Consider the following 455,201-nt stretch of genomic DNA (forward strand, 5'->3'; position numbering starts at 1 on the left):
CTTCTTCTTGCCGTGCAGCGCGCCGGGATCGTGGATGAAGGCGAAGCAGAGCTTGGTGTCCTTCATCTCGGTCGGCGCGTATTTGTGATACCATTCGTTGAGCGCGAGCGTGCCCTTCTTGCCGTCGGAGAACACGAAGGGAAGCTGGCCGGCGGCCGCGATCGGGAAGCGGCCGGGCTGGTAGCCGGGATTGACGTAGGTGACATCGGCGATGCCGTCGCGCGCCATGTCGTAATGGTCGAACGCCTTGCCGAGCTGCTCGGAGGGGAACACCGAAACCTTGATGGTGCCGCCGGAAGCCTTCTCGATGTCGGCCGCCCAGGCCTGCGTCGCCGGCACCAGCGGATGCGCGGGCGGCACCCACAGCGACACTTTCAGGTTGACGGTCTTGTCCTGCGCGAACGCGGGCGTCACGCTGGCTGCCAGCAGCAACGCCATAAACGTCTTCCTCATCGGCATCGTCTCCCTCGTGGCTCGGGCTGCAACGCCCTTTGCAGCCATCGTTATATGATATAATTATCGTGGCTCGGGCTGCTGCGAAACGCAGCCGCACCGTTCAAGCCTATAACATCGGGAGGATCAAGTATTGCGGACGAAAGTAGCAATCATTGGCGCAGGGCCGGCGGGATTGCTGCTCGGGCAATTGCTGCACCGCTACGGCATCGACAACATCATTCTCGAGCGCCACACCGGCGACTACGTGCTGGGGCGTATCCGCGCCGGCCTGCTCGAAGAAGGCACGGTCGCGCTGCTCGACGAGGCCGGCGCGGGACAGCGCGCGCATCATGAGGGCCTGGTCCATGACGGTATCGAGCTCGCCTTCGGGGGAGAGCGCCACCGCATCGACATCAAGGCGCAGACCGGCAAGACCATGATGATCTACGGCCAGACCGAGGTGACGCTCGACCTGATGAACGCGCGTCAGGCGGCCGGCCTGACCACGGTCTACGAGGCGGCCGACGTCACGCCGCTCGATTTCGACGCCGGTAACCCCAGGGTGACCTACGTCAAGGACGGCAAGACGCACGAGATCGCCTGCGACTTCATCGCCGGCTGTGACGGCTTCCACGGCGTCAGCCGCGCCAGCGTGAAGCCGTCGGCAATCGAGACCTTCGAGCGCGTCTATCCGTTCGGCTGGCTCGGCATTCTCTCCGAAACCCCGCCGGTCAGCCACGAGCTGATCTACAACAACCACGCGCGCGGCTTTGCCCTGTGCACGATGCGCTCGACGCATCGCAGCCGCTATTACCTGCAATGTCCGCTCGACGACCGCGTCGAGCAGTGGCCGGACGACCGCTTCTGGGACGAATTGAAGCGCCGGCTCGACCAGAAGGCGGTCGACAGCCTGATCACCGGCCCTTCGATCGAGAAGAGCATCGCACCCTTGCGCAGCTTCGTCGCTGAGCCGATGCGGTTCGGCCGGATGTTCCTCGCCGGCGACGCCGCGCACATCGTGCCGCCGACCGGCGCCAAGGGATTGAACCTCGCCGCCAGCGACGCGCATTATCTGGCTGTCGCGTTGCGCGAGTATTATGACGAAAAATCCTCCGCCGGCATCGACGCCTATTCGAGAACCGCGCTGGCGCGGGTCTGGAAGGCGGTGCGCTTCTCCTGGTGGATGACCACGATGCTGCACAAATTCCCCGATACCGACGGCATCGGCGCGCGCATCCAGATCGCGGAGCTCGATTATGTCGTGAGCTCCAAGGCGGCCTCGACCTCGCTTGCGGAGAACTACGTCGGCCTGCCGTTCTAGCCCGGAGGAAAGGCGCCCGGCCTGTCCATGGACTTTCGTTGCAACTCTGACGAGGAGATCACGCAATGACGTCAAGGCGGGACTTTCTGAAGACGCTGGCGACGACCGGGGCCGCGACCGTGCTCGGCCCCATGACGACGCAACCGCTGCTCGCCGCGGCCGACGCCGTCGCTGCGCGCGAACAATGGGATGCGGGCGCCGTGGCGCACCTGCTTCCGACGGTCAATCACGAAAGGATGCTGATCAAGGTTTCGTTCGCCCGTCCGCTGACCGAAACGCCGTTGCTCCGGCTCGACAACGGCTCGACCGTCGCGGGCGAGCGCACCGATTCCGTCGGCGAGGTGTGGCAGTTCGATGCCAGCGGCCTGAAGCCGGCGACGGACTATCGCCTCGCGCTCGCCGCCGGCGACGGCCGCCCGCTATGTGAACCGTGGACGCTGCGGACCTTTCCTGCGCCGAGCGAACGGCCGGAAAGACTGCGGCTCCTGATCTACACCTGCGCCGGCGGCCATGACGTATTCACGCCGGTCAACGGCAAGACCATGTTCCTGCCGGTCGCGGTGCGCAAACGGCTGTTGCGGCGTGGCCTTTCGTTTCAGCCCGATGCGCTGATCGCCAATGGCGACCAGGTCTATTGGGACCTCGCAGCCCCCCGCGCCTCGCCCATGCTCGGCGCCTCGCAGCGCGCGAAAGACTACGCGGGCCCGTTCGAGCGCGCCCAGCCGGTGTTCGGCACACCCAACGAGCGCTTCCTGAAGCGCGCCGCCGGCGAGCAGATCGCGCCGCTCTACGGCACCGATTGCCGTTCGACGCCGGTGTTCTTCATGCGCGACGACCATGACTATTTCGACAATGACGAGGCGACCGACGACATCGTCACCTTCCCGCCCAACCACTGGATGCGTGACCTCGCGCGCAATACGCAGCGGATGTACTATCCGGAATTCCTGCCTGATGCGGCGCGGCCCGCGGGATTGCCGGGGGCCTCCGCGCTCGACCGGCCACCCGGCGCCGCCGAATCCTTCGGAACGCTGCGCTATGGGACGCTCGCGGAAGTTCTGCTGTACGAGGTTCGTACCTCGGTGACGCTGACGGGGCCGAGCGCCGTGTTCCTCGATCCCGACGTCGAACGATGGCTGATCGATCGCATGGCGGCAAAGGACACGGCCCATCTGATCAACATCCCCTCGAACCCGCCGGGCTGGAGCGCGGGCAAGTGGGGCGAGTGGTACCCAGACCTGCTCGACGCCAACGGCAAGCTCAGCGTCGAGAAGCCGAAGCCGTACTGGCAGAGCGGATGGCTGAAGCAGCATGACCGGTTGATGACGGCGGTCTCCGGCATGCGCGATCGCATTCCGCTGGTCGTGAGCGGCGATCTCCACGCCATCGCGGAAGGCCGCATGCTGCACACCGGCTCCATCGATCTCGGCACGAACCCGGTGAACGTGGTGTTGTCCGGCCCGCTCGGGACTGGAGATCTGCTCTGGCCGTCGGCGTTCCGCGGCATCGGCGCCATGCCTCCCGTCCATCTCAACATGCAGGAGAACCTGAAGCCGATCGAGGAAAACGGCTTCCTCATCGCGGACCTCACGCCGGACAAGATCGTGCTGCGCTTCTTCCGCTGGAACGCGCACAAGGACCCGCTGGAGGCGATCGACACGCTGGAGCCGTTCCGTACCACCGAACTGAAACGGCCGGGCTGAGCGGACGCGCCGCCATTCCGTTTAAAACTTTGTAGGCGGTGAATTCCGTCGCGCCCTGGCGTTCAATGACCGCCGTCACCTGCCAGGAGGCGCGCATGTCCGCCGAAACCGTTCCGGACGGCTTTGAGCCGCATTTCCGCAAGAGCCCGCTGACCGACCCCTGGGAGCCGCTCTACGCAAAGCGGACCGACAGGGCCGTGATCATGGGGCTGCGGCTGGCGAGGCCGCACACCAATTCCCGCGGGCTGATCCATGGCGGGCTGATCGCTTCGCTTGCCGACGGCGCGATGGGCTATAGCTGCGCTCATGTGATGGGCGGAACCGCATCGCTGGTGACGGTGTCGCTGGCGGTCGATTACGTCGGCTCGGCGCGGCCCGGTCAGTGGCTTGCGGTCGAGAGCGAGGTGATCAAGACCGGCACCACGCTCTGCTTTGCGCAAAGCCTGATCAAGGCCGATGATGCCGTGATCGCGCGGGCCAACGCCACGTTCCGCGTGGTGCCGAAGAAGGAATGATCACGCGGGTGGGATGTTTTCTCGATTGGGTCAGTGCAGCCCCAGCTTCGCTTCACCTCGCCCCGCTTGCGGGGAGAGGTCGGATTGCGCGTTAGCGCAATCCGGGTGAGGGGGAATTGCCGCGCACTCCCCTCACTCTCGCAGTTGCCGACAAGAGCCCCTCACCCCAACCCTCTCCCCGCAAGAGCGGGGAGAGGGAGCAGACCGCATTCGTGGCTCAAGCGCAGTCCATCACGTGCCCTAGCCGAAATGCCAGTCGGTCGTCTCGATCACGAGATCGACGAAGGTGCGCACCTTGGCCGACAACAGCCGCGAGGTCGGATAGACCAGGTGGATCGGCAGCGGCGGCTGCTCGAACTTCTCGAGCACTGTCCTGAGCTTGCCGCGCTTGATCGCATCCGCCGCCTGATAGGCGAGCACCCGCGTCAGCCCGCCATCCTGCTCGGCATGGCGGATCGCGGCATCGGCGCTGTTGGTCGTGAAGCGCGGGGTGTGGTTGACGCGCAGTTCATCGCCATCCCGGATGAAGCGCCAGTCTGCCGTGACCGGCGTGGCGCCGAACTGAATCGTGTCGTGCGAGGGGATCGCCTCCGGCGTCTTCGGTTCGCCGCGCGCCTTCAGGTAACCGCGCGAGGCCACCACGATCCGCCGCATCTCGCCGACGTGGCGCGCCACCAGCGAGGAATCGGGCAGATGGCCGATGCGAACCGCGAGATCGACGCCCTCTTCGACGAGGTTGATCATGCGGTCGGAGAGGCGCAATTCGCCCGCGACCTCCGGATAGCGCTTCAGATAGGCCGACATCACCGGGCCGACATGCAGCCGTCCGAAACCGACCGGTGCCGACAGCACGAGCCGACCGCTCGGCCGCGTCCGCTCGCCCTCGACGGCGCCTTCGGCGTCCTCGACATCGGCGAGGATGCGCCGCGCATGCTCGAGATAGCGCGTGCCGGCATCCGTCAGCGTGACCTGCCGGGTGGTCCGCTGCAACAGCCGGGCGCCGAGGCGCTCCTCCAGCGCGGCGATCAGGCGCGTCACCGCCGATGGCGACAGCCCGAGCTTGCGCGCTGCCGGCGCGAACCCCCTGAGGTCGGCGACCGCGACAAAGGCCTGCATGGCGTCGAGCCGGTCCATGGCATTATTTCACAATACGCAACGATGAAGTGTCAATTGCATTGATTGTTTAATTTTCGAGAATGCGCATGTTTAGAGCTGAACGTCGGTGGGTCGAAGCAAAAGCCCGCCGGCTTGTGGAGGCGCAGCCATGTCAGAGGCTCATCCCTATTCCAGCGACGTGGCGTTCACGCCGGCCGTGAAGGCGATCCAGGCCCGCAAAGGCTCGCGCGAAACCTATGCGCAAGTCGAGGAGACACGCGGCTGGCGCAGCGAGATCGACGAGAACCTTGCGGCGTTCCTGGCCGAGACCAACAGCTTCTATCTTGCGACCGCAAGCGCGGACGGCCAGCCCTATATCCAGCACCGCGGCGGGCCGAAGGGTTTCATCAAGATCCTCGACAGGCAGACGCTGGCCTTCGCCGATTACGCCGGCAACCGGCAATACATCACGCAGGGAAACCTATCGGAGAATCCGAAGGCCTACATCTTCGTGATGGATTATGCCCACCGGCGGCGCGTGAAGCTCTGGGGCGAAGCCCAGGTGATCGAGGACGATCCGGCGCTGACGCGATCGCTGATGCCGCAGGGCTACCGCGCGCGAGGAGAGCAGGTGATCCTGTTCAAGGTGGCGGCGTGGGATACCAACTGCCCGCAGCACATCCCGCAGAAACTCGACGCGGCCGATGTGGCCGCGGCACTGGCCGCGCGCGATACGCGGATCGCCGAATTGGAGGCGGAGCTGGCGACACTCAAGGGCCAGTCGGCTCCCGCAACATGACGTAGCCGCTAGGCTGCCTGGCGCAGCGGCACCCAGGCGAACTCCGGATAATATTGCTGCATCATCCGGTCGACATAGTCGGTCAGGTTCTGGAACTGCTCGGCGCGTTCGCGCAGCTTGGATTCGAAGAACGGCGTCAGGATGCCGGCAAGCGCGCCGAACGCCGTGGCGTCGACGCCGGAGGGCTTGTCGCCGAACAGATAGGGTTTGCCGGCAAGCTGCACCGAGAGCGCGAGCAGCGAACGGCAGGCCAGATCGATGTCGTCGTCGGGCGCATGGCGGCCAAGCCCGCTCAACAGATAGTTCTCGGCAACGCGGAACTGGGCGTCCTCGCGCAGCTTGTCGCGCAGATGCGGTGGCGCCCCGTCGAAGAAATGGCTCGGCCCCTTGGCGAAATTCTCGATATCCACCCAGCGCGCGCCGACCAGCGCCCAATAGACATGGTGCTCGATCATGCGCTCGAACGCCCAGGCCTGGGCGCGCGCGCCGAGGTCGAGCCCGGCGTCGAAATCGAAGCCATACCTGGCCTCGAGATGGGCGCGGATGAAGGTGGAATCGGCAATGCTTTTGCCGTCATCGACGATGTAGGGTAGCTGTCCCTTTGGGGACGCCGGCGGCATCGCCCGCTCCTTGCGGTATTCGAGGCCGGCCATCTTGAGCTGAACCTCGGTCTTGGTGACGAAGGGGCTGATTTCCGGCAGGCCGAACCCGGCGCCAAAGCCGTAAAGGGTGATCATGCGAAGCTCCCGACCGCGTGAAACAGCGCCAGACCCTGACCGGACCCTGCTGCCACCGTACTGTCAGCAGCAGCACGGCGGGCGGCGAAACGCGCCCCCGCGAGGGCGCGCTCGATGACATTTTCGGCTACAGAGGAGAGCCGCCGCTCGACGAAAGCCTCGAGGGCTGTGAGGGCGTGCAGGCCAAAAGCCGCGGCCGCGCAGCGCAAATCTCCGTAATTGTGCAGCGACATCAGGCCTTGCGCGGCGAGGGCCTGGAGCCGCCAGAGCGGTCCCGCGCCGCTCTTCAAGCTGCCCTTGGCAGCATCATGGCGAGGAAGCATCATGGACAAATCCCCTTCAGTTGAAGTGTTGTCCCGTTATAGAAGGCCCCTGCTGCCAACATGCTGTCAGCATCAGTGGCACTGATCCTGACAAAAGAGGCTGCCTGAAAGAGACTTGCCTGAAAGAGACTTGCCCAAAAGAGATTTGCCATGCGACGCGCCGACCGGCTGTTTCAGATCATCCAGGTGCTCAGGCGCACCCGCAAACCGCTGACGGCGGATGCGATCGCGGCCGAGCTGGAAACCTCGAAGCGGACGATCTATCGCGACATCGCGACCCTGATCGGACAGCGCGTGCCGATCCGCGGCGAGGCCGGGATGGGCTATATCCTGGAAAAGGGGTTCGACCTGCCGCCCTTGATGCTGACACCCGACGAAATCGAGGCGGCGGTGCTCGGCGCGCAATGGGTCGCCGGCCACGCCGATCCGGCGCTGGCGCGCGCCGCCGACGATCTGATCGCCAAGATCGCCGACACCGTGCCGGAGCGGCTGCGCCCATTCGTGCTGGAGCCGGCGAGCCGCGCCCGGCCAGGTTGGAGCCGCGAGCCCGACCGCATCGACATGGTGCGCACGCGCTCGCACATCCACGAAGGCAAGAAGATCCAGCTGCACTACCGCGACGAGCAGGGCCGCGACAGCGAGCGCACGATCTGGCCGATCGCGGTCGGCTATCTCGAAGCGGTGCGGCTGCTTGCGGCCTGGTGCGAGCTGCGCAAGGACTTTCGCAGCTTCCGCACCGACCGCGTGGTCAACGCCGTCTATCTCGACGAGAGATACCCCGAAAGGCGTGACATCCTGCGGGCACGGTGGCGGCAGAGCCTGGTCTGGGAACGGCCGAAAGATACGTGAGTCGAGGCGACCAGAGGAATTTCCGATGTCTGTGAAAATCGGCGATCCTGCCGTGCCGGATCAAAGCCCCTGCCAGTCCTGCGGCGCCTGCTGCGCCTATTCGGCGAACTGGCCGCGCTTCACGATCGAGGACGACGATCAGCTCGACCTGATCCCGGCCGAGCTCGTCAATGAAAGGCTGTCGGGCATGCGCTGCGAGGGCGACCGCTGCGCGGCGCTGCACGGCGTGATCGGCCAGGCGACCGCATGCCGGATCTACTCGGTCAGGCCGGACGTGTGCCGGACCTGCATGCCGGGTGACGCCGAATGCGACATGGCGCGGCGCCGGCATGGGCTGCCGGTGCTTCACCCTCCCCTGCAAGGCGGTGAAAAGATCAGGCCGTGACGGTCTCGGTCGCCTCGTCGTCGATCTCATCATCGATCGGCACGAAGGTGGCGAGCGGCTTGGTGGACAGCGTGATCGGCTTGCGGCCGGCATAGCCGGACGACGAGCTTTGCCGCGCAGCCGGCTCGCGCGAGAGCGAATAGAGCGTGGCGCCGGCGCGGCCGCCGAACTGGATCATGTCGCGCTCGGTGCAGGAGCCGGCAATCGCAAGCGCCAGCGAATAAAGATGCGCGCGGCGATAGCAGAACATGGCCAGCATCGCGCGGACGCTGGGCGAGACACTCTCGACCAGTCGTGGCAGGCCTTGCTCGCTGGCGCGATACATCTCGCCGAGCAGTTCATCCCTGATCGGGCAGACGTCGCTGTCATAGGCGTCGCGGCTTGAAAACATTGCAGTTCTCCCCACGCGGAAAGGATGCAATGCAATTCTCTAACGAAGGGTTAACCACGCACCCCGGTAGTCACACGGGGGGCGGTTGATCGATCGTCGCGAATCGGAACGGCGCAGGCGGGTGCGCGGTCGAGAGGCTCTCTCCAATGCTGCAAAAGAGCACTAACGCACGTTGTCTTCGATCCACGCGGCGATCGCCTGTCCGATCGCAGGGCCCGAATCCTCCTGGATGAAGTGCGAGCCTTTGACCGTCACCTCGCGCTGGTTCTTCCATTGCCGGCAGAACTCCCTGACCGGCCCGATCAGGATCGCGCCGGGCTCGGCATTGACGAACAATTTCGGGATATCGTTCTCCGCCATCCAGCGCGCATAGTCGGCGACGATCGCGACGACGTCGGCGGGCTCGCCCGCGATCGGAATCTGCCGCGGCCAGGTCAGCGTCGGCCAGCGGTCCTCCGATTCGAGGAACGGGCGGCGGTACTCGGCCATCTCGACATCCGACAGCTTGCGCAGCACCGAGCCGGGCAGCACCCGCTCGACGAACATGTTGCGCTCCAGGATCAGGCTCTCGCCCTTGTCGGAGCGGAAACCCTGGAAAATCGGCGTGGCCGCCGCACTCCATTCCTCCCAGCCGGCGACCGGGCGCACGATGCCCTCCATATAGGCGATGCCGCGGATGCGATTGCGATGATTGTTGGCCCAGTCGAAACCGAGCGCGGAGCCCCAGTCATGGACGACGAGCACGATCTTCTCCTGCGGAGCGATCACCGCATCGATGAAGGCGGCAAGGTATTTCCGGTGGGTGACGAAGCGATAGGTGTCCGGCCCTGGATTGGGCAGCTTGGCGGAATCGCCCATGCCGATCAGGTCGGGCGCGATCAGCCGGCCGCTGCCTTCGAGCTCGGGCATGACGTCGCGCCAGAGATAGGACGAGGTGGGATTGCCGTGCAGGAACAGGATCGGCGCGCCGCTGCCGCGCTCATGATAGGCCATGCGGCCGTCCAGCACGTCGACGGTCTTCTTGGCGAGCCTCTGTTCGGTCATTGGGCGCTCCCTGCGATCCAGGCTCTCAGCATGCCGCGCCCACGCGCCCGGCGCAAACCGCTCGCGCCCCTCCCGTCCCGCGTCAGCTGCGGCTAAGGTGGAAAGATATCCCTCGCTGCCGGCGGCACCTTCATGACTATCCCGTTTGCGATCACCGACCTGCGGCAGTGCCCGCAATTTTTCGACATCGTCGCACGACGGATCTGGCAGGCCTGGTGGGAGCCGAACGGCTACCCGCTCGATCACATTTCAGTGCGCCTGCGCGACAACATGGCGGACACGCCGATCCCGTTCGCGCTGGTCGCCCACGACGGCGCGGCCTTTCTCGGAACCGCGTCGGTGGTCGCTTCCGACCTGGAACAACGTCCGCAACTTTCGCCGTGGGTTGCGGCGCTCTGGGTCGAGGCCGCGGCGCGCCGACGCGGCGTCGGCGCCGCGCTCGTCCACCGTGCAGCACGCGACTGTCTCGCGCTCGGCGTCGAGCGCGTCTATCTCTGCGCGCGGCCGCGCTTGCGGGATTTCTACAACGGGCTGGGCTGGACGCTGATCGAGCAGGACGTCGGACCGCGCGGCCTCGATGTCTTCAGTTCGCAGCCATGAAGATCGACAGACCAAAGCCGGTCAGATGATGCAGCGCCTGGTCGACGCCGATCAGGGTCCAGAACCACGGATGCTCGTGGTTGATGCCGAGATTCGCCGAGCAAAATCCCTTGGCGCGGTCCACCGTGATGTGGATCAGGAAATCGATCACCGCGACGAACCAGAAGCGCGGCGCGACGATCAGGATCAGCGCCATTGCAACCGCAAGGTGAACCAGGCAGTGCGCCAGGAGCGGCAGCGCCCAGCCCTTCTTCTGATCCTTGCCGAGCGCCATCCAGGAGGTCTGCAGCACGAAATCCGCGATGACGTGCTTGAAGGTCAGCAGCAGCATCCAGCCGATCAGAAGGCCAACCGGGACCGATGACGACATGGGGGGAAAAGACAAAGCTGGCGCCCTCGCTGGCTCGGACCTGAAACGCACGGAAAGACGAGGCGTTCAGCGCTACTCCCGCAGTCCCGGGCCCCATCGGCCGGGTCGGAACCCGTTATGGCATCTCCGGCCGCCGATTGCACCAGTGTGGAACCGGAAAATGGCCGGGTGTGGCCAAACGGCGATAGGCTGCCCGCGGGGACGCTGCTCCGCCACGCCTTAACGTTACCGGCGTCGCCGGTTTGCAATCCGCAACCACGACGATATCATTGGCCTCGCAAATTATCTTTCTTTTTTAGGCATTTAGATTTCCCGTCGGGCGTGCCGTGCAGGCCTTCTGCGGCAAAATGTCCCCTACCCTGGGCGAAGGGCCATGAGCGCTGAAGACCGGATGTCCTCGGCAGAACAGCCTCCCCCGCGTTCGCTGGCCGTCAAAAGCAACCGCCGGCAGGTGCTGCTGTTCGTGCTGGCAACGCTGGTGCTCACGCTCGCCACCGTCGGCGGCGGCCGCGTCCTGCTGCGCAATTCCGAGACGCTGACCTTTGCGGTCGGCAATCCCGGGAGCGAGGAGGCGCGGTTCGCCGCAAAGCTTGCCGCCGTGCTCAAGAGCGCCTCCTCGCGGCTGCGGCTGAAGATCGCCTTCAACGCCGACAACGCCAAGGCGCTGGCGCAGTTCGACCGCAGGCAGGCCGATCTCGCAGTGCTGCGCACCGACGCCTGGATTCCGCCGCGGGCGCGGGCGCTCGCGATCCTCGAGCACGATCTGGTGCTTTTGCTCGGCCCCGGAACCAAGAAGATCAAGTCGCTTTCCGACCTGAAGAAGATCCGGAAGATCGCCGTGCTCGGCGACGGCGACAGCAACCTCGCCCTCATCCGCAACATCCTCGACCTGAGGGACGCGCCCGAGATCGCCGCGCGGGTGCAGATGGCGCCGGCCGGCGCGACACTGGACAAGCTGCTCGCCCCGGCCAGCGGCTTCGGCGCGGTGATCGTGATCGCGCATGCCTCAAAGGTGATGAACGACAAGAGCTACGAGCAGTTTGCCAGGCGCGGCGGCTTCACGCTGAACGCGATCGACGAGACCAAGGCGCTGACGCGCAAGATCCCGGGCCTTTCCGAGGAGACGGTATCGACCGGCATGCTGTCGTCGTCGCCGGAAATTCCCGACGACGAACTCGACACCATCGGCGTGCAGTGGCTGTTGGTGGCGCAATCCCGGATGTCGACGTCAACCGCTGGCGAGCTTGCGCGCCTGATCTACGAGAACAAGGCGGAGCTTGCGCTCGACGACGGCTTTGCCTCACGGATCGAGCCGGCCGCGACCGACAAGGACGCCTTCATCGTCGCGCATCAGGGCGCTGCCGAATACATCAACGACGACACCAAGTCGTTCATGGACCGCTACAGCGACATGCTGTATCTCGGCGCCGCCGCGCTGAGCATCATCGGCTCGATCTTCGCGACGATCTACACCAAGGTGACGCGCATCGCGCCCGAGAAGGCCGGCGAGCTGGCGACGCGGATCCTGACCATCGGCGAGAAGATCGAGCACGCCAGGACGCTCGATGCGGTGGAGGAGCTGCAGGACGAGCTCGAAGACATCCTGCGCGGCGCGGTGATCGGCTTGCGGGACGGCACGATCTCGAGCGACGGGCTCGAGACGTTCAAGCTCGGCTATGAGCTCGTGCGCGACGAGATCGGCATGCGGCGCGATCACATCAAGCGCCATGCCGGCGAGGCGGCAGGCTGCGACGATGCGGCCCAAGGCGGCGAATACCAAGACGGCCCACACCAAGGCCGCGAACAGCAGGGCCCCGAAGACCAGCACGACGCCAGCCATGACGGCAATATCGTGGTCGTGAAGAAAGCGCAGAGCGCCTGACCCTTACTCCGCGGCGGCCTTCGGCGCGTCGCCTTGCGCGCGCGCCCTGATCTGGGCGATGGCGCGTTTCAGCGCGGCCTGCCGCGGATCGGGCATGATCGCGGCGCGCGCCTCTGCGATCGCCGACCCGAGATCGACCAGCGGCAGGGCGCCGTCGAAGGTCGGCTTGACGAGCCCGTCGATGATCGCATGCCAGTCGGCAAGCCCCTGGCGGTAACGGTCGCCAAAACCCTGCACCATGGTCGCGGTCTCGACGATCGCGCCCGCGGCGCCCGGCTGCTTGATCAGCGCGCGCGAGATCATGTGCAGCCAGCGCTCGACCCAGACGCGCTCCTCGCCATAGCGGATCGAGAACATGCGCCAGCGCCGCAGCCACGCCTCGATCCTGAGCCGGCGGATGCCCCAACGACTTTGGGTACTGAAGGGAATCGAGACCTGCTTGTGCAGCCAGCCGAGCATGCCGAGCACCGTGAGCACGGGCGCGGCGGCCACCGCCGGCAGCGCATCGACCAGCTCGTCGAAACGGAAACGGTGGACATCGCGCGAGCGCATCTGGCCGCCGCTTGCCTCGAACCCGGCGAGCTTGAGCTGCGCGATCCGGATCGCGTCCTGGTAGCTCATGCGTTCCGCCATCAGCCGCGCGATCTCGCAGAACATCGGGCCGTCGACGCCCTGCCGGCCGATGAAGCGCCGCAGGCGCTCGACGTAGAGATGGGCATAGCGCGCGCCCTGATAATCCATCAGGCAGCGGATGCCGTCTGCGACGATTGCGGCCGCACCGATGGGCAGGCCGTCCGGCAGGGCCGGCGGCGTATGGTCCTGCTCCTCGAGGAAATCGGCGAACAGGTAGCGAAGCGAAGCCAGCAATCCGTCGTCCGACACGGGCGCTTCCTAACGTTGCCAGTGCGGTGGTTCAGAAATCCCCTTCATCGTTCGCGAGTCCTCAAAGGGAATTTCGAAAACCAGACCACACCCGAATCAAGCTTTCTAGTGTCCTTTCGAACCCGAGGTTCGCAAGGGGGCCCGCGGCAGGGAGATGCGAACTCCGGATTCGGGACACTAGGCGGGATTGGCGGCCGGAACCGAGGTCGCCGTCTGCTGCGCCAGCCGCTGCTCTAGCCTGTCGATGTTCTCGAACAGGCGGGTTGTCATAAGCTTGAGGAAATAAAAACCGAACGCCGGATTCTGCACGTACAGCTGCTCGACCTGATCGTAGCTGACGCTCAGGATGACGCCTGTCTGAATGCATTCCAGCGTCTGGGTTCGCAGATTCGACGGCGACAGCATGCCGAACTCGCCGACGATGGCGCCGACCGGCAATTCGATGCCGGATTCCACCAGCCGATAACGGCCGCTGACGATGTAGTACATGCTGTCGGCCTTCTCGTCCTTGTAGAACAGGACCTCGCCGGCCGTGCATTTGCGCTCGGTCATGAACGGCTTCAGCCATTCCATCGACAGGTCGCTGCTGACCGATTTCTTGACGTTGCGGACGAGCTGCAGCATCTGGTGCAGCCGGTAGGTGTTGAGCGGCAACAGCACCGAATGCAGGATCAGCGTCGCATAATTGTGGGTCGGGATCGCGGTCGTGATCAGGATGATGTTGGTCAGGATGCCGAACACCCGGAGCGGGATCATGGTCCGCATCGACAGCGTCGCCACCACGAAGATCGAGGCGAAGAAGCTGCCGGCAGCGCCGGCGTGTTCTGCGAGATGTGAGGTGTCCATGGGGCCAACCAAAGCGTCTGGAAAAGCCGGCACGCCGGCCTGTTCCGGCGCGCCCCTTATCATAATGTCCGCAGGTCGTTTTGATATACGCGGAAAAAGCAACGTTTTGTGCGGGATTTGCTCTATTCCGTCAAATTCGCGTTTCCGGGCCGGCCTGTCCCGCCCCGGCGAACCGGACCACGCTGCAGAGCGAAAGAAGCGACCCGCCGCGCCGATAACGTTGTTTTGCGGCCGTCGTTGACGGCCTGCCGTCGCCCGGGGCACCTTGTCGAAAAGGCCGCCACGGCCGCTTTCACCCCCAAGGCCACGCCGCCCGGATGCCCAAACCCATCGCCTTCCCCGCGCTTTCCCAGTTCGTGGCAGCGACCGCCGGCCGCAACATGACCAAGGCGGCCTACGCGGCGATCGCGATCGGCGTGCTGACGATGGCGCTGCTCACCGTCAACCCGGCCTATGAGGCCGCCCACCACTGGGTCGATGCGGTGCTGTGGGCCTGCCTCGCCTTCTTCGTCTTCGAGTGGCTGGTGCGGATCCGTCATGCCCTGCGCGCCGGAGTGATGCCTGGCTATCTGCTCTCGCTGCGCGGGCTGGTCGATGCCGTCTGCGCGCTGGCCATTCCGCTGGCGCTCGCGCTCGGCGCCGACCCCAGGACGGCGTGGCTGCTCGCGGTGCTCTGGATGGTCAAGGTGATCCCGGGCATTCCGGGCCTGCGGCAGCTGCGGCGGGTGATCGTGGTTGAATCGGGCCCGCTGCTCAGCGTGCTCGTGATCTTCCTGATGGTGCTGTTCCTGGCTTCCGTCGCGGTCTATTTCCTCGAGCGCGACGTGCAGCCGGCGACCTTCGGCAACGTGCCGGCCGCGCTGTGGTGGGCGGTCGTGACGCTGACCACGACCGGCTATGGCGACGTGGTGCCGATCACCCCGCTCGGGCGGATAGTGGCGGCGCTGGTCATGATCTCCGGCCTCGGCGTGTTCGGGCTGTGGACCGGCATTCTCGCCACCGGCTTTGCCGCCGAAACGCGGCGCGACAATTTCCTCAAGACCTGGGAATCGGTGAGCAAGGTGCCGTTCTTCGCCTCGCTCGGCCCCTCGGCGATCGCCGACGTCACCCACATGCTGCGCACCATGGACCTGCCGGCGCGCACCATGATCATCCGCAAGGGCCAGCAGGGCGACTGCATGTATTTCATTGCCTCCGGCGAGGTCGAGGTCGACCTGCCCGGCAAGAAGGTCCAGCTCGGCGACGGCGCCTTCTTCGGCGAGATGGCGCTGCTCGGCAACAATCTGCGCTCGGCCAATATCACGACCACGCGGGTGTCGCGCCTGCTCGTGCTCGACCTCGTCGACTTCCGCCTGTTGATGGCGCGCCACCCCGACCTCGCCGAGACCATCGATGCCGAGGCCAAGCGCCGCGCACTGGAGAACAAGTGATGGCGGCGCCGTCGGACGCAGATGCGGCGACCCCGCCGCTGCTGGAAGTAAGCGGCGCGGTGGCTACCATCCGCCTCAACCGGCCGCGTCATCTCAACCGGCTCGAAGCCGAAGACCTCGACGTGCTGACGCGTCACTTCGCGCGGATCGAGTCCGATCCCGCGATCCGGGTCCTCGTCCTCACCGGCACGGGCCGTGCCTTCAGCGCCGGCTACGACCTGAACTCGGTCGCCGCGCGGGCGACGAGCTCCGTCGAGCAGCAGAGCGCGGGCTCGGCCTTCGAGGTCGTGGTCAACCACCTGGAGGATCTCGGCGTGCCGACCATCTGCCGGCTCAATGGCGGGGTCTATGGCGGCTCGACCGACCTCGCGCTGGCCTGCGATTTCCGCATCGGCGTCGACACCGCCGAGATGTTCATGCCGGCGGCGCGGCTCGGCCTGCACTATTACAGGAGCGGCATTTCGCGCTACGTGTCGCGGCTCGGTGCCGACAACGCCAGGCGGCTGTTCCTCACCGCCGAGAAGATCGGCGCGCCCGAGATGCTGCGGATCGGCTACCTCACGTCGATGGTGCCGCTCGAGGCGCTCGACGAGGAGGTCGAGCGGCTCGCGACGCAGCTGGCTGGCAACGCGCCGAATGCGATGCGCGGCATGAAGCGGACCATCAACGAGATCGCGCGCGGCAAGCTCGACGAGGCCGCGGCCGACCGCCGGGCGATCGAGAGCATGCGCGGCGAGGAGATCAAGGAAGGCATTCGCGCATTTGCCGAGAAGCGCCCGCCGAAGTTCTAGCGCTGTCCACCCTCCCCTCTGGAGGGGAATTATATATTTGAAAAGTACAGCAAGAATGGATTTTCTATCGACTGCCGATTTTTTCGCACGGGAAGGTATCCTGCAGGCCCCATAGGAGCAGGAGAGCGACCAACATATCGCCTTTCGCTGCCCGCTTGTCGGCTGACCTGAGCATTATGTGTTCGGTTTGGTCAGTGGTCATTGCGAGGTTTTCGGGCATGCAGAACGCCGGTTGGCCGCCATGGCTTTTCATCCACGCATTATAAGCCATCAGGCCGCCCTTTACGCCATCAAGGTACAGCTGATTAAAGTTGCGAAACGCCTCATTCTTTGGATTTGCGATAGGAATCCAGGCGCACATCGGCGGCAGCAACAGGAGCTGCCGCAAGCGCCAAAAAGCACGCCGACAATATCCACTTGTTCATCCGTTTCCTCGCTTTGCGGCGGCGTCTTTGCCAGGCAGCGCAAGGCACTACCCGTCCACAAACGTCACGGCTTCGTCCAGGCTCGCGCGCGAGGTGCGGTAGCTGTTGACGAGACGCGCGTGGTCGGCATAGCCGAACGAGATGCCGCAGACCACGCAGCGATCATCGCCAAGGCCGAAGTGCTTGCGGATCAGCGCCGAGTGATGCGCCAGTGCGGCCTGCGGGATGGTGCCGAGCCCGAGCGCCTGCGCGGCCAGCATGAAATTGCCGACATAGCCGCCGCAATCAATCGCGCCGTAGACGCCGAGCGCCTCGTCGGTATGGATGATCGCAACATGCGGGGCGCCGAAGAAATTGTAGTTCTCCAGCGCCTGCCGCGCATAGGCCGCCTTGTCACCACGGGGAATCCCGAGCGTGTTGTAGAGCTGGAAGCCGCTTTCGCGCCGGCGCGCCAGATAGACGCCGCGATATTCGCGCGGCGGCGGGAAATCGAACTCGGCGTGCGCGCCGGAGGCTGCTTCAGCATGGATCAGCTTGCGGAAGCGCTCCTTCGCCTCGCCGCTCGCGATGATCACCTGCCAGGGCTGGCTGTTGCACCACGACGCCGTGCGCTGCGCCACCTTGAGCACGCGCTCGATGGTGGCGCGCGGCACTTCCTGCGGCTTGAACGCGCGCACCGAATAGCGCTCGTTCAGGAGCTCTTCGAGCACGCCGACACGGTCCTCGTTGGTGTAGCGCGGCTTCGGCGCCATAGCGGCGGCATCGGTCATGGTAAGCGCCCTTCTTTCTACTTGCCTCCCCCTGCAAGGGGGAGGTCGGCGCGACCCCGGCGATGCGAAGCATCATCCGACGCGCCGGGTGGTCAATTTTGTCTCTGGTGCAAGACCCCCTCCCCAACCCTCCCCCTTTCAGGGGGAGGGGAACGGAGAGAGGCTGCACTGCGTCTAGCGTCCCTTGGTCGGAATCTTGTTGAAGGGCACGTCCTTGTCGACCCTGACGTCGCCGGGCAGCCCCAGCACCCGTTCGGCGATGATGTTGCGCAGGATCTCGTCGGTGCCGCCGGCGATCCGCATCGAGGGCGAGGAGAGCAGCATCTGCTGGAACTGGCCGCGCGCCTGCTCTTCCGCCTCGCCGGTGAGCACGCCGGCCGCGCCTTCCAGGTCCATCGCGTAGGTCGCGATATCCTGCAGCATGGTGCCCGCGACCAGCTTGCCGATCGAATTCTCCGGCCCCGGACGTTCTCCCTTGGACAGCGCGGAGATGGCGCGATAGCTGGTATATTTCAGCCCGCTCGCCTTCACCGCCCAGTTCGCGAGCCTCGCACGCACGGCGGGATCGTCGATCGCGAGCCCGTCCTCGGTCATCAGGCTGGAGCAGAACGCGAACATCTCGGGGAAGCCGGTGGCAAGCCGCGCGCCGATCGACATGCGCTCGTTCATCAGCGTGGTCAGGGACACATTCCAGCCGTCGCCGACGGCCCCTAACCGCTGGCTGTCCGGAATGACGACGTCGGTGAAATAGACCTCGTTGAACTCCTGCATGCCGTTGGCCTGCCTGATCGGCCGCACTTCCACGCCCTTGCTCTTCATGTCGAGGAAGAACATGGTCAGCCCCTTGTGCTTGGGCACATTGGGATCGGTGCGCGCGATCAGGAGGCCATAGTCCGAATAATGCGCGCCCGAGGTCCAGATCTTCTGGCCGTTGACGATCCAGCTATCGCCCTTTTTCTCGGCGCGGGTGCGAAGGCCCGCAACGTCGGAGCCGGCGGCCGGCTCGGAGAACAGCTGACACCAGATGTGTTCGCCGGAGGCGAGCTTCGGCAGATAGTGGCGCTTGTGCTCCTCGTTGCCATAGGCCATCACGGTGGGCCCGCACATGCCTTCGCCGATCTGGAACGGCTGGGTCAGCTTGCCGTAGACGCCCTCCTCCTGCTGCCAGATCACGCGCTCGATCGGCGATGCCCCGCGCCCGCCATAGTCCTTCGGCCAGTGCAGGCAGGCCCAGCCGCCCTCAAACTTCTTCTTCTGCCAGTCCTTGCCGACCTCGACGATGTCTTGGTTCTGCAGGCGGATGCGCCCGAGCGACGATTTTGAAAGCTCCGCCTCCAGCGCCTTCGGCGCGTTGGCGGCGATCCATTTGCGCGCGGTTGCACGGAACTCGGCTTCCTGCGGAGTGTCGTCGAAGTTCATGGCGTTTCCCTCACGTATCTCCTGTAGGGTGGGTTAGCCCAACGGGTCCGCGCAAAGCGCGGCCCGATGACAGGCTCCGGCGTAACCCACCACGTCTATCGAGCAATCCGGGCTCGGTGGGTTACGCTTCGCTAACCCACCCTACGATTCCGATCCTTCGGACCATCCCGGAATGACGTCACGCTCTTCCCTTCGTCGGCACCTGGTTGAACGGCACGTCCTTGTCGACCCTGACATCGCCGGGCAGCCCCAGCACGCGCTCGGCGATGATGTTGCGCATGATCTCGTCGGTGCCGCCCTCGACCCGGGTGCCGGGCGCGCGCAGCAGCATTGCCTGGAACTTGCCGGCGAGTTCGGCCTCCGGCCCGCTCAGCACGCCCGCCGCGCCCTCAAGGTCGAGCGCATACATCGCGATCTCCTGGATCATCGATCCCGCCACCAGCTTGCCGATGGAATTTTCCGGTCCCGGCCGCTCACCGCGCGACAGCGCCGAGATGGCGCGGAAACTGGTGTGTTTCAGGCCGCTCGCCTTCACCGCCCAGTTCGCCAGCCTCGCACGCACATTGCGGTCGTCGAGTGCAGGTCCGTCATCGAGCATCAGGCCGGAGCAGAACTCGAACAATTCGGGAAAGCCGGTCGCCACGCCCGCACCGATCGACATGCGCTCGTTCATCAGCGTGGTCAGCGCGACGTTCCAGCCGTCGTTGACCGCACCCAGCCGCTGGCTGTCCGGGATTTTCACGTCGGTGAAATAGACCTCGTTGAATTCGGACTGCCCGTTGGCCTGCTTGATCGGCTTGATCTCGACGCCTTTGCTCTTCATGTCCAGGAAGAACATGGTGAGGCCCTTGTGCTTGGGCACGGTCGGATCGGTGCGCGTCAAGAGGATGCCATAGTCGGAATAATGCGCGCCGGAGGTCCAGATCTTCTGGCCGTTGACGATCCAGTCGTCGCCTTGTCTCTCGGCCCGGGTGCGAAGCCCGGCAACGTCGGAGCCGCCGGCCGGCTCCGAGAACAGCTGGCACCAGATCTTCTCGCCAGAGGCGAGCGGCGGCAGATATTTTCGCTTCTGGTCTTCGGCGGCGAATGCCATCATAGTCGGCCCGCACATGCCGTGGCCGATGATGAACATCGCGCTTAGCTTGCCGAAAGCGCCCTCCTCCTGCTGCCAGATCACGCGCTCGATCGGCGAAGCGCCGCGGCCGCCATATTCCTTTGGCCAGTGCAGGCAGGCCCAGCCGCTATCGGCTTTCTTCTTCTGCCAGGCCTTTGCGACGTCGAGGACGTTGGCGCCCTTGAGCTGCGTGCGGCCGAGCGAGGCCTTGCGCAGCTCCTCCTCATATTGTTTCGGCGCATTTGCCGCGATCCAGGCGCGCGCTTGCTCGCGAAACGCGGCTTCCTGCGGGGTGTCGTCGAAATTCATGACGCTTCCTCGTTTGTAGGGTGGGTTAGCCGAAGGCGTAACCCACCACCTCTGTCGCGCTTCGTTGCAAGCAAGGTGGGTTACGCTGCGCTAACCCACCCTACGACATTACCGAGTAGGGTGGGCTAAGCGAAGCGAGCCCACCATCTGAGTATGACGCGGTGGGCAACGCTGCGCGATGTCCACCCTACGGACTTTTCGACTTACGCCGCGTTCTTCTTGCGCATGCAGTCGATCAGCGCGTCCTCCCAATAGGACTGGCTGCCGAGCGACAGCGCCAGCGCGCCTGCGCGGCGATAATACAGGTGGCAGTCGAACTCCCAGGTGAAGCCCATGCCGCCATGGACCTGGATGTTGTTCTTGGCGCAGTGATGGAACGCCTGGGTCGCGCTGATGCGCGCCGCGGCTGCGGCTTCCGGCAATTCCGACGCGTTGGTCGAGAGCGCCCACGCGCCGTAATAGCAGTTGGAGCGCGCCAGCGTCGCCGCGACATACATGTCGGCGAGCATGTGCTTCACGGCCTGGAACGAGCCGATCGGCCGGCCGAAGGCGATGCGATCGAGCGCGTAGTCGCGGCCCATTTCCAGCGCACGGTCGGCGCCGCCGACCTGCTCGAAAGCTGTGAGCACCGCGGCGCGGTCGAGCACGCGGGTCAGAATGCTCCAGCCTTCGCTGGCGGGACCGAGCGGCTCGGCCTTGCAGTTCCTGAAGGTGAGCTCAGCCTGCTCGCGGGAGGGATCGAGGTTGGTCAGCACCTTGGCCTCGACGCCACCGCCCTTCATGTCGACCAGAAAGAGCGAGACATCGGTCTCCCGCCCGCTTGAACCCGTGCGCGCGGCAACGATGGCGAAATCGGCGATCGCACCGTCCGGGACGGGCTTCTTCACGCCGTTGAGCATGCCGCCGGACGCGGCGAGCTTGACGCCTTGCGGCGACGGATTGCCCTTGCCCTCGAACAGCGCCAGCGTGCCGATCGCCTCGCCGGCAGCGATCTTCGGCAGCCACTGCTTCTTCTGCCCGTCGGAGCCTGCAAGCAGGAGCGCTTCAGCGGCAAGATAGACGGTGGAGGAGAACGGCACCGGGGCAAGCGCGCGGCCCATTTCCTCGGCGATCACGCAGAGCTCGAGATGGCCGGCGCCAGCGCCGCCATATCCTTCCGGGATCGCAACGCCGAGAAAGCCCATCTCGGCGAGCCCCTTCCACAGCTCACGGTCATAAGCCGCCTTGCCCTCGAGCACGGCGCGCACCGCCTTGGGCGGACATTTTTCGGCAAGGAATTTCCGTGCCTGGTCACGCAGCTGCTTCTGATCATCGGAGAAATCGAAATTCATGGCTGCTTACCTTTACTGGCTGTCATTGCGGGGCGGTCCCCGCTTTCGCGGGACGACAGTAACTACCTTGGCGCCATGCGGATCGCGCCGTCGAGGCGGATGGTCTCGCCGTTGAGCATCGGGTTCTCGACGATGTGGACTGCGAGCGCGCCGTATTCGGCGGCGTCGCCAAGCCGCGACGGATGCGGCACCTGCGCGCCCAGGCTCTTGCGCGCCTCCTCGCTCAGGCCCATCAGGAGCGGCGTGAAGAACAGGCCGGGCGCGATGGTGTTGACGCGGATCTTCTGGCTCGCGAGATCGCGCGCCGCCGGCAGCGTCAGCCCGACCACGCCGCCTTTCGAGGCCGCATAGGCGATCTGGCCGATCTGACCCTCATAGGCCGCGACGCTCGCGGTGTTGACGATGACGCCACGCTCTTCCCCGATCGGCTCGGCGGTGACGAGGCGCTCGGCGAACAGGCGCAGGCAGTTGAACGTGCCGATCAGATTGACGTTGATGATGCGCGCGAATTTGGCGAGCGGATAGACGCCGTCCTTGCCGACGATGCGTTGCGAACCGCCGATGCCGGCGCAGTTCATCAGGACGCGCGCGACGCCGTGGGCGCCCTCGGCCTTCGCAATCGCGGCCTTGACCTGCTCCTCGTCGGTGACGTCGGCATGAAGGGCAACACCCTTCACCTCAGTCGCGACCTTCTCGGCGTTTTCCTTGCTCTGGTCGAGCACGCCGATCTTCGCGCCCTTGGCGGCCATGGCGCGGGCGGTCGCGGCGCCAAGCCCCGAACCGCCACCGGTGATGAGAACGGCTACGTCTTTCAGCTGCATCGTAGGAACCTCTCCTTGGGCGTTTCTATTGTCGGGCGTTTTCTATTGGCGAATGGCGAACAGGGAGCAGCGAACAGGAGCGATGCCCCTTCGCTATTCGCTGCTCACTGTTCGCTTTTCCAATTCGCTACTCGCTCTCTCCTGCAGCAGGCCGCCGCAGATCAAGGCTTCCATGTGGCCGATGTACTGCCGGCAGACCTCGTCGGTCACCGGGCCGACGCCGGTGGCGCGCGACATCGCGTGCCGGCCGAAGAACAGGTGATCGCAGGCGCCGATCAGGCTGGTGTAGAACAGCACCGGATCGATGGCGCGGAATTCGCCGGCGGCAATGCCTTCGGCGAGCAGCCGGCGGTGGAAATCGAGCAGGGGCGCGACGAAGAATTTTGAAACTTCGTTCGCGGCGTCGGCGCTGGTCTCGTGCAGCAGATAATGGATCAGCCGGTTCATGTAGGGAAACCGGTGGTAGGCCCGGATGATGCCGGCAATGTGCAGGCGCAGCTTCGCCGTCGGCGCGATCGGCTGCGCCAGCAGGTATTCGAGACCGGCGATCTCGTTGGCTGCATCGCGCGCCAGCAGCGCCAGCAACAGTCCGTCCTTGTTGCCAAAGTGATATTTCACCAGCGCGGCGTTGACACCGGACTTCTGCGCGATGTCGGAAAGCGAGATCTCGATCGAGGAGCGCTCGATCATCAGACCGCTCGCCGCGACCAGGAGTTTTTCGGCCGTCGGGTTCTTGGCCGACGGAAGCCTGGCCGGCGCGATGGTATTGGGGTGAGGTGTCATCACACTCTGCCGCAGGAAATCGGGCCGCACATAAGCCCATGCCGGGGTCGCACTCAAGAGTTAATTGAATGATTGACTAAATTATCGACCATCCGCTAAACCCGTGTCCGACAATCCATCCAGAACAGGCAAGGGAGATCGGGAAATGGCCGAGGCTTACATCGTTGCCGCCGCGCGCACGGCAGGCGGCCGCAAGGGAGGACGTCTGGCAGGCTGGCATCCGGCCGACCTCGCCGCGACCGTGCTGGATGCGCTGGTCGAGCGCTCCGGCGCCGCACCCGATCAGATCGAGGACGTGATCATGGGCTGCGTGATGCAGGCCGGCGAGCAGTCCAACAACATCGCCCGCAACGCGATCATGGCCTCGAAACTGCCGGAGAGCGTGCCCGGCACCTCGATCGACCGGCAGTGCGGCTCCTCGCAGCAGGCGCTGCATTTCGCGGCGCAGGCGGTGATGAGCGGCACCATGGACGTCGTGATCGCCGCCGGCGTGGAATCGATGACGCGGGTGCCGATGGGATTGGCCTCGCAACTTCCGGCCAAGAACGGCTTCGGCCACTACAAGAGCCCCGGTATCGAGCAGCGCTATCCGAACATCGTGTTCAGCCAGTTCACCGGCGCGGAGATGATGGCGGAGAAGTACGGCCTCTCAAGGAACGAGCTCGACGAATATTCCTACAACAGCCATCAGCGCGCGATCGCGGCGACCCAAGCCGGCCATTTCAAGAACGAGATCGTGCCGGTGCCGATCAAGCTGGCGGATGGCTCAACCGATACCCATACCGTCGACGAGGGCATCCGCTTCGACGTCAGCCTCGACGGCATCAAGGGCGTCAAGCTGATCGCCGAGAACGGCAAGCTGACGGCGGCAAGCGCCAGCCAGATCTGCGACGGCGCCTCCGGCGTCGTGGTCGTCAACGAGCGCGGCCTCAAAGCCCTCGGCGCCAAGCCGCTCGCGCGCATCCATCACCTCACCATGATGGGCGGCGATCCCGTGATCATGCTGGACGCGCCGCTGCACGCCACCGAGCGCGCACTGAGAAAGGCCGGCATGAAGATCGGCGACATCGACCTGTTCGAGGTCAACGAGGCCTTTGCCTCGGTGCCGACCGCCTGGCTCAAGACAACAGGCGCCGATCCGGCGCGGCTCAACGTCAATGGCGGCGCGATCGCGCTCGGCCACCCGCTCGGCGGCTCCGGCACCAAGCTGATGACGACGCTGGTCAACGCGCTGAAGCAGCGCAACAAGCGCTACGGCCTGCAGACCATGTGCGAAGGCGGCGGCATGGCAAATGTGACGATCGTCGAGAGGCTGTAGCACGTTCTTACCCTCTCCCCGCCTGCGGGGAGAGGGTGGTTGGAATGAGCGAAGCGAAATTCGAACCGGGTGAGGGGCACTCGCCACGGATTGAAGTTGCAGGAAATCCCCCTCACCCGGAGCCGTCGCTGCGCTCCGCCTCCGACCTCTCCCCGCAAGCGGGGAGAGGTGAAAGAAGCAGTACGCTTGAGGACCGATGACCCACCCTTCCATCCACGCCCGCAAGAGCCCCGACAAGGTCGCCTACCGGATGGCCGGAACCGGCAAGGCGATCACCTATCGCGAGCTCGACGAGCTCTCGAACCAGGGCGCGCATCTGTTCCGTTCGCTCGGCCTGAAGGCGGGCGACCACGTCGCGCTTCTGATGGAGAACCGCCTCGCCTTCATGGAGATCTGCTGGGCGGCGCAGCGCGCAGGCCTCTACTACACCGCGATCAGCCGCTACCTGACGCAGGAGGAGATCGCCTATATCGTCAAGGATTGCGGCGCGAGGATCGTGATCACGACGCCGAAATGCGCCGAACAGGTGAAGGGCCTGATCAAGGGGGAGCCGGGCGAGCCGCTGTTCTTCATGATGGACCAGCCTCTCGCCGGTTTCCGCTCCTATGATGCGGAAGCCATCGTGCAGCCGACCACGCCGATCGCAGACGAGGTCGCGGGCTACGACATGCTGTATTCGTCCGGCACGACTGGCCGGCCCAAGGGCATCAAGCGGGAATTCCAGGGCAACCGCATCGATGAGCCGAACCCGTTCCTGAAGATTCTCTGCGCCGACATGTGCGGCATGGGCGAAGACAGCATCTATCTGTCGCCGGCGCCGCTCTATCACGCGGCTCCCTTGCGCTTCAACATGATGGCGACCATCCTCGGCGGCACCTCCGTCATCATGGAGTCCTTCGACGCCGAGGAATTCCTGAAACTCGTCGAAAGACACAAGGTGACGCAGTCGCAGCTCGTGCCGACTATGTTCGTGCGCATGCTGAAGCTGCCCGACGAGGTGCGCAACCGCTACGACGTCTCCTCGCTGAAGGGCGCGATCCATGCCGCAGCGCCCTGCCCGGTCGAGGTCAAGGCGAAGATGATCGACTGGTGGGGGCCGATCCTGATCGAGTATTACGCCGGCTCCGAAGGCAACGGCGTCACCGTCTGCACCGCGCAGCAATGGCTTGACCATCGCGGCTCGGTCGGTCGCGCCGTGGTCGGCAAGATCAAGATCCTCGACGAGAACGACGAGGAGCGGCCGACGGGCGAGATCGGCACGGTCTATTTCGCGGACGCGCCGGCCTTCACCTATCACAACGATCCCGAGAAGACGAAGCGCGCCTATAACGCGAAAGGCTGGTCGACGCTCGGCGACGTCGGCTATCTCGATAAGGACGGCTTCCTCTATCTCACCGACCGCAAGTCCTACATGATCATCTCCGGCGGGGTGAACATCTATCCGCAGGAGACCGAGGACGTGCTGATCACCCACCCTGATGTCGCCGACGTCGCGGTGTTCGGCGTGCCGAACGAGGAGATGGGTGAAGAGGTCAAGGCGGTGGTGCAGCCGCACGACATGGCAAAGGCCGGCAAGGAACTCGAGGCCGAGCTGATCGCGTTCTGCCGCAGCCACCTGTCGCCGATCAAATGCCCACGCTCGATCGATTTCGAGGCGGAGCTGCCGCGCACGCCGACGGGCAAGCTGGTGAAGCGCCATCTGCGCGACCGCTATTGGCCGAAGACGGCGAAGGTGCAAACATCGTAGGGTGGGCAAAGGCGCATAGCGCCGTGCCCACCGATCCAAAGCGAACGGAATGGGGGGCACGCTTCGCTTTGCCTACCCGACAGGCTGGCCGAAAAAGGCTGCGAGGGTGTAGCGTGCGGCCCTCATCCTGAGGAGCGCGCCCTTGCGCGCGTCTCGAAGGATGAGGAATACCTTGGCCTCATGATTCGAGACGGCGCTGACGCGCCTCCTCACCATGAGGATCGGAGCGCAACGATGACCCCGACTCTCCCTCCGATCCCGCTTCCCCCTTCGATCCGCTCCCGCTATGTCGAAGACATCAACGGGTTGCGCATGCATGTGCTGGAGGCGGGTTTTGAAAGCAAAGGCCGGCCGTGCCTGTTGCTGCTGCACGGTTTTCCGGAACTGGCCTATAGCTGGCGCAAGGTGATGCCGGCGCTCGCGGAAGCCGGCTATCACGTGATCGCGCCGGACCAGCGCGGCTATGGCCGCACCACCGGTTGGCAGGCGGACTATGATGGCGACCTCCACCCGTTCCGGCTCACCAACCTTGTGCGCGACGCGCTCGGGCTCGTCTCCGCATTCGGCTATCGCCAGGTCGATGCGGTGATCGGCCATGATTTCGGCAGCCCGGTCGCCGCCTGGTGCGCGCTGATCCGGCCCGACGTGTTTCGCGCGGTCGTGATGATGAGCGCGCCGTTCGGCGGACCGCCATCATTGCCGTTCAACACCGCTGACGCGCCGACAAGGCCGCAAGCCGAAGACCCGGTGCATCGCGCGCTCGCCACGCTGCCGCGGCCGCGCAAGCACTACCATTGGTACTATTCGACGCGCGAGGCGAACGCGGACATGCATCGCGCGCCGCAGGGCGTGCATGATTTCCTGCGCGCCTACTACCACCACAAGAGCGCGGACTGGAAAGCCAACAAGCCCCATCCGCTGAAAGCATGGTCGGCGGAAGAACTCGCAACACTGCCGACCTACTACGTGATGGACCTTGCGAAGACGATGCCCGAAACCGTGGCGGAGGAAATGCCCGATCCTGCCGTGATCGCCGCCAACCGCTGGCTGCCCGACGACGAGCTTGCCTTCTACAGCAGCGAATATACGCGCACCGGCTTCCAGGGCGGCCTGCAATGGTATCGCTGCGGCACCTCGGGCGCCTTCAATGCCGAGCTGCAGACCTGGTCCGGCAGGACCATCGATGTGCCGTCGTGCTTCATCTCGGGCAAGCAGGACTGGGGCACCTATCAGCGGCCGGGCGTATTCGAGGCAATGCAGACGCGCGCATGCACGGCCATGATCGGCTACCATCTGGTCGATGGCGCGGGCCACTGGGTGCAGCAGGAGCAGCCGGCCAAGGTCAGCCTGCTGCTGCTTGACTTCCTGCGAAAGGCGACAGCGGCACGCTAGCCGCAAGCCGCGACCTGACCTCGTTCACGGACAGCTGCCGCCTGAGTTTCGAGGGGACGGGGGCCGCCGCCCGGCTCCCCGTTCACAACTATTCGAAGCCGCTGGGATTGCCGCGCGAACGGTTTGACCGGTTCAGCCAGAGCCCCTATATAGTTTAGAACTATTCTAATTCTAAATTAGCTTGGAAAGCCCTGGCCGTGAAGAATTTCTCCGACCTGACCGAACGCGAAGTGCTGGCGGTTGCGATCTCCTCGGAAGAGGAAGACAGCCGCATCTATATGAGCTTCGCTGAGGACCTTGCGGAACGCTACCCCGATACCGCGAAAGTGTTCGAGGAGATGGCCGAGGAGGAGCGCGGGCACCGGCATCGGCTGCTCGAACTCTATCAGGAGCGCTTCGGGCCGCATCTGCCGCCGATCCGGCGTGAAGACGTCAAAGGCTTCCTGCGCCGGCGCCCGATCTGGCTGACGAAGAACCTGTCGCTCGACACCATCCGGAAAGAAGTCGAGACGATGGAGCTGCAGGCCGAGCGCTTCTACGCCAAAGCGGCCGAGAAGGCGGAGGACGTCGGCGTCCGCCGGCTGCTCGGCGACCTCGCCGAGGAGGAGAAGGGCCACGAGCGGCTCGCGGTGAAACTCACCGGCGAGATCCTCAAGCCCGACGTCCGCGCCGAGGAGGACCGCACGCGGCGGCGGATGTTCGTGCTGCAATATGTCCAGCCGGGCCTCGCCGGCCTGATGGACGGCTCGGTGTCGACACTCGCGCCGCTGTTTGCGGCGGCATTCGCGACCCATCACAACTGGCAGACCTTCGTCGTCGGCCTTGCCGCCTCGATCGGCGCCGGCATCAGCATGGGCTTTGCCGAAGCCTTATCCGACGACGGTTCGCTCACCGGCCGCGGCTCGCCCTGGCTGCGCGGGCTGACCTGCGGCCTGATGACCACGCTTGGCGGCCTTGGCCACACCCTGCCCTATCTGGTGCCGGATTCCTGGGCCAACGCGTTCTGGATCGCGACCGCAATTGCAGGCGTCGTCGTGTTCTTCGAGCTGTGGGCGATCGCCTACATCCGCGCGCGCTACATGGATACGCCGTTCCTGCAGGCGGTATTCCAGATCGTGCTCGGCGGCGTCATCGTGCTCGGGGTCGGCATCCTGATCGGCGCGGCATAAACCCACGGCGCGGCCATGGCGAACCGCCGTTCGAGTTACCGTCTCGCCGGACTTGCTGCCTGCGCCGGGCTTGCGCTCGCGCAGCCCGCAAAGGCGACCGACGAGATCCAGGTCTATAATGCCGGCATCGCCGCGGTCGGCCAGTTCACCTATCAGCAGCATCTGAACTACATTCCGCTCGGCGTGAGGGAGCCGCCGTTTCCAGGCGGCCTCGTCTCCAACCACAGCCTCAACGGCACGCCCGAATTCGCCTATGGCGTCACCGACTGGTGGGAGCTCGGGCTCTATCTGCCCTTCTCGGTGCAGAACGAACGGTTCTATTCCGACGCATTCAAGCTCCGCACGCTGTTCGTGGTGCCGCACGCCGACCAGCGCAACTTCTTCTATGGCGTCAATCTCGAGCTCAGCAACGAGACACCGCCCTTTGCCCAGACGCGCTGGGCCATGGAGATCAGGCCGATCATCGGCGTTCGCAACATGCGGTATGAATTCATCGTCAACCCGATCGTCGACATCGGCTTCGGCCGGTTCGGCGAGGCCGACTTCGCGCCGGCGGCGCGGCTTGCCCGCAAGTTCGGCGAGGACCTCTATGCCGGTTTCGAATATTACGGCGACTTCGGCAAGATCGGCGACTTCAAGGCGGTCTCCGAGCAGCAGCACACCCTGTTCGCGGTGACCGACTTCAAGCTCGGCGTCGTCGACGTGAATTTCGGCGTCGGTTATGGCCTGACCCCGTCTTCCGACCGCTGGGTCGTCAAGACCATCCTCGGATATGCCTTTCCGGTGCCCGGCAGCAGCACCAGCGAACGCACCGCGAGCGGACCGGTCAACCCGATGTCACGGTCGACACAGCGGACCTGGTGACTGCACGGTCAGGCGATAATTTTTTCGTGTAGCAACCGCGATCAAGCCGCATCTTGCCCGCTCGCGCCAAACTGATCATCATTCACTGGCATCGGGAAACGGAAAGCGGGGGTCGTCTTGGCCAAGTCACAATGGAGTTTTGCAACCGCGGTCGAATTGTCGGCGGCCCTGAAGGCGAGAAAAGCCTCCGCCGTCGAGCTGGCGCAGGACGCGATCGCCCGCATCGAGCGCCATGACGGCAAGATCAATGCGATCTGCGTGCGTGATTTCGACCGTGCGCTGGAGGCGGCGCGCGCTGCGGACGCCGCGCTGGCACGCGGCGAGAACAAGCCGCTGCTCGGCATCCCCCTGACCGTGAAGGAATCCTACAACGTCGCGGGGCTGCACACGACCTGGGGCTTCGTGCCGCAAAAGGATTTCATCGCGAAGGAGGACGCGCTCGCGATCGTCAGGGTCAAGGAGGCCGGCGGCGTGATCCTCGGCAAGACCAACGTGCCGGTCGGGCTTGGCGACTGGCAGAGCTACAACGACATCTACGGCACCACCAACAACCCGTTCGATCTCGGCCGCACGCCGGGCGGCTCGTCCGGCGGATCGTCGGCCGCGCTTGCCGCAGGTTATGGCCCGCTGTCGCTCGGCTCCGATATCGGCGGCTCGTTGCGCGTGCCGGCGTTTCATTGCGGCGTCTATGCGCACAAGCCGACGTTCGCCCTGGTGCCGAGCCGCGGCCACACGCCGCCGCCGCTGCCGCCGTTGCCGTTCGATCGCGATCTCGCAGTGACCGGGCCGATGGCGCGCTGCGCCGCCGACCTTTCGCCTCTGCTTGACGTGATGGCGGCGCCGGACCCGCTCGAGGCCGGCAAGGCCTATTCGCTGGCCCTGCCGCCGCCGCGGCATGCCGCGCTGAAGGACTTCCGCATCCTGCTCATCGACAGCGATCCTCTCCTGCCGACCGACAAGGACATCCGTGCCGGCATCGAGAACCTGGCAACCACCCTCGTCCAGGCCGGCGCGTATGTGGCGCGGCAGAGCCCGCTGTTGCCGGATTTCGCGGCCTCATCGCGGCTCTATATGCGGCTTCTGATGTCGCTGCTGAGCGCGAGCTTCCCGCCGGAAATCTACGCCGGCGCACAGGCTTCCGCCGCGCAGCTTGCAGCCGACGACATGAGCCTGCGCGCGGAACGTCTCCGCGGCATCGCGCTCAGCCATCGTGACTGGGTGGCTGCGAGCGGCGGCCGCACACGGCTGCGCGCGCAATGGCGCGAGCTTTTCAAGAGCTTCGACGCCGTGATCTGTCCCATCATGCCGACGCCAGCCTATCCGCACGATCATTCGCAGGACCAGGAGCAGCGCCGCATCATGATCGACGGCGAGGCCCATTCCTATCCTGACCAGCTAGCGTGGCCCGGCATCGCGACGCTGCCCGGCCTGCCAGCGACCGCAATCCCGCTCGGGCTATCGCGCGGGGGACTGCCGATCGGCGTGCAGATCGTCGGCCCATGGCTCGAGGACCGCACGCCGCTCAAGCTTGCCGAACTGATCGAGCGCGAAGTCGGCGGCTTCATTGCGCCGCCGATGTTCGATGACTAACTTGCTCGCCAAGGCGCGGCGCGGCATCCCGGCAGTTCTGCTGCCAGCTGCTGACATGATTTCGGCTGCGCCGCATCGAAGGTCAACGGGAGCAACCCATGGACAAGGACATCAGCGAGCTGACGCAGCTCAACACCGACTACGTCAACTCGGTGCAGAATTCGGACGTCAGGCGCTTCGACGAAATCCTTGCGCAGGACTTTTATTGCACCAATCCCGACAAGACGCTGGTCGACCGCGCCGCCTTCCTGAAGCAGACCGCGATCCCGGTGAAGATCCGGAATCTGAAGGCCGAAGACGTCAAGATCCGCGTGCTCGGCGACTTCGCGATCATTCACGCCTCCACCAGCTACACGATGCCTGACGGCGAGCGGGCCTCCGGCCGCTACACCGACTGCTGGGCGAGGCAGAACGGAAAGTGGCTCGCGGTGTCAGCGCACGTGGCGCGGTGAGGACAGGTTGTCATTGCCGGGCTTGACCCGGCAATCCATCATTGAAGGCAAGACGTCCTGGAAGCTGGATGGATGCCCGGGTCAAGCCCGGGCATGACAACTTGAGCACAATCTACGCGTCAAACATGATGACGCTGCGCAGCGTCTTGCCCGCCTTCATGCTGGCAAAGCCCTCGTTGATCTCGGGCAGCTTCAGCTTGGCCGAGATCCAGTCCTCGAGATGCAGCCTGCCGCGCAGGTAGAAATCGACCAGGCGGGGCATGTCGACGCGGAAATGGTTGGAGCCCATCGACGAGCCCTGGATCTTGCGCTCGCGCAGGAAGTCGAAGCCGTGCAGCTCGATCTTCTGGCCGAACGGGATCATGCCGACGATGGTGGCGGTGCCGCCGGGCGCCAGCATCGCAAAGGCCTGCTCCGCGGTCTCCTTGCGCCCCAGCACCTCGAAGGAATGGTGCACGCCGCCGCCCGTGAGTTCGCGCACCTGCTGCACCACGTCGCCGTTTTTGGGGTCGACGATATCGGTGGCCCCTAACTTGGTCGCAAGCTGAAGCTTTGCGGGATTGGTGTCGATCGCGATGACGCGGCCAGCGCCCGCGATCTGCGCGCCGTTAATCGCCGCCATGCCGACGCCGCCGCAGCCGATCACGGCGACGGTCTCGCCCGCCGTCACCTTGGCCGTGTTGACCACCGCGCCATAGCCGGTGATGACGCCGCAGCCGATCAGCGCGGCGAGGTCGAGCGGCATGTCCTTCCGGATTTTCACGATCGCGTTCTCGTGCACCAGCATCTGCTCGGCGAAGGACGACAGATTGAGGAACTGGTGCAGCTTTTCCGGCCGGCCCCACGACAGGCGGTTGGACTGGCCCGGCAGCATCTTCACCGTCGTGTCCGTGCACAGCACCGTGCGCCCGGTGGTGCAGTTGTCGCAGGTGCCGCAGAACACCGAGAGACAGGTGACGACATGGTCGCCCGGCTTCACGTAGTTGACGTCGGAGCCGACCTTCTCGACCACGCCGGCGGACTCATGGCCGAGCACCGCCGGCAGAGGATGCGGATAAAGTCCTTCCATGAAGTGCAGATCCGAATGACAGAGACCAGCGACCGCGGTGCGGATCAAGACTTCGCGTGGACCGGGATTGGGCAGGCTGACATCCTCGATCACCAGGGGCTTGTTGACTTCATGCAGGACGGCGGCCTTCATTGCGCTTCCCTCTGACTTCTTGCTTTTGAACTTCCTGCTCTTGACCAGCGCTGTGCGCCGGCAGCGAGCTTACGCCGCACAGACCAGTTCGCCAACCTCGGCCATGCCGGCCGCGCGCGCGCCAAGCAGGAGATCCTCGATCGCTCCTTGCGTGCTATTTTCCGCAAGCCGGAACGGATCGCCGGACCCGAGCCGATGATCGACGGCGAGCCGCGACAACAACAGCCGGCGCGCGTCGCCACGCCTGGCATGGATGCGGTTGGCTTCCCACGAAAACGCCACCGCGCTTGCGACATGATAGAGCAGGCTGGTGGCGCGGCGCGCCTCGGCCTCATTGTCGGCGCGGCCCGCGACCGCGCGGGCAAACTCCACCGCGCGGTCGGTGAGCCCGCGCAGCCGGTCGCGCCAGGCGACGGGCACATCCGCACTGTCGTCGAGCCGCGCATGCAGATCGGCGGCGAGCGCGCTTTCCGCGCCATGGCGGCCGACCGCGCGCTTCAACGCATCGAGCGCGACGATGTTGCCGGTGCCTTCCCAGATCGAGCCGAGATGGGCGTCGCGCAACAGCCGCGCGGTGGCGAATTCCTCGATATAGCCGATGCCGCCGCGCATCTCGAGCGCATCGCCGCAAACCTTGCGTGCATCGCGCGTGGCGCGGAATTTCAGCGTCGGCGTCAGGATGCGCAGCAGCGCGGCGGCGTCCTGACTGCCGGCTTCGGCGCGGTCGAGCGCGTCGGCCGTGAGAAAACTCAGCGACAGGCCCTGCTCGGTCGGCAACATGATCTTCAGGAGCTGGCGGCGGCCGAGCGGCAGGTCGATGATGCGGCGACCGAACACGACGCGGTTTGTCGCGACCGTCATCGCGTCGTGACAGGCGCGCCGCATCAGCGCGGTCGACTTCACGCCGTTGGAGAGGCGCGAGGAATTCACCATCTCGGCCATCTGCACGAAGCCGCGGTCGAGCCGGCCGACCGCATAGGCAATCGCACCTTCGAGCTTGATCTCGCCTGATGCCATCGAGCGCGTGCCGAGCTTGTCCTTGAGGCGCACGATCCGGTAGTGGTTCTGCGCGCCCTCGTCGAGGAAACGCGGCATCAGGAACAAGCCGACGCCGCGCGTGCCGCCTTCGGCGCCCTCCGGCCGCGCCAGCAGCATCACGACCTTGGCATCGGCGTTGGAGCAGAACCACTTCTCGCCGTAAAGCCGCCAGTGGTCGCCTTCCTTCACCGCTTTCGTGGTGAGCGTGCCGACGTCGGAACCGCCCTCCTTCTCGGTCATGAACTGGCCGCCCTGGGTCAGCTTCGCCATGTCGGTCTGGGTCAGGCCGTCGAGATATTTCGCCTTCAGCGCCTCGCTGCCGAAATTCGAAAGCAGCTTGGCGCAGCCATCGGTGACGTTGATCGGGCAGCCGAGGCCGAATTCGGTCTGGTTGAACAGGAAGGTGAAGGCGTGTTTTGCCACCACAGGATATTTGTCCGGCCAGCCCAGTATGCCCTTGCGGATCGACATCGCATGGATGCCGAACTCGCCGAAGGCGGCCTTCTCCAGCTCGCGGTAGGCGGGATGATATTCGATTCCTTGCACGTCGCGGCCGAAGCGGTCGCGCTGATGCAGAACCGGCGGATGGTGGTCGGCGAGCCGCGCGCATTCGTCGAGAAAACCGCCGGCGAGTCCGCCGAGGCGATCGAGATGCGGCTCGATATGGTTGAATATTGCCTCGGAGAGGTGAATGCGCAGCAGATCCGTCAGCGCCGGATCGGCGCGGTAGAAATTCATTCCCGACGTGTCCGGCGCGAGCAGTCCGGATGGCGTGGCCATAGCGGCGCTGCGATCAGCTTTGAGCGGCTGCATTGAAAACCCTCGGGTGCTTCCTCATCTCTAGTGTCCCGGTTCTGACATTCGCATCATTTTGCGGAAGCCACGTTTTGCGAATGTCAGAACCAAAGGGACACTAGCAAAATATCAGATTCTAGTGTGGCTTTGGCTCTGACGTTCCTTTGAAGAGGTTGCGGCGAAACTGAAAGGAACGTCAGAGCCGCCACACTTGTCACGACTATCGCACATCCGCCCGCCGCGTGTCGCGCTGTCCGTTTGCGGCTACGCGCAATTTCGTCCCGTGGAATGGGCCGTAACGCCAGGCCCGCATCGCAAAGGAAAGCATCGATGGAAAAGCCCAAATATAAGAACGCCCTGATCGTCGGCGCCGGCGAGGGCCTCAGCGCCTCGCTGACGCGGCTGCTCGCCCGCGAGGGCATCCGCGTCGCGCTCGCCGCGCGCAAGATCGAGAAACTCGGCGCGCTCTGCGGCGAGACCAGCGCCCGCGCCTTTGCCTGCAACGCCGCCGATGCCGACGAGGTCGAGCGGCTGTTCGGCCTGGTCGAGCGCGAGATCGGAACCCCCGACCTCGTGGTCTACAATGCGAGCGGCCGCGCGCGCGGCCCGTTTGTCGAGCTGGTTCCGGCCGACGTCGCGAACACGATCGCGGTCAGCGCCTATGGCGGCTTTTTGGTGGCGCAGCAGGCGGCAAAGCGGATGCTGCCCAACAGGCACGGCGCGATCCTGTTCACGGGCGCCTCGGCCAGCGTGAAGGGCTATGCGCAGTCGGCTCCCTTCGCGATGGGCAAGTTCGCGCTGCGCGGCCTGGCGCAGAGCATGGCGCGGGAGCTATCACCGCAGGGCATCCATGTCGCGCATTTCGTCATTGACGGCGGCATTCGCAGCGCCAACCGGCCCGACCCGGCGGATCGGCCGGATTCGATGCTCGATCCGGACGCAATCGCGCTCAGTTACTGGAACGTGCTGCAGCAGCCGCGGAGCGCCTGGAGCTGGGAGCTCGAGCTTCGGCCCTGGGTCGAGAAGTTCTAGGCAGGAAAAGGATGACGCGCGTCATTTCACAGTCCTATAATTTTCCGCAAACAGGCCTGAAGGAGGATCGCACATGGCAAACGAGCAGCCGGCCGCGGGCGGCGAAATCACCCTCGACACCGGCACCGACGAATTGCTGTGCGCGATCCGCGACCGCGTCGCGATCATCACGCTGAACCGGCCGCAGGCGCGCAATTCCCTGTCGGACCGGCTTTCGCCGGCGCTGCGGACCATGATCCGGACCTGCGGCGAGAATGCGCAAGTCGGCGCGCTGCTCATCACCGGCGCCGGCACCGCGTTCTGCTCCGGCGGCGACGTCAAGGGCATGGGCGCCTATCGCGACAGGAAGAAGGCCGAGATGTCATTCGACGAGAAGGTCGCCGACCTGCAGGAACGCCAGCGCCTCCTCACCGGCGCGCTGGTCGCCGTGCGCAAGCCGACGATCGCGGCGCTGCCGGGCGCTGCCGCCGGCGCCGGGCTTGCCATCGCCATGGCCTGCGATATCCGCATCGCGGCGGCTTCCGCCTTCGTCTCCACCGGCTATGCGCGGGTGGCCCTGAGCGGCGACTACGGCATCGCCTGGCTGCTGACGCGGCTGGTCGGCACCGCGCGCGCCCGCGAGCTGATGTTCACCGCCGAGAAGGTCGACGCGGCGCGCTGCGAGCGGATCGGCCTGTTCAACCGTGTGGTGCCGGACGACAAATTGCAGGACGAGGCTTTTGCGCTGGCGAAATCATTCGCCGAAGGCCCGGCGCTGGCGCTGCGCTACATGAAGGACAATCTCGACGAGGCGCTGTCGTTCGACTTCGCCACCGCGCGCGACCAGGAGGCCGAGCGGCTGGTGCGGCTGACCGCGACATCAGACCACCGCGAGGCGGTGCAGGCCTTTGTCGAGAAGCGCAAGCCGGTGTTTACGGGGAAATGATCTCGCTTCAGTGCGCGGCCAGTTCCAACGCACGCGAAGCGGCGGCAAGCCGCCAGCTCGCGCAGGGAATGTCCGCCGGCGCAACCGCGATGGATTTCTCGAAGCGGACGAGCTTCCAGTCGTCCGGGTTGTGCACGAAGGTGTAGCCCGTCTTCTTCGCAAGTCCGATCATCGCGCTGTTGGAGCGCAGCGTATCGCCGAACAGGCTGCAGGCGCCAAAAGCGGCGGCACGGCATTCCAGATTCTTCAGCAATGCAGCGCCAATGCCGTGGCCCTGCCAGCGGTCGTCGAGCGAGAGACCGAACTCGAAGCTGCCGTTCTCGGGGTGGAAGGCGTAGCGGGCTTCGCCGACGATCACCTCGAATCCGTCGATGGCGACGGTGGCGACCACGCTGAAGCGGTCCTCCTCGCCGACATGGATGAAATGGTCGAGCAGCGACTTCGGCAGCTCGCTGATGGCGCCAAGGAACCGGTTGTAGCGCGAGCCCGCCGACAACGAGCGGAAATAGTTCTGCAGCTCCTCGGCGTCGCGCGGCTCGACGAAGCGCACGGTGACAGGCTGGCCGTCGCGCGCCCGCACAACGTCGGAATGCTGCTTGAGATCATCGAACCGCAGGGTGGTCATGGCCCGCTCCAGTTCCGAAAGGAAGGCAGCCGGCGTCCCCCTGACGAGGCGACGCCGGCGTGGCTGCGCTTACGCCCGCCAGAAAGGTTTCTCGGCCTCACGCGCGACGTCGCTCCAGGACAAGCCGACGTCGTGGAGGTCGCGATCGGTCCAGTGCGAAAGCTCGCGGCGCTGACGGAAGCGGTCCCGCCAGACATGCAGGGTTTCATTCACCTGGCTGAGAAAGCCCGAATCATGATGATTTGTCATCGTCTGATGGCTGCAAGTAGACATTTTCAGCTCCTGCGGCTAAATCCTTTGGCGTAATATCTGCGCGCCCGGACGCTTCTACAAACGACACTTTGTACCGTTTCGGATGAAATAAAGTCATATATCTAGGGCATGCCGACGAATACCAGATTACCGTCCTTGAACGGATTGCGGGCTTTCGAGGCCGCCGCGCGGCATTTGAGCTTCACGCTCGCCGCATCCGAGCTGAACGTGACGCAGACCGCGATCAGCCATCAGATCCGGCGGCTCGAGGAGGAGCTCGGCCTGCGGCTGTTCATCCGGAAGAACCGCGCGCTGGAGCTGACGCAGGAGGCGCGGGACTACCTGCCGGGCGTCCGCGCCGCCTTCAACGACCTGCGGCTCGCGACCGAGCGGCTGTTGCGCAAGGACGACGGCCACGTGCTGACCGTCTCGACGCTGGCCTCGCTCGCCGCGAAATGGCTGCTGCCGCGGCTGTCCGCATTCCAGGAAAGCCATCCCGGCATCGACGTCCGCATCACAACCTCCCCCAGCCTGGTCGATTTCCGCCGCGACGACGTCGACGCCGCGATCCGCTACGGCCGCGGGCAATGGCCCGGCGTGCGCGCGGAGTGGCTGATGGCGGACGAGCTGTTTCCGGTTTGCAGCCCGGCGCTGGTCGATGGAGCCAAGCCGCTGCGCTCGCCGGAAGACCTGCGCGACCATGTGCTGCTGCACACCAGCAACACCAACAGCGACGACTGGCGGCTGTGGCTGACCGCGGCCGGCCTGCCGGCCGACATCTCCAAGCAGCCTGGCGTCACCTTCGATTTGATGTTCATGACCGTCCAGGCCGCGATCGACGGCATCGGCGTCGCGGTGGGCCGCACCTCCTATGTCCAGGACGATATCGCCAAGGGCCGGCTCGTGGCTCCGTTCAGGATCGCGCTGCCGGCCGATGCCGGATTCTATCTGGTTTCCCCCGAGGCGCGGGCCGACCCGCCGAAGCTTGCAGCGTTTCGGCAATGGCTCGCGGGCCTCGCCCGCACCAAACCGTAAGCCGCGAGTCTCTTTAGCCAAAGGTTTCGTGTTTTCCCGGTTGGTCAGCCCGCGCGGGCGTGGCACATTGCCGTCATAAACGGTCGGCCGGGACTTTCGCTCGCACCGGCTGCATCGAAACACGGGGGAAAGCGTCCATGGCTCAGCCGAACAGTTCCGAAACACCGCAGATCAAGTCGCGCATCGGCGCCATCCTGCGCGCGACCAGCGGCAATTTCCTCGAACAGTTCGACTTCTTCCTGTTCGGCTTCTACGCTCCCCTGATCGCCAAGGCGTTCTTTCCGTCCGACAATGAGACCGCGGCGCTGCTCAATACCTTCGGCGTGTTCTGGCTCGGCGCCTTGATGCGTCCGGTCGGCGCCATCGTGCTCGGCGCCTATATCGACCGCATCGGCCGCCGCCAGGGCCTGATCGTGACGCTCGGCATCATGGCAGTCGGCACGGTAGTGATCGCCTTCTGCCCGACTTACGCGGCGATCGGCGTCGCCGCGCCCGTCATCGTGCTGATCGGCCGGCTCTTGCAGGGCTTCTCCGCCGGTGTCGAGCTCGGCGGCGTATCGGTCTATCTCGCCGAGATTTCCACGCCCGGCAATCGCGGATTCTACACCTCGTTCCAGTCCTCCAGCCAGCAGGTGGCGATCTTCGTCGCCGCCATCATTGGCTTTCTCCTGAGCGAAGCCGTGAGCGGCGATACCGTGCTGACCGCACTTGGCGGCGGCATCGCCAAGTGGCGCATTCCCTTCTTCATCGGCTGCCTGATCATTCCCTTCATCTTCCTGCTGCGGCGGACGCTGGAAGAAACGCCGGAATTCCTCAAGATGAAGAAGCATCCGACCGCAAGCGAGGTGTTCGCCTCCGCGCTCGCGAACTGGCGCATCGTCATCCTCGGCATGATGATCGCGATCCTGACCACCACCACCTTCTATTTCGTCACCGTCTATACGCCGACCTTCGGCAAGAACGTGCTGAAGCTCTCCACCGCCGATGCGCTGCTGGTTACGCTGCTGGTGGCAGTCACGAACTTCATCTGGAATCCGGTCGGCGGCGCGCTCTCCGACCGCATCGGCCGCAAGCCCGTGCTACTGACGATCGCCGGACTGTCCTTTGTGACCGCCTACCCGGCGCTGCACTGGCTGGTGGCTGATCCGAGCTTCGGCAAGCTGCTCGCGGTCGAGATGATGTTCTCGTTCTATTTCGGCGTCTACAGCGGCACCATGCTCGGCGCGCTCGTCGAGATCGTGCCGGCGCATGTCCGCACCACCTGCTTCTCGCTCGCCTTTGCGCTGGCCGCAGCCCTGTTCGGCACCTTCACGCCGTTCGCCTCGACCTTGCTGATCGACAAGACCGGCGACAAGGCCTCGCCCGGCTACTGGCTGATGTGCGGCGCCGCGCTCGCCATCATCGCGGCGCTGACCGTCTATCGCGGCGGCCGGACCATCGAGACACGCGAAGCGGTCACTGCCTGAGCATCGACGATGGCTGGCCGGGCCTGGGTCCGGCCAGCGTCCCCTTGCCATGCCAACACGATAACAACCAGCATGGTCGATTTGAGCCGCAAGTTCGACGTGCTGGTGATCGGCGGCGGCAATGCCGCGCTGTGCGCCGCGATCAGCGCACGACGCGACGGCGCCTCCGTGCTGGTGCTGGAAGGCGCGCCGAAATTCTATCGTGGCGGCAACACCCGCCACACCCGCAACATGCGCTGCGCCCACGACGCGGCGACCGCCATCCTCACCGGGCCCTATACGGAAGAGGAATTCTTCGAAGACCTGTTGCGCGTGACCGGCGGCCAGACCGACGAAGAACTCGCCCGCCACATGATCGCCGAGTCCAAGGACATCCTGAACTGGATCGTCGAGCAGGGCGTGCGCTGGCAGCCATCGCTCGGCGGCACGCTGAGCCTCGGACGCACCAACTCCTTCTTCCTCGGCGGCGGGCGGGCGATGCTGAACGCGCTGTATCTGACCGCCGAGCAGCTCGGCGTCGAGATTCTCTACGATGCCGAGGTTGTCGAACTCGAGATCGAGCGCGGCATGTTCCTGTCGGCCACGCTGAAGCAGGGCGACGGCCACGCAAGGGTGCGCGCCGCGACGCTGGTCGCCGCCGCCGGCGGCTTCGAGGCCAACATCGAATGGCTGAAGCAATATTGGGGCGAGGCCGCCGATAATTTCCTGATCCGCGGCACGCCCTATAACCGCGGCGCGATCCTGAAGCTGCTGCTGGCGAAGGGGGTGCAGGCGATCGGCGATCCCACCCAGTGCCACGCGGTCGCGATCGACGCCCGCGCGCCGAAATTCGACGGCGGCATCATCACGCGCCACGACTCGGTTGTGTTCGGCATCGTCGTCAACAGGAACGCCGAGCGCTTCTATGACGAGGGCGAGGACATCTGGCCGAAGCGTTACGCGATCTGGGGACGGCTGGTCGCCGCCCAGCCAGATCAGATCGCCCACATCATCTTCGATGCCTCCTCGCGCAACAGTTTCATGCCCACGCTGTTTCCGCCGCTCGAAGGCGACAGCATTGCCGCGCTCGCCGAAGAGCTCGAACTCGATCCGGCCGCGCTGGAAAAGACAATCGCGACCTTCAACGCCGCGGTGCGTCCCGGCACCTTCGACCACACCGTCCTCGACGACTGCCGCACCGAGGGCCTGACGCCGCCGAAATCGCACTGGGCGCGCAGGATCGAGACGCCGCCTTACTACGCCTATCCGGTGCGGCCCGGCATCACCTTCACCTATCTCGGCACCCGCGTGAACAAACAGGCGCGCATGCTGATGCAGGACGGCAAGCCCTCCGCAAACATGTTCGCCGCCGGCGAGATCATGGCCGGCAACGTGCTGGGCCAAGGTTACGCCGCCGGCATCGGCATGACCATCGGCAGCGTGTTCGGCCGCATTGCCGGCCGGGAAGCGGCGAAGAATGCGAAGAACTGACGCCGATCGATTGAAGGAGGAGCCATGTCACGCCTCGCCATCGTCTCGCTCGCGACCGTGCTGATCGCGTCGATGCCCGCCAACGCCGACGAGCCGATCAGCTTGCGCGGCATGGGCTCGTTCCATGTCGGCGGGCGGCTGGTCGAGATCTCCGGCAAGCCGGTGAAGGAGGTCACCTTCACGCCCGGCGGCGTGCCGGCCAAGGTCGATCCCAACGGCACCTACCAGGTCGAGCAGATGTATGTGCAATACTTCCTGCCCGCGAACGAGAAGGGCGCCTACCCGCTGCTGCTCTGGCATGGCGGCGGCCTGACCGGCGTCACTTACGAGACCACGCCTGACGGCCGCGAAGGCTGGCTGAACTATTTCCTGCGCAAGGGCTTTGCCGTCTACAATTCCGACGCGGTCGAGCGCGGGCGCGCAGGCTGGGCGCAATACCCTGACATCTTCAAGGGCGAGCCGGTGTTCCTCACCACCGCCAACCCGTTCGAGCGCTTCCGCATCGGCGACGGCCCTGGCTCCTACGACCCCGATCCGGCAAAACGCAAATTGATGCCGGGCAGCCAGTTTCCAAACGAGGCTTACGAGAACTTCGTCAAGCAGAATGTGCCGCGCTGGACCACGACCGACGATGCGACGATCGCGGCTTACATTGCCGAGGTCGACCGCATCGGCCCCTGCATCATCCTGTTCCACAGCCAGGCCGGCACCTTCGGCTTCAAGGTGGCGCAGGCGCGCCCCGACAAGGTGAAGGCGCTGATCGCGGTCGAGCCGGCGGGCGTCGGCGACCCCGCCAAGGTCGATCTGCTCAAGAACATCCCGACCCTGTTCGTCTATGGCGACTATATCGAGCGCGATTCGCGCTGGCCGAAGATCCGCGCGACCGGCATTGCCTTTGCCGAGGCGATCAGCGCGGCCGGCGGCAGCGCCGATGTGATCGACCTGCCGAAGGCCGGCATCCACGGCAATTCGCACGTGATGATGATGGACAGGAACAACCGCGAAGTCGCCGGCCTGATCCAGAACTGGCTGGAAAGCAAGGGACTGACCAAAAAGCCGTGACAGCGATGCATGCCACCCGAACCCTCGCCGAGGCCGACCGCCTGATGACGGTCTGCAATTCCTGCCGCTACTGCGAAGGCCTGTGCGCGGTGTTCCCGGCGATGGAGATGCGCCGCGCCTTTTCCGACGGCGACCTCAATTATCTCGCCAACCTCTGCCATGCCTGCGGCGCCTGCTATGTCGACTGCCAGTTCGCGCCGCCGCATGAGTTCAACGTCAATGTTCCCAAGACGCTCGCGGCCGTGCGCGCCGATTCCTGGGCCACCTACGCTTGGCCGCGCGCGCTCGCCCACCTGTTCGCGAATAACGGCGTCGTCATCCGGCTCGTCACCATGCTGAGCCTGGCGGCGTTCATCGTCGGATTTGCCGTTTTCAACGACCAGAAGGATCTGTTCGGCACCCACACCGGCCCCGGCGCATTCTATGCCCTGATGCCGCACAAGGCGATGGCGGCCCTGTTCGGCATCATCTTCCTTTATGCAATCCTCGCACTCGCGATGGGCGTGCGCGCGTTCTGGCGCGACATCGGCGATCCCGCCGATACCAGGGTCAGCACAAGCGCGATCCTGCAGGCGATCCGCGACGCTGCGACGTTGCGCTATCTCGACGGCGGCGGGGTCGGCTGCTTCAACGCGGACGAGCGCCCGACCGATCGCCGCAAGCTCTCGCATCACCTGACCTTCTATGGCTTCCTGCTGTGCTTTGCCGCGACCTGCGTGGCGACGCTTTATCACTATCTGCTCGGGCGCGAGGCGCCCTATGCCTGGTGGGACCTGCCGGTCGTGCTCGGCACGCTTGGGGGCCTTGGGCTGGTGATCGGCCCCATCGGCCTGCTCGCGGCGCGATGGCGCCGCGATAGCGCGCTGGTCGAGCAGAAGAACAGCGGCATGGATATCGCGTTCGTTCTGATGCTGCTCCTGACCTCGCTGACGGGACTCGCGCTGCTCGTCTGGCGCGACACCGCCGCGATGGGACTGCTGCTCATCGTCCATCTCGGCTTCGTGTCCGCGCTGTTCATCACGATGCCTTACGGCAAGTTCGTGCACGGCATCTATCGTTTCGTCGCGCTGGTGCGCTACGCACAGGAGCGACGTGCGGTGTCGGGCGAAGCGGCGGAGGAATGACCGCTTCATCCCTCCCCGTCGGGCGCTTCACGATTGAATTGTCAAAAAGCCAGGAGGATAGGCGTCCCCGTTCCCGCGGCACTGATCGTTCCCGAGTTGCTGCCGCCGCTAAACCGTCGCCTTGCCTGGCAAGGTGAACTGAAAGATCGTACCCCGATCCGCCTTGGCCGTGGCCCACAAACGGCCCTCATGCGACTCGACGATGCGCCGACTGATGGACAATCCCATGCCCGTGCCTTGTGCCTTTGTCGTGAAGAAAGGCGTGAAAATGCGTTCGGGCTGGTCGGCCGGAAGTCCGCTGCCCATGTCGCTGACCGAGATCAGCAATTGACCATCCTCGTTCGTCCTGGATGAAACTTTCAGTTCTCCACCCGTTTCCCGCATAGCCTCAATGCCGTTGAGCATGAGATTCATCAACACCTGCTGCAGTTGCACGCGATCCGCCAGCGTCGCCGGAATGTCCACCTCAAGCTCGGTACGCATCGAAATGGAGTTGCGCGCCGCCGCATCGCGAAGCATCACGGTCATCTCGCGGACGAGTTCGTTGACGTCCACCAATTCTCGTTCGCGCGTGCCGGGTCCGTAGAGCGCGCGCACGCGATCGATGATGTCGGTGGCTCGGGTCAAGCTGCGCATTGTCCCTTCTGCAGCCGCGGAGGCTTCACCGATGTCGAGTCGATCAGGGCTGAGCCAGTTCCTGCAAGCGTTCGCACTCATGACCCCGGCCGCGACCGGCTGCTTTATCTCATGCGCGAGCGAGGCAACCATCTCTCCCATCATACTGACCCGGTTCATGTGCGCGAGGTCGGCCTCCAGCTGGCGCGATCGCTCGCGTTCCTGCTCGGCGCGCTTGCGATCTTCGATGTCCGCCAGGATGCCGTACCATTTGAGAATCTTGCCCTGTTCATCACGCAGCGGCACCGCCCGCACCAGGAACCAGCGGTACTCTCCCTTCGCACTGCGATGCCGCGCCTCGTTCTCGAACGGCTCACCACTTGTCATTGACTGCTGCCACTTGGCCGCATGTTCAGCGACGTCGTCCGGGTGAATCGCGGATTGCCAGCCCAATCCCGACGTCTCTTCCACCGACAGCCCTGAAAATTCCACCCATCGCCGGTTTATCCAAACGCTTTTGCCGTCGGGCCGGGCTGTAAACGCAATCGCAGGTATCGCCTCAATGACATCCCGAAGCTCTTTTTCGCTCCGGCGAAGCGCATTCTCGGCCTCTCGGCGCGCGACTCGATCACCCGCCTCGCGCAACGCGCGCCGTACGGCGGGCACGAGCCTCGAGAGCCGGGTCTTCAGAACATAGTCCGTGGCGCCAACCTTGAGCGCTTCGACGGCTGCCTCCTCGCCAAGAGTTCCGGAAACAAAGATGAAGGGCAGATCGGGGCGAACACTCAGCGCCAGATCTAACGCAGAAAGTCCGTCGAACGAGGGAAGCTTATAATCCGAGAGGATGAGGTCGAAGTCGCCGCCCTTGAGAGCGGCCAGAAACTCGGCCCGACCTTGCACGCAGACGATACGACACGTGAAATGATCGGCTTCGAGGAGCGCTTCGATGAGCTCCGCGTCGTTGCGGTCGTCCTCGAGCAACAGAATTCCAATAGCCGAACTCATAACACCTTCTTCGAGCTTCCGGGGGGCGGTTGGTTTATGATCGCCCAGAACATGCCCAGTTCTTTGACAGCGTTGACAAACTCGTGAAAATCGACGGGCTTCACGACGTAGGCGTTTACCCCGAGCTGGTAGCTCGCCAGCATATCCTTTTCTTCGTGCGATGACGTCAGCACGACCACCGGAATCATCTTGAGCCGTTCGTCGGATCGGATTTGCTGCAAGACCTCCAATCCATTCACCTTCGGCAGCTTCAGATCCAGCAGAATAACCGCCGGGTTCTCTTCGGGGCGCGCCGCGAATTGCTCTCGACAATAAAGGAAATCGAGAGCCTCCGTGCCGTCGCGGGCAACGACAACCTCGTTGGCAAGCTTGTATTCGTCAAGAGCCGTGAGAGTGAGCTCGACATCTCTTGGATCGTCTTCGACGACCAGAATTCGTCCCAGTTCGCTCATGGTGCTTTCCCCGTCCTCTCCAGTGGACTTTTGGCCTTCGGCAGGGAGAAATAGAAAGTGGCGCCTCGATCAACCGCTCCCTCGGCGCGCACGACGCCGCCATGGCGGTGAACAATGCGCTGCACGGTCGCCAATCCTATCCCCGTGCCCTCGAACTCGTCGGCCCGATGCAGGCGCTGAAATACCCCGAACAGCTTGTCGACGTATTGCATGTCAAATCCGACGCCGTTGTCCCTGACAAAGATTTCCGTCGTATTTGCATTGCCATCCGCGGAGCCAATCTCGATCCGGGCGGGGTGTCGCGTGCTTGAGAACTTGATCGCATTGGAAAGCAGGTTAACGACGACCAGCTTCAGAAGGGACCGGTCTCCGCAGCAGACCGGAAGCGCCCCGATCTTCCAGGAAATGTCCTGCCCCTTTGTCTGCTGCCCGACCTCCGAAACCACCTCGTTGACCAGCTTCTGGAGGTCCACCGCCGTGGTCCTGCTTTCGGCGCGCCCGATCCTGGAAAACGCCAGCAGATCATCAATCAGAATTCCCATTCGTTTCCCTGATTCGAGAATCGTCCGTATGTATCTTTGACTCTTGTCGTCCAGCGAATCCGATGCGTGTTTTTGCAGCAATTCCGAGTAGCCGACGAGATGGCGCAGCGGTGCCCGCAAGTCATGTGATACGGAATAGGCAAACGACTCGAGCTCCTTGTTGGCTGCCACGAGCTCCGCGGCGCGCAGCGTCAGATCCTGGTTGAGCTTGCGTATCTCGGCCTCTCGGTGCCGACGCTGCTCGAGCTCGACCTGAAGTCGATCACGTGCGTGGCGAAGGTTGTCCTCGATGCGGCGGCGAACAGCACTGAAGAAGCCCGCGATGCCCGCCGCGAGCACAAAAACCAAGAAGTAAGGAAGATCGCGCGCGGTAACGTAGAAGCTGTACAGAGGTTCTGCAAACAGATAGCTGAAGGCCGCCGAGGAAACCAGAACAGCCAGCGCAACAGGCCCGGTCCCCGCGTACCAGCCGACAAGACCGATTGCGAGCACCAGGACCGGCAGCTCTACATCACGGAACTCGTATGCTTGCAACGCGAGCGCGATAGCAACCGCGATGGCCACGGCAAGAATGGCAAATCCGTAACGCAGAAGCGGCGACTGGGGCAGTTGAAATTCGTCGTTCCAATACGCCACGCTCGGTTACTCCGACACATGCGCACGTGCGGCTTTGGCCAACTTGGCTGATTATAGCAGGTTTTGGGGTGGCTGAAGACCTCGTCCCGTCATGGGCAGGCTTGTGGCGGCTACAACTCCACCACCACGTAGTCGCTTTCGACCGCGACCTTGATGGTCTCCGCGACATACGGCCCCTTCACCACGGTTGCGCCCGGCTCGACATGCGCGGGATAGGCCTTGGCGCGGAAGCGGCGCGGGTCGCAATAGGACTGCCCGGTGCGGATGTCGAACTCCCAGCCGTGCCATGGGCAGCGGATGATCTCGCCCAGCCTGGTGTATTCGACCTCGCCGGGAGTTCTGGATTGCGCCAGCCCGATCAGCGGGCCTTCGCACAGCGCCGCACCCTGGTGCGGACACCGGTTGAGCAAGCCGAAGAACTCGCCCTTGATATTGAAGACCGCGATCGGACGGCCGTCGATCTCGAGGAATTTTCGGGTGCCCGGCGGCAGCTCGTCGACTGTCGCCACGACGTGACGCGCCATCAGGGGATTCCGTAAACCTTGCGCGCGTTGCCGAGATAGAACGCGGCGCGGTTCTCCTCGCTGACGCCGGGAGGCAGCACGCGCGAAGGCTCGTCATAATCCCAGTGAGGGTAGTCGGTCGCGAACAGAAGCTTGTCCCATCCGATCCAGTCGATCATGTCAAACAGGTGATCGCGCCGCTCCGGATCCTCCATCGGCTGCGTGGTCCAGAAGATGTGGTCGCGGATGTATTCGGACGGCCTGCGCTTCAGATGCGGCACCTCGCTGTGCAGCCGCTCGAAAGTCTTGTCGAGGCGCCAGGCGAGCGAGGGCGCCCAGCCGAAGCCGGCCTCGATCATGATCATCTTGAGCGTCGGATGGCGCTCGAACACGCCTTCCAGCACCAGGCTCGCCAGCGCGGTCTGCTGGCACTGCGAGTGGCCGACCATCTCCTCGATGTAGAAGCTCGGCCAGCCCGACGCCGTGATCGGGTTGCCGCCGAACCCGAAGGCGTGGACGCCAACGGGAAGGCCCGCTTCCTCTGCTGCTTCGTAGATCGGCCAGTAGCGGCGCTGGCCGAGCGGCTCGACGTTGCGGCTGAGCAGCAGCACCTGGACGAAATTCGGATCGCCCGCACGCCTCCTGATCTCGGCGGCCGCCGCCGGCCCGTCCTCATTGGCGACGACTACAGAGGCCTTCAGGCGGGAATCCTTGGACGTCCATTTCTCGATCTGCCAGTCGTTGACCGCCGAGCAGATCGCCGCCGCCAGATCCTGGTTGCGGATGCCCTGCCCGGTCGCCAGCGGATTGAGCACGCCCAGCACGACGTTATTCGGATCGAGATGCTGCTTCTGCATGAAGGAGAGCGAGGAGCCCTGCGGGCCGCCTTCCGGCGGATAGGCGTCGCGGCGCGAGGCGTTGGGCTGCGCCTTTGGAAATGGCGGGCCTTCCATCATGCCCTGATAGGGATGCTTGTCGTAGGTTTCGAGATGCGCGTGCCAGCGCCTGGCCATGAACGGATAGAGCTCGTCCCTGGTGGCGCGCGCCGGATGGATGTCGCAATCGGCGATCGCGGTCCTGGCCTGAACGACGGCGCTCTGCTCGGGACGTTCGCGGAACTGCACGTTCATGGCGCAACCTCCTCAATCTTTCAGCATGATCTTTTTCCGAAAACCGGTTCCCGCTTTGCGCCAACGCGGCCCTTCGCGTCGGGATCATGCCGCGGCTGCTTGCGTCAGCCGACCGTAGGTCGCAAGCGGATTGTCGATCATGATCTTGCGCACGAGATCACCCGACAAGCCTTCCGGCAGCACGCGGTTCCCCTCGAACTGCCAGTGCGGATAGTCGGTCGAGAATAGGAGCAATTCATCGGACTGCATATGGTCGAACAGGCGATTTAGCACCGCTGGATCATCGGGAGCGTCGACCGGTTGCAGCGAGAAACGGATATTGCTGCGCACAATCTCGAGCGGCGCGCGGTCGACCCAAGGCGTCTCCATGCGGATGCCGCGCCAGAACTTGTGCAGCCGCCACAGAAACGGTGGCAACCAGGTGAAGCCGCTCTCCAGCATGACCATTTTCAGCTTCGGGTGGCGGGCGAACACGCCCTCGACAATCAGGCTGGTGAGCTGGGTCTGGAACGCGGCGGCGTGCGCCACGTAATCCTCGATGTGATAGGAGCCCCAGCCGACCGAGGTCGGCGGGTTGTGATAGGCGGAGCCCGCATGGACGCCTATGGCCAAGCCATGGCGTTCGGCCGCGGCATAGATCGGCCACAGCGCGCGCTTTCCGAGCGGCATGTCGCCCATCACGAGCATCAGCACCTGGACGAAGCGCGGATCGGCGGCGCAGCGTTCGATCTCGGCGACCGATTTCTCCACGCTCTGCACGGGGATCACGATCGAGCCGCGCAGGCGGGCGTCCCGGTCGAGCCACTCCTTGGCCAGCCAGTCATTGAGCGCACGGCAGAACGCGTCCGCCATATCCTCGGAAAACACCATCTGCACGCCGTAGAGCGGGTTGCAGATCGCGTGGCGAAGCTGAAAGGCATCGAGCGCCTGGCGCTGCACGTCGGCAAGGCTCGTGCCCGGCTTGCCCTGGCTCGGCCACCAATCCGGTCGTGCCGAGATCGGCGAGTTCGGCGGATAGGACTGCGAGACCAGATCGGTCATGCCGCGGGTCGTCACCTGGTCGCGCCAGTAATCGTTCAGATAAGGCAGCAGGCTCGTCAGATGCGGAACGGCCGGATGCAGGTCGCAATCCACGCCGCCCGGGACCGGTGACGTCATGACATGGCCTCCCGGCGTCTCCTCTCCCCATTGAAGCAGGCGCATCGGTCGGCCGCAACTCGGCAAACCCGATGCCGCTATGCTAGGAATCGGGGAAAGACCGGGCTGGGGAGGTATTGATGATCCGTATTGCCATCGCCGCGACGACGACCGCGCTGTTCCTCACCGCAAGCGCCCTCGCCCAGCAGCCGCAGCAACAGCCCGCACCGCCGCCGGTCGATTTCTCCAAGGTCGAGATCAAGACCACCGACCTCGGCGACCACGTCTACATGCTGGAGGGCCAGGGCGGCAACATCACGGCCGCGGTCGCCAGGGACGGCATCATCATGGTCGACAGCGAGTTCGCGCCGCTGCACGACAAGATCAAGGCCGCAATCGCCAACATTTCCAGCCTGCCGATCAAGTACCTCGTCAACACCCACTTCCATGGCGACCATACCGGCGGCAACGAGCCGTTCGCCAGGGACGGCGCCACCGTCATCGCCGAGGCCAATGTGAAGAAGCGGCTTGCCGCCGGGACGACGAACGGTCTGACGGGGGTCAAGACGCCGCCGGCGCCGGAAGCCGCGCTGCCGGCGAAAACCTATACCGGCGCGTTCAAGCTGCGGCTGAACGGCCGCGTCGCCGACCTCAAGCACATCCCCAGCGCCCACACCGACGGCGACACCTATGTGTGGTTCAAGACCGCGAACGTGCTTTCGACCGGCGACACCTTCACCAACGGCCGCTATCCGAATATCGACTTCGCCAATGGCGGCAACATCAAGGGCATGATCGCGGCGGCGGACGTCTATCTCAAGCTCGTCAATGACAGGAGCCGGATCGTGCCGGGCCACGGCCCCGTCGCTGACAAGGCCGCGCTGCAAGCGTACCGGGCCATGCTGGTCACAGCGCGCGACCGCATGGAAAAGCTGGTAAAGGAGGGAAAAAGCGAGGCCGACGTGCTCGCAGCAAAGCCGTTTGCCGATCTCGACGCCAAATGGGCGCCAAGCGAGCTTGCGAGCACAAACTTCATCCGCGTCGTCTATCACTCGCTGGCCGACAAGACCGAGAAGAAGCCGCTGCTGAAGCGGATCCTGCGCCGGAGCTGAAACCATGAAAGAGCTTGTCGCCATAGCCGAGCAGGTCGCCGCGCGGCTGATCGAACGCAAGCAGACCATTGCGGTCGCGGAATCCTCGACCGGCGGCCTGATCTCCGCCGCGCTGCTCGCGGTGCCCGGCGCCTCCGCCTATTTCCTGGGCTCAGCCGTCGTCTATACGCGCGATGCGCGGCGCATCCTGATGGACATCCCCGATGATGCGATGAAGGGCATCCGCTCGGCCTCGGAGCCCTATGCAAAACTGCTTGCCAACCAGATCCGCACGCGCTTTGCGAGCGACTGGGGATTGTCCGAGACCGGAGCTGCGGGGCCAACCGGCAACCGCTACGGCGATGCCGCCGGCCACAGCTGCATGGCGGTCGCAGGGTCAGCTACGGCCGTGATCACGCTGGAGACCGCCAGGAATGACCGGCAGGCCAACATGCATGCGTTTGCAGCGGCGGCATTGAGTCTGCTGCTGAAGGAATTGGGGCGGTAGCGGCCAACCACACAACCGGTGTCATTCCGGCAAGCGAGCGCCTTGCGCCGCAGCGCCGTCAAGCAGCGAGCGCAAGCCATGACGACAGCCGCGTTTTGCTGCGCAAGATTCCGGGTTCGATGCTCTGCATCGCCCCGGAATGACGGCTAACGCCGTCACTTCTCCCTGAACGCGCGCATCAGCTGATCGCTGAGCGGCTTCATCAAATAGGAGACCAGCGTGCGTTCACCGGTCTGCACGAAAGCCTCCACCGGCATGCCTGGGATCAGCCTGACGTCACCGAGGCGGGCGATCTCCTGCGACGGCATCGAGACGCGGATCGTGTAGTAGCTCTGGCCGGTGCGCTGGTCGGTGGTGACGTCGGGCGAGACGCGGCTGACGACGCCGTTCAATTCCGGCGTGGTGCGCTGGTTGAAGGCCGACAGCCGCAGCAGCGTCTTCTGGCCGATCTGCAGCTTGTCGATATCGGCCGGGTTGACCTTGGCCTCGACCTGCAAATCGTCGGATTGCGGCACGATGGTCATGATGGCATCGCCCGCGGTGATTACCCCGCCCACGGTGTGGACGGTCGACTGCAGCACCATGCCATCCTGCGGCGAACGGATGTCGATGCGCCGCAACTGGTCCTCGGCGGTGACCTTGCGCTCCACCAATTCGCCGATCTTGTCGTTGGTCTCGCGCAGGTCCTTGGAGACTTCGCTGACCATATCCTTGTCGACCTGGATGATCTGCAGCTCGGTCTCGGTCACCTTGCCCTTGGCCTGGGCGCGCGCGGCGATGTATTGCGCTCGCTCGCCGTTGAGCCGCGCGGCGTCGCGCTCCAGCGTGGTGAGGCGCGAGAGCTGGACCAGATGCTTGTCGTAGAGGTCGCGGACGCCGGTGAGCTCCTTCTCGACCAGCACGATCTCCTGGTCCTTGGCCTTCTCCTGCGCGACGAGGCCTGAAATCTCCTCGCCGAGCTGGGCGATGCGCTCGCGAAGCTGAGCCTTCTGGCCGGCGCGGCCGTTGACGCGGACATCGAACAGCTTGCTCTCGCTCGCCATCAACCCCTTGACGTCAGGGTCTTCGGCGCGGCTCACAAGCTGCGGCGGAAAGGTGATGCGGTCGAGCCCGCGCTGCTCGGCCACGAGCCGTGCGGCGCGCGCCCATTGCGCGTCGAGATTCTTGGTGACGATGGCGAGGCTCGCCTTGGTGACGGTGTCGTCGAGCCGCACCAGGACGTCACCGGCCTTGACCACGTCGCCGTCGCGCGCGAGCACCTCGCCGACCACGCCGCCGGTCGGATGCTGCACCTTCTTGATGTTGGATTCGACCACGATCTGTCCCGGCGCGATCAGCGCGCCGGAAATCTGCTGGGTCGCGGCCCAGCCGCCGAGGCCGGCGGCCAGCACGAAGACCACCGCGAGCCCCGCGATCAGATGCAGCCGGATCGACCGGCGCGCGCCCTTTTCGCCTCCGCCAAGATCGATCATGGCTTCTTGACCCCGCCTTCGGACACGATCTTGATCGGCGGCGGCGGCGCGACGCGCGGCGCCAGCACCTGGGCCAGCACCTGCTCCTTCGGCCCGAACGCCTGCATGCGGCCATCGCGCAATACCAGGATATTGTCGACGCCTTCGATCGCGATCGGCCGGTGCGCGACCACGACCACGATGGCGCCGCGCTCTCGCGCGCCGCGCACCGCGCGAGTCAGGGCCTCGTCGCCCTCGGTATCGAGGTTGGAATTCGGCTCGTCGAGCACGATCAGGAACGGATCGCCATAGAGCGCGCGCGCCAGCGCGATGCGCTGCGCCTGCCCGGCCGACAGCGCAGCGCCATTCTCGCCGATCTCGGTGTTGTAGCCGTCGCGCATCTTGATGATCATCTCATGCACGCCGGCCTCCTTGGCGGCGGCGATGATGCCGTCCGAGGTGGCCTCGCCATCGAAGCGGCAGATGTTCTGCGCCACGGTGCCGGCGAACAGCTCGACGTCCTGCGGCAGATAGCCGATGTGGCGACCGAGCACGTCCGACGACCACTGGTCGAGCGCGGCGCCGTCGAGCCGCACCTTGCCGCGCACCGGCTGCCAGACGCCGACCAGCGCACGCACCAGCGACGACTTGCCCGAGCCGCTCGGCCCGATCACGCCAAGGCCGTTGCCGGCGGCAAGCTGGAAATTGACGTCGGTCACGATCACCCGCTGGTCGCCCGGCGCCGCGATGGTGACGCCCTCGACCGACACCTGGCTCGACGGATCCTGCAGCAGGGTCGGCGCGGCGACCGGCGGCATCTTGTCGAGCAGGCGGCTCAGCCGGTGCCAGCTCTGCCGCGCGGCGACAAAGCCCTTCCAGTGCGCGATCGCGAGATCGACCGGCGCCAGCGCCCGCGCGCTCAGGATCGAGCCCGCGATGATGATGCCGGCAGTCGCTTCCTGGTGGATCACGAGATAGGCGCCGACCGCGAGCACCGCCGATTGCAGGATCATGCGCATGACCTTCGCGGCGGCGCCAAGCCCGCCCACCACGTCGCTGGCGCGCTGGTTGCCGGAAAGATATTTCTCGTTTGTCTCGCTCCAGCGCCGGGCCAGCCGGGAGGCCATCCCCATCGCCACCAGCACCTCGGCATTGCGCCGGCTCGCCGCGGCGAGGTCGTTGCGGCGTGCCGCAAGGCCCATCGCCTCGCGCGCCGGCTGGCGCGACATGAATTCGGTGACGAGCGTCAGCGCCACCAGGATGATGGCGCCGGCGAGCGCCGTGACACCGATCAGCCAATGGAAGGCGAAGCAGATCGCGAGATAGAACGGCAGCCATGGCAGGTCGAAGAACGCGCTCGGACCCAAGCCCCCGAGGAAGGAGCGGACATTGTCGAGATCGCGCAGCGGCTGCAGGCCTTCGTTGCGGCCGCCCACCAGCAGCGGCAGCCGCACGATGGTCTCGAACACGCGCGCATTGAGGGCCTCGTCGAGCGAGGTGCCGATGCGCCCGAGGATGCGTCCGCGGATCAGGTCGAGCACGCCCTGGGCGGCATAAAGGCCGACCGCCAGGATGATCAGCCCGACCAGCGTGGGCACGCTGCGGCTCGGCAGCACCCGATCATACACCTCCAGCATGAAGATCGAGCCGGTGAGATAGAGCAGGTTGATCATGCTGCTTATGATGCCGACGCCGATGAACGCGGTGCGACATGCGCGCAGCGCTTCGCCGAGTTCGGAACGCCGGACGCCGGGAATGGCTGCCATCAGTATGAATCTCTTCCAATCAGCTGACGCACGGCCGCCCGCTCGCGCCGTGGTGCTAAAGGTCTCGTTTTACCGATTTTTCCGGGGCGGGTCTATTTTATGTCCCGTTAACCCAAACGGCCGTGGCGATCGCCGCCGATTGCCCCAAAGCGAGGCTTCAGGAGCCGGCCGGCGCCGGTTTCGGGAACGGAACCAGCACGACAGACATCGAAACGCGGCCGATCTCGCCTTCCGTGTCCAGGAGCGTGCCGCTGCCGATCCCGAGCCCCGTACCGGGCAGCCAGCGGGTCTGCGGACGCACGCCGATCCAGGCGCCGACCGGGGGCCGGAGCAACTGGACCGTCACGTTCGGATTGGGGTCGGCCACCACATTTTCCAGCGGCCGCGCGATGCCATGCGTCCAGTCGGCCGGACCGAGCACGCGCGACAGCGGCCCGGCGCCCTCGATGACCGGGTGATTGAGATGAAACCAGGCGGCGTCCTCGCCCTGCCGGGCCTCCATGGCATCCATGAACCACGGCTTGCCATGGGCGGCCTTCCGCGTCCGCACCGAAAAACGCGCGGGATCGTGGGTCTCGCTTCCCCGATCGGGCAACTCCGGGAGTTCGACCGCGCGCTGTCGCGACAGCGTGACCCGGACGGTGGCGCAGGGCTTGTCGTCACCATCCACGTAGAGCGTGTTGTCGACCACGCTGACCCGGCCGCCCTCGACCATGACGGAGAGCTCTGTGCGCAAGTCGCCCATCGGGGTCGGCCGCAGAAACCAGGCCGAGGCTGCGACCGCGGCGCCCCAGTTGCGCGACCCGGCCTGCGCTTCGACCTCGGCCGTCAACAGGCCCGCGACCGCCCCGCCCTGCAGGCCTGCGAACGGCCCGGCGGCAAGCGCGGTCGGTCTCCAATGCTGGTTGCCAAGCGGCTCGAAGATGGGCACGAGGTCTTGATGGTGAGAGAACTTGAACGCTGGGCCAGTCTGCTCAACAATTCACCCTTCGACAAAAGGGAAATCGTCACCACAGATGAATATTGCTCACCCATACGAAGCGGCGGAATCGGGCAGCCGCACGCTCCCGCCGCTCAACGCGCTGCTCGCCTTCGAGCGCGCCGCCGCGCATTTGAGCTTCCGCCGCGCCGCGCGCGAATTGTCGCTGACCCCATCGGCGATCAGCCACCAGATCCGCGGGCTGGAGGCGCAGTTCGGCGCCAAGCTGTTCGTCCGCGGCACGCGGTCGGTGCGGCTGACCCTCGACGGCGAACGCTACCTGGAGAAGGTTTCGGTGGCGCTCACGGCCCTGCGCCAGGCGAGCCGCGAGCTGCAACGCCACGACGGCGGCGAGCTCTGGATCAGTTCGCTGCCGTTCTTCACCAGCACGGTGCTGCTGCCGGCGCTCTCGGATTTCCGGCGCCGCCATCCCGGACTGACGCTGCGCATCGAGGCGACGCACAGCTATGCCGACTTCAACAATTCGCGGGTCGATGTCGCGATCCGCTACGGACGCGAGCAGGCGGCGGGCCTGAAGCTCGAACCGCTGGTCGCGGTCACGGGGCTGCCGGTCTGCGCGCCGGCGCTGGTGAAGGGCGGGCTGCGGCGGCCTGCCGATCTCTCGGACCAGATCCTGATCCACCTCACCACGCAGCCGGCATCCTGGCCGAACTGGCTCAAGGGAGCGGGCGTGACGGTGACGCCGCGCGGACACCTGTGGCTCGACAGCGTGCCCGCGATGCTGGAAGCCGCAGAGCATGGGCTCGGCGTCACGCTGGCGATGGCGCCCCTGATCAAGGCGCGGCCGGGTTTTGGAACCCGGCTGGTTGCGCCGTTCGATGCGACGGGCGGAAGGGGCGAGACGATCTATCTGGTGTCGCGCACCGAGCAGGTGCGCAACCGCCGCATCGCGGCAGTGCGGCGCTGGATTGCGGACGCTGTGGCGCGCGCGCGTTGAGGGACGATGGCTTGCGGCGTGGCTGGACTAGAGTCTGCCGCCGGTTCTGACCAGCCGCACGACCAGAAGCAGGATGATGGCGCCGATCGCCGAATAGATGATCTCGGAGACCAGGCCGCTGCCGATGTGAATGCCGAGCTTCGGGAACAGCAGGCTTGCGACCAGCGCGCCGGCGATGCCGACCAGGATGTCGCCGATGATGCCGAAGCCGGTGCCGCGCACGACCTTGCCGGCAAGCCAGCCCGCGACCAGGCCGACAAACAGGATGACGAGAATGCCTTCGTTGGAGAGTTGCATGAGGACGCCCCCGGTTGGCGCGCATGGCCGCGCGGCAGGAAGCCTAGCGGCGAAGGGCGGACGTGACGACTCCAATCTGGCGACGGAGCGAACGTGTTGCCGCGCCTGTTACGGCGCGGCAACAGAATGAGACGGTTCGACCAGGACGCAGCGCGCGTAGCGGCCCGGACCGACAGCGACGGCGGGCGGAACAGCCTCGCTGCAGCGCGCCTGCGCGAATGCGCAACGCGGTGCAAAGGAACAATTGTGCGGTGCGCTGCCGAGCGAGGGCGGCGTGCCGGGGATGGTCTGAAGCGGCTCTCCGCGTTTCGCGCCGTGAATCGTGGAGGCGAGCAGTCCCCGGGCGTAGGGATGGACCGGCGAGCGGACGATCTCGCGCAAGGACCCCTGCTCCACGATCTGCCCGGCATACATCACCGCGACGCGATCGCAGATTTCGATCGCAACCCCGATGTCGTGGGTGACGAAAATAACGGACATGCCGAACTCGCGCTGCAGTTCGCGCAACAGGAGCAGGATCTGGATCTGCACGGTGGCATCGAGCGCTGTGGTCGGCTCGTCCGCGAGCAGGATCTTCGGTCGGCAGGCCAGCGCCAGCGCGATCATCGCGCGCTGGCGCATGCCGCCGGACATCTCGTGCGGATAGGCGTCGAGCCGCCGGCGGGCGGATGGTATCCGCACCACCTCCAGCATCTCCAGCGCCCGGGCGCGCGCCTCCCTCTCCGTCCTGCCCTCGTGACGCATCACGGTTTCCGCGATCTGCGCCCCGACGGTGTAGACCGGATCGAGCGCCAGCGCCGGCTCCTGGAAGATCATCGAGACGGTCTGGCCGCGAAACGCCGAGAGCTCCTCCTCGTCGAGCGCAAGCACGTCGCGTCTCAATACGGTGACGCTGCCCGAAATCTGCGCGCGCCGCTTCGGCAACAGCCGCATCAGCGCGCGCAGGGTGACACTTTTGCCGGATCCGGACTCGCCGAGCAGGCCGAAAACCTCGCCCTCGCCGAGCGTCAGCGAAAGATCGTTCACGGCGTAGACGGTGCGTTCGCCGGTGAAGTGGACGTTGAGGTTCCGGATCTCGACGAGCGGGCTCATGGAAGCTTCGGTACCCTCGCGTGGAAGTCGGTCGCGCGCTGGAACGCGGCGCCGACCGTGAGCAGGGTCGCCTCGTCGAAGGAGCGGCCGATCAGTTGCATGCCGACCGGAAGACCCTTGGCGGTGAAGCCGGTCGGGATCGCCAGCGACGGCAGGCCAAGATAGTTGACCGGGCGGGTGAAGCGCGTCAGCCGCTGGATCACGGCTTCCGCATCCGGTCCGTTGCCGACGTCGCTCTCGACAATGGTCGGCGCGGCGACCGGCGAAACCGGCGCGATCAGCGCATCGACCTTCGCCGTCGCTTCCGCATGCGCCGAGAGTGCGGGCCCGCGCCAGCGCATCGCCTCGAGATAGGAAATCGCCGGAATCGCAAGCCCGTTCTGCAGCCGCATCAGCACCTGCGGCCCATAATCCTGCGGCCGCTCGATCAGCCAGCGCTTGTGGAAGGCTGCCGCTTCGACCGCGAGCACGAGCTGGCTCGCCGCGGTGAGCTGGCGCTGGTCCGGCAGCGTGACCTTGACGATGTCGGCACCCTCGCGCTTCAGCGCGGCAATCGTCTCGTCCAGGCAGCGCGCCACCTCGGCATCGAGATCCTCGACATAGAAGGCGCTGGGCACGCCGATCTTCAGCCCCTTGATCGAGGCCCTGGTCGCCGCGAGATAGTCCGGCACCGGCAGCGTGCTGGCGGTCGGATCCTCCGGGTCGGCGCCGGCCATCAGGCCGAGCAGCAGCGCGCAATCCTCGGCGGTGCGCGCCAGCGGACCGACGGTGTCGAGCGATTGCGACAGCGGCATCGCGCCGGCGCGGCTGACGCGGCCCACGGTCGTCTTCAACCCGGTGACGCCGCAGAAATGCGCGGGCATCCGGATCGAGCCGCCGGTATCGGAGCCGAGCGCAGCAAAGGTGAGGCGCGCCGCGACCGCAGCACCCGAGCCCGACGACGAGCCGCCGGTGATGTGTCCGGACAGCCACGGGTTATGCACCGCACCAAAATGGAAGTTATGGCCGGTCGGCCCATAGGCGAATTCCGCCATCTGCAGCGAACCGAGCCGAACCTGGCCGGCATCCTTCAAGCGCTGCAGCGCGGTCGAGGTGGTCGTGGCCACGAAGTCGCGGCGGATCAGCGAGCCGCAGGTCACGACGCGGCCCTCGTCGTAATACATGTCCTTGTGCGCGAGCGGCACGCCATGCAGCGGACCACGGTTCTGGCCCCTGGCCAGCGCGGCATCGGCTTCGCCCGCCGCCTTCAGCGCCGCTTCGGCCTCGATCGCCATGAAGGCATTGAGGCGGGGCTGCCATTGCGCGATGCGGTGCAGGCAGGCGCGCGTCACCTCATGCGAGGACAGGCGCTTGTCGGCGATCGCACTCGCGACCTCGGCCAGCGACATCAAGGCAGGTTCGGTGCTCATTTCGCAACCTTTGCGGTCTGCGCGAGCAGATAGCTCGCTGGTTCCAGATCGAACGGCAGCGTGCCCGCGATCGGCGCGAAGCCGTCAAAGGCCGGTCCGATCGAATTGGCGATGCGGGTTGCGACGTCGGCGTCGACCGGCACCCCTGCGGCGTCGGCGATCGACTTTATCTCTTTTGCACCCGGTCTGGTCATGCGATGTCTTTCTCCCTGGTCGGCGCGCGGCTGTGCCCTGATCCGGCAACCGCCATGTAGCACGCCGCTTCGTGGCCCATTGTATCCAGCGGCGTCAATTTTGGCGTTGCTTTTGCGCAGAGCGGCTCCGCACAAGGACAACGGGTGTGAAACCGGCAGCCCGGCGGCGGATCGATCGGGTTGGGCGGATCGCCCGAGATCGGCGGCGTCTCGGTGCGCCGGTCGGGATCGGACGACGGCATGGCCGCGAGCAACGCCCTGGTATAGGGATGCGCCGGGAAATCCCAGACCTTGTCGACCGGACCGACTTCGACCACCTCGCCGAGATACATCACCAGCACGCGGTCGGAGACGTAGCGCACGACATTGAGGTCGTGGCTGATGAAGAGATAGGTCAACCCGAACTCGCGCTTGAGGTCGGCGAGAAGGTTGAGCACCTGCGCCTCGACCGACTTGTCGAGCGCCGAGACCGCTTCATCCAGGATGACGAGGCGCGGCGACAGCGCGAGCGCCCGTGCGATATTGACGCGCTGGCGCTGACCGCCGGAAATCTCGTGCGGATAGCGGCTGGCGAAGGTTTCCGGCCGCAAGCCGACCTTGCCGAGCAGCTCGCGCGCCAGCTCGCGGGCAGCGCTGTCACCCATGCCGTGCACTTTCGGGCCGAAGGCGACGGATTCCTCGACCGTGAGGCGGGGGTTGAGCGACGCGTAGCTGTCCTGGAACACCATCTGCATGCCGCGGCGCAACTCGCGCAATGAAAGCGCCGGCCCCACCTGCATGCCGTCATAGACGATCTCGCCGGCATCGCGCGGCATCAGGTGCATCAGGAGCCGCGCGGTGGTCGACTTGCCGCAGCCCGACTCGCCGACGATGCCGACGGTTTCGCCCTTCAGGATCGCAAACGAGACATTATCGACGGCGCGTACCGTGCGGCGGGCGCTGAACAGCTCGCCGCGCACGGCAAAATGCTTGGTCAGCCCGCTGACCTGCAACAACGGCTGGGCCGCGCCGCCGCGATCCTGGATAGGTTCAAGCCTGCCGATGGCGGTCGTCGCCTCGCTCATCGCCTCAACTCCGGATATCCATCGCGCTGCGCAGCCCGTCGCTGAGCAGGTTGAAGCAGATCGAAACGGCAAAGATCATGACGCCCGGCAGCGCCGCCACGAACGGATTGACATAGATCGCGGTGCGCAGCGTGTTGAGCATCAGTCCCCATTCCGGCTCCGGCGGTTTTGTGCCGAGCCCCAGGAAGGACAGACCGGCGGCCAGAATCATCGAGACCGAGATCAGACCCGTGGCATAGACGAAGATCGGCCCGAGCACGTTGCCCAGCATGTGCACGCGCATGATGGTGAAGGCGCCGGCCCCGGAGGCGCGCGCCGCCTCGACGAAATCCATGTTGCGCACGCCCGTCGTCACGCTTTCGGCGACGCGGGTGATCTGCGGCACGAACACGACGGTGAGCGACACGATCGAGTTGACGATGCCGGCGCCGAGCGCACCCGATATCGCGATCGCCAGCAACACCGAGGGGAAGGCATAGAACACGTCGACGGTGCGCATGATCGCGGTGTTGACCTTGCCGCCGACATAGCCGGCGACGAGGCCGAGCAAGCTGCCGATGCAGAAGGCGAGGATCACAGGCAATATGCCGACAATCAACGACAGCCGTCCGCCATAGATCAGCCGCGCCAGCATGTCGCGGCCGAGCTCGTCGGTACCGAGTGGAAAATTCGGCGTACCGATATGGCGGAGCCTTCGTATCATCGAGCCCTGATAGGGATCGGCAAGACCCAGCCATGGCGCGGCGAGCGCAGAAGCGAAGATCAGGATCAGGATGACGGCGCAGGCCATGCTGACCTTGTCGCGCGAGAGACGGCGGCCGACGGTCGCCCAATAGCCGCGTGCCGCGGCAGAAGGCGCCGCCTGCAACGCCGCATCCGACATCGCGTCAAGGGGCGTGACTGCCATCGTCAGCCCCGCTTGATGCGCGGGTCGATCGCGGCCTGTGCGATGTCGACCAGGAGGTTGAGGATGACGAAGAACAGCGCCAGCACCAGGATGGTGCCCTGCAGGAGCGGCAGGTCGCGCTGGAAGATCGCCGAGTTGAGCAGCAGTCCCGAGCCGGGCCAGGAGAACACCGTCTCGATCAGGATCGAGCCGCCGAGCATGTAGCCCAGCTGAAGTCCCATGACCGCGAGTGCGGTCGGTGCCGCGTTCTTGACGACGTGGCGGAACACGCCGGTTTCACGCAGGCCCTTGGCGCGCAGGGCCTCGACGAAATCCTGACTCAGGATATCGCCGGTGAGCGCGCGCACCGTGCGGGCGACGATGCCCATGGGGATCACGGACGTCGTGATTGCCGGCAGGATCAGATAGCGCAGATGCTCCCAGTCCCAGCCCCATGCCGCGGAGCCGCCGGGACCGGCGCCGACCGCGGGCAGCCAGTTGAGCTCGACCGAGAAGATGATGACCAGCACCATGCCGAGCCAGTAATGCGGCAGGGACACGCCGGCGATCGCCACCGAAGTCGTGGCCTTGTCGATCCAGCGGTCGCGGAAATAGCCTGCGATCAGGCCGAACAGCACGCCGAAGGTGAAGCCGATCATCGCGGCGAACACCGCGAGCGTCACGGTGTTGCCAACCGCACGCATCACCTCCGAAAGCACCGGACGTCCGGTCGCGATCGAATTGCCGAGGTCGCCGTGCACCGCGCGCCACAGCCACAGGCCGAACTGAACCGGCAGTGGCCGATCGAAGCCGTAGGCCGCGCGCAGTTGCGCCGCCAGCTCCTGCGAAGCATCCGCCGGCAACACCGCGACCAGCGGATCGCCCGGCGTGATATGCACGAGCAGGAAGCAGACCAGCGCCACGCTGACCACGATCGGGATCACGTAGACGATGCGTCGGGCGATGTAGACCAGCACGGATCAACCCTGGTGTTCTTGAGCGCGAAAGCCGCGAGGGCTCCCCTCCCATGCGGAGAGGAGGTTGGGGGTCCTTCAAGCCGCGAGCCTGTCGCCTGTTCCCTCCCCAGCCCTCCCCCGCAAGGGGGAGGCAATGCAGGCAACGGGACACGCGCGGCCATGACGAGGCCTTGAAAAGGTACCGCTCACGGCCCGATCGTGATCGGCGAGAAGTCGACGAACCAGCTCTTCGGCTGCACAAAACCCTTGATCTTCGGGCTTAGCGCCCGCGGGGCGACATCGTGGGCAACGTAGAGGAACGCCGCGTCGTCGACGGACGCCGCATGCAGCTCCGCGAGCGCGGCGTCGCGCGCCGCCGGATCGAAGGTCTGGCGTGCCTTGGTGACGAGCTCGTCAAATTTCGGGTTGTTCACATAGCCCCAATTGTTGGAGAGCGGCGGGGCCATCGACGATTGCAGGAAGCGCACCAGCGCGAAGAACGGGTCCATCGCCGCATAGGTGACGTTGATGGCGTTGGTGCCGTTGGCGGTCGGATCCTTGGCACCGCGGCGCCAGTTGGTGAACAGCGTGTTCCACTCGATGACGTCGAGCTGGACGTCGAAATAGCATTCCGCCAGCGCCTGCTGCAGATATTCGTTCATCGGCAGCGGCAGCATCTGGCCCGATCCGGAGGCCGAGGTCTGGATCTTCACCGTCAGCTTCTTGTTCGGGCCGAAGCCGGCTTCCTGCATCAGCTTCTGCGCGGCCGGCTTGTCGTACTTGATCTGAAATGAAGGGTTGCCGCGCCAGGGATGGCCGGGCTCGAAGGTGCCGGTCGCCGCCACCATCAGGCCGGCAAGCAGGCCGTCCTTCAGTCCCTCGCGGTCGATGCAGAGATTGGCGGCCTTGCGCACCCGGATGTCGTTCCAGGGCGAGCCTTCGACACGCGAGAACTGCCACGGCCAGACGTGAGGCTCCTCGTTGAAATAAAGCTTGAAGCCGCGCTGCTTGATCTCGGGCAGTGCGTCCGGCGCCGGCGCCTCGACCCAGTCGACCTGTCCGGATAGAAGCGCCGCGGTGCGCGCATTCGCCTCCGGCATCGGCAACAGCACCAGCCGATCGACCTTCGGCACCCGTGCCTTGTCCCAGTAATTCTCGTTCCTGACGAGCTCGAGCCGCTCGCGCGGGGTGAAGCTCGCCATCTTCCACGGACCGGTGCCCGAAGCCTGGCGCGCGAACGCGTCCCAGGCGGCCTGCGACTTCGCCTTGGCGTCGGCGCCGCCGGCGGCATCGTAGAGCTTCTGCCATTTGGCGGGGCTCGCCATGAAGAGATTGGTGAGATTGATCGGCAGGAAGGAGTCCGGCTCCTTGGTGGTCAATTCCACCGTCAGATCGTCGATCTTGCGCGCCGAGGCCAGCGTCGGCATGCGCGAGGCGGTGACGCCGACCTGGCTCGGATCGAATTGCGGCGCATCCTGCTTCAGGACTTTCTCGACGTTCCACACCACCGCATCGGCATTGAACGGCGAGCCGTCATGAAAGCTCACGCCGGGGCGGAGCTTGAAGACCCACTTCTTCTTGTCGGTGTCGTCCACCTTCCATTCGGTCGCGAGCCCGGGAATCATGACGCTCGCCTTGTCGGCCGACGAGAGATCCCACATCGTCAGCGCGTCATACAAGGTCAGCCCGGTGAAGCGATTGCCTTCAAAACCCTGGTCCGGCTGGCCCAGCGTGCGCGGGATGTCGGCGGCCGTCATCCCGATGCGGACAACGGTTTCCGCACGGGCTACCTGCGGCCACGCCAACGCCGCCGCCAGCATCGCCGTGCTCAGCCCCTTGGCGAACCTCCCGGGGAGCGCCGTTTTCCTGGTTGTCCCTGTATGCATCGCAACAAACCCCCTTCAACTTCACGTGACTATTTCTTATGCAAATTTATGCAACGGCCGTGCCAAGGAAGAAAGATGTTCGCCTGATAACCCGTGGGGGCGCAATTTCTTCCCACGATGCACGAATGAAAGACAACCTGCCCAATCTAGCATCAATGTTGCTCGCGTCGTAGCGTAACCGCGTCAGGCAGCGAGCGGCTTGACCTAGAGCGCGCTCTAGTTCGTACAAGGCGGGCTCCTCAACGCTAAGGAGCAGCCATGACAACAGCCCAAAACAAGGCCCTGGTCGAAAGCATCATGGAGGCGCGGGCGCGCCGCGACCCCGCCCCCTTCATCGCCGCCATGGCCGACGATTTCACCTGGCGGATCATCGGGTCGACCGCATGGTCGGGCGACTATGTCGGCAAGGCCGAGGTGCGCGAGCGGCTGTTGCGGCCGCTCCACCAGCAATTCACCGCGCCTTCAGCGATCACGGCAAGCCGTATCCTCGCCGACGGCGACCATGTCGTCGTCGAGTGCCGGGGCGACGCGACCACGACGTCAGGCGAGAAATACGCCAACACCTATTGTTTCGTCATTCGCGTTGCCGACGGCAAATTGAAGGAGTTGACCGAATACATGGATACGGCGCTGGTCGAGCGCGTGCTCAAGCCGCCGCCGCAGGCCTGAACGCGGGAGCTAAGCGCGAAGATCCGTCTTCAGCGCCCGCATCGCCTGCGGGACGCGCTGGTGGGGCGCCACAGTGGGCCGCTCGCCGTTCGCCATCCACTCGTCGTAGAACTCGACCTTGGCGTTGATCAGCGCGAGCGCTTCGGTCCAGCGCGCGATGCTGTCGCGCACGCGGCGCTGGTTCCGGCCGAGCAGCGCGCGGCGCTGCGTGAGCGCCGCCGTCCCCTGCCTGGCCAGCGTCGTGTATTCGCGCATCTCGCGGATCGACATGCCGGTGAGGCGCAGCCGCTCCATCAGGTCGAGCCAGCCGACATGATGTGCGCCATAGACGCGCCGGCCCGCCGCGTCCCTGACGACGCCGGGCAGCAGGCCCTGCGCTTCGTACCAGCGGATGGTGTGGACACTGCGCCCGCTGCGGGCGGCGATCTCTCCGATTCGAAGCTCCCGCTGCATGTTCGCTCTCCGCTCGCATCGTGGTGCCGATCCAATGGAGATAGGCCTGCGCCGAGCGAGGGTCCAGAGCGCAGCTACTTCGTGAGCAGCGCGAAGGCCCCGTTCCAGTCCGCCGGCGGCGGCTCGTGCCTGAAGGCCTGGATGCGCGTTTCGTACAGCTTGAAGAGATACTCCAGCGTATTGCCTTCGTCGGACTTGCGGCCGCGCGCGATTGCCTCGAGCGCGCCGTCCCAGTCGCGGTTACGATAGCAGGAAAGCATCTCGATCGTGAGGTTGCGCAGGCGCTGGAACCGTGCCGATTGCGCCACGTCCTGGCGGCCGGCAATGGCGTAGATGACCTCCGGCTCCTTCTTGCCCTTCACCATGATGAAGTCGAGCTCGAGAATCGCGAAGCGGTCCTTGACCGCGAGGGCTGTCTTCGAACCGACGATGATCGGAAAGCCGTATTCCTTGGATTGGCCTTCCAGGCGCGAGGCCAGATTGACGCTGTCGCCGAGCACCGAATAATCGAAGCGAAGGTCCGACCCCATGTTGCCGACGACGCAGGTACCGGTGTTGAGGCCGACACCGACATTGAGCGGAATGTAGACGTGGCCGCCTTCCTTGGCTTCCTCCTCGCGCAGCTTGTTGAGCTCGTCGATCCGCTCGAGCATGTCGACGGCGGCCTCGCAGGCGTTGATCTGGTGCTCCTTGTCGTCGAGCGGCGCGTTCCAGAACGCCATGATGGCGTCGCCCATATATTTGTCGATGGTGCCCTTGCGCGCCAGGATCGCGTTGGTGAGCGGCGTCAGGAAGCGATTCATCAGCCTGGTCAACCCTTGCGGATCGTGCTTGTAGGTCTCCGAAATGGTGGTGAAGCCGCGCACGTCGGAGAACATGATGGTCATCTCGCGCTCCTCGCCGCCCAGCACCAGCTTTTCCGGCGACTGCGCAAGCTGCTCGACCAGCGCCGGCGACAGATACTGGCCGAACGCCGAGCGGATCTGCCGCCGCTGCGCCTGCTCGCGGACGAAGCTGGAGAAGATCAGGGTCAGATAGACGGCTGTCGTCGACATCAACGGATAGGTGAAGTCGATCAGCAGGCGGTCATGGACGTAGAAATACCAGGAGGTCCCGACCAGCACGGAGGCGAATATCCCGCCGACGAGCACGAGGCGCACCGGCCCAAGATTGGGTGTGAAGATGATCACCAGAAGCCCGATGACGAGCGCGGCGAAGAATTCGACCGTGCTTGCATAGTATGGCTGCACCAGCCCTTCGCGGGTCAGGACGCTCTCCAGCACCTGGGCATGAACTTCGACGCCGGGCATGGCCGGCGATACCGGCGTTGTCTTGATATCGTTGAGCCCGACGGCTGAGGTGCCGATCAGCACCAGCTTTCCCTTGATCTTGTCGAGCGGCACCTTGCTGTCGAGCACATCGACGGCGGAGACATAGAGCGAAGGATCCTGGTGGGCGAAATGAACCCAGAGCTGGCCGTTCTTGTCGGTCGGAATATCCAGGCCGCGCACCGTGATGCTCTTGATTCCGGCTTTCTCGGACTTGAGCAGGACGGTGGGCGTGGCGGTGATCACGCGCAGGATTTCCAGGCTGAGCGACGGCATGGTGGTCCCTTGCGCACGCAGCACCATCGGCACCCGCCGGATGATGCCATCGCGCTCGGTCTTGATCGTGAACAAGCCGCGGCCGGCGGCCGTCTTCTCCAGAACCGGCACATTCCGCAACAGGCCGGGAAATTCGAACAGGAACCGTTCCGCCTCCGCCGCGTCGCTGCCCAGCGTCGCGAAACTGGTGAAGGGAAGATCCTTGTCAAGCTCGGTCAGCACGGCGGCAAGGCCGGTCTCCCCGAGCACCACGCGCGACCGGCGCATGGCGTCGGACAAAATCTGGTCGTTGCTCGGCAGCGCGCGCAGCCTCTCGCGGGTCGTCTCGTCCAGATCCCGCATGCTGTCCGCCGCCTTGTCCGGGTTGAGCCGGTCGGACTCGGAGAAGACCACGTCGAAGGCGATGGCCACGGCGCCGAGATTGGTGAGATTGACGACGATGTCGGCGATGCTGGTCCGCGGCCAGGGCCACTGACCGAGCTTCGCCAGGCTCTTTTCGTCGATGTCGACGATGGTGACGGGCCGGGCCGTCTTCACGCGGGGGTCGAGGAGCTGGAACGTGTCGAAGGTGCGGACGCGAAGCTCCTCCATCGGCCCAGGATCGATGATGCGAAGCGCGGCAAAGGCGACCAAAAGCGCCAGGCAGATCAGCCGCGCATAGCCGAACCGTCGCGCGAACCATCGCCGCCATGCTTTGAGCCGCTTCATGCCGCCTTCCGATGCCCCGCTCGCGTTGCCTTACGAATAGCCCGCCCACGGCGCGACTGGCAATGCAGAATCCGCCCGCGCTCCCGCCAAGCCGGGCTGCCGGAGAAGCGGCCTGCTCAGGTGTGGAAGATGAAGTCGCTGGCGTGCAGGTTGGTGGCCGTCACGTGCTTCAGAAGGATCGAGTCGTTGGCGTCCAGCGTCACCAGCGTATCGGTGCCCTGCTGGGTGGTCGTGATGTTGCTCAGCGACGCGATCGAGGCGAACTGCCTGACGTCGATCGTGTCGAGCGCGGTGTTGAAATCGGTGATCGTGTGCTGCACCGAGCCGCCTGAGGCCGGCTTGAAGACGAACTGATCCTGGCCGCCATTGCCGGTGAGGGTGTCGCCGTTGTTGCTGCCGATGATCACGTCGTTGCCGGACGTCCCCGTCAGCGTGACCGGGCCGTTGCCGCCGCCCTGGTTGAAGATGAAATTGACGGTGTCGCTGGCGCCGTGGCTGTCGGTGACCGTGAACGAAACCGCGTCCTGCTGCGGCGGCGTCGCGCCCGGATTGTAGGTGATGCTGGCGAGCTCGGCGTTGATGTCGGACAGGTGACCGGAGCCCGCGCCTGGCGAGATGGTGCTGCCGGAGGCGGCCTGCTGCGTCGTCGCCGTCACCGTGAAGATGTCGTTCGCGCCCGCGTCGGGGTCGATCACCTTCAGCCCGGTGATGGTCGCCGGTCCATTCTGCCCGCCGGAGACCTGGAACTGGTCGGTCTCGATCACCGGACCGTCGACGGTCAGCGCGACCTGCTCGGTGGTTGTCTGCGCGACGCCGGACGAATTGTGTCCCTGGTCGTTGGTCGTGATCGTCAGCGCGTCGGAGCCGATCGAGGTGAGGTTCGTCGCGTAGGTCACCCCGCCGGCGAGCGCGTTGTCGATCGCCGACTGCGATCCCGTCAGCGACACCGATCCGGTGCCGAGACCGCCGACGGTGAGCCCCGCCGTGTTCGCCAGGTTGAGCGAGCCATGGTGGACCGACAGCGTGACCTCGATCGGATCGTTGCCCGCCTCGGCATCGGAGACGCTGAGATTGGTCAGCGTCAGTGGCTGATTGAGATGCGCGGTGAAGCCGTTGAGCGAGGCCTCGAAGCCGTGGCTCGCATTGTTGCCGTCGAGATAGTAGCCGACGACCTCGCCGAGATTGTTGATGCCGTTGACCACCGTGCCGTTGACCCCGAGCGGATCATCCAGCGTGATGAAGGTTCCGCCGGAGTCGAGGAAGCCGTGCTGCACGCCATTGGCGTCGGTATAGAAGCCGACGATCTGGCCGAAATCATTGATGCCCTGCGCATGGGTGCCGTTCACGCCGAGCGGGTCGGAGATCGTGGTGAAGGTGCCGTGGTCGTCAAGGTAGCCCTGGTAGCCGTTGGCGTTGCCGGCGTTCGGATTGAAGCTGCCGACGATCTGGCCTTCGTTGTTGATGCCGTTGGCGAAGGTGTCGCCCAACGGGTTGGCCGCGCCGGGCGCGCTGAAATAGGTGAAGCTGCCGTCCGAGTAGATATAGCCGCTGTATCGCGTGCCGCTGTGCAGGTAGTCGCTGCCGACGATCACGCCGGCATCGTTGATGCCGTTCGCGTTGGTGCTGGCGCCGGGCGAGTCGGAGGTGAGCTGGGTGAAGCTGCCGGCATTGTCGGTGAAGCCGTAGCGCGGCGTCGAGCGGACCGGCGAGTAGTCGCCGACGATCGTTCCGGCATTGTTGACGTCGTGGCCGCTGGTGTCCTGCGCGTCGTTGCTGTTGGTGGCGACGATCGAGGTGAAGATGCCGTTGTTGTAGGACCAGCCGACCTGGTGGGTCGGAGAGGCATCGGCCTGGCCGACCACGACGCCGGCGTCGTTGATGCCGATCGCCTGCGTGTTGGCGTCGCCGGCGAAATCCAGCGTCGTGAAGGTCGGCGTGCCCACGCTGTTGGCGGGCGGCGCATGCCAGGCGTCGGCGTTCGAGAGGGTGAGATTGCCGGCGCCGTTGACCAGATCGAGCACCGTCGAGCCGCTGCCATCGTTGAGCTTGTAGTAGGCGGCGAGCCCCGCCTCGCTGCCCGTAAGCGCGCTGAAATCGGTCGACTGGATCTGCGATGCCGACAGCGCCGTGTTCCAGACGCTGACGTTGGAAATGGAGCCCTTGAAGCCTTCGGTGCTGAAGCTGGTACCGTCCTCGTCGGAGACGACGCCGCCGATCATCATGTGGTCGGGGTAGTGCGAAGGACCAGGAACATTGTTCACGGACCCGCTGCCGCTATAGGCGAGCGCGCCATCGACATAGAGATCGAAGACGCCATTGACGTGGGTCAACGCGACATCGTGCCACTGATTGGCGGCGATCTTCACATGGGTGTCGATCCCGCCAATGCCGCCGTTCTGGATCTGCAGGTCGAGCAGCCCGTCCGACGTGACCTGGCCGTTGACGCCGAGGCCGGCATCCGACGTGCTGCCATTGTAGAACAGAAGCTGCGGCTCGCCGGCGACGCCGTGGCCGTTCCAGTTGACCCATCCGTCGAGCGTGACGCCGTCTGATCCGTTGCCGACATTGGTCGTCGCGATCGAACCGCTGGCCACCGTATGACCATCGAAACCGACCGCGGCCGGAGCCACCTTAAACGACGCGGTCGCAGTCGAGGTCAGCCCGTCGTCGATCAGCGTATAGGTGAAGCTGTCGCTGCCGGTGAAGTTCGCTGCCGGCGTATAGGTGATGATGCCACCGTTGAGACTGACGTTGCCGCCATGCGCGCTGGTGCCGCCGACCGCGGTGACGAGCAGATCGGTGTCGTTTTCGGCGTCGTTCTCGGACAGCACGGACGTTGCGATGGTCGTGGCGCTGTTCTCATGGAAGGCGACCTGGTTCGCGGCCAGGGTGACGTCGTGCGCTTCCGTGCCGATCACAAGCTTGGTGCCGGTGCCGCCGTCCTGTTGCAGCGCGAAGCTGTCCTGGGTGTAGCCGGAGCCCGCGATAAAAAGCGTGGTCGTGTGGGTGCCGTCGCTGATCGTCAGCGTGTTGTTGGCGGCGTTCCAGATGTCGGTGACATTGGACGAATAGTGGATGTCCTTGAGGTCGATCGCGCTGCCCGCGGCGAAGCCGGAAATCATGCCGTGATAGCTTTGCGACTGGTCGAGCTGCAGCGTGCCGGCGCCGTTGAAGGTCGCCTGCTCGAACGAATTCGCGGCCGCGATCTCCAGCGTGCCGGTGGCATCGATCGTGACGGGATAGCTGTTGCCGCCCTGGAAATTGCCGAGCATCACCAGCGTCTCGTGCGCGGTGACCTCAAGACCGCCGGTCGCGCTCGGCGCCGGATCGGACGTGGCGCCGAACAGCAGCGCCTGCACATTGCTGGTGTTCAGCGTGCCGCCATGGGCGCTGTCGTTGCTGACGATCGAGGCCGTGGTGCCGTTCACGGTGAGGGTGAAGTTCGAGAGGCCGTCGGTGAAAACAGCCTCGTTGAAGCTGTTGGTCGCGCCGCCGGTGAACGTATCCGTCGGCGTGCCGGTGGCCGAGCCGACGAAGTCGTAGAAATTATTGACGCCGCTGGCGCCGGTGACGGTATCGGCAAAATGAGTGCCGGCGACATAGTTCGCGCTGGTCGTGGACAGCGTGGGATTGCTCAGCCCGGCCTGGCGCAGATCGAAGATGTCGGTCGTATATTGTGCGGGGTCGGGATAGGTCAGCGCGACGCGGCCATCGCCGAGGACCTCGAAGTCGCCATAGGTCACGCCGTGATGGGCGGTATCCGTGACGGACGCGATCTGGTGGCCGTTCTGGTCGAACTCCACGATCGTGGTCGAATTGTTGTCGCCGTAGACGAGATACTCGGCGCTGTTGCCGTTGTTGTTGAACGAGCCGACCCTGATGTTCTGCGCGTCGGGCACCTGGAACGTGGTGTGCGAGATCAGCTGGCCTGATCCCCTGAACATCACGAATTCGACCTGGCTGTGATTGCCGGTCGCGTCGGTGACGGTCTCGCTCCAGGCCGCGGAGAAGCCGCTATTGAGCGTGCCATTGGGCGTGTACAGCAGCGACGCGCCGGTGCTCGGCGCCGTGATCGTGCTGGCGGTGGCCGTCGGGAACGCCGTCAGGTCCGGCTTGAGCAGGAAATTGATGTGCGAGTTGGCGGTGCCGTCGGCGTTATAGCCCTGGAACCTGACATCCGTCAGGTGAGGGTTGGTGGGGTCGGCGACCGCGATGACCGCAGCGTAAGGCACGGCGACGCCACTGACGTTGAGGGACCCGGCATTCCTGAACTGCCACGCCGGTATGGTCGAGGCAGTCGCCGAGCCGCTCTGGATCGTGACCACCGGGCTCAGGCTCGTACCCGTCGGAGAGAATATCTGGAAGTTTTCCTGATAGGCGCCGGTCGACGGGTTGAAATTGGCCCACGCGATTTCGTAGGACGTCATGGTCGGCGACGTCGTGAGGTCCGGATTGATCGTGGTGTAGCCGTCGTACAGGCTGATCAGCTGCCCGCCGACATTGGATTCCAGCGCCGTGGCCGAGCCCAGGATCAGGCTTCCATTCGGCCCATTCGGCTCCGAGATGATCTGCTGATAGATGGTCGAGACGCCGTTCGTCTCGGTCGAATAGAAGACCAGCGCTTCCGGACCCGAGGCGGTGGCCGGCGCGATCGTCTGATATTTGAACGGGAGCTGAGTCGTCGAGCTCTGCACCGTCTGGATGCCGCTGCGGTAGGGCAGCACAAAGGAGTCGAACAGCACGGCGCTCTCGGTGACGACATCCGGGCCGCTCGGATTGAACCCGCTCGACGGCGACGTGCCGAACAGCAGGGCTCCCGTGCCGACGGCGATGTTGAAGTTGCCGATCGGGTTGAACGTATGGTTGCCCGGCTCCGGAATGACCGCGGTACCCCAGAGATAATTCTGACTGGGATTGACGGTGACAGTCTCACTGCCGATGGCAGCCTGGCTGACGTTGCCGTCCGTGTCGACCTCGGTCGCGGAAACGGCGAGCGCAATGGCGCCGGCGGTGGCCGTCGTGATCGACAGCCCGGCCAGCTGCGCCGGCGTCAGCGTCAGGGTCTGGTTGGCGCCGGCGGTGAAGGTCTGGTTCAGCCCGCTGCCGTTGGTGAAGGTGAAGCTAGCGTTCGCCGGCACCGTGAAGGTGAGCGTCACCGCGTTCAGCGTGTTGCTGTCGCCCGCCTGATTCGTGGGCGCAATCCCGAGGTTGAGCGCGATCGGAGCGCCTTCGACGCCGGACACCGCAACCGGCGCAACCGTCGGCGCGGTCGGATTGACGGTGACGATTTCGGTGCCGGCAGCCGTGTGGCTGACATCGCCCTCGGCATCGATCTGCGTCGCTGAAACCGTGAGCGAGACATTGCTGGCATTGGTCGTCGTGATCGACAGCCCGGCGAGCTGCGCCGGCGTCAGCGTCAAGGTCTGGTTGGCGCCGGCGGCGAAGGTCTGGTTCAGTCCGCTGCCGTTGGTGAAGGTGTAAGTATCGTTTGCCGGCACCGTGAAGGTGAGGGTCACCGCGTTCAGCGTGTTGCCGTCGCCCTCCAGGTTCGTGGCCGCAATCCCGAGATTGAGCGCGACGGCCGCGCCTTCGACGGTCGATACCGTGACCGGCGCAACGGTCGGTGCGGCGGGATCGATCGTGACCTGCTCGCTGGCGCTGGTGGAGGCGCTGACATTGCCTTCGGCGTCCTTTTCGGTCGCGGTCGCTGTCAGCGTGAAATTGCCGGCCGGCACCGAGGCGCCGCTGGTATCGATGGTCAGGCTCGAGAGCGTCCAGGCACTGACGTCGATCGCGGCGCCATTGCCGATCGCGGAGTGGCCATGGCCGTCGCTCAGCACCGCGCCCTGCGGCACGCCGTTGATCGTCAGCGTATCGCTCACATTGCCGTCGCCGGTGTGGCTGGTGATGGTCTCCGAGAGCGTGCCAAGCGAAATCACCGTCTCGGTGCCGGACGCGCTCGCGGCCCAGGTCAGGGTCGGCGCGGTCGGATTGACGATCACCTGCTCGCTGACGCTGGTGGCGGCGCTGACATTGCCTTCGGCGTCCTTTTCGGTCGCGGTCGCGGTCAGCGTGAAATTGCCGGTCGGGACGGAAGCCCCGGTGGTGTCGATGGTCAGGCTCGACAGCGTCCAGGCGCTGACGTCGATCGCAGTACCGTTGCCGATCGCGGAGTGGCCATGGCCGTCGCTCAGCACCGCGCCCTGCGGCACGCCGCTTATCGTCAGCGTGTTGCCGACATTGCTGTCGCCGGTTTGGCCGGTGATGGTTTCCGATAGCGCAGCGAGCGAGATTACCGCCTCGGTGCTGGACACGCTCGCCGCCCACGTCAGGCTCGGCGACGTCGGATTGACGGTCACGGTCTCGGTCGCCGGCACCGTGTAGTGGAAGCCGTTGGGGTCGGTCGAGGTGACCATCGCCGACAGCACGAAGTTGCTGTCGTTGGTCGGCGTGATCGTCAGATTGGCAAGGTTCCAGCCGGCGACATCAAGCGTGCCGCCCGTCACCGTCTGGGTATGGGTGCCGTCGCTCAACACGGCGTTGGCCGGAATGCCACTGATGACGAAGGCGGTCAGCGTCGCCCCGCCGGTCAGCGCATCGCTGAAATGCAGCGGAACCGCTGTCGTCTCGACGCCAGTGGCGGGCGATGATCCGACCGTCAAGGTCTCGGGCAGCACTTCAAGCAGCGTGCCGCCCTGGCCATCGCTCTTGAAGGCGAAGGTGTCGCCCGAAGGCAGCGAGGAGATCTGGTACGTGGTGCCGGTACCGTTGATGACGAGCGTCGAGCCGTTCCACACCGCGGTCGAGACCGTCACACCCATCAGATCGATGAAGTCGCCGGTCACGAGACCGCTGATCGTGCCGTGGAAGTTCGCGGCCGACGTCGCGTCCAGCTTCAGCGTATCGCCGGTTCCGGCGAAGGTGATGGTGGTGCCGTTGATCGTGTCGCCGGTGAGCGTCAGGGTCTGGCCGCTCTCGATCGTCACGCCGCCCTTGTTCAGGGTGGCGTTGCCGATCGCGCTCGAGCCGATGATGTCGATGCTTCCCGTCCCCGCGACCGAACCATTATTGATGGTGCCGCCGTTGATGGAGACGCCGGAGAGCTTCAGGGTCTTGCCGTCGTCGATCGCAAGCGTGGCGCTGATGCTGGTGCCGGTGACGAAGCCGCCGGTCACCGTGGTGCCGTTCAGCTTCAGCGTCTTGCCGCTGTCCACCGTGAGCTGGTGGTTGGCGAACGCATCATTGGTGATGCTGCTGTCGCCCGCAATCTCGACGGTGCCGAGACTGGTGATCTTGCCGCCGTCGATTCCGGAACCGGAAAGCACAAGCGTCGATCCGGCTGCAACGGAAACCAGACCGTCGGTCGTGACGTCGCCGACCGTCACCGCGTTGGTGACCGTGGTCGAATTGAGCTGCAACGTGCCGGTGCCGGTCGCCTCGATCGTGCCGGTGTTGGTGATCCCAGCACCGGTGATCGCGCTGGTGCCCGACAGCGCGTCGATGGTGCCGCTGTTGTCGATCGTGAGCCCGCTGACCGAGGAAATCGAGGCCGCCGACAGGTTGATCGTGCCGTCGTTGTCGATCGAGGTGGGGGTCGCCCCGGTATAGGCGGATGCCCCGAACTGGCTGGCGCCGCCGGCATTCCAGGTGGCGCCGACCTCGTTCGAGAAGGTCGCGTTGGCGACGGTGATCGAACCGTTGATCACGCCGTCGGGATTGTTGTTGATGGTGACGCCGCCGCCGGTTTCAACAATCGCAACGCTGGCGGACGACGCACCGATCGTCCCGGTGTTGTCGATCTTGGCCGTGCCGGTGGCGTTCTCCGCTATCGAGATCGCGGCGAACTGCACGGAGTTGAAGATACCACCGGCGATGTGGCCGCTGTTGGTGATCGTGCTCGAGCCGTTGACGCCTGCGCCATCCTGCGCCACTCGGAGGCCGACATTCGTGGTGCCGGTGATCTGGCCGGTGTTGGTGACAGATATGCCGCCGACGCCGTTGGTGCTCGCCAGCACGCCGGTCTGGCCGCTGGTGGTGCCGTCGTTGGTGATGCTGATGTCACCGGCCGCCCCGCTCAGCTCGACGGCGCGGATGCCGACATTGACGCCCGTGACGCTAGCACCGGTCTCGTTGTGGACCGTGATGTTGCCCTGGCCGCCATTGAAGGCGTTGATGCCGAAGCCCGCGGCCGCCGTGATGGTGGCGAAGTTGTCGACGAGCACGGCTCCGTGGACGCTGGGGTCGGCAACGGCGTTGCCACCATTGTTGCCGGTGTAGCCGGCAAGAATGCCGGCCGGCGTGCTGCCGCTGGTGTTGAGGTTCGCACCGGAGTTGATGATGCCGCGAGCGGTCACCGTGATCGTGCTGCCGGCGGACGCGTCAAGGGTGGTCGCGCCGTCGGTCGCGACGATGCCGCTGCTCCCGGAATTGATGGTGTCGCCGTTCGACGTGGTGACCGTGATCTTGCCCGGGCCCTGGCTGAAGGCCTGGACGCCGTAGCTCGAGTTGCTCGTCGGCGTCGGACTGACGGTCGAAACCGTCACGCCCTGGTCGACAGTGATGGTGACGTCGCCTTTGCCGCCGCTGAGCGAGAACGCGGCGATGCCGGTCTGCGCGGCGGTGATGCTCGTGTTGGCCTCTTCATGGACCGTGACATTGCCGACGCCCCAATTAAAGGCGTTGATGCCATAGCCTGCGGCGGCCGTGATGTTGGCGAAATTGTCGACCGAGACCGTACCGTTGATGCCGGTATTGGCGACACCGGCGCTGCCGAAGTAGCCGGCGTTGATGCCTGCCGGGACCGAGCCGCTGGGATTGTTGGTGGTTCCGGAATTGATGGTGCCGCGCGCCGTCACCGTGACGGTGCTGTTGAACGACGCTGCAACCCTATCGTCGAGATTGACGGCACTGATGCCTGTTCCGCCGGAATTGATCGTGGTGCCGTCATCCGTCTGCACCGAAACATGGCCGGTGCCGTGATCCTCGGCGCGAATGCCGAACTGCACGCCCGCGGTGATGACGCCTCCGGCCTCGATCGTGATGTTGCCGGAGCCCAGCGTGATAGCCTTGATGCCGTCGTGGCCGCCGCTTGCGCCGCCGGTCTGCGTGATCGTGATGTTGCCGGCGTCGTTCGGGTTGAAGTTCTCGGCGAACAGGCCGACCGACCCGGCGCCCTGGCCGATCACCATGCCGCCGCTGCCGGCGATGATGTTGCCGGAGCCCGACGCGCCGATCTCCGCGATGATGCCGTCGCCATTCTGACCGGTGACGGTGCCGGACGGTGTGACCGTGATATCGCCGACACCGTTCTGGACCACGAGGACGCCGTTGACGGCGCCCGTGATCGTGCCGGCGGGATCGACCGTGACGGTTGCGGGTTTCGCGGCGCTGCCGCCGCTCGACGTGAAATCGATGCCGTCGCCGCTGCCGGTGACGACGCCGCCCTTGCCGTCGATGATGAAATTGCCGCTGGCCGCGGCCGTCGCGGAAATCGTGCCGGTAAAGCCCAGCGAATTGTCGAGCTGCAGCGTGCCGGTGCCGGAGCCGCCGGCAAAGAGGACGGCGAGCGCGCTGGTGGCGCCGGCGAGCTCGAGCAGCGTGCCATCGTCGATCTGGAGCAATCCGGCGCCGCTCAGTCCGCCCGAGAGATTGAGCGAGCCGGCCACCACCTCGATGGTCGCGTTGGTGTTGTTGGTGACGGCTGCCGAGACCGTGCTGGCGCCGGACACGTTCTTCACGCTGCCGGAATTGGTCAGGCTGCCGCCGAGGATCGACGCACCGACCAGGTTCAGCAGCGAGCCGCTCGCGACCGTGACCTTGCCATTGCCGGTGTTGGTCACCGTCGTGGACGTCAGCTTCAGCGTGCTGTTCTTCGTGGCCGCCAGCGTGCCGGTGTTGGCCACCGGCTCGCCGGTGATGTCCAGTTCGCCGCCATTGGCTTCCAGCGTGCCCGAATTGGTGATGGTCTTGCCGGATGCGGTCTGATTGATGGTCAGCTTGCCGCCGGTGGCCTCGATGATGCCGCTGTTGTTGACGATGGCGTCGGTGATGGTGTTCGTTCCGGCGGTCGAGTCGAGGATACCCGTGCCGCCGACGGTGACGTTCCCGCCGGTAACGGTGGTGCCCCCGTCCACGGTCAAGGTCGTCGGCGGGGGCGGCGGAGAACCGCCGCCTACATCGACCTGGATTGTCCCGGTGTTGATGACGTTGACGCCGTGCAGCGCGGCGCCCGTTGTTTCGATAAAGACCGTGCCGGCGTTCGAGAGTGTACCACCCGTGATGCTGGAGCCGTCCTGCAGTGTCAGGCTGGCACTGCCTTCTACCGTCTCGGTGTTGGTGGCCGCACCGTTGCTGATCGAGGCGCCATTCTTCAGCGTCAGCGCGCCGGTGATGTCGATCGCGCCGTTGACGCCGTTATTGGTGACGGTCTCCTGATCGAGGGCATCGACCCCGGCGACCTTCACCGCGCCGGTGTTGGTCAGCGTGCCGTTCTTCAGGCCGCTCGTCCCCTGAAGGTTCAGCGTGCCCTTGTTGATGATCGTGCCGCCGCTGATCGAGGTGGCGTCCTGCAGCGTCAGGCTGGCGCTGCCTTCCACCGTCTCGGTGTTGGTGGCCGCACCGTTGCTGATCGAGGCACCGTTCTTCAGCGTCAGCGCACCGGTGATGTCGATCGCGCCGTTGACGCCGTTGTTGGTGACGGTCTCCTGGTCGAAGGCATCGACCCCGGCGATCTTCACCGCGCCGGTGTTGGTCAGCGTGCCGTTCTTCAGGCCGCTCGTCCCCTGAAGGTTCAGCGCGCCCTTGTTGATGATCGTGCCGCCGCTGATAAAGGAGGTGTCCTGCAGCGTCAGGCTGGCGCTGCCTTCCACCGTCTCGGTGTTGCCGGCCGCACCGTTAATGATCGAGGCGCCGTTCTTCAGCGTCAGCGCGCCGGTGATGTCGATCGCGCCGTTGACGCCGTTGTTGGTGACGGTCTCCTGGTCGAAGGCATCGACCCCGGCGACGTTCACCGCGCCGGTGTTGGTCAGCTTGCCGTTCTTCAGGCCGCTCGTCCCCTGCAGGTTCAGCGTGCCCTTGTTGATGATCGTGCCGCCGCTGATAAAGCTGGTGTCCTGCAGCGTCAGGCTGGCGCTGCCTTCCACCGTCTCGGTGTTGCCGGCTGCGCCGTTGCTGATCGAGGCGCCGTTCTTCAGCGTCAGCGCGCCGGTGATGTCGATCGCACCGTTCGTGCCATTATTGGTGACGGTCTCATGGTCGAATGTTTCGGTGCCGCTGACATTGACCTGACCGTAATTGATCAACGTGCCGCCACTGAGGAAGCTCGTACCCTGAAGGTCCAGCGTGCCGTCGATGGTGACGGTCCCGCCCGTGATGCCTCCGGTAATGCCGTTCGGATTGGCGTCGAGCACGAGCGTCGCTCCGGCATCGACGTTGATCTGGCCGGAGGTGTCGCCCTGTGCGTTGGCGATGTTGGTCAGGACGTTGAGCGTCCCGCCCTGGAGCTCGATCAGCCCGGTATTGGTGACGCTGACGTTAAGGCCGAGCGCGGCGAGCACATTGCCGGCGCCGGAAATGATCAGGTTGGGGGCGGCACCGGTGGAAAGTACAAGCTGGCCTGCGGCGCTGACCGACGATGGCACGGTGGCACCGGTAATGGCATCAATGATGGCGAGCAGATCACTGACCTTCAACAGGCTGCCGATACCGATACCGACAGTGTAGTTGCCATGGGCATCGCTGGTGATATTGGTCTGCGACGTCGAGAAGGTGATGGTCTTGCCATCGACGGTAAGAACAGAGCCGCCCTTGATGGCGACACCAAGATCGTTGGAGCCGGCGCCAGCGGTACCGACCAGCAGGGTATCGCCCGTGATCGGTTGCGCGCCAGAGGCGTTGTCGTTGGTGACGACAGCACCGCCCCGGATATCTCCGCCCTGCCCGAGCTTGAGCGCGCCGGAATTCGCGAGCGCACTCGAATCCTTCAACTCGATCTTGCCGCCGACAGTAACCGTCCCCGCATTGTGCAGGATCGAGTCGGCGCTGAGGTTGAGGTTCGCGCCAATGGCCAGCGACGCGCCACTCTGAATATCGAGCTCCGGCGCCAGCCCGGCGAAATCGTTCATCGTCACCGAGTTCGCGACCGCCTGGGTCCCGTCCGTGACCGTGGCTGGATAGGACGGGGTGTGCGGCTGCAACTGGTTGGTGATGATGATGACGTCGTCGGAGCCCGTCGGGATATTTCCGGTGCCCCAGTTCGACTTGGTGGTCCAGCTGCCGTCGGGCGACTGATCGTCGGTGGTGTGAATCCAGACCACCGCCGGGTTGTTGTTGCCGGTGATCGTGACCTCGACGGTCTTGGTGTCGGTGGCGCCCTGCGAATCCGTCAGCGTGACGGTGTAGATCAGCGTCAGCGTCTGGCCCGGCTCGATGAAGTCGGCAAGGTAGACCGGCAGGTCGTTCAGCTTCCAGGTGATGGTGCCGGTGCCCGAACCGGTGCTGTCGTCTCCCTGGTTGATCGCAACGTAAAGAGCCTGGGCGAAAGTATCCATCGGCGACTGGTACAGCTGGTCGAGCTGCGCCAGGTTCAGTGTCCGGCCGTCGGCGAGCGTCAGCGTTGCGCCCGTCAGGAGCCTCGCAACCGTGTGGGTGTCGGTCAGGTCGGGGTCGGTGAACGCGAACGTTCCCGCTGTCACCAGGTTGTTGCTCGATTGCAGCGTCCCGCCCACGGTCGCCGTGCCCGCGGTGAATTCGATCAGCTGGATCTGCTTGTCGGTCGTGATGACCGGCGTGTCGTTGGTGCCGGTGACGACGATCGTGAACTTGATCTTGGTGAACTCGGTCGTCGGATCCTGGGTGAAGCCGTTGTCGACCGTTGCCTCATAGGTCAGCGTCAGCGTCTCGCCCGCGGCGAGGAAGTCGAAGGCGTGGTCGGCAATCTTGTAGGACCAGGTCGCCGTGCCGTGGTTCTTGGCCGCCGGATCCTGCGTCACCACCAGCTTGACTTCGGTGGCCTTGATGTCCGCCTTCTGCAAATCATTGAGATTCGCGATCGGCTGGCCCGTCCCGTCAGTATAGGTGAAGGAGTCAAAGGCGATTGATACGGTCGGCTGGTCGCCGGCATTGGGATCGGCATAGCTGACCGAGCCGCTCGCGGTATCGGGCGTGGAGCTGGCGGTCGTGAGCGTGAGCTCCGTGGTCGTACCGCCGATAGCCGTGGCGTCCGGCGCCACCGGATCGCGCGCATTCGGATCCGTCGGAGCACCCTGCGGCGTGGTCGTTGATTTGACGGTCGTGGTCGTCGTCGTCGTGGTCGTCGTCGACCCGTCCTTGGACTGCGGATTGCCCGTGTGCGTCGTATCCGGAGGGGTGCTCGAACCGCTCGTCGTGCTCGCCGTCTTGGTGACGGGATTGGTCAGGTCGGCGAATTTCTGCTGGAAGACGTCCGTGATCAGCTTCTGCGCATCGGGCGTCAGCGATGCGAGGCCGGTCGAGACGATGCCATTGATGATCTTGACCTCGGTGCCGGCGGCATTGACGGTCGCGATCGGCTGCAGCGTGAGCTTGTCGAGCAGCACGTAATTGCCCGTCGTGCCGTCCGGCTCGACCAGGACCTGAAAGCTCGCGGTCGGCGTCGCCGGCGCGCCATTGACCGAGGTCGACACGTCGAAGTCGATCTGCACCAGCACCGCGGTGCCGCGGATGCCCATGGTCGCGACCGGCGTATCGATCTTCATGTCGCCGTGCTTGGCGGTCTCGCCGGCGACGAAGGAGATGGTGCCGGACACCAGGCTGAACAGCGTCGAATTGCCCGACCCGTTGGGGTCGTAGACCATTTCGTTGAGCACCATCCTCGCATTCGAGGACAGGCCGAACACGGTGCCGTCGATGAAGGTGATGCCGACAGACGAATCGGCGTTGGTCTGGACGATGTCGCCTTTTTCGACGTTGTCGCCGAGGTGCAGGATGATCGAGACGCCGTTGCGGACCACCGTCGCGCCGCCGGCAAGCTTGGTGACGTGGCCGATGACCTTGCCGGCCGTGGCCGAAGGATCGGCCTGGGCATACTGCGTCTGCCCGGTCAGGGCGTTGACGAGATCGCCGGCCAGATGCGCGCCGTCGGACGACGCCAGCGGCGCGCGTTTTTCACCCTTGAAATAGTCGTGAAGAACGAGCTCGCGGCCGTCCTTGGACAGAACAAGGTCGACACCGGAACGCGTGAAATCGGCGTGGAAGAGCAGATCCGCGTCTGACACGAAAATCGCGTCCGCGGGAGCCTTCGCGTGGGGCGAATCCAGATGAACATACGCGGGAGAATGATGCGTAGCCCGGCCGTCGACGGACAGCATGGCGTCAAATTTGCCCGCGTAATTCAAAGCCCCACCGTGCAATGGTTAATAAGTATATAAAAATCAGTCGTCTAAGCTTGCATATCATCGGTCCGGCCATCGCGAAACCATCTAATGCTTGTGTGACTTCATCCCACAGAGGCGGCTGCGCGCGATCGGGATCAATGGCCGTGCCGAGCTAACCAGTATTGTTTCAGGGGTTCCGTGGTATTATCCGACCGTTTTGAAGCATATACCGATCGGTATAAGTATTTGGATGTATATCCATAGCCCGTAATACTTAGTACACCTCTTGCCTGCCATCCCGCGGTCGATATTGCGCCAGGTTTTCAGCAAAAACTGTGAGCTGGATAACAGAATCGCGATTTCCACCCGCAATTAGCCATAGCCAAGGGAATTTGCGGCAAGCACGACACAGCAGGTGTTTTTTTACTTTTTCGCTACCCTTTCCGGGTGCCGCGCCCCGCATTCGTAAAATTGTCGGGAAAAAAACCGACAGAGCTTCAGCGTGTTTTACGCTTTTCGGCCGCCTGAGGCCGTCTTTAAGCCGAATAAAAGCGTCCCCTCCGATCATGGCCCCAACGATCCGGTCACGAAGAGGCGTGAAGCGCCCGTCGATGCCGGACATGGGGGCGTCAGATGGGAACCTTCGGTCACACGCGCGGGTTGCGCGCAGCGCTATCTGCACGGGCGCTGTTCGCATTGGCTCTGGCCTGCCTGGGTCCGGCGACGGATGGGCGCGCCGGCGTGCTCGACGGCACGAAAGCGGCGCAGGCATCGCTGCCGCCGGGCGAACCGTTCGGGCTCGGCGCGATGCGCATCAATTTCGGCGGCCTGCGCGACAAGTGGCTTGCCGTGCAACGCCGGCTCGACGACGAGCGGGTGCAGCTTGCGCTTTGTGACGGCGACCGTGAACGCTGCGCCTCGCCCGCCGCGCTGCAGTTTCTCGCCATCGTCGATGCCGCAAGGGAACGCGACGGGCGCGCGCGGCTCGGCGAGGTCAACCGCGCGGTCAACCTGGCCATCCGGCCGATGAGCGACCTTGCGCAATACGGCGAGATCGATGTCTGGAATTCACCGCTGGTCACCTTCTTTCGTGGCGCAGGCGATTGCGAGGACTATGCGATCGCCAAATACATGGCGCTCCGCGCGGCCGGACTGGCGGAAGCCGACCTGCGCATCGTGGTGCTGCACGACACCATGCTTGACGAGGATCACGCGGTAGCCGCGGTGCGGCTGGACGGCCGCTGGCTCCTGCTCGACAACCGCCGCATGGCAATGATCGAGGATGTCCAGATCAAGCATTACCGCCCGCTGTTCGTCATCGACCAGTCCGGCGTGATGCAGTATCAGGATGCGCCGCTTGCGGTGGCAACGCCGGAGCGCGGGTTCACCGTCTCCGCGGTGCCGGCCCTGGCGGCACAGCCCGAGCCGGCTGAGCCTTCCGCGAACTGAGCCGCATTCCGAAAGCCACCACCGTCTCGCCTCGAGGCGGTCGGAGGCGCATGCTCTTGACCCGAAACGGTTCTTCGAAAAACCGTATCCACCTCTCCACATCCTGCGGTAGCATGGCGGCACAGTTGTGGATTTGACGGGGAAGGCGAGCATGCGGGCGATTGTGCTGGCGATCATGGTCACCCAGTTCGGACTTGCCGCCGTGGCGCGCGCGGAGACCGAACCCGATCGCTCGATCCAGGACGTCCTTCCGCTGTTCGCGAAGAATCACTGCGAGACCGTGAGGGACGCCGCAGACCAGTTGTTTTGCGGCGATCCCGAGCTTGGCGCCGCCGCGAGCCGGCTGGGCGACGCGATCGAGGCGCGGCTGAGCCGCATTCCCGACCGCAGGGTCGCGGTGGAGGAAAACGTCCAGTGGATCCGCGATCGCAATCTGAGCTGCGGAATCTTCGAGAATGAGACGCCGCGCTTCGAGGACATCGAGCCGGTCAAGGCCTGCCTTGCCAAGGAAACCGAGGAGCGGATCGAAATCCTGCGCAATCCGAACTTCGACTGTCTAGCCGTAAATACCGCCGCCGGCGCCCTGATCTGCAGCGATCCATCGCTTGCGCTCGCGGAGGCTGAACTCGACGGCCACGTCATGGCCGCGATCGCCAAGCTGAGCGAGGAAGAGGCGCGCGACGCCTTCGCCGAATATGCGCGATGGAACAGGGAACGCGACCGCAAATGCGAGCTCGACGGCAAGGATAATGTGCCGCTGCGCGAGCTGGCATCGTCGGAAGGCTGCCTGGCCGACGACATCAACCAGAAGACCGCCGAGCTTGTCGCGGCCAGGGACGATCCGAAGAAGGCCTTCGGGCGACGCCTGCGGCCGGCCGCACCCAACGCCGACGCCGTCGATCTCTGCGTCAGCCAGATCCATGCGGCCAGCGCCTGCGAGAACTTCCTGCGGATCAGCCGCGTGTTCGAGATCGACAAGGAGGTCGCCGAGCAGAGCGCGCTGGTGACCGCCGAAGTCGAGATGATCGTGCTGCAGCCTTTTGCCGCCTGCAGCACGATCGCATCGAGCTGCACCGGCAGTTGCTGGGACAAGACCGGCAAGGCTGTCGCCGCCTCGACCGGCCGCGAGAATTTTGCGGTCGCCCATCGGATCAAGGTCGAGAAGGTTTTTGCGTTTCAAAGGAACGAGGCAGGCAGCTGGCGCTGCGGCGTCAACATGCTGAAGCCCATCGATTTCGGGATCGCGCTCGGCCGGTAGCGGCGAGACCGCCGCCGCTGGCTTGACGTTTCGTTTGGCGAAAAAATGACGGCGGGAATTTTCTCTTGCGTCCATGCGCAGCGCCGGTTCATTGACGCCGTCGTCGCGCGAGGCATACGATCGACTTCCAGATCCGTCAGTGGAGCGGATTTGACGTTCGCTAGTCGCTTTGCCGCGATTCATCGATGCGACCGTCAAATCCAAAGCTCCACTAGAAATAATAATTGCGAGTGGTCCTTTGATTCTAACGTTCGCAAACGTGCTTCCCGGATGGGATGCGAACGTTAGAATCGGACCACTAGAGATCGCAGGGAGGATGAGATGCCGCACGTCGATGCCGTCAGCCGCGATTTTCCCGATGCCGCGCCCGGCGGAGCGAGATCCACCCGCCTTGCCGGCTTCGTCTCCATGCTCGGAATTGGCCTCGCTGTCTGCTGCGGCCCGGCGCTGGCGCAAGAGGCCTCGAAAGGCTCGGCCAACCACATCAAGGCGGTGACCTCGGCCGTCGACGGCGCGATGATCCGCGCCAATACCGCGACCTCCGACGACTGGCCGACCGTCGGCCTCGACTATGCGGAGACGCGCTTCTCCAAGCTGCACCTGATCAATTCCGACAATGTGCGCGGTCTCGGCCTCGTCTGGAGCTACAGCCTCGATTCCGCGCGCGGGGTCGAGGCGACGCCGCTCGTCGTCGACGGCATCATGTACCAGACCGCGTCATGGAGCGTGGTGCACGCGATCGACGCGCGCACCGGCAGGAAGATCTGGACCTTCGATCCCGGCGTCAATCGCGAGCAGGGCTACAAGGGTTGCTGCGACGTCGTCAACCGTGGCGTCGCGCTCTACAAGGGCAAGGTGTTCGTCGCCGCCTATGACGGACGGCTGATCGCGCTCGATGCCGCGACTGGCCAAAAGATCTGGGAAAAGGACACGCTGATCGATCACGATCACTCCTACACCATCACCGGCGCGCCGCGCGTCTTCAACGGCAAGGTGCTGATCGGCCAAGGCGGCGCCGAATACGGCGCGCGCGGCTACGTCACCGCCTATGACGCCGAGACCGGCAACCAGGTCTGGCGCTGGTTCACGGTGCCGGGCGATCCGTCGAAGCCGTTCGAGGACGCGTCGATGGAGGCGGCCGCCAAGACCTGGGATCCCGCCGGCAAATGGTGGCTCAACGGCGGCGGCGGCACGCCGTGGGACACCATCACCTTCGATCCCGAATTGAACATGGTCTATATCGGCACCGGCAACGGCGCGCCGTGGAATCGCAATATCCGCAGCCCGTCGGGCGGCGACAACCTCTACCTCGCCTCGATCGTCGCGCTGAACGCCGACACCGGCAAATATGTCTGGCACTACCAGGAAACGCCGGGCGACAACTGGGACTACACGTCGACCCAGCCGATGATCCTCGCCGACATCAATATCGACGGCGCGCCGCGCAAGGTCATCCTGCACGCGCCGAAGAACGGATTCTTCTTCGTCATCGACCGCACCAACGGCAAGTTCATCTCGGCAAAGAACTTCGTCGATGTGAACTGGGCCACCGGCTATGACGCGAGCGGCCGGCCGACCGAGGTGCCGGCGGCGCGCGGCGACGAGCCCTACGACGCCGTCCCCGGCCCGTACGGCGCGCACAACTGGCATCCGATGTCGTTCAATCCGCAGACCGGTCTGGTCTATCTGCCGGCGCAGAACGTGCCGTTGAACCTGACGCCGGAAAAGAGCTTCACCCAGAACGCCGCCACGCCCGGCAAATTCGGCGGCACGACGGGGTGGAACGTCGGCTTCGTGCTGAACGGCGAACCGCCGAAGGCGCCGGCCTTCGGCCGCCTGCTGGCGTGGGACCCGGTGAAACAGAAGGAAGCCTGGCGCGCCGAATATGTCTCGCCCTGGAACGGCGGCACGCTCACGACCGCCGGCAACCTGGTGTTCCAGGGCACCGCCGACGGGCGCTTCATCGCCTACAACGCCACGACAGGCGAAAAGCTGTGGGAAGCGCCGACCGGGACCGGCGTGGTCGCCGCCCCCGCGACCTACACGGTCGACGGCGTGCAATATGTCTCGGTCGCGGTCGGCTGGGGCGGCGTGTTCGGCCTCGCCGCGCGCGCAACCGAAACGCAGAGCCCGGGCACGGTCTACACCTTCGCGCTCGGCGGCAAGGCCGAGCCGCCGGCCTTTGTCAAATACCAGACCGAGGGCCTGCTCGAAGGCGTGCCGTATGACGCCAAGGACGTGCCGGAGGGCACCGCGCTCTACGTCGCGGCCTGCGCCACCTGCCATGGCGTGCCCGGCGTCGACAAGGGCGGCAATATCCGCAACCTCGGCTATGTGCCGAAGGAGGAGATCGCGAACCTGAAGGGCATCGTCTTCAACGGGCCGTTCCGCGACAGGGGCATGCCCGACTTCACCGGCAAGCTGAAGGACGAGGACGTGGTGAAGATCCAGGCCTTCATCCAGGGCACCGCGGACGCGATCCGGCCGAAGAAGTGACGCGAAGCGTCATTCCGGGATGGTGCGCAAGCACCAGACCCGGAATCTCGAGGTTCCGCGTTCGATGCTTTCGCATCGCCCCGGAACGACGACGACACAAAACGAAAGGGCTGCGCGAGGCGATCGCGCAGCCCTTGTCTTGAATGGCTCCTGCTTTCCGCGACTGCGGTCAGAACATCAGATTGTCCTTCACCAGCACCCAGCGGCCCTTCTGCACCTGCTGCACCTGGGTAATGGTGTTGGCGAGGTGATCGGTCTTGGAGAACTTGGTCGGCGGCGAGCTGAAGATGTCGAGGAACTTGTCGCCGGATTCCAGCGCATCCAGCATCTTCTGGCCGGTCAGGTCCTTGCCGGCCTTCTGGGTATAGAACGCAAAGGTCTCGATCGCGTTGTAGCCGATGATCGCCTGCGTGTTGGCGTCGGTGCCGAACATCTTCTTGTAGTTGACGAGCCAGTCCTTGACCTTGCCCTTCGCGGTGTCCTCGTAGGGAATCTCGAAGCCGGACGCGGCGTAGAGACCTTCGACCGCGTCCTTGCCGAGCGCCGGGACCTCCAGCACGTTGGTCGGCGTAGCACCGAGGAAGGTGACGTCCCAGCCGAGCTTCTTCGCCTCGCCCATCGCGCCGATAGTCTCGCGGATGATGGTGCCGAGCACGACGAGGTCGCAGCCGTCGGACTTCATCTTGGCGACCTGCGCCGAGAAATCGGAGGCGCCGCGCTTGTAGCTCGTGATCGAGGCCGGCTGCACCTTCATCGCCTCGAGCTGCTGGGTGAAGCCGTCGAGCACGTTTTTGCCGTACTCGTCGTCCTGGTGCATGATGCAGGGCTTCTTGAAGCCCTTCCAGTCCATCATGTATTTCAGCGCTGCGCGCGTGCTTTCGACGTAAGGCAGCAGGTTGTTGAACTTCAGCCGCTCCTGCGGCTTGGCCGGATCGAACTTGAAGGTGAATTCGGCTGCGGTCAGCGGGAACAGCTGCAGCACGCCGGCGTCGAACAGGATGTCCTGTGCGGCGAGCGTCGGCGCCGAGCCCATCGAACCGATCATGGCGAAGATCTTGTCGCGCTCGATCAGCTTCTGCGAGGCCAGCACGCCCTTCTTCGGGTCGTAGCCATTGTCTTCCACGATCAGTTTCAGCTTGCGGCCGTTGACGCCGCCGGCGGCATTGATCTCCTCGACCGCCATCTTCATGCCGTTGGCGACCGGCACGCCCCAGTTCTTGATCGGGCCCGAGAGGTCCTGATGCGTGCCGATCACGATCTCGTTGGCCGCGATGCCCTCGTTGGTCACCTTGGTCTGGGCCGCAGCCGGCAACTGCGTCAGCGCAACTGCGCCGATCGCAAGGCCGATGGCCTTCAGCGATATGGACATTTCCTTAAGCCTCCTCTTCCCTGCCGGCCCATGTTTTGCTCGCGAAGGATGGGGCCGCCTGCTCCTCCGCCTCAATCAGCACTCACGCCACGGCCCGGTCGGCATACATGGCGTCGATCTCGCTGGCATAGCGCCTGTTCACAAAGCTGCGCTTCAGCTTCATGGTCGGCGTCAGCTCCTCGTCCTCGGGCGTGAGCTGGCGCTCGATCAGGGTGAATCTCTTGATCGTCTCCACACGCGCGAAATTGGCATTCACCGCCTCGATCTCGCGCCAGATCAGGTCCTGCACCGCGGGCGCGCGGCACAGGCTCGCATAGTTGGTGAACGGAATGTCGTGATCCTGGGCGAACTTCTCGACATTCTCCTGGTCGATCATGATGAGGCAGGTCAAGTACGGTCGCTTGTCGCCGATCACGACGCTGTCGGAGATATAGGGCGAGAATTTGAGCTGGTTCTCGATCTCCGACGGCGTGATGTTCTTGCCGCCCGAGGTGATGATGATGTCCTTCATCCGGTCGGTGATCTTGACGAAACCCTCGTTGTCGATGGCGCCGACATCGCCGGTATGCAGCCATCCTTTGGTGTCGATGGTCTCGGCGGTCTTCTCCGGCTGGTTGAGATAGCCCAGGAACAGGAATTCGCCGCGGATCAGGATCTCGCCTTTCGGGCAGATCATGACCTCGCCCCAGGGCACCGCGGTGCCGACCGAACCGAGCTTGATGCGCTGCTTCGGCATCAAGGTCGCGACCCCGCAATTCTCGGTCTGGCCGTAGACCTCGCGCATGTCGAGGCCGAGCGCGAGATACCAGCGGATCAGGTCCGGCGCGATCGGCGCCGCGCCCGTCAGCGCGATCCGGCAGCGGTCGAGCCCGAGCATGCGGCGGATGTTGCGGAACACCAGCCAGTAGGCCAGCCGGTCGGCGAGCCGCAATGAGGCCGCCGGCGTACTGCCCTCAAGCCGGCAATCGGCCATGCGGTAGCCGATGCGGAGCGCGCGCCTGTACATCCAGTTCTGGAACGGCGTTGCGTCCTTCAGCGCGATGGTGACGCCGGAATAGAATTTCTCCCAGACGCGCGGCACCGCCAGGAAGACGGTCGGCTGCACCTCGCGAAGATTGTCGGGCACGGTTTCCGGGCTTTCGGCAAAATTCATCACCGAGCCGACCGCGACGGAGACGTAGTAGCCGCCGACGCGCTCGGCGACGTGGCAGAGCGGCAGGAACACCAGCCGCTCCTCGGCATCGGTCGACGGAATGAGGTCGTTGGCGTGGCGCATCTGATGCGTGACGCTGCGGTTGGCGTGCATCGCGCCCTTGGGCGGCCCCGTGGTGCCCGAGGTGTAGACCAGGATGGCGAGATCGTCGGGCCTGCGGCTCTCGATCATTTCGCTCCACAGCGCCGCGTTGCCGACCATGTGGTTGCGGCCGAGCGCGCTGAATTCGTCGAGCGACATCACCATGGGATCGGAAAAGCCGCTCAACCCTTCCATGTCGAACACGATGATCTTTTCCAGCGTCGGACAGCGGCCGCGGCAGGCGAGAACCTTGTCGAGCTGCTCCTCGTCCTCGACGAAGATCACGCGGGTGGAGGAATCGTTGACCAGATATTCGACCTGCGCGATCGAATCGGTCGGGTAGATGCCGGAGGAGACGCCGCCGGCGCACAGGATGCCCATGTCGGCGAACACCCATTCCGGCACCGGATTGGCGATGATGGAGGCGACGTCGCCGGGCCGAAATCCGATCGCGTGCAGCGCGTAGGCGATCTCCTTCGAGACCTGCAGCCATTGCCGCCAGCTGGTCGGCTGCCAGATGCCGAACTTCTTCTCGCGGATGGCGGGCCGCTCGCCGCGCTCATCCACCGCACGCAGGAAACTCTTCGCGATCGTGTCGGCGACCGTCAGCACCGCCGGCCTCGCCATGACGCTTCCTCCCTCTCGCTGGCCGCTTCCGCCGCGCCGGCTTTTGCCGGTCTGTGTTGGCGGTGGCGGAAGCCCATTTAACGCCACGTCTTCTTCTTTTTCCAGCGCCGTTCGCCGCGTGCGCCTGCTTCCTTGGCGCCAAGATAGAATTCCTGGATGTCCTTGGAATGCATCAAACGGTCGCAAGTGTCGTTCATGACCACCCGCCCGATCTCCAGCACATAGCCGTAATGGGCGGTTTCCAGCGCGACCTTGGCGTTCTGCTCGACCAACAGGATCGACATGCCCTGCTCCTCATTGACGCGCCGGATGATGGCAAAGATCTCCCTGACCAGGATCGGCGACAGCCCGAGCGAGGGCTCGTCCAGAAGCAGCAGCGTCGGCCGGTTCATCAGCGCACGCCCGATCGCAAGCATCTGCTGCTCGCCGCCGGACAGCTGGCCGGCCGGCTGGTCGAGCCGCTCCCTCAGGCGCGGGAAATAGCCGTAGACCCGGTCGATATCCTCTGCGACCGCAGCCCGATCTTGCCTCGGATAGGCGCCCATCATCAGGTTTTCCCGCACGGTGAGGAACGGAAACACCTCGCGTCCTTCCGGCACATGGCTCAAGCCCAGCCGCACGATCCGGTCGGCTTCCATGCGCTGGATCGGTTTGCCCAGGAACTCGATCGTGCCCTTTTGCGGATCGAGGATGCCGGAAATGGTTTTCAGCACCGTGGTCTTGCCGGCGCCGTTGGCCCCCAGCAGGGTGACGATCTGGCCGCGCCTGACCTCGAGGCTGATGCCGCGGATTGCCATGATCGGCCCGTAATAGCTTTCGATGTTGCTGAGCTTCAGGATGACGTCCGAGCTGCCCATCGCATCATCCCTCAGGTGCCGAGATAGGCGGCGACAACGTCGGGATGCTGCTGCACCTCGGCCGGCGAGCCCATCGCCAGCACCCGCCCGTAGTTCAGCGCTATCACCCGGTCGGAGACGCGGTTGACCAGCGTCATGTCGTGCTCGACCATCAGCACCGTGATGCCGAGCTCGCTCTTCATGTCGCGGATCCAGAACGACATGTCGTCGGTCTCCTCGACATTCAGCCCCGACGAGGGCTCGTCGAGCAGGATCAGCTTCGGCTCGGAGCAGAGCGCACGGGCCAGCTCGATCACCTTGCGCACGCCGTAGGGCAGTCCCGAGATCAGCTTCTCGCGGTACGGCTCGAGGTCGAGGAATTCGATCACCTGCTCGACGCGCCGGCGATGCTCCTTTTCCCGGGCGCGCACGGCGGGCAGGAACAGCAGCTCCTGCCACAGCCGCGTGGTCGAATGGCGATGCCGGCCGACCAGGAGGTTGTTGAGCACGGTCGCGTTCTCGAACAGCTCGATGTTCTGGAAGGTGCGGGCGATGCCGAGCCTGGCGATCTCGTAAGATGGCCGCTGGGTGATGTCCTGATCCTCGAAGAAGATGCGGCCCGAGGTCGGGCTGTAGATGCGCGAGATCAGGTTGAAGATCGAGCTTTTCCCTGCGCCGTTCGGCCCGATGATCGACAGGATCTCGCCCTTCTCGATCGCGAAGGAAACCGAATCGACCGCCTTCAGCCCTCCGAAATGCAGCGAAAGGTTTTCGGCGCGGAAATAGCTCATCGGTTTCGCTCCGACTTCACATAGATCTTCTGCCGCTTGAAGGTGGCGCGCTTGTAGAGCGGGAAGAGCTGGAAGAAGAGCTTTATCTTGAGCCAGCGGCCATAGAGACCAAGGGGCTCAAAGAGCACGAACAGCACGATGATGACGCCGTAGATCGCGCCCTTCAGCCCGTTGGCGGAGGCGAAGGCCGCGACGCTGTCCTGGATATGGCCGGCGCGCTCGCTGCCGGCGCCGAGCGTCGCGGCAAGGCCCCCGATCATGCCGGGCACGTCGTCCTTCAGATAGGTCAGCAGCGGATCGATCATGACGACGAATATCGCGCCCAGCACCGCGCCATGCAGGCTGATGATGCCGCCGATCAGGATCACGATGATGAACTCGATCGAGAGCTGCAACGTGAACATCTCGGGCGAGATAAAGGACAGCTTGTGGGCGAACAGGCAGCCGGCAAAGCCGGTGATGGCGGCACTGATCGCGAACGACTTCACCTTGTAGAGCGAAACGTTGATGCCCATGCTGCGCGCGGCGGTCTCGCTGTCGCGGATCGCGACGAAGGCGCGGCCCGTCGGCGAACGCAGCAGGTTGAGCGTTCCGACGATGACGAGCGTAAGAACGCCAAGGCAGAGGAAATAGAAGGCCGGGCTGTCGCGCGACACGGCCGTGCCCAGAAGCTGGATCGCCTTCACACGCATGCCCTCGTTGCCATGGGTGACGCTTTCCCACCGCGCCAGGATTTCCTCGACGATGAAGGCAAAGGAAATCGTCGCAATCACGAGATAGATGCCTTGCAGCCGCAGCGCCGGAAATCCGACCAGCGCGCCGATCGCCCCGGTGAGGAGCCCTGCCGCCAGGAAATAGACCGGGAACGGCACGTTGAACTGCTGCAGATAGGCCGTCGTATAGGCGCCGATGGCGAGAAAGGCGGCATGGCCCAGCGAGGCCTGCCCGGTGAAGCCGGTCAGGATCAGAAGCGCGACGCCGACCGTCGCATAGATCATGACGAAGACGAGCTGGCTGACGAAATAGCTCGACAGCACGAACGGCGCGATCACGAGCAGAACCAGCAGCGTGCCGTAGGAAAGCACGTAGCCGGAATGCGGAAACAGCCGGATGTCGTCCTCATAGTCGGTCTTGAACAGGAACCGCATCTAGGCTCAGACCTTCTTCCGCATCACATGGCCAAACAGGCCTTCCGGCTTGAGCAGCAGCACGAGCAGCAGCACCACATAGGGCGCGACGTCCTTCCATCCTTCGGGCAGATAGAAGCCGGCCATGCTCTCGATCACGCCGATCAGGACGCCGCCGACCACGGCGCCGGGAATCGAGCCGAAGCCGCCGAGGACCGCGGCAGGAAAAGCCTTCAGGCCCAGCACCAGGCCCACATTGGAGTGAATGAAGGTGATCGGCGCGAGCAGCACGCCGGCGCAGGTCGCGACCGCCGCCGAGATCGCCCAGACGATCGACACCACGCGCTTGACCGGAATGCCCATGTAGTACGCGGCGAGCATGTTCTCGGATGTCGCGCGCATCGCCGTGCCCAGCGCGGTCTTGTTGAAGAACAGATACAGCAGCGCGCACAGGATGATGGTCGCCGCGATCACCGAAAGCTTGTCATAGGCGAGCACCAGCGAGCCGACACGCAGCACCCCCTGGCTGAACGGCGTCTCGATCTTGAAATCGTCGGTGCCCCAGATCATGCCGGCGACCGAGCGCAGGAAAGTGCCGAGCCCGATGGTCGCCATGATGATCGAGAACTGCGGATAGCCGAGGATCGGCCGCACCACGAGGCGCTCGGCCAGCATGCCGAACAGCGCCATGGCAGCGACCGCGCCGGCAAATCCGATCCAGTAGTTCAGCCCCAAAATGCCGATGAAGGTGAAGGCGAAGAATCCGCCCAGCATCATCAGGTCGCCCTGGGCGAAATTGACGACCTCGGTCGCCTTGTAGACAAGGACGAAGCCGAGCGCGATCAGGCCATACACGCAGCCAAGCGCAATGCCGCTCACGAGCTGCTGAACGAAGTCCAGCATGGCCGTTTGTCCCTCCCCGACGCGGGCCTGGCGATTCTTTTCGACCGCCTTGCCGCATCTTGTGTCCAGACGCTGTCCGCAAAAAGCGAAGGCCGCGCCGCCTTGTCCCTGCCGTCATTGAGCCCAAAGCGCCGATCCCTGTCAACAAAGCGCTCCCTCGCGCAGAATTGAGCTGATCGCTGGCCGGTCGGATTCACCGCGCCGAAAGTTCTTCGGTCCATGGTGCCGGGCGGAAACGATCCCGGATTGCCGCCACCATGACATCACGCCCAGCCGCGCTGCAGCTAAAAGGGTTAACGAAGCGTTTTGACCGCCCCGCGGTCGATGCGCTCGATCTCACGGTCCGCGCCGGGGAATTCTATGCCCTGGTCGGGCCGAACGGCGCCGGCAAGACCACGACGCTGCGCATGGTGGCAGGGCTGCTGAAGCCGGACGCCGGCTCCGTCTCGATCTGCGGCATCGACGCGCTGGCCGACCCGGTCGCCGCCAAGCAGGTGATGGCATGGGTCTCCGACGAGCCGATGATTTATGACAAGCTCACGCCGCTCGAATATCTCGAATTCGTCGCCGGCCTCTGGGGCATCGATCCCCGGCTTGCCGAGGCTTCCGCGCGCGAGCTCCTGACGTCGCTCGGCCTTGGCGCCCACCTCGGCGAGCGCTGCGAGGGCTTCTCCAAGGGAATGCGCCAGAAGGTCGCACTGGCCGGCGCCCTGGTCCACGACCCCCGCCTGATCATCCTCGACGAGCCGCTGACCGGGCTCGACGCGGTCTCCGCCCGCCATGTCAAGGGACTGCTGAGCGCGCGCGTGCGCGCCGGCGGCACCATCATCATGACGACGCATATCCTGGAAGTGGCCGAGCGCATGGCTGACCGGATCGGCGTGATCGCCGCGGGACGGCTGGTTGCCGAGGGAACGCTGACGGAGCTGCGCCAGCAGAACGGGCTGACCGATACCAGCCTCGAGGATCTCTTCATCGCGCTGGTCGACGTCGAGGCCGACGCGGCATGAATTCGACCGCCATGCTTGCCTGGTTTGCGCGCCACGAGCTGCGGCTCGCCTGGCGCGAATGGTTCGCCATGATGACCGGTGGACGGCGCGGCCGCAAACGCCTGGCCATGATCGGCCTCGTGCTGTTTGCCGCCTTCATGCACATTCCGGCCTGGGCCGTGGTCGGCCGGTTTGCCGACCGGCAACTGCCGCTCGACAAATCCTCGCTCATCGTCATCACGGCGACGATCCTTTTGTCCTGGGCGCTGATGCTGTCGCAGGCTATCGAATCGGTGACGCGGGTGTTCTACGCCCGCGCCGACCTCGACCTGATCATGTCCTCCCCGGTGCGGCTCGCGGACATCTTTTCGATCCGCATCGCCGCGATCGCGCTGTCGGTGTGCGGGATGGCGCTCGTGCTGTCGACGCCGTTCGTCGATGTGCTCGTGTTCAGCGGCGGCGCCCGGTGGCTGTCCGCGTTTGGCGTCGTCATCGCCATCGGCCTTTCAGCGGCGGCGGTCGCGATCGCCATCACGATCCTGCTGTTCCGGCTGATCGGTCCGGCGCGGACGCGCTTCGTCGCGCAGATCGTTTCCGCCATCATCGGCGCCGGCTTCGTGATCGCGCTGCAGGTCGCGGCGATCCTGTCCTATGGCACGCTGTCACGCTTTGCGATCCTCACCTCCGATGCAGCCGAGCGGTTCGTGCCCGACGGCGACAGCGTGCTGTGGTGGCCGGCACGCGCCGCGCTCGGCGACGGCGAGGCGCTGATGCTGCTGCTGGCCTCCAGCCTCGTGCTGCTCGGCAGCGTCATGGCGCTGTTTTCGCCACGCTTCGCCGAGACCGCGATCCGCACCGCTTCGCATGCGAATGCGTCCCGGCAAGCGGCACGCGCCCGGCCGTTCCGCGGCGGCTCGCGACAGCGGGCGCTGCGGCGCAAGGAATTCCTGCTGCTGCGGCGCGACCCCTGGCTGATGTCGCAGAGCCTGATGCAGCTGCTCTATCTCGTGCCACCGGCGCTGCTGTTGTGGCGGAGCTTTGCCGACAGCTCGGCGGCGATCGTGCTGGTCACGCCCGTCATCGTGATGGCCGCAGGCCAGCTCGCCGGCGGGCTCGCCTGGCTTGCCATTTCCGGCGAGGATGCGGCCGATCTGGTGACGACCGCGCCGCTCGCGCCATCGCGCGTGATGCGCGCCAAGCTCGAAGTGGTTCTGATGTCGGTTGCCGGCATCTTCGCGCCGCTCGTCGCAGCGCTCGCCCTTGCTTCGCTGCGGCAGGCGGCGATAACGGCGGCCGGCGTCATCATCGCCGCGACGTCGGCCACCGCGATCCAGCTCTGGTTCCGCGTGCAGGCGAGGCGCAGCCAGTTCCGCCGCCGCCAGACCTCGTCAAGGCTTGCAACCTTCGCGGAAGCCTTCGCATCGATCGGCTGGGCCGCGACCGCGGCACTGGCGCTGACGGTGCCCCTCGGCGCCGCGATTACCGGCCTGATGACGGCCCTCATCCTCGCCGCAACATGGAAGCTCAGCCCGCGCCGGGCGTAGGCCTCACCCGTTGATCAGCTCCATCACGGCCGATGCGAAAGCCTCCGGCTCCTCCTGCGGCAGGTTGTGGCCGGCACGCGGGACGACGCGATGGACGCGGCGGCCGGTGAATTTTGCGGCGTTCGCGGAGCCATCGGTCGAAGGCACAACCCGGTCATCCTCACCGTCCAGCGTGATCGCGGGCACGGTGATCGCCGGCAGAACGGCAAGTCGCCGCTGGATCTCGGCATAGCGCGGATCGCCTGCGGCAAGGCCGTAGCGATGACGATAGCTGTGGATCACGACCTCGACAAAGTCGGGGTTGTCGTGCGCCGCCGCGGTGCGCTCGAAGCAGGCGTCGTCGAAGCGCCAGTTCGGTGACCACTGCTGCCACAGCAGCCTGGTGATGTCGCGGCGATGAGCTGCAAGGCCGGCGCGCCCGCGCTCGGTCTGGAAATACCACTGGTACCAATAGGCGACCTCGCGCTCCACCGGCGCCGGGACAAGTGCGTGGGCGATATCCTGGATCAAGTAGCCGTTGACGCAGACAAGCCCGCTGCACCGCTCCGGCCACAGCGCCGCGCCGACGCAGGCGGCGCGGCCGCCCCAGTCGTAGCCCGCAAAGACCGCTCGCGGGATCGCCAGCGCATCCATCAGCGCCAGCAGGTCGGCGCCGATCGCAGCCTGCTCGCCCGAGCGCTGCGTGGCCGGGTCGAAAAAGCGCGTTGGTCCATAGCCGCGCAAATAGGGCACGATGGCGCGAATACCCTTGGCGGCAAGCAGCGGCACCACGTCGACATAGCTGTGAATGTCGTAGGGATAGCCGTGCAGCAGTATCGCGACCGGGCCGTCCGCCGGACCCGCTTCGTGATAAGCGATCTCGAGAACATCCGTCTTGGCATGGCGAAGCGGCTCGAGGCGTTGGGATGGCGATGCGCGCGACGTCATGACGGCAACTCCTGCTTCAATCTTGACGTTCTATTGATCGTGCCAAGCATAGTTCCATCCGGAATTACGCGATACGGTCCACGGTCCGCAAATGGGTCTGGCTGTGTTGCGCGTTTTTCCGATCGTTCTGGCTTTCCTCGGCTTCGTGATCACGCCTGCGTTCGCCCAGCAACCGCAGCGCAGCGAATGCCTGGCGATGGCCAACGCGGTCCCCCGCGCGACGCCTGCGGCCTTCCGCCGCCTTGCCGCGAAGGCAGATGAGGTGGCGATCACCTATGGCGGCCACTCCACCTATTTCATCGATACGCCCGCGGGCATTCGCATCGCGACCGACTACAGCGGCGCCTACCAGATCGGCCACCTGCCCGACGTCGTCACCATGAACCGGGCGCATTCGACGCACTACACGCTGTTTCCCGATCCGAAGATCCCGCATGTGCTGCATGGCTGGGGCGAGAACGGACAGCCCGCGAAAATTTCGGAGCGGATTGGCGATGTCTTCATCCGCAACGTCACCACCGACATCCGCCGCTTCTACGGCGAAGATCCGGGCGGCGAGATGATCAGGGACGGCAACTCGATCTTCATCTTCGAGGTAGCTGGGCTCTGCATCGGCCATCTCGGCCATCTGCATCATCCACTCGATGACGCCCGCTATGCCGCGATCGGACGGCTCGACATCGTGATGGTGCCGATCGATGGCACCTATACCATGTCGCTCGACGGCATCTCGGAAATCACGCGCCGGTTGCGCGCCGCCGTCGTGCTGCCGATGCACCGCTTTGCGACGCCGCTCGACGACTTCATGCGGCGGATCGGCCAGCAGTTCGAGATCGACCTCAGGACCAGCGGCACGCTGACGATCTCGCGCGATACCCTGCCCGGCACGCCGACGGTCATCATCCTCGACGGGGTCTGACTACGGGGTCAATTGCCGCCGATGATCCGGATCAGCTCCCGGTCCGGCCGATCGACCAGGTAGAACGCGACGATTTCGGCCGGCTCGCCGGCGGACGCGTTGTCGAACCTGGCAATACGGGTATCGGCCGGCTCGAAGAACGCATCGCCTGCCTTGATGGTTCGGGCCGGCTGCCCCTCGATCTGAAAGATGAAAGCGCCCTTGGTGACGACGCCGACGACGGGAATCGGATGGAGATGGTACGGCGTCGGCTGCCCCGGCGCGAACGCAATGCGTGCGCCCTTGACCTGCTGCGGGGCGGGCGCCGCATTTCCGAACTTCTCGTCGAGGATCGGCTCGCGCTTCAACGGCGGAAACGAGGTCGCCGCCGTCGCAAGCGACAAGGACGCGCCAGCAACAAGCAGTGCTGCCACCGCCCATCCCCTCCAGCAAGCGAATACATGTCGCGTGGTCATTGGCTGATCTCCCGGCTTCGTCGAGCTTAGCAGACGCATTCCGCCCGACATCGGGCCGCCCGCTTATTTCAATGATCAGGCCAACGAATGGCAGGGTCAGCCAGCCAGGCGCAATTTCCTCCAAGTTCGCACCCTGCGATCCGTGCTGGTCTCGGGCATCACGCGAGGAGAGCGACATGAACGTCGAACGCAGCGATTTCGCCGCCGTGCTGCATGCACAACGACCGGACCCCGAGCGCGCCGCCGCCCTGCAGCTCTATGGCCGGTTTGTCGGCGACTGGGACGCCGAGATCATCGCCCATGGCGGCGATGGAACGAGCCATCGATCATCGGGCGAAATCCATTTCGGATGGGTGCTGGAGGGCCGCGCGATCCAGGATGTCTGGATGATCCCCCGCCGTGCCGACCGCAAGGACGCGAAGCCCTTTCCGATCGCCGGCAACTGGTACGGCACCACGCTTCGGATCTACGATCCGACGATCCAGGCCTGGCGGATCTACTGGATCGATCCCGCGACCAACTCGTTCCGCCAGCAGATCGGGCGCGCTGAAGGCAGCGACATCGTTCAGGAGAGCACGACGGAATCGGGCGCGCTGTCGCGCTGGCGATTTACCAGGATCACCGCCAATTCATTCCACTGGCTCGGCGAAGGCAAGATGCCCGCGGATGCCGATTGGCAAACCCGCGTCGAGGTGCTGGCGCGGCGCCGGCCGCCGGATTGAGGCGACGCCGGCAAAAGAACGGGCGCTAGCCCGTGCCGACCAGGCTCGCCGGCTGACGCTCGTTCGGCGGCAGCAGAATTCGCTTCAGCTTCGAGAACGCGCGAATCGCAAAGCCGAGCCATGCCGGCTGAGCCTTGCGGCAGAAGGCGATCTTCTTGACGCGGCCCTCGACATGCCAGCGCGCATGCGCGCCGTCACGGAACAGGATGACGTCGCCGGCCGCGTAGCGCTTCGCCGGCATGGTGTCGCTCTCGAGCACGATCGATCCTTCGAGGATCATGATCGTCTCGTCGAAATCATAGTACCAGTTGAAGCGGCCTTCGCTGCATTCCCAGATGATCGTGGATGCCGTTCCATCGCTGCTGCACGAGAGCATGCATGACCGCGCCTGCGGATTGCCCTCGATGATCCAGGACGGCTCGATCGGGCTGGGCATCAGCTCGACCGTGGTCTTTGCGGTTTCGATGAGGGATTGAGACATCACGGGCCTCGGACAGGAAATGCAATGACGTAATGAAGACGGCCCGGCAGGGCGCGCACACGCTAGTGCGCGATTTTTAAGCATTCCTTACCAACCTCCACTCAATTGCAGGCAGCAGGCCGCTCGCGGTCTGCTAAATTGTCGCAGGCTGCCGTCGTCCTTGCGCATGGTAACGGCGTGCGGCTCGCCGCGCGATCCTGCACGGAAATCTCAACGGCGAGCGGACGCGACGCGGAACGCGCAGCCGTTCAGGCCCACTCGCCGCTGCGGAACACCGGCACGCGCGAGCCATCGGCGCGGATGCCGTCGATGTCGGTCTTGTCCGTGCCGATCATCCAGTCGATGTGGATCAAGCTCTTGTTGCCGCCTTGCGCCGCGATCTGCTCCGGCGTCAGCTTGTCGCCGTCGATGAAGCATTTCGAGTAGCACTGGCCGAGCGCGATATGGCAGGCCGCGTTCTCGTCGAACAGGGTGTTGTAGAACAACAGGCCGCTCTTCGAGATCGGCGAGGAATGCGGCACCAGCGCCACTTCGCCGAGCCGGCGCGCGCCCTCGTCGGTGTCGAGAACCTTCTTCAGCACCTCCTCGCCGCGCGCGGCGCTCGCCTCGACGATGCGTCCCTCCTCGAACCGTACCGCGATCTTGTCGATCAGCGTGCCCTGGTAGGAGAGCGGCTTGGAGCTGACGACGTGGCCCGAAACCTGCCGGCAATGCGGCGTGGTGAACACTTCCTCGGTCGGAATATTGGCGTTGCAGATGATGCCGTTCTTGGCGCGCGAGGCGCCGCCTTCCCATTCGTGGCCGTCAGCAAGGCCGACCTTGAGGTCGGTGCCCGGCCCGGTGAAATGCAGCGCCTTGAAGCGTTGCCCGTTCAGCCACAGCGTCCGCTCGCGCAGCGCCGCGTTATGTTTCTGCCAGGCGGCGATCGCCCCTTCCTTGTCGACACGCGAAGCGGCAAAGATCGCATCGGCCAGCTTGCCGACCGCGACATCCTCGGCCACGCCCGGAAAGACCTGCTTCGCCCATGACGGGCTCGGATAGGCGATGATGTTCCAGTTGGTGTCGAAGTTGACGATCTTTTCCAGTGCCGGCTGATAGGCCATCGAATTCGCCTTGCTGGCGCGCGCCACCTTGGCCGGGTCCTCGCCCGACAGCAGCATCGGATTGTCGCCCACGATGGCGAGCCGCGCGGTATCGTCGGAAAATGCCTTGGCCATGCCCTCATAGAGCCAGTTGGCGGCATGGTCGAAGCCGCCCTCATGGCCGAAGCGGTAGCGCGCGAGCGTGATCTCCTCATCCGACAGGATCGGCGTCACCAGGCTCGCGCCCGCCTTGTAGGCGTGCTCCGCAATCCGGCGGACCAGGGGCAGCGCCACTGACGGCGCCGTCACCAGCACGTCCTGTCCCTCGCGCAGCCGCAAGCCCACCCGGATGGCCACTTCAGCAAGTCGGTCGAGCTTGGCGGGGTCGATCGGGGTTGCGTAGTCGCGAGGCACTGCAGGCATGGCGTACTTCTCTCTGAAGAGGACTCGATGCTCGAAAGATAAGCAGTTTCGTCCGAACCTCAACACCCGGCGGCCTCATCAGATCGTTGATGCGGATACGCTCGCAGACGGACGCGGCCCGAAACCATGCCGCTTAGTGAGGGAGGCGGTCACAATGAGGACACGAATTCGTATTCTCGCGACGCCCAATGCGCCCGAGCTTGGCTGATAACCACCCTCGCAAGGACAGAGGGCGCAGGGAAAGCCGGGTGCCGATTGCACCCGCGGCCTCGTGTGCGAAAGTGGAAAGCACACGAGTTAGTCACCACAGGTTCAACCGAAGCAATCCGGCTTTCCCTGCACGATGGTGTTACGGTTTCCTTCGTGCTCTCCCCGGTGACCGGGCTTTCTTGCCACCGTCGCCTCGCCGGTCATCTCCCGCGAGACTTGATGCCAGCGTCGGGGCATCAGGACCACACGACTTCGCCGTCCGCCATGACTATCGCTCGTCAGCCGATATCATCGCGTCCATCGCATCCCGCGCCCAACGCTCGTGACGATCGCGAAGCGCCCCTCTTGATCAGGCGCGGGATGTGCTGATTGGAGCCACTGATTTGCCCGACGGCTCAAGCGGAATTTTTTTCACGCAGGGGCTGGACACGATCTTTGCGTGACTGCCCGACGGGCAAATCAGTTGCCGCTGAATGCGCGATGGTTTTGACGGTTTGCCCGAAGGGAAGGCTAGTGTTCTGGTTCCGAAGTTCGCATCGTTCCGCGGCCCGCAAAACCTCATCGACCTCTTCAAGGGTAAGCTCGGCGAACAGCTGGACATCCGCCACCACCGAACGATCAATTGCCGGCATGTTCCCTCTCGGCAACGGTTTTGAATTTTGCGATGGAACCATGCGGATTCGCTTAAGGCATTGCGCTAGCTCAACCTTGGCGAGGTGGCTGCGCGTTATCTATGGCCGACCTTGGAAGGCGATCGCGGGATCGACCGCGATCGTGCAGCCGTCCGCACCCGACCCGGCGTCATTGCGCGGCGCACCGAATGTTCGGAGATTGAGATGTCGATACCAAGGCTGCGCGATTATCAGGGACCGGCCCTCCTTTCCTACGGCTTCCGGCCGTTCTTCCTGTTCGGCTCGATCTATGCCGCCGCTACGATCCTGATCTGGTTGCCGCTGTTCGAAGGCGAATTCCAGCTCCCCACCGCCTTCATCCCGCGCGACTGGCACGTTCACGAGATGCTGTTCGGCTATGTCGCGGCGGTCATCGGCGGCTTCCTGCTGACGGCTGTGCCAAACTGGACCGGACGCCTGCCATTGCAGGGCATGCCGCTGGCGACGCTGGTTTCGATCTGGATCGCCGGCCGCATCGCCGTCTGTCTTTCTGATCGGATCGGATGGGCGGCTGCCTGCGCCATCGACGCGCTCTTCCTCCTCCTGCTCGCCGCCGCCGCTGCACGCGAGATCGTCGCGGGCCGCAAGTGGGGCAATCTGCCGGTGGTTGGCATTGTGACGTTGCTTGCCATCAGCAATGTGGCGTTCCACCTCGAATCCCATTTCCACGGTTTCGCCGACTATTCGACGCGCTTTGCCATCGCAATCGTGATCGTCCTCATTTCCTTGATTGGAGGCCGCATCGTTCCCAGCTTCACGCGCAACTGGCTGGCGCGGCAGCGGCCGGGCCGCCTGCCCGTACCGTTCGGCCGTTTCGACAGTATCGCGGTCGCAGCCGGCCTTGTGGCGCTGCTCGCCTGGGTCGCGGCGCCGCAATCGCCGATCACCGGCATCGCGCTGGTCACTGCTGGCTGCCTGCACGCGATCAGGCTCGCGCGCTGGGTCGGCTACCGGACGACGGCCGACCGACTCGTTCTGATCCTGCATCTCGCCTACGCGTTCGTGCCGTTCGGGTACCTCCTCGCCGGCCTCGCCGCCTTCGGCGTGCTGCCGTCAGGCGCCGGCATCCATGCCTGGACCGGCGGGGCGATCGGCTCGATGACACTTGCCGTAATGACGCGCGCGACGCTTGGTCATACCGGACGCGGGCTGAAGGCATCGATCGGCACGCAAGCCATCTATGCGGCGATCATCGCCGCCGCACTGCTGCGCGTCTGCGCATCGGTCGCGACCGAGCACATGCACGGTCTCCTCGCCGCCGCCGCGATCGGCTGGGTCGCTGCCTTCCTTGGTTTCGCGCTGCTCTATGGCCGTGCCCTATGCACGCCGCGCCTGGCGTGAAGAGCCCTCGCCCCGCATTCGCACGCTGCGTCCATGCCAGCGCGAACACGATTTGTCGCCAAGCGACCATGATTTGACAGGGAGCGAACTCTCACGCCGAAGTGAACGCGAGAGCGCGCAACGCCCCCCGAAATCACCGAAACGACGGCGCCTTCCGCAAAACCTTCTCACGATACCGCTGACTTAACCGATATGACAGTCAGTGCCATTCCCGCCGCGCCCTTCCGCTTTTCCACCGACGACACGCCCGCCCGCGACCGCATGGCAATCGCGCGCGAGGTCGCGGGCCGCATCTATCTGCGGCTCGACGTCGAACCGCTCGGAACCGCGCCGCTCAGCGTCTCGGTCGAGCAGTATTCGTGGGCCTCCTTGTCGCTGATCTTCTGCGACACCAATCCGCTGCACCTCACCCGCACGCCGGAGCTGGTGCAGGATGCCGACGGCGACTTCCGTTTCATCGTCGGTGTCGACGGCGCGCGCTATCGCTATCATTCGAGCGGGGTCGACGAAGCCATGGAAGGCAGCGAAGGCGCGCTGCTGTTCAACGGCGTCGCCGGCCGCGTCAGCCTGCTCGAGCGATGCCGCTGCACCGCAGTCCGCATCCGGCGCGAGCGGCTCGCCGGCGTCGTCCGCAGGCTCGATGACCGACCGATCCATCGCACTGCGGCCACGCTGCCGCTGCAACTCCTGCGCGGCTATATCGAGCTGTTGCGCAAGGAGCGGCCGCCGTCCGATCCCCTGCTCGCGCACCGCGTCACGACCCATCTGATCGACCTGGTCGCGCTGGCGCTCGGCGCCAACGAGGAGACGCACGCACGGGCCTCGACGGGCGCGACCCGCGCTGCCCGGCTTGCGACCATCCGCGCCTATGTGCTCGCCAACCTTTCCGACCCCAACCTCTCGGCCAGGACGGTGGCGAGGCGCCACGGCGTGACCGACCGTTATATCCACGTGCTGTTCGAGCAGACCGGGCAAACGTTCAGCCGCTTCGTCGAGCAAGAGCGGCTCAACCTCGCCTACGCGCTGCTGAACGATCCCGAGCGGGGAACGCAGCGGATTTCCGACATCGCCGCGAGCGCCGGCTTTCACGAACTGTCGACCTTCGACCGGGCCTTCCGCCGCCGCTTCGGCGATACGCCCTCGGGCGTGCGGCGCAGGCGGTGGTGACGGAGCATCAGACGTTCGGTCCGCAGCCGATCGAGGCCTGATCCACTTCGCGGCGGATCTGCGCCGGGCTACGAGCCTTCGCGTGTGCGAACGGCGATTTGCTCGCCCCAGCGCGAGGCCAGATCATTGCCGATGCCGAACAGATCGAGCGCGCGGCCGACGGAATGGCGGACGATATCCTCGACGGTTGCAGGCCGGGCGTAGAATGCCGGCACCGGCGGCATCACGATCGCTCCCATCTCGGTCACTTGCGTCATCGAACGCAAGTGGCCCAGATGGAACGGCGTCTCCCGGACCATCAGCACGAGCTTGCGCCGCTCCTTCAGCACGACGTCGGCGGCGCGGGTCAGAAGGCTCGACGTGACGCCACTCGAAATTTCCGACAGGGTGCGGACCGAGCAGGGCGCGATCAGCATGCCCATGGTCGGGAACGACCCGCTCGAGATTGCGGCCGCGATGTCACCCGCCTTGTAGACGACGTCGGCGAGCGCCATCACCTCGGAAAGACTCATCTCGAGCTCGTGAGCGGCGGTGATCTGCCCTGATTTGGAGATCACGAGATGGGTCTCGATGCCGGCCGCACGCAACGCCTTCAGCGCGGTGACGCCGTAGATCGCGCCCGAGGCGCCCGTGATGCCGACGATCAGCCGCGATGCCGCCATGGCCTATCCACCAATCGATTGCTGCAGGGCGTCGCCGCCGCGCACTGACCAGGCGGTCATGCGGCGCTCGAAGAAGTCGAAGATGACGTACATTCCCACCCCCATGACCCCGACCACCACCAGCGCGGCGAACACCAGCGGCACGTTGAAATTGGAGCTTGCGACCAGCATCACATTGCCGATGCCGCTGTTGCCGGCGACGATCTCCGCGATCACCGATCCCACGAAGGCCAGCGTCACCGCGATCTTGAGCGAGGCGAAGAAGAAGGGCAGCGAACGCGGAATTCCGATCTTGAGCGTCATGTCGGTCCGCGTCGCGCCGAGCGAACGCATGACTTCGAGCAGCTCCGGCTCGATGGTCGCAAAGGCGGTGGCGACATTGGCGACCACAGGGAAGAAGGACAGCATGAAGGCGGTGAGCACGGCCGGAATGGCGCCGGCGCCGAACCAGATGACGAAGACCGGCACCAGCGCCGCCTTCGGCACGCTGTTGAAGGCGACGAGCAGCGGATAGATGCCGCTATAGAGCAGGCGCGACGAGCCGACCATGATGCCGAGCGCCATGCCGAACACGACAGCCGCGACGAACCCGATCAGGGTGGTGGCAAGCGTCGCCGTGCCGTGCACGAACAGGGGATAGCGGAACTTGTAGATCGCCTGCAGCGTCTCCCACGGAGTCGGCAGGATGAAGCTCTTGATGTCGAACAGCCAGACGCCCAGCCACCATGCCGCGATCAGCAACAGCGTCGCGACCCAGGGGGCAAGCCTTTGTTGCAGCCTTGTCGTCAATTCTGTTTCCCCAGGCTGATATGGTGGCGCAGGTCATGCACCAGGTCGACGAAGCCGGGCTCGAACGTGCATTCGAGCGTGCGCGGGCGCGGAATGTCGATCCTGCTGGTTTTCAGGATCCGCCCGGGCCGTGCGCTCATGACGTGAACGGTCTCGGCGAGATAGACGGCTTCGCGCAGCTCGTGCGTCACCAGGATGATGGTGCACTTGCGGAACGACCAGAGTTCCTGCAGCACGGCCCAGAGATCCTCGCGCGTGAAGGCGTCGAGCGCCGCGAACGGCTCGTCGAGAAGCAGGATGGAAGGCTCGTGGATCAGCGCGCGGCAAAGCTGCGCGCGCTGCTGCATGCCGCCGGAAAGCTGCCAGGGCATGCGATCGCCGAAGCCGCTCAGGCCCACCTTCTGCAGCAGAACCTCGGCGGCCTCGCGGTTCTTGTCCCGGTCGATCCTCTGCCTGCTGCGGTGCGGCTCGACGATCTCGAGCGGCAGCATCACGTTGTCGCGGATATTGCGCCATGGCAGCAGCGTGGCGTTCTGGAACGCCATGCCGACGGTCTTCAGGGGATGCGTGACCTGCTTGCCGTCGACGACGACCTTGCCGCGGCTCGGACGCACCAGGCCGGAGATCAGCTTCAGCAAGGTCGACTTGCCGCAGCCGCTGGGACCGACAATCGCGAGAAATTCCCCATGCGCGATCGACAGCGTTGCCGCTGACACGGCAAGCGTCTGGCTGGACTTGTCCTGCGCCGCACCGCCATAGACGAGATCGACGTCGGTGAGCTCGATGAAGGACATCAGTCAGGACTCTCGCAAAGCGCTGCGCTGCCAGGACCGGGTCAATTGATCAGCCTGTCCTTGGCGTCAGGCAGATAGGCCGGATCGAAGATCTCCTCGAGCTTCGGCCGCCGCGGCAGCTTGTAGGCCTCGGTGATCTCGGTGATGTTGGTGTCGAGCCGGGCCCGATCGATGTCGCCAAACCCGGTCTTGCGGACGGTATCGGTCAGGATGCAGCATTCCAGCGCAACGCGAAGCCGCTCGCGCTCGATGTCGGGATTGAGCAGCGGCTCGAAATCCACGGCCGCCTTCACGGCAAGCTCGGGATCGCGGGCCATGTCCTTCAGGCCTTTGAGCGTCGCGCGCAGGAAGCCGCGCACCGCATCGGGATGCTCCTTCAGGAAGCGGCGCGAGGCCGCAATCGAGTTGGCATAGAGCGGCAGGCCGTAATCCTTGTACATGAAGTATTTGATGTCGGAGGCCGGCACGCCCTTCGCCTTCAGCTCGAGCAGCGCGTTGAAGATCTGGCCGGGAATGGCGTCGACCTTCTTCTGGGCGAGAAGAACCTCGCGCAGGCTGGGATCGATGCTCTGGATCTCCATCGAGGCGACATCGATGCCGGCCTTGCGCGCAAAGATCGGAAACAGCTTGAAGGTGGAATCGTTGGGCGCCGATCCCAGCTTCTTGCCGTTGAGCTGCTTCGGCTCGGTGATGCCGCTCGATTTCAGCACCACGATCGCGGCAGGCGCTTCCTCATAGCCGCTCATCAGCACCGGAAAGCTCTGCTCCGGATTCTTGGAGTCGAAATCCATCACGACGTTGATGTCGGGAAAGCCCATGTCGTAGACATCGGCGGCAAGCTGGCGGACCACCTCGGCAGAGCCCTTGCCGCGGTCGATCGTGACGTCGAGGCCTTCCTGCTTGTAGTAGCCTTTCTGCAGCGCGATCAGGAACGCGCCATGGGTCGCGCCGGGAATCCAGTCCAGCGTGAAGCGGACCTTGGTCTGGGCGCAGGCCGCGCCCGGGACGGCGACGGCGGCGAGGAACAGCAATGCGGCAACGGCAGAATTCGCTCGGTTCATGGTGCCTCTGGGATCAGGGTGTTGGCGGCCTCAGATTGCGTTCGCCCCGCACGCGGAGCGCTCCTTCGTTGCTCGCGCGGCCATGGCCCGGCGCGGTCAGATGGCGTTGGCGGCGGCGAGGATTTCGCGGGCGCGCGAGCGCTGCTCCGGCGAAATGACGAGCCGTTCGGCGAAATCCTCGTTGATCGGCGCGGTGGCGTCGATGCCCATCTTCGTCACCGTGAATGTGGTGGGATCGGAGGTGGGGTCGATGACCGCCGACTTCACGCCCGGGACCATCATGATGTCCTTCTCGGCCTTGACGCGGGTGGCCACCGCCCACATCACGTCCTCCATGTCGTAGATGTCGACGTCCTCGTCCACCACGATCACCTGCTTGGTGTAGAGCTCGGTGCCGAGCGCGGTCAGCATCGCCATCCTCGGCTCGCCTTCCGCGACCTTCTTCATCGAGACGATGGCAAGGAACGCGCCGCAGGTCTTGTGCGGCACGTGCACGGCCCGCACGTTCGGCAGGTTGCGCTTGAGCGCGTTGAGGATTTCGCCTTCGCGCGTGATGCAGGAGATCAGGATGTGGTCGCGCGACATGCCCGTAACCACGCTGTGGAACCAGGCGTCGCGGCGCATCCGGATGCGATGGGCAACGAAGACGTTCTGCGTGCTGCGGTAGGAGGCATAACCGGTGAACTCGCCGAACGGTCCTTCCGGCTCATGCACGCCGGCGAGGATCTCGCCCTCGATGATGATCTCGGCGCCGGCCGGCACTTCGAGGTCCTGGACGCCGCAGCGGGCGAGCCGATAGGGCTCGCCGAACAGGGCGCCGATGATGTCGAACTTCCGCACGTTGGGCGGATAGGCATAGACCATCGAGCCCATGTAATGCAGCGGATGGGTGCCGATCACGATCGCGGCCGGCAGCGACTGTCCCTTCGCCTCGGCACGGCGATGGTACTCGTACATGCGCCGGCGCGAATGCAGCGAAACCCCCAACCGGTTCTTGCCCCGCAGCATCAGCCGGTGGAAGCCCGTGGTGTCGACGCCGGTTTCGGGATCGCGCGCCGTGATCTGGCCGGCGGTGATGTAGGGCGCGGCATCGACGGAGAACTGGAACGGAATCGGCAGCTTGGTGAGGTCGACCTGGTCGCCCTCGAGCACCACCTCGTTCCACGCCGCCTTGGCGACAACTTCCGACGCGATGTAGTTCTGGCACCGCTCGCGGAACGCGGTAGGCAGGTTCGCGACCGTGCTGTTCAGGCATTGGGCCAGCAGCTCGCGGCTGCCCGCGACGTTGGTGACCACGGGCATGTCGAAGCCCTTGACCTTCTCGAAGATGACAACCGGACTTTTGTTGAGCCGGTCGAGCTCGAACACAGTCGAGGTCATTTCGAGCTCGTGGCTGACCGGCTCCCTGATCCTCAGGACGTTCGCGGGGTCCGACCGCTCGGTCTGCGCGATGAACCCGCGCAGGCTCTGATTGTCCGATTCCAACATGGCCTCCCGTATCTTTCGACTTATCATCTTATATGATAAGTTCGTTCGGGCAAGAGGCTTGTGCGGAAAGGACGCGGGCTGGCTCCGCGGCCGAGCTCATGCGGCGGGGCAGCATGATGGGATCAGGAAGACAACCAGTGTGGCGGTTCAGAAGTCCGCATCATTGTCGCCGCGAGTTCGTCATGCGGAGTTCTGAACCAAAGCCACACTAGATCAACAAGTTGCTAGTGTCCTTCGATTCCGAAGTTCGCAAACGAGGGGCCCGCAGAATGATGCGAGCTTCGGAATCGGGACACTAGACGTCGCCGGTCAGGTGAGACACAAGGTCAGCGACATGCTGCTGCGGAAACTGGACGGCAAGGACCTCCGCATAGGCCGCGCAGCTCGATTGCGCCGCGGCGGCGACATCGTCGGGCGTGCCGAGTCCGGCGAAGGTCCGCTCCATCGTCTCCTGCTGCAGGCGCTCGGCCTGCAGTTCGTCCGCCTTTACCCGCTCGCGAAGCGCATGCAGCTGCTCGGCCGGCCAATCGACGGCCGGCGCCTTGAGGAACCGGCGCACGCTGTGCAGCGGCAGCACGACATGCTGGCGCCAATCCGCGACCAGCGCGGTCACGCGGCGGATCTCGCCTTCCGCCAGACGTCGGCCGCGCGCCGCCTGCCACAGCAGGAACAGCAGCACGTTGACGTCGACGGAGTGGCGGTCCTGGAGATCGAGGCAGACATCGGCAACGCCAGGACGCGCGTAGAACGCCAGCGAGAAAGTCCAGAACGATGTGCGATTCGACATGACCCAAGTGTTCGACTAAGCGCCAGCACGCTGCAAGTCATCCACAAGCGCGGCGTCAGAATCGTGAGTATGGGTACATCCCTATGGTAGTCAATATTTGAGCCGTTTTTCCGCCGGGACCCGACAATGACCTACCGCCAAGTGCGCCGCACGACCGCCAGCAACAATCTGACCGATCGCATCACGGCGATGCTTCGCGACGACATCGTCAGCGGCAAATATGCGCCGGGACGGCAACTGCCGGCAGGCAAGGACCTCAGCGAGACGTTCGGCGTCAGCATCACCGTCATTCGCGAGGCGCTGTCGCGGCTGAAATCCGACGGCCTGGTCGCCTCCCATCAGGGCAAGGGCGTGTTCGTCGAGGATGACGCCAAGGCGCGGCCGTTCCGGCTGGCGACGGCGGAAGGATCGAAGCACGCGCTGCGCCACATCTTCGAGCTGCGCATGGGGGTCGAGCTGCAGGCTGCAACGCTGGCCGCCGAGCGGCGCAGGCCGAGCGACCTGAAGGCGATGCAGGATTGTCTCAAGCAGATGGAGCCCAACAAGAACAGTTTCGAAAAGGCGCTCGCGGCCGACATCGCCTTTCACCTGACGATCGCGCAGGCGACACAGAATCCGCTGATCGTCAGCTTCATGCAGTTCCTGCAGCCGCATCTCTACGAGTCGATCTCGAAGGCGCGCGCCAGCTCGGCGCGGAAAGCGAGCACCACCATTATTGCCTATGAGGATCACTACGCGATCTACGAAGCGATCGCCGCCTCGGATGTGCACCGCGCACGGCTCGCCGCCCGCCGCGTGCTGGAGCGAAGCCTGCGCCGGCTCGAGAACGAATAGCGCGCTTCGCGAGCTGCGGACCGCACAGCGAGAACGCGCTCTAGTGTCCCGAATCCGAAGTTCGCATCATTTCGCGGCAACCTCTTAAGCGAACTTCGGATTCGAAGGACACTAGAAATCTTAAGATTCTAGTGTGGTTTTGGTTCAGAAATTCGCTTGACGCGCTGGCCGATAAAATGAAGCGAATTTCTGAACCACCACACTAGGGCGCGTACTCATAAAGGCGGAGGTGTCGGCTTTTGGGGGCTAAGCTGAAATTTTCTACTCAATTAGAGCATTGCGGGTTTTGACCCCAAGCGGACGTTACCGCTTGAAAATTGTAATGAGGTTGTGGCACGCGCTGCGGACCTTGGCGTCGTAAAATTAAACTATCAATCCGGGATCTGAGGGCCGACCCAGGTACCGGGGGGCAATACTGGCAATTCCGCCGCTAAGCCGTTGAGGAGTCCCTGAACCAGGCTGTCAGCCAGCGCACCAGATTTTTCATTCGGGCCGACCAGCCCATCCGCGAGCAGCAGCGTGAGTCCATGCACGAGGGACCAGCACGCCAGAACCGCACCGGCGATCTTTCGTTCGTTGCGCGAGGTGTGCGGGATAGCGCGTCCGACGCCCCCCGCAATAATAACGCCGGCGAGCAGAGCCTTGGTCTCCTCGGCGGCGGCCAATTCGATGGCGGGCCGCCCATGATTCGGACCGGTCAGGTAGCCCCCGAACATCAGGCTGTAGAGTGCCGGGTTTTCAACGCCATGATCAATGTAGGCGCGCAACAGCGCGAACAGCTGCTCGCGAGGACTGCGGAAGCTCGCGATTTCATTGGCCATGCGCTTCGTTAGCATTTCGAACCCTGCCGCCGAGACGGCCTCCAAAAGTTCACGCTTGTCGGCAAAGTGCTTGTAAGGGGCGTTGTGACTGACGCCGGCGCGGCGGGCGAGCTCACGCAGCGAAAACTCAAGACTCTGGGTTTCACGCAGGATTTCCAGCGCGGCCTTGATGATTACGCGGCGCAGGTCGCCGTGGTGGTAGGGGCGCTCGTGGGACTGGGGCCTCGGCATCGCTCGACAAACCTCTGAGTTTCCTCCCATTTAGGCCTCCAAGTTGGCGATGTCAACATTTTGTGACCAGCCATCTTCACAGCCAATGTAGACACCGCCAACTTTTATTGCTATGAAAGTTGGCAACGTCAACATTCAGTTATTCTTGGAGTCCGAAACATGCGGCCCTGCATCCTTCTTCTCGCCCTTCTGGTGCTTGCCGGCTGCAAGCCAGGGGACACCCCGGCGGCACTCCGGCTGGTCCGCACGCTCGTCGTCGATACCAAACGTATCAACGAAGACCGCCAGGCGATCGGCGAAGTCAAGCCGCGATACGAGAGCGATCTGTCGTTCCGCGTCGCCGGCAAGGTGCTCTCCCGGCTCGTGGACGTCGGAGCTTGGGTCAAGCAAGGCGACACGCTGGCCATGCTCGACACCCAGGACTATCAGAACCGCCTGCGCTCAGCGGAAGCTGACGTCAGTTCCGCCGAGGCGGCGCTCATCAATGCGCAGGGAACGGAGGCGCGCCAAGCCAAGCTTTTGAAGGATGGCTGGACCCCGAAGGCCACCTACGACGCCGCGCTGCAGAATCTGCAGGCCGCCGAGGCGCGGCTCAAAGCTGCCAAGGCCAATCTCGACCTCACCCACGATCAGCTCAACTACACCACGCTCAAAGCCGATTTCGACGGCGTGATTACTGCCGTCGGTGCGGAAGCAGGCCAGAATGTGAATGCCGGGCAGATGGTAGTGAAGCTGGCACGACCGGATGACAAGGACGGCGTCTTCAACATCGCCGAGACAGCTTTCACTGATATCAGCAAGACGCAGCTCGAGGTCGTCGTTTGGCCGCTGTCCAACCCAGACCTGACGCTTGAGGGAGTGGTGCGGGAGATTTCTCCTGTGGCCGACCCGGTGACGCGCACCTACGCGGTCAAAGTCACGCTGAACAACCCGCCGCCGCAACTCCGCTTCGGCATGAGTATCGGCGGCCGTTTGAAAGGAAAGGCCGCTCTCGCGGTCGCGCTGCCCCTCTCCGCTATTTTTGAAAAGAACGGTTCGCCGGCTGTCTGGGTGCTCGATCAGCAATCGAGCAGTCTCACGCTGAGGCCCATCACGGTCGCGCGCTATGAGGCAAATACCGTCGTCGTCGCCAGCGGCCTGGCCAAAGGGGACATCATCGTTACCGCAGGGGTGAATACTCTGACAGTCGGCCAAAAGGTCCGGCTTGCCGAAGCAAACTTGGTCAGGAGTGACAGCCAATGAAGACCTTCAACCTCTCCCGCTGGGCGATCGAGCATAAGAGTCTCGTCGTCTACTTTATGTTGGCCATCGCGCTGGCTGGCCTGATCGCGTATTTCAAGCTCGGCCGCGAGGAGGATCCGCCTTTCACCATCAAGACCATGGTGGTGAAGACGCTGTGGCCCGGCGCCACCACGCTCGAGACCGCCAAGCAGGTCACCGACCGTATCGAGAAGAAACTCGAGGAGCTGCCAAACCTTGATTATCTGAAGAGCTACACCAAGCCCGGCGAGTCCGTGGTGTTCGTGAATCTGAAGGATTCCACCCGTGCGTCCGACGTGCCGGATCTCTGGTATCAGGTGCGCAAGAAGGTCGGCGACATCAAGCAGACCTTGCCCGAAGGGGTCCAGGGGCCGTTCTTCAATGACGAGTTCGGCGACACCTATTCGCTGATCTTCGCCCTGACGGCCGATGGCTTCGGCAAGCGCGAGCTGCGCGACTATGCCGAGCGCGTGCGCGCCGAGCTGCTCGGCGTGCCCGACGTCGCCAAGATCGACCTGCTCGGCACCCAAGACGAAAAGATCTACCTGGAGTTCTCCACCCAGCAGCTCGCCGCCAAGGGCCTCGACGTCTCCCAGCTGGTGCAGACCCTGCAGGCGCAGAACGCCATCCAGCCGAGCGGCACGGTGGATGCCGACGTCGAGAAGATCGCGATCCGCGTCTCCGGCCAGTTCACCTCGGAAGAGAGCCTGAAGGCGGTCAACTTCCGCGCCAACGGGCGTTTCTTCCGGCTGAGCGACATCGCCACCGTGCGCCGCGACTACGTTGACCCGCAGCAGCCGACGTTCCGCTACAACGGCGCCCCCGCCATCGGGCTCGCCATCTCCATGACCAAGAATGCCGACGTTCTGGCCTTCGGCGAGCGTATGAAAGAGCGCCTTGCCAAGGCAACAGCCGACCTGCCGGCCGGCATCGAGGCCCATCTTGTGGCCGATCAGCCCGAGGTGGTCCAAGAGGCGGTCGGCGAATTCATCAAGACGCTGATCGAGGCCGTCGCCATCGTGCTCGGGGTCAGCTTCCTGGCGCTCGGCTGGCGCCCCGGCATCGTCGTCGCGATCGCCATTCCGCTGGTTCTTGCCATCACCTTCGTGGTCATGCAACTGACGGGCATCAGCCTCCAGCGCATCTCGCTCGGTGCGCTCATCATCGGGCTCGGCCTTCTCGTCGATGACGCGATGATCGCGGTGGAGACCATGGTCTCCAAGCTTGAGCAGGGTGCCGACAAAGTCACCGCTGCAACATCCGCCTATACCTCCACCGCCTTCCCGATGCTGACCGGCACGCTCGTCACGATTGCCGGGTTCGTTCCGGTTGGCTTCGCGGCCAGCAGCGCCGGCGAGTATTGCTTCACGCTGTTCGCGGTCGTGGGGACGGCGCTGACGGCCTCCTGGTTCGTCGCCGTGCTGTTCACCCCGCTCACCGGGGTCTTCATCCTTCCCGACAAGCTGAAGGGCCATGGCCACGAGCCGTCGCGATTCGCGCGCGCCTTTCACCGCATGCTCGATCGCGTGCTGCGCATGAAATACTGGGTCATTGGCACGACCGTCGCGCTGTTCGCGGCCGGCCTCGTCGGCATGCAGTTCGTGCCGCAGCAGTTCTTTCCCAATTCGGACCGCCCCGAACTGCTCGTGGACCTGACGCTGCCGCAAGGTTCCTCGATTAGCGCAACACGCAAGACGGTCGACGACCTTGAGCGCATTCTGAAGACCGACCCGGACATTGAGCACTGGTCGTTTTATGTCGGCAGCGGCGCCATCCGGTTCTATCTGCCTCTCGACCAGCAGCTTGCGAACGATTTCTTTGCGCAAGGCGTGATCGTCACCAAGGGGTTCAAGGTTCGCCCCGCTGTAGAGAAGCGCATCGCCGCCGCATTGCAACGGACCGAGTTCGAGCAAGTGATGTCGCGGATTAGCCCTCTCGAGCTCGGGCCCCCGGTCGGGTGGCCGCTCAAGTTCCGTCTCAGCGGTCCCGACCCAGACAAGGTCCGCGAGTTCGCGCAGAGCTTGGCGTCGCTGCTCGGCAGCACGCCGAGCGCGCGTAATATCAACTTCGACTGGAACGAGCCTTCCAAGGTGGTTCGTGTCGAGGTCGATCAGGACCGTGCCCGCGCGCTCGGCGTCAGCTCGCAGGCGTTGAGTCAGACCATCAATGCCGTGCTGTCGGGCACGCCCGTCACCCAGGTGCGCGACGAGATCTACCTGATCGACATCGTCGCGCGCGCCGTCCCCGAGGAGCGCGCCAAGCTCGAGACCTTGCGCAACCTCATGATCGAGACGCCCGGCGGCCGCGCCGTGCCGCTCGAGCAGATGGCTAAGCTCTCGTACGGCCTCGAGCCGCCGCTGATCTGGCGACGCCAGCGTCTGCCGACCATCACCGTGCAGGCCGACACCGCGCCGGGCGTCGAGGCGGCGACGGTGGTGAAGTCGCTCGGCTCCGAGATTGCCGCATTCAGGGCGAAGCTCCCGCCGGGCTACGACGTCGTGCCAGGCGGCACGGTGGAGGAGAGCGCCAAGGCGCAGACCAGCGTGTTCGCGGTGTTCCCGCTCATGCTGTTGCTTATGATCACGCTCCTAATGATGCAGCTGCAGAGCTTTCAGCGGCTCTTCCTCGTGGTCGCCACGGGGCCCCTCGCCGTCATCGGCGTCGCCGCGGCGCTGCTGCTGTCAGACGCCCCAATGGGTTTCGTCGCCATCCTCGGGGTCATCTCGCTCATCGGCATGGTGATCCGCAATTCGGTCATCCTGATCGACCAAATCGAGACGGAAATCGCCCAGGGGCGGCAGCGATGGGATGCGGTGATCGTCGCGACGGAGCATCGCTTGCGCCCAATCCTGCTGACCGCTGCCGCCGCCATCCTTGGCATGATCCCGATCGCGCCGACCGTGTTCTGGGGCCCGATGGCCTACGCCGTGATCGGCGGCCTAGTGGTTGCGACGCTGCTGACCCTCGTATTCCTTCCAGCGCTGTACGTTGCATGGTTCCGGATCAAGCCGATTTCGGAACGGCAATTAACAATTTCAACCGGAGTTCATGCGCTTGCCCACGCCTGACCAATGAGAAGCGATGGGTGCGCACGCTGCGGCCCACATAGTCACCAAAAGGAGAAGATTCATCATGGACCAGCTTTCCTCAGCCGCCATCGCAGCTATGGCTGCAAAGCGGCGCCGCGTACCGGCTCGGCGGCCCCCTTTCGAATGCATCGCGCTGCTGCTGCAGGGCGGCGGCGCACTCGGCTCTTACCAGGCCGGCGTATATTCCGCGCTGGCCGAGGCCGAGCTGCAACCGGATTGGGTCGCCGGCATCTCGATCGGTGCCATCAACGGCGCGCTGATCGCCGGCAATGCCCCCGAACGGCGCGTCGAGCAGCTCAGAACATTTTGGGAGCAAATCACGGTCGCGACGCATGGCCTCGACGCTTGGCTCGCGCCGCTGTCAGGAACCAGCGATACCCTGCGCGGCTGGATGAACCAGACGAATGCTGCCCTGTCGCTGGTTGGGGGCGTGCCTGAGTTTTTCACGCCGCGTCTTATGGCACCGTGGTTCGTTCGGGCTGGTGGCGCCGGCGCCACCAGCTACTATGAAACGGCGAAGCTGCGCTCGACCCTTGAGCGCCTAGTCGATTTCGATCGGATCAATTCGGGCTCGGCGCGTTTCACGGTTGGCGCTGTCAATGTGCGTTCGGGCAATCTGGTCTGCTTTGATACCGAGACACACCGGATCGGCCCCGAGCACGTCATGGCGAGTGGCGCGCTGCCGCCTGGCTTTCCCGCCGTTGAGATCGAGGGCGAGCATTATTGAGATGGCGGCCTCGTCTCTAACACGCCGCTGGAATGGGTCGTCGAAAACGTGCCGCGGCAGGACACTCTGGCTTTCCAGGTCGATCTCTGGAGCGCACGCGGAGATTTCCCTCGCCACATGACCGAAGTCGAGACGCGGCAGAAGGAGATCGTTTATTCGAGCCGAACCCGCGCCAGCACCAGCAGCTTCAAGCGCATGCAGAGGATGCGCCATGCGGCGGCCAAGCTGAGCGCCGACATGCCTGAGCACGTACGGAATAGCCCAGAAATGGAAGTGCTGCAGCCGATGATCGAGCACAAGGCCTACAACATCATCCAGCTCATCTATCGCGCCAAAACCTATGAGGGTCCGTCGAAAGATTACGAGTTTTCACGCCGTAGCATGGAGGAGCATTGGCGCGCCGGCTACCACGATGCACTACGCACTTTGCGTCACCCTGAGGTGCTGAACCGGTCCAAGACGCCCGACGGCGTTTTCACCTTCGATCTGCACGCCGACGGCCGAGAATAAATGGAGCACACCATGACCGAAGAAGAGATCCTTAAGCGCGCCTTTGCGATGCCGCTTACAAACCCAGCCTTTCCGCCGGGACCGTACCGATTTGTCAACCGCGAATACCTCATCATCACCTATCGAACCGATCCGGAGCGACTACGTGCGATCGTGCCCGAGCCGCTGGCGCTAGACGCACCGCTGGTGAAGTACGAGTTCATCCGCATGCCCGATTCCACCGGCTTTGGCGATTACACTGAGAGCGGTCAGGTTATCCCGGTGTCGCTCAACGGCCGCCGCGGGAGCTACACGCACTGCATGTTCCTTGACGACGAGTCGCCGATCGCCGCCGGGCGCGAGCTCTGGGGCTTCCCCAAGAAGCTCGCGAGCCCGAGCCTCAAGATCGAGAAGGACACCTTGGTCGGCACGCTCGACTACGGCTCGGTGCGCGTAGCCACGGGCACGATGGGTTACAAGCATCGCACGTTGGATGCCTCGCAGATCAAGCTGGCAATGCGTGAGCCGAATTTTCTGGTCAAGGTCATTCCGCACGTTGACGGCACCGCGCGCATCTGCGAGCTCGTCGAATACCGGCTGGAAAACATCGAGGTACGTGGCGCCTGGGCGGGGCCTGGCTCGTTGCAGCTTAACCCGCACGCGCTGGCGCCTGTCGCCGACCTGCCTGTGCTCGAGGTCGTCTCGGCCGTCCACTGCGTCGCCGATTTGACCCTCGGCCTCGGCAAGGCCGTGCACGACTACCTACGCCCCGCTGCGACGCGCGCGACTGAAAAAAGACTGGCATGCGTCTCCTAGGCAAAGTCGCGGTCGTCACCGGCGCCGCGAGTGGCATCGGCAAGGAGATGGCGCGCGCCTTTCAGCGCGAAGGCGCCAATTGTTTTCTAACTTTCAGGTTGCAAGATTGGGGATCTGGTGAGCATGCCGTGCTGAACGCTGATCTCGTATTCTGGCCCAGCGTCGCCTTTATGGCCGCGTGTAACCTGTATTTTGGCCCGCGCATCGGCAGTGATCGAATAGCGATGCAGTGGGGCTTCGATGGCAGGCCAACGTGGTACGCATCGAAAGCCATTGGGCTGTGGGGAATGATAGGCGTCGCTCTCGTGGTTCGTTTGTTTATTTGGATCGCGTCAACTTACATCCCCACAAAGGTCCACGGCGTTGAAGCCGGGCTGCTAATTGCTTCCATCGTCATCGCCGCATCTCACGTGTTCACGTTCAGAAAAGCTGTTCAAAGAAGCTGAACTATTCTTCGCTCGCATGTCGCCTTTTGGCCCGACTCGGACCTCCGGCGATGTCCGCCTTCGCGCCGCCGGTGAGGGCATAGCGGACATCGAACGCGCCTGATCCGTCTCTTTTGTGAGTGCACGCCTAGGTGGCCGCCATCGCGATGTTTTCGCCGGGATGATCGCTCGCGATCCGGTAGCGGCCTTGCGCGAACAGCAGCGTATTTCGGTCGAACTGCACCGCCCGTTGCACGCGCCCGACCAGGATCAGATGGTCGCCGCCGCGAAGCTCGGACTCGCGGCTGCATTCGAAGAAGGCGGCGACGCCGTTCAGAACCGGCGTCCCGTTGCGCCCCATCGTCCAGGACAGGGAAGCAAATTTGTTCGGGCCTGACCTGCCGAAGTGCTTGGAAAGCCAGATCTGATCGTCAGCCAGCACGTTGATCGTGAACCTGTCTGCGACGCAGAACTTCGCATAGCTGTTTGAGGTTTCTGCAATCGACCACAGGATCAGCGGCGGTGTCAGCGATACCGAACTGAACGAATTCACGGTCAGGCCGACCAGTTCCTCGCCGACCTTCGCCGTCACCACGGTCACACCGGTCGCGAACTGGCCAAGGCACTTGCGGAACAGGAGCGGCTCGGCAGCCGGATCCGCATCATGCAGCGGAACGCTCTCCATGACGTCAAACCCTCACGCCTGCGCGCCGCGATGTTGCAGGTTCAGCGGCGTACATGCTGGGAGGCCGCTTGAGGCCAAGGTTCTCCCGCAAGGTTCGTCCGGCATACTCGGTGCGGAACAAGCCGCGGTTCTGCAGTTCGGGGATGATGCGCGCGTTGAACTCCTCCAGGTCCGCCGGCAGGATCGGCGGCTGGATCAGATATCCGTCGACGGCGAAGCTCTCGAACCACTTCTGCATCTGGTCGACGATCGAGCTCGGCGTGCCCTTGATGGTTCGCTGTCCGCGCCCGGTGCCGAAGGTCTCGTACATCTGGCGCAGCGTCGGCCTTCCATCAAACATGTAGGCGACGCGGGAGTTGTTCTTCCGCCTCTCCGCCTCGACGATATGCTCGGGCAACGGCTCGTCGACGTCGTACGGGCTGAGGTCAAGGCCACCCAGCGCGGTCGAAAGCAGTTCCTTGCCCACGTCGGGGTGGATCAGGCTTTGCAGATATTTGATCTTTTCGTCCGCATCCTTTTCGCTTTCCGCCACCACCACGTTCAGGCCGGGCATGATGACGACGTCCTCGTCCGACCTGCCGTACTGCCCGGCGTGATCCTTCAACTGCCTGTAGAACTTCTTTGCCTGTTCCAGATCATGCAGCGGCGTGAAGACCACTTCGGCGATCTGCGCGGCCAGTTCCTTTCCGGTGTCGGACGCGCTGGCCTGGAAAAGCACGGGATAGCCCTGCGGCGGCCGCGCCACGTTCAAGGGGCCGCGGACGGCGAAATGCTTGCCCTTGTGATTGAGGAAGTGGATTCGTTCCGGATCGAAGTAGAGCGACGAAGCGCGGTCGCGCAGGAAGGCGTCGTCGTCCCAGCTGTCCCACAGGCCCTTGGCCACCTTCACGAACTCGTCGGCACGTTCATATCGTTCGGTATGCCCGAAATGGGCGTCTCTGCCGAAATTGAAAGCCTCGGATGGGTTCGAGGACGTCACGACATTCCAGCCGGCCCTTCCGCCGCTGATGTGATCGAGCGAGGCAAACCGCCGCGCCACATGGTAGGGCTCGTTGAAACTGGTTGTTGCGGTCGCGACAAGGCCGATGTGCTTCGTTACCGCCGCGAGGCCGGCCAGCAGCGTGATCGGGTCGAAATACGCCATATATTGCGGCCAGCGCCGCAACGCCTGCAGATTGCCGTCTCGGGTGGCGATGGCGTCGGCGAGAAACACCAGATCGAACTTGGCTGCCTCGGCGGCCTGCGTCATCTGCGCATAATGTGCGAAATTGGTTCCGGCATCGATCTGCGACCCCGGATCGAGCCAGGCTGCCACGTGGTGTCCGGTGGGATGAAAGAAGGCGCCCAGCCTCATCTGGTCTTTTCGTGTTGGCATCGCTTCCTCCGAATACTTCGTTTGGCTCGACCGGGCCGTCTCGACTCCTACCAGCCGGACGCCTTCGCGGATTCTTCGATCTTCTTCTGATCGAAATCATTGATCTGCGGGATGAACTCGTTGGTGTAGGTCGCCTCGATATCGAACGACTTCGGTATCAATCCTTCCGCGATCGAGATGTCGGCCATGCGCTTCCATTGCGCCGGCACGTTCTCTCCCCATTTGACGCCCGGCTCCAGCGTGGTGAGGTCGAAGCGCGAGTCGAAGATGTGACGCGCCTCCTGGAACGTCTTGTCATTGACCACCGACGGCTTGGTTTCGGGATACATCTTCCAGTGATTGCGCAAGGCGCCATCCGGATTTGCCAGACCGAACACCGACGATTTGGCTATCCCTCTCGCCACCTTGATGACGAGGTCGGGACGCTTCGCGATCGTTTCCTCGCGGGCGACAATCACGTTGCCCAGGATCTCGCCGATCCACGGCGGGTCGATGTAGCGGAAACTGAATCCATTGTTCTCCAGGGACGCGATGATGGTGTCCCAGGCTGCCCATCCGTCGACGACCTTCTGGCGGATCGCGTTGGCGGCCTGACCGCCGATGCCCACCGAAATCCATTTGACGCCGTTCTGCGGATCCACGCCGGCCGATGCCAGGGCAGCGCGCCCATAGGGCACGGAGCCGGCCGACATGTCGGGGGCTCCGAGCGACTTGCCCTTGAAATCGGCCAGCGTCTTGATCTCTCCATCGGCGGGAGCGACGATGCGGTAGATGGAGCGGCGGGCGTAGACATAGACCGCCTTGACCTTGATACCCTTGGCTCGCGCGATCAGGAGCGCATCGCCTCCCACGGTCGCGAAATCCACCTGGCCGCTCGCCACCTGCTGGATACCCGCGGTCGCGCCCGAAAGCCCGACGACATCGACATCGAGGCCTTCCTGCTTCCAGAAGCCCATCGCCAGCGGGATCGACGACTGCGCCGAATGGCCAACCGAAATATTCGACGTGGCGACCGCATACGTCACCTTCTCCTGAGCCTGCGCAGGCCACGCAGCGGCGAACGAAAGCGCCAATAGCAATCCCGAGAGACCGACCCGATGCATCTTTGATTCTCCGCCAGTTGAATTCACCCACCGCCTACTGTGACAGCGCCTTGTTCCAGAACAGGAAGCGGTCCTGAACGATCCGCATGAGCTGACTGAGCAGCACGCCGAACACGGACAGGACCACCAGCACCGCAAAGATCCTGGCAACATCGAACTGGAAGTTGGCCTCCAGGATCAAATTGCCGAGGCCGGATTTCGAGCCCACGAACTCGCCAACGATTGCGCCGAGGATGGCGAGCACGATCGCCACGTTCAGTCCGGCAAAGATGAACGGCAGGGCGTTGGGGAAGCGCACGACGCGGAAGGTCTCCCAACGCCCGGCGCCGAGGGAGATCATGAGATCGAGCTTGCCCTGGTCACAGGACTTCAGGCCCATGATGGTGTTGACCAGCACAGGGAATATCGCGACCAGGGCGACAATGATGACCTTTGATCCGATCCCGTATCCCGCCCAGATGATGATCAGCGGCGCAATCGCGATCTTGGGCAGCGTCTGCAGGGCCACGAGCCAGGGATAGACGACGCGTTCGACGAGCGAGAACTGGGCGACCAGCGCGCCGACGCCGATCCCGACCGCGGCCGCAAGCATGAAGCCCGCGATCGTCTCGAGTGCCGTGACGTAGAAATTGTAGAGAAAAAGCCCTGAAGAGAGGCCGGCCGCGAGCGAGACCGCGATCGCGGAAGGCGCAGGCAGGATGTAGTTGGGCACGTCGAAAGCCCATATGAGAGCTTCCCATATGCAAACCAGGACAGCGAACCCAGACAGCGAAATCACGTAGTCGGATCGTGAAATGCTCGCCCAGCGCAGGCGCTGGCGCTTTCTTTGCTCGACAATCCTGGTCGCGGATGCAGCGTCGATGCTCATGAGGACACCTTCGAATCGGTGGACGTGCCGCTGGAGTCGAGGAGATGCCGTATCTCCCGCGTGTAACTGCCGAACTTTTCGTCACTGAGCAGGTCGAGGCTTCGCGGTCGCGGCAGGCTGATCCGCCGCTCGGCGATGACGCGCCCGGGTCGCGGCGACATGACGATCACACGGTCGCTCATGAAGACCGCCTCGGCGATCGAATGCGTGATCATGAAGACGGTCTTCCCGGTCGCCTCCCAGATTTTCAGGACCTCGGCGTTCATGGTCTCGCGGGTGAGCGCATCCAGCGCACCAAACGGCTCGTCCATCAGGAGCACGGCCGGATCATGAACGAGCGCGCGCGCAATCGAAACGCGCTGCCGCATGCCGCCGGACAGCTCGAAGGGGTATTTGTCCTCGAATCCCTTCAGCCCGACGAGTTCGATCAATTCGCGCGCACGGGCGATCGAGGCACGCTTGTCCAGCCGCAACACCTGCGTCGGCAACAGGACGTTCTGAAGGATGTTGCGCCAGGGCAGCAGATTGGCGTCCTGAAAGACGATGCCGACATTCTGGCGCGAACTCGCTGCGGCGCGGCCATGCAGGGAGAGCTTGCCCTGATATTCGCCCTCCAGCCCGCCGATGATGCGCAGGAGGGTTGTCTTGCCACATCCCGATGCGCCGACGACGGACACGAATTCGCCCGCGCCGAGGGCAAGGTTGATGTTCTTCAAGGCATGGACGTGATCGCCGGAGGCGGTTTCGTAGATCTTGGTGACACCGGCCAGATCGACAACAACGGGCGCTTGAACCTGCGCGGAAGGATCCAGGCCCAGCACGGTCACGTTGGCGGCGGTAGCGTTCATTCGATGTTTCTCCCGATGCTTGCCGCGCAATTTTCGATCAGCCAGGCGTCACGCGCCGCCGGAACCTGTCGTCTTGGCTCTGACGCCGCCCGACGCCGTTTCCTCGAGAAGCTGGTAGAAGGCGGCGGCGTGCTCGACGTGGTCATGCATAGCCTGTGCCGCGCCACGCGCATCACGGCGCTCCAGCGCCGCCAGGATCTGCTCGAGCTCGGCGAAGCCGTCCTGCACGCGCTCAAGCGAGACCGCGCACACGCGCCGGATCCATTGCACCTTGTCGCGGAGATCGAGCAGGATCTGGCGGATCAGGCGATTGTCCGCGGCGTCGTAGATTTCCGCATGCAAGCGATTGTCGATCGCAATGAAGGCCTCGGCGTCGCCGGCGGCGATCAGCGCGCCGTAGACCGCAAATTCCGCGCGCAATGCGGCCAGCGTTTCGTCGGACATGCGCGTGGCCGCATCGCGCGCCAGGCGCATTTCAAGCATCGTCCGCAGATCGGTGATCTCGCGGATTTCCTTCAAGGTCATCGGTCGGATGAAAGTGCCGCTTTGCGGTGAGACCTCGATCCAGCCCTCCGACTTCAGCCGGGCGAGCGCCGAACGGATCGGGGAGCGCGCGACGCCAAGGTCCTCGGCCAGTCGGGTCTCCGACAGCCGCTCACCCACCCGATACTGCAGGTTCAGTATTCGCCGCTTGAGCTCGCGGTACGTCGCCGACGCGACGCTGACCTGGTCGATATCGACCAACATGACGTTTCCAACCCTTAACTAGTCAACTAGTTTTTAGTTACTAGTTGTCAGGATAGATATTGGCGCAGACCTGTCAAGCCGCTCTTGGAAAATTTACGGATCGCGTCCTGGAACCCGGGAAAAGGGTTTGCCGGCTCCGACGGCGGGAGGCGCGGGCAAGGCGTCACGCCGCCCCCGCATCCTTTGCCGGAGGGACGACGGACCTGCAGGTTTTCGATCGCTAAAGCGCGATCAGGTTGATCGTCATCGCGCTTTAGGTTCTTGATCGAGCATGATCTCCGCGCAAACGCGGTCCGCGTTTGTCGCGAGGGAAAACCGCTATGCGCTTTTCCGGATCATGCGCTAGCGGCGGAATTCGATCGTGTTGGCGATGTGCCGACGCATCGCGGCACTTGCGGCCGCCTGGTCGCGGGCACACAGCGCCTGGTACACCGCGCGTATCTCGCCAAGCGCGTCCTGGATGCGCATCGGCGAGCCGCTGCTCGCGCGGCGGATCCAGCGCACCTTGTCGATCAGGTTGACGAGGATGTTGGCGATCAGCCGGTTTCCGGCCGCCTTGTAGACCGCGAGATGGAATTGCAGGTCGAGGTCGAGATATTCGTCGAGCCGGTCGTGCGAGACCGATTCGCCGAACTCGTCAAACGCGCGCCCGAGCTTTGCGAGCTCCGCCTCCTCGATCCGGGTCGCCGCAAGCCCCGCGAGATAGGCTTCGAGCACGAGCCGCGTTTCCAGAATCTCCCCGACCTCCTGCTCCGAGAGGCCGCGCACGAAAGTCCCGCTCTGCGGCGAGATCTCGATCCAGCCTTCGGACTGCAGGCGCGACAGCGCCGTGCGCACCGGCGAGCGTCCGAGCCCAAGCTCCGCCGCAAGCTTCGCTTCCGACAATTTGTCGCCGGGCTTGTACTGCAGGTCGGTGATACGCCGCTTGATCTCGCGATAGACGGCGGTAGCCCGGCTCGCGGTCACCAGCGGCGTCTCGCCCATCATCTCCATCGCCTCACCGAACAAGGTCACCTCATTGCCTCGGAATCAGGACGCAGTCGAGCGCGACGCAACCCTGGTTGCCGGCCATCACCGCGAGCGGATTGATCTCGACTTCCGAGATATGATCGGAATGATCCGCGATGAAGCGCGAGACCGCGCTCACGGTGCGCGCCACCGCATCGACATCGGCAGGCGCCGCGCCGCGGAATCCCGCAAGCAGCTTCGCAACCCGCGTCGCGGCGATCGCCTGGCGCGCACCCTCAGGATCGAGCGGGGCGAGGCGAACCGCGACGTCCTTGTAGAGCTCGACCTGGACGCCGCCGGCGCCGACCGCGACCAGCGGACCAAAATCGGGATCGACCCGGCAGCCGACGAATATCTCGCACACCGCTGACATTTTCCGCTGCACCAGGAATCCAAGCAGGCGGCCGTCCAGCCTGTCGGCGGCCCGCGTCATCTGCGTCGCTTCTCTTCGCACGTCGTCAGCCGAATTCAAGCCGACCTTGACGAGCCCGGCATCGGACTTGTGGATGAGGTTTTCCACGATGCCCTTCAGCACCACCGGAAAGCCCAGCGCCTCCGCGGCTGCCGCCGCCTCTTCCACCGTCGCCACGAACTGCTCGGGCGGGCCGCTGATGCCGTAGTCCTTGAGCGCCTGCCTCGCCTCGTGCTCGGCGGCGAGCCGTCCGTCCGGCAGGTTCAGCCTCGCGCGTGGCCGCACCGAATTCGGCTGCGCGCCGAGCGATGGCGCGGGCGCCGCCCATTTCAGATAGTTCGCGATGGCCGCAAGGCCGACGCGGGTGCCGCGCAGATAAGGCACGTTCAGCCGGTCGGCGGTCTCCTGCAGCAGCAGGTGCGGCTGGTCGGAGACGTTCGACAGCGCGACCAGCGGCGTGCCCGCAGCCGCCGCCCCCTGCCCGACCGCCTCGAGCAGCCGCGAATAACGCCCGGCCTGCTGCGCGCCCAATCCGCTTGGCGCATCCTGCAGCAGCACCAGCATGCCGACATCGCCTTGCGACGCGATCGCCTCGGCGCAACCTTGCGCGACCGAAGGGTCGTAAAGGCCCGCCCAGGTGAGGTCGAGCGGATTGGAGAGATGCGCAAACGGCGGCAGCAGCCTCTTCACCGAGTCCTTCGCTGTATCGAGCGGCGCGAACGCGACGCCGATGTCCTCGGCCGCATCGAGCACCAGCGCGATCTCGCCGCCGGACAGCGAAAGACCGCCAAGCCGCGCGCCGCGCGGCCGCAGGCCGATCTTCGACGCCAGCAGCGCGGTTTCGATCAGATCGTCGAGCGAATGAACCTGGATTGCCCCGGATGCAAGCAGCGCCGCGTCGCAGGCCTCATCGCTGCCGGCGACCGCTCCGGTATGGGCCATGACGGCGGCCTTGCCCGACTGCGAGCGGCCACTCTTCAAGACGACGACCGGCTTGCCCGCGGCACGCGCCCGGCGCAGTGCCTGCATGAAGGCGGCCGGCTTCTTGATCTGCTCGGCGAAGACGAGGATGGTGGTGACGGCGGGATCGTCGATGATCGCCTCGATATAGTCGGAGGCCGACGTCACCGCCTCATTGCCAGTCGTGATGAGATGGCTCAGGCCCAAACCCCGCGCCGAGTTGAGCAGCGCGATGCCGACCGAGCCGCTTTGCACGATCGCTGCGATACCGCCGCGCGCCACCTTGTCCGGCAGCGAAGTGCCGAACAGCGCCGACTTGCCCTGGAAGTTCAACAGGCCGAGGCAGTTCGGACCGCACACCGCCATGCCGGCGGTCTCGCAGATCGCCGCCAGTTCGCGCTGGACTGCAACGCCATCCTCGGTCTCGCCGAAGCCGCTGGACAGGATCGCGAGCGCGCCCGCGCCCTTCTTCGCGGCGACCCTGGCGACACCGAGCACGGCATCGGCCTGCACCGCGACAAAGACCGCATCGACCGGACCGGCAATGTCATCGAGCGAGGCGAATGTCCGCCGCCCGAACAATTCGGGCGATTTCGGATTGACCAGATGGATGGGGCCATCGAAGCCCACGAATTCCAGCGCCTTGAAGGCGTTGTAGCCGGGCCCGACCTTCTCGGACGCGCCGACGATCGCGATCGAGCGGGGGCTGAGCAGGCTCTGGATGCCCATCACAGCCCCTTGAAGTTCGGCTTGCGCTTCTCCGAAAACGCCTTCGGGCCCTCATGCGCGTCGGGATGGGCGAACACCTGCTCGCAGATGTCGGCCTCGAACGCGACCATGTCCGCCCACGTTTCGCGGGAGTTGAAGCGGATGGCGTCGCGCGTGGCACGGATCGCTGTCGGCGAGGCCGAGGCAATGCGCTCGGCCACCGCCAGCGCTTCCTTCTCCAGGTCGGCGCGCTTGACCACGCGCGTCACGAGACCGAATTCGCGCGCGGTCTCGGCATCGAAATTCTCGCCGAGCAGGAGGATGTCGAGCGCGCGGCAACGTCCGACATAGCGCGGCAGGCGGGTCAGGCCCATGCCCCAGCTCGGAACCATGCCGATATAGGCGTCGCCGGCGCGGAAGGTGGTGTTGTCGGCCGCGATGCGGATATCGCAGGCCCAGCCGATCGCCGTGCCGCCACCGATGCAATAGCCGTGGATCGCGGCGACGATCGGCACCGGGAAAGCCTCGATGCGGTCGAGCGTCCTGCGGCCGAGGGCGCGAAACGCCTTGGAGGCTTCGGGGCTGCCAAAGTCCTTCTCCTCGCGCAGGTCGCCGCCGGCGCAGAACGCCTTTTCGCCGGCGCCGGCAAGGATGACGCAGCGGATGTTGCTGTCCTTCTCGATCTCGTCGAAGCGGGCATGGAGCGTGTTCATCAGCGTCGTGGACGCCGCGTTGACCGGCGGGTTGTCGAGCGTGAGGATGGCAATGGCGCCGTTTTTCTCGAGGCGGACGAGCGTTTCCTTCATGGTTCCATTTCCTTGTTCTTGAAGGGTCAGTTGTTGTCGGAACGAAAACTGTCAGGCTTGGCCCAGAACACGATGCGGCTGTGGAGGAAGCGCACCAGCGCATAGAGCAGGATGCCGAGCAGCGCGAGGATGGTCAGCACCGCGAACATGCCGGAGATATCCATGTTGTAGTTGAGCTGCAGCAGGAGGTTGCCGAGCCCGCGATCCGCGCCAATGAATTCGCCGACCAGCGCGCCGGTGATGCTGAGCACCACCGCGACGTTGAGCCCGGCGAAGATGAACGGCAGCGAGTTCGGAAAGACCACGATGCGGAACGCCTGCCAGGGCGAGGCGACCAGCGAGCGCATCAGGTCGATCTTCTCCGGCTCGACGGTCGAAAAGCCGACGATCGCGTTGATCAGCACCGGAAAGAACGAGATGACGGCGGCGATCACGATCTTGGACTCGATGCCGATGCCGATCCACACCACGATCAGCGGCGCCAGCGCCACCTTCGGCAGCGCCTGCAGGCCGATCAGATAGGGCAGCAGCATGCGCTCGATCAGAAGCGAGCGCGTCACCAGGAAGGCGAAGAAGATGCCGCAGACCGAGCCGAGCGCGAAGCCGGCGAGCGCCTCCGCCAGCGTGATGAGGAAATTGCCGACCAGGAGGCCGCGGTCGTACACCAGCCAGATCGAGCGGAGCACGGAGGACGGGGGCGGCAGCAGCAGTTTCGAGACGTTGAACAGCGCCGGCAGGAATTCCCAGGCGAGCAGGATCAGGACGCCGCCGGCGATGGGAGCGCCGTAGCGCGAGACCAGCGAATAAACGCGAAGGCTCATGACGCCACCTTCTCGGGCTCGGTGCCTGCCGGCGGCTTCGCCTCGAAATAGCCGCGCAGCTTTTCGGCGAGCTGGACGAACAGCGGCATCGATCGCGTCGCCGCCGAGCGCGGTCGGGGGATCGGCACGTCGACAAGGTCGCGGATGAAGCCCGGCCTCGGGCTGAACACGGCAACGCGGTCGGACAGCAGCAGCGCTTCCTCGATCGAGTGGGTGACGAGCACCACGGTCTTTCGGCTTGCCTGCCAGATCCGCAGCAGCTCGAGATTCATCGCCTCCCGCGTCAGCGCATCCAGCGCGCCGAACGGCTCGTCCATCAGCAGGATCTCCGGATCATGCATCAGCGCGCGGGCGATCGCCGCGCGCTGCCGCATGCCGCCCGACAGCTCGTCCGGATAGCGGTCGGCAAAGCCTTCGAGGCCGACCAGTGCCAGGAGCTGCTCGGCGCGGCTGCGGGACGACGCGCGGTCCATGCCGAGCACCTCGGCGGGCACCAGCACGTTCTTGAGGATCGAGCGCCACGGCAGCATCACCGGGCTCTGGAACACGAGCCCGATATCGCGTCGCGCGCCCCGCACCGGAACGCCGCCGATCCGGATGGTGCCGGAGGAAGCGGTTTGCAGCCCGGCGATCATGCGCAAAAGCGTGCTCTTGCCGCACCCCGAGGGCCCGACGATGCAGACGAACTGCTTGCGCTCGACGGCCAGCGAAGTGGGCGCCAGCGCATCGAGCACAGTGCCGGAGCGCGAGCGGAACTGCTTGGTGACCTCGGAAATCTCGATCAGAGGCCCGGCAGATCCCGTCATCGATAGGTTTCCGCCTGCTTGATGACCGCGGCCTTGTCGAACTTGTTGATCTCGTCGACCAGGTCGTTGGTGAAATACTCGGAAACGTCCGGCTTCTTGTTGATCATGCCGACGTCATAGAAGAAGCCTTGCGTGGATTCCCATTCCTTGCGGGTGAAGGCGCCGAGCCGCGGGTCGGCGCGGCCCTCGACCTTGTATTTGGAAAGCCGCGCCTGCAGCACATGCACGGCTTCCTTCAGCGCCTGCTCCTCCGAGATGTTGGTCGGCTTGGAGGCCGGATATTTTTCCCAGTGGATGCGCACCGCGGCTTCAGGATTGGCGAGCGCAAACACCGCGCCCTTGGCGATGCCTTGCGCGAACTTGATCTCGTCCTCGCGATGCGTCTTCAGGAAATCATCGTTGGTGATCAGCATCAGGCTGAGCAGCGAGGCGGTCTGCGGCGTCTCGAAATGGCGGAAGCGGAAGCCGGAATTTTCCAGGATGGCGTAGGCCCAGTCCCACATCGCGATCGCATCGACCTGGTTGGCCTTGAGCGCATTTGCCGCCTGCGGACCGAGACCGATCGGCAGCCAGCGGGCGTCCTTTTCCGGATCGAGGCCGATCGAGCGCAGCATCGCCTTGGCGACCGCGGTGGCGCCGCTGGAAAGGCTGAGGACGCCGATGGTCTTGCCCTTGAGATCGTCGAGCTTCTTGACCGGGCTGTCGTCGACAACGGCGATCGTATAGATCGGCTCGCGAACATGGTTGTAGACGCCCTTGATCGGCGCCCCTTCCTGGCGCGCGACCAGCAGCGCTTCGGGACTTGCCATGGTGAACTGGGCGCTGCCGGCGATGACGAGCTGGGTCGCGCCGGTCGAGCCGCTGAACGGCGTGACCTCGACGTCGAGGCCGCCCTGCTTCCAGTAGCCCATCCGCTCCGGCACCGAGGAATGCGCGGCTTCCGCGACATTCGGCGAGGGCGAGGTGAGCAGGTATTTGATCCGGGTCTGCGCAGAGGCCTCGCTGCTGGCCAACACCAAAAGCGCAAAGAAAAGAGCCTTCGCCTTTGCCGACATTGTCCACCCCTCATCTAGTTAACTAGTTATCTAGAGAAGACTACGGGCAAAATTCGCAGGCTTACAACCGATTTTTTCTAAATTTGATTGTGCAGTGCGTCCCAAGGGATATTTTTCCCACGCACAAGCGCTCGACGCCGCGAGACCTCCGCTTCGGCGGCAGCTTGATTTTCCGCTTTGTTGCTAATCGCTTGACCGGCAGAAGCAGGCGCTCCTCGCGCCCGCATCCGCTCGTCGAAATCATTCGACCGGTGCGGCGCAGGGCCGCACCGCCCCGGAGCTGCCGGACCTCAGAGCGAAGCAATCCCGGCTGACGAGCGCACCGGATTTCGCAACACGCCGATCTTCTCGACCTCGCACTCGATCAAGTCGCCGGGCAGGCAATAGCGCGAGGCCGCCACCACGCCGGGCGCCGGCGTCCAGGTGCCGCCGAGTTCCTTGTCGGTCGACCAGGCCGTTCCCGCCGGCGAGCCGGTGATGATGACCATGCCCGGCTTCAACGTGAAGTTTGTCGAGAAGAAATGGATGAGATCCGCGCACGACCAGATCATGTCCGATGTCGAACTGTTCTGGCGCAGCTCGCCGTTGATGCGCGTGGAAATTCGTAGCGCCTGAGGATCGCCGATCTCGTCGGCCGTCACGACCACGGGCCCGAGCGGCGCGCTGGTATCGAAGGCCTTGCCGCGACCAAGTTCATACCAGACCATGCCGTTCGCGGCCGAGCGAACCTGGCGATCGCGCGCCGTGACGTCGTTGACGATGGTGTAGCCGAACACGTGGTCGAGCGCGGCTTCGACCGGAATGTGCCGGCCGGGCTTCCCAATCACGACGGCAAGCTCGGTCTCGCAATCGAGCTTCTTTGTCAGCTTCTGGTCGAGAATAATTCCCTCGTCCGGGCCAATCACGCAGTCTGCCGTCTTGACGAAGAACTCGGGCTCCTTTCCGGACAGGGGCGTATTGGCCTTCTCCGAATTATGCGCTGCGTAGTTGCTGCCTGCGCACAGGATCGTCGAAGGGCGAAGCGGCGCGCGGAGCACCACCCCCGATGCGTCGTGAATCGCCGCGGACGGCGGATCGGCGAACAACGATGCGGGGTCAAGATGCCCGGCCGCCTCGGCCTCGATCAAACTGACGAGGCTCGCGACCATCCGCGGATCGATGTTCCGACGGCGGGCGCATTCCACGGCATCGATGACCCTGTTGTCGCGGAGCAGCCCGAGGCGCTCCGTCCCATTCAGCAAATAACTGACGAAATGCATGATGGCTGTGACGCCTCCTCAAGGATCTGCTGTTACGGACGTTCTTCTTTGAACATCATGGCGCGGACATTCTGCAGATGCGCCTTCATCGCGGCGTGCGCGGCGGGCGCATTTCGCCGCCGGATTGCCTCGACGATCCGCACATGCTCGGCGGTATGCACCTCGCGCATCTTGTCGGTCAGCGTCCGCTTCTTGAGCGCGCCCCAGTCTCCCTGATTGCGGATCCTGGTCACCACGGCGGCGAAGGCGGCAAACAACGGATTGCGGGTGGAGATTGCGATCGTATGGTGAAGCAGATCGTCGCAGTCCTCGAACTGCTGCAGGCTTTTCGCAACGCGCGACTGATCGAGCGCCTTCTGCATCTGCGCGATATCGGCGCTGTTGGCCCGCTCGACGGACAGTTCCGCAATGAACGGCTCCATCGACAGGCGGAACTCCATCAGATCACGCGGGCTCGCGCTCCGCGCCAGATCGAGACTGGCGATCCCGGGCACTGCCGCCTTGATCGCAGCGTCGGGCGTCAGCACGTCCTTGACGAAGGTGCCCCGCCCGATCTCGCGAATGATGGTCCCTTCCTGCTCGAGCACCTCGAGAGTGCGACGCACCGTGTTGCGGCCAGTCTTGAATTGCGTCGCGATCATGCGCTCGGTCGGCAGCTTGTCGCCGGGCCTGAAGGTCTGCTTGCTGATGCCGCCTTCGATGTAGCGGCGGATCTCACGCATGGCGAGCTGCGCGCGATCGCGCAGATTTCCATCAGACAGATCTCCCATCCCTGCTCTCCCTCGGACGGCATCGGCGCACCGATTGCGACGTTTCTCAAACCAAATGAGAACCAATTCGCGCGGGCTTTTTCGCTACGAGGTCCTTCCATACACCAATTCGCTTGACTAAGCCAACCTTATAGATACCAATAAAGAGCAATATAAGCCGATTGGTTCTCAATTGGTCTCAAAGAGGAAAGGCAGGCGCCCCATGGAAAAGAAGACCTACGTCGTTGGAAAACTCTCGGGCGCGATCGCCGGCGAGCGAAAGATCCCCTTGTCAGCCGTGACCAGCGGCAACGGCTTCGTTTTCGTTTCAGGCCTGCCGCCGGTCAATCACGTGACCGGCGAGCTCGTACGCGGCGATATTCTGGTGCAGACCCGGCAGTGCCTCGAAAACGTCAAGGCCGCGCTCGAAGTCGCCGGCTCCTCACTCGACAAGGTCCTGAAGGTGACGATCTACGCGGTCAACTGCGCCTATTTCAAAGACATCAATGCCATCTACGCCGAATATTTTCGGGACAATCCGCCGGCGCGCACCTTCTGCACCGTCGGTGCGTGGCCCTGGGAATTCGACATCGAGATCGAGGCCGTCGCCCTGCAGTCGTAACTCAAGAGCCCAACAACGCATCAAAAACGATCGAGGAAACCAGATGATCGGACCGCTCGCCAGACCTTCGTCACCCGTTCGATCCGTCATCGTTTCCGATCAATCCGAGCGCCGGATGGTCCTGCAGTTCAGGAACGTCGTGAAGAAATACAAGAGCGAGCGCGGCCCGGTGACCGCGCTCGACGGCGTATCGATCGACGTGCGGGAGGGTGAATTCCTCACCCTTGTCGGGCCCAGCGGATGCGGCAAATCAACGCTGCTGAACGTGCTGGTCGGTCTCGAGCTGCCGACCAGCGGCGAAATCGTTCTCGATGGCCGCAACGCCGTCGACCGCAAGGCCGTCGGTTACGTGATGCAGAACGACAATCTCTATCCGTGGCGGACGCTGCGCGAGAACGTCGAGTTTCCGCTCGAGCTCAGGGGCATCGCCCCTTGCGAGCGCGGCGACATCAGCCGCCGCTACCTCGAGAAGGTACGGCTTGCAGACTTCGCCGATCGATACCCTTACGAACTGTCGGGCGGCATGCGCCAGCGCGGCAACATCGTTCGCGCGCTGAGCTTCTCGCCGCGGATCCTTGTGATGGACGAGCCGTTCGGTCCGCTGGATGCCCAGACGCGGCTTCTCCTGCAGAACCTGCTGCTCGATCTGTGGGCCGAGGAACGCAAGACCATCATCTTCATCACCCACGATCTGCACGAGGCGATCGCGCTCGGCGACCGGGTAGCGGTGCTGACGGCGCGGCCCGGCCGGGTGAAGTCGATCCACACGATCGATATTCCGAGGCCCCGCGACCTCCGCCATCTGCACGAGAACGCGACCTACCGCAGCCTTCTGTCGCGGATCGGCGACGAACTCGCCGAGGAAATTCAGGTTCAGGCCGGAGGATCGCGATGACATCAGAAACGATCGATACTGGCGCCGGGACCGGCGCGCGCCCGCTGCTCTCCTATCGCTCCCACGTGACGCTGATACGGCTGGTGCTGGTAGCCGCCATCTTCGGCATCTGGGAATTCACCTCGGGCCGCCTGTTCTCCGCATTCTGGATATCGAAGCCGTCGGCGATCGCCGCCTATATCTGGACCTGGGTGACGGCGGGCGATTTCTTCTACCAGATGTCGTTCACCTTCGGCGCGATGCTGGCGGGATTCGCGATGGGCACCGTGCTCGGCCTTGCCGCCGGCGTCGCGCTCAGCCGGACGCAGTTCATGGCCGATGTGCTCGACCCCTTCCTGATCGCGATCAACGGAATCCCGCGCGTCGCGCTGGCTCCGCTGTTCGTCGTGTGGTTCGGCATCGACATGCTGCCGAAAATCATCCTCGTCTTCACGCTGGTATTCTTCGTGATCTTCTACAACACCTATGCCGGCATCAAGAGCGTGGAGCGGCGCTTCACGGACCTCGCCTGGGTGATGGGCGCGAGCGAGAAGGACCTTTTTGCAAAGGTCATCCTGCCCGCGGCGCTGCCGCACATCTTCCTCGGCATCAAGCTGTCGATTCCCTACGCCTTGATCGGCGCCATCATCGGTGAATTCGTCGCCTCGTCAGCCGGGCTTGGCTGGAAGATCCAGATGGAGACCAGCCTGTACAACACGACCGGCACGATGGCGGGCCTGATCGTGATGATGCTGATCGTGGTCGCGATGAACTCGCTGCTGGCGATCGCCGAACGGCGGCTGCTGCGCTGGCAACCGGCCTCTCGCTACGGCACCGGCCAGAACCAGTAGTCAAAACAAAACACATCCAGCCCCGGGAGGATTGCCATGGATCGTCGCCGCGTCGTCGCAGGAATCGGAGCCGCGCTGCTTTCGGCCGGAGCAAGGCCGGCGATCGCGCTGGCGCAGGGCGGCGGCAAGCCGCTGCGGATCACCCATGCGGTGACGTCGCTCGCCTACATGCAAAGCTATGTCGCCCAGCAGAACGGCTATTTCGAGCAGACCGGCTTCGCGGCGCAGATCATCGATACCGGCGGCGGAGGACCAGACGTGCAGCTCGTGCTCGGCGGACGCGCCGATCTGACGGTCAATGACGGCGCCCAGATCTTCCCGGCCCTGCAGCAGGGGCAGAAGCTCGTTTGCGTGCTCGCTCTGCTCGACCGATCGATCATCAACGCGACAATCAGCAAGGCCGCGGCCCAGCGCGTCGGCTTCACCGAAACGACACCCTTCGATCAGCGGCTGAAGCTGCTGAAGGGCATGAAGATCGGCGTGACGCGCGCCGGCGCGCTGACCTGGCAACAGGCGCGCTTCAACCTTGCCGCCGCTGGCCTCGACCCGGATCGGGACGCGCAGGTCGTCGCCATCGGCGGCCCGCCGGCGCTTGCGGCAGCGCTCGAGAACGGCGCGATCGACGTCATGTACATCTCGATGCCGATCGGCGAAAAGCTGGTCAAGGAAGGCAAGGCGCTGTCTTTCGTGGACAATGCCAGGGGCGAAGATCCCAAGCTGCCGACCTTTCTCATGGAAGGGCTCTGGACCACGACGGACTTCCTCGCGGCCAACCGGCCAACCGTCGAGGCGGCCGTCGGCGCCTACAAGAAAGCCTCGAAGTTCATCCGGGAATCATCCCCCGACAAGGTCGTCGCCGCCCTCAAGCCGACGCTCGGCAGCCTCGGTGACGCGGTCCTGCTCGATTCCGTACAGCGCATCCAGAGCGCGGTGTCGGAAACCGGCAAGGTGACGGCGCAGCAACTGGAAACCACCCAGGCGGTGCTGAAGCTGAACGGCTTTTTGCAACGAACGTTTACGCTTGCCGAGGTCTTCGACGGCAGCCTGATCGGCGCCTAGAGCATTTTCGGTTCTGATTAAATCAGAACCGATGCTCTAGTTTCTTGTTTTGACGCGTTTTCTTTACGCGAACCGGTGCCCACTTCGCTCGAAAACGCTTTAGTCCGTCGCGCGCCAGATAAACGCACGCAACAGGCGCGATGATTCAACTGCATCATCGCGCCGATCCGGCTTCACGTCAGCCACCGAGATAGGCGGAGCGGACGTGCTCGTCGTCGATCATCTTCTCGCCACTGCCCGACAGCACGATCGAGCCGGTCTCGAGCAGATAGGCATAGTCGCACATCTCGAGCGCAGAATAGGCGTTCTGCTCGACCATCAGCACGGTGGTGCCGGACTTGCGGATGCCGTCGATGATCGAGAACACCTGCTCGACGATGTTGGGCGCAAGACCCAGCGACGGCTCGTCGAACATGACGAGCTTCGGCTTCGACATGATGGCGCGACCGATCGCGAGCATCTGCTGCTCGCCGCCGGACAAGGTGCCGGCGACCTGGTTGCGACGCTCCGCAAGGCGCGGGAATTGCGTGAAGATGCGATCGCGATCCGCCTCGACGCCGTCGCTGTCGGACCTGAGATAGGCGCCCATGTCCAGGTTCTCGTTGACCGTCATGTCGGGAAACACCCGCCGGCCCTCCGGACAATGCGCGATGCCCTTGGCGAGGATCTGCCGCGCCGAGCATCCGGTGATATCCTCGCCGTCGAGCGTCAGCCTGCCCGAGGCGAGCGGAAGAATGCCGGAGATCGCGCGCAAGGTGGTGCTCTTGCCGGCGCCGTTGGCCCCGATCAGGGCGACGAGCTGGCCCTGCTTGATCGAGAGCGAGATGCCCTTGAGGGCTTCGACCTTGCCGTAGCGGCAGACGAGGTTGCTAATTTCGAGCATGCCGGTTGGCCCCCTGGCCGAGATAGGCGCGAATGACTTCAGGATTGCCCCGGATTTCGGCGGGCGGGCCTTCCGCGATGATGCGGCCGTAGTTCAGCACGACGATGCGATCGGACACGCCCATGACCATCGGCATGTCGTGCTCGACCAGGAGGATCGACATGCCGCGCTGGTGCAGCCGGTTCAGGAGCTCCATGAAGCGCGCGGTCTCGGTGGCGTTCATGCCGGAGACCGGCTCGTCGAGCAGCAGCATGGTGGGATCGGAGGCGAGTGCCAGCGCGACGCCGAGCAGACGCTGGTCGCCGTAGGACAGCGAACCTGCGAGCTCGCGAGCGCGGCGCGAGATTCCGACGATCTCCAGAAGCTCGTTCGCAAGCTGGCGCAATTCCGCTTCCGACTTGCGCTCGCGCGGCAGCGCAAACAGCGTGTCCATCAGGGTCGACTGGCCACGCCGGTGCAACCCGATCATGACGTTCTCGAACACGCTGATGCTCTGGAACACGCTGGTGCGCTGGAACGTCCGCGCCAACCCGAGCGAGGTGACCTCGTGCGGCTTGAGATTGTTGAGCGAGGTGCCGCGGTAGCGGACTTCGCCCTTGGTCGGCCGCAGGAAGCCGGTGATGACGTTGAAGGCCGTCGTCTTGCCGGCGCCGTTCGGCCCGATCAGGCTGACGACTTCGCCCGGGTTGACGACAAAGCTCATGTCGGTGATTGCGACAAGGCCGCCGAAATGGACCGCGATGTGCTCGACCGACAGGATCGGCTGCGGCGTGGAGGAAACCGTTGATGTCATGGCGTGTCGTGCATCGTCACTTGGGATTTGACCTCAGCTTGCGGCTTGGCGCCGAAGACGCTCAACCACTTCTCGACCGCGGGGACGATGCCCTGCGGCAGCACGAAGACGATCAGGATCATGAACAGGCCGTACAGGATCCATTGTATTTCGGGCGCCGCGAAGGAGCGCGCCACCACCGGCACGAAGCCGAAGATCAGGCCGCCGACGATCGGACCCGCAAGCGTGCCCTTGCCGCCGGTGATCACCATGATCACCATCGTCACCGTGTAGAGGAACGCGAAGACATCGGGATCGATGATCTTGAGGTAATGCGCGTAAAGGCTGCCGGCGGCGCCGGCGATGCCCGCCGAGAACACCGCCGCCAGCACGAGGTAGCGCGTGACGTCGATGCCGACGGAGACGGCGAGCGACTCGTTCTCCTTGAGCGCGATCATCGCCCGGCCGATGCGGGAATGGACCAGACGGCGGATGACCACGTAGCAAACGACCAGCACCGCAAGCACGAGGTAGTAGTTCGACATCTTGCTGTAGAAGTCGAGGTAGCCGAGGCCGGGCAGACCAAGCGTCATCGGCGGAATCGAGGTCAGCGCCAGCGGGCCCTGCGTGAGCTCGACCCAGTTCAGCGCCACCAGGCGCACGACTTCCGCAAACGAAATCGTCACGATCACGAAATAGGCGCCGCGCACCTTGAAGGAGAGCTTGCCGACGACATAGCCGCACAGCGCCGCCACCAGCGTGCCGATGACGAAACCGCTCCAGACCGGCCAGGGCTGGTGCACCACGCGCACCCCGCCGATCAGCTCGACGTCGAAGCCGAGCGATACCAGTGCGCTGGTATAGGCGCCGATGCCGAAGAAGGCGACATGGCCGAGACTGAGCTGGCCGGTATAGCCGAGCAGCAGATTGAGGCTCATCGCCGCGACGATGAAGATCCCGGTGGTGATGAACGCATTGAGCAGATACGGATCGTGCAGCCAGAGCGGAATCGTGGCGAAGACGATCAGCGCGAGCCAGGTAAACAGCCGGTTCATCCGATTCGCTCCGCGCGCGCGAACAGACCGGTCGGCTTGAACAGAAGCACGGCAATGATGATCAAAAAGCCCATGGCGTCCCGATATCCGGAGGAGATGTAGCCGGCGCCGAATTCCTCGGCGAGCGCCAGCAGGAAGCCGCCGATCGTGGCGCCGCCGATGCTGCCGAGCCCGCCCAGGATGACGATGGCAAAGGCCTTCAGCGACGCCAGATTCCCCATTTGCGGCGAGATCACGTAGACCGGCCCGAGCAGTGCGCCGGCGGCCGCTGCGAGGCTGGAGCCGATCGCAAAGGTCGCCATGTAGATGAACTGGATGTTGACGCCCATCAGCGAGGCGGCATCGCGATCCTGGAAGGTCGCGCGCATCGCCTTGCCGAGCTTGGTGCGGTTGATCAGCAGATAGGACAGAGCGATCAGCACCAGCGCCGCGCACAGCACGAACAGGCGCAGCCAGGAAACCGAGAACGGCCCGATCACGAGCGGCAGCTCCGGGAACGGCGTGGTGACCGACTTGGCGACGCCGCCCCAGACGAACTGCTCGCCGTTCTGCATCACGATCATGGCGCCGATCATCACCAGCATCGTGGTGTCGATGTCGGCGCCGCGCATCGGCCTGAGCAGCACGAGCTCAAGCAGCGCACCGAGGATGCAGCCGGCGACGATCGCGGCAAGCAGCGCGACGAAGAAGTTCAGCCCGAGCAGCACGGCTACCAGGTAGACGAAGTAAGCTCCGAACGAGTAGAGCTCGCCATGCGCAAAGTTGACGACGCGCATGATGCCGAAAATCAGCGTCAGCCCGATGCCCAGCAGCGCATAGGTGCTGCCGAGAATGAACGTGTTGATGATGTGCTGCAGAAGCTCGGTCATGATCCATCGTCCCGGTCTCAGCGACCGCGGATTCGAGTTCGGTGATCGCGAATATGGCGCAGGCGCCGCGCGGGGCGGCGCCTGCGCGATTTGCGAGGGTTAGGAGCTCGGAAGGACGACCTTGTCCTTCTCGATCTTGATCAAATACAGGTTCGGCATGCTCTGGCCGCTCTCCTTGCCGGAGGGGCCCTGCTTTTCGAACTTGATGCGGCCGTTGAGACCCATGAAGTCGGTCTTCCACAGCGCCTCGGTGATCGCTTCGGGCTCGGCCTTGCCGGCGCGCTGGATCGCATTGATGACCGTGCGCATGCCGTCATAGCCGCGGAAGCTCTCGGTCGCGCCGGCAAAGGCGAAGCCGCGGCCCTTCCACTCGCCGAGGAAGTACTTCGTCGCCGCCGGATCGGGCGTCTTCTCCGGATACCAGGGCGCGAAGGTCGTCAGGTGCATCGAGCCGTTGGCCGCAGCGCCGGCCTGGTCGATCAGCTGATCCGGGTTCTGCGAGCCGCCGGTGGTCACGATCTTCTTGGTGATGCCGAGCGCGGCCGCCTGCTTCAGCACCAGCGTGAGCTGCTCCACGGCCGTCGTCACCATGATGGTGTCGGAATCGGTCGCCTTGATCTTGGAGAGCTGCGCGCTCATGTCCTGCGACGCCTGGTCCATGATCTCGACCAGGCCGACCTGCACGCCCATGTCCTTCAGCACCTTGCCGAAGTCCTCGGCCGAACCGCGTCCCCAGTCGTTGTTGATGACGAGGAAGTCGGCCTTCTTGATGCCGAGCGTCGGCGCAATGGTCTTGAATTCGTGGGCCTCGACCGAAGACGGCGGCGAGATGCGGAAGATGTAGGGATTGCCCGAGGTGGTGATCTTGCTGGAGGAGGAAGTCTCCACCACCATCGGCACCTTGTATTCGAGCAGCTTCGGCATCACGGCGAGCGTCAGGCTGGAGCCCCACGCGCCCATGATCACCGGCACCTTGTCGCGCGTGATCAGCTTCTCGGCGACGGCCGCCGCTTCCGTGGGATTGCTCTTGTTGTCCTCGATGACGAGCTCGATCTTCTGCCCGAACACACCGCCCTTGGCGTTGGCCTCGTCGGCGGCGATCTTGGCGCCGTTGACGACATAGGTGCCCGACGCCGCGAACGGCCCGGTCAGCGGCTCGTTGACGCCGATCTTGATGGTCTGAGCGCCCGCATGTCCGGTGAGGGACAGGGCAGCGGCCATTACTCCGCCAACAAACAGCGCGCGTTTTCCGCTCATTGCGTTCCTCCGTTTCTTACTGAGACGAATGGTGATGACGACGACTTAGAAAATTAAGCAATCGGTGTGCCAGCTTCTGATGGCCAGACGTCGCGTTCCGATTGCCGCAGGAAGATTACGTCCTATCATCCTATAGTTAGGATAAATTAGGTTCAACGCTTTCGTCAAGCCTACGAAAGGCTCGTTTTCCAGTGTTTCGGCGTGACCGCCGGCCGCATGCCGGCCCCCGCGGCCGCCCTGCGAGCCGCGGAAAACCCGCCGAAAATCGCGCCTCCGATGCACGAAAGCGCCGGCGCGCGTTATTGCCGCACCTCCCGGTTGAATTCCTCGATCAGGCGGTCCCATTCGGGCAGGCTGGCCTGCACGTTGCGCCAGAACGACTGGCTGCGGCGCGCCTCGAAATCGGCGACCGACACGCCCTGCTGCTCGACCCAGGTGTAATAGCCGAGGTTGAACACCCGCCGACGCTCCATCTCGGTCAACTCGAGCACATGATCGGTCGCGGCCGCCGTCAGACAGCTGCCGAAGACCTCGCCCGCGTTCACCTCGTCGAAACCCCTGTCGTAATGCTTGGCCTGATAGTGGTCGCTCTCGCTCCGGTACATCGCGGCACTGTCGGTCGCCACCGTGACCACGACGTCGTCGGGCCCGTAATTCATGTACTTGGCAAGCTTGATCGCGGCGACGATGTTGCCGAGGCTGGAGATGCCGAAATCGTCGAAGGCCGCAACCAGCGCGGCATCGATCTTGCGGCGCGTGGCGAGGTATTTCCGCCCTACCGCCGAGCCGAACAGGAGATTGAGCTGGTCGGTCACGCGGTCGGAGACGCCGACCACGAAATCCATGTTCATGACGTTCTGGATCAGCGGAACATGCTTGTCGCCGATGCCCTGGATGTTGTGCTCGCCGAAGCCGTTGTTGAGCATGGTCGGGCATTCGACCGCCTCGACGGCCGCGATCTTGGTGCCCCATTTCGATTTCAGGTAGTCGCCGGCGGCCAGCGTGCCGGAAGAGCCGGTCGCGGACACGAAGGCGGCGAGCTGCCGGTTGCTCTTGCCGGCATAGGCGTTGAAGGCCGCCTCGGCCGCGCGCCCGGTGCATTCGTGGTGGATCAGGTAGTTCGAGAACGACGAGAACTGGTTGAGAATGACATTGTTCGCGTCGCGCTGGAGCTCGGCGCACTTGTCGTAGATTTCCTTGACGTTGCTCTCGGTGCCGGGCGTGCGGACGATGTCGTCCGGCTGCAGCACCCATTTCTCCAGCCAGTCGAACCGCTCGCGGCTCATGCCCTCGGGCAGCACCGCTACGCCCCGGCAGCCAAGAATGCGGGACACGGCGACGCCACCGCGGCAGTAATTGCCAGTCGACGGCCACACCGCCTTCTGCTCGGCAGGATCGAACAGGCCCGTGACCAGCTGCTCGATCAGCCCGGCATAGGCGGGCAGCACCTTGTGGGCGCCGATCATCGGAAAGCGCCGTCCCAGGAGGACGAGGATCGGCGCATCGACGCCGGTGATCGCCTTGGGCAGCACGACATGGCCGGGGACCGTATCACGATCCCGGCGGTTGGCCGCATTGAACCAGTGAATGCGCCACAGATTTCGCGGATCGGCCTCGTCGGGCGAGGCATCCGACAGCTTCTTCCAGAGGTCGGAGGACGGCGCCGGCGGGTTCGCCAATTGAGAGAAGGTCGGCAGCTCCAGCTTGAGCTTCTTCGCCTGCGCGACCGCCCGGCCGCGTCTCCTGCTGTCAACGACCTGCGGTTCGATTACCAACGCCATATCGAAAAACTCACTCCATGATTGAGGCCGGCGGATAGTACCGGCAAATGCCGGGACCGAACAGGGGCCCGGCATAGCATGCCCATGGATCGAGCGCGCGGATCAAGGACGCGCAGCCAGCTCGAGCGCGTTGAGCGACCTTTCGCGTGCGGCGTCAAAGGAGCGCTGCCGGAGCGCCGGTTCCGCATCGCCATACAGCGTGTTGCGCTGGCGCGGCGAGCGGCCGGCGGAACGGATGATGCTCTCCATTTCCTGCGGTGTCATCTCCTGGCCGTGCGAGGCGCCCGCCGACCGCGAGATGCTCTCGTCCATCAGCGTTCCCCCGAGATCGTTGACGCCCGCCGCGAGGCAGTGCCGCACGCCTTCGGCGCCGAGCTTGACCCAGGAAGCCTGGATGTTGGTGATCACAGGATTGAGCGCGAGACGGCCGACCGCATGCATCAGGATGGCTTCGCGGAAGCTCGGCCCCGGCCGCGCCCGGCCCTTCAGGTAGATCGGCGCCTCCATGTGGACGAAGGGAAGCGGTACCAGCTCGGTGAAGCCGCCGGTTTCCGTCTGCAGACGGCGGATGCGCAGCAAATGCCGCGCCCAATGCTCGTAGCGCTCGATATGGCCGAACATGATGGTGGCGGTGGACCTGAAGCCGACCGAATGCGCCGCGCGCATCACGTCGAGCCATTCCTGGGTCTTGATCTTGTCCGGGCACAGCACGGCGCGGACTTCGTCGTCGAGGATTTCCGCGGCCGTCCCCGGCAGCGTGCCGAGGCCGGCCTGCTTCAATTCGCCCAGGAAGTCGGCAAGCGGCAGGCCCAGCGTATGCGCGCCCTGGTGGATCTCGAGCGGCGAGAAGGCGTGGATGTGCATCCCGGGCACCGCCGCCTTCACCGCGCGGCAGACCTCGATGTATTTCTGCCCGGTGTAGGACGGATGAATGCCGCCCTGCATGCAGACTTCAGAAGCGCCACGCTCGCGCGCTTCCGAGACGCGCCGGGCAACCTCGTCCATTTCGAGGTCGTAGGGCTTGCCGCGCAGGTTCTCGCTCATCTTGCCCTTGGAGAAGGCGCAGAACTGGCACCTGAACGAGCAGATGTTGGTGTAGTTGATGTTGCGCGTGACCACGTAGCTGACGACGTCGCCATTGACGTCGCGGCGCAGCTCGTCGGCGGCGCGGCAGACGAAGGTGAACTCGTCCTCTTCCGCACGGAACAGCCTGACGATCTCGCCTTCGCCAAGCTCGCGGCCGTTCTGCGCCTTGGCGACGATATAGGCAAGGTCGCCACTGATGCGCGTGGGCCGTGCCTCGCGCAGCCACGCGGTCTCGCGCGCCGGCAGCGCGCCGACATGACCGGGATGCCAGTCGTCGGTACGCGGGCGGCCGTCGCCGTCGATGCGGTCGAGCAGCGGCTTCTGCAGCTTGGCATCGACCCAGCGCGAGGCGTGTCGCGCATGGGCCGGATAGATCGCAAGCCGCTCCACCAGCCGTTTTCCGGCTGAATTGGTGGCGGCTTCCAGGAGCCGCAGATGCGGCCACGGCGCCTCCGGATTGACGAAGTCGGGCGTGACCGGCGAGACGCCGCCCCAGTCGTTGATCCCCGCCTCGACCATCTGCTTGAGCGCGCCGGGGCTCAGATTCGGCGGCGCCTGGATGTTCATCTCGGGCTCGAACAGCAGCCGCGCGATCGCGATCGTCCACAGATGATCCTCGACCGACGGCGGCGCGACGTCGGCCATCCGCGTGTCGGGCTTGGGACGGAAATTCTGAACGATAATTTCCTGAATGTGGCCGTGCGCATCGTTGAGATCGCGCAGCGCGAGCAGCGCGTCGATGCGCTCCTGCCGCGTCTCGCCGATGCCGATCAGGATTCCGGAGGTGAAGGGAACCGCCTGCTCTCCGGCAGCCTTGATGGTTTCCAGCCGCACCGCCGGCAGCTTGTCCGGCGAGCCGAAATGCGGGCCGCCCTTGGCGCTGAGGCGCTCGGACGCGGTCTCCAGCATGATGCCTTGCGAGACCGACACTTTCCGCAATGCGCTGACATCGGCGGCAGTGAGGATACCGGGATTGACGTGCGGCAGGAGGCCGGTCCGCTCGAATACGGCGCGGGCGGCTTCGGCAAGGTAGGACAGCGTCGATTCATGACCCATCTTGTCGAGCGCTTCGCGCGCGACGCGGTAGCGCAGCTCGGGCTTGTCGCCGAGCGTGAACAGCGCCTCCTTGCAGCCGGCCGCCTTGCCGGCCTCGGCGACCGCGACCACCTCGTCGATCGACAGATAGGGCTTTGCGCCGTCGCGCGGCGCATGCGCAAAGGTGCAGTAGTGGCAGACGTCGCGGCAGAGCTGGGTCAGCGGGATGAAGACCTTGCGCGAATAGGAGACGAGATCGCGATGCGCGGCATCGCGACGCCGCGCCGCCGCCTGCAGCAGGCCCGCGAGATCGGGTGCGTCGATCAGTGAAACGGCTTCTTCCCGCGACAGGCGGCGATCAAGCGGCAGGTTCAAGGCGGACATCATCACGAAAGCCTCATGGCGACGCGGGGATCACTGAATTGCGGACGTGCGGTGCGATCGAAGCTACGCACGAACGACGCCGTCTGGGTCGAAGCGCCGGCCGGCGGCATCTGCAACTCGAGGTCCTGGGCGACGTCGATGTCGCGGCCGATGCGCTCCGAGCGCAGCACGCCGCAGCAGAGCCGCTTTTGACGGACGACGGCACGGTGGCGTTCGAAGCTGTGCTCGCCGAAATGCGGCGCGATCAGGTTCGGCGACCGCATTGCCAGCGCATTGGTCCCGCCGTCGGACAGCGCCGGCGCCAGCACCACCGGATTGAGTTCGAGCAAAGCCGTGACCTGTTCGAAATCCTCAGGCGTTGCGAACGGAATGTCGGAAGGCGCGACGAGGACGCCCGCATCGGCCGGCAGCGCGTCGAACCCGCGCCGGACCGCGTCATTGATACCGGATTCGCTTGCGTCAAGGATCGGCTTGGCATCGAAGGCGCGTGCAATCGCGTGAACCGTGCGGTCGGCACTCACCACCACGATGCCTGCGACCGAGGGCGCCGCGCGCAAGCTGCCCAGCACGTCGCGCAGCATCGCCTGCGCAAGCGTCAGGCGCTCGCCGGGCGACAGGATGTCGCTGAGCCGCTGCTTCGCCTCGCTCAGGCGCTTGACGGGCACGAGTGCCCAGACTTGCGGGGTCATGGCTTGATTTCTCATTTTTTGAGCCGGGCAATGAAGTCGAGACATTCGGCGGCGAGGTTGACCCGGTCGTCCTTGCTGCGCATCAGCGTGTTGGTCACGTGCGCCGGGATCTTCAGCCGAGCGGCCTGGGCTTCATCGAGGCGATCGATCACGAGACCGCTCAGAAAAGGATAATGCAAAGCGATCGACGCCGCACTGGTCGGCACGCCGAGTTCCTGCATGATCTTCGCAGTCGGGCCCTTGACCGCCTGCCCGCCGATCAGCGGCGAAACCGCGATGACAGGCGCGCTCACCGATTCGAGCGCCGCCAGGATGCCGGGCACGCGCAGGATCGGATCGACGCTGAGATACGGGTTTGACGGGCATACAATGATCGCATCGAGATCGGGTGCCTGCAAGGCGCGCAGCGCCTCTGCCGACGCCTTGACGTCATCAGCATGCTCGAACTCGATCCGCCTCACCACCGGCCGTGACTGCTGTTCCACGAAGTAGCGCTGGAACGGCAACCGCCCTTCCGGGGTGACGACCATCGTCGAAAAGCGGGCATCGGTCATCGGCAACAGGGTTGCGGCAATGCCGACCTGCTTCGCCATCTGCCGGGTGAATTCGGTCAAGGTCCGCCCGGCGCGTAGCGCCAGCGTTCGCTGCACATGGGTGGCGAGGTCGCGATCACCGAGGCGGAACCAGGTCTCGCCGCCGAGGCCGCCGAGCGCTTCGATGAAATTCCAGCTTTCGCCGGCTCGGCCCCAGCCGCGCTCGTCGTCGCTGAGCCCGCCAAGCGTGTAGACCACGGTGTCGATGTCGGGCGAGATCCAGAAGCCGAGATGCTCGAAGTCGTCGCCGGTGTTGATGACCAGCGTCAGCTTCTCGCCGAGCAGGCGATTGAGGCCATAGGCGAGCTTGGCGCCACCGACACCGCCGCACAGCGCAACGATCTTGCGCAGACGTCCGGCCGCTGTGGCTTGCGCGGTCATCGGAACATGTCCTGGTTCTTCGGCCGCAGCAGCGCCGCGGCGGGTGTGGCCGGGCCCGACAGCTTCAGGCCGCGCACCAGAACGACCGGCAGGCCTTCGCCCGCCTGGCCCATCAGCAGCGAGCCTGCGGCCGCGATCTCGTCGGCGACCGCGATCTCGGTGACGCGCAGCGAGCGGCCGAACAGGTCGGGCACGCCGATCTGGCTCTTCAGGGAAGGCACACCGGCCGCCCCGAGCGCGACGCCAACCACGCCGTTGCGCCAGGCACGGCCAAAGCTGTCGTTGATGACGACGCCGATATTGACCCCGAAGGCGGCATCGAGCGCCGTCTTCAGGTCGCGCGCCGCACCGTCAGGATCGCGCGGCAGCAGCAGGACGCGCTCCTCGCCGTCGGTATGCTCGATGTTCGACTGATCGATGCCGGCATTGGCCATGACGAAGCCGAGGCGATGCGCCGTGATGACGACATTGGGACGGTGCTTGACGACCTCTTCGGATTCGCGGAGCACGACCTCGATGAAACGCGGATCCTTGCCGACCTCGGCGGCAAGTTGCAGCGCGGCCCGCGAAGGCTGCACCTCCGCGAGCTTGACATAGCGATCTTCCGCCTTGGAGACGATCTTCTGCGCGATCACGAGAATATCGCCGTTCGCAAGCGCCAATCCGGCCGCCAGCATGGCCTGCCGGATCAGAGCGGCGACATCATCACCCGGCTCGACGCGGGGAATGCCCGGTATCGCGAGATATTCGACCCGGCCGGCGGTCGCCATGGCGCTGTTACTGGCCCGCAGCGGGCAGGCCGGTGATGCGGATGCCCGCTCCCGGAACCTTGTAGCGCCGGTTGATGCCGATCAGCACCGAGGTCAGCGCCTCGGCGGCCGCGGAATTCGCCAGTACGCCGCCGTCGATGCCGGCGCTCGCCACCTTGCTGGCGAGCTCGATGACGATATCGCGCGACGCCTTGTCGTCGCCGAACACCAGCACGTCGCAATCGGCGCGGCCGCCCTGGTGCAGCTTGGTGGCGCCGACATTGTGGAAGGCGGAGACGACGCGCACGCCCTCGCCGAGCAGGCGCTGCGCGATCTGCGCGGCGGAGCCTTCCGGCGGAAGCTGCACCACCGACACCTTCGGCGGCACCAGCGGCACTGCCGCATCGACGACGATCTTGCCCTGAACCACGTCGCGCACCTCGCGCAGGCTCGCCTCGTGATTGGCGAAGGGAACCGCGAGCACGACGATGTCGGCGGCCTTGGCTGCGCCGGCATTGTCGTCGCCGGAGGCCTCGCCGCCGAGTTCCTTGGCAAAGCTCTTGGCCTTGTCGGCGGAACGCGAGCCGATGACGACCTTGTAGCCGGCCGCCAGCCAGCATTTGGCGAGCCCGGACCCCAGATCACCGGTGCCCCCCAGAATGGCGATGGTCGGCTTCGCGTTCATAAACTTGCTCCGTAGCGTTGATTGAATCAGTCGAGCGTCATCTCGGTCAAAGGCACCAGCTTCACGCCGGCCTTTTCGAGCCCTTCGCGCACCGCGCGCGCGGTCGCAACGCCGGTCGGCTCATCGCCGTGGACGCAGAGCGTGTGGACCTTGCATTTGATCTTCTTGCCATTGCGCGAGGTGATGGTGTTGTTCAGCACCATGTCCAGCACCTGCCGGGTCGCCACCGCCGCATCCTTGATCACCGAGCCCGGAATCTTGCGCGAGGTCAGGTTGCCGTCATCGTCGTACTGGCGGTCGCAGAAGCCCTCGATCGCCACCGGCAGGTCGAGCGCACGGCCGGCCTTCTCCATCTCGGAACCGGCCAAGGCGACGTAGATAATGGTGGGATCGACCGCCTTGATGGCGCGGCCGATCGCGAGCGCATAATCCGGATTTTCGGCCGCCATGTTGTTGAGCGCGCCGTGCGGCTTGAGATGGGTAACCTTGACGCCGGAATAGGCGGCCATCGCCTGCAGCGCGCCGATCTGGTAGGCGACCATGTATTCGAGATCGTCGGGACGCATGTCGATGCGCCGCCGACCGAAGCCCCAGAGATCGTTGAAGCCCGGATGCACGCCGATCGTGACACCCTGCCGCTTTGCTTCCTGCACGACATTGTGCATGATCGTGGGATCGCCGGCGTGGAAACCGCAGGCAATGTTGGCCGAACCAATCACCTTCAGGATGCCGACGTCGTCGCCGACGTCATAGGCGCCGAAGCCTTCCGCCATGTCGGCGTTGAGATTGATCTTCACGGTCATCTGCCGGTCCCTGCGTTGAAGACGCTGTCATCCCCGCGGCCCGGACCATAACGTACTATTGTTAGAAAGACAATATGTATTTGGTCGGCGTCGCGCCGGGACAATGCTACTGCAGCGACGCCCGGACAAGCCTCGTCTCCAACTCGCTGGCATGCACGAAGCTCTTGGTAAATGGCGCATCGGAGGCGCGGCCACCAGCGCGACAATCTTGCAATAATGCCTCTATTGAATGGTCATCATAAAGATAGTATGACCATATCAATCGCGGAGGATAAGGGCGCCTTCATCGGGCCCCCGCAAGACGAGGAAGGCCGGCGCAATGTTTCTTCTCAACAAAGACCCCTCGCACGATCAGGCTCTCGACCCGACCGACGCGGCGACGCTTTCGGTCGAGGCGGCCAGGGAAGCCGAGCGGTTCCTGAAGTTCCGCAAGAATCATCAACCGACGCCGCTGAAGGCGATGCCAGCCCTCGCGCGCGACCTCGGCGTTGCCGCCGTGCACATCAAGGACGAAGGGCACCGGCTCGGGCTCGGCAGTTTCAAGGCGCTGGGCGGCTCCTACGCCGTGATCAAGCTGACGCTGGAAGAAGCGAGCCGCGCGCTCGGCCGGACCGTCGACATCAGCGAGATCGAAACGCCCGAGGTGCGCAAGATCGCGCGCGGGCTGACCTTCGGCTGCGCGACCGACGGCAACCATGGCCGCTCGGTCGCTGCTGGCGCGCAGATCGTGGGCGCCAAGGCGGTCATCTTCGTGCATGCCGGCGTCTCCGAGGAACGGGTCGCGGCGATCGAGCATTTCGGCGCCGAGACGGTGCGGGTCGACGGCACCTATGACGATTCCGTCGCGGTCGCCGAGCGGGTCTGCAAGGACAACAACTGGGTCGTGGTTTCCGACACCTCCTGGCCCGGCTATGAGCGCATCCCTGGCCTCGTGATGCAGGGCTATACCGCGATGCTGAACGAAATCCTGCGCGATCTGCGCGAGCCGCCCACCCATGTCCTCATCCAGGCGGGCGTCGGCGGGCTCGCCGCGGCTGCCGCCGGCTTTTTCGACATCGTCTACGGCAAGAAGCGGCCGAAATTCGTGGTCGTTGAGCCGGACCGCGCCGACTGTCTCTACCAGAGCGCGGTGGCCGGCAAGCCGATCAAGATCGCGCACCAGGAGCCGACCATCATGGCGATGCTGGAATGCTACGAGCCGTCGCTGGTGGCATGGCGGATTCTGTCGCGCAAGGCCGATGGGTTCCTGACCGTGGGCGAGAACGATGCGGCGGACGCGATGCGCCGCCTCGCCCATCCGGCCGCCGGCGACCCGGCGATCGTGGCCGGCGAAAGCGGCTGTGCGGGGCTGGCGGGGCTTTGCGCGGTCGCCGCCGATCACAGCCTGCGCCAGGCCATCGGGCTCGATGCGAATGCGCGCGTGCTGCTGATCAACACCGAAGGCGCGACCGACCGCAAGCGCTACGAGGCCATCGTCGGCGCCAAGCCGGAAAGCATTTTGGCGGACGCCTGAGCTTGCGTTGAGCTGCGAAGCAGGGGTCACTGCACCTCTCCCCAGTGGGGAGAGGGAGCGCACTTCCGATCCGGGATCAGTCTCGACCTAAACGTCGCAGCGCTCAGCGCTTGCGCTTGTAGCTTTCCATCAGGTCGGCGTGCAGCGCAAAGCAGCTGCGATGATAGTGGATGTTGGCGACATAGACCGCCACACCGTCGCTATCGACCAAAATCAGCCGGCAGTCGGCGGTGGGCTCGCCCAGCCCGATCTTCAGATGCTCGGCGGTTTCGGGATCGGCGACGCCGATCGTCAGGGTCTGGAAGGCGTGGGCGACCGTGAGATCGTCCATTTCCATGATCTTGGCCAGCGCCGCGCTGTGGGTGAAGCGCCTGCGATCCTTGTTGAAGATATTGCGCGCGAGATGCAGGTTGACCACCGAGAACGGCTCGTCCTCGTTGTATTGCACGCTGCGCAGGAACGCGTAGCCGCTGGGGGAGAGCTGCGCTTCGCCCTTTCTCAGCTCGGGCGGGTCGGCATTGTCCTCGACATAGATGCGCTTGAGGACGTTGTTCTTCAGCGAATTGATCACCGAATCGAAATCGTTGGCGAGATTGAGCCAGTGCTTGTTCTTGGGCTTGCCCGAGACGAAGGTGCCGCGCCCCTGCTGGGCGTCGAGCAGCCCCTCCTCGCGCAGCATCTCGATCGCCTGACGGACCGTGACGCGCGCAACCCCGAACTCGGTCTCGAGTTCCTCGATGGTCGAGATCTTCTCGCCTTCACCCCAATGACCGTTCTCGATGCGTTGGCGCATCACCGAGGCCAGCTGCACATACAGCGGGACGCGGCTTCGATCATAATTGGGGACAGCTTTGTTCATGCTGGCAAGATAGGTTATTCCATCCGATATTGCGAGTTTTGTGACTCCCGCCTGCGTTGTTTTTCACAAGCGTCGCCCGCTCAGCTCCGCCCGAAAAGCCTCCCGATCATCCGCTTGACATAGTCCTTCACCATCGAGCCGATCAGCGATCCGGCGTTGAGCTCGGTGACCAGCGCCGGCGAACCAGCGTCGCCCGGCCGATGCGACAGCCTGGCCTCGAGGTTCTGCACGAACACCGCGATGATGCGCCCCGCCACGTCCTGAACCAGGCCGGCGCGGCTGAACTGGGCCAGCGCCCCGGTCAGCGTGAAGCCGATATCGAGATCGACCCGGGTCTCGCCCGGCTTGTCGCCAGGCCGCACCGCATAGCCGATGCGGCCGCGCGTCGCGGAATTGCTGCGGCTATCCTTGCCGGCGCCGTCGATCGTGCCGGTGCGGCCCGCCTCGTCGCGCGTGACGTCGGCGACACCCTGGAACTCGGCCACGATCGGGCCGATCTTGACCTTGATCTGTCCGTCGACGTGGCCATCGACCGGCTCGCCCGCAAGCGAGGCACCGGGCAGGCAGGACGCGACCGCCGGGATGTCGCGGAAGAAATTCCAGACCTCGTCAACCGGATGCGCGACGGTGAAGCTTTGCGCCATCGTGGTCTGCGGCTTCCAGTCGGCATCCCTACGCGGCGCGGCAGCAGCGGCCGCCGGCCTTGCGGCAGCCGCCGCAGGGCGCGCGGCAGCAACAGGGGATGAGCCGTTGATCGCGGATGCGTGGCCCGACCCGGACGGGCCAAGCTGCGCGCGACCGCCGTCAGGGATCGCCTTGACGCCGCGGCCGCGGCGCGCCGCCACGACGCGCTGGATGGCCCTGATGATGCCGACATAGCCGGTGCAGCGGCACAGGTTGCCGCTCATGGCGATGCGGATGTCCTGCTCGCTCGGCGCATCCAGCCGCAGCACCACGTCGCGCGCCGACACCACCATGCCGGGCGTGCAATAGCCGCATTGCAGGCCGTGCTCCTGCGAAAAGGCGGCGCGCAGCTCGCGCGCGATCTCGTCCTCGTCGAGGCCCTCGATCGTGGTCACCGCGGCTTTTTCGCAGGACACCGCGAGCGTAATGCAGGAGCGCGTCGGCACGCCGTCGACCAGCAGCGTGCAGGCACCGCAGACCCCATGCTCGCAGCCGAGATGGGTGCCGGTCAGGTTCTGCGTCTCGCGCAGGAAATCCGCAAGGTGCGTGCGCGGCTGCACGTCCGCGCTGACCTGTTTGCCGTTGACGGTGAGACTGACGCTCGTCATTGCGGTTGTGCCTGCTCGATCGCGCGTCGCAGCGCGACAACATAGGTCTGCCTGGACAGCGGATCGGCGATCCCCGCCGCTTCGACGATCTTGGCAACGGCCTGGCCGTCGAAATTGTCGGCCAGCCGCCTGGCGCGTCCGTCGCCGAGGATGTTTGCGGCATTCGCCACCACGATCGGCCGGCTCTCGGTCGCGCCGATCACCGCGCGGCTTACGCCGCGGTCAGGATCGGCCAGGAACGCGCCGATGGCGTGGGCGAACTCGCCGGTCTTGCGGCAGCTCTTGTAATAGCCCCAGCGCGCATTGCGGCCGAGCTTTGGCACCTTGACGCCGACAAGCATTTCGCCGCTGCGGATATCGGCCTCGAGCGCGCCAAGCATATAGTCTTCCACCGCGATGGTCCGTTCGCCGGCGGGGCCGCGCAGCACGACCTTCGCGCCCAGGGCAGCAAGCAGCGAGTGCCAGTCCGCGGAGGGATCGGCATGGGTGAGGCTGCCGCCGATGGTGCCGCGGTTGCGCACCGCGCGATAGGCGATACCGCGCGCGACCGCCGGCAGCGCACCGCGCGTGACGTCCGGCACGCGGCCGTCCTCGATATCGGCATGGGTGACGCAGGCGCCGATCAGGATTTCGTCGGAGCGATCCTCGAATCGACGCACCTCCTCGATGGCCGTGATGTCGACGACGAGGTCGGGTTGCACCAGCCGCAGATTGAGCATCGGTCCGAGCGACTGGTTGCCGGCCATGATCTTGGCCGATGCAGCCTCGCTTGCGATCAGTTTCAAGGCGCCGACAACGTCGCTCGGGCGCATATATTCGAAATTGACGGGCTTCACGCGCGCGCTCCCTCGGCAAGCCCCGCGCCCTGCTTGCGCTTCTCGGAAGCCGCATGCAGCGCCTCCAGCACGCGGCGCGGCGTCATCGGCGAACGCAGAAGCTCGGCACCGTAGGCCTTGAGCGCATCGTTGACCGCGTTGCCGATCGCGGCCGGCGGCGCGATCGCCCCGCCCTCTCCCAGACCCTTCACGCCGAACTCAGTGTAGGGCGCAAGCGTCTCCATGTGGCCGACCTTCGGCGCCGGCACTTCGGTCGGTCCCGGCAGCAGGTAGTCGGCAAAGGTCGAAGCCAGCGGCTGGCCGGAAGCGTCGTAATTCATTTCCTCATACAGCGCGGTGCCGATGCCTTGCGCAAGGCCGCCATAGATCTGGCCGTCGACCACCATCGGGTTGATCAGCTTGCCGCCGTCCTCGACGATCACGTAGTCGAGCAGCTCGATATCGCCCATTTCGGGATCGACCGCGACGACCGCGATATGCGTGGCGTAGCTGAAGGTGCCGGAATCGCGCACCGGCTTGTAGCCGATCGTCACTTCGAGGCCGCGCGGATCGACCGAGGGCGGCAGGTCCTGCGGCCGGCGGTACCAGGTGTAGGCGATCTCCTGCAACGTCACGCTGCCGGACGGACCGACCACCGCGCCGTTCTCCAGCCGCACCTGATCGACATCGGTCTGCAGCAGATGCGCGCCGATGCCTTTCGCAAGCTTGGCGATCTCGCGCGAGGCGGTCGCCACCGCCCCGCCCGCCATGACGGCGCAGCGCGAGCCCCAGCTTCCGGTGGAATAGGGCGTGTATTCGGTGTCGCCATGCACCAGCTTGATCTTGGCGACGTCGATGCCGAGGATCTCGTGGGCGACCTGCGGCAGCGTGGTCTCCATGCTCTGGCCGTGCGAATGCACGCCGACGCGCAGCTCGAGCCCGCCGTCCGGCGTCATGCGCGCGGTCGCCTGCTCGTGGCCGGGCACCATCGGAATGCCCCAGCCGGCATAGACGGAGGTGCCGTGCGCGCCCTGCTCGCAATAGACGGAAAGACCGACGCCGATCAGGCGGCCGTCCGGCTCGCCCTGCTTCTGCCGCGCGCGCAAGCCGGCCAGGTCGATCTTGGCGAGCGCCTGGCGCAGCGATTCCGGATAGTCGCCGCTGTCGAAGTGCTTCTTGGTGATGTTGTCGAACGGCATCTGCTCGGGCTGCACGAGGTTCTTCAAGCGAACCTCGTAGGGCTCGATGCCCGCCTCGCGCGCCACCGCGTCCAGCATCAGCTCCAGCGCGTAGCACACGCCGGTGCGCGCCACGCCGCGATACGGCAGGATCGGACACTTGTTGGTCGCCACCGACCAGGTGCGGCAGCGATAGGACGGGAAATCATACGGCCCCGGCAGGATGCTCGCGATCTGCGCCGCCTCGAGGCAGGCCGAGAACGGGTAGGACGAATAGGCGCCGGAATCGACCGTCGCCTCGCAGTCGACGCCGCGCAGTCTGCCGTCGCGGTCGGCGTAGACCGTGATGATGTAGTGATGCTCGCGGCAATTCGCGGCTGCCGTCAGGTGCTCGCGGCGATCCTCGATCCAGCGCACCGGATGGCCGCAGCGCATCGCAAGCCAGCCCAGGCAAACGTCCTCCGGCAGCACGATGCCCTTGTAGCCGAAGCCGCCGCCGACATCCGGCGAGACGATGCGGATCTGGATCTGCTCGAGCCCCAGGCACTCGGCGAGCCCGTTGCGCACGATGTGCGGCTGCTGGTTGCCGGTGTACAGCACGAGCTGGTCCATGCGCTTGTGCCAGACCGCGACCGTGCCGCGGCCTTCCATCGGCGCCATGGCCTGGCGCGCGGTGGAGATTTCCCGCGTGATCTTGATGGGGGCGTCGAAGGCCGCCTCCATGTTCACATTGACGAAGGTTTCCAGGAAGATGTTGTCGCCCCAGTGCTCGTGCACCAGCGCGGCGCCCTTCTGCTTCGCCTGGAGCATGTCATGGATGGCGGGCAGTTCCTCGAACTCCACCTCGACGGCGGCGGCAATGTCTTCCGCCTCGGCCCGCGTATCGGCGACGCACATCGCGATCAGCTCGCCGACCTGCCGCACCTTTTCATGCGCCAGGATCGGCTGATCGGAGCGCTTGAAGCCCGGCAGCCCCGAATAGGCGCGGATCGGCTGGGTGCTGTCGGCGATATCGGCCGCGGTGAAGACGCTGCCGCGGTAGCGCTCGGGAACCCGGATCGCCTTGATGCGGGCGTGCGCCAAGGGGCTGCGGACGAAGGCGACGTCGCGCGTCCCCGGCAGTCGGATGTCGCCGACATACTCGCCACGGCCGCGCAGGAAGCGATCGTCTTCCTTGCGGAGAACCGAGGCACCGATTCCTTGAGCGGCCATGACGCTTTATTCCTTGCAGAACCGGCGCCGTTCACCTCAAAGCGCGGGAGCGTTTCGTCCCGCAATGGCAGCGAACGGCGCGCGGAGACTTTCTTTTTAGGCCCGCGGCGTGTTGCACCAGTCGTAGATGCTCAGCGCCATCACCTTGATCGCCGTCAGATAGTCGTCGATCGAGACGTATTCGTCGTTGGCATGCATGACGGCGGTCGAGCCAGGCCCGAAGATCACGGTCGGGGTCGCAGCATACTTGTTCAGGAAGCGCGTATCGGCGGCGCCCTGGCGGCCCGAGATGGTCGGCTTCTTGCCGGTGATCTCGGTATAGACGTTGCACACGGTTTCCACGATCGGATGCTTGACCGGGATTTCCGAGGCTTCCGCGTCGTAGCCGACGAACTTCACCACCGGCGGATGATCCTTCATCCACGGGTCCTTGGCCGCGACCTCGGCGATCTTCTTCACAAGGCTCTGCTTGACGCCCTCGTGATCCTCGCTCGGCACGGTGCCGATCGAACCCTTCAGCACCGCGCTGGCAGGGAAGGCGCTCGGATAGTTGCCAGCCTGGAAGCTGCCGATGATGCAGGGCAGCGAGTCGATCGCGCTCGGATAGAGGTGATGCTTCACGGTCGCGACGCGCTCGTCCTCCAGCTCCTGCACCGCCTTGACGATCTTGTTGCCGAGATCGATCGCGCTGATGCCGAGGTAGCGCTGCTGGATGCCGGCCGGCTTGCCCTCGACGTCGATCTGGAACCAGATGCGGCCGATGCAGGCCGGCTGGACAAAGAGGTCGGAGGTCTCGCCCGAGATGCCGGCGTCGGCCTTGTAGCCGCGAGCCACGGTATCGAGCGTGCCGTGTCCGCTGACTTCCTCGTCGATGACGATGTTGATCATCACATCGCCCTTCGGGGTCAGGCCGAGCTCCTTCAGATACTGCACCGCCAGCACGTGGCTGGCGACGCCGCTCTTCATGTCGCAGGAGCCGCGGCCATAGATGCGGCCGTTCTCGATCTTGGCGGACCAGGGATTGTCGCTCCAGCCCTCGCCGTTGCCGACCGGGATGACGTCGGTATGGCCGTTGAGCAGCAGCGAGCGGCCGCCGCCGGTGCCCTTCAGCGTCGCGACGATGTTCGGACGGTTCTCGTAGCCGCGGTCAACCGGCCGGTAGCCGGGATGCTTCTTCAGCTCTTCCCAGTTGGTCTCCCACATGTCGACCTCAAGCCCGATCTTCTTCAGGTAGGCGTGCATGTGCTTCTGGATCGCGGCTTCGTCGCCGGTCACGCTCGGGATCGCCACCATGTCCTGCAGGAACTTGATGGCGTGGTCGCGCGAGGCGTCGACCTTGTCGAGGATCTTCTTGCGTACGGGATCGGTCATTTTTTACCTCTGATCTTGCGTCTGTTCGCCAGGCGTCCCTTGCTTATCAGGAAGCCTTCAGCCGCGGAATGATCTCGCGCGCAATGATCTCGACCTGCTCCTTCTGGTACTTGTAGGGCACGAAGATGATCTTCTGCACGCCCAGCGCGAGATGCTCCTTGAGCTGGGCGACGCACTCGTCGACCGAACCCATGATCGCGCTCTCGCGGCTGCAATCGCTGTGCGCCGGGAAGTCCCATTCCTTGTTCAGCCAGTCCAGCATGTCGGCCTCGACCGCCTGGCGCGACTTGCCGACCATGATCGGCAGCTGCGAGGCGTTGAGCACCTTGGACGGATCCTTGCCGGCCTCCTTGGCGAAGGAGAGGATCTTGTCCCAGGACTTCTTGAAGTCGGCAGGGCGGTAGAAGTAGGTCAGCCAGCCGTCGCCGCTCACCGCGGCGCGCTTCAGCACGGCGTCGACATAGCCGCCGATCAAAAGCGGAATCTGCTTCTGCGCCGGCTTCGGATACATCACCGCCTTGGAGAGGTTGTAGTGCGGATACTCGCCGCTGACGGAGGCCTCGCTCCAGAGCCGGCGCATGACCTCAAGACTCTCGTCCATGATCTTGCCGCGCTTCTCGAAGGGAATGCCGAGCGCGTCGAACTCGCGCTTGTACCAGCCCGAAGCCATGCCCATCACGAGACGGCCTTCGGAAAGCTGGTCCATGCTGGAAAGCTGCTTGGCGAGCGCGACGGCGTTGCGCAGCGGCAGCACCAGGATGCCGGTGCCCATCTTGATGCGCTTGGTGCGCGCCGCGATCGCGGTCAGCGTGGTGAGCGAATCGATGATCGGGAAGTTCGGCTCGACGCCGAGCAGCATGTGGTCCCAGACCCAGACCGAGTCATAGCCGAGCTCCTCGACGCGGACGCCGTAGTCCACGAGCGCGCGAGCATTCGGCATTTCCGGATAGGCGGTGAAGTTGCGCGCCGCAACGCCAAACGTCTTGGTGAGTTCCGTCATCAGTGATCTCCAACCGGATAGTACTTAAGCTGTGAACAGTCGCTCGGGATCGAGCTTTCGCAGGGCCGCCAGTTCATGGTCGGTCGGCGGGGCCGTCATCTCGATCTTCTCGTCGAAGTCGAGCCTGAAGCCGGTATTGTCCTGCACTTCCTCGCGGGTAGTGCCGGGATTGAGCGCCAGCACCTTCATCCGCCTCGTCCTGTCGTCGAATCCGAACACCGCAAGCTCCGTGATCACACGGAACATGCCGCCGCTCGGCAGGCCGGAATCGCGGCGGCTGGTGCCGCCGCGGATGAAGCCGGGGCTGGTGATGAAGTCGACGTTTTCGACGAAGCGGCGCTTCTCGTGCTTCATCGCCACGATCATGTTGGTGAGGCTCGAGATGTCGTTGCCGCCACCGGTGCCCGGCAGCCGCGTCTTCGGCTTGGCCGGATCGCCGATGAAGGAGGAGTTCAGATTGCCGAACTGGTCGATCTGGGCGCCGCCCATGAAGCCGACATCGACATAGCCGCGCTGCAGCAGCAGCAGCACGTCGGCGCTGCCGAGCACCATGTTCGCGCGCTTGGTGCAGCGCTGGTCGTTGGTCGAGGGCGGCAGCTTGCCGGGCTCGACGAAGGCGCCGATCACGCCGCCCTCGAACAGGATGGTCAGCGCCGGGCAGCGCGTCGCCTGCGCGAGCGTCGCAGCCAGCAGCGGCACGCCGATGCCGGCGAACACCACCTGCCCGTCCTGCAACTGGCGCGCGGAGAGAATCGCAAGAATCTCGTTCGCCGAATAGCGCCGCGCCTCAGTCATTGTAGATGCTCCTGCCCTTGCGGCTTGCTTCAAGGATTTCGTCCATGCCGATCAGCGCGAGATAGTCGTTCCAGGATTTCGGCGCGTAGAAATAGCGGTCGAGATAGTCCTTCATGCCCTTGACCGGGTCGGAATTGACCTGCGCGACATAGGCCTCCATGTGCTGCATCATCGGCTCGTAGAGGCCGTAGCACTCGTGCGGCGCCGAGCCGTAGGGCACCTCGACGACCGCGTCGACGCAGAAGAAGGGGATCTTGGTCTGGTCCGGTTCGCGCCGGATCTGGTCGTTGGAGACGATGCGCTCGGTGGTCAGGATGACGCGGTTGGCGGCGAGCGCGAGATCAATGTCCATGAACTGCAGGCCGTCCATCTGCGCGTTGCCGTAAGGATCGCAGCGTTGCACATGGATCAGCGCGACGTCGGGATTGAGCGCCGGCACGAGCAGAAGCTTCTCGCCCGTGAACGGGCAGTCGATCTGCTTGGCCTCTGGGCGCTGGTGCATCACGTCGGAACCCAGCATGGCGCGGGTCGGCAGGAACGGCACGCCCATGCCGCCGGCACGGAAGCGCATGCCCATCGCCATGTGGCTCCATTCCTCGAAGCGCTTGTTGCCGCTCTCGACGTGGTGGCGCATTACCTTCGACAGGCCCCACAGGATGCCCTGCGCGAACCAGCTTGTCATGACGCTGTCGGCGATATCGGAGCCGAACACCAGATCGCCGTCGGTGGAGACGATGCAGCGCGAGATCGAGAGATGCTTGCGGCGCTCCCGGATCAGTTCCCAGATCATCGCCATGGGCGTGCGCGACATGGTGGAGCCGCCGACGCCGACCTTCATCCCGTCCTGGACGAAGCTTGCCGCCTCCTCGAGCGAGACGACCTTTTCCCGCAAGGAGCGGTCGCGCTGCGCCATGCTATCCCTGAGCCGGGCATACGGCTCGACCAGAACGTCCGCCAAAATTTCCTCCGTAACGCGAGTTCGACCAATACGAACGTGCATGACGCCGCATTCGCGGGACCCGGAACGGCCCAGCCGCCCCGATCCGCAGAATTGAGGCTATCATACTAATGTTAGGATTATTAGTCTAGGGCTAATTTCCGGTCGGGTTTTAGTGCCGGCGGCGGACATTATTATAATTATATCTCGCCCGCGGGAGATCATATCCCGCACGCCGGCCCTGGGAACAAGATGCAATGTCGAAGGTCACGCGCGCAACCCGCATGCTGGAGCAGGCGGGCGTCGCCTTCTCGGTCCACGCCTACGACTACGATCCGGACGCCGAGCGGATCGGCCTGCAGGCCGCGGAAGCCCTCGGCGAGCCGGCGGCGCGTGTGCTCAAGACGCTGATGGCGCTGGTCGATGGCAAGCCGGCCTGCGTCATCGTGCCGTCCGACCGCGAGGTTTCCATGAAGAAGCTCGCGGCTGCATTCGGTGGCAAATCGGCGCAGATGATGAAGGTGCCCGACGCAGAGCGACTGTCAGGCTACAAGGTGGGCGGCATCAGCCCGTTCGGCCAGGCGCGCCCGATCCGGACTGCGATCGAGGAACAGGCGATGGCGCAGGATTTCGTCTTTATCAACGGCGGCCAGCGCGGGCTGCAGGTGAGGCTGCGCCCGCGCGATGCCGCACAAGTGCTGAAGGCGATCGTGGCAGCGCTTGCGGCGTAAGCCGCAGACGGCCCTCGCTTCAGCTAAAAAACGGCGCGTTGACCATCAGGCTGGTCTGCTGCGAAATGATGTAGGCGGCCTCGTTCGCCTTCTCGAGGTAGAGCTGCCAGGCCGGATCGGCGTTGAGTGCCGCGCGGCGGCGGACGCGGTCGTCCGCGTCCTTGTACTGCCAGATATGGACATAGGAATTGACGTTGCCGGTCTCGGTGACCAGGAACGCCAGGGGATCGCCGAGGTGCTTGCGCTGCACCTCCCAGCCATATTGCTCATAGAGCGCGAGCTGCTTCCTGATCGTGCCGAAGCGACAGCAATAATAGCGATGGTCGTAGAGCATACCCACTCTCCCCACTAGTCCGGCAACGTCTTGGCCCAGATCCGATCGGCGCGCTCCTGGCACTCGCGCATGATCTCCTCGGCATTGACGGTCTTGACCAGCTTGCCCGCGACGACCTGCTCGCCGTCGACAAAGACGTCGGTCACGTCGCTGCCGTTGGAATTGTAGACGATGTTGGAGAACAGATCCTTCTCGCGGATCGGGCGATACCAGGGCGGCGAGAGGTCGAGCAGGATGACGTCGGCCTTCTTGCCGACCTCGAGCGTGCCGATGTCCTTGTCCATGCCAAGCGCCCTGGCGCCGCCGACGGTCGCCAGGCGCAGTGCGTCGTAGCCGTCCATCATGCCGACGTCGCCGGTCTTGACGCGCGGAAACAGGATGGCCGAGCGCATGAACTTCCAGAGGTCGTTCGAGCACCAGTCGGTCCCCAGGGAGACGCTGACGTCCTTCTTGTAGACCTTTTCCATCGGCGGGAAGTAGCCGCGCTTCGGCGTGTGGAACGCCGTGTGCGACAGGTTCGCGCGGGTTTCCGCCATGATGTCGATGTCGGAGTCATTCAGGTAAACGCAATGGAAGCAGACGGTCTGCGGCGTCAGGATGCCGAGATCGCGGCCGAGCTCCATCGGCCGCTTGCCGTAGCGCTTGGTGACGAATTCGGTCTCGCCGGGAACCTCGGCGATGTGGATGTTGATGCCGACACCGTGCTTCTGCGCGAGATCACGCGCCTGCACGATGCCCTTGTCGGACAGATAGCCCGGGCCGCCGGGCGAAATGCGCGTCGTGATCCTGCCGTTGGCCTTGCCGTGCCAGGACTCGAACAGGTCCTGCGCGTTGTCCAATCCCTTCTCGACCATGGCCTGATCCCACGGCCGCTCCATGTTCTTCGCCGAGAGCTTGAGCAGGTCGGTCCCGACGATCCACTCGCTCAGCACCGCGCGCGCGCCGAGATCGCGCACCACGGGCGCGGCGAACCGCTCGTTCATCCAGGTGCTGTTGAAGGTCGTCGTGCCGCTCATGACCATTTCGAGCGCATGGGTCATGCAGCCGCAATAATAATCGCCATCCGCGAGCGAGCAGACCACCGGAAAGCCGCGCTTGTAGAGGCCCGCGGTGTCGCCCGATCCCGCGACGTCCTCGGTGAGGCCCTTCATGTAGGCGCCGACCAGATGGATATGGGTGTTGACGAGGCCCGGCAGGATCGCCTTGCCCTTCGCATTGATCACCTTGCCGGGCCGGTGCTTCGCGCGGTCGAAGCCGGAGGCGGGGCCGGCATAGATGATGCGGGAATTCTCGAACGCGATGGCGCCGTCGGCGATGATCTGCCGCGAATGCATCGGCAAGAGATAACCGTTTTCAATCAAGGTAACGCTCAAGGCCTTTCCTCCATCATGCAGCGCTTCGCGCCTGGTTCTTGCAACGGGTCTTGCTCTATCGGAGAGTTCAGTACTGCCTGCCGACGTCGACGCGATTGGTCAGCGGCTGGCCCGCCATGTATGCCTTCACGTTCGCCACGAAATGCGGCGCCACGTCTTCCGGTATCAGGGGGCCGCAGATGTGTGGCGTCATCACCACGCGCGGATGGGTCCAGAACGGATGCGCGGCGGGCAAGGGCTCCTCGCCAAACACGTCGAGGCTCGCGCGCGCCAGCCGGCCCTGGTCGAAGGCGGCGAGCAGATCGTCCTCGTCGATGACGCCGCCGCGGCCGACGTTGATGAGATGCGCGTTCGGCTTGAACGAGGCAAAGACATCGCGATTGAATTTCCGCCGCGTGCCCGCGGTCATCGGCAGCACCAGGACCACGACATCGCATCCGGCAACGAAGTCGCGGAGCTGCCCGTCCCCGACAAAGACCTTGTCGACGAAATCAGCCTTCGCCTCCGAGCGGCGCCAGCCGATGAGCCGGCATTTGTGCGGGCGGAGCAGCTTCGCGACTTCGGAGCCGATCTCGCCCAGCCCCGCAATGCCGACCGTAAGCTGGGCCAGCTTGCCGGGCTCGAAATATGCCCACGACCGCTTCTGCTGCAGGTCGCGTGCGTAGTCGAGCCGAAGGTTGTGGTCGAGGATCATGGCCAGCACATATTCGGCCATGCGGGTCGCGATCAGGCGGCCGTCGGTGCGCGTGAGCACGATGTCGCGGTCGGCGGGCCAGCTGCCGACGATGTCGTCGACGCCTGCACCCATCTTCTGGACCCAGCGGAGCTGCGGCATCTGGCGCAGCCACGCGGCGGTGAAGCCCCAGCCATAGAGGATGGTGGTGTGGGGAAAATGTCGCTCCGCGCGCTCCGGCGTATCGGCATAGTTGATCTCGACGTCGGGCAAGGCCTTCGACAGAACCTTCTCGAACTTCGGCAGATCGTGCTGATACTTCGAATAGACGAGGATCGACTGCGATACCGTCACCACACGTCCTCCACTATGTTGTCACGCGAGGGCCCGGGCGGCCCCCTTCAAGACCACAGCACATAGGACTTGACGCCCTTCTCGACGCCGGCCCACTCGTCGTCGGTGAGCCGCACCGAGCCGAGATATTTGTTGGTGTAGACTTTCTCCGGATTGATGTCGTTTTTCAGCTCGAGATAGGTCTTGGCGACCTCGACGCTCGACTTCACCTCCTCGGGGACGAACCAGCCGAGACCATTCTTCTTCGGCCCGGGATGCAAGCCGAGCGCGGTGTTGATGGCGATCTGATGCTTGAGCGTCTCGCGGCTGCGTTCGGAGCCCTGGAATTCCTTCACCGCCTTGATGTGGAGGTCGAGCGTCTCCTCGGGCTTGAGATAGGTGAACTTGAGCCCTTCCATCGCCCCTTCGACGATCGCCTTGGTGACCTCGGGGAACGTTTCGATCTGCGGACGCAGCGCGAGCAGGCCGGTGTCGTAAATCCGCACGCCGTAGCTGTGGTACAGCATGATGTCGATCTCGCCCCCGCCGGTCCACAAGGGTGCGGCGTCCGTGCTGTAATAGCCGGTGAGCGCATCGACCCGGCCGTCGAGCAGCGATTGCGCCCTGACATTGCCGTCGAGGAAGCGGAACGTGACCTTGGAGCGGTCGACGCCCGCGGCCTTCGCAAACGCCGGAAACAGATGATAGTCGCCGGTCGTCGGCGTTGCGCCGATCGTCTTGCCCTCGAGATCCTTCGGGCTCTTGATGCCGCTCTTCTTCAGCGTGAACACCGCGAGCGGCGAGATCTGCATATGCAGGCCGAGACCGACCAGGTCCATGCCCTGCGCCACGGTCTGCAGCATCACCGAGAAGCTGGCGTCGCCGTAGTTGAACTGGCCGAGACCGACCTTCTTGCTGGCGTCCGCCGATCCGTAGCCGCGCGCCACCTCGACATCGAGGCCGCGCGACTTCCAGTAGCCGAGATCGCGCGCCACGATGAACGCGGCATAGGACCCGATCGGCAGCCAGGGCAGCGTGAGCTGCACCTTGGTCGGCTGGTTCTGGCCGTAGGAAACGACGCTGAAGGACGGCAGCGCCGCTGCCGCCGCGACACCCGCCAGCGCCTTGTTAAATGCCCGTCGATTAAGAAGATCAGCCATGGTTCCGTACTCCCCCTCCAGATGATCGAAACAGCCTATCTCTCCCAGTAGACGATCGCCTTGCCGAGCAATTCGATCGCAAAGTAAAGCGCGAGCCCGATCACGCTGAGCGTGACGATCGCGGACAACATCATGACGGTGTTCAAAAGGCCGGTGGCGAAGACGATCAGATAGCCCAGGCCCTGGTCGGAGGTGACGAACTCGGCGACGATGATGCCGATCACGGCAAGCGACATCGCGACCTTCATGCCATCGACCACATAGGGCAGCGCGGTGGGGACGCGCAGCGACCAGAAAATCTGCCGCGGCGTCGCCCCGAAGGCGCGCGCCATCCTCAGCAGCGCCGGATCGACGCTGGTCAGGCCGGAGGCCGGGCTCACGACCATCGGGAAGAACGCGACGAAGAACACCAGCGAGACGCGGGAGACCGCGCCGGCGCCGAACCACAGCGTGAACAGCGGCGCGACCGAAATTTTCGGAATCAGGGCGATGCCGACCACCAGCGGATAGAAGCCGCGCTTGATCGTCACCGACTGCGTGAGCAGCACCGCGATCAGGATGCCGCCGACGACCGCGAACGCGAAGCCGAGCAGGCACTGGTAAAGCGTGGGCCAGGCGTTCTCCAGGAGCTGCACCCGCTGCTGCCACATGTACACGGCGACATCGGACGGCGCCGGCAGGATGATCGGCAGGACGCCGGAGACGCGGACATAGACCTCCCAGGCCACCAGCAGCGCGGCAAACACCGTTGCCGGCCACAGCGGCGAGGCGACAAAGCCGCGCCACAGTGCGGAACCAGCGGGCGCATCGAGCGCGGGATTCTTCAAGCCATCCATCGGTTCATCCGGCCGCAAAGGCTTGTGCTGGCACCCTGCCCCGCGAAATCGATTCGCGGATCTGGTGGATCAGCTCGTTGAAATGCGGGTGGGTTTCGATCGCGAAGGTCCGGGGACGCTCCAGATCGATCGCGAACTCCTCGACGATCCGCCCCGGCGCCAGCCCCATCACGACCACCCGATCGGAGAGGAACACCGCCTCGCGGATGCTGTGGGTCACGAACAGCACGGTCTTGCCGTGCTTGCTCCAGATGCTCTGCAGCTCGACGCTGATCTCCTCGCGCGTGAGCGCATCGAGCGCGCTGAACGGCTCGTCCATCAGCAGGATGTCGGGGTCGCTGATCAGGGCGCGGCAGATCGCGACCCGTTGCCGCATGCCGCCGGAAAGCTGCGCCGGATAGTGGTCGGCGAATTTGCGCAAGCCCGTCAGATCGAGCAATTCCATCGCCCGCTCGCGGAACGGCTTTTCCCGCAGCTTCCGCAATTCGATCGGGTAGAGGATGTTGGAGACGACGGTGCGCCACGGCATCAGGCTCGCATCCTGGAATACCGTGCCGATTTTCATGCTGGGGGCAGCGACCGCCTGGCCCTCGACACGGACCTCGCCCGCGGTCGGCGCCTGCAGGCCCAGCACCATGCTGAGCAGCGTGCTTTTGCCGCAGCCGCTCGGACCGCACAGCGAGACGAAGCTGCCGCGTTCGATCGCTAGATTGACGCCCGACAGCGCCAGCATCGAGCCGCCGCCCGAGGCGAAGCGCTTTTCGACATTGACGAGTTCGATCTGAGGCACGCCGCACAAATCCCGTGGCTAAGACAACCGCCGCTTATTCATAGAACAAAATGGGCGATTGTCGACAATAATAATTGGGCTGAATTGCCCGACTTTTGGTCTACGGGCCGCGCCTGCACGACCGAATGTCGACATTATCGGCGCAACCAAACCGGCACTTCCCGACGACCCATCGGCCAGCGGTTGTCCGCGCCGATCGCGAAGCACCGACGCGTCTCACGTTTTCGCAAGCACTGCCTTCGTCTCCTCCAACAGCCGCGCCGCGTGGCTTTCGGAAAACACCAGCGGCGGTCTGATCTTGAGGACGTTGGCGTGGAAGCCGGTGGCGGAAATGAGCACACGCCGCTCGCGCAGGCCGTTGACAATGGCGGATGCGAGCACCGCGTCCGGGGTCTTCGACTTGCGGTCGCTGACCATCTCGACGCCGATATAAAGGCCGGCGCCACGCACGTCACCGATGCGCTCATGGCGCTTGGCGAGCTCGGAGAAGCCGTCGCGGATCACCTTGCCGACGCGCTTCGCGTTTTCCTGCAGTCCCTCGTCGCGGATGACGTCGAGTGTCGCCTGCGCCGCGGCCATCGCGACGGTGTTGCCGCCGAACGTGTTGAAGTAGCGCGTGTCGTGGCCGAACTTCGCAATGACGGCGGGCGCCACCGCGATGCCGGCGACCGGAAAGCCGTTCCCCATCGGCTTTCCCATGGTGACGATATCGGGAACGACGCCATGGCGCTGATAGCCCCAGAAGCGATCGCCGGAACGCCCAAAGCCGGACTGCACCTCGTCGGCGACGAAAATGCCGCCCGCTTTGCGCACCGCTTCGGCGACCGGCGCCAGGAAATCGGTCGGATCGGCAAAGATTCCATCAGACGAGAACAGCGAGTCCGCGATGAAGGCGGCGACGCCTTCGCCGTGCCGCTCGAGGTCGTCGATCTCGGCCTGGACGTTCTCGACGAAGGCGCGCGCCAGCGCCGCCTTGTCGACGCGGTAGGAATCCGGCGCCGGAACCTGCCGCACCCATTGGCCGAGCGGCGAATTGCGCCCCAGCGAGGGCGAGAAGCCGGCGGTCAGCTCGGAGTTGCCGTGATAGGCTTCCGACGTGATGATGATGCCCTTGTTGCCGGTGTGATGTTTGGCAATGCGCATCGCGAGGTCGTTGGCTTCCGACCCCGTGCAGGTGAACATCGCATGCCCGACATCGCCCTTGAACGTGCCCAGCAGGTCTTCCGCATAGTTGAGGATGCCTTCCTGCAGGTAGCGCGTATGGGTACAGAGCGTCGCAAGCTGCCTGGAAACGGCCTCGACGACGCGCGGGTGACAGTGTCCGACCGACACCACGTTGTTGTAGGCATCGAGATATTCGTTGCCCGCGCGATCGTAGAGATGCACGCCCTTGGCGTTCGATACCTCGACCGGGTTCTTGTAGAACAGCCGGTAAGCGGGTCCGAGCAGGCGGTTGCGCCGGTCGATCAGGCCGCGCTCGGTCTCGCCCAGGCTCGCGAGCGTCGAGGGGTCGAATGCATTGACCATCTTGCCGCGGGATTTGGTGCCTTGGTCAGTCATCTTCTGTCCTTATCGGCGTGCGGTGAGCAGAAAGTCGTCCGAGATATCGGCCATCGGGCGCGCCATGAACCACGCCAGCTGGTGCCAGCCCTGGTCGGTATTGCGCAGGATGTAGCGCGCATTGTCCGGGAAAAGGCGGCCGCGCCAGGTCGTGAGCAGCGCACGCGCCACGGCTCGCCCCATGACGAGGTGCGGAAGCAGGCGAAGCTCCTCATCCGTGAGATCGGCGACCCGCAGATAGCCACGCAGCAGATCGTAAGCCTGCGCGAACAGCGCTTCAGTCGGCTGCGACGGCAGCTGGTTGAGCAGCGCGGTCGAAACGTCGATCACGACAGCAGTGCGCACCGCGTCGCCAAAATCGATGATCCCGGTCACGAAATGCGCCGCCGTCTTGTCGACGACGATATTCGACTTGCTGAAGTCGTTGTGCAGCACCTGCGTGCGGCACTGCGCGAGCCGGTCGGCGATCGAGGCGAAGCGCTCCAGCCCGGACTCGAGCAGACGCCGCCTCGATGGATCCGCGATCTCGCCGAGCAAGGGCGAAAGCTTCAAGAGGTGCTTGACGTCCCAGGCGATCTCGCGGCTATCGGCCGGGTGCGCGTAGCCGGCCATGGCCAGCCGCAGCCGGGCCAGCACGTCGCCGATTTTTTCGCGCTCTTGCGGGTTCGAACCGACCTCGCTCAGCGGCACGCCTTCGAGATAGGTGAGAAGATGCACCTCGCGCTTCTGCCCGGCGGCGTCGGTATAGGCGAATTGCGGCCGGCCGGCGCGGTTCGGAACGACTCGCGGCACCGGCAAGGCCGGGTTCGCCGCCGTGATATGGCGAAGCAGGTCGATCTGGAATGCGATCTCGCCCGGATCTTCCGCCGGATTGGCGATCTTCAGGATGTAGTTGCGGCCGTCCCGCGAGGTCAGCCGGAACGTATCATCCTTCTCCGTTTCAAGCCGCTGCACCCTGCCTTCGATGTCGAAATGGGTTTTCGCAAGCGTCAGCGCCTCCTGGCTCGCCATGCGCGCCGACGAGGCCGACAAGGATCCATGGGTGACGAAGGAATTGGCGGTCTCGTTCATCAAAACTGTCCGTCCACTGGCGTCACGCTGTATGGACGATTGTCGACAATTCTGCAAGATGCTATCAGTGGCAAACGAACCCGAGCCGCCCGCGCACCCCAGGCGTGAAAACCCGTGGATATTGTCGCGGCGGGGCTGTTTGGCGATGGACTGGCCGGCGCCGCGCCCGAAGCCTCGTGGTAGTCGACCATCTACGGACGGCTTTTGCGGCCCGGCTTGGGCGACGGGCTTGGGCGACAGACTTGGGCGAAAACGGCAGGCGTTGCGGAGAGCAGGAGACGGAGATGGCCCGACTGACAATCCCGCCGGTCGTCAAAATGCCGGTGGAAGCGCAAGCGACCGACACGCTGCGCGACTCCATCGTCAACGGGACAATTCCCGCGGGCGCCCGCATCACCGAGATCCAGCTCTCCCAGCAGCTCAACCTCTCGCGTGCCACGATCCGCACCGCCCTGCACCAGCTCGCCAAGGAAGGGCTGCTGAACCTCGTTCCCTATACCGGCTGGACGGTGCTGTCGCTGTCCGCCCGCGATGTATGGGAGCTCTATACGCTGCGCTCGGCGGTCGAACGGCTTGCCGCGCAGCTCGTCGCCACCTCGATCAACTCGGCAAAATCCTCGCGGCTGAACTGGGCGTTCGAGGGACTCGTCAAGGAATGCAAGCGTGGAATCCCCGCGCGGGTCGCGGAAGCCGACTTCGCCCTGCACAAGACCATCATCCAGATGGCGGACCACACGCGGCTTGCGTCGCAATATGCGCTGATCGAGCAGCAGATCAGGATGTACATCCGCTCCAGCGACGCGCTGATCACGGAAATCTCCGCCATCATCGACCAGCACCGGCCGATCGTGGACTCCATCCTGTCCGGCGATGTCGAAGCGAGCGGCCACCTCTCCGAGCAGCACAATCTGACCGAAGGCAGGAAGCTGTCGGAGCACATCGAGCGGCTGGAAGCACGCGCGGAAGCGGCAAAGGCCCCGGCGGCACCGGCAAAAAAGACGGCGACCGCGAAAAAGGACAAGAACGCGCGCCGTCCGAAATGACGTGGGCGAAAGGCGCCTGCGCGACCGGTCCCGATTTAGGGGCGGCGCGGAAATCACCCGTGCAGAAAGACGGTGGAAGTCGGCGGGCGATGGCCGCTGACCTCCACTGGGCGTGGCTCGCGGCCTAGTTCGTAGCCGGCTTCGCGGCTGCCTTCGCGGCGAGACGGCTGCGCTTCTTCTCGGTCCAGTCGTTGAGGTGCGCATGCGCGGACTTCGCGGCCTCGGCCATGTAGGCCTCGTCTACGGTCCGGCAGGTCAGCTCGACGCGCAGGCCATTGGGATCGAAGAAGTAGATCGAGTTCATGATGTGGTGGTCGGTGATCCCAAGCACCTGGATGCCGGCGGCCTCGAGGCGCTTCTTGTAGGAAACAAGCTCTTCCTTGCTGGCGACCTCGAGCGCCAGATGGTTGACCCAGGCCGGCGTATTGGCCGACGGCGCGGGCGCCACGTCGTCGCCGAGGTCGAAGAAGGCGACGTACGAGCCATCGTTCATCTTGAAGAACAGATGGCAGAACGGATTGTACTCGCCGGTCGACGGCACATGGTCCTCGCGAACGATATGGGCGAGCGGAAGACCGAGGATGTCTTCGTAGAAGTGCCGGGTCTCCTCGGCATCGCGGCATCGATAGGCGAAGTGGTTGAGCTTCTGGATCGCGATGGTCATGCGTCTCTCCTCGGTTGCGGGTCGGTGTTCAAGCGGTCCTCACAGGCGCTCGGCAAAGCTGGCCAGCCGGTCCGCCGTCTCGGCGACCAGATCGGGCCGGCCGGCGAGGTAGTGATCGGCGCCGACCAGCCGATGGCGCTGGACGCGATCCTTGGCGGCCGCGGCCCAGGTGTCGTTGTCGCTCGGGAAGGTCGAGGCATCCGCCGTATGTTCGAACAGGAGCACCGGTACGCTGGTTCGCGCCAGATTGTTCGGCCCGTCGCCGCGGCTGCGCGGTGACCACTGGCTGAAGAAGCCGGTCAGGGACGTGTAGCGTCCCATGCTGTTGGCGGCATAGTTCAGTTGCCGCGGCGCACCCCAGATCGTCGTCCGCGGCACGCGGTCGTTCGGATCGAGCGACGGATCGAGGCTGCGCGGATCGGCCAGCGTGCGATTGATGATGAAAGCCATGTCGCGCGGCCCCTCGGGAAGCGCGCGGAGCTGGCGCAGCCTGGCATCGGCCCACGCCGTGATGCGCGCGAGCCGTTGCTTCTGCGCCGCGCGGTATCTTGTCATGAAGGCCGCCGAATAGGGCGGGCCGTTGTCGGGATTGAACATGTCGAGCGAGGGGTCGCTCGACAGCAGGTCAGCCTCGTCGATCACGGCAGGGTCGATCCAGGTCTCCATGATGCGGGACCGGCCGAGATGCGCCGCGCTCAGCGCGATGCCGTTCGCCGGCGGCATGTCCTCGGGCAGTTGCTCGATCGGGTCGCCGGCGGGCGTCGCGGTGATGTCGGGCTTCTCGGCCTGCGCCTGGTAGAAGCTGACCAGCGCGCCGCCGCCGGAATTGCCGATCAGGAGCACGCGCTCGATACCCTGGCCGTGCAGCCATTTGACGCCGGCGCCGAGATCCTGGATCGCGCGTTCGAGGATCAGGACCGTGTCATTGCCGGCATAGCGCGTGTTGAGGCCGAGCGTTGCGATGCCGCGCTGGGCCAGCGGCTCCAGCAGATAGTGAGCATGAAAATTCGACGTCGGATGGATGACGATCGCGGCGCAGCGCGCGCCGGGCGGTCGCCTGAACACGCCCCAGATCCGCGGGTTCATCATCTGCAGGCCGGATTGACTCTCCTGCATCGCCCCCTGACGGACGCTAATGCTGACCAGTTCAGACGTCATGCCAAAACTCCGGGGTTGTTGCGGCGGCCGCCGCTGGCCGATAGCCCTCGGCCGCCTTCTCGATCAAAGCCGTTGCGCTGGCGACATCGCCCGCCTGCTGCAACAGCAGCATGGCGAGGCGCGCCAGCACGATGTTGGTGTTCTCCTCACCCGCCTCGGTCAGGCGAGCGCACAGCGTCCCATAGAGCTGCTCCAGATCGTCGCGCGTCATGCCGAAAGCGCCTCCTTGTCACGCCGAACGGGCAAACGTCCGAGCGCAGCGTCGAGGTGACGCGGCTCGGCCTGCTTCCAGCGCGCCATCACATGGCCGTCGGGCCTGACCAGATAGAGCGTGCCGGCTTGCGCGCCGTACAGCGGGAACAGGCGCCCGGCGTCGTCTTCCGCGCTGACGCTTCCCCGCGCGGCGCCGCCGCGCGACAGCACCCGCAGCGCAAATGGCAAGGCTCGCGCGAAGCGTTCGCAGGCCTCGCCGAGCGCCTCGGGCATTTCGCCGGCCTCGCTGAAATAAAGCGCGGTGAAGTACGGGCCGAGCAGATCGGTCAGATGACCGCTCGACACCTCGTTACCGCGGTGAATGCGCAAGGGACATTCCGGCAGGACCGCGCCCGGCGCGGGCCCCGCGGCAAACGCTCCCGGCTCGTCGGGCACCGAGAGCGGGGATTCGCTCAAGGGGATGGCGGCGTGCTGGCGCGGAATCACGAGCTCGCGCAGCGCCGGCGTATCCTTGGCCAGCGACAGCACGGCGTCGCGAACGACCTTGTGCGGCGCCGTCGGCGGCGACATGAACTCGGCGCCCTGCGAGGCATAGCGCATGTTCTCGAGCGCGGCGAAGCGCCGCTCGGCCGAGAAGCCGTCGAGCAGGTCGTCGGAGACCAGGCCCTTGATGGTGAAGGCAAGCTTCCACGCCAGATTGTGCGCATCCTCGACCGCGGAATTCATGCCGCGCACGCCGAAGATCGGCACCAGATGCGCCGCATCGCCGAGGAACAGCACGCGCCCGTGGCGATACTTGTCGAGCGTCATCGCGCTAGCCCGGTACAGGCTGATCCAGACCGGCTCCCAGGGCCGATCGATCCCGATCATGTCGAGGTGCTTCTGCACGCGTTTGAGCACCTCATCGGGCTTCGAGGCCCATTCCTCCTCTTCCTCGCGGATCTGGTAATCGAAGCGGATCATGCCGCGCGGCTGCTTGTACATCAGCAGCGTGCCGCCCGGCAGCGACGGCGGATTGAACCAGCAGTGGCGTCCGGCCCGGATGGCGTCATTGTCGACGCGAATGTCGATGATGACATAGCGGCCGACATGGCGGCGCCCCTGCATCCGCAGGCCGAGCTCCCTGCGCACCGTGCTCTGGCCGCCGTCGCAGGCGATCAGCCAGTCGGTATCGAGCTCGTAGGAGCCCGTGGGCGTCTCCACCGCCAGATGCGCGCCGCGCTCGGAGTGGGTGACCTGCTTCACGCGCGTTTGCCAGCGGATATCGATCAGATCGGCCCTGCGCTCGGCCTGCTTGACCATGCAGTGCTCGATGTAGTTCTGCAGCTGGCTGATCGAGGCCGGAAATTTCTGCGTCTCGTCGGTCGGCAGCGACAGCCGCGCGATCTCGGTCAGGCCGAGAAATGTCCAGCCCTCGTTCCAGCGCAGGCTGGTATCCAGCACGGCCTCGGCGACGCCGAGCCGGTCGAATATTTCCATGGTGCGTCGGGTGAAGGCGCCGGCACGGCTGCCGGTGCAGATCGTTTCGTCGGCCTCCAGCACGACGCTGGGAATGCCGTAATTCGCCAGGCCCAACGCCACGGCCAGCCCGGTCGGGCCGCCGCCGGCGATCACCACCTTGTGCCGCGCGCGTTCCTGTCCGCCGTTCAGCTCGGGCAGGCGCGCGGTGTGATGTTCATATGGAAAGTACTCTGAAAAGGTCGCTTCCACGGCAATCCCTACTGCTCTTCCAGTCTGCGCAACGTCCTCTGCCAGCCAGGCTCGCGGAGGACGTCAACAGGTGATGGCCCGTGCCCGCCTCAATGCGGCGAGCCGGTCATGATATCTCCGGTCGGCACCAGAAGCCCGTCATGGACCACGACGATCTGCATCTGGGTGATCGGGAAGCCGTTCGTCGAGGCGTTGTTGAAGGTGACGCCGGGCAGCAGGAAGGCGTTTTCCTGCTTGTCGACCTTGCGCACGATCTCCATCAGCTCCGACCGCTGCCCGGTCTTGAGCTCGCGCAAATTCTTCACGAAGGCCTCCGCGAGCGCGACGCCCATCGGCTGCGCGGTCGGGTCGAAACCTGCGCCGAAGAACTTGTCCATCGCGGCCTTGTAGGTCTTGACGCCCTCATCATCCTTGAAGCGGTCCGACGCCGGGTCCTTCAGATAGGCGGCGCTGACCACGCCCTCGATCATGGCGGACGGAAGCCGCTTCAGCAGGCCCGAGGACGCCGTCGACGTTTCGACGAAGCGCAGCGGCGACCAGCCGACTTCGGACGCCTTCTGCAGCGCCTGCGCCGCCGGCCGGCCGACCGCAAAATTCAGGAACACGTCGGCGCCGCTGCCGGCGAGCTTCACGATCTGGGAGTCGACCGTGGTGTCGGTATATTCATAGCTTTCGGATGCGACGACCTTGGCATTGCTGCCAGCGAGCGCGTGCTTGATGCCTTCGAGGCCGTCCTTGCCGTATTCGTCGTTGGCATGGAGAACCGCGACCTTGGCGTCGGGCTTCACCTGCTTCAGGTACGCGCCGAAGATCGCGGTCTGGGTGGCCGGCACCGGGGGAAAGCCGATCGTCCACGGCCGCCCCTTGGGATCGGCGCCCCAGGCGGTGGCCGCGCTGAGCAGATAGAGGTGTGGTACCTTCTTGGCGTTCAGATAGTCGACGATCGCCTGGTTCTCGTTGGTGCCGAACACGCCGAGAATGGCGAACACCTGATCCTGCTCGACGAGCTCGCGCGCCGCCGAGACCGCGCGCGACGGCTGGCCGGCCGCATCGATCAGGCGAAGCGCGATCTTGCGCGTCTTGCCGTCGGCCATCTTCACGCCGCCCTGCTCGTTGACGTATTTGAAGTAGGCGTCGATCTGGCGGTTGTAGATCGAAAGCGGCGCGGTCGGGCCTGACAGCGGCGCGATGGTGCCGACGGAAACCGTGTCGTCGGTGATGCCGGGCGAGCGCTGCGCCCATGCCGATGAACCGAGCAGCGAGAGGGACAGGCCGATGGCGGCCGCAAGGCACGATCTATGACGCATTTTCCAGTTTCCTGCGTGAACGAAGGGAAGAAAGGGATCGCGGCAGCCAACGAACGCCCCGCGCAAGCTGTCCTGGCAGGCTGACCAGCCCGCCCGGGAGCAAGAGAATGGTGAGAACGACGGCGACCGCGAAGCAAAGCCCCGACAGCGCCGGATCGATGCGGCCGGCGTAGATCGGCAGCACGACGATGAACAGGCTGCCGATCACCGCGCCCCACTCCGAGGTCTTGCCGCCGATCACGAGCCCGATGATCAGCAGCGCCGCGAGACCGATCGTGAAATTCTCCGGCGCGACGTAACCGACTGTCACGGTGAAGCAGCTTCCGCCGAGCCCGGCGAGCAGCGTGCTGTAGCCGAAGGCGGCGACCTTGAGGCGGGCGACGTTGATGCCGAGCGAGGTCGCAACCAGCTCGTTTTCCTGGATCGCGCGCAGCGCCCGTCCGATCCGGCTGTTGCGCAGCGCAAAGGTGGTTGCGAACGTGACCGTCGTGACGAACAAGGCGACATAATAGGCGCGCTGGGTGGCGTCGATGCCGAGCCATTCCGGCGGGTCGGGCAGGATCACGTTGATGCCGCGGACGCCGTTGGTGAGCCACGCGAAATGCTTGATGACCTGCGGCGCGGCCACCGCGATCGTCAGCGTCAGCGCGGCAAGGAAATGTCCGCGCAACCGCAGGCTCGGAATGCCGATCAGAAGGCCGGTCAGGAGCGAGAGCACGGCGGCGATCGGAAAGGTCGCCCAGTAGGGAAAGCCGTAGGTCTTGACCAGGACCGCCGTCGTATAGGCGCCGAGCGCGAAGAATGCGCCGTTGCCGAGCGCGACCTGGCCGGCGAGGCCCGTGATGATCACGAGCCCGAGCACCGCGGGCGCATAGGAGAATGTCGTCGCGAGCTGGAAGGTCGCAAACGAGCTCAGCACGAAGGGCGCGGCGATCGCAGCGGCAAGTGCCGCCGCGCTGCCGATCCACTCGCCGGATATGGGCCGCCCGCTCATACGCGCACCCTCCATTTCCGTCCGAACAGGCCCTCGGGCCGCAACGTCAGGATGGCGATGATCAGCACCAGCGGCACGCAGACCCGCAGGTCCGAGCCGACGAGATAGCTGCCGGCAAGGTTTTCCAGAACGCCGATGCCGAGCCCTGCGACGACGGCGCCGAGCGCACTGTCGAGCCCGCCGACGGTCGCCGCGGCGATCGCGAAGATGATGATGCCCTGCATCACATTGGGATCGAGGAAGAGGCGCGGCGTCACCAGCACGCCCGCCAGGCACCCGAGTGCGGCCGCCAGGCCCCAGCCGAGACCGAGCATGGTGCCGGGATTGATGCCGAGGATGCGGCAGGACTCACCGTTGGAGACCGCCGCCCGCATCATCAGGCCGATCTTGGTGTGCGCGAACAGGAGATGAAGGGCGAGGCAGATCAGGAGCAGCACGGCAAGCGTGCCGATCATCTGGTAGCTGAATACGCTGCCCGCGACCCGGAACAGGCCTTCCGGAAACAGCGCCGGCATACGCTGCACCTGATAGGACCAGATCAGTCCGGCGGCGGTGTTGATGCCGATGAAGAGGCCGAGCATGATCACGACTGCTGTCAGCGGCTGCCGGCTCGCCGGCGCGCGGAACAGCGCGCGCTCGATCAGCATTCCGCCGGCGAGCGAAAAGGCCATCCCGAGCACGATCGCGACCACAAGCGGAAGCCCGGCGGAAAGCGCGGTGAACGTGACATAGGTCGAGAACATCGCGATCTCGCCCTGCGCGAAGTTGATCAAGCCGGTCGATCGGTGGACCAGCACCAGCGCGAGCGCCAGCGCGGCATAGACCGCGCCGCTTTCCAGGCCGTCGATGACTTGCTGCAAGAATGAGATCACGTCTCCTGCCCAACCCCTCAGATGCCGAGATAGACGTGGCGGACCTGCTCGTCGTTGACGACGGCGGACGCGTCGCCCTCGAACGCGATCGATCCGGTTTCGAGAACGTAGGCCTTCTGCGCGATCCGCAGCGACAGCGCGGCATTCTGCTCGACGACGAGCATCGTCAGGGCGCGCTCGACGCGAAGACGGTTGAGCGCGACGAAGATCTCCTCGGTGAGGCGCGGCGAGAGCCCGAGCGACGGCTCGTCCAGCAGCAACAACCGCGGCGCCGCCATCAGCGCGCGACCTATCGCGAGCATCTGCTGTTCGCCGCCGGACAGGCTGCCGGCAAATTGCGTTCCGCGCTCCTTCAGTCGCGGGAACAGGTCGAACACCATGTCCAGATCGGACTGCACCGCGCGCTTGTCGCCGCGGCGCGCGGCGCCCACGGCGAGGTTGTCCATGACGGTGAGATCGTTGAAGGTGCCGCGCCCCTGCGGAACGTGACCAATGCCGGCCCGCGCGATCCGCTCGGCCGACCAGTTCGAAATGTCGACGCCGTCGAACCGGATGACGCCGCGCCGCCAGATCAGCCCCGAGATCGCCCGCAGCGTCGTGGTCTTGCCGGCGCCGTTGACGCCGAGAATGACACAAGCCTCGCCTGCGGTGACGTCGAGGTGAACCTCCCGGAGCACGGTGATGGGGCCGTAGCCCGCAACCAGATGCTCGACGTGCAACAGGCTCATGCCGCGCTCCCGAAATACACCGCGGCAACCTCTTCGTTCTTCTGGACCTCCTGCGGCGTTCCGTCCGCCAGCACCGCGCCCTGGCTCATGACCACGACATGGGTGCACAGATCCATCACCATGCGCATGTGATGCTCGACCAGCAGGATCGTCAGGCCGCGCTCGGCGCGCAAACGACGCAGCATTTCGCCGAGCTCGTCGACTTCGCCATGGCTGAGGCCGCCGGCCGGCTCGTCGAGCATCAGAAGCTTCGGCGAGGACATCAGCGCACGCGCGATCTCGACCCGCTTGAGCGAGCCGTAGGGCAGGCTGGAGGCCTGCACGTCGGCAAGATGCGCGAGACCGACTTCGGCAAGGCGGGCGAGCGCCTCGGCGCGGAGCCGCGCTTCCTCCTTGCGGGCCGAGGCGAGCCGGAGCGAGGTGGCGAGGAAGCCGGCCGAGGACATCGAGTGTCCGCCGAGCTGGACGTTCTGCAGCACCGACAGATCGCCATACAGGCCGACATTCTGGAACGTGCGGCTGACGCCGAGATAGACCACCTCGCGCGGCGGAATCTCGCCGAGCGAACGGCCGTCAACGCGGATGTCGCCGCCATCGACCGGGATGAGCCCGTTGACACAATTAAATAGTGTGGTCTTGCCGGCGCCGTTCGGGCCAATCAGACCGCAGATTTCCTGGGCGCGCACCACGAAGGAGACGCCGCGCAGCGCGGCGATGCCGCCAAAGCTGACGCTGACTTCGCTGACCTCGAGCAACGCCTTCGCCGCGCCGGCCGCATTGTTGGAAGAATGGATCAGGCGCGGGGCGGACTTCATGCCGCAGTCCCGCTCGGCCGAGGCGGCACCGAGGGCAGCCGGAATGAGCCGTCCGACGCCGGAGAAAGACCGGCGGCACATCGCTCCCGAACCGTTTCGCTTGAAGAAATTCCCCGCCCCGCCATGACGTCTTTCGTTATTTCATAGACATCATAACGATAATATATCTTCATTTTGTCATTATCAAGCGCCGCGTCGCGGATGCGGCAGCAGGGCGCGCCTCTCCCGCGCGCCGGAAAATCAGCCCGGAATACGTTCCGGGCCAAGTCGGATGGCGTTACGCGTGCAAAACGTCGTGGATTCGTTGCTGGCCTTCTGCAGCCTGAAGGGCTGCCTGACTCGGCCGCGTGCTATAGTACGCTCACCACTTTATCGGCATGAGCTTGATAAATTATCAATAAAATGACAGTCTAACAGGGAGGGCCCATGACAAAGCCAAAAGACCAAAACGTCGCTCTGCACGACACGCTGCACCCGATCGTCTCCTCCGCACATCTCGCCGAGGGCGGATCACCGGCCCTGTCGGAGGTCGAGTTCGGCCTGATCCTTGCTGTCCACGCCTTCGACCGCTGGATCGTCCGCTGCATGGCCGCCTCCGGCGTGCCGAACCTGTCGCGCCTCGAGGTCCTGATCCTCCACATTGTCAGGCATCGCGACCGCTCGAAGAAATTCGCCGACATCTCCCTCATCCTCGACATCGAAGAAGTCCACCTCGTCACCTATGCGCTGCGCAAGCTGGAGGCCCAGGGCCTCGTGAGCACGCAGCGCCAGGGCAAGGAGAAGCTGGTCTCGGTGACCCCACGCGGCGCCGAGGTCTGTGCACGCTATGCGGCGGTGCGCGAACAGTTGCTGGTCAAGCCGCTGCGCACGTCGGGCCCGTCGGAGGAAGCGCTGTCGGGTCTTGGCGAAATGCTGCGCGCGGTATCCGGCTATTACAATCAGGCGGCGCGATCCGCCGCTACGGTGTGATCGAGGAGGCGCGGTGAAAGTCGCGTCGCGGGGCTGAGGGCGTTGATGAAGGCTGCGGAGGAGACTGCTCGCTATATTGGTCGCGCGGTCTCGCGACTTGAAGACGCGGCGCTGTTGCGCGGCCAGGGTCGTTTCACCGACGACATCCATTTGCCCGGAATGCTGCATGGCGCGTTCCTGCGCAGCCCGGTCGCGCACGGCAGAATCCGATCGATCGACACGTCCGCGGCGCGGAGTCTCGCCGGTGTGCACCGCGTTCTCACCTATGCCGATCTTCGTCCGCTCCTGACGTCGGACCGCATTCCGCTCGCAACCCCGTCGGCGGCGATCCGCTTCGATGTCGACCCGTTTGTGCTGGCGCATCAGGAGGTGTGCCATGTCGGCGAGCCGATCGCGCTCGTGGTCGCCGAGACGCGCCACATCGCCGAGGACGCGGTCGCCCTGATCGAGCTCGACGTGGAATCCCTTCCCGCCGTGGTCGATCCCCGCAGCGGGTTGGAGCCGGACGCACCGCACGCGCGGCTCGACTGCACCGATAATCTGGTGGCGCAGACCAAGGCGCATTACGGCGACGTGGAGGGCGCCTTTGCGCGGGCCGCCCATCTCATTCGCGAACAATTCCATCTGCAGAAAGGCGGCGGTCACTCGATCGAACCGCGCGGGCTCGTCGCGCGCTTCGAGGACGGGCTGCTCACGGTCTGGGACAGCACTCAGATGCCACATCAGGCCAAGCGGGTGCTGGTCGCTTCCCTCGGCCTCGACGAGACGCAAGTGCGCGTCATCGCCCCCGACGTCGGCGGCGGCTTTGGTCCGAAATTCGTGTTTCACGCCGAGGAGCTTGCCGTCGCGGCAGCCGCCCTCGTGCTGCGCGCGCCGGTCAAGTGGATCGAGGATCGCCTCGAAAACTTCACCGCGACGGTCCAGGAGCGCGATCAATATTGGGACGTCGAGCTCGCCGCCGACGCGGATGGCAAGCTGCTCGGCATCCGCGGCCGGCTGATCCACGACCATGGCGCCTATACGCCCTACGGGATCGCCCTGCCCTTCAATTCCGCGACCAATTTGCTCGGACCCTACGTCCTGCCGGCCTATCGCCTCGACATCTCGCTCTGCCTGACCAACCTCGTTCCGGCGACGCCGACGCGCGGCGCGGGCCGCCCGCAGGGCACATTCGTCATGGAGCGTCTGCTCGACCGGCTTGCCGCGCAGCTTGGCGTCGACCGCGCCGAGATCCGCCGGCGCAACCTGATCCAGCCGGAACAGATGCCGTATCGGACGCCGCTCACCACGCGCGACGGCAGCGCCATGGTCTATGACAGCGGCGACTACGTCGAATGCCAGCGGCGGGCGCTCGAAATTGCCGGATGGTCCGACTTCGAGGCGCGGCGGCAGGCCGCGCGGCGCAGGGGACGATGCCTCGGCATCGGACTTGCCAACTATGTCGAGGGATCGGGCCGCGGCCCGTTCGAGAGCGCGGCCGTGCGCATCGGCCCGTCGGGCAAGATCGTCGTCAGCACCGGTGCTGCGGCGCAGGGCCAGGGCACCGTCACCATGCTGGCGCAGATCGTGGCCGACGTGCTCGGCGTGCGGCCGGATGCGATCACCGTGATTGCCGGCGACACCGCCGCCAGTGCGCTCGGCCTCGGCGCCTTCGCCAGCCGCCAGGCGGTGACGGCAGGCAATGCGGCGCACGGTGCGGCGATCGAGGTGCGCAAGAAGATCCTCACCGTCGCCTCGCACGCGCTGGAAGCCTCGCCGGACGATCTCGAACTCGAGGACGGACGCGTCTACCTGAAGGGCGTGCGCGAGGTCGGGCGCAGCTTCGCGCAGGTCGCGAGTGCGCTCGAGGGCATGCCGGGCTTTGCATTGCCGCCAGGACTGACGCCGGGCCTCGCCGCGGCCTTCGATTTCCAGCCGGCCGGGCTGACCTATTGCAACGGCACCCATGTCGCCGAAGTCGAGGTCGACGCCGCAACCGCGACGGTGCAGATCACGCGCTACGTCGTGGTTCACGACTGCGGCCGGCTCGTCAATCCCATGATGGTGGACGGCCAGGTGATCGGCGGCGTGATCCACGGCGTCGGAAGCGCGCTCTATGAGCGGATGATCTATGGCGAGGACGGACAGCCTCACACCGGCACCTGGGCCGACTACCTGATGTGCACGGCCGATGTCGCGCCGCGGATCGAGGTGCATCACATGGAATCCCCGAGCCCGCTCAATCCGCTCGGCCTGAAAGGCGCCGGCGAGAGCGGCACCATCGCGGCACTCGCGGTCGTCGCGTCCGCCGTCGAGGACGCGCTGCGCGATACCAACGTGCGAATCTGCCAGCTCCCGATCACGCCGGCGCGCCTGCACCGGCTGCTGCGGCCTGAGGCCGCGACGGAGCCGGCATGAAACCCGCTCCTTTCACCTATCACCGGCCGACGTCCCGCACCGAGCTGTTTGACCTGCTCGGCAGTCTCGACAACGCGCGCGTACTGGCTGGCGGCCAGTCGCTGATGCCGATGCTCAACCTGCGCATCGCGGCGCCCGATCACCTGATCGACCTGAATGCGGTGGCGGGCCTCGACGGCATCGAGCTTTCGAACGGTATCTTGCGCATCGGCGCCATGACCCGGCAGCGTGCCGTGGAACGCTCGCCTGTCGTCGCCCGCCATCTTCCACTGCTGGGTGAAGCGATGCGCCATGTCGGCTTTCAGCAGACCCGCAACCGCGGCACCATCGGCGGCACCATCGCGCATATGGATCCGACCGCCGAGATTCCGGTGGTGGCGCTCGCAGCCGATGCCACACTGGTGATCGAGAGCGCGCGCGGCGAGCGCAGCATCGCCTTCGCCGATCTATCGACCGGCTACCTAACGACGCAAGTCGAACCCGACGAAGCGCTGGTGCGGATCGATTTTCCGGTCTGGCCGGAGCGGCATGGCAGCGCGTTCGAGGAAGTCACCCGACGCGGCGAAAGTTTTGCGATCGTCTCGGTCGCAGTGCTCGTCGCGCTGGATTCCGCAGGCCGCGTCGCCCGCGCGGCGATCGCCGTCGGCGGACTGGTCGAAGCGCCCTTGAGGGCCGAAGCCGCGGAGACTGCGCTCATCGGGCACTCCCCCGACGCCGGCGCAATTGCCGCAGCGGCCGCGGCGGCGGCAACGCTGCCGGCCGAAGGCGATATCTACGCCCCCGAGGACTACAAGCAGCATCTGGCTGGTGTCCTGACCGAGCGAGCCTTGCAGCGCGCATTGGCCCGCGCGGGAGACGACCGGCATGTCTGAACAGCGCGCAATCCGCATCGTCGTCAACGGCACCGCGCATGACGTCTCGGTCGAGCCGCGCGTCCACCTGGCCGACGTCCTGCGCCACCAGCTTAAGCTCACCGGAACCCATATCGGCTGCGAGCACGGGGTCTGCGGCGCCTGCACCGTGCTGCTTGACGGCGCGACCGTGCGCTCCTGCCTGCTGCTTGCCGCTCAGGCCGATGGATGCACGATCGAGACCATTGAAGGCGTCGCCGCGCCCGACGGCGCGCTTCACCCGATCCAGTCTGCGCTCGCCAAGCACCATGGGCTGCAGTGCGGTTATTGCACGCCGGGCGTCGTGATGACGCTGATCGAATTGCAGCGGGAGCTCGCCGGTCGCTCCATCGACGAAACCGGCGTCCGCCATGCGCTCGCCGGCAATCTCTGCCGCTGCACGGGATATCAGGGCATGGTCGATGCCGCCCTCGCCGTCCTCAATCCATCCGCCGAAGCACAGATCGAACCGACCGTGGCGAAGCGCCGCTAGAGGCACGCGAATGAAACTTGCGATTCCGGACCTGATCTCCAACTCCTATTTCCCTGCGCTCGCTGCAATCGAGCTCGGCTTCTTCGCCAAGGAAGGCCTCGAAATCAGCCTCGAGGTCGTCTTCCCGGTCGACAAGGCTTACGCGCAACTGCGCGACGGCAGCATCGATTTCGTCGCAGGCGCGGCCCATCCGGCACTCGCCGCCTTCCCCGAATGGCAGGGCGTGAAGCTGCTCTGCGCGCAGGCGCAGGGCATGTACTGGTTCCTGGTCATGCATGCCGATTTCGGCGCCAGGCGCGGTGATCTCGACGTCATCAGGGGGCGCCGCATCGGCGCCGCACCGTGGGTCGACATGGGGCTGCGCGCGCTGCTGCGTGACGCCGGATACGACCTCGAGCGCGACAAGATCGCGATCGCACCCGTTCCGCTCACACCCGGCATCGGCGTCAATTTCGGCCTGTCGGCGGCAAGGGCGCTGGAAGATCGCAGGATCGACGGCTTCTGGGCCAATGGCATGGGGGCCGAAGTCGCGATCCGGCGCGGGGTTGGCACGCTCGTGCTCGACGTCCGGCGCGGCGATGGTCCCAAATCCTGCTTCGACTACACCTTCGCTTCGCTTGCCGCGACCGATCGGCTGGTCCAGGAGACGCCGGAACGCGCGGCCGCCGCGGTGCGCGCCATCGCGCAGACCCATGCCGCGCTGAAGCAGGATGTTGCGCTCGCGGCCAAGGTAGGCCGAAAGCTGTTTCCACCCGAGGAAGCCGAGCTGATCGTCGAGCTGATCAAACGCGACCTCCCCTATTACGATACGACGATTTCGGAAGCGGCTATCGCCGGCTTGAACCGGTTCGCGAAAGGGCTCGGCATCCTGAAGGCCGACGCTTCGCGCCGGCAGATCGTGGCCTGACGCCGCGTCAGCCGACCGCTTCCGGCACCTTGGCGCAGTGCGCGAGCATCTCGCGCACGCTTGCAAACTTGCGGCGCGGTGATCCCGCACGGGCGGCGGCGATCTCGGCGCCCTCAATGCGCTTCCAGTCGGCGAAATCGGTCCAGCGCAAACCTCGCTCGCGCAGGATCTTTTCCAAACCCACGAATCCCGGCTTGCCGCCCGCCACCACTTCGGACCGGATCCGCTCGGCAATCTCATCGCCGTCAGCGCGGTTGGTGCCGATCTTGCCCGAGGGGCCGCGCTTGAGCCAGCCGACGACATAAAGCCCCGGGCCGATCCGGCCGTCGACATTCTGCAGGCGGTCGCCGCTTTCGGCCAAGGCGAGGCCGCCGATCATCCGCGCGCGATAGCCGATCGCAGAGACCACAAGCCCGCACGGGACATCGAACGTCTCGCCGCTTCCCACGACCCGACCGTCCCTGACCTCGGTGCGCTCGAAGCGAACCGCCTCGGCGCGGTCGCGACCCAGCACTTGTATCGGCCTGGCATGGAAGCGGAAACGGATGCGGCGCGCGGCCGATGACGCATCCGATCTTGCAAACGCCTGGAAGCATTCGAGGTTCTTTGCCTTTACCCGCCGTTCGCGCGGCGGCAGGCCGTCACCAAGGGATTGCGGAATCTGCTGCGGCTCGGCGAGCGCCACGACATCGCGCAATTCGCCAAGCTCGCCCAGCTCGATCGTGGTGAACTTGGCGTCGAGCGGCCCCCTTCGTCCCGCGATGGTGACATCCGAAATCCGCGAACCGCGCAGCCGATCCAGCGCGTGATCGGCGATATCGCTGCCCGCAAGCTCCGAAGGCGCCTTCGACAGGATGCGGGCGACATCGATCGCCACGTTGCCGTTGCCGATGATGACGGCGGCTTCGCCGTCAAGCCGCGGGTCGAGCGCGGCATGGTCCGGATGCGCGTTGTACCAGCCGACGAATTCCGAAGCGCCATAGACGCCGGGAAGATTGCCGCCTGGAATATCGAGCGGCGCGTCATGCGGTGCGCCGCAGGCCAGCACCACCGCGTCGTAAAGCTCTGTCAGCTCGTCGATGGAAATGTCCGTGTCAACGGCAACATTGCCGACCAGCCGCAGGTTCGGCAGCCGGGCAATCGCCTCGAACGTGTCCTGGATCGTCTTCGTTGTCTGATGGTCGGGCGCAACGCCCGAGCGGATCAGGCCGAACGGTGTCGGCAGCCGCTCGATCAGATCGACCGCGCTGGTCGGATGCGCAGCGACCAGCGCTTCGGCCGCATAGAACCCTGCTGGGCCAGCACCCACGACCGCGAATTTGGGCTGGGAATCGTTGGCCGGGCGATCCATGCAAGCGTCTTTCCTGCGATCCGTTCAGCGATCCCGCGTCAGATCGGAATCGGGCAGCGCTCGCACTGCACCTCGAGCTTCTTCACCTGCGCGATGAACTGCGCCGCGCGCTTGATGGTGACGTCGAGCACGGCCCGGCCGATCTCGGCGGAAGCGCCGCCCGGATTGGAATAGGTGCCATGGCCCCCGGTGCGCTTGTAGAACTCTGCCGCGGTCGCCTGGCTGAACGCGATGTTCTGGTCGAGCGGCGGGTCCATCGGAAAGGTGCTTGCGAAATCGGCAAGCGGATGGTCCGGCAGGCTCATGATCTTGTCGGTCTTTACCAGTTCCGGATGCGCATGCAGCATGAAGGAGGTCTCGACATTTCCAGCGTGGTGCGAGGCGTCGCGACCGTTGCCGGCGGCCTCGCACACTTCCTTGCGCGCGATCAGATGGGTATCGATGATCGCCACATAGGCGCCGGTGTTGAAGCGCAGCTTTGCCATCGCGATCTGCAGCGGCGGGAGGTTGGCGACGCGATTGCCGTTGACGAAGATGATCTTCTTGAAGCCGTGCGAGATCAGGCTTTCGCCGATATCGACGGCAACCTGGGTCAGTGTTTCCGGCCGCAGCGTGATGCCGCCGGGATAGGCCAGATGGTGCGGCGACCAGCCGAAATGCATCGGCGGCGCGACCAGCACCTTCTCCTGGCGCGCCACGGCCTCGGAGACGTCGCTGGCCCAGGCGGTATCGACCAGAAGCGGCGTGTGGTGGCCGTGCTGTTCGGTGGCGCCGATCGGCACCATCACGAGGTCCTGTGACTTCAGATATTCCGCAATATCAGGCCAGGTCAGTTCGTGGAGCCATACGCTGTTCGCCATTTTTCTCTCCCAGAGGATGCCGCTGTCCTTGATCAGCGCGAAGCCGGTGCGGGGTTGAATTCGGTTTCCAGTTTGCCTTCGACGCCGATCCAGTCCTCGGCATCTTCGGGGACCTCGCCGGGCTTGCGGATCTTCGGCCACACCGCCGCATATTGACGGTTGAACGCGACCCACTTTTCGGCGCCGGCCACGGTGTCGCGAATGATCGCTTCCGCCGGGCACTCCGGCTCGCAGGCGCCGCAATCGATGCACTCTTCCGGATTGATGACGAGCATGTTCTCGCCTTCGTAGAAGCAGGTCGCCGGGCAGGATTGCAGGCAGTCCTGAAACTTGCACCGGATGCAGGATTCGGTAACGACGAAGGTCATGAGGAATTCCTTGGCTGGCGCAGCGGTTCTTCAGCGCCGCGGCTTGAGCGCGGCTGCGAGATGTTCCTTCGCGGGCAGGATGTCCGTCACCAGATCGCGGATCAGCGTCTTGCCCTCCAGGGGCTCGACCTTGGCGCCCGCCGGCGTCAGGCGCGCGGTGCAGGCATAGGTCACCTCGCCATCGACCATCAGCGAGCATTCCTTGCAGGCATTGGCGTTGATGCAGCTGTAACGCACGGCAAGCGTCGGATCCTCATGGGCGCGAATCCAGATCAGCGCGTCGAGGACCGACATTCCCTCCGCGAATGGGACCTGGAATTGCTGAACGCGAGTACCGGCTTCTTCCGTTCCTCGCGTGACCGAGAGAGAGACCAGAGCTGTCATCGAACTACCTGGGCTGAAGTGATGCGGAAGCGGCGGCGTCCCCGACCGGAATCCACCGCGAACCGATGGAATCACCGTCGAGGTGCAGGATCTGATTGCGCTCGAAGTCGGTCTTGGTCTCGGGATGGTCGAGGCGCTGGTGGGCGCCGCGGCTCTCCTTGCGATTGAGCGCAGCCAGCGCGATCATTTCCGCGACGTGCAGGGAATTGCGCAACTCGAACCATTCTTCGACGGTCGTGTTGAACAGCTTGCCCGGGCTGAGCTTCAAGCTGGCGAGATCGGATGAGCGCATGGCGCGCAGCCTGTCGAGCGCCTCGCGCAGGGACTTTTCCGTGCGCGACAGGCCGACCTTGCTCCACATCAATGCCTGAAGCTCCGCCCAGAGCTGCGTGGTGCCCGCCCCTTCTCCACTGGTGCCGGCCTCGCCGCGCGCGCTGATCTCGTCGATCAGGGCGAAGATCGGTGCTGCCGCGGCGTCGTCCCATTCATGCGCGCGATTGGCGGCATCGGCGGCCGCGAACCGTCCGGCGCGCTCGCCGAACACCAGCGCCTCCGGCAACGCGTTGCCCGAAAGCCGGTTGGCGCCATTGGCGCCGCCGACGGCCTCGCCCGCGGCATAAAGGCCGCTCACGCCGCTCTGCATCTCGGCGTTCACCCGGATTCCGCCCATGTGATAGTGCGCGATCGGCGCAACCTCGACGCATTGTTTGGTGAGATCGATGCCGTTGCGGGCCAAAAGATCGATAATCGGACCGAAGGCGGCGCGCAGGTCGGCTTCCGGCACATGCATGAAGCTGAGATAGGCGCCGCCGGCGGGCGAACCGCGGCCCGCCTCGTTTTCCTTGACGATGGCGTAAGCCGTCACGTCGCGCGGCGCCCTGTACACGCCGCCGTCCTGCAGGCCGTAATTTTCGAGGAATTCCTCCATGCGGCCGTTCAGCAGGCGTCCGCCGAGCTTGTAACGGAACGGATCCCACATGATCGGATCCATCCCGACCAGCCGCGGTGCGAGATGTCCGATCGGGAAGAACTGCGGAAACTCCATGTCGATCAGTTCAGCGCCCGCCCGCAGCGCCAGCGCGTAGGCATCGCCATTCATGTTGGCCGAGGCGCTGTTGCGCTGGAACAGCTTGGTCAGGCCGCCGGCGGCGAGGATGGTCGCCTTGGCGGCGATCGTGACGCGCTGGCCGTCGTCGAGATTGACGCCGACGGCGCCGACCACGCGTCCATTGTGTCGCACCAGTTCGCGGATCGACAGGCCGCTGACGCGCGTGACGGCCTTCACCCGCGACACCTGGGTGCGCAGCGTCTGCGCGATCGCAGTGCCGGTCTCGAGGAAATCGACATAGACGCAGCGGCGAACGCTGTGTCCTGGCGCCTGCACGCCGTTGATGCGGCCATCCGCATCGCGCGCCCAGCCCACCTTCCAGCCATCGAGCTCCCGGATGCGATCCGGCGCTTCGCGGCACAGAATTCCTGCCAGCCCCTCGTTGCAGAGTCCGCGGCCAGCCTTGAGCGTATCGGCGAGATGGCGGGTCCAGTCGTCGGCATCCTGCTCGCCCAGAGCGGCCGCGACAGTCATCTGCGCCATGATGGTCGCGCCACCGCGGCCGACGAGGCTCTTGTCGACCAGCAGCACCGATGCGCCGGCCCTGGCTGCGGCCATCGCCGCCGACATGCCTGCGGCGCCCGCCCCAACCACCAGAACATCTGTCACAATATCCGGCATTTTCGCCTCCCGTCGCTAGGGCGTGTTAGATAACATCTCTTGACATGTCAATTCTATCTATCTGAAATGTTGTAGCACGACGATCTCGGGAAACGCGCGGCCGGCAGGACAGCCGCGCCGCGGCGTCAGGAATCAGGTTGGATAGGGAAAACGGGGGAACGAACCAGAGCGCGACGGCTTCAGGCTGCATCGCTATCGCGCTTTGGCTCCTCGATTTGGCATGATGTCTTCGGAAAGCCGGTGCCCGCTTTTCCGCATCATGCCTGATCGCGCCGGAAGCGGAGATGCCGCGCAGGAGGGAACGATGCGTGCAAATGCGGGAGGCCGCCCCAAGCAGGCGCTGAACGAACGGGCGTTCGACCAGATCAAGCATGACATCGTGTGGTGCCGCCTCTCGCCCGGCGAGGAAGTCAGCGAGGGCAGGCTGACCGAACTGTACGGCTTCGGCAAAGCGCCCATCCGCCAGGCGCTCTCGCGGCTCGCGCAGGAAGGTTACGTGATTCCGATTCCGCGCTCGGGGCATCTCATCGCGCCGGTGACGCTGCAATCGGTCAAGGAGGTGTTCGAGCTGCGGATGCTGCTCGAGCCGGTGGCTATGGAAAAGGCCTGCGGCAATGTCGACGAGGCCAGGCTGCGGCGGCTGAACGCCAGATGCGCCGCCGGCTACGTGCCCGGCGACACCGCGAGCGAAGCGCGCTTTGTCGAGGCCAACCGGGATTTCCACATGGAGATCGCGCGCTGCTCCGGCAACTCGCGGCTTGCGGCGGCACTATCGCAGATCATCGACGAAATGACCCGCCTGCTGCATCTCGGCTTCGTGCTGCGCGAACGCCCCGAGGAGCTCAACCGCGAGCACGACGGGCTGATCGAGGCATTGCTCAAGAACGACAAGGCGCGCGCCCGCGACATCACCGTCGCCCATATCAATACGGTCCGCACCCTGGTGATCGATGGCATCATCCGGCACACCAATCTGAGCAACACCAACATCGCGCCGATCTAGTAGTACGCTCCCGTTTGCCGCGGCCTGGCTTGATGCGCGACCCGCATTGCCTTTGGCGGCGGCACAACACATCCAGCATCACGCCGCTCACGCGCGCTTGCACGCGGCGCGCGTGCGACCGCGCCCGGTCTGTTGTATAGTCGAGCGAGTGGGGGCTGCGGCGTTGTAACGGAGGTCCTCCATGAAAGTCAGGGACGTGATGCACAAGGGAGTCGATTGGGTAAGCCCCGACACCCCAATCACCGAGATCGCCAAACTGATGCAGGGACACGACGTCGGCTGCATTCCGATCGGGGAGAACGATCGGCTGATCGGGATGGTGACGGATCGCGACATCGTCTGCAAAGGTCTCGCGAGCAAAGACTTCAGCGCGGCGCGCACGACGGCGCGGGATGTCATGACGGAAGGTATCCACTGCTGCCGCGACGACGATGATCTGGCCAAGGCAGTTCATCACATGGAGACGCTGAAGATCCGCAGGCTGCCCGTGATCAACAAGAGCAAGCGGATGGTCGGCATGATCAGCCTGGGCGACGTCGGTCAATATGCCGCCGCCGATCTCGTGTCCGGATGCGTGAAAGGCGTGTCGGCGCACCACTGAGGCGAGGCCGGCTCTGTTGCGGAAACGTCAGGCAGACCGGCCCGCACCGCGGCCTGAAACAAACGCTGCCGAAGACGAATGGCGCGCCCGGAACGATTCGAACGTCCGACCCTCAGATTCGTAGTCTGATGCTCTATCCAGCTGAGCTACGGGCGCGTTTTCCGCAGACCATATGGGGCCGCAAGGCCCGATTGCATCCGACAAGGCTCGGATGGCCGCGAAAGAGCGCTCTAGCTACCGGCTTCCGCCTCGCTTTGCAAGGTCCGCCGTCGCATCTCGGCTCGTGCCGCCCCAGCGCAGGCACGCGCCCACGTCCTTCGCAAAATCCTCTGTCATTACAAGGATATCCGTGCTCGCCGCTCATCCGCCGCGCCGGAACGGCGAAGCGGCGCCTACGCCCGTGCCCGCTCGTTGCGAACGCTCAGGAGTTCCACCGGCCGGTCCGGAATCACGATCCGGAAGGTGGCGCCGATGGTGCCCTCGACCAGATGGATATCGCCGCCATGGGCGCGGACGAGCTCGGCTGCGATCGCAAGCCCGAGTCCGCTGCCCCCGGGTCGGCTGGAGGTCTGGAACGCCTCGAACAGGTGCTCGCGCGCTTTCGCCGGCACGCCGGGCCCGGTGTCCGAGACTTCCAGGATCGCGACCGCGCCCTCGCGCCGCCCGGTGATGCGGATCTGCATGGTGCCGGTGTCGCTGCGCGGATTGCCTTCCAGCGCCTGGGCCGCGTTGCGCACCAGGTTGAGGAGCACGCGGAACAGCTGATCCGGATCGGCATCGACCGCAAAGCCCCGCTCGATGGCGCTGATCCAGGTGATGGAGGCGTCGTTGGCAAGCCCCGCGGTCTCGCGGACTTCGGTCACGACGGGTTCCAGCAGGATCATGCGACGATCGGGCGCGGCCTCCTGCGCCCTGCCATAGGACAGCGTCGACTGGCAGAAGGCGATCGCCCGCTCCAGCGAACGCATCAGCTTGGGCGCAAAGCGCTGCACCCGCGGGTCGGGCACGCTGGCGAGCTGGTCCGACAGCAATTGCGAGGAGGCGAGCAGGTTGCGCAGGTCGTGGTTGATCTTCGAGACCGCGAGCCCCAGAGCCGCCAGCCGGCTCTTCTGATGCAGCATCGAGACGAGGTCGCGCTGCATGTCGGCAAGCTCGCGCTCGGCGACCCCGATCTCGTCGCCGCGCTGGCTCGGCACGATGATCCGCGCGGCATTCTCGGGATCGTCGTGGAACGCGGCAACGCTGGCGGTCAGCCGCCGCATCGGCCGCACGAACAGGAAATGCAGCGCGAGATAGACCAGCGCCGCGGTCAGCATCGCGATCCCCAATGAGACCAACAGCAGATTGCGGGAAAAGCGGTACATCGACTGGCGCAGCGGCAATTCGTCGATCACGGTCTCGATGAATTGCGCCCCGCCGGGCGCCGGCCCGATCACCCGGATCGACTGGTTGCCGGTTTCCAGCATCATCTCGAAGGAACCGATGATGGCCCGCCACACCGTCATGGTGCGCATGTCGATGTCGTGGTCGATCGAGGCCGGCAGGTCGGCGCTGGCGAGCAGGCGGCGCTGCTGGCCCATCTTGATGGCCACCGCGCGCGCCCCGATGCTGGTGAGGATCTGCCGGGCCAGCGAATCCGGAACCATCCCCGAGGGAGCGGCGTCGAGCACCAGCGCCGCGGTGTTGGCGGCCGCAAGGCGGTCGTTGAGCCGGTTGATCCGGAAGTTCGCGATCGCGGGCACGTAAATCAGCATTCCCGCGATCATGACCAGCGGGATCGTGAGCAGCAGGAGCTTGCCGGAAAGGCCAAGACGGCGCGACGGCTTCGCGCGCGGCCCGTTCTCGGTCGGCTGTGCGTCGGTCAATGACACGATGACGGCCCTTCGTCGCTACCAGTGAGGATGCGTTTCACCCCCGAGCCGGTCAAATTACGGATCGCTAATGTCGGCTCATTCCCTGATCTAGGATGGAAGAGCCGGAGCTGCTATCCGCGCCTCTAAAAAACCCCGGAAACTTCAATATATTCACTCTAATTGCGACGTTTCAAAGAAGGTCGCCCCGGACAGTCCGCGACATTGACGAAAACGGGGCGCTCCCTTATAAGCCGCGCCAACTGTCCGGAGGCGGCCCATCGGGGCCGGAACGGCCTTTTGGGTCGGCCAGCATCACCGGACTGATCTCAATTCAGCGGCAAATTGCCCCCTCAGCGGAGAAGGACCCGTGAAGCGGACTTATCAACCCAGCAAACTGGTGCGCAAGCGCCGCCACGGTTTCCGCGCCCGTCTCGCCACCGCCGGTGGCCGCAAGGTTCTCGCCGCACGCCGTGCGCGGGGTCGCAAGCGACTGAGCGCCTGAGCCGGGCGACTTCCGGAGATTCAAGCCATGGATCGGCTGAGGCGGCGGGCAGACTTTCTCGCCGTTGCCAGTGGCGCGCGGGTCAGCACGGCGGCCTTCGCGCTGCAGGGCCGCCGCCGCGACGACAATGGGCCGGTTCGGATCGGCTTCACCGTCACCAGGAAGAACGGCACCGCGACCGAGCGCAACCGCATCCGGCGCCGGCTTCGCGAATTGGTGAAGCGGCTCGATGTCATAGCCATGCGACCTCACCATGATTATGTGCTAGTCGGCCGCCGTGCCGCGCTCAGTCGCGACTTCGAGGCCATGCTCGACGAACTGCGCAGCGCGTTCCATCGCATCGACCGGCAGCCCGAAACCAGGCGCAGCGACGCCAGGACCTAGAGAAATACCTGGACAAATCAGCCCCGGCCGATCAGGCCGGATGAAGGACGAGAGTTTTCGATGAGCGATAATCGCAACACCATCCTCGCGATCATTCTGTCCGGCCTCGTGCTGATCGCCTGGCAATATTTCTACAACATCCCGCAGATGGAAAAGCAGCGCGCGCAAAGCCAGCTGCAGTCCGAACTGACCAAGCAGGCGCCCGCGCCAACCCCCGCCAATCCACCGCAGACCGGTGCGGCGCCAGCGCCCGCCGCCAATGCGCCGGCGGCGCCGGCTGCATCCGCAGCGCCGGTGGTCGACCGTGCCGCCGCCATCGCCGCCACGCCGCGGGTCAAGATCGACACCCCGCGCCTGTCGGGCAGCATCTCGCTGAAGGGCGCGCGGGTCGACGACCTCTCGCTGGTCCAGTTCCGCGACACCGTCGACCCGAACTCGCCGGCGATCGTCCTGTATTCGCCCTCGGGCACGGCGGCGCCCTATTACGCCGAGTTCGGCTGGGTGCCGGCAACGGGCTCCACGGCGCGGCTGCCCGACCAGAACACGATGTGGCAGCAGGAGGGTTCCGGCAACCTGACGCCGTCGAGCCCGGTGACGCTGAAATATGACAATGGCGAGGGCCTGACCTTCCGCCGCACCATCGCGATCGACGACCGCTACCTCTTCACCATCAAGGACGAGGTGACCAATGTCGGCAGCGCGCCGGTCACGCTCTACCCGTTCGCGCTGATCTCGCGGCACGGCACGCCGCAGGTTTCCGGCTACTACATCCTGCACGAAGGCCTGATCGGCTATCTCGGCGACCAGGGCCTGCAGGAATACGCCTACAAGAAGATCGACGACGCCAAGCAGGTCGCCTTCAGCGTCACCAACGGCTGGCTCGGCATCACCGACAAATACTGGGCGTCCGCGCTGCTGCCGGACATCAATGCGCACCTGCAGGCACGCTTCTCCTCGAACCTTGTCGGCACGGTCAGGACCTACCAGACCGACTATCTGCAGGACGCGCAGACGATCGCGATCGGCGGCACCGGCAGCGCCAATGCGCGGCTGTTCGCCGGCGCCAAGGAAGCGAGCGTGGTCGGCATCAACTTCCCGCTGGCCGGCTTCGGCGGCTACAACAAGCAGCTTTCGCTGAACCATTTCGATCTTCTGATCGACTGGGGCTGGTTCTACTTCATCACCAAGCCGATGTTCCTGGCGCTCGACTTCTTCTATCGCCTGTTCGGCAATTTCGGCATCGCCATCCTGCTCGTCACCGTGCTGGTGAAGCTGCTGTTCTTCCCGCTCGCCAACAAGTCCTACGCCTCGATGGCGAAGATGAAGTCGGTGCAGCCGCAGCTTCAGGCGCTCAAGGAGCGCTATCCCGACGACCGGGTGAAGCAGCAGCAGGAGATGATGGAGATCTACAAGAAGGAGAAGATCAACCCGATCGCGGGCTGTCTTCCGGTCGCCTTGCAGATCCCGGTGTTCTTCTCGCTCTACAAGGTGCTGTTCGTCACCATCGAGATGCGCCACGCGCCGTTCTACGGCTGGATCAAGGATCTCTCGGCGCCCGACCCGACCAACCTGTTCACACTGTTCGGGCTGCTCCACTTCGACCCGACCCAGCTTCCGCTGTTCGGGCACTACCTCGCGCTCGGCATCTGGCCGATCATCATGGGCATCACGATGTGGTTCCAGATGAAGCTGAACCCGACGCCGCCGGATCCGACGCAGAAGATGATCTTCGACTGGATGCCGCTGATCTTCACCTTCATGCTCGCGGGCTTCCCGGCCGGCCTCGTGATCTACTGGGCTTGGAATAACCTGCTCTCGGTGCTGCAGCAGAGCTTCATCATGCGCCGCAACGGCGTGAAGGTGGAATTGTTCGACAACCTCAAGTCCACCTTCATGCCGAAGAAGGCGGAATCGAAGACGTAAGGCGACCGCTCGGGTTCTCTCATTCGTCATGCCCGGCCTTGTGCCGGGCATCCACGTCTTAGAGGATAACCCAAGGCGAAGACGTGGATGGCCGGGGGAATTGCGAAGACGCGCTTCGCGCTTTAGCCCGACCATGGAGCAGCGGAAAACCTTCGCATGACCGCCGACATCGATGCTGACCTGATCGAAGAAGGGCGGAAATTATTCGCCGGCGACTGGCAGTTCGTCTACGCCTCCCCTTCGATCGAGACGCTGCCGCCGATGGGCGCGACCGAGATCGCCTTCGCCGGCCGCTCCAATGTCGGCAAGTCCTCCCTCATCAATGCGCTGACCGGCCGCAACAATCTGGCGCGCACCTCGCACACGCCGGGCCGCACCCAGGAGCTGATCTTCTTCGAGGCGCCCGCGCGAGGCGGCCTGCGGCTCGTCGACATGCCCGGCTACGGCTATGCTTCAGCCCCCAAGACCAAGGTCGCATCCTGGACCGCGCTGATCCACAAATTCCTGCTTGGCCGCGCCAGCCTCGCCCGGGTCTATGTGCTGATCGACGCCCGCCACGGCCTTAAAGAGGTCGACCTCGACGTCTTCAAGACGCTCGATCGCGCGGCCGTGAGCTACCAGGTCGTGCTGACCAAGGCCGACCAGGTCAAGGCCGCCGGGCTCGAGGCGTGTCGCGCGGACACCGCCACAGCACTTGCGAAACATCCGGCCGCCTTTCCTGACGTGCTTGCGACCTCCTCGCGCACCGGATCGGGGATCGCCGAGCTGCGCGCAGCGATCGTGCGGCTCCTGGAGGAACGCCGGGCATGAGCGCGGCGCTGCGGATCCTGATCGTGCTCGCCGCCATCATGGGCGGCGACGGCGTCATCCTCGCGGCCGCAGGCGCGCACCTTGCCGACGCCTCCCGGCTTGCCGCGGCCTCCTCGATGCTGCTGTTTCACGCCAGCGCGGTGCTCGCGACCGCGGCGCTTCTTGCCCGCGGCACCGTCCATGCCAGGATCGGCCTTGCGGCCGGCTCCGGCTTCGTGGTCGCAGCAAGCCTGTTCGCCGGCGACCTCACCTTGCGCCAATTCGCCAGCCACGGCCTGTTTCCGATGGCCGCCCCCACCGGCGGCACGCTGCTGATCGCGAGCTGGCTGGCGCTTGCGGTCGCGGCCGCCTGGCCGAACCGCGCCCAATAATTTTGCGCTGCTGACGCCAATCAGATAGAAACGCGGCGAGTTTTTCGACCGAGAGACCGCTTCATGACCGACGCGTCCCACATCACTCCGCTCGATCAGGCCCGCATCCTCTCCGAGGCGCTGCCTCACATGCAGGAGTATGACGAAGAGACCATCGTCATCAAATATGGCGGGCACGCCATGGGCGCGGAGGACACAGCGAAAGCATTCGCGCGCGACATCGTGCTGTTGGAGCAGACCGCGATCAATCCGGTCGTGGTGCACGGCGGCGGACCGCAGATCGCCACCATGCTGAAGCGGCTCGGCATCGAGTCCGAATTCGCCGCCGGCCTTCGCATCACCGACGCCGCCACCATCGAGATCGTCGAGATGGTGCTCGCCGGCTCCGTCAACAAGCAGCTCGTCGGCTACATCAACGAGGCCGGCGGCAAGGCCGTGGGCCTCTCCGGCAAGGACGGCAACATGGTGAAGGCGTCGAAGACGACGCGCACCATGATCGATCCCGGCTCCAACATCGAGAAGACGATCGATCTCGGCTTCGTCGGCGAGCCGGAAAAGGTCGACCTCACCCTGCTCAACCAGCTGATCGGCTATGAGCTGATCCCGGTGCTGGCGCCGCTTGCGACCTCGCAGCACGGCCAGACGCTGAACATCAACGCCGACACCTTCGCCGGTGCGGTGGCCGGCGCGCTCAAGGCCAAGCGGCTTTTGCTTTTGACCGACGTGCCCGGCGTGCTCGACAAGTCGAAGAAGCTCATTCCCGACCTGTCGATCAAGGACGCGCGCAAGCTGATCGCCGACGGCACGATCTCCGGCGGCATGATCCCCAAGGTCGAGACCTGCATCTATGCGCTGGAGCAGGGCGTGCAGGGCGTCGTCATCATCGACGGCAAGATGCAGCACGCGGTGCTGCTGGAACTCTTCACCAACCAAGGTACCGGCACGCTGATCCACAAGTGACGAGCGCGACACGATCGCCGGGCATGTCCGGGCGCCGCTCCGCCTCCCGGTGGCGGCGGTATGCGGCGCGCACGGCGCTCGCGCTGCCGGCGGCCGTGGCTTCGTTCATTGCCTCCTCCGCGCCGGCCTTCGCCGATTTGAAATTCTGCAACCGCATGAGCTACGTGGTCGAAGCCGCGATCGGCATCGACGACAAGTCGGCGACCGCGACGCGCGGCTGGTTCCGCATCGACCCCGCCGCCTGCCGCGTGGTGCTGCAGGGCCGGCTCGCGGCCGACCGTATCCTCCTGCATGCGCGGGCGCTCGGCCTCTACGGCACCTCGCCGATCCCGCAGAACGGCAGCGACACGCTGTGCGTCGCCTCGGACAATTTCGTCATCGCGGCGGCGCGGCAGTGCCGCCCCGGCCAGACGCCGGCACCCTTCACCCAGATCACGCCGACCCAGACCGACGACGGCAACCTCGTCGCCTATCTCGCGGAAGACTCCGAATATGACGACGAGCAGGCGCGGCTCGCCGGCATCCAGCGGCTGCTCGTGATCGCGGGCTATGACGCAGCCCCGATCGACGGCGTCGACGGTCCGAAGACGCAAGGTGCGCTGGCGGCTTTCCTGAAGAGCCGCGGGCTCGCGGCCGACATCGTGCAGTCGCCGAACTTCTTCTCCACCATGATCGACGCGGTGCAGTCGCCCTCGCCGACCGGGCTGACCTGGTGCAACGACACCCCGCACAAGGTGATGGCGGCGGTTGCGACCGATGACGGCAAGAGCGTGGTGAGCCGCGGCTGGTACCGGATCGATCCCGGCAAATGCCTGCATCCTGACGTGGCCGGCCAGCCCAGACAGATCTTCAGCTTCGCCGAAGCCGTCGATGCCGAGAACCGCACCGTCCGCTACAAGGACAAGCCGCTGAACTGGGGCGGCCCGACACCGCTCTGCACCCGCGAGAGCAAGTTCGAGACCAACGAACAGGGCGATTGCGCGAGCCGCGGTTTTGCCGCCACCGGTTTTTCGGCCGTCGACATGTCGGGCGGCGGCAAGACGCTGCGATTTGCGATGCCGTGATGATGTTCAAGTCTCGCCTCACCCCAACTCGTCATCACCCGCGAAAGCGGGTGATCCAGTACTCCGAGACATCAGTGCTTCGCTCCAAGGCCGCGGCGTACTGCATGCCCGCCTGCGCGGGCATGACAGCCGGAGGGACGCCATGAAACCCCGCTCCTTCACCCACATCGACACCTGGGTGTTCGACCTCGACAACACGCTCTATCCGCATCACGTCAATCTGTGGCAGCAGGTCGATGCGCGGATCGGCGAGTTCGTCAGCGCCTGGCTGAAGATCTCACCGGAAGAGGCGCGGCTGATCCAGAAGGACTATTATCGCCGCTACGGCACCACCATGCGCGGCATGATGACCGAGCACGGCGTGCGCGCCGACGACTACCTCGCCTATGTCCACAAGATCGACCACTCGCCGCTCGAGCCCAACCCCGCGATGGGCGCGGCGATCGCCGAGCTGCCCGGCCGCAAGCTGATCCTCACCAACGGCTCGACCGATCATGTCGGCAAGGTGCTGGAGCGGCTCGGCCTGACGGGTCATTTCGAGGCGGTGTTCGACATCATCGCCGCCGAGCTCGAGCCGAAGCCGGCACCGCAGACCTACCGGCGGTTTCTCGACCTGCACCAGGTTGATCCCACGCGCGCGGCGATGTTCGAGGACCTCGCGCGCAACCTCGTGGTGCCGCATGAGCTCGGCATGACGACCGTGCTGGTGGTGCCTGACGGCTCCAGGGAAGTCGTGCGCGAGGATTGGGAGCTGGAGGGCCGCGGCGCCTCCCATGTCGATCATGTCACCGACGATCTGACCGGATTCTTGCAGCGGCTGACGAAGCAGCAGGCGAGCTGACGTTCCGCTTACTCCCGTCATACCCCGCGAAAGCGGGGTATCCAGTACGCCGCACTGCCGCAGCTCAATCACTACCGCTTCTGGAATACTGGATCACCCGCTTTCGCGGGTGATGACCGCGACCCAGCCTTGACTCCGCTCCCCCAAATTCCGAAAAAGCGTCCCGTTCGTCCGCCAAGCGCCTTCCGCCAGAGGAAACCCCGATGTCTCTCGCCAGCCTCGAATCCACCGTCAATGCCGCCTTCGAGGCGCGCGACGGCATCTCCGCCGCGACCAAGGGCGAGGTCCGCGAGGCCGTCGACAGTGCGCTCGAGCTGCTTGACAAGGGTGAGGCCCGCGTCGCGGAGCGCGAAGCCAGCGGCAAATGGAAGGTCAATCAGTGGCTGAAGAAGGCCGTGCTGCTGTCGTTCCGCCTCAACGACATGACCGCGATCGCGGGCGGTCCCGGCAAGGCCTCGTGGTGGGACAAGGTGCCCTCGAAGTTCGACGGCTGGGGCGAGAACCGCTTTCGTGACGCCGGCTTCCGCGCCGTGCCCGGCGCGATCGTGCGCCGCTCCGCCTTCATCGCGCGAAACGTCGTGCTGATGCCCTCCTTCGTCAATCTCGGCGCCTATGTCGATGAGGCGACCATGGTCGACACCTGGTCCACCGTCGGCTCCTGCGCCCAGATCGGCAAGCGCGTCCACATCTCCGGCGGCGTCGGCATCGGCGGCGTACTCGAGCCGCTGCAGGCGGAACCCGTGATCGTCGAGGACGACTGCTTCATCGGCGCGCGCTCGGAAGTCGCCGAAGGCGTGATCGTGCGCAAGGGCGCGGTGCTCGCGATGGGCGTGTTCCTGGGCGCGTCCACCAAGATCGTCGACCGCGAGACCGGCGAGACCTTCATCGGCGAGGTGCCGGAATATTCGGTCGTGGTGCCCGGCGCGCTGCCCGGAAAGCCGCTGAAAAACGGCCAGATGGGCCCCTCCACGGCCTGCGCCGTGATCGTCAAGCGGGTCGATGAGCGCACCCGCGCCAAGACCAGCATCAACGAGCTGTTACGCGACTGATCGAACCGGCCAACGCCGGGACGCGACCAATATCCGGAACCCCGCAAGGGAGAGCTGAGCGGCTCCGGAGGTCGCGATGGACTGGCTTTGGTACCTGTTCAGCTTCAAGGGCCGCATCAACCGCGCCAAATGCTGGCTCGCCGGCCTCGTGATCGTCTGCTGGATGATGCTCCTGGGCCTTCTGGTCGCCTGTATCGGCAAGCTGTTCGGCGGCCCGACGTCGATCCATTTCGGCATCGATGATATCTTTGAGATCATCGATCCGCGCGCGATGCGCGCCTGGCATTCCGCCAGCCCCGTTTCGCTTGTCGTCCATGGGTTCGGCACCCCCGTTTTCCTGTGGATCTATGCCGCCACCGCGATCAAGCGGCTGCATGACCGCGACAAGAATGGCTGGTGGATGGTGCCATTCTTCGTCATCCCCGGCCTCTACAGCCAGTTCGCCGACCGGCTCGGCGATTCCTATGCGGTGACCGCAGCCGCCGTCATCGTCGCCATCCTGATGGCCTGGGGCTTCATCGAGATGTACTGCCTGAAGGGTACCCGATGGACCAACCGCTTCGGCCCCAATCCGCTGCCGAAAACCCGGACCCAGCCCCGCGGCACGCCGACGCGCTGGAATCAGGACCATGAAACCGAGCCGGTGCCGCACCGCGCCGCGGCGCCGATTCCGGACGTTCGTCTTGTCGTGCCGCCGCTCGGACCAGCCGCCAAAACGCGGTAGAAGGCGCGCTAGAAGACGCGCTGGCGATTTGCCGTTCCGCGGGTCGTCTCCGCATGGTAAGCGGACGGCATGACCGACGCCCTTTCCATTACCCGCGACCTCGTCCGCTGCCCTTCCGTCACACCCGCCGACGCCGGCGCGCTCGGCGTGCTCGAAACCCTTCTGAAGGCTGCCGGCTTCGCGACGCACCGCGTCGCCTTCTCCGAACCCGGCATCGCCGACATCGACAACCTCTATGCCCGTATCGGCAACGAAGGCCCGCACATCACCTTTGCCGGCCACACCGACGTGGTGCCGCCGGGCGATGAGACCGCCTGGAGCGTCGGCGCATTTTCAGGCGAGGTGAAGGACGGCTTCCTCTATGGCCGCGGCGCGGTCGACATGAAGGGCGGCATCGCCTGCAGCGTCGCCGCGGTGCTGCAGCATCTCGCCGACCACGGCGGCAAGGTCCGCGACGACGGCAAGGGCTCGATCTCGTTCCTGATCACCGGCGACGAGGAAGACGTCTCGGTCAATGGCACCGTGAAGCTTCTGCAATGGGTCGCCGCGCGCGGCGAGAAATTCGACCATTGCGTGCTGGGCGAACCCTCCAACGTGGAAGTGCTCGGCGACTGCATCAAGATCGGCCGCCGCGGCTCGCAGTCCGGCACGCTGCATGTCGAAGGCCGGCAGGGCCATGTCGCCTATCCGCATCGCGCGGCGAACCCGGTGCCGGACATTTCGCGGCTGATCGTGGCGCTGAGCGAGGAGCCGCTCGACAATGGCAGCGCGCAGTTCCAGGCCTCCAACCTTGAATTCACCTCCGTTGACGTCGGCAACACCGCCTTCAACGTGATCCCGGGTCAGGCACGCGCCCGCTTCAACATCCGCTTCAACGATCACCACACGCAGGAGACATTGCGCAAGCTGGTCGAGGAGCGGCTGGCGAGAGCCGCCGGCAACCGCGTCCGCGCCCGCATCGTCTGGGAGTCCTCGAACTCGAACGTGTTCGTGACAAAGCCCGGCCCCTTCACCGACCTCGCGGTCTCGGCGATCGAGGAGGTTACGGGGCGCAAGCCCGAGCTGTCGACATCGGGCGGCACGTCGGATGCGCGCTTCATCGCGAGCTACTGCCCGGTGATCGAGTTCGGGCTGGTCGGCCAGACCATGCACCAGATCGACGAACGGGCCTCGGTCGCCGATATCGAGAAGCTGACGAAGATCTATCGCGGGATTTTGGCGCGGTATTTTGCGTGAGAGAGCAGTCGTAGGATGGGTTGAACGCAGCGAAACCCATCGCATTCGCGGGGCATGACTGCTTCTAATACTGCACCCGCACCAGATAGAGCCCCTCGGGCGGCGCAACCACGCCGCAGGCTGCGCGGTCGCGCGCGGCAAGCGCGGCGGCGAGATCATCGGCGCTCCAGCGCCCCTCGCCGACCCACACCAGCGAGCCGACCATCGAGCGCACCTGGCTGTGCAGGAAGGAACGCGCCGAGGTCATGATCCGGACCGCGTCGCCCTGCCGCACGACATCGAGCTGGTCGAGCGTCTTGTCCGGCGATTTCGCCTGGCACTCGGTGTCACGGAAGGTCGTGAAATCATGCTTGCCGACGAGCCGTTGCGCGGCCGCGTGCATCGCGTCCGCATCGAGCCGCCGCGGCACGCGCCAGACGCGGCCGACATCGAGCGCGAGGTTCGCCCGCGTGTTGGCGATGCGATAGAGATAGTGTCGCTTCACTGCCGAGAACCGCGCCTCGAAGGTTTCGGGCACGATCTCGGCGGCGAGCACGGCGACCGGATCGGGGCGCAGATGCGCGTTCAGCGCGTCACGCAGACGATCAGGCCTGAAGGGTTTTGCGATATCGCAATGGGCGACCTGCCCGAGCGCGTGGACGCCGGCATCGGTGCGGCCCGAACCGTGCACGCGGACATCGTCGCCGCAGGTCGCCTTGACGGCGGCTTCCAGCGCGCCCTGCACCGTCGGCAGGTTGTCCTGAAGCTGCCAACCGGAGAACGGCGTGCCGTCATATTCGATGGTGAGCTTGTAGCGCGGCATCAGGTTCAATCTATTTCGATCGTCATGGCCGGGCTTGACCCGGCCATCCATCATCCTTCAGGAGGTTGTTTTCCAAGATGGATACGCGGGTCAAGCCCGCGTATGACGATCTTATTCAATTCGGGCTTCCTTCTTCAGCGGCGTGCCGCGCAAAAACTCCCCCGCCTTCATCGGCGCCTTGCCGGCCCGCTGCAGCTCGGTGATGCGGATCGCGCCATCGCCGCAGGCGATCGTGAGGCGCTCGTCGAGCACCGCTCCGGGATGGCCCGCGCCGCTTGCAAGCTGGCAGCGCAGGACCTTGATGCGGACCGGTTCGCCCATGCCCGCGATCTCGCTCCAGGCGCCGGGAAACGGCGACAGCCCGTGGACGTGGCGCAGCACGGCATGCGCCGGCCTGCTCCAGTCGATCCTGGCTTCCGCCTTGTCGATCTTGGCGGCGTAGGTCACGCCCTGCTCGCTCTGCTTTTTCAGTTGCAGCGCGCCGCGCTCCAGCGCCGCCATGGCCCGCACCATCAGGCCGGCGCCGAGCGGCGCAAGACGATCATGCAGGTCGGCCGCCGTCGTGGCGTCGGTGATCGGTACGCGCTCGGCCATCGCGACGTCGCCGGTGTCGAGGCCGGCATCCATCCTCATCACCATGACGCCTGATTCGAGATCGCCTTCCATGATGGCGCGGTTGATGGGCGCCGCCCCGCGCCAGCGCGGCAACAGCGATGCATGCAGGTTGAAGCATCCGAGCCGCGGCGCATCCAGGATCGGCTGCGGCAGGATCATGCCATAGGCGACGACGACGGCGGCATCCGCATTGAACGCGCGCAGCTCGGCAAGCGCCTCCTCGCTCCGCAGCGTCTTCGGCGTCAGCACCGGAATGGCAAGCCGCCGCGCTTCCTGCTCCACGGGCGTCGCCTGTGGTTTCATGCCGCGGCCGCCAGGTTTTGGCGCGCGGGTGTAGACGGCTGCGATCTCATGGCCATGGCCTGCGAGCTCGAGCAGCGTCGGCACCGCGAAATCTGGCGTGCCCATGAAGATCAGGCGGAGGGGCATGGAACTATCCTGCGACGCATCAGCTCAATTTATCCGTCATGGCCGGGCTTGTCCCGGCCATCCACGTCCTTGATGTCGCGAGAAAAAGGAAGAGGTCGATGCCCGGCACGAGGCCGGACCATGACGAGCAGGGGGCCTACTCTCCCGTACGCTTGGCGGCCTTGGTGAACTTCTTCAGCACGCGGTCACGCTTGAGCTTCGAGAGATAGTCCACGAACAGGACGCCGTTGAGATGGTCGATTTCGTGCTGGATGCAGGTCGCATACAGCCCCTCGGCATCTTCCTCATGCACCTTGCCGTCGAGATCCGTGTAACGCACCCGCACCTTGGCCGGGCGTTCGACCTCCTCGTAATATTCGGGGATCGAGAGGCAGCCCTCCTCGTAGACCGACATTTCCTCCGAACGCGCGAGGATCTCGGGATTGATGAATACCCGCGGCTGCGGGGTCGTCTCGCCGTTCTCGTCGCGCTTGGCGAGGTCCATCGTGATCAGCCGCAACGGCTCCGCGATCTGGATCGCCGCGAGCCCGATCCCGGGCGCGGCATACATGGTCTCGAACATGTCGTCGGCAAGCCTGCGGATCTCCGGGGTCACCTTTTCGACGGGCTTGGAGACGAGCCGCAACTGTTTGTCGGGCAGGATGATGATTTCGCGGATGGCCATGGCGGGCGATTTAAGCTGCTGATCTCTGGGGGTCAATCCGCGCGGGGAACCATCGCGCCACGGCGGCCCAGGAATTTTAAGCCAGCCTTAACCATCGGATTTAGCCCCTGATTGACCAAATACGTTCTCTCTTCGTTCGCGGAACCCTGCGAATCGGCTACTAGTGGCGCATGAACCAGATTCTGTTCGTCGTCGGCGACTGGCCGATCCGCATCAACGAGGCGCTGATCGGCTTTGGCGCGCTCACCCTATTGCTGCTGCTCGTCATCGCGATCGTGATTGCGCGATCGGGACGGCGCAGCGCCGCGCTTGCGATGGCGCAGGCGATCCGCGCCGACGAGCTGGAGGAACGCCTCTCCGAGATGATGCGCGTGCAAAGCGAGGCGAGCGGACGGGTCGACGCCATGACGCAGACCCTCGCCGGCCGCCAGGCCGAGCTCGCCCGCTCCGTCAATGAGCGTCTTGATTCGGTCACCCATCGCGTCGGCCAGTCCATGGAGCAGACCACGCGCAACACGATGGACTCGCTGCGCAAGCTGCACGAGCGGCTCGGCATCATCGACCATGCGCACAAGAATCTCACCGACCTGACGACGCAGGTGACGACCTTGCGCGACGTGCTCGCCAACAAGCAGGCGCGCGGCGCGTTCGGCCAGGCGCGGATGGAAGCGATCGTCCAGGACGGAATGCCCAAGGGCTCCTACGAATTCCAGCACACACTCTCGACCGGCAAGCGGCCCGATTGCGTGGTGTTCCTGCCCGACCAGCGCCCGCTCTGCATCGACGCCAAATTCCCGCTGGAATCGGTGACCGCGCTGCATGTTGCGCGCACCGACGAGGAGAAAAAGCTGGCAGGCCAGCGGCTGCGCAACGACGTGCTCAAGCACGTCGCCGACATCGCCGAGAAATATCTGATCGCCGGCGAAACCCAGGACACGGCCTTGATGTTCGTGCCCTCGGAATCCGTCTATGCGGAAATCCATGACGGATTCGACGACGTGATCCAGAAGGCCTATCGCGCCCGCGTGGTGCTGGTGTCGCCCTCGCTATTGATGCTGGCGATCCAGGTGATGCAGCAGATTCTGAAGGACGCGCGCATCCGCGACGCCGCCGACCAGATCCGCACCGAGGTGATGAATCTCGGCGACGACCTGACTCGCCTGCGCGACCGCGTGCTCAAGCTGCAGAAGCACTTTGGCGACGTCAACGAGGACGTCAGGCAGATCCTGATCTCCGCCGACAAGATCGAGAAGCGCGCCGGCCGCATCGAGGAGCTGGACTTTTCCAAGGAGCCGCCGGCGGAAGCCCCGCGCCTGGTCAAGACCACACCCGATCTGTTCCCACTGCCGCGCAAGCTGCAGGCCGGGGAGTGATCCTCCGCAAGAACGATCTGCTATTGTCGCCGTCATCGCCCGGCTTGACCGGGCGATCCAGTATTGCAGAGACGATGGATGCAGGAACGCCAGCTTCTACGTCTACATTCTGGCCAGCCGGATCGGCGGAACACTGTATATCGGCGTGACCAACGACCTGGTTCGCCGCGGGGCTGAACACAAACTAAAGGTCGCCGAGGGCTTCACTGAAAGATACAATGTCATCGGGCTCGTGTACTTTGAGCTGTTCGACGATCCTGAGAACGCAATCCGACGTGAAAAGCGCTTGAAGAAGTGGAATCGAGCCTGGAAGATTCGTCTGATCGAAGAGCACAATCCAAATTGGGACGATCTTTATCCCAGCATCGCCGCCGCATGATCCTATCGTCATGCCCCGCGAAAGCGGGGCATCCAGTACGCCGCGGCCCGGGTAGCTGGAACGAACCTTCACGGAATACTGGATCGTCCGCCTTCGCGGACGATGACCGCAGAATGGACAAATGACTGCTCCCGAAGCGACATCGGAAAGCGCCGCTGTGACGCACAAAGCGCCGCCCACCTCCTGGCGCGACAGCCTTGCCGTCTATCTGCAACGGCGCGTGCTGATCGTGCTGCTGCTCGGCTTTTCGTCCGGCCTGCCGCTCGCGCTGTCCGGATCGACGCTGCTGGTCTGGATGCGCGAATCCGGCGTCGACCTCGGCACCATCGGCCTGTTCGCGCTGGTCGGCACGCCCTACACGCTGAAGTTCCTGTGGGCGCCGCTGGTCGATGCGCTGCATGTGCCGCTGTTCACACGCGCCTTCGGACGCCGGCGGGGCTGGCTTTTATTCTCGCAGCTGCTCCTGATCGCGGCGATCCTGCTGCTGGCGCTCGCCGACCCCGCGCGCTCGCCGCTGTTCGTCGCGGTCGCCGCGCTGCTGGTCGCGACGGCCTCCTCGACCCAGGACATCGTGGTCGATGCCTTCCGCGTCGAAAGCCTGCCCGAAAGCGAGCAGGCCGCCGGCATGGCGTCCTACGTCGCGGCCTATCGCATCGGCATGCTGGTGTCGACCGCCGGCGCATTGTTCATCGTCTCCGGCTTCGAGAGCACGGGCCTGACCCGCGGGGCGGCCTGGATGTGGGGCTATGTCGTGATGGCGGCGCTGGTCCTGATCGGCACCGTCACCGCGCTCGCGGCGACCGAACCCGATCAATCGGCACGGGTCGAGACCGCGACCGAAGCGGAAAGCGCGTTCGCGCGCGTCCTGCATGCCGCGGTGGGCGCATTCTCCGAATTCCTCACCCGTCGTGACGCGTTCGCCGCGCTCGCCTTTGTCGTGCTGTTCAAGTTCACCGACGCCTTCTCGGGAACCATGACGGCGCCGTTCGTGATCGACCTCGGTTTTTCCCGCAACGATTACGCCGCCATCGTCAAGGGCGTGGGGCTTGCGGCAACGCTGATCGGCGGCTTTGCCGGCGGCTTCGTGGCGCGGCGCTATTCACTGGCCGCGAGCCTGTGGATCGGCGGCGTGCTGCAGGCGCTCGCCAATCTGTCGTTCTCGTGGCTGGCACTGGTCGGCATCAACCAGTGGGCGCTGGCGCTTGCGATCACCGCCGAGAATTTCACCAGCGCCATCGGCACCGTGATCTTCGTCGCCTACCTGTCGGCACTGTGCCGCAACCCGCTGCACACCGCGACCCAATATGCGCTCCTGACCGCGCTCGCCGCCGTCGGCCGCACCTATCTGTCGTCGGGCGCGGGCTATGTCGCGAAAGCGACCGGCTGGCCGCTGTTCTTCGCGATCTGCGTGCTGGTCGCGATCCCGAGCTTCGTCCTGCTGGCGTGGCTGCAGCGGCGCGGACATTTCGAAAGTCTGGGACCGGTGAAGGTGTAGTTTTTCTCCGCGTCATCACCCGCGAAAGCGGGTGATCCAGTATTCCAAAGACAGCGGTAACAGGACGGCAAGGTCACCGCGTACTGGATCGCCCGGTCAAGCCGGGCGATGACATTGTCTACTGCTTCGTCACCACGCTCCATTTGGTGACGACCGCCTCGCTCATCTGGCCGGCGGCCTCCGCGCAGGCGATCTCGTCGACCTTCACCGAGATTTCCTTGCCGACGAACGCCCGCAGCTGCGCCGCCTGGGCATCGCTGGTCGTGACGAGCTGGAACGTTTCCGGCCCGGTCTCGAGGTTGCACAGCCCGTTCGGCGGCGGCAGCCGGCGCGGCTCGCTGGTGATCTGGTAGGTGGCGACACGCTTGCCGCTCTTGCCGCCGCGCACCTTCATCGCGTTTAGCTCGCCGGAGAGGATGTCGCCGGCCTTGATCGGCTTGCCGGCCTTCGGTGCGGCGCCGCCTTGCTGCGCGAGCGCGGGCGCGCTGACCGCTGCCGCCAGAACCGCCGCCAAAGCCCATCGTTTGCCGAATCGTCGTTTCGTCATTCCGTCATGTCCCGTCTGTTGTTGCTAGAACAGCGTGCGCTGGCGCATCGCCGCTGAAAGCGTGCCCTCGTCGAGATAGTCGAGTTCGCCGCCGACCGGCACGCCGTGCGCGAGCCGGGTCACCCTGACATTCGCCTCCTGCAGGAGGTCGGTGATGTAATGCGCCGTGGTCTGGCCATCCACGGTGGCATTGAGCGCGAGGATGATCTCGGAGACCTCGGGCTCGTGCGCGCGCTTGACCAGTTGATCGATGGTGAGGTCCTGCGGGCCGACGCCGTCGAGCGGCGACAGCGTCGCGCCCAGCACGTGATAGCGGCCCTGCGTCGCATTCGCCCGCTCCAGCGCCCAGAGATCGGCGACGTCGGCCACCACCACGATGATCGAGCCGTCACGCCGGGGATCGGTGCATACCGTGCAGGGATTTTGCGTGTCGATATTGCCGCAGGTCTTGCAGACCTGGACCTTGTCGATCGCGACCTGGAGCGCCGAGGAAAGCGGCGTCATCAGCGCTTCGCGCTTCTTGATCAGATGCAGCGCAGCGCGCCGCGCCGAACGCGGCCCGAGCCCCGGCAGCCTTGCCAGGAGCTGGATCAGGCGCTCGATTTCAGGACCGGCAACCGCAGGCATGATGTTATGTCGAGCCCAATAGTCCGGGCGGCAGCCCGAGCCCACCGGTCAGCGCCGCCATCTTTTCCTGCACGGCGGCTTCCGCCTTGCGCCGCGCATCGTTATGCGCGGTCACCAGCAGGTCTTCCAGGACCTCGCGCTCTTCCGCCTTCATCAGCGAAGGGTCGATCTTGACGCCCTTCACCTCCATCTTCGCGGTCATGCGCACGGCGACGAGACCGCCGCCGGAGACGCCCTCGACTTCGACATTGCCGAGTTCTTCCTGCATCTCCTGCATCTTCGATTGCAGCTGCGCCGCCTGCTTCATCATGCCGAGGAAATCGGGCATCGTGTTTCCTTCTCAAAAATCGTCGTTGTCCGGCGTCTCGGCGGGATCCTCACCGATAGAGTCGGATTCCGGCAGCTCGGGGGCAAGCCTGCGCACCTCGAGGATCTTGGTGCCGGGAAAGCGCGCCAGCACCTCCTGCACCCGCGGATCGGCCTCGGCGGCACGCTCGCGCTGGTTTCTCGCCGCTTCATGTTGCGAGCGCAGGGTCGGCTGGCCGGCCGCGTTGGAGACCACCACGGTCCAGCGCTTGCCGGTCCATTGATCGAGCTTGCGGGAGAGATCGTTGATGAGCGTCTTCGCGGCGTTCGGTTCGAGTGCGACCTCGAGCCGCCCGTCCTCGATGCGGACGAGCCGCATGTCGCTTTCCAGCGCGCCCTTGATCAGAAGATCGCGCTTTTCGGCCGCGAGCGCGACGAGCTGGGGGAAGCTGGTGATGCGCAAGGTCGGCGCGCCCTGGGCTTCCGCGGCAGGCGCCATTTGCGGACGGAGCGAGGCTTCAGCGCCGGAGCGCGGCGCGGGAGCCGCCGGGCGCGCCGGCGCGGACGCCATGGCGGATGCAACCGGGGCCGGCGTGCCGCGTGGAACCGCAGCGGTCGCAGCAGTGGAAGACGCGCCGCCGTTCTGCTCGATCATGCGGATCGCTTCATCCGGCGTCGGCAGATCGGCGACATAGGCGATGCGCACCAGCACCATCTCGGCCGCAGCCGCTGGCCGCGTCGCGCCCTGCACCTCGGCGATGCCCTTGAGCAGCATCTGCCACATCCGCGACAGCACGCGCATCGAGAGTTTTGTGGCGAAATCGCGGGCCCGCACGCGCTCGGTCTCGCCATAGGCGACATTGTCGGCGGTCGCCGGCACGATCTTCACGCGGGTGACGAAATTGACGAATTCGGCGAGGTCCGAGAGCACGACGACCGGATCGGCGCCGGTGTCGTATTGATCGCGGAACTCACGGAAGGCGCTCGCGATATCGCCGCGCGCCAGGCTCTCGAACAGGTCGATCACCCGGGTGCGGTCGGCGAGCCCAAGCATCTGCCGCACTTCGTCGGCGCGCACCTTGCCCGCGGCATGCGCGATCGCCTGGTCGAACAGCGACAGCGAATCGCGCACCGAGCCTTCGGCTGCCCGCGCGATGATGCCGAGCGCCTCCGGCTCGACCTCGACGCCTTCCTTTTTCGCGATGTTGGAAAGGTGCGTCATCAGCACGTCGGCCTCGACGCGGCGCAGGTCGAAACGCTGGCAGCGCGACAACACCGTGACCGGAACTTTTCGGATCTCGGTGGTCGCGAACACGAACTTGGCGTGCTCCGGCGGCTCTTCCAGCGTCTTCAGGAACGCGTTGAACGCGGCCGTCGACAGCATGTGGACTTCGTCGATGATGTAGACCTTGTAGCGGGCGCTGGCCGGGGCGTAGCGCACGCTGTCATTGATCTGGCGGACGTCGTCGACGCCGGTATGGGAGGCCGCGTCCATCTCCAGCACATCCATGTGCCGGCTTTCCATGATCGCCCGGCAATGCACGCCGAGCGTCGGCATGTGGATGGTCGGCCCCTTCACCGAACCGTCCGGCAGCTCGTAATTGAGCGCGCGGGCGAGGATCCGCGCCGTGGTGGTCTTGCCCACGCCGCGCACGCCGGTCAGGATCCAGGCCTGCGGAATCCGCCCGGTCTCGAACGCGTTGGAAACCGTGCGGACCACGGCGTCCTGTCCGATCAAATCTTCGAATCCGGAAGGGCGGTATTTGCGCGCCAGCACGCGGTAGGGTGCGGGGGCGCCAAGGCCGAGGCCACCCTGGTCGGTGCTGTCGGATTTCTCGGGCGGAGCGCCAGCGTCGGTCATCGATCGATCCGCAGTTCTGTCTTTCTCGGCCGGCGTTTGCGGAAAGGAGCGAGCGCCGGGCGCAGACTTCGGCGCCGCCGGCGCGATTCGCTCGAAAAAACGGTAGGAGACTGACGAGCGACCCGATCCGGACCTCGTTAGGGCTGCTTCCTTCCGGACCTGACCCGGTTGGCGAGTGGCTCGTCCACCGCCAATCTCCCGACCCCTATTTGGGGCCAAAAGGCCGAGAAAGCAAGCGGGGCTGCACCCCCGTTTGCGGGACTTGTGCAGGAATACGGAAAAGCATTAGTTGCCGTCGTGCCCGGCCTTGTGCCGGGCATCCACGTCTTTCTTAATCTGGCAGCAGATCAAGACGTGGATGGCCGGGGTCAAGCCCGGCCATGACGAGCGTCATTTTTATGCCCGGGAACCCCCATGTCCGATCCCGCCTGGTCGCTGCATTCCCAGCTCAAGAAGGACACCATCGACATCGGCGACCTGCCGCTGTGCCGGGTGCTCGTCATCAAGGATGCGCATTATCCCTGGCTGCTGCTGGTGCCCCGCCGCCCGGACATCGTCGAGATCATCGACCTTGCGGAGGTCGAGCAGGCGCAGCTGATGACGGAGATTTCCCGCGTTTCGCGCGCGCTGAAGGAGGTTTCCCGCTGCGACAAGCTGAACGTCGCCGCGCTCGGCAACCTGGTGCCGCAGCTCCACGTCCATATCATCGCCCGCCGCTCCAGCGACGCCGCCTGGCCGCGCCCGGTCTGGGGCGTGATGCCGCCGCTCGCCCATGACGCCGAAGAGGTGCAGAATTTCATCAGCGCGCTCAGGCGCAAGATCTGGCTAGGTTGAGAAGACGAAAATGTCAGCCTTCGACGCATTTCCACTGGGCCAGCCGGCCTTTGTTTCCAACGTCCTCGATCGCGCCGCGCATCTGCGCATGAATGACGAGAAGCTGATGGCGCTGGAGAGCGACCCCCGCTCGCGCGCCTATGTGGTCTATCGCGACTCCCTCGTCGTGAAAAAGGAGGCGGAGCGCACGCGCGCGCTGCTCACGCTCGACGAGGCGGTGAAATTCGGCGCCAATCCCGGCACGATCTTCCTGGGGCTGCGCGACGGCGCCGCGGTGTTCGGCATGGGCGTCTCCGCCGCCGCCGCCGAAAAGCTCGTGAGCCGCGACGATGTCGCCGTCAACGAATTGCGCGGCATGGCGATGCAGGGGGCGGTGCCGCCGGGCGAGCTCGCGGCGATCGCCGCGGCGAAGTCGATGGTGAACTGGCATCAGCGCCACGGCTTCTGCGCCAATTGCGGCACGCGCACCGCGATGCGCGAAGGCGGCTGGAAGCGCGAGTGCCCTTCTTGCAAGGCCGAGCATTTTCCGCGCACCGATCCGGTCGTGATCTCGCTCGTCACCCTGGGCGACAAATGCCTGCTCGGCCGGCAAAAGCACTTTCCGCCTGGCATGTATTCCTGTCTCGCCGGTTTCGTCGAAGCGGCCGAGACCATCGAGGACGCGGTGCGCCGGGAGATCTTCGAGGAGTCCGGAATCCGCTGCACCGAGGTGCAATATTACATGACGCAGCCCTGGCCCTACCCCTCGTCGCTGATGATCGGCTGCACCGCGCGCGCCCTCAACGAGGAGGTCGTCGTCGACCGTTCGGAACTCGAGGACGCGCGCTGGTTCGACCGCGAGGAGGCGCGCCTGATGCTCGCCCGCAAGCATCCCGATGGGCTCGCGGGCCCGCACCCGTTCGCGATTGCCCATCATTTGGTCGGACGCTGGGTGCATGATGGCAAGCCCGCAAGCGCATAACGTGGAACGGCCGATGACCTTATTCATTGATGCAGCAGCCTGGTTCCCAGCGAATGGGGAACCGTCATGACGGACCCCGGCATGAATTTTCAGTCGGCCGCACCAAGGATTCCGCCGCGCGTTCTTTGCATCGGCATGCCGGTGCGCGACCTGACGTTCCGCGTGACGGGTGTGCCGGCGCGCGGCTCCAAGGAGAACGCCAGCCACTTCGAGGAGATCTGCGGCGGCAACGCGCTGAACGCCGCGATCGCCATCGTGCGGCTCGGCGGCCGCGCCACGATCTGCGGGCCGATGGGCGACCAGAAGGAGACCTCGAGCCGCTACATTTTCGAGATGCTCGCGCATGAAGGAATTGAAACCAACCACATCATCCACATGCCGGGGCTGGTGACGCCGATCTCGACCATCATGATCGACCCTTCCGGCGAACGCACCATCGTCACCTTCCGCGACCCGGAACTGTGGAAGGTCCGCCTCCCCGCCCCCGACACGCTGCTGGACGATTGTCACGCCATCCTGACCGAGAGCCGTTGCGCCGAATTCTGCACCGACCTCTGCGCCGAGGCGCGGCGCCGCGGCATTCCCGTCGTCGTGGACGCCGACCGGGCGATGTCGATGCGGGAGGGCCTTTTGACCGTCTCCTCGCACCTGGTTTTCTCGAGCGAGCCGCTACAGGAAACCGCCGGTGTGGCCGACGATGGCGAGGCGCTGAGGCGGGTGGCCAAGGTGACTTCCTCGTTCCTCGCAGGCACCAGGGGCGCCCAGGGCACCATCTGGCTCGACGAGAACGGCAACCTGCAACAGACACCGGCTTTCCCGGTGCATACCGTGGACACGCTCGGCGCCGGCGACGTCTTCCATGGCGCCTTTACCCTCGCCATCACCGAAAAACAGGAACTCCAGGACGCCCTGCGGTTCGCCTCCGCCGCTGCAGCCCTGAAATGCACCCGCTTCGGAGGAGCCCTGGCCGCCCCGCGACGTGCTGAAGTTGTGGAGCTTTTAAAACAGGGCCGGACCTCCAGCCCGGTCGGAACTGCCCATTAGGCTCTTGCCATAGAAGATTTTTCTATATATCAGGGTGTGAGCCCTCGCATATGGAACTTTCTTCTCATGACCGAGCTTGCTGTTCAGCTTCATGAACCCAATCGCCGCCTCGACGCCATCGATCGCAAGATCCTGATGGTGCTGCAGGAGGATGCCTCGCTGTCGGTTGCCGAGATCGGCGACCGCGTCGGCCTGTCCTCGACCCCCTGCTGGAAGCGCATCCAGCGCCTGGAAGCCGACGGCGTGATCCTGCGCCGCGTCGCGCTCGTCGACCAGAACAAGGTCGGGCTCGGCATTTCCGTGTTCGTCTCGGTGGAGAGCTCCGACCATTCCGAGGCCTGGCTGAAGAAATTCGCCGACGCCGTCAGCGCCATGCCCGAGGTGATGGAATTCTATCGGATGGCGGGCGACGTCGACTACATGCTGCGCGTCGTGGTCGCGGACATGCAGAGCTACGACGTCTTCTACAAGAAGCTGATCGCAACCGTGCCGCTGAAGAACGTCACGTCGCGCTTTGCGATGGAGAAGATCAAGTCGGTCACCGCGCTGCCGGTGCCGGCGGTCGCTTAAAGCCGCCACCACTCGTCGTCGTCACCCGCGAAAGCGGGAGACCCAGTATTCCAGAGACGGCAGCTATAGACCGAGACGCCGCTGCGTACTGGATGCCCCGCTTTCGCGGGGCATGACCGACAAATATGCGTCGAACGGCCGGCGCGAAAATCAGATCTTCTGATTGTACTCGCCGACTTCGGGGTGGGTGCGCAGCACGCTGTCCACCGCCTCGAACATGTCGCGCATCCGCCGCTCGGAAACCGGGCTTTCCACCACGACCACAAGCTCGGGCTTGTTCGAGGACGCGCGCACGAGACCCCAGCTGCCGTCCTCGACGGTCACGCGCACGCCGTTGACGGTGACGAGATCGCGGATGTTCTGGCCCGCGACTTTTTCGCCCTTCTTCTGCAGCGTCTCGAAATGCTTCACCACGGAGTCGACGATGCCGTATTTGACCTCGTCGGCGCAGTGCGGCGACATGGTCGGCGACGACCAGGTTTTTGGCAGCGCGTTCTTCAGGTCCGCCATCGACTTGCCCTGCGCGCGATCGAGCATCTCGCAGATCGCGATCGCCGACACCAGGCCGTCGTCATAGCCGCGGCCGAACGGCTTGTTGAAGAAGAAATGGCCGGACTTCTCGAAGCCCGCGAGCGCGCCGAGTTCGTTGGTGCGGCGCTTCATGTAGGAATGGCCGGTCTTCCAGTAGGTCGTCTTCGCACCCTGCTTTTGCAGGACGGGATCGGTGATGAAAAGCCCGGTCGATTTCACGTCGACGACGAATAGCGCGTCCTTGTGGATCGCCGACATGTCGCGCGCCAGCATGACGCCGACCTTGTCGGCGAAGATCTCCTCGCCCGTATTGTCGACGACGCCGCAGCGGTCGCCGTCACCGTCAAACCCCAGGCCCACATCGGCCTTGTTCGCGAGCACGGCATCGCGGATCGCGTGCAGCATCTCGAGGTCTTCGGGGTTCGGATTGTATTTCGGGAAGGTGTAGTCGAGCTCGGTGTCGAGCGGGACCACCTCGCAGCCGATCTTTTCCATCACCTGCGGAGCGAACGCGCCCGCGGTGCCGTTGCCGCAGGCGACCACGGCCTTCAGCTTGCGCTTCAGCTTCGGCCGGTTGGTGAGATCGGCGATGTAGCGCGCCGGAAAATTCTCGTGGAATTGATAGGAGCCGCCGGTCGTGGACTTGAACGCGGCATTGAGCACGATCTCCTTCAGCCGCGTCATCTCGTCGGGGCCGAAGGTGAGCGGGCGGTTGGCGCCCATCTTCACGCCGGTCCAGCCGTTGTCGTTGTGCGAAGCCGTCACCATGGCGACGCAGGGCACGTCGAGATCGAATTGCGCGAAATAGGCCATCGGCGTCACCGCAAGGCCGATGTCGTGCACCTTGCAGCCCGAGGCCATCAGGCCGGAGATCAGCGCATATTTGATCGAGGCGGAATAACTACGGAAATCGTGCCCGGTGACGATTTCCTGCTTGACGCCCAGTTCCTTGATCAGCGTGCCCAGCCCCATGCCGAGCGCCTGCACGCCCATCAGGTTGATTTCCTTGTTGAACAGCCAGCGCGCGTCGTATTCGCGAAAGCCGGTCGCCTTCACCATCGGCTCGGATTCAAAGGCATAGGTATTGGGAACCAGTACGGATTTCGGCTTTGGAAACATGAGGATTGGCCTCGTCGGGGGTACAGCAATGATCCGCAGCCATAGCGAATGCGAAGGCCGAGCGGAAGGCGGGACAGCGGTTTTGTGGCGATTAAATTAGGGTGGATGGGCGAAGCGTCATCCACCCATCTTTGCACAGCGGCGCAATACGCCACGCTATTGCGCCCTACGAGTTGCCTAACCGCCATCACTCCGACCCAGCATGGTTTCCGCAGGGGTGGCGCTAGGCATGGACAGGCATTGCCGCGCGGTTGTTATTTCAGCCGCTCCCGGCGCTCTGCAATCTCCGCGTCAAATAATTTGACACGTCGGGCAAATCACCGGCATATCATCATCGTCGCAAGAATTAAGCCCGCGCTGGAAAGTCCGCCGCGGGCTTTTTGAATCAGACAAAACGCTGTCAGGCAATACGCTGCCGAGCGCGCCGAACCTGGCCGCCACAGCGAACCGAATGGGCTGACAGCCAAGGCCGACCCCGCAGACAGACGTGCGCCCGGCGAAAACGATGGGCAAGCCGAACCGGACTCGACGCTCCCGCGCCTTTGCGCAAGCCATCCTTCAAGCACTTGCCTTCAAACACTTAAAACCAACCCAGCCCTCTCCGCGAGGGCGCGGTCACATCACGGGCCCATCCGAAAGTGTCCGCAAATAACTGTAGGTGATTCATCATGCCTGATTACTCTCTGGTGCCGGTGGACCATCAGCCGGATTTCGATGACTACTCGCTCGTTCCCGTTGACCACAATCCGTTCGCCGCGGGTGTCCCTGCTCAGCAGGCGCAGATTCAACAGACCCAGGCCCAGGTCCCGCCGCAAGGCTCGCCGCAGCAACCGCCAGCAACGGGAGCCGGTCAACCCGATGCCGGTGCACCGGCTACAGGCGGTGGCCTAACTTTCTTGCGTGAAAATGGTATGGTTGACAGCTACGTTTATGCAAAAAACTCGACTGGCACCCCACCAGCAGGCCCTCAGGTTACTACTGCCAACCGTAATCTCACAATCACTGCCACTGACAACGCCAAACCCACGAATTTCGGTGGGGTTTACGGACATACACTGACGTTCTCAGAACCCGGTAGCAATAATTTGAGAACAATCGCCGCTGCCGACCCGACTGGTTTGTTGGTAGCTATCCCGGTTGAAGGAGATCCAAACTTCCTGAGTGTCAGAGAGTACAAGGGCTACTAGGCCGTGTACTCATAAGCTTGGAGGTCTGCCCTATTGCCGACCAAGGCAATGCGGCAACGGGATATGTCGCCAAGGGCCACAATCTGAAATTCGCCTCCATTTCTGCCGGCCTGAGGATATGGTCCGCATCACAGGGGGAAGACATCGAGAGTTCTATGAAACTTCTGAAGACCGGAATACTCGCGCTTCCGCTAACCGTGACGGCGACCGCTGGGCTGGCTGCGGATTACGAAATTGTCGCTGACATTGCGACTGTGGAGACCGGGGTAAACCATTATGCTGCCGAGCGCCTCGACCACAAGAACAAGAAGCTCTATCACTGCACCGCAGTCCTCGACGCCAGGACTGAGCAACTGACCGGTCAATGCACCGAGAGACCCGGCTTTCCCGAGAATCCGATCAGCAAAGGACCGAACGTGCAGGGAGGGATGTCAAACAGGTTTGGCGGATTGCCGGTGTTCGGCTCTTGGAAAATCGACCAGAGTTCGGGAAAAACTGAGTTCTGTATTTCAGGCACTGCTCAGTGCGTGGAGGTAACTCCGCAACCCTAATCCAAACTTTGATCGAGAATCCCGAACGCGAATTTTCCACGAAAAACGTTTAAGGCCTTCAGAGCATGTAGGTGGATTGGCAACCAAGGGCCTTACTGCTCCAGCACCATCTGCCCGTTGGCATATTCGAAGCGCTTCAGCTTCGACAGGAAGGACAGCCCGAGCAGGTTTTCCGACAGCGCCTCGTCAGGCAGCACCATGGCGTCGACATCGCGCACGACGATGCCGCCGAGATCGACCATGGCAAGATGGGCAGGCGCCGCCTTGATGGTGCCGTTGGCGGTCGAGACGCTCGCCTTGTACTCGCTGGGCGCAGGCCGCAGGCCGAAGCGCGCCGCCGAGGTCTCGTTCAGCGCCACCACGGAAGCGCCGGTATCGACCATGAAGGCGATACGCTGACCGTCGATCCGACCGTCGACCCTGAAATGGCCACGCGCATCACGCGGAATGTTGAGGCTGCGGACGTCGGCCGGCGCCGCAGTGGCGGCCATGGCAATCTTTTTCGGTGCAACGGTGGCGGCAGCCGGCGCGGGCGACAGCTTGTCCGCGACCTGCGCCATGAAGACGCCAAGCCCCGTCATGACGGCCGCAGTGATCATGATGGTACGCATACGCTACTCGCTACGCTGACACTCAATTCCACCATAGTCGCGGCCAAACCGCGACAAAGGGCTACCGGTCGAGGCCGCCATTTTCGCGAAAAGGATGAGCGAAGCGTTAACGGGCGGGCTGAAAGCGAAAAAGCGGACGCCAATTGCCGATTTGGCCGAAGCCGCGACGCCTTACGTGCCGCGCGGCTTGACCCGCCGGGTTGGCGGTGCGGTCGCCGGATCCTCCGGCCAGGGGTGGCGCGGATAACGGCCGCGCAGGTCGGAACGCACCGCTGCATAGCTGCCGCGCCAGAATCCCGGCAGGTCGCGCGTCACCTGCACCGGGCGGTGCGCCGGCGACAGCAGTTCCAGCACCAGCGGCACCTTGCCCGTTGCGATCGACGGATGCGTGGTGAGGCCAAACAGCTCCTGCAGCCGGACCGCGATCGTCGGGCCCTGCTCGGCTTCATAGTCGATCGCAAGCTGGGTGCCGGTCGGCGCCTCGAAATGCGTGGGCGCCTCGCGTTCGAGCCGGCCGCGCAGCTCCCAGGGCAGGAGCGCCAGCAGCGCATCCGACAGATCGCCGGCGGAAATCTCCTTCAGCGAGGTCTTGTCGTAGAGCGCCGGCACCAGCCAGTCTTCACGTCGCGCGGCGAGCGCATCGTCGGACAGATCGGGCCAGCTCTCGCCTTGAACTTGCCCCTGCGCCTTGCGCAGGAACATGACGCGGTCGCGCCACTGCTTGGCGGCCTTCGACCACGGCAATTTGTCGAGACCCGCGGCAAGCAGCCCATCGGCCAGGACGCGCGCGGTTTCCGCTGACGGCGTCAGCGCCAGCGGCGCTTCGGAAAGCGTGATCGCGTGCAGGGTGCGTTTGCGGCGGGCCCGCAGCGCCATCGCGCCACGATCGAACGAAATCTCGTCCGTGGTTTCGATCTGCTCGGCAAAACGCCGCTCGATCTCGTCCGCCGAGATCGGCGCCGCCAGCAGGATCCGGCCGTTCGCCGCCGTACCGGTCAATTCCGCAACCGCGATGGTAGGCGTGCGCGCCAGGGCCGAGGTCTGCTCCACCGCGGCACCGCGCCCGTTGGCCAGCACGAAGCTGCCATTGCCGCGGTTCTTCGCGATGCGGTCGGGGAAGGCAAAGGCCAGCATGACGCCGGTGCTAATCTCCTCTCCCGCTTGCGGGGAGGGAGGAGATGCCACCTGCTGCGCCCAGCGGCGGGCGAGGTCGCGCGCGGCTGTCGCGCGCGGCGAGCGATCGCGCCGGAACTGGTCGAGCCTGACGTCGAGGTCGACGCTGTCGCCGCCGAGCCCGCGTTCGGTGAGAACAGCGGCGATCTCGGCGGCCGCCTCGGCCGCGCCGAGCCGCTGCGAGTCGACGATCATGCGCGCGAGCCGCGGCGGCAGCGCCAGCGCGCGCAACGCCTGGCCTTCAGCGGTGATGCGGCCGTCGGCGTCGAGCGCGCCGAGTTCGCGCAGCAGGCTTTTCGCCTCCTTCAGCGCGGGCGCCGGCGGCGGATCGAGAAAGGCAAGCCCGGCCGGATCGGTGACGCCCCATTGCGCGAGATCGAGCACCAGCGACGACAGGTCGGCGCTGAGGATCTCGGGCTGCGTGAACGGCGCCAGCGAAGCGGTCTGCGGCTCGTCCCATAACCGGTAGCAGATGCCGGGTGAGGTGCGGCCGGCACGGCCGCGGCGCTGGTCGACGGCGGCGCGCGAGGCTCGCACGGTCTCGAGCCGCGTCAGCGCGATGTCCGGCTCGTAGCGCGGCACGCGCGCCAGCCCCGAATCGACCACGATGCGCACGCCCTCGATGGTCAGCGAGGTCTCGGCGATCGAGGTGGCGAGCACGACCTTGCGATGCCCGTTCGGCGCTGGCGCGATCGCACGATCCTGCACGGCGGCATCCAGCGCGCCGAACAGCGGCACGATCTCGATCCGGTCATCATGGATACGCTCGGCGAGGAAATTCTGGGTGCGGCGGATTTCGGCGGCGCCAGGCAGAAACGCGAGCACCGAGCCGGGATCGGCGCGCAGACCGCCGGCGATCGCCTCCGCCATCTGCCGTTCGACAGGCGCGTCGGTCTTGCGGCCGAGATAGCGCGTTTCGACCGGAAAGGCGCGGCCCTCGCTCTCGATCACCGGCGCCTCGCCAAGCAGCCTGGCGATCCGCGCGCCGTCCAGCGTTGCCGACATCACGAGGATGCGCAGGTCCTCGCGCAAGCCGGTCTGCGCGTCGCGCGCCAGCGCGAGCCCCAGATCGGCATCGAGCGAGCGCTCGTGGAATTCGTCGAACAGCACGGCCGCGACGCCGGTCAGTTCGGGATCATCGAGGATCTGGCGCGAAAAGATCCCCTCGGTCACCACCTCGATCCGGGTCGCGCGCGAGACCTTCGAGCCGAAGCGGACGCGATAGCCGACCGTCTCGCCGGCGCGCTCGCCCAGGGTTTTGGCCATGCGCTCGGCGCTGGCGCGGGCCGCGATGCGGCGCGGCTCCAGCACGATGATCTTCTTGTCCCTGGCCCAGGGCGCATCGAGCAGCGCCAGCGGCACGCGCGTGGTCTTGCCGGCGCCGGGCGGCGCGACCAGCACGGCGGTGTTGCTTTTTTCCAGCGTGCGCGCCAGCTCGTCGAGGACGGCATCGATCGGAAGCGGCGTGTCGAAGCTGCGGGGCACTATTTCACCACTCGTCGTGCCCGGGCTTGACCCGGGCATCCACGTCTTTCCCTAGCTGAAGAAAACAAGACGTGGATGGCCGTGACAAGCACGGCCATGACGGAACGAGCACAGATTCACCGCCGCCGCGGCGGCCGGCCGACGCTCTCATAGACAAAGCCGTGCGCCACCATCTCTTCGGGGCGATAGATGTTGCGCAGATCGATCACCACCGGTTGCGCCATCGCGCTCTTGAGGCGTTCGAGGTCGAGCGCGCGGAATTGCGCCCATTCGGTCACGATCACCATGGCGTCGGCGCCGTTCACGCAAGTGTAGGGATCGTCGCAATAGTCGATCTCGGGCAATTCCTTCCGCGCCTGCTCGATACCGACAGGATCATGCGCGCGCACTTTCGCGCCCATGTCGAGCAGCCCCGTCACCAACGGGATCGACGGCGCCTCGCGCATGTCGTCGGTATCAGGCTTGAAGGTCAGCCCGAGCACGGCCACCGTCTTGCCGCGCAGGCTGCCGCCGGCCGCAACGGCCACCTTGCGCGCCATTGCACGCTTGCGATTGTCGTTGACCCCGAGCACGGCCTCGACGATGCGCAGTTGCACGTCATGGTCCTGCGCGATCTTGACCAGCGCACGCGTATCCTTCGGAAAGCAGGAGCCGCCGAAGCCCGGACCCGCATGCAGGAATTTCGAACCTATCCGGTTGTCCAGCCCGATGCCGCGCGCGACTTCCTGCACGTCGGCGCCAACTTTTTCGGCGAGATCGGCGATCTCGTTGATGAAGGTGATCTTGGTCGCGAGGAACGCGTTCGCGGCGTATTTGATCAGCTCCGCGGTGCGCCGCGCGGTGTACATCAGCGGCGCCTGGTTGAGCGACAGCGGCCGGTAGACTTCGCCGAGCACCTTGCGGCCGCGCTCGTCCGCGGTGCCGACCACGATCCGGTCGGGGAACTTGAAATCGCGGATCGCCGCGCCCTCGCGCAGGAATTCCGGATTGGAAGCCACCACCACGTCGGCGGATGGATTGACCTCGCGGATGATGCGCTCGACCTCGTCGCCGGTGCCGACGGGAACGGTCGACTTGGTGACGACGACCGTGAAGCCCTTGAGCGCGGCGGCGATCTCGCGCGCGGCGGCATAGACGTAAGTAAGGTCGGCATGGCCATCGCCGCGCCGCGACGGCGTGCCGACCGCGATGAACACCGCATCGGCTTCCGCGACCGGATCCTTGAGGTCGGTCGCGAAATCGAGCCGCCCCGCCTTCACATTGCCGGCGACCAGCGCGTCAAGCCCCGGCTCGAAGATCGGAATCTCGCCGCGCCGCAGGCTTTCGATCTTCTCACGGTCCTTGTCGACACAGGTCACTTGATGACCGAAATCCGCAAAACAGGCACCGGAAACCAGTCCCACATAGCCCGTGCCAATCATGGCAATCCGCATGAAACAACCCGCATCTCTATGGTTAACGATCCTATTTCCGGGGCGGTCTTAGATGATTTTCGGCGCCGGGGAAACGGTCCGCCGGCGATAAAGCGGCATGCTGTTTGAATGAATAAAGGAGAAAGAAACCACCGGGGCCGAAGATGCCGCGTCCGCACAGCAAAACAACACACCAATGATAGCAAACGGCACATCCAGGCTGATTACCCCTTCCGCGCCATCGCCCGCCGAGGCCCGGGTCGACTGGGTCGACTACGCCAAGGGCATCTGCATCGTCATGGTGGTGATGATGCATTCGGTGCTGGGGGTCGAACTGGCCGCCGGCCAGACCGGCTTCATGCACCCCTTCGTGGCGTTCGCAAAACCGTTCCGGATGCCGGATTTCTTCCTGATTTCAGGGCTTTTCCTGCCGCTCGTGATCGATCGCGGCTGGCGCACCTACCTCGATCGCAAGGTGGTGCATTTCGCCTATTTCTATGTGCTCTGGGTGACGATCCAGTTCGGCTTCAAGGCGCCCGCTTTCGCCGCCGAATCGGGCTGGCCCCATGTCGGCTATCTGTATCTGGAATCCTTCATCGAGCCGTTCGGCACGCTGTGGTTCATTTATCTGCTGCCCATATTCTTCGTTGTCACAAAACTGACACGCGGGCTCCCGCCGCTCGCGATCTGGGCGGTCGCAGCCAGCCTCGAGATGGCGCATGTCGCGACCGGCTGGACCGTGATCGACGAGTTCTGCGCACGCTTCGTCTATTTCTATTCCGGCTACCTGTTCGCCGATTGGGTGTTCGCACTGTCCAACCGGGCGCGAGCGCACCCCGTGCTTTCGCTCGCGGCGCTGATGCTGTGGGCGATCATCGACGGCGGCCTCGTTGTGCTGGGCGCGAGCGAGTGGCCCCTGGTCTCGCTGATGCTCGGCGTTGCCGGCGCCTGCGCGATCGTCACGATCGCCGCGCTGCTTGCCAAAATGCGCTGGCTCAATTTCCTCCGCTTCTGCGGCGAGCATTCGATCGTGATCTACCTCGCCTTCTTCCTGCCGATGGCGACGACGCGGACGGTGCTTTTGAAGACCGGGCTGATCCCTGACATCGGCGCGGTCTCGCTGGTGGTGACGCTGGTAGGCGTTGCCGGTGCGCTTCTGATCTGGCGGCTTGCACTCGGCCTGCGCGCCAATTTCCTGTTCGAGCGGCCCGAGGCGTTCTGGATCGCGCCGAAAAAGGCTCGCCCCGTCCTGCAGGCAGCGGAATAGCCTTCGCCTTGCTTGCCGTCCGCGTACGGGCCACGAAGGCGGATTTAGCTGTCCAAAATCCCGCCTTCTAGGCTGTCAATCGCCGCAAAAGTTCTTAAATTGCGGCCATGCCGAAATCCCCCCAGAAGGCCGCCGCGAAGCCGGCCGCGACCAAGCCCGCCCCCGCCAAAGCCCCTGCCAAACAGCCTGGCAAGGGCGACCATGTTTTCCTGGTCGACGGTTCCTCCTACATTTTTCGCGCCTATCACGCGCTGCCGCCGCTGAACCGCAAGTCCGACGGGCTGCAGGTCAATGCCGTGCTCGGCTTCTGCAACATGCTGTGGAAGCTCTTGCGCGACATGCCGGAAACCGACCGGCCGACGCATCTTGCGATCGTCTTCGACAAGTCCGAAATCACCTTCCGCAACAAGCTCTATCCCGACTACAAGGCGCACCGGCCGCCGGCGCCCGACGACCTGATCCCGCAATTCGGGTTGATCCGCGACGCCGTGCGCGCCTTCGACCTGCCCTGCCTGGAACAGAACGGCTTCGAGGCCGACGATCTGATCGCGACCTATGCGCGGCTTGCGACCGCGCGCGGCGCAACCACGACCATCGTCTCCTCGGACAAGGACCTGATGCAGCTCGTGACCGACAAGGTCACGATGTACGACACCATGAAGGATCGCCGCATCGGCATCCCCGAGGTGATCGAGAAGTTTGGCGTGCCGCCGGAAAAGGTGGTCGAGGTTCAGGCGCTCGCCGGCGATTCCACCGACAACGTACCCGGCGTACCTGGCATCGGCGTCAAGACCGCTGCGCAACTGATCGTGGAATATGGCGATCTGGAACAGCTCCTGTTCCGTGCCACCGAGATCAAGCAGCCGAAGCGGCGCGAGGCCCTGATCGAGAACGCCGAGAAGGCACGCATCTCGCGGCAGCTCGTGCTGCTCGACGACAAGGTCGATCTCGAAGTGCCGCTCGACGACCTCGCGGTGCACGAACCCGACGCGCGCAAGCTGATCGCGTTCCTGAAAGCGATGGAATTTTCCACGCTGACCAAGCGCGTCGCCGAATATTCCGAGATCGATCCCGCAGACGTGACGGCGGATGCCGGTGGCAAGAGCGCCGCGTCGGCCCCTGCTCCTTCGAAGGCCGAATCAAGCAGTGGCACAGCCGATCTCTTTGCCGGCAGCGCGCCCGCACCCGCCAAGACCGGCACGGGAGGCAAGGAAGACAAGACCTCCAGCCTCAAGGGTACGCCAATCTCGCTCGCCGAGGCGCGCAAGGAAGCCGCGCGGAAATTGCCGTTCGACCGCTCCAAATATCAGATCATCGGCGCGGCAGACGAACTGAAAGCCTGGGTGGCGCGCGCGCGCGACACCGGCCGGTTTGCGATCGAAGCCAAGGCCAGCTCGATCGACCCGATGCAGGCCGATATCTGCGGCATCGCGCTGGCGCTGGCGCCAGGCGATGCCTGCTACATCCCGCTGGCGCACAAGCGCTCAGGTGACGGCGTCGGGCTGTTCGACGCCGGGCTGGCGCCCGGCCAGATCAAGGAAGGCGAAGCGCTGGAGGCGTTGAAGCCGCTCCTGGAATCGGCCGGTATTCTCAAGATCGGCTTCAACGTCAAATTCAACGCGGTGATGTTCGCGCAGGCCGGAATCACCCTGCGCAACATCGACGATGCCCAGCTCATGAGCTATGCGCTCGATGCCGGCCGCAACGGCCATGGCCTGGAGACGCTTTCCGAGCTCTGGCTCGGCCACACCACGATCGCCCATGGCGATCTCATCGGCAGCGGCAAGGGCAGGCTGACCTTCGATCAGGTCGCGATCGACAGGGCGACCGAATATTCCGCCGAGAGCGCCGACGTGATCCTGCGGCTATGGCGGCTGTTGAAGCCCCGGCTGGTCGCCGAGCGCATGACCGCCGTCTACGAGACGCTGGAGCGGCCGCTGGTTTCGGTGCTGGCGCGAATGGAGCGGCGCGGCATCTCGATCGACCGGCAGGTGCTGTCGCGGCTGTCGGGCGAGTTCGCGCAGACCGCCGCGCGCGTCGAGGCCGAGCTGCAGGAGCTCGCTGGCGAGCCGATCAATGTCGGCAGCCCGAAGCAGATCGGCGACATCATCTTCGGCAAGATGGGGATTCCCGGCGGCACCAAGACCAAGACCGGCGCCTGGTCCACCTCGGCGCAGATCCTCGACGAGCTTGCCGAGCAGGGCCACGAGTTCCCGAAGAAGATCCTGGAATGGCGCCAGGTGTCGAAGCTGAAGTCGACCTATACCGACGCGCTGCCGACCTACGTCAATCCGCAGACCCATCGCGTGCATACCACCTACGCGCTGGCGGCGACGACGACGGGGCGGCTGTCGTCGAACGAGCCCAATTTGCAGAACATCCCGGTGCGTACCGAGGACGGCCGCAAGATTCGCCGTGCCTTCATCGCCACGCCGGGCCACAAGCTGGTGTCGGCGGACTATTCTCAAATCGAGTTGCGGCTGCTCGCGGAGATCGCCGACGTGCCGGTGCTGCGCCAGGCGTTCCGCGACAAGCTCGACATCCACGCCATGACCGCGTCCGAGATGTTCGGCGTCCCGATCAAGGACATGCCGAGCGAGATCCGCCGCCGGGCTAAGGCGGTCAATTTCGGCATTATCTACGGCATCTCGGCCTTTGGTCTGGCCAACCAGCTCGGCATCGCGCGCGAGGAGGCGTCCGCCTATATCAAGAAGTATTTCGAGCGCTTCCCGGGCATCCGCGCCTATATGGACGAGACAAGGGAGTTTTGCCGCAAGAACGGCTACGTCGCCACGCTGTTCGGCCGCAAATGCTACTATCCCGACATCAAGGCCTCCAACGCCTCGGTCCGCTCCTTCAACGAGCGCGCCGCGATCAACGCGCGATTGCAGGGCTCGGCCGCGGACATCATTCGCCGCGCCATGACCCGCATGGAGGACGCCCTCGCCGAGAAGAAGCTGTCGGCACAGATGCTGTTGCAGGTGCATGACGAATTGATCTTCGAGGTGCCGGACGAGGAGGTTGCGGCGACGCTTCCCGTCGTGCAGCGCGTGATGCAGGACGCGCCGTTCCCGGCCGTGCTGCTGTCGCTGCCGCTGCAGGTCGATGCCCGCGCGGCCAACAACTGGGACGAGGCGCATTAGAGCGCGGGACGTCAGGGAGCACCGCCGCTGAAGTGGTCGACATCAATCCGGTTCTCGCATTCGCGCTGACCGCGCTGATCATTGAGATCACGCCCGGCCCCAACATGACCTATCTCGCGGCGCTGTCGCTCTCGAGCGGCGCGCGCACCGGCTTTGCCGCCGTGGCCGGCATTGCGCTCGGGCTTCTGGTCTACGGCGTCGCGGCCGCGGTCGGCCTGGCAGCGCTGGTCGACCGCCTGCCCTGGCTGTATGAGCTTCTGCGCTGGGGCGGCGTGGCGTATCTCGTGTACCTGGCGTGGGAAAGCTGGACCAGCGAGCGAGAGGCTGCGCCTGAAGCGACGGATGGGCCCGACGTGCGGCCATGGCTTGCGTTCCGGCGCGGGCTCATCACCAATCTGCTCAATCCCAAGGCGGCCGTTTTCTATCTCGCCGTGCTGCCGGATTTCGTTCAGCCGAACGGCGTGCCCGTGATGACGCAGACGATGCTGCTGATCGCGGTCTACGTGGCAATCGCGACCCTCATCCATAGCGGGATCGTCGCGCTCGCCAGCGCGCTGCAACCGACACTGGCCGCGTCGGGACGTCGTCGCGTGATCCGGCGTGTGCTGGCGCTCGTCTTGCTCGGCATCGCTGTCTGGTTTGCGGCATCGACCGGCCGATCGGCCGCCTGAATTTGCCCGCCTTGTCCGACCGCCGAATGCTCCGAGTTTTCGGGCGATGTCGGAGCAATCGCGAAATGGCGGCGCCGAAGCGGGCAGGCTAGAAGGTGCACGATCACCCCTGCTTGCGAGTTGGAAATGCCTCAGGCGACTTCCCTCATCGGTTTTGCGCTGGTTTCGCTCGGCATCGTGCTGACGCCGGGGCCGAACATGATCTATCTGATCTCGCGCTCGATCACGCAGGGGCCTGCGGCCGGAATCGTATCGCTTGGCGGTGTGGCGCTCGGCTTCGTCTTCTACATGCTTGCCGCGGCGTTCGGCATCACCGCGCTGCTGCTCGCGGTGCCCTATGCCTACGATGCGCTGCGCCTTGCCGGCGCGGCGTATCTCATGTGGCTCGCCTGGCAGGCGGTGAGGCCCGGCGGCCGCTCGCCGTTTCAGGTGAAGAAGCTCGCCGTCGACGGCCCGCGCAAGCTGTTCGCGATGGGTTTCGTCACCAATCTGCTCAACCCGAAGATCGCGATGCTGTATCTGGCGTTGCTGCCGCAGTTCATCGACCCCACCGCCGGCCCCGTGCTCGCGCAATCGCTGGTGCTGGGCTCGATCCAGATCGCCATCAGCGTCAGCGTCAATGCGATGATCGCGCTCGCGGCCGGCTCGATCGCGCTGTTCCTGGGGACGCGGCCGAGCTGGCTGCTCGTGCAGCGCTACCTGATGGGAACGGTGCTTGCCGGCCTCGCGCTGCGGATGGCGTTCGAGGCGCGGCGAGCTTGATCCCGGAAAAACTCAATCCAGCTTCGCCTCCATGCCGCGCTTGACCGCAGGCCGCGCCATCAGCGCGTTGTACCAGCGCTCGACGTTCGGAAAATCCTTCAGCTCGACCTTGTGGCGCGGATGCCGCCAGGCCCATCCGAGGATTGCGAAATCGGCGACCGACAGCGCGCCTGCCACGAATTCATGGTCCGCGAGGCGGCGGTCGAGCACGCCGTAAAGCCGGCGCGTCTCGGCCATGAAGCGCTTCAGCCCGTAGGCGCGCTCCTGCTCGTTTTCCAGCGCGATGAAATGATGGACCTGGCCGGGCATCGGGCCGAAGCCGCCCATCTGCCACATCAGCCACTCATAGACCGGGATGCGTCCGGCAAGCGGTTTTGGCAGGAATTTTCCGGTCTTCTCGCCGAGATAGAGCAGGATCGCGCCGGACTCGAAGATGCTGACGCGCTTGCCCTCGGGCCCCTCGGGATCGACGATTGCCGGGATCTTGTTGTTGGGGCTGATCGCCAGGAACGACGGCGCCATCTGCTCGCCCTTGGTGATGTTCACCGGGATCACCTTGTAAGGCAGACCCATTTCCTCCAGCGCGACCGAGATCTTGCGGCCATTCGGCGTGTTCCAGGTGTGCAGCTCGATGGTCATCGGTCCTCCCGAAAGGTTTTTTATCCCGTAGCGGGAAGCCGCCGGCCTTACAACCCTCGCTGTCGCAACCCCCCGGCGGCCGAATCCGCAGGCGCTGCGCTGTTGATAACGACAAGGCGCTGGCATGTGCGGAAAACCGCCGATACATTGCGCGCCACCCCAAAACCAGCCGAGAAGCCGCCTTGTCCAAATCAGCCTCCCGTGCCCGCCTTCACGAGATCATCCGCAAGCGCTCGTTCGGCCGCGGCGAGGTGACGCTCGCCTCGGGACGCAAAAGCGATTTCTACTTCAACCTCAAGCCGACCATGCTCGATCCCGAAGGCGCAGCCCTGCTCGCCGAGCTCACCTATGAGGCGCTGAAGGACGACAACCTCGACTATGTCGGCGGGCTCGAGATGGGCGCGGTGCCGCTTGCCGGGGCGATCGCGCAACTGTCCTGGATCAAGGGCCACCCGATCGCCGCCTTCTTCGTGCGCAAGAAGCCGAAGGAGCACGGCGCGCGCCTTGCCGTGGAGGGGCTCGCCAAGGGCGAGAGCCTGAAAGGCAAGCGCGTCGTGATCGTCGAGGACGTCACTACGACCGGCGGCTCGGCGCTGAAGGCGGTCGAGGCGGTGCGCGAGGAAGGCGCCGACGTCGCGCTGGTGCTCACCATGGTTGACCGCGAGGAAGGCGCCGACGAGACCTTCGCGAGCGCCGGACTGCCGTTCCGCTCGATCTACAAGGCGGCCGAGTTCCTGAAGAGCTGACGGCTTTCGCCTCCCGCCTTTCTTGGCCCCCGGACGCGCTCCGCTCACCGCTCGTTTACCATCCGCGTTTAAGGTGAATCCGAGGCTAAGGCGCCAGCCGCCCTGGCCGTGGCTTCGCGTCAGGTGGAGTAAGCGTTGCGTAAAGAGTTGCCTTGCCTGCGGATACGGCGCCGCGCGCTCCTTGCCGCCGTCCTCGCCCTCACCGGATCGCTCGCGATCCTGCCGGGCAGCGCCTGCGCCGAAAACCTGTTCGACTTTTTCTTCGGCGGCTTCAAGCAACAGCAGCAGACGCCGCAGGCGGGCTTTTTCGCCGACCCGATGAATCCCGACCCGCAAGGCGCGCCGCCGCAGCAACGCATGGCGGTCGCGGGCTCCGGCCCGGCCTTCTGCGTGCGGAGCTGCGACGGCCGCTATTTCCCGCTGATGCGCGGCGCTGCCTCCCCGGTGCAGATGTGCCAGGCGTTCTGCCCGGCGAGCCCGACCAAGGTGTTTTACGGCTCCAGCATCGACGGCGCCTATGCCACGAACGGCGAGCGCTATGCGGACAGCGAGAATGCCTTCGCCTATCGCAAGGCGCTGCGCGCCGACTGCACCTGCAACGGCCGCGATCCGGCAGGCCTCGCCCCTGTCGACCTCGCGCTCGACAGTTCGCTGCGTCCGGGCGACGTGATTGCGACCACCGACGGGCTCGTCGCCTATTCCGGCACACGCGCCGACGGCCAGGCCGCCGAATTCACGCCGGTGGCATCCTATCCGGGCCTCACCGCCGCGGTGCGCGCACGGCTCGGCGAGATGAAGGTCGCCCCCGCCAGCGCCGAGCTGGGCGATGCGTCGATCACCTCCTCGATAACGCCGCTGCCGCCAAAGCCCGGCCCCAGGGCCAAGCGCGCGGATTTGAACTGATCGCGGCCGGCGAAAAGCGCGGTGGCTCAAATTGAACGCCCTCGCGCTTCAGCTCTTTGTTCGAGCATGATCTCCGTCGGAAAACCGGTCCCCACTTTTCCGGATCATGCTCAGCGCCCGACAATCACACCGATCACGTTGGGCGCCGCGCGATAGCGTTCCTCGATCTCGGCGCGCGCGGCGGTGCGGTTTTCCGGCGTCAGGAGCCCGCGCTTCTCGGCCAGGATCATCCAGCAGAAACCCCACCAGTCCGTCAGCATGCCCTGGTCGTCGACGAGGTCGTAGCCCTGCTCGGCGGCGAAGATGCGCGCATGCGCCTCGTCGAGCGAATCGAGGAAGGCGTGATCCTCATTCGAGAACAGCGCGTCGCTGATGTCGTCGACGGTGTAGCCCCAGATCGAGGAGCAGACCACGTTGAACTCGCGGTCGATCTGGTCGTCGTCGACGGCGCGGCGGCGCGAGGCCTGGTGCAGGCGCGACAGCGTGCGCGCGAAGTCGGCGATGCGGGTGAGCGCGAATTGATCGAAGGCGATGGTGGACATGTAGTCCTCGCAGAGGCTGACAGACCATAGATATTGTGTCGGCACGACGCCGAATCATAATGATATATCAAAGACTTGCTAAAGTGTTCTTAATCTGTTCCGATGACAATGAACTTTGATGCCGCGCCTTCAGACCAATTATTTCGAGGCTTTTTGCGATCGTCCCATGTCGATCAAAAAGATTGCGGACGGACTGGAAGTTGCGGCTGAGACCGCAATCGCCTTGATATGCCTTTGCGTTTGGATCGCGAGGGACCCTTCAGGCTTTCTTGTGGCCATTGTCTGCGTCTGCGCAGGCTTCGCCGCCGTCCGCATTTATCGCTGGTACCTGGTGTCCTCCCGACCGTGAAGTCTTTTCGCGGGTTAGTAGGGTGGGCAAAGCGTCAGCGTGCCCACCAAGACAGTATTGCGCTTGAAGTTGGTGGGCACGGCGCAAACGCGCCTTTGCCCACCCTACATTCCAAAGCCTGTGGCTATGGGCCCCCGCCTTCGCCGGGGCGACTCGTCATGGGATGCGTTTGGACCCGCCGCCTCACCCCGCCGACGGCAGCCACTGGCCGCAGTAATTGGCAAAGAACTTTCCGCCGCACTGGCGCTTGATCGCGGCGCAGCGCGCGGCCGGCGACGCATCCTGGGCGACATGGAAGGAGCAGGAAAGCCCGTCGGCGGTTCGGCCCGCCTTCTCCGCGGCAAAGGCCGCGCTACTGACGCTGATGCAGACCAGCAGCAGCACGGCGGCGATGATCTCGATGGTCAGCTTTTCGATCGTCAGTTTCATGGCGCGATCTCCCGGATGCTTCGTTCGTTTCTGCGTGCTTTTGCGTGTTTCTCCCGGCCGTTCCACCCCCACAATATCACCCAATTGCGGCCTGCTCGCGGTGGCAAATCGGCCCGGTCCTTGCATAATTTCATGGCCAGTGGTCCGATTCTAACATTCGCCCCCACTTTGGGAGCCACATTTGCGAATGTTAGAATCAAAGGACCACTGGCGGGTTGTTGATGCTAATGGAGCTTTGGATTTGACGTTCGCATCAAGGAATCGCGGCAATCGGGTAGCGAACGTCAAATCCGCTCCACTAGCGCAGTGCACAACCGGCGGCTCGGGCCATTCCGGCGACGCCGCCAGGCGCGTATCGTTGCAAGTGAGTCTCACGATTTGAGGAATTTGCGGGAAGTGCCAGACCAAGCGTTTACAGGAACTCACCCTTCTCCGGGGCAGCCGGTCGACGAACTGGCGCTGGCCGAGATCAAGGGCGCGATCCTCGGCAAGCTTCGCCTTGCGATCGGCAAGGATGCCGGCATGGCGACCAGGCATGACTGGTACATGGCGACAGCGCTGGCGCTGCGCGACCGCATCGTGCATCGCTGGCTGAGCGTGGAAAAGCAGAGCTATGACGCCGGCCGCAAGCGCGTCTATTACCTCAGTCTCGAATTCCTGATTGGTCGCCTCTTCACCGACGCGCTGAACAATATGGGGCTTATGCCGGTGTTCGAGGCCGCGCTCGGCGACCTCGGCGTCGGCCTCTCGGACTTGCGCAAATGCGAGCCGGATGCAGCGCTGGGCAATGGCGGGCTTGGACGATTGGCGGCCTGCTTCATGGAGAGCATGGCCACGTTGTCGATCCCCGCGATCGGCTACGGCATCCGCTACCATTTCGGCCTGTTCCGCCAGATCATCAGCCATGGCTGGCAGCAGGAATATCCGGACGAATGGCTGCGGCTCGGCAATCCCTGGGAATTGCAGCGGCCGGAAGTGGTCTATCTCGTGCATTTTGGCGGCAGCGTCGAGCATGTCGACGACAAGGGCCGCGACCGCGCGATCTGGCATCCCGGCGAGACCGTGCAGGCGATGGCCTATGACACCCCGATCGTCGGTTGGCGCGGCCAGTACGTCAATGCGCTGCGGCTGTGGTCGGCGCAGTCGCCCGACCCCCTCAACCTCGATGTCTTCAATTCCGGCGACTATCTCGGCGCCAGCGCCGAGCAGGCCCGCGCCGAGGCGATCTGCAAGTTCCTCTATCCCAATGACGAAAGCCCGGCGGGGCGCGAACTGCGGCTGCGCCAGGAATATTTCTTCGTCTCGGCCTCGCTGCAGGACCTGGTGAAGCGGCACCTCTCCTCCGACGGCCAGTTGCGCAGCCTCGCCATGAAGGCCGCGGTGCAGCTCAACGACACCCATCCCAGTCTCGCGGTCGCCGAGCTGATGCGCATCCTTGTCGATCTGCACAATTTCCGCTGGGAAGAGGCCTGGAAGATCACGGTCGCCACCCTGTCCTACACCAACCACACGCTGCTGCCGGAGGCGCTCGAGACCTGGCCGGTCGAACTGTTCGAGCGGCTGTTGCCGCGACACCTGGAGATCATCTACCGCATCAACAGCATCCATCTGGCGCTTGCGGAAGCACGCTACCCCGGCGACATCGATTTCCGCGCCTCGGTCTCGCTGATCGACGAGCGCAGCGGCCGAAGGGTGCGGATGGGACAGCTCGCTTTCGTCGGCTGCCATCGCATCAACGGCGTCTCGGCGATGCATTCCGAACTGATGCAGGACACCGTGTTCCACGATCTGCATCACCTCTATCCCGGCCGCATCACCAACAAGACCAACGGCATCACCTTCCGCCGCTGGCTGATGGTCGCCAACCCGAAGCTGACGGAGCTGTTGCGGGAGATCTGCGGCGAGGCCGTGCTCGACGATCCCTCGCGGCTCGAACTCCTGGAGGCGCGCGCCAGCGACCATGCCTTCCAGCAGCAGTTCCGCAAGGTCAAGCATCACAACAAGACCATGCTGGCGCGGCTGATCAGCGAGCGGCTCGACGTGCTGGTGGATCCGGCGGCGCTGTTCGACGTGCAGATCAAGCGCATCCACGAATACAAGCGCCAGCTCCTCAACATCCTCGAAGCGATCGCGCTCTACCAGGCGATCCGGGACGAGCCGCAGAAGGACTGGGTGCCGCGGGTGAAGATCTTCGCCGGCAAGGCGGCGGCGAGCTATCGCTTCGCCAAGCTGATCATCAAGCTGATCAACGACGTCGCCGCGATCGTCAACAACGACCCCGTGGTCGCTGGGCGGCTGAAGATCGTGTTCCTGCCCGACTACAATGTCAGCCTCGCGGAGGTGATCATCCCGGCGGCCGATCTCTCCGAGCAGATTTCGACCGCGGGCATGGAGGCCTCCGGCACCGGCAACATGAAGCTCGCGCTCAACGGCGCGATCACCATCGGTACGCTCGACGGCGCCAACATCGAGATTCGCGACCATGTCGGGGCGGACAACATCGCGATCTTCGGCATGGAGGCGATGGACGTGACGGTCCGCCGCAAGCAGGGACTGGATGCGACCGACGCAATCCGGCGCTCGCCGCGGCTCTCCCGCGCCATCAACGCGATCGGCGCCGGCGCGTTTTCCCCGGACGATCCCGACCGCTTCGCGTCGATCGCGCACGCGCTGCGCAACCTCGACTACTACATGGTGAGTGCCGATTTCGACAGCTATCACGCGGCGCAGCGTGGCATCGACGCACGCTGGCAGGTGCAGCCGGCCTGGACCCGCGCCTCGATCCTCAATGTCGCGCGCATGGCCTTCTTCTCCTCCGACCGCACCATCCGCGAATATGCCGAGGAGATCTGGAACGTGCCGGTGCGCCCCGCGCCGACACCGACGCTGTCCGCGCAGCGGGGTCTCGCCGGCGGCTGAGTTTCCGCGTTCTCGCCGCGCAGATCGCGCCCGAGTTGTTCGCATCGTACCCTCGACAACAAGAGGGCGCAGGGAATGCCGGGTGCTTTGGCGCACCCGCAGCCTCGCGTGCAGCAAAGAAAAGCACACGAGTTAGTCACCACAGGTAGGCCGCAACATCACGGCATTCCCCGCGCGATTGGTTTTAACGGTTTCCTTCGTGCTCTCCCCGGTGATCGGGCTTTCTTGTCACCGTCGTCAGCGGGTCACTACCCGCGAACTTGATGCCAGCGTCGAGACGCCAGGACCACACGACTTCGCCGTCCGCGTTGGCATCGTTCGTCTTGCGATACCGATCGCGTCCATCGCATCCCGCACCCAACGTTCGTGACGATCGCGAAGCGCCCCTCTGGATCGAGCGCAGGACGGGCGGATTGGAGCCACTGATTTGCCCGACGGCTCAAGCGGAATATTTTTCGCTTGAGGACTGGACGGCCCAAATCAGTTTGAATCGGCTCGCGAATTTCGATCTTACGCGCAGCCGATTTTCGATCCCTTCTGTAATCCGATCCCGGAGCTCAAGCCCCCTTAGCGGCTAACCGGCGTCCGGTCCGGGGGGAGAAGCGGACGTGTTTCGGCGAAGCGGCCATGTCGCAGTTTGACCCAACTGAGACATGGGCGGCTCAAGACTTTGCGGCGCAAGCCCATCGTCTGCCTTGCGCCTAAGCGTGGTATAAGTGCCTCTATTGTATGGATCCGACCTCCAGCCGCCCAACTAATTCAGCGCGGCGTAGGAAAGGAGACCAATCATGTGGCGCAAGAGAGTGTGGCTCGTCGCTGCCCTGACCCTCAGCATCTTCGTCGCGCCGATCGCCGCCAAAGAGGGCTGGGCACAGAATCCTGGAAAGGTATATCGAGTAGGCGTGGTGCTTGTCCTCCCGCCAAATCTTCTCCCGCCTAATGCTCCGCAGCCGTCGTTTCCAGGCGGTCCGCTTGCCCGCGCGCTTCTGGATCGGCTGGCCGACCACGGCTACATCGAGGGAAAGAACCTCGTCATCGAAGCGCGGTTCGGAGGATACGAGCGATTGGCGGAACTTGCAGCGGAGTTAGTGCGCCTCCACGTTGACGTCATCTTCACTGGCGGCACGAAGGCGAGCCGGATCGTCAGCGACGCGGTGAAGGAGACGCCGCTGGTGATCCATTCTTGCGACCCGTTCGAGCACGTCACTCGGCTCGCGCGACCAGAGGGCAACCTTACCGGAGTGACCTGCATGACTACGGAGCTGAGCCCAAAGAGGCTCGAGTTGCTCAAAGAGGCGGTCCCGAACGCGGTCCGGGTGTCCTTCCTGTCCGACCCTGACGACGCCCCGCCCGGGCTCAAACTGACGCAGGACGCTGCTCCGCGCCTGGGAATCGATCTCCACATCACCGACGTGCAGGCCGCGGACCGCCTGCAGACCTGGGGCGACTCCGATCTTGGGACCGCCTTGATCGCGGTCGCGAAGGAGCACCCCGACGCGTTGTTCGTCTACCCCGACCCGATCCTCATAGCGGAGCGGAAGCGGATCGCGGAGTTCGCGGTGACGAACCGCTTGCCCACGATGTTCGCGTTCCGTGAGTTCGTCGACGCTGGCGGCCTCATGTCATACGGTTCCAGCCTCGGCGAGATGGGAGCCTCGGCCGGAGAGCTGATCGCGAAGATTCTGGCCGGCACCAGACCGAGTGAGCTGCCGGTGGAGCAAGCGACGCGGTTCGAGCTGGTGATTAACCTCAAGACCGCAAGAGCGCTCGGCCTCACTATTCCACCCTCGCTGCTCGCCCGCGCCGACAAGGTGATTGAATGAGTCCGCCTTTGGGTCCTTATGCAAAGTCCGGCAACGTCCGCTTTGGCGGCCACGCCCTAAAGCTGGTGCGCAATCGCAGACAATATGATGGGAGGGAGCGATGTTGAGCACACCCTACACCACTCTAGTGTTGGCTGCTGGAATAGGTTCTCTAGCAGCAGCGGCCAATGCCGCGGAGTCCTACGATATTACAAATTGTGGAGCAAGTACGGTGACCACCGTCTCGGCTACCGAGGAAGTGACCGTTATGAGCGCTAACACCAAGGGGATCACGCGCAGCAACTCGGCGAACAAAGCGTTCGATAACGCGACGTACGAGTGCGCCAGCGTCGTGAGCGTCGCTGGCGCCCAGCGGAACGGACTCGGCTACTGCAAGTTCATGGTCCCAGACGGCGACTTCGTCGTCGGCGAGCAGGTGCTTGACTCGACTGGTGGCGGAAAATGGAAGTTCTTACAGGGTACGGGAAAGTGGAAGGGTATCGCGGGCGGCGGCGAATTTGTCCCGCTGACGAGTGGAAAGCCGATTGTTGCCGGGACGGGGCAGGGTTGTGGCAGGGCGACCGGTACGTACGAACTCTCAAGTAAGTGAGACGCGCGGCCATCGCTCACCGGCCACTGATATCGCCCGAGTGAAACTCCCCGGGAATGTCCGAGTCTGGCCCGTTTGAGACATGCCGACAACATCGAGCAATGTCCGAGTTCGAGGGCGAAGCGGAAAACATCTGCTCGGGTTGAGCTTTACCGCTGTTGACCCATTTCAGACGTGGGGCATAGCCGGACGTCGGCCCACAATTGTGCTATATGAACATTCAATTTCCCCGAGCCCGGGGGTACATCTTGAGCAGCGAGCACGTGGAGCGGCGACTGGCGGCTATTCTGGCGGCGGATGTCGCGGGCTCTTGCCGCTTGATAGGGATCGACGAAGAAGGCACGCTAGCGCGACTGAAAGCTCTTAGAAAGACGCTTTTTGATCCCAAAATCATTGATCATCACGGACGCATCGTCAAGAATACCGGGGACGGCGCTCTCGTTGAGTTCGGCAGCGTCGTAGATGCCGTACGCTGCGCCATCGAAATTCAGCGCGACATGGCCGAACAAAATATCGATGTACCGCAGGTCAAGCGGATCGAATTTCGCATCGGCATTCACGTCGGTGATATTATCATCGAAGACGATGATATCTTTGGTGATGGCGTCAATATTGCAGTGCGTCTCGAAGGGATCGCAGAACCGGGTGGTGTTAGCATTTCCGACGATGCTCATCGGCAGGTTCGGGGCAAGGTTGAGAGCACCTTAGAGGATATGGGTTCGCAATCCTTGAAGAATATCGCCGAACCAATGCGGGCTTGGCGCGTGCGCATCGGCCCAAGCTCTTCGCCAGCAACAAAACCGCCGACCGAGACTGCGCAGCCGCTCGCTCTCCCCGACAAACCCTCCATCGCTGTTCTGCCATTCACCAACATGAGCGGTGATCCGGAACAGGACTACTTCGCCGATGGAATGGTGGAGGAGATCATTACCGCGCTGTCGCATTTCCGCCAGCTCTTCGTGATCGCCCGCAATTCGAGCTTCACATACAAAGGGCGCGCCGTCGACGTGAAGCAGATCGGGCGCGAGCTTGGGGTGCGCTACGTGTTGGAAGGTAGCGTTCGCAAATCGGCCAACCGGGTGCGCATCACGGGACAGCTTGTCGACACCGCCACTGGAGCCCATCTTTGGGCAGACCGGTTTGATGGTGGTCTCAGCGACATCTTCGATCTGCAGGACCAGGTGACTGAGAGCGTTGTCGGGGCGATCGCGCCAGCGGTGGAAAAAGCCGAGATCGAGCGTGCCAGGCGCAAGCCGACCGAGAGTCTCGACGCCTATGCCCTCTATTTACGCGGCTTGGCCGCGTTCTATCGGTTTGGCAACCGGCAAGCGAACGAGGAGGCATTGCGCCTGTTCAACAGCGCGATCGAGCTCGACCCGGATTTTGCCTCCGCCTACGGTCGTGCCGCCTCTTGCTACGTCATTGCCAGGAACAATGGCTGGTTTTCAGGCACTCCGAACGAGATTGCCGAAGTGACGAGGCTCGCCCAACGGGCGGTTGAGTTGGGCAAGGATGACGCGATGGCGCTGGCCGCCAGCGGGTTTGCATTGGTGATTGTTGCTCGCGATCTCGAAGTAGGCGCCGCCTTGATCGATCGCGCGCTTGTGCTCAATTCCAATTTGGCCGAGGCATGGAATTTCGGCGGCTGGGTAAAAATCTGGCTCGGCGAGCCGGAAACGGCGCTCGAGCGCTTCGCACGTGCCATGCGCCTGAGCCCACTTGGTCCGTGGGTGGCAGGGATGCGAGGCGGGACCGCGGTTGCACATTTCTTCCTGGGTCGCAATGACGAGGCGGCATCCTGGGCGGCAATGGCATTGCAGGACAATCCGGACGTTCCATTTGGATTACGCATCGCTGCCGCAAGCAATGCAATGGCCGGACGGCCGGAGCAAGCACATAAGGCAATGGCTCGACTGCGACAACTGAATCCCGCGCTGCGGATTTCCACTCTCAAAGACGTGGCGGGCCCTTATCGGCGTGCTGAAGACCTCTCGCGATTGGAAGAAGCATTGCGGCGAGCCGGGCTGCCCGAATGACCATCGCAGCCAAGTGCCCGCCTGTGGCGACGAGGTGATCGAGCAGAGCGGCGACTTCCGCTTATGGCCCTTCGCGACAGTCGGACCCTCGATGGGGAATGTCCGTTCCTGGTGTAGAAGGAGAAGTGTTTGTGGGCGGCTCCTCCCTCCGGTCGGCCATTGCGCGTCTCCTTTGCTGGGCCGAATCAATCCCAGAGTAGCGAGGGGCTGGGATCGGATTACCCCAGCTCGCGGACTGCGCATGGCACGACGAAAGGCAGAATCGCGCTGATGCGCTGCCGGCAAATCAGGCCGGATCGCGCAATGCTCTCATACCCCGCGAAATGCGGGGTATCCAGTACGCTGCGGCTCCTCAGTTCCAATGTCGGCGCCCCGGAATACCGGATCGCCCGCTTTCGCGGGCGATGACGCAAGCCCGCCTCAAATCCATTACCTCAGACATCATTGATTCTTCCGCGCCAGCGGCGATACTGGCGAAGCATGACGATTGACATATCAAACGAGTCCCAATGCTGACGAGAACCGAGCATCTGTTCGACGAGGCGACGCGGGTGAGGGCCGGCGACAGCCGCTGGCATGGCCGCACCAGCCCGGACTACTGGGCGTTCGTCGGCCCGTTCGGCGGCATCACGGCGGCGACCATCCTGCGCGCGCTGATGGAGCACGCCGATCGCGCCGGCGATCCGGTGTCGCTGACCGTCAACTACTGCGCGGCGGTCGTGGAAGGCGAATTCGACCTCGACCTGCGTCTGGTCAGGGCCAACCGGTCGAGCCAGCACTGGGCGGTTGAGCTGACGCAGCGCGACGCGGTGATGGTGCTGGCGACCGCCGTCTTTGCCGAGCGCCGGCCGTCCTGGTCGCAAACCGTAGCGGCGTTTCCGCAAGCACCGCCGTTCGAGACGATCCCGCCTTACACGAAGGTCACGGTGCCCTGGGTCAAGCAATATGACTTCCGCTTCGTCGAGGGCGAGCCGAAGCTCGGCGGCGCCGACAAGACGCCCGGCAGCACCACGTCCAAATTCTGGATCGCCGACCGCGTGCCGCGGCCGATCGACATGCCGGCGCTCACCGCGATGTCGGACGCGTTCTTCGCGCGCATCTTCCATGCGAGGCGCGAGCTGGTGCCGTTCGGCACGGTGTCGCTGACGACCTATTTCCACAGCAGCGTCGAGGAGCTCAAGGCCGAGAACATCACGCGCGCGCTGGGCGCGGCCGATGCAAAGATCTTTCACAGGAGTTATGGCGACCAGTCGGGCGAATTGTGGTCGCCGAACGGGCGCCTGCTCGCAAGCACGACGCAGATCACCTATTTCAAGGCCTGATCGGCGACGGCCGCAGCACAATGCTGCGCTGGCATCCGCCGGCCATGCCGGCGCCGGCCCCGCGCACAGCATCGATAGGGGAACTCACACCGGATTCGCCGTGCTATCTACCCGCGACCGATAACGAGGCGTGTGAGAGAGCGCACGAATGCTGGTCCTGACCTGTGCGATCGTGGCGATGACCATCGCCCTGTGGGCGACGCGCGCGCTGCCGGAATATCTCACCGGGCTGATCTTCTTTGCGCTGGCGACGGTGACCGGCGTGGCGAGCCCCGCCACCGTGTTCTCCGGCTTCGCCTCCGCCGCCTTCTGGCTGGTGCTGAGCGGCTTCGTGCTGGGCGGCGCGATCCGCAAGACCGGGCTTGCCGATCGCATGGCGCGCGCCCTGGCCCACCGGCTGCGCGGCTCCTACCTGCGGTTGTTGTGCGGCGTGGTGCTGCTGACCTACGCCCTCGCCTTCATCATGCCCTCCAACATGGGCCGCATCGCGCTGCTGATGCCGGGCGTGATGGCGCTGGCCGACCGGGCAGGCCTGCGCGCGGGCAACCCCGGGCGCTATGGTCTCGGCCTTGCCGTCGGATTCGGCACCTTCATGCTGTCCTGCTCGATCCTGCCGTCGAACGTGCCCAACCAGGTGATGGCCGGTGCGATCGAGGCGAGCTACCAGATCCATCTGGCCTACCTGCCCTATCTGGTGCTGCACGCGCCCGTGCTCGGGCTTGCCAAGGCGGTGGCGCTGACCGGCTGCATCTACCTGCTCTGTCCGGCGACCGTGAAATTCGCCAGCCTCGAGGGCAGCGCCGCGCCGTTCTCGCCGGCCGAGCGGCGGCTGATCGTGCTCCTCGGCGCCACGCTGGCGCTCTGGATGACCGACAGCCTGCACGGCATAGCGCCGGCCTGGGTCGGGCTCATCGCCGCCGTGATCTGCCTCATGCCGCGCATCGGCGTGCTGTCCGCCGACGATTTCGCTGACAACGCCAACCTGCGCACGCTGATCTATATCGCCGCGATCCTCGGGCTTGCGGCGGTGGTGGCGAGGTCCGGCCTTGGCGAGCTCGTCGGCCGCGCCATCGTGGCGCTGGCGCCGTTCGACAAGGCATCGCCCTTTGCGAACTTCCTCATGCTGACGGGGATCACGACGCTGTTCAATTTCATCGTCACCGCCAATGGCGTGCCGGCGCTCTACACGCCGCTGGCGCAGAGCTTTGCCGATGCCACCGGCCTGCCGCTCTTGACCGTGCTGATGATCCAGGTGATCGGCTTCTCAACCACCGTGCTGCCCTATCAGGCCGCCCCGATCGTGGTGGCGCTGGAGATGGGCGCGGTGCCGCCTGGCCTGGCGCTGCGCCTTTGTCTCGCGCTGGCGGCGATCACATTCGTGATCCTGCTGCCGCTCGATTTCGGCTGGTTCGCCTGGCTTGGCCGGCTGTGAGGATTTCGGCCGCCCGGCTCAGGTGGCCTGCGTGGCGTTGCCCTTGACCAGGCTGGTCTGGCCGCTCACGGGGTCGGTGACGGCGTTGGCGACGGTCGCGGTGCCCGATCCCGTCAGCACGAATTTGGTGTCGCCGATCCGGAACGAGGAATTGCCGATCAGCACCTGCTGGTACTGAACGGTGCCGCCGCTCTGATACTTGACCTGGGCGCGGAAGCCGTTGACCTCGGAGATCGTCAGCTCGAACTTCTGATTGTTCGAGTAGGTGCCGCTCCAGCTCCCCTGATAGCTCTTGGCATCGACCGGGGTGTATTTGACCGGAGGGCTCGCCGTCGGCGCCGACGAATAGGCACTCTGGAGAACGCTGAGAATATCACCCATGCCGTGCCCTTCCCCGACCAACCGCGATCGCCACCAGCGTGGCGGGTTCAGGCGTCCGCGAATTGCGAACTGCGGTATCAGGACACTAGAGGCGATCTAGGTTGATGCGGAGTTAAGCGGGCGGCGCCGGCGGACAAAATGCACCGGCAGACAAAATGCACCGGCAGGCAAAACGCAAAAGGGCGGCCGAACGACCGCCCTTTTCGATTTCCATCGCATCGAGATTCCCCGATGCGCAATGGCGCATCTGAGGTTCGTGCTGTCGCACGCCCCGGAATGACGCTAACGCGTCACTCCGCCGCGAGCTTCACCTCGGGCGCGGCGGCGCGCACGTCGGCATCGACCGAGCTCTCGAACTTGGCAAAATTCTTCTGGAACATGCCGACCAGCGCACGCGCGGTCTTGTCGAACTCGGCCTTGTCGGCCCAGGTCTTGACGGGATCGAGCATGTGCGGCTCGACGCCGGGCAGCGAGGTCGGCACCGCAAAGCCGAAATACTTGTCGGTGCGGAAATCGGCATTGCGCAAGCTGCCGTCCAGCGCCGCGGTCAAAAGCGCTCGCGTCACCTTGATCGGCATGCGCCGGCCAACGCCGTATTTTCCGCCGGTCCAGCCGGTGTTGACCAGCCAGCAATCGACATTGTGCTTCGCGATCAGGTCGCGCAGCAGGTTGCCGTAGACCGACGGATCGCGCGGCAGGAACGGCGAGCCGAAGCAGGTCGAGAATTCCGGCTGCGGCTCGTTGCCGAGGCCGCGCTCGGTGCCCGCGACCTTCGCGGTGTAGCCGGACAGGAAGTGATACATCGCCTGCGCCGGAGAGAGCTTGGCGATCGGCGGCATCACGCCGAAGGCGTCGGCCGCGAGCATCACCAGGTTCTTTGGATGCGGCGCCCGGCCGGTGCGCGAGGCGTTCGGGATGAAATCGAGCGGATAAGCCGAGCGGGTGTTCTCGGTCTTCGAGCCGTCGTCGAAATCAGGCAGATGCGTCCGCCCGTCGAGCACGACGTTCTCCAGCACGGCGCCGAAGCGCTTCGACGCCGCATAGATCTCGGGCTCGGCCTCCTTCGACAGCTTGATGCACTTGGCGTAGCAGCCGCCCTCGAAATTGAAGATGCCGTCGGGACCCCAGCCATGCTCGTCGTCGCCGATCAGGGTGCGCTTCGGGTCGGCCGAGAGCGTGGTCTTGCCGGTGCCGGACAGGCCGAAGAAGATCGCGGTGTCGCCGTCGGGTCCGACATTGGCCGAGCAGTGCATCGGCATCACGCCGCGCTCGGGCAGATAATAGTTCAGCGTGGTGAACACGCTCTTCTTCATCTCGCCGGCATAATAAGACCCGCCGATCAGGACGATCTTGCGGGCGAAATCGATGGCCACGACGTTCTCCGAGCGCACGCCATGACGTTTGGGATCGGCACGGAAGCTCGGCAGGTCGACGATGGTGAGCTCCGGCGCGAAGCCGGAAAGCTCGCTCACGTCGGGGCGGATCAAGAGCGTGCGGATGAACAGCGAGTGCCACGCGAGCTCGGTGAAGACGCGCGTCCTGATGCGATAGGTCGGATCGGCGCCGCCATAGAGGTCCTGCGCGAACAGCGTCATGCCTTCGGCATGCTTGAGGAAGTCCTGATACAGCGCCTCGAACTGCGCTGCAGATATCGACTGGTTGCCGGCCCACCACATGTTCTTGTCGGTGGTCGCGTCGCGCACCGTGAACTTGTCCTTCGGGCTGCGGCCGGTGAACTCGCCGGTGTCGGCGCAGAGCGCGCCATCGCAGGAGAGCACGGCCTCGCCCGTGCGCAGCGCATGTTCATAGAGCTGCGGCGCGCCGAAATTCCAGTGCACCGCCTTGAGCTTTTTGAAGCCGAATTTGTCGGCGCCGAAAGCACCGTTATGCACGCCCGTCTCTTGCACGAAGGATCCTCCTCGAAGCCGCGTTTTCCTGGGTGCGAATGCCGCCAAACGCGCCCGCCGCCGCGGTGACCGTCAAACATAGCATAGCCCTGCGGGCCCGATCCGGCGACCTATTACTTGGCAACGTTGCGGTTGCCAAGCCGATCCCGCATGTTTTGGTTTATTCTGCAGCAGTCCTTGATTTCGCTCAATGACTTGCCGCGGCGCATGCTGCCATGCACGGCCGGAGCGGCGCGACAACGGGCCGCGACGCCTTTGCCGGCCGTCTGCTGCGGCGCAAAAATTAAGCATGACGGCGTGATGTTTTTCACATCATGACAAGACACGACCCTGCCCTGCGCAACCAGCGCGGATGCACGCGCGACACGCCGCGTCGAGCCCTTGTCATGCCACCCTCACTGCTCGCGCGCTTTCGCCGCCAGGTCGACCAGCATCTTGCGCAGCTCGCCCGGCGTCGTCACCGGATGCGGAAAATCGAGCCGCAGCGTGGCGCGGCCCGCCTGCATGTCCAGGCCTTCCGGATCGCAGCCGGTGCAGCGCCACTCCGCACGCTCGGCGCCGAGCAATCGGGTCGCGTAGAGATCGAGCGCCTCGCGATGGTCCTCGTTCATGTGCTCGACCGCGCCCTGCTCGGCCTCGACCAGCGCAGCGGCGTTGTTGATATCGGTGAGGAACTGCGCGGGCTCGAGGTCGATGATCCGCCCGAATCCCGCCACCAGATGGGCGCCGGACGGCCTGATCCGGAAGAAGGAGAAATCCGCGAAATCCGCAAATTCCGCGGCCGCGGGATGCGCGTTCAGATAGCGCCGGCGCAGGGTGTCCGCCTCCTCCGCAGCCGCCACCTCGGCGTGACCCGCCAGCATGATCCGGGCGCCTTCCAGGGGGTCGCCGGCGGCCCGCTCGTCCAGCATCAGCGAGACCCTGTTGTCGGCCAGGATGTTTCGCGTATGCACGGCAAGGCGCGAAATCAGCAGGATCGGCGAGCCGTCGGCATGGCTTGCGACATTGACCAGCGAGCAGTAGGGATCGCCCGTTCCGGTCATCAGGGTCCCAAGCGCGCCCTCGCGTCGGCGCCGCAGCAGCGATTTTGCAAGCCTTTTCGGGTCGAAATCAGCGGTCGGCTGCATGTTTTTTTACCTGTCATCCTGTTGCAATAAGGCCCTTTTCTCGGGTAAACGAGCGTCACGATGGGTCGGGACGTCCAGCCGGGTGCTAGGCGTTTTTATGGAACTCGGTCACACTTCAGCCCAGCTTGCATTGCTCGTTGGACCGCGTTCGAAGCCCTAATGTGCGGCGCATCGCTGGATAGTCCGCCGTTTCAGCAACTCTCTATCTGAAAGCAGGCTCATGCCCACAATCGCTTTGGTCGACGACGACCGCAACATTCTGACATCCGTTTCGATCGCGCTGGAAGCCGAAGGCTACCGCATCATGACCTACACCGACGGCGCCTCGGCGCTCGACGGTTTTCGGACCAGCCAGCCCGATCTTGCGATCCTCGACATCAAGATGCCGCGCATGGACGGCATGGAGACGCTGCGCAGACTCCGGCAGAAGTCCGACCTGCCGGTGATCTTCCTGACCTCCAAGGATGAAGAGATCGACGAATTGTTCGGCCTCAAAATGGGCGCCGACGATTTCATCCGCAAGCCGTTCTCGCAGCGTCTCCTGGTCGAGCGCGTGAAGGCGGTGCTGCGCCGCTCGCAGCCGAAGGACCCGACCGCGGTGCCGAAGGAGAATGACGCCAAGGCGCTCGATCGCGGCCTCCTGCGCATGGATCCGGAGCGGCACACCTGCACCTGGAAGAACGAGCCGGTGACGCTGACCGTCACCGAATTTTTGATCCTGCAGGCGCTGGCGACGCGGCCCGGCGTGGTGAAGAGCCGCAACGCGCTGATGGACGCCGCCTATGACGACCAGGTCTATGTCGACGACCGCACCATCGACAGCCACATCAAGCGGCTGCGCAAGAAGTTCAAGATGGTCGACGACGAGTTCGAGATGATCGAGACCCTGTACGGCGTCGGCTACCGGTTCAAGGAAACCTGATTGCATTCCGCCGATGCGGGTTTGCAGACTGACGGCACCGTCAGTCTGAGGTAGGGTGTGACGGCAGCGCACATCGCGGGACCTTTATCTTGCTTGATCGAACGCAGCCTGATCCGGGCGTAAGCAGCGAGGACGCCTCGACGTCGCTCGTGCTCGAAAGTCCGGTCGCCGACAGCCCGAAGGTTACGGGCTGGCGGCCGCTGCGCTGGCTGAGCCGCGCCGGGCAGTTCCTCTTCACGCTCTCGTTTTCGAGCCTGACGCGCCGCATCGTCTCGCTGAACATCGCGGGTCTCCTCGCGCTGGTGGCGAGCGTGCTCTATCTGTCGCAGTTTCGCGCCGGCCTGATCGACGCGCGGGCGCAGAGCCTGCTGGTACAGGCCGAGATCATCGCGGGCGCGATCGCGGCTTCCGCCACCGTGCAGACCAACGCCATCACCATCGATCCCGACCGGCTGCTCGACCTGAAGCCCGGCGAAACCTACACCGCGCCGGACGAATCCTCCGGCCTCGACTTCCCGATCAACCCCGAACGCGTCGCGCCGGTGCTGCGCACGCTGATCTCGCCGACCAAGACCCGGGCGCGCATCTATGATCCGGGCGGCGGGATGCTGCTCGACAGCCGCAATCTCGAAAACGTGCTGCGCTTCGACTTGCCGACCCCGGCCTCGCAGCAGCCGAACGTCGCCGAGCGCGCGATGATCGCAATCCGCACCTGGCTGAACCGCGGCGACCTGCCGCTGTACCGCGAGCTCGGGCCGGAGAACGGCAACGGCTATCAGGAGGTCGCCGACGCGCTCAAGGGGCAGAAGCGCTCCATGGTACGCGTGAATTCGCGCGGCGAGGTGATCGTCTCGGTCGCCGTGCCCGTGCTGCGTTCACGCGCGATCCACGGCGCGCTGATGCTCTCCACGCAGGGCGACGACATCGACCAGATGGTGACCGCCGAGCGGCTCGCGATCCTGAAGGTCGGCGGCGTCGCCTCCGCCGTGATGATCGTGCTGTCGCTGCTGCTCGCCTCGACCATCGCCGGTCCCGTGCGCCGGCTCGCCGATTCCGCCGAGCGCGTCCGCCGCCGCATCAAGACCCGCGTCGAGATCCCCGACTTCACCCGCCGCCGCGACGAGATCGGCCATCTCTCCGGCGCGCTGCGCGACATGACGGATGCGCTCTACAACCGCATCGAGGCGATCGAGATGTTCGCCGCCGACGTGGCGCACGAATTGAAGAACCCGCTGACCTCGCTGCGCTCGGCGGTGGAGACGCTGCCGCTGGCGCGTACCGACAACAGCCGAGCGCGCCTGCTCGCCGTGATCGAGCACGACGTCAAGCGGCTCGATCGGCTGATCTCGGACATTTCCGACGCCAGCCGGCTCGACGCCGAGCTGCAGCGCCAGGACATGGCGCCGGTCGATCTGCGCCGCCTCCTGACCACGCTGACCTCGGTCGCCAACGAGACCCGGCTCGGCCACGACGTCGCCGTCGAGGCGCGCTTCGAGGGCCGCAGCCCGCTCGACGCCTTCTCGGTGCCAGGCCATGATTCGCGGCTCGGCCAGGTGATCTCGAACCTGCTCTCCAACGCGCAGTCGTTCTCCGATCCCGGCGGCAAGGTGCGCATCCATTGCCGCCGCCTGCGCGCCGAGATCGAGATCGTGGTCGACGACGACGGCCCGGGCATCCGTCCCGATGCGCTGGAGCGCATCTTCGAGCGCTTCTACACCGATCGGCCGCATCAGGGCTTTGGCCAGAATTCGGGCCTCGGCCTATCGATCTCCAAGCAGATCATCGAGGCCCATGGCGGGCGCATCTGGGCCGAGAACCGGGTCGGGCCGCTGAACGCCGACGGCGAGACCACCGTGGCGGGCGCCCGCTTCGTGGTCAGGCTGCCGGCGCTATGAGCGGGACCGCCGGTGGGGGCACTGGCCCCACCATCCACGCTTCCGCTGTCCTGGTCGGCGCACGCGCCGTGCTGATCCGCGGCCCCTCGGGAGCCGGCAAATCGCGCCTCGCCTTCGACCTGATCCTGGCCGGCCGGTCCGGCCAGATCCCGCCGACCGTCCTGGTCGGCGACGACCGGCTCCATGTCGATGCGCGGGGCGATGTGCTGGTCGCCCGGCCCGCGCGCGAACTCGAAAGCCTGATCGAGATCCGCGGGCTCGGCATCCGCCGCTGCGACTTTGTGGCCGAGGCGACAATCGGCCTCGTGGTTGATCTCGCCGCACCCGATGCCGAACGGCTGCCGCCGCGGCACGCCCTTGTCACCACCATGTTCGGTGTCAAAATACCGCGAATCCCGGTGCCATCAGGCTTCGCACCCCTTCCGCTGGTTGTCGCGGCGCTGACGACAACCGAAAGTTCATCTTCCGTTAACCTTTCAGGCGATTGCTTGAAGGGAATTGGTAACCATATGAGCCCCACTATCGCCACCGAATAGACCGGCGCCACTCCCTCTTCTCAGGTCAGATTCCGGGAGAAACGCGAAGATCCCCTCTTGCGCGGGGGCTCTGGATGGTCAAAGTGGCGCGTTCGTGCGGTGCACCAAAGCACCCGCGAGGAGTTTCCGATGATTGGCCTAGTACTGGTGACCCATGGGCGCCTTGCCGACGAGTTCAAGGCCGCGCTCGAACACGTCATGGGTCCACAGAAACAAATTGAAGCAATTACGATCGGAGCTGAAGACGACGCCGATCTCTGCCGCAGCGATATCATCGAGGCGGTCAACCGCGTCGATTCCGGCGACGGCGTTGCCATCCTGACCGACATGTTCGGCGGCACGCCGTCCAACCTCGCGATCTCCTGCATGAGCCGCCCCAAGGTCGAGGTGCTCGCAGGCATCAACCTTCCCATGCTGGTCAAGCTCGCCAAGGTGCGCGAGGAGCGCTCGCTGCCCGACGCCATCGCGATGGCGCAGGAGGCGGGCCGCAAATACGTCACGATCGCAAGCCGAGTCCTTGCCGGCAAATGAACGACGACGACGCCTCGCCCGAGCATATTCCCGGGCCGAGCGTGCCCGCCGGCGCCGTCTCCCGTGAGCTTCTCATCGTCAACAAGCGCGGCCTGCATGCGCGGGCCTCCGCCAAGTTCGTGCAGACCGTCGAGCGCTTCAACGCCGAGGTCTGGGTGACGCGCGGCAGCGAAACCGTCGGCGGCACCTCGATCATGGGGCTGATGATGCTGGCGGCGGCGCCCGGCACCACCATCGTGGTGTCGGCGATCGGCCCGGACGCCGAAGCCGCGATCAGCGCCATCACCGAGCTCGTCGCCAGCAAGTTCAACGAGGAAGGCACGTAGGCCTTCCGCCGCGCAGGGTGGGCAAAGGCGCGCTTGCGCCGTGCCTAGCGTCAATACCCGACGGCTCAAATGGTGGGCGCGCTTTCGCTTTGCCCACCCTCTCGTCTCTCGCTTGTCCGGGTCGGTGCGAGCTACTTCGCCGGCGGCACGATGTAGATCTTCCAGTTGATCGCGGGCCCCGGATGGCCGCGGAAGAAGCGCTGCGTTGTCATCACGAGCTGTTCGGCATCCTTGCCGTTCTTCGCCATCCAGTCCTCGCAAATGTGCAGGCGCCCGTCGGTGGTGTCGCAGACGCCGATGAAGCCGAGCCGCTTGGCCTCCTCAAGCGAGGTCAGGCCGGACGACCAGATCTCGCCCGGCGTGAGCGGCGCCGGATGGTCGGGGCTGTAGAAGGTCATGGGCTCGCCGACCTCGGTGGTGCCGGCGACGACCGCCCAGCGCGAGCCGAAGCGGTCGCGCCAGACCTGCGTCAGCTCGCGCGCGAGTTGCGAGCGCGCGCCGTAACTGTTGGCGCCGTTCGGGTTGGTCGCGATCTCGTGCTCGGCGATCCATGGCGCGGCCGCCAGTGTCACGAGCGTCGCCACCAGCCAGATCGCGGTCAGGCGAAACAGCGCCCAGCGATGCACGCGCAGCCGCGGCAGCGCGACCAGCGCCAGCGGCACCAGGAAGAACAGCGATATCCCCCAGTCGGTCTTCATGTAGATCGCAAACGCGAGCCCGCCGAGCGGCGGACCGACGGCGACGATGGCCTGGATCAGCCAGACATTGAGCGCCTGCGACGCGTTGACGCCCGGGTTGGCACCGGCGTACCAGGCCTGCGAGAGCCGCGGCTTGAACCAGAACAGCGCGAGCCCGGCGAGCGCGACCGGCAGCGCCAGCAGCGCGAGGTTGTGACCGACATAGCCGAGCACGAGCCGCGCGCTCAGGCTCCGATCGGACAGGCCATAGACGTCGCCGGCATAGGTGAAGGGCAGGAAGTCGACGCTGTAGACCCAGAGGAAATGCGGGATCATCGCCACCAGCATGGTTGCGATCGCAATCCATGGCGCCGGCGAGGCCAGGAATTTGGCCCGATCCGGGTGGATCAGCGCGGCAAGGCCGATGGCGCCGATCATGGTCAGCACCCAGTATTTGGTCATCAGCGCAGCCGCGCCCGCAAGCCCAAGCCAGACGCCGCTCAGCGCGCTGCGTCTCCTGAACGCATGCAGATAGGCCAGCACCACCAGCGGCAGCGTGACGAGCTGCAACAGGTCAGGGTTGTACTTGAAGCCCTTGAAATTGAAGATCGGGTAGAGCGCGAGCATCACCACGACGAAGAATGCGCGGCGGCGGTCGACGACCTGGCGCGCGATGAACCAGCAGAGCACCAGGCCGATGCCGAGCGTGGTCATCGCCAGCGCATAGGTCGCCCAGTCCGTGACCGGAAAGAAGTCGAACCAGAGCCCGGCGATCCAGCCTGAGAGCGGCGGATGCTTGCCGTAGCCGAGCTGGAATTTCTGGCCCCAGGCGAAGGCTTCCGCGACATCCATGTGGACGTCCTGCGCGGCCTTCAGCTCGGTCAGGATCCGCGTCCACAACACGCCGTGCAGAAGCGCAAAGCTGACCACCAGCCAGAAATCGGTGGCCGGGTCGGTGGCGCGCTGGACCAGCCACGCCGCCAGCCGCCGGAAGCTCAGACGCCTGCGGCGGCGCGCGATGGCCGGAACAAGTGACGCTGTCGACATGGTGCTTTCCGAGCCTCGCAGAACCTCATCCCGCGCCCCCGTGCGTAGCGCGTTTTCGGCGCAAGTGGAATCAGCTTGGCGTGAGGAAACCCGGCCAAACGTGGGCAATAAGGTTGCCGCGCCACAGCGCGAATGCTATCCCGCGCCCCATGACGACCACCCCCATTTCCAACATCCGAAACTTCGCCATTGTCGCCCATATCGACCATGGCAAATCGACGCTGGCCGACCGCCTGATCCAGATGACGGGCGGGCTTTCGGACCGCGAAATGGCGGGCAAGGAGCAGGTGCTCGATTCCATGGATATCGAGCGCGAGCGCGGCATCACCATCAAGGCGCAGACGGTGCGGCTGAACTACCGCGCCAAGGACGGCAAGGACTACATCTTCAACCTGATGGACACGCCGGGCCATGTCGACTTCGCCTACGAGGTCTCGCGCTCGCTGGCGGCCTGCGAAGGTTCCCTGCTGGTGGTCGATGCGAGCCAGGGCGTCGAGGCGCAGACGCTCGCCAACGTCTATCAGGCGCTCGACAACAACCACGAGATCGTGCCGGTCCTCAACAAGATCGACCTGCCCGCGGCCGAGCCGGACAAGATCAAGCAGCAGATCGAGGACGTGATCGGGATCGACGCTTCCGACGCGGTCATGATCTCGGCCAAGACCGGCCAGGGCATTCCCGACGTGCTGGAGGCGATCGTCACCCGCCTGCCGCCGCCGAAGGGCGACCGCGACGGCAAGCTGAAGGCGCTGCTCGTCGACAGCTGGTACGACGTCTATCTCGGGGTCGTGGTCCTGATCCGCGTCGTCGACGGGGTGATGAAGAAGGGCAGCCGCATCCGCATGATGGGCACGAAGGCGGCCTACGACGTCGAGCGCGTCGGCTTCTTCACGCCGAAGATGCAGCAGGTCGACGAGCTCGGCCCCGGCGAGATCGGCTTCATCACCGCCGCGATCAAGGAGGTTGCCGACACCCGCGTCGGCGACACCATCACCGACGACAAGAACCCGGTTTCGGAAATGCTGTCGGGCTTCAAGCCGGCGATTCCGGTGGTGTTCTGCGGCCTGTTCCCGGTCGACGCCGACGACTTCGAATCGCTGCGCGCCGCGATGGGCAAGCTCAGGCTGAACGACGCCAGCTTCTCCTTCGAGATGGAGACCTCGGCTGCACTCGGCTTCGGCTTCCGCTGCGGCTTCCTCGGGCTTCTGCACCTGGAAATCATCCAGGAGCGGCTGTCGCGCGAGTTCGACCTCAATCTGATCGCGACCGCGCCGAGCGTGATCTACAAGATGCACCTCACCGACGGCTCGATGATCGAGATCCACAATCCGGTCGACATGCCCGACGTGGTCAAGATCGCCGAGATCGAGGAGCCCTGGATCGAGGCGACCATCCTCACGCCCGACGAATATCTCGGCAGCGTGCTGAAACTGTGCCAGGACCGCCGCGGCGCGCAGAAGGAGCTCACCTATGTCGGCTCGCGCGCGATGGTGAAATACGACCTGCCGCTCAACGAAGTCGTGTTCGACTTCTACGACCGCCTGAAGTCGGTCTCCAAGGGCTACGCCTCGTTCGACTATCACCTCACCGACTACAAGCCGGCCGATCTCGTGAAGATGCAGATCCTGGTCAATGGCGAGCCGGTCGATGCGCTGTCGATGCTGGTGCATCGCACCCGCGCCGAAGGCCGCGGCCGCGCCATGGTCGAGAAGATGAAGGAATTGATTCCGCCGCACATGTTCCAGATCCCGATCCAGGCGGCGATCGGCGGCAAGGTGATCGCGCGCGAAACCGTGCGCGCGCTGCGCAAGGACGTCACGGCCAAGTGCTATGGCGGCGACATCACGCGCAAGCGCAAGCTTCTGGAGAAGCAGAAGGAAGGCAAGAAGAAGATGCGGCAGTTCGGCAAGGTCGACATCCCGCAGGAAGCCTTCATTGCCGCGCTCAAGGTGGATAGCTGAGGCATCGACCTGCGTCCGGCGCGCGTGATGCCGTCATCGCCTCGGCGATCCCGAAACGCCTTTTCGATATTAAGTCGTGTTTGAACGGCAGGCCGGCTATATTGTGACGATGTCGCGCATATTGTCTGCATCGATCGTCATCATCCTGCTGTGGCCTGCCATGACGTCGGGCCGGCCCGCTCACAAGCGGCCCGTCTCCGCCTGGCATGGCTATGGCTTCCTGCCCGGCTATCACCAACCGCCCAATAATGCCGTTCCGGTTTTTGGCCCGAAGGGTGCCGCGCGGGGCATGCCGGATTATTCCCCCTCCTATTGGTACAATGGCGACCGATACTATTTCGGCGAACCCGGGTTTTTCCGCGGCCGCTATAACGGCGGCAGCTTCGGTCCGTGCTGGACCTGGACGCCGATCGGGCCCGTCTGGAATTGCGGGTAGACGCCCTTCGGACGCCGCAAAATTGACCAACGGGTTGCACCCGCCCCCCACCTTGCCCTCTTTCGCCAGATAGACGACCATCGCGCTTCCAACAGACCCAGAAAGGGCAGGAAACGCATGAACAGGCAGGCCGGTCTTGACGTCGTCGAGCGCGCGCGGGCGCTGGCGCCGCTGATTGCAAGCGAAGCCGACGAGATCGAGCGGACACGGCGACTAACGCCTTCAGTCACCTCAGGCCTGATCGAGAACGGCCTCTACCGGGCGCTGCTGCCGCAGAGCTTTGGCGGCATCGAGGCCCCGCTCGAGACCTTCATGCAGATGCAGGAGGAAATCGCCAAGGCCGACGCCTCCACGGCCTGGTGCCTCGGCCAGTGCTCGGTCTGCGCCATGACAGCCGCCTATCTCGATCACGATGCCGCCAACGAGATCTTCAACACGCCGCCCGGCATTTTGGCCTGGGGCGCGATCGCCCATGAGGTGAAGGCGGTGCCCGGCGGCTACCTCGCCAATGCGCGCTGGGATTTCGCCTCGGGCTCGCGGCAGGCGAGCTGGCTCGGCGCGCATGTCCGCGTCGTGGAGGCCGACGGCAGCCCGCGCAAGAAGAAGGACGGCTCGCCGGAAATCCGCACCATCCTGTTCCCGATGGCCAGCGCCACCATGCACGACGTCTGGAACGTGATCGGGCTGAAGGGAACGGCGACCGATTCCTATTCGGTGGAGAACCTCTTCATCCCGGAGAAGTTCGCCGCACTCCGCGACGACCCCGCGGCGCTGCGCGAGCACGGACCGCTGTACAAGCTCTCGACCAACATGGTGTTCAGCATGGGCTTTGCCGCGACCGCGCTCGGGGTGGCACGCGCCACCCTCGATGCGGCGATCGAGCTTGCGCGCAGCAAGCAGCCGCAGGGCCTGTCGGCGATGCGCGAGAACTCCGCGGTGCAGGGCCTGATCGGGCGCACCGAGGCGAGCCTGCGCGCCGCGCGCGCCTATCTCTACGGCACGGCCGCGGAGGTGTGGCGCGATCTCGCGAGCGGCCAGCCGATCAGCGAAGCGCACCGTGTCGCGTTGCGCATCGCCGCGACATGGACCATCCATCAGGCGAGCGCAGTGGTCGACACCGCATATCACATGTCAGGGGCGACCGCGATCTTCGCCGCCAATCCGTTCGAGCGGCGCTTTCGCGACATCCACGCCATCAACCAGCAGATCCAGGCCCGCGACACCCATTACGAGGATGCCGGCAAGGCGATCCTGTCGGCAAAGCTCGCGACACCGCCAACGTCGCGGTGAAAGGCCTATTCCGTGAGGAAACGCCAGCGCGCGATCGGCGATCCCGCGGTCGCAGCCGTCTTCGCTGCCTGTCCGGAGCCGGTGCGCAGCCGGCTCTTGGCGCTGCGCCGGCTGATCCTCGATACCGCGCAGCGGACCGACGGCGTCGGCGCGATCGAGGAAACGCTGAAATGGGGACAACCGAGCTATCTGACCAGCGCGAGCAAGAGCGGCAGCACGGTCCGCATCGACGGGGTCAAATCCGTCCCCAACCAATACGCGATCTATTTTCACTGCCAGACCAGTCTGGTCGAAACGTTCCGCGAGCTCTATCCGGAGCTAAGTTATGGCGGCAATCGCAGCATTCTGCTCGATGCCGGCGACGAGCTGCCCGAAGCGGCGCTGCGCCACTGCGTGGCGCTGGCGCTGACCTATCATTTGAACAAGGCACGCGGCGGCGTCTCCACGAAGCCTGAGCGCCGGCACTCGCGCCTCACGCCACCATCGCGGCCTCAAGATCGGCCGCGGCGTCGGCGCCGCACTGCGCCTCCAGGAGCTTGACGATGTCGGCGTTCGGCCGCGCGGCGCTGAACAGGAAACCCTGACCCTCCTGGCAGCCCTCGGCGCGCAGGCACTTCAGCTCGGCCTCGGTCTCGACGCCTTCGGCGGTGATGATGACGCCGAGCCCCTTGCCGAGGCTGACGATCGAGCGGATGATCGCCTGCGCCTCGCGGTTGGCGGCGAGGCCGCGCACGAAGGACTGGTCGATCTTGATCTTGTCGAACGGGAAGCTGCGCAGATAGCTCAGGCTGGAATAGCCGGTGCCGAAATCGTCCATCGAGATGTGGACGCCGAGCGTGCGCAGGGCATGCAGGGCCGCGAGCACCTGGCTGCTCTTTTCCAGCAGCAAGGTTTCGGTGATCTCGAGCTCGAGCCGTCCCGGCGACAGGCCCGATCGCTTCAGCGCGTCCATCACGGTCGGCAGCAAATTGCCGTTGCGGAACTGCAGCGGCGACAGGTTGACCGCGACGCGAACCTCGTCGGGCCAGTTGGCCGCGTCCATGCAGGCCTGCCGCAGCATCAGCCCGCCGAGCGCGTTGATCAGGCCGGTGTCCTCAGCGACCGGGATGAACTCCGCCGGCGAAACCATGCCCCGCTCCGGATGCGGCCAGCGCACCAGCGCCTCGAGCCCGGTGATGCGGCCGCTCGAAAGATCGATCAGCGGCTGGTAGTGCGGCCGGAGCACGTCGCGCTGGATCGCCTCGCGCAGCTCGACCTCGATCTTGCGCCGGCTCTGGGCGCGCGCGTCCATGCCCGCCTCGAAGAAGGAGAAGCCGCCGCGCGAATCGTTCTTGGCGCGCGACAGCGCCATATGAGCGTTCTTCAGGAGCCGTTCGGAATCCTCGCCGTCGACCGGCGCCAGCACGACGCCGATCGAAGCGCCGATGACCACCGAATGGCCGTCGAGCAGGAACGGCTCACCGATCGCATCCAGCAGCCGCCGTGACAGCTGCGCGGCGTCATCGGGGCGCGCGATGCCGCTCTGCACGACCGCGAACTCGTCGGAATTGAGCCGCGCCACCACGTCCTCGTCGCGCAACGTCGACCGCAGCCGCCTGCCGACGCTGCGCAAGAGCTTGTCGCCGACGCCGTGGCCGAGCGAATCGTTGACCGACTTGAAGTTGTCGAGCCCCAGCACCAGGACCGCGACATTGTCGGTCGAGCGCTTGGAATGCAAAAGCAGCTCATCGAGCTGCTGGCGCAGCAGCGTGCGGTTCGGCAGGCTGGTGAGCCCGTCATGCTGGGCCATGAAGGCGAGCCGCGCCTCGGCGCGCTTGCGCTCGGTAATGTCCATCAGCGACAACAGCATCGCGGGCTTGCCGGCATAGACGAGCTCGCGCGAATAGATCGCAAGGTCGATCAGGCTGCCGTCGGCCTTCACATGCTTCCAGGTCCGCGCCGCCTGCTCGTCGCAGGACGCCGCCTCGGCCCAGGGCGGATCGCTGTCATAGGCCTGCAGGCCACGGATGGTCAGCGTCTCGAAGCCGGCGCGACTGTAGCCATAATGCTCCACCGCGGCGTCGTTGACCGCAAGGATGCGCTGATCGTCGAGCGCGCAGACAATCATCGGAATCGGATTGCTGTCGAACAGCAGCCGGAACGAGGCCTCGCGCTGCTTCAGCTCGGTGATGTCGACGCGCAGGCCCACAATGCCGCCATCGGCGGTCAGCCGCTCCTCGATCAGGATCACGCGTCCGTCGGCGAGCGTCTGCTCGTGGCGCTCGCCGGGCTGATAGAGCTTCGCCAGCCGCTCGGCGATCCATTCCTCTTCGCGGCCAACTGCTTCCGGATAGTCTCCGCGCGCGACGCCGATGCGGATGGTGTCCTCCAGCCGCGCGCCGGGCTCGAACAGGTCGGCGCTGCGGCTGTAGATCTCGGCATATTCCTTGTTCCAGAGGATGTAGCGCCCCTCGGAATCCAGGAACACGATGCCCTGCGGCAGGATGTCGATCGCCTGGCGCAGCCGCTCGTGCGACTTGCGCGCCTCGGCAACAGCGGCCTCTGTTTCCGCGCGACGGCGCTCGATCTCGCCCGCCTCGACCTCGGCGCGCCGCGGGACCGCGCGGAGCTTCGGGTTCGGCCGCGCCGGCCGGCCAGTCCTGCGGAGGATCGGCGCGTGTTTCTTGTTCTTCTGCTTTTGCGGCCTCATCGCCGGCATTCCCATCGCACTCGCGTTCTGCGTGCTCTGTTCTCCCCAATGTGTCTGAACAATTGGTAATCTCGATTTTCCGGGTGCGCGCGCCCGCGCGAGCGTCCGCGCGGCCGGTTCCCGCGCGCCGGGCACCGATATCGCGCCGGCACGGCATACAACTCCTGAATGCATGGACAAACCCCAGCCAGCGCGCCCAATGGAGAGGCAACGGACCGCAATCCCGTGGCCGCAGCGCCTGAAATCTGCCCAATCGGCGTCAAGGTTATTCCACCGTTAACATCGCGGCTTAACGCAATGTTTGCCTTGCCGACGATTGCCATGACCTGAACGCGCAGCCGGCGCGACGCGCGGGCGCATCGCAGTGGACGACGGACGCAACCCGATCGCTGCCAGGTTGTGGGCGGTCAACGGCGGCCGGTTCGTCTTGCGTCCGATTTCGTGCTAGTGTGGCGGTTCGGAAGTTCGCGCCATTGTCGCCGCGAGTTCGTCATGCGGACTTCTGAACCAAAGCCACACTAGTTCAATAGGTGTCCCTTCGATTCCGAAGTTCGCAAACGAGGGGCCGCAGAATGATGCGAACTTCGGAATCGGGACACTAGTCTTTTGCTCCCAGAGTGATCCGATGACGCCTCGTCTCAGCCTGATCTCCCTGCTGCTCGCTGTCGTGCTTGCCCACACCGTGCCGGCGCTGGCGCAGGACAAGGGCAGCCTCGAGCCGAAGCCGTTGCCGCCGCTCGCCAATCCGAACGACCCCAAGCTCCCCGCCAAGCAGTTGTTCGCCCGCAGGCTGTTGCCGGCGGCGATGCCGGCGCGCGCGATCGGCTCATACTCGAAGGGCTGTCTCGCCGGCGCCGACCAGATGCCGTTCGACGGCGACACCTGGCAGGTGATGCGGCTGTCGCGCAACCGCTACTGGGGCCATCCCGCGATGATCGCGCTGCTGAAGCGGCTCGCGGCCAAAGCGCACAAGGATGCCGGCTGGCCCGGCATCCTGGTCGGCGACATCGGCCAGCCGCGCGGGGGACCCGCGCTGTCGGGCCATGCCAGCCACCAGATCGGGCTCGATGCCGACATCTGGCTGACGCCGATGCCCGACCATCGGCTGTCGCGCGAGCAGCGCGAGGAGATGTCGGCGACCATGATGGTGCGCGAGGACCGGCTCGACATCGATCCGAAAGTGTTCACGCCGGGACATCTCGCGGTGCTGCGCGCGGCGGCGCAGGAGGCGGGCGTGCAGCGCATCTTCGTCAATGCCGCGATCAAGAAGGCACTGTGCCGCGAGGCCAGGGGCGACCGCAGCTGGCTCTACAAGATCCGGCCGTGGTGGGGCCACGACTACCACTTCCACATCCGCATGGCCTGTCCGTCCGGCAGTGCCGAATGCGAGGGCCAGCCGTCGCAATCCGGCGACGAAGGCTGCGCGGAGTCCGAGCTCGGCTACTGGTTCAAGGATTCCGTCCTGCATCCGCCGCCGCCGAAGGAGCCGCCCAAGCCGAAACCCGCCATCACGCTGGCGCAACTGCCCGCGGCCTGCAAGCAGGTCTTGAACGCGCCGGACGCGAAGAACGGCGCCAGGAGCGAGGCCAGGAAATAGGCAAGGAAACAGGCCGGCAAATAGGCGCATCGCGCGCATTTTATTTCGGTCACAAACGGCGCTACAATAATCCGGCGCGGCGCCGTAAGCGCCCCTCTCGACCGGGACGATGGTCCCGAAATGCTTTCACCGCCATCCCAGCCGGCCCGCGCGGCGCGTGTCACGCGGCCCAACCTCGCGAGGAAGACTCATGCGCATCAGTGCACGCAACCAGATCAAGGGCACCGTCATCGACGTGAAGAAGGGCGCGACCACGGCGCATGTCCGCGTCGACATCGGCGGCGGCCAGACCGTGACCTCGGCGATCACCAACGAGGCGGTCGACGAGCTCGGCATCAAGGCCAAGGATCACGTCGTCGTGGTCATCAAGGCCTCCGACGTGATGATCGCGGTGGACTGAAAGATGCGCCGCGTTCTCCCGATCGCGCTGCTGCTCGCAGGCTCCGCATCCGCGCTCGCCGCGGAGGAGCCGAGCGGCTGCGACAAGTTCAAGTGGAATATCGAGCCGGCGCGCGCGGCGCTGACGGCGCCAAACCGCCCCGCGCTCGCCTCGGGCAGCGAACAGGCGGTGCTGCCTTCTTCGGCGATCACGCTGTCGCTGGTCGCCCCGCTCGATGCGAAGCTGCCGACCCCGCCGGAGCGCGCGCCAAAGGACGGCACCTTCGCCGGCTTTCTCGCGTTCAAGAATCCGCCCAAGGCCGGGCTTTACACCGTGAGCCTTTCGGCCGGCGCGTGGATCGACGTGGCGCAGGACGGGCATTTCCTCAAGCCCAAGGCTTTCAGCGGCGCCACCGACTGCGCGGGCATCCGCAAGACCATCAAGGTCGAGCTGGCGGCAAGCCCGTTCGTGCTGCAAGTCTCAAGCGTGCGGGAAGGCGCGATCTCGGTCGCCATCCTGCCCGCGGCAGAATGAGGGCTTTTGCCGGCTGAAGCGGCCTGTTATGGTTTTTCGCGCGACATTCCAACGGCCGTAAGCCTTAAAGGAATACCGGAACGGCGCTTCCGCCCGTCGCTTTCCGTTCAGCCAACGCCTGATTGGCGCGCAGCTCCTGCGCGCGCCGATCCGCATCGGAGCGCTTTTGATGACCAGACTTGCCGGAATTGTTGCCGCCCTCGTGATCCTTTGCGGGTCCGCCGCGCCGCCTGCCCTCGCGCAGGACAAGACGCTGACCGTATTTGCCGCCGCCTCGATGAAAAACGCGCTGGACGAGATCGACAATGCTTTCACCGCCAGGACCGGCGTCAAGGTCAATGCGAGCTATGCCGCCAGCTCGACGCTTGCCAAGCAGATCGAGCAGGGCGCGCCGGCCGACATCTTCGTCTCCGCCGACACCGACTGGATGGACTATGCGGTTTCCAAGAAGACCATCAACGAGCCAACGCGGGCGAACCTGCTCGGCAACAGCATCGTGCTGATCGCGCCGAAGGATTCGAAGATCGACAACGTCGCGATCGCTCCCGGCTTCGACCTCGCCAAGCTCGCCGGCGACGGCAGGATCGCGACCGGCGATGTCAAGTCGGTTCCGGTCGGCAAATACGCCAAGGCGGCGCTGGAAAAGCTCGGCGCGTGGCAAGCGGCCGAACCGAAATTCGCGATGGCCGAAAGCGTGCGCGCGGCGCTGACGCTGGTGGCGCGCGGCGAAGCCGGCCTCGGCATCGTCTATGCGACCGACGCCAAGGTCGAGCCCGGCGTCAAGATCGTCGGCACCTTCCCGGCCGATTCCCATCCTCCGATCATCTATCCGGTAGCGGCCACCACGACCGCAAAGCCCGAGGCAAAGGAATATCTCGACTATTTGCACTCGTCGGCGGCCAAGGCGGTGCTGGAGAAGTACGGCTTCAACTATCTCGTCAAGCCGTCGACCTGACCTCTCCGACGTGTTCGATATCTCGCCCACGGAATGGACGGCGATCCTGCTCTCGCTCAAGGTCGCCGTCGTCGCAACGCTGGTGGCGACCCCCTTCGGCATCGCGCTCGCCTGGCTCCTGGCGCGGCGCAGCTTCTGGGGCAAGTCCGCGCTCGATGCGCTGGTGCATCTGCCGCTGGTGCTGCCGCCGGTCGTGACCGGCTACCTGCTGCTGCTCAACTTCGGCAGGCGCGGCGCGCTCGGCGCCTGGCTTGCGGAGCATCTCGGCATCGTGTTCGCGTTCCGCTGGACCGGCGCGGCGCTGGCCTGCGGCGTGATGGCGTTTCCGCTTCTGGTGCGCCCGATCCGGCTTTCGATCGAGGCGGTGGACCGACGGCTCGAGCAGGCCGCCGAGACGCTTGGCGCCGCGCCCTGGCAGGTGTTTGCCACCGTGACGCTGCCGCTGGCGCTGCCCGGCGTGCTCGCTGGCATGGTGCTCGGCTTTGCCAAGGCGATCGGCGAATTCGGCGCGACCATCACCTTCGTCTCCAACATCCCCGGCGAGACGCAGACGATCTCGTCGGCGATCTATGCCCTGATCCAGACGCCGGATGGCGACGCGGCCGCGCTGCGGCTGGTGGTCGTCTCGATCGTGATCGCGATGGCCGCGCTGATCGCGTCCGAATGGTTCGCGCGGCGCGCGCTGTCGCGCATGCACGGAAACTAGGCGATGCTGCGCGTCGACGTCGAGAAAGCGCTTGGTGAATTCTCGCTCGCGGCCTCCTTCGCGAGCGAAGGCCGCGTCACCGGGCTGTTCGGCGCCTCAGGCGCCGGCAAGACCTCGCTGGTCAACATGATCGCCGGGCTGCTGCGGCCCGATCGCGGGACCATCGTCGTCGACGGCGAGACGCTGGACGACACCGCGGCCGGCATCCACGTGCCGCCCTATCGCCGCCGCATCGGCTATGTGTTCCAGGATGCGCGGCTGTTTCCGCATCTCGATGTCAGGCAGAACCTCGACTACGGGCGGCGCATGAACCGCCTTGCCGATGATCCCGCGCAGCGCAAGCGCGTCACCGAGCTGCTCGACATCGATCACCTGATGGATCGCCGGCCGGGCAAACTGTCCGGCGGCGAGCGCCAGCGCGTCGCGCTCGGCCGGGCGCTATTATCGAAACCGCGGCTGTTGCTGCTCGACGAGCCCCTGGGCTCGCTCGACGAGGGACGCAAGGTGGAAATCCTGCCCTACCTCGTGCGGCTGCGCGACGAGGGCGGCATTCCCATGGTCTATGTCAGCCATGACGCGGCCGAGCTACGCCAGCTCGCGACGCAGATCGTGCTGCTTCAGCGCGGACGCGTCACGTCCTTTGGCAGCGTCAAGGTGCTGCCGGGCACAGCGCCGCAGTAATCGCGGGCGCGGCCCAAAGCGCGACGGGGATCGGGTTGAATCACGATTCGCGCTTTAGCTTTTGATTGAGCATGATCTCCGCGCAAACGCGTTTTCGCGTTTGTCGCGACGGAAAACCGCTGCACACTTTTCCGGATCATGCGCTAGCGGTTGACCCACAGCACGTCGCCGGTCGCAGCATCGACCGCCACTTCCATCCAGCGGCCGGAACGGTCGCGCCCTTCGATCTCCCATTTGTCGCCTTCGAACTCGGTATGGGACACGCTCATCAGGCCGATATCGTTGGCGACATCGAGCGCGTCCTCCAGCGACAGCCGGCCGGCCGAATCATAGGCGCTGGCGGGCGCGGCGACGGCGAGCGCCACGGCGGCGAAGATCGGCAGGATATATTTTCGCATGGGAACCTCCTGGTCGAAGCCATTGTCGCGCGTCTGCACCGCGCAACGCTTCCTAAAACCCGTTGCGGCGCCGCGCGTTCCAGCCTGCGCGCACGGCAGGGTTGCCAAAAAACCTCGGCAATCGCGGCGGCTTCCTGGCCGCAATCGGGCATGCGCGCCGCAAATATGGCGAAACGGTCAGCGGCTCAGATGCCGGCCACCGACGCCCAGAGATCGGCGAGCTTGCGCCTGTACATCTGCATGCGCGTCTCGGGCTTGCGCGCCTCCTCGTCCTCCGGCAGGCGCAGGCCGACGACATTGACCCGGCCACCGCCAAGGCTGCGCGCCACCAGCACGATGGTGTCGAGGTCGACGGTGGCACCCTCCTTCGGCGCGTGATCGAGATGGATGTCGAAGTAATCCGACAGCGTCAGCTTGGCCTGTTCCGGATCGAGCTTCACGCCATAGATCTCGGCGAGCTCGCTCAGCGTATGCTCGCCGGACACCACGAAGTCGCCGAGCAGATGCGGGTCGGGCGCGGTGCTCGGCGGCATGTCGACGAAGAAGCGGTCCAGCGACTCGGCCTTTTCCGGCGGCGCCAGCAGATAGAGATAGTCGCCGGGCGCGATCGGATCGGCCTCCGCGGGCGAGAGAATGTTCTCGTTGCGGATCACCAGCGTCGGCTTCGACCAGGACGGGATCAGCCCGCGGCGGAAATACAGGCTCTTCGGCCGCACCGGATAGCCGACCAGCTGCTGCTCGAGCTGGCCCGGCAGATCCAGCTCGACGCGGCGCGGACCGCGGTCGGTGCGCGGCAGCGCCACATGCAGCCGCCGCGCCGCCGGCCCCAGCGTCCAGCCCTGCAGCAGCAGCGAGATGATCACGACGACGAAGGCGACGTCGAAATAGAGATAGGCCTTGGACAGCCCGACCAGCATCGGGATCGAGGCAAGGAAGATCGCCACCGCGCCGCGCAGGCCGGTCCAGGCGATGAACAGCTTTTCCCGCCAGGAAAAGCGGAACGGCGCGAGGCAGACGAACACCGCGAGCGGCCGCGCCAGCAGCATCAGGACCAGCGCGACGAGGACCGCCGGTCCGACGCTCGAGCCGAGCCGCTGCGGCGACACCAACAGGCCGAGCAGCACGAACATCACGATCTGCGCCAGCCAGGTCGCGGCGTCGAGGAAGGTCACCACCGAGTTGTGCGCGCGGGTCGGCCGGTTGCCGATGATGATGCCGGCGAGATAGACGGCGAGAAAGCCCGACGCGTGCACGATCTGCGCCGCGCCGAAGATCACGAGCGCCGCCGTCGCCACGAACGGTGCGTGCAGGCCCTGCGGCAGCGCCACCTTGTTCAGCGCGAGCACCACCATGCGGCCGCCGATCACGCCGATGATCGCGCCCAGCACGGCTTCCTGCAGGAACTCCATCACCACATGGCCGGGCGTGCTGTTGCCGATCGAGATGAACTCGACCAGCATCAAGGTGAGGAAGATCGCGAACGGGTCGTTGGTGCCGGATTCCGCCTCCAGCGTCGCGCCGACGCGCGGCCGCAGCCGCAGGCCCTGGGTATGCACCAGAAGAAAGACCGCGGCGGCATCGGTCGAGGCCACCACCGCGCCGACCAGAAGCGCCTCGGACCAGTTCAGGTCGAGCGCCAGCTTCGCGAACGGCGCCGTGACCAGGGCGGTCAAGAGCACGCCGACGGTCGCCAGCACCATCGAAGGCGCCAGGACCGCGCGGATGCTCTGGAAGCGGGTGCGCAGCCCGCCATCGAACAGGATCAGCGCCAGCGCCACCGACCCCACCAGATAGGTGGTCCGCACGTCGTCGAACTGCAGGTGACCGGGCCCGGAATCGCCGGCCAGCATGCCGATCAGGAGGAAGACCAGCAGCAGGGGGGCGCCGAAGCGCAGCGCGAGCAGGCTCGACAGGATACCGGCCATGACCAGTGCCGCCCCCAGGAGGATGGCTATGCTGACCGAATCAAGAGACGCCATGCACGTCGAAAATCCCTGCAAATCGCTGCAATTGCATCCTTATCGTCGCCACACTTCGACGCCAACCGATTTCTCGCCGGTTGTGGCAATGTGCCCGCATCGCCGGCCTCCACACCCGCCCCGGCGCATCGTATCGATGGCGCCAGCCCCATGATTGTGGGATTTTCCGCCCCGTTCCGCCCGTGCGAATCGCAACGAGACAGTGAGATGGACATCGACCTCAAGGACGTCCTCGAATTCCTGCAGATGGCCGCGCGCTCGGTCGGCGCCGAGGTAACCTCGCCATGGTTCTACCTGCAGGTCGGCATGGTGCTGGCCGGCGCCGGCCTCGCTTTTGCGATCAGCGCCGCCATCCGTGCCCGGATCGACCTCACGACCCTGGGGATGGGCTGGCCCACTGCGCTGCGGCGCTTCATGCGGGTGCTGGTCGACAGCGCCCCGACCGCGGTATTCGCGCTGCTGATGGCGCTGACGCGCATCATCATGGTGATGTCGACTTGGCCGAGCCGCAGCTATCTGCTGTCGGTCGCCGCGAACCTGGCGCTGGCCTGGCTCGCCATCGGGCTCGTGACCTCGGGCATCCGCAACGCCTTCATGGTCCGTGTCATCTCGCTGTCGGCCTGGCTGGTGGCGGCGCTCTCGATCCTCGGCCAGCTCGACCCGACCATCGAAGCACTCGATTCGGTTTCGGTGGTGCTTGGCGGCTTGCGGCTGACGCCGCTGCTCCTGATCAAGCTCGGCCTGCTGCTGATGGTGGCGCTGTGGCTGACCAACATCGTCTCCAATTTCCTGGAGAACCGGATCACGCGGTCCAGCGACCTGACGCCCTCGGTGCAGGTGCTGCTGATCAAGATGATCCGCGTCGGCCTGATGATCTTCGCGGTCACGGTGGCCATGAGCGCGGTCGGCATCAACCTGTCGGCGCTGGCGATCTTCTCCGGCGCGGCCGGCGTCGGCATCGGTTTCGGCCTGCAGAAGATCGTCGCCAATTTCATCAGCGGCATCATCCTGCTCGCCGACAAGTCGGTGAAGCCGGGCGACCTCGTCACCATCGGCGACAGCCAGGGGCGGATCAGCGCGATGAAGACGCGCTACATCTCGGTCGCCGCCGGCGACGGCCGCGAGTTCCTGATCCCCAACGAGGACCTGGTGACCCAGAAGGTCACCAACTGGACCTATACCGACAAGAACACGCTGGTGAAGATCGCCTTCGGCACCAACTACGACGCTGATCCCCGGCTGGTGTGCAAGCTGGCGGCAGGGGTTGCCGCCGCCGCGCCGCGCGCGATCAAGGGCAAGCCGCCGAACTGCATCCTCACCGAGTTCGCCGAGGCCGGCATGAAATTCTCGCTCACGTTCTGGATCGCCGACCCCGACGGTATGGACAACGTGAAGAGCGACGTGATGCTGGCGCTGTGGGACGCGTTCAAGCACGAGGGCATCCGCGTGCCCTATCCGGTGCGCGAGCTCAGGGTGCGGGGCGCGCTGCCGGTTGAGACCGTGGTGGAGGCTTCGAGCTGAAATACGGCAATTTACGGTGTTCCACTGCCGCAAGCCCGGCTTGCACTGGACGCCCCGATCATTAAATTAGGCGAGTGTGGCGGTTCGGAGCCCCACTGCATTAATAAGTTGCTAGTGTCCTTCGATTCCGAAGTTCGCAAACGAGGTATCCGCAGAACGATGCGAACTTCGGAATCGGGACACTGGCAATGAAATCGTTCCCGCCGCGAACAAGAAACCCTTCATGAGCTACGTGGAAGCCAGCGACATCTCACTGCGCAAGACCGGACAGATCAAGCTGCACGGCGAAAGCGCCTTTGCCGGCATGCGCAACGCCGGCCGCCTGGTGGCGAAATGCCTGGACGAACTGACCGACATCGTGAAGGCCGGTGTTCCGACCGCCAGAATCGATGAATTCGTCCGCGAATTCGCCTTCAGTCATGGCGCCTATCCGGCAACGCTGATGTATCGCGGCTACCGCTATTCGACCTGCACCTCGCTCAACCACGTGGTCTGCCACGGCATGCCCGGCGATCGCGCGCTGAAGGAAGGCGACATCGTCAATATCGACGTCACCTTCATCGTCGACGGCTGGTATGGCGATTCCAGCCGGATGTACGCGATCCATCCGATCGCGCGGAAGGCCGAGCGGCTGATCGAGGTGACCTACGAGGCGATGATGCGGGGAATCGCCGCGGTGAAGCCCGGCGCCACCACCGGCGACATCGGCCACGCGATCCAGAGCTTCGTCGAGCCGCAGGGCATGAGCGTGGTGCGCGATTTCTGCGGCCACGGCCTGGGCCGCCTGTTCCACGACGAGCCCAACATCATCCATGTCGGCCGGCCCGGCGAGGGCGTGCCGCTGAAGCCCGGCATGTTCTTCACCATCGAGCCGATGATCAATCTCGGCAAGCCGCATGTGAAGATCCTCTCGGACGGCTGGACCGCCGTCACCCGCGACCGCTCGCTGTCGGCGCAGTTCGAGCATTCGGTCGGCGTCACCGCTAATGGCGTCGAAATCTTCACGCTGTCGGAGCGTCACGGCGAGAAGCCGCTGGCCGCGCGCTGATCCCGTCACCACCGCTCCAGGCGGAGGCTTCCCCGCGCAATGGCCCGCAAAGCGTCCAGGAAGCCGGCAAAGGCCGAAAGCAAGGTCGCTGCCAAGCGCGGCGCGGCGAAGCCGTCTCTCCTCGCTGGCGGTAACCCGCAGATCGCAAAGGCCGAGGGCAACGCCCCTGTGCAGGCCTACATCGCGGCGATGCCGGGCTGGAAAAGCGAGGTCGGACAGCGCCTCGACGCGCTCATCGAGCGCACCGTCCCCAGCGTGCGCAAGGCGGTCAAATGGAATTCGCCGTTATACGGCGTGGAGGACCGAGGCTGGTTTCTCGGCGTCCACTGCTTCGCGAAATACGTCAAGGTCGCGTTCTTCCGCGGCACGTCACTGCGTCCCGTCCCTCCGGGTAAATCCAGGAGCAAGGACACGCGCTATGTCGACATCCACGAAGACGACGGTCTCGACGAAGCGCAATTCGTCGCCTGGGTGAAGCAAGCCAGCCAATTGCCCGGCGAGCGGATGTGACCCGCCAGGCGCAGGGACCGATGATGAAAATGCTCCACTTCGTCGGACCAAACGGGCCCTACTCGGTTTCACTAGACGACGATCGGCCTTCTGTGGAGGACAAGTCGCTCGTCGTGGTTGCGAATGATGAAACGAGCCATTGGACAATTGAAGTGGACGATGACACATCCGGTATTCGCGAACTCTCTGGAATGACAGGCGACGGGTCGGGTTTGTGGTTTGTGCTGCGGCTAGGAAGCTTCCCTGAGATGCAGTATTGGGGGGACCGGGTCCTCATTCGCGCCGATAAGACCGCATGATGGTATCGGCCAGCACAACGGCCTGATTACTCGTCTCCGCCCATGCGGCGCATCAGCTCGTCGGCGCTGTAGTTGTTGCCGGCCGACAGGGCGCAGATCCGCGACAGCTGGACGTAAGGCAATCCCGTCTCCTTGGCCCAGGCGTTGAACTGCGCCTGCACCTTGGCGAGATCCTTCTTTGACTTGACCTCTTCGCCGATGTCGAGCCCGGCCTCGCGCAGGCAGGCGACGACGTCCTTCGAGGTGACAAAACCGTCCCAGCCGAGGAAGCGCAGCAGCATCTGGCCGGTATTGCCGCCGAGCCGGCTGCCGCGCTTGGCCAAGAGGTCCAACAACCCGACCTCATCGGACGACGGCCAGCTCGCGAGGAAGCGGCCGAAGCTGCCATGCTCCTTGGCAATCTCCTGCACGAAGCGGGTATTGTCGCGCACCGACATGATCTTGGCGCCGTTGCGCACGATGCGCGTGTCGGCGGTCAGCTTCTCCCAGAATTCGTCGGGCTTGAAGGCGAGCGCGGCCGGCGCAAAACCTGCAAAGGCCTCCTCGAACCCGTCCCATTTCGCCTCGATCACGCTCCAGGCAAAGCCCGCGCAGAACACCCGCTTCGTCATCTCGGCGAGCGCGCGGTCATCGGTGAGTTTCGCAAGTGCGGCCGCGCGCGGCTTCGGCGGCAACAGTTTTTCCAGCGCCTTGGCGCCGCCCTTGCGCTTCTCGGCACGGGCGCGAATGGCCTTGAACGGCGTCATGACGGTCACCCCTGTTGCGCGATCCGCAGCAGGCGGTCCGCGCACGGCGCGGCCCCGGCTTGCGGGCCCCTGTTCGCGCTTACCCGCCCGGTCGTGAAGGTGTCAAGAAGCCGTAACCGGCACGGCGCTATCGATTGTCGATCGCCCGGCCGGTGTAGTCGGTCATCATCGCGGTCGCGATCAGGGTCAACACGGCGCAGAGCGCTATATAGGCCGCGATCGCGGTCGATGTCTGGTAGGTGCCGAACAGCCAGGTCGCGATCAGCGGCGCAGGCCCGCCGGCGATCACCGAGGCGAGCTGGTAGCCGAGCGACGAACCGCTGTAGCGCAGGCGTCCCGAGAAGCTTTCCGCGATCAGCGCGGCTTGCGGCCCGTACATCATGTCGTGCGGAATCAGCGACAGCACGATCGCGAGGAAGATGACCGGCTCGCTCGCAGTGTTGAGCATGCCGAAATAGACGAAACCGAACAGGCCCGTCACCGCCGCGCCGATCATGTACATGTTCTTGCGGCCGATGCGATCGGACAGATGGCCGAAGAACGGGATCGAGAAGAAGGACAGCACCGAGGCGGACAGCACGGCGGTCAACAGGAAGTCGCGCGAGACGTGCAGGGCGCCGATGCCGTAGGAGAAGATGAAGGCGGTGAAGATATAGAACGGCGCCTGCTCCGCCATGCGCGCAAAGGCCGAGAGCAGGATTTCCTTTGGATGCTCCCTGATCACTGCGAGGATCGGGGTGCGCTCGATCCTGTTCTCGGCGACAAGCTTCGAGAACACCGGCGTCTCCAGAATGCCGAGCCGGATGTAGAGCCCGACCGCGACGAGCACGATGCTGAGCAGGAACGGCACCCGCCAGCCCCAAGGCCAGAAATTGCTCGCCCGACATCTGGCTGAAGGCGAGCACGGCCAGATTGGCGAGGAAAAGCCCGCAGGGCACCCCGAACTGGGGCCATGACGCGACCAGGCCACGCGAGTGATCGGAACGCGCCCACTCCATGGACATCAGGACCGAGCCGCCCCACTCGCCGCCGACGCCGACGCCCTGGACGAAGCGCAGCACCGTCAACAGCACGGCGCCCCAGATGCCGATGCTTGCATAGGTCGGGACCAGCGCCACGGCGAAGGTCGCAAGTCCCATCAGGAGCAGCGTGGCGATCAGGGTCGATTTGCGTCCGATGCGATCGCCGTAGTGCCCGAAGATGGCCGCGCCGATCGGACGGGCAACGAAGCCGACCGCATAGATCGCGAAGGCTTCGAGCGTGCCGACCCAGGGATCGGAATGCGGGAAGTACAGCTTGGCGAAGACGAGGCCTGTGACCGTGCTGTACAGAAAGAAGTCGTACCATTCGATAGCGGTGCCGATGGTCGAGGCAATCACCGCGCGGCGGAGCTGGACGCTGTGATCGAAGGCGCCGCCGCCTTCGGCCGTGACATAGGACGTGGCCATGCGCGTTCCTCTCAAAAAAATGTTTTTCGATGATAAAACTTCGCTAACCGCGCAGCCTTCAAGACTGAACGAAGGGCGCTCGATGTTGCGACGCAACACATCGCCGCACTCACAGCAGCGGCCGCAGCAGCAGATCGAGGCCGAGCAGCACCAGGCAGATCAGGAACCAGCGACGGAAGGCCGGTGGGCTGATCCGGCCGCGGATCGCGGTGCCGAACCACATGCCCGCCAGCGCCGGCACGATCGCGAGCATGGAGGAAAGGATGCTGGTGGCATGGAAAGCACCGCTTCCCGAGAGCCCAAGGCCGAGCGCAATCGTGGAGATCGTGAACGACAGGCCGAGCGCCTGGATCAGGTCGTCCCTGCCGAGCCCCAGCGACTGCAGATAGGGAACGGCGGGAATCACGAACACGCCGGTTCCGCCGGTGACAAGACCGGTCACGAGGCCAACGAGCGGCGAGGCCCAGCGCTCGATTCGCGCCGGCACCGAGAAGGGCGGCGCCAGCAGGGCAAGCAGCGCATAGGCCGCCAGCGCCGCGCCCAGGGCGGCCGTGGTCCAGGCTGTGTTGACGCTGGTCAAAAGCCCGGCGCCGGCGACGGTGCCGACCACGATGCCTGACATCATTGGCCAGAGCCGCACCATCAGCGCCGCGAAGTTCGGCCCGGTGACGAGCTGCCAGATGTTGGTGACGAAGGACGGCATCAGCAACAGCGAGGCGGCTGATAGCGGCGACATGAACGCGCCCAATACCCCCATCGCGACCGTGGGAAGACCCATGCCGGTGACGCCCTTGACGATACCGGCGACGAAAAATGTCGCGGTGACCAGCGCAATGATGGTGGTCGACTGATCCATGGGCATTTCCTTCGCGCCGATCGCGACCGGGCACAATGCGGAAGATTCGGCAATAGCCTTCGCTAAAACCGAAGGCTGATTCGATTGTGAAGCCGCGGCCGGGACGACGGCCGCCGCTCCTCCGGCCCTTGCAAAAGCCGCAACGCCGGGCATGCTGTGGCGCCCCATGCCCACGCCGACAAAACCGCCGGACGAGGATCCCGAAAAGCCGCATTATCTCGGCCATCGGGAGCGGCTGCGCGAGCGCTTCCGCAGCGCAGGTCCGGATGCGCTGAGCGACTATGAGCTGTTGGAAATGGCGCTGTTCGCCGCGCTGCCCCGGCGCGACACCAAGCCGCTCGCCAAATCGCTGCTGAAGAAATTCGGCTCCTTTGCCGAGGTCATGCATGCGCCCGAGACGCTGTTGCGCGAGGTCGACGGCATCGGGGAAGCCTCGATCAACCAGATCAAGCTGATCGCGGCGGCGGCCACGCGCATCGCCAAGGGCGCGCTGCCCGAGCGGGTCTCGCTGTCATCGTGGAACGACGTGATCGGCTATTGCCGCACCTCGCAGGCGTTCGCGGACAAGGAGCAGTTCCGCATCCTGTTCCTCGACAAGCGCAACCGGCTGATCGCCGACGAGGTGCAGCAGACCGGCACGATCGACCATACCCCGGTCTATCCGCGGGAGGTGATCAAGCGCGCGCTGGAGGTGTCGGCGACCGCGATCATCCTGGTGCACAACCACCCCTCGGGCGATCCTTCGCCGTCGCAGGCCGACATCCAGATGACACGCGCGATCGTCGAGATCGCAAAGCCGCTCGGCATTGCCGTGCACGACCACATCATTGTGGGCCGAGGCGGGCATGCCAGCCTGAAGGGGATGAAGCTGATCTAGCGAAACAGCCCGGACAGCACAACGGCGGCCACCAGGGCCGCCGTTGGTCGAAAAGAGATTTGCGCGCGTCAGTAGCAGTAGCGCGGCGAGACGCGGGTCCAGTAGCCGTCGCCGCGCTGGATGTAGCAACCGTCACGATAATAGTAATAGCCGGCGCGACGCCGTTCGCCGTCGGCGGCGATGGCAGCTCCGGTCCCGGCTCCGACGACCGCGCCGATCGCGGCACCACGGCCTCCGCCGAGGGCCCCGCCGACGATCGCGCCACCGACGCCGCCGAGAAGCGCGCCGCCCAGCGCATCCTGTGCCGCCGCCTGCTGCGCCGACATCGCCAGCGCCAAAGCGAGCAATGACGCCATTCCAAAGGTTCGAACCATTCCCTGCCTCTCCATTTGATTCGCCGCGCGAGCTTCCTTGGCGTTCCGCCGTTGGTCAAGCCACCAAGGCCCGGACGATGACCGCAAACGATGGGATCATATGGACAAAATTCGGGCAAAACGGGGCGGCCAGGGCCAAAAGCGGATCGGCAATGACCGGCAAAACACATCGTTTCCCGGTGAAAATGAACGAATTGGCACGATGCTGGGGCGCGGCAGCGCCCGGGCGGCCGGGACCGGCCGTTATTCGCTGTCACGACGGTTGGTTGTCAGGGCGCGACCCAGCGCTGCACCGCTTCCACGGTGTCGCCCGGATTGGTGTTGAAGCAGATCCTGGCGTCGCGTGCGTGGATGTGAACGAGGTTGATGACCTTCTCGAACAACAGCAGAAGCGCCGGCGGCAGCCGCAGGCCAGCGCCGATCACGACGCAGTCATAGCGCCTCGATCGCAGCGCCGCCGTCACCACGTCCTCGGCGGTTTCGCCGAGATCGATCAGGCAGCTCTCGACCTCATAACCGAGCGCGCGCAACTGGTCGAACTGGCGGTTGATGTAGTCGCGGATCAGTTGAGGGGTGAGACCCGGCATGCCTGAGACGTCGGCAAGCGCGGGTTCGATACCGATCGCGAGAACGGCTTTCGCCATGAAGCGTGCTCCGATTGCTGTGCTTCGATCGCAGGATCGCCCGGCAACGCCGTTCACGGCGTATCCGTTCCTTCGGGGATGATGCGGAAAGGTGGCTACCGGCTTTTTCCGGAAGCTGTGTGCCCTCAGGAGCCGGGATAAGCGATGCTTATCTCTGATATCCGCCAGACGGTGGTTTTTCGGGAACGATGCCGTGCTTACCTCTGCCGCAACAGGAGGACCATGCCATGCCCTTCGTTCGCATCGATCTCATCGCGGGAAAACCCGCCGAGTTCCGCAAGACCCTCGGCGAGATCGTCTATCAGGCCATGCGGGAGACCATCAACGTTCCCGAGAACGACAAATTCCAGGTCATCACCGAACATCCGGCCGGCGATCTCAACATCGCCGGGAGCTATCTCGGCAATCAGTACAGCAAGGACATCGTGCTGATCCAGATCACGCTGAACACGGGCCGCACCGTCGCGATGAAGAAGGCGTTCTTCAAGCGCGTCGCCGACGACATTCATGCCCGATTGGGGTTGCGGCGCGATGACGTGTTCATCAACCTCGTCGAGGTCGCCAAGGAGAACTGGTCGTTCGGCGGCGGCATCGCGCAATACGCCGAGTAGCGCATCACCGCTCCGAGGCCGTTGCGGCGGCAGCCGCACGGCGCATCAAGAGATCGCGCTCGCGCCGGTTGCCGGCGAGCGCCGCGGCCCCGGCGAAGGCGTCGCGCGCCTCGGCGTGACGGCCAAGCTTCTCGAGCAGGTCGCCGCGCACGCTTCCCAGCAGATGGTAGGTCTTGAGCGCCGGCTCGCTCATGAGACCGTCGACGATGGCAAGCGCCGCTTCCGGACCTTCCGCCATGCCGACCGCAACCGCGCGATTGAGCTCGATCACGGGCGAGCGCACCAGCTCCGCCAGCTGCCCGTACAGCATGCAGATGCGCGACCAGTCGGTCTGGCCCGCCGTTGCAGATCGCGCATGGCAGGCGACGATCTCGGCCTGCAGCGCGTAGAATCCGATGCCGCCGCCAAGCTGATGGGCGCGCATCAGCGCCTGCAGGCCGCGCCGGATCTGGATCTTGTCCCAGCGCGCGCGGTCCTGCTCCATCAGCAGGATCGGCTCGCCCTGATCGTCCGTGCGCGCCGCCATGCGCGAGGCGTTCAATTCCATCAGGGCGAGCAGGCCGTGCGTCTCCGGCTCGAAAGGCGCAACCGAGGTCAGCATGCGGCCGAGCCGCAATGCCTCGTGGCAGAGCTGCGGGCGCAGCCATTCGTCGCCGCTGGCCGCGGCATAGCCCTCGTTGAAGATCAGGTAGACGACCTCGAGCACCGAGGCGAGCCGCTGCGACAGCTCCTCGCCGCGCGGCGTCTCATAGGCAAGGCCGGATTCGGACAGCGTGCGCTTGGCACGGACGATGCGCTGGGACACTGTCGGCTCCGCGATCAGGAACGACCGGGCGATCTCCTCGGTGGTCAGGCCGCAGATCATGCGCAGCGCCAGCGCGGCGCGCGCCTCGCGCGACAACAGCGGGTGGCAGGCCGTGAAGATCAGCCGCAGCATCTCGTCGCCGATGTCGTCGTCAAGCGCGGCGTCGAAATCGGGCATCGTCTCCTGCTCCTGCTCGAGCTCGCGCGCAAGCACGTCATGCTTGCGCGCGAGCATCTGGCGGCGGCGCAGATGATCGAGCGCGCGGCGCTTGGCGGTGGCAAGCAGCCAGGCACCGGGCCGCTCCGGCACGCCACTGACAGGCCAGTGCTCGAGCGCCGCGAGCAGCGCCTCCTGGGTGAGATCCTCAGCCAGCGGCACGTCGCGCAGCATCCGGGACAGACTCGTGATGAGGCGCGGCTGCTCGACGCGCCACACCGCAAGGATGGTGCGTTCGGCGTCGGCGGCCGTCATGGCCGCCGGCCCCGTTGACGCCGGCGGCGCATCAGGCCTTCGCGCGCACGTCGACCTCGCAGGCGCCGTCGACCCCCGGCGTCGCGAAGGCACGAACCTCGCAGATGCCGTCCCAGCCCGGCATGTGGTCGACGTGGAGCTGCATGAACTCCCTGGCCATGGCGAGCGCTTCCGCCTTGTCGCGCAGCTCGAAAATCGCGTAGCCGCCAACCATTTCCTTGCTCTCCACGAAGGGGCCGTCGATGACGCTGAGCTTGCCGTCGGCAATGCGTACCTGGGCGCCCATCTGCACCGGCATCAGCCCGCCGGTGTCGATCATGCGGCCCGCCCTGATCTCGCGGTCGGCAAGCTTGCCCATGGCCTCCATCAGGGCTGGCGTCGGCGAGACGGAAGGCTGGGACGACTTGACGAGATACATGAAGCGCATCGTGAAACTCCTGTTGGGCGAGCCTGCGGCCTTATTGCCACAAATCCGTCTCGCTATGGAGTCGACGATCGGCGGGCGGCCGGATCGACAAGGATCTCAATTCTTTTTTTGAGCCCGCGACCGAGCGCAAACCGGACTATTGCCGCAGCATGATCAGGGGATCGGCGCTGTCGGGGACCTTGCGCCATTGCGCGTTGTCGTCGGCCTCGAACTGCCAGGTCTCGCCGGCCTTCGACATCAGCAGGATCTGGCCATGCTCGAGCCGCCACTGGGTCGGCGCGAAGGCGGCGACCGCCGGGTCGCATTTCGGCTTGAGGAAGACCTGGAAATTATCCTGCCCGGCCTCGGTGTTGGTGAGGGTCAGCCCGCAGATCGCCTGGCCGTTGCCGCGCACCATGGACCAGTCGCCGATCATCTGGTCCATCGACTTGGCGAGCGAGCGCGCCGCGGCGAGGTTTTGCAGGATATAGACGCCCTCGCCCTGCCGCAGACCCTCGAAAATGCCGGTCTCGACCTCGGTGAAGTCGATCACGGCTTCGCCCGCGGCATCCTGCAGCCGCACGATATCCAATCCCCTGACGTTCCAGGCGACGATGTCCTTGGTGAAGGGCAACGCCTTGGAACAGGCCGGCTCAAGCTCGAGCTTCAAGCCCTGCGGCCCGGTATCCGGCTTCAATGTGATGACGCAGGTCTTGCTGCGTTCGGTGGTGGCAAGCTCCCACTGCCCGATCATGTCCTTCTTCAGGCTGCTCGCGTCCTGCGACCACGCGAGCGAGACGGCGCCGAGCACCGCCAATCCCGCCAGCGCGATCGCGGAACGAAAGCTCATCAGCGCCCCTTCACCGGCGTCTCGGCAACCGGGGTCAGCGGCGGCTTGCCGGCGAACCAGGCTTTCAGGTTGTCGACGACCAGCTGATCCATGGCGTTGCGCGTTACCACGGAAGCCGAGCCGATATGTGGCAGCAGCACGACGTTCTGCATCGACTTCAACTCGTCCGGCACGTTCGGCTCGGCGGCGAACACGTCGAGCCCTGCGGCGAGGATGGTGCCCGATTTCAGCGCGGCGATCAGCGCCGGCTCGTCGACCACGGAGCCGCGCGCGACGTTGACCAGGACGCCGCGCGGCCCGAGCGCCTTCAGCACCTCGGCATTGATCATCTTCGCGGTCGAGGCGCCGCCCGGCACGATCACCATCAGCGTGTCGACCGCCTTCGCCATCTCGATCAGGTCGCCATAGTGCTTGTAGGAGACCTCGGCGGACGGCTTGCGCGAGTGATAGACGACCGGCACCCTGGAGGCCTCGAGCCGGCGCGCGATCGCCTGCCCGATCCGGCCCATGCCGACGATGCCGACCTTGCGGTCGCGCAGCGAGCCGACGCTTAAGGGATAGTTCTGCGTCTGCCACAGCCCGGAACGCACATAGCGGTCGGCCTTGACGAATTCGCGCAACGTCGCGATCAAGAGCCCCATGGCGACATCGGCGACCTCCTCGGTCAGCACGTCGGGGGTGTTGGTGACGACAATGTTGTGCTCGCGCGCGTAAGCCGAATCGACGTGGTCGTAGCCGACGCCGAAGCTCGACACGATCTCGAGCCTGGGGAATTGTGACAGCGCCTTTCTGTCCGCCGGCACCGAATGATAGGTCACGGCCATGCCGCGGATCTTCGCGACCGTCTCCGCCGTCAGGCGCTCGAGGTCGGCGCGGGTCTCGGCCGTGTGCCGGACGAACTGGTCGGGAAAGCCGTTTTCGAGGATCGGCCTGATCGGCCCGTAGATCAGGAGATCGATCTTTTCAGAAGAAATATTCCCGGACGCCATCAGTTTTCCTTTCCGAGCGCACTTTCGTGCCAACGCCGCAAAACGAGGTGGGAAGTTAGCGCCAGCAAGGCGTAGATGACAATCCCGGCAGCCGAAAGCAGCAGCAATGCGGCGAACATTCGGGGAATGTTGAGGCGGTAGCCGGATTCCGCAATTCTGTAGGCAAGCCCCGAACCGGCGCCGGCGGTGCCGGCGGCGATCTCCGCGACCACGGCGCCGATCAGCGACAGCCCGCCCGCAATCCTCAAGCCCCCCAGGATATAGGGCAGCGCCGACGGCAGCTTGAGCAGGCGCAGTGTCTGCGAGGGCGAAGCGCCATAAAGCTGAAACAGGCCGGCGAGGTTGCGGTCGACCGAATTCAGCCCCAGCGCGGTGTTGGACAGCACCGGGAAGAACGCGACGATCCAGGCGCAGACGATCACGGCGGTCTCCTGCGGCAGGTAGATCAGCAGCAATGGCGCAATCGCGATGACGGGCGTCACCTGCAGGATCACCGCATAGGGAAAAAGCGCGTATTCAAGCCATTTTGATTGATTGAACAGCAGCGCGAGCCCGATGCCGCCGACGGCTGCCGCCACAAAACCTTCGAGCGTGGTCAGCAGCGTGACGCCCAGGGATTGCGACAGCACGCCCCAGTCGGCAATCAGGGTCGTGAACACCGCGACCGGACCGGGCAGCACGTAAGGCGGAATGTGGTTGAGCCGGACCACGAGCTCCCAGAGAACCGTGCCGGCCGCCAGCACGGCAAGCGGCAGCAGGATGCGAACGAAGCGCATCGGATCGGAGCCTGCCTGGGGTTGCGGGGCGCTCATAGTGCTGACTGCCCGGCATAGGATGGCGCCAGCGCGGCCGAGACCTCGCGGCAGAATGCGGCATAGCCGGCGGAGGTGCGGAATTCCTCGCTGCGCGGCTCCTCGGCTGTGATGCGGATTTCCGCGCCGATCCGGCCGGGTCTCGCCGTCATCACGATCACGTGCTGCGACAGGTAGACGGATTCGAACACCGAATGGGTGACGAAGATGACGGTCTTGCCGAGCTTGCGCCAGAGCGCGAGCAGATCGTTGTTGAGGCGGAAGCGCGTGATCTCGTCGAGCGCGGCAAACGGTTCGTCCATCAGCAGGATGTCGGGATCGGTGACCAGCGCGCGCGCCAGCGACACCCGCATCTTCATGCCACCCGACAATTCGCGCGGATAGGCACGGGCGAAGTCCGCGAGCCCAACCCTGGCCAGCGCCTCCTCGACGCGCGCGTCGGCGTCGGCAGATGCGACATGCGCAAGCTTGAGCGGCAGGCGGACGTTTTCCCGCACGCTGGTCCATGGCATCAGCGTCGGCTCCTGGAATACGAAGCCGATCGATTGCCCCGGCCGCGTCGCGCCCGGATGATGGATGACCTCGACCGTGCCCGAACTCGGGGGGCTCAGGCCAGCGATCAGGCGCAGCGCCGTCGACTTGCCGCAGCCGGAGGGCCCGAGCAGCGAGACGAACTCGCCCCTCTGCACCGAAAGATCCAGCGGGCCGAGCGCCATCACGCCGTTGTCATAGGTCTTGGTCACGCCGCGCAAGCTGACGGCGAGGTCCGTGCTGCCGCTGTCCACGCAAGCATTCATCTAGTTTTTGGGCCGAAGCTCGAGCCCGACCGCCTTGTTGACGAAGCGCAGCGTGTAGGACTTGCGGTAATCGATGTCGGAGCGGACCACGCCCGCCTTCACCATCTTGTTGAAGAAGCTCGCGACGCGCTCGTCGCTCATGGCGCCGATGCCGTCGCGCAGGGAGTCGCCGGAATCGACGATGCCGTACTGCTTCATCTTGGCGACCGAATAGGCGAGCAGCTCGTCCGTCATCTCCGGATTGAGCTTCTTGATCATCGCATTCCCGGCGGAATTGTCGCCATAGATGTAGTTGTACCAGCCGACGATGGAGGCATCGACGAAGCGCTGCACGAGGTCCGGCTTCTTGTCGATCACGTCCGCCCGCGTCTCGATCAGCGTCGAATAGGTGTTGAAGCCGTTGTCGGCGAGCAGGATCACGTTCGGCTTGAAGCCGGCCGCCTTTTCAACCGCAAAGGGCTCTGAGGTGACATAGCCCTGCATCGCGCTCTGGCCGTTGGCGATGAAGGGCTGGGCGTTGAAGGTATAGGGCCGCACATTCTTGTCGCTGAAGCCATATTCCGATTTCAGCCACTGGAAGTAGCTCGACATCCCCTCCTTGGAGATGAACAGCGTCAGCGGCTTCAGCTCCTCGAGCCTGGTGATCTTCAGCTCGGGGTGGGTCAGGAACACCTGCGGGTCCTTCTGGAAGATCGCCGCGATCGTCACGACCGGCACGTTGTTGGCGACCGCGTCGAACGACATCAGCGTGTTGGCCGCCATGAAGAAGTCGATCTTGCCGGCGACCAGCAGCATGCGGTTGTTCTCGTTCGGACCGCCCGGCACAATGGTGACGTCGAGCCCGTATTTCCTGTAGGTGCCGTCGGCCACCGCCTGGAAAAACCCGCCATGCTCGGCCTCGGCCACCCAGTTGGTGCCGAACGACACCTTGTCCAGGGTCTCGGCGCCGGCCGGCCATGCCGCAAGCAGCGCTGCAACGAGGCTCGCCGTTAACGCTCGCAGCAGGAGGGCCGCCTTCATGATTGGACTCCGTCGCTTATTCTGGTGGGGTGGATTTGACATTCGCTACCCATCTAGCCGCGCATCCCGAATGCGAAGGTCAAATCCGAAACTCCGCCAGAATCTTATATTTGCTAGTGGTCCTTGACGCCAACATTCGCAAACGCGCCTGCTACGATGGGGTGCGAATGTTGGCATCGGACCACTGGTCCATGATAGGGATTGATGCCGGCGTTCCGGGCTCGTGTCCCGATTCCGAAGTTCGCATCATTCTGCGGGCCTCTCGTTTGCGAACATCGGAATCGAAGGACACTAGCAAATTATTGACGTAGTGTGGCTTTGGTTCAGAAGTCCGCATGACGAACGAGCGGCTGGCATGATGCGGACTTCCGAACCGCCACACTGGAGACCTCGGCAAACTAGCCTGCAAATCGGCACAATGAAACATCTCCTGCGATGAGTTCGACACCGCCCCGCGACTGGACCGAGATCAGATGGAGCGCGTTTTCCGCCGCCGATGCGGCGCGCTGGATCGCCGTGCTGCCGCTCGCTGCCACCGAACAGCACGGGCCGCACCTGCCGCTTGCGACCGACGTGCTGATCGGCGAGGCCTATCTGGCACGCGTGCGCGAGCTGTTGCCCGCCTCCCTCCCGGTGACGTTCCTGCCGATCCAGAGGATCGGCATCTCGACCGAGCATATCGATTTCCCCGGTACGCTGACGCTGTCGAACGAAGACGCGCTGCGCCAATGGACCGCGCTCGGCGCCAGCGTCGCGCGCGCCGGCATCAGGAAGCTCGTCATCGTCACGAGCCATGGCGGCAACAGCGCCGCGATGATGCTGGTGGCGCAGGATTTGCGCGCCCATCACGGGATGCTGGCGGTCACCACCTCATGGTCGCGCTTCGGCGCGCCGGCGGGGCTGTTTCCGCCGGAGGAATTGCGTCACGGCGTCCATGGCGGCGCGGTGGAAACCTCGATCATGCTGGCACGGCATCGCGACGAGGTGCGCCTCGATGCGATCGCGGATTTTGCTTCGCGCGCAATCGCGATGGAGAAGGAATATCGCTGGCTGTCGACGCAGCGTCCGGCGCCGTTCGCCTGGCAGGCGCAGGATCTTCATCCGAGCGGCGCGGTCGGCAACGCCACGCTCGCTTCCGCCGAGAAGGGCGAACTGCTGCTCGACCACGGCGCGCGCGCCTTCATCGAATTGCTTGACGATGTCGGCAGGTTCGATCCCGAAACGCTCGCGCGCGGTCCTGGAAAATGAGTCTGTTTCTCTATAAGACACTGTAATTGCTAATCTATTTTCATTACCGATTTTTCACTGACGTCGCCTCGAACCGCCTTTTGCGCGCCTCCGTCCAATCACCAAGCGGACCACATCGGCCACGCTCAACAGGATGGAGTTTTGAAAATGTCATTTAAATCAAAGATTGCCGCTGTCGCCCTTGCCGCGCTCGCCGTCACCGGCAGCATCGCCTCCACCACCAAGCCTGCCGAAGCCCACGGCATGCACCTCGGCTGGGGCGTCGGAGCGGGCATCGTCGGCGCCGCCATCGTCGGCAGCGCGATCGCCGCCAGCAGCGATCCCTATTACTACGGTTACCGCCGCTGCGGCTGGGTCCGCCAGTTCGACGGCTACGGCAACTACATCGGCCGCATCCGCACCTGCTACTGAAGACACACATCGGACTTTCGGGCGCTGCCGATTTGACGTCCGGCACGGGCATCCCGTCCAGCCCGTGTCGCAATCTTCGACCCGCCGGCCGTCCCCCGGCGGGTCGTGCGCTTTCGGCGCGCACGACTGCACCATCAGCGTGCGTCATGGTGGCGCAGACGATGCGGACGGACGCCGTGGTCTCAGGGATATTTCGCGATCCGACGAAAACCTGCGCCCGGACGCGCGCCGTGTACGGCTGGCCACGCGCTCACCGCCTCGCAGCTCGGCATCGCCCTATCCTCCCGCCAGGATAACGCCGATCCTCCCCGGAGGATGGGAAAACGCGCTTGACTCGCACATGGCGCGGGCGTATGGCGCCAATGCTGTCGCGAACGACCGGTTCGCCGCAGTGATGCAACCCGATTGAAAGAACCATGGGCAGTACCCCCTTTGGCAGTGCCGGATTCGTCGTTCTGACGGCGTCCGCTCTGCCGCAAGACAGAGAGATGTACCGCGCCGGCGACGGCCGCGTGAGGATTGGCGGGAGCGCTTAGGCCACCGCGTTTTGCTCACCGACCTGCCGCGTGACGCGGAAGTGGAGGTGAGCGATGTTCGAGACATTCGCAGAATTCAGGCTGGCAAGATTCGTGCTGGCAAAATCCAGGCCGGCTCGGCCGCACCCGGTGTGCAGGCCGCGGTCCGGCATTCCCGCCAACGACAACCTTCCGGCTGCGGTACCGGCACGGCGCCGCCGGCAGCCGCTCGTGTGCCGCTGGGTCGTTGCCGGTGACGGCAAGAGGCTGACCTGCCTGTGGCAGGTCGCCTCCCCGCCGCTTCCCGCACCCCGGCAGCAGGATGAACAGCGCGACCGCCCACGCGCCGGCCGGAAGATCGCATCCGGGTTCGCGAACCGCACGAAGCCCGGTTTCACATAACTGTCTTTGAACCGTCTTATTCAACAATCCGCTCGCGCGGAGAGTTGCTGAGGCCGCGAGCAGTTGCCCGCAGCAAAGACCAGACCATGGACGGGAATTTCACGAAGGACGGATCGATCGATCAGGCCCCGAACCGGCGGCCCCTGGCCGATCGAGCCGGAGCAATCCGGGGCAACGATCAGAGTAATGGGCTGAGGGGCAGTGATGACGTGGGTCGTGTGGGGAGAGACGGGCGTGACGGCGGCACGCAAGGCGAAGCGGCTCGGCGGCGTCGGCACGCCGGATCGGAGGCTGGCGGGCGGACTGTCACGGCCGAAAGCCTGCGAGCCGTGCGGCACGCGCTGTTGCACGCCCGATACACAGCAAAGGCAAACCGTTTCCAGGCGTCCCTGCTCGCTTCCAACTGCGAATCGGTCGCAATACGGTGCAACGGGGATTCAGTGGCCCCAGTGCGCCGGGAGACGGATATCAGGACGGGCCGCAAAATCGTTGGCGTTTGCCTTGGCGCATTCGGGCTCGGCGCATTCAGCCTTGCCACGCCGGCGCAGGCGGCGGACCTGCCGCTCAAGGCGCCGGCCTTGCGCGCCGTCTATGACTGGACCGGATTTTATATCGGCGGTCATTTCGGCTATGGCGGCGGCAGCCTCGGCGCCGGCACCAATCCGCTGCCGCTGGAGGGCGCGCTGCTGCCGCACAGCGTCATCGGCCTGAGTGGCGGCTACCAGATGGGCTACAACCGCCAATTCGCCAACAATGTCGTGCTCGGGATCGAAGCCGATGCGTCCTTCACAAGCCCCGAGGATGCGCCGCGCGTGACACCTGCGCCGTTCAACAGCTCGATCGACTATACCGGCACGCTGCGCGGCCGCATCGGCTATGCGTTCGGGCGCTGGATGCCCTATGTCACGGGCGGCTTCGCCCTGGGCCATACCCGCGTCAACATCAACGAAGATCCGGCGCCAGTAACCATCATCTCGCGTGTGGGCAACTATCAGACCGGCTGGACCGCCGGCGCCGGCGTCGAGTTTGCCGTTAGCGGCAACTGGAGCGCCAAGCTCGAATATGACTACATCGACCTGGCGCGACGGACCTACGACCTCAGCGGCTTTGGCTTGCCCAATGTCACCGTCGATCCGCGCATCCATCTCGCCAAGCTCGGCCTGAATTACCGCTTTGTCGACATTCCCTGGATGGCGCCGGCCAAGCCCGAAGGCACCACCGCGCTGCCCGAGTCGGACGTCTGGAACCTGCATGCGCAGACCACGATCCTGCCGCAGAGCTATCCGTCGTTCCGCTCCCCTTACGAGGGCGCGAACAGCCTGCCCGGCCGCGGCCAGACCCAGACCACCTGGACGACGACGGCGTTCCTCGGCGTCCGTCTCTGGGAGGGCGGCGAATTCTATTTCAATCCCGAACTGGCGCAGGGTTTCGGCATCAACGGCACGCTCGGGATCGCCGGCTTTCCGAACGGCGAGGCGCAGAAGGCTGGTGCCGAATACTCGAAGATCCGACCGCAGCGCTACTATCTGAAGCAGACCTGGGGTCTTGGCGGCGCGCAGGAGGACGTTCCCGACGGGCCCAACCAATTGCCCGGCAAGCGTGACATCGACCGCATCACGCTGATCGTCGGGCGCTTTGCGATCGGCGACTTCTTCGACAACAATGCCTATGCCCACGACCCGCGCGCCGACTTCATGAACTGGTCGATCTGGGAATCCGGCGCCTATGACTTCCCGGCCGACCTGCCGGGTTATACGCGTGGCGCGATCGTCGAATTCAACCGCAAGGACTGGGCGATCCGCGCCGGCGCGTTCGAGGTGCCAGGCGCACCAAACAGCGACGTGCTGACCACCAGGGGCGGCGGCTCGGTCGTGGAGTTCGAGGAGCGCCACAGCATCTTCGATCAACCCGGCAAGCTCAGGCTCGGCGCCTTCGCCAACAGCGGCAACACCGGCAACTATCGGCAGGCGCTGTCAATCGTGGCAACCGACCCGACGCTCGACATCAACGACGTGATGGCGAGCATCCGTCACGCCAACCTCAAATACGGCTTCTACGCCAACCTCGAGCAGCAGATCACGACCGATGTCGGCCTGTTCGCGCGCGCAAGCTGGAATGACGGACAGAACGAAATTCTCTCGTTCACGGACGTCGATCGCAGCCTGTCCGGCGGCCTCTCCATCAAGGGCAGCTATTGGGGCCGGCCGAACGACACCATCGGCATCGGCGGCGCAATCAACGGCCTGTCGGCTGCGCATCGCGACTTCCTCGCCGCCGGTGGCCTTGGCCTGCTGATCGGCGACGGCCAGCTCAACTACCGCAACGAGCGCATCCTGGAGGCCTACTACTCCTGGAGACTCAATGCGTGGAGTGCGCTGACATTCGACTATCAGTTTGTTGCAAACCCCGCCTATAACGCCGACCGTGGACCCGTCTCGATCTTTTCGAGCCGCCTGCACGCCGAATTCTAGCCCAATATTCCAGCTCAAGATTCCAGCCCGAGGCCGCCCTCTCATGACGCTCCATGATATCCGCGCTGCCGTGCTGGGGCGGGTGGTGCGACCCAATATCTGGGACCTCGTCGCGCTGATCCTCGTGATCGGCGCGATGGTGCTGATCGTCTATGGCGGCGAGCAGACGACGCTGCCGCTGTCGACACTGGAAGCGACCCCGGTCTCGCTCGATCCGGGCAACCTGCCGCTCTACGCCCTGCGCACGACGATGCGGATGCTGCTCGCGATCGTCTGCTCGACCATCTTCACCTTCATCTACGCCGCGATCGCCGCCAAGAGCCGCCGCGCGGAAATGGTGATGATCCCGCTGCTCGACATCCTGCAATCGGTGCCGATCCTCGGCTTTCTGACCTTCACCGTGGTGTTCTTCCTCAACCTGTTTCCGGGCCAGGTGCTGGGCGCCGAGCTCGCGTCCGTGTTCGCGATCTTCACCAGCCAGGCCTGGAACATGACCTTCAGCATGTACCAGTCGATCCGCAACGTGCCGAAGGATCTGGAGGAGGCGTCGCAGAGCTTTCACCTCTCCGGCTGGCAGCGCTTCTGGCGGCTCGACGTGCCCTTCGCGATGCCCGGCCTGATCTGGAACGCGATGATGTCGATGTCCGGCGGCTGGTTCTTCGTGGTGGCCTCGGAGGCGATCACGGTCGGCAACACCACGGTGACGCTACCCGGCGTCGGCTCCTATGTGGCGCTCGCCATCCAGCAGCAGAACAAGCCGGCGATCGGCTACGCCATCCTGACCATGCTGCTCGTGATCATCGCCTATGACCAGATGCTGTTCCGCCCGATCGTGGCCTGGGCCGACAAGTTCCGGTTCGAGCAGACCGCGGCCTCGGCTGCGCCGACCTCCTGGATGCTCGACCTGTTTCGCCGCACCCGGGCGCTGCGGGCGCTGACCTACCCGTTTGCGTCGGCCAACAGCATGTTCTCGAACCTGCGCATCACGCTGCCCAAAAAGTTCGACGCGCCGGTCAAGGGCGGTGGCCCGCCCTCGCGCGTGATCGACGCGCTCTGGCTGCTCCTGATCCTCGCCGTGACCGGCTATGCCGGCTGGACCGCCTGGCGCTATCTGTCGGCCCATCTCGGCTGGTCGGACGTGGTTGCCGCCATCGGCGACGGCTTCATCACGCTCGCCCGCGTCGTCGTGCTGATCACGCTTGCAACCCTGATCTGGGTGCCGATCGGCGTCTGGATCGGCCTGCGCCCGAAGATCGCCGAGCGGGTGCAGCCGCTCGCCCAGTTCCTGGCGGCCTTCCCGGCCAACCTCGCCTTTCCCGTCTTCGTCATCGGCATCGTGCGCTTCGGCCTCGATCCGAACATCTGGCTGAGCCCGCTGATGATCCTGGGCACGCAGTGGTACATCCTGTTCAACGTCATCGCCGGCGCCAGCGCCTTTCCGACAGATCTGCGCGAGGCGGCCTCGAGCCTCCACCTGAGCGGCTGGCGCTGGTGGGTCAAGGTCGTGCTGCCGGGCATCTTCCCCTATTACGTCACCGGTGCGATCACCGCCTCCGGCGGCTCCTGGAACGCCTCGATTGTCGCCGAAGTCGCTAGCTGGGGTCCGACCCACCTGTCCGCCGAAGGCCTCGGCGCCTATATCGCCAAGGCAACCGAGGCCGGCGATTTCGCGCGCGTGGTGCTCGGCATCACCGTCATGTGCATCCTGGTAACGCTGTTCAACCGCCTGTTGTGGCGGCCGCTCTACGCCTTTGGCGAGCGCCGCCTGCGACTCGGCTGATCTCGGAGGATTTTCATGCTCGACCAGACCAAGCAATCCACCCTGATCGACATCCGCGGCGTCTGCCGCTCCTTTCCGAAGGGCAGCGGCGAGGACCTGCTGGTGCTCGAGAATGTCGACTTGCGGATCCAATCCGGCGAGATCGTCGGCCTGCTCGGGCGCTCCGGATCGGGCAAGTCGACCCTGCTGCGCATCATTGCCGGCCTGATCGCGCCGTCGTCGGGGGCCGCGACCTGCCGCGGCGAGATCATCGCCGGCCCGCCGAACGGCGTCGCCATGGTGTTCCAGTCGTTCGCGCTGTTCCCGTGGCTGACGGTCCTGCAGAACGTCGAGCTCGGGCTGGAGGCGCTCGGCATCGACGCCGCCGAACGCCGCACGCGCGCGCTCGCCGCGATCGACCTGATCGGCCTCGACGGCTTCGAATCCGCCTATCCGAAGGAGCTGTCGGGCGGCATGCGCCAGCGGGTCGGCTTTGCCCGCGCGCTGGTGGTGCATCCGGACCTGCTGCTGATGGACGAGCCGTTCTCCGCGCTCGACGTGCTGACCGCCGAGACACTGCGCACCGACCTGATCGACCTGTGGATCGAAGGCCGGCTGCCGATCAAGTCGGTGCTGATGGTGACGCACAATATCGAGGAGGCGGTCCTGATGTGCGACCGCATCCTGGTGTTCTCGTCGAACCCGGGTCGCGTCGCGGCCGATATCAAGGTCGACCTGCCGCATCCGCGCAACCGGCTCGACCCGGTGTTCCGCCAGCTGGTCGACAGCATCTATGCCCGGATGACGCAGCGGCCGGAGCCCAAGACGCCGGCGGTCGAGGCGGCCGCGCATGGCAACGGCGTCGGCCTGGTGCTCAACCACGTCTCCTCGAACGTTTTGTCTGGCCTGATCGAGACGCTGGCCGCGCCGCCCTATAACGGGCACGCCGACCTGCCGGTGCTCGCCGGCAATTTGCAGCTCGAGGCCGACGAGATCCTGCATCTCGGCGAGGCGCTGCAGCTCATGCGCTTCGCCCAGCTCAGCGAAGGCGACCTGATGCTGACCGACGCCGGCAAGCGCTTCGCCACGCTCGACACCGACGCGCGCAAAAAAATGTTTGCCGAACATCTCGTCAACTACGTGCCGGTCATGGGCCTGATCCGCCGGGTGCTCGACGAGCGGCCGTCGCACACCGCGCCCGCGGCACGCTTCCGCAACGAGCTCGAGGACTACATGTCCGAGGACTATGCCGACGAGACGCTGAAGACCATCGTGTCATGGGGCCGCTATGCCGAGCTGTTCGCCTATGACGAGCAGTCGGAAACCTTCAGCCTGGAAAACCCGCACTAAATCCGTCGTCCCGGGAAGCTCGGTTTACCCTCTCCCTTGTGGGAGAGGGTGAAAAGCTCACGGCACCGGCTGGAACGACTCCGCGCGCGCCATCGCCCAGGCATCGCGGAAGCGCAAGTCGTCGGTGCCCTCCAAAAGTTCACCGGGACGCAGCGCCGGATAGAGCTGGGCGAAGGTCAGGACCTCGGTGCTCGAGGTGCGCTTGGAGAAGTGGATCGTACGCAGCTCATTGGGATGCTCGAGGCCGGCGGCGGCGAGCAGCTCGGCCAGCGCGATCAGGGTGGCGTCGTGATAATTATAGACCCGGTCGATCTTGAGCGGCACATACAGCGCACGTGCGCGGGTCGGGTCCTGGGTGGTGACGCCGGTCGGACAACGATCGGTATGGCAGCTCAAGGACTGGATGCAGCCAAGCGCAAACATGAACCCGCGCGCCGAATTGCACCAGTCGGCGCCGATCGCCATGGCGCGCGCCATGTCGAAGGCGGTCGCGACCTTGCCGGAGGCGCCTAGCTTGATGCGGTCGCGCACATTGATGCCGACCAGCGCGTTGTGGACGAAATTCACGCCCTCGCGCATCGGCATGCCCAGATGGTCCATGAACTCCAGCGGAGCGGCACCGGTGCCGCCCTCGTTGCCGTCGACCACGATGAAATCGGGGTAGATGCCGGTCGCAAGCATCGCCTTGCAGATCGCGAGAAACTCCCAGGGATGGCCGATGCACATCTTGAAGCCGGTGGGCTTGCCGCCCGAGAGCCTGCGCATGGTGGCGATGAATTGCATCATCTCGATCGGCGTCGAGAATGCCTTGTGGGTCGCCGGCGAGATGCAGTCCTCGCCCATCGGCACGCCCCGGATCTTGGAAATCTCCTCCGATACTTTCGCCGCCGGCAACACGCCGCCATGCCCGGGCTTGGCGCCCTGGCTCATCTTGAGCTCGACCATCTTGATCTGGTCGTCGCTGGCGACGCGGGCGAATTCGTCCGGGTCGAAGGTGCCGTCGCGATGCCGGCAGCCGAAATAGCCTGAGCCGACCTCCCAGATCAGGTCGCCGCCCATCTCGCGATGATAGGGGGACACGCCACCCTCGCCGGTGTCATGGGCAAACCCGCCCTTCTTGGCGCCTGCGTTGAGCGCGCGCACCGCATTGGGGCTGAGCGCGCCAAAGCTCATCGCCGAGATGTTGAACACCGAGGCCGAATAGGGTTTGGCGCAGTCGGGCCCACCGATGGTGATGCGGAATTGTCCCTTGGAGTGAGCCTTCGGGGCGACCGAATGGTGCATCCACTCATAACCTTCGCGATAGACGTCCTCCTGCGTGCCGAACGGGCGCTTGTCGAGCTGCATCTTGGCGCGCTGATAGACGACCGCGCGGATGTCGCGGGAGAACGGCATGCCGTCCTTTTCGCTCTCGAAGAAATACTGCCGCATTTCCGGGCGGATCTCTTCGAGCAGGAAGCGCATATGCGCCGCGATCGGATAGTTGCGCAAAACCGCGTGGTTCTTCTGCGTCAGGTCGCGGATGCCGAGCACCGTGAGCCCGCCGAAAATGAGCAGCGGTATGAGCACGATGTCGAGCGCCTTGGGATTGTGATCGAAGATGCCGACACCGAGCAGGAGGGCTGTCGCCACGGCGCAGATGGTGAGAACGATGAAGCGCGGCGAGAACGGAAGCAGCAAGGTTTCCATGGCACCCCTCGGGCAATTCTGCCGTACCGTTCTTGTTATTCGTGCTGGCGACCTGGTCCGGCGTCAGGCCGCCCGGCGCACGATATCCGGCATACCGCTCGTCGATATGACAGACGCCAAGCACGGAGGCTACCGAATTCTCCGCCGCAGAATCAATCCGTTAGGTGGCTAGCCGGTGTGGTTGGCCGGGGCGCGCTTTTGCGGTGCAGCGTGGGCCGCGGGATCAATGGCTGTGCGGCCGCAGCTCGTGCGGAATGAGCCGCTTTTCGAGGCCGCTTGCCGCGATCCAGGCGTCGGTCGCCGCCTTGGCGCGCTCGATGTGATCGGCCGTGCGCGAGAAATCATAAGGTGATCCGACCAGCGGGCAAAGCGGCGGCACGACATAATATTCGATCGCCGGATCGAGGTTTTCGAGCTCGCTGACGAGCTGGCGGGCGATCAGAAGGGTCAGTGCATGCAACGCATTGGCGACCGCGCCGACCGGCGGCGCATCGGTCGCGCAGGCGTAACCGGTCGGCAGCACGATCAGCCGGGTCGCGCCCTCCCTGACCGCGATCCGGACCGGGGTGTTGCTGGACACTGCGCCGTCGGCGAGAAAGTGATCGCGGTAGTGGATCGGCGAAAACGCGCCGGGGATCGAGGTGGAGGCGACGATGGCGTCGGCCACCGAGCCGTCCGAGAACACCACGCTGTCGCCGGTGATGATGTCGGTCGTGACGATATGCACCGGGAGCTTCGCGTCCTCCAGGTTGCGATAGGGGATGTGATCGTCGATCAGCTTGCGAATGCCGTCATGCGTGATCAGGAAGTCGCGACGCCAGAGGAAGCCGAGCAGCGTGCGCCAGGTCACCGGGAAGACGTCGCGCCGGTGCAACGCCTTCCATATCTGCTCCAGCCGCAGCACGCCCTTCAGCGTCGGGGTGCCGGCGTAGAAGGCGCCGTTGATTGCGCCGACGCTCGAGCCGACCACCATGTCGGCGCCGATGCCGTGCTTGGCGAGCGAATGCAGCATCCCGACCTGGATGGCCCCGAAGCTGCCGCCGCCCGCCAATACAAAGGCGGTTTTCCCTGTGTTCGTTCGACCCGACACGATGTCCCCCCAATCCCCTCGTCGCCGCGCCGCCGTCAGCCGTTGGCAAACAGGCCGGCGTGGGTCTCCCGCAACTGCCGCTTCAGAAGCTTGCCGCTCGGATTCTTCGGCAGCGCCTCCGCAAACACGACGCGTTTGGGCGCCTTGAACGAGGCGAGCTTTGCAGTGGCATGCTTGAGAACCTCCTGCTCGGTCAGGCTGGCGCCCGACTTCACGACGATGACCGCCACCACCGCCTCGACCCAGCGCGGATGCGGCAGGCCGATCACGGCGACTTCCGACACCTGCGGCATGTGGTAGAGCGCCTCCTCGACCTCGCGGCTGGCGACGTTCTCGCCGCCGGTCTTGATCATGTCCTTCTTGCGATCGACGATGGTGATGTAGCCCTCCTCGTCGATCGTGGCGAGATCGCCGGAGTGGAACCAGTCGCCCTCGAAGGCAGCGCGCGTGCGCTCGTCGTCGTGGAAATAGCCCAGCATCAGATGCGGCGAGCGGTGCACCACCTCGCCGACCTCGCCCGGCGCGACGTCGTGCATCGCTTCATCGACGACGCGCGTCTCGACGTTGAGCACCGCACGGCCGCAGGAGCCGGGCTTGCGCAACTGGTCCTCCGGCGCGAGCATGGTCGCAAGCGGCGCGATCTCGGTCTGGCCGTACAGGTTCCACAACCGCACCTTGGGCAGGCGCTGCGCAAGCTCGCGCAGCACCTCGACCGGCATGATCGAAGCGCCGTAATAGCCCTTGCGCAGGCTGGACAAGTCGGTCGTCTCGAACAACGGCGATCGCAGCATCGCGATCCACACGGTCGGCGGGGCGAAGAACGAGGTGATCCCATACTTCGCGATCAGCGGCAGCAGGTTTTCCGGCGTCGGAAAGGCGGTGATCACGTTGGTGGCGCCGACATAGACCGACGGGCCGAAGAACACGTCGAGCTGCGCGCAGTGGTAGAGCGGCAGCGCGTGAAGAGCGAGATCCTCGCCGGCAATGTCCGCATCGACCACGCAACTGACATACTGCCAGATCACGGCGTCATGCGTCAGCATCGCGCCCTTCGGCAGCGATTCGGTGCCGCTGGTATAGACGATCTGCGCGAGATCGGAGCCTGCGAGATCGACTGACGGCACCGCGGCGCCCGACAAAGTCAGCGCCTCGAAGCCGAGCATGTCGGCCTGCGGCTCGCTCGGCGCTTCCGAGGGCAGCCAGATCAGTTCCTTGACGGTGTCGGCCTGCGCCCTGGCGGCGCGGGCGATCGGGGCGAAGGCGGTGTCGGTCGCGAGCAGCCGGGCGCCGGCATGGCGGAGGATGTAGGCGACTTCCTCGGCCTTCAGCATGAAATTGACCGGCACCAGCACGGCCCCCAGCCGCGCCAGCGCGAAGCGGAGCGCGACGAAGGCGTGCGAGTTGCGGGCCAGGATCGCGACGCGATCCCCTTTGACGACACCGCGCTCTGCAAGCCCCGCGGCGAGGCGGTCGACGAGCGCGTTGAACTCGGCGTAGGTCCAGCGCGTCTCGCCGCAGATGACCGCGAGCTTCCCGGGCGAGCGCGCCGCGCTGCGCCGCAAGAGATCGGCAAGCGTCTGCCGGCGAACGATGGAATCCATGGCGCACTTCCCCCGAATGATCCTTGGGGGAAGCTTAGCACAGGCGTCTGCTGTTACGAGCAGGACGTTCGACGACGGACCGAGACAGCCGTGCCTCAGCGCTCGACGAAGGCCTTCTCGATCACGAAATGGCCGGGCTCGCTGTGGTTGCCTTCGAGGAAGCCGCGCGCCTCGAAGATGCCGCGCAGGTCGTCCAGCATCGCCGGGCTGCCGCACATCATGATGCGGTCGGTCGCGATGTCTAGCGGCGGCTGGCCGACATCCTCGAACATCTGCTTCGAGGTGATCAGGTCGGTGATGCGGCCGCGATTCCGGAACGGCTCGCGCGTCACGGTCGGATAATAGACGAGCTTCTCGCCAAGCAGCGGGCCGAACAGCTCATCCTCGCGCAGGCGCGCCACCAGCTGCTCGCCATAGGCGAGCTCGGAGACCTGGCGGCAGCCATGGACCAGCACAATGGTCTCGAAGCGGTCGTAGACGTCGGGGTCCTTGATCAGGCTCGCGAAGGGCGCCAGGCCCGTGCCGGTCGACAGCAGGAGCAGCCGCTTGCCGGGAATGAGGTTGTCGGTGATCAGCGTGCCGGTCGCCTTGCGGCCGACCAGGATGGTGTCGCCCTCCTTGATCTTCTGCAGCTTGGAGGTCAGCGGGCCGTCGGCCACCTTGATCGAGAAGAATTCAAGCTCCTCCTCGTGATTGGCGCTCGCCATGCTGTAGGCGCGCAGCAGCGGCCGGCCCTCGACCTCGAGCCCGATCATCGCGAACTGGCCGTTCTGGAAGCGGAAGCCGGAATCGCGCGTGGCGCGGAAGCTGAACAGCGTGTCGGTCCAGTGCCGCACGGAAAGAACTTTCTCTCGATAGAACGCGCTCATCGGTTTCGTTTTTCCAATTGCCGTGATGATGGAAGGATCAACCTGTTTGCCGCGAAAGTGCAGAAAACACTGACAGGACCGGGCTTTTCGCGCTCTGATCTACTCGAATTGGCGCAGGATTCAACCCATCGTCACGCGCATTTGCGCACGCGAATGGCTGTCACGCGCGACGCGCAAATCGTGCTGAATTTTTTCTTTCTGACCTGCCTGCCACAGCAATTTACTTGCCGAAATCGGCGCCCCTCTGGCAAATAATTGCGTTAACCCTGAAGGGTCGATCATGCGAGGCGAGCAGCGGATCTTCGTCGAAGCCGTCAGGCGCTATTGCGCACGCCATGCCATCACGGTCGAGCTCAGGTCCGGCGGATGGCTGATCGTGATGCACAAGGGCGGCAGGCGGCATTTCGCGCTCGGCTACGACATCGGGTTGAACAGCGCGATCGCGCACCGGATCGCGAGCGACAAGGCGGCGACCGCCGACATCCTCGCGCTGGCCGGCATCCCCGCGGTTGCGCACACGCTGTTCTCGAACCCCGCGCGCGCCGGGCTCGCGCCGCAAGCTGCCGCGCAAGCGGCGATGCGCGATCTGCTGCGGCAACACGAGCAGGGCCTCGTCATCAAGCCCAACACCGGCAGCTCGGGGCAGCTGGTCTTCCGGGCGCGCGACGCCACCGGTCTTGCACGCGCCACCGAAGCGATCTTCACCGCCAGCCTCGATGTCGCGATCGCGCCGTTTGTCACGATCGAGGAAGAGGTGCGCGTGGTGCTGCTCGACGGGCAACCGCTCGTCGTCTACAGCAAGCAGCGCGGCGCGGATTGGCATCACAATCTCGGTGCCGGCGCAACGGCCCTGCTGCTCGATAGAGGAGAGATGCGCGAAGCCTGCGCCGCGATCGCGGCGCGCGCGACATCCGCGATCGGTATCCGCTTCGCGTCGGTCGACGTCATCAGGGTCGAGGGACGCTGGCTGGTGCTCGAAATCAATTCCGGCGTGATGATGGAGGCGTTGGGGCGGCAGCATCGCAAGGTCGTCGAGGAAGCTTACGCGGCCGCGCTCGATGCGGTGTTCGCTTAAGCACCGCGACGCTTGCCTATTCAAGGAGCGATCCTTTGTCCGTTCGGGACGTTGTCGGGAGACGCACGCCCACCTTCCCGCGACGCGCTTTGCGCCCGAGTGATGCAAATTTCTTGTCCCCCGGAAGATCAGAGGGCGCAGGGAAAGCCGGATGCGCGGTGCGCACCCGCAGCCTCGCGTGCAAAAAATGGAAAGCACACGAGTTAGTCACCACAGGTACGCCAAAACGATCCGGCCTTCCCTGCGCGAATGGTTTTAACGGTTTCCTTCGCGCTCTCCCCGGTGACCGGGCTCTCTTGCCACCGTCGCCTGCCGATCATCATCGGCAAGCTTAGCGCCAGCGTCGGGGCGCCAAAGCTGTTGAGGAAATCGGCCGTGTGGCGAAGCCGCCTAGCCGGTTGCGACACTTCTCACGCCCGTTGCATGTCGCGGCCTGCCGCCAAAATGCAACGCGGTACAGCCTCGAATTGAGGAAACAGATCGAGGGAACGACATGCGAGAAAGTCGCCCTCACGTTTTTGTTCCGCTCCGCCACGGGGGCGATGTTCTTGGGCCATTGACAGCCCAGGTGGCAGGCGGTTAATTCCGCAACATGGGGGTCCAGCGATCCCCCCACGAGGCGACATGCCCAAGTATCGCGTCCCGCTTTCCGCGGAGGCGCTGCGTGTCCCGAAGAACCTTCTTCATTCTCGCCTTCGCAATTGTAGTCCTTGTCTGGCCGCCCGGGCACAGCACGAAGGCTGCCGCTCCCGACCGCAGCACAATCGTATTCGTCTGCCTCCACGGCTCGGTGAAGAGCCAGATGGCCGCGGCCCACTTCAACAGGATCGCGCGTGAGCGTGGGCTACCCTTCGTCGCCGTCTCACGCGGCATAGAGGTTGACGCATCGATCCCCACAACGATCAGGGACGGCTTGAGCCTGGACGGACTGGCTCCGGTCGACGATGTTCCGCGCCCGTTGACGGCGACCGAGGCGGTCGCCGCGACCAAGGTCGTCGCGTTCGATGCTGTTCCCGATGACAGGAGAGGAACGGCCGAGATCAACTACTGGTCCGACGTGCCGCCGGCCACGAAAGACTACACCGCTGCCCGTGACGTCATCCTGCACAGCATCGACGATCTCATCCCAACGTTGGCGACGCTGCGGCCAGAGACGCTGCGAGGCACGGAAGGTCAACAATCCAATACTCATCGCGGCAACCGCGATCACTGGTCTGATCGCGTATCCGATCCTGCAACCGGGATGGGCGATGGTGCACTAATCGAGCAAAGGGGAACGGGGCGTGACCAACCGTTCTGACACCATGCTGCGCGTCGAGGATCTGACCAAGCGCTACGACGCCGAAGGGGCCGGCATTGACCACGTGACCTTCTCCGCCGTCCGGGGCGACGTGCTGGGCATCATCGGCCCGAACGGCGCAGGCAAGACGACCTTGCTGGAGGCCATTGCCGGGCTCCTTGCTGCGGATGCTGGACGCGTGCTTTGGCGCAGCGAGCCGTTGCCGACGTCGGCGCGCCGGCATGCACTGTTCTATCTTCCCGATGGCGTGCGGCCATATCCGGACCAATGGACGGCCCAGGTTATCTGGTCGTTTGCGAGCGTGTATCGCCGCTCGCAAGCGGATGTCCGGGCGATCATTGCTGCGCTGGGATTAGAGCCGGTCCTTGCGAAACGCGTGCGTGAGCTATCGAAAGGCTACGGCCGCCGTCTCATGCTGGCGCTGGGCCTGCTTGCGCCGCACGACATGCTTCTGATGGACGAGCCGTTCGACGGCTTCGATCTTCGACAAACGCGCGACGTCATCGGCTTGCTCCGCGACCAGGCGGCCCACGGGCGAACGCTCATGCTCGCCATCCATCAGCTGGCCGATGCAGAGCGCGCCTGTGACCGCTTTGTCTTGCTCGCCGGAGGTCGGGTACGCGGCTTTGGCACGCTTGACGAGCTGCGCGCGCGCACCGCTTCGCCTGGCGGATCGCTGGAGGACATTTTTCTTGCGCTCACGTAAGACAGATCGCGTGCATTTGGCGCCGCTGCGGCCCCTCCTGGCGAAAGAGCTGGCAGAGATCGTCAGCGGCCGGGCACTGTGGACCATGTTGCTGCTGGTCTGTCCGCTGGTCGGATACAGCTTTGTCCAGGCAGTCTCGCTCTACAGCGAGTCGAGCAGCGCCGCGCTGCAATCGCCGGCGATGGCGTCAGGACTGTCGCCGCTCGACGGCATCCTGGTTCCGACGTTCGGTGCGTTCTACGTCGCGGTCACGCTGCTATTCCCCTTCGTGGCGATCCGGGTGCTCGGCCAGGAGAAGGAATCCGGCTCGTTGCGCCTTCTGGTCCAACTCCCTTATCGGCCATCCACGCTCATTGTCGTGAAGCTGGTCGCCGTGCTTGCAGCATGGGGGGTGGTGAGCATTCCAGCGCTTTCCACCCTGGTGCTGTGGATGATGCTTGGCGGGCATCTGGCGCTTGCGGAAACGATCAATCTTCTGTTCGGTCACTTGCTTTACGGGCTCGTTGTCGGCGCCACCGCTCTGTTTGCGGCAACCATATCCGAAAGCGCGGCCACTGCGGCCATCCTCGCGCTCGCCGCAACCATCGGATCGTGGGTGATTGATTTCACATTCGCCGGCCGCTCCGGCTTGTCGGCGTGGATAGCGCAGATATCGCTGACCCAGACCCTGCGCGGTTTCGAGCAGGGGCTGTTTTCCGCCGGGCTCGTGCTGGGAATCACGGCTGTGATTTGCTCCCTCGTAGCGCTTTGCAGCGTGTGGCTGCCGCCCGGGACCCCGACACGGACCAAGCTTGTGCGATCAGTGCAGTGTGTGGTCGTTACCATCGTCGTACTCGGCGTTGCAATGCAGATAAAGACAACAGCCGACACCGCGGAAGACCGGCGGAATTCCTTTGCACCGGCGGACCAGCGCCTGCTCGCCACGCTTCGTCTGCCGCTTGCGATCATAGTCCATCTCGCTCCCGAGGATCCGCGTTACATCGATTTGCGGCGCAATGTGCTCGCCAAGCTTGAGCGTGCGATGCCCAACGTGTCGATCGTGCTTTCGAGCAGCCATCAGGATTATGCCGGGAAAACGGATGCCTATGGCGAGATCGAATACGCGTATGGCGGTCGAAACGATGTGAGCCGGTCGACCAGCCCGCGAGAAATCCTGCCGCTCGTCTATGCGCTCGCGGGGACCGAGCCGCCCAAGCCTGCGGCGGCCATGGACTATCCCGGTTATCCGCTGGTTACGAGTGCGGAGGCGACCCTGCTCTGGTTCTTCGGCGCCCTGCCGCTCTTGATCGCGCTCGTCTGGTGGCGAAGCCGTCGTCCGCCTCCGATCAGCCGCTACCCGTTCATGAAGGAGACCAACCATGCGGATCAGCAGCAGCATTAAAGCGGTTGTCGTATCGACGATCGGCTTCGCGGCATTATCCCTCCCGGGTCTTGCCGCCCCACCCACCACCTTCGATCTGGCCGACGAAACTGCCGGCGCGGAACCCAAGTCGTTCGTCCCGGTGGTCGGCTTCTGGCGCGTCGCGGATGACAATGGGAAAAAGGTGCTCGTCGTCGACGGCCGGCAGTGGAAGGAGGGGCAGTCCTCGGCCGGCATTGCCGACAAGGCGCGCACGCTCTATGGCGAGCGCTACGCGGAATTCCTCGATCGCGTGCAGGCCTATGCCTACTTCCCCTATGTGGTCGCCCCCAACGTACAGAGCTTCACAGATGGCGAGATCACGGTTCGCTTCCAGGGATTATCGGGCCGCATCGATCAGGGCGCCGGCATCCTGTTCAATCTCAAGCAGAACGGCGACTATTTGACGATCCGCGCCAACTGCCTAGAGAACAATCTGGTGCTTTGGAAATTCGAGAACGGCAAGCGTTCGTCCGTCCACTGGGTGCGCAACACGCCGACCGCCACGCATCAGTGGCACGATCTCAAGGTTCGCATTACCGGCACCAAGGTCGAGGGCTATCTCGATGGCAAGCTCTATCTTGAACACACGCTCGCTCAGCCTGTTTCTGGCCGCATCGGGCTATGGTCGAAAGCCGACAGCCACATGTACTTTTCCGATTATACGGTGACGGCCGCCAACTGACGCGGGGAGGCGGCGGCGCGTGCCGCAGATCCCCGCGATAGCCGCAGCCTTCTCACGATCTGCACGATGGCGAGATAGATACCGGGAGCTGCGCGACCCGGCTGGTCCTTGATGGCATTTACGACGTCTCCTCCGGCGGCTTGATGTGGCGGAACGAGAACAGCAGCGCGAGGTCATAGGCGATCTTGAGCGCGCCGCAGATCACGAGCGGCAATCCTGAAAAGGTCGTCGTCAGAAGCGCGCCCGCAATCGCCGGGCTGATGGCGGAGGCCAGGCTGCGGGGGACCGCGGTCACGCTCGCGGCGGCTGGCCGCTCGGCGGGTGTTACCACGGCCATGACGTAGGAGGTTCGCGTCGGAACATCCATTTGCGAGAGCGCCGCGCGGAGCAAGAGAAGGCCTAGCGCGACATAGAGATTGGGCGCGAAGGCCGCAAGGATCAGAAAGACGCTGGATGGAATATGCGTGAATACCATCGTGTTGACGAGCCCGACGCGCTTCGCCAGCCACGCCGCCACGGGATAGGAAAAAGCACTGAGCGTGCTCGACCAGAAAAAGAAGAGCCCGGCCTGCGCGAGCGACAGATCGAAGCGCTGAAACAGCCACAGCGCCAGCAGCGATTGCACGACGAAGCCTCCCGCGAAGGCATCGACGCTGAACAGTATTGCCAGCTTGTAGACCGTTCTGCGTGAAGGCCCGAGCGGCGCATGGCTTTGCTGCTGCGCCTGCGTGGTCGGGAGCCGGCGGTAGAGGATTGCGCTCGCCACACCCAGCGCGGCGTAGAGATAGAACATCAGGCGCAGCGCAGCCAGATTGGCGACGCCTGCCGCGGTCAGGAATTCAGGCAAGGACGAGGCAAGCGATCCTGCCGCGGCCGACAGCGCGCCGATCAGGCTGTAGCGCGCGAAGACGCGGGTGCGGTCCTGATCCGCAGCGCCGCGCGCGAGCATGGCATGTTCGAGCGGCACCAGGACGCCGAGATCGCCGGCAGAAGGATTGATCGTGCCGATGAATGCGACCACTGCAATCAGGACCAGGTGCCCGACATTGGGGAAGACCAATCCCGTCGCCGACATCAGCCCGGCACCCAGCAACATCAGCAAACGGAGGTCGCGGCGGGGCGCAATCATGCCAACACCGAGCGTCAGTACGGCGGTTCCCAACAGCGAGGCGGTGGCAATGAGCCCGACCGCGACGGCATCGTAGCCGAGCTCCGTCATGTAGGCGGGAAGGATGATGATCGCAAAGCCGTCGGCGAACCCGCGCAGCCCGCGGGCAACATAAAGCCTGATAATGCTGACCCGCATCGTCTCCGTCCGGTCTTGCAATGCGACGTCTATCACGGCAGCACCGTGATCCTGATCCGGTCAAAACGGGTAACGCTGTCCGCCTTGGTCCAGAGCGCGATCCCCCCGGCCTCGTCAAATGTTCCATCGGTCACGCTGAACAGCGCCTCGCCGTCATAGGAAACAGTGAAGCGGTCGCCTTCGGCCCGCAGCGAGAGGACGTGCCATTCGCGCAGCGTGACTTTCAGGTCCGAGCCGCCGAGCAGCTCGCGACGTCCGTTGACGACCCGATAGAAGCGCACATTGTCTTCCAGGGCGTTGGCCCGCGCCACGTAATAATTGTCCGGATCGGCCAACCGCACGGCGATGCCGCCGGCCTGGTCTACCTTGCCGGCGATGGCCTTGAAGCGAAGCGTAACCTCGATGTTGGCGGCCGACAGGCTGTCGTGGATCGCAAGCGGAAAGCGGTAGCCGCTTTGGTCCGTGCTGATCTGCTCGATCGCCCGTCCATCGTCTGCGCTTGGGTCCTCGGTCACGATCCATTCGCCTTCCTGTCCCTTGCCGGTCCTCGCAAAGTTAAATCCGCTCGGCGGCGATCCGAGCGCCATTCGACCGATCACGATCATGGGCAACACTCCGGTTTCAGCGAACGATGACACGCCGGCGCACGCGGCACGCTGGCCGCGGCAAGGCTCACAACAGGTCTGACGGGGTGAGGAAACTCCGGCCTTGTTCCATCCACGCGCAAGCCCTCGAGAGATCGAGCATTGCGCAGAGCTTGGACAGCAAGCCGTCTGGCGGGGAGTCTGCGGTTTCCCCGATGCTTACGAGGATAAATCCACGGCGATGACGGCGCAAGCCCCGCGAGCCTGGTGCCACCTCAGCCGAGGGAGCGCTCCGCAAGGAGCGCGTCTCGAAGGGCGAATAACGCGGAGCGCCCTAGTTGTTCGCGCCCGGCGAATCGTCGAGCGCCTTGAACGCCTCTTCGAGCTGCGGCGAGATCGCCACGTTGAGCCGCTCCCCGGTCGGCAACCGCCTGACGAACCACTTGTCGTAGAGCGGCACCAGGTCGTGGTTGGAGCCGAGCTTGCGGAACGCGCGCTCGACCACGGCGGAAAGCTGCGGCTCGCCCTTGCGGAACATGATGCCGTAGGGATCGTAGGACAGGTAGTCGCCGGTGACACGGAACCTGTCCTGCGACTTGTGCCGGGCGATCAATCCGTAGAGCAGGATGTCGTCGGTGGCGAAGGCATCGGCCTTGCCGTCGACCAGCGTCTGGTAGGACTGCTCATGGTCGGCCGCCGCGATGATATTGAGGCCGAGCGAGAACTTCTTGTCGGCGCCATGGATCGCCTGCTCGTTGGTGGTGCCCTTGGTGACCACCACGGTCTTGCCCTTGAGGTCGGTGATCCCGGAAACGTTCGCGGCCTTCGGCACCATCAGCTTGGTGCCGGCGACGAACATCAAGGGCGAGAACGCCACCTGCTTGGCGCGCTCGGAATTCGCCGTGGTCGATCCGCATTCGAGATCGATCTTCTTCTCGAGCACCGCCTGGATGCGGTCGTCGGAGGTGACCTTGACGTAGTCGATTTTGAGATTGGGATCGTCGACCTCGACGCCGATCTCGTCGACCACGGCCTCGCACAGTTCGAGGCTGTAACCGATCGGCCGGTTGGCCTGGTCGAGGAACGAGAACGGCGGCGAGCTCTCGCGATAGCCGAGCCGCACGACATGGCTGTTCTTGATCGCCGACAGCGTGGGGCTGAGCCCCTCGCCGCCTGTTGTCTGGGCCATGGCGGGCGATGCCAGCAGGCACGCCGCCAGCCACAATCCGACCGCCGATACCGGCCCTGAACGCCGAGGCATGGTTCGCCTCCTCTAGTGGCCGGCCAGCACGGCGCCCGGCACGGCATCGGAGGGCACGGCGTCGTCAGGCCCGAGCTCATGCTCGCCCTTGAGCTCGCCCTCCCACTTCGCCACCACGGCGGTCGCAAGCGAGTTGCCGATCACGTTGGTGGCGCTGCGTCCCATGTCGAGGAAGGTGTCGATGCCCATGATCATGAGCAGGCCCGCCTCCGGGATGCCGAACTGGCTGAGGGTGGAGGCGATCACGACCAGAGAGGCGCGCGGCACGCCGGCAACCCCCTTCGAGGTGATCATCAGGGTCGCGAGCATCGCGAGCTGCGTGCCGAGCGACATGTCGATATGGTAGGTCTGCGCGATGAAGATGCTGGCGAAGGTGCAATACATCATCGTGCCGTCGAGATTGAACGAATAGCCAAGCGGCAGCACGAAGGCCGAGATCCGCGACGAAGCCCCGAAACGGTTGAGGCCCTCCAGCGTCTTCGGATAGGCGGCTTCCGACGAGGCGGTCGAGAAGGCGATCATCAGGGGCTCGCGGATCAGCTTCAGCAGATGGTTGTAGCGCGGCCCGATGACGATAAAGCCGACGATGACCAGGATGCCCCACAGGATCATCAGCGACAGATAGAAGCCGCCCATGAAGACGACGAGCTTCCACAGCACGCCGAGGCCGTTCTTGGCGACCGTGGCGGTGATCGCGGCCCACACCGCGACCGGCGCGAACAGCATCACATAGGAGGTGACCTTCAGCATGATGTGCGCGAGGTCGTCGATCAGCGCGAGGATCGGCTTGGCCCGTTCCGGCAGCGCGCCGAGCGCGACCGCGAAGAACACCGCGAACACCACGATCTGCAGGATTTCATTCTGCGCCATCGCGTCCGCGATCGAGGTCGGGATCAAATGCGTGAGGAACTTCTCGATCGAGAAGGCGGAGACCGGCAGGCCGGTCGATTGCGTCTTTTCCGGCAGCGTGCCCGGGAAATTGGCGCCGGGCTGCAGCAGGTTGACCATCACGAGGCCGAGCAGCAGCGACACGAAGGAGGCGCTGACGAACCAGCCCATGGTTTTGGCAAACACCCGGCCGAGCTTGGAGCCGGACCCCATATGAGCGATGCCGCCGACCAGCGTTGCGAAAACCAGCGGCGCGATGATCATCTTGATCAGGCGCAGGAACAGCATGGCGATCAGATTGATGTCGGCCGCAAGCTCGGCCCGGCTGTCGGGCATGAGGTTGAAGATCAGCGCCCCCATCACGATGCCGAGAACCATCGCGCCGAGGATGAATTGCGTAAACCTGTTCGACATGTGCTTACCCCCGTAAGTCCGGGCCGGGCCGTGTTTCCGAAGTTCGTAAGCTGATGGGGAGCCTTTGAAACGAACCTCGGAAACAAAGGTGCACGGCCAACCAAAACTCTTCGTGCCGCTCTTCGATTTCGCATTCCCGATCGAACCCGCGGCAATCCGAGCAGGAACGTCAAATCGACGGCACTTTCGAGTGTGGCAGATTTTAAGACCGGCGCAACACGCTTCGCGCTTGCGCGTGGTGTACCAGCGTGTTCCGATTGTGGAAGACGGCGCGAGCCGCTACCCTGCTTGCAACGCACAATGATGCAGTTGCTCATTTGCCGGGCGCACAATTGCACCGATAATCACCAAACGAGTGGAGGGAAGGCCATGAACGCGAGCATCAATCGCCAGGTCCTGCTGGTGGAGAAGCCGGCCGGCAAACTCGGTTCCGAACATTTCAGGATGACCAACGGCGTCGTGCCCGAGCCAAAGGACGGCGAGGCGCTGCTGCGGGTGAGATACATCTCGCTCGATGCCGCTAACCGCGCCTGGATGCATGGCGCGACCTATCGTTCCGCGGTCGAGGCCAATACGGTGATGGCCGGCGGCGGCATCGCGGAAGTGATTGCGTCGAAGGATCCCAGCCTGAAGCCGGGCGACATCGTGTTCGGCGACACCGGCTGGCAGGATTATGCGGCCGTGCCGGCGCGGCAGCTCTCGAAGATGCCGAAGCTGGAGCCGATGACGCATCTGCTCAGCGTGTTCGGCGTCGCCGGGCTGACCGCCTATTTCGGCCTGCTCGATATCGGCAAGCCGAAGGCCGGCGAAACTGTCGTGGTCTCGGCCGCCGCCGGCTCGGTCGGCTCGATCGTCGGCCAGATCGCGAAGATCAAGGGCTGCCGCGTCGTCGGCATCGCCGGCGGCAAGGACAAGTGCGGCTGGCTGACGTCCGAACTCGGCTTCGACGCCGCCGTCGACTACAAGGACGGCGCGGTGTTCAAGGCGCTGCGCGCCGCCGCGCCCGACGGCATCGACGTCTATTTCGACAATGTCGGCGGCGACATTCTGGAAGCCTGCCTGCCGCAGATGAACAATTACGGCCGCATCGCCTGCTGCGGCGCGGTCTCGCAGTATGACGGCGCGCCCTCGGCAACGGGTCCGCGCGGCGTACCCGGCCTTATCGTGGTGAAGCGGCTCATCATGCAGGGCTTCATCGTGATGGATTTCTATCGCCGGCGCGACCAGGCGCTCGCCGACCTGCAGGCCTGGGTCAAATCCGGCAAGCTCAAGGTTGAGGAGGACGTGATCGAGGGGCTCGAGAACACGCCAAGGGCACTGATCGGACTGCTCGCGGGCGAGAACCGCGGCAAGCGCATGATCAAGGTGTGAACGGCGGCGGGCAGCGCCCCCGCAACATTCCACTTGCGGTAGCAGCCAAAGCGGCAAATGATGCCGCCCGAGCGGGCTTTTTCTGATCAGGTTTTTTTACTGTTTCACTTCGGTTGGAGCGGCGGTTTCCCGTCGGCAACAAAAAGGATTGCTCCCATGACTAACCTGTGCAGGCGCGCCGTCCTGGCTATTCCCTTGCTTGCGGCGGGTGTGAGCGCGGCTCTGGCGCAAGCACCGACCGAAGCGCAGCGCGAGGCCATCAAGTCGGCGTGCCGCTCCGACTACATGGCGCATTGCTCCAGCATTCCGCCGGGCGGCGCGGCCTCGCTCGAATGCCTGCAGAAGAACATGTCGAGCCTCTCCTCGGGTTGTGCCGGCGCCGTCCGCGCGGTGGAAGCGCCCGCGGCGACGGAGACCAAGAGCGAGGCCAAGCCCGAAGCCAAGCCGGAGGCGACTCCCGCCGCCAAGGAAACGGCCAAGGAAACAACGAAGGAGACGAAGCCGGCCGCCGAGCCTGCGGCGACGCCGAAAGCCGCCAGCGCCGCTGGCAAGAAGCCGAGCAGCGCGCAGATCGCGGCGATCCGCAGCGCCTGCCGCTCCGACTATCCCAAGGTCTGCGCCGGCGTGCCCACGGGCGGCGCGGCCGCGCTGGAATGCCTGGAGAAGAACAAGGCGAAGGTCTCGCCCGCCTGCGAAAAGGCGGTGGCCGCGGCCGGCGGCGGCGCCGCGACGGCGGCGGGCAGCGCACCGGCCGCCACCGCTGCAGCAGCGCCCGCGGCTGCCGCGGCCGCTGCGCCGACCGTGCTGGTGCTGCGGCCGATGCGGCCGCGCGAAGTGCTGTTCGTGATGCGATCGGCCTGTGGCGCCGACGTGCGCGCGCTGTGCTCAGGTATTCCGGTCGGTGGCGGGCGCATCATCGAATGCCTGAGGACGCAGGCGGCGTCGCTTTCGCCTGATTGCAAGGGCGTGCTCGGCCAGTTCGCGGCGCAGTAGCGCGCGCCGCGGTCCGACATCGCGGGGGCCGCTGCCTGCGCGATGTCGATTTGCCAGAAAACCAACGCACACAAACTGGGAGAAAGACATGCGTGCACTGCTGCTCGTCGCCGCTTCCATCCTGGCTTTCGGCGCAACCATGACCTTCGAGTCCACCGACGCCAATGCCGTGGTGTGTGCCCGCGGCGTCTATCGGGCCGGCTGCGCCGGACCGAGGGGCGCGGCCGTCGTGCGCCATCCGGCGCGTGTCTGCCGCTCGGTGCTGGTGAACGGCGTCTACGTGCGACGCTGCTACTGATCCCCGCCCCGATCGCGGCTATATTTCCAGTGGCGCCGCCGGCCGGCGCAGGCTAGTGTGGCCGATCAATTGTAAGTATACTGTCAATCAAGGAAGGGATCAGGGAGGAGACGCGTGCGCATCGCCGTGATCGGCGGAGGGCCCGGCGGGCTCTATTTCAGCTATCTCTGGAAGAAGCGGAATCCGGAGGATTGCGTCGACCTGTTCGAGCAGAACACGGCCGGCGCGACCTTCGGCTTCGGCGTCGTGTTCTCCGACGAGGCGCTGGAATTCCTGCGCGCCGACGACCCCGACACCGTGGATGCGATCGCGCCCCGGATGGAAAGCTGGGAGAACATCACGCTCAACCTGCGCGGCGAGAGCATCGCGATCGACGGCGTCGGCTTCTCCTCGATCGGGCGGCTGGAGCTGCTCACCCTGCTGCAGCAACAGGCGCACGGGGTCGGCGTCGCGCCGCAATTCGACAGCCCCCTGCACTCGGTCGACCAGCTCGCGGACTACGACCTGATCGTCGCCGCCGACGGGCTGAACTCGATGGTGCGCCGCGCCTTCGAAGGCGATTTCGGCACCTCGCTGTGCTACTCCTCCAACAAGTTCGCCTGGTACGGCACGACCAAGCGCTTCGACACGCTGTCGCAGACCTTCATCGCCACTGAGCGCGGCACCTTCAACGCCCACCACTACCGCTATGCGCCTGAGATGAGCACCTTCCTGGTGGAATGCGACCGCGCCACCTGGCAGGCCTATGGCTTCGCCTACAAGAACGGCGATGAATCCAAGGCGATCTGCGAGGACTTGTTCGCCGACACGCTCGGCGGCCGCTTCCTGGTGTCGAACAAGTCGGCGTGGCGCAGCTTTCCCTGGGTCTGGAACGAGCACTGGTCGTTCAAGAACATGGTGCTGATCGGCGACGCGCTGCATTCGGCGCATTTCTCGATCGGCTCGGGCACGCGGCTCGCGATCGAGGACGCCATCGCGCTGGTCAAGGCGCTGGAGGCGGAAGCCCATGTCGCGACCGCGCTTGCGCGCTACGAGGCCGAACGCAAGCCGATCGTGCAGAAGCTCGTCACCGCGGCGCGCACCAGCGCCGACTGGTACGAGCGCTTTCCCGAGCACATGAAGCTCGAGCTGATGGACTTCGCCTATAGCTACATCACCCGCTCCGGGCGGATCGACGACGCGCGGCTGCGCGCGATGTCGCCCGGCTTCATGGCGCAGTACGAGGCATCGAGGAACAAGGCATGAGCCGTGCCGTCGCCGACCGGGTGCCGCCGGACGGCGCGGGCGCGCGCGAGATCGGCTTTGCGATCCCGCAGAGCTATAATGCGAGCCGCATCCTGTTCGACAACCTCGCGGCCGGCCGCGGCGATCGCCCGGCCCTGACGGGTCCGGCCGGCGCGCGAACCTATCGCGAGCTCTGCGCAGAAGCCTGCCGCTGGGGCAACGGCCTTGCGTCGCTGGGCTTGAGGCGCGGCGACCGCGTGCTTCTGTTCCTCGACGATACGCCGGCCTATCCTGCGGCATTCTTCGGCGCGGTGCGCGCCGGGTTCGTGCCGCTCTTGATCAACACGCTGACGCCGCCGGAGCTCCTGCAATTCTACCTCGCCGACAGCAGCGCCTCGGTCGCGGTGGCCGATGCCGAATTCGTTGCGCGCTTCGATGCCGCCGCCTGCCGGGATACGAAGCTTTCGACGCTGATCGTGGTCAATGGCGAGGTCGGCGCGACCGCTGCTCCGCGAACGATCGAGGCCGGGCCGTGGCTGGCGCGGTTTCCGGCCGAGCTCGCCGAGGCCGACACCGATCGCAACGAGATGGCGTTCTGGATGTACTCCTCCGGCTCGACCGGGAGACCAAAAGGCATCGTCCATCTGCAGCACGACATGGCCTATAGCGAGCAGGCTTTTGCGCGAAATGTGCTGAATCTCAAGCCCGGCGACATCTGCTTCTCGGTGCCGAAGATCTTCTTTGCCTATGGGTTCGGCAATTCCATCACCTTTCCATTTTCGGTCGGCGCGGCGACGCTGCTGCTGCCTGGACAGCCGAAGCCGGCGGCGATCTTCGAGGCGATCGGAAAATTCAAGCCGACCGTGTTCTTCGGGCTGCCGACGCTCTACACGTCGCTGACCAAGGCGGAGAATGCCGCGGCCGCCGACTTCTCCTCGCTGCGCATGGCGATCTCCGCCGCCGAGGTGCTGTCGGCGGACGTCTTCAACGGCTGGAAGGCGCTCACCGGCCTCGAGATCGTCGAAGGGCTGGGCTCGACCGAGGTGCTGCACATCTATCTCTGCAATCGCGCGGAGAAGAAGAAGCTTGGGGCCGCGGGCCTGCGGGTGCCCGGCTACGAGATCGCGCTCAAGGACAAGGACGGCCGCGCGGTCGGCGACAACGAGGAAGGCATCCTCTGGGTGCGCGGCGATTCAGCGACGCCGCTGTACTGGAATCGGCCCGACAAATCGGCCGAGACCATCCGTGAAGCCGGCTGGATCTATACCGGCGACCGCTTCGTGCGCGATGCGGAGGGTTTTTATTTCTTCCGCGGCCGCGCCGACGATCTCGTGAAAATCTCCGGCCAATGGGTCTATCCGCTGGAGGTCGAGCTGTGCCTCGCCGAGCATCCAGACATCAGGGAATGCGCGGTCTATGCCGCCGAGCTGCCGGACCGCCGCATGACGCTGAAGGCGGTCGTGGTGATGAACAGCCGGCGTTTTGACGCCGAGGATGCGACGAAGCGGCTGCAGGATTACGTCAAGGCAAAGCTTCTGCCGTACAAATATCCGCGCGAGGTGATCTTCATCGACGAGTTGCCGAAGACCGGCACCGGCAAGATCGACCGCCAGGCCTTGATGCGGATGTAAAGTGCCGGCACTTCCACAGTGTCGTCCCTGCCTTGTGCGCAATTGCGCACTGGAGCGGGGACCCATAACCACAAGCGCCCGCTGCTTTGCCAGGCTGTGGCCCCAGCCTTACCCACAACGTCTTCTTGTGGTTATGGGTCCCGGCTCACGCGCTTGGCCGGGACGACGACAGAGTATTCTGCGCCCTACCCCTTCAGCCCCGTGCCGCCATAGAGCCAGGCGAGATCGCCGTACCATTCTTCCTGGCTCTTCGCGCTCATGATGGCGTTGCGGAGGCGGGCGTGCTCTCCGTCCGGATGATAGATGTGCTCGCCGATCGCGCGTGACAAAAGCTGCACCCGCGCGGTGCGCGGGAAACGCTGCGCGCGGTAGGCTTCCAGCGCCGATGCGTGATCATCATGCTGCGCGAGCATGTGCGACAGGCACACCGCATCCTCCATCGCCTGGCAGGCGCCTTGGGCGAAATATTGCAGCATCGGATGCGCGGCGTCGCCGAGCAGCGCAACGCGGCCATCGACCCAGTGCTCGCTGGGATCGCGGTCGCACAACACCCAGAGCTTCCAGTCCTTGCCATGTCGGATGATGTTCTGGGCCCGCTCATGGACGTGGCGAAAGCCCTTCATCACCTCTTCCTCCGAGACCGGCTTCCCCGCAACCGGCTCGGGCGCGTCGTTGTGATAGGTGACGACGAGATTGAATACCTTCCAGCCCGAAAGCGGGTAATGCACGATGTGGCATTTCGGCCCGGCCCACAGCGTCGCCGCGTTCCAGCGCAGATCTTCCGGCATTTGCTCGGTCGGGATCACCGAGCGATACGTGGTGTGGCCGGAGACGCGCGGCGGCCCGTCCGATGTGACCTGCTTGCGGACGTTCGACCACAGCCCGTCGGCGCCGATCAGGAGCGATCCGGTGACGCGCTCGCCGCTGCCAAGCTGTGCGGTGACCGACGCGCCGTCCTGCTCGTAGCCGAGAACCTCGCTCGAGACGCGCAGCTCGATCAGCGGATGCGCACGGCAGGCCTTCAGGAAAACCCCGTGCAGGTCGCCGCGATGCACCACCGCGTATGGATTGCCGAACCGGGCGCGAAACGGCTCGCGCAGGTCGACATGGGTGATCTCTTCCGCACTCAAGGCATCCATCAGGCGGAGCTGGTCGATATAGACGGCCATGCCGCGCGCGGCTTCGCCGACGCCGAGATAGTCGAAGGCATGGAAGGCGTTGGGGCCGAGCTGGATGCCGGCGCCGATCTCACCAAGGCTTGAGGCCTTCTCCAAGAGGATCGAGCGGATGCCCTTTTGCGCCAGCCCCAATGCAGCGGCGAGGCCGCCGATGCCGCCACCCGCGATCAGGACTGGCCGGTCGAGCGCCATCAATTCGATTTCCCGAGATGCTGGAGCGCGTCCTCGGCGCGCAGCGGCACGCGAGACGCCTCATTGTTGAGATCGACGAGCTGCGACAATAGCCCCATCAGCATCTTGCGGTCGGCCGCCTTCAGCGGCTGCAGCATCCGCGCCTGCGCGCGGTCGACCGCGGGCATAATCTCGCGCAGCGTCCCTCCGCCCTGCCGCGTGAGGTAGAGCAGCTTGACCCGCTTGTCATCGCGCGCCGGCCTGCGCTCGATCAGTCCCTTGCTCTCCAGCCGCTCGATCACGTTGCCGAGCGTCGAGCGGTCGAACGCGATCACCGCGGACAGCCGCGTCGCATCGATCCCGGGATGGGTCGAGATCGCGATCAGGGACGCATATTGCACCGGCGTCAGGTCGAAGGCGCGGCACTCCTCGACAAAGATCGAGACCGCGATCTGCTGCATGCGGCGAAACAGATAACCGGGCGCGGTGTAGACCGCGTCCATGGTGACGGAATCAGGCTTCGGCATCGGGCTGCCTGTCAGGAGCTGCATCGGCAAACGCCTTCATCGCCTTGGCGGCGGCTTCAGCCTTGAGGAGCCGCGGGAAAGCGGAAACGTCGACCCCGAAGCGCCGGGCGTTGCCGAGCTGCGGCACGAGACAAAGATCGGCGATGGTCGGCGCCTCGCCGAAGCAGAACGGACCGGGCTCGTTCGCGACCAGCTTCTCGCACGCGGCAAGTCCCTCGCGGTTGGCCCACGCCGCCCAGCCCGTCACCTGCTCCTCGGGCAGGCCGAGCTCGCGCAGCCGCGCCAGCACCTTCAAATTCTGCACCGGATGCGTATCGCTGGCGAGCACCATGGCAAATGCGCGGACCTTGGCGCGCCGCAGCGGATCGTTCGGCAACAGCGGCGGCGAGGGATGGATTTCGTCCAGCCATTCGATGATGGCGAGAGATTGCGTGAGCACGCCGCCCGCGCCGTCCTCCAGCGTCGGCACCAGCCCCTGCGGGTTGAGCACGAGATAGCCGGGCGCGCGCTGCTCTCCCTTGCGCAAATGGTGCGAAAGATGATCGACGCTCAAGCCCTTGAGATTGAGCGCGATCCTGACGCGGTACGCCGCGCTGCTGCGGAAATAGCCGTGCAGCTTCATCGGAACCTCCCCCGAGACTATCGTCTCGATACCTTGCTTGTCATTCCGGGGCGATGCGTCAGCATCGAACCCGGAATCTCGAGATTCCGGGTCTGGTGCTGCGCACCATCCGGGAATGACGGAGCTAGACATGAACTGACGAGTTGACGCTAGCCAAATTGGCAGTATGCTGTCAATCTACAGAAGAATGACGGGAGGCCAGCCATGGAAGCCGTGTCGAAGACGCCGGAACGCGAGGCGTTCTACAAGAAGATCGATGGCGAGAACCTGTCGGCGCTGTGGAACGTGATGGGCGACCTGATCACGCCGGAGCCGAAGAGCGCCTGCCGGCCGCATCTGTGGCAGTTCGACAAGATCCGCGACTACATGACCGAAGCCGGCAAGCTGATCACCGCGAAGGAAGCGGAGCGGCGCGTGCTGGTGCTGGAAAATCCGGGGCTGCGCGGCCAATCGAAGATCACGACCTCGCTGTTTGCCGGCGTGCAGATGGTGGTGCCCGGCGACGTCGCGCCGGCGCACCGGCACAGCCAGTCGGCGCTGCGCTTCATCCTCGAGGGCCATGGCGCCTACACCTCGGTCGACGGCGAGCGCACCGCGATGGAACCCGGCGACTTCGTCATCACGCCGTCGATGACCTGGCACGATCACTCCAACGACACCGCCGAGCCGATGTTCTGGCTCGACGGGCTCGACATTCCCATGGTGCAGTTCTTCGACGCCTCCTTTGCCGAAGGCATGAAGGAAGACCAGCAGAAGATCACCAAGCCCGCGGGCGACAGCTTCGCGCGCTACGGCCACAATCTGCTGCCGGTCGACCAGAAGCGTGCATCGAAGACCTCGCCGATCTTCAACTATCCCTATCATTATACGCGCGAGGCGCTGGAGCAGGCCAAGCGCACCGACGAGTGGGATGCCTGCCACGGGCTGAAGCTGAAATTCTCCAACCCCGAGACCGGCGACTATGCGATGCCGACCATCGGCACCTTCATCCAGCTATTGCCCAAGGGCTTCAAGACCGCGCGCTATCGCGCGACCGATGCCACCGTGTTTGCGGCGATCGAGGGCAAGGGCCGCACGCAGGTCGGCGACCAGACCTTCGAATGGGGCCCGCGCGACCTGTTCGTGGTGCCGAGCTGGCGCTGGGTCACGCATGAGGCGGACGCGGATTCGGTGCTGTTCTCCTTCTCCGACCGCCCGGTGCAGCAGAAGCTCGATTTGTTCCGCGAGGACCGCGGCAACGCGTGAGGCGATCGTCGCCCTGGCGAAAGCCGGGACGACGGCCGTATTGCCGCTACCGCCAGTGCAACAGCCGCGCTTCGAGCAAGCCGATCAGCTTGCCGATGGCGAGCCCGAACAGGCTGAGGATCACGACGCCGGCGAGCAACTGATCGGTCTGCATCAGATTGCCGGCCTGCAGCACGAAGGCGCCGATGCCGAACTCGGCGCCGATCATCTCGGCGCTGACCACGAGCAACAGCGCGACCGACGTGGTGATGCGGAAGCCGGCAAGGATCGATGGCAGCGCCCCCGGCCAGATCACGCGGCGGACGATGGTCGCAAACGGCACGTTGAAGCTCTGCGCCATGCGGATCAGGTTGCGCGGCACCGCGTCGACGCCGCTATAGGTCGCGATCGCGGTGGAGAAGAACACACCAAGCGCAATGGTCGCGATCTTCGGCTCCTCCCCGATTCCGAGCCACAGGATCAGGAGCGGCAGGAGCGCGATCTTCGGGATCGGGAACAGCGCCGAGATGAAGGTGATGCCGACGCTGCGCGCGAGCCGCGACAGCCCGATCGCGAAGCCGACGATGACGCCGGTCGCCGTGCCCAAAATCCAGCCGACGCCGATCCGCAGCAGCGAAACCGAGACGTGATGCCAGAGCGCCCCGCTGACCGCGAGCTGGTAGATCGCGCGCGCAATGGCGGAAGGTGTGGGCAGGAACAGCGGATTGACCCAGCCGACGCTGCCGGCCGCCTGCCAGAGTGCGATAACGAGCGCCAGCGCGACCCAGCCGCCGTAGCGGCTCGCGCTCGGCACGAAGCCGGCGCCGCGAAACGCCACGGGGCGCGTTGCCGCGGCGATATCGGCGTCCGGCTGCCTGGTGCCGCGGTCAAGCATGCTGCACCTCGCGCTCGGCATCGATCGCCTGCTCGCGGATCAGCGCCCAGAGATCGTTCTGCAGCGCAAGCAATTGGCCGCGCGCCTCGACCGCGCCGCGCTCGGCGCGCGTCATGGCGATCGGCACCACCTCGCGGACGCGGCCCGGCCGCCGCGACAGCACGACGATGCGGTCGGCGAGCCGCACCGCTTCCTCGAGATTGTGCGTGACATAGGCCGCGCCGATCGCGCCATCGGCGAGCAGGCCGATGAAATCCTCCATCAGGAGTTCGCGGGTCTGCGAATCCAGCGCCGACAGCGGCTCGTCCATCAGGAGGATCGCGGGCCGCACCGCGAGCGCGCGGGCAATGCCGACGCGCTGGCGCATGCCGCCGGAAAGCTGCTTCGGAAAAGCGGCGCGGAAATCAGAGAGCCCAGTGCGGCGCAATGCGTCGTCGACGATTCGGCCCCGCTCCGCCGCGCTCAAGCCGGCGTGCAGCAGCGGAAATTCGACATTGGCCGCAACCGTGCACCAGGGCAGCAGCGCGAAATCCTGGAACACGAAGGTCAGCGGATTGAGGCTGCCACCCGGCGGCGCACCGCGCAGCAGGGCCGCGCCGGCATCCGGCTGCAACAGCCCGCCGAGGACCGAGAGCAGCGTGCTCTTGCCGCAGCCGGAGGGACCGACGATCGCCACCACCTCGCCCGCGCCGACGGTGAACGAGACGTCGTCGAGCACGGCGAGGTCACCGAAGCGGTGGCTGATATGGTCGGCGATCAGGTCCATTTCATCGCTGCCTGTTCTAGCCGTCATGCCCGGGCTTGTCCCGGGCATCCACGTCTTACTTTCGTTTCTGCCGCCAAGGCGTGGATGGCCGGGTCAAGCCCGGCCATGACCAAGAGAGCGCTAATCCGGCTTCACGAAATCGGATGCGATGATCGCCTGCGCGTCAAAGCCCTTGTCGACAAAGCCCTGCTCCTGCAGCCATTTGATCTGGTTGTCGACATTCTTCACATCGAGCTTGCCGTCCGGATCGATATAGGCGCAATTGCCGACCACCTGCTCCACCGGGAGGTTGGTGTATTTGGCTGTTATCTCGAGCAGCGGCCTGGTCTTGTCGTTGATGACGGCCTTGCCGTCCTTCACCTGCGCCAGGATCACGTCGTGATATTCGCGGTCGGCGCGCTCCAGCGCTGCGAGCAGTTTTGCGACCCGCGCCTTGTCGGCGAGCGTCTTGGGCGAGGCGAACACCGCGCCGAGTTGCCAGGGCGTCTCGTCGCCGACCCAGCCCAACAGCTTTGCGCCGTTCGATTCCATCAGCGGCCGCGCGGTCGAAACCGGCAGCAGCGCGGCATCGACGGTTTCGCCCTTCAGGGCGGCCGCCGCGTTCGATAGCGATTGCAGCGGCACGACCTTCACCTCCGAGAGCTTGAAGCCGTATTTGTCGGCCAATAGCCCCAGCGAGTAATGGAAGCTCGATCCGACCTGCGTTACCGCCACGCGCTTGCCCGCGAGATCCCTAGGGCTCTTCAGGCCCGCGGCATAGGCATTGTTGCTGGCGAAATAGCCGATCAGGGGATAGCCCGCCTTCTCGCGGCTCATGCCACCGATCACCTTCAGCGTGCCCTTGCCGGCAAGGTTGTAGAGACCCGCCGTGAAGGCGGTAATGCCGAAATCGACGTCGCCGGACGTGGTCGCGACCGCGATCGGCTGCGCCGCGTCGAAGAACTTCAGCTCGACGTCGAGACCGGCCTCGCGGAAATAGCCCTTGTCTTGCGCGATGAACACCGGCGCCGACGACGACAGCCGCAGCACGCCGATTTTCGCCTTGAGCTCATCAGCCCTTGCGCCCGCGATCGCCGACAGCGCCAGCAGGGCCGCCAGCGCGGCCCGCGCCACCCTTCTCATTCCAGTTTCCTCCGTCACACGCCGTCAGGCACGCGCTGATCGCGGCCGATGAAGGCGCCCTGTTCTTTCAATTGTCCTTGCAGCTTCTCGATGGCGATGTCGCGCGGCCTGGTGTTGCCCGACAGCGCAAGCGCGGCCGCCGAGCCCGCGGCCTCGCCCATCGCGAAGCAGGCGCCGGAGACGCGGGCCGCCGACTGGCCTTCATGGGTCATCGACGCGCAGCGGCCGGCGACCATGAGATTGTCGATCTTCTCCGGCACCAGCATCCGGTAAGGCAATTCGTTGAAGCCACGCGACTGCGGGATCGGCGGGAACTTGAAGATCACGTCGCCGGCGACATGAGCCTCGATCGGCCAGCCGTTGACGCCGATGGAATCCTCGAACGACGCGCAGCCGAGCACGTCGTCGCCGCTGAGCCGGTAGCCGCCGATGACGCGACGGGTCTCGCGGATGCCGAGCTGCGGCGGCAGGTCGACGATGTAGGACTGCTCGAAGCCGGGCACGGTGCGCAGGAAGGCGAAGGCCTCGACCGCCTGACGGCGGCCGTCGATCTCGCCACGCGTCAGGTCATCCGGCTCGATGCCGTTGATGGCGCTGCCGTCGGCCCGCGAAAGCTGCGTGAAATTCACCCGCCATTCGACCGGCGAGCGCTGCGGCCGCACGATGGCCGCCTTGCGCGGAAATTTGTGCGTGCCCGCAGCCTCCGCCTGCTCCATCAGGGTCGGGATGGTCCGCCACGCCTCGCCGGCGCGAGCGGGATCGACGCCGTTGAGGCGGAACATCATCGAGGGATAGAGCATGTGGCCGGCGCCATCGCCGAGCTCGAACGGCGCGCCGGCCCAGGCCGCCAGATCACCGTCGCCGGAGCAATCGATGAAGATATTGGCGCGCACCGCCTGCCGGCCGCCCCTGGTCTCGACCATCAGCGTATCGATCCGCCGCTCATCCCCCATCACGACGCCGGCGCCAAGCGCATGAAAGAGGATGTCGACCTTGTGGGAGGCGAGCAGATCGTCCGCGGCGATCTTGTAGGCCGCGGTGTCATAGGCCTGGGCCAGAATTTTCCCAAGCACCAGATGCGGCGCGTTCAGACCGCCGAGCCGGTCGATGCGCGCGAGGAGATCGGAGGCGATGCCCTGCACCACGCGATGCATCTCGCCATGCACATTGGCGTGCAGCCCGCAGAAATTGGTGACGCCGGCCGCCGTGCCCATGCCGCCGAGAAAGCCGTAGCGCTCGACGAGCAGCGTGCGCCGGCCGGCGCGCGCCGATGCGACGGCCGCGGCGATGCCGGCGGGCCCGCCGCCGAGGACTACGACGTCATATTCGCCGTAGAGGGGCACCTGCCGGGCAGGCTCGAGGATGGATTTGGTCGGCACAATCAGTTCCGGATCGTCATCAGTCCCGGAGGGTTTTCAGCGCTGATCCCGGGACTGTCAACCCGCCGACTCCCTGCACTTTGGTCATTCCGCGGCGTCGAGGATGGTCTTGCCGGTGGTGTTGTCGACGATCACAGGTGTTTCGAAATAGCTGATCTCGGGCGGGCTGCCGTAGCGCTCGGTGATCATCTTGCGCCACTCGGCGTTATACACCCGCTCGGCGGCCTCGCGGCTTTCCCAGAGATAGCAGCCGCCGCCGGTGTGGCTTGCGGCGTCGAACAGATAATATTTGCGTACGAGACCTTTGAGCCCCTGATATTTCGGCGCCGAACCCTTGAACAGCTCGGCCGCTTTCGCGGCATCGATGGTCGCGGGCAGCTTGAATCGGACGACAGCGGTGATCATCGGGCATTCTCCCTGCTTGGGCGGCGCGGTTGCGCGGCGCGCCGGCGCTCATTAGGCTTCAGCCTACCATTTTCAGCGAGACATTCACCCCATGCGAATCTGCATTTTCGGCGCGGGCGCCGTCGGCAGCCATTTTGCGGTCAGGCTGGCGCTGGCGGGTCATGACGTGTCCTGCGTGATGCGCGGGGCGCATCTCGACGCCGTGCGGGCGAACGGATTGCGCCTGCGCGTCGGCGACACCGAGTTCCACGCGAGGGTGAAGGCATCCGACGATCCGGCTGCGCTGGGCCCGCAGGATCTCGTGATCAGCACCTTGAAGGCGACCGGCGTCCACGGCCTCGCGCGCGGCCTTGCTCCCCTGCTCGGCGACGACACGCCCGTGATCTTCGCCCAAAACGGGATTCCCTGGTGGTACGACATCGGGCTGCCGCCCGATCATCCTTCAACGCCCGACCTCGGCTTTCTCGATCCGGGCGGCGCGCTTCGTGCCGCGATCGCGAGGTCACGCATCATCGGCGGGGTGATCTTCTCCTCCAACGAGGTGATCGCGCCCGGCGCCGTCGCAAACCTCTCGCCCGAACGCAACCTGCTTCAAATCGGCGAATGCGACGACCGCGACAGCGAGCGCATCGCGCAGCTGCGTGCGACGCTCGAGACCGCCGGCATCGGCTCGGCTGGTGTCACGCAGATCAGGGAGATGATCTGGTCGAAGCTGCTCACCAATATGTCGATGTCGGTGCTGTGCCTGCTGACCGGGCAAACCGCGCGCGCGGTGCGCGACGAGCCGGCGCTGCAGCACGTGATCCCGCGCCTGCTCGATGAGGCCAACGCGGTGGGGCAGAGCTGCTATCCCACTGTCAAGCGCATCACACGCTCGGGCCCCGCGCCCGAGCACAAGCCCTCGATCCTGCAGGACTACGAGCTCGGCCGCGCCATGGAGATCGACGCGCTGGTCCGCGCGCCGCAGGCCTTTGCCCGCGCCGCTGATCTCTCGACGCCGATGCTGGACATGCTCGCGGGGCTGGCGATCCAGAAGGCGCGCGACAAGGGCCTTTACCGGGCGTGATTCCCGATCAGGTTGCCTGGAGCCCGAGGCGATCGAACAGCCTGCGATCGGTGCTGTCTTCCGGATTTGCGGTCGTCAGCAGGGTGTCGCCGATGAAGATCGAGTTGGCGCCGGCAAGGAAGCACAGCGCCTGCATCTCGTCGCTCATCGCGGTCCGGCCCGCCGACAGCCGCACATAGGATTTCGGCATCATGATGCGCGCCAGCGCAACGATGCGGACGAACTCGATCGGATCGGTGCGCTTCGAATCGGCAAGCGGCGTGCCGGGAATCGGAATCAGCTGGTTGATCGGCACGCTCTCCGGCGGCTCGGTGAGATTGGCGAGCGTCACCAGCATCTCGACGCGGTCGCGCTCGGTTTCGCCGAGACCGAGAATGCCGCCGCAGCACACTTTCATGCCGGACTGCCGGACATGCTCCAGCGTTTCCAGGCGGTCGGAAAAGCCGCGCGTGGAGGTCACCTTCGGATAATAGCGCTCCGACGTGTCGATGTTGTGATTGTAATAATCGAGCCCGGCTTCGCTCAGCCGATCCGCCTGCTCGCGCTCCAGCATGCCGAGCGTCATGCAGGTTTCGAGCCCGAGCGCCTTGACCGCGCCGACGATCTCGACGATCGCGTCCATGTCGCGCGGCTTCGGGTTGCGCCAGGCGGCGCCCATGCAGTAGCGCGTCGCGCCGGCGTCCTTTGCCTTGCGCGCTTCGGCGACGATGGTCTCGACATCCATCAGCTTGGAGGCGACAAGCCCGGTCTTGTGATGCGAGGACTGGCTGCAATAGCCGCAGTCCTCCGGACAGCCGCCGGCCTTGATGTTGAGCAGCTTGGAGAGCTGCACGCGGTTCGGATCGAAATGCTCGCGATGGACCGATTGAGCCTTGAACAAGAGGTCATTGAACGGCAATCGATAGACCGCCGAGGCCGTCTCATAGGTCCAAGCCGATCCCGCCGCCGGCGCTGTCGTCACGCCGGCCTGTTCACCCATCTCAAGCATTGCAATCTCCGAAGACCATCCCCTGTAGCCATCATGGCACGCCGCCGCGCGCGATGCCAGCAATGCTGGCGCGCATCGGCATGCCAAATTTGCGAAAGAAAACCGCGATTGACCGAGTGCCCGCACTGGTATCACTCTGCCATCATGCGCGGGTCATGAAGCGGTGAGCGTGGAACGATGCAGGTCAAGGACAGGGTATGCGTGGTCACGGGCGCGGCGGGCGGCATCGGCGAGGCGGTCGCGCGCGCCTATGCGGAAGGAGGGGCGCGCGGCGTCGTCGTCGCCGACCTGAAGACCGCGCGCGACCGGCTGGCGCGGGTTGCCGGCGACATCGACGGGCTCGCGGTGACCGCCGATGTCGGGCTTGAAGACGACGTCAAGGCGCTGATCGCAGCGGCCGAGGACAAATATGGTCCCATCGACGTGTTCTTTTCCAATGCCGGCCTGCTGCGCAAGGGACAGGAGGCCGCGTCCGACGCCGACTGGGAAGTGAACTGGCGCGTGCATGTCATGAGCCATGTCTATGCGGCGCGCGCGCTCGTTCCCGGCATGCTGGCACGCGGCTCGGGCTACCTGCTCAACACCGCTTCCGCCGCAGGCCTGCTCGCCTCGCTGAACGCGATGAGCTACGGCGTCACCAAGAGCGCAGCGGTGGCGCTCGCCGAGCATCTCGCCATTCAATATGGCGACCGCGGCATTCGCGTCTCCGTGCTGTGCCCGCAATCGGTACAGACCGCCATGTCGACGCCGGGACCGAGTGCGGCGCGCGTTGACGGCGTGCTGCAGCCGGCCGAGGTCGCGCGCATGGTGATCGAGGCGATGGCGGAGGAGCGCTTCCTGATCCTGTCGCATCCGCAGGTGCAGGAATACATGCAGCGCAAGGCTGCGAACCGCAACCGCTGGCTTGGCGGCATGCGGCGGCTGCGCGACCGGATCCATGGCGCGCAGGCGCAGCGTTGAGCCGGTGACACGCTAGCGGAGCTTTGGATTTGACGTTCGCATAAGGGAAATCGCGGCAAATGGGTAGCGAACGTCAGATCCGCTCCACTAGATCGTCGCGCTCCAGGCCGCGAAGGCATCGAGGATCTCGGCCATCACCTCTCCATCGCGGCGCCCCGAGCGCACAGGCACGTGGAAGGAATGATCGGCGGCTTCGACCAGATGCAGTGTCGCCTGCGCGGCGAGCCTCTTCACCACGGGTCTGAGCAGATCGACTTCCGCCAGCTTGTCGCTGGTCCCCTGCAGGAACAGCATCGGAATGTCGATATCGGCGAGATGATCGGCGCGCTCGCTCGACGGCTTTCCCGCCGGATGCAGCGGAAAGCCGAAGAAGGCGAGCCCCTGCACGCCTTGGAGCGGCGCCTTGGCCTGGGCCTGCGACGTCATCCGCCCGCCGAACGACTTGCCGCCCGCGATCAGCGGCAGGCCTTCGGCGCGGCGCGCGGCCTCCTCGACCGCGGCGCGGACGGTTGCCTGCGCAAGCGCCGGCGGATCGGGGCGCTTGCTGCCCTTTTCCATATAGGGGAACTGGTAGCGCAGCGTGGCGATGCCGCGCTCGGACAGGCCCGTGGCGACGGCTTCCATGAACGCATGCGTCATGCCGGCGCCCGCGCCATGCGCGAACACGTAGCAGGCGTGCGGCCGCGGCGGCTGCGTGAAGAGCGCGGAGACGGCGCCGGCGCGGCCGACATCGATGTGAAGCGATTGCGGATTGTGGTCCTTCATGGCGCCAGCATCGCCCGGGCGCAGCCCGCGCGCAATGCGGGATCGGGACGAAAGGCAGCCCCTCTGCAGGCAAAAATCCAGCGGCGTGAATCGACCCGGCGTTCAGCGGCCACTGCGGCCAGCCTTTGGTCGTGCCTTTGGTCGTGCCTTGGCCTCGCCGGCCGGCCAGGCGCGCATGGCAAGGCGGCCTATTTCGACCAGCTTCTCACGCGACGCCCCGTCGCGCGCCTGCACCGCAAGCCCGCGCGCAACGGCGCTGTAATAGGCCGCCAGCATGTCGCAGTCGACATCTTTGGACACGTCGCCATCGGCAACGCCCTTGCGGATGCGAACCGCCATCGCGCTTTCCGAAAAGGCGCGATGCTCGGCCATCATGTCGCGGATGTTCTTCATGCCCGGCGAACAATGCGTGCCCGCGAGCGAGATCATGCAGCCGAGCGGGTGATCGCCGCGGGTGAACTCTTCCGCGGTCGCCTCGAACAGGAGCGCGAACGCCGTCCTCGCGTCGGTCGAAGGATCATTGAGAATGGCGAAGAACCATTGGCCGGCCCATTCCAGATAGGACTGGGTGGCCTCGCAATAGAGCGCTTCCTTGCTGCCGAACGAATTGTAGAAGCTGGACGCGCTGATCCCCATCGCGGCGGTCAGGTCGTCGAACGACGTGCCCTCGTAGCCACGCTCCCAGAACAGCTTCATCGCCTCCTTAAGCGCGATATCGCGGTCGAACACCGCCGGCCGGCCCCGGCCACGTTTGCTGCCCTGAATTATTTTTGTTGTCATCGCTCCAATAATCCTTGAACGGCGCCTCCCCACTTCTATATCCGCCCAACCATATTGGAGTGCCTGCTCCAAATATCAACCCCGGATCAACCAAGAGCGCGACCTTTACCGTCCGAAATGACAAGTGCCCGGCATCACCACCTCGACACGCTGGAGCGGCCGGCGCGTGCGCTTCGAGACGCAGGCGGCGGTACCGCCGCCGAATTTCAAACAGCATGGCAAGGACTTGTGGACAGCGTCATGGATCAGATCACCGACCCTTCGAAGCTTGAAAGAGAACCGCTTGACGAACCCGCAGGCCGGCCGCGGCGGCGGACCTGGAGAACGGCCGCGATCGGCGCGGCGGCGGTTCTTGGCCTCGCCGTCGTCTACTTCGCCGTGGCGCCGCATCGAGGAAGCCAGGCGGTGGCCCTGCCGACGCCGGCGCCGCTGGTGACGGTCAGCCAGCCCTTGCAGCGCGAGGTCGATACCAGGGTTGGCTTTCTCGGCCAGTTCTCGGCGGTGGACCGGATCGAGCTGCGGGCGCAGGTCGGCGGCACCCTGACCGAGATTCACTTCAAGGATGGTCAGATCGTTCACAAGGGCGACCTGCTCTTTGTGATCGATCCCCGCCCCTATGAGATCAGGCTCGCGCAGGCGCAAGCGGCGCTGCAGACCGCCACCGCCCGCGTCGCGCTCGCCAACAACCAGCTTTCTCGCGCGCAGTCGCTTCGGCGCAACGAGTTCGCAACCCAGGAAACGGTCGACCAGCGCACCTCCGATCAGGATGCATCGCAGGCCGCGGTCGATGACGCCAAGGCGCGCGTGCGCGATACCGAGCTCGACCTCGAATATTGCCGCGTGCGGGCGCCTTTCACCGGCCGCATCGGTGCGCGCCAGGTTTCGGTCGGAAGCCTGGTCGCGGGCAGCCGTGCCGCCACCAGCCCGACCACCCTTTTGGCCACGCTGGTCTCGCTCGATCCGCTCTATCTCGACTTCGACATGAGCGAATCGGATTTCCTCACCTTCTCGCGCGAACGCGCCCGCGAGGCCGGGCCGCTCGCCAACAAGGTGCTGATCGGGCTTTCGGACGAGAACAGCTTCACCCGCGAGGGAACGCTCGACTTCATCGACCATTCGCTCGATCGCTCCAGCGGCACGATCCATGCCCGCGCCACGGTGCCCAACCCGGACCTGTTCCTGGCGCCCGGCCAGTTCGCCAGGCTGCACGTGGCGATCGCACCGCCGGCGCCGGTCTATCTGCTGCCGGACGCCGCTGTCGTGCTCGACCAGTCGCAGCGCCTGGTGATGACGGTTGCGCCCGACGCCACCGTGAAGCCCAAGATCGTGACGACAGGCGATCTTCGCGGCGGGTTGCGGGTGATCCGGTCCGGCCTGGAGCCGAACGATCGCGTCATCATCGACGGGCTGGTGCGCGCCACGCCCGGCGCCAAGGTCGCGCCGCAGGACGGCACCATCCGCTATGACGCCGCCGCCGACCGCCAGGGCTGAGACCGAGCGCGCAAATGCTGGGCTGAACAGGAGCTTCCCGTGACACACAGCTTCATCGACAGGCCGATCTTCGCCACCGTTCTCAGCGTCTTCGTGACGCTGATCGGGCTCGGCACGCTCGCCATGCTGCCGATCGCGCAATATCCGGAGATCGTGCCGCCGACCGTCCAGATCACCACGAGCTATCCGGGCGCGTCCGCGGAGACCGTTTCGCGGACGGTCGCCACGCCGCTCGAGCAGCAGATCAACGGCGTCGAGAACATGCTCTATCTGAGCAGCCAGTCTACCGGCGACGGCAAGCTCACCGTCACCGTGACGTTCCGGATCGGGACCGACCTCAACGTGGCGCAGATGCTGACGCAGAACCGCGTGCAGGACGCCCTGCCGCGCCTGCCCGAGGACGTGCAGCGGCTGGGCGTGCAGGTGAGGAAGTCGACGCCGAACATCCTGCTTGCAGTGCACCTCTATTCGCCCGACAGCTCCCGCGACACCCTCTACATCTCCAACTATGCGACGCTGCATGTGAAGGACGTGCTGGCGCGCCTGCCGGGGGTCGGCGACGTGCAGATCTTTGCCGGCCGCGAATACGCCATGCGCATCTGGCTCGACCCCGACAAGGTCGCGGCCCATAATCTGAACGCAAGCGAGGTCCTCGCCGCGCTGCGCGCCCAGAACGTCCAGGTCTCCGCGGGCGTGCTGAACCAGCCGCCGGTCGCCTCAAAGCAGGCCTATCAGCTCAACGTGCAGACGCTCGGCCGGCTCTCCACGCCCGAGCAGTTCGCCGCCATCGTCCTGAAGTCGGACAGCGAGGGCCGCGTGACGCGGCTGCGTGACGTCGGCCGGGTCGAGATCGGCGCCGCCGACTACGGCTCGACCGCGTTCATGGACCGCGGCCCCGGCATGCCCTTGCTGATTTTCGCCCAGCCGGGCGCCAATTCACTCGCCGTCGAGCGCGAGGTGCTCGACGCCATGCAAACGCTGGTCAAGGATTTTCCGCCGGGCCTCGACTACAAGGTCATCTACGATCCCACCATCTTCGTCGGCAAATCGGTCGACGAGGTGATCAAGACGATCTTCGTGGCGATCCTCTTGGTGGTCGGCGTCGTGTTCCTGTTCCTGCAAAGCTGGCGCGCCGCCATCATTCCGGTCATCGCGATCCCGGTCTCGCTGGTCGGCACCTTCACCTTCCTCTACGTCCTCGGAATCTCGTTGAACAACCTGTCGCTGTTCGGCCTCGTGCTGGCGGTCGGCATCGTCGTCGACGACGCCATCGTCGTGGTGGAGAATGTCGAGCGCAATCTCGAGCGCGGCATGACCCCGGCCGAGGCCGCCCATGTCACCATGAACGAGGTCGGCGGCGCGCTGATCTCGATCGCGCTGACCTTGTGCGCCGTGTTCGTGCCTTCGGCCTTCCTGTCGGGCATCACGGGACAATTCTTCCGCCAGTTCGCGGTCACGATCGCAGCCTCCACCCTGATCTCCTGCTTCGTCTCGCTGACCCTGAGCCCTGCGCTGTGCGCGGTGCTGTTCAAGGCGCACGAGCCTGGCCACAAGCCGCGAAGCTCGATGATCGCCCGGCTGGTGCAAGCGGGCGTCGACCGCTTCAACTTCGGCTTCGAATGGCTGTCGACCAGCTACGGGCGGCTGACGCGGCGCCTGGTGCAGATCACCGGCGTCGTGCTGGTGGCCTACGCGGCACTGATCGGCTTCGCCGGCTTCCAGTTCGCCCGCGCGCCGACCGGCTTCATTCCGGAGCAGGACCAGGGCTATCTCATCACGGTCGTGCAGCTTCCGCCCGGCGCGACGCTCGAACGGACCGAGGCCGTGGTCAAGAAGGCGATCGAGATCATCATGTCCACGCCCGGCGTCGAGCATGTGGCGCCTTTCGCAGGGCTCGACGCAACCACGTTCACCATCGCCTCCAATGCCGGCACGATCTTTTCCGGCTTGCCCTCGCTGTACAATCATGAGGTCGAGGGCCTGACTGCGACCAGCGTTCTCGCCGACCTGCGCAAGCGCCTTTCGGTGATCCAGGAAGCCTATGTGCTGACGATCCCGCCGCCGCCGGTGCAGGGCATCGGCAATGCCGGCGGCTTCAAGATGATGCTGCAGGATCGCGCCGGGCTCGGCTCGGATGCGCTCGCGAAAGCGGCGCAGGCGCTGGTCGCCGCCGCCAACAAGGACCCGAGCTTCGCCGGCGTGTTCACCCTGTTCGGCACGCGCTCGCCGTCGGTCTATGCCGACATCGACCGCGAGAAGGCCGAGAAGGTCGGGCTGACGCCGACCGACGTCTTCGCCACCTTGCAGGTCTACCTCGGCTCGCAATATGTCAACGATTTCAACTATCTCGGCCGCACCTACCAGGTCATCGCGCAGGCCGATGGCTCATTCCGGCAGGATCCGCAGGACATCGCGCGGCTGAAGGCGCGCAACACGTCAGGCGAAATGGTGCCGGTCGGCACGGTGGCGCGGCTCAAATCCGAGAACGCGCCCTATCGCGTGCCCCGCTACAACCTGTTTCCCGCCGCCGAGGTGATGGGCGTCGCGGCGCCCGGCGTCGCGACCGGCACCGCGCTGCACCGGATGGAAGAGCTGGCGCGCGAGGTGCTGCCGCCCGGCATCGGCTTCGAGTGGACCGAGCTTGCTTTCCAGCAGCAACAGCCGGGCACCTCATCCTTGCTGGTGTTCGGCGCGGCGGCCCTGTTCGTCTTCCTGGTGCTCGCGGCGCAGTATGAGAGCTGGAACCTGCCGCTCGCGGTCGTGATGATCGTTCCGATGTGCCTGCTCGCCTCGGTGACGGGACTGTTGATGCGCGGCATGCCGATCGACGTGTTGGCCCAGATCGGCTTCGTCGTCCTGGTCGGTCTTGCCGCCAAGAACGCGATCCTGATCGTGGAGTTCGCGCGGCAGATCGAAGACGGCGGCGCTACACCCGCGGAAGCCGCCGTGACCGCGGCGCGGACACGGCTGCGGCCCATCCTGATGACGTCGCTCGCCTTCGTGTTCGGCGTCGCGCCGCTCGTGGTGGCGACCGGCGCGGGCTCGGAGATGCGGCAATCGCTGGGCACCGCGGTGTTCGCCGGCATGCTGGGCGTCACCGCGTTCGGCCTCCTGTTCACGCCGGCCTTCTACGCCGTCGTGCGCAGGATCAGCCGCAAGAAGCGGCCATCGGAGACAAGAAAGGTAGCGCAACTCACGTAGCCTGGCACTCGACAGTTTAAACCGGGCTGCGTCCTTACGCGCTCGCGTCGAGTTCCAACAGACGCTCAGGTTATGCGGGTTGGGCTGCCATTGCGACTGGCGACGCAGCGTGGCATCGACAAGCTGCGCAATGCCTGTCGGCGACGGCAAGCATAAGCTGTTTCGCGCTGATCCCGCCCCTGCGGCGCTTTCTCTGCGACGCCTCATGAAGCGAAGCGGTCGGCGCGCCGTCGTGCCGATCGGCGGTCTCGATGCAACCTCCCTGCGAAATCTTTTGCATGGAAATCCGGCAACGCATCTGCCGCCAACGTCACGCAAGCCGCATGTCAGCGCAACGAGAGGCGTCTGCCGAATTCATTCGTAACGCCCCGACTGAATCGCAGGGGCGGAAATCCCGTCATGCGCTTGAACTCCTTCGTGAAATGGGATTGATCGTGGTAATGGTCGTAAATCTCTTGCGCGAACGCATCGTATGGCCGCTTCTGCGCCCAAATTTGATAGAACTTTTGAAAGCGGAAAATTTCGGCGATCGTTTTCGGGGCCACGCCCACATGGTGCTTAAAAAGCAGTCCCAGGTAACGCCGCGAGTAGCCTGTGGTTTGCTCCAGATCGGAGACTGATGTCCTTCCGCTGCTAGCCCTCAGCGCGGCTACACAAAATTCTACGACGGGGTTCTGCTCCTTGTTCCTCTGCAAGAGCCGCAGCAACTGCGTTTGAATGAAGTCGACCTTTTCATCGGCTCCTTTCAAGTCGTGTACCTTGTCCATGACTTGCCGTCCCCACTTGCCGAGCAGCGCATCAACGGCCAGGTGGCGGTTCGTCGTTTCGGCCATCGGCACGCCGAAGATTGGAAAGGCGCCGCACGGGTGAAAATCAATGCCGACGATACCGGTCTTTTTGGGCTGGGTGCGGAGGAAGGCGGGGCCATCTCTAACGCCGACGAAATAGACGCCTTTCTCCCGGCCTTCCTCGACCTGTCCGTTGGCAGTCGAAATCATGGAGTTTTCGTACGGGATTATAAGCCGTGCGCAACCGTTGGGCGCCGATACGGTCCTGTCTTCGGGCGGCAGGCCAGAGTCGCTCTCGAATATCCACACGGCTTCGACGTGTGCACCGAGCTCGGGTCGTGGTCTAGCAAACGCAACCTTCATGCAAGCAACCCGTCAAACTCCCCGCGCTTCATCTGGAGTTGCCGCAACACGAATGTCGCATCTCTATCTCGCTAGACTTCGTTGGGCACAACTTCCTTGTCTTCGGCGGCCCTTGTTGGCAGCCTTGAACATCCTATCCACGTGATAAGGAACCAGATAGCCAGCCGTCAAGCAACAACGTCGATTTCGCCGTTGTCCAGTCCTCGTGTCCGCCCCCGACGCTTGTATCCCTTTGCAGCGGGCCTCTTACAAGCGTCGGGAGCGGGACACGAGCGCTCCACGTGGCTTGGGATTTGACGTTCCCATGAACGACTCGCCGCCCTGGCGATAGGAACGTCAAGTCCGCCACACGCGCCCGGCACGGAATTTCCCATTCTTACAATACGTCGCCGCTCGAACTTGCAAGCATGATCAGCCCTTGGACGACCGGCATGCCGAAGAGCAGACGATAGTTGGGCTCTCGCACCAATCGGAATGGGATGGGAGGACTTGTCGGCGGGCGGATCCGCCGGCGCAACGCATCTTGGACCACTTGAGGACGTCACTTTTTATGTGGGCATGGACGCCAGGGACCGGCGCACATCGTCGCGCGCGAGCGGCGACGCCCGTGCCTTACGGTAACCTGATCGATGCGCCGGAGCATGAGTGCGTACAGGAGCGGCCTGTCCGTGGCCGGCGCGTCCAGGGCAGCGGATCAATGCGTGACCTTGTCAGGCATCAGCAAAAGCAAATGGAGCATCAAAATGGGCGAGAGGCTTGGTCACGAAGACGTCAATCCAGTCGATCCTCGTCGGCCGAAGCGAATTGCGATCGTTATTTCGAACCCAGCGACCTCGACCAATACAGGATGGCCGGTTGGGTTCTGGTGGAGCGAGCTTGCGCACACCTTCTACATGTTCATCGAGAGGGGATACGAGATCGAGGTCTTCAGCCCCAACGGCGGTCCGTGCAAAGCTGACGTGATGAGCGATCCACGTGACGCCAGCCGCTGGTCGGCCGGCGACCTCATCTCCATGGGTTTCATCCATACCCCGGAATATGCGCAACTGGTTGAGCAGACACGCCCGGCGCATGAAATCGACCTCGAAAAGTTCGACGCGATCGTCGTTGCGGGTGGACAAGGGCCTATGTTCACCTTCGAGCAGGCAAAGGGTCTCCACGAAAAGTTCGTCGCCTTCTATGAGGCGGGCAAGGTCGCCGCTGCATTGTGCCACGGCACCGCCATCCTGCGGTATGCGAGGCTGAGGGACGGAACGCCGCTTGTCCGGGGCAAGATCTTCACGGGCTTCTCCAACATGGAAGAGGACGACGCGGATGAAAAGAGCTGGGTGATGGGAGCGCTGCCGCGAGGTGAGCGCATCATGCCGTGGCGCATCGAGGACGAAGTCAGGAAGCTCGGAGGGATCTACACGCAAGGCGGTCTTTGGCGCAGCTACGCGGTCCGCGACGGAAACCTTATTACCGGCCAGCAGCAGTTCTCCGGTGGGGAAGTCGGCAGGTTGGTGGTGGAGGCTCTTGGAGGCTAACCGCCGATTTGCCGGACCCGGAATAGATCCAGAAGTATTTGGAATCGATTGCTGCGCAGCCGCACTCGTGATCGTGGCGGCCGGATACGTCATATCCGATGACCTGTCCGAACAAGTCTGTGGCTGGCCCGGTGCTATTGTGGCAAGCTCGGTGCGACTTCCTCATGCTAGTGTGGCGGTTCAGAAGTCCGCATCATTGTCGCCGCGCGCTCGTCATGCGGACTTCTGAACCAAAGCCACACTAGATCAATAAGCTGCTAGTGTCCTTCGATTCCGAAGCTCGCAAACGAGGGGCCCGCAGAATGATGCGAACTTCGGAATCGGGACACTAGGTTGCACAGGGTCCTAACCAAGGAGGGCCACCATGGTAACTTATGTCGTGCTGGCGAAGTTCACCGACCAGGGAATCCGCAACGCCAAGGAGTCCCCGAAGCGGGCAGATGCCTTCAAGGAAATGGCCAAGACATTCGGCGTGACGGTGAAGGACATCGTCTGGACGCAGGGCCGATACGACGTTGTGACGATCGTCGAGGCGCCGGATGAGGCATCCGCCATGTCGCTAAATTTGAGCCTCGGCGCGCTCGGCAACGTCCGCACCGAAACGATGCGGGCCTTTTCAGCGGCTGACATGACGCAGATCGTCGGCAAGATGCTCTGACCATCGCGCTCGCACAGCTGCCACTTCTAGAGCGAGGCCACCGCCTTGCGGCCTTCGTGGCAGCGTGCCTGCGCTGGCGCGCGTTGCTGGCGATCCCGGCATGACTCGAACATGCGACCTACGGTTTAGGAAACCGCCGCTCTATCCAGCTGAGCTACGGGACCGACCCTCGCTCCATAGCAGAGGCGGCCTCTGACCGGAAGCCCTCGCCCGTCGCGCGGCAAAGCCACACCGTGCGGCCGCCGGCACGCGGATCCTCGGCGGCATGTTCGACCACCGCGAATCCGGGCGCGGCGATCAGCGCCCGATATTCTTCGGCATCGAGGCTCGCGTGGAACAAGGGATCGCCGCGATAGGTGCCGACGGCAATGCCATGCGCCGGCCCGGTATTGAACATCAGGACGGCGCTGGCGGCGGCGTGGCGCGCGAACACCAGAAACATCCGACGTTGCGCGTCGAAATCGAGATGAAAGAAACTATCCCAGGCCAGGATGCCGTCGAACTGCCGGTCAAGCGCGAGCGTTCGCATATCCGCCACGATCCAGTCATGACCCGGAAGACGCTCGCGGCACAGGCCGATCATGGTCGGCGAGGAATCGACCCCGGTCACTTGAAAGCCCTGCCCGGCCAGATGCCGCGCGATCGGCGATCCCGCGCCGCAGCCGAGATCGAGCACGCACCCGCTCGCCGGCAACAGCCCGGCAAAGCGGTCGAGCCAGATCTTCTCGTTCCACGCCGCGGCTTGCCTGTCGGCGTCCCACGCGCGCGCGTGCCGTTCGTAGTGGCCGACAATGGTTGAGGCGAGTTCGCTCATGCCGAAAGCCTTCCTTCCTGGCAGGTGATGGCGGCAAGACCAAGCCCGCCCCGGTCCGCGCGACGGGTTCCCCGGGCGGCGGCCAGCCGAGCGCGCCGGCCGAAACGGCCACGCGGCCCGGTCGGGCGGCGCGAACCGTCGCCAGGAACGCGCCGACCTCGCTGGGGTCGTCAAATCTTAACAACAGCTTAATCCCGGCGCTCGCGCATTGCCGCGCGCTTCCGGCGTTTCGAGCCCCGTGCGCCGAACCTATTCGACAGTCGCGATGCGTCTCCGGCGCCTTGCGCTCACCGGGCCTTCGGAAGGTCGATGCGTTGCGGAGCCCCGCTGCGCGGCGCGAAATCCGCCCGTCAAGACCTTGCATCGCGTGTGACCGGGCCATACACCTTGGGCCTCCTGACCTCGATGCATGCAGGTGAAGCGACATGCAACTCCTGCGCGAAACTTGTTCCCTTCCGGGATGTGGGGCGGCCTCAAAATGGCGACAATTCGCACCGATTAAGTTCGCGGAACTCGGGGGAAATGGCGTTCGTGATTCGCTCGCGCTTACCAGCCTTGTTGGTCGCCAGCACGCTCGGCCCTTTGCTGCAGCCGTCGCTGGCGCACGCGCAATGGTGGAGCCGCGGGCCGGCCGATTTCGAGGAATGCGCCGACGCCGCGGAGAAGGCGCCGACCAAGCAAGAGAAGACCTCGAAGCTCGCCGAATGCAACGCGAAGTTCGCCGGCCGGCGCAAGCCCGGCGGCGGCTATGCCTATTACGATTTCATGCAGGACCGCACCTTCGACATCGCGGGTCCGAATCCGACGCCTGAAGAGCAGCACTTCATCGACGAGCAGTATACGGTCTATCTGGAGAAGCAGCGCCGCAGCAATATCGCTGCCGCCTTCTCGGCCAGGCAACAGCAGCAACAACAGCAGCAGCAACGGCAACAGCAGCAATTGGTGCAGCCGGCCTCGTTCAAGGGCGAAACCGAGAAGATCCCGGTGCCGCAGCAGCGACCCAAGGTGCTACCATCACGCAAGGACTGCCTGAAAAACGCGTTCTCCTGCGAATGGCCGCGCCTGTCGGAAGGCTTGAACGAGATCAAGCGGATGTTCACCGCCTCGCCCACCACCAAGCCCAAGAAGGGCTGAACGCGCGGCCACCGCGATACCGACGCGGCGGCACCATCGCATATGACATTCAGCGCGAAGCGCCGTGCAGGCGGCGGGAACGATGCGGCGGCCGGATGTTGCGCGGCGCCGGCGCAGGGACGGTTGCCGCCGCACGCTGCTCCTGCAGCCGCGCGTCATAGCCCGGCGACGGCGTCACCGTCGGAGGTGCGGCTTGCGCCGGCGCAACCAGACAGCACAACCCCAGTGCCACCGCGACCCATGCTGCGAAAGCAGGCTTCATCCTGTGCTCCATCACGCTGGCGGAGAGCTTACAGTCGAACGGCGCGAATTCAAGACGGGCCGCGGACCTGTTGCGGCGTCAATCCCGGCGATCCGCGGCCGCTCGCTTCGGCCTGCCGGATCAGCGCGACGACGCGGCGCGAGACCGGCACCTCGAGTCCATGGCGATCGGCGAGCGCGGTGATGACGCCCTGGAGGTAGTCGATCTCGGTCTGTCGGCCGCGCGCGAGATCCTCCCACATCGAGGAGCGCGCCGCGGGGTCGACCCGCATCGTGCGACCGAGCAGCAGGCTGAAGATACCGTCAGGCAGCCGCAGCAGAGGCGGCATCAGGCGCGGCGGGATCGGTGTCGGCGATACCGGCGCGACGCCTTCCGCGCGCAGCGCCAGAAGGCCCTCCGCCATCTGGTCGGCCAGCAGGCTTCGCCAGGCGCGTTGCGAAAGCTGCTCGCGCAGTGGCAGGCCTGACAGTGCGTTCAGCGCGTTGTTGAGATTGACCAGGAGCTTGCCCCATTGCACGCCGGTGATGTTGTCGGTCGCGTGCATGACAAGCCCCGGCACCGACAGTTTTTCGGCGGTGCCGGCCGCATCGCGCTCGATCACGATATCGCCCGAGGTCGAGCGGTGAAATCGACCCCTTCCGAGCGCAACCACGTTGAACGGCACCATGCCGCCGAGCACCGCACGGCCGGCGACGCGCGCGCGCAAGGCGGCGACATTCCCGACGCCGTTTTGCAGGCTGACGATGACGGCATCTTCAGGCGCATGCCGTGCGATGGTATCAGCCATTTCAGCGGTATCGGCGCTCTTCACCGTTACCAGGATCGTGCCGGCACGCTTGAACATCGACGGGTCCTCCGACAGCGTCAGCGTGTCGGCTGCGACCGTGCGGCTGACGCCGTCGAAGCCGGTCAGAAGCAGGCCGTCGCCGTTGATTTCATCGATCACGCGCCGGCGTGCCAGCAAGGCGACGTTGCGACTTGCTGCCGCAAGCCAGCCGCCGACGAAACAGCCGATGCTGCCGGCGCCCGCTACCGCGATCGGTCGATCCGAATTCATGTTGCCCTTCCCGCGCAATGCTTCGCACCGATAGCAGATTTTCACGGCCTTCGACCTGTCGCGGGCAGACAGACGCGCCGATGCTGCCTTGTAACCGTCATGCCCGGCCGCTATGTTTTTGGCGCGGGGCAGGTGAAATGCGGCAGGAGAAGAACCATGGGTCTACTTGACGTGTTGAACGGCATGCAGAACGGCCCGCGCGGGCCGAGCACCCCCAGCAGCAGCAGCCAATCCGGCGGCGGCATGTCGCCGATGACGATGGCGATCCTCGGCCTGCTCGCCTGGAAGGCGATCAAGCACCTGACCGGGGGCCAGTCCGGCGCGTCGCCGCAGCCGGCGCCCGCCCCTGCGCCATCGGGCAGAACGGCGATGCCTGGTGGTGGTGTCTCGGGCGGCGGTCTTTCCGGCGGTGGTCTTCCGGGTGGTCTTGGCGACATCCTCAAGGGGCCGCTCGGCGGCGTGCTGGGCGGCGCGGCCGCCGGCAGCGTGATTTCCGGTGGGCTCGGCGATCTCCTGAAGCAGCTGCAGCAGGGCGGTCACACCGAGACCGCGAATTCCTGGGTCGGCAAGGGCGACAACAAGCCGATTGCGCCGGGCGATCTCGCCAACGCGCTGGGTGCCGACCAGATCAGCGCGCTCACTTCGCAGAGCGGATTGTCGCGCGACGAATTGCTCCAGGGCTTGAGCCAGTATCTGCCGCAGGTGATCGATCACCTGACGCCGGATGGTCGGCTGCCGACGGATTCGGAGGTTTCAGGCCGGCTCTGAGCGGAGCCTCGTCAGCTCGGCTTGCGGCTTCGCTTGTCTTAGGAAAGGACGACAACCATGAGCGGCATTCTCTGGATCATCATTGTCGGCTTCATCGCCGGCATCATCGCGCGCCTCCTTTCGCCGGGCCCCAACAATCCGAGCGGCTTCATCTTCACCACCATTCTCGGCATCGCGGGGGCATTCCTCGCGACCTGGATCGGCCAGGCCATCGGCCATTACGGGCCCGACCAGGGCGCCGGCTTCATCACCGCGACGATCGGCGCCCTGGTGGTGCTGTTCATCTGGAACCGGCTGGTGGCAAGCGGCATGCTCCGCGACTTCAACCGGTGACGCGTCGCCAGCTCCGGTCATTGCGAGGAGCGTGAAGCTCCGAAGCGATCCAATCTTGCCATGCTTGGATTGCTTCGCTGCGCTCGCAATGACGATCCTACGTGATGAGATGCATGCCGGCATCCATCCGCACCACTTCGCCGGTCATGTTGCTCGAGGCTGGCGAGGCGAGGAAGCAGACCAGCTGCGCGATGTCCTCGGCCGAGGAAGCGACCTTCAGCGGCACCCGCGCCACCACCATGTCGCGCACCTGCTTGGCACCGGCCTCACCGCGCCCCTTGGTGAACCAGGGCGTATCGATATAACCGGGACATACCGTGTTGACGCGGATCAGCGGCGCCAGCGCGCGCGCCAGTGACAGCGTCATGGTGTTGAGCGCGCCCTTGCTCGCGGCATAGGCGACGGAAGAGCCGATGCCGCTGATGCCGGCAACGGACGAGACGTTGACGACCGCGGCCGCCTTGCCGCTTGCCTTGGCGGAAGCTTCCAAAAGCGAGCGCGCCGCGCGCACCATCTGGAACGGGCCGATGGTGTTGACGCCGAAGATGCGCTGGAAATCCTCGGCCGACAGCCCGTCGAGGTTCTCATGCGCCATATGCTTGGTGGTGCCGGCATTGTTGATCAGCGCGTCGAGCCGTCCCCAGGGCGCCGCGGCCGCCACGATGCGCTTGCAGTCCTCGTCGCGCGAGACGTCGCCCTGCACCACCACGACCTCGGCGCCTTCCTTGCGGCAGAGATCGGCGGTCTCCTCCGCCTCCTTCCGGCTCGACGAGTAGTTGACCACGAGGCGCCCGCCGCCCTTCGCCAGAATGGCCGCGGTCGCAGCACCCAGGCCGGATGCAGAGCCGGTTACGATTGCGCACAAACCATCCTTCGACATCCGTTTCCTCGTGCTTTCCTGAACAGGCAGTTTCGTTGGCTGCGCTTACCATATCGCGCGCGGAGATCGCCGCAACCGCGGAAAGTTCGTTGCGCGGAATTAGCTGCAACTCGGCGCGGGATGCAGGCGGCCCTGCGGTGAGCGCTTGTCACGGCTATGGCTTTTCCTCATCATAGAGCGCAAGAAAAGATGCAGGTGCCGGCACAGGCCGGGCGGCCAGCCAAAACCGGGGAAACGCCGTGGCGGAGAGCGAGAACATTGTCGTTGCGACCGCGGAGAAGATCTTCGCCGATCTCGCCGACGCGCAAACCATCAATCACGACAAGAAGGGCGCCTGGAAGGCGCCGCTCTGGAATGCGCTTTCCGAAGCCGGCCTGCCGCTGTCATGGGTCGACGAGGAACTCGGCGGCTCGGGTGCCAATCTCGCCGACGGGTTCGCCGTGCTGGGGGCCGCTGGGCGGTTCGCGATCGCGGTGCCACTCGCGGAAACCATGCTGGCGGGATGGCTGCTGTCGCAGGCCAGGATCGCCTCGCCCGAGGGCGAGATGACGGTGGCGCCCGCGACCCCGAAAGACCGCATCACGGTGAATGCGGACGGCACGCTGTCCGGACGCGCCCGCGGCGTTCCGTTCGCGAAGGAAGCGAAACACATCGCCGCGCTCGCAAGCGGCGCCAATGGAATGTCGATCGCGCTCGTCAAGGCGGACGACGTGAGGATCGAGCCGGGCCTCAACCTCGCGAACGACCACAACGACATCGTGAGCTTCGACAAGGTGCGGCCGGTCGCGGCGAAACCGGCGCCGAAGGGTTTCGACCAGACCACGCTGATGCTGATGGGCGGCGTCGTGCGCAGCCTGCAGATCGCGGGCGCGCTGGAATCCATGCTCGACATTTCCGTGCGCTATTCCAACGAGCGCGTCGCCTTCGAGAAGAAGATCTCGAAATTCCAGGCGGTGCAGCACAATCTGGCGCGGCTCGCCGGCGAATCGGCTGCGGCGCTCGCGGCCGCGACCTCGGCGGCGGATGCGATCGCGAGCGTCCCCTCCTTCAATGACGACGCCGTGTTCCTGGAAGCGGCGTCGGCAAAGATCCGCTGCTCGGAAGCGGCCGAGAAGGGCGGCGGCATCGCCCACCAGGTGCATGGCGCGATCGGCTTCACCATCGAGCATATCCTGCACCGCTACTCGCTGCGCGCGCTCGCCTGGCGAGACGATTTCGGCTCCGAAAGCTATTGGGCGGTCGAGCTCGGCAAGCGTGTTGCCGCGCGCGGCGCCGACGAGCTGTGGCCGCTGGTGGCCTCGCGCTAGAGAACCCGTGGGAACAGATTCCGCAAGTCGAGATAGACCATGACCGCTGCCCTTCGTTTCGATCCGATCCGCCTGCCGCCCAAATGCGAAGCGCTGCGCAAGGAGGTGCGGGCCTTCCTCGCCGAGGAGATCGCCGGCGGCACCTTCAACCCGTTCAAGCCGAACCGCGAGGACATCGACGTGCCGGAGTTCTGCCGCAAGGTCGGCGAGCGCGGCTGGATCGGCATGACCTGGCCGAAGAAATATGGCGGCCATGAGCGCTCGTTCCTCGAACGCTACGTCGTCACCGAGGAGATGCGGGTCGCGAACGCGCCGACGCGGCGCTTCTTCGTCGCCGACCGCCAGAGCGGGCCGATCCTGCTGAAATACGCGCCCGAGCACATCAAGATGGACATCCTGCCACGCATCTGTCGCGGCGAGCTGTGCTTTGCGATCGGGATGAGCGAGCCGAATTCCGGCTCCGACCTGTTCGCGGCCAAGACGCGGGCCACCAGGACCGACGGCGGCTACCTCGTCAACGGCACCAAGATCTGGACCTCCTCGGCGCACATCGCCGACTACATGATCGCGCTGTTCCGCACCTCGCCGCCGACAAAGGAAAACCGCCGCCACGGGCTGACGCAGTTCCTGGTCAAGATGAAGCAGCCGGGCATCCAGGTGAATCCGATCGGCCAGATCACCGGCCAGTTCGAGTTCAACGAGGTGGTATTCACCGACTATTTCGTTCCCGACGACCATTTGCTCGGCGAGATCGACGGCGCGTGGAAACAGGCGACAAGCGAGCTCGCCTATGAGCGGTCGGGGCCGGAGCGCTTCCTGGAAACCTACTACGTGCTGACCGAACTGGTGCGCGCGGTCGGCGACAAGCCGGATACCCGCAGTGCCGAGGGCATCGGGAGGCTGGTGGCGCAGCTCCACACCATGCGCCGCATGTCGGTCTCGGTCGCCGGCATGCTGCAGGCCGGCAAGGAGCCGGTGGTGGAGGCATCGATCGTCAAGGACATCGGCACGGTGTGGGAGCAGCAGCTGCCGCACCGGGTGCGCGATCTCGCCGCCTTTGTCGAGGAAACCGCGACCAACCGCGAGACGCTGGAGCGGCAGCTCGATTTCGCGATCAAGACCGCGCCCAAGCTGACGATCCAGGGCGGCACCACGGAAGTGCTGCGCGGCATCATCGCGCGCGGGCTGGGCTTGCGCTAGGTTTCGACGGAATTGAGCCTGGCGCCGCGCACTCAGATCACCTCTCCCCAGTGGGGAGAGGTGAACCACGCCCCGCGGAGAGATTTCGAAAGTTACGGAGCCAATGCATGACCAAATTCACCGATATCGGCGTCGAGACCCACGGCCATGTCGGCCTGATCGAGATCAGAAAGCCGCCGCTGAACTTCTTCGATGTGTCACTGATCAACCAGATCGCGGATGCGCTGGAGGAATTCGACCGCAACATCGAGATCCGCGCTTCCGTGCTCGCCGCGCAAGGCAAGGCATTCTGCGCCGGCGCCGATTTCAGCGATCCGGCGCGGAAGGAGCAGGAGGCGCGTGCCGAACGCGATCCAGCAGCCAACCTCGCGATCAACCATCTCTATGTTCAGGCGGTGCGGATCTTCCGCAACAAGAAGCCGATCGTCGCCGCCGTGCATGGTGCGGCCATCGGCGGCGGGCTGGGGCTGGCGGTGTCAGCCGATTTCCGCGTCACCTGCCCGGAGGCGCGCTTCTCCGCCAACTTCACCAAGCTCGGCTTCCATCCGGGCTTCGGGCTCACCGCGACGCTGCCCGAGCTGATCGGCAAGAACAATGCGGAGCTGATGTTCTACACCAGCCGCCGCGTCACCGGCGAGGAGGCCTATCGCTGGGGCCTTGCCAACGTGCTCGTCCCCCAGGAGCAGGTGCGTGATGCCGCGATGAGGCTGGCGCAGGAGATCGCCGAGTGCTCGCCGCTCGGCCTGGTCTCGACCCGCGCCACCATGCGCGCGGGCCTCGCCGACCGCGTGCTGGCCGCGACCAACCATGAACTGGTCGAGCAGACTAGGCTGCGTGCGACCGAGGATTTCAAGGAAGGCGTGAAGGCCAGCGCCGAGCGCCGTGCCGCGAATTTCAGAGGGCGGTAAGCGTCACCGACCCTCCGTTGTCCCCGCCTCCGCGGGGACGACAACCAAGACTCATTTCCGCTTCACCACCAGCGCGTCCACGATCGTGACGCCCTGTCCCTCGGCGTGCACCAGCACCGGGTTGACCTCGATCTCGGCGATCTCGCTCGCGTGGCGCGAGGCGAGCAACGACAGCTGCGCGATCAGGCGCGACAGTGCAGCCACGTCAGCCTTCGGCGCGCCACGGAATCCCTGCAACAGCGGCGCGGCCTTGAGCTCATCGAGCATCCCGCGCGCCTCGGTGGGGCCGACCGGCGCCGGACGATAGATCACGTCACGGAACAGCTCGGTGGTGATGCCGCCGAGCCCGACCATGATCATTGGACCAAAGGTTGCGTCCTGCAGGGTGCCGATGATGATCTCGACACCCCTTTTGGCCATCGGGCTCACCAGCACGCCCTGGATCGCCGCATCGGGCCGATGCTTCGCCACATTCTCCAGGAGGTCGCGATAGGTCGAGAACGCCTCGCCCTTGGTCGTGATGTTGACGCGGACGCCGCCGACCTCGCTCTTGTGCGGGATATCCGGCGACTGGATCTTCATCACCAGGGGCAGGCCGACCCGCACGATCGCCGCGTCCAGCGCGTCGCGATCGCGCACCAGAACCTCCTCGGGCAGGCCGATGCCCGCGGCGCGCAGCAGCGCCTTGCTGTCCGCTTCCGACAGCAGGGGTGCAGTCAGCTGCGCGGAGAGATCGCGCGGGGACAGCAGCGACGCATCGACCGGCGACGCCGGCCTGAACCGGGCGTAGTCCGTCAGCCGACGCAGCGCGACACCGGCATGGGTCAGGCCCGACAGCACCACGACGCCGGACTTCGCCAGCTCCCTGCGTGCGAAATCCGAAGGCAGCGTGTAGGAATAGAACAGAATTGGCTTCAGCTCGGCGTCGATGACCGGCTTCAGCTCGGCCTCCTTGAACGGCATCCGCGTTTCGCTCGACAGCGACAGCACCACCAGCATGGCGTCGACCTCGCCGGAGGCGGCGAGCAGGTCGATGCTCTTCTGCAGGCCACCGGAATTGACGCCTTGCGCGGTGACATCGATCGGATTGCGCGCGGTGCCGTAGGACGGCAGCAGCTTCATGATTTCCGCCTGCATGCTGGCAGGCAATTCCGGCACCTGCAGGCCCTGCAGCGCGACGGTGTCGGCGCCCCAGATGCCGGCGCCGCCGGACACGGTCAGCACCGCGACGCGATCGCCCTTCGGCAATGGATTGGTGGTCAGCACCGCGGCGATGGTGATGGCCTCGTCGAGATCGCTGGAGACGATGAAGCCGTATTTCGCGAATACCGCATCATAGGCTGCCGACCAACCCGCCATGCTCGCGGTGTGGGACGCCGCCGCCCGCTCGCCGGCGCCGGAGCGGCCGACCTTGGTGACGATGACGGGCTTGCCGATCTCAGCCGCGCGCTGGGCGGCGGCGCGAAATTTCTCGACGTCGCGGATGCCCTCGATGAACAAGAGGATCACGTCGGTCGCGGAATCCTGCACGAGATAGTCGAGGAACTCGCCGGCGCCGAGATCGCTTTCATTGCCGGCGCTGACCACATAGCTGAGTGCGATGCCGAGCGCCTTGGCGCGATTGTAGAAGGCAAAGCCGATGCCGCCGCTCTGCGCCACGATGCCGATCCGCTTTCGGGTCGCAACCAGCGGCTCGACACCGGGCTTGACGTCGACGGTCAGGCTGAAGGTCGCGGCCACGCGCTGCGCCTGGCTGTAGAAGCCCTCCGCATTGGGTCCGGAAATCCGCATGCCGGTTCGCTTGGCGAGATCGGCGATCCTCTCCTGCATCGCGGCGCTATCGCCGCCCTCCTCCGCAAAGCCGGAGGAAATGATCACCGCGTTCTTCACGCCCGCCGCCGCGCATTGCTCGAGCGCGGCGAGCACCGCGCGCGCGGGAATGACGACGATCGCAAGGTCGACCGGCGCACCGATATCGGCGATCGACTTGAAACAGGTCAACCCGTCGATCTCGTCGTAGTTCGGGTTGATCGGATAGAGCTTTCCGGGATAGCCGTTCTTGCGCAGCATCGAAAGCAGCCGCCCCGGGATCTTCTCATGGTCGCGCGAGGCACCGATCAGGGCGATGCTTGCGGGCGCGAACAAGCTGTCGAGCGGATGCGGCATTCGGGCATTCCTGTTGTTCTTGTCTAGGCCGCGCATATCGGATTAGCGCGGCAACCTCAATCCACCCCCGTCATGGCCAGGCTTGACCCGGCCATCCACGTTCTTCCATCGGGTAACGGCCAAGACGTGGATGCCCGGCACGAGGCCGGGCATGACGACCTAACACGCGATGGCGCACGGCGTCACGTCACGACGCGAAAATCGACACCGCCGAGCCGGCACGCATTGTTCGACACCACATAGCCCCTCTTCACGGCCACATCGCGCACTTTTGCGACATCCGCGACACGAAACGTCAGCGCGCTCATGATCTCGCTCTCGCCCTTGACGAAGCGGAAGCGGCTGTTCGGCAATTGTAGTTCGGCCTCGCCACCGTTGCTTGTCGCGGGGATACCGATGATGCGGCCCCAATGCGCGGCAAGCCCTTGCGGATCAGGGCTCTGCATCTCGACCTCGGTCAGCGCCTGCGTCACGTCCTTGCGGATCGCCTTCTGCCAGTTCGGTCCCGCCGGCGGATAGGCGCCGAGCAGGTCGTCGCTCCCCGCGGTATGATTGAACTCGATGAAGGCGGCGCGGCAGTCGCGCGGATGAAGCTGAACGCCATGATAGGGCGGATGATCGATCACGTTCGCGGTGCGCACGCCGATCGCGTTGGCGCGTGTGGCATACGCATCCGGATCGTCGCAGCAGAAGATCGCCATGTAGCCGCCATGGCCGCCGGTCCGCTCGATGAAGCGGCCGGCCGCCGTCCCCTCGCGGAACGGCGCCACGACTTCCAGCAGGATCGTATCGACCGGCATCAGCGCGTTGACGAGGCCGTATTTCTCGACATGGCGGTCGCGGTAGCAGACATCGAGTCCCATGACGGCGCAGATATCATCGACCACCGGCTCGAGCTGCGGCGCCACCAGGCAAATCTGCCGCAATTGCATATCCAATTTCGTGCTCCCTGGATTTCGATCCATCATCCGATGCGATCCTAACCTCCCCTTGAGAAGGGGAGGTCGCGTTGCTCCGCAGGAGCAACGCGGGAGGGGATCGGCCCACAACGCAAAGCGATCTGTGACCCCCTCCCCGGCCCTCCCCCTTTCAGGGGGAGGGAGATATCCGCCGGGGCCTCCACCACAATTATTCCATCGCTATTCGCCCCGGAATACCGCCTTGCGCTTCTCGACAAAGGCTTTTGCGGCTTCCTTGTGGTCGGCGGTCTCGCCGGCGCGGGTGTGGTGGATCGCCTCGCCGTCGAAGCAGTCTTCGAGCGGAAGGTGCTCGGCATTGTTGATGTTGCGCTTGATGAAGCCGAGCGCGATCGACGGCCCTTGCGCCAGCGACAGCGCGAGCTCGCGCGCGGCCTTGTCGATCTCGTCGTCGGCTACCACCTTGCTGACCATGCCGAGTGCGAGCGCCTCGTTCGCCGACAGCACCGGCGACAGGAGATAGAGCTCGCGCGCCTTCGCGCTGCCGAGCATCTGGGTTAGGAAATAGGTGCCGCCATAGTCGCCGGAGAAGCCGACCTTGGCAAACGCGGTGGTGATCTTGCAGGACTCGCTGGCGACGCGAAGGTCGCAGGCCAGCGCCATCGAGAGCCCGGCGCCCGCCGCCGCACCATCGAGCTGCGCCACCACGGGCTTCGGCATCTGGTGCAGGATGCGCGAGACCTCCATGCCGCGGCGCAGGTTCGCCATCTTGGCCTCGAACGGCAGGGCCGCCCGGCCCTCCGCCATCGACTTGACGTCGCCGCCGACGCAGAAGGTGCCGCCGGCGCCCTTGAACAGCACGGCGCGCACCTCGTGATCCTCAGCCGCGCGCCGCGCTGCTTCCACCAGGCCACGCACCATGTCCGGATTGAGCGCGTTGCGCCGCTCCGGCCGGTTCATGGTGATGGTGAGAAGTCCGTCCTCGAGACTCTGCAGGACCATTTCATTGGCGCTCATGGGTGCGACTTTCTTTTGTTGTGTGGCTCCGTCGTTCCGGGGCGGTGCGCAGCACTGGACCTAAGATGCGCAATTGCGCATCGGGGAACCTCGATATCTTTGATGCGCAATTGCGCATCATGGGTTCGATGCTGACGCACCGCCCCGGGATGACGTCGCGACCTGGTCACTCCGTCACTTCTTCACCAGCGGGCAGCGCGAGGATTCCAGCGGCTGGAATGCCTCGTTGCCGGGTACGGTGGCGAGCAGCTTGCAGTCGTCCCACCTTCCCTTGGATTCCGAGGGCTTCTTCACCTCGAACAGATACATGTCATGCACCATGCGGCCGTCCTCGCGGATGCGGCCGCCTTTCGCAAACATGTCGTTGATGGGAGTTTCCTTCATCACCTTCATCACGGCGGCGGCGTCCGTGGTGCCGGCCGCCTTCACCGCTTTCAGGTAGTGCGTGACCGAGGAATAGACGCCGGCCTGCGCCGAGGTCGGCACCCGCTTGACCCGTTCCATGAAGCGCTTGGAGAAGGCGCGGGTGTCGTCGTTGAGGTCCCAGTAGAAGGCTTCAGCCAGCAGGAGACCCTGCGCGGTCTCGAGCCCCACGCCGTCGATGTCGGTGATGAAGGCGAGCAGCGGCGAGATCTTCTGGCCGCCCTTCATGATGCCGAACTCGGCCGCCTGCTTGATCGCGTTGATGGTGTCGCCGCCGGCATTGGCGAGCCCGATCACCTTGGCCTTGGAGGCCTGCGCCTGCAGCAGGAAGGACGAGAAATCCGAGGTGTTGAGCGGGTGGCGGACGCTGCCCAGCACCTTGCCGCCGCTCTTCACCACGACGTTGGTGGTGTCCTTTTCCAGGTCCTGGCCGAAGGCGTAGTCGGCGGTCAGGAAGAACCAGGTATCGAGCCCGCTCTTGACCGCCGCGAGCCCGGTGACATTGGCCTGCGCGAAAGTGTCGAACACATAATGCACCGTGTAGGGACCGCAGGCCTCGTTGGAGAGACGGATCGAGCCCGGGCCGTTGAACATGATGATCTTGCCGCGCGCCTTGGCGATTTCGCCAGCCGCAAGCGCGGTCGCGGACGCCGCGACGTCGAAGATCATCTCGACGCCCTGGTTGTCGAGCATGTCGCGCGCGATGTTGGCGGCAAGGTCGGCCTTGTTGAGATGGTCGGCGACGACGATCTCGACCTTGCGGCCGAGCACGCTGCCGCCGAAATCCTCGACCGCCATCCTGGCCGCGGTCTCGCTGCCGACGCCGGTGATATCAGCGTAAAGGCTCGACATGTCGAGGATGCCGCCGAGTTTTAGCGGCGGCTTGTCTTGCGCGTGCGCGACAGGCGCCGCAAACGCCAGCAGCGACGCCGCCATCGCGGAAAGAAATCGCTTCATCAAAACCTCCCTCCGGCACGCGCGCTTTCCGCGGCGATATTATCTGTTGCCCGCGATCATGGCGCATGTGCCTGACAGCGGCAAGCAAAGGCCCTCTGGGCGAAGCGCGGTTTTTCCGCTAAGCGGAATGCGCTAGTGTGGCTTGGTTCTGACATTCGCAAAACGTGGCCTCGCAAAATGATGCGAATGCTAGCACCGGGACACCAGATGCTCGCGACCGGGAGCGCGACATGAAGGAAGCGGAGCGCTGTCTCCACACGACGATGCGGCGGTCGCGCGCCGGCTCATGAAATTTGCCGCCGACATTTCACGCGCCGTCATTGTCGCCGCATGCGCCTTGCTGCCGGCGGCATCACTCGATCCGGCATCCGCCGCACCATGCGCCTTCGACGCCCAGGGCGAAGGTCGCGTCGCCGACATCGTCGATGGCCGCAGCTTCCACCTGAACGACGGCCGCGAGATCAAGCTCGCCGGCATCGAGCCCGTCTCCGCCGGCCGCGCGACGCTTGCGACGATCATTGCGGATCGCGATGTCACCCTGCGTGGCGTCGACGACGCACCGGACCGCTATGGCCGGCAGGCGGCCTTCGCGTTCCTCGGTTCCGCCGAGACATCGGTGCAGGAGCTGTTGCTGCAACAGGGCGCGGCGCTATTTTCGGCCGATGTGGCCGACAGGGACTGCGCCGCCGCCCTGCTCGCGGCCGAAACCGAGGCCAGGGAGGCCAGAAAGGGCATCTGGGCGACCGGCTCTGTCATAAAAAACGCGGAAAGTCCGGACGATATTTTGACCGGGATCGGGCGATTTACAGTGGTCGAGGGCAGGGTTTTGTCTGTCCGGACGGCCGGGGCGACGACTTATCTGAACTTCGGACGAAGCTGGACACGGGGCTTTGCTGTGACTATTTCAAGGCGCATGATGCCGGCGGTCGCGAACGCCGGCTTTGCTGTTAAGTCCCTCGAAAACAAGCGGATTCGCGTCCGCGGCTTCGTCGAGGCCCGTCCAGGGCCGCGGATCGAGGTGGCTAGGTCGGGGCAGATTGAAGTCGTAGGCGGGAACTAGCGGGAACGAGCGCAGAGGCTGCGCCAAATTAGAGTGTAACAGCGGTGGATGGGTCTGCCGGACGGCGCATACAGGAAATGAGCCGCCGCCTTCGGGCTGCGCCGGCCCGCCATTGGGCTGCGCCGGCCCGTTATTGGGCTGCGCCGGCCTTGCTTTGCCTCGGCCTTGCGCTTGCCGGCTGCGGGGACATGTCCCGCTTCCAGACCGCCGCGGCGCCGGTGGCCGCCCCCGTCAAGCCGAACCGGACGGTGGTGCAGACGCCCGCCGCCGAGCGCGAGCATGAGCGCATTCTCGCCTCCTATGGCGGCGCCTATGACGATCCCAGGCTGGAAGCGCTGATCACCAAGACGGTCGACCGGCTGGTTGCGGCCTCCGACCGGCCCGACCAGGCCTACAAGGTGACGATCCTCAACTCCGGCGCGGTGAACGCCTTCGCGCTGCCGACCGGCCAGCTCTATGTCACGCGCGGCCTGATTGCGCTCGCGAGCGACACTTCGGAACTGTCGTCGGTGCTGAGCCACGAGATGGCGCATGTGCTCGCCAAGCACGCCTCGATCCGCGAGGACCAGGCGCGCCAGGCCGCGATCGTCGCCAAGGTCGTGACCGACATGAGCAACGACCCCGACCTCACCGCCTTTGCGCTCGCCAAGTCCAAGCTGACGATGGCGAGCTTCTCGCGCACCCAGGAATTCGAGGCCGACGACATCGGCGTCGGCATTTCGGCGCGCGCGCATTTCGACCCCTATGGCGCGTCGCGCTTCCTCAACGCGATGGAACGCAATGCGGAGCTGAAGGCCGGCAAGACCTCGCTCGATCCGCGCGTGCAGGACTTCCTGTCGTCGCACCCGGCGACGCCCGAACGCGTGCAGCGCGCACAATCGACCGCGCGGCAATACACCTCGCCGGAAGGCGGCGAGCGCGACCGCGAGGACTATCTCGGCGCGATCGACAACATCGTCTATGGCGAGGATCCGAGCGAAGGTTTTGTGCGCGGCCGCCGCTTCCTGCATCCGAAGCTCGGCTTCACCTTCCAGGCTCCGGAGACCTTCACGCTCGACAACACCGCGCAGGCGGTGATCGGCGTGCGCGACGGCGGCTCGCAGGCGATGCGCTTCGACGTGGTGCGCGTGCCGGCGGAGCAGTCGCTCGGCGACTATCTCAATTCCGGCTGGATGGAAGGCGTCGACAAGTCATCGACCGAGGACATCACCATCAACGGCTTCCCCGCCGCGTCAGCGGTGGCGCATGGCGACCAGTGGCAGTTCAAGGTCTACGCGCTGCGCTTCGGCAGCGACGTCTACCGCTTCATCTTCGCCGCGCGGCAGAAGACCACCGAGAGCGATCGCAACGCGCGCGAGACCGTCAGTTCCTTCCGTCGCCTGACCCTGGAAGAGATCCAGGCGGCGCGGCCGCTGCGCATCAAGGTGATCACCGTGCAGCCCGGCGACACCGTGGAATCGCTGTCGCACCGCATGGCCGGCGTCGATCACCCGACCGAACGCTTCCGCGTGCTCAATGGGCTCGATCCCCGCGCGCAGGTGAAGGTACGCGACCGCGTCAAGATCGTGGTGGATTGAGGCTGCGCTCTTCGGCGAACTGGGCACCGGTTCGCGTGAAGTAAACGCCGGAATAGGCCTTGGAGCGCGAGAAGCCGCAGATTAGCCCGGCTGCGACTCCCCTCCCCCTTGCGGGAGGGGAGGAAAGCACAGCAAACAAAAAGCCCGGCCGACCGGCCGGGCTTTGATTGTTTCGATCGGAGAACGCGGGGCTTAAGCCGCCTCGTCCTCGACGGTGGCATCGTCGCCGTCGCCATCCTCGACGTCGCCTTCGGCTTCGCCCTCGGCACCAGCTTCGGCTTCCGTCTTGGCACCGCGGCGCGGGCTCTTGGCGAGCTGTGCCTCGATCTCCTTGACCGCCTCGGTCTCGGTCGAGTGCTGCACGACCGCGATCTCGCGCGACAGCCGGTCGAGCGCCGCTTCATAGAGCTGGCGTTCGCTGTAGGACTGCTCGGGCTGCGATTCCGAACGGTAGAGGTCACGCACCACTTCGGCGATCGCGACGATATCGCCTGAATTGATCTTGGCTTCGTATTCCTGGGCGCGGCGCGACCACATCGTGCGCTTGACGCGCGCGCGACCCTTGAGCGTCTCCAGCGCCCGCTTGACCAGCGCCGGCTCCGACAGCTTGCGCATGCCGACATTGGCGACCTTCGCGGTCGGCACGCGCAGCGTCATCTTGTCCTTGATGAAATTGATGACGAACAGCTCGAGCTTGGCGCCCGCGATTTCCTGCTCCTCGATCGCCAGGATCTGGCCGACGCCATGGGCGGGATAGACCACGAATTCATTGGTCTTGAAGCCCTGGCGCTGGGTCAGGACCTTCTTCTCCTCGACGCGCGGCGCGCTCACCGCGGGCTTGGCAGCGGTCACCGGCTTGACAGCGGGCTTCGGAGCGGCAGCCTTGACCGGAGTCTTGGCAGCAACTTTCGGCGCGGCGGGCTTGGCAGTCGACTTCGCGGCAGATTTGGCAGGCTTGCTTGGCATTGAGTTTCTTTTGTTCTTCGAGGACTTTGCGGCCGACGCCTTCGCGGCCGAACGGGTATCCCTTAACGAAGCCCGGGCGCGGCTTTTGTTTCCGCTACGGCTGGCCGTGGCGACCTTTTTGGACGAAGCTTTGGAAGCACTCTTTTTACGCGTTTTCTGTGACACGGCCTGTGCGCGGAACTGCCACGCCCCTGTTCGAGTTTTTCGCGGAAGCCCTAGAAAGGGTCAAATCGGCTGACCGATTCAGCGATTCAGCTCAGAATGTGCCTAATATAGCACATTTCCCGCAAAAATCAATGATTTAGAGGTTTTCGGGGCAGTTTCGGCTGGTTCGCCGTGATTAGGGTTAAGTGGCCGATGGTACGGAGATAGTTGGAATCAGTCGCCGGCGCCAGGATTTGGAGAAAAATATTTCTCGAACTTGCCTTCCATCCCCTCAAACTCCTTGGCGTCGGCCGGTGAGTCCTTTTTCTGAGTGATATTCGGCCAGCTCTTGGCGTATTCCGCGTTCACCTCGAGCCATTTTTCGAGCCCCGGCTCGGTATCGGGCTTGATCGCATCCGCCGGGCATTCGGGCTCGCAAACCCCGCAATCGATGCATTCGTCCGGATGGATCACCAGCATGTTGTCGCCCTCGTAGAAGCAGTCGACGGGGCAGACTTCCACGCAGTCGGTGTATTTGCACTTGATGCAAGCTTCGGTGACGACGTAAGTCATCCAGGGCTCCGGAAACGATCCATTTTCAAGGTTGGCTAGCGCCGATTGCCGTGGTTGCCTAGCGCAGGAAGTGCGCTGCCGCAAGGGAAGCGGCGCCAACGCTCAACGCGTTTTCGCGCCAGCCCATACCCCCACATAGTCATTTCGGGCCGCCTTGCAAATCCTCGTAAAGCAGGCGCGCGGCCTGCGCATCGCCTCGACGCTCGGCAAAGGCGATCACCTTGAGGATGCGCACGCCGCGGTCGAGCGCAATCGTCAGGACGTCGCCGATCTTGACCCCATGGCCGGGCGCGGTTTCGCGCGCGCCATTGATGCGGACATGGCCGGCCTCGACCAGCAGCGCCGCGCTGGTGCGCGCCTTCACTACCCGTGCGTGCCACAGCCATTTATCGAGACGCTGGCGGTCCGTCGGAACGATCCCCTGTTCGGCGCGCGAGGCGTGTCCACCTTCGCGTAAAAAACCTTATTCCTTGCGGTTGGCGGCGAGCTGTTCCTTCAACGCGGCGAGTTTCGCAAACGGCGAATTCGGATCGACCGGCCGGTCGCGCTCGCGCTGCGAGGCCGAGCTCGCATAGGGCCGATGCGATGGCCCGCTCTCGCGCCGGTCGCGGCCACCCTTGTCGCGGCCGAACTCACGACGCCCCTGTTCACGATCGCCGCGCTCGCCACGCCGTTCGCCGCCGGATTTGTCCCGCCGGCGCTCGTCGCGGTCGCGACCCTTGCCCTCGACACGCTCGCGGCGCGGGGCGCGATCCTCGCGCGGCGGCGCGCCCTCGGCGGGCGCCGCAGCGGCCGCAGCCGGTGCGCCCTCCTCGCGGGGCTTGCGGAAATCCTTGTGACGGCGGCGCCGGTGATGCTCGCGCTTCTCGCCGCCGGCTTCGCCGGTTTCGGCGCCGGCCGCCGCCTGCTGGCCGGCCTGATGGCGATGGCGGCCGCGATCATGACGCGGACGTCGCTCGTCGGAGCGCCCTCCGGGACGCCAGACTTCGACCAGTTCCGGCGTCGCGGCGGCTTCAGGCGCAGCTTCCGCCACGGGCGCAGTCTCGGCGGCAGCTTGCGCGGGAGCGGTATCAACCGTCTCCGGCGCGGGAGTTGCGTCTGGGGGCGCCGGTAACAGCTCGGCAGCAGCCGCTTCCGCGGGCGGTTCGGCCTCGACCGCAACGGGTGCAGCCTCTTCGGACAGCACCGGCGCGACCTGGGGCAGCAATGCTGCCGACGGCGCGGCCACAACCGCATCCGGCGGCGCAGAAGGCTCCGCCTGTGCGTCGCCGGCGACCACTGTCACGTGATCCTGAACCTCGGTGGGCGCATCGGCCACGGCTTCGGCGGGCGTCTCCGCTGCGACCTCGGACGGCGCATCCGCCGATCCCTCCACCGGCGAGGCTTCGGCTGCCACGGTCTCCGTGACGGCGACGGGCTCCGTGACCGCGACGGGCTTGGGCGGCAGCGGCGGACGGCGATCCATGCGATAGCCGAGCGCGCGCAGGATCGACGCGAAATCCTCCCCGGCCGACCCGGTGAGCGAGGTCATCGCCTGCGTCACCACGAAGCTGCGGCCGTCGAAGGCGCCGGGCGGCTTCTCGCCGGACGAGGTCTCGCGCCAGGCCAGCGCCGGGCGAATGAGATCGGCCAGCCGCTCCAGGATATCGACGCGCACGGCGCGCTCGCCCGCCTGGCGGTAGCCCAGCACGCGATAGGCGTCGCGCGGCAGCTGCTTGTCGACCGGGAACGAGGTGCGGCCCGAGCTCGCCAGATGCTGCGCGCTCGACAGCACCGACAGCTCGACATTGTCATGCTTCAGCGCCCAGAGCAGCGCGGCCAGCGAGCGCGCTGCCGGCTTCAGCAGGCCGGGCAGATAGACGTGATAGGCGCCGAAACGCACGCCGTATTTGCGCAATGACGCGCGCGAGGGCTGGTCGAGATCCTTCATCTCCGCCGAGATCCGGCTGCGCTCCAGCACGCCGAGTGCCTCGACGAGCTGGAAGGCGATACCGCGCGCGATGCCGGTGATGTCCTCGGCCTTGTTGAGCTCGAACAGCGGCCCGAGCAGCTTTTCGATATGCGTCTTCAGCCAGAGGTCGAGCCGCGCCTGCACTTTCTCGCGCGAGGCCCCGGTCAGCCGTTCGTCGGCAATGATGCGGATGCGCGGATGCAGGGCATCTTCCGCCGCCACCAGCCTGGCGACGGCATCGCCGGTCCAGCGGATGGTTCCGTCAGACGTCAGCACGAACTGCTCGTCCGGCGCTCCCCCGAGCTTTTCCGCGCGCACATCGATCTCGCGCGCCAGCACCTGCTGCGCGGCGGCCTGCAGCGCCTTGGCGTCCGAGCCCGCTTCCGCGGTCTCCGGCGCAAAGGTGAATCCATCGAGCCGGCCGATCGCGTGACCTTCGACGACGACTTCGCCGGTTTTGCCAATTTCCGTGTTCAAAACGCTGTTCTCCCGCAGGCGGCGCATCAATACACTGGTCCGCCGATCAACGAAACGCTCCGTAAGCCGTTCGTGCAGCGCGTCAGATAATTTATTTTCGACTTCGCGCGTTATTCCCTGCCAATGCTCGGGATCGGCCAGCCAATCCGGCCGGTTGGCGACAAAGGTCCAGGTCCGGATCTGCGCGATCCGCCCCGACAGCGTATCGATATCGCCGTCGACGCGGTCGGCCTGGTCCACCTGGGCAGCATACCATGCATCGGGGATGCGGCCATTTTGCATCAAATAGCCGAATACCGTGGTCACGAGCTCGGCATGGGCGGCCGGCGACAACTTGCGGTAGTCCGGAATCTGGCAGGCGTCCCAGAGCCGCTCGACCGCGGCGGCGCTGTGCGCCATGTCGCGCACATCGGAATCGCGCGCGGCGTGGTCGAGCACACGCACGTCCTCGGCGGCCGGGGCGCGCGTCAGCGCCTCGTGGCCGGGAGGCAGCGTCAACGACACCTGGAGCGCGCCGAGCGAGGAAAAATCCAGCTTCGAATTGCGCCATTGCAGGACCTTCACGCTGTCGAAGGTATGGTTCTGCAGCGCGTTGACGAGTTCCGGCTCGAACGGCGCGCAGCGTCCCGTCGTACCAAAGGTGCCGTCGCGAGTGGCGCGCCCGGCACGCCCGGCGATCTGGGCGAATTCAGCGGGATTGAGCCTGCGGAACTGGTAGCCGTCATATTTGCGGTCGGAGGCGAAGGCGACGTGGTCGACGTCGAGATTGAGCCCCATGCCGATCGCATCGGTCGCGACGAGATAATCGACATCCCCGTTCTGGAACATCGACACCTGGGCATTGCGCGTGCGCGGGCTAAGCGAGCCGAGCACAACCGCGGCGCCGCCATGCTGGCGGCGGATCAGTTCCGCGATCGCATAGACCTCGTCGGCCGAGAAGGCGACGATCGCGGTGCGCCGCGGCTGGCGGGTGATCTTGCGGTCGCCGGCGAATTCGAGTCGCGACAATCGCGGCCGGGTAATCGTCGAGGCGCCGGGCAACAGCCGCTCCACGATCGGCCGCATCGTCGCAGCCCCCAGCAGCAGCGTCTCGTCGCGGCCACGGCGATTGAGGATGCGGTCGGTGAAGACATGGCCGCGCTCGAGATCGGCGCCGATCTGGATTTCATCGACCGCGAGGAACGAGACGTCGAGATCGCGCGGCATCGCTTCCACGGTCGAGACCCAGAAGCGCGGATTTTTCGGCTTGATCTTCTCCTCGCCGGTGATCAGCGCGACGGCCTCAGTGCCCGCGCGATCGGCGACCTTGTTGTAGACCTCGCGCGCCAACAGCCGCAGCGGCAGGCCGATCATCCCCGAGGAATGCGCCAGCATGCGTTCGATGGCGAGATGGGTCTTGCCGGTGTTGGTCGGCCCAAGCACTGCGGTGACGCCCGCGCCGGGAGCCCGATCCTGAGGGGAGAAAGCCATATTGTCTTGAGATTCTACGTTGTTCCGCGCGGGTTCCGCAAAGCGGATAGCGAAGAGAATCCGCGCCGATTCAAGTTGATAGATGTGTCACAATGCGACGCTTGCGAGGCCTCGGCTTAAGTTTCGGAACGGGTTGTGAACAAATCGCGGCCGAATCGCTGACTCCCCCTCATGTCCTGCTTCGTTCACCGCAACATCTCGCGTCGACGCTTTCACGTCGGCACTAGATCAAGTTTGGCGCCGCGCCACAAGCGACCGTACGGCGACGAATTTCTTAAAGTTTTCGCTGGCCACGAGTCGAATCAGAATCGGGCGAGAGTCAACCTGATTCCGGGCGTGGTCGGCGCGATTTACGATTCCTGCGGCGCGGTCACTGCGACCGCGTTGCGTTGTGTCCCTATTGTGTCTTGGCGACGCGGGGCGGCAGCAGCTGGGTCACGAACGTCGTGGCTTCCAGCATCGCGGTGCCGAGCGGGGTCGGAATGACCAGGCGATAGGGCACCAGAATCCTGGTTCCCGGCAGCGGCGCGAACGAAACCTCCATGTTGCGCTGGGCGATGAGATATTTGATCACCGGGCGATCGGGGATGTAGCCCGACAGCGGCACGAAGTAGATCGCGCAGACCAGCACCGGGCCGCGATAGCCGCGCTCGGTCCTGACCGTCTCGATGCGCTTGAAGTCGAGCTTCAAGTCATAGCGCATGCGGCCGTCGAACACCGCCGCGCTGGAGTGGCAGGCCTCGGGGCTCAGCGGATCGATGGTGCCGGGCACGCGCAAGATCGAGCCCGTCATCGGATCGAACACGCCGCGGCGATGTGCATCCGGCACCGGAAGCCGGCCGGGATCGACCGGCGGCTGCGGATCGATGTTGAATTCCTTCACATTGCCGTTGGCGAGCGTGATGTGGATCGTTTCCGACTTCCTGTACGTGGTCGTCGAGCCGACGAAGTTGGTCGCGATCAGCGCGCCATTGACGACGCGGCCCTGCGAAGTGCCGTTGCCGCTGCCGCCGGCAATCGCGTTGAGCAGGCCCGAGGTGCCGCCGGAGGCGGTTGCGGAAAACTGGTCGTCGCCGACTTCGATGGTCCAGGAGCCCTTGCCGACGGGAATGCCGGCCAGCGTCGCCTCATATTGCGCATCGAGCCGTCCCTGTGCGGCGGCCGGCAGCCAGGACAGCAGCAGCGCACCGAGGCACAGGCCGACGCGGCCCGGCCGGCCGAATTTCAGGGCTTGGCGGGTCACTGACCGAGGGTCCTGCTGGATGCGCCTGTTATCGTTCATTTAAGCAAGAAAATCCGCCAAACAACGCGGAACGATCTTTTCGGAAAAAATCGCCCGCGGCCGCAACCAGACGACAGCGGGCCGAGGCGAAAATGTTGCCCATTTCGGGCCCAGACGCCTGTGCCGCCGGAACCGGCAAAAATCGCCGCCGAATGCGCCCTTTATGTGATGCATAAGGCCGTGCAAGCCCAGCGAAATCGGCTTTTGCCGTTGCAAAACCTTGACGTTTCGCCGCCCTCCCCCTATACGTCCGGCCGTTCCTGGAAATGGACGAGATTTTGACCCCGCGCGGGCCGCTTGAGGCGTGCCCTGGCAAGGAAGCGGGACGGAAGAGGATTTGACCATGTCGCGCCGCTGCGAACTCACGTCGAAGGCCCCGCAGGTGGGTCACAAGGTGAGCCACTCCAACATCAAGACCAAGCGGCGCTTCCTGCCGAACCTGTGCAACGTCACCTTCATCTCGGATGCGCTCGGGCGCAACGTGCGGCTGCGCGTTTCGACCAACGCGATCAAGAGCGTCGACCACAATGGCGGGCTCGATGCGTTCCTTATCAAGGCGCGCGCCGAAAACCTCTCGCCGCGCGCGCTGGAATTGAAGCGGGCGATCGAGAAGAAGCAGGCCGGCGAGCCCGCGAAGAAGGCGAGCTGAGACTTACGTCGCGCTCGCGCGATCCCTTGAAATTCGAAACGGCCGGGTCGAATGACCCGGCCGTTTTGTTTTTGGACCTGTGCTTCAAAGCGAACTACGAGTCTGACGGGGCAAGAAGACCAAGATTTTCAATCTCGGCCTGACAACGGATTTAGAGTCTAGCTTACGTCAATTACGAGTCCCCGTCCTCAGACATTGTCGAATTCCGAGTCCTCGTCCGACCGTCAGCGCGGCCGGTTTTTTTGAGCAAACCGGAGATTCGGCCGGACCCACAAGTCCAAAAAGGGCCAAAACGCGACATTGCGTTGCTTGCCGCGTCTAGCAAGTCCCCGTTCGCGATCTATAACTGTTTCAGGAATTCCAGGAGCGCATTGCTTACGTCTTTGGCGCGCTCTTGCTGAGTCCAATGACCGCAACCTTTCAAGACTATTGTCTCGCGAAGCAAGGGCACGAACTGTTTCAGGCTAGGGACGAGATGGCTCCAACTCGGCGACCTGTAAACCCCGTCTCGATCGCCAACGACATAGAGTGCAGGGACCTGAACCTTTGCGCCGGACCATGGTGCGAGCAACTCCCAATTGCGATCAATGTTGCGATACCAATTCAAACCCCCTCCAAAGCCGGTGCGCTTGAACTCCTCAACGTAAAATTCGATGTCACTGTCCGTGAGCCACGTCGGCAATGATTGGGTTGTAGGCTTCCCATCGAGCCAACCCCCCTCACTAGGAAGCATCGTGAGCGACGCAGGATCTTCAACCGGCGCATCGCCGGATAGGGCGAACAATGTCGTCTTGATTGCGCTGTGGACGTCTTTTTCGAGTTCTGCCTCGGCAACGCCCGGCGTCTGGAAATACAGTTGATAGAAGCGCTGCTTTTCGGCCCGCGGCATGACAGTGCTTGGTCGGTCGGGACCACGCACCGGAAACGGCACGCTCAAGCCAACGACGGCCCTAAATCGATCCGGTCTAAACAGAGCGCAGCGCCAAGCGACCGGCGCTCCCCAATCATGTCCGACAACGACTGCTTGATCCGTGCCGATCGCGTCGAGCAATCCGACCATGTCTCCGGTCAAATGCAATAGAGTGTATTGATCGATCGCATCCGGTTTGTCCGTCTGCCCGTAACCACGCATGTCGGGCGCGATGGCGCGATATCCGGCGGCAGCGAGCGCTTCCAATTGGTGCCGCCACGAATACCAGCACTCCGGAAAGCCATGGCAGAGAAGCACGGTGGGCCCGCTCCCTGCTTCGGCCAGGTGCATTCGAATGCCATTTGTCTCGATAAATCGATGCGAGATCGTCATTGCCAACCTCCGCAAGATCATTGATCTGATAGCTAATCAGTCACATTGTGAGCTCCAGCCACAACCGAAGTGGCTTCCCCGACACCCAGTCGAACGGCGGACCGCGAATACGACATGCTCTACGAATTTATTTTCGAGGCCGCACCGCCCCTCCGGCAGCATCGGCGCAAGGTCGGCTTCGGGTCAAAGTCCGACTTGCGTTACATGTCGGCTCCCAGGCCGGACCGGACGTGTCGGCGAGCCGGGTTGACGATCGCGCAGGCGCTACGACGTGCTGGCGGACTCGTCATTGTCTGAAAAACCGACTCCAACGATCCTCATCAGATTATGAACTGCATTTTTTAACGCTGGGACTAGCTCACGCTCAGGCTTTAAAGTCTTCGCTTGATTTGCCCGACGGGCAAATCACCGGCGCGCGCCCACAAAACCTGTCCATCCCCTCCCGCAAAAATATTGCGCTTGTGCCGTCGGGCAAATCAGTGGCTTCAATTCGCCCCGTTCCGCTCCTCAAGAGGGGCGCTCGCGATCGTCACGAACGTGGGGCGGAATGCGGTGGACGCGAGTAGCGCTCAAAGACGAAGAGCGGCTGTCTCGCGGACGGCAAAGTCGTGTGGTCCTGGCGCCCCGACGCTGGCGCCAAGCTTGCGGGATGGCGACGTCGGCCCTGTCGGGCCCGACGCGCCGCGCAGGCGATGGAGGCAAGAAAGCCCGGTCTCCAGGGAGAGCGCGAAGGAAACCGTTAAAACCATTGCACAGGGAATGCCGGGTGAACCGGCGTGACCGTGGTGACTAACTCGTGTGCTTCTTGCTTTTCGCACGCGAGGCTGCGGGCGTGCCGAACGCCCGGCGTTCCCTGTGCCCTCTGGCAAAGAGGATGCGCAAATCAGGATCAAACTCGCGCGAAAACCTGCGGCGAGATCGCGAAATCATGCCCGCTCGGAATGCTGTCGAGAGCGGGCCGCTGTTTGACATTCAAATCAGCATCAGCCTGGCCGAGCCTAGGCCATAGCGTCTCACACATGCACCGGCGCGCGGACGCGGCCGGCATCGCCGAACACGCGCAAGTACCGCTCGATCTCGGCGGGATTGCCGGTGGCCTTTTCCGGATTGTCCGACAGTTTCACCGCCGGGCGTCCGTCGACCGAGGTCACCTTGCAGACGATCGAGATCGGATCGAGAAAGACCGAGCCGTCCGGCGCGCAGCCGATGAAATCATTGGTGAGATTGGTGCCCCAGCCGAACGAGATGCGCACGCGCCCGGCGAAATGCCGATAGGTCTCCTCGATCGAGCCGACATCCATGGCGTCGGAGAAGACGAGCAGCTTGTCCTTCGGGTTACGGCCCTTCTTCGCCCACCACGTGATGATCTCTTCGCCCGCCTCGATCGGCGGCGCGCTGTCGGGACGGAAGCCGGTCCAGTCCGCGACCCATTCCGGCGCGTCGCGCAAAAACACCTTGGTGCCGAACGCATCGGGCAGCGCGATCAGGAGATTGCCGCCATAGGTGTGCCGCCACTGGTCGAGGATGCGGTAGGGCGCCCAGCGCAATTCGGCGTCGTCATTGGCGAGCGCGGCCGCGACCATCGGCAGCTCGTGCGCATTGGTGCCGATCGCCTCGAGATCGTTGTCCATCGCGAGCAGAACGTTGGAGGTGCCGATGAAGCAGGGCCCGAGTCCCTCCTTCACCGCCTCCACGCACCAGCGCTGCCACAGAAAGCCGTGGCGCCGCCGCGTGCCGAAGTCCGACAGCCTGAGATCAGGCAGCTGGCGCAGCCGCTCGACCTTGCTCCATAGCTTGGCCTTGGCGCGGGCATAGAGCACGTCGAGCGCAAAGCGGCCCTGGCCCTTCAGCACCGCGCGCGAGCGCAGCTCGTTGAGGATCGCGAGCGCGGGAATCTCCCACATCGTGGTGTGCGTCCACGGCCCGTGGAAATGCAGCTCATACTGGCCCTCGACTTTGCGCAGCTCGTATTCCGGCAGGCGGAAGCCGGCCAGCCAGTTGATGAAGTCGGCCGAGAACATGTGGGTCTTGCCGTAGAAGGTGTTGCCGGCAAGCCAGATCAATTCCTTCTTGGTGAAGCGGATGGTGCGCGCGTGATCGAGCTGGGCGCGCAGCTCGCCCTCGTCGATGATCTCGGCAAGGCGGACATGGCGGGAGCGGTTGATGACCGAAAAGGTGACCTTCTGAGTCGGGTAGAATTCCCGAATCATCTGCATCATCAAAAGCTTGTAGAAATCGGTATCGAGCAGGCTGCGCACGATCGGGTCGAGCCGCCAGCTGTGGTTGTAGGTCCGGCTTGCAATGTCGGTCACGGTCATGGCGCAACTCTAGCGCGCGGCGCGCGCCGCAAAAAGAGGGGTTGGCGGCACCGATCGATGCGGTTTTCGCCGCTTGACGCCCCTCAGGCCCCCTTGTCGAGCAGCCGCCTGAAATCGGCGCGGGCGCGCTCGGCCTCGGCACGCGCTATCGGGGCGGCATCTCGCAGGCCGAAATAGCCATGGATAAGGCCCGCGCCCTCATGATGCGTTGCCGGAACCCCGGCGGCCTTGAGCGCGGCGACATAGGCCGCGCCCTCGTCGCGCAGCGGATCGAACCAGGCGGTGGTGACGACCGCTGGTGCCACGCCCGCGAGGCTGTTGGCGCGCAGCGGCGAGACGCGCCAGTCCGCACTGTCCTTGAGGTCGGCGAGATAATGCCCGGCGAACCACTGCATGACCGCGTGCGACAGAAAATAGCCTTCGGCGTTCTCGGTGCGCGAGGGATAGCGCGCATTCACCGCGGCGTCGCGATAGCCGCCGAGCGCGTCGGTGACGGGATAGACCAGGAGTTGCCCCGCAAGCCTGATGCCGGTATCGCGGCAGGCGATCGCGGTCGCCGCCGCAAGGTTGCCGCCGGCGCTGTCACCGGCGACGCCGACGCGGGCCGCGTTGCCGCCGAACTCGGCGATGCGCGCGATCACGTCGCGCACCGCGGCAAAGGCATCCTCGAACGCGCCGGGAAAACGCGTCTCCGGAGGGCGGCGATAATCGACCGACACGACGATGCTGCCGGTCTCGATGGCGAGCAAGCGCGCCTGGCGATCATGGGTCTCGAGATCGCCGGCGACCCAGCCGCCGCCATGGAAGAACACCACCGTCGGCGCTTTGCCGGTGCCATCGCGATAGACGCGGGCATCGAGCGGCGCAGCGCCGCCTTTCACTTTGATGTCGGCCACATCAGCGACCGGCGGCGGCGGCACCGCGGCGCGGGAGGCCGCCAGCGCCCGCAGCGCCTCGCGCGCGCTTTGCGGTGTCATCACGGTGGGATCACGCAGCGGCAGCAGCGGAATGATGCCGGCAATGACGGGATCGAGCGGAGCGGCCATGGCGGCAAATCCTCAGTTCAACAGTTTTGGCAATGTTCCGGCCTCGATCGCCGCGATCTGCAGGGCGATCAGGCGGCTGTAGATGCGGGCCTGCGAGAACGCACCGCCCGTGAACCACAGGCCGGGCTGACCGGTGCGCGTCCACATGTTGCGCAGCTCCTGGCTTGCCTCGTCAAAACCCCAGACCCGGCCGACGCGGCGCGCAACCTCGGCACCGAACAGTCTCGCCAGGAGATGATCGAGACCCTTGTAGCCGGTCGCGAGCACGAACAATTCGGCCGACAGCATCGAGCCATCCTTCAGCCGCAGGCCATCGGCGACGAACGCATCGATATCGGCGGCCTGGATCAGGCGGATCTTCCCGTCGGCGATCAGTTCGGAGCAGCCGACATTGAAATAATAGCCGCCGCCGCGGGAGCGGAATTTGAGCGGCCAGCCGGTGCCGTCCTCGCCGAATTCGAGCCGGAAGCCGGCACGCGCCAGCCGCGCGAGCAAGGGCGCATCGAGCGTCTTCACCTCGTCGGTGACAAGCTTGTGCGCCATCTTCATGACCGGCAGCGGCACGCCGGAATTGATGATGTCGCGCACCTCGATCGGCGGGCCGTCGCCAAGATAGGTTCTGTCGTAGAGCTGCGCCGGCTCGACATTGACGATCATGGTCGGGCTGCGCTGCACCATGGTGACGCGCGCGCCCGCCGCATGCAATTCCTGGCAGATGTCATGGGCGCTGGTGCCGGTGCCGAACACCACGACCGAGCGGCCGGCCCATTCCTTGCCCGCCACGAACTGGCTCGAATGCAGCACGCACCCGGCAAAGTTCTCGATGTCCTCGATCACGGGAATGTTCGGCGTGCCGCTGACGCTGGTCGCAATCACGATATGCTTGGGCCGCAGCGTGCGGCTGACGCCATCGCGCGTCAGCGTCGCGGTCCAACGCTGGCTCATATCATCATACGATGCGCCCTCGAAGCTCGTGCGGGTCCAGAAGTCGAGCTCCATGATGTCGACATAGCTTTGCAGCCAGTTCGCGACCTGGTCCTTCGGAATGTAGTCCGGAAAGGTCACGGGGAATGGCAAATAGCGCAGATGATTGACCGGCGTCTTGTTGTGCAGCTTCAGCCCGCGATAGCGCTGCCGCCAATTGTCGCCGATGCGCTCTTCGCGATCGACGATCAGCGCGCCAAGCCCGATGCGCTTCAACTCGACCGCGGCCGAGATGCCGGCATGGCCGCCGCCGACGATCAGCACGTCGGGATCGCGGTCATGATAGGCCGATGCGGCCTGGCGCTGCTCCAGCCCATCGGGCGCGGCAAAATCCCGCGTCGTGCTTGCCGCCGCGCGGCTTTCGCGCGTCGTGCAGATGCGGTCAAAGTCGAGCAGGGTCGAGAGCGTCCATGCGACCGGACGCCCGCTGCGCGAGGCCACGAGCCGCAGCGCGCCAAGCGCGGGGCCGTTCGCGGTCTCGAACGCGAACACGGCCTCGACCACCTCGCGGCCGGCCATTATGGCCCGGCGCGGCAGCAGCATTTCGGTCGCGATCCGAAATCCGTGTGCAGCGGCCTGCGCGCTGCGCTGCTTGAGCTCGCGCACGACCGTCTCGCGGCCGCTGAAGGTTGCAAAGGTCCAGGACATGCCGAGCAGGTTTCGCCAATGGCTGTCGGCGGCAAACAGGGTGGCCAGCGCGCGCTCCGATCCGTCCGTCAACGCGGCATCGAAGGCGCCGATCCATTCGGCGGCCTGGTCGAGAGCTTCCTCCGCGTCACGCTTGGATTTGTCCAGCACGGTCGCGCTTTCTTGCCGGTCGAGGCGTTGTCCTATCTGACAACAGCGCTCGACAAAGCACAACCGGCGGAAAACGCGATGGCTTGATGCGGGGCGGCATGGCTGCCGCTCCGCACCGATCGGCGCCTTCGCCTCACGCCGCTTTCACGAAAGAGGCATCGAGATGTTTCAGGCGCGGCATCACTTCCTGCTTCAACAGCTTCAATGAGTGGTGCCAGGCTTCGCCCTTGTGCTTGTAGTCGAAGCCGAACACCAAAAGCGTGCCGAAGCCGCCGACCTCCTGATAGATCGTCTCGATCTTCTCGGTGACGGTCGATGGCGAGCCGACGATCCAGTTGTGGCGCGCGCAATAGTCCACGGTGACGTCGCTGTCCGGCACGTCGGGGCTCGCCTTGAGGTAATCCTTGAAACCGAAATGGCCGAGCAGCGGCAGGAAATATTCGCCCATCATCCGGCCCATCATGTCGCCGGCCGACAGTTTCCAGGCCTCCTCGTCGGTATCGGCGACGAACACCTCGCGCACCAGCCGCCAGTCGCGGCGGCTGGGCTTGCGTCCGGTCTTGGCGGCGCCCGCCTCGACCGATTCCCAGTGGCTGCCGACATAGGCCGGATTGAGGTTGAGGCTCATCGGGATATAGCCGCGCTCGCCTGCGAGCTTCAGCGTGTCGGAGCCCTTGCTCAGGCCCGCAACCCCGATCGGCGGATGCGGCGCCTGCTTCGGCTTGAGGTGGGGTTTCAGGAAATCGAACATCGTGTCCGGCTTGGTCACCGTCCAGTATTTGCCCTTGTGGGTGAAAGGCGCGTCCTCGGTCCACAGCCGCATGATGATTTCCAGCGCCTCGCGCGTCATCTCGCGGTTCTGCCCGGACATGCCGTCGACATTGAACATCGCCCAGTCGCTCGGCAGGCCCGACGCGGCGACGCCGAAATTCAGGCGCCCGTCCGAGAGATGGTCGAGCATCGCCACGCGGTTCGCAAGCTCCGCCGGGTGATGATACGGCAGCAGGAAGCCGCCCGGGCCGAGGCGGATATTTTTGGTCTCGCGCAGCGCCTGCGCGACCAGGAGATCGGGCGAGGGATGCGGCTCCCATGGCGCGGTATGATGCTCGCCGATCCAGGCCTCCTGATAGCCCAGCTCATCCAGCCAGCGCAGCACTTGCAGGTCCCAATCGTGCCCTTCCTTCAGGCCGCACTCCGGGGGATGCGAGGGCATCGCAAAATATCCGAGCTCCATGGCTGTTTCCTCATCGCTGTTCATTGTTGTTGTTCGCGTCCTGTGGACGCTGCCCGGAAGTACCCGCCTTGGTTGCGGCGGAATAATGGCCTCGCAGGCGCAAGCGGCAGCGACGCCTGACAGCCCTTCACTTCCTGCCGCGCGCGATCGCACCCGCGACGATCTGCATCACCACGCCAACGCTCCAGGCCGCCATGATCGCGACCGTCCAGGCGATGTGCAGGTCTTCGCGCAATATGATCACGCCGACCGACGCAAACGCGGCCAGCGCGGCGAGGAACGTGCCGACGGCGCTCAGGAATTCCGCGGCATCGATGTCACGCGGATCGTCATGTTCGTGGAAGGGCTTTGGCGGCGTGTCGATGCCGAGATAGAAGCCGACCGCGCCGCCGATCATCATGAACAGAATGAAGGCCTGCGAGGTGAAGAAGGAGATGGTCGACCCAACGTGGGCGCCTACGAACAGGCCGCTGGCGGCACCCGCCATCGCAAGGCCGATGCGTTCGAGGACGTGAGCGGATTTCCTGATGCGAAAGCGCATGGCGGTCACTCGCAGGACGCCGGCGCCGGAGTGTAGGACGTTTTGTCACGTCGCGAAAGGGAGCATGCGGAGTACGCCCGATGGAGCTCACTCGCGTGAGCAATACCGCGGCATGGAATTCCGCGCACAGCCTGCGGCGACCGGAGCTTCAGCGCCCGCCGAAGGTCGTTGCGCCGAACAGCGTCTTGTGCGTCGAGGGCTGCGAGCGCCAGTATTGCGGCGGGGCATAGACCTGGCCGCCGAGCGCGGCCGCCGCGTGCCAGCCCCAGCGCGGGTCGTAGAGCATGCCGCGGGCGAGGGCGACCATGTCGGCGCTGCCCGAGGCCACGATCTCTTCCGCGTGCTTCGGCTCCGTGATCAGTCCGACCGCGATGGTGTTGACGCCCGCTTCCTCGCGGATCGCCTTCGCGAACGGCACCTGGTAGCCGGGCCCGAGCGGGATCTTCTGCAATGGCGACACCCCGCCGGAGGACGCAACGATCCAGTCGACGCCATGCTTCTTCAGTTGTTTCGCAAGCTCGATCGTCTGCGCGAGGTCCCAGCCACCCTCGAGCCAGTCGGTCGCCGACACCCGAAAGCCAACGGGCTTGTGGTCCGGGAAGGCGGCACGCACGGCGTCGAACACTTCCAGCGGATAGCGCATCCGGTTTTCGAGTGATCCGCCATATCGATCGGTGCGCTTGTTTGCGATCGGCGACAGGAATTCGTGCAGCAAATAGCCGTGGGCGCCATGCAGCTCGAGGGCGTCGATCCCAAGCCGGTCGGCGCGCCGGGCCGCCTGAACGAAGGCATCGCGGATGCGCGCCAATCCGGCGTCATCCAGCGCCATCGGCGCAGCTTCGCCCTCCTTTTGCGGGACTGCGGATGGCGCCACCGTCTGCCAGCCTCCTTCGGAAAGCGGGATCAATTGCCCGCCCTCCCAGGGACGATGGCTCGAGCCCTTGCGGCCGGCATGGGCGAGCTGCATCGCGATCGCGGCCTTGGCGTATTTGCGCGCCGCGGCCAGGATCGGCCTCAGCGCGGCTTCCGTGGCGTCGTTCCACAGGCCGAGGCAACCCGGCGTGATGCGCCCGATGGCTTCGACATGGGTGGCCTCGATGCAGAACATCGCAGCGCCCGACAGCGCGAGGCTGTTGATATGGGTGAAATGCCAGTCGGTCGCCGCGCCGTCGACGGCCGAATACTGGCACATCGGCGATACCAGGATGCGGTTGGGAAGCTTCAGGCCGCGCAGCTCGATGGGCTGGAACAGGGCGCTCATGCGTGGCTCCGGATCTTGAGGGAAAGCCTGCGTTACCTTCCTAGCCGGTGACAGCTCGCTGCTCAACCGCGCTGCGGGCGGATCACCGTTTCCGGAAACGGGCTAGTGTGGCGGTTCAGAAGTCCGCACCATTGTCGCCGCGAGTTCGTCATGCGGACTTCTGAACCAAGGCCACATTAGTTCAATAAGTTGCTAGTGTCCCTTCGATTCCGAAGTTCGCAAACGAGGGGCCGCAGAATGATGCGAACTTCGGAATCGGGACATTAGCGCATTGCCTGATCGCACCTATTGCTGGATCCCGGCCGCCTTGATGACGTCGAGGTTCGCGACGAGCTCGCGCCGGATCAGCTCGTCCATCTGCTGCGGCGTCATCGGCATCGGCTCGACGCCGAGCTGCCTGAAGCTCGCCTGGACCGCCGGATCGTTGAGCACGCGCATGCCGGCGGCATGAAACTTCTCGACGATGTCGCGCGGGGTCTTGGCCGGCATGAACACGCCGAACCAGATCGCGCTCTCGGCATTCTTCAGCCCGGCCTCCTGCGGCGTCGGCACGTCAGGCAGATCGGCGACGCGCTTTTCGGTCGAGACCAGCAGCGCGCGCACCCGCCCCTCGCGGATCAGCGGCAGCGCGGTGGCGACCGGGCAGAAATAGAAGTCGATGCGGCCGCCGAGGATGTCGGTGATCACCTCGGCGCCGCCGCGGTAGGGCACATGCGTCGCCTCGAAGCCTGCGGCGAGGCGAAATTTTTCCGCGCTGATATGCACGGCGCTGCCGATGCCGACCGAGCCGAAGGAGATCGATCCCGGCTTCGCCCGGGCATCGGCGATGAAGTCCTGCACGGACTTCCAGGGGCGAGCGAGCGGCACGATCATCACATTGGCGCTGCGGCCGATCATCAGCGTCGAGGCAAGATCGCCGGCGGTGTCGAAGGACAGCCTGCTGTAGATCGCCGGCGCGATGGTCAGCGCCGAGGAATTGGCGAGGATGTTGTAGCCGTCGGGCTCGGCCTTTGCCACCAGCGCCGTGCCGAGCGTGCCACCGGCGCCGGCGCGGTTCTCGATCACGATGGGCTGGCCAAGCTCGGCGGCCAGCCGATCGAACACCAGCCGCGGCACCACGTCGGCGGCGCTGCCTGCGCCGAACGGGATCGTGGCCTTGATCAGCCGAGACGGCCAGGGCGCCGACAAGGTCTCGGCCTGCGCGATTGTGCTGGCGAAGAGGCAGGCGGCCAGCAGCGCGTATCGAAGGAGGCGGTTCATCGTCGGCAAGCTTATCGCCGCCCCCGCCGAAATCAATTCCGTCTACTCCACCAGCTTGAATTGCAGCAGCAGCGTGCGCTGGATCATCGAGAAATTGTCGTCCGAGACCAGGGTCAGGATGGTGTCGCCCTCCGCCGTGACATGGGCGTCGATGCCTTCCAGATTGTCGATCTCCTGGCCGAGATCGGCGTCGAAGATGCTGGCGCCGTCGACCACCGCGCCCGGCTTGACCGCGTTCAAGGGGATGCGCCGGATCCGGATGCCGACGCCGGCGAGCAGGGAGAATTTCCGTTCCAGGATCAACAGATCGCCCGAGGCCAGCAGCACCGCGTCGCTGATATCGAAATTGTCGGTCCGGCGGATGCTGAACTCGCCCGGCGACGGGCCGCCGACCAGGAACGCCACCAGGTTGCCGGCGGGGTCGAGGCCGCGTTCGGACATCGCGATCAGCGTGCCGGCGAGCGGCAGGCCCTTGGGCACGAACACCAGCGCTTCCAGCCCGCGGTTGAAGGGAAGCTTCTTCACCGCAGGCGGCATCGGGAAGACTTCACCGCGCGTGCGGGTAAAACCCTTGGAGAAATCGAAGCGCAGCACCTGGTTGACGCGCTCGAGCCCGACATAGACGAAGGAGCCGTCGATCGCGATCGATTCGGAATCGAACCAGCCGCGCGTGGTGATCGGCCGCCCGTCCGGCCCGAGCATGGGCGCGGCCTCGACATCTTCGAGGCCTGCCATCTCGCGCCCGGCATAGCGGATGCGGCCGGTGAACCAGGTGCCCTTGTCGCTGAACGCAATGAAGCGCTCGCCCCTGGCATCGAGCCGGATGCCGGAGAGCCCGCCAAAGCCGCGGAAGCCCGAGGTGAGCACGAGCCCGCTGCGAAACTCCAGCGCGCCGAAGCGCACATGCGAGCGGTCGCGGGGATCGAACGACGGCAGCGGCCGCGCCTTGACCTCGATCGATACCGGTGCGGCGGCGGGAAATTCGTCCCCTGGCAGCGGCTTCGCCGCGGGCTGCGGCGCAAATTGTGCGCGAGCCATTCCGGACGCGGCGGCCGCCGACAGCGCTGCCGAAAATTCAAGGAAACGGCGGCGCGAGCACGCCTCAAGACCGCCGGTCATGGCGGGACGGCGCCGGCGCGCCAGCCCGCAGGCCGCGGGAAAGACGCCGTCATCGCCGGCGCGCGGCACACGCCGCGCCTTGCGAAGAGGCTGCCCTGCCCGCGATGGATCATCGCATCAACGTCGGATCAATGCAGGCGCCGCCGGCGGTCCGGTCCGGCGGAAGGCGCGTTGTGGGTCTCGCTGAAGAGCTCGGCGAGCTTTTCAGTGATGGCGCCGCCGAGCTCCTCGGCATCCACGATGGTGACCGCGCGGCGATAGTAGCGCGTGACGTCGTGGCCGATGCCGATCGCGATCAGTTCGACCGGCGAGCGCGTCTCGATCTCCTCGATGATGTGACGCAGATGCCGCTCGAGATAGTTGCCGGGATTGACCGACAGCGTGGAATCGTCGACCGGCGCGCCGTCCGAGATCATCATCAGGATCTTGCGCTGCTCGGCACGGCCGAGCAGCCGCTTGTGCGCCCAATCCAGCGCCTCGCCGTCGATGTTCTCCTTGAGCAGACCCTCGCGCATCATCAGGCCGAGATTCTTGCGCGCGCGCCGCCACGGCGCGTCCGCCGCCTTGTAGATGATGTGGCGCAGGTCGTTGAGCCGTCCGGGATTGGCCGGCTTGCCGGCGGCAAGCCAGGCTTCGCGCGACTGCCCGCCCTTCCAGGCGCGCGTCGTGAAGCCGAGGATCTCGACCTTGACGCCGCAGCGCTCCAGCGTGCGCGCCAGGATGTCGGCGCAGGTCGCGGCCACGGTGATCGGCCGGCCGCGCATCGAGCCGGAATTGTCGAGCAGCAGCGTCACCACGGTGTCGCGGAACGTCGCCTCCTTCTCGTGCATGAAGGACAGCGGATGATAGGGATCGATCACGACGCGCGACAGCCGCGCGGGATCGAGGATGCCTTCCTCGAGATCGAACTCCCAGGCGCGGTTCTGCTGCGCCATCAAGCGGCGCTGCAGCCGGTTGGCGAGCCGGGCGACGATGCCCTGCAGATGGGCAAGCTGCTTGTCGAGATAGGAGCGCAGCCGCTCCAGCTCGTCGTGGTCGCAAAGGTCTTCCGCCGCGACGACCTCGTCGAACTTTGGCGCAAACGCGTGATATTCCGGCCCGCGCGGCTCGTTCTGCCCGCGCGAATTCGGCCGCGTCGCTTCCCCCGGGGTTTCGTCGTCGCCGAGCTCGCCGTCGTCGAAGGTGTCGCTGGTCGAGGCCTGCGCGCTCTCCATCGCACTTTCGGACATCTCTTCGGTGGTGCTCTGCGCCTGGTCGGCGGACATCTCCTGCGCGGCGTCGGAATCGGGCGAGCCTTCGGCGCCGGACTGATCGTTCTCGCCGTCGGGATTGTCGTCCTGGTTCTCGTCGTCATCGGCTTCGGCATTGCGCTCGTCGCCAAGGTCGAGCGCCGACAACAGGTCGTGCACGAGGTCGCCGAACCTGGCCTGGTCCTCGGTGAAGCGGCTGAGCCGGTCGAGGCGCGAGCCGATCTTGTCCTCCAGGATCGGGCGCCACAGGTCGACCATTTTCCGCGCAGCAGTGGGCGGCGCCATGCCGGTCAGCCGCTCGCGCACCAGCATCGCCAGCGCATCCGACAGCGGCGCGTCGGCGCGGTCGGTGATCTCGTCATATTTGCCGCGGTGGAAATGATCATCCAGCATCGCGGTGAGGTTCTTCGCGACGCCGGACATGCGGCGCGCCCCGATCGCCTCGACGCGCGCCTGCTCCACCGCCTCGAACACGCCGCGCGCCTGCGGATTGCCCGGCATCAGCTTGCGGTGCACCTTCGGATCATGACAGGCGATCTTGAGCGCGATGGAATCGGCATGTCCGCGCACGATCGCGGCGTCGCGCTTGCTCATCTTGCGCGCGGGCTCGGGCAGGCGCGCCTTGCCGGGCGCAAGCCCCGGGCGTTCGGCGGCGAAGGAGACTTCCAGCTCCGGCGTCCTGGCGATCGCCTTGAGGCAGGCGCCCACCGCGCGCTTGAACGGCTCGGTCGGGGCTTCCTTGGCGCCGGTGCGGAATTTGCTGTTGGACGTCGTCATGACAACCTTATGTCGGTCGTCCCCGCGAAAGCGGGAACCCATAGCCGCCGCTGATCAATTGTTCCGAGATTGCAGCCCCATCGCGCTCACGCACATCCTTCACGGAAGTATGGTCCCGGCTCGCAGCTCGCGCCTGGCCGGGACGACAGTCAGGATAGCGCGACGTTGACCGCGGACTCCGCAAGCTCGGCGTTGAAGCAGCGCTGATAGAATTCAGCCACCAGCGGCCGCTCCAGCTCGTCGCACTTGTTGAGGAAGGTGACGCGGAAGGCAAAGCCGATGTCGCCGAAGATCTCGGAATTCTCCGCCCAGGTGATCACCGTACGCGGGCTCATCACCGTCGACAGATCGCCATTGGCAAACGCGTTGCGCGTGAGATCGGCGAGCCGCACCATCTTGTTGACGATGTCGCGGCCTTCCTGGGTGCGATAGTGATGCGCCTTGGCGAGCACGATCTCGACTTCCTCGTCATGGGCGAGATAGTTGAGCGTGGTCACGATCGACCAGCGGTCCATCTGGCCCTGGTTGATCTGCTGGGTGCCGTGATAGAGGCCCGAAGTGTCGCCGAGACCGACCGTGTTGGCGGTCGAGAACAGGCGGAACGACGGATGCGGCTTGATCACCTTGTTCTGGTCGAGCAGGGTCAGGCGGCCGGAAACCTCCAGCACGCGCTGGATCACGAACATCACGTCGGGCCGGCCGGCGTCGTATTCGTCGAACACCAGCGCGACATTGTGCTGCAGCGCCCAGGGCAGGATGCCGTCCCTGAACTCGGTGACCTGCTTGCCGTCCTTGATGACGATGGCGTCCTTGCCCACGAGATCGATGCGGCTGATGTGGCTGTCGAGGTTGACGCGCACGCAGGGCCAGTTCAACCGCGCCGCGACCTGCTCGATATGGGTCGACTTGCCGGTGCCGTGATAGCCGGTGACCATGACGCGGCGGTTCTTGGCGAAGCCTGCGAGAATGGCGAGGGTGGTGGCGCGGTCGAAGCGGTAATCGGCATCAACTTCAGGCACATGCGGGTCGACTTCCGCATAAGCCGGCACCTCGAGATCGCTGTCGATCCCGAAGACCTGCCGCACCGACACCTTCATGTCGGGCAAACCGGTGATTTCCTGCGCTTTGGTCGTGGCGGCGGTCGTCATCAATCCTCCGAGGTCCGGGCCTTCCCGAGACCAGAATCATTACAGTTTGGGCTGCGGATGGGTGCCTTGGACCCTATCAGAGAGCATCAGCGGGCAGAAGCCCGCCCTCCAATCAAAGTTCCTTAAATTTATCATCTAGATAGGGGTCGGACACGGTTTTTGAAAGGCTGCCCTGCGAATCGCGCCATGCTTTTTTCTTGAGGCAGGAAGAGGGCGCCGGCTGCAATGGCACTTTCCAGGCCGCTCGTTACTTATGATAGGTCTGCGCAACCATCGAACGGCCAAGCCAGCAGGGAATTGTGACGTCACTCATCGATCAACTGATTGGGTTCGTTTCGGCCAATGCCTGGCTGGCCTATCTGACGCTCTTCCTCGCGGCGCTGTTGGAAGCGGTTCCAGTGGTTGGCTCCGTGATCCCAGGCTCGACCATCATCCTGGCGCTGAGCGCCTTGGTTCCCGGCGGCGAGTTGAAGCTGCAATGGGTGCTTCTGGCTGCCATCGCCGGCGCGCTGATCGGCGACGGCTCGGCGTTCTGGACCGGGCATCGCGCCCAGAAGGAAATCCTGAACACCTGGCCGTTGACGAATTACCCCCGTGTGGTCGCGCAGAGCGAGGCTTTCTTCCGACGCTGGGGCGCCTGGGCGGTGTTCCTGGCCCGCTTCGTGCCGCCGATCCGCGCCTTCGTGCCGATCACGGCGGGGGCGCTCGGCATGGCGCCGGTACGGTTTTACGCGGTCAACATTCCCGCGATCCTGTTGTGGGCGCCGGCGCACGTGCTGCCGGGCGTGCTCGCGATATCGGCGCTGCACCAATATGCCGGGATGCCGCATCATGGGCTCGGCAAGCACTACTGGATACTCACTGTGATCGGCGGCGCCATCATCGTCGCACTGGCGGCGTGGACGATTCGCCGCCGCCACGGCGGCGGTGCCATCGAGCCCGCAACCAAGCAGTCGCGCTGAATCTCGGACGCAAGAGACTCAGGGATCGCGCATCAGCCCGTGCGCACCACCGTCTTCAGGTAGTTATAGGCCTTGATGATCTCGATCAGGCGGTCCTCGGTCGAGCGGTCGCCGCCATTGGCGTCGGGGTGATGCTGCTTCACCAGCGCCTTGTACTTGACCTTGACATCTTCCAGCGTTGCCTCGGGACCGAGCCCCATCACCTGCAGCGCCTTGCGCTCGGCATTGAAGATCTTGCGCGTCTCGGCCTTCGGCGCGGCCTCCGGACCCGGCCGCCAGCGGCCGGCCCCGTTCATCTCGGCGAACATGCTGAACGGATCGGCGGCGCCGTCGAGGTCGGCCGCGCCCTTGCCCTTGCCGGGACTGCCATTGGCGCCCATCCGCCAGGTCGGACGGTGGCCGGTCAGCGCGTCCTTCTGATAGCGCGCCACCGCATCCGCATTCATGCCGGAGAAGAAATTGTAGGACTGGTTGTACTCGCGAACGTGATCGAGACAGAAGTGCCAGTATTCGCGCGCATTGTCGCGTCCCTTGGGCGCGCGATGCGGGCCCTTGTTCTTGCAGTCCGGCCATTCGCACATGACCGCGGCTTCGCGCGGTTGCGCTGGCTCCTGCTTCGCCTTCCTAGGCTTGACGCGGATGGAGTCGAAGAATTTTGCGGAATCGATCGGCATGGCTGACTTTGACTACGCAACGGCCTCGGCTTCAAGTCTTGACATTGCGAATAGCTTCACTCCGGGCCATGGCATTGACGAAATACGGCGTTGAAGCGTATTGGCGAAGACCATGACCGCCCATGACACTATCACGAACAAGTTGCGCGAAGCTTTCTCGCCGGTGAGCCTCGAGGTCAAAGACGAATCACATCTGCACGAGGGTCACGCCGGCCACCGGCCCGGCGGCGAGACGCATTTCAGGGTTTATATCGTATCGAAGGCGTTCGAAGGGAAGACCCGGATCGAGCGCCACCGCATGATTAATGCGACGCTGGCCGGGGAACTTGCCGGCTCGGTGCACGCGCTCGCCATTCACGCCCAGGCGCCCGGCGAAGGCGGAAGTTGAGTCCGCGACATCAGGCCGCGACGTCCAGCGGCTAGAACGACGTTCCCGCCCGCTTCGGCTTCTTCTCCTCGACCTCGGCCTCCCGCGGCACCGGAACGATGCGCAGCGCCGTGATGCGGTTGCGCTCGCGGCGCAGGACGCGGAAGCGGAAGCCGTGGAACGTAAAGCTCTGCCCGCGTTCGGGGATCGAGCGCGCCTCGTGGATGACGAGACCGGCGACAGTGGTCGCCTCCTCGTCCGGCAGGTGCCAGTCCATCGCACGGTTCAGGTCGCGAATCGGCACCGAGCCGTCGACCACGACGGAGCCGTCGGGCTGTGCGCGCACGCCGGCCACCACGACGTCATGCTCGTCGGAGATGTCGCCGACGATCTCCTCCAGGATGTCCTCCAGCGTCACCAGACCTTCGACTTCGCCATACTCGTCGACGACGAGCGCGAAATGGGTCTTGCGGCGGCGGAACGCCTTGAGCTGCTCGGAGACCGGACGCATCTCCGGCACGAACCAGGGCGGCAGCGCGATGGTCGAGACGTCGATGCGCGAGGTGTCGCCGTCGGAGGCGCGGATCGCGCGCAGCAGATCCTTGGCGTGCAGCACGCCGATGATGTTTTCCGGCTTGTCGCGCCATAGCGGAATGCGGGTGTATTCGGTCGCCAGCACCTCGCGCACCAGATCTTCCGGCGGCAGGTCGGCATTGATCATCACCATCTCGGTGCGATGGACCATGACGTCGGAGACCTGCAGCTCGCGCAGGTCCAGCAGCCCGCCGAACATGTCGCGGTCCTGTTTCTCGACCTTGCCTTCGCTGTGCAGCAGGTCGACCGCGCCGCGCAGGCGTTCGATCGGCGACAGCACGGACTCGTTGGCGCCGATCCTGATGCCGAGCATCCGCATCAACAGCCGCACCACGGCTTCGATGACCGTCAGCAGCGGTCCGAGCACATAAACGGTGACCTTCATCGGCCGCGCGACCAGAAGCGCCACGCGGTCGGGGGCGTTGATGGCGATGGTCTTCGGCAGCACCTCGGCGAAGATCACGACCATCACGGTCATCACGGCGGTGGCGTAGAGCACGCCGACCTCGCCGAACCATGCGGTGAAGATGCCGGTCGCCAGCGCCGAGGCGCCGATATTGGCGATGTTGTTGCCGAGCAGGAGCGCGCCGATCATCCGCTCGCGCATGCCGAACAGGCTGGAAACCACGCCGGCCTCGCGGTTGCCTTGCTTCGACAGCCGCAACATGCTGCCGCGCGAGGCGCCGGTCAGCGCGGTCTCGCTCGCCGAGAAGAATGCCGAGACCAAGAGGCAGCCAATCACGATGGAAAGCGTAAACCAGTCCATGACCTGACGTTCACTTCAATCGGCGTCCGAATTCAGCCTTTCGACGCCAGCTTGGCCTTGAGGAAATCCCGCACCAGCGGTGGCTCGACATTGGGCGCGATCACCGCGCGGCCGATCGCCTCCAGCAGGATGAAGGTGAGTCTTCCCCGCTTGACCTTCTTGTCCTGCGCCATCAGCGCCATCAGCGCATCGGCGTCGGCAAGGCCTTCCTGGGCGAAGCCCGCGATGTCCTGCAGATGGGTCGGCAGGCCGGCCTCAGCAAGATGACGCGCGATGCGCGCCGCATCCTGTCGCGAGATCATGCCGAGCTCGGCGGAGAATTCCGCCGCCAGCACCATGCCGATCGCGACCCCTTCGCCATGGAACAGCCGGTCGGAAAAGCCGGTCGCGGCTTCCAGCGCATGGCCGAAGGTGTGGCCGAGATTGAGCAGCGCGCGTTCACCGGTCTCGCGCTCGTCGCGCGCGACGATCGCGGCCTTGGCACGGCAGGAGGTGGCGATCGCATGCTCGCGCGCGCTGCCGCCTCTGGCGATGTCGGCGTGGTTCTGCTCGAGCCAGCCGAAGAACGCCTCGTCGCCGAGCACACCATATTTGGCAACCTCGGCATAGCCTGATCGGAACTGGCGCGGCGGCAGCGTATCGAGCACGGCGGTGTCGGCGACCACCAGCACCGGCTGGTGGAACGCGCCGATCAGGTTCTTGCCCTTCGGCGAGTTGATGCCGGTCTTGCCGCCGACCGAGGAATCGACCTGCGCCAGCAGCGAGGTCGGCACCTGCACGAAATCGACGCCGCGGCGAACGATCGCGGCCGCAAAGCCCGCGAGATCGCCGACCACGCCGCCGCCGAGCGCGATGACGAGATCGTTGCGCTCGATTTTGGCCGCGATCAGCGCTTCGCAGACCCATTCGAGCGTGGCGTAGCTCTTGGAGCCTTCGCCTTCGTCGGCGATGATCCGCGACGATGCGATGCCGGCCGCGGCAAGCGACGCTTCGGTTTTTTCCAGCCAATACCTTGCGACGTTGCGGTCGGTGACGATGGCGGTGCGCGCACCCGGCCGAAGCCTGGCGATGCGCTCGCCGAGCGAAGCAAGGATGTCGCGGCCGATCAGGATGTCGTAGGTCCGCTCGCCGAGCGCAACGTCGACCACGACGGGTTCGGAATGTTTCAGCGGCGCGGTCATCGTACGGCGCCCGCCACGTTTTCGGAGGCGTCCGCATCCTCGCGGCACAAGCGCGCGTGCAGCGCCTCGAGGCATTCGTCGACGACCCTGTCGTGCGGGACCTCGCGCGAGGCGATGGTCAGATCGGCATGCGAATAGAGCGGCTCGCGCTCCGCCAGCAGCCGGCCGACGGTCGCCTCGGGGTCCGTGGTCTGCAACAGCGGCCGGTCGGCGCGGCGGCGGACGCGCCGCATGATGATCTCGGCATCCGCCTTCAGCCAGAGTGAGACCGCCTTGGCGTGGACCCGGCTGCGCGTCTCCTCGCGCATGAAGGCGCCGCCGCCGGTCGCGAGCACCGCCGGCCCGCTTTCGAGCAGGCGGGCGATCACGCGCGCCTCGCCGTCGCGGAAATGCGGCTCGCCATGGACCTCGAAAATCTCGGGGATGGTCATGCCGGCCGCCGCCTCGATCTCGGCGTCGGCATCGATGAACGGCAATTGCAGCCGCGCCGCCAGCCGCCGGCCGATGGTGGACTTGCCGGCCCCCATCATGCCGACGAGCACGACGAGGCGCGTCCCCAAACGGGACAGGATTTCGGCCTCTCTTGATCCGCTGGCCGGAGCCGGTGCGGCGGTATCGGACATGATATTGCTCAGCTTGCCGCCAAAAGGCGGGCGTTCCGGCCAACCTATACTACCCCCCTTCCGGTCCGTGCCAGAGACTATTGCAAGGGGTCCGCGAACATGATGGATGATTCCCTTGGTTAATTTGCGCTCCCGAGCCCCGAAATGCCGAGCCTGTTCCGATTCCTGACGGTCGTCGCGATCCTCGCGGGCATCGTCTATGGGCTGGTTTTCTCGCTGGCCAATTTCGTCAATCCGAAGCCCCGGGAGATGACCGTGACAATTCCACCGGATAGGTTTCTCAAGAAATAGGGGCTAGCCTTCGGGGATGCCCGCGAGATCCTCCGATACCAAGCTCATCGGCCTGTTCCTCGACATGCTTGCGGCGGAACAGGGCGCCGGCCCCAACACGCTCGACGCCTATCGGCGCGACCTCACCGACTTCTCCGAATTCCTCGCCCGCGGCAAAACCGGCTTCATCAGCGCCGAGACACAGGCGCTGCGGGACTATCTCGCCGACCTCGACGCCCGCGGCTTCAAGTCGTCCAGCGTGGCGCGCCGCCTGTCGGCGATGCGGCACCTGTTTCGCTTCCTCGTCAACGAGCGCATCCGCAGCGACGATCCGGCCGCGATTCTCTCGGGGCCGAAGCGCGGTCGCGGCCTGCCGAAAGTCCTGTCGGTGGCCGACGTCGACCGGATGCTGACGCGGGCCAAGGAATTGACCCAGGCAAGCGATGCGTCGCCTTCGCGGCGGCTGCGCGCCATGCGGCTCTACTGCCTGCTCGAGGTCCTGTATGCCACGGGCTTGCGCGTCTCCGAGCTGGTGGCGCTGCCGCGCTCGGCCGCGCGCAACGACGCGCGCATGATCGTGGTGCGCGGCAAGGGGGCCAAGGAGCGGCTGGTGCCGCTGAACGAGGCCTCGCGGCAGGCGATGGCCGATTATCTCGCAGCAAGCGACGCTGCCGGCAAGAAAGGCGCCGCGCCGTCGAAATGGCTGTTCCCTTCGTTCGGGGAGAGCGGCCATCTGACCCGGCAGCATTTCGCCCGCGACCTCAAGGAGCTTGCAGCGGTATCCGGCCTTTCGCCGCGGCTGGTGTCGCCGCATGTGCTGCGGCACGCCTTCGCCAGCCACCTGCTGCACAACGGCGCGGATTTGCGCATCGTGCAGACCCTGCTCGGCCATACCGACATCTCGACCACGCAGATCTACACCCATGTGGTCGAGGAACGCCTCAAGAGTCTGGTGCGCGACCTGCATCCGCTTGCGGAGAAATAGCCGCAAGGCCAATCGCGCGCCTTGACTTCCGCGCGCATCTCTCGTGAAAGGAGCGTGAAGCCTTCAGGGGCGCAACGCCCGAACCCGCCCTTCCTCCCACCCGGAATGCACCTAACCCCTTGAACATGCGCGCTTTCCGCAAGCCGACCGAAACCGCTTCGCGCCCCCGCGGGTTGTTCCCTATATTGCCTTGATGTCCGACCAGATGCGTTCCTATCTCGATTTCGAAAAGCCCGTTGCCGAACTCGACTCCAAGGTCGACGAATTGCGTGCGCTCGCCGCCTCCGGCAGCGACATCGGCGAGGAGATTTCGCGCCTGGAGGACAAGTCGCGGCAATCGCTCGCCGACCTCTATGCCAACCTGACGCCATGGCAGAAGACGCTGGTGGCGCGGCATCCGCAGCGGCCGCATCTGACCGACTTCATCAATGGCCTGATCACCGACTTCACCCCGCTCGCGGGCGACCGCAAGTTCGGCGAGGACGCCGCCCTGATCGGCGGCTTCGGCCGCTTCGGCGGCGAAAGCATCTGCGTGGTGGGCCAGGAGAAGGGCGCCACCACCGATTCGCGCATCAAGCACAATTTCGGCATGGCGCGCCCGGAAGGCTACCGCAAGGCGGTGCGGCTGATGGAAATGGCCGAGCGCTTCGGCATTCCCGTGCTGTCGATCGTCGATTCCGCCGGCGCCTATCCCGGCATCGGCGCCGAGGAGCGCGGCCAGGCCGAGGCGATCGCGCGCTCCACCGACGCCTGCCTGTCGCTCGGGGTGCCCAATGTCGCGATCATCACCGGCGAAGGCATGTCAGGCGGCGCGATCGCGATCACCACGGCCAACAAGGTGTTGATGCTCGAACACGCGATCTACAGCGTGATCTCGCCGGAGGCGGCATCCTCGATACTGTGGCGCGACGGCACCAAGGCGCAGGAAGCCGCCACCAGCATGAAGATCACCGCGCAGGACATGCTGCGATTCGGCGTGATCGACACCATCCTGAAGGAGCCGGCCGGCGGCGCCCACCGCGACCCCGCAGCGATGATCGCGACCACGGGGGAAGCGATCGCGGCCGCCTTCACCGAGCTGCGGAACCTCGACGCTGACATGATCCGCAGGCAACGGCGGCAGAAATTCCTGGAGATCGGCCGAAAACTCGGCTGAACCGGCCTTATTCCCGGCGGGCCAGGCAATTAACCCGATGTTTACGCTCTTTTTTCGCCCGAAATGACCAATTCGGCCGCAATTAGGCCAAGCCTGCTGTTTAGTTCCTGTTGACCATGGCTTTCGGGGAACCGGGTTCGCGGCCTTGTTCGGGTTGCGGGAAGGGGGACCTTAAGGCTAATATTTTAGTCAATGCTTCAGGGCATGAACGCTAGGGCACGATCCGACCAGATCATGCCTGAACGACGAGTTGGGGTCGCGTGAAATGCCCGGTGGGTGTGGAGCTTTGCATTGATCGTCCGCTCGCTGGTTCGCGCGCTTCTCGCCTCGGCTGCGCTTGGCGCAGGCGTGCTGTTGGCCGGTTGCAACAGCGACGAGATCTCGCTCGCCAGCAATGCCAAGGCCAACCAGCCGGTTCCGCCGAAGCTCGTCGCCGCGATGACCGAGAAGGACATGGATCCGCAGTCGCCGATCCTGGTCCGCCTGTTCAAGCAGGAAGCCGAGCTCGAGGTGTGGAAGCAGGCGCGCTCCGGCCGGTTCGAGCTGCTGAAGACCTATCCGATCTGCCGCTGGTCGGGCGATCTCGGCCCCAAGGTGCGCGAAGGCGACCGCCAGGCGCCGGAAGGTTTCTATTCGATTTCGCCGGGCCAGATGAACCCGCAATCGGCCTACTACCTCTCCTTCAACACCGGCTATCCCAACGCCTATGACCAGTCGCTCGGCCGCACCGGCTCGCAGCTGATGGTGCATGGCGACTGCTCGTCGCGCGGCTGCTACGCGATGACCGACGAGCAGATCGCCGAAATCTACTCGCTCGGTCGCGAGTCCTTCTTCGGCGGGCAGAAGGCGTTTCAGCTGCAGGCCTATCCGTTCCGGATGACGCCGGTGAACATGGCCAAGCACCGCAACAATCCGAACATGCCGTTCTGGAAGATGATCAAGGAAGGCTACGATCACTTCGAGATCACGCGTCAGGAGCCGAAGGTCGACTTCTGCGAGAAGAAATATGTGTTCGACGCGGCGCGCCCGCCGAACGCGACGCGCGATCCGGTGTTCCAGGCCTCCGCGAAATGCCCGGCCTATGTGGTCCCCGACGAGATCACGGAGGCGATGCGCCAGCGGCAGCAGGAAGAGCAGACCGAATACGCCAAGCTGGTCGCCAAGGGCACGCCCGTCGCCCGGCTCAACAGCGGCATCGACGGCGGCATGAACCAGATCTTCGCCTCGCATGTGCCGAACGGCAGCACCGGCCTTTCCGAGGGCGGCGACGGCCAGGGCTTGTCGCTGGTCGCGATGTCGCGCGCGCCCGGCACCATCCCCCCGACCGTCAACCCGCCGCGCGCGCCCTACGCGCCGACCGAAGAGCCCGCCGTGGCCGCCGCGCCGAGCCAGCCGGCCGCTGCGCCAGCGACCCGCGTCGCGTCCGCCACACCCGCCACGCAGCAGTCGGAGGGCGGCTTCTTCTCCGGCCTTGCCCGCAAGATGGGAATCGGCGCCACCGCCGACACGACGACCACCGCCGCAACAACGCCCGCGCCTGCTCCCGCCAAGCCGAAGGCCGAAAGCAAGCCGTCGCTGGCGAAGCTGATCACCGGCAAACCTGCGGAGAGCAAGGCCGCCGAAAGCAAGCAGGCCGCTGCCCGGCCGCCGTTCAAGCCGTCGATCACGGATAATCCGGCGCCGGCAGCCGAGGCCGCCGCACCCGCGCCGAAGGATACCAAGGTCGCCGGCTCCGCGCCGATCGTCTCGGCGAACTCGTTCGAGAGCCGCTTCTCGGCCGCGAAGTAAGGCCGCCTGCCTCACGCGCGGCAGCATCGCATCCAAGCCAAAATTTCAAAGAGCAGCGTCGTCATTGCGAGGCACAGGTCCACGCTCTCGCCGCGCTTGCTGCGCCCGAGCCTTGCGTCAGAACCACCCCCGATGGGAGGGCGCAGGGAACGCCGGGTGTCTTGGCGCACCCGCAGCCTCGTGTGCAGCAAAGAAAAGCACACGAGTTAGTCACCACAGGTACAGCCTCAAACACCGGCATTCCCTGCGCGATGGTTTGAACGGTTTCCTTCGTGCTCTCCCCGGTGTCCATGACTTCTTAGTCACCGTCGCCCACAGATCATCATCCGTAAACTTAGCACCAGCCCAGGGGTGCCAGAACCACACGACTTTGCCGTCCGCATCTCGCGCGTTCGTCTGTCCCGCGCTCATTGCGTCCATCGCATCCTGCTCCAACGTTCGTGACGACGCGTACGCCCCTCTCACCGGTGCAGGACGCGCCGAGTGAAGCCACTGATTTGCCCGACGCAACAAGCGGAATATTTTTCGCGCGAGGACTGGACAGGAATCTTGTGTGACTGCCCGTCGGGCAAAACAGTCCTCAAGCGATGCTCGGACCTTGGCAGCCGCCCGGATGCGGCGCGTGCCCGATGGCTTGCGCCGACACGCTTCGCCGCACCAAATTATCAATGGCGTTCTCCGCGCACGATCGCGTAATCTTCTCCCATTGGAGAAGCCCGCGCGGCGCTGCGAAAGGACCGGCAAGACCGGTCCAGGCGGCGGCCAAAGCAAGCGAGCACCAGGAGGGGGAAAACAATGAGCGGCATACACCTGCTCGATCGCTTGATCGGCGACGCCTATCCAAGCTTTGCGACCGACGCCGATGTCCGCGCGTTCGAGCAAGTCCCGTACCGGGACCGCATCGCGGCCGCGAGCACCTATGACGCCATCAAGCTCGGTGCGGCGAAAAATCCCGACGCACCGGCGATCCAGTTTCTCGCCAACGCCGATCCGGCCGACACCCCTGTCGTGATCAGCTACCGCGACTTCGTCGCGCGCGTCACGCAGGCGGCCAACCTGTTTCATTCGCTCGGCGTCGGGCCCGGCGACGTCGTGAGCTTCCTGCTGCCGCTGCTGCCCGACGCCTTCGTCACGCTGTTCGGCGCCGAAGCCGCCGGGATCGCCAACCCGGTCAACCCGCTGCTCGAGCCGCATCAGATCGCGGAAATCCTCGATGCCGCACGCACCAAGATTCTGGTCGCGCTCGGCCCGATGCCGGGCACCGACATCTGGCAGAAGGTCGAAGCGGTGCGCAAGGATCTGAAGCACCTCAAGGCCATCGTGCAGGTGCACGGGCCTGGCGATCCCGCGAACGGGATCTACTCCTTCGCCGAGCTGATCAAGGCAGAACCCACCGACCGCCTGGTCAGCGGCCGGCAGATTTCCAGCGACGACATCGCAGCCTATTTCCACACCGGCGGCACCACCGGCACGCCGAAGCTGGTGCGTCACACCCATGCCAACCAGGTCTACCAGGCCTGGGCCTGCAACCTGATGCTGAGATCGAATGCCGGCATGAACCTGCTGTTCGGCATGCCGCTGTTCCATGTCGGCGGCTCGCTCACGCAGGCGCTCGCCACCCTCACATGCGGCAACTGCCTGGTCGTGCTGTCGCCGTCGGGATGGCGCAATCCAGCATCGATCAAGAACATCTGGGCGCTGATCGAGCGCTTCAGGCCGGAGGCGCTGTCGGGCGTGCCGACCGTGCTCGCCGCATCGCTGAGCGTGCCGCCAGGCAAAGCCGATATCTCCAGCCTGAAATATGCCGCGGCAGGCGGATCGGCGATCCCCGTCGCGGTCGGCCAGGCGATCCAGGACAAGTTCGCGCTCCCCGTCGTCGAGGTCTACGGCATGACCGAGACCTCGAGCGTCCACACGATTGCCTATGCGGACCGGCCGATCCGGCTCGGCTCGGCGGGCCTGCCGATCCCGTATAGCCGCGTGCGCATCGTCAAGCTCGATGCCGACGGCAGGCTCGAGCGCGACTGCGCCGTCGACGAGATCGGCGTCGTGATCATGGCGGGGCCGGGCGTGTTCAGCGGCTACCTGCACGACGCGCACAATGCCGGCGCGTTCGTCGACGGCAACTGGGTCAATTCAGGCGACCTCGGCCGGCTCGACGCCGACGGCTATCTCTGGATCACCGGCCGCGCCAAGGATCTCGTGATCCGCGGCGGCCACAACATCGATCCCGCGCCGGTCGAGGAGATCATGTTCCAGCATCCGGCGGTGGGACTCGCCGCCGTGGTCGGCCAGCCCGATGCCTATGCCGGCGAGCTGCCGGTCGGCTATGTGCAGTTGAAGCCCGGCGCGAGCGTCCAACCCGGCGAGCTCGAAACCTGGGTCCGCGAGCGCACGCCGGAGCGCGCCGCCGTTCCCGTGCAGGTGATCCCGATCGATCCGATGCCGCTCACCGGGGTGGGCAAGGTATTCAAGCCGCGGCTGCGCTGGGACGCGGCGGCCCGCGTGTTCGCGAACGTGCTCGCGCCGCTGCGCGAACGCGGCATCGACTGCAACGTCGAGGTCGGTCCGCACGGCAGCCACGGCTCGATTGCGACGGTGACGCTGGCGCGCGTGCCCGAAGCGCAGCGCGAGGCGATCGCCAACGAGGTGCACACGCTGCTGGCGCCATTCGTGATGCGGCACGAGGTGGTGTTCGGCTAGCGGGCCAAGGCCGGATCATCCCTCCCCTCGTGGGGAGGGATGACGCTGCGCTCGCGGCGCTAGCGCTTAAGCGTACTTGCCGTGGCAGTGCTTGTATTTCTTGCCACTGCCGCAGGGGCAGTCCTCGTTGCGGCCGACCTTGCCCCAGCTTGCGGGATTGTTCGGGTCGCGGTTGGCAGCGGTCTCGCGGCCACCGTTCGCCGGCACCAGCGAAACATTCGCGAACGCCATCTCGTCCTCGCCGGTGCTGGGATCGAGCTTGTGCACTTCCATCTCGGGGAGCGTCGGCTGCTGCTGCTCCGGCGGCACGATCTCGACCCGCATCAGCTGCGCGGTGACCGCCTCGCGCAGATGCGCGCTCATCTCCTGGAACAGGTTGAACGCCTCGGTCTTGTACTCCTGCAACGGATCGCGCTGGCCGTAGCCGCGCAGGCCGATCACCTGGCGCAGATGGTCGAGCATGACCAGATGCTCGCGCCACAGATGGTCCAGCGTCTGCAGCAGGATGGTCTTCTCGACGTAGCGCATCACGTCGGGGCCCCATTGCGCGCTCTTGGCCGCCATGTGCTCGTCGACGCGCGTCTCGATGCGGTTGAGCAGTTCCTCGTCGGCGATGCCCTCTTCCTTGGCCCATTCGTCGACCGGCAGATCGATGTCGAGCACGCGCCGCAGCTCTTCCTTCAGCCCGGCCGTGTCCCACTGCTCGGCATAGGCATGCTCGGGCACGTGCTTGGCGACGAGGTCCTCGGTGAAGGCGTGGCGCATGTCGGCCACCGTCTCGGCGACGCTCTCGTCCTTCATCAGGTCGACGCGCTGGTCGAAGATCACCTTGCGCTGGTCGTTCTGGACGTTGTCGAACTTGAGCAGGTTCTTGCGGATGTCGAAGTTGCGCGCCTCGACCTTCTGCTGCGCCTTCTCCAGCGCCTTGTTGATCCAGGGATGGATGATGGCCTCGCCCTCCTTCAGGCCGAGCCGCTGCAGCATGCTGTCGAGCCGGTCGGAGCCGAAGATGCGCATCAGGTCGTCTTCGAGCGACAGGAAGAACTTCGAGCGCCCGGGGTCGCCCTGGCGGCCCGAACGGCCGCGGAGCTGGTTGTCGATGCGCCGCGACTCGTGGCGCTCGGAGCCGATGATGTAGAGGCCGCCCGGCTTGGTCACGGTCTTGGCGGGCTTGGAGCCCTTGGCCGGCTCGATCTCGACCTCCTCTTCCGCCTTCAGCACGATCTCGCGGAAGCGCTCGACGTCGGCCTTGATCCGCTCGATCCGCGCCGCCTTCTCGGCCTCGTCGGTGATATCAGCGGTTTCCTGCTGGATGCGCATCTCGAGCGAGCCACCGAGCTTGATGTCGGTGCCGCGGCCGGCCATGTTGGTCGCGATCGTGATCGCGCCGGGCACGCCGGCTTCCGCCACGATATAGGCTTCCTGCTCGTGGAAGCGCGCGTTCAGCACCGCGAACAGCTTGGACTGCTTGCCGGCGCGCGCCGCGGCATAAAGCTTCTCCATCGCGCTGTCCTTGCCGAAGTCGATCTGCTTGTAGCCGTGCTGCTTCAGGAACTCGGCGAGGATTTCCGACTTCTCGATCGAGGCGGTGCCGACCAGCACCGGCTGCATGCGCTTGTTGGCGCGCTCGATCTCGGCGAGGATCGCCACGTATTTTTCCTTCTGCGTGCGATAGACCTCGTCGTCCTCGTCGAGGCGGGCCACCGGCAGGTTGGTCGGGATCTCGACGACGTCGAGCTTGTAGATGTCGAAGAATTCGTCGGCTTCGGTCGCCGCGGTGCCGGTCATGCCCGCGAGCTTGGCGTACATGCGGAAATAGTTCTGGAAGGTGATCGAGGCCAGCGTCTGGTTTTCCGGCTGCACCGGCTGGTGCTCCTTGGCCTCCAGCGCCTGGTGCAGGCCTTCCGAATAGCGCCGGCCCGGCATCATGCGGCCGGTGAACTCGTCGATGATCACGACCTCGTCGTTGCGGACGATGTAGTCCTTGTCGCGCGTGAACAGCGTGTGGGCGCGCAGCGCCTGGTTGACGTGGTGCACGACCGAGACGTTCTCGATGTCGTAGAGCGACTCGCCCTTCAGGAGGCCGGCGTCGCGCAGCAGCGTCTCCATCTTCTCCATGCCGGCTTCGGTCAGCGTCACGGTGCGCTGCTTCTCGTCGACGTCGTAGTCGCTCTTCTCGAGCCTGGGGAAGAAGGTGTCGATGGTGTTGTAGAACTCGGAGCGGTCGTCGAGCGGGCCGGAGATGATCAACGGCGTCCGCGCCTCGTCGATCAGGATCGAGTCGACCTCGTCGACGATCGCGAAGAAGTGCCCGCGCTGGACCATGTCCTCCAGGCGGTACTTCATGTTGTCGCGCAGATAGTCGAAGCCGTATTCGTTATTGGTGCCGTAGGTGATGTCGCAGGCATAGGCCAGCTTGCGCTCGGGATCGTCGAGGCCGTGGACGATGACGCCGGTGGTCATGCCGAGGAAGGAATAGATCTGGCCCATCCAGGCCGCGTCGCGGCGGGCGAGGTAGTCGTTGACGGTGACGACGTGGACGCCCTTCCCCGCCAGCGCGTTGAGATAGACCGCCAGCGTCGCCACCAGCGTCTTGCCTTCGCCGGTCTTCATCTCGGCGATATCGCCCTCATGCAGCACCATGCCGCCGATCAGCTGCACATCAAAATGGCGCTGGCCCAGGGTGCGCTTGGCCGCCTCGCGCACAGTGGCGAAGGCCGGAACCAGGATGTCGTCGAGCGTCTTGCCCTCAGCGAGCTGCGCCTTGAACTCGGCGGTACGCGCCTTCAGCGCCTCGTCCGACAGCGCGGCAAGCTCCGCCTCCATCGCATTGATGGCGTTGACGCGGGACTGGTAGCCCTTGACCCGCCGGTCATTGGCGGAGCCGAAGAACTTGCGGGCGAGCGCGCCGATCATGCCGAATTCCTGTCGTTAACTTTTTGTTTTGCCGAGACGTTATGACCCGGTGTCCCGGTTCTCGCATTCGCATCCGCTGGCGGCGGGCACACCTGCGAATGCGAGAACCAGAGGGACCCCGGCAACATTAGATTCCAGTGCGGTTTTGGATTTGACATTCGCCATAATGACCCAGGGAAACACCGTCGCGATCGTCAAATCCGCCGCACTGATTGCCTATCAACTCACCGTGACGCGCCGCGGCAAGAACCCCCGGAAACCGGGAGCCGTTCCGCCAAATGAGTGGGAATCGCGCAATCCATGGTTCAACGGCCAAAAACGCAGCAAAATTAGCGCTGTCGCCATTGACACGATGGCGGCAGAGATATGGCTGAGGGGCAAGCTTGTCAACGGCGCCAAGGCCTTAACGCTGGAGGCCGGATGTCAGGGAATTCATGATTTTGACAGACTTTTCGCGTTGCCAAGCCGCCGCGATTGGGCGAGTGTCCGCGGCCGCATGACCCTTCCAGAAACCCTTCTGCAAGATAAGGATTTTCCATGACCACCTCGTTGTCGGTGACGAAAAACGGATCGCGCCTCGGACTTGCCATGGCGATCACGGGCTGCCTCGCTTTGGCGCTGGCCACCGGAACGGCGCGCGCCGAGGACAAGGTACTGGCCAAGGTCAACGGCGCCGAAATCCGCCAGAGCGACGTCGCGCTCGCCGAAGAGGAACTCGGGCCGAGCCTGGCGCAGATGGACCCGGCGACCAAGGACGAGAACGTGCTGGCCTTCCTGATCGACATGAAGATCGTCTCCAAGGCGGCCGAGGACAAGAAGATCCAGGACAGCGACGACTTCAAGAAGCGCCTCGCCTTCACCCGCAACCGCCTGCTGATGGACTCCCTGCTCGCCAGCGAAGGCAAGGCCGCGACCAGCGACGACGCGATGAAGAAGGTCTACGAGCAGGCCTCCAAGGAGATCACCGGCGAGGAAGAGGTGCATGCCCGCCACATCCTGGTCGAGACCGAGGACGAGGCCAAGGCGATCAAGGCCGAGCTCGATAAGGGCGCCGATTTCGCCGATCTCGCCAAGAAGAAGTCCAAGGACCCCGGCGCCTCCGACGGCGGCGACCTCGGCTTCTTCACCAAGGACCAGATGGTGCCGGAATTCTCCAAAGTCGCGTTCGAGCTCGACCCCGGAAAAATCTCCGACCCCGTGAAGTCGCAGTTCGGCTGGCACATCATCAAGGTCGAGGAAAAGCGCAAGCGCAAGGCGCCGGACTTCGAGCAGGTCAAGAGCCAGATCGAGACCTATGTGACGCGCAAGGCGCAGGCCGATTATGTCGGCAAGCTGCGCGAAGCCGCCAAGATCGAGCGACTGGACAAGCCGGCCGAGGCCGCCAAGTCGGACACCAAGACCGACGCCGCCAAGGACGCGCCCAAGCCGTCCGACTCCAAGATGGCGCCGGCCAAGAAGTAAAGCGGTGCTTGACCCTCCCCTGAGGGGAGGGTCGCAGCGAACGAAACGAGCTGCGGGGTGGGGTGAAGATTTCTCGTTGGGCGACGCCCGCGCGAGACTTCACCCCACCCCGTTCGCATTTGCCACGCCCCTCTCCCCGCAAGCGGTGAGAGGTGATACAGAGCGCTTCCGTTTTGCTCGCATAGCCGGAAGCCCCGATGTCCTCAGCCGTCTCCCCGCTCGCCCCGAAAGATGTCCCCGCCATGCCCGCGATCGCGGGCGTCAGACTCGCGACCGCCGCGGCCGGCATCCGCTATCAGGGCCGCACCGACGTGCTGCTGGCGGTGCTCGACAAGGGGACCGCGGTCGCCGGGGTCTTCACCCGCTCGAAATGCCCGTCGGCGCCGGTGGAATGGTGCCGCTCGAAGCTTTCCGGCGGCAGGGCGCGCGCGCTCGTGGTCAATTCCGGCAACGCCAACGCCTTTACCGGCAAAACCGGCAAGCAGGCGACCGCGCTGACGGCGGCGATCGCGGCCAAAGCGGTCGGCTGCAGCGCCAATGAGGTATTTCTGGCCTCGACCGGGGTGATCGGCGAGCCGCTCGACGCGACCAAGTTCGACGGCGTGCTCGCGACGCTGGCCGAGACCGCCGCGCCCGAGGACTGGATGGGCGCGGCGCGCGCGATCATGACCACCGACACCTTTCCCAAGGTCGCGACCGCCAGGGTCAAGCTCGGCAAGGCGACCGTCACCATCAATGGCATGGCCAAGGGCGCCGGCATGATCGCGCCCGACATGGCGACGATGCTGTCATTCATCTTCACCGACGCGCCGATCGCGCCCGCCGCGCTGCAGACGCTGCTCAAGAGCGGCGTCGAGAATACCTTCAACGCGGTGACGATCGACGGCGACACCTCGACCTCCGACACGCTGCTGGCCTTTGCGACGGGCGCGGCCGCGGACGCCGGCGCGCCGAAGATCAGCCGCGCCAGCGACCCGCGCCTGAAGGGTTTCGTGAAGGCGTTCAACGGCGTGCTGGCCGACCTCGCCGAGCAGGTGGCGCGCGACGGCGAAGGCGCGCGCAAGCTGGTCGAGATCATGGTCGAGGGCGCGACAACCAAGGCGTCGGCGCGGAAAATCGCGATGTCGATTGCGAACTCGCCGCTGGTGAAGACCGCGATCGCGGGCGAGGACGCCAATTGGGGCCGCGTGGTGATGGCGGTCGGCAAGGCCGGCGAGCCCGCCAACCGCGACAAGCTGTCGATCTCGTTCAACGGCGTCCGCGTCGCCAAAAGCGGCGCGCGCGATCCTTCCTACAACGAGGAAGAGGTCTCGGAAGCGATGAAGAACGACAAGATCCAGATCAGGATCGCGCTTGGGCTCGGCAAGGGCCGCGACCGCGTGCTGACCTGCGACCTCACCAAGGAATATGTCGCGATCAACGGCGACTATCGTTCATAGGAATGGCTGACCTGAAGCTCACGCTGGTCGTTGCAGTCGCGCTGGTCGATGCCGACAAGCGCGTCCTGATCGCGCAGCGCCCCGAAGGCAAGGCGATGGCCGGCCTGTGGGAGTTTCCCGGCGGCAAGGTCGAGCCCGGCGAGCGGCCGGAACAGACGTTGATCCGCGAGCTGCACGAAGAGATCGGCATCACCGTCAGCGAGCCGTGCCTGGCGCCGCTCACCTTCGCAAGCCATCCTTACGAAAACTTCCATCTCCTGATGCCGCTCTATGTCTGCCGGCGCTGGGAAGGCATCGTGACGGCGCGCGAGGGCCAGCGGCTTGCCTGGGTGCGCGCCAATAAATTGCGCGACTACCCGATGCCGCCCGCGGACATTCCACTGATCCCGCATCTGATCGATCTGTTGATGTAAGGGCGAGGCCGGCCGCCTCCCCCTCGTCATGCCCGGGCTTGACCCGGGCATCCATCGACAAAGCTTTCTCTCAAAAAAGCCTTCTCTCAAAGGAGATGGATCGCCGGGGTCAAGCCCGGCGATGACAGCATCAGGTGCGTTTCGTCGTCCCCTTCACCGCCGCTTCGAGGCTCGACTTCGCCGAGCCCGGCCGCAAAGGCTGCTGCTGGCTGTCATGCGGCGCCCAGCCGGAGAGCCAGACCAGATCGAAGGTGGCGCGGATGCGCCCGTCCGGGTCGGCGAAGCGCTCGCGATAGATCTCGGCCATCCGCAGCAGCGTCGCCCGCCGCGTCGGGACGCGACGGCGTTCGACGAGAATGTTGCTCGCGCCCATCGCCCTGAGATCGGCCATCAGCGCAAAGGCGCTGTCGTAGCGCACGGTGACGCGGTCGACGTCGGTGACCGGCAGCGCAAGGCCTGCGCGCTGGACCAGCGCGCCGAGGTCGCGCAGGTCGGCAAACGGCGCGACCCGCGGCGACACCCCGCCCTCGCATTCGCTTTCAGCGGCAGCAAAGCTTTGCCGGAGCTCGATGAGGCTGTCGCCGCCGACCAGCACGGCCAAGAGCAGGCCGTCTGGCTTGAGGGCTCGGCGGATCTGCGCGAGCACGCCGGGCAGGTCATTCGCAAACTGAAACGCCAGCGCGGAGACCGCGAGATCAAGCGAGGCCGGCGCGAGCGGCAGCGCCTCGCTCGCCGATGAGGCCTCGATATGCGCAATCCCGTCGCAGCGCCGGCGCAAGCGCGTGGTGAGTGCATCGCCTGGCGTCCAGATGTCAGCGACGTGGACAAAATTCCGGTTCACGGCGGCGAGCCGATCTTCCAGGTCCTCGACGACGCGATCGAGTAGGAAGGTGACCGCGCCGTCGCGCCGCGCGCGATCCTGGCGTTGCCTGAGCAGCGCGCGGTCGAACAGGACGGGCATCGAATTCTCGGCCATGACCTGCTGGTTACGCCGATCCCGCCGCCTCTGGCAATGCGCTTGAGCACCGCGCGCCCCGGCGCTAGCCTTGGCCCATGGACGCCGAGACCGCCCGTTCCCGCGACCTTGCCGGCCCGCTGCGCCGCGCGCTCACCACCTGCCGCGCGGCGTGGCGAAGCGCCGCCCGGCTCGTGCTCGACGTCGCGCTGCCGACGCTGTGCGTCGCCTGCCGCGAGCCGGTGGCAGGCGACGGCGTCTGCGCGAGCTGCTGGTCGAAGCTGTCGTTCATCGCGCCGCCCTATTGCCCGCGGCTCGGCATTCCCTTCGTCTATGATCCCGGCCCTGACATGCTGTCGATGGAGGCGATCGCCAATCCGCCGGCCTACCAGCGGGCGCGCGCCGCGGTGCGCTATGACGATGTGGCGCGCACGCTGGTGCATGCGCTGAAATACCAGGACCGCACGGATCTGGCCCCGGCAATGGGACGCTGGATGGCGCGGGCCGGCAAGGAGCTGCTCGGCGAGGCCGACATGCTGGTTCCGGTGCCGCTGCATTGGCGGCGGGCCTGGGGACGGCGCTACAACCAGTCCGGCGCGCTGGGCCGCGCGATCGCGGACGCGAGCGGCGTCACCCTGCGCGGCGACCTGCTGCAGCGGGTGCGGGCGACCGAGCAGCAGGTCGGGCTGTCCCGGCCGCAGCGGGCGAGCAATGTGCAGGGCGCATTCAAGGTATCTCCGGACCGCCAGTCCGAGGTGCAGGGCCGGCGGATCATCCTGGTCGACGACGTCCTGACCTCGGGCGCCACGGTGGACGCCTGCGCGCGGGTGCTGCTGCGCGCCAGGGCGGCGCAAGTCGACGTGCTGGTGTTTGCCCGGGTTGTGGATACCCACCGCCGTCCCATATAATCCGGGCATAAGCCCCCACTGAGCGCGCCATGACCGCCATCGAAATCTACACCCGCCCGGGATGCGGCTATTGCAGCGCCGCGAAATCGCTGCTGAGCCGCAAGAAGGCGACGTTCACCGAGTTCGACATCGCGAAAAACCCGACTTGGCGGCAGGAGATGTATGACCGCGCCGGCGCCGGCTCGACCTTTCCGCAGATCTTCATCGGCACCACCCATGTCGGCGGCTGCGACGAGCTTTACGCGCTCGACCGCGAGGGCAAGTTGGACGTCATGCTGAATGGCCAAAAGGCTTCCTGATGAGCGCTGACAAGACCTTCACCGCGGCGATGGTGCAGATGCGCACCGGCCTTCTGCCCGAGGCGAGCCTCGAGCAGGGCGTCGCGCTGATCCGCGAGGCGGCGGCCCAGGGTGCCGATTATGTGCAGACGCCCGAAGTCAGCAACATGATGCAGGTGAACCGCAAGGCGCTGTTCGAGCATCTTGCGGCCGAGGACGACGACAAGTCGCTGAAGGCCTACCGCGGGCTGGCGCAGGAACTCAAGATCCACCTGCATATCGGCTCGCTGGCGCTGCGCTTCTCGCCCGAGAAGGCGGTCAACCGCTCGTTCCTGATCGCACCTGATGGCCAGGTGCTCGCGTGCTACGACAAGATCCACATGTTCGACATCGATCTTGGCGGCGGCGAGAGCTACCGCGAATCCGCGAACTACCAGCCGGGCGAGACCGCCGTGATCTCCGACCTGCCCTGGGGCCGGATCGGGCTGACCATCTGCTATGACGTGCGCTTTCCCGCGCTGTACCGCGCGCTCGCCGAAAGCGGCGCATGGTTCCTCACGGTGCCTTCCGCTTTCACCAAAAAGACCGGCGAGGCGCACTGGCACACGCTGCTGCGCGCACGCGCGATCGAGACCGGCTGCTTCGTGTTCGCCGCGGCGCAGGCCGGACTGCACGAGAACAAGCGCGAGACCTTTGGCCATTCGCTGATCGTCGATCCCTGGGGCGTGGTGCTGGCCGAAGGCGGCGTCGAGCCCGGCGTGTTCCTCGCAACGATCGATCCCGCCAAGGTCGAGACCGCGCGCAAGGCGATCCCCTCGCTGCAGCATGGCCGGCGCTTTGGCATCGCCGATCCCAAGGCTGGTCCGGAGCATCTGCACCTCGTAAGGGGATCGGCATGATCCGCTATACCCTGCGTTGCGAGCGGGACCACGCCTTCGAGAGCTGGTTCCAGAGCTCGGCCGCCTACGATTCGCAGGTCAGGCGCAAGCTCGTCACCTGCCCGGTGTGCGGCTCGGCCAAGGTCGAAAAGGCCATCATGGCCCCGCAGATCGTGAGCAAGAAGGGCCGCCGGCAGGAAGACGCGCCGACGCCGCGTCCAGCCGCGGGGGCCGAGGCGCCCGCGCCGGATTCGACGCCGCTGCTGATGACGCAGGAGCGCGAGCTGCGCGCCAAGCTGAAGGAACTGCGCGACCACATCGTCAAGAACGCCGACAATGTCGGCGAGCGCTTCCCCAACGAGGCGCGCGCGATGCATTACGGCGACAAGGAACACCGTCCGATCTATGGCGAGGCTTCGCCGGAAGAGGCGAAGTCGCTGATCGATGAAGGCATCGAGGTCTCCCCGCTGCCGACCCTGCCGGACGATCGCAACTGACGCGCGGCGTCATTCCCGCCTTGCCGATTTCTCAGGGACGAAACCGGGGACGACGGTCGTCAATCCACCCGCCAATCGCGTAACGGCCCGCCAAGCACCGGCGCAGATCATTGCTGCTTTACGAGCGGACAAGAGCTTTCGGAAAGCGGACGAAAGGCCTCTTCAGCGGGGATCGTTGCCAATAGCCGATAGTAATCCCATGCGGCCGTCGACTCCTCAGGTCGCTTCACTTCGAACAGATACATGTCGTGAAGTTGCCGGCCGTCTTCGCGAACACTGCCCTGCCCGAAAACAGAATCGACGGTAGGCTTTCGTTTCATGTCCGCGACGGTCGCAGCTCCCGACTTGGTGCCCGCGACGGCAACCGACTTCAGATAATGCAACGTGGCCGAGTAGGCACCGGCGTGAACCTGGGTAGGAACACGTCCGGGCATTTTCTCGGCGAAACGCTTTGCAAAGGACCGCGTTTCATCATTCAAGTTCCAATAATAGGCCTCCGTTAGAACGAGCCCTCGTGCGGCTTTCAGCCCGAGGCTATGAACGTCGGTGATGAAAAACAACAGGGCCGCGAGTTTCGTACCACCATCGGCAATACCGAATTCATTGGCCTGCTTGATCGCGTTGACGGTGTCGGTGCCCGCGTTTGCAAGGCCAATCACTTTCGGCTTGGCGGCCTGCGCCTGCAACAGGAAGGACGAGAAATCGCTGGTATTCAGCGGATGCTTGACGCTCCCCACGACCTTTCCACCCTTCGCCGTGACGACCGCGCCTGTGTCCCGCTCCAACGCGCGACCGAACGCGTAGTCTGCTGTGAGGAAAAACCAGGTATCGCCGCCGGAACTTGCCAGCGCGCCTCCTGTCCCGTGACTAAGCGCATATGTATCGTAGGTCCAATGCACGGTGTTTGGCGAGCAGGCCTTTCCCGTGAGGTCGGGAGTTGCCGGACCGCTCGCAAGAAACACCTTGTCCTTGTCCTTCGCGATCTCACTTACCGCGAGTGCGACGCCCGAGTTTGCGGCATCGACGATCGCATCAACGCCCTCCAGGTCAAACCACCTTCGGGCAATCGCGCTGCCGATATCGGCCTTGTTTTGGTGATCAGCGGATATGATTTCGACAGAGATATCGCTGTTCTGCCTCCTGAACTCTTCGACGGCCAGACGCGTCCCGACGACCGAGCCTTCACCGGCAAAGTCCGCGTAAGGGCCGCTCAAATCCGTCAGCACACCGATCTTCACTGACGTTTGCGAATGAGCGTCAACAGTCGAAAGAAGAAGGGTGCAGAAGGCGACGACACCGATTGCTCTCATTGTTTCCTCTGTTCCGATTTTCATCGGACATCCTGTCCGGGCCTGAACCGGGGGCGCCTGTCATCTACTCTGTTGGCTTTCGAAATCGCCCGCTCCAGCGTATTCGGGGCCAGCACCTCGACCTCGAAATTGATGTTGGTGTCGTTCTTCAGCCGGCGCTTGACCTGCTTGGCCAGTTCGCTGTCGAATTCCGCCAGATTGTCGGTGCTGGCCGCCGGATCGCGCTCGACCCGCACCGTCGCCGTATCCAGCGCGCCACTGCGTTCGAGCAGGATCTTGAACTCGATCCCGGTTCCCGGCACCGACAGCAGGGAACGCTGGACCTGGCTCGGATAAACATTGGCGCCGCGGATCAGCAGCATGTCGTCCAGGCGGCCGTAGACGCCCATCGGAAGGCGCGGATAGGTGCGACCGCAGCCGCAGGGCTCGTGGGTCATGTGCGACTCATCGCCCGAATAGAAGCGGATCATCGGCTGCGACTGCCGCCGCAGATGGGTGTAGACGACCGCCCCGCTCTCTCCGTCGGGAAGCGCGCGGTTCGGATTGTCCTTGGCGACGATCTCGGTCCAGACCTCGTCCTGCATCACGTGCACGCCATGGCCCCGCTCGCATTCCGCGTTGGTGCCCCACGGCGTCATCTCTGATGTCGTCGCCATGTCGCGCACGACGATGCCCCAGCCGCTCTCCAGGGCCTGGCGCGTTCCGGGGATCGACGAGCCCGGCTCGCCGATGAAGATTCCCAGACGCAGCGGCGAGGTCGATGGATCGAGCCCCATCGATCTTGCCACCTCCAGCATGTGCAGGGCGTAGCTCGGCGTCGTGATCAGCACGGTCGACTTGACCCGCCACATCAGCTCGATCTGCCGCTCGGTTTCGCCCGCGCCGATCGGGAAGGCCGTCGCCCCGAGCCGCTCGATGCCGAGCAGCGAGCCCCAGCCTCCCATGAACAGGCTGAACACCGTCGCAAGCTGCACGACATCGCCCGGCCGCACGCCGCAGGTGAAGAAGGCCTGCGCCATCACATCGGCGATGTAGTCCCAGTCGCCACGCGAGATCGCGTAGAGCGTCGGCTTTCCGCTGGTGCCGGAAGACCCATGCACGCGGCAGATACCGACCGGGCCGGCGCCGACATAGCTGCCGAACGGGGGATGCTCGGCCTGGTCGTCGCGCAGCATCTGCTTGGTGATGACAGGCACGCGCTCGGTGAAGGCGGCGATCGAGTTCACCTGGTCGGGGTGAAAACCGGCGCGATCGTAGTGTCGCCGGTAGAACGGCAGATGCTCATAGGCATAGCGCAACTGCTGCCGCATCAAGCCGAGTATCTCCGCCTCGCGCACCTCGCGCGGCCGGGTCTCCTTGTCGGAATTCCAATAGGCCCGCTGTTCTGCCATGCGTCGGCCTCCCCTCGCTTTTATTAACTAAACGATTGTTTAGCTAAACTCAGATCGGGCGTCAAGATGTCTGCCAGAACCGCACTAAATGATCGCAAATTCGCTGACTATCGATTAGATTTGGATTTGACGGCAGGCGACCTTGTCTAGGAGCGTGTCCAGTGCTAAACGATCGTTTAGTTATCTAGGAGACGTGATTTGGCTGCCACCCTTGCAAAGCAACAGGCGAACCGCTGGCCGGCGCTGCTGGAAGCCGCCGCAGCGCTTTTCGCCGAGCGCGGCTATCACGCAACGACCATTCGCGACGTGGCCGAGGCCGCCGGCGTGACGCCGGGCGCGCTCTATTTCCACGTCCCGACCAAGCAGGCCCTGCTTGTCGCGGTCTATGCCGAAGGCGTCGACCGCATCGTCCGCCACGTCGACGCCTTGGTCGATCAGGAAACCGAGCCGGCGCTGCGGTTCCGGCGCGCGATCGAGGCGCATCTCGAATCCATCCTTGATGCCAGCGCGTTCGCCCGCGTCATCGTCCGGGTGCTTCCGGACGACGTGCCGGAAGCCGCGGCCGAGCTGCGCGCCCAGCGCGACCGCTACGAAACGCGATTCCGCGCCCTGATCGCCGCGCTCGACCTGCCCGCTGGCCGCTCGCCGACCCTGCTCAGGATGCTGCTGCTGGGCGCCCTGAACGCGACGCCGATCTGGTATCGGCGAGCGCATGGCGGCCTGGACGCCATCGTTGATGAGTTCGTCGCCGTGTTCGGCATCGGTCCGTCCGGCGCCGAAGCCAAACCCCGACGCAGGTCAAGATGATGATGAAAGTCGACGCGCTGCCGATCCGCGTTCTCGTGACGAAAATCGGCCTCGACGGGCACGACCGCGGCAGCCGAATCGTCGCCGCCTATCTGCGCGATGCCGGCATGGAGGTGATCTACACCCCGCCGTGGCAGACCATTCCGGGCGTGGTGAAGCTCGCCACCGAGGAGGATGTCGACGTCATCGGCATCAGTTCGCTCGCGACCGATCACCTGATCGTGCCGAAAATGATGGACGCGCTGCGGACGACGGGGCTCGGCCATGTCCGCGTCATCGTCGGCGGCATCGTGCCTGACGAGGAAAAAGCCGCACTGCTTGCCGCCGGCGTCAGCCGGATTTTCGGGCCCGGCGCGGGGCGCGAGGAGATTGTTGATTGCGTTGCCGCGCTCGGCCAGCAATCGCGGGCGGCGCGCAGCGACGAATTTTCGGAGGCAACCCCATGACCCGGACGGCGATCCAGCTTCCGCTCCCCGGCTTCGAACAGGCGCAGGGCGAGTGGCGTGCGCAATATGCCCGCCAGATCGGCGACGAGAAAGCGACCCGCAACCGGTCCGGAATAGAGATCCAGCCGCTCTATTCGCCGCGCGACTGGAACGGCGAGCGGTATCTCGAGGACCTCGGCTTTCCCGGCCAGTTTCCGTTCACGCGCGGCATTTACCCGACCATGCATCGCGGGCGCACCTGGACGCAGCGCCAGCTGATCGGCCTCGGCACGCCCGAGGACTACAACAGGCGGGTGCGACGCATCATCGACGCAGGCGCCACCGCAATCAGCCTGTTGCCGTGCTGCTCGGGATTTCGCGGCATCGACTGCGACGAGGTCGATCCGGTGCTGCTCGGCACCTGCGGCACCGTGATCAACACCACCGACCACATGGACAGCGCGCTCGACGGCGTTCCGATCGGCGAAATCTCGACCGCGATGAACGACCCGTCGCCCTTCACGCTGCTCGCCTTCACCCTCGGCGTGGCGCGGCGGCGCGGCATCGACTGGCGCTCGGTGACGGGCACGTCCAACCAGAGCGACTACATTTCGCATTTCATCGCCAATCATCAGTTCTACCGCCTGTCGCTGCCGGGCTCGCGGCGGGTGCTGCTCGACCATATCGAATTTTGCCGGCGTCACGTCCCGAACTGGAATCCGGTCTCCGTGGTCGGCCAGCACATGCAGCAGGCGGGCGCGACCCCGGCCGAAACCATGGGCTTCACGCTGTCGACCGCGATCCAGTACGCCGAGGACTGCATCGCGCGCGGCATGGACATTGACGACGTGTTGCGCCGTTTCACCTTCTTCTTCGACATCTCGATCTCGCTGTTCGAGGAGGTGGCGAAATTCCGCGCCGGCCGCCGCATCTGGGCCAGGATCGCGCGGGACCGGCTGGGCGCGAAGGATCCCGCGTGCTGGAGATTCAAATTCCACGGCCAGACCTCCGGCGTCGACCTGACCCAGCAGCAGCCGCTCAACAACATCGCGCGCGTCTCGATCCAGGCCATCGCCGGGATCCTGAGCGGGCTGCAATCGCTACATACGGATGCCTATGACGAGGCGATCGCCTGCCCGAGCGAGGAAACCGCGCGCGTTGCGGTAGCGACGCAGAACATCCTGCGCGACGAGGCCAGGCTCTGCGACGTGATCGATCCCTTGGGCGGCTCGTATTATGTCGAGCGCCTGACCGACCAGATGGAGGCGGAGATCGAAGGCGTGATTGCGAAGATCGACGCCGCCGGCGGCATGTACAAGGCCGCGGAAGCCGGCCTGGTCCAGACCATGATCGGCGAATCGGCGCTCGCCTTCCAGGAGCAGGTCGATACCGGCGCCCGCAAGATCGTCGGGGTCAATTGCTATCAGATCGAGGAAGATCCGACGGTCCCGCCGGCCGAGCGGCCCGATGCCGAGGCGATGCTCCGGCATGTCGAACGTTTCAAGGCGTTCAAGGGCGAGCGCAGCCAGCGCGAGGTCGCCCGCGCGCTCGACGCATTGGCGCGCGCCGCCAACAGCACAGATGAGAATGTCTTCGAAAAAGTGGTGGAGGCGACCGAAGCGGGCGTGACGCATGGCGAAGTGGTGAGCTGCCTGCGTCGCGAGCTCGGCTTCGGGCATCCGCTGATCGTTGCCTGAGCCGATGGCCGCGGATTCCATGGCAACATCATTGCTGGAACGGCTGCGGGCCGGCGATCCCAGGGCCATGGCGCGCGCCATCACGATCGCCGAAGCGGGCGGCCCCGCCGCCGCCAGCCTGCATCGCGCAATTCTGCCGCAGACCGGCAACGCGCTCACGGTCGGATTCACCGGGCCGCCCGGCGCCGGCAAGTCGACGCTGATCGACGCGTTCGTGGCGGAGCTGCGCAAGAGCGGACGCACGGTGGCCGTCGCCGCGGTCGATCCGTCAAGCCCGCTCTCCGGCGGCGCGGTGCTCGGCGACAGGGTGCGGATGGGGCGGCATACCGAAGACGCCGGCGTGTTCATCCGCTCGATTGCCTCGCGCGGCCACCTCGGCGGGCTGAGCGACAGCATCCAGCCGATCGTCGACATCCTCGATTTCGCGCGCCGCGACGTCATCGTGGTCGAGACCGTCGGCGCCGGGCAGTCCGAGGTCGAGATCGTCGAGGTCGCCGATGTCAGGGTCGTCGTGAATGCCCCGGGCCTCGGCGACGACGTGCAGGCGATCAAGGCCGGAATACTGGAGATCGCGAACGTACTCGTCGTCAACAAGGCCGATCTTCCGCTGGCCGCGCGCACCGTCCGGCAGCTTCGCAGCATGCTGAGCCTGCGCCGCGAGAGCGACAGGAATGTGCCTGTCATCGAGACGGTGGCAAGCTCCGGGCAGGGCATCGTCGAGCTGCTTGAAGCGGTCCTCAACGTGGCGCCACGCACGCCGGCCGAGCGTCAGGCGCGCCGTCGCGCCCGCATCCGCCGGCTGGTCGCGGAGGCGGCCGCGGCCGAGGTCCGGCGCGCCATCATGGAACGGAGCGACGAAACATTCCTGAATGCGCTGCGCGAGGTCGAAGCGGGAGAGCTTGCGATCGCCGCGGCGGCGCGCATGGCCCTCGCATCGCACGGCGCGGAGCACGACGGCGCCGCAACCCTCGCCACGATCGGCACCCAACACGATGAAACCGTTACCTGACGATCCCGCACAACGAGCTGAGCACTGCGCGGCCCTCATGCTCTCGGGCGACGCGCCCGCCAGGGCGTTCGGCTTTTCGCTTCGCCGGGCCGGCCCCGGCGAGGCCGAGATCGAGATGACGGTGTCGCAGGCCGGCCTGAACGTCTTCGGTACATGTCATGGCGGCGTCCTGTTCACGCTGGCCGACACGGCGTTCTCGATCGCCTGCAACAGCCACGGACGGCAGTCGGTGGCGCAGCAATGCAGCATCACCTTCGTCCGCCCTGTGCGCCCCGGCGATCGCCTGATCGCACACGCCCTGGAGCGCTGCCGCACCAGCCGCACCGCGATCTATGACTGCACCGTCGCGAATGCGGCGGACGGCCGTATCGTCGCGGAATTCCGCGGCCATTCGCGCACCATCGCCGACACGATGCCTGCATAGCGCTGCACGCCGCCGCCATCTCACGACGGCCGGCTTTCCGGAAAATCCCCGGCCCGGTTGACGCGAGCGCGCGTTCGTCGCAGAGACGTTATCCCAATCCGGGCCAAAGGACCGTTCATGAGCCCTGAATCGCTTCATTCCTGGCAGCTTTGGGCGTTTCTGTCCGCCATCTTCGCTGCGCTGACCGCGATCTTCGCCAAGGTGGGCGTCGAGGGCATCAATTCCGACCTCGCGACCCTGATCCGCACCGTGATCGTGCTGATCACGCTGACGCTGATCCTGTTTGCGACCGGCCAGTTCTCGCATCCCGGTCCGATCTCGACCAAGAGCTGGCTGTTCCTGCTGCTCTCGGGATTGGGGACCGGCGCGTCCTGGCTGTGCTATTTCCGCGCGCTGAAGCTCGGGCCGGCCACGCTGGTGGCGCCGATCGACAAGCTGAGCGTGGTCCTGGTCGCGCTGTTCGGCGTGGTTTTCCTGGGCGAGCGGCCATCGTTCACGGGCTGGATCGGCATTGCGCTGATCTCGGCCGGCGCCGTCTTGATTGCCGTCAGGAGCTAGTGTGCCGGTTCTGACATTCGCATCATTTTGTGGAGCCACGTTTGCGAATGTCAGAATCAAAGGGACACCAGCAGATATAGGATTCCAGTGCGGCTTTGGCTCTGACGTTCCCTTGAGGAATGTGCCGCGAGAGTGAAAGGAACGTCAGAGCCGCCACACTAGGCCGCAACCAGCAGCGCGACCCCGATCACGATCAGCACGATGCCGGAGATCTCGCGCGCCGAGACGGGCTGCTTGAACGAGTAATAGGCGACGGCCTGCGCGAACAGCACCTCGATCAGCGCCAGCGTGCGGACATTGGCGGCGGCGGTCAGCGCAAAGGCGAGAAACCAGAACTGCGAGGCGAACGCGCCCATGAAGCCCGCCAGCATCGACGGCTTCCAGAGGCCGAAGATCGCCTGCAGGATCTTTGGCGCGCGGGCGAGCAGATAGACCGTCAGCACGGCGGTCTGCACGAACAGCCCGAGCACCAGCGTGAAGGAAGCCGCGGTCACAAAGGACACGCCCGAGACCGTGATGATCGCGCCGCGGAAGCCGACCGCCGACAGCGCGAAGGCGGCGGCCGAGACGAGGCCGATGATGGTCGGCTTGAGCTCGGCAAAACCTTTCTCGCCGCCGGGGCGCAGCGCCGTGATGACGACGCCGATGGTCGCGATCAGGATCGCGACCACCTTGAGCGCGGTGAGATGATCGCCGAGAAAGACGAAGCCGAAGATCGCGGTCTGGATCGCTTCGGTCTTCAGGTAGGCCGTGGTCACCACGAAGGAGCGGTCGTTCATCGCGAGCAGCATCAGCCCGGTGGCGACGATCTGGCTCAGCGCGCCGAGCAGAAGCCACGGCCAGAACGCTGATGTCGGCACCGGCATCGGGTCGCCCGATACCGCGAGCACCACGACGAAGAACAGCACCGAGAACGGGAAACCGAACAGGAAGCGGATGTTGGTCGCGCCCCAGGTGCCGAGCGCACCCGTCAGCGAGCGCTGCATCGCGTTGCGCGCGACCTGGCCCAGCGCTGCAACGATGGTGAAGGGGATCCAGAGGGTGGCGACGGAGAACATCAACGGAATTCATCGACCGGGGGAAGCGCCACCGTGCCGGGCGCGGCGCATGCGGTCAATCGGGCCGGCGCATGACAGGATTGCGCGACCCTTTTGAAGAGGCCGCGTTCGCGTCACAAGCCTCACACCATCCCCTCCGCCACCACCATGTAGTTGACGTCGGTGTCGGCGGAGAGGCTCCATTTGTCGGCGAAGGGGCTGTAGACCACGCCGGTCTGGTCGGTGACGACGAGGCGGTTGTCGAGCAGGTATTTCGCCAGCTCGTCGGGGGTGACGAACTTGTCCCATTGATGGGTGCCGCGCGGCAGCCAGCGCAGCACATATTCCGCGCCGACGATCGCCAGCGCAAAACTCTTCCAGTTGCGGTTCAGCGTCGAGACCACCATCATCCCGCCCGGCTTCAGCACCGCCGCGCAACGGCCGACGAACATGCCGATGTCGGCGACATGCTCGACCACCTCCATCGCCAGCACGATGTCGAAGCGCTCGCGCACGTCCATCGCCTCGACCGTGGTGCAGCGGTAGTCGATCGAGAGATGGCCCTTCTCGGCATGCAATTTGGCGGCGGCGATGTTGCTCGCGGCAGGGTCGACGCCGATCACCTGCGCGCCGAGGCGGGCGAGCGGCTCGCAGAGCAGCCCGGCGCCGCAGCCGATGTCGAGCACGCGCAGGGACGACAGGCAGTTGAGGCTCTTGGCGTTGCGCTCGAACTTGCGGCAGGCGGCGTCGCGGATATAGGCGAGGCGCAGCGGATTGATCTTGTGCAGCGGAGCCATCTTGCCGTTGGGGTCCCACCACTCCGCCGACAGTTTGGAGAATTTCGCGATCTCGGCCGGATCGACCGTCCCGCCCGCCGCACCGGAAAGATTCGACTGCATGGCCATGATGACGCGCCGTCCTATCGTGCGGTGATGTAGTTGCGGAAGCTGAGCGGCGAGGCGATGGTGGCGATGGTCTGGCGGCCTTCGCCGACGCCCATGATGGTCACGTCGCCGTAATTGAGCAGGCGTCCCAGAATGCTCTGGCTGACGTCGACGCTCTCCACCTTGTCGAGGCTCATCTCGAAGGTCTGGCGCCGGATGAACCCGGTCTTGTGAATAATTCGCAAATTCGTCACGTCGGTTTCGGTGGTCCAGCGGTGGAACCAGGCGGTCACCGTCTTGTACAGCGCAAAAACGCCCACGATGGCCGCCAGCGCCCATAACACCAGCGTCAGGGGAGCGCTGCTGGCCGGCACCATGGCTGACACCACGAGCAACGCTATCGCCACGATCCAGGCGCCGATCGCCGGTAAAAAGAACACCCAGTGCGCATTGGTCGAATACAGCACCTTCTCGCCGGGCTGCAGGATTTCATCGATATAGCGCCCCATAGACCTTGCGCCTCATGACCCGTTCACGCTGGCCCGGAAAGCAGGCAGGAACCCGCTTGCCCCCGGCGCCACTGCTATGTATACGCGCGTTTTGGCGCCTGCGCTCCCGCTTTCAGCCAGGGGCCCTCAACTTATCCTCTTGAAGGAATCCGCGCATCGTCATGGGCCGCCTCGTGATGAAGTTCGGCGGCACATCCGTCGCCAATATCGACCGTATCCGCAACGTCGCGCGTCACGTGAAGCGCGAGGTCGACGCCGGCCATGACGTCGCCGTCGTGGTCTCGGCGATGGCCGGCAAGACCAACGAGCTGGTCGCCTGGTGCACCGAGGCGTCAGCGATGCATGACGCGCGCGAATATGACGCCATCGTCGCCTCCGGCGAGCAGGTCACCTCGGGCCTGCTGTCGATCGCACTGCAGGCGATCGGCATCCAGGCGCGCTCCTGGCAGGGCTGGCAGATCCCGATCAAGACCTCGGATGCCCATGCCTCGGCCCGCATCCTCGAGATCGACGGCAGCGAGATCGTCAACCGCTTCAAGGAGCGCAAGGAGGTCGCCGTCATCGCCGGCTTCCAGGGCATCAACCCGCAGACCGGGCGCATCACCACGCTCGGCCGCGGCGGCTCCGACACCTCGGCGGTGGCGATCGCCGCAGCCCTGCATGCGGACCGCTGCGACATTTATACGGACGTCGACGGCGTCTATACCACCGACCCGCGCGTGGTTCCGAAGGCGCGCCGGCTCGACAAGATCGCGTTCGAGGACATGCTGGAACTGGCCTCGCAGGGCGCCAAGGTGCTCCAGGTGCGCTCCGTGGAACTCGGCATGGTGCACAACATGCCGATCTTCGTCCGTTCCAGCTTCGACAGGCCTGAGGATATCGACCCGCACGGCACGCCGCCGGGCACGCTGATCTGCAGCGAGGAGGAAATCATGGAAAGCCACGTCGTCACCGGCATCGCCTTCTCCAAGGACGAGGCGCAGATTTCCGTGCGCCAGATCGAGGACAAGCCCGGGGTCGCCGCCTCGATCTTCGGACCGCTGGCGGATGCCAACATCAATGTCGACATGATCGTGCAGAACGTCTCGGAGGACGGCCGCTTCACCGACCTCACCTTTACCGTTCCGGCCACCGACTATGCCCGCGCCCGCGACACCATCAGCGCCTCCAAGGCCCGGATCGGCTACGCGCGGCTCGACAGCGCGACCGACGTCGCCAAGGTGTCGGTGATCGGCAGCGGCATGCGCAGCCATGCCGGCGTCGCCGCCAAGGCGTTTTCGGCGCTGGCGGCGCGCAACATCAATATTCGCGCCATCACCACCTCCGAAATCAAGTTCTCGGTGCTGATCGATGCCGCCTATACCGAGCTGGCGGTCCGCACCCTGCACACGCTCTACGGTCTCGATCAAGTTTAGAAAAATTTTCTGTTGACCTTTTGTGCTGGTGACGCCCGCAGGACCCGTCACCGCGGGGCCAAACCCCTTTCGCAAGCGCAACATCCGCCAAACCGGTTGTGACGACCGTTGGCAGGCGTTTTGCTTGGCAAAGCAAGCTTCAATTCGCTATACGGCCTGATGAAGGGTGGGCTGCCGTAAACTGTGTCACAGTTTGGCTATCCTGATTCGATTCGGCCCGTACGGATATGGGCTTGCAACGGCGCCGAATGAACAAAATTGTTATCTTGTTCGAATTCAACGCCAGCTCGGGGCGGCCCCGCAGGCTGGTCCGAGGGAGGGGATTTTAGGCACATGCGGAGCGCGTCGGGAGGTCCCCGCGTCTTGTTGAGACGGCTCCGCGAAACCATGGCGGAGCAGGTCTCAGCCCAGGAGCGGCTGGACAAGATCGTGGTGCTGATCGCGGCCAACATGGTGGCCGAGGTGTGCTCGGTCTATGTGCTGCGCGTCGACAACACCCTCGAGCTCTACGCCACCGAAGGCCTCAACCGCGACGCGGTCCACCGCACGGTGCTGAGCGCGCATGAGGGCCTGGTCGGCCTCGTGGCCAGCGAGGCCTCGCCGCTCAACCTGAACGACGCGCAGAGCCATCCGGCCTTCTCCTACCGCCCGGAGACCGGCGAGGAAATCTACCACTCCTTCCTCGGCGTGCCGATCCTGCGCGCCGGCAACACGCTCGGCGTGCTGGTGGTGCAGAACCGCGCCAAGCGCACCTATGTCGAGGAAGAGGTCGAGGCGCTGCAGACCACCGCGATGGTGCTCGCCGAGATGATCGCGTCCGGCGAGCTGACCGCGCTGGCCCAGCCCGGCGCCGAGCCCGCCGCGCGGCACTCGCTGCACAAGGTCGGCGCCGTGCTTTCCGACGGCATCGCGCTCGGCCACGTCGTGCTGCACGAGCCGCGCGTCGTCATCACCAACTACATCGCGGAAGACCTGCCCAAGGAGATCAAGCGGCTCGACGCGGCGATGACCACGCTGCGCTCCGACCTCGACCGCCTGCTCGAACGCGGCGACGTCGCCGACGGCGGCGAGCACCGCGACGTGCTGGAAGCCTATCGCATGTTCGCCAACGACCATGGCTGGTCGCACAAGCTGCACGAAGCGGTCGCCACGGGTCTCACCGCGGAAGCCGCGGTCGAGCGCGTGCAGTCCGACACCCGCGCGCGGATGCTGCGCTCGACCGATCCGTATTTGCGCGAGCGCCTGCACGACCTCGAAGACCTCGGCTACCGCCTGCTGCGGCAACTGGTCGGGCGCGACCATGCGCCCTCGCGCGAGCAGCTTCCCGACAACGCGATCCTGATCGCGCGCGCGATGGGGCCGGCGGCGCTGCTCGACTACGACCGCAAGCGGCTGCGCGGCCTGGTGCTGGAGGAAGGCACCACAAATTCCCACGTCGCGATCGTGGCGCGCGCGCTCGGCATCCCGGCGGTCGGCGAGGTGCCGAACGCGCCGGGCATCGCCGATCCCGGCGACGCCATCATCGTCGACGGCACCTCCGGCGAGATCTATGTCCGCCCCTCGGCGGAGATCGAGGCGGCGTACGCCGAACGCGTGCGGTTTCGCGCGCGCAGGCAGGCGCAGTACCTCGCGCTGCGCGACAAGCCCTGCATGACCAAGGACGGCCAGCCGGTCGAGCTGATGATCAACGCCGGGCTCACCATCGACCTGCCGCATATCGACGACACCGGATCTGCCGGCATCGGCCTGTTCCGCACCGAGCTGCAGTTCATGGTCGGCCAGAGCCTGCCGCGCTCGAGCGACCAGCTCGCGCTCTACCGCGCGGTGCTGGATGCCGCCGGCAAGAAGCCCGTCACCTTCCGCACCCTCGACATCGGCGGCGACAAGGCACTGCCCTACATGGAGACCGTGATCGAGGAGAACCCGGCGCTCGGCTGGCGCGCGATCCGGCTCGGGCTCGACCGGCCGGGCCTCCTGCGCGGCCAGATCCGCGCGCTGCTGCGCGCGGGCGGCGGCCGCGCGCTGCGCATCATGTTCCCGATGATTTCCGACCTCGCGGAGTTCGACGCCGCGAAGGCGATCGTCGAGCGCGAGCTGACCTATCTGCGCCAGCACGGCCACGCGCTGCCGGAACGCATCGACATCGGTACCATGGTGGAGGTGCCGGCGCTGCTCTACCAGCTTGACGAGCTGTTGCAGCGGGTCGATTTCATCTCGGTCGGCTCCAACGACCTGTTCCAGTTCCTGTTCGCGGTCGATCGCGGCAACGCCAAGGTCTCGGAGCGCTTCGACACGCTGTCGGCGCCGATCCTGCGCGCGCTGCGCGACATCGTACGGAAAGCGAAGGTCGCCCAGAAATCGGTGTCGCTTTGCGGCGAGATGGCGTCCAGGCCGATCGAGGCGCTGGCGCTGATCGCGCTCGGCTACCGTTCGCTTTCATTGTCGGCAACCGCGCACGGCCCGGTGAAGGCGATGGTGCTCGAGCTCGATACCGGGAAGGCCGAGGCGATGCTGTGCTCGCTCCTCGATGCGCCCGCCGGCAGCGTGCCGATCCGCCAGAAGCTGACGGAGTTCGCCGAGGCCGAGGGGCTTTCGCTGTAGCGGGACCGCTCCCGTCGTTCTCCGTTCGTCACGTGCTCATTCGCAATTCGAGACCAACCGATGTCCGCGCTTCCTGAAGCCAAACTCGATGTCCTGCTGGCGCATCACGCTGCGCTCGAGGCGGAGCTGCTTGGCCAGGTCACTTCCGACAAATATGTGCAGATCACGCGCGAGCTGTCCGAGCTCAATCCGCTGATCGAGGCGGTGAAGGCCTACCGCGCGACGCTAAAGGAGATCGCCGACACCGAGGCGCTGATATCGGACCCGGCGACCGACGCGGACATGCGCGGCATGGCGGAGGCCGAGCGCGAGACGCTTGACGCGCGCCGCGTCGAGCTCGAACAGAATATCCGCGTCGCGCTGCTGCCCAAGGACGCCATGGACGACCGCAACGTGGTGCTGGAAATCCGCGCCGGCACCGGCGGCGACGAGGCATCGCTGTTCGCTGGCGATCTGTTCCGCATGTACGAGCGCTTCGCGAATTTGCAGGGCTGGAAGGTCGACGTGATCTCGGCGAGCGAGGGCACGGTCGGTGGCTACAAGGAAATCATCGCCGAGGTGCAGGGCCGCGGCGCCTTCGCGAAGCTGAAATTCGAAAGCGGCGCGCACCGCGTGCAGCGCGTGCCCGACACCGAGACCCAGGGGCGCATCCACACCTCCGCCGCCACGGTCGCGGTGCTGCCCGAGGTCGAGGACGTCGACGTCGACATCAAGAACGACGACCTCAGGATCGAGACCATGCGCGCGCAAGGCGCCGGCGGCCAGCACGTCAACAAGACGGAATCGGCGATCCGCATTACCCATATCCCGACCGGCATCGTGGTGATGATGCAGGACAGCCGCTCGCAGCACAAGAATCGCGCCTCCGCCATGAATATCCTGCGCTCGCGCATCTACGACGCCGAGCGCCAGCGCGTGGAGGCGGCGCGCTCGGCCGACCGCAAGGAGAAGGTCGGCTCCGGCGATCGCAGCGAGCGCATCCGCACCTATAATTTCCCGCAAGGCCGCGTCACCGATCACCGCATCAACCTGACGCTCTACAAATTGCCGCAGGTGATCTCGGGTGAAGCATTGGGCGAACTGATCGATGCGCTGACCACGGAGCACCAGGCAGCGCAGCTCGCCGCCCAGGGTGCCGCCGCGTGATCGCGCCATTCACCGGCCAAACCATCGAAGCGGCGCGACGCGCGCTCACCGCGCAATTCGCCGCCGCGGGGATCGAATCCGCCGAGATCGAGGCGCGCCTGCTGGTCGGCGCAGCGCTCGGGCGCGATCTCACGGCAATGATCCGCGAGGCCGCGCGAACCATCGCGCCCGACGACGCGGCGCAGATCGCGCAGTTCGCGCAGCGTCGCCTCAACGGCGAGCCGGTGGCGCGCATCCTGGGCCACAAGGAGTTTTGGGGCCTTTCGCTCGCGCTGTCGCCGGAGACGCTGGTGCCGCGGCCGGACACCGAGACGGTGGTGGAATTCGCGCTGGAGCTCCTGCGCGCGACAGGCCTCGCAAGCAGCGCCTTGCGGATCGCCGATCTCGGAACCGGCTCTGGCGCGATCCTGCTGGCGTTACTACATGAGCTGCCGAAGGCACGCGGTTTCGGAACTGACATCAGCGCAGACGCGCTGCAAACCGCGCAAGCCAACGCCGATGCGTTTGGCCTGGCCGACCGCGCGACGTTCGTCCGGTGCGACTACGCGGCGGACCTGACGGGATCGTTCGATCTGATCGTTTCGAATCCGCCCTATGTCCGCACCGCCGATATCGAGGGGCTCGCCATCGAGGTCCGCGAGCATGATCCTCACCGCGCGCTCGACGGCGGCACCGATGGGCTCGATGCCTACCGCGCGCTGATCCCGCAGGCTGCCGGTCTGCTGGCTCCCTCCGGGGTCCTGATCGTCGAGGCCGGACAGGGCCAAAGCGGCCCCATTGAAGGTTTGATGACGGCGGCAGGGTTAACCCCAGCCGGGACGCCCAGGGCCGATCTGACGGGCATTCCGAGGGCCGTTGCAGGCCGAAAAATGCCGCCATAAAAGCCGTGTTGAGGCACAAAAAACCTCTTGGAATATTGCCCCGGAGCGACTACGTTCCGCTCACAACATCGGCGCCGGCCCCGTAGACGCTACGGGCGAAAGCCGGAGTTCTCAGAAGCGAGAGCCGCGCCGGGTAGAGGTTCCAAGACGCAGGTCCAATAGAGCGCGATGGCCATGAGAGCTGCGCTGTCTGTGACCGCAAAGCGAACGAAAGCCTAATATTGAGCCTGAAGACTTACGCAGGAAAAATGGGCTTGTTCCGACAGGCTGGATGATTGGTTCGCCGGCGACGGCCGCTGGTGGGTGGGGAACGCGTCTTTGTTGCACGCGACGTTGGACGAAATCGGCACGCACCGGGAGCGCATCGCGATTCGATGCGCATGAGCGCGCACCTGTTTGGTCAGGGGCGGCAAACTGCAACGGCAAGGCTGTAACTTTCCAAGGTAACTTTCCAAGGCTGTAACTTTCAGGGCTGGAATAAAGGCAAGACATGAGAAACGGTCAGAACAACAAGCGGATGCGCAACCGGAATAACAACAACAACAATAATAACCGGCGCGGCCAGAACCCGATGACGAGGGTTTTCGAATCGAACGGACCCGACATCAAGATCCGCGGCACCGCCTCCCACATCGCAGAGAAATATCTGCAGCTCGCGCGCGACGCGCGCTCTTCCGGCGACCCGGTCGCCGCCGAAAACTACTACCAGCACGCCGAACATTATTTCCGCCTGATCGCGGCGGCGCAGGAGCAATTCCGTCAGAACCAGCCGCAGCAGCCGCGCCCCGATGTCGCCGACCCGATGTCGGAGGAGAGCGAGGACGAAGGCGAGTTTTCGAGCTTCGGCCAGGAGCCGGGCTTCGTTCCGCAGCAGCCGCAGCCCTATATGCGCGAAGGCGGCCGCGACCATCAGCGCGACGGCCAGCCGCCCTATCAGCGCGACCAGCAGCCGCGCGAGCATCGCGACCATCGCGAGCGCGATCACCGGCCGCAGCCGCAATATCAGCCGCCGCCGCAGAATCAGCCGCAGCCCGCGCTGGCCGACGACGGCCATGTCGACCGCCTGCCGTCCTTCATCACTGGGCCGCAACCGCAGATCAATGGCGGCGAGCGCAACTATGAAGGCAATGGCGGCGGCGAGCGTTTCCCGCGCCGGCGGCGTCGCCCGCACGGACCGCGCCCCGAGGGCGTCGCACAGCCGCAGGCCGCGGCTTCGGGCGAAGATGTCGGAAACGACTAGGCCCGCGTCGGGGCGGCGGTGAGACGCTATCCCCGCGTCGCCGTCGATGACGGCACCAGCACCGGCCGCAGCGACGGAATGAGCCGCGCGCGCTCGCGTTTTGCGGGAATGGCGCGATAGACCTGCTTGGTCGCCTCCACGATATGGACGCCGGCAAATGGCAGCGCGAGCGCCTCGCCGACGCGCTCCCAGGCCATCGCCGAGCGCAAGAACCAGCCTGCGGCGACCGGCGGGACGAACAGCGCCTCGCCCCACGCCGAGGGCGTGAACCAGGTCTGGCGCAACAGCTCAGTGATCTGTGAACGCGAATACGGCCGGCCGTGGCCGAACGGCGTGTTGTCGCTGCGCGTCCATACTCCGCGCCGGTTCGGGATCACGGCCATCAGGCGCCCCGAGGGCGCCAGCACCCGCCACACCTCGCGCAGCAGGCCTTCCGGATCGTCGGACATCTCCAGCGCATGGACCAGCAGGATGCGGTCGACGGCCGAGTCCGGCAGCGGCAGGGAGAACTCATCGATCAGCGTCGCCAGCGCCGGCCGCCCGGTCGGCCATCGCAAGACCCCCTGCGCCGCCGGCATGAAGGCGATGCAGCGCTCGGCATCTTCACGAAAAAGTCCGAGATAGGGCGTCGGATAGCCGATGCCGAGCACGCGCTGCTCCTTTGCATCGGGCCAGCGGGCGCGAATCCCGCGGTTGATCAGGAGCCGCGCCACGATGCCCAGGCGCTGCGAATAGAAATCGCGCAGGTCGATGACGTCCATGGCGCCAATCTACCATGTCGCCGGCGCGCATGGCGCGCCGAATATTGCATTGCCCCCGAAGCGTTAACGCCATATCTGTGGCTTCGAACCCGGGACGCATTGATGAATGGAGCGATCATGGCCGCCGAGATCCGCCTGCTCACCTGTCTGACCGACAATTTCGGCGTCCTGATCCACGATCCCGCGACCAAGGCGACCGCGGCGATCGACGCGCCGGAAGCGGCGCCGATCATTGCCGCGCTCGAGCGCGAGGGCTGGCAGCTCACCGACATCCTGATCACCCATCACCATCACGACCACGTCGGCGGCGTCGCCGAGCTGAAGAAAAAATACCGCTGCCGCGTGGTAGCTCCGCAAGACAAGGCCGCCAAGATCGCCGACGTCGACCTGCGCGTCGGCAACGGCGACGTGGTGAAGGTCGGCAATCTTCTCGGGCGCGTCGTGGAAACGCCGGGCCACACACTCGACCACATCACTTACGTTTTCGACAGCGAGAAGACGGTGTTCGCCGCCGACACGCTGTTCTCGATCGGCTGCGGACGGGTGATCGAGGGCACCCATCCGATGATGTGGGATTCGCTTTTGAAGCTGCGCGCGCTGCCTGACGACTTCAAGCTCTATTGCGGCCACGAATATACCGCCGCCAACGTCAAGTTCGCGCTCTCGATCGAGCCGGACAATCCGGCGCTGCAGGCGCGCGCGGCGCAAGTGGCAAAGCTGCGCGCGGCGAACCAGCCGACACTGCCGACCACGATGGGCGAGGAGAAGAAGGCCAACGTCTTCCTGCGCGCCGACGAGCCGTCGGTCGCGGCCAAGCTGCACATGAAGGGCGCGGCTCCGGCCGAAGTGTTCGGCGAGCTGCGCGAGCGCAAGAACAAGTTCTGAGCGCACGCATGGCAAACGCGGCCGACATCATCGCACGGCTGGAATTGCGGCCGCATCCGGAAGGCGGACACTACCGCGAGACGTTCCGCGATTCCCGCACCGATGCCCATGGACGCGCGCTGTCGAGCGCGATCTATTTCCTGCTGGCGCGCGGCGAGCACTCGCACTGGCACCGCATCGATGCGGTCGAGATCTGGCATTATTACGCCGGCAGCCCGCTCGACCTGAGGATCGCCCACGACGGCTGCACCGCGCATGGGGTGCGGCTCGGGCCTGATTCCACCGCGGGCGAGCGACCGCAGGCGATCGTGCCGGCGCATGCCTGGCAGTCGGCCGAGACCACCGGCGAGTGGACCCTGGTCGGCTGCACGGTGGCGCCCGCCTTCGAGTTCGCGACCTTCGAGCTGGCGGCGCCCGGCTGGGCGCCGTAAGCCCACCCGTCAGCGCTTCCAGACCATATCCTTCGCGGCGACCAGGCCGCCGCCGGCGATCAGCACGGCGGCAAGTGCAATCGTCGCCGTCGGCTTCGCATAGCCGGCAAGGATCAGGAAAGCGGTCGAGAGCAGCGGCGTCGCATAGGAGGCCGCGCCCAGCACCCGGATGTCGCCGCGCTTCATGCCGATGTCCCAGGCGTAGAAGGCGGCACCGACCGGGCCGATGCCGAGCCCGATCACCGCGAGCCATTGCAACGCGGTTGCCGGCCACACCGTGGTCTCGATCGCCGCATGCACGGCAGCCGCGAGCAGCGCCGTGGCCAGGCAAAAACCCGCGACCGCGTCGGTCGGCACCGCCTTGAGCCGGCGCGACAGCACCGAATAGGTCGCCCACACGAACGCCGCGATGAAGGCCGCGATCAGGCCGGGCACCTGGCCGGCTACGAAACCAGATGTATTGCCGCCGAACAGCAGCACGGTGCCGGCAAGCCCGAGCACCGCGCCGATGACGTGATGCGCCGCGAGCCGCTCGCCCGGCAAGAGCGACGAGAACAGCACGATCAAAAGCGGCCAGAGATAGTTCAACAGCCCCGCTTCCGCCGGCGGCGCAAAGCGCAGCGCGAGGAAATAAAGCGCGTGATAGCCGAACAGGCCGCCGACCCCGACGGCCCAGGCGACCAGCGGCTGGCGCAACGCCTTCGCCGCGCCGGTGCGGCCGAGAAAGGTCGCAAACCCGACCAGCGCGCCGATCCCGAAAGTCATCGCCGCAAGCTGGAACGCGGGGATGGTCCCGGTGGCGACCGTCATCACCGCAAGCAGCGACCACATCAGGATCGCGGTCAATCCGATCAGGGTCGCGCTGCGAGGGCTCATCACGGCTCCGTCATGACCGAGCCTGTCCCGGCCATCCACGCTCCGTCTCCAAAGACGTGGATGCCCGGCGCCCGCCTTCAGCGAAGGCGGACATGCCGGGCATGACGAGCCATTTGCATCATCCGACGTCGCGGCGCAACGCCTGATGACGTCACACCATGTACTGGCCGCCGTTCACGCTCAGCGTCGAGCCGGTGATCGCACCGGCCTCGTCGGCGGCGAGGAACACCACCGCGCGCGCGATCTCCTCGGGCTCGCCCAGCCGTCCGGTCGGAATCAGCGGCAGGATGGATTTCTCCAGCACGTCCTTCGGCACCGCCTGCACCATTTCGGTGTTGATGTAGCCGGGGCAGATCGCGTTCACGGTGATGCCGCCCTTGGCGTTCTCCAGCGCGAGCGCCTTGGTGAAGCCGATCTCGCCGGCCTTGGCCGCCGAATAATTGGTCTGGCCGAACTGGCCCTTCTGGCCGTTGATCGAGGAGATGTTGATGATGCGGCCGAACTTGCGCGCGCGCATGCCCTCGATCACCTGCCGGCTCATGTTGAACAGCGAGCCGAGATTGGTGTTGATCACCGCGTTCCACTGCTCCAGCGACATCTTGTGAAACGCGCCGTCGCGGGTGATGCCGGCATTGTTGACCAGCACGTCGACCGGGCCGACCTCGGCCTCGACCTTCTTGATGCCGGCGGCGCAGGCATCGAACGAGGCGACGTCCCATTTGAAGACGGGGATGCCGGTCTCGGCCTTGAACTTCTCGGCCGCGGCGTCATTGCCGGCATAGCTCGCCGCCACCTTGTAGCCGGCCGCCTTCAGCGCCTTGCTGATCGCCGCACCAATTCCACGTGTACCCCCCGTCACCAATGCTACGCGTGCCATGTCAATTTCCTCCTTGGGTCACTCTTCTTAGCGCCGGAATTGTCCCGGTCGTTTGACGAAGCTCAAGCGGTCGATTCAAACTAGTGCCCGCTTTCCGAAGTTCGTCATACGTCGCCGCAATCTCTTGCACGAACTTCGGAAAGCAAAGGGCACTAGCAAACCTACGATTCTGGTACCGCTTTCGATCTGAAGTTCCTAATGGATGATCGCTGCGGGCAGTGTAGGAACTTCAGATCGGCGGCACCAGCGCTTGAGACGAAAATGCCCGGCGCGAGACCGGGCATTTTGTTTTATCAGCTTGCGCCGCGGTTGACAGATGATCTTTTCATCATTCGCCTCGCCGGCTCAGCTTCCGTTCAGTCGCGGGCAATGCACATCGCGATGCCCATGCCGCCGCCGATGCACAGCGTGGCGAGGCCCTTCTTGGCGTCGCGCTTCTGCATCTCGTGCAGCAGCGTCACCAGGACGCGGGCGCCGGAGGCGCCGATCGGGTGGCCGATCGCGATCGCGCCGCCATTGACGTTGACCTTGGCAGGATCCCAGCCGAGATCCTTGTTCACCGCGCAGGCCTGCGCAGCAAACGCCTCGTTGGCCTCGATCAGGTCGAGATCGGCGACGCTCCAGCCGGCCCGCTTCAGCGCGGTGCGGGAGGCCGGGATCGGCCCGGTGCCCATGATCTTGGGATCGACGCCGGCCTGCCCCCAGGAGACGATGCGGGCGAGCGGCTTCTTGCCTTCCTTGGCGGCCTGCTTGGCGGTCATCAGCACCACGGCGGCGGCGCCGTCGTTGATGCCGGAGGCATTGCCGGCGGTGACGGTGCCGTCCTTCTCGAAAGCGGCCCTCAGCTTGGCCATGGCATCCAGCGTCGCGCCGTGGCGCGGATATTCATCCGCATCGACCACGACGTCGCCCTTGCGGGTCTTGATCGTCACCGGAACGATCTCGTCCTTGAACCTGCCGGCCTTCTGCGCCGCCTCGGCCTTGTTCTGCGAGCCGACCGCAAATTCGTCCTGCTGGGCGCGGGTGATCTGGTATTGCTTGGCGACGTTCTCGGCGGTGTTACCCATGTGGTAGCCGTTGAAGGCGTCCCACAGCCCGTCCTTGATCATGGTGTCGATGAATTCGAGCCCGCCCATCTTGACGCCGGCGCGCAGATGCTGGGCGTGGGGAGCCATGCTCATGGACTCCTGGCCGCCGGCGACCACGATGTCGGAATCGCCGTTGAGCAGGGCCTGGTAGCCGAGCGCAACCGAGCGCAGGCCCGAGCCGCAGAGCTGGTTGACGCCCCAGGCCGGGCTTTCGACCGGGATGCCGGCGGCGATCGAGGCCTGGCGGGCCGGGTTCTGGCCCTGGGCCGCGGTCAGGATCTGGCCAAGGATGACTTCGGATACGCGTCCGGGCTCGACGCCGGCGCGCTGCAGCGCCGCCTTGATGGCGATGGCACCGAGATCATGGGCGGGGGTGTTGGCGAATGCGCCGTTGAAGCTGCCGACCGGGGTGCGGGCGGCGCTGACGATGACGACATCGTCTGACATGGACATCTCCTGGGGCTTGAGGGTCTTGGACGGGCGGGCGCCGGAATTGGCAGGCCACTCTCTCGACCCATCCTGTTAACGTCGTTGAGGCATGTCAATCCGGCCCGAGGGGAATGGATGATGCCGGCGCCCGCAAAATGGGCGCTCTGGGCCATCGCTGAGCGGCCCCGTTGTCCGGAATTAACCGTGGTGCACAAAACGGTAGCCGAACCGCATTGAAAATGCTTACCTTTGCTGCGATGCATTGCTTGAGGCCCTGCGGCTCGGCCGTCGGGTTCCTGGTCCGCGGCGAACGAGCGAGAGCCCATGGCGAAGTCAGACCAACCCACCACGATCAAAAAATACGCCAACCGGCGGCTCTATAATACCGGCACCAGCACCTATGTGACGCTCGAGGATCTCGCAGCGATGGTGAAGGATGGCGAGGATTTCCTCGTCTATGACGCCAAGACCGGCGACGACATCACCCGCTCGGTGCTCGCACAGATCATCTTCGAGCAGGAGAACAAGGCGGGCCAGAACCTTTTGCCCACCACCTTCCTGCGCCAGCTCATCCGCTTCTACGGCGACAGCATGCAGATGGTGGTGCCGAAATTTCTCGAGCAGTCGCTGGAGACGCTGACGCGGGAGCAGGAGAAGTTCCGCAAGCAGCTCGCTAACACGTTCTCGGGCACGCCCTTTGCTCCGCTGGAAGAGCAAGTTCGCCGCAACATGGAGCTGTTCCAGCAGACCTTCTCGATGTTCAAGCCGTTCGCCCCGCGATCGAGCGAGCCGGAGAAGGTGCCGGAGCCGGAGCACGACAACAACAATATCGAAGACCTGCGCCGCCAGATGAAAGAGATGCAGGAGCGTCTCGAGCGAATGTCGCAGGAGCCGAAGAAAGAGGAGTGAGGGCGCGGCTCGCGCCCAACCCTCTTTATGCGTCGCCCCGGCGAACGCCCGGGCCCATAATCACGAATCTTGATTGTTGGAAGACGCCGTGGCGCGCCGCATGCGCGACGGCACGCAGTTGTGGATATGGGTCCCCGCCTTCGCGGGGACGACAAGCTCCGTTGCATCGCGCATCACCGCGCGAATTCACGCGCCGATCTGCGATCCGAACATCGCCTTGCGGAGGATCGCGTGCACGCCCCAATTGCCGTCGGCGACCTGGGTGATTCCGAAATCGACGCCGAGCGAGATCAACGCCACGGCCTCGTCCTCGTTCAGCCGATGGTGCTGCATCAGGAATTTTCGCGTCGCGCGAAATGCGTTGCGCAGCGCCAGATCGACCGATGACCGCCGGTAGATCTCCGACTGTGCATGCCGGCCAAGCTCGCGCAGATAATTGCCGTAGCTGAAGCCGTGCAGGATCCATTCCCGCGGCGTCTCCAGCAACGGATGCGCGAGCCCGTCGAGATAGGGTTTTGTGCTCCGCCCCTTCTTGTGCAGCACAAAGCGGAACTGGCCGGTGAGCGAGAATTCCAGCGCGGTGCCGTTGATCTCGCCGTCGCCCTGCGCGAAGTGCGGATCGCCAACCGAGAACAGCGCGCCGGGAACGGCGACCGGCAAATACAGCGTGGTGCCCTTGCCGGCGCGCCAATTATCGACATTGCCGCCGAAATAGCCGGGCGGAATCGAATCCACCAGTTCGGATTCCCGCGGCGCCACCGCCATGAAACCGAAATGCAGCCGCGCCGGAATGCGCACGTCGGCGAGCACGGATCCCCGCTTCTCGATGGTCGCGTGGTCGACCGGCACGCCAGGATAGTCCATCGTCTCATGGCGGACGCCGAACGGATCGGTCTGCGGCGTCCAGCGATAGGAATAGACCGCGCGCGCCCACTCGGCGTCGCGATCGGTCTCGAAGATGGTGATGGTCTCGCGCTGGACCGGCGGATCGATCAGGTCGTTGTACTGGAAACCCCACCACGCCGCGGCGTTGCTGCCGAAGGATTTGCCGGAGAACGCCGGATTGGCACAGGGCCGCGGCCGGATGTCGACGATCTCGACCTCGAGCACGTCGCCAGGCTCGGCCCCTTCGACATGGACGGGGCCGGTGCAGATGTGCACGCCGAACCCTTCGCCGGCGCCGCGGCCGAAGATCGAGCCATCCATCGGGCCGGCGCCACGGCGCTCGACCGATTTGCCCTCGGCGGTCCAGTGGAACACGCTTTCGGCGCCGGCATCGCCCTTGATCATGCGCTCATGGTCGTCGAAGGCGTGCTGGGTCAGCGTCTCGATCGTGACCAGCGCGCCGGACTGCACCCGCATGACCGGCGGGATGGAGCGGCTGAGATAACCCCAATGGGTGGTCTCGCGGGATACCTTGAGGTGATGCGACGAGACCGGCGCGGCGGGGGCGACCGCCGCGCGTGAAACCACCGCGCTTTCGCCCGTCTGGCGCGGCGCCGCCTCGCGCGTTGGCGCCGGCGCGAGCCGCAACAGCGTCGCGGGCCCGCGCCCGAACAGCGGGCGACCGCGGGTGCGCTCGGTCGCGGGATCGCGCGGTACCGTCTTGCGGAATTCGCGCGGCGAGGTGCCGTAGGTCGCGCTGAACATGCGGGAAAAATGCGCCTGGTCGGCAAAGCCCCAGCGATAGCTGATCGCAGCGATGCTCTGGTCGGCATATTTCGGATCGATCAGGTCGCTGCAGCAGCGCGCCAGCCGCCGCTCGCGCAGGTAGGCGGAAAAGGTGGTGTGGTGGCGCTCGAACAGCCGCTGCAGATAGCGCGGCGACAGGCCTTCCTGACGCGCGACATCCGCAAGCGTCAGCCCGGGATTGCCGAGCTGCGCCTCGATCGCGGCATCGATGCGACGCAGATGGCCGGCCTGCACCTGGGTCAGCGCCTCGGCATCGACCTGGGACTCGCCGAGCAGCGCGCCGGCCGCGAGCTCGGTGACCGCGACCTCGGCGGTGGCAAGGTCGGCTTTCTCCAGGATGCCGAAATTGCCGGCCAGCGTGCGCATCACCTGCCGCGCGGCGGCGGCCGCAACCGTCGACCCGAGCACGACAGGCAGGCGAAGCCGGTTGTAGCCGAGCCGGCCGAGCAGCCGCTCGCGCGGCAGCTCAAGCAGCACGATCTCGAAATCCTCGCGCAGCGCCATGCGCCAAGGCGCCTGCAGATCGCAGACCGAGACGTCGCTGTCGGCGAATTCGCAACTGCGCTGGCCCGCGATGATGCTGCCGCGGCCGAGCGCATGGAAGATGATCGCGACGCGCGACGCCGCGCCGTTGCAGACGATCTCCTGCTCGCTCGAGCGCAGCAGCGCAAGCTGCGCCCCCGTGGTCGACCGCTTCGCGGTCAATTCGCCGAAGGCGAACGGGCCGGTCGCGGGCAGGCAGCAGTCGAGCATGAAGCCCCTGAGCGCCTCGCGCCACGCTTCCCGCTGGTTCTGCAGCGGGATCGCATCGATCGAAACCCGATAGGTGGTGGCGACCATCGCGCTTCCCCCGGGCCCCTGCCTGGCGGCCTCGTCACTTTGCCGTGAGCGGCAGCGTGCACCGATTGCCGTAAGGCGGCAAGCGCATTGCGCCGACATTCGATGGCGTTGCGATGCACATCGCGTGCCGCGCGGCCTGCACGAGCCGGCCGGCGCTCGGCCTGCCAGGCGACCGATTTGACGAAATACGTCCAAATTCTTGATCGCGTTCCGAAAAGCGCAAACCATCGCTGCCGCCCGCACAACCGGCGCGATGAGGTCTGGCAAATTATTGGGCGCTCCCGGTCATGGCCGCACCGGTCCGGCGCGCGGCACCCTCCTGGTTGGCTTTCTCTAGAACCCAAGGGAGAAGAACATGTGCGCGGGCGACGACAGGAACTGTCCGGATTTCGAACTCCACCATCGTCAATTCAAGGAAACGCTCGATCGCGAACGTCGCTCATTCCTGCGGTCGAGTTTTGCGGCGGCAGGCGGCGCTGCGGCGATGACCGCCGGCGGCATTTCGCTGGTGACGCCGAAAATGGCGGCGGCCGCCGAGAAGCACCAGCCGGCCACGCGCGCCTACCACCACCTGCCCGCCAATGCCGACACCGTGCATTGGGGCTATTTCAGCAAGAAGCTGAAGCCGCAGGTCGAGATCGATTCCGGCGACTTCATCACCATCGAGGCGCTGACCCATCACGCCAATGACGATGCCGAGCGCATGGTCAAGGGCGATCCCGGCGTCGAAAGCGTGTTCCTCTGGACCAAGGAGAAGAAGGGCGTCAACCGCCGCGGCGCAGGTCCCATGGACGCCTCGCTGTTCGGACGCGGCGCCGGCGAAGGCCTCGGCGTGCACATCTGCACCGGCCCGGTCTATGTGCGCGGTGCCGAGGAGGGCGACGTGATCGAGCTGCGCATCATCGACGTCATGCCGCGGCCGAGCGCCAATCCGCAACACCAGGGCAAGGCGTTCGGCAGCAACGCCGCCGCCTGGTGGGGCTTCCACTACAAGGATCTGCTCACCGAACCGAAGCCGCGCGAGGTCGTCACCATCTACGAGGTGGACGCGACCGGCGAGCGCAACTGGGCCAAGGCGGTCTACAACTTCACCTGGACGCCGCAGACCGATCCCTCGGGCGTGGTGCACAAGACCATCGACTATCCCGGCGTGCCGGTCGACCATTCCACCGTCAAGGAGAACCACGGCATCCTGAAGAACGTGCGGATTCCCATTCGCCCGCATTTCGGCGTGATCGGGCTCGCACCCAAGGAAGCCGACATCGTCGACTCGATCCCGCCGAGCTACACCGGCGGCAACATCGACAACTGGCGGATCGGCAAGGGCGCGACGATGTACTATCCCGTGGCGGTGGAAGGCGGGCTGCTGTCGGTCGGCGATTCCCACGCCTCGCAGGGCGATTCCGAGCTGTGCGGCACCGCGATCGAATGCTCGCTCAACGGCACCTTCCAGGTCATCCTGCACAAGAAGGCTGATCTTGCCGGCACCGCGCTGGAAGCGCTCGACTACCCGATGCTGGAGACGCGCGACGAGTGGGTGGTGCACGGCTTCTCGTTCGCCAACTACTTAAGCGAGCTCGGCCCGAAGGCGCAGTCGGACATCTACAACAAGTCCTCGGTCGACCTCGCGCTGCGCGACGCGTTCCGCAAGATGCGCCGCTTCCTGATGACGACCAAGAAGCTGACCGAGGACGAGGCGATCTCGCTGATCACCGTCGGCGTCGATTTCGGCATCACCCAGGTGGTCGACGGCAATTGGGGCGTCCATGCCGTCATCCGCAAGGACCTGTTTGCCGGCGGCGTGAGCTGAGGAGCAGGACCGTTAGAGCATGATCCGGAAAAGTGTGGTGCGGTTTTCCCTCGCGACAAACGCGGAACGCGTTTGCGCGGAGATCATGCTCAATCAAGAACCTAAAGCGCGATGACGATTCAGCCTGATCTCATCGCGCTTTAGCCGGCGGCCGGAAGCGCCGCGCCGCCGGCGGCGTCCCACGGACGCTGCGGCGAGGCGAGCCCGGTCAGCCGGCCCTGGATATAGTCGCAGCCCCAGTCGCGCAGCAAATCAGCGGATTGCTCGTCCTGCACCCATTCGGCGACCGTCTTGATCTGCAGCCGCCGCGCCAGGTCGATCAGCGTCTGCACGAAAGCGCGGTCGTCGGCGGACTCGGCGATGTTCTGGACGAAATCGCCGTCGATCTTGACGATATCGACACCGAGCTTGCGCAGGTTGCGGAACGAGGTGTAGCCGGCGCCGAAATCGTCGATCGCGATGCGGCTGCCGAAATTCTTCAGCCGGGTGACGAAGCCGCGCACGTCGTCGAGATCCTGGATGGCGACCGTCTCGGTGATCTCGACGATCAGCCGCTCGCCGACCCCGGGATGGGCGCGCATCAGCGATTCGATCGAGGCCCACCAGTCCGGATCCATCGTGGTTCCCGGCGAGATGTTGAGGCTGAGCTGGACGTTGCTCGCCTGCGCGAGCTCGCCGATCACGAGCTCGAGCACGCGGTGGTCGACCAGGCGGATCAGGCCGAGCCGCTCGGCGACGGGAACGATGTCGGGCGCCAGCAGCACCTGCCCGTCTTCCTGCTCCATGCGCACCAGGCATTCGTAGAATCCGGCCTGCCGCGAGCGCGCGTCGACCACCGGCTCATAGGCCATCACGATCCGCCGTTCGTTGAGCGCGGTGACGATCTCGTCGGTGACTCGGATGTTGACGCGGCGCTGCGCGTCGCGCGCGACGTTCGGCCGCCACAGCGAGAACGAGCCGGCGCGGCGCCGCTTGGCGCCATCGAGCGTTTCGTGGGCGCGGTTGATCGCCTCGTCGGTCGAGCGCGCATGGCGCGGCACGTTGACCGCGCCGATCGAGGCCGTGACCGAGACCGGGCCGGACTTGGTCGGCACCACCTCGTCGCGGATGGCGGCCAGGAAGCGTTCCGCCGCCACATTGGCGTCCTCGACCGTGCAGTTCTTCAGGATCAGGCCGAACTTGTTGCCGGAGAAGCGGCCGAGCACGTCGCCGCCGCGCAGCCGCGCGCGGATGCGGCGGGCGACTTCCGCGATCACGGCATCGGCGACGTCGAAGCCGAACGCGTCGTTGATGCGGGAGAGGTGATCGATTCCGATCAGCATGAAGGCCGAAGTGGCGCGAAAGCGCGTGCCTTCCTCGATCGCCTGCGCGAGTGCTGCGACCAGATGGGTGCGGTTCAGCTCCCCGGTCAGCGGGTCGCTCTCGGCGAGCTTCTTCAGCGCCTCGTCGCGGGCGTGGCGCTCATTGTCGATGCGCACGATGCCCTGCGCGCGGGCCGGTCGGCCATCGGGGCCGGCGAACCAGCGGCCGGTCTCCTCGATCCAGACCAGCGGCGCGGAGGTGGTCGCCCGCACGCCATATTCGATGCGGTAGGGCGTGCCGTCGCCGCCGTGGATCGGCGGCGACTGCATCAGCGCGTCGTGCCGGATCGCGCGCTGCGGCTCGATCAGCTTGGCGAACTCAGCTCCGCTTGCGAGCGAGGCGGCCGGGATATCGCCGAGCACCGCACCCGCGGCCACCCATTCGATCGCGTCGGTCGCGATGTCCCAGACAAAGGCCGCCTGGCCGAGCGAGGCCAGGATGGTCGACAGCGGCGGCGGGGTGGTTGTCACGGACGCCTCGTTTCGGGACAGGCCGGGCCATTCCCGGCGCTGAAGGATCGAGCCTCTTGCGTCGCACAGGCTAGGCCAAGTTCATAAACAATTTGGAAACCACGTTTGGCGAGCGCCGGGAACCAAAAAGGCCCGCACGGCATAGAGCTTGCGAGGTTCAAACCGTAACGGGGCGAGATGTCCCAGAATGTGACGGTTTGCCATGACGAGCATGAACGAGCAGGCATTCGAGGACGGCAGCTTCGAGGAAGTCGCGCCGGTTCCGGGCGCGCTTGTTCCGGTGGCCGAGCCGGTGACATTCGTGACCCGATTGCCGCTGCCGAATTCGATCTTCCTGACCCAGGTGATGGCGAGCGCCGAACAGCTGCCGCCGTCGCGCGATCAGGCAGAGGTGCACCCGGTCGATCCTCGGTCGGCCTACGCAGCCTGTGGCAAATGGCGTCCGACGGGTTTCAGGACGCGGCAGGTCATCTGACCCCGTCTCGGGCGTAACACCGTCTCTGGCGGCTATTGGCGCGGCGGCTCGTCCGGCGTGGTGCGCGGGCCATCGGCCGTGCTTGGGCCAGGCTGAAGCCCGGGGGATGCGACCTCCGGCGAGGCCGGATTGACCACGGGTGCCGGCTGGGCTGCGGGGCGGCCGGGGTGATCGAGCAGCACGGATTCCGCGACCGAGGCCGCTGACTTCACTGCGGGCTCCTGCGCCGGCGTCGCGGCTGGTGGCGCCAGCTCGGCTGGCGGCTCGGCGACTGGCCGCTCGAACGGAGCCTGCGGCGCCGGACCCACCGACGCAACGGGCTGCAAGCGGCGGCGCGAGCGCAGCGCCACGCCCGCCAGGAAATCCGACAGCGCAAGCAGCGTCAGCAGGAAATAGGTCGAGGTCGCGAATCTCGGCCACAGCACGAATTCGGCCGCGGCGGCGGCGAACAGCACGAACGACAGCAGGTGATCGGTAAGATATTTCGCGCCCGGCCGCGCCGCCTTGAACACCTCGAGCAGCAACAGCAGGATGCCGAGCGTGAGCAGCACGTCGCTCAGCGTGATCGGCCACTCGCTGCCCGAGACCAGCGTCAACCGCACCAGCGGCTCGCTGAGCGAAACGCCGGGCATCAGAAAGACCAGGATGTTGTAGATCGCGAGCGGGATCAGAAGCAGCGGAAAACCGATCATCGCGGAGGCCTTGGTTCAAACAGCGAATCAGCCGGCGATGCGCTGGCGCGCCGCCGCCGGCATGGTCTTACCTCACACGCTGGCCGAATTCAGGCAGGGGATCGCGCCCCGCCCGAAAGGTCCACAACTGGATCAGGATTCTTTCTTCTTCAGGACCTGACGGCCCTTGTACATGCCGGTCTTGAGATCGAGGTGGTGCGGACGGCGCAGCTCGCCGGAATCCTTGTCCTCGATATAGGTCGGCTTCTTCAGCGCATCCGCCGAACGGCGCATGCCGCGGCGCGACGGCGAAGTTTTTCGTCTGGGAACGGCCATGTCGGTGTCCTCTAGGGATAGGTCGAAGGCATCGCCCGAAACGGGATGGCTCAGCGCGCCACGCGCGAACCGGATGCCGGTCAAGGCCGCGCTTATAGAGGAAGGGACGGCGTAAAGCTAGGGTCCGGCGCGGCAAAAGCGCGCAAAAATCAGCCAAAAAGGCCTCAATTTTCGCTCCAGCAGCGCTGCAAGCCGGCCGCCTGGGACCGCGCCAGATAGGTTCCGGCCAGCCGGCGCACGCCGGGCCCGGGATTGCGGGCGCTGCGGACATGGGGGTTGGGCAGGATCGCGGCGAGCAGCGCCGCCTCGCGCGGCCACAGCGAAGCCGCCGAATGGCCGAAGGCATAGGTGCTGCCGGCCTCGGCGCCGAACTGGCCGGAGGGGCCGAGCTCGGCGACGTTCAGGTAGATCTCCAGGATCCGCTGCTTGGGCAGGGTGAAATCAATCCACATCGCCAGCGGGAATTCCAGGACCTTGCGCACCGCTCCCGGCAGCGGCCACAGGAACAGGTTTTTCGCCACCTGCTGGGTGATGGTGGAGGCGCCGCGCAGCCCCTCGCCTTCCTGCGCGTCGTCGATCGCCTCGCGCACCGCGCCCCAGTCGATGCCGTGATGCTTGCAGAAACGCGCGTCTTCGGCCGCGACCACGGCCCGCGGCAGCGCCGGCGAAATCGCGTTGAAATCGACCCATTGCCGCGCCACCGGCTGGCCGTGCGCCCAGCGCCACAGCATCAGGGTCGAGACCGGATGGCCGGCACGGTAGAGCGGCGCCAGCAGATAGGGCACGAGCAGCAGGAGCAGCAAAATCAGCAGCAAAGGTCGGATGAGGCGCAATCGATTTCAGGCTCAATCGGTCGGACAGGCCATCATGGGGGCGAAAGCGCCTGCCGCGCGATGACAATTCGCGGTTTTTCCAGCGCTTTTGTGGCGCGTTTACCCCCGCCCTCGCGATTGACGAAGCCGGGCGCATAAAGGATTGTCCGGCGCAAATTACCCCTCTACCCCCCTTTCCCGGAGCCCCGTTTGATGACTGGCACTGCCGCAACCGATTTCGCGACGCGACTGGACAAGACTGCGGAGGATACCGAGGCCTTGCTCGGCGACCTGCTCTCCGACGCGGTCGAGCCGGACGAGATCGTGCGCCCGAAGCGGCTGATCGAGGCCATGCGCTATTCGAGCCTCGGCGGGGGCAAAAGGCTGCGGCCGTTCCTGGTGGTGGAAAGCGCGGCGGTGTTCGGCGTGCCACGGCCAGCCGCGCTGCTCGCGGGCGCCGCACTCGAATGCATCCACTGCTATTCGCTGATCCATGACGACCTGCCGGCAATGGACAACAGCGACCTGCGCCGCGGCCGCCCGACCCTGCACAAGGCCTATGACGATGCGACCGCGATCCTGGCCGGCGACGCGCTGCTCACCATCGCCTTCGACATCATCACCCGTGACGAGATCCATCGCGAGGCGAGCGTCCGCCTGGCGCTGACCCGCGCGCTCGCGCGTGCCGCCGGCGTCGGCGGCATGGCCGGCGGCCAGATGCTGGATCTCGCCGGCGAGGGCCGTTTCGGCGACCGCGAGCCGGTCGACGTGGCGCGGCTGCAGCAGATGAAGACCGGCGCGCTGCTCCGCTTCGGCTGCATCGCGGGCGCGCTGCTCGGCCAGGCCTCGGCGAAGGAATACCAGGCGCTCGACGACTACGGCAAAGCGCTCGGCGAGGCCTTCCAGATCGCCGACGACCTGCTCGACGTCGAGGGCGATGCCGCCGCGCTCGGCAAGCAGACCGGTCAGGATGCTGCGCTCGGCAAGACCACTTTCGTCACCCAGCTCGGGGTCGACGGCGCCAAGAAGCGGGTGCGCGACCTGCTGGCGCGCGCCGATTCCGCGCTGTCGATCTTCGGCGCCAAGGGCGACGTGCTGCGGGCGGCCGCGCATTTCGTCGCTGAACGCAAGAACTAGAGCCCGACAGGAGCGGGCACGCATGAGCGGGGAATTCGAGGAGCGCCTGCTCCGATTCCGGAAACTGCCAAGGCCTGTTCGCATCATCTATGCGCGGCCGCGCACCTTCATCGCGCTTGCGGTCGGCATCATCGCTTTCGTCGCCCTGCCGGGCACGCTGCGCGAGGTGACGCGGCTTCTGCTCGCCTGGGACGTCTTCGTCGCGCTCTATCTGCTGCTCGTCTACACCATGATGCTGCAGAGCAGTTCCACACGTATCAGGCGCGACGCGCGGCTGCAGGACGATGGGCGCTTCCTGATCCTGCTGATGACCGCGCTCGGCGCGTTCGCCAGCATCGCCGCGATCGTGCTCGAGCTTGGCGCGGCGCACCGCGCCGCCCACGGGCTGGCGCTCGCGATGGTGACGATCGCCTTGTCCTGGGCGGCGGTGCATACCGCGTTCGCCCTGCACTATGCCCATGACTATTATCGCGGCGCGACGCCCGGCGGCCTGCAATTCCCGAGCGGCCAGCAGGAAGACCATGCCGACTACTGGGACTTCGTCTATTTCTCCTTCGTGATCGGCATGACCGCGCAGGTGTCGGACGTCGGCATCACCGACAAAATCATCCGCCGCACCGCGACCGTGCACGGCATCATCGCCTTCGTATTCAACACCGCGCTGCTCGCGCTGACGGTCAACATCGCGGCGACCGCGATCTCGGGCTGAGGCGCGGCGCCGCGAGCGGCAGCCGTCGACCATGAGCGCGGAGCGCAATCACTGGGCCGGCCGCCAGGCGATCAAGCCTTCGGTTCGCGCGCGCACGTCAGGCGCCGCCAGACACGTGGCAACGGCTTCATAGCCCGGAGATCCCGGATAGGGCGCTACGCGCCTCGGCGGGCTGTGATCGGCCGGACACAGGATGATCGCCTCGTCGGTGCCGACGGCGTCGAGGTCCAGGATCGAGCTTGAGCGTGAGAGAAAAAACAGCGGCCGTGCATTTCGCCCGCGGCGACGCAGATCGGAGATCAGCGCCCGCTGGGTTGCCGCATCGAGCCCCTGCTCCAGCATGTCGATCACCAGAAAAGCCGGACCGTCGGCCTGCAGCGCGGCGAGCAGCGCGACCAGGGCCACCGACGCGACGCCGCCTTCATCGACAAGCGCGGCGAGGTTGCGGTCGACCCGCGATTTCAAAGCCGGGTCGGATTTGAGGCGGGCACGCGCGGCCGCGCCGCCGTGGGCCAGCCGGTCCAGGCCGACAAAGGCCGCGCCGGGCAGCGCTTCGGCAAGCCGTATCGCGAGCCGCGTCTTGCCGCTCCCGAGCGGCCCGACGATGTAGTTCAGCGGCCGGATCTCGCCCAGTTCAAACCGCTCGCCACCCCACGGCCAGGGCAGATCGAACGCGACACTGATCCCGCCGTTCCCCCGGGACGGACCAGTGCTCTGTCCGCTCGGCGTCCTCTCGCCTCGCTCCAGACCGGCGCGCAGCCGGCGAACCTTGCCGATCACATCGCCAAGCGCGCGGGCTCGGCCATCGAGCGTCGCTTCATGCGCAGCCAGGACATCCGCGCGCGTCGCTGCATCGCTTTCGAGCACGCGCACCACTTCACCGAGGCTGAGCCCGAGCCCGCGCAGTTCCACGATTTCGGCGGCACGCGCCATCTCGGACGGACCGTAGGCCCGCCATCCTGCCGGGCTGCGGGCGGGGCGGATCAATCCGCGCTGCTCGTATAGCCGCAAGGCCTTGGCCGAAACGCCAAGCTGCCTCGCAGCCTCGGCAGGCTTAAGCAGTCGCGCGGCAGAATCCACGAATCACCTCAGATCATGCTTGCCGCAGCCGTTATACGGGCGGCCGCAGGGGCCGGGTCAATGGCGAGGGAAAAGAAGCAACGACGCGGGCGGCATCCTGTCTCCGCCCGTCCGCCTTAACGGCACACCTCGACATTGCCGCCCTGCCCTTCCCATGGGCCGCCCTGCGCAAAGGTCTTGAATTCGAGGTGGCAGCCCTTGGAGACCGGACGGCAGCCGGCGCGATCGCACACGATCTGGCCCGAGCCCGATGCCGCGGCGCGCGGCCTGGGCGCAATTGAGCCGCCGCCAAAGCCGGAACCGGCATCGTCGCGCTGGCGGGGAGTGCGCTCGGCGCGGTCGCGACTGTCACCATCGTCGCGTTTGGCGGAGGGCGTCCTGGCACGGCGCTTCTCGCATTCATTGTCGTCGTTGAGGACCGTGCCCTCGGCGCACACGATCTTCGCACAATGGTCGCTATCGGCCTTGTAGCCGCGCTCGCACACCAGCGGGCAGACGCGCGCCTGCTTCTGCTTGATGGCGTCGAGCGTATCGGCGCTCACCGTCTTGACGTCGAGCGTCATGCCGGCATTGCGGTTGAAGGCAGACAGCGAGCGCTGCGAGGCCGCGTTCCAGTCGCCGTCGGCCGCGCCGGTGAGGCAGCCGACGCGGCGCAGCTCCTGCTGCACCGACTTGACGACGTCGCCCTGCGAAGGTCCTACGGTCAGTGCGGCGACGCTCACTCCCTTGTCGGGCGCGGCGACGCCGGCGCGGGTGTCGCCCGCCGCGGCATTGTTGCTGGCGATCTGCGCCTCCGCCGCCTTGTCGGCCCGCTTGCGCTCGGCTTCCGCAGCCTGCCCCTCGGCGATCTGCTTGGCCTTTTCCGCCGCAAGCCGCGCCTGCTCAGCAGCCTTCGCATCGGCTTCCGCCTTGGCCTGCGCTTCCTTCCTCGCGCCTTCGGCGGCGAGCCGCGCCCGCTCCTGCTCGGTCTGCCGCGCTTTTTCGGTAGCGGCAACGCGTGCTTCCTCGGCCGACAATTTCTCCAGCTGAAGCTTGGCGAGGCTCGCATAGAAGCCGTCGGGATATTGCGCGAGGAAGGCGTTCAATGCCGCCTTGTTGCCGATCTGCAATGCGAGCTCGTAGTCGTGCCGGATATCGGCCTGCGGATTGGCCGCGGCCGGCCCGGCGGAGGCGGCCTGGGCCGGCGGCGGCACCAGCGGAACGTCCTCGCCGCCGAGCGAGCCGTAGACGAACGGTTCCTGGCGGTTGGCGGTCGCCTTCAGCACGTCGTCGCGCACGAAGCCGAAGGCGCGGCGCACGTCGAGGCCCGGCCGGGTCAGATGTTTCGACAGCGCCGCCGTGAACGGGCTGTTTTTCGTATCGCCATCGAGCGCCGTCGAGCCGGCCTTGGCCGAATAGGCGATCAGCGTGTTGGGACTGGCCGGCTCGATCTTGGCAAGGCCGCGGCCGATCGCGCGCGAAGCCACGGTGCGCTTCATCGATTTGGCGAACGGATTGTCGCGACAGGCATCGAGGATCACGAGCCGCAACTGCTTCGCCGGCTCGACCGCGACCAGCACCCGATCGAGCGACAGCGCCTCGTCGAACACGTCGGTGTCGCGCTCGAGCCGGGCGTCGACCGGGATCAGGTAGTTGGCGCCGTCGACCTCCATGCCATGGCCGGCATAGTAGATCACGGCGATGTCGGCACCGAGGGCAGCATCGGAAAAGTCGCGGAGCGCGCGGCGGATCTCGACCGCGGAAAGATCGCGGCGGGAATCCACCACGTCAAAGCCGGCATCCTTGAAGGTGGCCGCGATCGTGGCGGCGTCATTGGCGGGATTGGCGAGCGGCGGCACGTTCTGATAGGCCGAATTGCCGATGACCAGCGCCACGCGCTTGCCGGCGAAGGCCGGCTCGGCGGCAAGCAGCAGCACGGCGGCGAACAGGAAAACGGTCAGTTTTAGCGGTTTGAACATGGTCATCATGACGCTTGACCCGCGTCCCTCCGGGGTACTCTGCCAGCGGCCTGTCCCTGGTTTCGTGAGCCAGGTCACCCAAGTGGAACCCGCCCACCGCAACAGTATTGGCCCCCTGACGGTTAGTATCGTCCGGCGCCGTGCCGGTTCGGACCAGATTGGCTGCATTTTTGCCGTTTCCACCGCGCCGCGCGCGGCCGCGACCTTCTCCCGGGCGGTCATCCGGCCACAACGTGCTCCTGATATTGCGGCAAGCCGTCGGTAATCGTGAACCAGGGCGCCTTGGAGCCGACGAAGATGTGTGCGGTCGGCCGAATCGAGGGATCGTCAACCAGCGTTCCCATCGCGACATGAGCCCAGGCGCCCTCGCGGACCACGGAATAGAGCAGAGAGCCGCATCGGCCGCAGTGCGCATCGTGAGCGCTCCCCTCGCCGAAGATCATCAGCCCGTCCTTGCCTTTCGTGATCGCGAGCCTGTCGCGTTCGATGCCCGCAAACGGCTTGAAGGCCGCGCCCGTCGCACGCCGGCAATTCGAGCAGTGGCAATTTGCGGCGTAGGAGAATGCGTCCGCTACCGCATAATGCACCGCGCCACACAGGCATTTTCCGGAAAGGGTACGCTTGCACACGCTTGGAGCTGTCACAGGCTTCTCATTTGCTTTGAATATCGTGCCATAGTGTATCTTACGAATTCGGGGCCGAGTTCAACAAACGACGACATCAGGGAGAGCAACCATGAGTCTGGACCGTTCCACCGTCGAAGCGGTGGTGAACCACTATTTCGACGGCCTCTATGAAGGCGATGCCGACAAGCTCGGCGCCATCTTCGATCCGTCCGCCGACCTGCGCTGGGTGGAAAAAGGCGAGCTGCAGGTTCTGCCCGTGCCAGACTGGCTCGATCGCGTACGCAAGCGTCCCTCGGGCAAGGCCGAGGGCAAGAAGCGCGAGGACTTCATCGTCACCATCGATCGTTCCGACGACAAGACCGCCTTCGTCAAGCTGCGCTGCCAACTGCCGCCGCGCTATTTCACCGACTATCTGGTGGCGATGAAATTCGGTGACGGCTGGAAGATCGTCTCCAAATCCTACCGCTACGACCTGCGCGAGTGATGCGCGGCACGCCGCCGCATTTTCACCCAACGACGCTGCTCTAGGGGAGCGGACTTGACGTTCGCTACCCCCTCGCCGCAAGGAGCCTGCCGCAGCGGGATACGAATATTAGAATCGGACCACTAGAAACTAGAAACATTCATGCTGATAGATCGTCGCTCCGTGTTGGCCACCATGTGGTGGCTGACGGCCGGGCCAGCGCTTGCGCAGACGGCGCCGCCCGCCCTCGAAACTTATGAACGCCAGACCGGCGGCCGGATCGGTCTCCACGCCGAAGACCTGACGACGGGGGCGACGCTCGCCGCCTGGCGCGCCGACGAGCGTTTCGTGATGTGCAGCACCTTCAAGGCATCGCTTGCCGCCTGCGTGCTGTCGCGGGTTGACCGCGGCGAGGACCGGCTGGAAACATCGATACCCTACGGGACGGCCGATCTCCTCGGCTATGCGCCGGTGGCGAAGGAGAAGCTGTCGGCCGGCGCCATGTCGATCGCCGACATGTGCGGGGCCGCCGTGGAGCTCAGCGACAACACCTGCGCGAATTTGCTGCTGGCGCGGATCGGCGGGCCGGCGGCATTGACCGCCTTCTGGCGCTCGATCGGCGACACCGTCACGCGGCTGGATCACAACGAGCCTGAGCTCAATCGCTCCCGGCCGGGCGACCCGAACGACACGACGAGCCCTGCCGCGATGGCGGGCAATTTGCGCCGGCTGCTGTTGGGCGACGCGCTGTCGCCCGACTCGCGCGCACGGCTGACGGAATGGATGGTGAATTGCAAGACGGGCGCCAACCGGCTGCGGGCCGGGCTGCCGAAGAACTGGAAGATCGCCGACAAGACCGGCAACAACGGCAAGGATGCGGCCGGCGATATTGCCGTGGTTTGGCCGAAGCCCGATCATCCCGTGCTGATCGCCGCCTACACCCAGGGCGGCAATCCGTCGCCCGCAGAACTACAGACGGTATTCGCGGCCATCGGAGGCCTGGTGGCGCAGCGGCTGAGTTGACCCGGGTATGCCAGGCCAGCGTTGCCGGCATTGGCCGGAACGGTCACAAATTTCCCGGCCGCGGTCGGATCGCATCTCATTTGCGGACACAGCCCAACCGGATTGACCGGACAGGCCTTCCGGGCCAAACCATGAAGCCGTGGAAGCGCGATTTCAGATATTCCTGATCCTCCTCGCGGTACTCGCGGGCACCGCCGTCCTGGCGCGGCGACTCAACATCGCACCGGCGATCCTGCTGATGGTCGCCGGCATCGCGCTCGCCTTCGTGCCGGGCATGCCCTCGGTCGAATTGCCGCCGGAGCTCGTGCTGCTGGTGGTGCTGCCGCCCTTGATCTATTCGGCGGGCGTCGCGATGAGCTGGCGCGAGTTCAAATACAGTCTGCGCCCCATCATCCTGCTCGCGGTTGGCTGCGTCATCTTCACCGCCTTCGCGGTGGCCGCTGCAACCCACTATTTGATCGGGCTGCCGTGGAGCGTCGGCTTCCTGCTCGGGGCCATCGTCGCGCCTCCCGACGTGGTCGCGCCGCTCGCGATCGCGCGCAAGCTCGGGCTGCCGCGCCGCATGCTGGTCGTGCTCGAGGGCGAGGGGCTCGCCAACGACGCCACCGCGCTGATCCTCTACCGCTTCGCCGTGGTCGCGATCACGACCGGCACCTTCTCGCTATCGAAGGCAACCGGCACCTTCCTCGCCATCGTCGCCTGCGAGGTGCTGTTCGGCATAGCGGTCGGCTGGGTGAGCCTGCGGGCGCGGCACTATGCGCGCGATCCGCAGGTCGAGATCACGCTGTCGCTGATCACGCCCTATCTCGCCTACTGGGTGCCCGAGCATTCCGGCGGCTCCGGCGTGATCGCAACCGTCGCCTGCGGGCTCTATATGAGCTGGAACGGCCCGCTCTGGATATCGGCGGCGACGCGCCTGCAGGGCGTCTTCTTCTGGAACCTGATCATCTACCTGATCGAGGGGCTGTTGTTCCTGCTCACGGGATTCCAGATGCGCTCAATCCTGGAAAGATCGAAGGCGTTTCCGCTCGACGACATCCTGTGGGTCATTGCGCTGGTGGTGGCGATCATCATCGTCGCGCGCTTCGCCTGGACCTATCCGGCGATCTATGTGCCGCGCTGGATCAGCGCCAACCTGCGCGCACGCGATCCCGCGCCGAGCTGGCGATGGACGTTCATCCTGTCGTTCACCGGCGTGCGCGGCGCGGTGTCGCTCGCGGCCGCGCTGGCGCTGCCCTTTGCGCTCGAAAGCGGTGACGCATTTCCCTATCGCGACCTGATCCTGTTCGTCGCCTTCGGCGTCATCATCGTCACGCTGATCGGGCTCGGCCTCACCCTGCCGCTGGTGGTGCGCTGGCTCGGCGTCGCCAAGACCGCGCGCGCCGAGTACCGCGCCGAGCATGAATCCGAGATCGCGGCCCGCCGCGAGGCGCTCGATGCCGCGCTCAAATCGCTCGACGCCATCACCGAAGACCGCAACCTCTCCGACGAGGTGGTCCGCCTGCTGCGCGCGCGGCACGAAATACGCACCACCCAGCTTCCCGACTCGCTCGACCCCGACCACCACGACGTCTCAGTGACGGGGACGGCGCTGACGCGCGAGCTGATCGCGGATGAGCGCAAATTCATCCACGGCCTGTTGCGCGACGGCAAGATCACCGACGAGGTCAGGCGGCGGATCGAGCGCGACCTCGACCTCGAGGAAGCAAGCCTCGCCAACCGCGAATACCGGCCGACGTCGCTGTAGCATTTCGTCGACGAAATTTTCATGTTTCGACCCTTCGCGTTGCCTCGCGCCATGCTGCATCGCGAGAGATAACGCGTCCGGCGTTTCTATGTTGTGCGATCAGCGACCTGCCCCTATCGTAGCGCGCAAGAAGCCGGGGAAGAGACGTTGCAAAGCGCGCCGGACACCGCAGCCAGATTGATGTCGCAAAGCCCGATGCGGCGCGCGACATGGCGTTTTCGGCGGCCGGCAAGACCGGCCATGCCGGCACCGACCTCCCAATCTCCGTTCATCTCGCTGCAAAATCCCCTCACAGCCACCCTCGGGAGGTCCCCATGACGGACGACACCGTTCCACGCCGCCAGTTCCTGCTCGGCGCAGGCCTTGCGGGGACCGCGCTTGCCGCCGGCCTCGCCGAGCCGGCGCAGGCGCAACAGCCGAAACCTGAGGCGGCCGCGGCGCAGCCTGCGCCGGAAGAACCGTTCGTCACGCTGACCGCGCCGGAAGCAGCCTTCATCGTCGCGGCGGTCGACACGCTGATCCCGGCCGACGAGCTTTCGCCCTCGGGCAGCGAGTGCGGCTGCGCCGTCTTCATCGACCGCCAGCTCGGCAGCGCCTGGGGCGGCGGCGCCAAGATGTATCGCGGAGGGCCTTATCTGAAAGGCAAGCCCGAGCAGGGCTATCAGCTGGCGCTGACGCCGCGCGAATATTTCTCAGCAGGCATTGCCGCAGCCAATGCCTGGACGCGCAAGACCCATGGCAAGGATTTCGACCGGCTCGACGCGCCCGATCGCGTTACGGCACTGAAGGCGATGGAAGAGGGCAAGGCGCAGTTCGAGAATTTCGACGCGCGCGCCTTCTTCGCGCAATTGCATGGGATCACCATGGCCGGCTTCTTCGCCGATCCGGTCTATGGCGGCAACCGCGACAAGGTCGGCTGGAAGCTGCTCGGCTTTCCCGGACTGCCCGCCACCTATGCCGACAAGATCGATACCTATCGCGACAAGCGCTATGTCGCCGAGCCGCAGTCGATCGCGGACTTTTCCTAATAGGAGGCGGCGATGGCCACAAGATTGAAGGACGTCGACGCCGTCGTGATCGGCATGGGCTTCTCGGGCGCGATCCTGTCGCGCGAGCTGACCAAGGCCGGCCTCAACGTGGTCGGGCTCGAACGCGGCGCCGACCGCAATCCGGCGGAGGAATTCACGCTGACGCGGCTGCGCGACGAGCTGCGCTATGTGGCGCGGCTCGAATTGATGCAGGACAATTCGATCGACACCGTCACCTTCCGCAATGCGCCCGACGAGCTCGCGCTGCCGATCCGCCGCTTCGGCGCCTTCCTGCCCGGCGAGGGCGTCGGCGGCACCGGCATCCACTGGGGCGCGCTGCACTGGCGCTTCCTGCCGACCGACTTCCGCATCCGCAGCGCGCTGGCCGAAAAATACGGCGCCAAGGCCATCCCGGATACGATGACCATCCAGGACTGGCCGGTCAGCTATGACGAGCTCGAGCCGCATTATGATCGCTTCGACAAGCTCTGCGGCGTGTCGGGCCAGGCCGGAAATTTGCGCGGCAAGGTGATCGCCGGCGGCAACCCGTTCGAGGGCCCGCGCAGCGACCACTATCCCAACAAGCCGATCAAGACCGCGGCAGGGCCCGCGATGTTCAGCGCGGCGGCAACCAGCCTCGGCTATCACCCGTTCCCGATTCCGACCGCGACATCGAGCGCGCCCTATGTGAACCCCGAAGGCATCACGCTCGGCGCCTGCGAATATTGCGGCCACTGCAACCGCACCGCGTGCGAGGCCAACGCCAAGGCCTCGCCCAACGTCAACATCATGCCGGTCTTGCGCAGCGAACCGAAATTCGAGCTGCGCACGCGCGTGTTCGTGACACGAATGATTTACGACAGAGAGGCCAAGCGCGTGAGCGGCGTGGTCTACACCGACATGAAGACCGGCGAGGAATATGAGCAGCCGGCGGGGCTCGTCGTGCTGTCGTCCTTCGTGTTCGGCAACACCCAGCAATTGCTGCTCGCCGGGATCGGCGAGCCCTACGATCCCAAGACCGGCAGGGGCGTCGTCGGCAAGAACTACTGCTATCAGTTCGAGGCCGGCGGCGAAGCCTTCTTCGAGGGCCGCGAATTCAACCCGTTCATGGGCGCGCCCGGCATGGCGACCGCATTCGACGATCTCAACGGCGAGAATTTCGACCATTCCGGGCTCGGCTTCTTCGGCGGCGGCTATGTCGCCTGCATCAATGGCGGCGCGCCGCCGATCGGCGGCCGCGTGCTGCCGAAGGGCGAGCCGCGCTGGGGTGCGGGATGGAAGCAGGCGGAGGCGAAGTGGTACCGCTGCAACACCCGCTTCAACACGCAGGGCTCGGTCTATGCCCACCGCGACAACTTCATGGATCTCGACCCCACCTACAGGGATGCGCTGGGCCGGCCGATGATCCGGCTGACCTACAACGCCACCGAGAACGATCACAAGATGTCGCGCTATCTGGTCGAGAAGCTCGATGCCGTGGTCAAGGCAATGAATCCCACCCATTACGCCCTGCACAACCGGCCGAAGAACTTCACCATCGTGCCCTACCAATCCACCCACTGCACCGGCGGCACGATCATGGGAACCGATCCGAAGTCGAGCGTGGTCAACCGCTATTTGCAGGCGTGGGGCGCGCACAATCTGTTCGTCCAGGGCGCCTCGGTGTTTCCGCAGCAGCACGGCTACAATCCGACCGGCACGCTCGGCGCGCTGGCCTACTGGTCGGCCAAAGCCATCACCGAAAAATACCTCAAGAGCCCTGGTCCGCTGGTGCAGGCATGACCGGAGCAAGGCACGATCAGGGACATTGAGGGGGTATCGATGAGCATCTTGTTGTCGCGCTGCCGCGTGCTGGCCGCTGTTGTTCTCGCGTTCGCGGCGACGCCGGCCGTGGCCGCGGACGCCGAGCACGGCAAGGCGCTGTTTGGCACTTGCGCCGCCTGTCACGCCGATCGTGCGGACGCGCTGGGTCCGAGCCTGAAGGGCGTGTTCGGCCGCAAATCGGCTTCGCTCGACAATTTCCGCTACTCGAATCCGATGAAGCGCGCCAATCTCGTCTGGGACGAGGACAATTTGCGCGCCTATATCAGCGACCCGCAAGCCAAGGTGAAGGGCAACCGCATGCCCTATGGCGGCATGACCGATCCCAAGGACGTCGACGACGTCGTCGCGTATCTGAAGACGCTGAACTAGCGCGTCCCGGCGTCGATCAGTAGCTTCGCATGATCATCGGCAGCGCGCGGCCGTCGTCGTCCCATGTGCCGAGGCCGGGAACGACGGCATCGGCACCGACGAAGGCCTTGCACTCCGCGCTTGCGATCCGATGCAGCAGCGAGACGCTTTCCAACGGCGGCCGCAATTCGCATCCCGGCACCGACGCCACCAGTGATCGCAGGTCGCCATCCGTCACCGCGGAATCATCGTCGAAGGCCAGCGGCTGGATCACCCCGCGCCCCTCCTGCCAGACGATCTCCAATCCGCCCGACTTGAAGCGCAATCGGCACGACCGCCCGTTGGCTGACAAACACGCCAGGTCCAGTCCGTCGTCATCGGCCGCCAATGAGAGCACCGGCATCTCGAGCGCGCGCGAGAGCAGCAGGTTGAGATTGACGAATCGGCGCCGGAACGGCGACGCCCGCCGCTGGCGCAGCAATGCCTCATAGAGGGCATTCAAGGGTGCCGTTTCATCCGATAATTCCTCCGCGAGGTCGAGAGATCGGGGCAAGCGCGCGAAGGGATACGCGGGCGCACGATCGCTGCCGAAGACATCGATGAGAACGGCGTGGCAGACCGGGTCGCGATAGGCGGCCCAGCCGAGCGAGCGCGGCAGGCGGGCGAGCAACTGCGCCGACGGCTCAGCCCGCACGACATGCGCCACCACGAGACTGCCCATGTCCGGGCGACCGCCCTACTCCGCCGCCGCCGCGCGCGGCTTGCCGACGAAGCCCGCGGCATCCCCGAAGCGCTCGACCATCACGGCCGCGAGATCCTTGGCCTTGTGCGTGACGCAGCCGCCGGAACGCACGGTGTAGCGGTCCTGGTGGGCAAGATGCGGCGGGGCCTCCCCCGCCTGCAACGCGCGCGCCGCATCCATCAGCAGTTTCCTGAAATGCATGATGCCGAGATCGGTGGGGCCGAGATGCTCGCGGGTGCGGTCGGCGATCGGCCCCTGGCTGTCCTGTACGGCGGCATCCTGTTCGGAGACGCCCTTGATGCCGGTATAGCTGCTGGTCTTCTGCAGCTTGCGATCGATCAGATAGTCGTTCCTCTTGTTGCGCAGCGGCACGTAGTTCTCGTCGACCTCGGCGATTACGCCATTGCCGCGGTCATAGGCCGCGCGCTCGTCCTCGGTCAGCGGCCGCTCCGGATTCCAGGCGTAGGTATAGATCCAGCAATTGGTATCGGTGACCGGCACGAAGCTCTGGCCGAAGATGTTTTCGCCCGGCATCGCGCTCGGCGCGTAGGCGTGCACCGGCATCAGGAACTGGGCGATGCGCCAATAGATGTTGTCGCTGTCCGTGAGCCTGCCGCCCGCGATCGTCAGCCCCGCTTCGTGCGGACTGATCTTGATGACCGGACGTGGGTCCTGCGCGATCCAGCGCATCTGATCCGTGCTCATGCGCACCAGCGGGTTCACGAAGTGCTTCTTGATGTCGAGGATCTCGTTCTCTTCCTTGTCGAAGGCAAGATGCGCGAAGGTGAAATGCGCGGTGTCGATCGAGCCTTCGAGCGCCTGCACCCAGTTGCAGTCCTGCCATTTCTTGCTGACGTAGCGGTGCGCGGGCGGCAGCAGCGCCATCTCGAGCGCTGGCAGCTCCGGCATCGCGTCCGCGGGGCCCATATAGGCCCAGATCATCTCGCCCCATTCGCGCGCCGGATAGGATTTTGTCCGGATCAGGTCCTTGGCGTTGAGATCGGGATAGGAGGTCGGCATGTCGACGCAGCGGCCGTCGGTGTCGAACTTCCAGCCGTGATAGACGCAGCGGATGCCGCACTCCTCGTTGCGGCCGAGCCAGAGATTGGCGCCGCGATGCGGGCAATACTGGTCGACGACGCCGACCACGCCCCTGCTGTCGCGAAAGGCGAGCAGCTCCTCGCCCATGACCGTGATCTTTTTCGGCTCGCCGTCGGCCTCCGGCAACTCCTCCGACAGCAGCACCGGGATCCAGAACCGCCGCAGCAATTCGCCCATGCCGGTTCCTGCGCCCGATTCGGTCAGGAATTTGTTGTCCTCCGCGCGCAGCATGGCGGCCTCCCGGACCTCTGTCTTGCTTTGACAGAAGCTTGGCGCAGGCGAGACGGAGCGTCAATGCGCCTGTGCCGTCCGTCAGAGGCCGGGCCGCCCGGGTCCGATCAGGGCTTGACGTAGGTCCAGCCCTGCTCCTCACGCTGCATCACGTGCACGACGCCGGACTTCACCACCTGCGCCTGCGGAACGATCGGGATGTCCTTGCTCTCCGCCTTGCGCATGTTCTCCTGGGTGTTACCGCAGGCCTTGTACGAAATCTCCGGCGTGCTCAGCGCCATCGTCTCGATCCTGGCCTTCACGGGCGAGGTATCCTCGCGCAGCATGTGCAGGCCGGGGCCGAACGTGACGACCTCGACCTTCACCTTCTCGCCGGCCTCCTTGTAATACTGCGCGACGTTGGCGGCGTTGTTGAGCACGAGGTTCATCGCCGCTGGCTCGTTGCTGTTCAGTTGCAGGATCAGGTGATGCTCCGCGCTCTGCGCCACCGGCGAAGGCGCCATCCGCGCAAAGGCCGACCTGCTCCGCGCAGCCGCCGAAGCCTTAGCCGGCCTTGTTGCGACGTCCGCCCTCTGCGTGGCAGCGGGCTTTAACGTCAGCGGCCGGCCGGCTTCCTGGGCAACGGAGCACGGCACGGCGATCAGGAGCGCGAGGATGCCCATCGTTGCGGCGCTCGCGACTCGGTGGAATGTTCTCATGGCTTGTCTCCCGTCAATGAGTATCGTCCGATTGCCGTCCGTTGCTCGGCTTCGCGACAGCGTGTGGCCATTTGCATGCTGCTTCCATCCTGGCGCGCACGGTCGCCAGCCCGTCCAATGAAAAGACGCCGTCCTGGGCGGTCCCCAGCCGGGGCACGAGGTGCACGGCAAGCTCGCCCTCGCCCGGCAGCGACTGCAGAAGGGTTGCCGAATCGGCCTTGAAGGCGATGCCGGCCCCGAATGCCGGCGCGGCCGCCGCAACCTGCACGGGCTGGGCGCCGTTGATGCGGTAGGAGATGACGTAATCCTCGGCGCGCCCGGCAATTGCCGGGCCGGCGATCGTTAGCTCGGTGCGTCCACCGCGGCAGCGGATGGCGAGCTGCATCGCGGATCCACCGGCAACCGCGCGCGATGTCGTCGTGGCGGTGGCGATCGGGGAGTAATCCAAGGGCGAAATGGTCTGGCTGACGATCCAGTCGTTACCCCTGTCATCGCCCTTGGGCGCCGGATGTTCCGGCGGCGCGATAGCATGCGACAGCCTGTCGAGACATTCGAGCCGTTCGGCGCGCTCCATCAGGGAGCAGGCGCGGAGCTGCGCAAGCGGATCGTCCGCGCCCTGCGCCAGGGCAACCCCTCCCAGAAACGCGAAGACGGCCGGGATCGGGAGGGTCGCGGGTTTCATTGCGATGCCTGCGCCGGGCGCGCATGCGCATCGAGCCACGCCTGCGCGGCGGGGAAGCGCGTGAGCCCGGGAACCGTCGCGGCAAGGTTGATCGATTTCCACTTGGGATCGAAGCCTGGTGCCTGCAGCCTGTCGATCCGCGAGAACAGGTGATCGACAAAGCGCGCGACCCGCTCGAAACGATTCGAGTTGGCCGGCCAGTTGTAGGCAACCAGCACGGTCGGCACGGCGATCGTCGCGATGTGGTCGCCCGGCTTGATCAGGCCGGGATAATCGGCCGCTTCCAGCGAAGCCGGCAGATAGTAGTCCTCCAGCTTGCTCTGGTAGGGAACGGGCAAGAACTTGAAGCCGCCTTCCCAGCGCCCGCGCACGAAAGCGTCGACCGGCTTCGAGGTGATGAACACCACCGCCGCGATCTCGCCCTTGCGCATCTGCTCCAGCGCGACCTGATGCGGGATGAAGGTCTTCTCCACGTCGAGGCCGAGGCGGCTGAAGATCAGCGGCCCCGAATAGGACGCGGCCGTGCCCAGCGTATTGAAATTCACCTTCTTGCCGGCAAGGTCGTTCAGGCTCTGGATCTCCGGCCGGACGAAGATGTGCAGCTCGGATGGAAACAGGTTGAGCACGTAGGTAATCCGGCGCTGGATGTCCGGCACCTGGCTCTTGTACTCGTCGAGCGCGTCCGAATTGATGATCGCCGCATCGACGCCGCGCAGATAGAGCAGCGAGTTGACGTTTTCCACGGGCCCGCGCGTCACGATCGGCAGGACGTGCAGATTGTCTCCGTCGTCGACGACGCGGGCCATCTCTGCCGCGAGGCGAATGGGCGCGCCCTCGAGCAGGCCGCCGGCAAGGCCGACCGTCCAGGCGTTTATCGTTTCCCGCGGCCCCGGCGACTGCGGAGGAGGACTGGCGCTTTGCGCAGCACCCTGCGGCCGGGCCTGTCTGGTCCGCGCGTCCAAAGCAGACGGCGCGGCCACAAGCAGCGGGACCAGTGCCGCGAGCATGAGCAGCTGATGTGATCGAGGCAATCCGCTCATCGAGAACTCCTTATCGTCACGGGACCTTCTCCCAATCCGGCCGGTGTCACCTGCGCAGCGCGTCGAGCCGTTCTTTCGCCTCGTTGATGCCGCCGGCTGCGGCCTTGGCGTAGAGATCGCGCGCCTTGCTCGCGTCGCCGCGCGTTCCATAGGCGCCCCATCTGGAAAGGATGAGCGGGTCGTAGGTTTCCGCGAGCGTGAAGCTTGCCTGCGCGTTGCCCGTTTCAGCGGCGCGCTCGAGCACGATCCGCGCCGAGCCGATGTCGCCCTGGCCAAGCAGCACGCTCGCACGCGCCACCAGTCGCGCCTCCTCGGCGGCATCCGCGGCACCGGGCCGGACGTCGGCGCGCGCCACTGCGACGGTGACCGGCTCAGCCGCGGCCGGCGTCTTCGGCGCCGCCTCGCGCGCCTGGTCCGATGTGATCTGGCCAGTGGTCACGCCGGCTGGCCCGGCCGCATTCCGTGTATTCCGCGCCGACGCAAGATCGCGTTCCAATTGCGCAACCCTGGCGCGCTCCTGTTGCAACGACTTGCGCAGCTCCGCGGCGCCGCTCTCGGCGGCCTGCTTCAGCTTGCTCGCATCGTCGCTGGCTTTGGCCGCGAGTGTCGCCTGCGTCTCCACATCGCGCCGCGCCGCCGCTAGGTCCTTCTCCAGCTGGCCCGCCCGGTCGCGCTCCGCTTGCAGCGATTTTTTCAGCTCGGCGGTGCTCCTGTCCAATTCCTGCTTCAGCCGGACGACCGCCGCCTTGGTCGCCGGGATCGTCCGCGCATCGACGTCACGCAGCGACGTGGCGATGTAGTTCTCCAGCCGGCTCGCCCGCTCGCGCTCCTGCTGCAGCGACTTCTGCAAGTCGGCACCGCCGTCTGCCGTCCGCTTGACCTGACTGGTCTCATCGCGTGCCTTGGCCGCCAGCGCCGTCTGGGTCTCGACATCGCGCCGCGCCGCCGCCAGGTCCTTCTCCAGCTGGCCTGACCGGTCGCGCTCCTGCTGCAGCGATTTCTGCAAGTCGGTCACGCCGTTCGTCGCCTGCTTCACCTTGCTCGACTCGGCGCTTGCCTTGGCCACCAACGCTGTCTGGGTCTCGACATCGCGCCGCGCCGCCGCAAGCTCCTGCTCCAGCTTTGCCGCGCGGTCATGTTCCTGCTGCAGCGACTTCTGCAAGTCGGTCACGCCGTTCGTCGCCTGCTTCGCCTTGCTCGACTCGGCGCTCGCCTTGGCCACCAGCGCTGTCTGGGTCTCGACATCGCGCCGCGCCGCCGCAAGCTCCTGCTCCAGCTTTGCCGCGCGGTCATGTTCCTGCTGCAGCGACTTCTGCAAGTCGGTCACGCCGTTCGTCGCCTGCTTCGCCTTGCTCGACTCGGCGCTCGCCTTGGCCACCAGCGCTGTCTGGGTCTCGACATCGCGCCGCGCCGCCGCCAACTCCTTCTCCAGCTGGCCCGCCCGGGCGTGTTCCTGCTGCAGCGACTTCTGCAAGTCGGTCATGCCGTCCGTCGCCTGCTTCGCCTTGCTCGACTCGGCGCTCGCCTTGGCCACCAGCGCTGTCTGGGTCTCGACATCGCGCCGCGCCGCCGCCAACTCCTTCTCCAGCTGGCCCGCCCGGTCGCGCTCCTGCTGCAGCGACTTCTGCAAGTCGGTCATGCCGTCCGTCGCCTGCTTCGCCTTGCTCGACTCGGCGCTCGCCTTGGCCACCAGTGCTGTCTGGGTTTCGACATCGCGCCGCGCCGACGCCAACTCCTTCTCCAGCTTCGCCGCGCGGTCATGTTCCTGCTGCAGCGACTTCTGCAAGTCGGTCACACCCTCCGTCGCCTGCTTCGCCTTGCTCGACTCGGCGCTCGCCTTGACTACCAGCGCCGTCTGGGTCTCGACATCGCGCCGCGCCGCCGCAAGCTCCTTCTCCAGCTGGCCCGCCCGGTCGCGCTCCTGCTGCAGCGACTTCTGCAAGTCGGTCATGCCGTCCGTCGCCTGCTTCGCCTTGCTCGACTCGGCGCTCGCCTTGGCTACCAGCGCCGTCTGGGTCTCGACGTCGCGCCGCGCCGACGCAAGCTCCTGCTCCAGCTTCGCCGCGCGGTCGCGCTCCTGCTTGAGCGATTTCTGCAAGTCCGCGGCGCCGCTGTCTGCCGTCCGCTTGACCTGACTGGTCTCATCGCGTGCCTTGGCTACCAGCGCGGTCTGGGTCTCGACATCGCGCCGCGCCGCCGCCAGGTCCTTCTCGAGCTGGCCTGCCCGATCGCGCTCCTGCTGCAGCGACTTCTGCAAATCGGTCATGCCGTCCGTCGCCTGCTTCGCCTTGCTCGACTCGGCGCTCGCCTTGGCCACCAGTGCTGTCTGGGTTTCGACATCGCGCCGCGCCGACGCCAACTCCTTCTCCAGCTTCGCCGCGCGGTCATGTTCCTGCTGCAGCGACTTCTGCAAGTCGGTCACACCCTCCGTCGCCTGCTTCGCCTTGCTCGACTCGGCGCTCGCCTTGACTACCAGCGCCGTCTGGGTCTCGACATCGCGCCGCGCCGCCGCAAGCTCCTTCTCCAGCTGGCCCGCCCGGTCGCGCTCCTGCTGCAGCGACTTCTGCAAGTCGGTCATGCCGTCCGTCGCCTGCTTCGCCTTGCTCGACTCGGCGCTCGCCTTGGCCACCAGCGCCGTCTGGGTTTCGACATCGCGCCGCGCCGCCGCAAGCTCCTGCTCCAGCTTCGCCGCGCGGTCATGTTCCTGCTGCAGCGACTTCTGCAAGTCAGTCACGCCGTCCGTCGCCTGCTTCGCCTTGCTCGCCTCGGCGCTCGCCTTGGCTACCAGCGCCGTCTGGGTCTCGACGTCGCGCCGCGCCGACGCAAGCTCCTGCTCCAGCTTCGCCGCGCGGTCGCGCTCCTGCTTGAGCGATTTCTGCAAGTCCGCGGCGCCGCTGTCTGCCGTCCGCTTGACCTGACTGGTCTCATCGCGTGCCTTGGCTACCAGCGCGGTCTGGGTCTCGACATCGCGCCGCGCCGCCGCCAGGTCCTTCTCCAGCTGGCCTGACCGGTCGCGCTCCTGCTGCAGCGATTTCTGCAAGTCGACCGTAGCGACGCCTGCCGCCGGTTCGCCTGCCTTGCCGGCCGGCGCCGCCTGGGGCTCGCCGCCGCGGCGCATCGTTGCAAGATCGCGCTCCATCCGCTCGGCCCGGTCGCGCAGCATCGATCGGCGCAATTCATCGGCGCCACTCTCCGCTTCCTCGGTCTGCCGCCCGACGCTGTCGCGCGCCTCCTGCAGGGCCCTTCGCAGTTCGGCAGCCTCTTTCTCCGCGGCCTGCTTGGTCCGCGCGGCGTCCTCGCGCGCCCTATTCAGCAGGCTCAGCAGCACTTCGAGATCGCGGCGCGTGGCGACGAGCTCGCGCGCCAGCATCTCGGTTTGCTGATGCTGCGGGGCCGGGACGGCCTGCGGCTCGGCCGGATTGCCCGCCGAGGCCTGCGCAAGACGCATCCATGGCTCGTCGCTTCGGCGCGTGCCCGCGCGATCGCTCGCCTGCGCACCGGTCGCCGCCGCAAACACGGCCACCGCGAGCAACGGTAGCGCGGTCTGCCGCAGGGACTTCACTGGCATCCGGACAACCAATGCGTTGTCCGGGCCGCCGTCGATTCCGCAAGAACGGTCCATGAATGGCCTCTGTTGACGAGGCCACGATACGCTTCACCCAACTGTGAAGCCTATTCCTCGCAAGGAGGACCCTGAGCTAACCCTTTCGGATTAGCTGCGCACGATGAAGCCACTATCATTGAGCGTTCGGACGACCGCAGCCGCAACGCCTGATAGTGGGATGGTCACACCGGCCGTTCGCCCTTCACCGTGACGCGGGTGCCGGAGCGGGTGTGCGGCCAGTAGTCCCACATCGCCCGATGCTGGGTGCAGCGGTTGTCCCAGAACGCGATCGCGTTCTCGGTCCAGCGGAAGCGGCACTGGAACAGCGGATTCTCGCAATGCTGGTAGAGATAGGCGAGGATCGCGTCGCTTTCGTCGCGGGGAACGCCAATGATGTGGCGGGTGAAGCCGCGGTTGACGTAGAGCGCTTTCTTGCCCGTCATCGGATGGGTGCGAACCACGGGATGCTCAGCGCTCGGATAGGTCTGCTTGTCGGCGACGCCGTAATTGGCATAGAGCCCGCGATAAGCCTGCTCGCCGTCATGCAGCGCGGTAAGGCCGGAAAGATACGCCTTCATGCGATCCGACAACGCCTCATAAGCGGCGTACATGCTGGCGAACAGCGTATCACCGCCATGCGGCGGGCACTGCTTGATATAGAGGATCGAGCCCATCGGCGGCTCGGCGTCGCAGGACACGTCCGTGTGCCAGCCCTCGCCATTGGCGCGCGGCGAGTTCCTGTCGGCATAGATCTTCATCAGCGCGGGATCGCCTTCATTGGGCGCGGCCGGGTGGACGTGCAGCTCGCCGAATTTTCGGCCGAAGGCGAGATGCTGGTCGGGCGAGATATGCTGGTCGCGGAAGAAGATCACGAGGTTTTCGGCGAGCGCGCGATGGATCTCGTCCATCTGCCGGTTGGAGCGGCTGTCGTCGGAAACGAGCCTTGCGAGATCGACGCCGGAAATCTCGGCCCCAATGATCGGGGTCAGCCTGTCGACCGAGATCGTCTCATAGGGCTCGGTGTCGGAAGCCTCATGCCGATAGCGCGGACCCTGCTTGCCTGACAGCGAGCTCATGGCGGTCTTCTCCCGGCTTGTTGTTGGCCAACATGGTAGCAACGTAGGGCGGGTTAGCCAACGGGTCGCGCGAACGCGCGCCCGATGAAAGGCTCCGCGTAACCCGCCGCTTCTCGCACAAAAAATAAGGCGGATTACGCTTGCGCTAATCCGCCCTGCGATTTCCGCTATATTAGGAAGCGACCTATTCCGCCGCGCTCGTCTCCGGCTGCTTCGCACCGCTGCTATAACGCTGGTCGATGTAGTCGATCACGAGCGCCTTGAAGTCGGCGGCGATCGTCGGCCCGCGCAGCGTGCGGAACTTCTTGCCGTCGACGAAGACAGGCGCGGCCGGCGCCTCGCCCGTACCCGGCAGCGAGATGCCGATATTGGCGTGCTTGGATTCGCCGGGGCCGTTGACGATGCAGCCCATCACGGCGACGTTGAGCGTCTCGACCCCCGGATATCTGGTCTTCCAGCTCGGCATTTCCTCGCGGATGAAGTCCTGGATCGAGCGCGCCAGCTCCTGGAACGTGGTCGAGGTGGTGCGGCCGCAGCCCGGGCAGGCCGCAACCAGCGGCACGAAGGTGCGGAAGCCCATGGTCTGCAGGAGTTCCTGCGCGACCTGCACTTCGAGCGTGCGGTCGCCGCCGGGCTCCGGCGTCAGCGAGATGCGGATGGTGTCGCCGATGCCGTCCTGCAAGAGGATACCGAGCGCGGCGGAGGAGGCGACGATGCCCTTCGAGCCCATTCCGGCCTCGGTCAGGCCGAGATGGATCGCGTAGTCCGAGCGGCGCACGAGTTCCTGATAGACCGCGATCAGGTCCTGCACGGCGGAAACCTTCGCCGACAGGATGATGCGGTTCTTCGGCATGCCGAGTTCTTCGGCGCGTTTCGCCGACAGCAGCGCCGACTGCACCATGGCCTCGCGCGTCACCGCGCGGGCATCCTTCGGGTTGGCGGACGCGGTGTTCTCGTCCATCAGCTTGGTAAGCAGCTCCTGGTCGAGCGAGCCCCAATTGGCGCCGATGCGCACCGGCTTGTTGTTCTTGTTGGCGATCTCGATGATGTCGGCGAACTGGGTGTCGCGCTTGTTCTTGAAGCCGACATTGCCGGGATTGATGCGGTATTTGTCGAGCGCTTCGGCGCACGCCGGATATTCGGCGAGCAGCTTGTGGCCGATATAATGGAAGTCGCCGATCAGGGGCGTGGTGATGCCGCGCTTGCGCAAGCCGTCGCGGATATGCGGGACGGCGGCGGCCGCCTCCTCGCGATCGACGGTGATGCGCACCATTTCGGAACCGGCGCGCGACAGCGCTGCGACCTGTTCGACGGTGCCGTTGACGTCGGCGGTGTCGGTATTGGTCATCGACTGCACGACGATCGGCGCGCCGCCGCCGACGGCGACGTTGCCGACCTTGACCTGCGTGGTTTGGTGCCGGGCACTGGGGCCGGCGATTTCGGATGGCTTTTCGGGCTTGTTCATGGGGGAAACCGAATATCAGGTTTTGGTGACGTTCACCAAGGGCACAAGGTCGGGCCGAGTCCGCCAAAAGTCCACGCTCCCGACCGGCCGAGAGGCGAGGCTCTTAACATTTTTACCTCGTTTATTCAATAACTTAGGCCGGTCACCGAGCGTCGGTGGAACCTGCCATCTGCGCTATATTGGACCGCGACGTCAGACATTAAAGAGCGATGGGACGCGCTTTTCATGCTCAAATTGCATGGCGTCGTAAACGGCCGGCCGGGAGGACCTGGAAGATGGAACACGATCCGCTGATCACGAGCACGGAACTTGCCGGCATTCTCCATGCGCCGGATTTGCGGCTCTACGACTGCACCACCTATCTCGAATACCAGCCGCCTGGCAGCGACATCCCCTATATCGCCGTGCCCGGCCGGCGAACGTTTGAGGAAGGGCACATTCCCGGCGCCGATTTCCTCGACCTGCAGGGCGAGTTCTCCGATCAGCACACGCCGCTCCGTTTCATGATGCCCGACATCGCGGCGCTCGAAGCGGCGTTCGGCCGCCACGGTGTCGGGCCCGACAGCCGCGTCGTGCTCTATTCCCTGGCCACGCCGATGTGGGCGACGCGGTTCTGGTGGATGCTGCGCGCGCTCGGCTTCGACAACGCCGCCGTGCTCGACGGCGGACTGGAGCAATGGCGGGCCGAAGGCCGCGCGATCGAAATGGGACCCGCCAGGGGATATCCGCCCGGGCGTTTCATCGCCAAACCGAGGACGGGCCTTTTCGTCGACAGCCGTACGGTGCTTGCCGCGCATGGCGTGGCGAACACCGTCGTCGTCAATGCACTGAGCGCGCAGCTGCACCAGGGTCTCGAGCCAAGCCGCTATGGCCGGCCAGGACACATCCCCGGAAGCTGCAACCTGCCGGCATCGACGCTGCTTGCGGGCGAAACCAAGACCTTCGTGCCGCTGACCGATGCGAAGACGAAATTCGCCGCGCAGGGCATCGCTCAAGACAAGCGCGTGATCGCCTATTGCGGCGGCGGCATTTCGGCAACCGTCGATCTCTTCATGCTGCACCGGCTCGGCCATCAGAACCTGACGCTCTATGACGGCTCGATGGGCGAATGGGCAAAAGACGAAAGCCTGCCGATCGAGACCGGCTGAGATGCTGACCGCGACGGGCGTCAGGAGCGGTTCACCAGATAGAGGCCAGCGATCACCAGAAGTGCTGCCGCGCCGAACGCCGGCGTCAGGGCATCGTGCAGGACGAAATACCCGGCGAGAACGCCGAACAGCGGCGTGAAGAAGCTGAATGCCGACAGCTTGCTCGCGGAGTAGGTGGTCACCAGCCAGAACCACACCGTGAAGGTGAGTCCGACCACCCAGAGCGCCTGATAGGCCATCAGTGCGATCGACAGCGGACCGGGCACATGGGTGATGGTCTCCCCGGTCACCCAGGACGCCGCAGCCAGGATCGGGATCGAGATCACGACCTGGTAGGCGAGCGCCTTCTCGGGCGCGACGAGATGCAGCCTGGTGCCCTTGGTGACCAGCGTGGTCACGCCCCAGAGCACACCGCCGCCGACGACCAGGAGGTCGCCGAGCAGCACATTGGCATCGACATTGGCCTGCGGCACGCCGATGGCGAGCGCCACGCCCGAAAAGCACAAAGCAAGCCCGGCCCATTGCGAGACCCGCAGCCGCTCGCCGAGGAACTGAAAGGCGCCGAGCGCGACGAAGAACGGCGCGGTGTACAGGAACACCACCGCACGCGAGGCCGACGTGAAACGCAGGCCCTGATAGATCAGAACGAATTCGACGCCGAACAGGATACCGGCGACGAGACCCGGACCGAGCGAGCCGTCGCGCAGCGAGAAATTCACCCCGCGCAATGCGCCGACGATCAGGATCACCGGCAGGGCACCGATCGATCGAGCCAGCGCCTGCAGCAGCGGCGGAACCTCAGGGAGCATCAGCTTGACCGCGACCTGGTTGAACCCCCAGGACAGGCACAACATCAGCATCAGCGCGATGGCGCCCGCGCTGAGCGGCCGCGCGGCGGAAAGCTTCACGTCACTGGATGTCATTGTTTCCCGGAAATCGGCGCGGTCGCCCGTTTCGTTGTTCTTCTATCGTTGTTCTAGGCGGCTTTCTGGCAGTGGGCGCAGGTGCCGGTGATCTCGACCACCGACAGTTTCGGCGCAAAGCCGGTGGCGCGCGCCGCGGCATTGAGGCTCTGCGCAACGGGGGCGGCCGGAATCTCGCCGACAGCGCCGCAGCGCTCGCAGATCAGGAACGCGACCGCGCTGACTGCATCATGGTCGTGCGCGCAGGCGAGAAAGGCGTTGCGGCTCTCGATCCGGTGCACCAGCCCATTCGCCATCAGGAAATCCAGCGCCCGATAGACCGTGATCGGCGCCGGCCGCGGCATCGATCTGGCGAGCTCGTCGATCACCTCATAGGCGCCGAGCGGGCGGTGGCTCGAGAGCAGGGCCTGAAGCACCTGGCGGCGGATCGGCGTGAATTTCTGCCCGCGCGTCTCGCAGATCCGCTCGGCATGCGAAATCCCGTCCGCCGTACAGCGGCCGTGATCATGATCGGGGGCGGGAAAAGCCGGCTTCGCAGAGGTCATCACGGAACTTTCTTACCATGATGCGCCGCCCTGCCAAAGCCTGCGCGACTCGCGCGGGAGCCATGCCCTGCAGGCGGGGCAGCATTCCCGCGTTGCGTCACGAAAATTAATAAGCTAGCTTATTATAGTCAAAGCTTATCGAGAAACCCGAGCAACATTGAGGGCCTTTGCGGCGATGCGCGGTTCCGTGGATATGAACTTCCTCTTCACCCTGGGCGAATTGCAGCGCCTGGTGCGCGCCTATGCCGACAAGGAAGCGGCCCGCTTCGGCATCACCCGGGCGCAATGGGCGGTGCTGGCCAAGGTCGAACGCAACGAGGGCATGAAGCAGACCGAACTTGCCGAGCAGATGGAAATGCAGCCGATCACGCTGACGCGACTGATCGACAAGCTCTGCGACAACGACTGGATCGAACGCCGCGGCGACGAGGCCGACCGCCGTGTCAACCGGCTCTACCTGAAGAAGGCCGGCCGGCAGCTCCTGGGCAAGATGAGCGGGCTGCGCTCGGAACTCACGGCCACCGCGCTCGACGGCATCAACCCGGCCGACGCGCACCGGCTTCTCTCCCAGCTCGAAGCCATCAAGGAAAACGTCCGCAACGCCATCCAGAACAACGCGGGCGAGCAACTGAAGAAGGAACAGCGGTATGGCTGAACCGGTCCTGAAATTTCCGCCCGAGCAGAAGGGCGCGCCGGAGAAGCCGCGGACCAAGGTGGCGGCCGAGCCACGCCGGCGTCTGCTGGCACTGATGCGGCGCCATCGCCGTTTCCTGCTGCTGGTGGTGCTGCCGTCGGCGGCTGCGATCGGCGGACTGGTGTTCTATCTCAACGGCGGCCGCTATGTCGGCACCGACGACGCCTATGTCGGCGCGCAGAAGGTGCTGATCACGCCCGATATCTCCGGCAAGATCGAAAAGGTCGTCGTCAGGGAAGGCCAGCATGTCAAGCAGGGCGACGTGCTGTTCGAGATCGACCCCGTGCCGTTTCGCCTCGCGGTCGACCAGGCCAGGGCGCAGCTCGACCAGGCCAAGACCACCTATGACAATCTGACCGCCAACGTCAAAATCTACGGCCAGATGCTCGATCTGGCGCAGCGGTCGGTCGACCTGAAGCAGCGCGACGTCGAACGCAAGCAGTCGCTGGTCAAGAACAGCTTCGGCTCCCAGCTCGACCTCGACAACGCGTCCAACGCCATGGTCACCGCCGGCGCCCAGGCGCAGTTCGTCAAGCAGCAGCTTTCCAATGCGCAGGCGCAGCTGCTCGGCAATCCCGATCTGCCGCTCGAGCAGTTTCCGCCCTATGCCCAGGCCAAGGCCAATCTCGACCAGGCGGAGCGCAACCTGAACCATACCGTGCTGCGCGCGCCGATGCCGGGCATCGCCACCCAGGTCGAGCAGATCCAGCTCGGCCGCTTCGTCGCCGCCGGCACGCCGGTCTTCTCCGTCATCGACATCGACCATCCCTGGGTCGACGCCAACCCGAAGGAAGGCGACTTCACCTATGTCGCGGTCGGCCAGCCCGTGACGCTTGATGTCGACGCGTTCCCGAACCACGTGTTCAGGGGCAAGATCGGCTCGCTCTCGCCTGGCACCGGCGCGCAGTTCGCGATCCTGCCGCCGCAGAACGCCACCGGCAATTTCGTCAAGGTGGTGCAGCGCGTGCCGGTGCGGATCTATTTCGACGAGAGCGATCCGTTCGTGAAGAAGCTCAAGGCCGGCATGAGCGTCTATGCCACGATCGACACCGGCCATCAGCGCTCGATCGCAGGGCTGCTCGGCCTCTCGCCCGCGGCAGCCAACCAGGACTAGAGCCGATGTCGCCGACCACGGTGCCGTCACCAAGCATGGCGCCCGGCCTGCGCCGGAACATGGTGACGATCTGCGCCATGACCGCGACCATCATGCAGGCGCTCGACACCACCATCGCCAACGTCGCGCTGCCCTACATGCAGGGCACGCTGTCGGCCTCGCAGGACCAGATCAACTGGGTGCTGACTTCCTACATCGTCGCGGCCGCGATCATGACGGCACCGGTCGGCTGGATCGCCAACCGCTTCGGCCGCAAGCGCATCTTCATCATCTGCTCGGCCGGCTTCACGATCGCCTCCGTGCTGTGCGGGCTCGCGCAGGACATCAACCAGATGGTGCTGTTCCGCCTGCTGCAGGGCGTGTTTGGCGCGGCGCTGGTGCCGCTGTCCCAGGCCGTGATGCTCGACTCCTACACGCTGCAGGAACGGGCGAAAGCGATGTCGATCTGGGGCATGGGCGTGATGATGGGTCCGATCATGGGACCCTCGCTCGGAGCATGGCTGACCGAGACCTATTCCTGGCACTGGGTGTTCTTCGTCAACCTGCCGTTCGGCGCGATCACCGTGCTCGGGCTCATCGTCTTCATGGATGAGACCAAGAAGGATCTCAGCCTGCGCTTCGACTGGTTCGGCTTCACGGCGCTCGCGGTTGCGATCGGCGCGCTGCAGCTCGCGCTCGACCGCGGCGAGCAGCTCGGCTGGCTGGAATCCAACGAGATCATCGCCGAGTTCATCGTCTCCGCCATCGGCTTCTACTACTTCTTCGCGCACTCCTTCACGACCTCGCGGCCGTTCATCCAGTTCGCGCTGTTCAAGGACAGGAATTTCGTCACCGGCTGCATCTTCATGACGGTGATGGGGCTCGTGCTTTATTCGACGATGGCGCTGGCTTCGCCCTATTTGCAGAACGTGATCGGCTATCCGATCATCACCGCCGGCCTGCTGCTTGCGAGCCGCGGCCTCGGCACCTTCGTCGCCATGATGCTGGTCGGCCGCCTGATGCGCTATATCGAGGCGCGCACGCTGATCGTCACCGGGCTCCTGCTCACCGCGGCCTCGCTGTTCCAGATGACCGGCTGGACCGACCAGACCGGCGGGTCCGAGATCGTGACCGTCAGCGTCGTCCAGGGTTTCGGCTTCGGCCTTGTCTTCGTGCCGCTGTCGACGGTATCGTTCCTGACGCTGCCCAACCACTTGCGCACCGACGGCACCTCGATGCTGACCCTGATGCGCAACGTCGCCAGTTCCGTCGGCATCTCGATCGTGATCGCGCAGCTCACGGAAGGCTCGCGGCGGATCCACGCGATCCTGGTCGAGCACATCAATCCGTTCAATCACGCGCTGCAGATGCCGAACGTCTCCGGCATGATCAATCTCAACACCGACACCGGGCGCGCCATGGCCGACGCCATGGTGAACGTGCAGGCGCAGATCATCGCCTTCTCGCACGATTACCAGCTCGTGATGCTGTTCATCCTGGTCTCGATCCCGCTGGCCGTCATGATCGGATCGACCAAGGCGGCGCTGCGCGCGCAAGGCGTGGGGCCCGAACACGCCGTGATGGAGTAAGGTTCAGCCTGCCTTCGGCTTGGCGCGCAGGCAGAACCACATGCCGCCGAGCGACAGCGCGCCACCGACGAGATGCACAAGCGTCGGCGGCTCGCCGAGGAACGCCATCGACAGCACCGCGCTGACGATCGGACCGAGATAAAGGCTGAGCGAAGTCGCGACCGCGCCGAAGGTCGAGCCGAGATAGGCGTAGCCGCCATAGGCGAACAGGCCGGGAACCAGCCCCGCGAACAGATAGACCAGCGCCGCGTGCCCGCTGAAGGCGGCATCGGGCCGCGACCACATTTCGTGGGCGGCAAACGGCAGGGAGAACAGCGCGCCGGCGGCCGCGAACAGGCCGACACGCGCGAGGAAGCTCAAGCCGCGGCCGGCGCTGTTCTGCATCAGGGTGTAGCCGGCCCATCCCAGCATCGCGAGCAAGGCGAGCAGATCGCCCCAGGCCACCCCGAGCCGCGCGGTCGCGCCGCCACGGGTGATGATCAGCGCCGCGCCGGCGAGCGAAATCAGCATGCCCGCGACCTGACGGCGATCGATCGCCTCCGTTCCCGACAGCCAGGACATCGCGAGCACGACCAGCGGGGCGAGCGCCATGATCAGCGCGATATTGATCGCCGAGGTGGTGACCCCGGCCAGATAGACCGGGCCGCCGCAGACGAACATGCCGAGAAAGCCGGCGGCGACGATGGCGCGTCCCTGCATGCGCAACAGGCCGGGATTTTCGCGAAGCCCGACCACGACGGCAGGCAGCAGCCCGACGGCCACGATGCTCCAGCGGAAGAAGGCGATGGTGAAGGGCGGCACGCTGCCGGCGACGCCGCGCGCCAGGATCATGTTGGAAACCTGGGCGGTCGCGACCAGCAGGAAGCCGAGGAGCCCGAGCAGCTCGTGGTTCCGGCCCGGGGTCGCCTTCTGCGCATCAATCATGCCGCGACCCCGGGGGACGATCTCAAACGGATCGAGGATCAGATATCGAAAAACACCGTCTCGTCGCCGCCCTGCAGGCGCAGGTCGAGCCGATAGACGGGGCTGCCCTTGCCGCCCTCGCGCGTGGCAATCAGCGTGGCGCGGCGGTCCGCCGGTACCAGCGCCAGCACGCCATCGCTGCCGTTGGCCGCCTCGTCGCTGAAATAGATCCGGGTGTACAGATGCCGCAGCATGCCGCGGCCGAACACGGCGAGCAAAATATGCGGCGCCTGCGCTCGTCCATCGGGGCCCGGCACCGCGCCCGGCTTGATGGTGTCGAAGGCGTAGGAGCCGTTGGCGTCGGTGCCGCAGCGGCCGAAGCCGCGGAATTTGGTGTTGGGCAGCGCGCGGCTGTCCTGCGGATCGACAAAACGCCCCTGGCCGTCGGCCTGCCAGATCTCGAGCATGCAGTCCGGCACCGGCTGGCCTTCGCCGTCATAGACCTTGCCTTCGATGCGGATACGCTCGCCGCTCGCGTCGGGGGTGACCAGATTGCTGGTGAAGGCGTCGTTCCAGTCGTACTGGCCGTCCGGCGTCAGCCCATATTTGAAGAACGGACCGACGGTCTGCGATGGCGTGATCCCTTCTGCCTTGCCCTGCACGTTATTTGTTCTCCATTGGCGTGGCGTTGTGGCCGCGCAGCACGATGTTGAAACGGTAGCACAGCGCCCATTCGGGCTGGGTGTTTTCCAGATCGAAGGAGGAGACCATGCGCATCCGCGCCTTCTCGTCCGGCACCGAGTTGAAGATCGGATCGAATTCGAACAGCGGATCGCCCGGGAAATACATCTGCGTCACCAGGCGCGAGACGAAGGAATGGCCGAACACCGAGAAATGGATGTGCGCCGGACGCCAGGCATTGTGGTGGTTGCCCCAGGGATAGGCGCCGGGCTTGATGGTGACGAAACGATAATAGCCCGACGCGTCGCTCTGGGCACGGCCGGCGCCGGTGAAGTTCGGATCGAGCGGCGCCGGATGCTGGTCGCGGACATGGATGTAGCGGCCGCAGGCGTTGGCCTGCCACAGCTCGACCAGCGTGTTCGGCACGCCGCGCCCGTCCTCGTCGAGCACGTGGCCATGGACGATGATGCGCTCGCCGAGCGGCTCGCCCTTGTGCATGGTGGTGAGATCGGCATCGCCCTGCCGCACGGTTTCGTGGCCGTAAACCGGTCCGGTCAATTCCGACAGCGTATGCGGCATCGGGATCAAGGGCTTCTGCGGCGCGCGCAGTATGGAGCTCTTGTAGGCCGGCGACAACGGCGCTGGATGCGCCTTGTTGCTCTCGACGGGGTAGATAAATGTCATCGGCGTCTCCTCTTGCCTCGTCATTGCGAGAAGCGATAGCTCCGAAGCAATCCCGCCTTCACTTTCGCTGGATTGCGTCGCTGGCGCTCGCAATGATGCCTCTGGTAGAGCGGATTCGACGTTCGCAACCTGTTTGCCACGATTCTCTCATGCGAACGTCAAATCCAAAGCTCCACTAGCGTCAGTTCAGTTTCTCGATCGCGACCGCAACACCCTGGCCGACGCCGACGCACATCGTGGCGAGCGCGAGCCTGCCGCCGCGCTTCTCCATGCCGTGCACCGCCGTCA

At 65.2% G+C, this 455,201-nt stretch carries 415 protein-coding genes, 2 tRNA genes, 1 other RNA gene and 2 pseudogenes (2 of these 420 running past the window's edge); 185 read left to right on the forward strand and 235 right to left on the reverse strand.

The features are described from left to right. Positions 1-453: the 5' end (the start) of a TRAP transporter substrate-binding protein gene (locus tag QOU61_RS34485; protein WP_289655628.1), read on the reverse strand. The gene continues 558 nt to the left of window position 1, outside the view; 453 of the gene's 1,011 nt are visible here — the first part of the coding sequence; its start codon is at positions 451-453; the stop codon falls past the left edge of the window. 133 nt (positions 454-586) lie between these two features. Between QOU61_RS34485 and pobA the strand changes: the two genes are divergently transcribed. The 3 genes from pobA to QOU61_RS34500 all read left to right on the forward strand — a co-directional run bounded on the left by pobA (position 587) and on the right by QOU61_RS34500 (position 3,974). Then, positions 587-1,756: a 4-hydroxybenzoate 3-monooxygenase gene (gene pobA / locus QOU61_RS34490; RefSeq protein WP_289655629.1), complete on the forward strand. Its 1,170-nt coding sequence runs from the start codon at positions 587-589 to the stop codon at positions 1,754-1,756. A gap of 65 nt (positions 1,757-1,821) precedes the next feature. Beyond that, a complete protein-coding gene (locus QOU61_RS34495; RefSeq protein ID WP_289655630.1) occupies positions 1,822-3,459 on the forward strand; it encodes a twin-arginine translocation signal domain-containing protein in 1,638 nt (545 codons plus the stop codon). Between the two features lie 95 nt (positions 3,460-3,554). After that, entirely contained in the window at positions 3,555-3,974 is a 420-nt protein-coding gene (locus QOU61_RS34500; RefSeq protein WP_289655631.1) for a PaaI family thioesterase, read from the forward strand. A 240-nt stretch (positions 3,975-4,214) separates the two neighbouring features. Here the strand turns inward: QOU61_RS34500 and QOU61_RS34505 are convergent, their stop codons facing one another. Then, positions 4,215-5,108 (reverse strand): LysR family transcriptional regulator, encoded by an 894-nt coding sequence (locus tag QOU61_RS34505; protein WP_289655632.1) that lies wholly within the window; start codon positions 5,106-5,108, stop codon positions 4,215-4,217. Positions 5,109-5,238: 130 nt separating this feature from the next. On the opposite strand from QOU61_RS34505, the gene QOU61_RS34510 reads away from it, so the two are divergent. Further along, on the forward strand, positions 5,239-5,868 hold the full coding sequence (locus QOU61_RS34510; protein WP_289655634.1) for a pyridoxamine 5'-phosphate oxidase family protein: 630 nt from the start codon (positions 5,239-5,241) through the stop codon (positions 5,866-5,868). Between the two features lie 8 nt (positions 5,869-5,876). On the opposite strand, the gene QOU61_RS34515 is transcribed toward QOU61_RS34510, so the two are convergent. After that, the gene (locus QOU61_RS34515) at positions 5,877-6,605 is read right to left on the reverse strand and encodes a glutathione S-transferase C-terminal domain-containing protein (RefSeq protein WP_289655635.1); all 729 of its coding nucleotides are present in this window, start codon (positions 6,603-6,605) and stop codon (positions 5,877-5,879) included. Further along, positions 6,602-6,931, reverse strand: a complete 330-nt coding sequence (locus tag QOU61_RS34520) for a hypothetical protein (RefSeq protein WP_289655636.1) — start codon at positions 6,929-6,931, stop codon at positions 6,602-6,604. The genes QOU61_RS34515 and QOU61_RS34520 overlap by 4 nt, the downstream gene beginning before the upstream one ends. Before the next feature lie 147 nt (positions 6,932-7,078). Here QOU61_RS34520 and QOU61_RS34525 point away from each other — a divergent pair, with 147 nt between their 5' ends. Then, the gene (locus tag QOU61_RS34525) at positions 7,079-7,777 is read left to right on the forward strand and encodes a helix-turn-helix transcriptional regulator (protein ID WP_289655637.1); all 699 of its coding nucleotides are present in this window, start codon (positions 7,079-7,081) and stop codon (positions 7,775-7,777) included. A gap of 25 nt (positions 7,778-7,802) precedes the next feature. Continuing rightward, positions 7,803-8,162: a YkgJ family cysteine cluster protein gene (locus QOU61_RS34530; RefSeq protein ID WP_289655638.1), complete on the forward strand. Its 360-nt coding sequence runs from the start codon at positions 7,803-7,805 to the stop codon at positions 8,160-8,162. Here QOU61_RS34530 and QOU61_RS34535 read toward each other — a convergent pair. Both QOU61_RS34535 and QOU61_RS34540 read right to left on the reverse strand, forming a co-directional pair. Beyond that, positions 8,152-8,553, reverse strand: a complete 402-nt coding sequence (locus QOU61_RS34535) for a hypothetical protein (RefSeq protein ID WP_289655639.1) — start codon at positions 8,551-8,553, stop codon at positions 8,152-8,154. The genes QOU61_RS34530 and QOU61_RS34535 overlap by 11 nt on opposite strands. A 162-nt stretch (positions 8,554-8,715) precedes the next feature. After that, a complete protein-coding gene (locus QOU61_RS34540; protein ID WP_289655640.1) occupies positions 8,716-9,597 on the reverse strand; it encodes a haloalkane dehalogenase in 882 nt (293 codons plus the stop codon). A 132-nt stretch (positions 9,598-9,729) separates the two neighbouring features. Here QOU61_RS34540 and QOU61_RS34545 point away from each other — a divergent pair, with 132 nt between their 5' ends. Next, positions 9,730-10,197, forward strand: coding sequence for a GNAT family N-acetyltransferase (locus tag QOU61_RS34545; protein ID WP_289655641.1), 468 nt, complete (start codon positions 9,730-9,732; stop codon positions 10,195-10,197). On the opposite strand, the gene QOU61_RS34550 is transcribed toward QOU61_RS34545, so the two are convergent. Beyond that, on the reverse strand, positions 10,181-10,528 hold the full coding sequence (locus QOU61_RS34550; protein WP_289662045.1) for a DUF3307 domain-containing protein: 348 nt from the start codon (positions 10,526-10,528) through the stop codon (positions 10,181-10,183). The two genes, QOU61_RS34545 and QOU61_RS34550, sit on opposite strands and share 17 nt — an antisense overlap. A 412-nt stretch (positions 10,529-10,940) precedes the next feature. Here QOU61_RS34550 and QOU61_RS34555 point away from each other — a divergent pair, with 412 nt between their 5' ends. Beyond that, positions 10,941-12,449: a TAXI family TRAP transporter solute-binding subunit gene (locus QOU61_RS34555; RefSeq protein ID WP_289655642.1), complete on the forward strand. Its 1,509-nt coding sequence runs from the start codon at positions 10,941-10,943 to the stop codon at positions 12,447-12,449. A 3-nt stretch (positions 12,450-12,452) separates the two neighbouring features. Here QOU61_RS34555 and QOU61_RS34560 read toward each other — a convergent pair whose 3' ends face one another. Both QOU61_RS34560 and QOU61_RS34565 read right to left on the reverse strand, forming a co-directional pair. After that, the gene (locus QOU61_RS34560) at positions 12,453-13,331 is read right to left on the reverse strand and encodes a DUF6537 domain-containing protein (protein ID WP_289655643.1); all 879 of its coding nucleotides are present in this window, start codon (positions 13,329-13,331) and stop codon (positions 12,453-12,455) included. 177 nt (positions 13,332-13,508) lie between these two features. Continuing rightward, positions 13,509-14,177 (reverse strand): Crp/Fnr family transcriptional regulator, encoded by a 669-nt coding sequence (locus QOU61_RS34565; RefSeq protein WP_289655644.1) that lies wholly within the window; start codon positions 14,175-14,177, stop codon positions 13,509-13,511. 317 nt (positions 14,178-14,494) lie between these two features. Between QOU61_RS34565 and QOU61_RS34570 the strand changes: the two genes are divergently transcribed. Together QOU61_RS34570 and QOU61_RS34575 are read left to right on the forward strand one after the other, a co-directional pair. Next, on the forward strand, positions 14,495-15,607 hold the full coding sequence (locus QOU61_RS34570) for a cyclic nucleotide-gated ion channel (protein ID WP_289655645.1): 1,113 nt from the start codon (positions 14,495-14,497) through the stop codon (positions 15,605-15,607). Further along, positions 15,607-16,398 (forward strand): enoyl-CoA hydratase/isomerase family protein, encoded by a 792-nt coding sequence (locus QOU61_RS34575; protein WP_289655646.1) that lies wholly within the window; start codon positions 15,607-15,609, stop codon positions 16,396-16,398. The genes QOU61_RS34570 and QOU61_RS34575 overlap by 1 nt, the downstream gene beginning before the upstream one ends. Before the next feature lie 64 nt (positions 16,399-16,462). On the opposite strand, the gene QOU61_RS34580 is transcribed toward QOU61_RS34575, so the two are convergent. From QOU61_RS34580 to QOU61_RS34610, 7 genes are all read right to left on the reverse strand, one after another. After that, positions 16,463-16,771 (reverse strand): hypothetical protein, encoded by a 309-nt coding sequence (locus tag QOU61_RS34580; RefSeq protein ID WP_289655647.1) that lies wholly within the window; start codon positions 16,769-16,771, stop codon positions 16,463-16,465. Between the two features lie 99 nt (positions 16,772-16,870). After that, on the reverse strand, positions 16,871-17,593 hold the full coding sequence (locus QOU61_RS34585; RefSeq protein ID WP_289655648.1) for a nitroreductase: 723 nt from the start codon (positions 17,591-17,593) through the stop codon (positions 16,871-16,873). A 174-nt stretch (positions 17,594-17,767) separates the two neighbouring features. Further along, positions 17,768-19,012: an acyl-CoA dehydrogenase gene (locus QOU61_RS34590; RefSeq protein WP_289655649.1), complete on the reverse strand. Its 1,245-nt coding sequence runs from the start codon at positions 19,010-19,012 to the stop codon at positions 17,768-17,770. Positions 19,013-19,190: 178 nt separating this feature from the next. Then, entirely contained in the window at positions 19,191-20,435 is a 1,245-nt protein-coding gene (locus tag QOU61_RS34595) for an acyl-CoA dehydrogenase (RefSeq protein WP_289655650.1), read from the reverse strand. Between the two features lie 203 nt (positions 20,436-20,638). Then, entirely contained in the window at positions 20,639-21,766 is a 1,128-nt protein-coding gene (locus tag QOU61_RS34600; protein WP_289655651.1) for an acyl-CoA dehydrogenase family protein, read from the reverse strand. Between the two features lie 62 nt (positions 21,767-21,828). Then, positions 21,829-22,587, reverse strand: coding sequence for an SDR family NAD(P)-dependent oxidoreductase (locus tag QOU61_RS34605; protein ID WP_289655652.1), 759 nt, complete (start codon positions 22,585-22,587; stop codon positions 21,829-21,831). A 93-nt stretch (positions 22,588-22,680) separates the two neighbouring features. After that, on the reverse strand, positions 22,681-23,370 hold the full coding sequence (locus tag QOU61_RS34610) for a TetR family transcriptional regulator (protein ID WP_289655653.1): 690 nt from the start codon (positions 23,368-23,370) through the stop codon (positions 22,681-22,683). A 145-nt stretch (positions 23,371-23,515) separates the two neighbouring features. On the opposite strand from QOU61_RS34610, the gene QOU61_RS34615 reads away from it, so the two are divergent. From QOU61_RS34615 to QOU61_RS34645, 7 genes are all read left to right on the forward strand, one after another. Next, the gene (locus QOU61_RS34615; RefSeq protein WP_289655654.1) at positions 23,516-24,688 is read left to right on the forward strand and encodes an acetyl-CoA C-acetyltransferase; all 1,173 of its coding nucleotides are present in this window, start codon (positions 23,516-23,518) and stop codon (positions 24,686-24,688) included. Between the two features lie 196 nt (positions 24,689-24,884). Then, entirely contained in the window at positions 24,885-26,435 is a 1,551-nt protein-coding gene (locus QOU61_RS34620; protein ID WP_289655655.1) for an acyl-CoA synthetase, read from the forward strand. Between the two features lie 234 nt (positions 26,436-26,669). Then, positions 26,670-27,827, forward strand: a complete 1,158-nt coding sequence (locus QOU61_RS34625; protein ID WP_289655656.1) for an alpha/beta fold hydrolase — start codon at positions 26,670-26,672, stop codon at positions 27,825-27,827. A 197-nt stretch (positions 27,828-28,024) separates the two neighbouring features. Continuing rightward, on the forward strand, positions 28,025-28,996 hold the full coding sequence (mbfA, locus tag QOU61_RS34630; RefSeq protein WP_289655657.1) for an iron exporter MbfA: 972 nt from the start codon (positions 28,025-28,027) through the stop codon (positions 28,994-28,996). Positions 28,997-29,011: 15 nt separating this feature from the next. Then, positions 29,012-29,860 carry a hypothetical protein gene (locus tag QOU61_RS34635; protein ID WP_289655658.1) on the forward strand — a complete coding sequence of 283 codons (849 nt, stop codon included), beginning with the start codon at positions 29,012-29,014 and terminating at the stop codon, positions 29,858-29,860. A gap of 117 nt (positions 29,861-29,977) precedes the next feature. Then, on the forward strand, positions 29,978-31,450 hold the full coding sequence (locus QOU61_RS34640; RefSeq protein ID WP_289655659.1) for an amidase: 1,473 nt from the start codon (positions 29,978-29,980) through the stop codon (positions 31,448-31,450). A gap of 98 nt (positions 31,451-31,548) precedes the next feature. After that, on the forward strand, positions 31,549-31,902 hold the full coding sequence (locus QOU61_RS34645; RefSeq protein ID WP_289655660.1) for a nuclear transport factor 2 family protein: 354 nt from the start codon (positions 31,549-31,551) through the stop codon (positions 31,900-31,902). 112 nt (positions 31,903-32,014) lie between these two features. Here QOU61_RS34645 and QOU61_RS34650 read toward each other — a convergent pair whose 3' ends face one another. Both QOU61_RS34650 and QOU61_RS34655 read right to left on the reverse strand, forming a co-directional pair. Continuing rightward, positions 32,015-33,103 (reverse strand): Zn-dependent alcohol dehydrogenase, encoded by a 1,089-nt coding sequence (locus tag QOU61_RS34650; RefSeq protein WP_289655661.1) that lies wholly within the window; start codon positions 33,101-33,103, stop codon positions 32,015-32,017. Between the two features lie 69 nt (positions 33,104-33,172). Continuing rightward, positions 33,173-34,954: an acyl-CoA dehydrogenase family protein gene (locus QOU61_RS34655; protein WP_289655662.1), complete on the reverse strand. Its 1,782-nt coding sequence runs from the start codon at positions 34,952-34,954 to the stop codon at positions 33,173-33,175. Between the two features lie 312 nt (positions 34,955-35,266). On the opposite strand from QOU61_RS34655, the gene QOU61_RS34660 reads away from it, so the two are divergent. Beyond that, entirely contained in the window at positions 35,267-35,968 is a 702-nt protein-coding gene (locus QOU61_RS34660) for an SDR family NAD(P)-dependent oxidoreductase (protein WP_289655663.1), read from the forward strand. A 73-nt stretch (positions 35,969-36,041) separates the two neighbouring features. Then, entirely contained in the window at positions 36,042-36,893 is an 852-nt protein-coding gene (locus QOU61_RS34665) for an enoyl-CoA hydratase-related protein (protein ID WP_289655664.1), read from the forward strand. A gap of 7 nt (positions 36,894-36,900) precedes the next feature. Here QOU61_RS34665 and QOU61_RS34670 read toward each other — a convergent pair whose 3' ends face one another. Together QOU61_RS34670 and QOU61_RS34675 are read right to left on the reverse strand one after the other, a co-directional pair. Beyond that, positions 36,901-37,518, reverse strand: coding sequence for a GNAT family N-acetyltransferase (locus QOU61_RS34670; RefSeq protein WP_289655665.1), 618 nt, complete (start codon positions 37,516-37,518; stop codon positions 36,901-36,903). 69 nt (positions 37,519-37,587) lie between these two features. Continuing rightward, entirely contained in the window at positions 37,588-37,791 is a 204-nt protein-coding gene (locus tag QOU61_RS34675) for a DUF1127 domain-containing protein (protein ID WP_289655666.1), read from the reverse strand. A gap of 108 nt (positions 37,792-37,899) precedes the next feature. Between QOU61_RS34675 and QOU61_RS34680 the strand changes: the two genes are divergently transcribed. From QOU61_RS34680 to tcuB, 5 genes are all read left to right on the forward strand, one after another. Further along, positions 37,900-38,805, forward strand: a complete 906-nt coding sequence (locus QOU61_RS34680) for a transcriptional regulator GcvA (protein WP_289655667.1) — start codon at positions 37,900-37,902, stop codon at positions 38,803-38,805. A 137-nt stretch (positions 38,806-38,942) separates the two neighbouring features. Next, a complete protein-coding gene (locus QOU61_RS34685; RefSeq protein ID WP_289655668.1) occupies positions 38,943-40,271 on the forward strand; it encodes an MFS transporter in 1,329 nt (442 codons plus the stop codon). A gap of 81 nt (positions 40,272-40,352) precedes the next feature. After that, positions 40,353-41,741 carry an FAD-dependent tricarballylate dehydrogenase TcuA gene (gene tcuA / locus QOU61_RS34690; RefSeq protein WP_502876995.1) on the forward strand — a complete coding sequence of 463 codons (1,389 nt, stop codon included), beginning with the start codon at positions 40,353-40,355 and terminating at the stop codon, positions 41,739-41,741. 24 nt (positions 41,742-41,765) lie between these two features. After that, positions 41,766-42,803, forward strand: a complete 1,038-nt coding sequence (locus QOU61_RS34695) for an alpha/beta hydrolase (protein ID WP_289655670.1) — start codon at positions 41,766-41,768, stop codon at positions 42,801-42,803. Between the two features lie 5 nt (positions 42,804-42,808). After that, a complete protein-coding gene (gene tcuB / locus QOU61_RS34700) occupies positions 42,809-43,927 on the forward strand; it encodes a tricarballylate utilization 4Fe-4S protein TcuB (RefSeq protein WP_289655671.1) in 1,119 nt (372 codons plus the stop codon). 108 nt (positions 43,928-44,035) lie between these two features. On the opposite strand, the gene QOU61_RS34705 is transcribed toward tcuB, so the two are convergent. The 6 genes from QOU61_RS34705 to QOU61_RS34730 form a co-directional block, all read right to left on the reverse strand. After that, entirely contained in the window at positions 44,036-45,523 is a 1,488-nt protein-coding gene (locus QOU61_RS34705; protein ID WP_289655672.1) for a hybrid sensor histidine kinase/response regulator, read from the reverse strand. 20 nt (positions 45,524-45,543) lie between these two features. Then, on the reverse strand, positions 45,544-45,999 hold the full coding sequence (locus QOU61_RS34710; protein ID WP_289655673.1) for a response regulator: 456 nt from the start codon (positions 45,997-45,999) through the stop codon (positions 45,544-45,546). Then, a complete protein-coding gene (locus tag QOU61_RS34715) occupies positions 45,996-47,177 on the reverse strand; it encodes a PAS domain-containing sensor histidine kinase (RefSeq protein WP_289655674.1) in 1,182 nt (393 codons plus the stop codon). Before QOU61_RS34715 ends, QOU61_RS34710 begins: the two co-directional genes overlap by 4 nt. Positions 47,178-47,287: 110 nt before the next feature. Further along, positions 47,288-47,701, reverse strand: a complete 414-nt coding sequence (locus QOU61_RS34720) for a Rieske (2Fe-2S) protein (protein WP_289655675.1) — start codon at positions 47,699-47,701, stop codon at positions 47,288-47,290. After that, entirely contained in the window at positions 47,701-48,810 is a 1,110-nt protein-coding gene (locus QOU61_RS34725) for an amidohydrolase family protein (RefSeq protein ID WP_289655676.1), read from the reverse strand. Before QOU61_RS34725 ends, QOU61_RS34720 begins: the two co-directional genes overlap by 1 nt. Positions 48,811-48,894: 84 nt before the next feature. Continuing rightward, positions 48,895-49,968 carry an amidohydrolase family protein gene (locus QOU61_RS34730; RefSeq protein WP_289655677.1) on the reverse strand — a complete coding sequence of 358 codons (1,074 nt, stop codon included), beginning with the start codon at positions 49,966-49,968 and terminating at the stop codon, positions 48,895-48,897. A gap of 119 nt (positions 49,969-50,087) precedes the next feature. Here QOU61_RS34730 and QOU61_RS34735 point away from each other — a divergent pair, with 119 nt between their 5' ends. Then, positions 50,088-51,059, forward strand: a complete 972-nt coding sequence (locus QOU61_RS34735; RefSeq protein WP_289655678.1) for an MBL fold metallo-hydrolase — start codon at positions 50,088-50,090, stop codon at positions 51,057-51,059. A 4-nt stretch (positions 51,060-51,063) separates the two neighbouring features. Then, complete coding sequence (locus QOU61_RS34740; protein WP_289655679.1) at positions 51,064-51,546, forward strand: CinA family protein; 483 nt, start codon at positions 51,064-51,066, stop codon at positions 51,544-51,546. Between the two features lie 155 nt (positions 51,547-51,701). On the opposite strand, the gene QOU61_RS34745 is transcribed toward QOU61_RS34740, so the two are convergent. From QOU61_RS34745 to QOU61_RS34755, 3 genes are all read right to left on the reverse strand, one after another. Beyond that, the gene (locus tag QOU61_RS34745) at positions 51,702-53,018 is read right to left on the reverse strand and encodes an HlyD family type I secretion periplasmic adaptor subunit (protein WP_289655680.1); all 1,317 of its coding nucleotides are present in this window, start codon (positions 53,016-53,018) and stop codon (positions 51,702-51,704) included. Continuing rightward, entirely contained in the window at positions 53,015-54,763 is a 1,749-nt protein-coding gene (locus tag QOU61_RS34750) for a type I secretion system permease/ATPase (RefSeq protein ID WP_289655681.1), read from the reverse strand. The genes QOU61_RS34745 and QOU61_RS34750 overlap by 4 nt, the downstream gene beginning before the upstream one ends. Before the next feature lie 157 nt (positions 54,764-54,920). Then, positions 54,921-55,694 (reverse strand): acyl-CoA thioesterase domain-containing protein, encoded by a 774-nt coding sequence (locus tag QOU61_RS34755; protein ID WP_289655682.1) that lies wholly within the window; start codon positions 55,692-55,694, stop codon positions 54,921-54,923. Positions 55,695-55,779: 85 nt separating this feature from the next. On the opposite strand from QOU61_RS34755, the gene QOU61_RS34760 reads away from it, so the two are divergent. Beyond that, positions 55,780-56,700 (forward strand): LysR substrate-binding domain-containing protein, encoded by a 921-nt coding sequence (locus QOU61_RS34760; RefSeq protein WP_289655683.1) that lies wholly within the window; start codon positions 55,780-55,782, stop codon positions 56,698-56,700. A 27-nt stretch (positions 56,701-56,727) separates the two neighbouring features. On the opposite strand, the gene QOU61_RS34765 is transcribed toward QOU61_RS34760, so the two are convergent. From QOU61_RS34765 to QOU61_RS34800, 8 genes are all read right to left on the reverse strand, one after another. Beyond that, positions 56,728-56,997, reverse strand: a complete 270-nt coding sequence (locus tag QOU61_RS34765; RefSeq protein ID WP_289655684.1) for a GlsB/YeaQ/YmgE family stress response membrane protein — start codon at positions 56,995-56,997, stop codon at positions 56,728-56,730. Positions 56,998-57,105: 108 nt separating this feature from the next. Beyond that, positions 57,106-58,089 carry an ABC transporter ATP-binding protein gene (locus QOU61_RS34770; RefSeq protein WP_289655685.1) on the reverse strand — a complete coding sequence of 328 codons (984 nt, stop codon included), beginning with the start codon at positions 58,087-58,089 and terminating at the stop codon, positions 57,106-57,108. Next, positions 58,086-59,498 carry an amidase gene (locus QOU61_RS34775; protein ID WP_289655686.1) on the reverse strand — a complete coding sequence of 471 codons (1,413 nt, stop codon included), beginning with the start codon at positions 59,496-59,498 and terminating at the stop codon, positions 58,086-58,088. Before QOU61_RS34775 ends, QOU61_RS34770 begins: the two co-directional genes overlap by 4 nt. Then, positions 59,495-59,692: a hypothetical protein gene (locus QOU61_RS34780; RefSeq protein ID WP_289655687.1), complete on the reverse strand. Its 198-nt coding sequence runs from the start codon at positions 59,690-59,692 to the stop codon at positions 59,495-59,497. Before QOU61_RS34780 ends, QOU61_RS34775 begins: the two co-directional genes overlap by 4 nt. Continuing rightward, positions 59,689-60,756 (reverse strand): ABC transporter ATP-binding protein, encoded by a 1,068-nt coding sequence (locus tag QOU61_RS34785; protein ID WP_289655688.1) that lies wholly within the window; start codon positions 60,754-60,756, stop codon positions 59,689-59,691. The genes QOU61_RS34780 and QOU61_RS34785 overlap by 4 nt, the downstream gene beginning before the upstream one ends. Positions 60,757-60,760: 4 nt before the next feature. Further along, positions 60,761-61,663, reverse strand: coding sequence for an ABC transporter permease (locus QOU61_RS34790; protein WP_289655689.1), 903 nt, complete (start codon positions 61,661-61,663; stop codon positions 60,761-60,763). Between the two features lie 2 nt (positions 61,664-61,665). Then, on the reverse strand, positions 61,666-62,619 hold the full coding sequence (locus QOU61_RS34795) for an ABC transporter permease (RefSeq protein WP_289655690.1): 954 nt from the start codon (positions 62,617-62,619) through the stop codon (positions 61,666-61,668). A gap of 185 nt (positions 62,620-62,804) precedes the next feature. Next, positions 62,805-64,418 carry an ABC transporter substrate-binding protein gene (locus QOU61_RS34800; RefSeq protein ID WP_289662048.1) on the reverse strand — a complete coding sequence of 538 codons (1,614 nt, stop codon included), beginning with the start codon at positions 64,416-64,418 and terminating at the stop codon, positions 62,805-62,807. A 324-nt stretch (positions 64,419-64,742) separates the two neighbouring features. Here QOU61_RS34800 and QOU61_RS34805 point away from each other — a divergent pair, with 324 nt between their 5' ends. Next, positions 64,743-65,153: a nuclear transport factor 2 family protein gene (locus QOU61_RS34805; RefSeq protein ID WP_289655691.1), complete on the forward strand. Its 411-nt coding sequence runs from the start codon at positions 64,743-64,745 to the stop codon at positions 65,151-65,153. A gap of 9 nt (positions 65,154-65,162) precedes the next feature. Here the strand turns inward: QOU61_RS34805 and QOU61_RS34810 are convergent, their stop codons facing one another. The 4 genes from QOU61_RS34810 to QOU61_RS34825 all read right to left on the reverse strand — a co-directional run bounded on the left by QOU61_RS34810 (position 65,163) and on the right by QOU61_RS34825 (position 82,891). Continuing rightward, a complete protein-coding gene (locus tag QOU61_RS34810; protein ID WP_289655692.1) occupies positions 65,163-65,606 on the reverse strand; it encodes a MerR family transcriptional regulator in 444 nt (147 codons plus the stop codon). A 74-nt stretch (positions 65,607-65,680) separates the two neighbouring features. Then, positions 65,681-67,918 carry a CHASE2 domain-containing protein gene (locus tag QOU61_RS34815; RefSeq protein WP_289655693.1) on the reverse strand — a complete coding sequence of 746 codons (2,238 nt, stop codon included), beginning with the start codon at positions 67,916-67,918 and terminating at the stop codon, positions 65,681-65,683. A 116-nt stretch (positions 67,919-68,034) separates the two neighbouring features. Then, positions 68,035-82,170 carry an Ig-like domain-containing protein gene (locus QOU61_RS34820; protein WP_289655694.1) on the reverse strand — a complete coding sequence of 4,712 codons (14,136 nt, stop codon included), beginning with the start codon at positions 82,168-82,170 and terminating at the stop codon, positions 68,035-68,037. Positions 82,171-82,543: 373 nt separating this feature from the next. Continuing rightward, a complete protein-coding gene (locus tag QOU61_RS34825) occupies positions 82,544-82,891 on the reverse strand; it encodes a hypothetical protein (protein ID WP_289655695.1) in 348 nt (115 codons plus the stop codon). A gap of 11 nt (positions 82,892-82,902) precedes the next feature. Between QOU61_RS34825 and QOU61_RS34830 the strand changes: the two genes are divergently transcribed. From QOU61_RS34830 to QOU61_RS34840, 3 genes are all read left to right on the forward strand, one after another. Beyond that, complete coding sequence (locus tag QOU61_RS34830; protein WP_289655696.1) at positions 82,903-83,718, forward strand: transglutaminase-like cysteine peptidase; 816 nt, start codon at positions 82,903-82,905, stop codon at positions 83,716-83,718. Positions 83,719-83,869: 151 nt separating this feature from the next. Next, complete coding sequence (locus QOU61_RS34835) at positions 83,870-84,976, forward strand: lysozyme inhibitor LprI family protein (RefSeq protein ID WP_289655697.1); 1,107 nt, start codon at positions 83,870-83,872, stop codon at positions 84,974-84,976. A 408-nt stretch (positions 84,977-85,384) separates the two neighbouring features. Next, positions 85,385-87,472, forward strand: coding sequence for a PQQ-dependent dehydrogenase, methanol/ethanol family (locus tag QOU61_RS34840; protein ID WP_289662050.1), 2,088 nt, complete (start codon positions 85,385-85,387; stop codon positions 87,470-87,472). A gap of 169 nt (positions 87,473-87,641) precedes the next feature. Here QOU61_RS34840 and QOU61_RS34845 read toward each other — a convergent pair whose 3' ends face one another. The 6 genes from QOU61_RS34845 to QOU61_RS34870 all read right to left on the reverse strand — a co-directional run bounded on the left by QOU61_RS34845 (position 87,642) and on the right by QOU61_RS34870 (position 94,419). Further along, the gene (locus tag QOU61_RS34845; protein WP_289655698.1) at positions 87,642-88,841 is read right to left on the reverse strand and encodes an ABC transporter substrate-binding protein; all 1,200 of its coding nucleotides are present in this window, start codon (positions 88,839-88,841) and stop codon (positions 87,642-87,644) included. A gap of 82 nt (positions 88,842-88,923) precedes the next feature. After that, positions 88,924-90,762 (reverse strand): AMP-dependent synthetase/ligase, encoded by a 1,839-nt coding sequence (locus QOU61_RS34850; protein WP_289655699.1) that lies wholly within the window; start codon positions 90,760-90,762, stop codon positions 88,924-88,926. 77 nt (positions 90,763-90,839) lie between these two features. Then, a complete protein-coding gene (locus tag QOU61_RS34855) occupies positions 90,840-91,619 on the reverse strand; it encodes an ABC transporter ATP-binding protein (protein ID WP_289655700.1) in 780 nt (259 codons plus the stop codon). 11 nt (positions 91,620-91,630) lie between these two features. Continuing rightward, positions 91,631-92,389, reverse strand: a complete 759-nt coding sequence (locus QOU61_RS34860) for an ABC transporter ATP-binding protein (protein ID WP_289655701.1) — start codon at positions 92,387-92,389, stop codon at positions 91,631-91,633. Then, positions 92,386-93,537: a branched-chain amino acid ABC transporter permease gene (locus QOU61_RS34865; RefSeq protein WP_289655702.1), complete on the reverse strand. Its 1,152-nt coding sequence runs from the start codon at positions 93,535-93,537 to the stop codon at positions 92,386-92,388. Before QOU61_RS34865 ends, QOU61_RS34860 begins: the two co-directional genes overlap by 4 nt. A gap of 6 nt (positions 93,538-93,543) precedes the next feature. Next, a complete protein-coding gene (locus QOU61_RS34870; RefSeq protein WP_289655703.1) occupies positions 93,544-94,419 on the reverse strand; it encodes a branched-chain amino acid ABC transporter permease in 876 nt (291 codons plus the stop codon). Positions 94,420-94,676: 257 nt separating this feature from the next. Here QOU61_RS34870 and QOU61_RS34875 point away from each other — a divergent pair, with 257 nt between their 5' ends. Together QOU61_RS34875 and QOU61_RS34880 are read left to right on the forward strand one after the other, a co-directional pair. Further along, entirely contained in the window at positions 94,677-95,429 is a 753-nt protein-coding gene (locus QOU61_RS34875) for an ABC transporter ATP-binding protein (RefSeq protein ID WP_289655704.1), read from the forward strand. Beyond that, complete coding sequence (locus QOU61_RS34880; RefSeq protein ID WP_289655705.1) at positions 95,426-96,952, forward strand: permease; 1,527 nt, start codon at positions 95,426-95,428, stop codon at positions 96,950-96,952. Before QOU61_RS34875 ends, QOU61_RS34880 begins: the two co-directional genes overlap by 4 nt. Before the next feature lie 3 nt (positions 96,953-96,955). On the opposite strand, the gene QOU61_RS34885 is transcribed toward QOU61_RS34880, so the two are convergent. Continuing rightward, the gene (locus QOU61_RS34885; protein ID WP_289655706.1) at positions 96,956-97,879 is read right to left on the reverse strand and encodes an alpha/beta fold hydrolase; all 924 of its coding nucleotides are present in this window, start codon (positions 97,877-97,879) and stop codon (positions 96,956-96,958) included. Between the two features lie 91 nt (positions 97,880-97,970). Here QOU61_RS34885 and QOU61_RS34890 point away from each other — a divergent pair, with 91 nt between their 5' ends. Continuing rightward, positions 97,971-98,798 (forward strand): MBL fold metallo-hydrolase, encoded by an 828-nt coding sequence (locus QOU61_RS34890; RefSeq protein WP_289655707.1) that lies wholly within the window; start codon positions 97,971-97,973, stop codon positions 98,796-98,798. Positions 98,799-98,806: 8 nt separating this feature from the next. Here the strand turns inward: QOU61_RS34890 and QOU61_RS34895 are convergent, their stop codons facing one another. Further along, a complete protein-coding gene (locus QOU61_RS34895) occupies positions 98,807-99,211 on the reverse strand; it encodes a cupin domain-containing protein (protein ID WP_289655708.1) in 405 nt (134 codons plus the stop codon). 218 nt (positions 99,212-99,429) lie between these two features. On the opposite strand from QOU61_RS34895, the gene QOU61_RS34900 reads away from it, so the two are divergent. Further along, the gene (locus tag QOU61_RS34900) at positions 99,430-99,975 is read left to right on the forward strand and encodes a hypothetical protein (protein ID WP_289655709.1); all 546 of its coding nucleotides are present in this window, start codon (positions 99,430-99,432) and stop codon (positions 99,973-99,975) included. Between the two features lie 25 nt (positions 99,976-100,000). Here QOU61_RS34900 and QOU61_RS34905 read toward each other — a convergent pair whose 3' ends face one another. From QOU61_RS34905 to QOU61_RS34915, 3 genes are all read right to left on the reverse strand, one after another. After that, positions 100,001-100,456 (reverse strand): cupin domain-containing protein, encoded by a 456-nt coding sequence (locus QOU61_RS34905; RefSeq protein ID WP_289655710.1) that lies wholly within the window; start codon positions 100,454-100,456, stop codon positions 100,001-100,003. A gap of 248 nt (positions 100,457-100,704) precedes the next feature. Then, a complete protein-coding gene (locus QOU61_RS34910; protein WP_289655711.1) occupies positions 100,705-101,961 on the reverse strand; it encodes an aminopeptidase in 1,257 nt (418 codons plus the stop codon). Between the two features lie 605 nt (positions 101,962-102,566). Beyond that, positions 102,567-102,803 carry a hypothetical protein gene (locus QOU61_RS34915; RefSeq protein ID WP_289655712.1) on the reverse strand — a complete coding sequence of 79 codons (237 nt, stop codon included), beginning with the start codon at positions 102,801-102,803 and terminating at the stop codon, positions 102,567-102,569. Between the two features lie 204 nt (positions 102,804-103,007). Here QOU61_RS34915 and QOU61_RS34920 point away from each other — a divergent pair, with 204 nt between their 5' ends. Together QOU61_RS34920 and QOU61_RS34925 are read left to right on the forward strand one after the other, a co-directional pair. Then, complete coding sequence (locus QOU61_RS34920) at positions 103,008-104,183, forward strand: NnrS family protein (RefSeq protein WP_289655713.1); 1,176 nt, start codon at positions 103,008-103,010, stop codon at positions 104,181-104,183. Between the two features lie 192 nt (positions 104,184-104,375). Further along, positions 104,376-105,350 (forward strand): helix-turn-helix transcriptional regulator, encoded by a 975-nt coding sequence (locus QOU61_RS34925; RefSeq protein WP_289655714.1) that lies wholly within the window; start codon positions 104,376-104,378, stop codon positions 105,348-105,350. A gap of 68 nt (positions 105,351-105,418) precedes the next feature. Here the strand turns inward: QOU61_RS34925 and QOU61_RS34930 are convergent, their stop codons facing one another. The 6 genes from QOU61_RS34930 to QOU61_RS34955 form a co-directional block, all read right to left on the reverse strand. Further along, positions 105,419-106,012, reverse strand: coding sequence for a UbiX family flavin prenyltransferase (locus QOU61_RS34930; protein WP_289655715.1), 594 nt, complete (start codon positions 106,010-106,012; stop codon positions 105,419-105,421). A gap of 3 nt (positions 106,013-106,015) precedes the next feature. Beyond that, on the reverse strand, positions 106,016-106,801 hold the full coding sequence (locus tag QOU61_RS34935) for an ABC transporter permease (RefSeq protein ID WP_289655716.1): 786 nt from the start codon (positions 106,799-106,801) through the stop codon (positions 106,016-106,018). Beyond that, positions 106,798-107,595, reverse strand: a complete 798-nt coding sequence (locus QOU61_RS34940; protein WP_289655717.1) for an ABC transporter ATP-binding protein — start codon at positions 107,593-107,595, stop codon at positions 106,798-106,800. Before QOU61_RS34940 ends, QOU61_RS34935 begins: the two co-directional genes overlap by 4 nt. Positions 107,596-107,636: 41 nt before the next feature. Continuing rightward, positions 107,637-108,656 (reverse strand): ABC transporter substrate-binding protein, encoded by a 1,020-nt coding sequence (locus QOU61_RS34945; protein WP_289655718.1) that lies wholly within the window; start codon positions 108,654-108,656, stop codon positions 107,637-107,639. A gap of 96 nt (positions 108,657-108,752) precedes the next feature. Next, the gene (locus QOU61_RS34950) at positions 108,753-110,141 is read right to left on the reverse strand and encodes a UbiD family decarboxylase (protein WP_289655719.1); all 1,389 of its coding nucleotides are present in this window, start codon (positions 110,139-110,141) and stop codon (positions 108,753-108,755) included. A 298-nt stretch (positions 110,142-110,439) separates the two neighbouring features. After that, a complete protein-coding gene (locus QOU61_RS34955; RefSeq protein WP_289655720.1) occupies positions 110,440-110,931 on the reverse strand; it encodes a TIGR02444 family protein in 492 nt (163 codons plus the stop codon). Between the two features lie 126 nt (positions 110,932-111,057). Here QOU61_RS34955 and QOU61_RS34960 point away from each other — a divergent pair, with 126 nt between their 5' ends. Further along, the gene (locus QOU61_RS34960) at positions 111,058-111,765 is read left to right on the forward strand and encodes a FadR/GntR family transcriptional regulator (protein WP_289655721.1); all 708 of its coding nucleotides are present in this window, start codon (positions 111,058-111,060) and stop codon (positions 111,763-111,765) included. Positions 111,766-112,136: 371 nt separating this feature from the next. Here the strand turns inward: QOU61_RS34960 and QOU61_RS34965 are convergent, their stop codons facing one another. Then, a complete protein-coding gene (locus tag QOU61_RS34965; RefSeq protein ID WP_289655722.1) occupies positions 112,137-112,817 on the reverse strand; it encodes a TetR/AcrR family transcriptional regulator in 681 nt (226 codons plus the stop codon). A gap of 159 nt (positions 112,818-112,976) precedes the next feature. On the opposite strand from QOU61_RS34965, the gene QOU61_RS34970 reads away from it, so the two are divergent. The 5 genes and pseudogenes from QOU61_RS34970 to QOU61_RS37310 all read left to right on the forward strand — a co-directional run bounded on the left by QOU61_RS34970 (position 112,977) and on the right by QOU61_RS37310 (position 119,644). Next, the gene (locus QOU61_RS34970) at positions 112,977-114,059 is read left to right on the forward strand and encodes an efflux RND transporter periplasmic adaptor subunit (protein WP_289655723.1); all 1,083 of its coding nucleotides are present in this window, start codon (positions 112,977-112,979) and stop codon (positions 114,057-114,059) included. Next, on the forward strand, positions 114,056-117,145 hold the full coding sequence (locus QOU61_RS34975; protein WP_289655724.1) for an efflux RND transporter permease subunit: 3,090 nt from the start codon (positions 114,056-114,058) through the stop codon (positions 117,143-117,145). Before QOU61_RS34970 ends, QOU61_RS34975 begins: the two co-directional genes overlap by 4 nt. A gap of 97 nt (positions 117,146-117,242) precedes the next feature. Next, a pseudogene (locus QOU61_RS34980) lies at positions 117,243-118,403 on the forward strand (patatin-like phospholipase family protein). A gap of 12 nt (positions 118,404-118,415) precedes the next feature. Next, positions 118,416-119,198, forward strand: coding sequence for an acetoacetate decarboxylase (locus QOU61_RS34985; RefSeq protein WP_289655725.1), 783 nt, complete (start codon positions 118,416-118,418; stop codon positions 119,196-119,198). Beyond that, positions 119,186-119,644 (forward strand): DUF1648 domain-containing protein, encoded by a 459-nt coding sequence (locus tag QOU61_RS37310; protein WP_354142494.1) that lies wholly within the window; start codon positions 119,186-119,188, stop codon positions 119,642-119,644. The genes QOU61_RS34985 and QOU61_RS37310 overlap by 13 nt, the downstream gene beginning before the upstream one ends. Before the next feature lie 127 nt (positions 119,645-119,771). On the opposite strand, the gene QOU61_RS34995 is transcribed toward QOU61_RS37310, so the two are convergent. The 14 genes from QOU61_RS34995 to QOU61_RS35060 all read right to left on the reverse strand — a co-directional run bounded on the left by QOU61_RS34995 (position 119,772) and on the right by QOU61_RS35060 (position 133,854). After that, positions 119,772-120,308 carry a flavin reductase family protein gene (locus QOU61_RS34995; protein ID WP_289655726.1) on the reverse strand — a complete coding sequence of 179 codons (537 nt, stop codon included), beginning with the start codon at positions 120,306-120,308 and terminating at the stop codon, positions 119,772-119,774. Between the two features lie 4 nt (positions 120,309-120,312). Beyond that, positions 120,313-121,683: an LLM class flavin-dependent oxidoreductase gene (locus tag QOU61_RS35000; protein WP_289655727.1), complete on the reverse strand. Its 1,371-nt coding sequence runs from the start codon at positions 121,681-121,683 to the stop codon at positions 120,313-120,315. A 47-nt stretch (positions 121,684-121,730) separates the two neighbouring features. Further along, entirely contained in the window at positions 121,731-122,786 is a 1,056-nt protein-coding gene (locus QOU61_RS35005) for an ABC transporter substrate-binding protein (protein WP_289655728.1), read from the reverse strand. 34 nt (positions 122,787-122,820) lie between these two features. Beyond that, on the reverse strand, positions 122,821-123,654 hold the full coding sequence (locus QOU61_RS35010; RefSeq protein ID WP_289655729.1) for an ABC transporter permease: 834 nt from the start codon (positions 123,652-123,654) through the stop codon (positions 122,821-122,823). Further along, positions 123,651-124,502 (reverse strand): ABC transporter ATP-binding protein, encoded by an 852-nt coding sequence (locus QOU61_RS35015; protein ID WP_289655730.1) that lies wholly within the window; start codon positions 124,500-124,502, stop codon positions 123,651-123,653. The genes QOU61_RS35010 and QOU61_RS35015 overlap by 4 nt, the downstream gene beginning before the upstream one ends. Before the next feature lie 48 nt (positions 124,503-124,550). Further along, a complete protein-coding gene (locus QOU61_RS35020) occupies positions 124,551-125,249 on the reverse strand; it encodes a GntR family transcriptional regulator (protein WP_289655731.1) in 699 nt (232 codons plus the stop codon). Between the two features lie 342 nt (positions 125,250-125,591). After that, a complete protein-coding gene (locus QOU61_RS35025) occupies positions 125,592-126,263 on the reverse strand; it encodes a GntR family transcriptional regulator (RefSeq protein WP_289655732.1) in 672 nt (223 codons plus the stop codon). Position 126,264: 1 nt separating this feature from the next. Continuing rightward, the gene (locus QOU61_RS35030; protein ID WP_289655733.1) at positions 126,265-128,358 is read right to left on the reverse strand and encodes an acetate--CoA ligase family protein; all 2,094 of its coding nucleotides are present in this window, start codon (positions 128,356-128,358) and stop codon (positions 126,265-126,267) included. Continuing rightward, complete coding sequence (locus QOU61_RS35035) at positions 128,358-129,143, reverse strand: enoyl-CoA hydratase/isomerase family protein (RefSeq protein ID WP_289655734.1); 786 nt, start codon at positions 129,141-129,143, stop codon at positions 128,358-128,360. The genes QOU61_RS35030 and QOU61_RS35035 overlap by 1 nt, the downstream gene beginning before the upstream one ends. 26 nt (positions 129,144-129,169) lie before the next feature. Further along, on the reverse strand, positions 129,170-129,964 hold the full coding sequence (locus QOU61_RS35040) for an ABC transporter permease (protein ID WP_289655735.1): 795 nt from the start codon (positions 129,962-129,964) through the stop codon (positions 129,170-129,172). Further along, entirely contained in the window at positions 129,961-130,770 is an 810-nt protein-coding gene (locus QOU61_RS35045) for an ABC transporter ATP-binding protein (RefSeq protein WP_289655736.1), read from the reverse strand. The genes QOU61_RS35040 and QOU61_RS35045 overlap by 4 nt, the downstream gene beginning before the upstream one ends. Then, positions 130,767-131,825 carry an ABC transporter substrate-binding protein gene (locus QOU61_RS35050; protein ID WP_289655737.1) on the reverse strand — a complete coding sequence of 353 codons (1,059 nt, stop codon included), beginning with the start codon at positions 131,823-131,825 and terminating at the stop codon, positions 130,767-130,769. The genes QOU61_RS35045 and QOU61_RS35050 overlap by 4 nt, the downstream gene beginning before the upstream one ends. Before the next feature lie 290 nt (positions 131,826-132,115). Beyond that, complete coding sequence (locus tag QOU61_RS35055) at positions 132,116-133,084, reverse strand: fumarylacetoacetate hydrolase family protein (RefSeq protein ID WP_289655738.1); 969 nt, start codon at positions 133,082-133,084, stop codon at positions 132,116-132,118. 32 nt (positions 133,085-133,116) lie between these two features. Then, complete coding sequence (locus QOU61_RS35060) at positions 133,117-133,854, reverse strand: FadR/GntR family transcriptional regulator (RefSeq protein ID WP_289655739.1); 738 nt, start codon at positions 133,852-133,854, stop codon at positions 133,117-133,119. Between the two features lie 202 nt (positions 133,855-134,056). Between QOU61_RS35060 and QOU61_RS35065 the strand changes: the two genes are divergently transcribed. The 4 genes from QOU61_RS35065 to QOU61_RS35080 are packed head-to-tail and all read left to right on the forward strand — an operon-like array spanning position 134,057 to position 137,239. Beyond that, the gene (locus QOU61_RS35065) at positions 134,057-134,455 is read left to right on the forward strand and encodes a RidA family protein (protein WP_289655740.1); all 399 of its coding nucleotides are present in this window, start codon (positions 134,057-134,059) and stop codon (positions 134,453-134,455) included. Positions 134,456-134,498: 43 nt separating this feature from the next. Continuing rightward, positions 134,499-135,350 carry an ABC transporter ATP-binding protein gene (locus tag QOU61_RS35070; protein WP_289655741.1) on the forward strand — a complete coding sequence of 284 codons (852 nt, stop codon included), beginning with the start codon at positions 134,499-134,501 and terminating at the stop codon, positions 135,348-135,350. After that, entirely contained in the window at positions 135,347-136,180 is an 834-nt protein-coding gene (locus QOU61_RS35075; protein ID WP_289655742.1) for an ABC transporter permease, read from the forward strand. The genes QOU61_RS35070 and QOU61_RS35075 overlap by 4 nt, the downstream gene beginning before the upstream one ends. 36 nt (positions 136,181-136,216) lie before the next feature. Further along, entirely contained in the window at positions 136,217-137,239 is a 1,023-nt protein-coding gene (locus tag QOU61_RS35080; protein ID WP_289655743.1) for an ABC transporter substrate-binding protein, read from the forward strand. A gap of 178 nt (positions 137,240-137,417) precedes the next feature. Here QOU61_RS35080 and QOU61_RS35085 read toward each other — a convergent pair whose 3' ends face one another. The 12 genes from QOU61_RS35085 to QOU61_RS35140 form a co-directional block, all read right to left on the reverse strand. Further along, positions 137,418-138,122, reverse strand: a complete 705-nt coding sequence (locus QOU61_RS35085) for an ABC transporter ATP-binding protein (RefSeq protein WP_289655744.1) — start codon at positions 138,120-138,122, stop codon at positions 137,418-137,420. Further along, positions 138,109-138,915, reverse strand: a complete 807-nt coding sequence (locus QOU61_RS35090; protein WP_289655745.1) for an ABC transporter ATP-binding protein — start codon at positions 138,913-138,915, stop codon at positions 138,109-138,111. The genes QOU61_RS35085 and QOU61_RS35090 overlap by 14 nt, the downstream gene beginning before the upstream one ends. Then, positions 138,912-139,949, reverse strand: a complete 1,038-nt coding sequence (locus tag QOU61_RS35095) for a branched-chain amino acid ABC transporter permease (protein ID WP_289655746.1) — start codon at positions 139,947-139,949, stop codon at positions 138,912-138,914. The genes QOU61_RS35090 and QOU61_RS35095 overlap by 4 nt, the downstream gene beginning before the upstream one ends. After that, complete coding sequence (locus QOU61_RS35100) at positions 139,946-140,818, reverse strand: branched-chain amino acid ABC transporter permease (protein WP_289655747.1); 873 nt, start codon at positions 140,816-140,818, stop codon at positions 139,946-139,948. Before QOU61_RS35100 ends, QOU61_RS35095 begins: the two co-directional genes overlap by 4 nt. A gap of 99 nt (positions 140,819-140,917) precedes the next feature. Next, complete coding sequence (locus QOU61_RS35105) at positions 140,918-142,075, reverse strand: ABC transporter substrate-binding protein (RefSeq protein WP_502876856.1); 1,158 nt, start codon at positions 142,073-142,075, stop codon at positions 140,918-140,920. A 299-nt stretch (positions 142,076-142,374) separates the two neighbouring features. Further along, the gene (locus tag QOU61_RS35110) at positions 142,375-143,856 is read right to left on the reverse strand and encodes a pyridoxal-phosphate dependent enzyme (protein WP_289655748.1); all 1,482 of its coding nucleotides are present in this window, start codon (positions 143,854-143,856) and stop codon (positions 142,375-142,377) included. Positions 143,857-143,958: 102 nt separating this feature from the next. Further along, positions 143,959-146,364 (reverse strand): 5-amino-6-(D-ribitylamino)uracil--L-tyrosine 4-hydroxyphenyl transferase CofH, encoded by a 2,406-nt coding sequence (gene cofH / locus QOU61_RS35115; RefSeq protein ID WP_502876996.1) that lies wholly within the window; start codon positions 146,362-146,364, stop codon positions 143,959-143,961. Then, positions 146,364-147,050 (reverse strand): 2-phospho-L-lactate guanylyltransferase, encoded by a 687-nt coding sequence (gene cofC, locus QOU61_RS35120; RefSeq protein ID WP_289655749.1) that lies wholly within the window; start codon positions 147,048-147,050, stop codon positions 146,364-146,366. Before cofC ends, cofH begins: the two co-directional genes overlap by 1 nt. A gap of 11 nt (positions 147,051-147,061) precedes the next feature. Continuing rightward, positions 147,062-148,024 carry a 2-phospho-L-lactate transferase gene (cofD, locus tag QOU61_RS35125; protein ID WP_289655750.1) on the reverse strand — a complete coding sequence of 321 codons (963 nt, stop codon included), beginning with the start codon at positions 148,022-148,024 and terminating at the stop codon, positions 147,062-147,064. Continuing rightward, on the reverse strand, positions 148,021-148,794 hold the full coding sequence (gene cofE, locus QOU61_RS35130; protein ID WP_289655751.1) for a coenzyme F420-0:L-glutamate ligase: 774 nt from the start codon (positions 148,792-148,794) through the stop codon (positions 148,021-148,023). Before cofE ends, cofD begins: the two co-directional genes overlap by 4 nt. A gap of 7 nt (positions 148,795-148,801) precedes the next feature. After that, positions 148,802-149,458: an NADPH-dependent F420 reductase gene (npdG, locus tag QOU61_RS35135; RefSeq protein ID WP_289655752.1), complete on the reverse strand. Its 657-nt coding sequence runs from the start codon at positions 149,456-149,458 to the stop codon at positions 148,802-148,804. A 26-nt stretch (positions 149,459-149,484) separates the two neighbouring features. Next, a complete protein-coding gene (locus tag QOU61_RS35140) occupies positions 149,485-150,261 on the reverse strand; it encodes a LamB/YcsF family protein (protein ID WP_289655753.1) in 777 nt (258 codons plus the stop codon). A 319-nt stretch (positions 150,262-150,580) separates the two neighbouring features. Here QOU61_RS35140 and QOU61_RS35145 point away from each other — a divergent pair, with 319 nt between their 5' ends. Beyond that, a complete protein-coding gene (locus QOU61_RS35145; protein WP_289655754.1) occupies positions 150,581-151,774 on the forward strand; it encodes a diaminopropionate ammonia-lyase in 1,194 nt (397 codons plus the stop codon). 103 nt (positions 151,775-151,877) lie between these two features. On the opposite strand, the gene QOU61_RS35150 is transcribed toward QOU61_RS35145, so the two are convergent. The 8 genes from QOU61_RS35150 to QOU61_RS35185 all read right to left on the reverse strand — a co-directional run bounded on the left by QOU61_RS35150 (position 151,878) and on the right by QOU61_RS35185 (position 161,209). Next, complete coding sequence (locus QOU61_RS35150; RefSeq protein ID WP_289655755.1) at positions 151,878-152,633, reverse strand: GntR family transcriptional regulator; 756 nt, start codon at positions 152,631-152,633, stop codon at positions 151,878-151,880. 80 nt (positions 152,634-152,713) lie between these two features. Beyond that, positions 152,714-153,925 (reverse strand): xanthine dehydrogenase family Fe-S subunit, encoded by a 1,212-nt coding sequence (locus tag QOU61_RS35155; protein ID WP_289655756.1) that lies wholly within the window; start codon positions 153,923-153,925, stop codon positions 152,714-152,716. Continuing rightward, positions 153,922-154,761 carry an FAD binding domain-containing protein gene (locus QOU61_RS35160; protein ID WP_289655757.1) on the reverse strand — a complete coding sequence of 280 codons (840 nt, stop codon included), beginning with the start codon at positions 154,759-154,761 and terminating at the stop codon, positions 153,922-153,924. Before QOU61_RS35160 ends, QOU61_RS35155 begins: the two co-directional genes overlap by 4 nt. Next, positions 154,758-157,130: a xanthine dehydrogenase family protein molybdopterin-binding subunit gene (locus QOU61_RS35165; RefSeq protein ID WP_289655758.1), complete on the reverse strand. Its 2,373-nt coding sequence runs from the start codon at positions 157,128-157,130 to the stop codon at positions 154,758-154,760. Before QOU61_RS35165 ends, QOU61_RS35160 begins: the two co-directional genes overlap by 4 nt. Before the next feature lie 96 nt (positions 157,131-157,226). Continuing rightward, positions 157,227-158,501, reverse strand: coding sequence for an ArgE/DapE family deacylase (locus QOU61_RS35170; protein ID WP_289655759.1), 1,275 nt, complete (start codon positions 158,499-158,501; stop codon positions 157,227-157,229). Positions 158,502-158,547: 46 nt separating this feature from the next. Then, positions 158,548-159,501, reverse strand: coding sequence for an LLM class flavin-dependent oxidoreductase (locus QOU61_RS35175; protein WP_289655760.1), 954 nt, complete (start codon positions 159,499-159,501; stop codon positions 158,548-158,550). A gap of 24 nt (positions 159,502-159,525) precedes the next feature. Further along, on the reverse strand, positions 159,526-160,296 hold the full coding sequence (locus QOU61_RS35180) for a CoA-transferase subunit beta (protein ID WP_289655761.1): 771 nt from the start codon (positions 160,294-160,296) through the stop codon (positions 159,526-159,528). After that, positions 160,289-161,209: a CoA transferase subunit A gene (locus QOU61_RS35185; protein WP_502876997.1), complete on the reverse strand. Its 921-nt coding sequence runs from the start codon at positions 161,207-161,209 to the stop codon at positions 160,289-160,291. Before QOU61_RS35185 ends, QOU61_RS35180 begins: the two co-directional genes overlap by 8 nt. Positions 161,210-161,490: 281 nt before the next feature. Here QOU61_RS35185 and ybaK point away from each other — a divergent pair, with 281 nt between their 5' ends. Next, the gene (gene ybaK, locus QOU61_RS35190; RefSeq protein WP_289655763.1) at positions 161,491-161,964 is read left to right on the forward strand and encodes a Cys-tRNA(Pro) deacylase; all 474 of its coding nucleotides are present in this window, start codon (positions 161,491-161,493) and stop codon (positions 161,962-161,964) included. A gap of 19 nt (positions 161,965-161,983) precedes the next feature. Here ybaK and QOU61_RS35195 read toward each other — a convergent pair whose 3' ends face one another. The 8 genes from QOU61_RS35195 to QOU61_RS35230 form a co-directional block, all read right to left on the reverse strand. After that, positions 161,984-162,298 (reverse strand): NIPSNAP family protein, encoded by a 315-nt coding sequence (locus tag QOU61_RS35195; RefSeq protein ID WP_289655764.1) that lies wholly within the window; start codon positions 162,296-162,298, stop codon positions 161,984-161,986. Between the two features lie 14 nt (positions 162,299-162,312). After that, entirely contained in the window at positions 162,313-163,671 is a 1,359-nt protein-coding gene (locus QOU61_RS35200) for an amidohydrolase family protein (RefSeq protein WP_289655765.1), read from the reverse strand. 67 nt (positions 163,672-163,738) lie between these two features. Then, positions 163,739-164,698, reverse strand: a complete 960-nt coding sequence (locus tag QOU61_RS35205; protein WP_289655766.1) for a D-2-hydroxyacid dehydrogenase — start codon at positions 164,696-164,698, stop codon at positions 163,739-163,741. A gap of 47 nt (positions 164,699-164,745) precedes the next feature. Then, positions 164,746-165,837, reverse strand: a complete 1,092-nt coding sequence (locus QOU61_RS35210) for an ABC transporter substrate-binding protein (protein WP_289655767.1) — start codon at positions 165,835-165,837, stop codon at positions 164,746-164,748. A 35-nt stretch (positions 165,838-165,872) separates the two neighbouring features. Then, complete coding sequence (locus tag QOU61_RS35215; RefSeq protein ID WP_289655768.1) at positions 165,873-166,673, reverse strand: ABC transporter permease; 801 nt, start codon at positions 166,671-166,673, stop codon at positions 165,873-165,875. 4 nt (positions 166,674-166,677) lie between these two features. Beyond that, positions 166,678-167,463: an ABC transporter ATP-binding protein gene (locus QOU61_RS35220; protein WP_289655769.1), complete on the reverse strand. Its 786-nt coding sequence runs from the start codon at positions 167,461-167,463 to the stop codon at positions 166,678-166,680. Positions 167,464-167,679: 216 nt separating this feature from the next. Next, positions 167,680-169,023, reverse strand: a complete 1,344-nt coding sequence (locus tag QOU61_RS35225) for an aspartate aminotransferase family protein (RefSeq protein WP_502876857.1) — start codon at positions 169,021-169,023, stop codon at positions 167,680-167,682. Positions 169,024-169,032: 9 nt separating this feature from the next. After that, complete coding sequence (locus QOU61_RS35230; RefSeq protein WP_289655770.1) at positions 169,033-170,094, reverse strand: phosphotransferase; 1,062 nt, start codon at positions 170,092-170,094, stop codon at positions 169,033-169,035. A gap of 284 nt (positions 170,095-170,378) precedes the next feature. Between QOU61_RS35230 and QOU61_RS35235 the strand changes: the two genes are divergently transcribed. Next, a complete protein-coding gene (locus tag QOU61_RS35235; protein WP_289655771.1) occupies positions 170,379-171,137 on the forward strand; it encodes a GntR family transcriptional regulator in 759 nt (252 codons plus the stop codon). Between the two features lie 124 nt (positions 171,138-171,261). Here QOU61_RS35235 and QOU61_RS35240 read toward each other — a convergent pair whose 3' ends face one another. The 9 genes from QOU61_RS35240 to QOU61_RS35280 form a co-directional block, all read right to left on the reverse strand. Further along, complete coding sequence (locus tag QOU61_RS35240; protein ID WP_289655772.1) at positions 171,262-171,801, reverse strand: VOC family protein; 540 nt, start codon at positions 171,799-171,801, stop codon at positions 171,262-171,264. 39 nt (positions 171,802-171,840) lie between these two features. Beyond that, the gene (locus QOU61_RS35245) at positions 171,841-172,959 is read right to left on the reverse strand and encodes an alpha/beta hydrolase family protein (protein WP_289655773.1); all 1,119 of its coding nucleotides are present in this window, start codon (positions 172,957-172,959) and stop codon (positions 171,841-171,843) included. Then, positions 172,949-173,170 (reverse strand): hypothetical protein, encoded by a 222-nt coding sequence (locus tag QOU61_RS35250; RefSeq protein WP_289655774.1) that lies wholly within the window; start codon positions 173,168-173,170, stop codon positions 172,949-172,951. Before QOU61_RS35250 ends, QOU61_RS35245 begins: the two co-directional genes overlap by 11 nt. After that, positions 173,167-174,882 carry an FAD-dependent monooxygenase gene (locus tag QOU61_RS35255; RefSeq protein WP_289655775.1) on the reverse strand — a complete coding sequence of 572 codons (1,716 nt, stop codon included), beginning with the start codon at positions 174,880-174,882 and terminating at the stop codon, positions 173,167-173,169. Before QOU61_RS35255 ends, QOU61_RS35250 begins: the two co-directional genes overlap by 4 nt. An 89-nt stretch (positions 174,883-174,971) precedes the next feature. Beyond that, a complete protein-coding gene (locus QOU61_RS35260) occupies positions 174,972-176,189 on the reverse strand; it encodes an ABC transporter substrate-binding protein (protein ID WP_289655776.1) in 1,218 nt (405 codons plus the stop codon). Beyond that, complete coding sequence (locus QOU61_RS35265; RefSeq protein ID WP_289655777.1) at positions 176,179-177,183, reverse strand: branched-chain amino acid ABC transporter permease; 1,005 nt, start codon at positions 177,181-177,183, stop codon at positions 176,179-176,181. The genes QOU61_RS35260 and QOU61_RS35265 overlap by 11 nt, the downstream gene beginning before the upstream one ends. Then, positions 177,180-178,055, reverse strand: a complete 876-nt coding sequence (locus tag QOU61_RS35270; protein ID WP_289655778.1) for a branched-chain amino acid ABC transporter permease — start codon at positions 178,053-178,055, stop codon at positions 177,180-177,182. The genes QOU61_RS35265 and QOU61_RS35270 overlap by 4 nt, the downstream gene beginning before the upstream one ends. A 17-nt stretch (positions 178,056-178,072) precedes the next feature. Then, positions 178,073-178,783, reverse strand: a complete 711-nt coding sequence (locus QOU61_RS35275) for an ABC transporter ATP-binding protein (RefSeq protein WP_289655779.1) — start codon at positions 178,781-178,783, stop codon at positions 178,073-178,075. Continuing rightward, a complete protein-coding gene (locus QOU61_RS35280) occupies positions 178,780-179,598 on the reverse strand; it encodes an ABC transporter ATP-binding protein (RefSeq protein WP_289655780.1) in 819 nt (272 codons plus the stop codon). Before QOU61_RS35280 ends, QOU61_RS35275 begins: the two co-directional genes overlap by 4 nt. Positions 179,599-180,024: 426 nt before the next feature. Between QOU61_RS35280 and QOU61_RS35285 the strand changes: the two genes are divergently transcribed. Genes QOU61_RS35285 through QOU61_RS35305 form a run of 5 tightly spaced genes read left to right on the forward strand, consistent with a single transcriptional unit; the run spans position 180,025 to position 185,254 of the window. After that, positions 180,025-180,567, forward strand: coding sequence for a winged helix DNA-binding protein (locus tag QOU61_RS35285; RefSeq protein WP_289655781.1), 543 nt, complete (start codon positions 180,025-180,027; stop codon positions 180,565-180,567). Between the two features lie 45 nt (positions 180,568-180,612). Then, positions 180,613-182,964: a xanthine dehydrogenase family protein molybdopterin-binding subunit gene (locus QOU61_RS35290; protein WP_289655782.1), complete on the forward strand. Its 2,352-nt coding sequence runs from the start codon at positions 180,613-180,615 to the stop codon at positions 182,962-182,964. Beyond that, on the forward strand, positions 182,961-183,836 hold the full coding sequence (locus QOU61_RS35295; protein ID WP_289655783.1) for an FAD binding domain-containing protein: 876 nt from the start codon (positions 182,961-182,963) through the stop codon (positions 183,834-183,836). Before QOU61_RS35290 ends, QOU61_RS35295 begins: the two co-directional genes overlap by 4 nt. Further along, the gene (locus QOU61_RS35300; RefSeq protein ID WP_289655784.1) at positions 183,829-184,347 is read left to right on the forward strand and encodes a (2Fe-2S)-binding protein; all 519 of its coding nucleotides are present in this window, start codon (positions 183,829-183,831) and stop codon (positions 184,345-184,347) included. Before QOU61_RS35295 ends, QOU61_RS35300 begins: the two co-directional genes overlap by 8 nt. A gap of 10 nt (positions 184,348-184,357) precedes the next feature. Continuing rightward, on the forward strand, positions 184,358-185,254 hold the full coding sequence (locus QOU61_RS35305) for an ABC transporter substrate-binding protein (RefSeq protein ID WP_289655785.1): 897 nt from the start codon (positions 184,358-184,360) through the stop codon (positions 185,252-185,254). 7 nt (positions 185,255-185,261) lie between these two features. On the opposite strand, the gene QOU61_RS35310 is transcribed toward QOU61_RS35305, so the two are convergent. From QOU61_RS35310 to QOU61_RS35330, 5 genes are read right to left on the reverse strand one after another with little or no spacing between them, the layout of a single operon-like run. Next, entirely contained in the window at positions 185,262-186,605 is a 1,344-nt protein-coding gene (locus QOU61_RS35310; RefSeq protein WP_289655786.1) for an FAD-dependent oxidoreductase, read from the reverse strand. A gap of 38 nt (positions 186,606-186,643) precedes the next feature. Beyond that, the gene (locus tag QOU61_RS35315; protein ID WP_289655787.1) at positions 186,644-187,465 is read right to left on the reverse strand and encodes a creatininase family protein; all 822 of its coding nucleotides are present in this window, start codon (positions 187,463-187,465) and stop codon (positions 186,644-186,646) included. 32 nt (positions 187,466-187,497) lie between these two features. Then, positions 187,498-187,833 carry a ferredoxin FdxA gene (fdxA, locus tag QOU61_RS35320; protein WP_289655788.1) on the reverse strand — a complete coding sequence of 112 codons (336 nt, stop codon included), beginning with the start codon at positions 187,831-187,833 and terminating at the stop codon, positions 187,498-187,500. Positions 187,834-187,863: 30 nt separating this feature from the next. After that, positions 187,864-188,217, reverse strand: coding sequence for a 2Fe-2S iron-sulfur cluster-binding protein (locus QOU61_RS35325; protein WP_289655789.1), 354 nt, complete (start codon positions 188,215-188,217; stop codon positions 187,864-187,866). Positions 188,218-188,221: 4 nt separating this feature from the next. Further along, positions 188,222-189,946 (reverse strand): FAD-binding protein, encoded by a 1,725-nt coding sequence (locus QOU61_RS35330; protein WP_289655790.1) that lies wholly within the window; start codon positions 189,944-189,946, stop codon positions 188,222-188,224. A 304-nt stretch (positions 189,947-190,250) separates the two neighbouring features. Between QOU61_RS35330 and QOU61_RS35335 the strand changes: the two genes are divergently transcribed. Beyond that, positions 190,251-190,949, forward strand: coding sequence for a GntR family transcriptional regulator (locus tag QOU61_RS35335; RefSeq protein WP_289655791.1), 699 nt, complete (start codon positions 190,251-190,253; stop codon positions 190,947-190,949). Between the two features lie 181 nt (positions 190,950-191,130). Next, complete coding sequence (locus QOU61_RS35340; protein ID WP_289655792.1) at positions 191,131-191,550, forward strand: CBS domain-containing protein; 420 nt, start codon at positions 191,131-191,133, stop codon at positions 191,548-191,550. 79 nt (positions 191,551-191,629) lie between these two features. Here QOU61_RS35340 and QOU61_RS35345 read toward each other — a convergent pair. Both QOU61_RS35345 and QOU61_RS35350 read right to left on the reverse strand, forming a co-directional pair. Continuing rightward, a tRNA-Arg gene (locus QOU61_RS35345) sits at positions 191,630-191,706 on the reverse strand. Between the two features lie 236 nt (positions 191,707-191,942). Next, entirely contained in the window at positions 191,943-193,421 is a 1,479-nt protein-coding gene (locus QOU61_RS35350) for a sensor histidine kinase (protein WP_289655793.1), read from the reverse strand. Between the two features lie 349 nt (positions 193,422-193,770). On the opposite strand from QOU61_RS35350, the gene rpmH reads away from it, so the two are divergent. From rpmH to dapE, 11 genes are all read left to right on the forward strand, one after another. Further along, on the forward strand, positions 193,771-193,905 hold the full coding sequence (gene rpmH, locus QOU61_RS35355) for a 50S ribosomal protein L34 (RefSeq protein ID WP_008542748.1): 135 nt from the start codon (positions 193,771-193,773) through the stop codon (positions 193,903-193,905). 27 nt (positions 193,906-193,932) lie between these two features. After that, positions 193,933-194,289: a ribonuclease P protein component gene (rnpA, locus tag QOU61_RS35360; RefSeq protein WP_289655794.1), complete on the forward strand. Its 357-nt coding sequence runs from the start codon at positions 193,933-193,935 to the stop codon at positions 194,287-194,289. A 60-nt stretch (positions 194,290-194,349) separates the two neighbouring features. Continuing rightward, complete coding sequence (yidC, locus tag QOU61_RS35365; protein WP_289655795.1) at positions 194,350-196,212, forward strand: membrane protein insertase YidC; 1,863 nt, start codon at positions 194,350-194,352, stop codon at positions 196,210-196,212. 156 nt (positions 196,213-196,368) lie between these two features. After that, positions 196,369-197,022 (forward strand): ribosome biogenesis GTP-binding protein YihA/YsxC, encoded by a 654-nt coding sequence (gene yihA, locus QOU61_RS35370; RefSeq protein WP_289655796.1) that lies wholly within the window; start codon positions 196,369-196,371, stop codon positions 197,020-197,022. Continuing rightward, complete coding sequence (locus tag QOU61_RS35375) at positions 197,019-197,393, forward strand: DUF423 domain-containing protein (RefSeq protein ID WP_289655797.1); 375 nt, start codon at positions 197,019-197,021, stop codon at positions 197,391-197,393. The genes yihA and QOU61_RS35375 overlap by 4 nt, the downstream gene beginning before the upstream one ends. Before the next feature lie 63 nt (positions 197,394-197,456). Then, positions 197,457-198,353, forward strand: a complete 897-nt coding sequence (gene argB, locus QOU61_RS35380; protein ID WP_289655798.1) for an acetylglutamate kinase — start codon at positions 197,457-197,459, stop codon at positions 198,351-198,353. A gap of 23 nt (positions 198,354-198,376) precedes the next feature. Beyond that, positions 198,377-199,417 (forward strand): DUF1036 domain-containing protein, encoded by a 1,041-nt coding sequence (locus tag QOU61_RS35385; RefSeq protein ID WP_289655799.1) that lies wholly within the window; start codon positions 198,377-198,379, stop codon positions 199,415-199,417. Positions 199,418-199,559: 142 nt separating this feature from the next. Further along, positions 199,560-200,258, forward strand: a complete 699-nt coding sequence (locus QOU61_RS35390) for a pyrimidine 5'-nucleotidase (protein ID WP_289655800.1) — start codon at positions 199,560-199,562, stop codon at positions 200,256-200,258. A gap of 203 nt (positions 200,259-200,461) precedes the next feature. Continuing rightward, positions 200,462-201,307, forward strand: a complete 846-nt coding sequence (dapD, locus tag QOU61_RS35395; RefSeq protein ID WP_289655801.1) for a 2,3,4,5-tetrahydropyridine-2,6-dicarboxylate N-succinyltransferase — start codon at positions 200,462-200,464, stop codon at positions 201,305-201,307. A 76-nt stretch (positions 201,308-201,383) separates the two neighbouring features. Beyond that, positions 201,384-202,031 (forward strand): DUF805 domain-containing protein, encoded by a 648-nt coding sequence (locus tag QOU61_RS35400; protein WP_289655802.1) that lies wholly within the window; start codon positions 201,384-201,386, stop codon positions 202,029-202,031. Positions 202,032-202,100: 69 nt separating this feature from the next. After that, positions 202,101-203,267 carry a succinyl-diaminopimelate desuccinylase gene (gene dapE, locus QOU61_RS35405; protein ID WP_289655803.1) on the forward strand — a complete coding sequence of 389 codons (1,167 nt, stop codon included), beginning with the start codon at positions 202,101-202,103 and terminating at the stop codon, positions 203,265-203,267. 64 nt (positions 203,268-203,331) lie between these two features. Here dapE and truA read toward each other — a convergent pair whose 3' ends face one another. The 3 genes from truA to def form a co-directional block, all read right to left on the reverse strand. Next, positions 203,332-204,069 (reverse strand): tRNA pseudouridine(38-40) synthase TruA, encoded by a 738-nt coding sequence (gene truA, locus QOU61_RS35410; RefSeq protein ID WP_289662058.1) that lies wholly within the window; start codon positions 204,067-204,069, stop codon positions 203,332-203,334. A gap of 111 nt (positions 204,070-204,180) precedes the next feature. Then, entirely contained in the window at positions 204,181-205,113 is a 933-nt protein-coding gene (gene fmt, locus QOU61_RS35415; protein WP_289655804.1) for a methionyl-tRNA formyltransferase, read from the reverse strand. A gap of 136 nt (positions 205,114-205,249) precedes the next feature. After that, positions 205,250-205,777 carry a peptide deformylase gene (def, locus tag QOU61_RS35420; protein ID WP_289655805.1) on the reverse strand — a complete coding sequence of 176 codons (528 nt, stop codon included), beginning with the start codon at positions 205,775-205,777 and terminating at the stop codon, positions 205,250-205,252. A 170-nt stretch (positions 205,778-205,947) separates the two neighbouring features. Here def and QOU61_RS35425 point away from each other — a divergent pair, with 170 nt between their 5' ends. The 3 genes from QOU61_RS35425 to QOU61_RS35435 all read left to right on the forward strand — a co-directional run bounded on the left by QOU61_RS35425 (position 205,948) and on the right by QOU61_RS35435 (position 209,024). After that, complete coding sequence (locus tag QOU61_RS35425) at positions 205,948-207,150, forward strand: DNA recombination protein RmuC (RefSeq protein WP_289655806.1); 1,203 nt, start codon at positions 205,948-205,950, stop codon at positions 207,148-207,150. Positions 207,151-207,205: 55 nt separating this feature from the next. Continuing rightward, entirely contained in the window at positions 207,206-207,529 is a 324-nt protein-coding gene (locus QOU61_RS35430) for a GIY-YIG nuclease family protein (RefSeq protein ID WP_289662060.1), read from the forward strand. Between the two features lie 121 nt (positions 207,530-207,650). Continuing rightward, positions 207,651-209,024, forward strand: a complete 1,374-nt coding sequence (locus QOU61_RS35435; protein ID WP_289655807.1) for an AmpG family muropeptide MFS transporter — start codon at positions 207,651-207,653, stop codon at positions 209,022-209,024. 118 nt (positions 209,025-209,142) lie between these two features. Here QOU61_RS35435 and QOU61_RS35440 read toward each other — a convergent pair whose 3' ends face one another. From QOU61_RS35440 to ffs, 5 genes are all read right to left on the reverse strand, one after another. Continuing rightward, positions 209,143-209,571 carry a hypothetical protein gene (locus QOU61_RS35440; RefSeq protein WP_289655808.1) on the reverse strand — a complete coding sequence of 143 codons (429 nt, stop codon included), beginning with the start codon at positions 209,569-209,571 and terminating at the stop codon, positions 209,143-209,145. A 24-nt stretch (positions 209,572-209,595) separates the two neighbouring features. Beyond that, the gene (recR, locus tag QOU61_RS35445) at positions 209,596-210,198 is read right to left on the reverse strand and encodes a recombination mediator RecR (RefSeq protein WP_289655809.1); all 603 of its coding nucleotides are present in this window, start codon (positions 210,196-210,198) and stop codon (positions 209,596-209,598) included. A gap of 4 nt (positions 210,199-210,202) precedes the next feature. After that, entirely contained in the window at positions 210,203-210,526 is a 324-nt protein-coding gene (locus QOU61_RS35450) for a YbaB/EbfC family nucleoid-associated protein (RefSeq protein WP_289655810.1), read from the reverse strand. A 12-nt stretch (positions 210,527-210,538) separates the two neighbouring features. Next, entirely contained in the window at positions 210,539-212,365 is a 1,827-nt protein-coding gene (locus QOU61_RS35455) for a DNA polymerase III subunit gamma/tau (protein WP_289655811.1), read from the reverse strand. A 102-nt stretch (positions 212,366-212,467) separates the two neighbouring features. Beyond that, positions 212,468-212,564, reverse strand: an RNA gene (gene ffs, locus QOU61_RS35460) — signal recognition particle sRNA small type. A 215-nt stretch (positions 212,565-212,779) separates the two neighbouring features. Between ffs and QOU61_RS35465 the strand changes: the two genes are divergently transcribed. The 4 genes from QOU61_RS35465 (at position 212,780) to QOU61_RS35480 (ending at position 215,774) form a co-directional block, all read left to right on the forward strand. Beyond that, positions 212,780-213,199, forward strand: coding sequence for an HIT domain-containing protein (locus QOU61_RS35465; protein ID WP_289655812.1), 420 nt, complete (start codon positions 212,780-212,782; stop codon positions 213,197-213,199). Positions 213,200-213,209: 10 nt separating this feature from the next. Then, entirely contained in the window at positions 213,210-214,160 is a 951-nt protein-coding gene (gene nudC / locus QOU61_RS35470; RefSeq protein ID WP_289655813.1) for an NAD(+) diphosphatase, read from the forward strand. A gap of 81 nt (positions 214,161-214,241) precedes the next feature. Further along, positions 214,242-215,204: a sugar kinase gene (locus QOU61_RS35475; protein WP_289662061.1), complete on the forward strand. Its 963-nt coding sequence runs from the start codon at positions 214,242-214,244 to the stop codon at positions 215,202-215,204. A gap of 66 nt (positions 215,205-215,270) precedes the next feature. Then, on the forward strand, positions 215,271-215,774 hold the full coding sequence (locus QOU61_RS35480) for an Lrp/AsnC family transcriptional regulator (RefSeq protein WP_289655814.1): 504 nt from the start codon (positions 215,271-215,273) through the stop codon (positions 215,772-215,774). Positions 215,775-215,924: 150 nt separating this feature from the next. On the opposite strand, the gene QOU61_RS35485 is transcribed toward QOU61_RS35480, so the two are convergent. Then, positions 215,925-217,424 carry a phosphomannomutase/phosphoglucomutase gene (locus QOU61_RS35485; RefSeq protein WP_289655815.1) on the reverse strand — a complete coding sequence of 500 codons (1,500 nt, stop codon included), beginning with the start codon at positions 217,422-217,424 and terminating at the stop codon, positions 215,925-215,927. Positions 217,425-218,092: 668 nt separating this feature from the next. Here QOU61_RS35485 and QOU61_RS35490 point away from each other — a divergent pair. Together QOU61_RS35490 and QOU61_RS35495 are read left to right on the forward strand one after the other, a co-directional pair. Continuing rightward, the gene (locus QOU61_RS35490; protein WP_289655816.1) at positions 218,093-218,611 is read left to right on the forward strand and encodes a hypothetical protein; all 519 of its coding nucleotides are present in this window, start codon (positions 218,093-218,095) and stop codon (positions 218,609-218,611) included. Positions 218,612-218,766: 155 nt separating this feature from the next. Further along, complete coding sequence (locus tag QOU61_RS35495; RefSeq protein WP_289655817.1) at positions 218,767-219,162, forward strand: hypothetical protein; 396 nt, start codon at positions 218,767-218,769, stop codon at positions 219,160-219,162. 92 nt (positions 219,163-219,254) lie between these two features. Here the strand turns inward: QOU61_RS35495 and QOU61_RS35500 are convergent, their stop codons facing one another. From QOU61_RS35500 to QOU61_RS35510, 3 genes are all read right to left on the reverse strand, one after another. Beyond that, positions 219,255-219,761, reverse strand: a complete 507-nt coding sequence (locus tag QOU61_RS35500; RefSeq protein WP_289662063.1) for a TIGR02281 family clan AA aspartic protease — start codon at positions 219,759-219,761, stop codon at positions 219,255-219,257. A gap of 183 nt (positions 219,762-219,944) precedes the next feature. After that, complete coding sequence (gene hrpB / locus QOU61_RS35505; protein ID WP_289655818.1) at positions 219,945-222,431, reverse strand: ATP-dependent helicase HrpB; 2,487 nt, start codon at positions 222,429-222,431, stop codon at positions 219,945-219,947. Positions 222,432-222,547: 116 nt separating this feature from the next. After that, the gene (locus QOU61_RS35510) at positions 222,548-223,864 is read right to left on the reverse strand and encodes a UDP-glucose dehydrogenase family protein (protein ID WP_289655819.1); all 1,317 of its coding nucleotides are present in this window, start codon (positions 223,862-223,864) and stop codon (positions 222,548-222,550) included. 175 nt (positions 223,865-224,039) lie between these two features. Here QOU61_RS35510 and QOU61_RS35515 point away from each other — a divergent pair, with 175 nt between their 5' ends. From QOU61_RS35515 to QOU61_RS35530, 4 genes are all read left to right on the forward strand, one after another. After that, positions 224,040-225,110 (forward strand): acyltransferase family protein, encoded by a 1,071-nt coding sequence (locus QOU61_RS35515; RefSeq protein WP_289655820.1) that lies wholly within the window; start codon positions 224,040-224,042, stop codon positions 225,108-225,110. Between the two features lie 107 nt (positions 225,111-225,217). Beyond that, a complete protein-coding gene (gene polA / locus QOU61_RS35520) occupies positions 225,218-228,253 on the forward strand; it encodes a DNA polymerase I (RefSeq protein WP_289655821.1) in 3,036 nt (1,011 codons plus the stop codon). 104 nt (positions 228,254-228,357) lie between these two features. Further along, positions 228,358-228,924 (forward strand): LysE family translocator, encoded by a 567-nt coding sequence (locus tag QOU61_RS35525; protein WP_502876998.1) that lies wholly within the window; start codon positions 228,358-228,360, stop codon positions 228,922-228,924. 126 nt (positions 228,925-229,050) lie between these two features. Next, complete coding sequence (locus tag QOU61_RS35530; protein WP_289655822.1) at positions 229,051-229,686, forward strand: LysE family translocator; 636 nt, start codon at positions 229,051-229,053, stop codon at positions 229,684-229,686. Positions 229,687-229,698: 12 nt separating this feature from the next. Here QOU61_RS35530 and QOU61_RS35535 read toward each other — a convergent pair whose 3' ends face one another. Further along, positions 229,699-230,325: a glutathione S-transferase family protein gene (locus QOU61_RS35535; protein WP_289655823.1), complete on the reverse strand. Its 627-nt coding sequence runs from the start codon at positions 230,323-230,325 to the stop codon at positions 229,699-229,701. 182 nt (positions 230,326-230,507) lie between these two features. On the opposite strand from QOU61_RS35535, the gene pyrE reads away from it, so the two are divergent. Together pyrE and QOU61_RS35545 are read left to right on the forward strand one after the other, a co-directional pair. Beyond that, entirely contained in the window at positions 230,508-231,071 is a 564-nt protein-coding gene (gene pyrE / locus QOU61_RS35540) for an orotate phosphoribosyltransferase (RefSeq protein WP_289655824.1), read from the forward strand. Between the two features lie 135 nt (positions 231,072-231,206). Further along, the gene (locus QOU61_RS35545) at positions 231,207-231,974 is read left to right on the forward strand and encodes a DUF2865 domain-containing protein (protein WP_289655825.1); all 768 of its coding nucleotides are present in this window, start codon (positions 231,207-231,209) and stop codon (positions 231,972-231,974) included. A 110-nt stretch (positions 231,975-232,084) separates the two neighbouring features. On the opposite strand, the gene QOU61_RS35550 is transcribed toward QOU61_RS35545, so the two are convergent. Next, on the reverse strand, positions 232,085-232,516 hold the full coding sequence (locus QOU61_RS35550) for a hypothetical protein (protein ID WP_289655826.1): 432 nt from the start codon (positions 232,514-232,516) through the stop codon (positions 232,085-232,087). 532 nt (positions 232,517-233,048) lie between these two features. Beyond that, a complete protein-coding gene (locus tag QOU61_RS35555) occupies positions 233,049-233,294 on the reverse strand; it encodes a hypothetical protein (protein ID WP_289655827.1) in 246 nt (81 codons plus the stop codon). 396 nt (positions 233,295-233,690) lie between these two features. Between QOU61_RS35555 and QOU61_RS35560 the strand changes: the two genes are divergently transcribed. The 6 genes from QOU61_RS35560 to QOU61_RS35585 all read left to right on the forward strand — a co-directional run bounded on the left by QOU61_RS35560 (position 233,691) and on the right by QOU61_RS35585 (position 243,415). Beyond that, positions 233,691-236,213: a glycogen/starch/alpha-glucan phosphorylase gene (locus QOU61_RS35560; RefSeq protein WP_289655828.1), complete on the forward strand. Its 2,523-nt coding sequence runs from the start codon at positions 233,691-233,693 to the stop codon at positions 236,211-236,213. Positions 236,214-237,001: 788 nt separating this feature from the next. Further along, positions 237,002-238,036: an ABC transporter substrate-binding protein gene (locus QOU61_RS35565; protein ID WP_289655829.1), complete on the forward strand. Its 1,035-nt coding sequence runs from the start codon at positions 237,002-237,004 to the stop codon at positions 238,034-238,036. Positions 238,037-238,136: 100 nt separating this feature from the next. Beyond that, on the forward strand, positions 238,137-238,625 hold the full coding sequence (locus tag QOU61_RS35570; RefSeq protein ID WP_289655830.1) for a hypothetical protein: 489 nt from the start codon (positions 238,137-238,139) through the stop codon (positions 238,623-238,625). A gap of 248 nt (positions 238,626-238,873) precedes the next feature. After that, positions 238,874-240,661: an adenylate/guanylate cyclase domain-containing protein gene (locus QOU61_RS35575; protein ID WP_289655831.1), complete on the forward strand. Its 1,788-nt coding sequence runs from the start codon at positions 238,874-238,876 to the stop codon at positions 240,659-240,661. Positions 240,662-241,170: 509 nt separating this feature from the next. Next, positions 241,171-241,983 carry an acyl-CoA thioesterase gene (locus QOU61_RS35580; protein WP_289655832.1) on the forward strand — a complete coding sequence of 271 codons (813 nt, stop codon included), beginning with the start codon at positions 241,171-241,173 and terminating at the stop codon, positions 241,981-241,983. A gap of 148 nt (positions 241,984-242,131) precedes the next feature. Then, entirely contained in the window at positions 242,132-243,415 is a 1,284-nt protein-coding gene (locus tag QOU61_RS35585) for an SLC13 family permease (RefSeq protein WP_289655833.1), read from the forward strand. Between the two features lie 18 nt (positions 243,416-243,433). Here the strand turns inward: QOU61_RS35585 and QOU61_RS35590 are convergent, their stop codons facing one another. From QOU61_RS35590 to QOU61_RS35600, 3 genes are all read right to left on the reverse strand, one after another. Further along, on the reverse strand, positions 243,434-243,796 hold the full coding sequence (locus tag QOU61_RS35590) for a hypothetical protein (RefSeq protein ID WP_289655834.1): 363 nt from the start codon (positions 243,794-243,796) through the stop codon (positions 243,434-243,436). Positions 243,797-244,086: 290 nt separating this feature from the next. Further along, positions 244,087-245,703: a phosphoenolpyruvate carboxykinase gene (locus QOU61_RS35595; RefSeq protein ID WP_289655835.1), complete on the reverse strand. Its 1,617-nt coding sequence runs from the start codon at positions 245,701-245,703 to the stop codon at positions 244,087-244,089. A gap of 395 nt (positions 245,704-246,098) precedes the next feature. Further along, the gene (locus QOU61_RS35600) at positions 246,099-246,830 is read right to left on the reverse strand and encodes a HugZ family pyridoxamine 5'-phosphate oxidase (RefSeq protein WP_289655836.1); all 732 of its coding nucleotides are present in this window, start codon (positions 246,828-246,830) and stop codon (positions 246,099-246,101) included. 220 nt (positions 246,831-247,050) lie between these two features. Between QOU61_RS35600 and QOU61_RS35605 the strand changes: the two genes are divergently transcribed. The 5 genes from QOU61_RS35605 (at position 247,051) to QOU61_RS35625 (ending at position 251,040) form a co-directional block, all read left to right on the forward strand. Further along, positions 247,051-247,752, forward strand: a complete 702-nt coding sequence (locus tag QOU61_RS35605; protein WP_289655837.1) for a response regulator transcription factor — start codon at positions 247,051-247,053, stop codon at positions 247,750-247,752. Positions 247,753-247,841: 89 nt separating this feature from the next. Continuing rightward, positions 247,842-249,647, forward strand: coding sequence for a sensor histidine kinase (locus QOU61_RS35610; RefSeq protein WP_289655838.1), 1,806 nt, complete (start codon positions 247,842-247,844; stop codon positions 249,645-249,647). Next, a complete protein-coding gene (locus QOU61_RS35615) occupies positions 249,644-250,183 on the forward strand; it encodes an HPr kinase/phosphorylase (protein WP_289655839.1) in 540 nt (179 codons plus the stop codon). The genes QOU61_RS35610 and QOU61_RS35615 overlap by 4 nt, the downstream gene beginning before the upstream one ends. A 129-nt stretch (positions 250,184-250,312) precedes the next feature. After that, the gene (locus QOU61_RS35620) at positions 250,313-250,714 is read left to right on the forward strand and encodes a PTS sugar transporter subunit IIA (RefSeq protein ID WP_027579987.1); all 402 of its coding nucleotides are present in this window, start codon (positions 250,313-250,315) and stop codon (positions 250,712-250,714) included. Then, positions 250,711-251,040, forward strand: coding sequence for an HPr family phosphocarrier protein (locus tag QOU61_RS35625; RefSeq protein ID WP_289655840.1), 330 nt, complete (start codon positions 250,711-250,713; stop codon positions 251,038-251,040). Before QOU61_RS35620 ends, QOU61_RS35625 begins: the two co-directional genes overlap by 4 nt. 131 nt (positions 251,041-251,171) lie before the next feature. On the opposite strand, the gene QOU61_RS35630 is transcribed toward QOU61_RS35625, so the two are convergent. Beyond that, a complete protein-coding gene (locus QOU61_RS35630) occupies positions 251,172-252,764 on the reverse strand; it encodes a glycosyltransferase family 39 protein (RefSeq protein WP_289655841.1) in 1,593 nt (530 codons plus the stop codon). Positions 252,765-252,913: 149 nt separating this feature from the next. Here QOU61_RS35630 and lepA point away from each other — a divergent pair, with 149 nt between their 5' ends. The 4 genes from lepA (at position 252,914) to QOU61_RS35650 (ending at position 256,991) form a co-directional block, all read left to right on the forward strand. Then, positions 252,914-254,725: a translation elongation factor 4 gene (gene lepA, locus QOU61_RS35635; protein WP_289655842.1), complete on the forward strand. Its 1,812-nt coding sequence runs from the start codon at positions 252,914-252,916 to the stop codon at positions 254,723-254,725. Between the two features lie 109 nt (positions 254,726-254,834). Further along, on the forward strand, positions 254,835-255,161 hold the full coding sequence (locus QOU61_RS35640; protein WP_289662067.1) for a hypothetical protein: 327 nt from the start codon (positions 254,835-254,837) through the stop codon (positions 255,159-255,161). A gap of 117 nt (positions 255,162-255,278) precedes the next feature. Next, positions 255,279-256,451 carry an acyl-CoA dehydrogenase family protein gene (locus QOU61_RS35645; protein ID WP_289655843.1) on the forward strand — a complete coding sequence of 391 codons (1,173 nt, stop codon included), beginning with the start codon at positions 255,279-255,281 and terminating at the stop codon, positions 256,449-256,451. A 12-nt stretch (positions 256,452-256,463) separates the two neighbouring features. Then, on the forward strand, positions 256,464-256,991 hold the full coding sequence (locus QOU61_RS35650; protein WP_289655844.1) for a DUF1801 domain-containing protein: 528 nt from the start codon (positions 256,464-256,466) through the stop codon (positions 256,989-256,991). Here the strand turns inward: QOU61_RS35650 and QOU61_RS35655 are convergent. Beyond that, a complete protein-coding gene (locus QOU61_RS35655) occupies positions 256,924-259,149 on the reverse strand; it encodes a putative bifunctional diguanylate cyclase/phosphodiesterase (protein WP_289655845.1) in 2,226 nt (741 codons plus the stop codon). The two genes, QOU61_RS35650 and QOU61_RS35655, sit on opposite strands and share 68 nt — an antisense overlap. 616 nt (positions 259,150-259,765) lie before the next feature. On the opposite strand from QOU61_RS35655, the gene mepA reads away from it, so the two are divergent. The 6 genes from mepA (at position 259,766) to modC (ending at position 263,992) form a co-directional block, all read left to right on the forward strand. After that, on the forward strand, positions 259,766-260,737 hold the full coding sequence (gene mepA / locus QOU61_RS35660) for a penicillin-insensitive murein endopeptidase (RefSeq protein ID WP_289655846.1): 972 nt from the start codon (positions 259,766-259,768) through the stop codon (positions 260,735-260,737). A 190-nt stretch (positions 260,738-260,927) separates the two neighbouring features. Continuing rightward, on the forward strand, positions 260,928-261,137 hold the full coding sequence (locus QOU61_RS35665; RefSeq protein WP_289655847.1) for a TOBE domain-containing protein: 210 nt from the start codon (positions 260,928-260,930) through the stop codon (positions 261,135-261,137). 3 nt (positions 261,138-261,140) lie between these two features. Then, the gene (locus QOU61_RS35670) at positions 261,141-261,650 is read left to right on the forward strand and encodes a hypothetical protein (RefSeq protein WP_289655848.1); all 510 of its coding nucleotides are present in this window, start codon (positions 261,141-261,143) and stop codon (positions 261,648-261,650) included. A 169-nt stretch (positions 261,651-261,819) separates the two neighbouring features. Then, the gene (gene modA / locus QOU61_RS35675) at positions 261,820-262,605 is read left to right on the forward strand and encodes a molybdate ABC transporter substrate-binding protein (RefSeq protein WP_289655849.1); all 786 of its coding nucleotides are present in this window, start codon (positions 261,820-261,822) and stop codon (positions 262,603-262,605) included. Positions 262,606-262,615: 10 nt separating this feature from the next. Then, positions 262,616-263,311, forward strand: coding sequence for a molybdate ABC transporter permease subunit (modB, locus tag QOU61_RS35680; protein WP_289655850.1), 696 nt, complete (start codon positions 262,616-262,618; stop codon positions 263,309-263,311). Between the two features lie 3 nt (positions 263,312-263,314). Then, a complete protein-coding gene (gene modC, locus QOU61_RS35685; protein ID WP_289655851.1) occupies positions 263,315-263,992 on the forward strand; it encodes a molybdenum ABC transporter ATP-binding protein in 678 nt (225 codons plus the stop codon). A gap of 143 nt (positions 263,993-264,135) precedes the next feature. Here modC and QOU61_RS35690 read toward each other — a convergent pair whose 3' ends face one another. Together QOU61_RS35690 and QOU61_RS35695 are read right to left on the reverse strand one after the other, a co-directional pair. Further along, entirely contained in the window at positions 264,136-264,390 is a 255-nt protein-coding gene (locus QOU61_RS35690) for a PepSY domain-containing protein (RefSeq protein WP_289655852.1), read from the reverse strand. A gap of 185 nt (positions 264,391-264,575) precedes the next feature. Next, positions 264,576-266,369 (reverse strand): potassium/proton antiporter, encoded by a 1,794-nt coding sequence (locus QOU61_RS35695; protein ID WP_289655853.1) that lies wholly within the window; start codon positions 266,367-266,369, stop codon positions 264,576-264,578. A 207-nt stretch (positions 266,370-266,576) separates the two neighbouring features. Here QOU61_RS35695 and QOU61_RS35700 point away from each other — a divergent pair, with 207 nt between their 5' ends. The 4 genes from QOU61_RS35700 (at position 266,577) to QOU61_RS35715 (ending at position 269,747) form a co-directional block, all read left to right on the forward strand. Then, positions 266,577-267,890: a mechanosensitive ion channel family protein gene (locus QOU61_RS35700; protein ID WP_289655854.1), complete on the forward strand. Its 1,314-nt coding sequence runs from the start codon at positions 266,577-266,579 to the stop codon at positions 267,888-267,890. A 223-nt stretch (positions 267,891-268,113) separates the two neighbouring features. Then, a complete protein-coding gene (gene map / locus QOU61_RS35705) occupies positions 268,114-268,938 on the forward strand; it encodes a type I methionyl aminopeptidase (RefSeq protein WP_289655855.1) in 825 nt (274 codons plus the stop codon). A 39-nt stretch (positions 268,939-268,977) separates the two neighbouring features. Continuing rightward, positions 268,978-269,448 (forward strand): DUF1801 domain-containing protein, encoded by a 471-nt coding sequence (locus QOU61_RS35710; RefSeq protein WP_289655856.1) that lies wholly within the window; start codon positions 268,978-268,980, stop codon positions 269,446-269,448. A 20-nt stretch (positions 269,449-269,468) separates the two neighbouring features. Then, on the forward strand, positions 269,469-269,747 hold the full coding sequence (locus QOU61_RS35715) for a hypothetical protein (RefSeq protein ID WP_289655857.1): 279 nt from the start codon (positions 269,469-269,471) through the stop codon (positions 269,745-269,747). Between the two features lie 26 nt (positions 269,748-269,773). Here QOU61_RS35715 and QOU61_RS35720 read toward each other — a convergent pair whose 3' ends face one another. From QOU61_RS35720 to QOU61_RS35735, 4 genes and pseudogenes are all read right to left on the reverse strand, one after another. Then, a complete protein-coding gene (locus QOU61_RS35720) occupies positions 269,774-270,493 on the reverse strand; it encodes a DNA-3-methyladenine glycosylase I (RefSeq protein ID WP_289655858.1) in 720 nt (239 codons plus the stop codon). A gap of 127 nt (positions 270,494-270,620) precedes the next feature. Further along, positions 270,621-271,343 carry an MFS transporter gene (locus QOU61_RS35725; protein ID WP_289655859.1) on the reverse strand — a complete coding sequence of 241 codons (723 nt, stop codon included), beginning with the start codon at positions 271,341-271,343 and terminating at the stop codon, positions 270,621-270,623. Positions 271,344-271,413: 70 nt separating this feature from the next. Beyond that, positions 271,414-271,941 (reverse strand): annotated as a pseudogene (locus tag QOU61_RS35730) (MFS transporter); the annotation flags it as partial. 109 nt (positions 271,942-272,050) lie between these two features. Next, positions 272,051-272,803 (reverse strand): sulfite exporter TauE/SafE family protein, encoded by a 753-nt coding sequence (locus tag QOU61_RS35735; RefSeq protein ID WP_502876858.1) that lies wholly within the window; start codon positions 272,801-272,803, stop codon positions 272,051-272,053. Between the two features lie 160 nt (positions 272,804-272,963). On the opposite strand from QOU61_RS35735, the gene radC reads away from it, so the two are divergent. Beyond that, positions 272,964-273,674, forward strand: coding sequence for a RadC family protein (radC, locus tag QOU61_RS35740; RefSeq protein WP_289655861.1), 711 nt, complete (start codon positions 272,964-272,966; stop codon positions 273,672-273,674). A 68-nt stretch (positions 273,675-273,742) separates the two neighbouring features. On the opposite strand, the gene QOU61_RS35745 is transcribed toward radC, so the two are convergent. Further along, the gene (locus QOU61_RS35745; protein WP_289655862.1) at positions 273,743-274,048 is read right to left on the reverse strand and encodes a YMGG-like glycine zipper-containing protein; all 306 of its coding nucleotides are present in this window, start codon (positions 274,046-274,048) and stop codon (positions 273,743-273,745) included. Positions 274,049-274,317: 269 nt separating this feature from the next. Then, positions 274,318-274,692, reverse strand: coding sequence for a hypothetical protein (locus QOU61_RS35750; protein ID WP_289655863.1), 375 nt, complete (start codon positions 274,690-274,692; stop codon positions 274,318-274,320). Positions 274,693-274,919: 227 nt separating this feature from the next. Between QOU61_RS35750 and QOU61_RS35755 the strand changes: the two genes are divergently transcribed. Beyond that, entirely contained in the window at positions 274,920-275,303 is a 384-nt protein-coding gene (locus tag QOU61_RS35755; RefSeq protein WP_289655864.1) for a tautomerase family protein, read from the forward strand. 4 nt (positions 275,304-275,307) lie between these two features. On the opposite strand, the gene QOU61_RS35760 is transcribed toward QOU61_RS35755, so the two are convergent. The 7 genes from QOU61_RS35760 to QOU61_RS35790 all read right to left on the reverse strand — a co-directional run bounded on the left by QOU61_RS35760 (position 275,308) and on the right by QOU61_RS35790 (position 281,453). Beyond that, positions 275,308-276,579 (reverse strand): RNA polymerase sigma factor, encoded by a 1,272-nt coding sequence (locus tag QOU61_RS35760; RefSeq protein WP_289655865.1) that lies wholly within the window; start codon positions 276,577-276,579, stop codon positions 275,308-275,310. A 31-nt stretch (positions 276,580-276,610) separates the two neighbouring features. Continuing rightward, complete coding sequence (locus QOU61_RS35765) at positions 276,611-277,006, reverse strand: YciI family protein (RefSeq protein ID WP_289655866.1); 396 nt, start codon at positions 277,004-277,006, stop codon at positions 276,611-276,613. A gap of 136 nt (positions 277,007-277,142) precedes the next feature. Continuing rightward, positions 277,143-277,835 (reverse strand): AprI/Inh family metalloprotease inhibitor, encoded by a 693-nt coding sequence (locus QOU61_RS35770; protein ID WP_289655867.1) that lies wholly within the window; start codon positions 277,833-277,835, stop codon positions 277,143-277,145. After that, positions 277,835-278,824 carry a 2-hydroxyacid dehydrogenase gene (locus QOU61_RS35775; protein ID WP_289655868.1) on the reverse strand — a complete coding sequence of 330 codons (990 nt, stop codon included), beginning with the start codon at positions 278,822-278,824 and terminating at the stop codon, positions 277,835-277,837. Before QOU61_RS35775 ends, QOU61_RS35770 begins: the two co-directional genes overlap by 1 nt. Then, positions 278,824-279,636: an ABC transporter permease gene (locus tag QOU61_RS35780; RefSeq protein ID WP_289655869.1), complete on the reverse strand. Its 813-nt coding sequence runs from the start codon at positions 279,634-279,636 to the stop codon at positions 278,824-278,826. Before QOU61_RS35780 ends, QOU61_RS35775 begins: the two co-directional genes overlap by 1 nt. Next, positions 279,633-280,433 carry an ABC transporter ATP-binding protein gene (locus QOU61_RS35785; RefSeq protein WP_289655870.1) on the reverse strand — a complete coding sequence of 267 codons (801 nt, stop codon included), beginning with the start codon at positions 280,431-280,433 and terminating at the stop codon, positions 279,633-279,635. Before QOU61_RS35785 ends, QOU61_RS35780 begins: the two co-directional genes overlap by 4 nt. Further along, a complete protein-coding gene (locus tag QOU61_RS35790) occupies positions 280,434-281,453 on the reverse strand; it encodes an ABC transporter substrate-binding protein (protein ID WP_289655871.1) in 1,020 nt (339 codons plus the stop codon). A 435-nt stretch (positions 281,454-281,888) separates the two neighbouring features. On the opposite strand from QOU61_RS35790, the gene QOU61_RS35795 reads away from it, so the two are divergent. The 6 genes from QOU61_RS35795 (at position 281,889) to QOU61_RS35820 (ending at position 289,609) form a co-directional block, all read left to right on the forward strand. Further along, positions 281,889-282,701, forward strand: coding sequence for a creatininase family protein (locus QOU61_RS35795; RefSeq protein WP_289655872.1), 813 nt, complete (start codon positions 281,889-281,891; stop codon positions 282,699-282,701). 147 nt (positions 282,702-282,848) lie between these two features. Continuing rightward, a complete protein-coding gene (locus tag QOU61_RS35800; RefSeq protein ID WP_289655873.1) occupies positions 282,849-283,112 on the forward strand; it encodes a hypothetical protein in 264 nt (87 codons plus the stop codon). A 590-nt stretch (positions 283,113-283,702) separates the two neighbouring features. Beyond that, entirely contained in the window at positions 283,703-284,029 is a 327-nt protein-coding gene (locus QOU61_RS35805; RefSeq protein WP_289655874.1) for a hypothetical protein, read from the forward strand. 440 nt (positions 284,030-284,469) lie between these two features. Then, positions 284,470-286,500, forward strand: coding sequence for a carbohydrate porin (locus QOU61_RS35810; protein ID WP_502876859.1), 2,031 nt, complete (start codon positions 284,470-284,472; stop codon positions 286,498-286,500). Between the two features lie 43 nt (positions 286,501-286,543). After that, positions 286,544-288,280: an ABC transporter permease gene (locus tag QOU61_RS35815; RefSeq protein ID WP_289655875.1), complete on the forward strand. Its 1,737-nt coding sequence runs from the start codon at positions 286,544-286,546 to the stop codon at positions 288,278-288,280. Between the two features lie 15 nt (positions 288,281-288,295). Next, positions 288,296-289,609, forward strand: a complete 1,314-nt coding sequence (locus QOU61_RS35820) for an ABC transporter ATP-binding protein (protein ID WP_289655876.1) — start codon at positions 288,296-288,298, stop codon at positions 289,607-289,609. 57 nt (positions 289,610-289,666) lie between these two features. Here the strand turns inward: QOU61_RS35820 and QOU61_RS35825 are convergent, their stop codons facing one another. The 5 genes from QOU61_RS35825 to QOU61_RS35845 form a co-directional block, all read right to left on the reverse strand. Beyond that, positions 289,667-291,298, reverse strand: a complete 1,632-nt coding sequence (locus QOU61_RS35825; protein WP_289655877.1) for an FMN-binding glutamate synthase family protein — start codon at positions 291,296-291,298, stop codon at positions 289,667-289,669. Between the two features lie 223 nt (positions 291,299-291,521). Further along, positions 291,522-292,388, reverse strand: a complete 867-nt coding sequence (locus QOU61_RS35830; protein ID WP_289655878.1) for a patatin-like phospholipase family protein — start codon at positions 292,386-292,388, stop codon at positions 291,522-291,524. A gap of 35 nt (positions 292,389-292,423) precedes the next feature. Continuing rightward, complete coding sequence (locus QOU61_RS35835) at positions 292,424-293,989, reverse strand: acyl-CoA synthetase (RefSeq protein WP_289655879.1); 1,566 nt, start codon at positions 293,987-293,989, stop codon at positions 292,424-292,426. 95 nt (positions 293,990-294,084) lie between these two features. Next, positions 294,085-294,858, reverse strand: a complete 774-nt coding sequence (locus QOU61_RS35840) for a ferredoxin--NADP reductase (RefSeq protein WP_289655880.1) — start codon at positions 294,856-294,858, stop codon at positions 294,085-294,087. Between the two features lie 120 nt (positions 294,859-294,978). After that, on the reverse strand, positions 294,979-295,140 hold the full coding sequence (locus tag QOU61_RS35845; RefSeq protein ID WP_289655881.1) for a hypothetical protein: 162 nt from the start codon (positions 295,138-295,140) through the stop codon (positions 294,979-294,981). On the opposite strand from QOU61_RS35845, the gene QOU61_RS35850 reads away from it, so the two are divergent. The 5 genes from QOU61_RS35850 (at position 295,139) to QOU61_RS35870 (ending at position 300,023) form a co-directional block, all read left to right on the forward strand. After that, positions 295,139-295,933, forward strand: a complete 795-nt coding sequence (locus QOU61_RS35850) for an ATP-grasp domain-containing protein (RefSeq protein WP_289655882.1) — start codon at positions 295,139-295,141, stop codon at positions 295,931-295,933. The genes QOU61_RS35845 and QOU61_RS35850 overlap by 2 nt on opposite strands. Positions 295,934-296,597: 664 nt before the next feature. Beyond that, positions 296,598-297,233: an arsenate reductase/protein-tyrosine-phosphatase family protein gene (locus QOU61_RS35855; RefSeq protein WP_289655883.1), complete on the forward strand. Its 636-nt coding sequence runs from the start codon at positions 296,598-296,600 to the stop codon at positions 297,231-297,233. Further along, on the forward strand, positions 297,217-297,939 hold the full coding sequence (locus tag QOU61_RS35860; protein WP_289655884.1) for an ABC transporter ATP-binding protein: 723 nt from the start codon (positions 297,217-297,219) through the stop codon (positions 297,937-297,939). Before QOU61_RS35855 ends, QOU61_RS35860 begins: the two co-directional genes overlap by 17 nt. Next, positions 297,869-299,320 carry an ABC transporter permease subunit gene (locus QOU61_RS35865; protein ID WP_289655885.1) on the forward strand — a complete coding sequence of 484 codons (1,452 nt, stop codon included), beginning with the start codon at positions 297,869-297,871 and terminating at the stop codon, positions 299,318-299,320. The genes QOU61_RS35860 and QOU61_RS35865 overlap by 71 nt, the downstream gene beginning before the upstream one ends. After that, positions 299,298-300,023, forward strand: a complete 726-nt coding sequence (locus tag QOU61_RS35870; protein WP_289655886.1) for a LamG domain-containing protein — start codon at positions 299,298-299,300, stop codon at positions 300,021-300,023. The genes QOU61_RS35865 and QOU61_RS35870 overlap by 23 nt, the downstream gene beginning before the upstream one ends. 118 nt (positions 300,024-300,141) lie before the next feature. Here QOU61_RS35870 and QOU61_RS35875 read toward each other — a convergent pair whose 3' ends face one another. From QOU61_RS35875 to QOU61_RS35890, 4 genes are all read right to left on the reverse strand, one after another. Then, positions 300,142-301,329 (reverse strand): MFS transporter, encoded by a 1,188-nt coding sequence (locus QOU61_RS35875; RefSeq protein WP_289655887.1) that lies wholly within the window; start codon positions 301,327-301,329, stop codon positions 300,142-300,144. 32 nt (positions 301,330-301,361) lie between these two features. Further along, positions 301,362-301,934 carry a hypothetical protein gene (locus QOU61_RS35880; RefSeq protein ID WP_289655888.1) on the reverse strand — a complete coding sequence of 191 codons (573 nt, stop codon included), beginning with the start codon at positions 301,932-301,934 and terminating at the stop codon, positions 301,362-301,364. A gap of 313 nt (positions 301,935-302,247) precedes the next feature. Then, positions 302,248-303,174, reverse strand: a complete 927-nt coding sequence (locus tag QOU61_RS35885; protein ID WP_289655889.1) for an amino acid ABC transporter substrate-binding protein — start codon at positions 303,172-303,174, stop codon at positions 302,248-302,250. A 12-nt stretch (positions 303,175-303,186) separates the two neighbouring features. Continuing rightward, positions 303,187-304,476: a dicarboxylate/amino acid:cation symporter gene (locus QOU61_RS35890; protein WP_289655890.1), complete on the reverse strand. Its 1,290-nt coding sequence runs from the start codon at positions 304,474-304,476 to the stop codon at positions 303,187-303,189. Positions 304,477-304,845: 369 nt separating this feature from the next. Here QOU61_RS35890 and QOU61_RS35895 point away from each other — a divergent pair, with 369 nt between their 5' ends. The 5 genes from QOU61_RS35895 (at position 304,846) to QOU61_RS35915 (ending at position 309,993) form a co-directional block, all read left to right on the forward strand. Continuing rightward, positions 304,846-305,847 carry an NADP-dependent oxidoreductase gene (locus QOU61_RS35895; protein WP_289655891.1) on the forward strand — a complete coding sequence of 334 codons (1,002 nt, stop codon included), beginning with the start codon at positions 304,846-304,848 and terminating at the stop codon, positions 305,845-305,847. 156 nt (positions 305,848-306,003) lie between these two features. Further along, complete coding sequence (locus tag QOU61_RS35900) at positions 306,004-306,840, forward strand: cysteine rich repeat-containing protein (protein WP_289655892.1); 837 nt, start codon at positions 306,004-306,006, stop codon at positions 306,838-306,840. 88 nt (positions 306,841-306,928) lie between these two features. Further along, complete coding sequence (locus QOU61_RS35905) at positions 306,929-307,138, forward strand: hypothetical protein (protein WP_289655893.1); 210 nt, start codon at positions 306,929-306,931, stop codon at positions 307,136-307,138. A 114-nt stretch (positions 307,139-307,252) separates the two neighbouring features. Then, positions 307,253-308,383, forward strand: a complete 1,131-nt coding sequence (locus QOU61_RS35910) for an FAD-dependent monooxygenase (protein ID WP_289655894.1) — start codon at positions 307,253-307,255, stop codon at positions 308,381-308,383. Then, positions 308,380-309,993, forward strand: coding sequence for a benzoate-CoA ligase family protein (locus tag QOU61_RS35915; protein ID WP_289655895.1), 1,614 nt, complete (start codon positions 308,380-308,382; stop codon positions 309,991-309,993). Before QOU61_RS35910 ends, QOU61_RS35915 begins: the two co-directional genes overlap by 4 nt. Before the next feature lie 185 nt (positions 309,994-310,178). Here the strand turns inward: QOU61_RS35915 and QOU61_RS35920 are convergent, their stop codons facing one another. From QOU61_RS35920 to maiA, 3 genes are read right to left on the reverse strand one after another with little or no spacing between them, the layout of a single operon-like run. Then, positions 310,179-311,363 carry a 3-hydroxybenzoate 6-monooxygenase gene (locus QOU61_RS35920; RefSeq protein ID WP_289662071.1) on the reverse strand — a complete coding sequence of 395 codons (1,185 nt, stop codon included), beginning with the start codon at positions 311,361-311,363 and terminating at the stop codon, positions 310,179-310,181. After that, complete coding sequence (locus QOU61_RS35925; protein ID WP_289662073.1) at positions 311,363-311,869, reverse strand: MarR family winged helix-turn-helix transcriptional regulator; 507 nt, start codon at positions 311,867-311,869, stop codon at positions 311,363-311,365. The genes QOU61_RS35920 and QOU61_RS35925 overlap by 1 nt, the downstream gene beginning before the upstream one ends. Next, the gene (gene maiA, locus QOU61_RS35930) at positions 311,856-312,491 is read right to left on the reverse strand and encodes a maleylacetoacetate isomerase (RefSeq protein WP_289655896.1); all 636 of its coding nucleotides are present in this window, start codon (positions 312,489-312,491) and stop codon (positions 311,856-311,858) included. The genes QOU61_RS35925 and maiA overlap by 14 nt, the downstream gene beginning before the upstream one ends. Positions 312,492-312,695: 204 nt before the next feature. Here maiA and gtdA point away from each other — a divergent pair, with 204 nt between their 5' ends. Next, complete coding sequence (gtdA, locus tag QOU61_RS35935) at positions 312,696-313,736, forward strand: gentisate 1,2-dioxygenase (RefSeq protein WP_289655897.1); 1,041 nt, start codon at positions 312,696-312,698, stop codon at positions 313,734-313,736. 46 nt (positions 313,737-313,782) lie between these two features. On the opposite strand, the gene QOU61_RS35940 is transcribed toward gtdA, so the two are convergent. The 5 genes from QOU61_RS35940 to QOU61_RS35960 form a co-directional block, all read right to left on the reverse strand. Continuing rightward, complete coding sequence (locus QOU61_RS35940) at positions 313,783-314,610, reverse strand: ABC transporter permease (RefSeq protein ID WP_289655898.1); 828 nt, start codon at positions 314,608-314,610, stop codon at positions 313,783-313,785. Then, positions 314,603-315,376: an ABC transporter ATP-binding protein gene (locus QOU61_RS35945; protein ID WP_289662075.1), complete on the reverse strand. Its 774-nt coding sequence runs from the start codon at positions 315,374-315,376 to the stop codon at positions 314,603-314,605. Before QOU61_RS35945 ends, QOU61_RS35940 begins: the two co-directional genes overlap by 8 nt. Positions 315,377-315,496: 120 nt before the next feature. Continuing rightward, entirely contained in the window at positions 315,497-316,498 is a 1,002-nt protein-coding gene (locus QOU61_RS35950; protein WP_289655899.1) for an ABC transporter substrate-binding protein, read from the reverse strand. Positions 316,499-316,512: 14 nt separating this feature from the next. Then, positions 316,513-317,877 carry an FAD-dependent oxidoreductase gene (locus QOU61_RS35955; protein WP_289655900.1) on the reverse strand — a complete coding sequence of 455 codons (1,365 nt, stop codon included), beginning with the start codon at positions 317,875-317,877 and terminating at the stop codon, positions 316,513-316,515. A gap of 84 nt (positions 317,878-317,961) precedes the next feature. After that, on the reverse strand, positions 317,962-318,282 hold the full coding sequence (locus QOU61_RS35960; protein ID WP_289655901.1) for a monooxygenase: 321 nt from the start codon (positions 318,280-318,282) through the stop codon (positions 317,962-317,964). Positions 318,283-318,373: 91 nt separating this feature from the next. On the opposite strand from QOU61_RS35960, the gene QOU61_RS35965 reads away from it, so the two are divergent. Beyond that, positions 318,374-319,348, forward strand: a complete 975-nt coding sequence (locus QOU61_RS35965; RefSeq protein WP_289655902.1) for a ketopantoate reductase family protein — start codon at positions 318,374-318,376, stop codon at positions 319,346-319,348. A gap of 7 nt (positions 319,349-319,355) precedes the next feature. Here the strand turns inward: QOU61_RS35965 and bioB are convergent, their stop codons facing one another. After that, complete coding sequence (gene bioB / locus QOU61_RS35970) at positions 319,356-320,327, reverse strand: biotin synthase BioB (RefSeq protein WP_502876999.1); 972 nt, start codon at positions 320,325-320,327, stop codon at positions 319,356-319,358. A gap of 186 nt (positions 320,328-320,513) precedes the next feature. Here bioB and QOU61_RS35975 point away from each other — a divergent pair, with 186 nt between their 5' ends. Then, complete coding sequence (locus QOU61_RS35975; protein WP_289655904.1) at positions 320,514-321,296, forward strand: SDR family oxidoreductase; 783 nt, start codon at positions 320,514-320,516, stop codon at positions 321,294-321,296. 87 nt (positions 321,297-321,383) lie between these two features. Here the strand turns inward: QOU61_RS35975 and QOU61_RS35980 are convergent, their stop codons facing one another. Both QOU61_RS35980 and QOU61_RS35985 read right to left on the reverse strand, forming a co-directional pair. Further along, positions 321,384-322,061 carry an alpha/beta hydrolase family protein gene (locus tag QOU61_RS35980; protein ID WP_289655905.1) on the reverse strand — a complete coding sequence of 226 codons (678 nt, stop codon included), beginning with the start codon at positions 322,059-322,061 and terminating at the stop codon, positions 321,384-321,386. A 102-nt stretch (positions 322,062-322,163) separates the two neighbouring features. Further along, entirely contained in the window at positions 322,164-322,841 is a 678-nt protein-coding gene (locus tag QOU61_RS35985; protein ID WP_289655906.1) for a TetR/AcrR family transcriptional regulator, read from the reverse strand. 240 nt (positions 322,842-323,081) lie between these two features. Between QOU61_RS35985 and QOU61_RS35990 the strand changes: the two genes are divergently transcribed. Both QOU61_RS35990 and QOU61_RS35995 read left to right on the forward strand, forming a co-directional pair. After that, a complete protein-coding gene (locus tag QOU61_RS35990; protein ID WP_289655907.1) occupies positions 323,082-324,332 on the forward strand; it encodes an efflux RND transporter periplasmic adaptor subunit in 1,251 nt (416 codons plus the stop codon). A gap of 39 nt (positions 324,333-324,371) precedes the next feature. Next, positions 324,372-327,533, forward strand: a complete 3,162-nt coding sequence (locus QOU61_RS35995) for an efflux RND transporter permease subunit (RefSeq protein ID WP_289655908.1) — start codon at positions 324,372-324,374, stop codon at positions 327,531-327,533. Positions 327,534-327,859: 326 nt separating this feature from the next. Here the strand turns inward: QOU61_RS35995 and QOU61_RS36000 are convergent, their stop codons facing one another. After that, a complete protein-coding gene (locus QOU61_RS36000; RefSeq protein WP_354142495.1) occupies positions 327,860-328,684 on the reverse strand; it encodes a DUF6597 domain-containing transcriptional factor in 825 nt (274 codons plus the stop codon). Between the two features lie 701 nt (positions 328,685-329,385). On the opposite strand from QOU61_RS36000, the gene QOU61_RS36005 reads away from it, so the two are divergent. Both QOU61_RS36005 and QOU61_RS36010 read left to right on the forward strand, forming a co-directional pair. Then, a complete protein-coding gene (locus QOU61_RS36005) occupies positions 329,386-330,210 on the forward strand; it encodes a type 1 glutamine amidotransferase domain-containing protein (RefSeq protein ID WP_289655910.1) in 825 nt (274 codons plus the stop codon). 364 nt (positions 330,211-330,574) lie between these two features. Next, positions 330,575-330,868, forward strand: coding sequence for a GYD domain-containing protein (locus QOU61_RS36010; RefSeq protein ID WP_289655911.1), 294 nt, complete (start codon positions 330,575-330,577; stop codon positions 330,866-330,868). Between the two features lie 87 nt (positions 330,869-330,955). Here the strand turns inward: QOU61_RS36010 and QOU61_RS36015 are convergent. Further along, positions 330,956-331,032, reverse strand: a tRNA-Arg gene (locus QOU61_RS36015). Next, entirely contained in the window at positions 331,023-331,682 is a 660-nt protein-coding gene (locus tag QOU61_RS36020) for a class I SAM-dependent methyltransferase (RefSeq protein ID WP_289655912.1), read from the reverse strand. The genes QOU61_RS36015 and QOU61_RS36020 overlap by 10 nt, the downstream gene beginning before the upstream one ends. 522 nt (positions 331,683-332,204) lie before the next feature. Between QOU61_RS36020 and QOU61_RS36025 the strand changes: the two genes are divergently transcribed. Beyond that, complete coding sequence (locus QOU61_RS36025) at positions 332,205-332,816, forward strand: hypothetical protein (protein WP_289662077.1); 612 nt, start codon at positions 332,205-332,207, stop codon at positions 332,814-332,816. Positions 332,817-332,865: 49 nt separating this feature from the next. Here QOU61_RS36025 and QOU61_RS36030 read toward each other — a convergent pair whose 3' ends face one another. Together QOU61_RS36030 and QOU61_RS36035 are read right to left on the reverse strand one after the other, a co-directional pair. Next, positions 332,866-333,078 carry a hypothetical protein gene (locus QOU61_RS36030; RefSeq protein WP_289655913.1) on the reverse strand — a complete coding sequence of 71 codons (213 nt, stop codon included), beginning with the start codon at positions 333,076-333,078 and terminating at the stop codon, positions 332,866-332,868. A gap of 49 nt (positions 333,079-333,127) precedes the next feature. After that, on the reverse strand, positions 333,128-334,135 hold the full coding sequence (locus tag QOU61_RS36035; RefSeq protein ID WP_289655914.1) for a 2-dehydropantoate 2-reductase: 1,008 nt from the start codon (positions 334,133-334,135) through the stop codon (positions 333,128-333,130). A 156-nt stretch (positions 334,136-334,291) separates the two neighbouring features. Between QOU61_RS36035 and QOU61_RS36040 the strand changes: the two genes are divergently transcribed. Both QOU61_RS36040 and QOU61_RS36045 read left to right on the forward strand, forming a co-directional pair. Next, positions 334,292-334,903: a YidB family protein gene (locus QOU61_RS36040; protein ID WP_289655915.1), complete on the forward strand. Its 612-nt coding sequence runs from the start codon at positions 334,292-334,294 to the stop codon at positions 334,901-334,903. 57 nt (positions 334,904-334,960) lie between these two features. Next, on the forward strand, positions 334,961-335,236 hold the full coding sequence (locus tag QOU61_RS36045) for a GlsB/YeaQ/YmgE family stress response membrane protein (protein WP_289655916.1): 276 nt from the start codon (positions 334,961-334,963) through the stop codon (positions 335,234-335,236). Between the two features lie 97 nt (positions 335,237-335,333). Here QOU61_RS36045 and QOU61_RS36050 read toward each other — a convergent pair whose 3' ends face one another. Continuing rightward, a complete protein-coding gene (locus tag QOU61_RS36050; RefSeq protein WP_289655917.1) occupies positions 335,334-336,116 on the reverse strand; it encodes an SDR family NAD(P)-dependent oxidoreductase in 783 nt (260 codons plus the stop codon). A 239-nt stretch (positions 336,117-336,355) separates the two neighbouring features. Between QOU61_RS36050 and QOU61_RS36055 the strand changes: the two genes are divergently transcribed. From QOU61_RS36055 to QOU61_RS36065, 3 genes are all read left to right on the forward strand, one after another. Further along, positions 336,356-337,423, forward strand: a complete 1,068-nt coding sequence (locus QOU61_RS36055; protein WP_289655918.1) for an acyl-CoA dehydrogenase family protein — start codon at positions 336,356-336,358, stop codon at positions 337,421-337,423. 39 nt (positions 337,424-337,462) lie between these two features. Further along, positions 337,463-338,623, forward strand: coding sequence for an acyl-CoA dehydrogenase family protein (locus tag QOU61_RS36060; protein ID WP_289655919.1), 1,161 nt, complete (start codon positions 337,463-337,465; stop codon positions 338,621-338,623). 107 nt (positions 338,624-338,730) lie between these two features. Then, on the forward strand, positions 338,731-339,531 hold the full coding sequence (locus tag QOU61_RS36065; protein ID WP_289655920.1) for an enoyl-CoA hydratase/isomerase family protein: 801 nt from the start codon (positions 338,731-338,733) through the stop codon (positions 339,529-339,531). Positions 339,532-339,582: 51 nt separating this feature from the next. Here the strand turns inward: QOU61_RS36065 and QOU61_RS36070 are convergent, their stop codons facing one another. The 4 genes from QOU61_RS36070 to QOU61_RS36085 all read right to left on the reverse strand — a co-directional run bounded on the left by QOU61_RS36070 (position 339,583) and on the right by QOU61_RS36085 (position 344,990). Beyond that, positions 339,583-341,697: an acetate--CoA ligase family protein gene (locus QOU61_RS36070; RefSeq protein WP_289655921.1), complete on the reverse strand. Its 2,115-nt coding sequence runs from the start codon at positions 341,695-341,697 to the stop codon at positions 339,583-339,585. Positions 341,698-341,879: 182 nt separating this feature from the next. Further along, complete coding sequence (locus QOU61_RS36075) at positions 341,880-342,629, reverse strand: VOC family protein (RefSeq protein WP_289662078.1); 750 nt, start codon at positions 342,627-342,629, stop codon at positions 341,880-341,882. A gap of 207 nt (positions 342,630-342,836) precedes the next feature. Beyond that, a complete protein-coding gene (locus QOU61_RS36080; protein WP_289655922.1) occupies positions 342,837-343,631 on the reverse strand; it encodes an enoyl-CoA hydratase in 795 nt (264 codons plus the stop codon). Between the two features lie 174 nt (positions 343,632-343,805). After that, positions 343,806-344,990: an ABC transporter substrate-binding protein gene (locus QOU61_RS36085; protein ID WP_502877000.1), complete on the reverse strand. Its 1,185-nt coding sequence runs from the start codon at positions 344,988-344,990 to the stop codon at positions 343,806-343,808. 307 nt (positions 344,991-345,297) lie between these two features. Between QOU61_RS36085 and QOU61_RS36090 the strand changes: the two genes are divergently transcribed. After that, positions 345,298-346,071 carry a thermonuclease family protein gene (locus QOU61_RS36090; protein WP_289655924.1) on the forward strand — a complete coding sequence of 258 codons (774 nt, stop codon included), beginning with the start codon at positions 345,298-345,300 and terminating at the stop codon, positions 346,069-346,071. 77 nt (positions 346,072-346,148) lie between these two features. After that, complete coding sequence (locus tag QOU61_RS36095; RefSeq protein ID WP_354142497.1) at positions 346,149-347,648, forward strand: M48 family metalloprotease; 1,500 nt, start codon at positions 346,149-346,151, stop codon at positions 347,646-347,648. 192 nt (positions 347,649-347,840) lie between these two features. Here the strand turns inward: QOU61_RS36095 and QOU61_RS36100 are convergent, their stop codons facing one another. The 5 genes from QOU61_RS36100 to QOU61_RS36120 all read right to left on the reverse strand — a co-directional run bounded on the left by QOU61_RS36100 (position 347,841) and on the right by QOU61_RS36120 (position 354,472). After that, on the reverse strand, positions 347,841-348,779 hold the full coding sequence (locus tag QOU61_RS36100; RefSeq protein WP_289655925.1) for a CarD family transcriptional regulator: 939 nt from the start codon (positions 348,777-348,779) through the stop codon (positions 347,841-347,843). 213 nt (positions 348,780-348,992) lie between these two features. Beyond that, positions 348,993-349,331, reverse strand: a complete 339-nt coding sequence (gene fdxA, locus QOU61_RS36105; protein WP_289655926.1) for a ferredoxin FdxA — start codon at positions 349,329-349,331, stop codon at positions 348,993-348,995. 139 nt (positions 349,332-349,470) lie between these two features. Further along, positions 349,471-349,695 carry a S4 domain-containing protein gene (locus tag QOU61_RS36110; protein WP_354142498.1) on the reverse strand — a complete coding sequence of 75 codons (225 nt, stop codon included), beginning with the start codon at positions 349,693-349,695 and terminating at the stop codon, positions 349,471-349,473. 99 nt (positions 349,696-349,794) lie between these two features. After that, positions 349,795-353,229 (reverse strand): helicase-related protein, encoded by a 3,435-nt coding sequence (locus tag QOU61_RS36115; protein ID WP_289655927.1) that lies wholly within the window; start codon positions 353,227-353,229, stop codon positions 349,795-349,797. A 397-nt stretch (positions 353,230-353,626) separates the two neighbouring features. Then, on the reverse strand, positions 353,627-354,472 hold the full coding sequence (locus QOU61_RS36120; protein ID WP_289655928.1) for a DUF3108 domain-containing protein: 846 nt from the start codon (positions 354,470-354,472) through the stop codon (positions 353,627-353,629). 382 nt (positions 354,473-354,854) lie between these two features. Between QOU61_RS36120 and rpmB the strand changes: the two genes are divergently transcribed. Beyond that, on the forward strand, positions 354,855-355,160 hold the full coding sequence (rpmB, locus tag QOU61_RS36125) for a 50S ribosomal protein L28 (protein WP_289655929.1): 306 nt from the start codon (positions 354,855-354,857) through the stop codon (positions 355,158-355,160). 340 nt (positions 355,161-355,500) lie between these two features. Here rpmB and QOU61_RS36130 read toward each other — a convergent pair whose 3' ends face one another. From QOU61_RS36130 to cobS, 11 genes are all read right to left on the reverse strand, one after another. Then, the gene (locus QOU61_RS36130; RefSeq protein WP_289655930.1) at positions 355,501-356,463 is read right to left on the reverse strand and encodes an alpha/beta fold hydrolase; all 963 of its coding nucleotides are present in this window, start codon (positions 356,461-356,463) and stop codon (positions 355,501-355,503) included. A gap of 1,013 nt (positions 356,464-357,476) precedes the next feature. Next, entirely contained in the window at positions 357,477-358,781 is a 1,305-nt protein-coding gene (gene pncB, locus QOU61_RS36135) for a nicotinate phosphoribosyltransferase (RefSeq protein ID WP_289655931.1), read from the reverse strand. An 83-nt stretch (positions 358,782-358,864) separates the two neighbouring features. After that, on the reverse strand, positions 358,865-359,827 hold the full coding sequence (locus tag QOU61_RS36140) for an alpha/beta hydrolase (protein WP_289655932.1): 963 nt from the start codon (positions 359,825-359,827) through the stop codon (positions 358,865-358,867). Positions 359,828-359,839: 12 nt separating this feature from the next. Continuing rightward, entirely contained in the window at positions 359,840-361,609 is a 1,770-nt protein-coding gene (locus tag QOU61_RS36145; RefSeq protein WP_289655933.1) for a flavin-containing monooxygenase, read from the reverse strand. 133 nt (positions 361,610-361,742) lie between these two features. Beyond that, entirely contained in the window at positions 361,743-362,843 is a 1,101-nt protein-coding gene (locus QOU61_RS36150) for an LLM class flavin-dependent oxidoreductase (protein WP_289655934.1), read from the reverse strand. 127 nt (positions 362,844-362,970) lie between these two features. Next, on the reverse strand, positions 362,971-363,384 hold the full coding sequence (locus tag QOU61_RS36155; protein WP_289655935.1) for a hypothetical protein: 414 nt from the start codon (positions 363,382-363,384) through the stop codon (positions 362,971-362,973). A gap of 148 nt (positions 363,385-363,532) precedes the next feature. Continuing rightward, positions 363,533-364,645 carry an NADH:flavin oxidoreductase/NADH oxidase gene (locus QOU61_RS36160; RefSeq protein ID WP_289655936.1) on the reverse strand — a complete coding sequence of 371 codons (1,113 nt, stop codon included), beginning with the start codon at positions 364,643-364,645 and terminating at the stop codon, positions 363,533-363,535. A gap of 285 nt (positions 364,646-364,930) precedes the next feature. Continuing rightward, a complete protein-coding gene (locus QOU61_RS36165) occupies positions 364,931-365,905 on the reverse strand; it encodes a Bug family tripartite tricarboxylate transporter substrate binding protein (RefSeq protein WP_289655937.1) in 975 nt (324 codons plus the stop codon). Positions 365,906-365,947: 42 nt separating this feature from the next. Beyond that, a complete protein-coding gene (locus QOU61_RS36170) occupies positions 365,948-367,024 on the reverse strand; it encodes an esterase-like activity of phytase family protein (protein WP_289662084.1) in 1,077 nt (358 codons plus the stop codon). 128 nt (positions 367,025-367,152) lie between these two features. Then, positions 367,153-369,051 (reverse strand): cobaltochelatase subunit CobT, encoded by a 1,899-nt coding sequence (gene cobT / locus QOU61_RS36175; RefSeq protein ID WP_289655938.1) that lies wholly within the window; start codon positions 369,049-369,051, stop codon positions 367,153-367,155. A gap of 149 nt (positions 369,052-369,200) precedes the next feature. Continuing rightward, entirely contained in the window at positions 369,201-370,199 is a 999-nt protein-coding gene (gene cobS / locus QOU61_RS36180; RefSeq protein ID WP_289655939.1) for a cobaltochelatase subunit CobS, read from the reverse strand. A gap of 299 nt (positions 370,200-370,498) precedes the next feature. Here cobS and QOU61_RS36185 point away from each other — a divergent pair, with 299 nt between their 5' ends. Continuing rightward, complete coding sequence (locus QOU61_RS36185; protein ID WP_289655940.1) at positions 370,499-371,161, forward strand: DedA family protein; 663 nt, start codon at positions 370,499-370,501, stop codon at positions 371,159-371,161. A 32-nt stretch (positions 371,162-371,193) separates the two neighbouring features. Here the strand turns inward: QOU61_RS36185 and QOU61_RS36190 are convergent, their stop codons facing one another. Further along, a complete protein-coding gene (locus QOU61_RS36190; protein WP_289655941.1) occupies positions 371,194-371,835 on the reverse strand; it encodes a J domain-containing protein in 642 nt (213 codons plus the stop codon). Between the two features lie 112 nt (positions 371,836-371,947). Here QOU61_RS36190 and QOU61_RS36195 point away from each other — a divergent pair, with 112 nt between their 5' ends. Further along, a complete protein-coding gene (locus QOU61_RS36195; protein WP_289655942.1) occupies positions 371,948-372,223 on the forward strand; it encodes a BolA family protein in 276 nt (91 codons plus the stop codon). Positions 372,224-372,254: 31 nt separating this feature from the next. Here QOU61_RS36195 and QOU61_RS36200 read toward each other — a convergent pair whose 3' ends face one another. Genes QOU61_RS36200 through QOU61_RS36210 form a run of 3 tightly spaced genes read right to left on the reverse strand, consistent with a single transcriptional unit; the run spans position 372,255 to position 375,366 of the window. Beyond that, a complete protein-coding gene (locus QOU61_RS36200; RefSeq protein WP_289655943.1) occupies positions 372,255-373,562 on the reverse strand; it encodes an HlyC/CorC family transporter in 1,308 nt (435 codons plus the stop codon). 32 nt (positions 373,563-373,594) lie between these two features. Further along, on the reverse strand, positions 373,595-374,743 hold the full coding sequence (aroB, locus tag QOU61_RS36205) for a 3-dehydroquinate synthase (protein ID WP_289655944.1): 1,149 nt from the start codon (positions 374,741-374,743) through the stop codon (positions 373,595-373,597). Further along, positions 374,740-375,366, reverse strand: a complete 627-nt coding sequence (locus QOU61_RS36210) for a shikimate kinase (protein ID WP_289655945.1) — start codon at positions 375,364-375,366, stop codon at positions 374,740-374,742. Before QOU61_RS36210 ends, aroB begins: the two co-directional genes overlap by 4 nt. Positions 375,367-375,510: 144 nt before the next feature. Between QOU61_RS36210 and QOU61_RS36215 the strand changes: the two genes are divergently transcribed. The 5 genes from QOU61_RS36215 to QOU61_RS36235 all read left to right on the forward strand — a co-directional run bounded on the left by QOU61_RS36215 (position 375,511) and on the right by QOU61_RS36235 (position 382,268). Further along, positions 375,511-375,657, forward strand: a complete 147-nt coding sequence (locus tag QOU61_RS36215; protein WP_289655946.1) for a histidine kinase — start codon at positions 375,511-375,513, stop codon at positions 375,655-375,657. 16 nt (positions 375,658-375,673) lie between these two features. Then, on the forward strand, positions 375,674-376,621 hold the full coding sequence (gene xerD, locus QOU61_RS36220) for a site-specific tyrosine recombinase XerD (RefSeq protein WP_289655947.1): 948 nt from the start codon (positions 375,674-375,676) through the stop codon (positions 376,619-376,621). A gap of 193 nt (positions 376,622-376,814) precedes the next feature. Beyond that, a complete protein-coding gene (locus tag QOU61_RS36225) occupies positions 376,815-377,777 on the forward strand; it encodes an acetyl-CoA carboxylase carboxyltransferase subunit alpha (RefSeq protein WP_289655948.1) in 963 nt (320 codons plus the stop codon). A 291-nt stretch (positions 377,778-378,068) separates the two neighbouring features. Further along, positions 378,069-379,565, forward strand: a complete 1,497-nt coding sequence (locus QOU61_RS36230) for a L,D-transpeptidase family protein (RefSeq protein ID WP_289655949.1) — start codon at positions 378,069-378,071, stop codon at positions 379,563-379,565. Positions 379,566-380,360: 795 nt separating this feature from the next. Next, the gene (locus QOU61_RS36235; protein ID WP_289655950.1) at positions 380,361-382,268 is read left to right on the forward strand and encodes an acyl-CoA synthetase; all 1,908 of its coding nucleotides are present in this window, start codon (positions 380,361-380,363) and stop codon (positions 382,266-382,268) included. A gap of 66 nt (positions 382,269-382,334) precedes the next feature. Here the strand turns inward: QOU61_RS36235 and secA are convergent, their stop codons facing one another. Continuing rightward, positions 382,335-385,184 carry a preprotein translocase subunit SecA gene (gene secA, locus QOU61_RS36240; RefSeq protein ID WP_289655951.1) on the reverse strand — a complete coding sequence of 950 codons (2,850 nt, stop codon included), beginning with the start codon at positions 385,182-385,184 and terminating at the stop codon, positions 382,335-382,337. A gap of 166 nt (positions 385,185-385,350) precedes the next feature. Here secA and QOU61_RS36245 point away from each other — a divergent pair, with 166 nt between their 5' ends. From QOU61_RS36245 to mutT, 4 genes are all read left to right on the forward strand, one after another. After that, positions 385,351-385,725 carry a hypothetical protein gene (locus QOU61_RS36245; protein WP_289655952.1) on the forward strand — a complete coding sequence of 125 codons (375 nt, stop codon included), beginning with the start codon at positions 385,351-385,353 and terminating at the stop codon, positions 385,723-385,725. Further along, entirely contained in the window at positions 385,722-386,645 is a 924-nt protein-coding gene (locus QOU61_RS36250; RefSeq protein WP_289655953.1) for a peptidylprolyl isomerase, read from the forward strand. The genes QOU61_RS36245 and QOU61_RS36250 overlap by 4 nt, the downstream gene beginning before the upstream one ends. Before the next feature lie 197 nt (positions 386,646-386,842). Continuing rightward, positions 386,843-388,084, forward strand: a complete 1,242-nt coding sequence (gene argJ, locus QOU61_RS36255) for a bifunctional glutamate N-acetyltransferase/amino-acid acetyltransferase ArgJ (protein ID WP_289655954.1) — start codon at positions 386,843-386,845, stop codon at positions 388,082-388,084. A gap of 2 nt (positions 388,085-388,086) precedes the next feature. Then, a complete protein-coding gene (mutT, locus tag QOU61_RS36260) occupies positions 388,087-388,497 on the forward strand; it encodes an 8-oxo-dGTP diphosphatase MutT (RefSeq protein WP_289655955.1) in 411 nt (136 codons plus the stop codon). 130 nt (positions 388,498-388,627) lie between these two features. Here mutT and QOU61_RS36265 read toward each other — a convergent pair whose 3' ends face one another. Further along, positions 388,628-389,473 (reverse strand): methyltransferase domain-containing protein, encoded by an 846-nt coding sequence (locus tag QOU61_RS36265; protein ID WP_289655956.1) that lies wholly within the window; start codon positions 389,471-389,473, stop codon positions 388,628-388,630. A 77-nt stretch (positions 389,474-389,550) separates the two neighbouring features. On the opposite strand from QOU61_RS36265, the gene QOU61_RS36270 reads away from it, so the two are divergent. Genes QOU61_RS36270 through QOU61_RS36285 form a run of 4 tightly spaced genes read left to right on the forward strand, consistent with a single transcriptional unit; the run spans position 389,551 to position 392,013 of the window. Next, the gene (locus QOU61_RS36270; RefSeq protein ID WP_289655957.1) at positions 389,551-390,360 is read left to right on the forward strand and encodes a ComF family protein; all 810 of its coding nucleotides are present in this window, start codon (positions 389,551-389,553) and stop codon (positions 390,358-390,360) included. A gap of 29 nt (positions 390,361-390,389) precedes the next feature. After that, positions 390,390-390,659, forward strand: coding sequence for a glutaredoxin 3 (grxC, locus tag QOU61_RS36275; RefSeq protein ID WP_289655958.1), 270 nt, complete (start codon positions 390,390-390,392; stop codon positions 390,657-390,659). Further along, positions 390,659-391,537 carry a carbon-nitrogen hydrolase family protein gene (locus QOU61_RS36280; protein WP_289655959.1) on the forward strand — a complete coding sequence of 293 codons (879 nt, stop codon included), beginning with the start codon at positions 390,659-390,661 and terminating at the stop codon, positions 391,535-391,537. Before grxC ends, QOU61_RS36280 begins: the two co-directional genes overlap by 1 nt. Continuing rightward, entirely contained in the window at positions 391,534-392,013 is a 480-nt protein-coding gene (locus QOU61_RS36285) for a DUF1178 family protein (protein WP_289655960.1), read from the forward strand. Before QOU61_RS36280 ends, QOU61_RS36285 begins: the two co-directional genes overlap by 4 nt. Before the next feature lie 107 nt (positions 392,014-392,120). Here QOU61_RS36285 and QOU61_RS36290 read toward each other — a convergent pair whose 3' ends face one another. Then, entirely contained in the window at positions 392,121-393,347 is a 1,227-nt protein-coding gene (locus QOU61_RS36290) for an ABC transporter substrate-binding protein (RefSeq protein ID WP_502876860.1), read from the reverse strand. After that, on the reverse strand, positions 393,344-394,714 hold the full coding sequence (locus QOU61_RS36295) for a phenylacetate--CoA ligase family protein (protein WP_289655961.1): 1,371 nt from the start codon (positions 394,712-394,714) through the stop codon (positions 393,344-393,346). Before QOU61_RS36295 ends, QOU61_RS36290 begins: the two co-directional genes overlap by 4 nt. Before the next feature lie 198 nt (positions 394,715-394,912). Between QOU61_RS36295 and QOU61_RS36300 the strand changes: the two genes are divergently transcribed. From QOU61_RS36300 to QOU61_RS36325, 6 genes are all read left to right on the forward strand, one after another. Further along, complete coding sequence (locus tag QOU61_RS36300) at positions 394,913-395,521, forward strand: TetR/AcrR family transcriptional regulator (RefSeq protein ID WP_289655962.1); 609 nt, start codon at positions 394,913-394,915, stop codon at positions 395,519-395,521. After that, positions 395,521-395,967, forward strand: coding sequence for a cobalamin B12-binding domain-containing protein (locus tag QOU61_RS36305; protein ID WP_289662088.1), 447 nt, complete (start codon positions 395,521-395,523; stop codon positions 395,965-395,967). The genes QOU61_RS36300 and QOU61_RS36305 overlap by 1 nt, the downstream gene beginning before the upstream one ends. Then, entirely contained in the window at positions 395,964-397,643 is a 1,680-nt protein-coding gene (locus QOU61_RS36310) for an acyl-CoA mutase large subunit family protein (RefSeq protein ID WP_289655963.1), read from the forward strand. Before QOU61_RS36305 ends, QOU61_RS36310 begins: the two co-directional genes overlap by 4 nt. A gap of 19 nt (positions 397,644-397,662) precedes the next feature. Then, on the forward strand, positions 397,663-398,652 hold the full coding sequence (meaB, locus tag QOU61_RS36315) for a methylmalonyl Co-A mutase-associated GTPase MeaB (protein ID WP_289655964.1): 990 nt from the start codon (positions 397,663-397,665) through the stop codon (positions 398,650-398,652). A gap of 37 nt (positions 398,653-398,689) precedes the next feature. Beyond that, entirely contained in the window at positions 398,690-399,076 is a 387-nt protein-coding gene (gene paaI / locus QOU61_RS36320; RefSeq protein WP_289655965.1) for a hydroxyphenylacetyl-CoA thioesterase PaaI, read from the forward strand. 117 nt (positions 399,077-399,193) lie between these two features. Next, positions 399,194-399,634, forward strand: a complete 441-nt coding sequence (locus QOU61_RS36325; RefSeq protein ID WP_289655966.1) for an EamA family transporter — start codon at positions 399,194-399,196, stop codon at positions 399,632-399,634. A gap of 158 nt (positions 399,635-399,792) precedes the next feature. Here the strand turns inward: QOU61_RS36325 and QOU61_RS36330 are convergent, their stop codons facing one another. The 3 genes from QOU61_RS36330 to QOU61_RS36340 form a co-directional block, all read right to left on the reverse strand. After that, on the reverse strand, positions 399,793-400,692 hold the full coding sequence (locus tag QOU61_RS36330) for an EamA family transporter (protein WP_289655967.1): 900 nt from the start codon (positions 400,690-400,692) through the stop codon (positions 399,793-399,795). A 122-nt stretch (positions 400,693-400,814) separates the two neighbouring features. Next, the gene (ubiG, locus tag QOU61_RS36335; RefSeq protein ID WP_289655968.1) at positions 400,815-401,576 is read right to left on the reverse strand and encodes a bifunctional 2-polyprenyl-6-hydroxyphenol methylase/3-demethylubiquinol 3-O-methyltransferase UbiG; all 762 of its coding nucleotides are present in this window, start codon (positions 401,574-401,576) and stop codon (positions 400,815-400,817) included. A 14-nt stretch (positions 401,577-401,590) separates the two neighbouring features. Then, positions 401,591-402,064 carry a PH domain-containing protein gene (locus QOU61_RS36340; protein ID WP_289655969.1) on the reverse strand — a complete coding sequence of 158 codons (474 nt, stop codon included), beginning with the start codon at positions 402,062-402,064 and terminating at the stop codon, positions 401,591-401,593. Between the two features lie 161 nt (positions 402,065-402,225). On the opposite strand from QOU61_RS36340, the gene QOU61_RS36345 reads away from it, so the two are divergent. From QOU61_RS36345 to QOU61_RS36365, 5 genes are all read left to right on the forward strand, one after another. Next, entirely contained in the window at positions 402,226-403,479 is a 1,254-nt protein-coding gene (locus QOU61_RS36345; RefSeq protein WP_289655970.1) for an aspartate kinase, read from the forward strand. Positions 403,480-403,812: 333 nt separating this feature from the next. Then, entirely contained in the window at positions 403,813-406,080 is a 2,268-nt protein-coding gene (gene ptsP, locus QOU61_RS36350; RefSeq protein ID WP_289655972.1) for a phosphoenolpyruvate--protein phosphotransferase, read from the forward strand. A 60-nt stretch (positions 406,081-406,140) separates the two neighbouring features. After that, the gene (prfA, locus tag QOU61_RS36355) at positions 406,141-407,226 is read left to right on the forward strand and encodes a peptide chain release factor 1 (RefSeq protein WP_289655973.1); all 1,086 of its coding nucleotides are present in this window, start codon (positions 406,141-406,143) and stop codon (positions 407,224-407,226) included. Continuing rightward, the gene (prmC, locus tag QOU61_RS36360) at positions 407,223-408,107 is read left to right on the forward strand and encodes a peptide chain release factor N(5)-glutamine methyltransferase (protein WP_289655974.1); all 885 of its coding nucleotides are present in this window, start codon (positions 407,223-407,225) and stop codon (positions 408,105-408,107) included. Before prfA ends, prmC begins: the two co-directional genes overlap by 4 nt. A 490-nt stretch (positions 408,108-408,597) precedes the next feature. After that, positions 408,598-409,347, forward strand: coding sequence for a DUF4167 domain-containing protein (locus QOU61_RS36365; protein WP_289655975.1), 750 nt, complete (start codon positions 408,598-408,600; stop codon positions 409,345-409,347). Positions 409,348-409,373: 26 nt separating this feature from the next. Here the strand turns inward: QOU61_RS36365 and QOU61_RS36370 are convergent, their stop codons facing one another. Next, a complete protein-coding gene (locus tag QOU61_RS36370) occupies positions 409,374-410,108 on the reverse strand; it encodes a methyltransferase domain-containing protein (protein ID WP_289655976.1) in 735 nt (244 codons plus the stop codon). A 117-nt stretch (positions 410,109-410,225) separates the two neighbouring features. On the opposite strand from QOU61_RS36370, the gene gloB reads away from it, so the two are divergent. Further along, on the forward strand, positions 410,226-410,993 hold the full coding sequence (gloB, locus tag QOU61_RS36375) for a hydroxyacylglutathione hydrolase (RefSeq protein ID WP_289662090.1): 768 nt from the start codon (positions 410,226-410,228) through the stop codon (positions 410,991-410,993). 8 nt (positions 410,994-411,001) lie between these two features. Continuing rightward, positions 411,002-411,424 carry a cupin domain-containing protein gene (locus QOU61_RS36380; RefSeq protein WP_289655977.1) on the forward strand — a complete coding sequence of 141 codons (423 nt, stop codon included), beginning with the start codon at positions 411,002-411,004 and terminating at the stop codon, positions 411,422-411,424. A gap of 9 nt (positions 411,425-411,433) precedes the next feature. On the opposite strand, the gene yddG is transcribed toward QOU61_RS36380, so the two are convergent. The 3 genes from yddG to QOU61_RS36395 form a co-directional block, all read right to left on the reverse strand. Beyond that, positions 411,434-412,300 carry an aromatic amino acid exporter YddG gene (yddG, locus tag QOU61_RS36385; protein WP_289655978.1) on the reverse strand — a complete coding sequence of 289 codons (867 nt, stop codon included), beginning with the start codon at positions 412,298-412,300 and terminating at the stop codon, positions 411,434-411,436. Positions 412,301-412,451: 151 nt separating this feature from the next. Next, positions 412,452-413,177, reverse strand: a complete 726-nt coding sequence (gene phbB / locus QOU61_RS36390; RefSeq protein ID WP_289655979.1) for an acetoacetyl-CoA reductase — start codon at positions 413,175-413,177, stop codon at positions 412,452-412,454. A gap of 356 nt (positions 413,178-413,533) precedes the next feature. Next, complete coding sequence (locus tag QOU61_RS36395; RefSeq protein ID WP_289655980.1) at positions 413,534-414,712, reverse strand: acetyl-CoA C-acetyltransferase; 1,179 nt, start codon at positions 414,710-414,712, stop codon at positions 413,534-413,536. Between the two features lie 306 nt (positions 414,713-415,018). On the opposite strand from QOU61_RS36395, the gene phaR reads away from it, so the two are divergent. Beyond that, complete coding sequence (gene phaR, locus QOU61_RS36400) at positions 415,019-415,603, forward strand: polyhydroxyalkanoate synthesis repressor PhaR (RefSeq protein ID WP_289655981.1); 585 nt, start codon at positions 415,019-415,021, stop codon at positions 415,601-415,603. 186 nt (positions 415,604-415,789) lie between these two features. Here the strand turns inward: phaR and QOU61_RS36405 are convergent, their stop codons facing one another. Then, entirely contained in the window at positions 415,790-418,135 is a 2,346-nt protein-coding gene (locus QOU61_RS36405; RefSeq protein ID WP_289655982.1) for an acetamidase/formamidase family protein, read from the reverse strand. A 355-nt stretch (positions 418,136-418,490) separates the two neighbouring features. Between QOU61_RS36405 and QOU61_RS36410 the strand changes: the two genes are divergently transcribed. Next, the gene (locus tag QOU61_RS36410; RefSeq protein ID WP_289655983.1) at positions 418,491-419,945 is read left to right on the forward strand and encodes an acetamidase/formamidase family protein; all 1,455 of its coding nucleotides are present in this window, start codon (positions 418,491-418,493) and stop codon (positions 419,943-419,945) included. A 140-nt stretch (positions 419,946-420,085) separates the two neighbouring features. Here the strand turns inward: QOU61_RS36410 and QOU61_RS36415 are convergent, their stop codons facing one another. Continuing rightward, complete coding sequence (locus tag QOU61_RS36415; RefSeq protein ID WP_289655984.1) at positions 420,086-421,777, reverse strand: putative bifunctional diguanylate cyclase/phosphodiesterase; 1,692 nt, start codon at positions 421,775-421,777, stop codon at positions 420,086-420,088. 202 nt (positions 421,778-421,979) lie between these two features. Between QOU61_RS36415 and QOU61_RS36420 the strand changes: the two genes are divergently transcribed. Continuing rightward, positions 421,980-422,252: a hypothetical protein gene (locus QOU61_RS36420; protein WP_289655985.1), complete on the forward strand. Its 273-nt coding sequence runs from the start codon at positions 421,980-421,982 to the stop codon at positions 422,250-422,252. Positions 422,253-422,284: 32 nt separating this feature from the next. Here the strand turns inward: QOU61_RS36420 and QOU61_RS36425 are convergent, their stop codons facing one another. The 3 genes from QOU61_RS36425 to mtgA all read right to left on the reverse strand — a co-directional run bounded on the left by QOU61_RS36425 (position 422,285) and on the right by mtgA (position 424,083). Beyond that, positions 422,285-422,944, reverse strand: a complete 660-nt coding sequence (locus tag QOU61_RS36425) for a hypothetical protein (protein ID WP_289655986.1) — start codon at positions 422,942-422,944, stop codon at positions 422,285-422,287. A gap of 132 nt (positions 422,945-423,076) precedes the next feature. Then, positions 423,077-423,259 (reverse strand): 50S ribosomal protein L32, encoded by a 183-nt coding sequence (gene rpmF / locus QOU61_RS36430; RefSeq protein WP_289655987.1) that lies wholly within the window; start codon positions 423,257-423,259, stop codon positions 423,077-423,079. Positions 423,260-423,423: 164 nt separating this feature from the next. Beyond that, the gene (gene mtgA / locus QOU61_RS36435) at positions 423,424-424,083 is read right to left on the reverse strand and encodes a monofunctional biosynthetic peptidoglycan transglycosylase (RefSeq protein ID WP_502877001.1); all 660 of its coding nucleotides are present in this window, start codon (positions 424,081-424,083) and stop codon (positions 423,424-423,426) included. A gap of 201 nt (positions 424,084-424,284) precedes the next feature. On the opposite strand from mtgA, the gene QOU61_RS36440 reads away from it, so the two are divergent. Further along, positions 424,285-425,208 (forward strand): polyprenyl synthetase family protein, encoded by a 924-nt coding sequence (locus QOU61_RS36440; RefSeq protein WP_289655989.1) that lies wholly within the window; start codon positions 424,285-424,287, stop codon positions 425,206-425,208. Positions 425,209-425,230: 22 nt separating this feature from the next. Then, a complete protein-coding gene (locus QOU61_RS36445; protein WP_289655990.1) occupies positions 425,231-425,917 on the forward strand; it encodes a DUF1345 domain-containing protein in 687 nt (228 codons plus the stop codon). A 48-nt stretch (positions 425,918-425,965) separates the two neighbouring features. Here the strand turns inward: QOU61_RS36445 and QOU61_RS36450 are convergent, their stop codons facing one another. The 3 genes from QOU61_RS36450 to QOU61_RS36460 all read right to left on the reverse strand — a co-directional run bounded on the left by QOU61_RS36450 (position 425,966) and on the right by QOU61_RS36460 (position 429,599). After that, positions 425,966-426,997 carry a MerR family transcriptional regulator gene (locus tag QOU61_RS36450; protein ID WP_289655991.1) on the reverse strand — a complete coding sequence of 344 codons (1,032 nt, stop codon included), beginning with the start codon at positions 426,995-426,997 and terminating at the stop codon, positions 425,966-425,968. A 116-nt stretch (positions 426,998-427,113) separates the two neighbouring features. Further along, positions 427,114-428,955: a caspase family protein gene (locus tag QOU61_RS36455; RefSeq protein WP_289662092.1), complete on the reverse strand. Its 1,842-nt coding sequence runs from the start codon at positions 428,953-428,955 to the stop codon at positions 427,114-427,116. Positions 428,956-429,173: 218 nt separating this feature from the next. Further along, the gene (locus tag QOU61_RS36460; RefSeq protein ID WP_289655992.1) at positions 429,174-429,599 is read right to left on the reverse strand and encodes a GFA family protein; all 426 of its coding nucleotides are present in this window, start codon (positions 429,597-429,599) and stop codon (positions 429,174-429,176) included. Positions 429,600-429,690: 91 nt separating this feature from the next. On the opposite strand from QOU61_RS36460, the gene QOU61_RS36465 reads away from it, so the two are divergent. From QOU61_RS36465 to QOU61_RS36490, 6 genes are all read left to right on the forward strand, one after another. Beyond that, positions 429,691-430,065 carry a nuclear transport factor 2 family protein gene (locus QOU61_RS36465; protein WP_289655993.1) on the forward strand — a complete coding sequence of 125 codons (375 nt, stop codon included), beginning with the start codon at positions 429,691-429,693 and terminating at the stop codon, positions 430,063-430,065. 141 nt (positions 430,066-430,206) lie between these two features. Continuing rightward, positions 430,207-431,067, forward strand: coding sequence for a class A beta-lactamase (bla, locus tag QOU61_RS36470; protein WP_289655994.1), 861 nt, complete (start codon positions 430,207-430,209; stop codon positions 431,065-431,067). A 139-nt stretch (positions 431,068-431,206) separates the two neighbouring features. Beyond that, the gene (locus QOU61_RS36475) at positions 431,207-432,814 is read left to right on the forward strand and encodes a Na+/H+ antiporter (RefSeq protein WP_289655995.1); all 1,608 of its coding nucleotides are present in this window, start codon (positions 431,207-431,209) and stop codon (positions 432,812-432,814) included. Between the two features lie 314 nt (positions 432,815-433,128). Beyond that, a complete protein-coding gene (locus QOU61_RS36480) occupies positions 433,129-433,842 on the forward strand; it encodes a gluconate 2-dehydrogenase subunit 3 family protein (RefSeq protein ID WP_289655996.1) in 714 nt (237 codons plus the stop codon). Between the two features lie 12 nt (positions 433,843-433,854). After that, positions 433,855-435,624, forward strand: coding sequence for a GMC family oxidoreductase (locus QOU61_RS36485; protein ID WP_289655997.1), 1,770 nt, complete (start codon positions 433,855-433,857; stop codon positions 435,622-435,624). A gap of 39 nt (positions 435,625-435,663) precedes the next feature. Then, positions 435,664-436,035, forward strand: coding sequence for a c-type cytochrome (locus QOU61_RS36490; RefSeq protein WP_289655998.1), 372 nt, complete (start codon positions 435,664-435,666; stop codon positions 436,033-436,035). A 16-nt stretch (positions 436,036-436,051) separates the two neighbouring features. Here QOU61_RS36490 and QOU61_RS36495 read toward each other — a convergent pair whose 3' ends face one another. From QOU61_RS36495 to ispG, 8 genes are all read right to left on the reverse strand, one after another. Continuing rightward, positions 436,052-436,735, reverse strand: coding sequence for a hypothetical protein (locus QOU61_RS36495; RefSeq protein WP_289655999.1), 684 nt, complete (start codon positions 436,733-436,735; stop codon positions 436,052-436,054). A 15-nt stretch (positions 436,736-436,750) separates the two neighbouring features. Continuing rightward, complete coding sequence (locus tag QOU61_RS36500; RefSeq protein ID WP_289656000.1) at positions 436,751-438,088, reverse strand: Rieske 2Fe-2S domain-containing protein; 1,338 nt, start codon at positions 438,086-438,088, stop codon at positions 436,751-436,753. 107 nt (positions 438,089-438,195) lie between these two features. Next, the gene (locus QOU61_RS36505; protein WP_289656001.1) at positions 438,196-438,786 is read right to left on the reverse strand and encodes a DsrE family protein; all 591 of its coding nucleotides are present in this window, start codon (positions 438,784-438,786) and stop codon (positions 438,196-438,198) included. Between the two features lie 13 nt (positions 438,787-438,799). Further along, on the reverse strand, positions 438,800-439,468 hold the full coding sequence (locus QOU61_RS36510) for a hypothetical protein (RefSeq protein ID WP_289656002.1): 669 nt from the start codon (positions 439,466-439,468) through the stop codon (positions 438,800-438,802). Beyond that, positions 439,465-440,508, reverse strand: a complete 1,044-nt coding sequence (locus tag QOU61_RS36515) for a TAXI family TRAP transporter solute-binding subunit (protein ID WP_289656003.1) — start codon at positions 440,506-440,508, stop codon at positions 439,465-439,467. The genes QOU61_RS36510 and QOU61_RS36515 overlap by 4 nt, the downstream gene beginning before the upstream one ends. Positions 440,509-440,554: 46 nt before the next feature. Then, a complete protein-coding gene (locus tag QOU61_RS36520; protein ID WP_289656004.1) occupies positions 440,555-444,076 on the reverse strand; it encodes a hypothetical protein in 3,522 nt (1,173 codons plus the stop codon). Positions 444,077-444,294: 218 nt separating this feature from the next. Continuing rightward, positions 444,295-445,188, reverse strand: coding sequence for a TauD/TfdA dioxygenase family protein (locus QOU61_RS36525; RefSeq protein WP_289656005.1), 894 nt, complete (start codon positions 445,186-445,188; stop codon positions 444,295-444,297). Positions 445,189-445,372: 184 nt separating this feature from the next. Then, a complete protein-coding gene (ispG, locus tag QOU61_RS36530; protein ID WP_289656006.1) occupies positions 445,373-446,653 on the reverse strand; it encodes a flavodoxin-dependent (E)-4-hydroxy-3-methylbut-2-enyl-diphosphate synthase in 1,281 nt (426 codons plus the stop codon). 275 nt (positions 446,654-446,928) lie between these two features. On the opposite strand from ispG, the gene QOU61_RS36535 reads away from it, so the two are divergent. Further along, positions 446,929-447,801 (forward strand): sulfurtransferase, encoded by an 873-nt coding sequence (locus QOU61_RS36535; protein ID WP_289656007.1) that lies wholly within the window; start codon positions 446,929-446,931, stop codon positions 447,799-447,801. A gap of 20 nt (positions 447,802-447,821) precedes the next feature. On the opposite strand, the gene QOU61_RS36540 is transcribed toward QOU61_RS36535, so the two are convergent. After that, positions 447,822-448,724 carry a DMT family transporter gene (locus tag QOU61_RS36540; RefSeq protein ID WP_289656008.1) on the reverse strand — a complete coding sequence of 301 codons (903 nt, stop codon included), beginning with the start codon at positions 448,722-448,724 and terminating at the stop codon, positions 447,822-447,824. Positions 448,725-448,777: 53 nt separating this feature from the next. Beyond that, positions 448,778-449,269, reverse strand: coding sequence for a Fur family transcriptional regulator (locus QOU61_RS36545; RefSeq protein WP_289656009.1), 492 nt, complete (start codon positions 449,267-449,269; stop codon positions 448,778-448,780). Positions 449,270-449,444: 175 nt separating this feature from the next. Here QOU61_RS36545 and QOU61_RS36550 point away from each other — a divergent pair, with 175 nt between their 5' ends. Genes QOU61_RS36550 through QOU61_RS36560 form a run of 3 tightly spaced genes read left to right on the forward strand, consistent with a single transcriptional unit; the run spans position 449,445 to position 452,645 of the window. After that, positions 449,445-449,924, forward strand: a complete 480-nt coding sequence (locus QOU61_RS36550; RefSeq protein WP_289656010.1) for a MarR family winged helix-turn-helix transcriptional regulator — start codon at positions 449,445-449,447, stop codon at positions 449,922-449,924. Further along, positions 449,917-451,077, forward strand: coding sequence for an HlyD family secretion protein (locus QOU61_RS36555; RefSeq protein ID WP_289656011.1), 1,161 nt, complete (start codon positions 449,917-449,919; stop codon positions 451,075-451,077). The genes QOU61_RS36550 and QOU61_RS36555 overlap by 8 nt, the downstream gene beginning before the upstream one ends. Before the next feature lie 5 nt (positions 451,078-451,082). Beyond that, on the forward strand, positions 451,083-452,645 hold the full coding sequence (locus tag QOU61_RS36560) for an MDR family MFS transporter (protein WP_289656012.1): 1,563 nt from the start codon (positions 451,083-451,085) through the stop codon (positions 452,643-452,645). Between the two features lie 3 nt (positions 452,646-452,648). Here QOU61_RS36560 and QOU61_RS36565 read toward each other — a convergent pair whose 3' ends face one another. The 4 genes from QOU61_RS36565 to pcaF form a co-directional block, all read right to left on the reverse strand. Next, on the reverse strand, positions 452,649-453,569 hold the full coding sequence (locus QOU61_RS36565; protein WP_289656013.1) for a DMT family transporter: 921 nt from the start codon (positions 453,567-453,569) through the stop codon (positions 452,649-452,651). Positions 453,570-453,607: 38 nt separating this feature from the next. After that, positions 453,608-454,210, reverse strand: coding sequence for a protocatechuate 3,4-dioxygenase subunit alpha (gene pcaG, locus QOU61_RS36570; protein WP_289656014.1), 603 nt, complete (start codon positions 454,208-454,210; stop codon positions 453,608-453,610). 1 nt (position 454,211) lies between these two features. Beyond that, complete coding sequence (gene pcaH / locus QOU61_RS36575; RefSeq protein WP_289656015.1) at positions 454,212-454,913, reverse strand: protocatechuate 3,4-dioxygenase subunit beta; 702 nt, start codon at positions 454,911-454,913, stop codon at positions 454,212-454,214. Positions 454,914-455,094: 181 nt separating this feature from the next. Further along, positions 455,095-455,201: the 3' portion of a 3-oxoadipyl-CoA thiolase gene (gene pcaF, locus QOU61_RS36580; protein WP_289656016.1), read on the reverse strand. 1,102 nt of this gene lie beyond the right edge of the window; 107 of the gene's 1,209 nt are visible here — the last part of the coding sequence; the start codon falls outside the window, past its right edge; its stop codon occupies positions 455,095-455,097.

Source organism: Bradyrhizobium sp. NP1 (assembly GCF_030378205.1).
Taxonomy (GTDB): Bacteria; Pseudomonadota; Alphaproteobacteria; order Rhizobiales; family Xanthobacteraceae; genus Bradyrhizobium.

What these genes read in the sequence shown, in the direction of transcription:
- QOU61_RS34540 (WP_289655640.1), bottom strand. Translation starts at nt 9,597, where the DNA reads ATGACCGAACAGAGGCTCGCCAAGAAGACCGTCGACGTGCTGGACGGC.
- QOU61_RS35005 (WP_289655728.1), bottom strand. Translation starts at nt 122,786, where the DNA reads ATGCATCGGGTCGGTCTCTCGGGATTGCTATTGGCGCTTTCGTTCGCC.
- QOU61_RS34500 (WP_289655631.1), top strand. Translation starts at nt 3,555, where the DNA reads ATGTCCGCCGAAACCGTTCCGGACGGCTTTGAGCCGCATTTCCGCAAG.
- QOU61_RS35035 (WP_289655734.1), bottom strand. Translation starts at nt 129,143, where the DNA reads ATGAAGGAAACGCTCGTCCGCCTCGAGAAAAACGGCGCCATTGCCATC.
- QOU61_RS35060 (WP_289655739.1), bottom strand. Translation starts at nt 133,854, where the DNA reads ATGGGAGATCTGTCTGATGGAAATCTGCGCGATCGCGCGCAGCTCGCC.
- QOU61_RS35140 (WP_289655753.1), bottom strand. Translation starts at nt 150,261, where the DNA reads ATGACCGTGAAGATCAATCTCAACGCCGACATGGCGGAAGGCTTCGGC.
- QOU61_RS35250 (WP_289655774.1), bottom strand. Translation starts at nt 173,170, where the DNA reads ATGACGCGCGACGATCTGGAGCAGCTCTATGGGACGCTGTGCGCTCGC.
- QOU61_RS34725 (WP_289655676.1), bottom strand. Translation starts at nt 48,810, where the DNA reads ATGAACGTGCAGTTCCGCGAACGTCCCGAGCAGAGCGCCGTCGTTCAG.
- QOU61_RS35455 (WP_289655811.1), bottom strand. Translation starts at nt 212,365, where the DNA reads ATGACCGACGCTGGCGCTCCGCCCGAGAAATCCGACAGCACCGACCAG.
- QOU61_RS35165 (WP_289655758.1), bottom strand. Translation starts at nt 157,130, where the DNA reads ATGGCCGCTCAAGGAATCGGTGCCTCGGTTCTCCGCAAGGAAGACGAT.
- QOU61_RS36140 (WP_289655932.1), bottom strand. Translation starts at nt 359,827, where the DNA reads ATGGCCGCTCCGCTCGATCCCGTCATTGCCGGCATCATTCCGCTGCTG.
- QOU61_RS35950 (WP_289655899.1), bottom strand. Translation starts at nt 316,498, where the DNA reads ATGAGAAGGGTGGCGCGGGCCGCGCTGGCGGCCCTGCTGGCGCTGTCG.
- yihA (WP_289655796.1), top strand. Translation starts at nt 196,369, where the DNA reads ATGACCGCCGACATCGATGCTGACCTGATCGAAGAAGGGCGGAAATTA.
- QOU61_RS36345 (WP_289655970.1), top strand. Translation starts at nt 402,226, where the DNA reads ATGGGCCGCCTCGTGATGAAGTTCGGCGGCACATCCGTCGCCAATATC.
- QOU61_RS35510 (WP_289655819.1), bottom strand. Translation starts at nt 223,864, where the DNA reads ATGCGGATTGCCATGATTGGCACGGGCTATGTGGGACTGGTTTCCGGT.
- QOU61_RS34555 (WP_289655642.1), top strand. Translation starts at nt 10,941, where the DNA reads ATGAGCGCTGAAGACCGGATGTCCTCGGCAGAACAGCCTCCCCCGCGT.
- QOU61_RS35710 (WP_289655856.1), top strand. Translation starts at nt 268,978, where the DNA reads ATGGCCCGCAAAGCGTCCAGGAAGCCGGCAAAGGCCGAAAGCAAGGTC.
- QOU61_RS35435 (WP_289655807.1), top strand. Translation starts at nt 207,651, where the DNA reads ATGACTGCTCCCGAAGCGACATCGGAAAGCGCCGCTGTGACGCACAAA.
- QOU61_RS35840 (WP_289655880.1), bottom strand. Translation starts at nt 294,858, where the DNA reads ATGAGCGCGTTCTATCGAGAGAAAGTTCTTTCCGTGCGGCACTGGACC.
- QOU61_RS36455 (WP_289662092.1), bottom strand. Translation starts at nt 428,955, where the DNA reads ATGTTCAAACCGCTAAAACTGACCGTTTTCCTGTTCGCCGCCGTGCTG.
- pcaH (WP_289656015.1), bottom strand. Translation starts at nt 454,913, where the DNA reads ATGACATTTATCTACCCCGTCGAGAGCAACAAGGCGCATCCAGCGCCG.
- QOU61_RS35285 (WP_289655781.1), top strand. Translation starts at nt 180,025, where the DNA reads ATGACAAAGCCAAAAGACCAAAACGTCGCTCTGCACGACACGCTGCAC.
- QOU61_RS34840 (WP_289662050.1), top strand. Translation starts at nt 85,385, where the DNA reads ATGCTCGGAATTGGCCTCGCTGTCTGCTGCGGCCCGGCGCTGGCGCAA.
- QOU61_RS35305 (WP_289655785.1), top strand. Translation starts at nt 184,358, where the DNA reads ATGAAACTTGCGATTCCGGACCTGATCTCCAACTCCTATTTCCCTGCG.
- fmt (WP_289655804.1), bottom strand. Translation starts at nt 205,113, where the DNA reads ATGCCCCTCCGCCTGATCTTCATGGGCACGCCAGATTTCGCGGTGCCG.
- QOU61_RS35915 (WP_289655895.1), top strand. Translation starts at nt 308,380, where the DNA reads ATGAGCCGTGCCGTCGCCGACCGGGTGCCGCCGGACGGCGCGGGCGCG.
- QOU61_RS35535 (WP_289655823.1), bottom strand. Translation starts at nt 230,325, where the DNA reads ATGACCATCGAGCTGCACACCTGGAACACGCCGAATGGCCGCAAGATC.
- QOU61_RS36545 (WP_289656009.1), bottom strand. Translation starts at nt 449,269, where the DNA reads ATGACCTCTGCGAAGCCGGCTTTTCCCGCCCCCGATCATGATCACGGC.
- QOU61_RS34760 (WP_289655683.1), top strand. Translation starts at nt 55,780, where the DNA reads ATGAATATTGCTCACCCATACGAAGCGGCGGAATCGGGCAGCCGCACG.
- QOU61_RS34685 (WP_289655668.1), top strand. Translation starts at nt 38,943, where the DNA reads ATGGCTCAGCCGAACAGTTCCGAAACACCGCAGATCAAGTCGCGCATC.
- bioB (WP_502876999.1), bottom strand. Translation starts at nt 320,327, where the DNA reads ATGGGTGAACAGGCCGGCGTGACGACAGCGCCGGCGGCGGGATCGGCT.
- QOU61_RS34915 (WP_289655712.1), bottom strand. Translation starts at nt 102,803, where the DNA reads ATGCCGGCAATTGATCGTTCGGTGGTGGCGGATGTCCAGCTGTTCGCC.
- QOU61_RS36525 (WP_289656005.1), bottom strand. Translation starts at nt 445,188, where the DNA reads ATGAGCTCGCTGTCAGGCAAGCAGGGTCCGCGCTATCGGCATGAGGCT.
- cofC (WP_289655749.1), bottom strand. Translation starts at nt 147,050, where the DNA reads ATGACCCCGCAAGTCTGGGCACTCGTGCCCGTCAAGCGCCTGAGCGAG.
- QOU61_RS36245 (WP_289655952.1), top strand. Translation starts at nt 385,351, where the DNA reads ATGACCCAGGGAAACACCGTCGCGATCGTCAAATCCGCCGCACTGATT.
- QOU61_RS35230 (WP_289655770.1), bottom strand. Translation starts at nt 170,094, where the DNA reads ATGAACGAGACCGCCAATTCCTTCGTCACCCATGGATCCTTGTCGGCC.
- QOU61_RS35565 (WP_289655829.1), top strand. Translation starts at nt 237,002, where the DNA reads ATGTGGCGCAAGAGAGTGTGGCTCGTCGCTGCCCTGACCCTCAGCATC.
- QOU61_RS36465 (WP_289655993.1), top strand. Translation starts at nt 429,691, where the DNA reads ATGAGTCTGGACCGTTCCACCGTCGAAGCGGTGGTGAACCACTATTTC.
- QOU61_RS34875 (WP_289655704.1), top strand. Translation starts at nt 94,677, where the DNA reads ATGACATCACGCCCAGCCGCGCTGCAGCTAAAAGGGTTAACGAAGCGT.
- QOU61_RS34845 (WP_289655698.1), bottom strand. Translation starts at nt 88,841, where the DNA reads ATGTCCATATCGCTGAAGGCCATCGGCCTTGCGATCGGCGCAGTTGCG.
- QOU61_RS36215 (WP_289655946.1), top strand. Translation starts at nt 375,511, where the DNA reads ATGCCGAGCCTGTTCCGATTCCTGACGGTCGTCGCGATCCTCGCGGGC.
- QOU61_RS36290 (WP_502876860.1), bottom strand. Translation starts at nt 393,347, where the DNA reads ATGAAAATCGGAACAGAGGAAACAATGAGAGCAATCGGTGTCGTCGCC.
- QOU61_RS36065 (WP_289655920.1), top strand. Translation starts at nt 338,731, where the DNA reads ATGACCAAATTCACCGATATCGGCGTCGAGACCCACGGCCATGTCGGC.
- QOU61_RS34525 (WP_289655637.1), top strand. Translation starts at nt 7,079, where the DNA reads ATGCGACGCGCCGACCGGCTGTTTCAGATCATCCAGGTGCTCAGGCGC.
- QOU61_RS36270 (WP_289655957.1), top strand. Translation starts at nt 389,551, where the DNA reads ATGGACGCCGAGACCGCCCGTTCCCGCGACCTTGCCGGCCCGCTGCGC.
- QOU61_RS36280 (WP_289655959.1), top strand. Translation starts at nt 390,659, where the DNA reads ATGAGCGCTGACAAGACCTTCACCGCGGCGATGGTGCAGATGCGCACC.
- QOU61_RS35055 (WP_289655738.1), bottom strand. Translation starts at nt 133,084, where the DNA reads ATGCATTTCGTCAGTTATTTGCTGAATGGGACGGAGCGCCTCGGGCTG.
- QOU61_RS34765 (WP_289655684.1), bottom strand. Translation starts at nt 56,997, where the DNA reads ATGCAACTCTCCAACGAAGGCATTCTCGTCATCCTGTTTGTCGGCCTG.
- QOU61_RS36395 (WP_289655980.1), bottom strand. Translation starts at nt 414,712, where the DNA reads ATGTCAGACGATGTCGTCATCGTCAGCGCCGCCCGCACCCCGGTCGGC.
- QOU61_RS35800 (WP_289655873.1), top strand. Translation starts at nt 282,849, where the DNA reads ATGTCATTTAAATCAAAGATTGCCGCTGTCGCCCTTGCCGCGCTCGCC.
- QOU61_RS35585 (WP_289655833.1), top strand. Translation starts at nt 242,132, where the DNA reads ATGCTGGTCCTGACCTGTGCGATCGTGGCGATGACCATCGCCCTGTGG.
- QOU61_RS35185 (WP_502876997.1), bottom strand. Translation starts at nt 161,209, where the DNA reads ATGGCGCAGCGCGACCGCTCCTTGCGGGAAAAGGTCGTCTCGCTCGAG.
- QOU61_RS34680 (WP_289655667.1), top strand. Translation starts at nt 37,900, where the DNA reads ATGCCGACGAATACCAGATTACCGTCCTTGAACGGATTGCGGGCTTTC.
- QOU61_RS34970 (WP_289655723.1), top strand. Translation starts at nt 112,977, where the DNA reads ATGCGGCCCTGCATCCTTCTTCTCGCCCTTCTGGTGCTTGCCGGCTGC.
- QOU61_RS34610 (WP_289655653.1), bottom strand. Translation starts at nt 23,370, where the DNA reads ATGACACCTCACCCCAATACCATCGCGCCGGCCAGGCTTCCGTCGGCC.
- QOU61_RS36325 (WP_289655966.1), top strand. Translation starts at nt 399,194, where the DNA reads ATGAGCCCTGAATCGCTTCATTCCTGGCAGCTTTGGGCGTTTCTGTCC.
- QOU61_RS36250 (WP_289655953.1), top strand. Translation starts at nt 385,722, where the DNA reads ATGACCACCTCGTTGTCGGTGACGAAAAACGGATCGCGCCTCGGACTT.
- QOU61_RS35070 (WP_289655741.1), top strand. Translation starts at nt 134,499, where the DNA reads ATGATCGGACCGCTCGCCAGACCTTCGTCACCCGTTCGATCCGTCATC.
- QOU61_RS35805 (WP_289655874.1), top strand. Translation starts at nt 283,703, where the DNA reads ATGTTCGAGACATTCGCAGAATTCAGGCTGGCAAGATTCGTGCTGGCA.
- QOU61_RS35640 (WP_289662067.1), top strand. Translation starts at nt 254,835, where the DNA reads ATGTCGCGCATATTGTCTGCATCGATCGTCATCATCCTGCTGTGGCCT.
- QOU61_RS35630 (WP_289655841.1), bottom strand. Translation starts at nt 252,764, where the DNA reads ATGTCGACAGCGTCACTTGTTCCGGCCATCGCGCGCCGCCGCAGGCGT.
- cofH (WP_502876996.1), bottom strand. Translation starts at nt 146,364, where the DNA reads ATGATGTCCGCCTTGAACCTGCCGCTTGATCGCCGCCTGTCGCGGGAA.
- QOU61_RS36200 (WP_289655943.1), bottom strand. Translation starts at nt 373,562, where the DNA reads ATGGACTGGTTTACGCTTTCCATCGTGATTGGCTGCCTCTTGGTCTCG.
- QOU61_RS36085 (WP_502877000.1), bottom strand. Translation starts at nt 344,990, where the DNA reads ATGGCGGCGTCGCTGCTGGCGTTTGCGGCGCCTGTCGCGCACGCGCAA.
- QOU61_RS36480 (WP_289655996.1), top strand. Translation starts at nt 433,129, where the DNA reads ATGACGGACGACACCGTTCCACGCCGCCAGTTCCTGCTCGGCGCAGGC.
- QOU61_RS35815 (WP_289655875.1), top strand. Translation starts at nt 286,544, where the DNA reads ATGACGCTCCATGATATCCGCGCTGCCGTGCTGGGGCGGGTGGTGCGA.
- QOU61_RS35665 (WP_289655847.1), top strand. Translation starts at nt 260,928, where the DNA reads ATGCGCATCAGTGCACGCAACCAGATCAAGGGCACCGTCATCGACGTG.
- QOU61_RS34960 (WP_289655721.1), top strand. Translation starts at nt 111,058, where the DNA reads ATGACCTACCGCCAAGTGCGCCGCACGACCGCCAGCAACAATCTGACC.
- QOU61_RS34835 (WP_289655697.1), top strand. Translation starts at nt 83,870, where the DNA reads ATGCGGGCGATTGTGCTGGCGATCATGGTCACCCAGTTCGGACTTGCC.
- QOU61_RS36515 (WP_289656003.1), bottom strand. Translation starts at nt 440,508, where the DNA reads ATGAGCGGATTGCCTCGATCACATCAGCTGCTCATGCTCGCGGCACTG.
- QOU61_RS34735 (WP_289655678.1), top strand. Translation starts at nt 50,088, where the DNA reads ATGATCCGTATTGCCATCGCCGCGACGACGACCGCGCTGTTCCTCACC.
- QOU61_RS34900 (WP_289655709.1), top strand. Translation starts at nt 99,430, where the DNA reads ATGAACGTCGAACGCAGCGATTTCGCCGCCGTGCTGCATGCACAACGA.
- tcuB (WP_289655671.1), top strand. Translation starts at nt 42,809, where the DNA reads ATGCATGCCACCCGAACCCTCGCCGAGGCCGACCGCCTGATGACGGTC.
- QOU61_RS34575 (WP_289655646.1), top strand. Translation starts at nt 15,607, where the DNA reads ATGGCGGCGCCGTCGGACGCAGATGCGGCGACCCCGCCGCTGCTGGAA.
- QOU61_RS35020 (WP_289655731.1), bottom strand. Translation starts at nt 125,249, where the DNA reads ATGTTGGTCGATATCGACCAGGTCAGCGTCGCGTCGGCGACGTACCGC.
- QOU61_RS36265 (WP_289655956.1), bottom strand. Translation starts at nt 389,473, where the DNA reads ATGGCCGAGAATTCGATGCCCGTCCTGTTCGACCGCGCGCTGCTCAGG.
- QOU61_RS34530 (WP_289655638.1), top strand. Translation starts at nt 7,803, where the DNA reads ATGTCTGTGAAAATCGGCGATCCTGCCGTGCCGGATCAAAGCCCCTGC.
- QOU61_RS35920 (WP_289662071.1), bottom strand. Translation starts at nt 311,363, where the DNA reads ATGGCGCTCGACCGGCCAGTCCTGATCGCGGGTGGCGGCATCGGCGGC.
- QOU61_RS35440 (WP_289655808.1), bottom strand. Translation starts at nt 209,571, where the DNA reads ATGACGAAACGACGATTCGGCAAACGATGGGCTTTGGCGGCGGTTCTG.
- QOU61_RS35735 (WP_502876858.1), bottom strand. Translation starts at nt 272,803, where the DNA reads ATGCCCATGGATCAGTCGACCACCATCATTGCGCTGGTCACCGCGACA.
- QOU61_RS34775 (WP_289655686.1), bottom strand. Translation starts at nt 59,498, where the DNA reads ATGAGCACCGAACCTGCCTTGATGTCGCTGGCCGAGGTCGCGAGTGCG.
- QOU61_RS36025 (WP_289662077.1), top strand. Translation starts at nt 332,205, where the DNA reads ATGGCGTTCGTGATTCGCTCGCGCTTACCAGCCTTGTTGGTCGCCAGC.
- cobT (WP_289655938.1), bottom strand. Translation starts at nt 369,051, where the DNA reads ATGACGACGTCCAACAGCAAATTCCGCACCGGCGCCAAGGAAGCCCCG.
- QOU61_RS35290 (WP_289655782.1), top strand. Translation starts at nt 180,613, where the DNA reads ATGAAGGCTGCGGAGGAGACTGCTCGCTATATTGGTCGCGCGGTCTCG.
- QOU61_RS36340 (WP_289655969.1), bottom strand. Translation starts at nt 402,064, where the DNA reads ATGGGGCGCTATATCGATGAAATCCTGCAGCCCGGCGAGAAGGTGCTG.
- QOU61_RS35315 (WP_289655787.1), bottom strand. Translation starts at nt 187,465, where the DNA reads ATGGCGAACAGCGTATGGCTCCACGAACTGACCTGGCCTGATATTGCG.
- QOU61_RS35615 (WP_289655839.1), top strand. Translation starts at nt 249,644, where the DNA reads ATGAGCGGGACCGCCGGTGGGGGCACTGGCCCCACCATCCACGCTTCC.
- gtdA (WP_289655897.1), top strand. Translation starts at nt 312,696, where the DNA reads ATGGAAGCCGTGTCGAAGACGCCGGAACGCGAGGCGTTCTACAAGAAG.
- QOU61_RS34780 (WP_289655687.1), bottom strand. Translation starts at nt 59,692, where the DNA reads ATGACCAGACCGGGTGCAAAAGAGATAAAGTCGATCGCCGACGCCGCA.
- QOU61_RS35945 (WP_289662075.1), bottom strand. Translation starts at nt 315,376, where the DNA reads ATGGACCTGATCGCCGACCATATCAGCCACCGCTTCGGTGACCTCGCC.
- QOU61_RS35095 (WP_289655746.1), bottom strand. Translation starts at nt 139,949, where the DNA reads ATGAACCGGCTGTTTACCTGGCTCGCGCTGATCGTCTTCGCCACGATT.
- QOU61_RS36165 (WP_289655937.1), bottom strand. Translation starts at nt 365,905, where the DNA reads ATGAACCGCCTCCTTCGATACGCGCTGCTGGCCGCCTGCCTCTTCGCC.
- paaI (WP_289655965.1), top strand. Translation starts at nt 398,690, where the DNA reads ATGCTCTCGGGCGACGCGCCCGCCAGGGCGTTCGGCTTTTCGCTTCGC.
- pncB (WP_289655931.1), bottom strand. Translation starts at nt 358,781, where the DNA reads ATGACCGTGACCGACATTGCAAGCCGGACCTACAACCACAGCTGGCGG.
- ptsP (WP_289655972.1), top strand. Translation starts at nt 403,813, where the DNA reads ATGCGGAGCGCGTCGGGAGGTCCCCGCGTCTTGTTGAGACGGCTCCGC.
- QOU61_RS35600 (WP_289655836.1), bottom strand. Translation starts at nt 246,830, where the DNA reads ATGCAGCCGACCGCTGATTTCGACCCGAAAAGGCTTGCAAAATCGCTG.
- QOU61_RS36095 (WP_354142497.1), top strand. Translation starts at nt 346,149, where the DNA reads ATGAGCCGCCGCCTTCGGGCTGCGCCGGCCCGCCATTGGGCTGCGCCG.
- truA (WP_289662058.1), bottom strand. Translation starts at nt 204,069, where the DNA reads ATGCCGCGCTACAAGCTCACCATCGAATATGACGGCACGCCGTTCTCC.
- QOU61_RS35010 (WP_289655729.1), bottom strand. Translation starts at nt 123,654, where the DNA reads ATGAGCATCGACGCTGCATCCGCGACCAGGATTGTCGAGCAAAGAAAG.
- ybaK (WP_289655763.1), top strand. Translation starts at nt 161,491, where the DNA reads ATGTCGAAGGTCACGCGCGCAACCCGCATGCTGGAGCAGGCGGGCGTC.
- QOU61_RS35770 (WP_289655867.1), bottom strand. Translation starts at nt 277,835, where the DNA reads ATGAGCTTTCGTTCCGCGATCGCGCTGGCGGGATTGGCGGTGCTCGGC.
- QOU61_RS36045 (WP_289655916.1), top strand. Translation starts at nt 334,961, where the DNA reads ATGAGCGGCATTCTCTGGATCATCATTGTCGGCTTCATCGCCGGCATC.
- QOU61_RS35940 (WP_289655898.1), bottom strand. Translation starts at nt 314,610, where the DNA reads ATGCTTGACCGCGGCACCAGGCAGCCGGACGCCGATATCGCCGCGGCA.
- QOU61_RS35080 (WP_289655743.1), top strand. Translation starts at nt 136,217, where the DNA reads ATGGATCGTCGCCGCGTCGTCGCAGGAATCGGAGCCGCGCTGCTTTCG.
- polA (WP_289655821.1), top strand. Translation starts at nt 225,218, where the DNA reads ATGCCGAAATCCCCCCAGAAGGCCGCCGCGAAGCCGGCCGCGACCAAG.
- QOU61_RS35695 (WP_289655853.1), bottom strand. Translation starts at nt 266,369, where the DNA reads ATGGCGTCTCTTGATTCGGTCAGCATAGCCATCCTCCTGGGGGCGGCA.
- meaB (WP_289655964.1), top strand. Translation starts at nt 397,663, where the DNA reads ATGGCAACATCATTGCTGGAACGGCTGCGGGCCGGCGATCCCAGGGCC.
- bla (WP_289655994.1), top strand. Translation starts at nt 430,207, where the DNA reads ATGCTGATAGATCGTCGCTCCGTGTTGGCCACCATGTGGTGGCTGACG.
- QOU61_RS35425 (WP_289655806.1), top strand. Translation starts at nt 205,948, where the DNA reads ATGAACCAGATTCTGTTCGTCGTCGGCGACTGGCCGATCCGCATCAAC.
- QOU61_RS36485 (WP_289655997.1), top strand. Translation starts at nt 433,855, where the DNA reads ATGGCCACAAGATTGAAGGACGTCGACGCCGTCGTGATCGGCATGGGC.
- QOU61_RS35985 (WP_289655906.1), bottom strand. Translation starts at nt 322,841, where the DNA reads ATGACAACAAAAATAATTCAGGGCAGCAAACGTGGCCGGGGCCGGCCG.
- QOU61_RS35605 (WP_289655837.1), top strand. Translation starts at nt 247,051, where the DNA reads ATGCCCACAATCGCTTTGGTCGACGACGACCGCAACATTCTGACATCC.
- QOU61_RS35965 (WP_289655902.1), top strand. Translation starts at nt 318,374, where the DNA reads ATGCGAATCTGCATTTTCGGCGCGGGCGCCGTCGGCAGCCATTTTGCG.
- QOU61_RS35780 (WP_289655869.1), bottom strand. Translation starts at nt 279,636, where the DNA reads ATGAGCGCCCCGCAACCCCAGGCAGGCTCCGATCCGATGCGCTTCGTT.
- QOU61_RS35625 (WP_289655840.1), top strand. Translation starts at nt 250,711, where the DNA reads ATGAACGACGACGACGCCTCGCCCGAGCATATTCCCGGGCCGAGCGTG.
- QOU61_RS35085 (WP_289655744.1), bottom strand. Translation starts at nt 138,122, where the DNA reads ATGCTCGAAATTAGCAACCTCGTCTGCCGCTACGGCAAGGTCGAAGCC.
- QOU61_RS36080 (WP_289655922.1), bottom strand. Translation starts at nt 343,631, where the DNA reads ATGAGCGCCAATGAAATGGTCCTGCAGAGTCTCGAGGACGGACTTCTC.
- argB (WP_289655798.1), top strand. Translation starts at nt 197,457, where the DNA reads ATGACCGACGCGTCCCACATCACTCCGCTCGATCAGGCCCGCATCCTC.
- QOU61_RS36050 (WP_289655917.1), bottom strand. Translation starts at nt 336,116, where the DNA reads ATGTCGAAGGATGGTTTGTGCGCAATCGTAACCGGCTCTGCATCCGGC.
- QOU61_RS36040 (WP_289655915.1), top strand. Translation starts at nt 334,292, where the DNA reads ATGGGTCTACTTGACGTGTTGAACGGCATGCAGAACGGCCCGCGCGGG.
- QOU61_RS34620 (WP_289655655.1), top strand. Translation starts at nt 24,885, where the DNA reads ATGACCCACCCTTCCATCCACGCCCGCAAGAGCCCCGACAAGGTCGCC.
- QOU61_RS34645 (WP_289655660.1), top strand. Translation starts at nt 31,549, where the DNA reads ATGGACAAGGACATCAGCGAGCTGACGCAGCTCAACACCGACTACGTC.
- QOU61_RS35075 (WP_289655742.1), top strand. Translation starts at nt 135,347, where the DNA reads ATGACATCAGAAACGATCGATACTGGCGCCGGGACCGGCGCGCGCCCG.
- QOU61_RS35215 (WP_289655768.1), bottom strand. Translation starts at nt 166,673, where the DNA reads ATGGATGGCTTGAAGAATCCCGCGCTCGATGCGCCCGCTGGTTCCGCA.
- QOU61_RS36010 (WP_289655911.1), top strand. Translation starts at nt 330,575, where the DNA reads ATGGTAACTTATGTCGTGCTGGCGAAGTTCACCGACCAGGGAATCCGC.
- QOU61_RS34920 (WP_289655713.1), top strand. Translation starts at nt 103,008, where the DNA reads ATGTCGATACCAAGGCTGCGCGATTATCAGGGACCGGCCCTCCTTTCC.
- QOU61_RS36520 (WP_289656004.1), bottom strand. Translation starts at nt 444,076, where the DNA reads ATGCCAGTGAAGTCCCTGCGGCAGACCGCGCTACCGTTGCTCGCGGTG.
- QOU61_RS36210 (WP_289655945.1), bottom strand. Translation starts at nt 375,366, where the DNA reads ATGTCCGATACCGCCGCACCGGCTCCGGCCAGCGGATCAAGAGAGGCC.
- QOU61_RS35550 (WP_289655826.1), bottom strand. Translation starts at nt 232,516, where the DNA reads ATGTCCACCATCGCCTTCGATCAATTCGCGCTCACCCGCATCGCCGAC.
- QOU61_RS35905 (WP_289655893.1), top strand. Translation starts at nt 306,929, where the DNA reads ATGCGTGCACTGCTGCTCGTCGCCGCTTCCATCCTGGCTTTCGGCGCA.
- QOU61_RS36410 (WP_289655983.1), top strand. Translation starts at nt 418,491, where the DNA reads ATGTGCGCGGGCGACGACAGGAACTGTCCGGATTTCGAACTCCACCAT.
- QOU61_RS35820 (WP_289655876.1), top strand. Translation starts at nt 288,296, where the DNA reads ATGCTCGACCAGACCAAGCAATCCACCCTGATCGACATCCGCGGCGTC.
- QOU61_RS34885 (WP_289655706.1), bottom strand. Translation starts at nt 97,879, where the DNA reads ATGACGTCGCGCGCATCGCCATCCCAACGCCTCGAGCCGCTTCGCCAT.
- xerD (WP_289655947.1), top strand. Translation starts at nt 375,674, where the DNA reads ATGCCCGCGAGATCCTCCGATACCAAGCTCATCGGCCTGTTCCTCGAC.
- QOU61_RS35225 (WP_502876857.1), bottom strand. Translation starts at nt 169,023, where the DNA reads ATGACTGACCAAGGCACCAAATCCCGCGGCAAGATGGTCAATGCATTC.
- QOU61_RS36115 (WP_289655927.1), bottom strand. Translation starts at nt 353,229, where the DNA reads ATGGCTTTCTCCCCTCAGGATCGGGCTCCCGGCGCGGGCGTCACCGCA.
- QOU61_RS35105 (WP_502876856.1), bottom strand. Translation starts at nt 142,075, where the DNA reads ATGAGCGGAAAACGCGCGCTGTTTGTTGGCGGAGTAATGGCCGCTGCC.
- QOU61_RS36535 (WP_289656007.1), top strand. Translation starts at nt 446,929, where the DNA reads ATGGAACACGATCCGCTGATCACGAGCACGGAACTTGCCGGCATTCTC.
- QOU61_RS34710 (WP_289655673.1), bottom strand. Translation starts at nt 45,999, where the DNA reads ATGAGCGAACTGGGACGAATTCTGGTCGTCGAAGACGATCCAAGAGAT.
- QOU61_RS34655 (WP_289655662.1), bottom strand. Translation starts at nt 34,954, where the DNA reads ATGCAGCCGCTCAAAGCTGATCGCAGCGCCGCTATGGCCACGCCATCC.
- QOU61_RS35050 (WP_289655737.1), bottom strand. Translation starts at nt 131,825, where the DNA reads ATGTCGGCAAAGGCGAAGGCTCTTTTCTTTGCGCTTTTGGTGTTGGCC.
- QOU61_RS35280 (WP_289655780.1), bottom strand. Translation starts at nt 179,598, where the DNA reads ATGAAGTCCGCCCCGCGCCTGATCCATTCTTCCAACAATGCGGCCGGC.
- QOU61_RS35825 (WP_289655877.1), bottom strand. Translation starts at nt 291,298, where the DNA reads ATGGAAACCTTGCTGCTTCCGTTCTCGCCGCGCTTCATCGTTCTCACC.
- QOU61_RS34590 (WP_289655649.1), bottom strand. Translation starts at nt 19,012, where the DNA reads ATGAACTTCGACGACACTCCGCAGGAAGCCGAGTTCCGTGCAACCGCG.
- QOU61_RS35975 (WP_289655904.1), top strand. Translation starts at nt 320,514, where the DNA reads ATGCAGGTCAAGGACAGGGTATGCGTGGTCACGGGCGCGGCGGGCGGC.
- QOU61_RS34695 (WP_289655670.1), top strand. Translation starts at nt 41,766, where the DNA reads ATGTCACGCCTCGCCATCGTCTCGCTCGCGACCGTGCTGATCGCGTCG.
- cofD (WP_289655750.1), bottom strand. Translation starts at nt 148,024, where the DNA reads ATGACCGCGCAAGCCACAGCGGCCGGACGTCTGCGCAAGATCGTTGCG.
- QOU61_RS35325 (WP_289655789.1), bottom strand. Translation starts at nt 188,217, where the DNA reads ATGACAGCTCTGGTCTCTCTCTCGGTCACGCGAGGAACGGAAGAAGCC.
- QOU61_RS35335 (WP_289655791.1), top strand. Translation starts at nt 190,251, where the DNA reads ATGCGTGCAAATGCGGGAGGCCGCCCCAAGCAGGCGCTGAACGAACGG.
- QOU61_RS35275 (WP_289655779.1), bottom strand. Translation starts at nt 178,783, where the DNA reads ATGAGCCTGTTGCACGTCGAGCATCTGGTTGCGGGCTACGGCCCCATC.
- QOU61_RS34595 (WP_289655650.1), bottom strand. Translation starts at nt 20,435, where the DNA reads ATGAATTTCGACGACACCCCGCAGGAAGCCGCGTTTCGCGAGCAAGCG.
- QOU61_RS36540 (WP_289656008.1), bottom strand. Translation starts at nt 448,724, where the DNA reads ATGACATCCAGTGACGTGAAGCTTTCCGCCGCGCGGCCGCTCAGCGCG.
- QOU61_RS34585 (WP_289655648.1), bottom strand. Translation starts at nt 17,593, where the DNA reads ATGACCGATGCCGCCGCTATGGCGCCGAAGCCGCGCTACACCAACGAG.
- rnpA (WP_289655794.1), top strand. Translation starts at nt 193,933, where the DNA reads ATGGATCGGCTGAGGCGGCGGGCAGACTTTCTCGCCGTTGCCAGTGGC.
- aroB (WP_289655944.1), bottom strand. Translation starts at nt 374,743, where the DNA reads ATGACCGCGCCGCTGAAACATTCCGAACCCGTCGTGGTCGACGTTGCG.
- QOU61_RS34905 (WP_289655710.1), bottom strand. Translation starts at nt 100,456, where the DNA reads ATGTCTCAATCCCTCATCGAAACCGCAAAGACCACGGTCGAGCTGATG.
- QOU61_RS36380 (WP_289655977.1), top strand. Translation starts at nt 411,002, where the DNA reads ATGGCAAACGCGGCCGACATCATCGCACGGCTGGAATTGCGGCCGCAT.
- QOU61_RS36130 (WP_289655930.1), bottom strand. Translation starts at nt 356,463, where the DNA reads ATGACGATCTCGCATCGATTTATCGAGACAAATGGCATTCGAATGCAC.
- QOU61_RS34930 (WP_289655715.1), bottom strand. Translation starts at nt 106,012, where the DNA reads ATGGCGGCATCGCGGCTGATCGTCGGCATCACGGGCGCCTCGGGCGCG.
- QOU61_RS34995 (WP_289655726.1), bottom strand. Translation starts at nt 120,308, where the DNA reads ATGGAGAGCGTTCCGCTGCATGATGCGGATCCGGCTGCCGAGCCGCTC.
- QOU61_RS34495 (WP_289655630.1), top strand. Translation starts at nt 1,822, where the DNA reads ATGACGTCAAGGCGGGACTTTCTGAAGACGCTGGCGACGACCGGGGCC.
- QOU61_RS36070 (WP_289655921.1), bottom strand. Translation starts at nt 341,697, where the DNA reads ATGCCGCATCCGCTCGACAGCTTGTTCGCGCCCGCAAGCATCGCCCTG.
- QOU61_RS36235 (WP_289655950.1), top strand. Translation starts at nt 380,361, where the DNA reads ATGAGCGGCATACACCTGCTCGATCGCTTGATCGGCGACGCCTATCCA.
- QOU61_RS37310 (WP_354142494.1), top strand. Translation starts at nt 119,186, where the DNA reads ATGCGTCTCCTAGGCAAAGTCGCGGTCGTCACCGGCGCCGCGAGTGGC.
- QOU61_RS35795 (WP_289655872.1), top strand. Translation starts at nt 281,889, where the DNA reads ATGAGTTCGACACCGCCCCGCGACTGGACCGAGATCAGATGGAGCGCG.
- QOU61_RS34815 (WP_289655693.1), bottom strand. Translation starts at nt 67,918, where the DNA reads ATGAAGCGGCTCAAAGCATGGCGGCGATGGTTCGCGCGACGGTTCGGC.
- QOU61_RS34810 (WP_289655692.1), bottom strand. Translation starts at nt 65,606, where the DNA reads ATGCAGCGGGAGCTTCGAATCGGAGAGATCGCCGCCCGCAGCGGGCGC.
- QOU61_RS35110 (WP_289655748.1), bottom strand. Translation starts at nt 143,856, where the DNA reads ATGGCGTTGGTAATCGAACCGCAGGTCGTTGACAGCAGGAGACGCGGC.
- QOU61_RS35260 (WP_289655776.1), bottom strand. Translation starts at nt 176,189, where the DNA reads ATGCGTCATAGATCGTGCCTTGCGGCCGCCATCGGCCTGTCCCTCTCG.
- QOU61_RS34800 (WP_289662048.1), bottom strand. Translation starts at nt 64,418, where the DNA reads ATGCTGGCGGCGGCGTTGGCGTGGCCGCAGGTAGCCCGTGCGGAAACC.
- phaR (WP_289655981.1), top strand. Translation starts at nt 415,019, where the DNA reads ATGGCGAAGTCAGACCAACCCACCACGATCAAAAAATACGCCAACCGG.
- QOU61_RS35485 (WP_289655815.1), bottom strand. Translation starts at nt 217,424, where the DNA reads ATGTTTCCAAAGCCGAAATCCGTACTGGTTCCCAATACCTATGCCTTT.
- map (WP_289655855.1), top strand. Translation starts at nt 268,114, where the DNA reads ATGAGCTACGTGGAAGCCAGCGACATCTCACTGCGCAAGACCGGACAG.
- QOU61_RS35715 (WP_289655857.1), top strand. Translation starts at nt 269,469, where the DNA reads ATGATGAAAATGCTCCACTTCGTCGGACCAAACGGGCCCTACTCGGTT.
- QOU61_RS35100 (WP_289655747.1), bottom strand. Translation starts at nt 140,818, where the DNA reads ATGACCGAGCTTCTGCAGCACATCATCAACACGTTCATTCTCGGCAGC.
- QOU61_RS36160 (WP_289655936.1), bottom strand. Translation starts at nt 364,645, where the DNA reads ATGAGCGCCCTGTTCCAGCCCATCGAGCTGCGCGGCCTGAAGCTTCCC.
- QOU61_RS34955 (WP_289655720.1), bottom strand. Translation starts at nt 110,931, where the DNA reads ATGTCGAATCGCACATCGTTCTGGACTTTCTCGCTGGCGTTCTACGCG.
- QOU61_RS35245 (WP_289655773.1), bottom strand. Translation starts at nt 172,959, where the DNA reads ATGACGTCTGAACTGGTCAGCATTAGCGTCCGTCAGGGGGCGATGCAG.
- QOU61_RS35720 (WP_289655858.1), bottom strand. Translation starts at nt 270,493, where the DNA reads ATGACGCCGTTCAAGGCCATTCGCGCCCGTGCCGAGAAGCGCAAGGGC.
- QOU61_RS35530 (WP_289655822.1), top strand. Translation starts at nt 229,051, where the DNA reads ATGCCTCAGGCGACTTCCCTCATCGGTTTTGCGCTGGTTTCGCTCGGC.
- QOU61_RS34785 (WP_289655688.1), bottom strand. Translation starts at nt 60,756, where the DNA reads ATGAGCGAGGCGACGACCGCCATCGGCAGGCTTGAACCTATCCAGGAT.
- QOU61_RS36305 (WP_289662088.1), top strand. Translation starts at nt 395,521, where the DNA reads ATGATGAAAGTCGACGCGCTGCCGATCCGCGTTCTCGTGACGAAAATC.
- QOU61_RS35295 (WP_289655783.1), top strand. Translation starts at nt 182,961, where the DNA reads ATGAAACCCGCTCCTTTCACCTATCACCGGCCGACGTCCCGCACCGAG.
- QOU61_RS35750 (WP_289655863.1), bottom strand. Translation starts at nt 274,692, where the DNA reads ATGGCGAAAGCCGTTCTCGCGATCGGTATCGAACCCGCGCTTGCCGAC.
- QOU61_RS34745 (WP_289655680.1), bottom strand. Translation starts at nt 53,018, where the DNA reads ATGATCGATCTTGGCGGAGGCGAAAAGGGCGCGCGCCGGTCGATCCGG.
- QOU61_RS34770 (WP_289655685.1), bottom strand. Translation starts at nt 58,089, where the DNA reads ATGAGCCCGCTCGTCGAGATCCGGAACCTCAACGTCCACTTCACCGGC.
- QOU61_RS35990 (WP_289655907.1), top strand. Translation starts at nt 323,082, where the DNA reads ATGGATCAGATCACCGACCCTTCGAAGCTTGAAAGAGAACCGCTTGAC.
- QOU61_RS35490 (WP_289655816.1), top strand. Translation starts at nt 218,093, where the DNA reads ATGCCTGATTACTCTCTGGTGCCGGTGGACCATCAGCCGGATTTCGAT.
- QOU61_RS35690 (WP_289655852.1), bottom strand. Translation starts at nt 264,390, where the DNA reads ATGCGAAAATATATCCTGCCGATCTTCGCCGCCGTGGCGCTCGCCGTC.
- QOU61_RS34625 (WP_289655656.1), top strand. Translation starts at nt 26,670, where the DNA reads ATGACCCCGACTCTCCCTCCGATCCCGCTTCCCCCTTCGATCCGCTCC.
- QOU61_RS35170 (WP_289655759.1), bottom strand. Translation starts at nt 158,501, where the DNA reads ATGACCGATCCCGTACGCAAGAAGATCCTCGACAAGGTCGACGCCTCG.
- QOU61_RS36170 (WP_289662084.1), bottom strand. Translation starts at nt 367,024, where the DNA reads ATGACCGGCGGTCTTGAGGCGTGCTCGCGCCGCCGTTTCCTTGAATTT.
- QOU61_RS35495 (WP_289655817.1), top strand. Translation starts at nt 218,767, where the DNA reads ATGAAACTTCTGAAGACCGGAATACTCGCGCTTCCGCTAACCGTGACG.
- QOU61_RS36075 (WP_289662078.1), bottom strand. Translation starts at nt 342,629, where the DNA reads ATGCAATTGCGGCAGATTTGCCTGGTGGCGCCGCAGCTCGAGCCGGTG.
- rpmF (WP_289655987.1), bottom strand. Translation starts at nt 423,259, where the DNA reads ATGGCCGTTCCCAGACGAAAAACTTCGCCGTCGCGCCGCGGCATGCGC.
- QOU61_RS36445 (WP_289655990.1), top strand. Translation starts at nt 425,231, where the DNA reads ATGAGCGGGGAATTCGAGGAGCGCCTGCTCCGATTCCGGAAACTGCCA.
- QOU61_RS34650 (WP_289655661.1), bottom strand. Translation starts at nt 33,103, where the DNA reads ATGAAGGCCGCCGTCCTGCATGAAGTCAACAAGCCCCTGGTGATCGAG.
- QOU61_RS36505 (WP_289656001.1), bottom strand. Translation starts at nt 438,786, where the DNA reads ATGAGAACATTCCACCGAGTCGCGAGCGCCGCAACGATGGGCATCCTC.
- QOU61_RS34890 (WP_289655707.1), top strand. Translation starts at nt 97,971, where the DNA reads ATGGGTCTGGCTGTGTTGCGCGTTTTTCCGATCGTTCTGGCTTTCCTC.
- QOU61_RS36555 (WP_289656011.1), top strand. Translation starts at nt 449,917, where the DNA reads ATGGCTGAACCGGTCCTGAAATTTCCGCCCGAGCAGAAGGGCGCGCCG.
- QOU61_RS34510 (WP_289655634.1), top strand. Translation starts at nt 5,239, where the DNA reads ATGTCAGAGGCTCATCCCTATTCCAGCGACGTGGCGTTCACGCCGGCC.
- QOU61_RS36225 (WP_289655948.1), top strand. Translation starts at nt 376,815, where the DNA reads ATGTCCGACCAGATGCGTTCCTATCTCGATTTCGAAAAGCCCGTTGCC.
- ubiG (WP_289655968.1), bottom strand. Translation starts at nt 401,576, where the DNA reads ATGGCCATGCAGTCGAATCTTTCCGGTGCGGCGGGCGGGACGGTCGAT.
- QOU61_RS36310 (WP_289655963.1), top strand. Translation starts at nt 395,964, where the DNA reads ATGACCCGGACGGCGATCCAGCTTCCGCTCCCCGGCTTCGAACAGGCG.
- QOU61_RS36295 (WP_289655961.1), bottom strand. Translation starts at nt 394,714, where the DNA reads ATGGCAGAACAGCGGGCCTATTGGAATTCCGACAAGGAGACCCGGCCG.
- QOU61_RS36365 (WP_289655975.1), top strand. Translation starts at nt 408,598, where the DNA reads ATGAGAAACGGTCAGAACAACAAGCGGATGCGCAACCGGAATAACAAC.
- QOU61_RS36370 (WP_289655976.1), bottom strand. Translation starts at nt 410,108, where the DNA reads ATGGACGTCATCGACCTGCGCGATTTCTATTCGCAGCGCCTGGGCATC.
- QOU61_RS35765 (WP_289655866.1), bottom strand. Translation starts at nt 277,006, where the DNA reads ATGCGCTTCATGTATCTCGTCAAGTCGTCCCAGCCTTCCGTCTCGCCG.
- QOU61_RS35375 (WP_289655797.1), top strand. Translation starts at nt 197,019, where the DNA reads ATGAGCGCGGCGCTGCGGATCCTGATCGTGCTCGCCGCCATCATGGGC.
- QOU61_RS35700 (WP_289655854.1), top strand. Translation starts at nt 266,577, where the DNA reads ATGGACATCGACCTCAAGGACGTCCTCGAATTCCTGCAGATGGCCGCG.
- QOU61_RS34615 (WP_289655654.1), top strand. Translation starts at nt 23,516, where the DNA reads ATGGCCGAGGCTTACATCGTTGCCGCCGCGCGCACGGCAGGCGGCCGC.
- QOU61_RS35850 (WP_289655882.1), top strand. Translation starts at nt 295,139, where the DNA reads ATGCGAGGCGAGCAGCGGATCTTCGTCGAAGCCGTCAGGCGCTATTGC.
- QOU61_RS34965 (WP_289655722.1), bottom strand. Translation starts at nt 112,817, where the DNA reads ATGCCGAGGCCCCAGTCCCACGAGCGCCCCTACCACCACGGCGACCTG.
- QOU61_RS35000 (WP_289655727.1), bottom strand. Translation starts at nt 121,683, where the DNA reads ATGCCAACACGAAAAGACCAGATGAGGCTGGGCGCCTTCTTTCATCCC.
- QOU61_RS36035 (WP_289655914.1), bottom strand. Translation starts at nt 334,135, where the DNA reads ATGAATTCGGATCGACCGATCGCGGTAGCGGGCGCCGGCAGCATCGGC.
- QOU61_RS36155 (WP_289655935.1), bottom strand. Translation starts at nt 363,384, where the DNA reads ATGCGCTTTCGCATCAGGAAATCCGCTCACGTCCTCGAACGCATCGGC.
- QOU61_RS35525 (WP_502876998.1), top strand. Translation starts at nt 228,358, where the DNA reads ATGACCTATCTCGCGGCGCTGTCGCTCTCGAGCGGCGCGCGCACCGGC.
- QOU61_RS36425 (WP_289655986.1), bottom strand. Translation starts at nt 422,944, where the DNA reads ATGATCGGTTTTCCGCTGCTTCTGATCCCGCTCGCGATCTACAACATC.
- QOU61_RS34940 (WP_289655717.1), bottom strand. Translation starts at nt 107,595, where the DNA reads ATGTCCTTCATCGAGCTCACCGACGTCGATCTCGTCTATGGCGGTGCG.
- QOU61_RS36405 (WP_289655982.1), bottom strand. Translation starts at nt 418,135, where the DNA reads ATGGTCGCCACCACCTATCGGGTTTCGATCGATGCGATCCCGCTGCAG.
- mutT (WP_289655955.1), top strand. Translation starts at nt 388,087, where the DNA reads ATGGCTGACCTGAAGCTCACGCTGGTCGTTGCAGTCGCGCTGGTCGAT.
- QOU61_RS36190 (WP_289655941.1), bottom strand. Translation starts at nt 371,835, where the DNA reads ATGCCGATCGATTCCGCAAAATTCTTCGACTCCATCCGCGTCAAGCCT.
- QOU61_RS35590 (WP_289655834.1), bottom strand. Translation starts at nt 243,796, where the DNA reads ATGGGTGATATTCTCAGCGTTCTCCAGAGTGCCTATTCGTCGGCGCCG.
- QOU61_RS35755 (WP_289655864.1), top strand. Translation starts at nt 274,920, where the DNA reads ATGCCCTTCGTTCGCATCGATCTCATCGCGGGAAAACCCGCCGAGTTC.
- dapE (WP_289655803.1), top strand. Translation starts at nt 202,101, where the DNA reads ATGACCGACGCCCTTTCCATTACCCGCGACCTCGTCCGCTGCCCTTCC.
- QOU61_RS36330 (WP_289655967.1), bottom strand. Translation starts at nt 400,692, where the DNA reads ATGTTCTCCGTCGCCACCCTCTGGATCCCCTTCACCATCGTTGCAGCG.
- QOU61_RS35785 (WP_289655870.1), bottom strand. Translation starts at nt 280,433, where the DNA reads ATGAATGCTTGCGTGGACAGCGGCAGCACGGACCTCGCCGTCAGCTTG.
- QOU61_RS35555 (WP_289655827.1), bottom strand. Translation starts at nt 233,294, where the DNA reads ATGAAACTGACGATCGAAAAGCTGACCATCGAGATCATCGCCGCCGTG.
- mepA (WP_289655846.1), top strand. Translation starts at nt 259,766, where the DNA reads ATGACGCCTCGTCTCAGCCTGATCTCCCTGCTGCTCGCTGTCGTGCTT.
- QOU61_RS34570 (WP_289655645.1), top strand. Translation starts at nt 14,495, where the DNA reads ATGCCCAAACCCATCGCCTTCCCCGCGCTTTCCCAGTTCGTGGCAGCG.
- QOU61_RS35745 (WP_289655862.1), bottom strand. Translation starts at nt 274,048, where the DNA reads ATGGTTCGAACCTTTGGAATGGCGTCATTGCTCGCTTTGGCGCTGGCG.
- QOU61_RS34565 (WP_289655644.1), bottom strand. Translation starts at nt 14,177, where the DNA reads ATGGACACCTCACATCTCGCAGAACACGCCGGCGCTGCCGGCAGCTTC.
- gloB (WP_289662090.1), top strand. Translation starts at nt 410,226, where the DNA reads ATGGCCGCCGAGATCCGCCTGCTCACCTGTCTGACCGACAATTTCGGC.
- QOU61_RS34670 (WP_289655665.1), bottom strand. Translation starts at nt 37,518, where the DNA reads ATGACCACCCTGCGGTTCGATGATCTCAAGCAGCATTCCGACGTTGTG.
- QOU61_RS36150 (WP_289655934.1), bottom strand. Translation starts at nt 362,843, where the DNA reads ATGGAGCTCGGATATTTTGCGATGCCCTCGCATCCCCCGGAGTGCGGC.
- yidC (WP_289655795.1), top strand. Translation starts at nt 194,350, where the DNA reads ATGAGCGATAATCGCAACACCATCCTCGCGATCATTCTGTCCGGCCTC.
- recR (WP_289655809.1), bottom strand. Translation starts at nt 210,198, where the DNA reads ATGCCTGCGGTTGCCGGTCCTGAAATCGAGCGCCTGATCCAGCTCCTG.
- QOU61_RS34660 (WP_289655663.1), top strand. Translation starts at nt 35,267, where the DNA reads ATGGAAAAGCCCAAATATAAGAACGCCCTGATCGTCGGCGCCGGCGAG.
- QOU61_RS35790 (WP_289655871.1), bottom strand. Translation starts at nt 281,453, where the DNA reads ATGAAGGCGGCCCTCCTGCTGCGAGCGTTAACGGCGAGCCTCGTTGCA.
- QOU61_RS35655 (WP_289655845.1), bottom strand. Translation starts at nt 259,149, where the DNA reads ATGCCGGCGATGAGGCCGCAAAAGCAGAAGAACAAGAAACACGCGCCG.
- cofE (WP_289655751.1), bottom strand. Translation starts at nt 148,794, where the DNA reads ATGGCGACCGCCGGCCGGGTCGAATATCTCGCGATACCGGGCATTCCC.
- modA (WP_289655849.1), top strand. Translation starts at nt 261,820, where the DNA reads ATGACCAGACTTGCCGGAATTGTTGCCGCCCTCGTGATCCTTTGCGGG.
- argJ (WP_289655954.1), top strand. Translation starts at nt 386,843, where the DNA reads ATGTCCTCAGCCGTCTCCCCGCTCGCCCCGAAAGATGTCCCCGCCATG.
- QOU61_RS34805 (WP_289655691.1), top strand. Translation starts at nt 64,743, where the DNA reads ATGACAACAGCCCAAAACAAGGCCCTGGTCGAAAGCATCATGGAGGCG.
- QOU61_RS35150 (WP_289655755.1), bottom strand. Translation starts at nt 152,633, where the DNA reads ATGAACAAAGCTGTCCCCAATTATGATCGAAGCCGCGTCCCGCTGTAT.
- secA (WP_289655951.1), bottom strand. Translation starts at nt 385,184, where the DNA reads ATGATCGGCGCGCTCGCCCGCAAGTTCTTCGGCTCCGCCAATGACCGG.
- dapD (WP_289655801.1), top strand. Translation starts at nt 200,462, where the DNA reads ATGTCTCTCGCCAGCCTCGAATCCACCGTCAATGCCGCCTTCGAGGCG.
- prfA (WP_289655973.1), top strand. Translation starts at nt 406,141, where the DNA reads ATGTCCGCGCTTCCTGAAGCCAAACTCGATGTCCTGCTGGCGCATCAC.
- QOU61_RS35240 (WP_289655772.1), bottom strand. Translation starts at nt 171,801, where the DNA reads ATGACCATCGCGATCCAGAAGCTCAACCACTTCGCCTATCGATGCCGC.
- QOU61_RS36090 (WP_289655924.1), top strand. Translation starts at nt 345,298, where the DNA reads ATGAAATTTGCCGCCGACATTTCACGCGCCGTCATTGTCGCCGCATGC.
- QOU61_RS35580 (WP_289655832.1), top strand. Translation starts at nt 241,171, where the DNA reads ATGCTGACGAGAACCGAGCATCTGTTCGACGAGGCGACGCGGGTGAGG.
- radC (WP_289655861.1), top strand. Translation starts at nt 272,964, where the DNA reads ATGCCCACGCCGACAAAACCGCCGGACGAGGATCCCGAAAAGCCGCAT.
- QOU61_RS35835 (WP_289655879.1), bottom strand. Translation starts at nt 293,989, where the DNA reads ATGGATTCCATCGTTCGCCGGCAGACGCTTGCCGATCTCTTGCGGCGC.
- QOU61_RS36510 (WP_289656002.1), bottom strand. Translation starts at nt 439,468, where the DNA reads ATGAAACCCGCGACCCTCCCGATCCCGGCCGTCTTCGCGTTTCTGGGA.
- QOU61_RS36060 (WP_289655919.1), top strand. Translation starts at nt 337,463, where the DNA reads ATGACCGCTGCCCTTCGTTTCGATCCGATCCGCCTGCCGCCCAAATGC.
- grxC (WP_289655958.1), top strand. Translation starts at nt 390,390, where the DNA reads ATGACCGCCATCGAAATCTACACCCGCCCGGGATGCGGCTATTGCAGC.
- QOU61_RS36420 (WP_289655985.1), top strand. Translation starts at nt 421,980, where the DNA reads ATGACGAGCATGAACGAGCAGGCATTCGAGGACGGCAGCTTCGAGGAA.
- QOU61_RS35310 (WP_289655786.1), bottom strand. Translation starts at nt 186,605, where the DNA reads ATGGATCGCCCGGCCAACGATTCCCAGCCCAAATTCGCGGTCGTGGGT.
- QOU61_RS35645 (WP_289655843.1), top strand. Translation starts at nt 255,279, where the DNA reads ATGAACAGGCAGGCCGGTCTTGACGTCGTCGAGCGCGCGCGGGCGCTG.
- QOU61_RS36285 (WP_289655960.1), top strand. Translation starts at nt 391,534, where the DNA reads ATGATCCGCTATACCCTGCGTTGCGAGCGGGACCACGCCTTCGAGAGC.
- QOU61_RS34925 (WP_289655714.1), top strand. Translation starts at nt 104,376, where the DNA reads ATGACAGTCAGTGCCATTCCCGCCGCGCCCTTCCGCTTTTCCACCGAC.
- QOU61_RS34860 (WP_289655701.1), bottom strand. Translation starts at nt 92,389, where the DNA reads ATGAGCTATTTCCGCGCCGAAAACCTTTCGCTGCATTTCGGAGGGCTG.
- QOU61_RS34635 (WP_289655658.1), top strand. Translation starts at nt 29,012, where the DNA reads ATGGCGAACCGCCGTTCGAGTTACCGTCTCGCCGGACTTGCTGCCTGC.
- QOU61_RS35195 (WP_289655764.1), bottom strand. Translation starts at nt 162,298, where the DNA reads ATGCTCTACGACCATCGCTATTATTGCTGTCGCTTCGGCACGATCAGG.
- QOU61_RS35570 (WP_289655830.1), top strand. Translation starts at nt 238,137, where the DNA reads ATGTTGAGCACACCCTACACCACTCTAGTGTTGGCTGCTGGAATAGGT.
- nudC (WP_289655813.1), top strand. Translation starts at nt 213,210, where the DNA reads ATGTCAGCCTTCGACGCATTTCCACTGGGCCAGCCGGCCTTTGTTTCC.
- QOU61_RS34985 (WP_289655725.1), top strand. Translation starts at nt 118,416, where the DNA reads ATGACCGAAGAAGAGATCCTTAAGCGCGCCTTTGCGATGCCGCTTACA.
- QOU61_RS35300 (WP_289655784.1), top strand. Translation starts at nt 183,829, where the DNA reads ATGTCTGAACAGCGCGCAATCCGCATCGTCGTCAACGGCACCGCGCAT.
- QOU61_RS35340 (WP_289655792.1), top strand. Translation starts at nt 191,131, where the DNA reads ATGAAAGTCAGGGACGTGATGCACAAGGGAGTCGATTGGGTAAGCCCC.
- QOU61_RS35450 (WP_289655810.1), bottom strand. Translation starts at nt 210,526, where the DNA reads ATGCCCGATTTCCTCGGCATGATGAAGCAGGCGGCGCAGCTGCAATCG.
- QOU61_RS36565 (WP_289656013.1), bottom strand. Translation starts at nt 453,569, where the DNA reads ATGATTGATGCGCAGAAGGCGACCCCGGGCCGGAACCACGAGCTGCTC.
- modC (WP_289655851.1), top strand. Translation starts at nt 263,315, where the DNA reads ATGCTGCGCGTCGACGTCGAGAAAGCGCTTGGTGAATTCTCGCTCGCG.
- QOU61_RS35885 (WP_289655889.1), bottom strand. Translation starts at nt 303,174, where the DNA reads ATGCCTCGGCGTTCAGGGCCGGTATCGGCGGTCGGATTGTGGCTGGCG.
- QOU61_RS35030 (WP_289655733.1), bottom strand. Translation starts at nt 128,358, where the DNA reads ATGGGCATCCAGAGCCTGCTCAGCCCCCGCTCGATCGCGATCGTCGGC.
- QOU61_RS35210 (WP_289655767.1), bottom strand. Translation starts at nt 165,837, where the DNA reads ATGGCTGATCTTCTTAATCGACGGGCATTTAACAAGGCGCTGGCGGGT.
- npdG (WP_289655752.1), bottom strand. Translation starts at nt 149,458, where the DNA reads ATGAACGCGAAGCCGACCATCGCCATTCTGGGGGGCACCGGTGATCTG.
- QOU61_RS35065 (WP_289655740.1), top strand. Translation starts at nt 134,057, where the DNA reads ATGGAAAAGAAGACCTACGTCGTTGGAAAACTCTCGGGCGCGATCGCC.
- QOU61_RS34850 (WP_289655699.1), bottom strand. Translation starts at nt 90,762, where the DNA reads ATGGCGAGGCCGGCGGTGCTGACGGTCGCCGACACGATCGCGAAGAGT.
- QOU61_RS35980 (WP_289655905.1), bottom strand. Translation starts at nt 322,061, where the DNA reads ATGAAGGACCACAATCCGCAATCGCTTCACATCGATGTCGGCCGCGCC.
- QOU61_RS36020 (WP_289655912.1), bottom strand. Translation starts at nt 331,682, where the DNA reads ATGAGCGAACTCGCCTCAACCATTGTCGGCCACTACGAACGGCACGCG.
- QOU61_RS36500 (WP_289656000.1), bottom strand. Translation starts at nt 438,088, where the DNA reads ATGCTGCGCGCGGAGGACAACAAATTCCTGACCGAATCGGGCGCAGGA.
- QOU61_RS34665 (WP_289655664.1), top strand. Translation starts at nt 36,042, where the DNA reads ATGGCAAACGAGCAGCCGGCCGCGGGCGGCGAAATCACCCTCGACACC.
- QOU61_RS36030 (WP_289655913.1), bottom strand. Translation starts at nt 333,078, where the DNA reads ATGAAGCCTGCTTTCGCAGCATGGGTCGCGGTGGCACTGGGGTTGTGC.
- QOU61_RS34910 (WP_289655711.1), bottom strand. Translation starts at nt 101,961, where the DNA reads ATGCCTGCAGTGCCTCGCGACTACGCAACCCCGATCGACCCCGCCAAG.
- QOU61_RS35890 (WP_289655890.1), bottom strand. Translation starts at nt 304,476, where the DNA reads ATGTCGAACAGGTTTACGCAATTCATCCTCGGCGCGATGGTTCTCGGC.
- maiA (WP_289655896.1), bottom strand. Translation starts at nt 312,491, where the DNA reads ATGAAGCTGCACGGCTATTTCCGCAGCAGCGCGGCGTACCGCGTCAGG.
- QOU61_RS36195 (WP_289655942.1), top strand. Translation starts at nt 371,948, where the DNA reads ATGACCGCCCATGACACTATCACGAACAAGTTGCGCGAAGCTTTCTCG.
- QOU61_RS35330 (WP_289655790.1), bottom strand. Translation starts at nt 189,946, where the DNA reads ATGCCGGATATTGTGACAGATGTTCTGGTGGTTGGGGCGGGCGCCGCA.
- QOU61_RS35235 (WP_289655771.1), top strand. Translation starts at nt 170,379, where the DNA reads ATGGCCCGACTGACAATCCCGCCGGTCGTCAAAATGCCGGTGGAAGCG.
- QOU61_RS34605 (WP_289655652.1), bottom strand. Translation starts at nt 22,587, where the DNA reads ATGCAGCTGAAAGACGTAGCCGTTCTCATCACCGGTGGCGGTTCGGGG.
- QOU61_RS35620 (WP_027579987.1), top strand. Translation starts at nt 250,313, where the DNA reads ATGATTGGCCTAGTACTGGTGACCCATGGGCGCCTTGCCGACGAGTTC.
- QOU61_RS35500 (WP_289662063.1), bottom strand. Translation starts at nt 219,761, where the DNA reads ATGATCACTGCGGCCGTCATGACGGGGCTTGGCGTCTTCATGGCGCAG.
- QOU61_RS35155 (WP_289655756.1), bottom strand. Translation starts at nt 153,925, where the DNA reads ATGACGAGCGTCAGTCTCACCGTCAACGGCAAACAGGTCAGCGCGGAC.
- QOU61_RS35475 (WP_289662061.1), top strand. Translation starts at nt 214,242, where the DNA reads ATGAATTTTCAGTCGGCCGCACCAAGGATTCCGCCGCGCGTTCTTTGC.
- QOU61_RS34825 (WP_289655695.1), bottom strand. Translation starts at nt 82,891, where the DNA reads ATGTCCGGCATCGACGGGCGCTTCACGCCTCTTCGTGACCGGATCGTT.
- QOU61_RS36000 (WP_354142495.1), bottom strand. Translation starts at nt 328,684, where the DNA reads ATGAAGGTTGCGTTTGCTAGACCACGACCCGAGCTCGGTGCACACGTC.
- QOU61_RS35090 (WP_289655745.1), bottom strand. Translation starts at nt 138,915, where the DNA reads ATGACATCAACGGTTTCCTCCACGCCGCAGCCGATCCTGTCGGTCGAG.
- QOU61_RS34880 (WP_289655705.1), top strand. Translation starts at nt 95,426, where the DNA reads ATGAATTCGACCGCCATGCTTGCCTGGTTTGCGCGCCACGAGCTGCGG.
- QOU61_RS35265 (WP_289655777.1), bottom strand. Translation starts at nt 177,183, where the DNA reads ATGAGCGGGCGGCCCATATCCGGCGAGTGGATCGGCAGCGCGGCGGCA.
- QOU61_RS35390 (WP_289655800.1), top strand. Translation starts at nt 199,560, where the DNA reads ATGAAACCCCGCTCCTTCACCCACATCGACACCTGGGTGTTCGACCTC.
- fdxA (WP_289655788.1), bottom strand. Translation starts at nt 187,833, where the DNA reads ATGACCTTCGTCGTTACCGAATCCTGCATCCGGTGCAAGTTTCAGGAC.
- cobS (WP_289655939.1), bottom strand. Translation starts at nt 370,199, where the DNA reads ATGACGACCGCCGCCACGACCAAAGCGCAGGAAATCACCGGTTTGCCC.
- QOU61_RS34740 (WP_289655679.1), top strand. Translation starts at nt 51,064, where the DNA reads ATGAAAGAGCTTGTCGCCATAGCCGAGCAGGTCGCCGCGCGGCTGATC.
- QOU61_RS34515 (WP_289655635.1), bottom strand. Translation starts at nt 6,605, where the DNA reads ATGATCACCCTTTACGGCTTTGGCGCCGGGTTCGGCCTGCCGGAAATC.
- QOU61_RS36440 (WP_289655989.1), top strand. Translation starts at nt 424,285, where the DNA reads ATGACTGGCACTGCCGCAACCGATTTCGCGACGCGACTGGACAAGACT.
- QOU61_RS34520 (WP_289655636.1), bottom strand. Translation starts at nt 6,931, where the DNA reads ATGATGCTTCCTCGCCATGATGCTGCCAAGGGCAGCTTGAAGAGCGGC.
- def (WP_289655805.1), bottom strand. Translation starts at nt 205,777, where the DNA reads ATGGCCATCCGCGAAATCATCATCCTGCCCGACAAACAGTTGCGGCTC.
- QOU61_RS35385 (WP_289655799.1), top strand. Translation starts at nt 198,377, where the DNA reads ATGTCCGGGCGCCGCTCCGCCTCCCGGTGGCGGCGGTATGCGGCGCGC.
- QOU61_RS34550 (WP_289662045.1), bottom strand. Translation starts at nt 10,528, where the DNA reads ATGCTGCTGCTGACCTTCAAGCACGTCATCGCGGATTTCGTGCTGCAG.
- QOU61_RS34675 (WP_289655666.1), bottom strand. Translation starts at nt 37,791, where the DNA reads ATGTCTACTTGCAGCCATCAGACGATGACAAATCATCATGATTCGGGC.
- QOU61_RS34720 (WP_289655675.1), bottom strand. Translation starts at nt 47,701, where the DNA reads ATGGCGCGTCACGTCGTGGCGACAGTCGACGAGCTGCCGCCGGGCACC.
- QOU61_RS35045 (WP_289655736.1), bottom strand. Translation starts at nt 130,770, where the DNA reads ATGACGGGATCTGCCGGGCCTCTGATCGAGATTTCCGAGGTCACCAAG.
- QOU61_RS36490 (WP_289655998.1), top strand. Translation starts at nt 435,664, where the DNA reads ATGAGCATCTTGTTGTCGCGCTGCCGCGTGCTGGCCGCTGTTGTTCTC.
- QOU61_RS34945 (WP_289655718.1), bottom strand. Translation starts at nt 108,656, where the DNA reads ATGAACCGAGCGAATTCTGCCGTTGCCGCATTGCTGTTCCTCGCCGCC.
- QOU61_RS36550 (WP_289656010.1), top strand. Translation starts at nt 449,445, where the DNA reads ATGCGCGGTTCCGTGGATATGAACTTCCTCTTCACCCTGGGCGAATTG.
- QOU61_RS34865 (WP_289655702.1), bottom strand. Translation starts at nt 93,537, where the DNA reads ATGCGGTTCCTGTTCAAGACCGACTATGAGGACGACATCCGGCTGTTT.
- QOU61_RS35400 (WP_289655802.1), top strand. Translation starts at nt 201,384, where the DNA reads ATGGACTGGCTTTGGTACCTGTTCAGCTTCAAGGGCCGCATCAACCGC.
- QOU61_RS34750 (WP_289655681.1), bottom strand. Translation starts at nt 54,763, where the DNA reads ATGGCAGCCATTCCCGGCGTCCGGCGTTCCGAACTCGGCGAAGCGCTG.
- QOU61_RS35925 (WP_289662073.1), bottom strand. Translation starts at nt 311,869, where the DNA reads ATGCCGAAGCCTGATTCCGTCACCATGGACGCGGTCTACACCGCGCCC.
- QOU61_RS35960 (WP_289655901.1), bottom strand. Translation starts at nt 318,282, where the DNA reads ATGATCACCGCTGTCGTCCGATTCAAGCTGCCCGCGACCATCGATGCC.
- QOU61_RS34870 (WP_289655703.1), bottom strand. Translation starts at nt 94,419, where the DNA reads ATGCTGGACTTCGTTCAGCAGCTCGTGAGCGGCATTGCGCTTGGCTGC.
- fdxA (WP_289655926.1), bottom strand. Translation starts at nt 349,331, where the DNA reads ATGACTTACGTCGTCACCGAAGCTTGCATCAAGTGCAAATACACCGAC.
- QOU61_RS34600 (WP_289655651.1), bottom strand. Translation starts at nt 21,766, where the DNA reads ATGAATTTCGATTTCTCCGATGATCAGAAGCAGCTGCGTGACCAGGCA.
- QOU61_RS34790 (WP_289655689.1), bottom strand. Translation starts at nt 61,663, where the DNA reads ATGGCAGTCACGCCCCTTGACGCGATGTCGGATGCGGCGTTGCAGGCG.
- QOU61_RS35880 (WP_289655888.1), bottom strand. Translation starts at nt 301,934, where the DNA reads ATGATCGTGATCGGTCGAATGGCGCTCGGATCGCCGCCGAGCGGATTT.
- QOU61_RS35870 (WP_289655886.1), top strand. Translation starts at nt 299,298, where the DNA reads ATGCGGATCAGCAGCAGCATTAAAGCGGTTGTCGTATCGACGATCGGC.
- QOU61_RS35775 (WP_289655868.1), bottom strand. Translation starts at nt 278,824, where the DNA reads ATGGCGTCCGGGAATATTTCTTCTGAAAAGATCGATCTCCTGATCTAC.
- QOU61_RS34975 (WP_289655724.1), top strand. Translation starts at nt 114,056, where the DNA reads ATGAAGACCTTCAACCTCTCCCGCTGGGCGATCGAGCATAAGAGTCTC.
- QOU61_RS35895 (WP_289655891.1), top strand. Translation starts at nt 304,846, where the DNA reads ATGAACGCGAGCATCAATCGCCAGGTCCTGCTGGTGGAGAAGCCGGCC.
- QOU61_RS34730 (WP_289655677.1), bottom strand. Translation starts at nt 49,968, where the DNA reads ATGACGTCACCGGTCCCGGGCGGCGTGGATTGCGACCTGCATCCGGCC.
- QOU61_RS35180 (WP_289655761.1), bottom strand. Translation starts at nt 160,296, where the DNA reads ATGACTGAGGCGCGGCGCTATTCGGCGAACGAGATTCTTGCGATTCTC.
- QOU61_RS35015 (WP_289655730.1), bottom strand. Translation starts at nt 124,502, where the DNA reads ATGAACGCTACCGCCGCCAACGTGACCGTGCTGGGCCTGGATCCTTCC.
- rpmB (WP_289655929.1), top strand. Translation starts at nt 354,855, where the DNA reads ATGTCGCGCCGCTGCGAACTCACGTCGAAGGCCCCGCAGGTGGGTCAC.
- QOU61_RS34830 (WP_289655696.1), top strand. Translation starts at nt 82,903, where the DNA reads ATGGGAACCTTCGGTCACACGCGCGGGTTGCGCGCAGCGCTATCTGCA.
- QOU61_RS35670 (WP_289655848.1), top strand. Translation starts at nt 261,141, where the DNA reads ATGCGCCGCGTTCTCCCGATCGCGCTGCTGCTCGCAGGCTCCGCATCC.
- QOU61_RS35465 (WP_289655812.1), top strand. Translation starts at nt 212,780, where the DNA reads ATGTCCGATCCCGCCTGGTCGCTGCATTCCCAGCTCAAGAAGGACACC.
- QOU61_RS34505 (WP_289655632.1), bottom strand. Translation starts at nt 5,108, where the DNA reads ATGGACCGGCTCGACGCCATGCAGGCCTTTGTCGCGGTCGCCGACCTC.
- QOU61_RS35175 (WP_289655760.1), bottom strand. Translation starts at nt 159,501, where the DNA reads ATGACGGAACTCACCAAGACGTTTGGCGTTGCGGCGCGCAACTTCACC.
- QOU61_RS35845 (WP_289655881.1), bottom strand. Translation starts at nt 295,140, where the DNA reads ATGATCGACCCTTCAGGGTTAACGCAATTATTTGCCAGAGGGGCGCCG.
- QOU61_RS35760 (WP_289655865.1), bottom strand. Translation starts at nt 276,579, where the DNA reads ATGACGGCCGCCGACGCCGAACGCACCATCCTTGCGGTGTGGCGCGTC.
- QOU61_RS35875 (WP_289655887.1), bottom strand. Translation starts at nt 301,329, where the DNA reads ATGCGGGTCAGCATTATCAGGCTTTATGTTGCCCGCGGGCTGCGCGGG.
- QOU61_RS35900 (WP_289655892.1), top strand. Translation starts at nt 306,004, where the DNA reads ATGACTAACCTGTGCAGGCGCGCCGTCCTGGCTATTCCCTTGCTTGCG.
- QOU61_RS35040 (WP_289655735.1), bottom strand. Translation starts at nt 129,964, where the DNA reads ATGAGCCTTCGCGTTTATTCGCTGGTCTCGCGCTACGGCGCTCCCATC.
- QOU61_RS34855 (WP_289655700.1), bottom strand. Translation starts at nt 91,619, where the DNA reads ATGGGCAGCTCGGACGTCATCCTGAAGCTCAGCAACATCGAAAGCTAT.
- QOU61_RS36495 (WP_289655999.1), bottom strand. Translation starts at nt 436,735, where the DNA reads ATGGGCAGTCTCGTGGTGGCGCATGTCGTGCGGGCTGAGCCGTCGGCG.
- phbB (WP_289655979.1), bottom strand. Translation starts at nt 413,177, where the DNA reads ATGGCACGCGTAGCATTGGTGACGGGGGGTACACGTGGAATTGGTGCG.
- QOU61_RS36560 (WP_289656012.1), top strand. Translation starts at nt 451,083, where the DNA reads ATGTCGCCGACCACGGTGCCGTCACCAAGCATGGCGCCCGGCCTGCGC.
- ispG (WP_289656006.1), bottom strand. Translation starts at nt 446,653, where the DNA reads ATGAACAAGCCCGAAAAGCCATCCGAAATCGCCGGCCCCAGTGCCCGG.
- QOU61_RS34535 (WP_289655639.1), bottom strand. Translation starts at nt 8,553, where the DNA reads ATGTTTTCAAGCCGCGACGCCTATGACAGCGACGTCTGCCCGATCAGG.
- QOU61_RS35480 (WP_289655814.1), top strand. Translation starts at nt 215,271, where the DNA reads ATGACCGAGCTTGCTGTTCAGCTTCATGAACCCAATCGCCGCCTCGAC.
- QOU61_RS34545 (WP_289655641.1), top strand. Translation starts at nt 9,730, where the DNA reads ATGACTATCCCGTTTGCGATCACCGACCTGCGGCAGTGCCCGCAATTT.
- yddG (WP_289655978.1), bottom strand. Translation starts at nt 412,300, where the DNA reads ATGAGCCCTCGCAGCGCGACCCTGATCGGATTGACCGCGATCCTGATG.
- QOU61_RS35515 (WP_289655820.1), top strand. Translation starts at nt 224,040, where the DNA reads ATGATAGCAAACGGCACATCCAGGCTGATTACCCCTTCCGCGCCATCG.
- QOU61_RS35145 (WP_289655754.1), top strand. Translation starts at nt 150,581, where the DNA reads ATGTTTCTTCTCAACAAAGACCCCTCGCACGATCAGGCTCTCGACCCG.
- lepA (WP_289655842.1), top strand. Translation starts at nt 252,914, where the DNA reads ATGACGACCACCCCCATTTCCAACATCCGAAACTTCGCCATTGTCGCC.